The sequence below is a fragment of the Wolbachia endosymbiont (group B) of Horisme vitalbata genome, from assembly GCF_964028625.1.
Classification (GTDB): Bacteria; Pseudomonadota; Alphaproteobacteria; order Rickettsiales; family Anaplasmataceae; genus Wolbachia.
The window spans coordinates 865,070-1,326,442 of sequence record NZ_OZ034797.1; the positions used below are offsets into that span (position 1 = coordinate 865,070).

A 461,373-nucleotide genomic window follows, 5' to 3' on the forward strand; every position below is an offset into this window, starting at 1 on the left:
TAAGTGAAAGTAGCGATTTGGATGAAGATAATTTACTTGAAAAAATAAAGAATGAGTTAAAAGGAAAAGATGCAGGAGAGTACAACAAGTTTAGTAAAAATTTTAGTAAAGAACATCAATTTAGTATAAAAATTTCAGAAGAAGCTGCAGAAGATTGGACGTTGTTACATCTTGCTACAGCATGCAACAATATGTTAATAGTGGAACTTTTACTAAAAAAGAAAGCAAGTGTTAGCGCTCGAGTAAAAGATGGCTCTAAAAATGATGGGCTAACTGCTTTGCATATTGCTGCTTCTTGTGGACATGAAAGCATGGTAAAACAACTACTAAGTGATGATCGAGTTAATCCTTCATTAAAAAGCAAAAATAAGACTCCAAGGGAGGTGGTTGGTAATATAGAAAATAAAGAAGCTATAGTAAAAATGTTAAAGGAAGCAGAACAAAATTTTTGTACAAAGCATGAGAAAAAAACTGCTGCACCAGCAGATGTTATAAATTCTGTGAAACAATATGATACCATACGTAGTGGTGCACAGGCTCCTGTTACGTGCGAAAGTAGTGACAGTATAGTAAGTGAGCAATACTTACATGCTGGTGTTAAGAATATGGTAGAAAAATTTGAGTCACCGCAAATAGGAAGTGTTACATATAGTGGTAAATACACCTACGACAATGTTGCAAATTTTTATTTTCCTTTCCATTATGTCCAGAAGAGTTCGGTAGCTCTTTTACGCGAAATACCACATTTACGTCCTCAAGGTTAATTTCAATTCTCTTGACCAATGTTCTGATAATATCACGTTTAGTTAACCAGTCTGCGTTATCAAGGTTTAACGTAATATTGGAAGAAAAGTCTTCTAAATTGGCCACAACCAGAGTTACCTCCTGTTCTAATTCCTTTTGATAAAATATCTTTTTCTTCTCTTCTTTAATTGTTTTTAAGCTTTGTTTCATTGCTTTAATTCGTGGTTCAAATTCCTCTTGATTGATATATTCTTGAGCATAACTATCGATAAGTCTAGCAATACCACGTTTTAATTTATTTTCTTGTTTCTCTAGCAGGTCACTTTTTTGATCCAATGATGATTTTTTTAGTTCTGAAAGCCTACGCTTGTATTCTTCTAAAATCCTGTTTGGATTTTTCAATAACTGCTTAACCTCTTCCCACACAGCTGTTTCTAATGCATCTGAGCGAATGGGTTTATTGTCACAAATCTTATTACCACCAAAACGGTAAGAATCTTTACCACTACAACGGTAATATGCATAATGACCACCTTCTTCTTCTCGTCTACTTCTCATGCAAGTTCCGTAACATCCGTAATTACAACGCTTACATATGACTAAACCTTGTAGTAAGTACTTTGCTCCTCTTTTTCTTGTCCTTGCTACTTTTCTATTTTCAGCTAATTGTTCTTGAACAATATCAAATATATCTTCATCTACTATATTTGGCACTTTAATATAAATCCAATTTGCTTTTTCAACAGGATAGACAGAGTGGTTACTTTTTGGCTGCTCACAAGAGCCTTTCTGTGGTCTTACTTGCTTTAATCTTACTCCTAACCTTCTTCTACCAAAAGCTGCTTGTCCTTTGTAAGCAGGGTTTTTCAACATACTCCAAATTGTACCTTTATTCCAGCGTTCTTTTCCTTTTTGTGTCTTAATGGACATAGTATTTAGCCGACGACATACTTCCCCAATACTTGTTCTTTCTCTGCCTATCCACAAAAATACTTTACGAACGACATCAGCTTCTTTTTCGTTAATCTCAAATAAAGCTTGTCCTCCTCCCATATGCTTATCTATATAACGATAACCATAAGGAGCTCCTCCCATTACATTTACATAGCCTTTGTTAGCTGCATAGATTTTACCACGACGACTTCGTTCCATAATTTTCGCACGTTCATATTCTGCTATCATACCTTGCATTTGTAACAGTAATTGAGATTCTGGGTTACCGTTAATCTCATAATTTAAAAAAACCACTTTTGCTCCTGCTTTTTCAAATTCTTCAATCAGCACCATTTGATATGCATATTTTCTAGATAAACGATCAGGAGAATGAATGTAAATCTTATCAATTTTACCTTCTGTTACTTTATCACGTAATTTTTCTAAATCAGGGCGGACTAAATGAGATCCACTGTAGCCGTTATCAATAAATTTATACTCACTTAACAATCTGTATCCGTCCAGATTAATTTGCTTCTCTAAAGCTGCAATTTGACTTTCTATCGTATTTCCTTCTACTTGTTTCCCCGAAGAAACTCTCGCATATAAACATACTGTTACCATTTGACCCTCCTTGAATCCCATTTTTATGTTTTAAGTTTTTTTGACTTATTTCCTTTGACACTACCTTTTCATAAGCATCTGATAAGCATTGTTCTGCTAACCGATTAGGTTCATAGCTACAGCTAATTTGGATAGCTAATCTCTTGTTTCTCATGACTTTTCCTTGAAATAATATGTTCATATCATTCCTTAAAGCCGATGGTTAATTGATTATTAGCGCTATAAGTAAATCGGACTCTTGGTTCTGGACACAGAAGTTTTCGAGAAATGGTTTTCTCTAGTTTTATTTTTATGTTTTTTGCAACATTGTCGGTAGTGTAAAAATTCCATCAATTGATAACTTCCTATTCTGTGTAAAAAAATAAGAAAGGAGAGGAAAAAAGGATTAGTTTCTTTTATGATTATCCAAGAAGTCTAGTCTAAATTCAAGTTTTGTGAATAGGCTAGCGCTTAAATTTTTGATCAAAAAGGGACAAGTTTAGTAAAAAATAATGATATTATAAGTGGAACATAAAATAGTCCCACTGCAGTACTAATTAGGAGCAATAAAGTAGCTTTATCTGGTTGGTAATTTAAAATATTAGCAAGTATTATACTGGATCCAGAAATCGGAATAATAGCCAGTAACATCAGTGCTTTATAGATGCTTTCATCGTATATACCTGTAACATGCTTGTCTAGCAAGACAATTCCCAAAACAAATGACGGCCAGAATATGTACTTTGCTACAATAGTGGTCAAGGCAAGCTTCCAATCTACTTTAAAATTTGTAATTTGTGCAATACTTACTCCAAGCAGCACCATTCCTAATGTGATAAATGTACTTCTGATATTTATCATAACATCTGTCAAAAAAGTGGGTATTTGTATATCATATATACTTAAAAAGAAACCTAGAATCATTGCATATAATGAGGGAAGTTTGAGTAACTTTAATACGCATTCTTTTGCAGTATAGATACCATTTGCAGCTATATAAAATCCCAAACTATTTTCAAATAGTGCCATTCCTATGTAACAGACAACATACACAGACACTGAATCTTCATCAAATAAAGCCATGGCAATCGGTAGACCAAAATAACCCATACTTGTGCTGCCCGAGCTAAACGCTAATATGTTTCTCGTGTTGTCCTTAAATAAAAAAGAAGAAAGATAATACACTGATAAGGACATAGTACTACCTATAAACCATATCAAAATCGGCAGAGAAATTACTTTTAAATTAACTTCTGTATGAGATACTCCGTATAAAATCACTATTGGATTAGCTATATAAAAGAGTATTTGAGATATAGTATTTCTATCAATTTTAAGATATCTTCCTGCTAAGTAACCAATAAGTATTGTAATGTAAATAGGTAATATTTTGAGGAAAAGAGTAAAGAACATACTAGCCTATTGTGATATCTTTGCTGATAAAGTGATATTAGATTTTAAGGTATTGTAAAAGTAAGTAAAATTTATTTTCCAATTAATCAAGTTCATAGTTAGTTAAAAAAAGATTCACTGAGTGCCAAAATTTGTTCTTATATAGGACTTAATAATGATATTTTTATGATTAAATTATGTTAAGTTTGTATAAAGCTCCTTGTATATTTTTATAAACCACTTGTAGTAATTTAGGTAGATTGTTGAAAAAACACTCATCTTGAATGGTTCTCAGGAATTCTTGCCTTAATCATTAAAATCGCACTATTACTTTCCATAATTTTTTTAAAGCCAACTTTTTCGTAAACACGGATTGCACAAACATTTGCTATACCTGGGTCGACAAAGGCATTCTCATAAACTTTAAAGACAAATTTGTTTAAAAATATATTCAAAGCTTGTGAACCAACTCCTTTACCTACATAATTCAGCTCTCCGATATACCAGTCTATAGCAGCACAACTTTCTGGAAGTTCTAAAGTGTTATAGACCTGTTCAGGTGGGAAATCATGTTTGTTGTAATATTGAATATAACCAATATCAACTCCATCACAATTAATAATGAATGCGTGCATTGGTTTTTCAATAATTTGTGTCTTAGATTTCAAACGTTTGAATCCTTTAACGTAGTTGCTATATTTTTTCTCAATTAACTCTGGTGTCCAATTTATATCCGCATCCCACCACTTCTTTATATGGTGTGTTTCTACCCATTTTAATAATAGTGAAAAATGTTCTTCTTTCAACGCTTTAAATGTGATATTTTTATTCATTAATTAAAGATTTTAAGTGTTACTACCGTTTTTATTAATTCTATCTCTAATTGCTAAGAACCTGTCTTGAAAGGAGTTAATTGGCTAATTTAGTAAGCATAGAAGTAATCATATTAAATAAGATATTGTTTTTTGAAGTAAGAGGAGAATGTTCGTAATCCTTGCTCATGCGTCTAAAATTGGAAAGCCAGGCAAAGGTTCGTTCTACAATCCAACGTTTAGGAATAACTTGAAATCCTGTATCAACCAATTTCTTGGTAATCGTTAGCAAACATCCAGTTTCCAACAAACATCGATTTTGTAATTTACCTTTATACCCTTGATCAGCAAAAAACCTACGTAATGTTGGAGCTTTGCATTTAGCTTGAACAAAAAGATTGGTAGCACCATCACGGTCCTGAATGCTTGCGCTGTGTACTTCTGCAGTAATTACAAGACCTAGTGTATCTACAATAATATGACGTTTTCTACCCTTTATTTTTTTACCGGCATCATATCCTCTTGATCCCCTTTTTGAGTCGTTTTCACTGATTGACTGTCAATTATACCTACTGAAGGTGTTTCATTTTTGCCAACCATTTTTCTTACCTCTTTTACTAGCATGTCATGTATTTTTTTCAATTTTCCATTATTACGCCACCTGAGAAAATAGTCATACACCGTTTTCCATGGAGGAAAATCTTTTGGTAGCATTCTCCACTGGCAACCACCCCTCATTATGTACCTTATTGCATTAATAATTGTTCTTATGTTATGTTTTCTTGGTCGTCCTATCGCTCCTTGTGCAACATAGGGCTCTAAAATTTCCCATTCCTTGTCACTTATATCACTTGGATACAACTTACCCTCCTATTTTTTGCTTACCTCATCATACTCTTTTCTTCATTACCTTTCAAGACAGGTTCTCAGCAAGCCAACTTTTGAAGTCAGCATCATGTCCTTTTATGTCTTTCAAGAAACTTTTTGATTCATCTGAGTTACCTTGACGTAAAGCATCTAGGTAGTCTCTTAATAAACTAGGATCTTTTTCCTGTAAGTACATTATCAACGCATGACCAGTTTTATACACTAAACTGTTTTCTTCACCATTGGCTGAGTATTGTAAATTTAAAATTCCACCTAGATCCAAATTTGCGGCTTCAGTTTTATCAATGCTTGACCCTTGAGCATTGAACTTGTGATCTGAATGATGTTCAAAGTAATCTGCAATTCCCTCCATTAATACTGTAGGTAGAGATTTTCCTCCTGTAGCCAAGTAAGTTAAACCATGTGCAAATTCATGCTGAAGGTTATGAACGCCACCTTGCTGATAGACATACATCTCAGCAAAAATATCAGCTTCTCCTTTGTAGTAACATTTACCACCTTCATCTCCAAGGTAAGAACCAAAACGTTCGCTTCCACCAAGGTGAGTGTAATCAGCCTTATCATCAAACACATAAATTTTGAATGTTTGTTCTGAGAACCTGTCTTGAAAGGAGTTAATTGGCTAATTTAGTAAGCATAGAAGTAATCATATTAAATAAGATATTGTTTTTTGAAGTAAGAGGAGAATGTTCGTAATCCTTGCTCATGCGTCTAAAATTGGAAAGCCAGGCAAAGGTTCGTTCTACAATCCAACGTTTAGGAATAACTTGAAATCCTGTATCAACCAATTTCTTGGTAATCGTTAGCAAACATCCAGTTTCCAACAAACATCGATTTTGTAATTTACCTTTATACCCTTGATCAGCAAAAAACCTACGTAATGTTGGAGCTTTGCATTTAGCTTGAACAAAAAGATTGGTAGCACCATCACGGTCCTGAATGCTTGCGCTGTGTACTTCTGCAGTAATTACAAGACCTAGTGTATCTACAATAATATGACGTTTTCTACCCTTTATTTTTTTACCGGCATCATATCCTCTTGATCCCCTTTTTGAGTCGTTTTCACTGATTGACTGTCAATTATACCTACTGAAGGTGTTTCATTTTTGCCAACCATTTTTCTTACCTCTTTTACTAGCATGTCATGTATTTTTTTCAATTTTCCATTATTACGCCACCTGAGAAAATAGTCATACACCGTTTTCCATGGAGGAAAATCTTTTGGTAGCATTCTCCACTGGCAACCACCCCTCATTATGTACCTTATTGCATTAATAATTGTTCTTATGTTATGTTTTCTTGGTCGTCCTATCGCTCCTTGTGCAACATAGGGCTCTAAAATTTCCCATTCCTTGTCACTTATATCACTTGGATACAACTTACCCTCCTATTTTTTGCTTACCTCATCATACTCTTTTCTTCATTACCTTTCAAGACAGGTTCTAAGTTCATTGAAATTGATATTTCTGTACCTAGTTTTCCTGATATAGTACGCTATTTTAACGTACCGGAAGGCACAATTCAATTAACTATTGCTTATAATTTTTTAGGCGTTTGCATAGGAGGGTTATTTTTTGGTCCATTGTCTGAATGCTATGGCAGAAGAAGGATGATGATCATAGGCAACACTTTGCTACTCATCGGTGCTGTTGGCTGTGTTTTTGCGCTGTCAGTTTCTTGGCTTTTAATCTCTCGCTTTATTCAAGGCATTGGTGTTAGCACATCTGTAGTTGTGTTTGCAATTATTGCAGACAGCTATAAAGGCAACGAAGCAGTAAAATTTATTGGAATCATGAATTCTATTCTCACAGTTCTCATAGCAATTGCACCAGTATTAGGCAGTTTCATCAACAAAATTGTTGGGTGGCGTGGCAACTATGCAACTGTTGCAATACTTTGTTTCATCTCTTGGGTTTTGCTGCTTTTTCTGTTACCAGAAACAAAAAAGGACCGTGATATTTTTAGTCTAAAAAAAATGATGAAAGACTATAAAAAATTATTATCAAGTTCAAAATTTATGGTGTTGTCTTTGGCACAGAGCCTTTTTTCTGCGGCTTATATGTCATTCATCACTTGTGGACCTTTTCTGTATATGAAGACTTTTGGTTTATCTAGCACTATTTATGCACTACATCAAGGTGCAATAGTTGGGTCCTTCTCACTTATTAGCCTGTTTTCCAGTAAGATCTTAAAGAAACTTGGAGCAATTTGGTGTGTAATTTCCGGTACAGGCGTAATTCTTACTATTACCCACAAATATAAAGTTCGTGAGCAAGTCGCCATCCTTCTGCTAGATCAAAGAGACGTCTCCATCCTTTCCAAATAGTAATGGGTCCTGGTTCTAGATCATTTTTTCTAGCCAAATGTCCTCCAAGTTGAGCAACCCATGAAACAGCTTCTTTTATAGTAGGAGTTGCATTTGAACATGGTTTTCTATGTATTTTTACATATAGAACTTTCCATTCTTCTTCGGCTAATAAGGTAGTACACGGTAATGTTGGATCAGTTCTTGCAATTGTTGTAATAAAGAAAATTCTCCAAGCAATAATACTCATTACTGTTAAATATCGCATCAACCTTTCTGCTGTTCCAAGCCTACATTCTTCAACTTTGAGACCAGATTTTAAAATTTTATGTAATATTTCTATTTTCCATCTAAGACAATACCACCTAACTTTTTCAACAGCTTCATCAAAGGTATTGACTGGAAGATTTGTTAAAAGCATCCACTCTAGCGGACTTGTTTCAGAAGGAAAGTCTTTTTCAACAACGTAAACTGCATAGTGTGGTAATTTAAGTAATTCTTCTTTCTTATGCCTAATACTATTCTTAGATGGATGCATAATAAACTTTCCGAATCTAACTTCCAAATGTGCTGTTCTTTTTGGCTTATTATCTTTTGCAGGAACTTCAACTTTTACCGTACCTGCACAATGAGAGGATTTAATAAATTCCCATAACTTCTGCTCACCTTTTTCAGGATATCGAGATTTTCTATTTACTGCCCTATCTTTGGAAGCTCTAACTAACACTGCCGAATTAAGATTATGTGCAAGCTCAAAAAACTCATATATATCTGCTTCTCTATCGCATATAGTTATAGTCTCAGTTTGAGTTGAATCAATAATGTTGTTTGTGTTGCTTAAAGTTTCTAACCATTTTATACTCTCTTTATCTTCAATGCGGATACTGTCATTGTTCTTTTTTTTTATGTTTTCAGATTCTTCAGGTCTTGAATAAATTTTTTGATCTAGTATCCCTAGTACCAAACCTTCTATACTAACAGCTAGAGCTGTATGCATTATAATACCTTGACTATGTTTTCTTGTAATAACTCCCAATCCACTTGTTTTTTCATGGTCTGTGTATGAAATATAACTTGTATCTTGGATCACAAAAATTTTTTTATGGGCTTTTGTTCTTTCAACTGTTTTAGCAACGTGTGAAGCTAGAATATCGCCTTCTTTCACGTTCTCATTTTGAAAAAAACGATATGCTGCTTTTGCTTCTGACCAACTTCCACACGCCTGATTGATTGAGCTTTCAGGTAAACTTGTAAAACTATCAGCAATATTTACTAATCGGTCAGTTAACCTTTTATCTCCAAGTACAGCATCTCCAAATTCATTTTCAGCCCATTCATTATTCCTGTTTGCCATTTTTTACCCTCAATGTTTGCAAACTTTAATGTTGTAATACTTTATTTTTATGTCCATTTATATTTGTGGGTAATAGTAAGGGCGTAATTGCTATTGGATCCCTATCACTTTTAATATTCAGTATAATCATGCCCAGTGCTTACTACTTAGTAACGCTGTCTATGGCTATTTTTTGTATTGGCTGTGGAATTTGTCAAGCAGTCATTTTCAATGCATCATTAAATATTTTCCCTGAAATGAAAGGCACAACTTCTTCTGCAATTTCATTTATTAGAGCTTCTATCATGGCTATTTTTATCGGCTTAACAAGCTACGTTTACGATGGTCAAGCAACCAGTGTAGCTATTCTTGTTTTTTTTGCAGTAGTTCTAATTTACTGTCTATTTATTGTTTTCAAGATCTGGAAAAATCTATAATCACCATATAGATCCTTCTCATTTCTAGTTATTGCGGTAATATGTATTGTAACTTTGCCAGCTGCTCTAGATGTATCTCTTCCAAATCACCTAATCTATATTAGTTAAAGAGTATTATCTTGCTCATGCGTCTAAAGTTTGAGAGCCAAATTTCAACAATCCAATCAAATTCTAACTTTCTTTAAAATACTGTTTCTTGCTGTTTTTATACCCTAAAAAATTTAGCTTACTTTTGCGCTAGTTCGTTCAAATAGCATTAGTACGATTTACTTTTTTTGGGATGTAGAGATTTTCTAGGGATTGTCTTCTTGAGTTCTATAGTATTTTGTTCAACATTGAAACGAGAGTCCCGTTTCAAGCATTGAAGTGACGAATCAAGAGCTGCTTTTATCCCATCCCTATCAACTATTTGAGTAGTTGACAATGGAATCCAGTTATTTTCGTTTATACTAATCAATACATCAAATTCTATGCTATTATTGTGTTGTTTGACGTTGCTGGCTCTAATCTTATCATTCCCAAACCCAAACGTTATAGAATTATTCTCATCATAATTGACGCTTGCAGAATCAGGTAAAACCGCAAAATCCGCGTTGTTTACAAATCGAGAAAATGCATTTTTGATTTCGTTAAATGTACCGTAATGGTCTATATGGTCGTCATTAATACTTGTTACAACAGCAATATTTGCAGGAATTTTTAACATAGTTCCATCAGACTCATCAGCCTCGATTAAAAAAATGTCACTCTTGCCAAGTTTTGAATTACTCTGATAGGAGTTTAATACTCCTCCCACAATTACAGTAGCATCAGTACCAGAATGATCAAAAATGGAAGCAATCATAGCTGTTGTTGTTGTCTTGCCACTTGAACCAGAAACCGCTATCACATATTTACCTTTCATAATTTTAGCCAGCATGTCTGACCTATGCAAAACTGTTTTATTGTTATTTCTTGCTGCAACTAGCTCCACATTATCAGGTTTTATTGCGGAAGAATGTACAACTATTTGAGCTTGTCTAATACTACTTGCATCGTGACCAATATAGACCTCTATACCTAATTTTTGTAACCTATCTATATTGTCGTTTGATCGCGTATCACTGCCTTGAATTTTATAACTGGAATTATGAAGAATTTCAGCAATTGCGCTCATTCCAATTCCACCTATACCGATTATATGTATTACTTCTTTTTTAGGGTTCTGTCGCATTTGTAGGGAAGTAGAAAGAAGAATGATATAATTGTCTAAAAAAAAAAGCAAAGATGTTTCGTATCAATCAAAAATTGTTGCCATATTTCAAAGGATTTAGCTTTTCAGCGGATGTTATCTGTATACATGAAATGTCGATTCTCTTTGAGCTATCGAGATTTGGAAGAAATGATGAGTATAAGGGGAGCAAAATGCTACGTTACAAAGGTGGGTTATCACCACTGATAGATGAGGCAGTAAGGAAAAGAAAGAAGCAGGTTGGTAGTAGTTGGAGAGACTTACATTAAATTAAACGGTAAATGGGTTTATTTATATACTGTAGACTTGTGTGTTAGTAGAGACAAGTCTGCAGCACTTGCATTCTTTCGTAAAGCCTTCAGGAGTAACTATCTTCCTGAGAAAATTGTAATTGATAAAAGCGGCAGTAATACTGCTGCTCTTGATGATTTGAATGCAGAAATTTCTGAAGATTACAGTTCTTCAAATAAAATATCTAAATAATATTGTTGATAGATTTATCAAAAAACTAATAAAGCCAATGCTTGGGTTTAAAAGCTTCCATTCCGCAAAGATTACCATCACAGGCATAGAAAATATTCGTATGATTAAAAAAAAGACAAATTATTAAAATAATGTTTCTACTTTTGAGAATTTTGCTATGTTAATAACTCCTATAATCTCAGCTTTTTTCCTATGGTTTATAGATGCGACAGAACCATATAATATAACCAGTGTATTAGGTTACTATGTAAAAATGATTAACATAGAAGCTTTATCATCAAAATATTATTTACTTATTAGTTTAAAATACGTCACAATATAAAAATGAAAAATAGCCGATTAGCGGTAGTATTCGATTGGGATAATACCTTAGTTGATACTCAAGATAATATTTCTAATGCCATTAAGCATACTTTAGATTTGATGGGATCTGGCAGTAAAGTTGTTGATAGAAATTCTCATGAATCAAGAAAGAGCTACATGGTCAATTTGTTTGGTGATCAGTGGAAAAAAGCGAATCAGATATATCAAAAATACCTAGATAATGCATTGTTACAAAATATTACTCTGAATGAAGGAGTAGAGAAAATGCTGCAGACACTGAAAAGCCACAATATTTACCTAGCGATAGTTAGCAATAAGAAAAATACTAATTTACGTCAAGAAGTTGCCTACTTTAAACTAGATTCTTACTTTGAAAGAATAGTTGGATCATGTGATACTGCAGAAGATAAACCATCTGCAACTCCACTGCTATTTGCACTAGAGGAGAGTACGCTACCTGTAAATAGAGAAAATGTGTTTTTTGTTGGTGACAGCATCACAGATATTCTATGTGCACAAAATGCAAATTGCTTACCTATTGTATACGGACAATCAATAAGAGGTTATGAAGATTTGTTATATTTTCAACATTTTAATAAACTTACAGAATTCATAGTAAAGTATTTGAAAGATAGGTGGTAATGACAGAGATCGCTAGTGTACACAGGCGCTTTTGCGCATATTTAATAGATGTAGCAATTTTATTAATTCCAACCTTACTAATTGTGTTGTCATTAGGGGATTTTCCATTAATTTTACACCTGTCATACATGTGTATAAATTGTGGATACTTTACATATTTTATATCTTCAACAGCTCAAGCAACTCCTGGTCAACAGTTAATGAATATATATACTATCACTTTAGATAGTTCTAAAATAGGTTTGAGCTTAGCATTTGATCGCACTATCTCTCAGTTTTTCCTTCCTATGCTAAATAATTCAATTATCACCTTTATCAAACTTTTTCAAACATCAGTAAATGCTTTAAGTACACTAGAAGTGATTATAGTGATGCTTACCTTCAGTTGGTATTTAGTTGCTTGCTTCTCTCAGAGGAAACAGGCATTTCATGATGTGCTATTTGATACGATTGTTGTGAGAAAAATGAATTGATGTTGCCTTGATTGTTATGTAGATTACATTGGTATATTAGCTAAAGAAAGGTTATGAATAAAGAAATAGTAGAACATTTAAATAAATTACTTACAAATGAGCTGACTTCTGTACGCCAGTATCTTTTGCATTCTGCGATTCTTAAAAATAGCGGAATTAATAAACTTGCAGAAAAGATGAAAAACGAGCTTAATGAAGAACTTGAGCATGCAAATAGGTTGGCAGAAAGAATTTTACTGCTTAAGGGCATGCCAAATTTTCAAGATACAAATAAAATCTCAAAGTATGAAGGAAAGTTCACAAAAGATACAATGCAGAAAATCTTAGAAGATAATTCTAACTTAGAAGAAGAAGGTATTAAGGGCATCAAAGAGGCAATTTCCGTTGCTGAAAAAGAAAAGGATTTCGTGAGTGTAATGTTATTAGAAGGACTACTGAAAAATGAGGAAGAGCACTTACATTGGATCAAAGAACAGATTGACCTTATTGAGCTTATGGGTATTGAAAATTACTTGAGAACACAAATATAGAGTGTTAAGAAAAACAGTATTTATTTTCATTATACCTTTTTTACTTCTTTTTTCACTCGGGTTATGGCAGTTATTTAGATTGAGCTGGAAGAATAATATTATCAAAAATATGGATCTTCCAGTTATTCATCTACTGCCTAGTGATAATCTTTCAAAGTTTAACTACAGAAACGTTAAAATCGACGGAATTTTAAGTGATATAGAACTATATGTTTTCGCAGGTCAACGTGGCTATCATGTGCTGTCTCCTATGTTGCTTATCAATGGACATTACATGTTAATAAATAAAGGAATAGTCAGAGAAAAAAAAGAAGAAAAAGCAAAAATTGAAAAAGTAGCTGCTGATGGCGTTTTGTATTGTGATGGTAGCAAAAATTGGTTTATCAAAAATGATATTGCTTCAAATACGTGGTTTACCTTAAGTACAGAAGAAATCTCCAATGATCTAGGTATTAAGCTAGAGAAATGTATATTGTGGCAAGATAATTTTGGTGGCAAATTGACTATACAGCCAATAAAGCATCTTGAATACGCAATTACTTGGTTTGCACTTTCCTTGATTTGGCTCATTATGTGCGTATTTTACTATAGGCAAAATATATATAAGTCGTAGAGATACAGTGTGGAAAAAGAAAAGCTACAAATAGAAAAAATGCAACAAAGTGGAAGAAAATACTTATTACAAGGGTTAGTGATATGTCAGTGTTGCAAATCCGTTTATTATGGAATGAGTAATGCTAAGGGAGGAAGAAGTTACTATCGTTGTCCTGGAAAACGTTTTGGTGAATGTAACAGCAAATCAATACGCGCAGATATACTAGAAGGGGTAGTATGGGAAGAAGTGAAGATGTTAAGAGGGCATATAACGAAGGAAAAGTGTGATTTATCAGAGGTAGATTGGGAGACTAAATTTAATATAATTAGAAAGTTAGTTCAGCGTATTGAAATTGATGATGATAATGTACATATGGTGTTTCGATTAAAAGAACTCGCTCTCGAAAGACAAAAAGAAGATATTCAACCTTGTACCAGAATTATAAAGAATGTAGTGCTATCAAATGCAATAGGAATGCATAAAGTTAGCAATGCCCTGGCTGCAATATCAGTTGCAGTGAAACTTGGAATTAGTGATGAAGAGATTAAAAAAGGTCTTTTGGAATTTAAAGGAGTAGCAAGGAGATTTTCTTTAATTGCCGATATTAAAGGTGTTAAGTTAATTGAGGATTATGCTCACCACCCAAATGAAATACAGGCAACCCTGGCAGCAGCACGTTCGATTGCTAAAAGAAAGGTAACAGGAATTATCGAGCCGCTTCGTTTTGCTCGTGTTCGTAATTTTTTTGATGAGTTCGTACGAATTTTCATGATGTTTGATTATGTAATTCTTACTCCTGTCCATCCTCCAGAAGATAAGCCTATTCCTGGCTGTGGAATTGATGATATACAAAAAGCCTTGATCAGTAATGGGTTTAATGATGTGAAGATTATGAATGATGCTTTACTCATTTCACATTTTATTAGTAATTCGACAAGTTCAGGAGATGTAGTATTATTTATTGGTGCTGGTAGTAATATAGCTAAACTAGCAAGAGAAGCTGCAAAGCTGCTGCTAGTAAAATAAACTTAAGCATTGGTGATTTATATGATAAAATTGTGTAGTAAAACTGGATCCCAGTGTCTAGGCAAACAACTGTACAGACATTGTGATATGGGGATAGCTTCCATTAAGAATGGTGTCATCCCAGTGCCCAGACACTGGGATCCAGAAAACTTAACTTTAAATAAGTGGCTGTATAATAAAAACTGGATTCCAGTGTCAAGCACTGACCATCCGCTACTCAAATTACCTGTATATTGCAATGTTCGTACACTGAAATGTTACAGCGCTGGGGTGACATTTCCCGAACGTGAACACAATTGTGAATCTAGTGGAGGTTTAGCATGATGAAAAAGACGATCAGCAGTGTATTTGCAAGAGAAATTTTAGATAGCAGGGGTTACCCAACAATTGAGGTAGAAATAGAACTATGTGATGGAGCAACAGGTAGAGCGGCTGTCCCTTCTGGGGCTTCGACCGGTAAACTAGAAGCATTGGAGCTGAGAGATCAAGATGAAAAAAGGTATTGTGGTAAAGGAGTGCTGAAAGCTGTTCAATCTGTGAGTGAAGTGATAGCAAATAAAATCATTGGCATGGATGCAGCAAACCAGAGTGCAATTGATAAAGTTTTAATTGAACTAGATGGAACAAAAAATAAATCTAAACTTGGAGCAAATGCAACTTTGGGTGTGTCTCTTGCTGTTGCAAAAGCAGCAGCAAACAGTTTCAAAACACCGTTATATAAATATTTGGGCGTAGGGGAGAAGCAGATGCCAGTTCCGCTAATTAACGTCATTAATGGTGGAGTACATGCGGATAATAAACTCGATTTTCAAGAATTTATGATTCTTCCTGTTGGTGCTGAAACTTTCAGTGAAGCAATAAGAATATCTGCAGAGGTATTTCATAACTTGCGCAGCATTCTTAAGAAAAAAGGTTATAGTACAAACGTAGGAGATGAAGGTGGTTTTGCACCAAACATTGGAAGCACTGAAGAAGCTCTTAATTTGATAATTCAGGCTGTTGAATCTGCCGGTTATTCGATGAAAAATCACTTTGCACTGGGTCTTGATGTTGCTGCATCTACTTTTTATGAAGATGGAGTTTATAAATTTGAAAACAGAGAACTCACTTCAGAGGAATTGGTTCAGTATTATTTTGACCTTGTAGGCAAATATCCAATAATTTCTATAGAAGATGCAATGAATGAAGACGACTATGAAGGTTGGAAATTACTTACTGTAAAACTTGGGAATAAAGTTCAATTGGTTGGAGATGATTTATTTGTTACAAATTGTGAACTAATAAGTAAAGGAATAGAGGAGAAAATGGCAAATGCTGTACTAATCAAGCCAAACCAGATAGGAACACTTACGGAAACTTTTGCTGCTATTGAAATGGCAAAATTAAATGGCTACAGGGCTATTATTTCTCACCGCTCAGGTGAAACAGAAGACACAACGATATCCCACATATCAGTTGCGTCGAATTGTGGGCAAATAAAGACTGGCTCGCTGTCGCGTTCTGATAGGCTTGCAAAGTATAATGAATTGATGAGAATAGAAAGTTCATTAGGAGAAAATGCTAAATATTATCGTGAGTTGGCATGGATTTCATAGACGAAGTTAAATTATATTTAAAAGCAGGTGATGGTGGCGATGGTTGCGCGAGTTTTCGTCGAGAAAAATTCGTTGAATTTGGTGGTCCAAACGGTGGTAATGGTGGCAGGGGAGGAGACATAATTTTCATCAGTGATGCAAATCTCAACACTTTGCTTAATTTTCGTTGTCGAAGACACATTAAAGCGAGTAATGGAAAAAGTGGTACGAGTAGAGATAGATCTGGCACAGCAGGAAAAGATATTATACTTAAAGTTCCAGTTGGTACACAAATAATCGATGAAGAAAGTGAGGAAGTGATAGTAGATCTTGATAAACCCGACATCGAATTTCAAGTAGTGCAAGGTGGAAAAGGTGGACTTGGGAATACCAATTTTAAATCTGCTACCAATAGGGCACCAAGACATTTTACCCATGGTCAGCCTGGTGAGGAAAGAAACATAGTATTGAAGCTAAAAGTTTTATCTGATGTTGGCATTATTGGTATGCCAAATGTAGGTAAATCTAAATTTTTAACCCGCTGCTCGAATTCTGATACGAAAGTAGGCGATTATGAATTTACTACTATAAGACCACATTTAGGTGTAGCAAAAGTGGATTATAGCGAAATTGTAATAGCAGATATTCCTGGAATAATCGCTGATGCTCATCTTGGAGTTGGGCTCGGACACAAATTTTTAAAGCACATAGAAAGGTGCAAAATTTTACTGCATTTAATTGATGTAACGCGCGATGACGTTATCTCAGCTTATAATTGTACACATAATGAACTGAAGCTTTACAATAGCGACCTTATTAAGAAGGAAGAAACTGTTGTGTTAAACAAATGCGACTTATTGGAAGAAACAGAAATTCTTGAGAAGAAGAATCATTTAGCCAATTATCTTGATAGAGAAGTACTGTGCTTATCAATCGACGATGATTTACAGCCCATTCTGAGGTTATTGAGTGAGAAAATGAAAAAAAGCGACCCTAAAAAAATTGATGTGTATGATCCTTTTAAGACATGAATTTTTTATTTAACAGTTGGTCACTTAAGGTAAATCCGATTCTTTCAGTATATTAAACACTGCAATTGACCTTGATCCCATCTTTAGCTATATTCACATTTGTAGGTGTCAATTCTTGGCTTGGGTAGCTTTGAATTTTCTTTAAGAACTTCGTATTGTCAATAAAAGCAACATCATTATGAGACCACATTTTTTTATGATCGAACATTCTTTTATTTAGAACTGCTACTAATTCACTTAGTGTAAGGTTAAATCTAATACCATCATTAGGGTCAAAAAATGTAAAATCATTGTTTCCATTCTTTCTTATTAACATAGAATGACCGTGAAATTGAGTTGTTGTTCTTTTAAAAGTGCAGAACTTGATATAATTTCCGGAACCAATACTATTAATATCTTTTTCAAGTATTTCTTTTTTTATACAATAAGACCCACTACTACTATTATAATTGATTATTTTTAGTTGATTAGGATATGTTAATATATTACAAGGATAAATTCCAAATAAAAATGCCAATGTTTTTTCGATTAAAGATGAGGTTTTTAATATGTGTGAATGTACTGTGTGTGTTTCTAGCTCACTGAGAATGTTTTCATATCTACTTTTTTCTGTAAGTTCTTGTGATGAGCCTATATCAAGTAGTAAATCGTGTTCAGTAACATAATTGCAAAGTATATCACATAACCCATCGAACTCTTTTTGAATTTTTGCAGTTAGGGGATATTTATAGTTAGAGGTTACATTTATTATGTCACCTTGTGAGAATTTTATATCTACTTTCTTTACATAGAGATTGTTTATATCAAGCACATTTCCCAATCTGTTAATGTTGTTTCTAATAGCATAATACATTGAAAAAATACCAACCACAGCAGATAATAGAGCAACAACACATAGAATAATGATTGTAGGTAACGTTAAACTTAAGGCAATCATGGGCATTACTGATGCTATGAAAGCTACACCAGCTATTGTTGAAATAACCAGAAGATTAGTATTACTTTTGTTAAAGATCTCTCTACTTTTCTTCATAAGAAGAAGATTTTAATACTAAGAACTAATTTATTATACTATATGTAGTAGTAAATATCAATAGAAATATTATTAATAAATCAAATTCTTTTATATAAGAAATAGGACTAGACGCTTAAAAAGCTTTTATCAAAAGCATTTGTGCTATAGAAACCTTATGTCTATTTTATTGCTAATTAAAATATATACAGCTGCAAAAAGAGCCAAATTTACCCTCATCGTAGAAAAGATTCAGAAAAAATGTAACGCACATACGACAGAGATTAAGCATATGTGTGCACCCATTTGCGCTGAAGAAGATACGCTACATTCTTTACTGAGTTTGATTATTTGATAAAAAAGTCTGCAGACGAAGATAGATTTTGAGCTCTAAAAATACCTCTACTGTGAGTATACTAAGATTAGATAAATAGGCGAAGTAATTTTTATATTAGTTTTTTAGTTGCCAATCAATTTGGAGTTCAATAACTTGACATTTATTCAATACTACTGTATAATAAGCATGTGTATTTTTTATACACTATGGCAATAAAATTACCTTGTAATAGGTGTATTGGACCCGAGGGCAGTACTCGGCGCCTCCACCATATTTTTTGATTGATACGGGGGCGAGTAAGGATCGACATGCATAGTAAAGATGGTAGCTTTGCTCGGTTAGATACCACCGCTAAGAGTTCACAATTTAGATGCAAACGATAACTTTGCTGCTGAAGACAATGTTGCATTAGCTGCTTAATTTAGGCACTATAACTTCATTGCTATAAGCACGGTTTAGGGAACGCCGGGTAACAGAAGTTCCCCCAAACATGTAAGGGTTATATGGATAAAACAGATTATCAGAAGTCGATTAGTTATGCTAAATTTCAAGTTATCAAAAAGGCTTTGAATACTATATTAGATAATGTTTTTACTCCTCACTTAGAGATACTGTTTTTTACGCGCTTTAATGGTGTTGTCATACCAGACTACTTGAAAGAATCATACCCTACTCAAATGCTTATTATATTACAGCATCAATTTTTTGGTCTAAAAGTTCTTGAAGATAAGTTTAGCGTCAGTTTGAGCTTTCGTGGAAAACAAGAACAAGTCACTGTACCGTTTTTTGCTATTAGTGAGTTTCATGATAAAATTTCAGGAGATACTTTAGTATTTAGCGTTGATTATGATAAAGAATATGAAAGTGAGAAATGTGCTGAAAAGTCATCAAATGGTAGTATTATATCTATAGATCAACTTTACGATAAGTAGTTACTTCATTTTATAAATAAAAAATATTGTATCTGTTCAGGATATCGACAAGACCATAGAGTAAAAGTGAGTTTATAACAAATGGTATCATTTGAGTAGCTGACATTGGCTTTCACATAAAAAACGTTGTAAAGCGCTTTCATGTTTACCAACGGTTCTGTCGCATCTATAAACCATAGGAAAGAAGATCATTAAAGGTGGGATTATAGGAGTTATTAACATAGCAAAATTCTCAAAAGTAGAAACATTATTTTAATAATTTGTCTTTTTTGAATCATACGAATATTTTCTATGCCTGTGATGGTAATCTTTGCGGAATGGAAGCTTTTAAACCCAAGCATTTGCTTTATTAGTTTTTTGATAAATCTATCAACAATATTATTTAGATATTTTATTTGAAGAACTATAATCTTCAGAAATTTCTGCATTCAAATCATCAAGAGCAGCAGTATTACTGCCGCTTTTATCAATTACAATTTTCTCAGGAAGATAGTTACTCCTGAAGGCTTTACGAAAAAATGCAAGTGCTGCAGACTTGTCTCTACTAACACACAAGTCTACAGTATATAAATAAACCCATTTACCGTTTAATTTAATGTAAGTCTCTCCAACTACTACCAACCTGCTTCTTTCTTTTCCTTACTGCCTCATCTATCAGTGGTGATAACCCACCTTTGTAACGTAGCATTTTGCTCCCCTTATACTCATCATTTCTTCCAAATCTCGATAGCTCAAAGAGAATCGACATTTCATGTATACAGATAACATCCGCTGAAAAGCTAAATCCTTTGAAATATGGCAACAATTTTTGATTGATACGAAACATCTTTGCTTTTTTTTTAGACAATTATATCATTCTTCTTTCTACTTCCCTACAAATGCGACAGAACCCTTTGTAGTACTCTCTCAATTTCTTCTGTAAGTTTTTTACCATTATTCATAAAATATACTCCTCGTTAATAACAAATTGTTTTTAATTATTTACTGCTGTTTTTTATCAGCATTGGCATAAGGCCATAGCTTTCGAGTGAAGTCAAATCAATTTTTCAATCTTTTTTACTTATTTTTTCATCAAGAAATTAAGATATTAACAGATGCTTATTTTATCTAATTGAAAATTAATTCTTTATGTAAAAGAAGTTGTTACTATTTTAGAAATAACATCAGTAGAAAAACCTAACTTGAGTAAATTATTTGCAACTTTCATTTCCTCTACTTTATCAATCTTCTCTTTGTAAATTTGCTTTCTTTGCAATAAAAATTCTACCCATATATTCAGTTCATCTAGTGATTCTTGATTATCAATTTTTCTATATTCTCTTGCCCAACTTAATAATTCATTTTCTGCTTCACCATCTTTGCAATCATTTTCTTTATATTCCTTTATCAAATCTTCAACATCCACTGATAATTCTCTTGCTATTTCCCATAACCTTTCACTTAAAATCGTAACACTCCCTTGCTCGTAGTGATGTATCTGTGAAGGTCCTATATTAAGCTTTTTTGCTAATTCTTCTTGCGTATAGCCTCTTCCACTTTTTTATCTCTTGTCCTCTGTTTGGCTCTTATCTCTCTTTATCAGCATATTCTTCGGTTGATAAGCGTGTTGCTTGATAGATAATCTCAGTATCAAGCCCTACCTTAACTAGATCCTTTGCAATTTTTATTCTTGCTGCTTTTATATTACTTTCTTCCTCAGTTCGGATAGATTTGGTTAATGCATAAATTGCTTTGCGTCCTTCTATTCTTTTGTATTTTTCTATGAAATTATACATTTCCTGGATCTTAGCTTTGTCAAAACAACTGCTTTCTTTTAGTACTTTTCGCCCAGGAAAGAGATTTCTAATAGGAATTGATAACACCTCTGCTATAACTTTTAGCTTTTCAGTTGAAATGCCACATGTTCCTTGCTCATATCTTAGCAGTGTATGATAGTTTATGCCTGCCTTTTCTGCTAAGTTTTTCAGGGTATATTTTTGTTTTAACCCCCAGCTCCTTACTTTTTGTGCTATCTGGTACCTTATCGAGATGTTTATCATAAATATTATACAGGTTAATACTACCAAATAAAGATATACAAAAGGGATGCTTCTTTCTATGTTTGAATTTTAGTTGAATATTTCTTCACAATTGTGTATAATTATTAATGCTTTTTAAGTGGATTTTCTATGGCTCTCTCAAGATTTTTAGATCCTAAGCTTGATTTAACATTTAAGAAAATTTTTGGTACTGAAAAAAATAAGAATATCCTTATCCACTTTTTGAATGATATTTTGGGGTTTACTGAAATAAATACTATACAAGAAGTTGAATTCCTTAGCACCATTATGGACCCTGAAATTGCCTCTGATAAGCAGAGTATTGTCGATGTTCTGTGCAGAGATTCTACTGGGGCCAGATACGTGATTGAGATGGTGCGACCTGAAAGTCTTCGGTCATATTGTTTAAAAGGAGAGGAATTCATTCAGAAAGAAACTGAAAGGATTCTAAAACTTATTAAACCAGATGTTTTGCCGTCTGAGTCTACGCATCAGTGCGAATCGGGCAACCGGTTGGTGCCAAGCGATGCGGACAATGAACCTCCTCTTGAAAAAGAAGATGCTCAATCGTGAGAGGGGCATAAACTGCAAGCATCATGTGGTTGGAGGGCTAGGCTAGTGGTATGGTGAACGTAAGTGAAGCTTTATAAGTACCGATACGATGAAAGAGCTAAAGATGCTGATAAGCTCTGACCAAAAGGTAATGTGGATAAGTTACATTTTTCATTTCTAGATGTACGCAAATAATAACTCCACCGGTATAGAGAAGCCACCTAACCCACTGTTGTATGACTGGAGAAACAGGGTAAGCCTGTATTTTCGCCTACATGGCAAGCAAACCGCAAGGAATGCTGATGGAAGTGCAGGTAAAGGAGAATGGAGAAAGCGAATGCCATTTTGTAACGAAATGGATAGAATTTGTAACATTAATTCGCGTGAAAACGAGCAGACTTCCATTTGGTCCCTCGTGACAAGAAACTTTGTTAACCACTTAAGGTAGGAAAGCAGATGATTACAAGTAAACCCGTAAGTGCATCTACCGAAAGCTTTGAAGCATGGAAGCAATTGCCATGGAAGAAATGCCAGAAAGTTATTGTGAGGCTACAAAGACGTATTGTTAAGGCTGTCCAAGAAGGAAGATGGGGTAAGGTAAAAGCTTTACAACATCTTCTCACACGCTCTTTTAGCGGAAAAGCTTTGGCTGTTAAGAGAGTAACTGAAAACCAAGGAAAAACCACAGCAGGTGTAGATCGTCAACTATGGTCAACTTGCAATGCTAAATTTCAAGGAATAAAGCAGTTAAAGCAAAGAGGATATAAACCTTCTCCGCTAAAACGGATTTATATCAGTAAATCTAATGGCAAAAGAAGACCTCTTGGAATACCCACGATAAAAGATAGAGCCATGCAAGCATTATATCTGTTTGCTCTGGAACCGATAGCTGAAACGATCAGTGATCGTCACTCCTATGGCTTTAGACCTAAAAGATCCTGTGCAGATGCTACAGTAGCTTGTCATTTGTTACTGGCAAGTCGTAATCAACTACAATGGATACTTGAAGGTGATATCAAAGGATGCTTTGACAACATTAATCATGAATGGCTTATGAAGCATATTCCTATGGAGAAAAAAATTCTGCATAGTTGGTTAAAAGCTGGCTTCCTAGAATCAAAAACTCTGTATCCCACAACTGCAGGTACCCCGCAAGGTGGTATAATTTCTCCAATACTAGCCAATTTAGCCTTAAACGGACTTGAAAAGTTATTGGAAAGTCGATTTGGTAAACTCGGCAGTAGAAAAAGAAACAAAATCAGAAGTGGAGTGAATGTAATCAGATACGCAGACGACTTTATTATTTCAGGTTTCACACATGAAGTACTGGAAAAGGAAGTTAAGCCTTTAGTATCATCTTTTCTTCATGAGCGAGGTTTAATTCTGTCAGAAGAGAAGACAAAGATTACATCTATCACAACAGGGTTTGACTTTCTTGGTTGTAATGTACGTAGATATAATAAGAAGTTAATTATTAAACCTTCGAAAGAAAGTATTAAAAGACTTCTTAATAAAGCACGTACATTGATAAAAGCAAATATAGCGAACACTCAGGCTATAGTAATTAAGTCACTCAACTCTCTACTGAGAGGATGGGGAAATTACTATCACCATGTGTGTGCTAAAAAAGCGTTTAGAAAGATCGACAATGAAATTTGGCATAGTTTATGGAAATGGGCAAAGAAAAGACATCCTCGTAAAGGATTACGTTGGATAAAGAATCGTTACTTCAAAGTAATGGGTCAACGCCAATGGGTTTTTGCTGCACCCATATGCAAGAACAAACCAAAAGAGATACGGTATTTAAGACTGCTTAAGCTGATTGATATACCTATCAGACGACATGTTAAAATCAGAGCGGATGCAAATCCCCTTGACTTAAAATGGAAAAAGTATTTTGATGAGAGAGTGAAACGAACAAGAATGTTAGCAAGCTCTTTCTCAAGAGAAGGTTCTCTACTGTTGGTGTCACCATTAAGAATGATGTTTCCTGAGGAATCATGAAGGACAAGCCGGTTCTAGAAAAGAAGAACTTAGATAAGGGGCTCAAGCGTAGTGTGGGGAAACCTGCATGCTGCGTTTCTAAGGGAGGGGGTAGTAGTAATACTGCTTCCTTACCTGACCAACTCGCTCGTGATAAAGGCTTCGAAAAACGGGCTCAATTATATGCTGCTAAGGCTTACTCAAGGCAGGCTGATAAAGGTGGTAAGTACATTGATTTAAAGAAGGTTTTCTTTATTGCTATTTCTAACTGTAATTTATTTCCTGATAAGCTTGATTATATATCTAGCCATACCATAAGAGATGAAAAAACTAACGAGCATGACTTAAAAGATTTTCAATTTATTTTCATTGAGTTACCAAAGTTTCCTAAGAGTAGAGAAGAGCAGCTAGAAAATGTAGTAGATCGTTGGCTATTTTTCTTCAAATATGCAGAAGAAACGACCGATGAAGATTTAAGAAAAATAGCAGAAAAATCACCAATAATAAAGCTAGCATATGATGAGTTAGATAAGTTTCATTGGAATGAGAAGGACCTATTAGCTTATGAAGAAAGGGTAATGGATTTACAGAAAGAAGCTGCTATCTTGGAACAAAAACTTGATGATGCTAAACATGAAGGCATCCAAATCGGCCATCAAAAAGGTAGGGAAGAGGGAGAAAAACAGGCTAAAATAGCAGTGGCAAAAAATTTACTTGAAGCTGGTGTATCTATTGACTTAATAGCTGAATCTACTGGTCTTCCTCAAGCTGACATTACACAACTTAAGGAAGAAATTTTTTAGTGTCCCCCTTCGGGGATTGTCTCGCCTTGAGGCGAAGGGCAAGTTACAATAGTCGCGTATGCGACGTTATGGGTATAATGCACACTCTAAGTACGATATGAAAGTACACTTGGTATGATATCGCAAAAGGGTGCTAATAGGCCAAATTGCTGTTAGAGTTAGGGAGCTGTTAAGGCAGGTTACTATGGAAAATGAGATCCAAATTATCTCAGGCAAAGTTGCAGTAGATCATATTCATATGTTTATATCATATAAACCACAGCAAAGTGTTAGTAAAATTGTACAACTTTTGAAAGGAACAAGTTCAAGGTTGCTGATGCAAGATTTTGCAAGTCTAAGTAAGCAATTTTGGGGCAGGCACCTTTGGGCACGTGGATATTGAGCCGTAAGTTCTGACAGACGAGGTTATACAAGAGTACATATCTATCCAGGAAGGCGGGAGTGTTAAATAAACCATACGCGTCAAGTTAAGGAAATACTGTCAAATATAGCAACATTTAAAGAGGGTATTTTATTTGTTACATTTATTTTTTAGGAAATTCTTGCCTAAAATAATGTAAATTATTAACTTAACTACTTAATATATAAAATAGTTTTTTGCCATTTTCTTCCCTCATTATGTCACTTTTCCTTAACTTGACGCGTATGGTTAAATAAACTGTGTCAACTCGATTTTTAACCTACCAGGAAAAAAGATATCAAGTTGAGAGATAGTAAAAGCCCAATCATGTATAGGCATAGTCCATTTCTCTCCTGCCTTCTTTATAGCACAATATACCTGTTTATGCAAGGCATTTGTGCTAGTAAATGAGCCCTTAGTTTTAGTAAATTTTCTGATCTGTCTATGTATAGCTCTTCTCATAATAATCCAAACAAGTTAAGATATGGATTTATGGTAGTGGGGTTTGTATGCCAGCAGCGTATAGTTACGACTTAAGGAAAAAAGCAATGGAAGCATTGGATGAAGGAGAAAGTAGAGCAAATGTTGCCGAGAGATTTAAAATTGGAAAAACAACTCTATATGAGTGGCAGAAAAGACGTAAGGAAACGGGAGATTTTCAGTCAAAAAAGCCTGGAAGCGTAGGATATAACCATAAAATTACTGACTGGAATGTTTTTACCAAATTTGCAAAAAACCATGGTGGCAAAACTCAGTCAGAGATGGCTAAACTCTGGGGCAATATCAGTAGACAAACGATTCACCGTGCACTTAAAAATATTGGATTTACAAGAAAAAAAGACCTACGGATATAAAGAAAGAAATGAAGAGAAGCGAGCTCACTTTTCAAAGGTTATAGCAACAAAACGTCATGAAAATCTTGTATATATTGACGAATCTGGAATAGATAATACAGAAGACTACCCATACGGATACTGCAGAAAAGGAGAGAGGTTTCATTCACTAAAATCAGGTAAAAAAGCTCAGCGGGTCAGTATGATTGCAGCTCTAAATAAAGAGAAAATCATTGCTCCATTGACCTTTGAAGGATATTGCAATAAGGATGTTTTCGAGGCTTGGTTTGAGCAGTTTTTAACTCCAATTTTAAGGTCTGGCCAAACTGTAATTCTTGATAACGCTACTTTTCATAAATCTAAAAAAATAGATAATCTTGCTAAAGGAGTTGGTGCTGAAATTCTTTATCTTCCTCCATATTCTCCAGACTTTAACAAAATTGAGCATCAGTGGTTTGCTATAAAGAACAGAGCTAGAAAAAATATCCCTATTTTTAAGTCTTTCCGTCAAGCTGTTGATTCTGCTTTTTTATTCTGACTATTATGAGAAGAGCTATAACCCTTCAATAGGATTTGTGGTATAAATTAATTTTCTTACAGGGCCGGAATATTTAAAATAACTAGACAGATTTTCCCAATTATTCTCCCAAAACTAAAGTATATTTTTCTCCCCATTTTTCCTCTAGCTCAAGCAAATAATTTTCGGCTATTTCTCTACTTGATATGTTTTTTTCAAATCATTCATGAAAACTTTTGCTCGATACATATTTCAGTGAATTTCTTATCTGATGTACTATACATTTCTGCTTTAGGAAATACGCTATTTATAGCTGTAGGAAAGCTTTTTAACACAAGCTATCAGAATATCATCTACTCCTCTCTCTTTTAGGTCATTTAGTACTCCCAATCAGAACTTCACTTTCAGCCAAATAAAAACCCAAAACTTCTTTTCTGCCATTTTGCTAATATGTTATACATACATTTTGATCAACGTGCTAACATAGAAGCTAAAGACGATGATGGATGGACACTTTTACACTATGCTGCATGGAAAGGCCGTAAAGAAATTGTTGAATTTCTTGTGGATGAAGAAGAAGCTAATATTAATGCTAAAGCTAATGGTGATAGTAAAAAGCCTATACATGCTGCTGCTAAAGCAGGTCATAAAGAAATAGTAGAATTTTTTCTTAGTAAGGGGATAGGGGTTGATGATGCTGATAATGATAAATGGACACCTTTACACTATGCTGCTGGAAGAGACCATATAATGGTTGTTAAATTTCTTACTGATCAAGGAGCTAACATAGAAGCTAAAGACGAGAAAGGACGGACACCATTGTACCATGCTGCATGGGGAGGCCATAAAGAGATTGTTGAATTTCTTGTGAATGAAAAAAAAGCTAATATTAATGCTAAAGATAATTGTAATAGTAAAAAACCTATACATGCTGCTGCTAAAGAAGGTTATAAAGATATAGTGGAATTTTTTCTTACTAAGGGGATGGGGATTGATGATACTGATGGTAATAAATGGACACTTTTACACTATGCTGCATGGAAAGGCCGTAAAGAAATTGTTGAATTTCTTGTGAATGAAAAAGAAGCTAATATTAATGCTAAAGCTAATGGTGATAATAAAAAGTCTATACATATAGCTGCTCAAGCAGGTTATAAAGATATAGTGGAATTTTTTCTTAGTAAAGGAATAGGGGTTGATGATGCTGATAATGATAAATGGACACCGTTACACTATGCTGTTGCTTATAGCCATTGCGAGCTTTCTAGATTTCTCCTTGCTCAAGGAGCTACCATAGAAGCTAAAAATAAGGATGATAAAACATCTTTAGACTTAGCTCGCGAAAGAAATAACACGGGAATGGTACATCTTCTAGCGCAAGCAAAATTAGATAAAGACTTGATAGCTGCAGCTGCAAGAGGAAGTCTCCAAACAGTTAAAAATCTTGTTGAGCAAGGTGCTAACATAGAAGCTAAAAATAAGGATAATAAAACACCTTTAGATCTAGCTCGCGAAAGAAATAACATGGAAATGGTAAATTTTCTAGCGCAAGCAAAATTAGATAAAGACTTGAGAGTTGCAGTTATAAGAGGAAATCTCCAAACAGTTAAAAATCTTATTGAGCAAGGTGCTAACATAGAAACTAAAGACAAGGAAGAATGGAAACTTTTACACTATGCTGCTGTGAGAAACCATATAATGGTTGTTAAATTTCTTGTTGAGCAAGGAGCTAACATAGAAACTAAAGACGAGAAAGGACGGACGCCATTGCACCGTGCTGCTGGGAGAGGCCATAAAGAGATTGTTGAATTTCTTGTTGATCAAGGGGCTAGCATAGAAACTAAAAGTAAGGATAATAAAACACCTTTAGACTTAGCTCGCGAAAGAAATCACACAGAGATAGTAAATTTAATGCAAGCAAAATTAGACCAAAAACTGACAGCAGTTCCGAAAGAAAATCTCCAAACAGTTGAAAATCTTGCTAAGCAAAGTGCTAACGTAGAAGCTAAAGATATGGATATTTCCAATGACAATTTAAAAAGTGACAGGAGAGCTTCTTCTAATGATAGCTTAGAAAGTGACGGAGATACTGCTCCAGGTACGACTGTAAAAGAGGCAAAAGTAGAATCTTATGCTAAATCAAGAAAAGCACAAAGACAATAAGTTGAAAATGTGATGTAAAGGAGATAAGTGGGCATGTACAACCGAGACGGGGGTACATTAGCCCATCTCTTGATGTATTTGTGTAACCTTTTTTTCTTTTAGCAAATTTTGTAACTCACCTTTTTCATACATCTCGCGGGTTATGTCACAGCCACCAACAAACTCTCCCTTTATATATAATTGTGGAATTGTTGGCCAATCAGAGAAACTTTTTATGGACTGACGTATTTCATCATTCTCAAGTACGTTGATGCATTTAAACTTTACATTCAATTTTTTGAGAATTGATACGACGAGTCCAGAGAATCCACATTGAGGAAAGTCAGAGGTGCCTTTCATATACAGCACTACATCGTTTTCTGCTATGTCTTTTTTTATTTGTTCAAAGTTGTTCATAAATATCACCTTAATTTTAAGCTCCAGTTTCTAGTTGCAATGCATGTATAGACTGACCTTCAAGAGCCTTATATACCATTCTGTGTTGTTCTATTTTTGTCTTTCCAGAAAAACACTTGGAAGTTATTTTTAAATGATAATGATCATCATCTCCAGCAAGGTCCTTAATCTTTATATCAGCATCAGGAAATGATTGTTTGATAATTTTCTCTAACTCGTGAATTGTAATAGTCATTGGTTTATTTTAATTATAAGTCTAAAATATGCAATTGATTATTGTGAAGACAATAGATTCAGCGTGCTGAGAGCACTAGCAAGACGAGATTTTAATTGACTTGCATACTCATTCCAGTCCTCTATTTCCTTTCTTGCCACACCTGAGGTAACGGCAGCTTTTGCAACAGCAGGAGATACCATAGAAATTAATCTTGGATCAAATGGAGTAGGTATTATATATTCACGTCCATAGCTCATTTTACGACCGCCATAGGCTGCAGATATCTCATTCGGCACTGGCTCACGGGCAAGCTTAGCTATTGCATCTGCAGCTGCAATTTTCATTTCTTCATTTATTGTCGTTGCATGTACATCAAGTGCTCCTCTGAATATATAAGGAAACCCCATTACGTTATTGACTTGGTTGTTATAGTCTGACCTACCAGTTGCAATTATTGCATCTGGCCTTACAGACTTTGCAAATTCAGGCCTTATTTCTGGATCAGGATTAGCAAGAGCAAAAATGATCGGGTCTTTACCCATGCTTTTTAACATCTCTTCGCTGAGCACATCCTTTGCAGAGAGTCCGATGAATACATCAGCGCCTTTTATGGCATCAAGTAGAGAACGTTCTTTAGTGTCAATTGCATATTTTTCCTTCCACTTATTCATGTCCTCTTTTCTGTCTTTGTGTATTACTCCTTGTTTGTCACATAGCACTATGTTCTTAGCGCCCATGGACTTTAGTATTTCCAAACACGCAATACCAGCTGCTCCAGCACCATTCATGATGATCTTGACATTCTCTAATTTCTTTCCAGCAATATCGAGGGCATTTTCTATACCAGCTGCAACAACTACTGCAGTGCCATGTTGATCATCGTGGAACACCGGAATATCCATCAACTCATTTAGACGTTTCTCTATTATAAAACAATCAGGAGATCTTATATCTTCTAGATTTATTCCCCCCCAACTTGGACCAAGATACCTTACTGCATTGATGAAATCTTCTATGTTTTCTGTGTCAACTTCTATATCAATTGCATCAATGTCAGCAAAACGCTTAAATAAAACAGCTTTGCCTTCCATGACGGGTTTTGAAGCAAGAGGACCGATATTGCCAAGTCCCAGCACTGCGGTGCCATTTGAAATGACAGCCACATAATTGCTTTTTGCCGTGTAATCATAAACAGCTTTAGGATTTTTAGCTATTGCAAGGCATGGGGCTGCAACACCAGGGGAATAAGCAAGTGATAGGTCATGCTGTGTGGATAAGGGTTTTGTTGGTATAACTGATACCTTACCAGGTTTACCACTTTTATTATGGTACTTAAGTGCTTCTTGTTTTGTGGTGTTATCTAAATCATTATTCATGCTTTGAGCTTATTGTTAGTAATTTCCTAAGTATATGGGGTTTTTATGAATGTTCAACTATTAGCTTGTGAACTCTATTGTACTTCTGTATAAATTTATCTACTACGTAGGGTGATGTGACATGCTTAAGAAAAACGTGCCTAATTTGCTAACAATTTCTCGTGCGCTCGCAATACCGGCAATAATATCAAGCTTTTATATAGAGAGTAAGTATGCAAGTCTAATAACAATATTGATCTTTATGTTTGCGTGCATTACAGATTTTTTTGATGGTTATTTAGCGCGTGCATGGAAAGTCCAATCGAATTTTGGCAAGTTATTTGATCCAATTGCCGACAAGTTAGTAGTAGCTTCAACAATAATCATGCTAGTTTATAAGCATAAGATAGATGATATTACAATTATACCGTCAGTTATAATTGTTTGTAGGGAGATATTAGTTTCAGGCTTGCGGGAGTTCTTGATAGCTACAAACGTTAGTTTACCTGTGAGTAAGGCTGGGAAAATTAAAACATTTTTGCAGATGGTTGCTATAGTAGCGTTAATAATGAGTGATTATGAAGCAACTAAATATATAGGTGTGGTTTGCTTATGGGCTGCGGCTGTTATGACTATGTGGTCAGGCTATAATTACGTTCTAGCTGGCATCAAACAGATTGACTAAATTGCTTAAGAGTATACAAAGAAGGTTAATAATTTCATAACATTGACTTAGTAATTAAAATCCTATATAATGTATTAGTTCATAAGTTGGTCTGTTCATATGACTAGTATTACAGGCACTAAGTTTTTTTTAAAAAGATCCAAAGGTAAAAAAGGTGCTAAAATGGAAGATTTTTTCTGGGATTTTTGGCCAACAGTTGATGAAGAAGTCAGAAAAGAAAGAGAGGAAGAAAAAAGCAAAAAGCTCGAACAAGAACTATTAACACTAAAAAAAAGAGAGCTACATAGGAAATGTGTATCATTGGTAACAATGGTTCCATTTGCATTATTGATGGCAATTGAGCTCGAAAAAACATGTAGCGATCAGGTATTACTTGGCCTTATAAGCAGCTCATTAGGCCATACTATATTACCTTTCACAGTCTTATCCCTTATTTGCACGCTATATTTAATTTATAATAATAGAAAAATAGCACAAAAAGAACGAGAATTGGAGAATATTGAAAGTGGGAAAACAGTAGAAAAAGAAAAGAGAGACCTTCCTTGTACCGTTGATGATTACTTTAACTATGCTGATGCTGCTTTAGTTACATTAGTTATTGTGGCTAGCATAGTAGGTGAAGCATTGGAGCAAGGAATAATAGGAGACGTAGCTTTTTCAATTTCTAGTCTATTTTACTTTGTAGCGAGTGCTACTTTCTGCTATCGCGAGTACAAGAAAAGTAAAAAATATGAAGTAGAAAAAGAGCAAGACTTTGATGAGAAGTTTGAAAAAAAGACAAGCAATATGTCTTCAGCTAAGTTAATGCTCGCTGGTTCTTCTTTATTACTAATCAGGAAAATAATATTGATTTCTGGAGTAGCATTAGCATCATCTGCTGTTGGGCCTGCTTTAGGTCTGGTAGGTATTGCTCTTTTGATGGTAGGAAGTGGATTGATCACACATTCTTATAGTAGAAAGCTAGAGAACGTAGAAGTGAGTGGAAAGGGTGTTGCAATAGGTGGTGGTGCGAGCAATATAGGTAATGGTGGCCAAGAGCCGCTTTTCGTTCGATGATAATGCCAAAAATTTGTTTATTTAGGTAATATTTAGTCTATACTTTATTTTGATCAAAAAAAATCTTATGTATAAGACTTTAATCATATGCTTTTTTCTTCTGACTTGCCCCTTCACGCAGTCGTATGCGAATGATCTTGAACACACTGAAACTGAACTATATGAGGAGGCAGTTAAGCTTTATGATCAGAAAAAATATAAGCAAGCTATTAGAGCATTTCAAAAGATAGAGGATTTGTATCCTTTATCTTATTGGGCAATGAAAGCCAAATTATTGTCTGGGGTTTCTCACTATAATATGGGTAAATACAGCGGTGCTGCAAGTGATATGGATGATTATATATACGTTTATCCAAATGGTGAAGATTTGCCATATGTATATTACTTAAGAGTATTATCTTATTACATGCAAATTAACAAAGTGCAGCTTGGGCAACAAATTGCATATAAAACTTTAGAGCTAGCTACTGAATATATTAATCTTTTTCCGAATAGCGAATATATAGAAGAGATCAAAGAAAAAGAAAAATTAATCACAGAACATATATCAAAAAAAGAGTATTCTATTGGTGAATTTTACCTAAAGCGTGGTGAATATTTAGCAGCAATTAAGCGTTTTCAAGATATGATAAGCAATAAAGATTCTAAATATTCTTCTAGAGTTATTAGTTATTTAATAACAGCTCACTTAGCTCTTGGCCTTGACTTAGAAGCTGAGCAGTATGAAAATATGTTAGTAGAAGGGGTGAATTAGTTTTCTTATGGCTGGTCATTCACAGTTTTCAAATATAAAACATCGAAAAGGTGCTCAGGATGCAAAGCGCTCGCAAAAATTTACGAAGCTCATTAGGGAAATAACAGTTGCTGCAAAACAAGGGCTACCTGATCCCGAGCTTAATCCACGTCTTCGCTCTGCTATCTTTTCTGCGCGAAAGGAAAATCTACCAAAAGATAAAATAGAAACAGCAATAAAAAATGCAGCTGGTAACGTTGCTGGAGAAAGTTATGAAGAAATACAATATGAAGGCTGCGGACCTTCTGGTGCTGCACTTATTGTCCATGCTCTGACAAATAATCGCAACCGAACTGCTTCTGAGATACGTTATATCTTTTCTCGCAAAGGCGGTAATTTGGGAGAAACAGGATGTGTGAGTTACCTTTTCGATCATGTAGGCTTAATTGTCTATAAAGCAGAGGGTATAAATTTTGAAGATTTATTTAACTATGGAATTGAATTAGAAGTATTGAATGTTGAGGAAAATAACAAGGAAGAATTATATGTTATAACTTGTGAAGTGAAAGATTTTGGTAGAGTGAGTGATGCTTTCTATACAAAATTTGGAGAACCAGAACTTGCTCGTCTTTCATGGCAACCAAAGGACCTGATTGAAGTGAGCGACAAAGAATTAATTGATAAATTATCTACATTAGTTGAAGAGCTAGAAGATAATGATGATGTGCAGTATGTTGAAGGTAATTTTATTTTTGCTGATAAACTATGAGGCTGGTAATACTTCCACTGCTTTGTATTTTACCAGCATATGCAACTGAAACATTTGCGCAGAAATACTATTGTCATTCCAGTGCCCAGACACTGGAAATTGATTGTAAACAGCACGCTATACAACATTTTCGATTAAAAAACTGTTCAAGCACTGGAATAACAGAAAGCAACCTAAACCACTTTCCAGCGTTACTTCAGCACGGGATCAGGAAAAAAAAAGCTACAGAAAGTGATAGAAAGTTGTTATTCATATCCAGTGACATAAAATCCTCTTTTTTTGACGCAGAAGGTTTGGCGCCAAATACAGTAATGAGATTAATCGACATATATAAAGGTTATGGTGTAGATTTTAAAAAAGACATTGTGCCCAAAAGCAAATTGGAGGTGCTGTGTGAAAAATCACTCAGTAATCAGAAGGCTGAAGAAAAAATTTTATATACTTCACTGACAACAGATAAAAAGGTCATTAGCTTGTATCATTATGAGTCACAAGAAGCAAAAGAAGTGTATTTTAATAAAGAGGGGGTAAGCTTGAAGAGTAGCGAAATTTTTGTAAATCCTTTAAACGGAGATTTTCGTATATCCTCGAATTTTGGTAATAGAAAGCATCCCATTCATGGTAAAATTGCTTTTCATAAAGGAGTAGATTATGCAGCTAAACTTGGCACTCCTATACACGCCACTGCAGAAGGTGTAATAGAATATATAGGAAAGAATGGTGGCTATGGGAATTACATCAAAATAAAGCACAACAATAAATATTCAACTTGTTACGCACATATAAGCAAATTTAGTAGCGATGTAAAGTTAGGCTCTAAAGTAAAGCAGGGACAAATCATTGCTTATGTTGGCAGCACTGGTGTTGCAACAGGACCTCATTTACATTATGAAGTTATATATAATGGTAAACATATTGATCCGCTTACGATAGCTCATGGCAATGAGATAAAGTTGCCTGATCGTGAATTAAGAGAGTTTAAATTATTTGTAAGTAAGGTAGATGAAATAATCAGCAGAGAGGGTGCAAGTGAAAAAGCAATCTGATGAAGACAGTACAGATAAAAATACAATAAATGATAGAAATCTAAGTAAAATTCGGGCTTTTCCTGTACTAATAGCGCTAGGGTTAATTTTATTGGTACTTTTTGTGTATGACAGCACAATTGCACTTGGAGTTGCTGCTGTTTCAATATTGACTTTTTCTCAAGGATTTTTCGTTAATGATCCTAATGAAGCAAGAGTGATAGAGTTTTTTGGTCATTATATTGGAACTTATTTTAAGTCTGGAATATGCGTAACGCTTCCATTTTCGAGTAAATATAGAGTTTCTTTGAAATTTCAGAATATCAATACAGAAAAAATTAAAGTTAATGATGCTAATGGAAGTCCGATAGAGATTTCAGTAGTAATTGTTTGGAGAGTGAGCAGTCCTGCGAAGGCATATTATAATGTTAATAATTATCATGATTTTGTTTTTGTGCAAAGTGACTCGGTAATTAGAGAACTGGCAAGTAATTATCCGTATGATAGCGAAAACGATGAGGAATCTTTGCGTAAAAATTCTGATAAAATTTCAAATGAATTGCGGTCAATGCTACAACAAAGATTGAATATTGCTGGAATTGAAATTGCAGAAGCGAGAATATCGCATTTGGCCTATTCATCTGAGATTGCACAAGCAATGCTGAGGCGTCAACAAGCGCATGCCATCACCTCTGCAAGAAAGCATATAGTGCAAAATGCAATAGGAATTATCGAAGAAGTAATAGCCCATTTTGAAAAAAATAAAAGCTTACAATTGGATGGAAAACAAAAGGTTCAATTGATAAACAATTTGCTAGTTGCTCTGATCTCTGAGCAGGATGCACAGCCGACTATTAGTTTGGATAATAATTAGCATAGAAGCCGATTGGGTTTCATGAATGCAAGTCACTGTTAATTTCTTGATTAATAGACTAAATGATGTTATAAATTACACGCATTAGGGGTGCTCTAAAAAAGCTGAGAGTACATAAAGTACAACCCTTTGAACCTGATCTTGTTAAAACAAACGTAGGAAAATGTATGTATATAAATATTGAAGAATGCTTTGGCTTCATCGCGTTCATTACATCTCTCATTGGGTTATTGCCTCAAGTATATAGAGCATATATCACAAAACTTACTCGTGACATATCGATGCTAATGTTGGTGAATTATCTTATTTGTTCATCATCTTGGCTTATTTACGGTATTTGTCAGGGTTTAACTTTTGTGATACTCAGTAATATTGCTGGATTAGTGATCAGTATAATATCAATTGTTCAAAAATGTTACTACGATGCAAAAACTGCACGAAGCGTTTTATAACCATATGCTACATTGTAGCGTGGAGCAAGAATATCGTTCTATTGTAGTACTAAATGGAGAAATACCTGATTCATCGTTTTTTAAACAAGATATACCTGTTATTGCTGTAGATGGAGGAGCAAATAAGCTTCTATCAATTGGCGTAAAACCTGATCTTGTAATAGGAGATTTGGATAGTATAAATCCGAATTTACGTGCTAATTTAAATACAGTATATCTACCTGATCAAGATTATTGCGACTTTTCTAAAGCAATGGCTCACTTAAAAACAGTAAAGTTATTGCCATCAATAGTAACGGGTATTACTGGAGGAGCAATTGATCATATACTACAAAATATTAACTTTTTTTTAAGTACAGATAGTATCTTTTATATGCCTTCGCCTCCCATGGTGGGGTACGCCTTACAAAAAGGTATTAGCTATTTTTCCTCTTTGCTAAAAAATACTAAAATATCCTTACTTGGTATACCGAAAGCTCAAATATCAACTAAAGGATTACAATGGGAACTGTACCTTAGTCACCTTGCTTTTCCAGGAAAGAATTCTTGCTTTAATCGAAGTTTAGGCAATGAGTTATCTATAGAAATACACAGCGGCGTGTGTTTAGCAATGATATATTTAGAAGCAGTAAATGATGATGGTGTGTATTGAGTTAAAACATTAAGAAAAAAAAAAGTAGAAAAACCGTGTTAACACTAATTATAAAAACTACAGGCGCCTGTTATTAGCTAAAGTAAAGGTCAAATATCTGGAATTCTGGACATAAAATCCTCCTGTATAAAAAAGATTCAGAATGTACACACAACAGATGTGGCTGAATTTTTATTGAAAAATTGGTTAAAAGGTCTGCAGACTGAGATAGATTTTGAGCTCTCTAAATATCTCTACCATCATTATAATGGCATCTTGAGTATGCGGAAGCAATTTTTTCATTAAAATAAAAAATTTTATTCTACAGCTCAAAAAGGAGTTTGCTAATTTTCACACTGAATCGGATTCCACTACTCAAACCTAGAAACTTTAATGTGCAAGTATTGAAACCGGTGTTCCCCTTCTTGTTATCCGAGTAGCCTTTTCTTGTCATTTAAGTGGCCTTTTCCTGTCCCCAGTATCTGCTGCTGTCATTCCAGTGCGTGACGTTATTTCCATCCAAGATGGTGTCATCCGAATAGCTGACACTGGTTCCTTTATGACGGCAGTGCCCAGAGGTGTCATCCCAGTGCCCAGACACTGGGATGACACCCTTCCTTGTAGAGATCTCTTGCGTTATCCTACTCATCTATTCTCGTTGCATCGTAATCGCAACTACTACTCTCTCCTTCGCATCTAGCATCGGTTTGTGATGTAGATTTGTCAGTGTCAGACCCAAACAACCATGAAAAAAACCCACCAAAAAATGATGCAATTAAAGAAAAGGGCTTCATAATTATATTAAGCAAATTATCAAAAAAAGAGCTGTCAATAGAATGTCCATTATCAGCAGCTTCAATTTTTACATCACTTTCTTTTTTTGCACTGATCTCCTTTTGTTCTTGTAAACTTGGTTGGACATTACCTTCTTGTCCAGCATCTTCCTCTTGACCTACTTCATTATCTTTTGATGCTATACTGTCATCAATTTTTTTGGGGGGTTTTAGTAATAGAGTTTTTATTTCTTCTGTGCTAGCTAAATCTAAAGGAGTATTTCCATCCTTATCTGCTAAATTAATATCTATTTCTTTTATTTTCAGTAGGGCTTCTACTACTTTTATATCGCCACTCATAGCAGCATAGTGTAAGGGAGTCCTTTCATATAGATCTTGTGCATTAACATTTGCTCTTACTTGTATTAGAACATTTACTATCTCCAAGTTTTCTTTGTGAACAGCCCAATGTAAAGGAGTCCTTCCATCTTTGTCCACTGCATTAACATTTACCCTTGCTTTTATTAGAGCAATTACCATTTCAAAGTTCTCCTTTTGAATGGCATAATATGAAATAGTCTTTCCTGTTTCATCCGATATATTAACATCTGCTCCTTTACTTATTAGGTGTCTCACTTTCTGAACATCACCTTCTTGAACAGCCTTAAGTAAAGCAGCATTTATTAATGGCACTTTTATTTCTTCGTCAATAGCTAAATCTAAAGGGATCTCTTCGTTTTTACCTGTTATACTAACATCTGCTCCTTCTTTTATTAGAGCCACTACTATCTCTTTGTTGTTGTTTTGAGCAGCTAAATGCAAAGGAGTCTCTCTGTTTTTATCTCTTATATTAAGATCTGCTTCTGCTTTTATTAGAGCTACTACTATCTCTTTGTTGTTGTTTTGAGCAGCATAATGTAGAGAAGTCTTTTTGTTGTTATCTTGTGCATTAACATTAATTTCCTTGTTTCCTAATAGGGCTTCTGCTATTTTCACATTGCCACATTTTATTTTAGCATTAGCATGCCGATCCCAATCCCAATAATTATTTACCTCATCTTGATTTGATATATCATGGTAGCACATTTCAACAGCCAAATGTAAAGGAGTCTGTCCTTTATCATTTTTTGTATTAACATTTGCTTCTTTCTTTAATAGGTCTTCTACTGCTTTCAAGTCGCCAAGTCTGGCAGCCAGATGTAGAGAAACCTTACAATGCTCAGCTTTTACTTCTTCGTATTTATTTAACACGTGGCGTTCTCGAGAAGAGTCATAAGCAATAAAATCTGCTCCATTATCTAATAGAACTTTTGCTATATCAGAATGATTATTTTTAACAGCCCAATATAGAGAATTACCTTGAGATCCATCATATGCATTAACATCAGCTTCTTCACTTATTAGGCGCTTTGCTTCATTAAGATCACCTCTTTTAGCAGCATCAAGTAAAGCAGCATCTATATCTCTGATTAAATAATCCATTTAACACTTCTCTATAAAATTGCATTACTATAGTAAGGTAATTAATAATTCATAAAATCTGGGTGGCTTTGTTGCATAGCACTGATAGGCATGTAAATCACAGTGAATTTACGCAGCTAATTTAAATTCAGCCATACCTATATCAGTAAATTTGTTCAATAAGTAGCACTTAATTAACAGCTCTTTTTCACGATTTACCTCTGATTTATTTTTCAAGCCAAACCCAAATATTTGCTTCAACCTATAGAAAAAGACTTCAATATAAGACCGTGCTCCATACTTAACTTTTTTCTTCCATTCATTAATACCATCTTCATAATTCTCATATGACCTAATTCTACTAATATACTTGTTTCTTTCTGATAAGTAGTCAGCTAAACAAATTTTAGTATCCTTCCTAGGGCGAATAATAGGCACAATATTGTATTTTCTGCATTCTTTATACACACTTTTTATATCATAAGCCGCATCTGCTCGAATAGAACAAATGTTATATTTATCACTGACTTCTTCTAACATATCGCAGACCGGCAAATAGTCTACAGCAACACCACTAGTGTAGTTCATGCTTATTGCTTTCTTATCATTTATGTTTAAAACAACATGTAATTTTCTTACTTGACCATAACCACTGTATTTTCTTTTTCGAATATTAAGCTTACTATGCCCACCGTTATTATTGTAGATACTAACTCTAGTGCTATCTACGGCAATTTCAACATTTTCCAGATCATCTTTATTGCTTCTATGGTCATCAATCTTCAAATTAAGCTTTTTAAATCTTCTGGAAGCTTGTGTATAGCTGATAATCTTAAGTTTTTTGCCTATTTGTACCATATAACCTTTTACAAAACCTACAGCTTGTCTCAAGCCAATTCTAAAAAGATGAACTATTATGTGTATTAAAATTACAACTTTATCACTATAAGTGTTATTGCCACCTGCAACTTTTGGACTATTTTCATACCAATTTTCTATGGCTTGATTAACAAAATGAAAAACATTTCCTCTTTTTTTGAGAAACTCGTTATATTCTCTTTGGTTACTTACTCTCATTTTTTGTGGCATAAGTTGTACTTGTTTGAAAAATGCCTATTTTACAACAAAATGCGTTAGTAGCCATATATTAAAAAGCTTTTCTTCTTACAATAACCTCAACCAACACTAGCTATGCAACAAAGCCAATCGGTGTCAGAAACTGCTCAAACCATTTATTAAAGATATCCATATTGCAGTGGCCTTCAAAGGTTAACGGAGCAATTATTTTTCTTCCACTTAAGGCTGCAACCATGCTAATTCGTTGAGTTTTCTTCCCAGATTTTAGGGCATAAAACCGCTGTCCTTTCTGGCAATACCCATAGGTTCAGTGTCCAGACTCATCTATATACACTAATTCTTTAGGTTCTTTTGTTGCTATAACCTTTGAAAATTGAGCTCGCTTTTCTTCATTTCTTTCTTTATATCCGTAGGTCTTTTTTTTCTTGTGAATCCTATATTTTTAAGTGCTCGATGAATTGTTTGTCTACTAATATTGCCCCAGCATCTCTGACTGAGTTTTGCCACCTTGCTCATTTGCAAATTCGGCAAATGCATTCCAGTCGGTAATTTTATGCGACGCTTCCAGGCTTTTTTGACTGAAAATCTCCCGTTTTCTCACGTCTTTTCTTCCACTCATATAAAGTTGTTTTTCCGATCTTAAATCTTGCTGCCACCGTTTCCCTGCTTTCTCCTTCTTCTAGTGCTTCCATTGCTTTTTTTATAACTATATGCTACTGGCATCCTTACCTTCCACTACTATCAATCCATATCTTACTCTTTTTGGACTATTATGAGAAGGGCTATAACTAGTAAGTTTTTTCAATCCTGCTCCACAGCAAATTTTAATGCTATGTGAGTAGTTATAGTGCTGTTAACAATTAAAATGACAAAAACTAAGATGGTGATTAGTAGTGTATAAATATTCAAGGATAAATTTTCAAATTGAGTTAGCAATTTGAAATATACAAAAGTTGGCATTATCATTGGCAAAACAAGAATTTGCGACACTCCTGATGCTAAGTTATTTCGACCAATCATCAATGCATTTCCAGTAGCTGAAATATTAATGATTATCAGCGTATTAAATAATAAAGACACTCCAACTGCTATTGAATGTTCAATATTATTGCCTAGAATTGCAAAGCTGAACATGAAAGAAATCACTGAAATCGGTAACCCAAATAACAACCAGTGAGCGAAGATTTTATAAGCAACTATCAGCCTAGAAGAGAGTGGCTGTAAAAAGATTTGCTCTAATATTCCATCATGATAATCAGATGTAAATAAATTATTTGTAGAGATCTGCAAAACAAATGTAGCACATATCCATGTTAATGTTAATATGACTTCTTGTTTACTGTTGTTTTCAAGTGTATATGAAGATAAACTTAACATTATAATAAAAATACATACTATATAAGTAAGATTATTATCATTTATTACTAATTTTTTTACCAAACTAATCATACCAGGATTTTAAATGTTTATTATAAATTATAGTGTTTACTTTGAGGGTAGTATAATTTTTTGTGTTTACAAGTTATATAAGTTTTAATATATTTTATTGATAATGCTATGGAAAAATTAATAAAAATAAAGTTACCGGAAGATTACGTTCCTTCAGAAAATGAAGAATATATGAACGTAAAACAACTGGAATACTTTAGCTTAAAGTTACAATCAATACTCTCTGAACTGGAGAAACAAGATCTAGAAGATAGTAGTATTTATTCTGATAGTGAAAATGGAGAATTAATTAAGCGCCGAAAAGATAGAAAAGAAAAAATTAAGGAGGCGTTGGAAAAAATAAAATTAGGCATTTATGGTTACTGCGATGGAACGGGAGAAGAAATAGGAGTCGAAAGACTTAAAGCTAATCCGCTTGCTATGTATTGTATTGAAGAACAAGAGAGAATAGAAAAAGAAAAGAACGTGTATAACATTAATGATTAGAACTTGTCGGGAGTGTTAAATAAACCATACGCGTCAAGTTAAGGAACTGTGGTAATAAACTTAGTGTAAGGAAGAGAAAAAAAAGATATAAGTTCTCTTAAATCTAACAAAGAAAACGGAGAACTTATACAATGAAAAGAATAGTTTGCATCTCAAAAAAGCTCAAAGAATTTTTTAATGAAAAAGCAGATAAAATCTCAGCTACAACAGGGTTCATAAAAAGAAAGAGGAAGCTAAAAGGCTCGTCGTTCATAAAAGCCATCGTTTTGGGTAATATAGGGGTTGATAATTGTAGTATAGAGACAGTGTGTCAATTATTGAATGAAGACTCGATAAATATAACAAAACAAGGTCTGGACTTTAGATTTACCAAGGAAGCAGTGGAATTTATGAAAAGAATGTATAATGAATCTTTAACGTTACTTAAAAATACCTTACAAGTTGATTGCAGAATCTTGAAGCACTTTGGAGGTGTTAAATTATTAGACAGCAGCTACATTAGCTTACCTAACAGTATGGAAGAAATGTATAAAGGTTATGGTACCAGCTACAGTGGTTATGAAAGCAATACTAAGTCTGGAATAAAGTTACAATTAGTTTTTGACTACCTAAACCAGACATTAGACCAGCTTAATATAACTGAGGGAATAAGGTCAGATCAGGGTTATAGAAGCCATTTAAGCAATATATCGAACAACGATTTACTAATATCTGATTTGGGTTATTTTGTGCCAAGTTCTTTTAAACAAATCAATGAAATAGGAGCTTATTTCATAAGTCGTTATAAATCCGATACTAACATATATGATATAGAGACAGGTCAAAAAATAGATTTACTAGAACATTTGGGAGATCGATCTTTTCTAGAACAGGAGGTATTGTGAGGAAAAGAGACAAGGGTTAAAGTAAGAATTATATTTAAAAAACTAACTGAAGAACAAGCTATGGCTAGAAGAAGAAAGGCTAATAGGTTAGCAAGATCACATGGATACACATCTTCTCAAAGGAACCAAAAGTTACTAAATTGGTCGATATTTATAACTAATGTTCCAAAAAGTAAGATTAATGCTGAGCAAATACTAGTAGTTTACCGAATAAGATGGCAAATTGAATTATTGTTCAAATTATATAAGAGTAATATAAGGCTTGATAAGCTGAGAGGAAAGCCATACAGAGTATTATGTGAGCTATATGCCAAATTGTGTGCAATTCTTATATTTCATGGAATAGTGGGTTGCACAGAACTGAAAAAAAATACGGAGCTTAGCTTAACAAAGGCATTTATTGAGCTAAAAAGACGGGTTAGAGAGTTATTTTTAGCACTAAATAATAAAATTAAAGGCTTAAATATTTTTCTCAAAAAGCTTACCATAACTTGGTCGCAGTTTTCATTAAAAGACAAGTACAGAAAAACTAGAGTATCCACCTTAACTTCTCTAAATTTGCTCACAATCTCTTAACTTGACGCGTATGGTTTATTTAACCATACGCGTCAAGTTAAGGAAAAGTGACATAATGAGGGAAGAAAATGGCAAAAAACTATTTTATATATTAAGTAGTTAAGTTAATAATTTACATTATTTTAGGCAAGAATTTCCTAAAAAATAAATGTAACAAATAAAATACCCTCTTTAAATGTTGCTATATTTGACAGTATTTCCTTAACTTGACGCGTATGGTTAAATAAACCATACGCGTCAAGTTAAGAGATTGTGAGCAAATTTAGAGAAGTTAAGGTGGATACTCTAGTTTTTCTGTACTTGTCTTTTAATGAAAACTGCGACCAAGTTATGGTAAGCTTTTTGAGAAAAATATTTAAGCCTTTAATTTTATTATTTAGTGCTAAAAATAACTCTCTAACCCGTCTTTTTAGCTCAATAAATGCCTTTGTTAAGCTAAGCTCCGTATTTTTTTTCAGTTCTGTGCAACCCACTATTCCATGAAATATAAGAATTGCACACAATTTGGCATATAGCTCACATAATACTCTGTATGGCTTTCCTCTCAGCTTATCAAGCCTTATATTACTCTTATATAATTTGAACAATAATTCAATTTGCCATCTTATTCGGTAAACTACTAGTATTTGCTCAGCATTAATCTTACTTTTTGGAACATTAGTTATAAATATCGACCAATTTAGTAACTTTTGGTTCCTTTGAGAAGATGTGTATCCATGTGATCTTGCTAACCTATTAGCCTTTCTTCTTCTAGCCATAGCTTGTTCTTCAGTTAGTTTTTTAAATATAATTCTTACTTTAACCCTTGTCTCTTTTCCTAACAATACCTCCTGTTCTAGAAAAGATCGATCTCCCAAATGTTCTAGTAAATCTATTTTTTGACCTGTCTCTATATCATATATGTTAGTATCGGATTTATAACGACTTATGAAATAAGCTCCTATTTCATTGATTTGTTTAAAAGAACTTGGCACAAAATAACCCAAATCAGATATTAGTAAATCGTTGTTCGATATATTGCTTAAATGGCTTCTATAACCCTGATCTGACCTTATTCCCTCAGTTATATTAAGCTGGTCTAATGTCTGGTTTAGGTAGTCAAAAACTAATTGTAACTTTATTCCAGACTTAGTATTGCTTTCATAACCACTGTAGCTGGTACCATAACCTTTATACATTTCTTCCATACTGTTAGGTAAGCTAATGTAGCTGCTGTCTAATAATTTAACACCTCCAAAGTGCTTCAAGATTCTGCAATCAACTTGTAAGGTATTTTTAAGTAACGTTAAAGATTCATTATACATTCTTTTCATAAATTCCACTGCTTCCTTGGTAAATCTAAAGTCCAGACCTTGTTTTGTTATATTTATCGAGTCTTCATTCAATAATTGACACACTGTCTCTATACTACAATTATCAACCCCTATATTACCCAAAACGATGGCTTTTATGAACGACGAGCCTTTTAGCTTCCTCTTTCTTTTTATGAACCCTGTTGTAGCTGAGATTTTATCTGCTTTTTCATTAAAAAATTCTTTGAGCTTTTTTGAGATGCAAACTATTCTTTTCATTGTATAAGTTCTCCGTTTTCTTTGTTAGATTTAAGAGAACTTATATCTTTTTTTTCTCTTCCTTACACTAAGTTTATTACCACAGTTCCTTAACTTGACGCGTATGGTTTATTTAACACTCCCATTCTTCTATCAGTTAATTCATTCCCGTCAGATTAAGTTGTGTTTAGCACAATTTGTTCCACTGTTCTTCATCTAAAATTTCCACACCCAATTCCATTGCTTTTTTATATTTTGAACCTGGATCTTCTCCTGCAATTAAATAGTCAGTTTTAGTAGAAAGGCTTGAACTGATCTTTGCCCCTAAAACTTTAGCTCTTACTTTTGCCTCCCCTCTGCTCATAGCACGTAGCTTACCAGTAAACACTATAATTTTGTTATTCAAAAAAGAATCGCTAGAGTTGGAGCTCACGGGAAGAATTTGCAGATATGCAGTAAGATCATTTAACATTTTAATGTTACGTTCCTGAGAAAAAAACGATTTTAAAGATTCAGCTACTTTTTCTCCTATACCATCTATACCTACCAACTCAACATCATTTGATGACATCGAATTATACCAGTTATCATAAGATACATAATAATTTGCGAGCAATTCTGCTGCAACTTGGCCGATAAATCTGATACCCAAAGAAAATATGAACCTATCTAGAGAGATTACTCTTCTGCTTTGTATAGCACTTAATAGATTAGCTATTGACTTCTCGCCCCAACCATGATGCTCTTTTAAGGAAAACTCTTTTAATCTTTCCTCTAAAATAAAAATGTCTGGAATTTGTCTTATTAGTTCCAGATCATAAAAAAACTTTATTTGTTTTTCACCAAGGCCAACAATGTCAAATGCATCTTTTGACACAAAATGTTTTAGTTTTTCTACTATTTGAGCCTTGCAATTAAATTCTTTAGGACATCTTACTGCAACTCCTTCAATCTGCACTTTACTACCACATTCAGGACATATGTCAGGAAACACAAATTCAGGCATATTTGCATGACGAGAACCTTCATCTACTTTGACAATTTGAGGAATTACATCTCCAGCTCTTTTAATTGTTACAACATCTCCTTCTCTTATGTCTTTACGTTTTATCTCATCTTGGTTATGTAGACTTGCTCTGCTAACTAGCACTCCGCCAATATTGACTGGTACCAAATCTGCAACTGGAGTTAAAACCCCCGTTCTACCCACCTGTATAAATATTTTATTTAACTTTGTCTTTGCATAAACCGCAGAAAATTTATATGCAAGCGCTGAGCGTGGCGCTTTGTGTGTACTTCCCAGACGACTTTGTAGCACCAAATCATTCACTTTATAGACTATCCCATCGATATCATAATCCAAGTTATAACGATAATCATAGATCTCGTTATAGAACTTTAGCATTCCATTCAAACTACTTGTTAAGGAACGATGCTCATTTACGCAAAAACCAAGTTTCTCAAGTTTTTCTAGTACTTCACTTTGACTTTTCTCTATTCCACCAATTAAAGAATAAGAAAAATATCTAAGAGGCCTTTTTGCTGTAATGTTCGCATTCAATTGCTTTAAAGAACCAGCAGCTGCATTTCGAGGATTAGCGAATTCATTATTTTCATTTAACTTTAAAAAGTCGCTGTTACTGATATATATTTCACCCCTTACTTCTAGTCTTCCTTGCACATCTTGTAAAAACTTAGGAAAGCCTTTTATTGTTGCAACATTGTGAGTTACATCCTCTCCTACAAAACCGTCACCTCGAGTTGCAGCTTTAACAAATTTCCCATCTTCATAAATTGCAGAAAATGACAATCCATCAATTTTTGGCTCACATAATATCTCTATTTCATCTGCAATTAAAAATCTCTTTATTTTAGACAAAAATTTTTCTACACCTTGTTCATCATAAGCATTCTCAAGAGAAAGCATAGGTTCTTGATGTTCCACCTTAGAAAATCTCTCATCAGGCGGAGCACCAACACTATCTTGTGTTGCATAAGCTTCTGGCTCTATTGCAGCTAACTTTTTTTTCAGTTCATCATATTCAGCATCACTTATCTCTGGCTTACTTTTTTGATAATATAAGATATTATGATAATTAATTTGATTTTGCAGTTTTTCTCTCATCTTTTCCAAGTCAGTCATGATACCAATATAATGCTCTTTGCCGTCAAGTCATGAATTTTTTCAAAAGGTACTATAAATTTATACTACTGCCCTGAAAAGCAATACTAATGTTAATATAATTTTTGTACTTGTATATTAATGTTAGTATAGTTTTTAAATTAAGGAGTACATTATGAAAGAATACAATTACAAAAATTTAGCTGACGAATCAAACTTCGGCTCTCAAGTGTATCGTGCAGGAATGTTTGATAAAATTCTTGGTATAAGCAAAACAGCAAAAGAAGCTGCGAATCAAGTAATATCTCAAATGGGTAACGATTTAAAACTAGAAGCTAGAAAAGCAGCTCAAGATGAAGTAAAAAAAAATAGAAGGAAAAATGCTAACTTTAGCTGAAGAGAAAGCTAACAAAATAGCTACCGAAAAAGCTAATCAAATAGAAAAAAAAATATCGACTTCAATTGATAATACACCTACGACAATGTTGCAAATTTTTATTTTCCTTTCCATTATGTCCAGAAGAGTTCGGTAGCTCTTTTACGCGAAATACCACATTTACGTCCTCAAGGTTAATTTCAATTCTCTTGACCAATGTTCTGATAATATCACGTTTAGTTAACCAGTCTGCGTTATCAAGGTTTAACGTAATATTGGAAGAAAAGTCTTCTAAATTGGCCACAACCAGAGTTACCTCCTGTTCTAATTCCTTTTGATAAAATATCTTTTTCTTCTCTTCTTTAATTGTTTTTAAGCTTTGTTTCATTGCTTTAATTCGTGGTTCAAATTCCTCTTGATTGATATATTCTTGAGCATAACTATCGATAAGTCTAGCAATACCACGTTTTAATTTATTTTCTTGTTTCTCTAGCAGGTCACTTTTTTGATCCAATGATGATTTTTTTAGTTCTGAAAGCCTACGCTTGTATTCTTCTAAAATCCTGTTTGGATTTTTCAATAACTGCTTAACCTCTTCCCACACAGCTGTTTCTAATGCATCTGAGCGAATGGGTTTATTGTCACAAATCTTATTACCACCAAAACGGTAAGAATCTTTACCACTACAACGGTAATATGCATAATGACCACCTTCTTCTTCTCGTCTACTTCTCATGCAAGTTCCGTAACATCCGTAATTACAACGCTTACATATGACTAAACCTTGTAGTAAGTACTTTGCTCCTCTTTTTCTTGTCCTTGCTACTTTTCTATTTTCAGCTAATTGTTCTTGAACAATATCAAATATATCTTCATCTACTATATTTGGCACTTTAATATAAATCCAATTTGCTTTTTCAACAGGATAGACAGAGTGGTTACTTTTTGGCTGCTCACAAGAGCCTTTCTGTGGTCTTACTTGCTTTAATCTTACTCCTAACCTTCTTCTACCAAAAGCTGCTTGTCCTTTGTAAGCAGGGTTTTTCAACATACTCCAAATTGTACCTTTATTCCAGCGTTCTTTTCCTTTTTGTGTCTTAATGGACATAGTATTTAGCCGACGACATACTTCCCCAATACTTGTTCTTTCTCTGCCTATCCACAAAAATACTTTACGAACGACATCAGCTTCTTTTTCGTTAATCTCAAATAAAGCTTGTCCTCCTCCCATATGCTTATCTATATAACGATAACCATAAGGAGCTCCTCCCATTACATTTACATAGCCTTTGTTAGCTGCATAGATTTTACCACGACGACTTCGTTCCATAATTTTCGCACGTTCATATTCTGCTATCATACCTTGCATTTGTAACAGTAATTGAGATTCTGGGTTACCGTTAATCTCATAATTTAAAAAAACCACTTTTGCTCCTGCTTTTTCAAATTCTTCAATCAGCACCATTTGATATGCATATTTTCTAGATAAACGATCAGGAGAATGAATGTAAATCTTATCAATTTTACCTTCTGTTACTTTATCACGTAATTTTTCTAAATCAGGGCGGACTAAATGAGATCCACTGTAGCCGTTATCAATAAATTTATACTCACTTAACAATCTGTATCCGTCCAGATTAATTTGCTTCTCTAAAGCTGCAATTTGACTTTCTATCGTATTTCCTTCTACTTGTTTCCCCGAAGAAACTCTCGCATATAAACATACTGTTACCATTTGACCCTCCTTGAATCCCATTTTTATGTTTTAAGTTTTTTTGACTTATTTCCTTTGACACTACCTTTTCATAAGCATCTGATAAGCATTGTTCTGCTAACCGATTAGGTTCATAGCTACAGCTAATTTGGATAGCTAATCTCTTGTTTCTCATGACTTTTCCTTGAAATAATATGTTCATATCATTCCTTAAAGCCGATGGTTAATTGATTATTAGCGCTATAAGTAAATCGGACTCTTGGTTCTGGACACAGAAGTTTTCGAGAAATGGTTTTCTCTAGTTTTATTTTTATGTTTTTTGCAACATTGTCGGTAGTGTAAAGACAGTAAAGTCAGTAGAAGCAAATTCTGAAAAAGCAGCAAAAAATGCAGCTGAAAAAGCAGTGAAAAAAGTAGGACCAGAAGTTGCAGATTTGCTAAAGCCAGAAATAAAAACTCAGGTAGAAGAAGAAGTAAAAAAATATACTGAAGAAAAAATTGAAAGCCTTATAAAACCTGAAATTACAAGCAAAATAAATGATCTTGTCACTACACAAAGTAAAGAAGTAAGTACACTTTTAGAAGATGAAATGAATAAATTAGTCGAAGATGCACATAAAAATTTGAATGGGAAAATAGATCAGATTAAATGTGAACTTACAAAAGTAAAATCTGATCTCTTAGAACCTGTCTTGAAAGGAGTTAATTGGCTAATTTAGTAAGCATAGAAGTAATCATATTAAATAAGATATTGTTTTTTGAAGTAAGAGGAGAATGTTCGTAATCCTTGCTCATGCGTCTAAAATTGGAAAGCCAGGCAAAGGTTCGTTCTACAATCCAACGTTTAGGAATAACTTGAAATCCTGTATCAACCAATTTCTTGGTAATCGTTAGCAAACATCCAGTTTCCAACAAACATCGATTTTGTAATTTACCTTTATACCCTTGATCAGCAAAAAACCTACGTAATGTTGGAGCTTTGCATTTAGCTTGAACAAAAAGATTGGTAGCACCATCACGGTCCTGAATGCTTGCGCTGTGTACTTCTGCAGTAATTACAAGACCTAGTGTATCTACAATAATATGACGTTTTCTACCCTTTATTTTTTTACCGGCATCATATCCTCTTGATCCCCTTTTTGAGTCGTTTTCACTGATTGACTGTCAATTATACCTACTGAAGGTGTTTCATTTTTGCCAACCATTTTTCTTACCTCTTTTACTAGCATGTCATGTATTTTTTTCAATTTTCCATTATTACGCCACCTGAGAAAATAGTCATACACCGTTTTCCATGGAGGAAAATCTTTTGGTAGCATTCTCCACTGGCAACCACCCCTCATTATGTACCTTATTGCATTAATAATTGTTCTTATGTTATGTTTTCTTGGTCGTCCTATCGCTCCTTGTGCAACATAGGGCTCTAAAATTTCCCATTCCTTGTCACTTATATCACTTGGATACAACTTACCCTCCTATTTTTTGCTTACCTCATCATACTCTTTTCTTCATTACCTTTCAAGACAGGTTCTTAGTTTCATCTCTACAGTCACGAAGTAAATCTTCTTCTAATTTATCATCCTCTTTTCCCGCAACCTGATCTCCTAGATTTTCGACTTGCTCACCCTCTTCACCATAAAAAAGTTTGTTGGCATATAAATTACTATTATTAACTTGATCGCTATAGATATTGTTTGACATTGTGACATCCTATACAGTCAAAACTGGAATTAAATTAGAGTATAAAAGCTAGGAATTCAACATGGGTAAAAGAAACCACAGCTCAGGAAATCTAAGGTTAACTCAGAAATTATTATAAGCCAAGTAGATCTAGCATGATAACCAACAATTAGATTTTCTTTCAATTTCCACCTTACTCACCAGCTTGACACAGTCCATCTTTATTCATTAGAGAGCCGTGATTCCTCTACTCTCCAATGATTAACACTTGTCAGTTTTGAGTGTAGTAGTTGATAGCCTGTACGTAAATACGTTGCTTTTGTCCTTTAGAAATTTTTAGTCTACTATCTTTATCCAGAAAAAAATTGTAAAATTTCTATAGTTATGGTATAATTGTAAATACCGCTTGCCAATAAGCTGAGTATAAAAATGCCGTTCGGACAAATCATTACATATAGCACGATATTACTTACTATAGTTGCAGTATTTCTCTTTTTGAGAAAAATATACAAAAATCATATTAGAAAAATTATATTTCCTCTAAAAGTTCTCAAAGAAGAGTGGGAAGAAAATAGAAGATTTAATGAATTGTATCAAAAAAATAAGCAAAAAGAGTTGATGAAACAACAGGAAATGCTAAGGGAGAAACAAAAGAATATGCAAGTTTACAAAGAAGATCTAGAAATAGTTGATATAGCAAAACCGTTAGGTAAATGGACAAAGATGGTTATGATGGGTAATAGTTTAATGAAACATTTTGCACAATTGATAAACAGAGAAGGTGATAAGAAAGGATTTTGGGAGCTATTTATAAAAGCTCAGTCTTCAACTAAGGGTAAATATAAAGGAAAAGGCAGATAATCCATGCTTGAATGTAAAAATCTATCCTGTGCTCGTAATAACAAAGTATTATTTAAAAACCTCAATTTTAAAGCTGAGCCAAAATCAAAAATCTTAATCACTGGTCCAAATGGTAGCGGCAAAACCAGCTTAATCAGAAGTTTATCTGGACTCTTACCACCAGTATCAGGCAATATAAGATACTGCGGAAAAGACATATATGATGATCCAAAATCCTTTATATCTTCCATGGTTTACGTAGGACATAAAAACGCCTGTAAAGATAGTTTAACAATTGGTGAAAACATAGAATTCTGGGCAAGAATACGGAACACTAGAGAATCAGTTATGGCAGCTGCTTATTGTTTAGAGTTGCAACCTGTATTTAACATTAGATATGGTGAACTTTCTGCAGGCTGGAAAAGAAGAGTTGCGCTTGCTCGCCTCTTAATTTCTAATGCAAACGTTTGGCTGATAGACGAACCATTTTGTAATCTCGACAGTGCAACGTGTGAATTAATATTAAATCTAATCTCAATACGCTCTGAGCAAAACGGTATAGTAATTATTACAGGACATAGCTCTACAGAACAACTGTGTGACTTCAAGACAATCGATATACGTGATTTTAACAGACCTCTTGTATAATTTTTGGCCTTAAAATTAACACATCTCTTTCAAAGGCTCTATATTAAAAATAGAAAGCCCAGAAGCGATTACGTGCGCTAAGGCTTGTACAAGAAACATTCTTGCAGCGGTGAGGTTCAAGTTATCTTCTAGTATGAACCGCATGTTTAAATCACTTTTGCCATACCCCCATAAAACGTGAAACGCTTCTGCAACTTCAAGTAAGTAGAAAGTAATTCTATGTGGCTCACAAAGCCTTGCAGATATTTCTACCACATCTGGCCACTTTGCTAAGGTTTTTATGAGGAAGAGCTCCCCATCAGTCTTTAAAAGTGAAGGATCTGCTGTTGGAAGCTCTTTTGGAGCATTACGCATTAATGAGTGAGCACGAGCATGGGCATATTGCACGTAAAAAATAGGGTTGTCTCTTGATTGTTCTTTTACTTTAACAAAATCAAAGTCCAAGACCATATCATTCTTGCGTGTTAACATTATAAAACGAGTTATATCCCTGCCAACTTCCTCCACTACATCTCTTGCTGTTAGGAAGTTTCCTGATCTTTTGGACATCTTAACAGGTTTTTCATTCTCGAAAAAATTCACAATATTATGCAGTTTTACCTCTATTTTTGCTTGATCATCACTGAGCGCAGAGACGACTGCTTTTAGCCTTTTGACATAACCACCGTGGTCACTACCAAGCTCTACGATCATATTGTTAAAACCACGTGATATCTTATCAAAATGGTAAGCAATATCTGAGGCAAAATAAGTCCAACTGCCGTCCTCTTTCTTCAATGCGCGGTCAACATCATCGCCAAATTTTGTAGAGCGAAATAACATTTCTTTTCTGGAAGTCCAATTTTCACTTTCTTTGCCTTTTGGTTTCTCCAGGTACCCTTCATACACTAGACCCTTGTCAGATAATATCTTTATACTCTCTTCGATTTTGCCACGTAGCTCATACTCTGAAGTAAAGACATCATGACTTACTCCAAGTAAGTTCATGTCTTCCTTTATTATCTCTAAAATGGAACTTAAAGTATATTCTCTAATTACTCGATTATCTTCCTCTTCTCTAAGCTCCTTGCCATATTTTTTGGCCAGCCCATTCCCTATCAGTTTTAAATATTCACCTGGGTATAAACCTTTTTCGATGCTGATTTTTTCTCCCAGAGCTTCCTTATACCGCAAATATACTGACCGAATTAGCGTATCTATCTGCGCTCCAGCGTCATTGATATAGTACTCCTTAGTAACATTATAGCCAACTTTCTTTAGTAAATTTGCCAGAACATCACCAAACACTGCCCCTCTTGCATGACCAATATGCAGAGGACCTGTTGGATTTGCAGATACAAATTCAACATTGACAGCTTGGTTATTTCCAATATTTAGAGTGCCAAACTCTGTTTTTAGCTCATTTATTTGTTTTAAAATCCCATGCCATACTTCCATTTTCAAGTGCATATTGATGAACCCAGGACCTGCTATTTCCACTTTTGCAACTTCATCAAAAAGTTCAAACTCTTTAGCTAAAACCTCTGCGATTTCAATAGGATTCTTCTTTTCATGTTTTGCAAGCACCATAGCAACATTTGTATAGATATCACCATGTGCTCTATTGCTTGGAGGTTCCACAATAAAATTTTCTGCACTTATATTTATGATACCTCTTCGTTTCAATTCATTTAATTTACTGAAAATCAGAGAGAAAATACGCTTAAAAATGTTCATTAACTAAAAAGCTACAAAACCTGTAGCAGTATAGCGAATAAGTGGGGGAAGTTGAAGGGTTATCTTACATCGGCTGTTTATACTTACTTGAAGTGTGCATTCAAAGGGAACGTTCAAAGAATTATTAAGAAGCAATCAGTGGATAGAGATGCATGTTATGCATCTCTATCCATGGTAAATAATTTACACTACTTGCTGATAGTACGGCTGTACGACTAGGGAAGCTAATTAGTACAAATAGTCAGAATATCCTAAATATCCTGTATCAGGTAATGCATTGAACATTACCTTGTGGCCAGAACCACAGTGATTCCATCCTGCATCGTAACCACTATGACAAGGACTGCCATGATAACTATTGAAATACTGATCATGATGATGTTTGTAATGCGGGTAATTATCAATTATAGGCTTAAACTCACATATTACAGGTTTAACCTCATTTACTGTAGGTTTTTTCTCATCTATTACAGATTTAATTCCATCTATTATAGATTGTTTCATTCCATCTATTGCAGATTTAACCTCATTTTCTGTGTGTTTTTTCTCATTTATAGTAGTAACCTCATCTTTGATAAGTTTCATAACCTTATCCATCGTAAGCTTTTCTTCTTGCACCGTAGGTTTTTTCTCATCTATTACAGATTTAATTCCATCTATTATAGATTGTTTCATTCCGTCTATTGCAGATTTAACCTCATTTTCTGTGTGTTTTTTCTCATTTATAGTAGTAACCTCATCTTTGATGAGTTTCATAACCTTATCCACCGTAAGCTTTTCTTCTTCCACCGTAGGTTTTTTCTCATCTAACGTAGGTATAACCTTATCTATTATGAGTTTAATTTCATCCATTATAGGTTTCCACTCACTTTCTATAGATTTGTCTTTACCTACTTTGTCATCAACCTTAGGTTTAACTTCATCCATTATAAGCTTTATTCCATCTACTATAAGTTCTTTGATCTCATTCATGATAGACTTTTCTTCATCTACAGTAGGTTTTTTCTCATCTATTACAGATTTAATCCTATCTTCGATAAGTTCCCTAACCTTATCCACCGTAAGCTTTTCCTTATCTATCGTGTCATCAACCTTAGGTTTAACTTCGTCCACTACAACTCTTATTTCCTCTATCAGTTTTTTAACCTCATCCACTATAGACTTAACCTCATCACCTTTAGTTTTTTCTCCATCACCTGTAGGTTTCTCTTCATCAACCTTAGGTTTAACTTCGTCCACTACAACTCTTATTTCCTCTATCAGTTTTTTAACCTCATCCACTATAGACTTAACCTCATCACCTTTAGTTTTTTCTCCATCACCTGTAGGTTTCTCTTCATCACCTGTAGTTTTTTCTTCTTCAACTATACGTCCTTCTTCGTTGATTATATTGGTGGTCTTATCTAAGAAGGACTGATCTACATGTAATGTAAATTTCTTTTTATCAGTATTGTTGCCACTTTTAATATCGTTATTAGATAATATGTTGATATGTGAGTTATGAGACATATAAACCTCCTGAAATGGTTATGTTAAAATTAAATAAAATCAAATAAAAAAACTTATTATAAACTGGACAGTCTGCCATATCTTTAAGTAAGCTTATTGGAACATGAGTCAATAATTCTCTAATAGAGAAAACCAAATCCATCATGATAATTGTAGAATGTATCATGATAATTATTATGCAAACCAAAATGATTATGATATAAATCAAATTGGCCATGGTGTAAATTAGGTGCATGTGCAAGCATATGAGACTGCATATGCGAGAATGCTGGTACTTTTAACGCATAAGAAGTCATATGCTGTTTTGGCAAAGCGTTACGAATATGAATCATAATAATCCTCTAAAAATATTATAGAACTATTATAGGTCAAAATAATTAAAGATTTAATAACCAGATTGCCAAATTTAGCATAACAACCAACAAGTATGACTCAAATTTTCCTTCAGTTTTTACTATATCTTCGCCAATTTTGCATACAGCCCATCTTTATTCATTAGAGAATCATGAGTACCAACTTCTTCCACTTTCCCGCAATTAATCACTATAATCTTGTCAGTTTTGAGTGCGGTTGATAGCCTGTGCGTAATTATAATTGTTGTTCTGTTTTGCATCAACTTGCTAAGTGCTTTTTGCACTAGGCTTTCACTTTTATAGTCGAGGGCGGAAGTTGCTTCATCCAGTATTAAAACCTGAGGATTTTTCAGTATTGCTCTTGCTATTATAATACGTTGTTTTTGTCCTTCAGAAAGTTTCAGTCCTCTTTTTCCTACAAATGTATCAAATTTATCCGGTAGCTTATCAATAAATTCCATCGCATAAGCGCTGATAGCTGCTTGCTTCACCTCTTCATATTCAGCATCTGGTTTACCATATAGTATATTTTCCATTATTGAGCAAGAAAATATCATGTGATCTTGTGGTACTAAGCCAAACAGCGATCTTAGATCATTTAGCGCAATTGTCTTAATATTCTGTCCATCAATAGTAATACTGCCTTCACTTGGATCGTGAAAACGGAGCAGAAGCTTTAAAATGGTGCTCTTGCCACTGCCAGATGGTCCAACAATTGATACTGATTGGCCTGCCTCTATAGAAAATGATACGTTATTTAATGCTGGCTTATCAGCATAAAAAAATGTTACATCGTTAAACGAAATTTCTTTTTGAATACTATTAATTCTTATAGGATTTTCGCCATTTACTATAGAGCTTTTCATGTTCGTAAACTCAAACAAACGCTCTACTATTCCAAGACCTCGTTGTAAATCACTGATATTATCGCTCAAATTATTTATAGCTCCTGCCGCAAGCGCTGAATAAAACACAAATGAGGAGAGTTCTCCAATGGTCATATTATTACTTAAGACTTCTTTTATTCCAAAAAAAAGCAAAATAACTAGCGAACCTATCACACACGTGATAACTAGAGTTACTAAAATAGCACGCAAGAGTACTAATTTTACGTATGATTTTGATACTGAGTTTAGATGTTTCTGAAAACGAATTTTTTCATTTTCTTCTAGTACAAATGATTTAATGGTTACTATAGATCTAAAATTTTCCTCACTAAATGATGCAAGCTCACTTAATTTATCCTGAGCAAAGCGTGCATAATTGCGAACTTTTTTTCCAAGTGAAGTCATGATAATGAGCAGTATGGGTATTATTGCAGCTGCATATGCGGTTAAATGTAGATTTGTGTATAACAGCATTGCAACACTACCAGTCAGTACCACAAAATTCCTCAATATTGTCAGTAAGCTGCTGTTTATTATCGATTGCAATGCAGAGGTATCAGTAATGAGTGCTGAGATAACATCTTGTACGCCTGTGTTCTCAAAGAAACTTGGTTGCAAGTCAGTGATACTGCTATATAAGTCGTATCTGATTCTTGCGATAACTTTCTCGCTGCCAATGCCAATGAAATATAACCGAATAAATGCAGTGAAAGAAATGCCTAAAACTATCAGTATTGAAACTACGAGCTTGGTAGTAAAGTTATGCTCTGCGCCAGAATCAATTATGTTGCTTAAGCCCCTACCAAAAAGAAGAATCGTTAAAGCTGAAAATAGAACTGCAATAAAAGCTACGGTAAAATAATGTAGATTAGGTTTTATATAATAAAATAACTGCTTAATGTTAGATCGCATTTTATTTTTAAGTTAATTATATAGATTTTAGCTTCAGGAAAAAGTTACAATATTAGTTTACAGTGTACTTCGTTAGAGCAATACGTTCAAGAAACTTTAGCTTGATTTCTACTGAAGGAAAAACGCTGCGAAATTACAGAAAGTTAGCAAAAAAAACTACTGAATAGACCAGAGTTTAATATTCATTTTGTTCCAATATGTAATGCTACTATTCCATAGCTCATATTATAGAACTCAACATTCTTAAAGCCTATCTCTTCAATTTCCATTTTAAAATTAGTTTGAGTTGGAAATTCTCTGATGCTTTTCACTAAATATTCATAAGAACCCTTATCTTTAGCAACTATGCTACCAATTTTAGGAATTACTTTAAATGAGTATAAGTCATAAAATTTGGTGAATATCTCATTTTGATAATGCATAGGGGCAAATTCCAAGCAGACAAATTGTCCATTTTGCTTCAATACCCTATATGCTTCACTTAAAGCCTTTTTACGGTCAGAAAAGTTTCGAATACCAAAAGCTACTGTATAATAATCAAATTCAGAATCTTCAAATGGTAAGCTCTCTGCATTTGCACATACCCAATTGAAATTTAGCTGATTTGAATTTATTGCTTTATCACGCCCTTTGTCCAGCATGTTTTGATTTATATCACATACTGTAACTTGAGCACTTGGTTCACCTCTTGCTATTCTTATAGCTATATCTCCGGTTCCTCCAGCAATATCCAAAACCTTGGAGTTCTTTTTAAAATGCACACTACTTACCATCTTCTCTTTCCATAGCCTGTGCATTCCAAGACTCATTATATCATTCATGATGTCGTAGCAATTTGCTACAGAATCGAAAACCTCTTTAACTAGTTGTGATTTATCCATATTTTATATAGAGATTGCTTACATAATTATTTTAAACTTTAGCAGTTAAATTAATATACTAATGAGAAAAATATACTACAATTAAACATATTTAATCCAGTAAATCATTAGTGTCGACAGCTTTTTCACAAAATATCATCTCTCTTATTATGATATTATCTGTAGCAGTTGTTGATATGGCAACAGACTTATACTCAGTTGCATTGCCAAGTATTGCCAACTATTTTAAGGTGAAAGGTAATATAGCGCAGCTTACGATCAGTTTAAATTTAGTAGGAGTTGCAATATCTGGATTAATTTATGGCCCACTGTCAGACTATTATGGTAGGCGCCTAATAATGCTGATTGGTATGACAATTTTTACTTTGGCAAGTATTGTATGTTGCATAGCTGATAATATTATACTTTTAATATTAATCCGGTTTATACAAGGAGCTGGAGCTGGTGTTGCAGGCGTTGTCGGATATGCAGCAATCAGAGATATGTACTCAGGTAGTGAATACTCAAGAGTAATCTCAAAGTTAAATATGGTAGTAGCGCTTTCACCTGGAATAGCTCCAGTAATAGGCAGTTATATGATTTCACATGGATATAGTTGGAAATTTTTGTTTTTTATCATATCATTTGCAGCAATTGTTATGCTCATTTTTATTTACTTGAAGCTGCAAGAAACGCTCACTGTAAATAAAAATCAAACCAACATAGCAATCAATATCTTCAAGCAATATATATCAATATTCAGGAATTATCGTTTCCTTGGGTTTTCAGCCATTCATGGATTAACTTTCATTTGGCTTTGGGCATATATTGCTAACTATCCATTCATATTTGAATCAATGGGCGTTAAAGTACAATATTTTGGCTATCTTATATCAATCATAGTTATATTTTACATAATTGGAACTTTAATTAACAGAAGGTACGTACCAAAAATAGGAGTGAGCAAGATGCTAATCATAGGTTTGGTATTACCAATAATATCTGATGGTTTATTGGTATATTTTTATTTCATGAACAAATTGAACGTACTTATTCTTCAAGTTCTTTGGATTCCAAGCAATATAGGACTTGCACTCGTAATCAGCAATAACGTAACTTCTGCTTTAGAAACGGTCAAAAGTATAGGGCTTGGTAGTGCAGTTCTCTCATTTTGCAATATGATGTTTGGGGCTATTGGAATATACATAGTAGGAAAATTCTTTTCTTATGGCATTTTACCAAATTTACTATTAACAGTTGTATGTTCTATAATTGCAATTCTTATATATAGTTTACTTAAATATACTGAAAAACACGAAGGATAATCATTATTTCTACAACCCAGATTGGCTTTGTTGCATAGCTAGTGTTGGTTGAGGTTATTGTAAGAAGAAAAGCTTTTTAATATATGGCTACTAACGCATTTTGTTGTAAAATAGGCATTTTTCAAACAAGTACAACTTATGCCACAAAAAATGAGAGTAAGTAACCAAAGAGAATATAACGAGTTTCTCAAAAAAAGAGGAAATGTTTTTCATTTTGTTAATCAAGCCATAGAAAATTGGTATGAAAATAGTCCAAAAGTTGCAGGTGGCAATAACACTTATAGTGATAAAGTTGTAATTTTAATACACATAATAGTTCATCTTTTTAGAATTGGCTTGAGACAAGCTGTAGGTTTTGTAAAAGGTTATATGGTACAAATAGGCAAAAAACTTAAGATTATCAGCTATACACAAGCTTCCAGAAGATTTAAAAAGCTTAATTTGAAGATTGATGACCATAGAAGCAATAAAGATGATCTGGAAAATGTTGAAATTGCCGTAGATAGCACTAGAGTTAGTATCTACAATAATAACGGTGGGCATAGTAAGCTTAATATTCGAAAAAGAAAATACAGTGGTTATGGTCAAGTAAGAAAATTACATGTTGTTTTAAACATAAATGATAAGAAAGCAATAAGCATGAACTACACTAGTGGTGTTGCTGTAGACTATTTGCCGGTCTGCGATATGTTAGAAGAAGTCAGTGATAAATATAACATTTGTTCTATTCGAGCAGATGCGGCTTATGATATAAAAAGTGTGTATAAAGAATGCAGAAAATACAATATTGTGCCTATTATTCGCCCTAGGAAGGATACTAAAATTTGTTTAGCTGACTACTTATCAGAAAGAAACAAGTATATTAGTAGAATTAGGTCATATGAGAATTATGAAGATGGTATTAATGAATGGAAGAAAAAAGTTAAGTATGGAGCACGGTCTTATATTGAAGTCTTTTTCTATAGGTTGAAGCAAATATTTGGGTTTGGCTTGAAAAATAAATCAGAGGTAAATCGTGAAAAAGAGCTGTTAATTAAGTGCTACTTATTGAACAAATTTACTGATATAGGTATGGCTGAATTTAAATTAGCTGCGTAAATTCACTGTGATTTACATGCCTATCAGTGCTATGCAACAAAGCCACACCGATTTTGGAACCTGGACAAACTGTTATCCTTGATAATGCTACTTTTCATAAGTCTAATAAGATTTGCTAAAGGAGTTGGTGCAGAAATTTTATATCTTCCTCCATATTCTCCAGATTTTAACAAAATTGAACATTATTGGTTTGCTATAAAAAACAGAACCAGGAAAAACATTTCTTTATTCAAATCTTTTCGTCATGCTGTCGATTCTTCTTTCTTATGACCTTTTTGGACTATTATGGGAAGGGCTATATTTACTTGTATCTGCTTAGTTAAGGGTGTTAACTTAAGTAGAGATGGAGACATTAGACTTCTTACATGAATTGAAGAGTTACAGCGTGTGAAACCATTATTGGATTTCAGACTGGCTGGTTATGCAAGAAATCTAATATCTATCGAAGAGTCAGAAACTTTTATAACTTACCTTTAATCAACCTAACCCATGCGTGCCAATCTCTCTCACCAAGATTGCTTTCGAAAGACAGAAGATCCTTTACGGCTTTTGAGCAAATTTCTTCACTTGGAATTGACAACTCCCTATTCATTGCTAGCGTCAGGCATTGAGTTTTACAAGCTTGTTCTAAGTGATACGTATAAAACATTGCTTCTTGTATAGTCTGACCACATGTTATAGATCCATGATTGCGCATTAACATCACAAAATTTTCTTTCAAATCAGCTATTAATCTTTTTCCTTCTGTATCATCAAGTGCCAGGGAATTATAATCATGGTAAGATACCTTATTATAAAAGTGCAGCGCCCACTGACTTATTGGGAGTAATCCATCCTTGAGAGAAGAAACTGCTACAATAGAAGGTGTATGTAGATGAAAAATTGCTTGAATATCTTTCCTTGCTTGATAAATGAAGCCATGGATTACATAGCCAGTTTTATTATATTGATATTCTTTGCCTTCAATTATATTCCCATCAAACGATACTTTCATCAATGAACTTTCATCTACTTCATAAAAACGTATACCAAACGGATAAACATAAAATGACTTTTTATCTTCAGAACGTACAGAGAGATGAGTATACGTATGATCATCTAATTTAAGATAAGATAAAATTTGATAGGCGTTAACTAGGTCTCTTTTCAACTCACTATTTGTTAATAACATAGCTCTTGACTAAAATTTTCTAAAGATTTATACGTAAAAAAAAGTTTATTACAAACTAAAAGGTGAACCTACGTTAAAATACTAAGCACTTTTACTTGCCTTAGGTGATTAGAGTTTACATTTCTAGATTACATAGTATTTTAACTATAAAAGCGACTTTTTATGTAATATTTCATATGTTTTAAAGCCTTGTTTTTATGTTATTATAATTGTAGGTTTTAATATTAAAAATAATATGATAAACGTTGACATAAAAAAACAGCTAACAAAATTTTTCATATATATCACTGGTCTTCCAGGAAGTGGTAAACTTTCTACAGCAATAGTATTATCTAGTATGATAAATGCAGTAATTGTAAGTGGACTTGAATATAATCAAACTTCCAAAGAAGCTCGAGATAGAATATATAACACTACACATGTTATGTTTCAGGCAATAGAAGCCTATCCTATTGACTCAAAAAATTATATATTTGTTGATGAATTAATTAAAAATAATGATTACAACATAAGAATATATAACTCAGTAGTAGAACTTAGTAAAAAAATGAGCACAAAAATCCTCCCTATAGTACTTAGGTGCAATCCATTGATATTACAAGAGCGTACTATATCAAAAAAGCAAAGAAAAAATAGGAAGGTTACTAATATAAATAGTATTAAATTTAGGGAGGAAGATTTATTTGTACCACAAAATGCTATAGAGGTAGAAAATTCAAATATGAGTATAAAAGAAGTAGCAGAAGAAATAGTAAGTCAGATGTACAAACTTGGCCAAATTAATAGTGTTTACGCAATAGGCAACGATTTCATATACTGAGGCTCATTTAAATATAGAGCCTCAACTCCATTTAATTTTTGTTTATTTTTTAGTCTATAACGGACTAATAGCCCTGCATGGCTAGCATCCAACTTTGGTAAACTGCAATCCATATATGTAATGCAGTGCGTTTCAGGCTGGAGTTCACTTACTACAGCAGGATTTGATAGCGGTAACAAATTGAAATCAAATAACTGCGTATAAAACTTTTTATCATCTTCGATTATAGCTTTAATATTTTTTTTGCTATTTGTACAAAGTAGCGATATTGCATATGCTTGAGCTTCCAGGGCACTAACCCCATATAACGGCTTATTTGTAGCAAGATTTATACCTTGTGCAGTTGATATACCAACTCTGATTCCAGTAAAACTTCCTGGTCCAACTATCACTGCTAAATGGTCTATTTTATCGTAGCTGTAATTATGCTTATCAAACAAAGTATTCAGTATTTGAAAAAATGATTCTGCATGGCTATTGTTTGCAGAATTGCGTTCTACAAAACAATTACCATCGTAATCAATTACTGCTATTGAACTACCAGCACCTACAGTATTAATTGCTAGAATGGACATCACTTAAGCTTATCATAGAGCTTTGTAAACATCATAGTGAACGCACCGTTACCCATAACATTTGCTGAAGTTATTATTGGGTCAAACACTATATACAATGCTGTAATTAATGAAAGCATCTCTGGAGAGAATTTAAGATACTTCTCAAGAACAGGCAACATTACCATAATTCCTCCCGCTGGAACTGCAACAATAGCAAATTTAAATAACAGAAAGTAGAGAAGGAAAGTCACATAGTCTGTTGCAGACAATGCACCACCAAAAGTCATTATCATTGATAGTATTATAATAAAAAAGCAATCACCTACTAAATGAAAGCTAGCAGTTATTGGCACAACAGACGATGCTATATCATGCTGCTTTACATTTTTTTTGCTTCCTTCAAGAGTAAGCGGCATAGCTGCATTACTAGACATTGTGCTCATTGCAGTAATAAATGCTGGTATCATATTACCTATACTAGCTATCCAGCTTGTGATCTTGAACGAATTTGCTGCTCCATATAAGAGAAAAACATAAAGGTAAGTTGAAGATGATATAATAATAAAAATTATTGAGTAATCCTTAAATATTATGGGTAAAACCTGATCATGTTCCATTTTTAAAGCAAGACCAAGTACAAACATTGGAATAATTGGCGTCAAAAATGTCTTCAAAATAAAGAGAGTTAAATCTAACATTTTGTTCGAGAGCTCTTTGCTTTTTTTTGGTAATATTGTGGACACTAATATGCTTAATACAAATCCACAAGCAAGGGCATAAAAATTAGAAAGCAATGCAGGTATCCTAAATGACCATAAAGGAACAATTGTTTCTTCATATGTTATATCTTGTATTGAATAAGTGTTTTGTGTGATGAAATGCCCAACAGAATAAGCTATTAAACTTGAAGCTAGATTCGACAAGAAAATCGTTATAATAAGTAACAATATAAACTTTATAGCCGACTGCTTAAGATTGTTAACACTACTAAAGATTAATGCAAAAACAATAAAAGGCATTATAAATAGTAAGATCTCTTTTATACTAAGGCTTATTGAATACAAGAAGGTTTTCACTTCCATTGGAACTAGATGACCAAAAAATACAACCGAAGTGATAACAGCAAGTAAGGTTAGTAATTGTAACATATTCTAATATAGCGATATCCTATGGAAATACATATGATAAATTAGCTGCTAAGTAAAGTAAAACTGCCTAAAACATTTGCATTACCTTCTAGTACTTGAATGAGATTTCAAATTACAACGTTTCCACAAAGTATATAATTAACATCCACACCTTTGGTCAAGTTCCATTCACGCTTTATTACATTATATTCCATACCAGTCATATCTTGTAGTGTTACATTGTTTTCCCTTAGATGATTTGCAATTTCTGATGGCTTGAGAAATTTATTCCAATTATGTGTGCCTTTTGGCAGCCAGTTTAATATGTACTCTGCGCCGACTATTGCAAGACAGAAGGATTTAATAGTTCTATTTATCGTCGATATAAAAATTAGCCCTTCTGGCTTCAACAGCTCTATTGCTTTTTTCATGAAAAACTCTAAATTATCGACATGTTCAACCACTTCCATCAACAAAACCACGTCATACTTCTTGTCATTGCTTAGCTCTTCAATGCTAGTGTGTGTGTATTCTATATTTAACCCTACTTTCTTCGCATGCGACTGTGCCACTTTTATGTTTTCCTCACATACATCTATTCCCGCAACGCTAATACCAATACGCGCCATTGACTCTGACAAAATGCCACCACCACAACCAACATCGAGCAATGATAGTTCTTTTAAATCGCATTTTTTTAATTCTTTTATTTTCTCAACGATGTATGATACTCTCACAGGATTCATCATGTGCAATGGCTTGAACTTGCCATTCTCATCCCACCATTCACCTGCTATTTTAGCGAATTTTGATATTTCATCTTCATTATAAGTTTTTGTGGTTTTTTTCTTGCTAATATTGCTAAGTTTATCAAGGCGTTCTTTATGTCTACTTTCTTTTGAAAATTCTGTTTCGAGGAATTGTTTGACTATGTCTTTTGCTAATCCACTCGCAGTAAACCCTGCACCAAGACACAGTATATTCGCGTTGCCATGCTCGCGAGCTAATTTTGCGATCTCAACACTATTACATAAAGCAGCGTAGATTCCTTCAAAACGATTTGCCACAGTACTCATGCCCAAACCTGTACCGCAAATTAATATTCCATAATTTGCTTTTTTGTTTGTTATATCTTCTACAACTTCAGCAGCATAGTCAGGGTAGTCTACACTCTTTTGTTCAGCAGTGCAGCCACGGTCTATCACTGTATAATCTAAAGTTTCCAAGTAAGCCTTTATTTCTGATTTTAGTTCATAACCTGCGTGGTCTGAAGCAACTGATATCACATCTGACATATAAGAAATTGCAACTTAAGGGTATTTATATGGGTAATTTATTTTGAGCTTTTTGTCAAGCTCTCCTGATCTTTCTGAATAAATTTCGAGTCAGATATGCATAAATTCTATATAATTTTTATCCTACCACTACTCATTCGGTAAAATGGATCATATAGATATTATAAAGTCAAAATTATTGTTGTCCGACATAGTAGGAAAAAAAGTTAGGTTAATAAAAAGAGGAGATAGTTTTGTTGGACTCTGCCCATTTCATAACGAAAAAACTCCATCTTTTTCGGTCAGCAATGTTAAGGGCTTATATTACTGTTTCGGTTGCTCAGCTCATGGTGATGCGTTTGAATTTATTTCACAAACTGAGGGCTTAAGTTTTAAGGAAGCGTTGGAAAAATTGGCATCTGTTGCAGGTGTTGAGTTACCCAAAAACCTCAGCTTTGCTAAAGAAAATGACAAACTGTTTTCAGCACTGAATTTAGCTGCAAGTTGGTTCGCGCAGAAAAATCGAGGTGTTATGGCTTATTTAAGGCAGCGCAAGATCTCACTCAAAATCATAGATAAATTTAAGATAGGTTATGCACCAAGTTCTGGCTTGAAGGAATATTTGAACTCCTCTGGTATTAAAGACGAGATTTTGATCGATGTTGGGTTAATAAATAAGAATTCTCGTGATTATTTCTATGATCGGCTGATATTTCCTATACACAACATCACGGGCAAAGTTATTGGTTTTGGCGGACGTGCGCTGAACTCTGAGCAACAGCCGAAGTATCTAAACAGCCCAGAGAGTCAGCTCTTTAAGAAAAGAGAAAATTTATATGGATTAAACTTTGCTTTGAGTGAAATACGCAAAAAACAGCATCTATTTGTTGTTGAAGGATATATGGATGTAATAGCACTACATCAAGCGGGAATTAGCAATACAGTTGCTCCGCTTGGTACCGCAATTTCTGCAGAGCAGATAAAAAATCTTTGGAAACTTGCTAAAGAAATTTCTATCTGTATGGATGGCGATAGTCCTGGATGTCATGCTGCTATTCGAATTGCAGAACTTGTTCTGCCGATACTGGAGCCTGGATACACATTGAAGTTCGTGACTTTGCCAAGCAACAAGGACCCATACGATATATGCAATGAACTAGAATATAAGACGGAAGATGTACTATCCGCTTTTAACCGCTCAACAGAACTGCACTCTGAATATTTATGGCATCACATAATTGGTAGCAATTTGCAAAATTATGAAAAATTTGCTCCGGAAAAATATTCAATTCTTGAGCACAAGTTCATGAAATATGTCAATGCTATCGGTAACAGCAGTATTAGAAGGTATTATAGAGATTATTTTTACAATAAGGTCAGTGAATTAAGAAGAAACTTTAAAAAGCTGATTTTTAATAGCAAAGCAACAAAAGGTGAGTATCTTTACAATAAATCTCCAGAGCTAATTGAAGCAGAGCAAAATCAGGCCATAATTTTGCGTATAGCCGTAGAATTTCCTGAAATCTTGAACCGTCCTATATTTTTTGAGCAATTTTCTCATTTCGAATTTACTAATGAGATGAAAAAATTACAACAGTGCGTAATTAATATGGTAACTAATGAGAGCAACTTTAATAAAGAAATTCTGCTACAGGAGTCTAGTGTTATAAAGTTTATATTTGAAAAAACTAGCGTACTAAATAGTCAATTAAGTGAGAAGAGATCGGCAGAAACTGTCTGGAATAACATAGTATTACGGAAAGAATTAAATGTATTACAAGAAGAAAAAATTAAAGCAAGGCTGGGCGGTAATTTTGACTTAGAGGAAAGGCTAATAGAACAAATAAAGCAAATAGAGGATAGTATACAAGAAATGCAAATGGAATTTATTCAAAAGTAGATGGCTTAAGATGTTCAAAATTGGTAGAAAAACAATATATTGATGATTGCTTAAAATAGCTTGTTCTAGTATACTTCCGATTTGTTCAACTACGATAAGTGTTTGCATTTCTTCCTCTCATTATCTTTCTAGCTTTATACCTTGGAAGTGGTATTTATTTTTCTTTTATCGGACTTGGCAATCCTCTTCATCAAATTTCACCGTTAGTTTGCTTATTACCAGCATTATTTTTTGCTGTTCTATTCAATAAAAACAAAATTCAACATAGTATTGATACTCTTATAAAAGGTATGGGTAATAAAACTACTCTTACCGTGTGTTTGATTTTTCTCCTTGCTGGGGCATTTTCTACTGTTACTGAATCGCTTGGTAGTATAAATGTTATTGCTAGCTTAACTATTTGCTTTCTTCCAGCACAATTATTACTTCCTGGAATGTTTTTAATTTCTGCGTTTATTGCAAGTGCAATAGGCACATCAATCGGAGTTATTGCACTTATAACACCAATAGCTGTGAATCTAGCACAAAATGGAGCTTTTGATTGTGCGGTGGGCGTTGGAGCTGTGATAGGTGGGTCTATGTTTGGCAGCAACCTTTCAATGATATCTGACACTACTATTGCTGCTACTTCTTCACAAGGAGCTTCAGTAAAGGATAAAATAAAACTCACTTTCAAGACAGGATCTGTTACAGGTCTTATAATACTTATTTATCTAGTAATAATTTCAAATAGTACAGAAGTTGTTTCTATCTCAAGTCTGAATTATTTATCCATAGTCAAAATTATCCCTTATATATCTTTAATAATTATGGGTTTATTTGAAATAAATACTCTGGTAACATTAGCTGTTAATATGGTTGTTGCTGGAATATTAGGAATAGCTTTTTTTGATTATTCTATTATTGATTATTCTCATGATATATGTAGGGGTTTTAATAAGATGAATGAGGTAATGATATTTATTCTTTTCAGTAGTGGATTAAGCCACTTAATGTACGAATACAGTCAGAAAAAGATAGATAAATTCACCGATGAGGTGAATCTCACAAGAAGTCAAGCTGAACTTATGATTGCAGGAATATCATCTCTGTTTACTATTTTAGTTTCCAGCAATGTTGTTGCTATTTTATTAACTAGTAATATTGCTAAAAGGCTTGCGCAAAGATATAACATTGCACCACACCGTAGTGCGTACTTATTAGAGATATTTACTTCTATCACAAAAAGTATCTTACCTTATGGTTCTCACGTATTACTAGCAAGCAGCATTGCCTCTCTGTCACCTATCATCGTACTAACAAAAGTATATTATTGTTTTGTTTTTGCAGCAGTTGCGATAGGTGAAATAGTTATTAACGGCAGACGTCGTGCGGTTGTAGCTCCTCAATTACCATAAATAACTCTTTAAATTTTCACTCAATTTGTTGATAAATATTATAATATTTGCTAAAATACTTATATAGTACCAATTCTTTTAAAGACATAGTATTACTAATGTTATAAAAAATGTATCAAAATAGTGGAGAAACAAATGCCTGATTATTATGAAATATTAGGAGTAAAAAGAGATGCTACTCACGGTGAGATAAAAAAAGCATATTACAAATTGGCACGTGAGTTTCATACAGATAAATTGCATAAGGAAGTAAAAGCTTTAGATAAGCTAGAACGAGAAAAGAAGAACAGAACGCTACTACAATCGGAAGAAAATGAACGAGCTCAACTTAAAGAGAAATTGACAAAATTCAAGGAAATATCAGCAGCATACACAGTGTTATCTGACCAAACAAAAAAAAGCCAGTACGATAGAGGAGAGGATCCTAATCAACAAACTTTTGAGACGGAACCTACATGGGAAGAGGAGAGTGACTTTTATAAAAAGATAAGTAAAATACTCAAAGACATGTCTGACTTGCACGAATCTACATCTGAAATCAATGTAATATTAAGGCAATCTAGCATTCTTAACGAAATAACTGATACGTATCATCAGAAAGTAAAAGAGATTAAAAAGCAAAAAAACGGAATAGATAAAACTGAAAAGATTAATGAATTAGAAAAAAGACTATCCTATTTCTTGACTTGTATTAAGTTGGCCAAAGAGATCAAGTCAGGCAACTTTAAATATTGTAGCTCTATAATGAGAGAAGCTATAATTGCTACTGATGACATTACATCTCTAGCACAAATTGCTGTTGCGTATGATCATGTAGAAATTTTTAAGCTCTTAGATGGAGAAGGAACCAAAGTATCACTAAATTCTTATTTGGGTATTACTGCTAAATGTTGCTCTGAAAAGATTTTAGATTTCCTTTTTAATAAATACATTAATGAAATGGATGTCAGGTATAAAGATGAAGAAGGAAAAACAGCTTTACATCATGCATTAAAATGGCTTGATAGGAATGAATCGAAATACCAAATTCTTGTCGAGTCACTTCTTAGCAACGGTGCAAGGCTCGATGTTAAAAGTGACAAAGGTGAAACTCCATTTGATCTCTTACTTAACTATGCTGAGGAATCTTTCTGTCCTCAAGCACAAATAAAAAGATTGAATAATGTTTCAGCGTTGCTTAGTTGTTGTAAAATTGATGAGCTGAAGAAACTACAAGGTACTTCTGCATTGAATAAACTGGTCAAACTTGCTGCTAGTAAGCATCACAAAGAAATTTTTAATCTCTTGACCAAAAATAACATACATATTGCATATTTAGGTGATGAAGACGGTAACACAGCCTTACATTGTATATTAAAAAGTATTCATTATAAAGATTATGAATGGACAAATTTTGCCAAATTCCTTCTTAGTAAAGGTGCAAGGCTTGGTGTTAAAAATCGTGAAGGTGAAACTCCATTTGATCTCTTGGTTGACTATGTCAGAATGCATTTTTATGATAGGCATAGTTCTGAGAGAAATGCTGATGGAACTTATGACTTTATTTGTCGTGACTCACGTAGTCCACTGCAACGGCTAGATTTAGTTGTGAGGTTACTTAGCGAACATAAAGATAAACTGGAAGATCTAAATGGTACTAGTAAGTTAGGTACATTAGTAAATATTGTTGTTGATTGTAATCATAAAGGAGCTCTAGATCTTCTGCTAGAAAGTAACATACGGATTTCAAGTTATGCCTTAAATAAAATTGTTGAATGGGATTTTCATGAAAAGATTTTTGATTGCTTTTTACATAAAAATAAAATTGACTATCAAGATGAAAGTGGGGATACAGCTCTACATCATGCTTTAAGAAAGTTGCACTCCGATAAGTCAATGCTTTGCAAAGTTGAATCACTTGTGAGTGCAGGTGCGAGATTTTATGTTAAAAATGACCAAGGTGAAACTCCGTTTGATCTCTTGGTTGAATATGTTGAGAAGGGGTTTTATGGTCAAGCGTCAAGGTTAAGTTATGCTTGGAAGTTGCTTAACAAATGTGAAAATAAAGATGTACTAAGAGAGCTAAAATATAAAGATGGTACTACTGCATTAGATAAACTAAATGAGCTTCGTATTAAGTGTCGTAATACTTCTATCATAGTTGCTTCTACGTTAGCAGTAGTAGGAGTTGCTTTAGAAGTAGCTATTGCAGTTTACTCAGGAATGTTAGCGTTAGGGATAGGAATTGGAGTTTGTTGTCTTGTTGTTGCTGCAATCATATACCATTGTAATAGTCCTGCAAATTTATTGAAAGATAGCAATGCTGAAGTTGCAATTAATCAAATGGCATTAGTAAAATTATAACTTAAGATCAGAAGAAATGGCAGATCAAGTTTAATAATGTTAATTCAGTAATATATTTAGTAAAATCTAAAACTAAGAAAATTCTATACTTGCAACTCTGTGAGATGCTGGTGGTATCTATCTTACTTTCTTGATAGGAATATAGATGACAAGAGATAGGCAATGGAATTACAAAGAGTTTGCAAATATTAGTTATTATTTGTAGAATATAGAGAAATTAGTAGAGATTTTAATAGTATGCCATCCGTTACTTTTATTTTACCTGATGGAAGTAAGAAAAGTTATGAAGCTGCAGAGGGAGAAACTCTTCTTAATTTAGCCCATAGAAGTGATCCAGATCTGCTTGAAGGTGCATGTGAAGGTTCTCTTGCTTGCTCTACATGCCATGTGATTGTTGATCCAAAATTTTATGATGTTGTAGAAACACATAATCCTATATCTGATGAGGAAAATGATATGCTGGATCTAGCTTTCGGTTTAACAGAGACATCGAGGCTTGGATGCCAAATAAAAATCACAAAAGATATTGACGGTTTGTGCGTAACCGTGCCCAGAGGTACAAGAAATATATCATTAGATAAATAAGAGGATAATGCGTAAAATTTTTATCTATATTCTCATCTCCTTACCTTTGTTTATTCCTCTAGCGTATAGTGGTTTTTGGTATTTTTCTGCATTTAAGGTAAAAAGTCTTTTAACTGATTACATTAATGACGAAAAAGTTGATATTTCACATGATTTTAAGGGATTTCCTTTTAACCTAGTTTTTCGTGTAACGAATCCAAAATTTTCTAATGAGCAATTAACTGTTTCATCTGAAGCTTTAGTGATAAAAAACAGATTATTTGATAAGTCAGTATATATCTATATACCAAGCAATAAAGTAAACATTGCTGTCCGTAGTGATGAGAAAAAGAATATAAAGTGTCACACACACGTGAGTAGCCACTTTGTTGTTAAACTAAATGATTTACTATCTTCATTAAAATTCAACAGAAATAGCACTGTAATAGACTATATAGATACATTTCGTTACGAAGATTATGGATTAAAATGTGATGTTTTAGAAAATCAGCAAAGTGTTATAACTGAAGTGAATGATAAAAGTAATTACATTCAATTTCACTTTGATAAAGAACTGAATGAAAATACTAAACTAGAATTTGATTTTTATACTTACCGTTATAAACATACTGCAAGTCCTGAAAATTACCTTAGTGTCGACGCTAAATTAGATTATGAATTTGTAAACCATATTTCAGCTTCTAAGATTAATTTCAACATAGAAAAATTTTTGATTGAGAGTAATAACTTTTCTATTGCTGCGAATGGTGGAGTAAGTAATTACAATTTAGTTACATCTTCATTTGAAGATAAAATCAATGTAGCCATATCAAATTATAAAGAATTAATTTCGTTTATGACTAATGATTCAAAGACTGCAGATAAATTGGAAAAATCAATATCTTCCTTATCAGAAAAAATCACTGATAACGACATTCAATTTTCAATAAAGTACGACAATAATGTAGGTTCAGGCTTTATTGGAAAATTATCCACTACTGATTTTATCACTCAATTCACCAAGAATGAGAATAGTAATTAGCTTACTTTTTACATTGATATTCCATTTAAGCATAAATGCTTTTACTTTGGATGATAAACTAAGAGACGAAAGCATGGAAGAGCGAGCAAGTAGCTTATTTGCAGTAATAAAGTGTCCAGTATGCTCTGGTGAATTATTATCCGAATCTGAGTCTCAAGTTGCATATGGTATGCGTAAGACAATTCGCAAGAAGATCAGTGATGGATATACTAACGAGCAAATAGTTTCAGAGTTAAAAAATTCTTATGGAGATTCAATTATCATTGTACCACCTGTAAAATCTAGTACCTACATTTTATGGTTTATTCCTTTTATAATTCTTCTTATTGGATGTTTTCTAATACGAAAATCAGTTCAGAAAATAGATAAAGTAGTAAAAAGATAACTATAGAGTAAAAGTGAGTTTACAACAAATGCAAGTAGCTACTATAAGAACATTTGAGTTTAGATCAAAGATTGTAAGGTTAAATCTTCCATCCAAATAACCACGCACTCTACCTGCTTATCTGGGTAGACTTCTTGCACTAAGGTTTTATAGATCAACATTTGCTTTTTTATTTCATTTGATGAGGAAATAGGAACGTTATGGTGTGATTTATAGTCAATTATGATTGCTTTGTCTTCTGTTATACACAGTCTGTCTAGCCGCACTAATAATGGTTTTCCGTCAATTGTTCCACTAAGTGGAATTTCTGATTTGCCCTCCAAGTCGAACAGGTAATCATATTTTTCATTAAAGGTTAATATTTTGCTGTAAATTTCATCCTTATCTTCACTAGTGTTTATGCTATCAAGATATTTCCTAACCCAATTTTTTCTCCTGTCTTTCTCTATCTTGGGCATATATTGCAATATACTGTGAATTATTAAGCCTCTTGCATAGCTGTCTGTCGTCCCAATGCTCCTTTTTGTCATTCCAGCATTCTCATCTGTCATCCCAGTGCTTGACACTGGCTTTTTTTCTCCAGGTTCCAGCGTTACGTGCTGCAATGACATTGATAGGTTTGATGGAGGTGAAATCACTGGAACATCAAAATAATCACGTTTTTTATAAATAGAAGGGTAGTTTGCATTCATGCATAGCACTTCAACTTTTTCTTTAAATATCGGCTGTAAGTATAGTTTTTTCCTCTCATATAATGCTCCATATTGAATAACTAGATCATACCAAGAGCCCTTTTGCACTGGCTCTTTGCCTAAAATGTATAACTCATCTTCAGCACGCGTAAGTGCCACGTACAGCAAACGCAAATATTCGTTATAATCCTCTAGTTTTTTCTCTCTTTTTACTTGATTACAATAAGCATTACTATTTTTGCCACACCAAAATGGTGCTTCCGTTGCATCAAACAAAATATTTTCGCTGTTTCTTGGTACTGTATTTGTGTCAACTAAAAACACTATTGGAGCTTGTAGACCTTTTGATTTATGAATTGTCATTATTCGTACAGCATTGAGTTCTGATTGCATATCGTTTTTAATCTCAGGATTATTTTCTTTGATCCACTGAACAAATGCTTGAAGAGATGGGTGCTCAAATTGCAATACGAGGTTCATAAATTCGTCTAGAATCTCGAAGCACTCAAGACCTAGCCTTGCAGCAAATTTCTTTTTACCTGTGCGTAATATATGCGTGAATAATGTAAGAGGGGATTTTGTCTGAGATAAGTTAATCAGATAGTTTAATTCGCTATAAATAACCTCATGATAATCATGAATTTTTTCCCACAATGACTGCTCTTTACGATTATATGCAATATTGAATAAATCGTCCTCAGTAAAGTTAAATAGCGGTGATTTTAAAACATTTGCAAGAGCAAGATCATTTGCCTGGAGGAGCAAAAATTCAGCTAAAGCTATTAAGTCCTGCACAGCTATGTAATCCATAATTCTAAAATAATCTCGTCCTATAACTGGTACATTTACTTTTTTTAGTTCACTTATTATGTAATCAACTAACACATTTCGCTGCCGTACCAAAATCATAATATCCCTTGGTTCTATATGACGATCTTTGGCGACTAAAATCCGCCCTTCGTTTAACCAATTGTGAATTCTTTGGGCTATTGCCTGAGCAAGTAATCGATCTGTTACTACATAATCTTTCCTCTGTATTAAATGAATTTGTAAGGCTTGCTGCTCTTCCTCTTTATACCTTGGCAGTAACGGCCAGATTTCAATGTACCCTTGATCGTTTTCTCTATATGGAATATGTTTTATCTTGTTATCATTGAAAGATATTTCTTCACGAAAATTGTTAAATATTCTGTCTACAAGCATCAAAACTTCTGGAGTTGAGCGAAATGACTTTTCAAGTTGACATGATACCCAATCTCTGCCACCGGTTTTCGTGTGAAAATATTGCTGCATGTAATTAAATAGATGGGGATTTGCTCCTTGAAATCTGTAAATTGATTGTTTTACATCTCCAACAACGAATAAAGTTCTCTTTTCGTCACCACCGGTAAAAAATTCATTGCAGAGATTTGTTATAATTTTCCATTGACTGATACTATTGTCTTGTGCCTCGTCAACAAGAATGTGGTCTATTTTTTGATCTAGATTAAACAATATCCAATCTTTATAGCCTGGATTGCTAAGGAGATTTGTTGCTAAATTGATGATATCATCATAATCAAGCAGTGCATTCTTTGATTTTTCACTATTATATAGATCAACATATACTTTAAATATACTAAGTAAACTACTGGTTCTTGCGAATATTTGATAAGAATTTATATCCTTTACATGGGTAAACAATGCATTTTGAATGCTTTCTATCATTTGCTCTACGTCTTCAAATTTTTCCAAAGCACCCTTTGTTATAATGGATGATATGCTCTTTTTTTCGTACGATTCTGATTTGAGAAATACTTTAGCTAAGTTCTCTATCTTGTTGTCATCCCAGTGCTTGACACTGGGATCCATATTTCTTTTTTTCTGGATCCCAGTGTCAAGCACTGGGATGACAACATTTGGTACGGACGATTTTGTGCTATTACACCAATCATAAAGTATCGCACTGTAATTCTGATCTCTTTTGCTGCCCTCACTTAATATTTTAGCTAATCTTTTTATCTGCTCAATCGTTTCACTCTGTAAATCGTGAATCTTATCTGGGGCACTTAGTTTATCTTTGATATACCCTAAATTATTTTCTAGAGCTGATCTCTTTATACATAAGGTATAGAGTAAATCACTCAGCTTGTTTTCATCAATTTCAGCTGCAATGATATTTATATCGTCCTGCACAGTTTCATTATGAAGCGTTTTTTCAAATACGATGGAATGCAATTCTTTACATTCGCTCAACGTACAATTTGGAGCGATACCAGCTTCTGTAGGAAAGCTGGAGATTAATTTGTAACAAAAGGCGTGTATAGTTTGAATATTAAGACCAATATTTTCCAGTTCAGAAAAAAGCCTTCTTGCTCTTGTTAAATAATCTTTATTTTCTCTGGTCACACACTGGGCTAATTGTTCTAAATCTGTGACCAATATACCCTCTGGACATATTGCCCACTTACTAAGTGTACTGTAAATGCGATCCTCCATTTCATTTGCTGCAGCATTGGTAAATGTTAAGCAGAGAATATTTCTCTTATTCTCTAATAGAAGTCTTAATACTCTGTCTATTAAGATCTTTGTTTTACCTGTACCAGCTGATGCACTTACCCATACAGAGAAGTTAGGATTTATGGTATTTGATCTCATTAGGAGTGTATAAAGTTTGACTGAAGTGGCATTTCAAGTATAGTAAATAAGATAGTGTTAGTGAAGATATACAGATGGAAAGTTTTTGTGTAAAGGCTCCTGCAAAGATCAATCTTTTTTTACATATTATAAATAGAGAAGAAAGAGGGTATCATTTAATTGAAAGTTTGGTTGTCTTTGCTAAACTTTCTAATTTTTTAGAGATAAAAGTAGGAGAAAAAAACTTTAGATATGATAACTCTACAGTTCAATTTGTAAACTCTGAGTTTAAAATAAACTATCGATATAATACTATAACGAAAGCATTGAGTCTACTGCTTAGGCATGCTCCTGTACGCACTAAAGTCACTGTGAAGGTTGTAAAAAATGTACCAATTGCTGCGGGATTTGGTAGTGGTTCCTCAGATGCTGGAGCTGTGATACGCACACTAGGAGATCTATGGGAGATTGATAGGCAAATTTTAAATGATATAGCTTTAAACGTTGGTGCTGATGTGCCTGCAAGCATAAATAGTAAGCCAGTTTTTGTCAGAGGTGTTGGTGAGGAATTATGCCCCGTTAAACAATGCTCTTTACCCACAAGTGTGGTACTTGTGAAACCGAAAAAAAAGTTTTTAAATACATCAGAAGTATTCTCCAAGTATAAGGAGAATTTTTCTCAGCCAATTAAGTGGAGTGATGATACTGAGAAGGATTTGTTAAAGCTTCTTAAAGAGACAAAAAATGACCTGCAAGAAGCAGCAATAAGTCTTGTACCTGAAATTCAGGGTATAATATCAACACTAGAGTCACAAGAAGGCTCTATGCTGTCTCGCATGTCAGGAAGTGGCGTAGCGTGCTTTGGAATGTTCGATAGTGAAGAAAGTGCAAAAGCTGCAGCAGCAAATATCAAAAAGAAATATCCAGAATGGTGGGTATGCGACACGCAGTTAATAGTTTGATTTATGCTCTTAGTTTCTGAGAAGAAAAATCTCATAAATGGTTACAAGGAAGGAAGGTTTTGGGTAAATAATCAAGAATATCATGGCTCAATTATAATTTTTCCTGAAAAGGTGATTAAATTGAAAGAAAGTGATATAAACAATAAGAAGTATTTTGAATCTTTTTTAACAGAGGAAATAGAGATTTTGATAATAGGTACTGGTAAGATACGCGATTGTTCGATGAAGTCTTATCTTATGGAGCAAAAGAATTTAAATTTTGAATTTATGACGACGGGTTCTGCATGCAGAACCCATAACGTTTTAATATCTGAAGATAGATTTGTTGTCAGTTATCTGATAGCATGTTAGAGATATTTACACAGAGTTTTTTTATAAACAGTCTAATTGCGGTAATTATGATTAGCCTAGTCACAGGAGCTCTAGGGTCATTTATGATATGGCAAAGGTTATCGTATTTGGGTGATAGTTTGTCCCATTCTTCATTGCTTGGTATTGCACTTGCTTTGATCTTTAATATCAGCCCATCGATAAGTATAATGCTCATTGCAATTATGTTTGCTATACTACTTTCTCTTAATTTTAATAAATTATACTCTGCTGATACGATATTGAACATAGTTACCAATGTAGTTTTATCATCGAGTTTAATACTTATGTCTTTTCTTCCATCAGGTAATAATAGTATTATTAGCTCACTTTTTGGTGACATATTAATGATTGACCAAAGTAATATAATATCAATTTTTCTAACCTCCGTAATAGTTACTTTGATATTAATATTTAGATGGCGCTATTGGCTGATGATTTCGATTAATCAAGATTTGGCAACAGTTGAGAAAGTACATGTTAATTTTGTTAGGCTAGAATTTTTGATTATACTCGCTATCTTTATTGCAATTTCTGCTCAATTAATAGGAATATTACTCATTGCTGCATTTTTGTTAATACCTGCTGCATCAGCAAGACTCATTTCAAAAACTCCAATGCAAATGATTATTGTTGCAACAGTTTTTTCTGTGATTTCTGGAGTATCAGGTTTGATATTATCTGCAAGTTTTGACTTATTAACTGGACCTGCAATTATACTTATCGCAGCTGTGTATTTAATCATTGCTTATTTTATAAGATTGGTGTTAAGTAGATCGACTTAATTTTGGTCTCGGAAGTTCATAATTCATTAACAAATGAGTGTAACTATCTGAGCGTAAAGTAGTTTTTGCTACGTTGTTTTTATGTGCTAATTGTTAATTTGTGGAGTGAAAGATATGGCCGAAGGATTTTTTTCTAGATATATAGGACAGCCTATAAAAAATTTTTATAATTATGTTACGGGAAAGAAAGAAGTGTCTGATGATATGCAGAATACAGCAAATCAAGAAAGCTCAGAATTGTTGGAAACTGATGTGCAATCAAATGATGTACCACCAAGTAGTGATAATATAATATAGATGGCATGAGAATCACGCCATCTAAAGTTAAAAAATTCCTTGAGAAACCCGATACTTTAAGTGGTGTATTAATTCATGGGAGTGACAATAGTAAGGTCGATATTTTTGTACAGGAAATAATTGCCAACTTGAATGAGTATTCAGTTCAGGTGATGGATTTTGCAGTAGTGAATAAGTCGCCTGGCTTGTTATTTTCCGAGTTGGCAAACATTTCGATGTTTACTAAAAAAAGGTTAGTTAAGCTGATAAATGTCAGTGGAAGTATATCTAAAGAGTTAAGAAACATATTGGATCATAATATAGGCGATCATTATATAGTAATGATAGCAAATGATCTTCCATATAGTTCTACAACTAAAAGTTATATGGAAAGCTCAAAAATTTTCGGTGTCATTACCTGCTATAAGGACAGCGGTAGTAATCTTTGTGATATTATATCAAGTTACTTGAAACAAAATGATATAGAGTGCACAAGTGAGATAATCTACCACTTGCAGTCTTATTTTAATCATAGAAAACTGCCTATATATTCAGAGCTTGAAAAATTAGTTTTATATCTAGGAAAAAGAAAAGATCTTAAACTTGCTGATATAGATCTATGCTTTTCAACCTCCGGCAATGATTATGTTACACTTGATAATCTGTGCTCTGCAATAGTGAGTAAAGACATGGGACAATTCATCAAAATTTCCGATGTATTGATATTACAAGAGAATTTTTCACCGATAGCATTAATCCGTATTATATCAAATTATTTTCTACGGCTAGAAAGCGTTTTGCTGTTAATACAAAATGGAATGAATGAACAAGCTGCAATTGACCAGCTGAGTCCTCCATTGTTCTTCAAACAATTGCAGAGTTTTAAATCTCATTTGAAAAGTTTGCAACTTTCAGAACTTAAGAAGATCTTAGAAAATTTGATGAGCTTGGAAGTGACTTGTAAAAGAACTGACTTGGACCATAAAATGATCTTTCAGCATGAGATTAACTATTGGTGTTATTCGTTCAGCAGAGTAGTAAAATAAGGTAGACGAGAAAAAACAACTAAATGTTGTCATGAAAGTAGCTGACACTGGGATCCAGAAATATGGGATATGTGTAGAAGTTATTTTAAAATACAACGTTTTGGCAAGATTATGGATTCCAGTGTCAAGCACTGGAATGACAGGAGCAGAAACTGGAATGACAAGAAATCTAATATTTTCACATTTCCTGAACAATGCTTATTGGTGTCATTCAAATACATTCGGTGCATTTAAACCTTTTGTATGATTTTCTTCTAACCTTGCAACAATGCTCTCTCTACCGATAAAAATTAATAATTTAGCGAGTTCTGGACCTGTTTCTGTTCCTGTTAAAGCGAGGCGCAACTGCATAAATAGATCTTTTGCCTTTATATCAACTGTCTGTCGAATATTTTTAACCCACTCTGATAATGTGTTTTCATTACAATCACCTTTAGGCAATGAACTTAGCGCTATTTTTATAAACTCTTTATTAAGAACCACAGGCTCTATACCAAATTTGCATGTTTTCCACCATTTGGCCACCTCAGAAAACTTTTCTATATTACTCCTTATAAAATACCAAAACTCTGAGCCAATTTGACTTAAACGATCTTGCACCATTTCAAATGGCATTTGTTGCAGCACTTTGCTATTTAGCTTATACATTTCACTCAAGCTGAATTGTGCAGATGCTGAGCTAAATTTTTTAATATCAAATGAGTTAATTAAAGACTGCATATCAACATGAGCTTCTATCGGATCAGATGTGCCAAGTTTTGCTAAATAGCTAGTTAGCGCCATTGGCTCAATCTCATCTTCTCTTATGGACTTAATATCCAACCCACCTTTCCGTTTCGATATCTTGCTATCATCAAAATGTAGTAGGGGAAGGTGAGCAAATATAGGAATTTTCGCTTTTAATGCTTTAATAATTTGGATCTGAACTGCGGTATTAGTTACATGATCTTCCCCGCGTACAACATGGGTTACATTAAAGTCAACATCATCAACAACAGAAGGTAACATGTATGTATAAATTCCATCTTCTCTTTTTACCACAGGATCGCTAATGTGAATTGTTGCAATATTTATTTCACCTTTAACTTCATCATTCCATTTTACAATTTCGTTTCTATTCAATTTAAATCTGAAATGTGGTTTTCGTCCTTCTTGCTCATAACGAATTTTCTCTTGCTCAGTTAGAAGCAACGCACCTCTATCGTAAACAGGGGGAAGACCTTGTTTTAATTGAAATTTTCGTTTAGTGTCTAATTCTTCTCTTGTTTCATAACATGCATAAATATGACCTTCTTTCATTAACTGTAAGAACACCTCGTTATAGCTCTCAAAACGCTCTGATTGCTTAAAACTTGAATTCCAATTTATGCCAATCCATTTTAGGTCTTCTATGATATTATCTACATATTTGATATCTGAACGCTCAAGATCAGTATCATCAAAACGTAGTAAAAATTTTCCATTTTGATTACGTGTGTACATCCAACAAATGAGTGCAGTGCGTATGTTTCCTACATGTAGGTAGCCAGTTGGGCTTGGAGCGAATCTTGTTAGCATTTAAATGATTACTTTAGTTTATTTTAATTTTATATAAATGTACTGCTAAAGCAAGATTCTTCTTTGTCTTGGTGTTAGTTGCTACAAAGTACAGCGAACATGAAACCTTTTTGTTAGAGTTCCATGATCTGCCTAAAATACTCTGAAAGCACGGCTTTAGTTATTTACTCTAAATATATTATACGTATACTTGTTATTAAATTAAATTTGAAATGATAAGAAATGAGTGAATTTAAATCAATCCGCAATATTGCAATAATTGCACACGTTGACCACGGAAAAACTACTTTACTTGATAACATGTTAAAACAAAGTGGCACGTTTCGTGAGAATCAAGAAGTTCAAGAACGAGTGATGGATAGTGGTGATCAAGAACGTGAACGTGGGATTACAATACTTGCAAAATGTACGTCAATAATGTGGGGTGATGAGAAAATCAATATCATTGATACACCAGGACATGCGGATTTTGGTGGAGAAGTGGAAAGGGTGCTCTGCATGGCAGATGGTGTATTACTACTGGTTGATGCTGCAGAAGGTCCAATGCCACAGACTAAGTTTGTGTTGTCAAAAGCACTAAAGGCAAATTTAAAACCGATTGTGATAATCAATAAGGTTGATCGACCAGACAGCAGAATTGATGAAGTACTAAATGAAATATATGAGTTATTTTTTAACCTTGATGCAACCAACGAGCAACTAGATTTTCCAGTACTCTATGCTTCAGGTAGAAATGGTTGGTGTGCTAAGGAGCTATCTGATGAGAGAAAAGATTTAAGCCCATTATTTTCAACGGTGATAGATTACATAAAACCTTCCGTTTATGATCAAAATGCACCTTTTGCTATGCTAGTTACTTTACTTGAATCTGATAAATTTCTTGGCAGAATATTGACAGGAAAGATTTACCAAGGAATCGCGCAAGTTAACTCAGATCTTAAGGTAATTGATCTTGATGGTCAAGTGGTTGAGCGAGGGAGATTAACTAAGTTACTCTCATTTTCTGGCTTAAAACGCGTTCCAGTAGAGCAAGCTGTAGCTGGTGATATCATTGCCATTGCAGGACTTGAGAAAGCTTCAGTTTCAGACACTATAGCAGCACCAGAAGTTACAACTGCGATCAGCTCAACTCCAGTTGACCCGCCAACAATGGCGATTACTATAAGCGTTAATGACTCACCTTTTGCTGGGCAAGAGGGAACAAAACTTACCTCAACTGTTATAAAAGATCGTTTATATGCAGAAGCAGAAACAAACGTTGCAATTACTGTAACTTTGGCTCCAAGTGGTGAAGCATTTGAAGTAGGTGGACGTGGTGAGTTGCAGCTTGGGGTACTGATTGAAAATATGAGAAGGGAAGGTTTTGAACTTTCAGTTTCACGGCCTCGAGTGCTGTTTAAAGAAGAAGATGGCAAAAAACTTGAACCTATAGAGGAAGTAGTAATTGATGTAGATGATGAGTATAGTGGAATCATCATGGAAAAACTTAGCTTTCGAAAAGGTGAAGTAACTGATATGAGACCTTCTGGTAGTGGCAGAACTAGGTTGACATTTTTAGTGCCATCAAGGGGATTAATTGGCTATCAAGGAGAATTTTTAACTGATTCTCGCGGCACTGGTATAATCAACCGTTTATTTCACAGTTATGCTCCACATAAAGGTTCAATTTCCGGAAGGCGTAATGGGGTTTTAATTTCAACAGACAAAGGCGAAGCAGTAGCGTATGCAATTTTCAATCTGCAAGATAGGGGAATTATGTTTGTTAAGCCACAAGATAAGGTATATTGTGGTATGATTGTCGGTCAGCATAGTCGTGACAATGATTTAGAAATAAATGTACTTAAAGGTAAGCAATTAACAAACGTAAGAGCTTCAGGTAGCGATGAAGCTATAAAGCTTACTCCACCAAAAATAATGACACTGGAGGATATGATAGCATATATAGACGATGATGAATTGGTAGAAGTAACTCCAAAATCTATACGTTTGCGTAAGAAGTTCCTCGATCCAAATGAACGTAAACGTGCAGGAAGGGCGAAGAATAAAGAGTAATCAACGTTCCTGATAAAAAGCTGGATGAGCTACTCGGATAACACCATCATAAAGGGAACCAGTGTCAGTTACTTGAGCAGGTACTGGGATGACAAGAGAAGGCTACAAAGGTGTCATGCAAGTAGCTCATCCAGCTTTTTTATAATCATCGAAAACATTGTATTTTAACATTACTTTTATACTTATAAGTTTCTAGGCACTGGATTTGTTGTAGACTTACTCTATCACTTTACCCTCTTATTTTACCACTCTCCTGCCTATATATTTTTATATGAGGATTTTTGCAAAAGTTTCGCATTTTTTGTAACATGATTTTCAGTATGTGTAACCTAAATGCAAATTGATCACGAAACTAGTGTAATTATTGAGGCCATAGAGAAATTTGGTGGTGAGGCAAGGCTTGTTGGTGGATGTGTTAGAGATTCAATTTTACAGCGTGACATTCACGACATCGATCTTGCTACTAATCTGCTGCCTAATCAAGCAGTTAAAGCGTTAAAACTCCGTAATATAAAAACTATTCCAACTGGCTTAAAACATGGAACTATTACTGCGATTTTAAATAAAAGATCCTTTGAGATTACAACGCTAAGGCATGATGTAAAGTGTGACGGTAGACATGCGAAGGTAGAATTTACTAATGATTGGCAAGCTGATGCTTCAAGGCGCGACTTTACGTTTAATGCTCTTTATGCAGACAAATATGGCCATATATACGACTACTTTGGTGGCATTCAGGACTTAAAAGCACGAAAGTTAAACTTTATAGGTAACGCTGAAGATAGGATTAAGGAAGACTATCTACGTATTTTAAGAGCGTTTCGTTTTCACGCTAAAATATGCATAGGAGATTTAAGTGATGAAATATTGGATGTGTGCAAAAAGCATTCGCACATGATTCAAAACCTCTCTGGAGAGAGAATAAGAGAAGAAATATTTAAACTCTTGGAATGCAATGATCCTGCTCCAACACTTAAGAGCATGCAAAAATCTGATGTTTTACAAAAAATTATTCCAAAAGAAGTAAAATGCGAAATTTTATCTTCACCACTTCTTATCAACACTAAACCTCCTACAAAACCCTCAGCGTATGTCCATACGCCTTTCCTAGATCCCACAATCGATGCACTAACAAAATTAGCGCTGCTTCTTAGGACTGCTGAAGATAGGCTTAATCTTGGAGAATATGTAAGCAAACTTCTACGTCTTTCAAATAAGCAAAAGAAAAAAATATTATTTTTATTATCAAACAATATCAAAACAGAGCTTTCAGAAAAAGAGCAAAAGAAATACATATCTTTATTTGGTAAGGAATTATATTGTGACTTAATGAAGATTTGTGGTATTGAGTCTGGAATAAATGTTGATGAGTATATTTCATTTGCTAAGATGTTTAACATTCCAAAATTTCCTTTATCTGGTGATGATTTAATAACTATAGGTCATCAACCAGGGAAAAGTTTAGGTAGAAACTTGGAATTGCTACGACAACATTGGGAAGACAGCTCCTACACTTTAACAAAGGAGGAGCTGATACTTTATGCTAAGAGCCTACTCTAGTTACTCTCTGAATGTTTGATGAAGTAGTGTGACGCATGGAAGAGTTAGGTGTTAATTCGTATTCTTTTTTAGCTTTTTTTGTTAATTGATACTCGTTTACTCCTCCTTGAGTCTGATTACACATTCCCTGATCTGGAGATAAAAATTTATCTCGTATGCTTGATGCTAGTTGTAATCCTTGAATCTTATCTGAAAAACATTTCATTTCAGCTTCCGTTAACTTCTGCACAACAAATTTTTTGACTGAATCATTATTGCTATTATTTTTGTGAGCTAAAAATTCCATTAAGGAACTTATTATTGCTTGACTATCTTCTTCATTTAAATATAACCCTTTTGCACACTCTTGAACAAAAATTACCTGTTCGATAGAATGCTTTTTACCAACTTTTTCAACAACTGTGTTAACCTTAATTTCTATAATCGCTCTTCCAAATTTCATCAAATTACTTTTCAATAACTCAAGTAATTTATCACTTTCAAATTTACCATCACCTTGATTTGATAAAGATTTTATAGTTTCATCAAGCACGTTATGGCAAAAGTGTTTTCCTTCAAGTTCAGGAAAACCTTTTTTCAACTCTCTATTTTTATGAGATAAAAATTCCTTGAGCTTCTTATTACTGAAAAGATCATAAGAACCATTTGAAAAGCTTGACTTCATAGAATGAAAAAGTGTTTTTTTTGTAGTAGATGCTATACTAATTGCATCTACCTCTTTAGTTTTTTTATCCATATCTTCTAACTTTGTATCAACATTATTTGACTTTTCTTTTAACTCTTGTGGTCCATCTTCAGCTATTGAACTTTCAATCTGTTGATTTTTTAATGTTTCACTAAGTGTTTCTACATTATTTCCAACAGAAGATATTGCGATACTTGTTGCTTTTTCTCGTTCTTGACTCAGATGTTCAACTTGTTTTTGTAACTTTTTATTCTCTCTTTGTGAAGGCTCTAATTTTTTCTCTAAATCGGTCTTTTGTTTTTCTATTTCAGCACTATTTTTTTCTAATATCTGTAATTTTTCTTTCAATTCTTTAACTTCACCTTCTAAATCTTGTTTCTTTTTTTCAATGGTATTTAGATTAGTCTTTTCTTTCTCTAATTGTTGTTTAAGACTCTGTAATTCAGCACCTTTTTTCTTAGCTTGTTCTTTCAATTCATTAATTTCACTTTCTAAATCTTGTTTCTTTTTTTCAATGGTATTTAGATTAGTCTTTTCTTGCTCTAATTGTTGCTGAGCACTTTCCAATTTTTTTCTAAATTCAGCATCTTTTTTCTTAGCTTGCTCTAATTCTGCTTTTTTTTGTTCATTTAATTGCTTTATTTTAGTATCAAATTCGTTTTTTAACTTACTAACTTCATTCTCAAGTTCTGTTTTTTGCACTCGTAGGTTTTCATTCTCTTTCTTCACAGTTTCATTTATATCTTTATTTTCATGAAATGACTTTATTAAATCCTCTTGCTCTTTTATTCTTTTCTCTAGATCAGATATAACTTGCTTTTGTTCGTTATTTTTAGTCTCCATTTCCTTTTTCTCTTGTTCTAATGTTTTATTTAATTCCGTTAAACTACCTATTTCCCCATCTTTTTCTTCTACCCTTACTGAGAGCATTTCTATTTTATTTGCAAATTCTTTGCTGCACTCAATTAATTCTTTCTGCAAATGTAATATCTCCTCAGACTTTTTCTTGAACTGTGCTAAAAATTCTTCTCCTCGTTTTTGTGCAATTTTTGCCAATTCTCTATAGTCCTTTTTCAGGTCTTTAATTATGGAGTTTAATTGTTCTTTTTCCTCTTTTAAAACATTACTCTCTAATTCTAAATCTTCAATCTGCTGTGCTTGTTCTGCAAAAAATTTAGCAAATATTTCTTTTTCCTCTCCTAATGATTTTACTTGTTCTTTAAGTTTAGTAATTTCTTTCTCTTTTTTAGTTAATTCCTGATTTAAATTTGACTGATTTTCCTCCTTCTTACTACCTTCTTTCAACTTTTCTTTTAATCTCTCATTTTCATCCTTCAATTCCTTTTCTCTGTTAGAATTTAAAAGATCATCAGTCTGAACTCCACTATCCACAATAACCTTATTGTGGTGTAGAATATTCTCTGCCCATTTATTCCATCTCTCTGGCAATATTCGTCCAATTGTTTTTAGATATAGCCAAGCAAGCACAGTGGATAAGCTGTATTTTTTTTCCTTTTGTTTAGGTTCGTAATTAACCTTATTGTTAGCATTTAGCATAAAATTACCTAATTTTTAAAGTATTGAAGTTATATATATTAATATAATTATTAAATAAATAATAATATAAATGTTAAATTGTATGAAAATTTTTATAGATTTTAAGTAGAAATACACATGTTCGTAAGCACAGAATTTGCTTTTTCTATTGCTCTTGCTAACATTTCTTGTTCATTGTAATGATTCTTCACATTGATTACCTGAGCTGACAAATTTGCAGGGAAAGTGACTAAACTAACTTCCCATAGCTCCACTTGTTTTAACACTCGAGCTCCGCTTTCATGATCAACATCATACTCTATTGGTATATAGCCAATCGAAAGCCCGTTAATAGTTCCAGTTTTGAGCATTAAATATGCTTCCTCTGCTTTTTGAATACCAAAAAGCAAATGTGCAGTTATATATAGGCCAACATCATTTTCGCAAATATCCGTAATATTACCTATAGGCTCGCTCGGATTGTGCTGCCAAAGAAGTTTTATCTGACTTTTATTTAAGTTATTCTTAAATGCTCCTGGTAATATCAGATCATTTTGCTTATCAACTATATTAAAAACGCTCGCATAGCCAGAAAATACTCCGTTTTCTTCTATGCTTTTTATTGACAATGGTGAATAGAGAAATTTCTTATTCATAAGTCCTCCTTGTAAATTATGGTATTGGGTTTGCCAGCGCTCTGAGCCAGCTTAAAATGTTGTATAGATTGTTTTCCTATATCTCAGGATGAGTATAAGGCACTGCAATATAATTCTATTGTATGCAGTGCTTTGAAAATGGGGAAGTACTTTTTTAGTTATAAAATTTGTCATTTTATATATATAAGGGTAGGGTTTGTTGCACATTGGGTTGTTCAACAGCAGCGTTTTCTAGATTTGTAGAAACAGCTTCGTTTGTAGGAGTAATTATTTTTCCTAGAAGGAAGCCAAATCCCAAAGAAACAGCTGCTATAAAACCATTCATTAATGACTCTGTCCATGTTTCTCCCTCGTATTCTTGATAGATTTTAGAATATATCATTATTGGCTTCATTCGGGTTTAAATTTCTTTCCAACTCTTCTGATGTTTTCTCCTCAGCATCTTGGGATTTTGTTGATGAACTTTTCTAATTCTTGTGTGTCCATCAACACCTCACTATTAAAGCTTAAGTACAAATCATACAGCACTATAATTGTTTAGTCAAGGTAAATACTAGTATATTAAGTAAATATTTACTATATTAATATGATTGCTTAAATTCACAACTAATTGTTTGGGGGAATAAAAAGATTGTGTTTTGTAGGTGATTTGCGTAGCGGAAGGTGTTACCCCAGTTTTACAACACTGGGATAACGGTAAAAGTAGCTATATGCTCTGTCCTTGAATATTTTGTTGTTCAGTGGTAGCATTTTCGGGAGTGTTAAATAAACCATACGCGTCAAGTTAAGAGATTGTGAGCAAATTTAGAGAAGTTAAGGTGGATACTCTAGTTTTTCTGTACTTGTCTTTTAATGAAAACTGCGACCAAGTTATGGTAAGCTTTTTGAGAAAAATATTTAAGCCTTTAATTTTATTATTTAGTGCTAAAAATAACTCTCTAACCCGTCTTTTTAGCTCAATAAATGCCTTTGTTAAGCTAAGCTCCGTATTTTTTTTCAGTTCTGTGCAACCCACTATTCCATGAAATATAAGAATTGCACACAATTTGGCATATAGCTCACATAATACTCTGTATGGCTTTCCTCTCAGCTTATCAAGCCTTATATTACTCTTATATAATTTGAACAATAATTCAATTTGCCATCTTATTCGGTAAACTACTAGTATTTGCTCAGCATTAATCTTACTTTTTGGAACATTAGTTATAAATATCGACCAATTTAGTAACTTTTGGTTCCTTTGAGAAGATGTGTATCCATGTGATCTTGCTAACCTATTAGCCTTTCTTCTTCTAGCCATAGCTTGTTCTTCAGTTAGTTTTTTAAATATAATTCTTACTTTAACCCTTGTCTCTTTTCCTAACAATACCTCCTGTTCTAGAAAAGATCGATCTCCCAAATGTTCTAGTAAATCTATTTTTTGACCTGTCTCTATATCATATATGTTAGTATCGGATTTATAACGACTTATGAAATAAGCTCCTATTTCATTGATTTGTTTAAAAGAACTTGGCACAAAATAACCCAAATCAGATATTAGTAAATCGTTGTTCGATATATTGCTTAAATGGCTTCTATAACCCTGATCTGACCTTATTCCCTCAGTTATATTAAGCTGGTCTAATGTCTGGTTTAGGTAGTCAAAAACTAATTGTAACTTTATTCCAGACTTAGTATTGCTTTCATAACCACTGTAGCTGGTACCATAACCTTTATACATTTCTTCCATACTGTTAGGTAAGCTAATGTAGCTGCTGTCTAATAATTTAACACCTCCAAAGTGCTTCAAGATTCTGCAATCAACTTGTAAGGTATTTTTAAGTAACGTTAAAGATTCATTATACATTCTTTTCATAAATTCCACTGCTTCCTTGGTAAATCTAAAGTCCAGACCTTGTTTTGTTATATTTATCGAGTCTTCATTCAATAATTGACACACTGTCTCTATACTACAATTATCAACCCCTATATTACCCAAAACGATGGCTTTTATGAACGACGAGCCTTTTAGCTTCCTCTTTCTTTTTATGAACCCTGTTGTAGCTGAGATTTTATCTGCTTTTTCATTAAAAAATTCTTTGAGCTTTTTTGAGATGCAAACTATTCTTTTCATTGTATAAGTTCTCCGTTTTCTTTGTTAGATTTAAGAGAACTTATATCTTTTTTTTCTCTTCCTTACACTAAGTTTATTACCACAGTTCCTTAACTTGACGCGTATGGTTTATTTAACACTCCCTGCAACGGAGTTATCGTAATAACACCCCTTATGTACGTTGCATGAGCAAATTGGTCAAATATACGAAAGAGTTATAATACAGATTTTACTCAAAAAATATTGAAACAATCTCACACATCTTAAACTAAGCTCTCAATTTCTCAAAGAAATCTTTTAACAAAAGAGAACATTTTGTTTCTAATATTCCACCATAAACTTCAGGTATGTGGTTACAGAATTGAAATATTCTAGTGCCGTTTTCAACTCCTCCACCTTTGGGATTGTAAGCCCCGAAGTACAGACGTTTAATTTTTGCAAAAGAGATAGCTTGAGCGCACATCGGGCACGGCTCTAACGTTACGTACATTTCAGCTTCATAAAGCGTGGAAGTTGAAAATGCTTGTCTAATTGTTAACATTTCTGCATGTGCAATTGGATCATTAGATATATTGTGTGCAGAGGAGATGATATTGTTTCCATTAACTATTACAGCACCTATTGGCACTTCGCCATCTTTCTGAGCAAGTTTTGCTTGCTCTATGGCAAGTTCCATGTATTGGTACTTAAACATTAGGTGCTTGGGTAAATATAATTTTCTTTTCTTGGCTTTTCTATTTTTTCTAGGTTATAGAATTCACTAAGGACTATTGTCCTTTTTACAAGGCTATCTATTTCTCGCTTTAAATATTTTTTTATTTCTTCTACCGATTTTAGTTCGTTTATAGCTACAACTACTTCTTCCATTATATCCTCTATAATTTGATCCTCCTCTAATTTATATATTATTTGTTCTACATGCCTATTCAATTCCTCGAAGGTCGCAGATCCATATGTAATGCTATCTTTACTATTTCTTAGTAACATTTTTTACCTCTCTATTAGAATAGAGTTTATTCAGTTCTATTAAACTCTATTGTCAATAGCTGCCTTAATAAATGATGTAAAGAGAGGATGAGGAGAAAATGGTCTTGATTGAAATTCTGGATGAAATTGCACACCAATAAACCATGAGTGATTTTTTAGCTCCACTGCCTCTATGCATATTTTATCTTCTGATATACCACTGCATATCATTCCATTCTCTTCTAAGTTATTTTTATAATCTAAATTAACTATATATCTGTGTCTGTGTCTTTCTGAAATAGTGACACTACTATACACATTTGCCATTTTTGAATTTGGATTTACATTACACTTGTATGTTCCAAGTCTCATGGTTCCACCAAGATCAACGTTCTTACCATCAGCGAGCTTGATGATTGGGTGTTTGCAAGTATAAAATTCTTCAGAGTGTACATCTTCAAGCTTAATAACGTTACGAGCAAATTCAATCACTGCAAGCTGCATACCAAGACATATTCCTAAAAAAGGAATGTTATTTACACGGGCATAGTTTATTGCTAATATTTTACCTTCTATTCCGTTATCACCAAATCCTCCTGGAACAAGGACTGAATTAGAGCTTTGTAATTTTTCTCTGATAAACTTTGCATCTATAGATTTTCCATTCTCTTCTCTTGAGTTGACCCAATTTATCTTCACTCTAGCTTTATTACTAATTGCACCATGGTTTAATGCTTCAATCAGTGATTTATATGCGTCAGGAAATTCAGTATATTTTCCTACTATGGAAACGATAACTTCTTGTGTTGGATGTCTCATAGAGTGTACTATTTGGTCCCATTCAGGTAAGCTTGGTTTTGGCTTACTTAAGTGAAAGTGATCCAAAATTTGTGTCCCGAGCCCACATTGATTATACAAGGACGGTAACTCGTATATATGGTTTACATCAGGAGCAGGTATTACGTTAGATAAAGAAACATTGCAAAGATTGGCTATCTTTTCTTTTTGATTATCGGAAATTTCTTTTTCACTGCGACATAATATAATATCTGGTTGTAACCCCGCAGAGTTTAACTCTCGAACTGAATGCTGTGTCGGTTTTGTCTTTAATTCTTGTGCTGCAGTGAGATATGGTATTAAAGTTAAGTGAATAAGGATAACTTTTTGCTTTCCTAGTTTATAATTAACTTGGCGTATAGCTTCCAAAAACGGTTGGCTTTCAATATCACCTACGGTTCCGCCTATTTCGCATATTACAAAATCTAAATCTTCTGTACCATTAAAAATGAAAGATTTGATTAAATCTGTCACATGAGGAATGATTTGCACAGTTTTGCCTAGATAATCACCACACCTTTCCTTCTTTAATAATTTATTATATACTTTACCAGTTGTTATATTGTCGTCCTTGGTTGCTTTAATTTTAGTAAAACGCTCGTAATGTCCAAGGTCTAAATCAGTTTCAGCACCATCCTCAGTAACAAATACTTCCCCGTGCTGAGCTGGGCTCATTGTTCCAGGATCAATGTTGAGATATGGGTCAAGCTTTCTGATGCGAACATTGAATCCATGAGCTTGAAGAAGTGCTCCCACACTTGAAGCAACTAAACCCTTACCAAGTGATGAAACAACTCCACCTGTAACAAAGATAAACTTGGTTTCTTTCATTAATTTTCAAATGGAACAGAAGTTGATTGGCCTTCTTGCTTCTTTTCTGATATAATCTTCTCTGCAATTGATTTTTTATGTACATCTTTTGAACATAATCCTGATAGTAACAGTGTATTTATAATGAACAGCCCAGCAACTATAGAAGTTATTCTACTGAGTGGATTTTCAGAAGACTTTACCGGAATTATTGAATTCATTCCCTGTTGTGAATTACTAAAGCCACTTAATGAACTACTTCCAGGTGGCTGCAGGAGCACTAAAATTACCAATACAACAACTAATATTATTTGAAGTACACTAAGTACTGTTACTGACATTATAAATAGAGCTAAAAATAAAGATTTTAGGAGCATAAGGATCATAAGTCAAGAATATCTTTACCCGAGTAACTTGACTACTGGAACCCAAGTATGTATTAAACCTTATTTAAATTATGAGCTATCACATTTTAAAATACAAAGATTATGAACCAAAAATGGATGAAAGTTCTTTTATCGCAGATGGTGTGCGTATTATAGGTAACGTTGAAATAGGAAGGAATGCGAGTATCTGGTTTAATTGTGTGATCAGAGGAGATGTTGGATCAATCGAAATAGGTGATGAAACGAATATTCAAGATGGCACCGTAATTCATGTAGATAGAAATCCAGGCGGTGATACGATTATTGGTAGTATGGTGACGGTTGGACATTTTTGTGTGTTACATGCATGCACGATACATGATAAAGCATTTATTGGTATGGGCTCTGTTATAATGGATCATGCGATTGTGGAGTCTGAAGCTATGGTAGCTGCTGGCTCACTGGTAACGCATGGGAAAGTGATAAAAAGTGGTGAAGTATGGGCTGGCAGGCCAGCACAATTCTTCAAAAAAATGTCAGATGAGGAAATTAAACATATTACACAATCTGCACAAAATTATATCATGCTGATGAAAGAATATAAGGCTATATGCTAGGTTGAGAAATCTTCAGCTCTGATGCACATTCTACGTTAACTACTTCAAAAGCTTCTTCAACTATAGAATGCTTATCAATATAAGCTTCTTCAACTCTAGGAATATGCTGATTAATAAAACTACCTCTGACTAGAATATCCTTTATTGGCCAGTTTGTTTCTGTTGGAGTACCTGATAGCATAGCTGCATATTGTGCTTTTGCTGATTTTAGAGAAAAAGACATAATATTGTTTAAGTTAAGAAAGAAATTTACACGACTCCTGCAGTATTCAAGCGATTTGCCCACTGGATAATATGGTATTTCACCTACAACCTTTCTTATTAACCAATTGCACTCTTTGGTAAGTATGCTTGCTTCTTTTGGAACTTGTAGCGGTATTATAATATCATTGCTAATTCTATTTTCTTCTTGAGAAAAAAGTTCGGTGTAAGCTCCTTTTTTTCTGTGTTTCTCAAAATACTTAGGAAAATAAATATTGAGATATTCAGAATGTAATTCTATTCGATTTTTCTGATCATTTTCTAAGATAAACGTATATTTATCACCATTTTGCTTAAGTTCGCATAACTTAAATTTACTAAGGTCAGAGTCTGGAAATGGCTTTTCAATTTCAAAAGCAAGTGTAAGAGTGTGCGTTGTGTGATCAAATTCATTTTTTTCTTGTAGACCATCTTGTAGACTATAGTACTTATTTTTTTCATACTCTTTTCCTTCTATGTTAGCACTCACTTCCTCTTCATCCAAATTTTCAATAGCATCAAAAAATTCTTCTTCATCCAGATCTCTTTCTTTTTCACCTGGCTCTTGTTCTTTCAGAGAATCATACCATACATCCTCTTCATTAATTTTCGCCTCTATTGTATTTTCTACACTTATTTTTCTTGTATGATCATTTCCATTGCTAGCAGTTGTTTGATAATGTGTATCGTTAGTTTGAAAAAAGCTCTTTACTTTTGATATTAAGCTAATCCATGAAAGTCTGACTTGATTAAGTAGCCATTTAAAACTCTTCATTGTTTTATCCCAACCTAATTACTAAAAATTGTAACAGAATAAATTAAATATGTCAATAAGATATACAAATTGTACTAACTGGGAATTAGTGGCAGCACTTAACATCTGTGTAAATTTTGACATAGGCGTTTTCTGCATTTTAACCAAATCAGTAAGGAGAACACCATTGATATTCTCCTTTTAGAAGCAACTTGAATAAAACTGATAAAGTTTGAATTAAAGTGTGATTAGGAAAGTGAGTGATGAGAACTCTTTATTTGGACTTCTTTTGATTCATCTATTTTAGTATTAGGTCTTAGTGCTGCATATGTAGCACCACCAGCTACGAGTGCAGATGATGTAGCTATGCCAATTATTGCTAACATACTTAGTCTAGTTGTATGTTCAAGTATAGTACTTGCTACCAGCCCAACAGCAAGACCAACACCAATAACAGCAGTGTACAACATTCTAGGATTATTTGAATTAGGCATATAGCTCACTAACTCTCTGCAACACTTTTCTGATTCTTTCTTTATGTCCTCGAGCTTATTTAGATCTTCTTCTTCTATTTTAGCATTTAATTCTAGTTTCTTACATAATTCTTGCATTTCTTTTACTTGTTTTTCTAATTTTTTTAAAAAATTTATTATTTTTGTTCCTTGTAATTTTATTATTGTTTCCTTAAGTAGTAACGTTGATATTGGCATTGCTATTTCTTCTATCTCTTTTTCTGTTTTCCTTTCCAATTCCACTACTTTTTCTATTCCTTCGTCTGATATTTCAGTGTCTTTTTTTAGTTCTATTTCAAACTTTCTTTTTTTTAACTCTGATTTTGCTTCTTGTAATGATTCTAATGCATTCCATAGCTTTTCACCAGAATTCCGACTCCGTTTTGGTGACATTTGTTGACTACTTTTGGACTTTTTTGGTGACATAAGCTGAAATTTAATTTCTTTGAGCTTTCTTGCGCTTTCACCTGCATTTACTTTAGCCATAATAAACCTCGCATATTAAATAATGCTATTACATAATATCTTTAAAGCTCAAGGTCAAATAGTATCTTTACATAATATAAATCATAAACAGAAAATTTTAGTGTAAATTGCCATATTTACTTTGTGCTACGGTTTGAGATAGAATAACAACTTGCTTCAAATATGGAAAGGCAGTACAACTCTATAATCAAGTTACTGAACTCTCATTTACTCCTCTTTTTTTGTAAAACAATCTACAATTCATTAGAAGATCTTCAGATAGACGTTGATCATTGGTTGTGTTTTTACAATGAGACAAGACCTCATTCTAGTAAATATTGTTATGGCGATGTAGACTTTCCTGAATAGAAAACATATTGCTTTTAGAAAAATATTAGTAGCATTACATAAGAGACTGATATTAGTTTTCAATTTTTCTGTTAGTTAATTCTTGCTTGCTAGGTTAAGTTGTGTCTGGTAACCATAATGGCAAATCTTGTTAATTTGAGGCGTGGATTTTAGCCTCTCTCATCCTTACATTAGTTACATATTCTTTCGCAGAGGGCTAATGATAGCAATGAATTTATTAGTAAAATTCAGTAATTTATAACTGACAATTAGAGCTGTTAATTAGCAACTCACTTTAAATAAGTTACTCAACTGTGACAGATTTAGCTAAATTTCTCGGACAATCTACATCTAACCCTTTTTTTTCTGCAATAGAATAAGCAAGAAATTGCATAGCAACACTGTAGATAATTGGAGAAACAAAATTGTCAACTTCTGGAAGTTGCACCACATCTATGCAAATTCCCTTTAAGAGCGGTGCTCCTTGCTTATCACTAAAGGCAATTACTTTACCTTTTCTTGCAATAATCTCTTGTATATTGGATAGCGTTTTAAAGAATAAATTATCGTAAGGAATAATTGCGATAACAAGTACAGTAGAGTCTATCAAGGCGATAGAACCGTGCTTCATTTCTCCCGCTGCAATACCAATTGTGTTGATATATGAAAGCTCTTTTATCTTCAATGCACCTTCCATTGCAACTCCATATGAGCTTCCTCTCCCAATTATAATTATATTATTGTGCTCTAATATACTGCCTGATATATGTTGTATTTCCATCACATTCAAAACATGCTCTACATGTTCGGGAATGGAATTAATAGCACCGCTTAGTTCCTTTATCCTCTCTCTACCCAGTATACCTTTTATTTTTCCAAGCTCTACAGCAAAGCATGCTAAAATTGCAAGCTGCGTAGAAAAGGTTTTTGTCGAAGCAACACCAATCTCAGGTCCAGCAAGAGTATGCAATACAATATCTGAGGCTTTTTCTATGCTGCTATTAAATGTATTAATTATGCTAATGATCATTTGTTTCTGCAATCTCGCATAACGTAGTGCTTCCATAGTATCTGCAGTTTCACCAGATTGAGAAATGAATAAGCCAATACTACCTTCTTCGAGCTTGACGCTGCTATACCTAAATTCTGACGAGATTTCTAGATATACCCGAATTTGAGCAATACTTTCCAGCCAACACTTTGCTATTAGTCCAGCAAAATAGGATGAACCGCATCCAACTATAGTAATGTAACCTAGTTCAGAAAATAATTCTTTGTTGATTTCTTTATATTGTTTATAAAATTGATTTATTGTTTTGTTTAATGCATACGGTTGCTCAAAAATTTCTTTTAGCATAAAGCTAGGGTAACCATTTTTACTAATTAGAAAATTTCTTGGACTGCTATTTTCTGTTCTGCGTTTAACTTGTATACCATTATTATATATACTGAATTCGTTAGATTTTATTACTGCAATATCATTATCTTCTAAATGCAATATTTTTTCTACAAATGAATTCAAAGTATTAGTATCAGAAGCAGCAAACACTTTATTACAGTTATATCCTATTGCTAAAGGCAAATTTCTTTTTGCAACAAATAAAGTATCTGGATATTCTGCAAATAATAAAGCCAAAGCAAGTGAACCTTGTAAATTGTTTAGACACTGTAATATAGAATCAACTGGTGATAACCCTTCATCAAGATATGAAGTTAATATGTTTGGTATCACTTCTGTATCAGTATCGGTGTGGAAAGATACTCCCTTTTCCTCCAGATCCTTTTTTAATATATTGTAATTTTCAATTATTCCATTATGAGCAACAACAACATTATTTATATAAATGGGATGAGCATTTTTAAGATTTGGAGCTCCATGTGTAGCCCAACGAGTATGTGCTATACCAACTTTGCTACTAGATATCTTGCTCTCATGAACAACTTCACACAATCTTTCAACTTTACCTTCTGATTTTTTTACTTCTATCTTACCTCTATTATTTATAATTGCTATACCTGAAGAGTCATACCCTCTGTATTCCAATTTTTGCAACGCGGTTAGTAAAATTGGTATTACTGAATCACCGCTACTTACTATACCTAATATTCCACACACTTCTTAAATTATGAAGCATTTTTGTCTTTTTTACTTTCCTCTAGTTTATTTTTCTTGCCATTCTTTTCAACTTTGCTTTTTTCAATAGATTTAGCTACTGGCTTTTGAATTTCTTTATTTAAGATTTCAGATATAGCAGACTTTAGGATTTTTATTTCAATTTTTGGTGCTATTTCTAGTATTAGTTGTGCATTTACTTCGTCAACTTTGTTTACTTCACCTATTATTCCACTAGAAGTAATAACCGTATCACCACGTTTTATTTGATCTATCATCCTTCTATGTTCTTTTAGTTTTTTGTGATTGGGGCGAATAATGAGAAAATAAAATACTACAAATATTAAAATGAGTGGAATAAAGCTAGCAACAGATGCTGATACATTGTTAGTCGCATCTGCCGCAAAAACCTCAGAAATGAACATATTTAATCCCAATTATTAATGATAAAATTAAATAGATTAAGCAGCAATTACAATATCATGTCAAGTCTCTGAAAGAAATTAATTCAAATTAATAAGAAAGTTAAAGAATTTTAAGATGTTTCTGCTGTAATGGCGGGAGTGATGAGACTTGAACTCACGACCTCATGCGTGACAGGCATGCGCTCTAACCAACTGAGCTACACCCCCCATTGCTTTTTAACGTTTGCAACCTTAAAGCTAATCAACGTGTTGCCACTTGTCAATATTTTTTGTTTGCGCTTTTTTGTCTTTTTTATTACTATGTAAATAACTTAATTTCACACATGGCTTATGCAAGTAGTCCCGTTAGGGTTATGCCATGGAGGATAAACTATTTGGAGGAGTAAATATGACAAATTTGCCTAAAGTCACTATACGTGATTTAGCTGAATCTGGTGTGCATTTTGGCCATAAAGTTAGTCGCTGGAATGCGAAAATGGCCCCATATATATATGGTATACATCAAGAGAATCGTATACACATAATAGACTTACGAAAAACATTACCATTGTTAGAGGCGGCGATGAAAGCTTTATACGATGTTGCATCTCAAGATGGTCGCATTTTATTTGTTGGTACAAAATTTCAAGCTTTAGATATTGTTGCAAGTGAAGCAGTTCGTTGTGGTCAGTATTATGTAAATGATCGATGGCTTGGTGGTATGCTTACTAATTGGAACACTGTTTCTTCTTCGATAAAAACTTTGATACAATATGAGAAAATATCCAATGATGAAGATAGCATCTTAACAAAAAAAGAATTAGGAAACATTGAAAAGAAAAGAAAAAAGCTTGATAAAGAATTGGGTGGAATTAGAGAAATGGGAGCAGTTCCTGATATTTTATTTATTATTGATACTAACAAAGAGCATATAGCGGTTAAAGAGGCCAAAAAACTGGGTATTCCTGTAGTTGGAGTACTTGATACCAATTCTGACCCAGATGGTATTGCCTATCCTATACCAGGAAATGATGATTCAAGAAAATCAATAGAGCTCTATTGTAAATTAGTTGCTGATTCTATATTAGCTGGAATAGAGTCTAGTTTGACAAGGTCTAGAGTTAAGGATGATGAGCTTATTCAAGAAAAAGAAGAGGATATTGTGCAAACTAAAAAGAAGCGTATTAAGGTTGAAACAGAAAGGGAGGTAATAGTAAGTAAATGAAGATGGATTCAAGTAGTATAAGGGAATTACGCGATAGAACAGGGCTTGGCTTAAGCGATTGTAAGAAAGCGTTAGAAGAGTGTGATGGTGATATTAAGAAAGCCGTTGATAGGTTACGTACAATAGGATTTGCTAAAGCTGACAAAAAGTCTGATAGAGTAGCTTCGGATGGGCTTATTGCTATGTGCTTGGCTAAAAATTATGGTGTATTGGTTAAAGTCAATTGTGAAACTGATTTTGTTGCTAGAAATGAGAAGTTCATAGCATTAGTTTCAAATTTAGCATCAATTGCTTGTCAAGAACGTTGTACTAGTCTTGATGAGTTAAAAAATGCCAAATATGAAGATGTTGGTACAGTGCAGGAAGCTATTATGAGTGGTACATCGGTTCTTGGTGAGAAGTTAGAGTTAAGCAATCTTTGCTACCTAGAGACTAAAGATGGGATTATTTCTGGATACGTACATGGTGATATGCCTGGCTTAGGTAAGATTGGTGCTTTAGTAGCATTGCAGTCATCTGGTGATAAAAAAGAGATTGGAAAGCAAATAGCTATGCATGTAGTTGCTATGAAACCTGAAGCTTTATCTATAAATGATTTAGATCAAGAAAAATTAAAAAATGAGCGTTCTATAATCGAGGAGCAAGTAAAGAGCTTAAATAAACCTGAAGAGGTAGCGAAAAAAATAGTAGATGGACGAATGGCTAAATACTATGAAGAAGTTGTTCTGCTAGAGCAGAAGTTTATAAAAGATGATAAAATGAAGATTGCTGATTTTATAGAATCAAGTGCTGTTAAATTAGCTAATTATAAGTTACTTACTTTGGATGGTGCAAATAAGTAACAAAACTTCAGAAGTAAAGTACCCCAGAGTGTTATTCAAAATCTCTGGGGAGGCTTTGATGGGATCAAAGCTATTTGGCCATGATATGGAAGTTATAGATAAACTATCCAAAGACATAGTTGAAGTTTGTAATCTCGGAGTTCAAGTTTGTATTGTTGTTGGTGGTGGGAATATTTTTCGTGGTGCATCAGCATCTTTAAGTGGCTGTGAAAGAGCAAGCAGTGATTATATTGGAATGCTTGGTACTGTCATTAATGCTTTAATTTTGCAAAATTTTTTAGAAAAAAGCTCTATAGTCTCTAGGGTGTTGTCTGCTATACCCATGACTACTATATGTGAGCCTTATATAAGAAGGAAGGCTATTCATCATTTAGAGAAAGGTAGAGTGGTCATTTTTGCAGCAGGCACAGGTAACCCATTTTTTACTACAGATACAGCTGCAGCTTTACGTGCTGTTGAAATGAATTGTGATGTTATTTTAAAAGGTACTCAAGTAAGTGGTGTATATTCTGCCGATCCAAAAAAAAATGAGAATGCTGTGATGTATGATAGGCTTTCTTATACAGATCTGCTAACTCGTGATTTAAAAGTTATGGATGCATCAGCAATTTCACTTGCTCGTGAGAATTCTATCCCAATTGTAGTTTTTTCTTTAAAAAGAGAAAAAATGGTTGATATTATTAAGGGTCAAGGCACTTATACTATAGTTTCAGATTGTAAACATTAGGTAATTTATGTTAAACGAAATAAAAGCTAAAACAAAAGAAAGAATGCTAAAAACTATTCAGTCTTTTCACGATGATATGAAAGGTGTACGTACTGGTAGAGCTAACGCATCATTACTTGATGGTATAGTTGTAAATATCTATGGTGGACATCAAAAACTGAACCAAGTTGCAGGCGTTTCAGCTATAGATAACAAAACTCTATCAGTTAAAGTTTGGGATGCTACTGTTATCGGTGAAGTAAAAAATGCGATAATCAATGCTAACCTGAATTTAAATCCTGTTGTTGAAGGAAATACTATACGTATAGTTCTTCCAGACTTAACACAAGAAACTCGTGAAAAATTAGTGAAATTATTGCATCAATTTTCTGAAAATGCACGAGTTGCAATTAGAAATATACGCAGAGATGTTATGGAAGAAATAGAGGAAATGAAGAAAAATAAGGAAATCTCAGAAGATGATTTTCATGTTGCCAAAAAGGAAATACAAAACATTACTGATGATAATGTAAAAAAAGTCGATGATGACTTATCTATTAAAGAAAAGGATATATTGCATCATTAAGTTAATATGAAAGAATTTTTCAGTATTGAAAAACATAAGAGGATTCGATATAGATACAGTTGTATGAATGCTGTGATTCAGATCTCATCATTACGCACACATTTGATCGTTATACCTTTTGAAATCTAGAAAAAAAGCTTTTCAGTTTGATTTTTTATTACGATAATTAAGTTTACACTCTTGAGCGAAAACGATGCTGAAACGCCTTTTCCTTATTTTTGCATTTGTATTACTCATCCCACTGTCAAATGTTGATGCCAGAAGATATATCAGAATTGTTGGATCTTCAACTGTTTTTCCTTTTATCTCATTTATATCTGAAGAATTCAGCCGTATATTTTCCTTTAAAACTCCAGTTGTAGAATCGATAGGAAGTGGATCAGGGTTCAAAATGTTTTGTTCAGGAATAGGGGAAGGCACACCAGATATCACTACTTCATCTCGCCCTATGAAGGAAGTAGAGAGAGAATTATGTAAAAGAAATAAAGTGAATGAAGTAATAGAGATCATAATTGGCTATGATGGAATTGTTATTGCAAATTCAAATCAAAGCCATAGATTTGATTTTACAAAAAATGACCTGTTTGAAACTTTATCTTCATATTCTGAAGACAATGATAGATTAGTAAAGAATAACAAGAAATTTTGGTCTGATGTAAATCAAGCTCTACCAAAAACAGAAATTAAAATCTATGGCCCACATCAAAATACAGGTACACATGAAACTTTGATTAATTTTATTATGCTTGATCAATATTCATGTATGAACTCAAGGATTTTCAAAGAGAATTATCAAGACCAAGAAAAAAGAAAGAAAGCATGTAGTAATATCAGAGATGATGGAAGATATATAGAAGTTGGAATTAATGAAAACATAATAATACAAAAATTGAAGAGCAATAAAAATGCTTTAGGAATATTTAGCTTCAGCTTTTTAGCGAAAAACCAAGATGAGATTCAAGGAAGCACAATCGCAGGAATTGAGCCAACTTATAAAAATATATCATCGGGGGAGTATATGTTAGCAAGGCCTTTATATCTTTATATAAAGAAAGAACACTTAGATACTGTTGATGGATTAAGGGAATTCATTAGAGAAGTTATAGACTCTATTAGTACTGAAGGTGGATATTTATCTAGGCTTGGCTTAATTCCACTTTCAAGCGAAAATATGAAAAAAGTCTTGGAAAAGGTTCGTGATATAATATGATGACTTTGATATTTTTTTATTTAACACTCCCTTCCTTTCTGGATTACAGCGTCACGCGCTGGAATGACACCTATTTGTTTTAGTAGTTCCTTTCCTGTCATTCAAGTAGCCTTTTCTTGTCATTCCAGTGCCCAGACACTGGTGCTCACAAGCAAACTAATCATAGGAGGTATTATAATAAAAACAACGTTTTTAATGAAACTACATAAAGCAAGTGTCACGAACCGGAATGACACCTATTATTGTTTTTACTTTATATCTTTATTTGTCTATCTTATTTTGCCATTCTGTTGAACGAATACAGGAAAATAAACTGTAATATCTAACTTTGATGCAAAAAATATAACACGTAAAAGTTACTGAATCACTTTAGCCATATATAGAATTATTTTGTTAAATATTCTCTACTCCCAGGTTTCATTATAGGTAATTGTTTTAATTCACTTGGCAGTTCTTCCTCGCTATAGTTTTTGATATTTAGTTCAATCAAAGATATTACAGGAAAGGGCAGTTTTGTTTCACTATTTCTCTTGATCAAAGAAGCTCCAGCAACAACTTTACCTCCCTTCTCTTCTGCACATTTTACTGCTTCAAGTGAAGATTTACCTGTGGTAATCACATCTTCAATTAGTAAGATTTTCTCACCTTGTTTAATCTCAAATCCACGGCGTAATTCAAATTTACCATTAACACGTTCGCAAAATATTGTTCGGATTCCAAGCTGTCTACCAATCTCATAACCCACGATTATTCCACCAATCGCAGGAGATAGTATTAAATCTATGGGTTCAATAAGCTCTTTTCTTATTTTATTCGCCAATAGCTCACAAACGTTCATTGCTCTGCTTGGATTTTCAAAAATTTTAGCGCATTGTATGTAAGTGTTGCTGTGCAGCCCTGACGAGAGTACAAAATGTCCGTGCAAAATCGCACCAGCCTCTTCAAATTCTTTTATTATTGTATTATCTAATATCATTCTTGAGTTTGAAATTCTTTATTAATTATCTGCGTTATACAGATATCAGACCACACATTTATTGCAGTTTCAAACATATCAATGATTGTATAAATAGGCAAAATCAATCCCATAATGTACAAAGGAACATTCATTGATACCAAATAACTAGTTGCCATAAAATAGCACCCCATCGGCACTCCAGCGTTACCAATTGCAGCTCCTGTAGCTAAAAAAATCCATATGAACATCTCACTTAAGGAAAATGTGTGCCCATTCATCTCTGCAACAAACATCACTGTGATTAAAATAAATGCAGCACACGCATTCATATTGACTGTTGTGCATATTGGTAGAATAAAAGATGACAATTTCTTTGGTACCTTTAGCTGATTTTGCACACATTCTATAGTTGTAGGCAGCGTTGCACTAGATGATTTAGAAAAAAACGCAAGTGTAAGTGCTGGCATAACACCTTTCATCGTTTGAATTGGTGATATACCTTTATACCACATGAGTAGTGGCAAAATCACAAATGCTTGCACGAAATTTGCAGACATTATGCAAGCAAAATACCAAAAAAGACTATGGAATTCGCTGCCACCTTTTAACTCGTATAAAAAACATGTGATAAAAGACCATACAGCAAGAGGAATAAACTTTAATAACCCTTGAGCAATTCTAAGAAGTGTATCAAATAGTGCAGAAAATATTTGGTGTAATATATCTTGTTTTTCTTTTGAGAGCGAAATAATAGCTCCACCCATCAAAAAAGCAATCAATATGCTGCCAATAACATTATTTTCAAGAAAAACTTGCACAAAATTCGAAGGAATGAGTGATTTTAAGTATGAAAAGTAATTGTGGTTGCTGTCACTCACACTTTCTATTGTGTTACTTATGAAATTTTTTCTTACTGGATCTATGAATAAATAGAAAGATAGCGCAACAAATGCAGCTATAATGGTTGTAAGCAGCGTATAAAACAGCGTCTTCTTAAGTAATACTTTAATTTCAATTGAGTCTTTAAGCCCTGAAATTGTGGACACTATAGATAGAAAAACTAAAGGTAAGCTAATCAATTTCAACAGACTGATGAATATATCGCTAAATAGCTTTGCTATTTCAAATATTACTTCATTGTTTAAATAGTAAGCAATTACCGCAAACAGTATAGAAAAGAGTATTGCAAGTTTGCGCATTGAAAATAAAACCTCAAAATAACATTATATAACAATTTTTGGAATTAGGTTAAGATAACTTTACAGATGAAGGAAAAATGAGTAACATTTCATTATTAATTAAATATACATAGAAGAAGGTATGGGTCCAGAAATTAAAAAGCGTTTAAAGTCTTATGGGGTAGCAGCTATAATAGGAACACTTATAGGCTTTAGTTTAAACTTTGCAGCTTTATCACCTTTAATCATAGGCGGAATTATTTCTTTTGTTTCTACATACTCATTTCTCATTTTAATTACTTCCAGAGAAGATAGTCTTAAGCATTATGAAAAAACAAGCCAAACAAAGCTAATAGCTTATTTTTTATGTACCTTAGCTACCACTGCCGCAGTAGGGATTGGTCTTGGTGCAGCTATAGGTACTATTTTTCCTGCTGTAATGTTAAATATAGAATCAGCAGCTTTGATGAGTGCAACAATAGGAGTTATTGCACCATTTGTAAGTCTTTTTGGATTAGGTTTATTAGCATTGACGGCTAAAAAAATAAATGAATGTATTCTAGAACCTACAGTCGAAAAAGTAAAAGAATGCTTTTCTTCGAAGGAAGCATAAATTGTCCTCGCAAATAGTGTACCTTGGACTTAAATTGAAGTGTACTCAATTGAAATAGGTCATATTAGAGAAGGTTAGAAGTTACCTACCCAAAACCCTTATCTCCCACTCAAGTTCAATGTTAAATTTATCTTTTACTGCATCTTGTACTATGTTGCCAAGGTTTTCTAAGTCAAGTGCAGTTGCATTGTTGTAATTGAGCAGAAAATTACAATGTTTCTTAGAAATTTTAGCTCTACCGTTACTTAATCCTCGGCAGCCAGACTCATCAATCAGTTTCCATGCCTTGCAGCCTATTGGATTTTTGAATATACAACCAGCAGTTTTTCCTCTTACTGGTTGACTTTTATTTTTTTTATCAATAACTTCTTTCAATCTTTGCAATATAAGCTCATACTCTGAACTTACTCCTTTAAATTCAGCTTCAATAAAAATCCACCTGCCTTTTAGACTATGTCCACGATAAAAATATCCCATTTCTTCGCTGGAGAATTCATATAAATTTCCATCTTCTAGATTCACTGCCCTTATAAATTTTACAACACTCGCAATATCACTACCATATGCACCTGCATTCATTTCTATTCCACCGCCAACTGTTCCTGGAATTCCAGCAAGAAACTCAAGCCCACTAATTTGCTGTTCCCCTGCAAAGTAGGCAAGGTTACTAAGCAGTGCAGCACCACCTGCAACTATGGAGCTATTATCTTTACATTTAATATACGCAAATTCCTTACCTAATTTCACCGTTATTCCTCGAATGCCACTATCTCGAATTATTATGTTGGATGTTGCACCGATAACGCTAATTGGTAACTCCGCATCTTTTATCAAGCACATTAGATCTTCAATGTCACGTGGCTTAAATAGTACATCAGCTTGGCCACCAACATTTAACCAAGTCATTTTAGACATTGAAACATTATAACGGTAGATTCCACATACTTTAGGTAAGCTTATAAGCATTTTGATTTTAACTCTAATCCTGCATCCATACCCATTTTTTCTGCATCTTCTACAAACGAAGTGCGTTCAGTAAAGTATATAACTCTCTCGCCCGCTAACATACAATAAAGATGTAGCATGTTTTCACTCACATATTCTGCTAAAGCTGCAAGCGGTGTAAAGCATGAACCATTTACTGTCTTCATGAAACTGCGCTCTGATTTTGCCCTTATAAAAGACATATTATTATTAATTTTCTCTAAAAGATCGATAACTTTTATATCATTCTTTCGGCATTGAATGCAAATTGCCCCCTGCCCTACTGCGCTTAACATGACTTTTGGTGGCAATACCTCCGTAATTAAGTGATATTTTTTTAATCTTATCAGCCCTGCTTCAGCTAAAATCATTCCATCAAAATTCTGATTTTGCAGTCTAGTTGTCACATTTCCACGCAGTGTCACTACATTTAAGTCTGGCCTGAGATTTAACAGCTGAACTTTTCTTCTTATTGAAGAAGTTGCAATTGTAGCCTGCTGTGGCAAAGTTTTTAGGCTCTTATATTTATGAGAAATAAATACATCACATGGACTTATCCTCTCTAAAACACAAGGAATTGTTAAGTCCTTCGAGAAAAACGCAGGTACATCTTTTAGCGAATGAACCGCCATATCTATATTATTTTTGAGTAATTCAGCCTCAATCTCCCTGAGGAACAGTCCTTTACCTCCTATTTCAGCAAGGGTTACATTAGCATATTTATCACCAGAAGTTTTGATTTTAATGATCTCAACGGATAGATTAGGAAAAGACTCTAATAATCTTTGTTTTGCTTCCAAAGCTTGGATGATCGCAAGGTCGCTTCCTCTCGTACCTATTTTAACTAGCATATATCCTTCATATTATATGTCTATATTCTATGTCCATTTTTTATTATCTCCAGTTTAGTTATTGAATACTTTATAATTAGTGCATAGTATCACGAACATTTAGTAATCGACGAGTATGTATGTTTGATATTTTAAAAGATTCTAATGGCAGATTTAATAAAAAGAATATTTTACCTCTTGTAGGTGCCACTGTCGCTATTATTCTAACAGCATTAAGTTCAGTAGTAGCAATTCCCAGATTTTCCTCTCATCCTTCTCTATCTAGTCCTCTCGGTTGGAAAGATCCAAGTTATAGTGAATTTCTTGCTATTCACATACCAGCTACCATAGTTACTTTCTCAATACTTGGTTTATGCATTTACCTTCCGATTGATAGCATTAGAAAAAATAAACAAATAGAGAATCTTAAAGCTACCTCTGAACCTCATTCATGGATTTATAATGATATTTTAGAAAAACAAACGCAGACCATCAATTATAGATCAGGGCTTTAGGCGGTCCTAATCTTTTAGGTGCTTGTGATTAGCAACTATTCGGTCTACAATGCACTAATATAGTTTAAATTTATGCCAAACAAGATAATAGTTAAATCTCTTTCAGTGTTACTAATTTTTTTGCTGTCCTTATATATAATACTGCCAAATTTTATTGATAATAAGTTCTTTACCTCAAAAAAGAGAATAAATTTAGGGCTTGACCTGAAAGGTGGATCATCTCTGCTTCTAAATGTAGACTTAGATTTTTACTTCAAAGAGAAACTAAGCATGCTAACCGATGAAATAAAAGAAGGTCTGTTAACACAAAAGATTGAATTTAGCGCAAAAAACGATAAACAAGTGGTTGTAACTTTAAATAATATTGATGATTACAAAAAAGTTTCAACGTTAATACATAAAATAAACCCAAATTTAGAATTGAGTAGAAAAAATACTGCAATTTTCATTTCATATAAACCGCATTATAAGAATTCATTAATCAATGAAGTAGTTTCAGAGTCAATAGTTAATGTTCAAAGACGCTTAGATAAGCTTGGTACTAAGGAAGTAAGTGTGCAAAAACAAGGACAAAATAAGATATTAGTCCAAGTTCCTGGAGTAGAAGACACTCAGCAGATAAAATCTCTGCTTGGCAAAACAGCCAAGCTGGCCTTCCATTTGGCAAACACCAATGTAGCTAAAATGCAAGATATCGATCATGACACTACGATTATGCTCAAGGATTCTTTGGGTAATTCCTACCCGATATTCCGCAAAACTGAAATAGGCGGTGATTCATTAGTTAACGCATCAGTTAGATTTGGCAATTTAGGTAAACCAACAGTACATTTCAAATTCGACAGCATAGCAAGTAAAAAATTTGCAAAAATTACTAAAGAAAATGTAGGAAAGCCTTTTGCAATTGTTTTAGATAACACAGTCTTAACTGTACCAACAATACGTGAACCTATTCTAAATGGAGAGGGAGAAATTAGCGGTAATTTCACTGAAAAACAAGCGAGTGAACTTGCAATACTTTTAAAATCAGGTGCACTACCTGCACCACTTAAAATAATTGAAGAAAAAAACATTGGTCCAAGCCTTGGAGAAGAGTCAATAAAAGCAGGAGAAATTGCAGCAATAATCTCTATCATAGCCGTTGGTTTATCTATAATCATTACTTACGGCAAATTAGGCTTATTAGCGTCTGTTGCACTCGTTTTTAATGTAATCTCTATACTACTCATTCTTACCTTACTTGAAGCAACTCTTACTCTCCCTGGAATTGCTGGAATTGCGCTAACTGTTGGCATGTCAGTGGATGCAAATGTTTTAATATTTGAACGCATCCGCGAAGAAATAAGAGCAGGAAAAAGAACAGCTCGTGCCATTGAAGAAGGATTTAAAAACGCAATAAAAACAATTCTTGACTCAAACCTCACTACACTGATTGCTGCAGGAATAATGTTCATTATTGGTAGCGGAGCAATTAGAGGGTTTTCTGTCACTTTATCGATAGGAATCCTGTGCTCGATGTTTTCTGCAATTATAGTCACAAAACTTCTGATAGAATTGTGCATCAACCCACAAAAGCTAGTACTTTAGTATCTGTTCAGCAGAGTGACAAAATAAGATAGACGAGAAAAGACAACTAAATGGTTGTCATGAAAGTAGCTATCCAGTCTTTTCGTCGTCAAAAACGTTGTAACATGCTCACCAATTTAGTGAGCATAAAACCAATATATTTGTGGAGGAAAAGGAAAAAAGAAACAGAAACCATCTTCAGGCTATCACAAAGGATATGGCCATAAGATTAAAGATATGGATAGATTTATCAAATTTCTGAATGGAAATCAGGATATTAGAATTGAAAAGATATTATTACTAAAAATTAAACATCAAACCAACTTCAATATTATGAGTGGATATATCGTCTGCAATAGGTGTTGGAATATTAAAGTAACGATAGCCGAGAAAGGTTTTAACTTCTGGAATTACTGAGTAATCAACACCAAGCTTTATTTGATAAACAAGCCAAGGAACATTCAGTGGCATTAAATTTTTAGATGATTTATCAATCCTTTTTAATCTAAAAACTGTTGATCCTATACCAAGACCAATATACGGAGCAAATTGAGTATTTTGAACATTAGGGTTATAGTAAAAATTTAATAAGAATGCAGATACACTTGCTGATTTATCAAATACCGGAGGAGAGTTACTATCTTCAATATTGACTTTAGAATACATGGTCTCAAAATCAACTCGGCCATTTTCTCCAGCATAGTAACCTACAGATATGCTGCTAAGCCACTGAAAATCAATTTTACCGTTAAATTTTTTTATGTTTTTAATTTCATCTCCTAAGAATAGGTCTAAAAGAAAACCACCATAACGGCCCTCAGCTAAAGCAAGAATTCTTTTTCCTATTGCACGTATACCCTCCACAAATACTTCTGAGCTATCAGAATATATCTTACCACCATTAGCACTAACATAGAAATCAAGTTTTTTTGATTTTTCCTTTGTAGGTTCAGCTTGATCTGCAATACTTGGCCACATATTTTTCTGATTAGCTACTTGGAAAACAGAAGGTGAACTACTTTCAAGTTCTTGACATTTTATTGGCACTTCTTTTTCAGTAACTTCTTCAGAATGTATCACACTTTCATTATTGTCCGTTTCTAATTTTAAGGGCTGCACTTGCTTAATGTGTGTATTGTTACTGATATAAGTAATAAAAAAATAGACACACGGAATGAAGATGAAAAATAAAGCAATAGATATTCTAATTATCATAAATGAATTATCACTTATAGTATAACTACTATATCATATATTCCTTTAATGTACAAAAATTAAGAAATAATATTTCCAATTAAACAATTATTTTCTATTCCTTTAACATGAGCTTTCACAATACTTTTAGCTTGAACTCTTGATGTAAGTTTTATTAATGCAAAATTTTCTGTTCTACCAATATTATTCTGCTCAACCAAAACGCTTTGCTCAGTGCCGAGCAAAGACTGATAAAAACTGCTCATCATTTCTTTATTTATTTCTCTTAGATGCTTTACTCGTTCTTTACGTACATTCTCTGGTATTTGTGGCATCCGTGCAGCAGGTGTGTTTTTCCGCTCTGAATATGGAAAAGCATGTAGATAAACTACATTTATTTTTTTCAGTAAATCAACTGTATCCTGAAACATTTCATCAGTTTCTGTTGGAAATCCAGCAATAATATCAGCGCCAAATGCTATATTAGGTCTTAAGCTCTTCATTTTATGATAAAATTCTATCACTTGTTCTCTATTGTGACGACGTTTCATTCTCTTTAGTATTAAATTATTACCAGACTGTAGACTCAAGTGTAAGTGAGGCATAAGTCTTGACTCATTAGCTATTAAATCCATTAGTTCATCATCAACTTCAGCAACATCAATAGAGGAAAGTCTTAGTCTCTTTAACTGTGGTATATCCTTTAAAACTCTTCTAATCATTGAACTGAGTGATTGCTTACCAAACAAATCTGTACCAAAGTCAGTAATATCAACACCTGTAAACACCACTTCTTGATACCCATTTTCTATAAAAATCTTAATTTGCTCTATAATATTGTTTACTGGCACAGATCGATTATTTCCTCTTGCCTCAGTAATTGAGCAAAATGTACAACTATGATTACAACCATTTTGAATTTCAATAAATGCCCTTGATTTATCTTCAAATCCATTAATGAGAATAGGTTCTACTTGGTTATCACTGACTAAGATTTCATCATTATTTAGTAGATAATTTTCAGCTCTTAGCTTGTCTTGATTACCTAGCACTTTACTTACACCAGGAATATCACTATATGATTTAGGATCTAATTGAACGGCACAGCCAACTACGATAATTTCTTTACTTGGGTCGTTTTTATAGATCTTACGTATTTTTTGCTTCACTTGGCGTTCTGCTTCGTTTGTCACTGCACAGCTATGCACTACAACAACATTTTCTCTCTTTGCTTTTTTTAATGCTTCTTTGATTAACTCACTCTCGTAGAAATTTAGACGACAACCAAATGTTATTACTTCATTCATGCTTTTGCTTTAATAGATCTAAATTATATCAAATATCCAAGCAAAATGACTATTTTTTTGGTAGATATTATAATTTAAGCATAACCTCTAGAGTTGAAAATCACAGGAAGAATTTGTAGATATACAGTAAGATCATTTAGCATTAAAAAAAGCTTAAGGCCAATGATGTTAACCTCAAGCGAATATAAACCAAAAAACATTTTGCTAAACCTTGAAGCTCTACCATGCAAATTCATCTATATCATTTGGTACATAAGTGTCAGAATAAGCTTCATCCAAACTTTCTGCTTTCCATGGAAGCCATGAAGAAGGTTTTATCTTCTCTAAAACTTTACCTGGTATTGATGTTATCTCTTGCTTTACGTCTTCTTTTAATTTTTCTATTTGTAACCGAGCAAAATCTTCCACGCGAACCATGAGTTTATCTGTTAGCTCTTTTATCATGTCTTGATTTTGTTCTGCAACTTTCTTTGTAATAGGTACGACAATTTTACTTATAATCTCTGTTCCTAATGGAACAACGATTTGCTTTGCAACCTGATCACTAACAGGTTTAATAAGGTAATCTGCTATACTCTTTGCTGTATCTCCAGTCAGATTTGTTACTTTTTTTAAACTATCACCAATAATACCATAGTTTTTTTGGTACATCATATCTTCATCAGCAACTTCATATCTTCCTAAATCATCATACATTCCCATTTGTTGGTGAGACAATCCATTTGCATCAGATACATATCCGTATTTATTAAGTGAATTGGAATTAGACCGCATAACATTCTCCTAATTATTTATATATGCCTATTTTAGTATGAAACAACTAACAAAACATTAACTTTTAAGAACTCTTCTCAATTAATACATCAATAAAGGTAAGACCATATAATTTTCTCCTTTCTTGATACTATTCTCCTCCGAACTTAGTTCACACAGTTATTCAGACCATACGCGTCAAGTTAAGGAACTGTGGTAATAAACTTAGTGTAAGGAAGAGAAAAAAAAGATATAAGTTCTCTTAAATCTAACAAAGAAAACGGAGAACTTATACAATGAAAAGAATAGTTTGCATCTCAAAAAAGCTCAAAGAATTTTTTAATGAAAAAGCAGATAAAATCTCAGCTACAACAGGGTTCATAAAAAGAAAGAGGAAGCTAAAAGGCTCGTCGTTCATAAAAGCCATCGTTTTGGGTAATATAGGGGTTGATAATTGTAGTATAGAGACAGTGTGTCAATTATTGAATGAAGACTCGATAAATATAACAAAACAAGGTCTGGACTTTAGATTTACCAAGGAAGCAGTGGAATTTATGAAAAGAATGTATAATGAATCTTTAACGTTACTTAAAAATACCTTACAAGTTGATTGCAGAATCTTGAAGCACTTTGGAGGTGTTAAATTATTAGACAGCAGCTACATTAGCTTACCTAACAGTATGGAAGAAATGTATAAAGGTTATGGTACCAGCTACAGTGGTTATGAAAGCAATACTAAGTCTGGAATAAAGTTACAATTAGTTTTTGACTACCTAAACCAGACATTAGACCAGCTTAATATAACTGAGGGAATAAGGTCAGATCAGGGTTATAGAAGCCATTTAAGCAATATATCGAACAACGATTTACTAATATCTGATTTGGGTTATTTTGTGCCAAGTTCTTTTAAACAAATCAATGAAATAGGAGCTTATTTCATAAGTCGTTATAAATCCGATACTAACATATATGATATAGAGACAGGTCAAAAAATAGATTTACTAGAACATTTGGGAGATCGATCTTTTCTAGAACAGGAGGTATTGTGAGGAAAAGAGACAAGGGTTAAAGTAAGAATTATATTTAAAAAACTAACTGAAGAACAAGCTATGGCTAGAAGAAGAAAGGCTAATAGGTTAGCAAGATCACATGGATACACATCTTCTCAAAGGAACCAAAAGTTACTAAATTGGTCGATATTTATAACTAATGTTCCAAAAAGTAAGATTAATGCTGAGCAAATACTAGTAGTTTACCGAATAAGATGGCAAATTGAATTATTGTTCAAATTATATAAGAGTAATATAAGGCTTGATAAGCTGAGAGGAAAGCCATACAGAGTATTATGTGAGCTATATGCCAAATTGTGTGCAATTCTTATATTTCATGGAATAGTGGGTTGCACAGAACTGAAAAAAAATACGGAGCTTAGCTTAACAAAGGCATTTATTGAGCTAAAAAGACGGGTTAGAGAGTTATTTTTAGCACTAAATAATAAAATTAAAGGCTTAAATATTTTTCTCAAAAAGCTTACCATAACTTGGTCGCAGTTTTCATTAAAAGACAAGTACAGAAAAACTAGAGTATCCACCTTAACTTCTCTAAATTTGCTCACAATCTCTTAACTTGACGCGTATGGTTATTCAGACACTTCTGAATTTACCACCCCCAATTCCACTGCTTTTTTATATTTTGACTAGGTCTTCTCCTACAATTAGATAATCAGTACTCTTATCTGAAATGTACCATATAACTACACCAAGCTACAAATATGACACAAGAGTTTAGATTATTTTAGTTATTCTCTTGTATAAGATACTCTTTATATCAAAAAGAGGACCATATGAGTGAAGCAACTTTTTCTGAAAAAAATCAGCTTTCTAGAGAAGACATAGCAGAGTTAACAGAACTTATGTGTCTTGAACGAAGTGAAGTAAGTGAAAGTGGAACAGGGCTATTAGAACTTATAGCTGAACAGGAGCAAATACTTGAGGATTTAGGAATAGAATCAAAAGAGCTTTTATGTTCTCAGCATACAGGAATGTATGAGAACCTTAGTCAGCCCTATTCTACGGATCTCGAGGTTTTATAGCAGATATATAGATTATCATTATTATTGATACCTACTCAAGAGTTGATATGGCAAACAGACAAAACTGCAATTACTGCCGCTAATCTTTTTAATATATCTTTCTTTGATGGTGCTATTATCGCACATTTTGACTGATATGGGCTATGATAAACCAGAAAATCACAGCTATATTTAGGAATTGAGACAAGGCCTCATTTAGGTAAATATTGCTATGCAGACTTTTCTTGATAGCAAGCATATTGCTTTTTAGAAAAATATTAGTAGCATCAAACATAGAGATTGACATTAGTTTTTCTGTCAGATTAAGTTGCGTCTAGTACAACTGACTATGCAAATAAGCTTTGAGATATTTTAATTATTATCAAGGTGAAATTTCACGTTTTTTATTAAGAGGATCCACATCTGGATCTTCTATATAGTTTTGAGGTTGTTCTTGAAACACAAGACGTGCTCCCTCAAAGTTATACTCCTCACCTTCATATAAAGAATCTTCTTCTTCAAAATTGTGTTCTATTTCTACTTCAAACTTGAATCCTAACTTCTCGCAGAATTTGTAGAAATATTCTTTAATGGTATCAAATAAACTTCTGCCATCAATTTTGTAATCTCTCAATTTTCGAGGTACAGTAAGTGACAATTTGCCATCTTTATATATCACATCATCTTTCCCATCTTGAGATTCAAGTGCGAATTCTAGTGAGCTGGATAGATCGCATACCTTGTCACCTAATTGAACATCACTCTCTTGGGAGAGTATTGGTAATGTCATATCAGATCTAACACTCACATTATTTTGGTCAACATAATAGATATTTATAACTTTTTTAGGTGAGAGTATTTTCAATGAATGTTGGCTAAGTGCAAATTGAGATTCTATAAATACACCAGCTTCATACCCTGCCTGATTACAATTGGTAACCAATTCCTCTAAGATAGAGTCACTTGGAACCTGAGCGTTGGCATATTCAAATATTTCCTTAAAAACTTCTTTTGCAAATGCACGATAACTCTTGTTTTTATCTCCTTCTTTCGGTAATAGATGCGTGTGTTCTTTGCCTAAATCGTAAAATCTTTTAATCTCTTCTTTATATTGATCAGTTTTTTTATCACTAGGGATTTCCGGATCTTCACAATATTCTTCCCAAATCTTATCAAATCCTTCCTTATTTCTGTTTACCAGCGCTTTAATTAAGATTTTGTCTATATTTCTGTCTTTAATAACAAAGTCCATTCTGTCAAAATCTTTATATATAGCTTCACCAGAATTTGCTGCTTTATTATCTCTTGAAGCTCTTAATTTGCTAAAATCAAACTTTTCTGCCTGAGCTTTGAGTGTAACTACTGGATTTTCATTTTTTTCCTGTATAGAGTTGTTCATTGTTAATACTTTGATATGAATTGCTGATAGTATAATAATACATAAAAATAGTTAATATGTCAATAATATACTTAACATAGACAGTCATAATAGGGTGACAGGATTTTAGTAAGGCTCTATTATGAATAAACGGTTTTACACAGTATGAATGTTGATGAGCAGTCAAGTGTGCTGACTTTTCTAAATAGTAAAATTGAGAATATACCAAGGTTTCATTCCGCAATATTGCCTAAACTTTGCGGTGGAGACAGAGTAATGGACTTGCTGTTTTATAGGCCGCTCAGTTATGTGGATAGAAGTAAATCACTACCTGATGCTCAAGTGGGAGAATTTACAACTTTTGTGGCAAAAGTGTATGAACACCAGCGCCCCACTGTTAGAGGTAGGCCATATAAAATAATCGTTGAAAGTGAAAGTCAGTATTTATTTATAGTTTTTTTTAATTACTCAGTTAAATATTTGTATAAATTATTTCCAGTTGGAACAGATATAGTAATCAGTGGTAAACTTGAAAAGTTTGCCGAACATTGGCAAATTACTCACCCAGATTACATGTTGTCTGATATCAATCTATTTAAAGAAATAGCCTGCATAGAGCCAGTTTACCAATTATGTCGCGGTATTACTAACAAGAGCATTAGAAACATAATAAGTTCTAATCTAAAAGATTTGCCTGATTTATCAGAGTGGATAGATGAAACATTAATCAAGCAAAAGAAATGGCTGAATTGGAAAGAAAGCATCATAAGATTGCACAGACCGAGCTCACTCGCAGAAGCAGAAGTTTGCAGAGAAAGACTTGCTTATGATGAGCTATGTGCCTATCAGCTGGCGCTAAAACTTGCGAGGGAAAATCATGTAAAAAAAGGAGGAAGGGAATTTGTAATATTGAATAAATACAAAGAGCAGGTCTTAAATGAATTACCGTTCCAATTAACAAATGATCAAATTCGAGCGATAGGTGAAATTTCAGAGAGACAAAAATCTAAATACCGCATGGTAAGTCTGCTGCAAGGTGACGTTGGGAGTGGCAAAACTGTAGTTGCACTCTTTGCGATGCTGAATGTGGTAGAAAATAACATGCAAGTAGCTCTAATGGCACCAACTACTATCTTGGCTGAGCAACATTATAATTGGATCGAAGAAGCTCTATCTTGTACTGATATAAAAGTTGCTTTGCTTACCGGTAAAACTGCGCGCAAGGAAAGAAAGATTATTATGAACGAACTTGCAAGTGGTATTTTAAATATAGTAATTGGTACTCATGCATTATTTCAAGCCAACGTTACATTTAAAAATTTAGGACTCGCAGTCATAGACGAACAACAGCGATTTGGAGTGATACAGAGGAATCGGTTGGTAGGAAAAGGAGAAAATACCGATATACTTTTTGTTACTGCAACTCCCATTCCAAGAACCTTGCAGCAAGCTATGTATAGTGATGTTGAATGTTCTATTTTAAGGGAAAAACCAAAATCTAGATTGCCAATAAAAACCGTTATTATGAACGTTAAAAAAGTATCAGATATTATTCAAAAACTGAAAGATGCTATAAATAGAGGCGAAAAAGCATATTGGATTTGTCCATATATAGAAGAAAACGAAGAACTCAATATTGCCGCAGCAGAAATGCGCTTTCAGGAACTACAAAAGACATTTTTTGATAGAGTTGGAATAATACACGGAAAACTAACTCAAGAGCAGAAAGATCAAGTGATGTTTTCCTTCAAGAGAAATGAATTTTCTCTGCTTGTTGCAACTACTGTGATAGAAGTTGGCATAGATGTACCAGATGCAACTATTATGATTATAGAGAATGCAGAGCAGTTCGGGTTATCGCAATTACATCAGTTAAGAGGTAGAGTAGGACGAGGAAATAAACCGTCTTTTTGTGTACTGTTATATGACAATCTCAGTAAAAGTTCGTATTCAAAGTTAAAGATTATGTGTGAGTCACAAGATGGATTTTATATTGCTGAAAAGGATATGATGCTGAGGGGTAGCGGAGATATTCTAGGCACAAAACAATCAGGGTGCATGGAGTTTAAATTTGCTGATTTATATGAGGACAGAGAATTGCTCAACCTTGCATATAATAGTGCAAAAGGTACAATAGCTAATTTTGAATTACTGCTTGATATATTTGAATATAGAAGTAGACTACATTTTTCAAAATTTCAGTAATCTTCCAAGCCATAACCTTCATGAGTAGAAATTCCTTGACAGACGGGAGTATTTAAAAAACCATACGCGTCAAGTTAAGGAAAAATAAGAGTGAAGAAGAAGTTTTTACCATAAGAATAAATTGTGCAGAGTTAATAGCAGGCCCTGTAAACAAAATGTTAGCAGGTCAAATTAATCAAGGGCAGGAAGTATAAAAATGGAAAAAAAGCGGTAACTTAGCCTAATGACAATAAATATATATATAGAAGGTACCGTTTTAAAGAGCACAAAAGGAATACACAGTAAAAGCGAGAAGAAGTTGAGAATATGTATGGAAGCAGTGTGGAGAAGTGGCTGCCAATGATCAAAAATTTACCACAATTACAGAAGTATGCACAAGAGGTTTAAAAGGTGATGCAAAAAGGGAATTTTGGCAAAATGACTTAAGTATGCACAACAAGATCCAGATTTGCATAATTGATGATCAGATGTCATTCATGCTCAGCCTATATATAGAAAAAATTCTCAAGCTCAAGAGGGCTTAGGGTGGAACTAAAATTCATGGACTTGTTGACGCACGTAATTAATTTCTTTTTTTTAAGTTAATTAATGTTAACAAGCCACGTCTGCCTGTAATCATGTTAATACCAAAATATAATGTAAGAGAAGAAATGGGCAGTGCTATGCAACAATTTTTGTTTCTTTCTAACCATGCTTCCATATGAAAAACATATGACATAAAAAGGAAAACAAAAAGCTAAGAACCTTGACGCGCTTTACATCTTGGCTTTACCTTATTTATAATATAAACCTTACCACCCCTTTTCACAACTTTACAATTTTTATCTCTGTTACGATGAGATTTTAGTGACCCTTTAACTTTCATATCTACAGTAAGAATAGAATTACTTTACATTATGATCACTGACAGAGAGTTAGTCAATTGATAAATTTTTCACATTTTATTAAAATACTGTATAATTGTTGCTGATACTTCTTCGATTGACCTTTGCGTGACATCAATAATTGGCCAGTTATTTTGCTTAAAGAACTCCTCTGCTTCTTTAATTTCCTTTTCTACTTTTCTAGGGTCAGCATATATATTATTACCTTCATTATTAATTGAAGTCAGTCTATTTTTGCGTATTTCTATTAGCCTTCTTACGTCTATTGTTACTCCTATAGTCAGTTTATTTTTTAATTTTGCTAAGTCGACGTAAAAGGGTATCTCGCTAACAAAAGGAACATTTGCAACTTTATAGCCTCGATAAGCTAAATACATACTGGTGGGAGATTTTGATGTGCGTGAAACTCCAACCAAAATTATATCGGCTTTATCAATATCTTGAATATTTTGTCCATCATCATGATTAATGGTATAGTTTATTGCCTCAATGCGCTGAAAATATTCGTTATTTATTTCAGTATATAGGTCAAGTTTTTCATCTTTTTCAATTTCAAGATAGGATGAAATTTCTCTAATAATATGTGATAATATTGCTCTATATGGAATTTTTAACTTGATACAATTATCTTTTAGATATTTTCTGAGTCCATCATCAGTAATAGTACATATAACAAAGTTATGCTCATCACTTTTTCTATTAATTTCCTCTAAAATTTTGTCAATCTGCTCTTCTCCTTTTACAAAAGACCAAACATATTCGATCGTTTCTACAGAACGAAAGTGTTTCAGAGCTGATTTTGCAACTGATATAACAGTTTCACCACTTGAATCTGACACTAAGTGTAGGTTAAGCTTTTTAAGGGTCATCAACGTTATAATAAAAATAATAGCAAGCAATCTGCTACTGAAATTGTGCTAATTTATTATACTACGTAAATATAGAAAAACTATCTTGTTGATAAAACTCAAACTAATTGATAAATTCTTAACACAATTATTCTCAAAATGAATGTTTTTATTAAAGCCTACAAATTTCACTTCTTTTGCTAAAAAAGCTCTACCTTGGCTTGGGGTTATTTGTTTCGCATGTTTTTTAATTGGAATGTTCTTGGCATTATTCTTCTCCCCAGGAGATTATAAACAAGGAGAAATTGTACGAATTATGTATCTTCATGTGCCTTCTGCATGGCTTGCTCTTGGAATATACGGACTCATTGCATCACTCAGTTTCATTTCATTGGTGTGGAACAATAGTGTTGCTAGTGTCTTGGCACATGCCGCTGCTCCTGCAGGGACAGTTTTTTCGGCAATATGCTTAATCACAGGTAGCATCTGGGGAAAAGGGACATGGGGTACTTGGTGGGTATGGGATGCAAGGCTTACTTCAATGCTGATTTTGTTTTTTCTGTATGTTGGTTATCTTTCATTGTGGAGCGCTTTTGATAATCAAGCAAGAGCAGAGAAATCATCAGCAGTATTTGCCATTTTTAGTGCTATAAATATTCCCATAGTAAAATTTTCTGTGAATTTATGGTCTACTCTTCATCAGCCAGCAAGTATTTTTAGAAAAGGTGGAGTAGCAATAGAAGGTTCTTTACTGCTGCCACTAATTGCAATGTTTATATTTTGTACCACACTTTTTTTAGTAGTGTGGATACTTAATGCCCTTCATTTAATTAATTTGCAGAAGATAAAGAGAGAAATCAGCATGCGATATTAGGTATATAGTTCCAGAGTGTAATGTTGTGAACAGCTACGGAAATTAAAATGTAGAGCAATCATCAGCAGAGACTGAGTGGTATAAAAAATAGCTGAAGAATGTAAAAAAGGAAGTGGTATAGATAAACCTGTTACCGATAGAGAAGGTGAAATTGATACGGGCGAACCTGTTACTGATGAAGGAGAGAATGAAAATGGAGAAATTACATCTCGAAAAGTAACCTCAGATTGTTCCAAGTATGAAAATTGTGGGCCGTATTCTCATTTTTATAAAGTTGATAATAAGATAGGTTGTCAAGGTTTTAGTGCATCTGATTTACTAAAGGAATTATATCCTGAGATGTACAGTAATCCTAAGATTGCAAAATATATAGAAGAGGGAGCAAATGGTAATTATGGTGCAGTAAATTTTAAATTTGCCTTTACAGAGGATCTTAATTCAATATCCTGGCTTGGTAATATAGAATGTGAAAAATGTGTGGATGATCAAATAGAGTTAGCGTGTCAAGAAGAAGAGATTAAGAGTTTCTGTTACCCGAACGTTTACCGTAGTAATCCAGAATTCAACAAGAGCTTTTTTTCTAGAGGAGCATGTCCTAATCTCTTTAGAGAGACCAGTGAAACAAGTGTTGTAAAAGCAAAACAAGTTGCACCATTGATACTTGTTAATACCTTAGGACAAATGATAGATAAAGAGGGTAATAACACTAAAGTATACTATGATGCATTGAAGCGTTATCTAAATGATGATAGTAAAATCAAGGATTGTGGAGATAATCAAAAGTGTAAGGATTATATTCCAATTATGGAGAAAGTTGCATGGAATAGTGATAAGGAAGTACTATTAAAAACTGCTGTTAATAATACGCAAGAAGCAAATCCTTACTATTATGGAAATGAGGATAATTCTACTTCCGTTGAATTTGGTTCTATATAAGGCTGAATTTGTCTAATTTTTTCTACACTAGACACAATTTAGTCGTATCTGAACAAATACATAATCTATATAAAGAGGACGTAGGTACCATCTGTCCTTTTAAGGCATTTATGTCAATGATATGCGTAATCCATGATTTTAAACATGATGATCCTCCTAAGTAATACAAAAAAACTCAGAAAAATGTATATAGCTATGATAGAAGTTATCTATACATAAGTACAATATACTTTAACTAGAGATTATAAATTAATGAAGTTGAAAAGTCTGCAGACGAAGATAGATTTCGAGCTCTAGAATATCTCCACTATCAAAATAACAAAGCTGTCAAAATTTGTCAAGTAATTTTTATCGCAACTGTACAAACATTGCACAGGACAAATTTAAAATGCTGTAAAATGGTGTCTGTTCAGACGCATGTGAAACCAGTGCTTCTTTTCATCCCACTTCCATACGGCTAAACCCTTTTCATAATCTCCTATCTATCATTTCTTAAACCACTCCCCTGAACGGATACAATTAAATACATTTTTAACATTTTTATAGAAAACTATTAGTATAGATTTGTATGCTGCCCTCATGGCTATTTTAAAATGTTTAATACTCCTTTTCATTATTTCTTGTACACATCTACCTAACAAGCAACATTCTGTTAATATAGACAATTATAAGCACGATTATTCGTTGCAACAATATAATACTCCTTTGAAGAATAACGAACCAGCAATACCAGAAATGATACCTTTACCGGTAGAGTTTCCCGATCTTACAACCAGTAATCAGTTTCTTTCGATTAATGTTGATGAAAAAGTACCAGTAAAGGATTTACTGATTGAGATAGGAAAACTTTCTGACGTTAACTTAGACATAGATCCCAAAATATCAGGTAATATTATTTTAAAGCTAAAAGATAAGAACATAAACGAAGTAATTCAGAATATAGCCAACAGCGCCAAATTGCGTTACTCAATGAATAATGGTGTAATTAGAATTGAACAAGATTTGCCATATGCACAAAATTATTACGTAGACTTCATCAATATTCAACACTCTGCGCAAAGGAGTTTTATCATTGGTAACAATATTACCGACAGTGATGGTGATAGAAACTATATGAAATCTCAATATAGTAGTGATTTATGGAATTCATTAGAAAAAGGCTTAAATGCAATAATGGATGTTAACGGAGTAGATGATGGTGAGTTTCTTTCATCCAACAGAGAAGCTGGTGTCATTATTCTAAATGCTAGAAAAGATATTCACAAAGCTGTTGAAGAATATATTAATAAAGTTAAGAAATTGGCGTCTTCTCAAGTAATGATCGAGGCCAAAATAGTTGAAGTTTTATTAGACGATAAATACCTTTCTGGTATCAACTTAAATGATTTGCATAATGAAACCAAATCTATAACAAATCAAGGTAACTCTATTATTGACCTAGCAATTAACTCTAGTGTGAGTGATTTAGGAGATTTAGTAAAAATTTTAAATAAATTTGGCACTTCAACCGTAATTTCAAGCCCTAGAGTACATGCTATAAATAATCAGCAAGCAATGATTTCATTTACTAAAAACCATATCTATTTTACTTCCGATATACAGAAAGATACCGGAAACTCCAATCATGCCTTAATTACCAAGATGAATAGCACTCCAATAGGTGTGGTGTTAATAATCCACCCAAGCATTAACATTGATACTAATGAAATATTCATGGATATACATCCAACCTTATCAAGAATTAACGATTACACTAAAGACCCAAATATAGAATATGTCGCACAGCAGAATAAAATGAAATTAAATAGTGACATTCCAATTATTGAAACCAGAGAAATGCACTCTACGTTAAAAATTAAGAGCGGCGAAGTTATGGTAATTGGTGGGCTTATAGAGCATAGAAAAGATAACCAAAACTTATTGCATCAAAAGTCAAAAAAACTGGCTAAGACAGTAGAAACCGTCATCTTCCTGAAAGCAACAATCGTACCAACACTTGGTTTATTAGATATAAAAGATAGGAATTTATATATATATTAAACGTATCCGTTCAGGCAATGGCATCAACTTAAGGAAAGATGTTGGGGTTGCTATTATGATAAGAAGAGAGTATCAGAATGATAATTAAGACAGCTTAATCACAAATCTGTTGCGGTAAATTTAAGTTACTTTAGTCATATATTAAAGTTTTTAAACAGGTCTTAGTTTACTTACTTTATTGTTTTCTTTATTATCAAATATTGCTTTAAATAATATGGAGGAGCACATTGTCAGCAATTGCCGTTATTGATTTTGGTTCACAGTTTACACAGCTTATTGCAAGACAAATCAGGGAAATGGGCGTTTACTGTGAAATATTTCCAAGCAATATCGATTTCGAAACAGTATCAAAATTCAATGGATTTATTTTTTCTGGAGGACCGCAATCTGTAAATGACAATTGCTCTGAAGTAAGTGAAGTAGCACATAAAATTATAAAACTTAACGAAACAATAAACACTCCTATACTTGGAATATGTTATGGACAGCAACTCATTTGTCATTATTTCGGGGCAAAGGTAAGAAAAGAATTCAATCAGGAATTTGGCAAAACTAAAATCAAGATACTAAAAGAATCCCCAATTATAAAGGATACTTGGAACGTTAATTCCGAAGTCGATGTGCTAATGAACCATGCAGACAGTGTCGAAACTATACCGCAAGGATTTACTGCTATTGCCTCAGGTATAATAAATCAAACAATCGCAATAATTGCCAACGAACAGCGGAAGATTTACTGTACTCAGTTCCATCCTGAAGTTAAGCCTACGACAAATGGTAGTAAACTTCTCTCTAATTTCTTAGATATTGCAAATTGTGAGAGAGATTGGACAATGAAGTCATTCGTTGAAAAACAGAAGGAAAAAATTCAAAACTTAGTGGGGGAGAAAAAAGTAATTGCTGCAGTAAGTGGGGGGGTTGATTCAAGTGTTGCAGCAGTTCTTACACACAAAGCTATAGGAAAACAATTAAACTGTATTTTTATCGATACTGGGTTATTGCGTAAGAGCCAGACCACTGCTATGTTAAAAGAAATTCCAATAAATTACGTTGATAAATCAAACTTGTTTTTAAGTAGGTTAAAGGGAATAACTGATCCGGAAGAAAAGCGAAAAATTATCGGCAATACTTTTATCGAAGTATTTGAAGAAGAGGCAAAAAAAATAGGTGATGTGGATTTTTTAATGCAAGGCACCATTTACTCTGATGTAGTTGAATCAGGGCACGCTTCAGGAAACACTAGTACAATTAAATCTCATCACAATGTTGGTGGGTTGCCAGAAAAAATGAATCTGAAACTAGTAGAACCTTTACGCTATCTCTTTAAAGATGAAGTAAGGCTGCTTGGCAAAGAAATTGGGCTTTCAGATGAGATAATATTTCAACATCCATTTCCTGGGCCTGGACTTGCAGTGAGGATCATAGGTGAGGTTGATGAAGAAAAGGTACGAATATTGCAAGAAGTAGATGAAATATATATCAACACAATGAAAAATTATGATCTGTATGATAAAATATGGCAGGCTTTTGCTGTACTGTTACCAGTAAAAACTGTGGGAGTTATGGGAGATAATCGTACATACGGATATGTTTGCGCTTTAAGGGCTGTGACTTCATCTGATGGCATGACAGCTGATGCATTTCCATTTGAAAATAAAGATCAACATTCGTTAGTATTTTGGAGGTTTTTGCAAGACGTCAGTAGTATAATTGTTAACAAAGTTTCCGGAGTAAATCGAGTTGTGTATGATTTAACTTCCAAGCCACCAGCAACTATTGAGTGGGAGTAGCAATAATTTCATTCCAGTTTCAGCTACTCGAATCACACCAAAGAGGCTGCTTGCATAACTCAAATTTTAAGGAAAACTATTTAATGTCATTACAGCGCGTGACGCTGGTTCCTGGATCCCATTACTGGGATGACAACGAAGGGTTATTTGGATAATAGCCGTACTTGATCTGGATTCCAGTGTCAAGCTACTCGGATGACAGAAAAAGGAGTACTGGGATGACAACGAAGTTGAATGACACCACAGAGGCTACTTGAATCTAATTTACTATTCACAATCCCAGTTATTAGCTTGTTTTAATCGACTTTTTATCATAATCATGTAATAATTAAACATATCTTTTGATATTGAAGGTAAAATCATGACAGGAGAATATGAATCACTGAAAACAGTACTGAGGACGATTGAGGCTAAGAAAGATTTAAATAAAGATAATATAATTAAAAAAATACAAGAAGAACTAAAGAAACAGAATCAAGATCTATATCAAGAGTGGGAGAAAGGTAATTTTGATGTAAATCATGCATTTGATACTCTCCTATACGAAAAGCAGACGTTATTAATTATAGCTGCTGATAATCATTACAAAAAGACAGTAGGGTTTTTAATCGGAGCAAAAGCAGATGTTAATGCGAACAGTGGAATTGGGGAAACTGCTTTGCACTGTGCTGCTTGGCATGATTATAAAGAGATAGTAGAGGTTTTAATCGGAGCAAAAGCAGATGTTAATGCGAAAGATGGGTTTGATCGCACTGCTTTGCACTATGCTGCTATTCGTGGTCGCAAAGAGATAGTAGAGGTTTTAATCGGAGCAGGAGCAGATGTTAATGTGAGAGATAAAAGTGGGTACACTGCTTTGCACTTTATTTCTTGCAAAAAGATAGTAGAGGTTTTACTCAAAGAAGGAGCAAAAGTTAATGCAGTAAATAAAGATGGAAAGACTGCTTTGCACTATGCTCCTTTGTTTGATAGCAAAGAGATAGTAGAGGTTTTAATCGGAAGAGAATCAAATGTTAACGCAGTAGATAAATATGGAAAGACTCCTTTAGATTATGCTACGGATCAAGACGTAGTAAAAGCTCTATTAGACGCAGGAGGAGGCTCTTTTGTAAAAGCGCGTAATAAAGCAAAGATTGCCGGTGGAGTAACTGGATTATTAGGCACTGCTATAGCAGTGGCACTTTTTACAACTGGAATAATTGCAGCTCAGTTGATACCTATCGTTATAGCAGTGGTTGCAGTTACAGCAGCAGCACTGGTAGTTGGTTGTGCTACATATGCATTGTTAAAGCCTAGTACTAAAGTTGGTGAAGCAGAAGAACCATCTGCCGTTTTAACAACAAATGAACAGCAAGGAGCTGCTTGACAGTAGAGCGCGTGACGCACAGCTGTATGAACATTATCTGTAGGATGCCAGTGTCTGGGCACTGGCATCCAGTTAAGTTGGTAAGCATAAAAGTAATGTAAAAATACAATGTTTTTGATGATGGAAAAATGGATCCCAGTGTCAAGCATTGGGATGACACCGAAGCTGAATGACACCACAGAGGCTACTTGAATCTAATTTACTATTCACAATCCCAGTTATTAGCTTGTTTTGATTGACTTTTTATCATTATTATGTAATAATTAAATAATTCTTTTAATATTGAAGGTAAAATCATGATAGGAAAGTATAAATCACTGGAAACAGTACTGAGGACGATTGAGGCTAAGAAAGATTTAAATAAATATAATATAATTGAGAAAATACAAGAAGAACTAAATGAACAGAATCAAGATCTATATCAAGAGTGGGAGAAAGGTAATTTTGATGTAAATCATGTATTTGATATTGACCTAGACGCAAAGTTGACGTTATTAATTATAGCTGCTAGGAATGGTTACAAAAAGACAGTAGGGTTTTTAATCGGAGCAAAAGCAGATATTAATGAGAAAGATAGTTTTAGTTGCACTGCTTTGTTCTATGCTGCTTTGCGTGGTCACAAAGAGACAGTAGAGGTTTTACTCGAAAGAGGAGCAAATGTTAACGCAGTAAATAAATATGGAAAGACTCCTTTAGATTATGCTAAGAATCAAGACGTAGTAAAAGCTCTATTAGACGCAGGAGGAGGTTCTTTTGTGAAAGCACGTAATAAGGCAATGATTGCTGGTGGAGTGAATACATTATTAGGCACTGCCATAGCAGTGGCACTTTTTACAACTGGAACAATTACAGCTCAGTTGATACCTATCGTTATAGCAGTGGTTGCAGTTACAGCAGCAGCACTGGTAGTTGGTTGTGCTACATATGCATTACTAAAGCCTAGTACTAAAGTTGATGGAGCAGAAAAACCATCTGCCGTCTTAACAACAAATGAACAGCAAGGAGCTGCTTGACAGTAGAGCGCGTGACGCACAGCTGTATGAACATTATCTGTAGGATCCCAGTGTCAAGCACTGGAATGACACCGAAGCTGAATGACACCTTCCTGCTAGAAAATGTTTGTACAGTTATGCGCTTTTTGCTTCGTGTAAAATAGTTTCAAGGCTGTATTTTCTTTATTTTGCTTATAGCTTCCACAAGCAATGCAAACATAAATGAAGAATACAAACATGCTTTTGGTAGCTCTATGTGAAGTCCTTCAAGTATTAGATATATGCCGATGAGTAAAATAAATAGAATGGCAATTACTTTTAAGCTTGGGTTGGATTTTATTACCTGAGCGGTATAACTTGATGAAAATAGCATCGCTAGTATGGAAAATGTAAATGCTATGGCAATGATTATCATATTGTGAGTTAATGCTATGGCAGTTAATATCGAATCAACCGAAAAAACTAAATCTATTAATATAATTTGTAGCACAACTAAAAAAAATTGTGATTTAACATTTGCCTTTGTTTTATTCTCCTTATGTACAAAAATGTCGCTCCATAACTCCATAGAGCTTTTAACAATAAGGAATAACCCTCCTGCAATCATAAGTAAATCCTTTACTGAGATATCCAGTGATACAGTGTGAAATATAGGCTTTTGCATTGATAATATATATGATGTAAAAAATAGTATTACAAAACGCATCAATAGCGCCAAGCCAAAACCTATAAGGCGGGCTCTTTCTCTCAGCAGATTTGGCACCTTATCTATTGCTAGAGAAATAAAGATTAAATTGTCTATACCAAGTATAGTTTCAAGTAGCGTAAGTATCAATAAAGTCCAAGCATCAGCTAGCATTTTCATTCCAAAGTCAGATTTTGTACTTTACAATAGATGTGTAAAAATTAAGTAACTTCGCCTAGGTAATTAAAAAATCAGCCTTACCCGAAAAAGGAAGAGAAAAAAGGTCATTTTTATAATAAAAGTACTTTTATAAGAAGAATAATAAAATTAAAAATCTAACTCTCTTTACGAAAATTTTAAATAGATTATAAAATAGTTGTACCATGAAAGTATATGCCTTCTTTGTAGACTAAGATTTTTCTTTAAATTAAGATAGATACATAGTAAAAGGAATTTATGACAAAAGAATCATTAGCAAAAACTGATATAGTGAAAGTTGAAGATCAGAAAGCACCAAAGAGCTTTTTTAAGATACTAGGTGAAGTAGCAAACGCTGTAAGATCATGGGTTGGCAATATTAACCCTGATTTAAGTAGTAGTCGCGATGTCGATAGTTTAGTCTTGAAGATGAACGAATGCTTAAACCCAAAGGGGGGTGAAGTCTCAGCACGTAAGAACACCGTATCTCTTGGTAATTTGTACTTGAGTTTATCAGAGGCAGGTCAAATAAAATTTTTACAAACCCTGGCAGAAAAGTTCAATCCGGATAAAACGAAAATAGATGAAGAAATAAAAGTATATAAGAAAAATCAAGATTCTGAGTCGAGCTATAAGTTTGAACAAGACTTAATAAAAGTCCTTGAATCACCACGCTCTAAAATATTGAAGCAGTTTATCTCCTTACCAGAAGGTCTTAAGTTTATTGTTGATATGCGTTCTGATGTGCTTAAGCTAAAGAACCAATATGAAAATCTAAACCCACTAGAAAATGAATTAAAAAATATACTCTGTACTTTGGTTGATGTTGATCTACTTGATCTTCATCAAATCACCTGGGATTCACCTGCATCATTGTTGGAAAAACTTATAAAATATGAAGCTGTACATAAAATTTCTTCTTGGGGTGACCTAAAAAATAGGCTAGATTCTGATCGTCTCTGTTTTGCTTTCTTTCATTACAAAATACCAAACGAACCTCTAATTTTTGTAGAGGTTGCATTGATGAATGAGATTTCAGATAGTATTCAACACCTTTTGGATGAGTCAGTGCCCTCAAGTGACCCAAGCAGTGCAAGTACTGCTATATTCTATTCAATATCAAACACTCAAACTGGTTTATCTGGAATTAGCCTCGGTAACTTTTTAATAAAGAGAGTCGTAGAAAAACTATCGCAAGAATTTAAAAGCGTAAAAGTGTATGCAACTCTTTCTCCAGTTCCTGGATTTACAAAATGGCTAAAAAATCAAGACGTAGCTTTATTAGGTAAGCTTAATATAAAACAATCAGGTACAGAAATTTTAGAAAGCATAAAAACTAACATTGAATGCGAAAAACAGTCCCTACTGAAACTTTGTGCACATTATTTGCTAAAGGTTAAAAGCAGTGGTGGGGGTGCTTATGATCCAGTAGCACACTTTCATTTAAGCAATGGTGCATCAATAAAACAACTAAACTGGATGGCTGATACTTCTGAAAAAGGCATTAGTCAGTCAGCCGGGATAATGGTGAATTATTTGTATGAATTGCCTAAAATAGGTAACAATCATGAGAATTATATGATTAATAAAGTGATTTCTCATTCAAAAAAAGTGTCAGCTATGTTAAAGGAATAATAGGAAGTGCGCAAGCATATAGAAAGTGCTAACATTCCCTAATGTTTATGTATATAATATTGAATAGTTTTATAAGGTAAAATGTATTAGTAGTGAGATATTAAAAAAATAAAACAAAAAATACAAGATAGAGTAACACGTAAAGAACTGTACAGTGTCTTTACATATTCTGAAGAAATAAAGTCATTTAATGATTATGTTAGTAGTATTAAACGTGATGGAATAAACTCAGAGAAATCAAGTCTATTGAAAGATATTTATGAAGGCCTTAATTCTATGTTTACTAACATTGCTATCGACTGGGATAGCAATCGAGGTAGCCTAAGTAGTGAAAAAATTAATATACATTATCAAAACTTAGGGTCTATCTTAGAGATGGTAATCATAATTGAAGGATTGAAGACAGGATGGCTTTGTTGCATCGCTACCTATGAAAGGCTAACTATACAAGCAACTTATTGAAAATCTTATTTTTTTGCAGTCAATCTGATCAAATTTAAGAATAGTAATTTATTGTTTGTATTAGTAAATTTAATTCTACTTAAAATAGCTAAAGCATTGAAATTCTTGAATTTTAGCTAGATTAGTGAATGGTAGTAAAATTTCTTTTACTCAAATTTAGATATTCACTGACCGTCCTTACTATAAATGCTAGAATAATAAGCTACTGATATTCTTCATCTTTTTTATCTTTAATCCGCCGTAGATAGCGATGCAACAAAGCCAGACAGGATTGGGCCAAGCATACGTGATACTCGGCATTGATGAATCCACGTTAATTTGTGATATCGAATCACTTCAGAAAAAAATGGAAGAAAAGCTAAAAGGAATGCAACAACAAAATGAAGCAAGGCAAGAAGAATTAGAAAAGAAAATTGAAGAAAAGTTTAGAAAGTATATAGAAAACGGCATTGTTGATGCGGTATCAATTACAAAGTATGAGGATCAAAATCTTTTTTATGCAACAATTAAGCTAAAAGACGACAATAAAAACACAGATATTAGGGTAAGCGAACTTTTAAATAGTGAATTTTGTAAAGACAACAATATTGCCGGTTTTCTTCTTTCAAGTGGAGATCAAAAAGAACCTATCAGTGGCTACATAAATGAGGGGGTAAGATATTATGATTTAGGTTGCACAACTCAGTATAAAATAAAGTTTAACTGGTATGTAGATGGAAAGGAATGTAGCATTGAGCTTGGTACTAATAGCGATGGCAATATAAAAATAGTAGGCAATAAGACAGCTGATGCGGATTTAGAAAAAAATAAAGATGTAAGAATTAAAGTTGGTAATGATTACCTAAGCCTTGCTGATGCAGTAAAAACATGCAAGCAGGAAAAGAATGAGGAAAGTAGCAAACTGAGTCAACCATCAACTACTGAATACTTCCGACCAGTACAGACGCCAGCTTAATGTTTTCAGCAAAAAGGAAGATAAGTAATTGCTCTTGTAATACTTAAAATGTAAAATAGATCTACTTAAATAAGTAGATCTATGAACAATATAAGAAATTTTGCAATAATAGCACATATAGATCATGGTAAGTCAACTCTTGCTGATCGTTTGATAGAAGAATGTAACGGTCTTGAGACAAGGGAAATGACCAATCAGGTACTTGACTCAATGGATATAGAGCGTGAACGCGGAATCACAATCAAAGCACAAACGGTAAGACTCAATTACACTGCAAATAATGGTAATAAATATTGCCTCAACCTCATGGACACACCAGGTCATGTTGACTTTTCATATGAAGTCAGCCGAAGCTTAGCCGCATGTGAAGGCTCACTTTTGGTAGTAGATAGCAGCCAAGGAGTTGAAGCTCAGACTCTGGCAAATGTCTACAAGGCAATTGACAATAATCATGAGATAATAGTTGTGCTTAATAAAGTCGATCTTCCTGCTGCAGATCCAGAAAGGATAAAGCTTCAGATTGAAGAGGTAATCGGAATTGATGCAACTGAGTCAATTTTGATATCGGCAAAAACTGGTCTTGGGATAAAGGATGTACTTGAAGCTATAGTGACAAAACTTCCCGCTCCTCAAGGTGATACAAATGCTCCACTGCAAGCAATTTTAGTTGATAGTTGGTATGATCCTTACCTAGGAGTAGTAATTTTAGTGCGAGTTAAAAATGGAGTACTAAAAAAAGGCATGAGAATCGTTATGATGTCTAATAATGCTACATATCAGGTCGATAATATCGGTATTTTCACTCCTAAAAAAGTTATGACTGGTGAACTTTCAGCAGGTGAAGTTGGTTTTATAACTGCTTCAATGAAAGAAGTAGCAGACTGCAAAGTAGGAGACACTATTACTGAAGAGAAAAGGCCGTGCAGCAAGGCATTACCTGGCTTTAAAGAAGTACATCCTGTAGTATTTTGCAGTATTTTTCCCAATAACACAGATGATTTTAAATATTTAAGGGAAGCACTAGAAAAATTACATTTAAATGATGCTAGTTTTACATTTGATGCTGAAACGTCAAATGCCCTAGGTTATGGATTTCGTTGCGGTTTCTTAGGAATGCTACATCTTGAAGTCATTCAAGAAAGACTCGAAAGAGAATTTGATTTAGATCTAACAGCAACTGCACCGAGTGTTATATATAAAGTTGCAACACAAAATGGTAAAGTTTTAAATATCCATAACCCAAGCGATATGCCAGACCCTACAAAAATTGAAATAGTGGAAGAACCGTGGATCACTGCAACTATAATGGTACCTGATCAATATTTAGGAGAGATTTTATCTCTGTGTGAAGAGAGGAGAGGAGAACAGCAGGATTTATCTTATGTTGGTAATACGACAACAGCACTACTGAAGTATAAATTACCGCTGTCTGAGGTTGTTTTTGATTTTTACGATAGACTAAAATCAATTTCCAAGGGATATGCAAGTTTAGATTGGGAAATATCCGATTATCAGGAAAGTCAGATAGATAAATTAAGTTTTTTAGTTAATGGAGAACCTGTGGATGCGTTAGCCTGCATTGTTCATAAAAGCAGGGCAGAAAAAAGAGGCCGTGAAATATGTGCACGTTTGAAAGACTTGATACCACGCCAGCAATATAAAATCGCGATTCAAGCGGCAGTAGGCGGAAAAATTATTGCTAGAGAAACGATTAACCCGTATAGAAAAGATGTAACAGCCAAGCTCTATGGTGGAGACGTCACACGAAGGATGAAGCTGCTTGAAAAGCAGAAGAAAGGTAAGAAAAGATTGCATTCTGTAGGAAACATAAACATCCCACAAAATGCTTTTATTGAGGCTTTGAAAATAAATGATTAATATATATCCAAAAACATAAATTTAAAGAACTAAGTGATATTTTCTCAATAAATTTACTGACATTGATATGGGTAAATTTGAAATAGCTATGTGAATTTGTAAAACACTATATAAGATACCATACAACGAAATCATCCCAGTGTTAAACGCTGGGATGACAGAGAGCAGCTCAATTGCTCCACTCAATCAGTAAAAATCAGATATATGTAGACATTGGCTAAAACCATTCCAACAACATTTTAGTGAAACTTAACAAGCTTATCTATAGTTTTAGTGATGATTCTTGGAGTATTTGGAGAGACTTCTGAGCCCAGTCTATTTAACCGCTCTATAGCAAACCCGCTGTTCTCATTTATTATGAAATCACATAAAATATTTTCTATATCTTTAATAACACTTTCATGCTTTCTCAGAGGATGGTTATTCGGATATCTATGAATGGTTTTGATGCTAGAATACTCAACAAAAGCTTGATCTTTAAAAGCAAGTTGTCTCAATTTCTCTTTGAATTTTTCTTCTTCATCTCTTGCTAAAAGGCAAGACTTTATCAGTGATTTTATAATCGAGTTTATAGCCTGATGTATTTCAGAATGCACTATAACTTTGATGATATTTTCTTCCACTATGCAATCATAAGTGCTTTTTTCGCTCTTTAATGACTCTATAAGCATTTTGCTATTTTGCGAATTCAATTCCAGATTCTCTTCACTTATAGGAGTCATTATAAAGGTATTCTTATTTACCCTGATGTAAAATTGTGGCAACCCTTTAGAACAGGCAAATGCTACATCCTTAGACTCAAGTGCGTGATTGTATGAAGAAGAAAGGGTGCTTGCTATAACGCTACTTGGTACTTTCATTCCATGATTACTTAGGTGATTTAACACATTCTCAACATCATGATATGTAAAACCTGTATCTTTTATCAATTCAACAACTTCTATGCAATTGTGTTGTTTATACTCTATTGTCACTTCTTCTGTAAAAAGAGTTTTAGCTGCTATATGCTTATCAAGCACTGTGAAAATCTTGATGAAACTCTCTAAATCTTGTTTGTTAATTAATTCAATACTAATTAAGTTTTTGCTAACAATTATAATATTTTTTATCATTTTTTCCCACTAAAAAAACTCACTAGATGAATTGTATTTTTAATTCATTAAAAATTGTTTAAAGTGGGTATGCCAGCAACAGTAAGACAAAAAAATCACATAAAATCTTCATTATGTATTATATTACATCCCTCGTGTTCATCACTGCCGCTTGTGTAAGCTGTTGCATTAATGCTATCTTCATTGTTATTTAACATATTATCCAACTTTCCTTCTTTTTCAAGATCCATCAATTTGTCACATCCAGCAATATGATGTACATAATCACCATTTTCATCAGTAATAAAAATTTGTGGAACTGTCCTGACGTTATATTTTGATTTTATACCGTCAAACAAATCCGAGTTTCTAAGTACATCAATTTCTTCGTATTTCACACCTTTTTCATCCAATAACTCTTTTGCTTTCTTGCAGAATGGGCAGTACTTCTTCACATATATTACAACTTTTCCTTTAGTGTTTTTCACGATTTATCTCCATAGTTTATAAAATACAACTATTATATATAAAAAATATATATAAAATATCAAATTGTATGAAAATTATTTACAACTGTGAGCAAGGGATAAAAGATAATGTGGCACTAACTTTCGGAAATTTCGATGGCGTTCATTTAGGACATAAGTTTGCAATTTCCAATCTAAAGAAGGTAGCACAAGAAAGAGGATTACCCTCTGCAGTTTTAACTTTTGAGCCTCACCCATCAACTGTTTTATTTAGTAGGAACAATTTTAGGTTAATAGATCAAGAACAAAAAAAGGAACTAATCAGCAGCTATGGTATAGATTACTTGTATATTATTAATTTTAGTAGAGGTTTTTCTGAGGTTAGCTGCGATGACTTTATTGGTAAGATTTTGGTAAAGAAGTATGGTGCTAAACATATAACTGTTGGAGAAAGTTGTACTTTTGGTCACAAACGATTGGGTAACATATTAACTCTAGAAAAATATTCTCAGATGTATGAATATTCTTTAACTAAATTAGAGCCATTGATAATCGATAGAAAAATTTGCTCTTCTTCCTCAATCAGGGAGTGTTTACAAAAAGGAGAAATAGAAATTGCTAATAAATTGCTTGGTAGGTCTTATCAAGTTTCTGGTATTGTAACAAAAGGTGCATGTAGAGGTAGAGAAATAGGGTTTCCAACCATAAACATTCCGATAGAAGATTACATGATAAAACCTAAGTTTGGTACATATTACGCCAAAGTTGCATTTTCTGAAAATAGTTCAAGTTGGCTATATGGAGTAGTCAACATTGGTATGAGACCTACATTTAAGGACTTAAAAAAACCTATAGTAGAAATGCATATATTTGACTTCAACGAAAATGTATACAATTTTAAGGTTGATATACAACTTTTAAAATTTATTAGGGCAGAAAAAAAATTCCATAGTATTAACGAGTTAACAAAACAGATAGATCGTGATATAATGAAGGCTTACCAGTTAAAGATAAATTTATGAAAAGGATATGTTTAGTTATTATATTGATTATAGTATCATTCGATCAAACAAGTAAATTGTATATAAACTCTTTGATTGATGAGGGGGAGTCAATCGAGATTACTAGTTTTATGAAATTAGTTGAAGTTTGGAATTCAGGAATTAGCTTTGGAATGTGTAGTACTCTGCCGCATGGCAGCTTCTTTTTTTCAGCATGTTCAATATTAATAATTGGTATACTTGCATACTTGATATATAAATCTAATGATAAGTCAATTTACCTTAGTTTTTCTCTGATGATTGGTGGAGCGATCGGAAATGTAATTGATAGAATCTATTGGGGAGCTGTATATGACTTCATATATTTTCATATCAATGATTGGTATTGGCCAGCCTTTAATTTAGCAGATCTATCTATAGTTTGTGGAATGTGTACATTGTTATATAAGTGGTATATATATGATAGGTCTATCTCTAAGCAAAATGAGGAATGAAATAATGCTTCGCAAATTCTTTAGTTTTTTTATACTATCTGTGTTTTTTTTCATTTGTCCGATTTCTTTGGAAGCTGAAATCATAAAGCATGCTAAGCTCAGTAACGGATTGGATGTTTATGTAGTACCTAATCACCGAATTCCAGCTGTTTTTCATGCAATAATATATAAAGTTGGGGGAATGGATGACCCAATTGGCAAAGCAGGCTTGGCTCACTACTTTGAACACTTAATGTTTGAAACTACAGGAAAATTTAAAGACATAGAATCCACTTTGGGCAGCATTGGGGCCCAATTTAATGCTTTTACCACTAAAGAATACACCTGCTACTACGAATTAGTTCTCAAAAAAGATTTACCACTAGCAATGGAAATTGAAGCAGATAGAATGGGCAATTTTGATGTTACTCAAGACAAAATAGATAGAGAAAAAAATATCGTATTAGAAGAAAGAAAGATGAGATTTGATAATAATCCTGAAGCTTTACTATGGGAGGAAATGAACAGTGCATTTTATCGTAATGGCTATGGTAGGTCTGTTATTGGTTGGGAGAGCGATATTAAAACTTACAATCAAGATGACATAACAAGGTTTCATGATAACTATTATCATCCAGGTAATGCTATACTGCTCGTTGTTGGTGATGTAGAATTTGAAGAAGTAGCGGGATTAGCAAAGGAAAAATATGGTGCAATTAAAGCTGAGCCTGTAGTTAAGCATTATCCGAACCAAGATTCAATACATAATGCAGATATATCGGTAATTTTAGAAAGCACTGAAGTAAAAGAGCCAGTTTTATACTTTCGCTATAGTGTTCCTTTATTTGAGCAAATAAGTGAAACTTTTCCTGTTGATTTGGCAGTTGATGTTTTGGGGAATGGCAAGTCTAGTAAGCTATATAAAGATTTAGTTCTAGATAAGAATGTAGCAGTAGAAGTGTTTGCTTATTATAATAGCTTAGCTTTTAGTAATGGTTACATTGAGATTCGGGTAACTCCAAAAAGCGGGGTGAATTTGGATGCTGTTGCAAGAGAGTTAGAAAATTCTATTAATCACTTTAACTCTGAAGGAATAACAAGTGAAGAGTTGCAAAGTACAAAGTCTAAATACAAAGCAGCACAGCTTGATAATCTATCTGATTTAACTAATATAGCAATGTTTTATATACCACGTCTAGCACTAGGTATTCCACTTGATGAAATAGACATTTCATATAGCAAAATTAATGATGTCAATCTAGAGGATGTAAATAATAAAGTTCACGCTATCTTTTCTACTAATAAATTAGTTGGTCGTTTGCTACCAAAAGGAGGTAATAATGAAGATAAGTAAATATGTATTTCTATTTTTTTTCTGTCTAGGCTTTAATTTGCAAGCAAGCAGTCACTTAAATATAGAGGAGGTTACTACTAATAAAGGATTTAAGTTTTTATTTGTTGAAAACCATGATCTACCAAAAGTTTCACTTAATATATCATTCAAAGATGCAGGTTGTGTGTATGAAAGTGCAGAAAAGCAGGGGCTTGCTTGGTTTACTTCTCTTGTAATTCAAGAAGGAGCAGGAAAAAATGATGCCAAAGATTTTGCGAAAAAGCTTGAGGATAAAGGAATTAGTTTAAATTTTACTGCTGGTTTAGAAGCATTTAGGGTTTCATTAAACACTTTATCTGAGAATCTAGAGGATGCAATTTCACTACTGAGTGATGCTATAATGCGCCCTAAAGTTGATCCTGAGGGGTTAAATAGAGTATTCGAAAAAGTCAAAGTAAACTTTAATAATTTTGAAAAAGACCCTTATTTTATTGCTGCAAAAGAGTTAGATACATTGTTGTTCAAAAAACATCCTTACTCAAGAGATCCATATGGAACTCTAGACACTATAATGAACATTACTAGAGACGATGTTTTAACATACATAAAGCGTAGTTTTACTAAGGATAATATCGTTATTAGTATTGTTGGTTGTGCAACAAAAGAAGAAGTTAGTACGCTGCTCGATAAATATTTATCTAAGTTACCATCAAAAAGATCGAAAGTTAGGAAGGTATCTGTAAAAAATGAATTTGGGCCTGCAGAAAGTAAGAGCGTTTTTATGGATATACCACAGAGTGTAATACTTTTTGCTCAAAAAGGCATAGCATATGAAGACCCTAATTACTATAATGCTAGTGTTTTGATTAATGCGCTTGGTGGTATGAGTCTAAACTCAATACTGATGAAAGAGTTGAGACAAAATCTAGGTATTACTTATGGTGTTAGTGCACGTAATGTTCCTAATAAGCATGGAAATATTATATCTGGATTTATGAGTACTGATAGTTCCACTGCTAGCAAAGCTATATCAGCAGTAAAAGATACATTTAGCAGAATAAAAGAGGAAGGAATTGACGAACAATTATTCAAGGATGCAAAAACCAGTTTAGTAAATAACCTTATCTTCTCTTTTCTATCCAATAATGCGAATACAGCAATGTTACTGGATAGTATGCAGATAGATGATCGTGATATTAACCATATAAATAATTATGCAAATATCATTAATGATGTTCAATTGGAAAAAGTAAACAAGCTGGCAAGTTCTTTACTGAATCCTGAAAATTTATTTTTTGTTGAAGTTGGAAGAAACGCTCAAGGTCAATAGTTAATACCTTCTACTATTGATCTTACTGCTTTTACATAACACTTATGCTCTTCAGCTAGAATGCGCTCTGAGAGACTGTGAACATCATCATTTGGTAACACTGGAACAGTAGCTTGAGCGATTATGGCTCCAGCATCAATTTCAGGAGTAACATAATGCACAGTACATCCTGTAATTTTTACACCCGCTTTCAGAGCTTGCTCCTGAGCATTTAGGCCCTTAAATGACGGAAGTAAAGAGGGATGAATATTTATAACTTTGTTATGCCATTTATTCAGGAAATTGGCCTTTATAATTCTCATAAACCCTGCAAGGCAAATTAAATCAACCTTATGTTGAACAAGTATTTCATGAATTTTATCAGTATCAAGTGGCTTATCTTCAACAACAAACGCTGAAACTCCTGCTTGCTTTGCTATTTTAAGGCCTCCAGCTTCACTATTATTTGTGATAACACACACAGTTTCAGCAGGGAAATTCTGATCTTGACATGCTTCTATTAAAGCCTGCATGTTTGATCCTCTACCTGAAATTAGTATTCCGAGTTTTATCTTTTTCATTTTAGTGCAGCCGTAAGAATGGATATTAATAAAATAGCTCAAAAGGAAAGTTTATTTTAGAATAAATACTATTGTGTAGCAATATTTTACACTGCTGGATAACATGGAATTAAAGAAATCATTCAGTTTGAAGTAACTTTAACATTTAATTTTAGGAATATTATACAATTTATGGTAAATAAATGCATATTTTTATGGCTGCGTTATTATTTATTTAACAAAGTATTAGTATAATTTACTACACTGAATTAAATGGAGAAAATTCAATGAATAAATTACCAAGCAATGCAAAAACAAGCAAGTCTCAGGTTACTCAGTGGGAGGTAATAAAAAATTGTGAATATTCTGATAATTGTTTATCAAAAGTAGTAACTTTATACGTCATTAAAATGGCAGAATTATCAGATATTTATACGAGTAATGAACCTGAAATTAATACTATACTTACAAGAATAAGCATAACAAGTGAAAATGCATTTTTAAATAAGGTTGTTGATATTGAAATTATGGAGGGCATTTTTCCGTACAAATTCAACAGCAAGAAGAAAAATAACATATCAAGGCTAGAAGATTTGTACAATTATTTATGTTCTACTGTTATTGATAGCCTTCCAAAAGAAATGCTTGAAAGCCTAAGAAGAGAATACAGAGACGCTGTTAACTTATTTAAAGCAATTACTTAACTAGGTGTAGCATTTTTAAGACTTTACCTTCTATTTCAGAAATGCCACTTTCAAGATCTTTATCTATCAAACATATGGTAGATAAATATGTTTTCTGCTTCTTTTCAACATTGATAGTTAAAGTTCCAGGAGTAATCGTAACCGAGTTAGCAAATAATGCAATGGTCTTATCATTATGTCCTATGCATTCTCTTATAATAACAATTGGCTCAACTGTAGATTTGAATCGTAGCACCTTTTTTGTTACATAAATACTTGAAAAAATAATTTGGTAAATTAGCCAAGGTATATAACTTATAAGCTGATAAAGTGACAGCCTACCACTATCATTTAGAATTTGACTAAGGGCACTTTCAGCATCAATTAACCTTTTAAAGATAATCAATGTGAACACAGAAGAAAATACTCCACAGAGAATAAAAAAAGGCTCAAAATAACCAGACAATGTAATCCATAGAGAAGACAAAATCACAAATGATAGAGAAAAAAACTTAATATTTTGCCTGACTTTCATGATTTGGAGTATAACTTAAATGATTTTTTAGGAAAATAAAAAGTTCTTGATTTTTGTGTCAAAGAACATAATAACCAAGTTATTTTAATAAGTAGTGGAGATTATGACGCTTGATGATTTTCTAAAAATGCTTGAAGAAATAAATGATACTTCAGGTTTAAGCAAGAACAACATAGTTGAACGAATAAAAATAAAATTAGAAAGAATTGATTTACGGAGGTGGGAAGATAGTGGATTTAATATCAATCATATATTCACTACACATAGTGATCTAGATCCTGTAGAAACTACATTGTTGCATTTTGCTGCTAAGAGTGGCTATGAGAACATAGTAATAGCTCTAATTGAATATGGAGCATATGTTGATGCATGGGACAGCGATGGATGCACTCCTTTACATTTTGCTGCTGAATGGAACCACAAAGGCATATTAGATATTTTAATTGAAAGTGGAGCAAATGTTAATGCGTGGGACAATGATGTATTTACACTACCGACAATGTTGCAAAAAACATAAAAATAAAACTAGAGAAAACCATTTCTCGAAAACTTCTGTGTCCAGAACCAAGAGTCCGATTTACTTATAGCGCTAATAATCAATTAACCATCGGCTTTAAGGAATGATATGAACATATTATTTCAAGGAAAAGTCATGAGAAACAAGAGATTAGCTATCCAAATTAGCTGTAGCTATGAACCTAATCGGTTAGCAGAACAATGCTTATCAGATGCTTATGAAAAGGTAGTGTCAAAGGAAATAAGTCAAAAAAACTTAAAACATAAAAATGGGATTCAAGGAGGGTCAAATGGTAACAGTATGTTTATATGCGAGAGTTTCTTCGGGGAAACAAGTAGAAGGAAATACGATAGAAAGTCAAATTGCAGCTTTAGAGAAGCAAATTAATCTGGACGGATACAGATTGTTAAGTGAGTATAAATTTATTGATAACGGCTACAGTGGATCTCATTTAGTCCGCCCTGATTTAGAAAAATTACGTGATAAAGTAACAGAAGGTAAAATTGATAAGATTTACATTCATTCTCCTGATCGTTTATCTAGAAAATATGCATATCAAATGGTGCTGATTGAAGAATTTGAAAAAGCAGGAGCAAAAGTGGTTTTTTTAAATTATGAGATTAACGGTAACCCAGAATCTCAATTACTGTTACAAATGCAAGGTATGATAGCAGAATATGAACGTGCGAAAATTATGGAACGAAGTCGTCGTGGTAAAATCTATGCAGCTAACAAAGGCTATGTAAATGTAATGGGAGGAGCTCCTTATGGTTATCGTTATATAGATAAGCATATGGGAGGAGGACAAGCTTTATTTGAGATTAACGAAAAAGAAGCTGATGTCGTTCGTAAAGTATTTTTGTGGATAGGCAGAGAAAGAACAAGTATTGGGGAAGTATGTCGTCGGCTAAATACTATGTCCATTAAGACACAAAAAGGAAAAGAACGCTGGAATAAAGGTACAATTTGGAGTATGTTGAAAAACCCTGCTTACAAAGGACAAGCAGCTTTTGGTAGAAGAAGGTTAGGAGTAAGATTAAAGCAAGTAAGACCACAGAAAGGCTCTTGTGAGCAGCCAAAAAGTAACCACTCTGTCTATCCTGTTGAAAAAGCAAATTGGATTTATATTAAAGTGCCAAATATAGTAGATGAAGATATATTTGATATTGTTCAAGAACAATTAGCTGAAAATAGAAAAGTAGCAAGGACAAGAAAAAGAGGAGCAAAGTACTTACTACAAGGTTTAGTCATATGTAAGCGTTGTAATTACGGATGTTACGGAACTTGCATGAGAAGTAGACGAGAAGAAGAAGGTGGTCATTATGCATATTACCGTTGTAGTGGTAAAGATTCTTACCGTTTTGGTGGTAATAAGATTTGTGACAATAAACCCATTCGCTCAGATGCATTAGAAACAGCTGTGTGGGAAGAGGTTAAGCAGTTATTGAAAAATCCAAACAGGATTTTAGAAGAATACAAGCGTAGGCTTTCAGAACTAAAAAAATCATCATTGGATCAAAAAAGTGACCTGCTAGAGAAACAAGAAAATAAATTAAAACGTGGTATTGCTAGACTTATCGATAGTTATGCTCAAGAATATATCAATCAAGAGGAATTTGAACCACGAATTAAAGCAATGAAACAAAGCTTAAAAACAATTAAAGAAGAGAAGAAAAAGATATTTTATCAAAAGGAATTAGAACAGGAGGTAACTCTGGTTGTGGCCAATTTAGAAGACTTTTCTTCCAATATTACGTTAAACCTTGATAACGCAGACTGGTTAACTAAACGTGATATTATCAGAACATTGGTCAAGAGAATTGAAATTAACCTTGAGGACGTAAATGTGGTATTTCGCGTAAAAGAGCTACCGAACTCTTCTGGACATAATGGAAAGGAAAATAAAAATTTGCAACATTGTCGTAGGTGTATGTACACCTTTACATCTTGCTGCCGAAGGTGGGAATGAAAGTGTAGTAAGAGCTCTAATTGCATGTGGAGCAGATGTTAACGCGCAGAACAATGATGGACACACTCCTCTACATTTTGCTACTAAGAGTGGCTATGAGAACATAGTAATAGCTCTAATTGAACACGGAGCATATGTCGATGCGTGGGATAATTATAGAAGCACTCCCTTGCATTTTGCTGCTGAAAGTGATAATGAAAACATAGTAAGAACTCTGATTGAACATGGAGCATGTGTTAATGTGTGGGATAGTTGTGGACGCACTCCTTTGCATTTTGCTAGCGATCATGAAAGTATAAGAGATATTTTAATTGAAAGTGGGGCATATGTTAGTAAACAGAACAATAATAGATATGCTCCTTTACACTTTGCTATTGAATGGGGCTGCAAAGATGTGATAAGTTCTTTGTCAGGTAATGCTAGTCCTAGGGCTGAAATGGCAGTAGGAAGAGTGGAACAAATTACACTTGCAGGAAGATTGGAGCTTTTTTAACCAAACTTGCATTTACTGAGATAATTGTTTTGTTATGAATTAAACCAAAAGTTCTGTAATATATTGAAGCTTAAAGATATCTTTAGATATGGAAGTTATTGCAGAAAATAGAAAAGCAAGGTTTGAATACTTTATCTTAGAAGAATTTGAAGCAGGTATGATCCTCTTAAGTAGTGAAGTGAAATCACTAAGGGAAAGAAAAGCAAACATTTCTGATGCTTACGTTACTGAAAAAAAAGGTGAAATATGGCTAAACAATATGCATATCGCAGAGTATAAAGCTGCAAACCAAAAGAATCACAAGCCAAAAAGAGAACGAAAATTGCTTTTGCATAAAAAAGAGATAAATAAGCTAATTGGTCAAATCAAAACCTCTGGAATAACTGTTGTGCCACTTTCTATCTATTTTAATGATAAAGGGTTGGCAAAAACTAAAATTGCTATTGTTAAAGGAAAAAAACTCTACGATAAGAGAGCAACTATAAAACAGAGAGAGTGGGACCGTGAGAAAAGTAGATTGTCTAAGAATAATTTGTAGTAAAATATGTCTTTAAGTCCAGTTATTTTTAGCATCGGTCCTGTTTCTATATATTGGTACTCTTTAGCATATGTTTTGGGTATAGTTTTTGCATATTGGTATTTACATAAGCTAGACAATCAAAAAATATTTACTAAGAATTTTTACGATTCGTTATTAACAGCCGTTATTATAGGCATTATCCTTGGAGGTAGGCTTGGGTACGTATTGATATATGATCCAGTTCTCTATATAAGCAATCCTATCGAAATACTAAAGACCTGGGAAGGAGGTATGTCATTTCATGGCGGTGCTATAGGAGTTTTGCTTGCAGTAATAATCTCCTGTAGAAGACATAACATTCCTATATTTTACACACTGGATCTAATTTCTTGTGGAGTTCCGATAGGTTTACTTCTAGGCCGCATAGGTAATTTTATAAATGGAGAGTTATTTGGCAGGGTTACAAATATGCCGTGGGGTATGGTATTTCCAGAAAATGGTGATAATTTATTGCGCCATCCAAGCCAACTTTATGAGGCATTTTTTGAAGGAGCGCTACTTTTTGTAGTTGCAAATTCACTGTTTTTCTTGACTAGAGTGAAACTGTATTACGGTGCAACAACTGGTATTGCAGTTATGTGGTATGGAATAGCACGTTTTGTGGTTGAATTTTTCCGCGAGCCAGACTATCAAATTGGCTATTTATGGTTCAATTTAACTATGGGACAATTTCTTTCTATACCTATGATTTTGCTGGGAATGCTTATATATTTAGGTGCGTTGAGCTTAAGATTTAATACGAAATCTGTTCAATAGAGAAAAGGTAAGTTTAATCGAAAAATATAGTGGAAGTTTATTTATTCCATACTATGTACAATTATGTGAATTTTTTGTCTTGCAGAGAATAAATGTAAGACCAGCAAACCTTCGTTGTATAGCTATAAGAAAAACTTAGTAGCTACTGACCAAATTCATTACTAAGTAGATATTCATTTTCCACCAGAATATTCCTGATTGAGAAGCTACTTTATTAAAACATATTTTTAAATTTTTGCCAAAAACCTGGTTGATTATCATTAACCTTTGTGAAGGCTATGTTTAAACTGTATCTCAGATCATTTGGCATATCATATCTAATATTCAGTATTGAAACTTCGTTTTTATTATGAACAGAAACATCGTCATATGATAACTTTGTCGTGTAGCACTTTATATGCTTTTGCTTATCATATACTATATCACCTGATTCCCCTTCTAGTTCTACAAATTTAGTTTTTTTCTGACATTCTTTTATTTTTATTAGATCCTTGTCTAGTGATATTGAAACCGGTAGTGTATTACCAGCATACTCTTTAGCTAAAAGCTCACTTTGAGGATACATTTTTATTTCCCTTCCAAAATGTGAGTCTATAAAATTATTGCTCCAAAATTTGTCTCCAGAATGTACATATTCGTCAGTAGCATACGGTACACCACCATAATTGCATTAAACTTTGTAATCTCCAACACCATTATTTTGAAAAAAATCATGAATGGCAGCGTAACTATCAGCAGCATCATTTATGTAATCCATTACCTACCCCTTAAAACCTTTTAATTTATTATATCACAAGAAATTAAATCTATCAATAAAAAGACTTTTTTTGATATCAAGTATCTAGGGAGCATATTGATAGGATTGTGACATTCGTATTTCCCAGTTCTTCACATACTGCTGGACTAATTCAGGATAATTTTCAATAATTAATAAATTTTCAGCGTTTCCCTTTTCAGCTGTCTTACTGAGGTTAAACGATCCTGTGATGACTTTTTGATTATCAACAATTATTACCTTATTATGAGCAATTTTTGGCTTATTATCGATCCAAATCGGTATTCCATTTGAAAACAATTCGCTTATGACACTATATTTTGAATGGAGTTGTGATTTATCTAAGACGACTTTAACATCAACACCACGCTCTTTGGCGTTAATCAAAGATTTTGCAACTGTTCCAAGAGTAAATGTATATTCTTGAACTAAGATAGATTCTTTAGATTGGTCTATCTCGCTGATTATCGGTACAGCACAGTCTTCTTCAGGTGAGAAGCAAACTGTTGCTTTTGGGCAAGGCGAGAATGTAGGACCCACATAGTAATACAGAGAAAAACATGCCGACAAAAATAAAAGATATAAAAGCCTCACAAACCACACCTAAATACACGGCGGTAGTCTACATCATATCTCAATCATCTGTCAACCCATATTCCTTCCACTTCTCTGTAACTTTCTTTATTATTTCCTCGCTCATTTCAATTTTTCTTCCCCATTCTCGTTTGGTTTCAGGTGGAAGTTTGTTTGTTGCATCAAACCCTATTTTACCTCCGAGACCGCTTTCAGGGGAAGCAAAATCTAAATAATCAATAGGGGCACTTTCTATCATGATTGTATCACGTACAGGGTCCATCCTTGTTGACATTGACCACATCACTTCCTTCCAATCACGTATATTTATATCATCATCAACAACTATAATAAATTTGGTGTATAAGAACTGTTTGAGAAAAGCGAGTATGCCCATAACAATTCTTTTTGCATGCCCTGGATAAGCCTTTTTTATCGACACTACCGCTATTCTATATGAACAACCTTCTGGAGGCAGATAAAAATCTACTATCTCCGGAAACTGATTGATGAGAATCGGCACAAAAATTTCGTTGAGTGCTTCACCAAGAATTGATGGTTCATCTGGTGGCTTGCCAGTGAAAGTGCTGAGATAAATTGGATCTTTGCGCATTGTAATTGCAGTAATGTTAAACTCAGGAAACTGTTCAACAGCATTATAGTAACCGGTATGGTCTCCGTATGGCCCTTCATCTCTATACTTATCTAAACTTACATATCCTTCCAGAACGATCTCAGCATGAGCTGGAACCTGAAGAGGAATAGTTTTACAATTTACAAGCTCAAGTGGTTTTTTTCGCAGCAGCCCGGCAAATTGGTATTCTGATAAAGTCTCCGGCACCGGAGTTACCGCAGCAATAATCGTTGCAGGATCGCTACCAATCACAGCAGCCGCAGGAAACTTCATATTTTGCCCCCTCTCCTTCCACCGTTTATGGTGACCTGCACCACCACGATGTGCAAGCCAGCGCATGAGAGTCGTTTTTTTATTCACAACCTGCATACGATATATTCCAAGATTAAAATTATCTTGCTTGTCTGCTGTTGGTCCTTTTGTTACCACAAGTGGCCAAGTGATAAGCGGTGCAGGCTCGTTTGGCCAGCATGTCTGAATAGGTAGCAAACTAAGATCCACCTTATCCCCAGTTAGCACCACCTCTTGACATGGGGCTTTGCTCACAACTTTGCTCCGCATCGACAATACAACTTTTAGTAGAGGAAACATTTTCACAGCATCTTTGAAGGTTTTTGGCGGCTCAGGTGATCGCAAAAATGCTAGAAGTTTACCCAGATCCCTTAATTCATCAGAATTTATACCAAGTCCGAATGCAATTCTCTCAATAGTACCAAATAAATTCACTAAAACGGGAATTGAATTTTTGCCATTTTCTGTGACAACATTTTCAAAGATGATAGCTGGTCCCTTGTTTGACAAAACCCTACGATGAATTTCTGTCATTTCAAGAATAGTTGAAACTTCTTTTTTAATTCTAATTAGATCTTTTTTTTCTTCTAATGCTCTGATGAAGTCGCGTAAGTTATTGTACATATTTTAAAAATTTTAAGCCTTTTAAGAAGTGCTTTTCCCAGCACAACTCATTCACTTATTATTATAGAGGCTCTAGAAAAATTATTCTCCAATTCGCTTTTTAAGTTTTTATATTCAGCAGTCTTTAATTCTTCATTGGTAATAAAGCTTTTCTTTATGGTTATTAAATTGCTAAATTCGGTTCCATCATTTTTATATTTACAGAACCTATTTACATATAACCAAGGAGAATCTATTTCAAAATTCAAATTTTCACAGTTTTTAATTTTGATATCTTTTATTATCATATGGCTTTCCTTAGTTTTAGGAACACCAATAAAAAGGTCTGACACTTGGTCAGAAGCTGTATTGACAACATCATTAAGCCAATTATCTCCTAAATTCAAAGCAGGTCCTAGATTTGTCTTAAAAATCTTATTTTTTTGCTGAAACTCATATTTGATTGTAAGATCTTCTACATTACGTAAAGTAAGGTCAGGCAATTCTAAGAACTTCTTTTCTTCTTCATCAAGATATACCCCACTAATCATATGAAAAACAGAATCCCTTAATTGCTCATTTGAATAATATAATCCAACACCTGTTAAGCCTAAGGCTGCTTCCCCTTGCACGGTAAGCCGGCCATATTCATTTACAACATTATCTTCTATAGTTAATTCACTATGAGATATCACTTTTGAATTTTCAGCTTTTACAGCAGGAATTTTTATGTAATCTGCTTCCTCAGAATCCAGTACTAGAGCACTCCTATCAGCAATGTCTGGAAAAATACCCTGTGCCATACTGACAGTGTTAGTTGGATCAATCCAATATATTTTTCCATCTCTATTTATTACTCTGAGCATCACATGATTAAAATTACCCATATTAGGTAATGCTTCAGGATTAGAAGTGCTAGTAGTTCCTCTAATAACTAAAATAGGTTGAACTTTATAACCAAGTTTTTGCAGAATAGCAGCCGTGCTAGCAGAAAAGTCTTTGCAATCCCCAACTTGAGAATCAGCAATTTTCTCTAAATCTCGTGGAAAATATTTTCCTGAGACTGTGCGCCAATCTCCCATATATTGAACTTTTTCATTCAATAAAGAAGTGACTGCATTAATTTTCTCCTCATCAGTATTTTTATTGGCAGCAGATTCTGCTATAGCTATAAAAGTTGCAGGAAGTGGCTGATTAATGACGCTATGATATCCAGGAGCTAATTTTTTAGCTAAATCATCCCATTTAGATAGGCTCGACAGTGATACCCAAGTGTTATGTTTAATATTCAATATTCCATTATGTGGTTCATTTATTGTGTTTTCATAAATTGCTTTCTTTAAGGTAATGTTTATATAATGTACACCATCCTTTTTTTCCTCAGCAATCTCTAATACTTTTCTTGGATCATTCACTTTAATCTCTAGAGGCAATTCAGAGTTGATTTTAGTATTTTCTGCTTGTAAATAATCTCCATAATAAGAGAAGCTCAAGCCATAAAAATTATCAACAGGAACCTTTTTGTTAACTTTTTTATATCTTAAATATACTTCTGTGCCAATTTCTATTTTGGGAAATGGTATGGTTACTTGCCTTAGCTGATCAAAGCCTTTGCCAGGACTAGCCAGTGGCTTATCCTCCATCATATCTTCAGTAACTATATATTCCTCTCCGTTATAAGCTGTTTTAGCTTCTAAAACAGTCAAATCTGCACTATCATCATTGTAGATTAAACTATACAGAGAAAATCTATCACGCCCAGACTCCTTGAGTATTTTTGCTTGAAGCTCTACTTCCATTTCGTAGGTACCATCTCTATTAACATTAATGTTAACATTAGAAAACTTAACCTCGACAGAAGCATCTTCGTACTTACTCCACCTTGCTTCAGCTGTCGAAGCTACAAAAAATGCTAACATTGCTAAGTTAAAGACAGCTTTTAAAAACCTCATTTTTTACTTACATTTATTGAAAAATCATTCTATTATATCCGAACAACACTATCGGAAATGTAAGACTTAGTGTGTTCATATTACTTAGCGACGCGCTTACCGATATTATATGCAGCGATTACAAGATAATCAACTTTTTTGCTTACAATTTGCTAGAAATAGCGGTAAAGACTATCTAAATCTTTATAAATGCCTTACTCTGCAAAATTTTTCATCACCAAATCTTATGATGAACTTTACAAAAATATCTTAAATTTCATTTTATAAAGTTTGCATTTCTTGATAAAAATGTTTTAACATTGAGCATTTCTTTAATATTTGTATTCTTTAAGTAAGTGTATGTCTAAAATACCATTTTTATTGATTTTTATACTTGCAGTAGCAAGTTTACCAGTAATAAACAATTGGCTTTCGCACCGCAGTCAGAACTTAAATGATGATTATATAGGTGAGAGATTGGATAATTACATCAGTAAAAATTTTGATAGAGTTCTAAAAGCTCTCCAGGAAGAGTCAGCTAAAAATAGTTATGCTAATGCAACCAAAAATAAAATTTCTCAGCATAAAAATGAAATATTCGACTCCACTTATCCTTACTCAGGAAATGAAAATAGCAATGTCATAGCTGTAGGGTTCTTTGACTATTCTTGTGGCTATTGTAAGGCAATAAAGAATGACATAAAACAGTTGATCAATGATGGCAAAATTAAATATATCTTTAGGGATGCTCCAATACTTGGTAACAACTCCTTAAAGGCAGCAAAAGGTGCTTTAGCAACTTATTTTATCGATAAAGAAAAGTACTTAGATTTTCACTATGCTGCACTAGATCACAGAGGAGAATTTTCAGACGAAACTATATTGGATATAGTAAAAAGTATAGGGATTAACGAGGAAGATTTTAATAACTCTATGAAAAATAATGCAGACAAAATTGAGCACATGATAAACAATAGTAAACTTTTAGTAAGGGAGTTGGGAGTAGGCGGTACACCTTTTTTGATAATAGGAGATAGTCTTTTTGTAGGAAAAACTGATTTGAATATATTACGCAAAAAAGTGAATGAGTTAAAAGATTAATAAATTTCCTGCTTGACAGCACAAGAAAGTTTAAGTATAGTTAAGATATAGTAAGTAACAATATGTATAGGCTACATATTAGTTCAAGAAAAGTAGGTGATGTTTGCTTGCAACACAGCACGACCTTAAGTAATTAGCCTTCCTAGGCTGGTTAATCTATTAAAATACAATTATTATTTTGGAGTTATAACATGAGAGATTCTAACTATGTAAGAGAGCCAATTGCTCTTTTTCAAAAAATCAAAGAAAATAAAAAATCAAGTGATTTATTGCATAATCTAAAGAGCGCTTATCCTGAAAAACTAAAAATCGGGGCTGCTATAAAGACAGGGGATTGCTTTTTTGACTCTGTGGCTCAAGGATTGAATGAATTAAACATAAAACCTGATTATCGTTTTACTGCAAAATCATTAAGAAAAGACTGCGCAGATTATGCTAGAGCAAACAGAAAGCCAGATCAGTGGGTTTATAAAGCGGTAATAAGAGATGCCGGAGAGTATTTCGTACCTCAAAAAGATCCGGATGGAGAAGTAATAAGCGAAAATGGACTTAATAAGCAAGACAAGGCGAAGTCTTTTTTCAAATATTTAGAGTATATTACTAATACACATACAGCTGACGCACCTATATGGGGTCGTCCAGACATTGAAGGTAGAATGATATGTGAGAAGTACGAAGTGGAGCTTTATATTTATTCAATAGATGAAGAAAGTCAAAAAGTTACAGTAACTAAAATTACAGCACATGATGACCCTGAGTTTTTTATAGAAGGCGAGAATCTTGATCAACTAAAGATGGATAACAGTAAAAAGACTGTAGGAGTAGTGAATTACATGAGGCATTTTGTGCCACTTCTTAGCAAAATCCCTTCTGATATAACAGAAAATCAATCAGTTTCTAATGAAGAAATCTTTGGTGAGGTTACAGAAGCTTCTGCTTCTGAGCAACCAGTACGACAAAAAAGCAGCACTAGTGAGCCGATTTTTTCGAATAAAAGCACTCCTATTTCTAATCAATCAGAGCAGAAACCACTAAAAGAAAGAGCTGCTGATAGAAGTATTGATGAAACAAATTCACAAAATCATGAAGCAATGTTAGAAAAAACACACAATAAAATTTGTGAAAATACAGCAAAGATCTTGAGTGAAACTTCTAAGGATATGAAAAAAAATTCCAGTGAAGAAATTCTTGAAATAGGTAAAAGAGTTCCTGCTTCTGATCAATCAGAGCAAGAAGAACAATATAATATCAAAACTAGCAAAGCAGCAATTGCGCAAGATCATAAAGAACAAAAAACACAACAAGAGAGAATTGATACCAGCGCTAGTGAGCCAATTCATACGGATACAGTAATTACTATTTCTCATCCACACGAGCAAAAAACACAACAAGAGGAAATACAAAAGAAATTAATCAATAGTTACAGAGGTGAAGCTATCTATAGCATAACTACTGTAATAACAGCTATAGCATTCACAGCATCTGCTATAGCTGCTGTTTTTACTCAACCAATTCCTTTAGCATGTCTTGCTGGAGTTGCTTTAGCCATTGCATGTGTTTGTGTATATCAGTTAACGCAGAGTCATCAAGACATTAACGAACTGAAAGGTAAGGTAGGAGAAAACAACACCTTTACTTTTTTAGAAGAAACGGGATTTAAAATTTATAGCCTGATTGATAAAGCAGCTTCAAAAATTTAAGATCTTTCCTACTTCATCTATATCAACTCAATTTTATTTTTACAGGAGGGCATATGTCATTTACAGAAATTAGATTTCCAGAAAATATATCTTATGGCTCTACTGGAGGACCTGAATTTTCCACTGACGTTGTAACAACTCATAATGGTTGTGAGCAGCGCAATATTAATTGGTCTCGTGCACGTGCCAGGTATAACATAGCTTATGGAGTTAGGTCAAACGAGCAGCTAACAGAACTCATAACATTTTTTCAGGCACGAAAAGGTAAAGCAATAGGGTTTCGTTTTAAGGATTGGTCAGACTTTACAGTTATCAATCAAGAAATTGGCATAGGAGACGATAAAAAAACGATCTTTCAACTGATGAAAACTTACATAAGTGGAAAAGACAAGCATACACGAACTATTAAAAAGCCAGTGCATGATACAATAAAAATTTACCTAGATGGTGAAAAGACAGAAAAATATTCAGTGAATTATTCAACTGGAGAAATAGCATTTATGAAACCACCAGCAAAAGGTACAATAATCACCGCAAGCTTCGAATTTGATGTACCAGTACGATTTGATACAGATTACCTAAACGCTTCTATTGATAACTATGGCAGCAATAGCTGGAACAATATTCCCTTGGTGGAAGTGAAATAAATTAAGTGGGCTACCATAAGCAATGCTAAGCCTCAGTAATCAACCATATATTTATCGAGGGTTGCTGTAAGTTATCTGGGTGTACATAGGCTCAACGAGCCTATGTCTAAATTCTATTGAGCACTATTGATTTCAGATTAAGCACAATATTCGAAAATATATTCGCTGATTTTTCTGACTCCATTTATTTTATTCTTAAAAATGCCTCTCTACCTTTACGTCTTAAGTTTCAATCCAGGTATAGCTCTTCTCATAATAGTCAGAATAAAAAAGCAGAATCAACAGCTTGACGGAAAGACTTAAAAATAGGGATATTTTTTCTAGCTCTGTTCTTTATAGCAAACCACTGATGCTCAATTTTGTTAAAGTCTGGAGAATATGGAGGAAGATAAAGAATTTCAGCACCAACTCCTTTAGCAAGATTATCTATTTTTTTAGATTTATGAAAAGTAGCGTTATCAAGAATTACAGTTTGGCCAGACCTTAAAATTGGAGTTAAAAACTGCTCAAACCAAGCCTCGAAAACATCCTTATTGCAATATCCTTCAAAGGTCAATGGAGCAATGATTTTCTCTTTATTTAGAGCTGCAATCATACTGACCCGCTGAGCTTTTTTACCTGATTTTAGTGAATGAAACCTCTCTCCTTTTCTGCAGTATCCGTATGGGTAGTCTTCTGTATTATCTATTCCAGATTCGTCAATATATACAAGATTTTCATGACGTTTTGTTGCTATAACCTTTGAAAAGTGAGCTCGCTTCTCTTCATTTCTTTCTTTATATCCGTAGGTCTTTTTTTCTTGTAAATCCAATATTTTTAAGTGCACGGTGAATCGTTTGTCTACTGATATTGCCCCAGAGTTTAGCCATCTCTGACTGAGTTTTGCCACCATGGTTTTTTGCAAATTTGGTAAAAACATTCCAGTCAGTAATTTTATGGTTATATCCTACGCTTCCAGGCTTTTTTGACTGAAAATCTCCCGTTTCCTTACGTCTTTTCTGCCACTCATATAGAGTTGTTTTTCCAATTTTAAATCTCTCGGCAACATTTGCTCTACTTTCTCCTTCATCCAATGCTTCCATTGCTTTTTTCCTTAAGTCGTAACTATACGCTGCTGGCATACAAACCCCACTACCATAAATCCATATCTTAACTTGTTTGGATTATTATGAGAAGAGCTATAACTGTTATTATAGCAGCATTAAATGCATCCATACAAGCTTGGCATTCACTATCATTGCACTCTCCTTCAAGCCTATCGTATTGGTTAAGTGTAATATTATCTTTATTCTTTAGCATAACTTTAAAGCATTCTTCATAATTTTTGCCAGTAGATTCACCTGTTTTGACATCAATAAGCTCGTCATTTTCAACCTTAAGTTCTATTCGAGAATTTGGTCTCTCTTCTTTTTTTGTAATAGCATGAGATTGTAATGGAAAAGTGTTATTATTACTCATAAAATACTCCTTAAAATTTATTCTAGTTATAGAATATAAAGTTTAAGAATCTGTAAACTAGTTTTGCTTGCCAAAATCTTCTTTGTGATATGGAAATTTTTTTATTGCTATAAGTTATCTAGGTACAATTAATGAGCCTGACCTATTGCCATTTAGTGTTTGCACAATTGTACATGCACAACTTGCTTCAAAATTTCTGCTTGTTGTTGAGCATGGACATTAGCATAACCACATGCAGGAGATGCAGCAGCAGGTCTTGCAATGCACTTAGGTCTTTTTGCTTGAGCATTGAGGCCAGACAATACCTCTTCTATCAATGGGTTGACAAAGAACCATCCTCCCATATTTTTTGGTTCCTCTTGACACCATGTAATTTCAGCGTTCTTATATTTTTCAAGTTCACTGCCTAGTTTATCGGCCGGGAATGGATAAAATTGTTCTAAACGCACTACTGCTATATCGTTTATTTTTTGTGCTTCAAGCATTTCAATTATGTCGTAATAAACTTTACCACTACATATTACAACTTTACGTATTTTATCACTTGCAACTAAACCTTTTCTACACTCTGGAATTACCGTAAGAAATTTTCCTTCAAAGTCAGAAAGGTTAGAAACTGCGCTTTTATGACGCAATAGTGATTTAGGTGTAAACACCACTAAAGGCTTACGAAAATCTCGATTAATTTGTCGGCGTAAAGCATGAAAATAATTCGCAGGAGTAGAGCAATTAACCACCTGCATATTATCCTCTGCACAGAGCTGCAAAAACCTCTCTATACGAGCAGAACTATGCTCAGGCCCCTGCCCTTCATAACCATGAGGCAAAAGTAAAACTAGACCACTTGACCGCAACCACTTTGTTTCTGCAGATGAGATAAATTGGTCGATCATAATTTGCGCGCCATTTGCAAAATCACCGAACTGCCCTTCCCAGAGCACAAGTGAATAAGGAGAATCAAGGCTATATCCATATTCAAAACCCATCACAGCATACTCAGATAGTGCGCTATCTATAACTTCAAAGCGAGCTTGCTTCTCACTTATGTTGTTCAGTGGAATAAACGTTTCTTCTGTTACTTGATCAACAAGTCTTGAATGACGGTGCGAGAAGGTACCGCGACCAGAATCTTGTCCTGACAAGCGCACTCCTATTCCTTCTTTAAGCAATGACGCGAATGCAAGACTTTCAGCAGTTGCCCAGTCTATGTTGCTACCGGAATTTATACTGTCTATTCTGCCATCAAGTATTCTTCTGACTTTATTATTGAGATTAAAACTACTTGGAATATTGCTATTTATGTGTACACCTAATTTTTTTAGCTCATCTGGTGAAACACCAGAGTCCGTATAATATTCACTCAAATCGTTCAACTTTGCTCTCCTGAGTTTTAACCACACTCCATCAAACCAGTCAGCTTTCTTCGGAGTATAAGTCGTTGACTCAGTAAGGCTTTTATCTAATCTTGTTCTAAATTCGCTGCGTAATTTACTTACTTCATCGCTACCTAGCACTTTCTCTGCAGTCAGCTTCTCTTCGTACAGCGTGCCTGGAGTTTTATGCTTTGATATTGCTTTATACATAAGTGGCTGAGTAAAATTTGGCTCATCGCCTTCATTATGGCCATATTTGCGGTAGCATATTATGTCAATCACCACATCCTTTTTAAATTTCTGCACATACTCCATTCCCAAATTCGCGGCAAAACTCACGGCTTCTGGATTATCTCCATTAACATGAAATATTGGAGCTTCTATTGATTTTGCTACATCAGTACAATAAAAAGAAGAGCGTGCACAACTAGGATTTGCAGTAAAACCAACTTGGTTATTAATGACAATATGCACGATACCACCAACTTTATAACCTTCAATGTTGCTCAAAGTCAGGGTTTCAGCAACCACTCCCTGCCCGATAAAAGCCGCATCACCATGAATTGATATGCCAAGCACAGATCTCGTATTTTGTTTTGCTCTTACTCTTCCAGCTAGAACCGGATTTACCGCCTCAAGGTGAGATGGGTTAGGACATAAACTTAAGTGTATTTTTTTACCACCAGCAAGTGCTCGATCAGAAGAGTAACCAAGGTGATATTTGACATCACCAGATACCTCAAGACCACTTGGGTATGCAAGATTGCCTTGAAATTCAGACAGCATTGCCGCATATTCTTTCCCCATAACTTTGGTTAGAACATTAAGCCGTCCTCGGTGGGCCATACCAAGAACTATTTCTTCAATACCAAAATCTGCAGAATCACTAATAACTCTTTCAATTGCAACAATGGCTGACTCCCCACCTTCGATAGAAAAACGCTTATATCCAGGAAATTTTATATGGAGAAATTGCTCGAACATCTCAGATTCAATCAAGTGCCTTAGTATTTCTTTTTTATCCTTAGGGCTTAGCGTATAGACCTGATTTTCAATTTTCTCCTGCAGCCACACTCTTTCCTCATAAGAGGAAATATGCATAAATTCAAACCCGATGTTCTTGCAGTAAATATCTCTATAGATTCCAGCATCATGCGCTGGAGAGATATTCAAATATTTCTGATAATCTATTTCTTTATTTACATGCGGTGATAATGGATTTAAGTCCGCAAAAAAATGACCGTAAGATCTGAAGAAATTTGCTAAGCTAGAAATTGAATCATCCGACTTGACTGCGTGCTGTGCATTGCAGGCTTCCGTTTTATTCATTTCTAAATTGCTTGAAAAAATCCTATTCCAATCCTCCCCGATTGATTTATCGCCCTGCAGATAACGGCTATACATTTCTTCTACAAATTCTGCATTATCACCATAAAGGCAGCTTAGACTTAGCATAATCACTACAAAAGATATCAAATACTTATAAGTATAACTTAAGTTTTTTAAAAAAGAACTCCTTTAGTTTCTAATTATTAAGTTATACAAACACTGTAATCCGAGTTTTCCAGAAAGGGTGTCATTCTAGACTGACATCTAATCTTTCCATAAATGCTGTATTTCAACATAAAACAACTATACTCATCAACTTGTGCCCAATCATAATTCCTAGATTCCAGTGTTAGCTACTTGTTTTTTGGATTTCTATACTATTGCTGATTGAAGATTATTGAAATTTTTTGCACATTAAGGAACGCAAGCGTTTATGAGTCAGAGGATAAGTCATATAACATTTACTCGGTCTTAATACTTTGAATTTATATTTAAGTAAACGATAAACAGTAATTGGTATGAGTGATCTATTTAAAAGTGACAATTATGATAAAAATCTCAATTCTTTGATAAGAGTCATAAAGCTGAAGGATACAAAAAAAATTAATGAACAATATGATGAAACACTGAAAGATTTATCTCAAGCTCTGAAGAATTTTACAAACAACGCAAAAGATGTAGCCAAATTTGTTATATATAGCGACTTGAATAATTATGTAGAACCTTTGAGCACAAAGCCACTCGGTTTTATTGGAACATTAAAAGGGATATTAGATAGAGTCTTGGGAAAAGATATTCCAACTAATGATAATGACATAAAAAATTTTGTTGGTGATGAATTATCAGGTTTCACTATAGAAAAAGCAGCCGAATACACAAATATTTTAAGTACAATTAATCTATTCAAGAAAGGACTTAAAGAAATTTTAGATTCGAAACAGAGTGGAAAAGGCAATAAAGAACATAAATCATACGAAGTAAGCACGGAAAATAAAACGACATCAAAGCAGAAGGAAGATACTCCTAAGCTGCAAGAAGGAAAACAGCCGGTAGGAAAATTAGTTATGAAGAGAATAAAACGGCCAACAACAGCACCTCCGCCACCTCCTACTGCCTCAAAAAAGGTACACTTTAAACCAGAAATAGAGAATGTATCTCCTGAAGATTCAGGCTATGAAAGTTCATTAAGTGAAGAGTCTGGACATGAGGAAATATCAAATTATCAAGAGAAAAGTAGTAAATCTTCAACAAAAGATTCGGAAGACTCAAAGTTAGCTAAAAAGGAGCCAACTCACAAAACGAAACCTAAGAAAAATGCAGGAACAAGAAGAGGATATAAAAAGAGACAGGCTCCAGAGCCACCAGCGCTAAACGCTACCAATCAAGAAATTAGGCAAGAAACTAAAGAAGATAAATCTGAAATACTGTCAAATCCTAAAAGGCTAGATATTGTTGATCAACAAGTGAGCACGAAACCAATAATAGTAGAAGTGACTTCGCAAAAATCAGCTGAAAGTAAACCAATCCTGAAAAAATCTGCTGATAAAGCAGCATCAGAAGTAAAAGCGGTTATTATAAAAGAAAAAGTAAATAGCAAGAAGGACGGTAGAGTAAAGTCAATAGTAGGAAAATTTGAGCAAAATCAAGTTGCTAAGAGCAAAGCCACCCCTGCAACACAAGCAGATATCGGTATGAAGAAAGATCCTGCACCATCGCAAGAAACTGCCTCCCAATCTCACTCATTTCCGGTAGGAAATAAAAGATCTAAAATGAACCCCATAACAGCAAAGTCCGATTCTAAACTTCCGGTTAGTAAAAAACCTCTTCTCACTCATGTTAGTGTAAAGAAAATAGCTGCACGATTTGAAAGCCATGGGAAGAAATAGTTGTAACCTATTGAACAAACCCTATAATATCCTTGATCTTTTTTATATTGTTATTTGCAATCTCTGCTGCTTTTTCTGTACCTTCTTTTAATATTTTATGTAAATGGAGCTGATCCTTCAAAAGACCGTTCAACTTCTCACGTATGGGTGATATAACACTGATGATTAAGCCAGCCAACTCTTTTTTAAAGTGTTTCATATCATGTTTATCCACTTTTTTACACACTTTTTCTACATTTAAATCACTAAGCACTGAATAAATGTTTACCAAATTGTTTACTTCTGGACGGCACTTTAAAGTAGCAAAATCAAAGCCTAGAATTGAATCTGTTTTTGCTTTTTCTATTTTCTTGACAATCAAGTCATCTGTATCGTCAAGGTTAATGCATGAGTATTCTGAAGAATCAGATTTGCTCATCTTGCTTGCTCCATCTCTTAAGCTCATTATTCTTGATGTGCAATCCAAAGTTAAGATTTCAGGTATGATGAAATGACTACATTTATAATGATTGTTAAAAGCTGATGCAATATCACGTGCAAGTTCTAAATGCTGTTTTTGATCATCGCCAACAGGAACATATTTAGTTTGATACAGCAATATATCCGCAGCCATAAGTACTGGGTAGCTATATAACCCAAGAGAAGCTTTTTGTCTATCGCTTCCAGCCTTATCTTTAAATTGAGTCATACGATTAAGCCAACCAATTGGTGTATAGCACCCTAGCAGCCAGCCCAATTCTGCATGACCACTAACTGCGGATTGATTGAAAATAATCGACTTTTCCGGATCTATTCCACATGCAATATAAGTTGCTGCTGCTTTAAAAATATTATTTTTTAATTCATTTGCGGGAAGCTTATTTGCTGTGATTGCATGCAGATCAACAACACAAAAAAGAGATTTATATTTATCCTGCAAGCCTATCCACTGCTTAATTGCACCAAGATAATTGCCCAAGTGTAATACTCCACTTGGCTGAATACCTGAGAAGACAACTTCTTCCATACCTTGAGTGTTTTATTAGTTACTTTCGCAATCAGCAGATTTTTTAGAAAGAATAACCATTGCAGGACGAAGCAACCTATTTTTAATTGTATAACCAGTTTGTAGTACTTCTACAATAGTGCCAGGCTCTTTTTCATTATCTTCTCTTTCCACAACAGCTTGATGTAAATTGCTGTCAAAAGAGTTACCTATTGGATCTATTTCTTCTATTCCATGTTTTTTTAGATCACTCACAATCTTTTGGTGCGCCACTTTTATTCCTTCATGAATAGGATCATCATCTTTCAAGTTTTCCATTGCTTTTTTTAAATTGTCACAAGAGTCGATCATATCACGTGCAAATTTTGTGACTGCATAATCACTTGCATCGCTAATTTGCTTTTGCATTATACGTTTAACGTTTTCATTATCCGCAACAGCGCGACGTAAATGATCTTCAAGCTGAACTGCACGTTCTTTTAATATATTAAGCTCTTCACTTAAATCACCTGTTTGCTGATCTTCTTGATCATCCCCTTTTCGTTTACTGACCATATCTGCAAATTTCTTTTTTTTCTCTCTATTACTATCTGACATATCATTCACCCTTACAAACTTAATAAATATATAACAATCAATCTAAAAATATCAAGCGTTAGCTATCCTTGTCTTTCTATGCTTGCATTTAAAAAGTCAATCAAAGTAGTTTTGTAAAGAGAATCAGAAAAAGTATCAATATTACTTTGCGCCATATTAATATAGTGTTTAGCTTCTTCCATAGAAACATGAATGGCATTATGATGATTAATATATTGTAATGCTTGGTCAAAATTGTGTCTAGCTGAAGAAAAAGATTTCTCCCAGAATTTTTGTTCTGATGGGCTGCCTTTTTCATATGCTATAATAGAAGGTAAAGTAACTTTACCTTCAAAGAAATCTTTTCCAAGTTGCTTTCCTAAAGTGCCTTGATTAGCAGTATAATCTAGCACGTCATCAATTATTTGGAATGCCATACCAAAATTAAACCCGAAATTCCTTAGCCTCTCTGTTTCGTCACTTGTGGCTCCAGATACTACTGATGCAGCCTCGCAGCATGCAGAAAATAAAGATGCTGTCTTTTCTCCAATGATATTAAAATAATTTTTCCTAATTGTGTTAGGGTCAAAACGCGTTGTCATCTGCTTTATCTCACCCTTGACAAGCAAATTAGATGCCTTAGATAAAATAGAGAGAACACTTAAATTCCCACATTCTATAAGCCATCTAAATGCTAAGGTCAATAATAGATCACCAACTAAAATGCTTGATTTATTCCCCCAAATTTTATTTGCTGTTGCAACTCCATGGCGTGCCTTACTTTCATCAAGCACATCATCATGAAGTAAAGTAGCGTTGTGTATAAATTCTACCGATGCAGCAATGTTGATCCTACTCTCTCCAGAGTAATTCAGCATTTTACAAATAATAAAAATGAGCTTAGGCCTTATCTTTTTTCCTCCTGAATTAATAAGATGAGATGTAATATCGGTAGCAAGCTTAATACCTTCATCATTGACATTTTTGAAGATAAAGTCATTCATAGCCAATAAATCAGAAGATACAATATCATCTAATTTACTACTTTTTGTTAAATCAGTGTTTAGCATTTAATAGGACTTATGCTTCTTGCCCTTGTACTTTCTCAACTTTTTTCTTTTCTATTTTTTTCGATTCTGTTTCTAAATCTACTATGCCTTTTTTAATGAACCACATTACCCTTTCAGTTGCTTGCGCTCCTACACTTAGCCAATGTTTTAATCTATCAGCTTTTACCACAACACGATTTTTATTGTCTTTTGGCAACATTGGATCATATTGTCCTATTCTCTCAATAAAGCGCCCATCTCTTGGTGCTCGTGAGTCGGCTACAACTATCCTATAAAAAGGACGTTTCTTTGCCCCAAACCTTGCTAACCTTATTTTAACTGCCATGTCAACCTTTATTCATATATTAATTACAATTTAAATACAAGAAACAGCTCAAGTCAAACTAATTGTACCTCTTTTACCTAAAAATACAATATAGCCCCCTCCAATCACTCATAAAAGGAAGATAATAAACTTTTTTATATATCATCAATCATAGCATGATTAACTTCTACTCTATACTTTGATTTTAGATAGCTAATTAACTGTTCCTTTAGCGATATCATCACACGTTTTCCGGTGTCAAGCATGTTTAATTTACCATTTGATGAATGCATTTCTTTTAGAACGCCTATTATAATTTCATTATTGTATTGAATAGGATCTGTTACCGAATTAGTTGTTTTCATATTGAAAATCTCTTCTATGAAAGAAAAAGGGTAGTTTTGTTCATTGCGTTGTATTTGCTGGCCTTTAACCAATTTTATACCTTGCATTTCTTCCAAATCTGTCTTTTCTCTTAGTTGAACTGCTACTTCTTGTCCCATTTTAAACATTCTTTCTTTTATAAATTCACTACGCCAAAGCTTTATGGCTGATTCCCTACTTTCTTCAAAATTTTGTAATTTAGGAGGAACGATATCACTGATTTTCACACTAACAACAGTATCTCCAACACCCTTAAAATAACTCTTCTGATCTTTCTCGCGTGAAAAAATGAAAGAAATGAAATCACTGGAATTTCCTACTTCATTACCACTTTGGTCTTTCCCACTAGCATCTACTGGACCAATGGTTTGTATAGGTAAATTGTAATTATTGGAGATTTCTTCAATCGTTGCACCATTGTATATCTTATAATTCACTTGATTTATGAAATCATTGACTTTTTCAAAAGACTTTTGATTGGTTAAAACTGACCTTATGTCTTTTTTTAAATCAACCAAGTCTTCATCAGAGATTTGATGTATGCTTTCTACCTTTATTACGTGCCATCCAAAATTGCTTGTTAAAACTTCACTTACTTCACCTGTTTTGAGAGCAAATACCTTTTCTCTCATATTTTCAGGTAAGAAATCCTTAGTTATATTATTTACTCTGGTTTCATCGAGTTTCACTTTATTAAACTCTTCTATTATTTGTTCAAAGCTTGCTTTACTTTCTTCAAGTGCTCTTCTTGCTATTTCAGCTTTTTCTTTGGTAGGAAATATCACATTGAATATGTCTCTTTGATTTTTAAGTTCCTGATGTTCTATTATACTATCAACCTCTTCATCTGAAATTCTGATTTGATCTTCAAAATATTTTTGATCCAGAGAAATGTATTGCGCAGTTCGATACTCAGGGTAATAAAAATTGGACTTATTTCTTTCATAAAAATCAAGTAAGGCTTGATCATCTGGTTCAGGAACGTCTGTAATTGCATTCTCAGTTATTTTAACAATATCAACTACTCTAGTTTGGTAGCGATTTTTGTATATCTGCTCATCAACACTCTCACCAAAAGTTATCGGATAATTATCTTTAAATAACGAAGTCATGAACATCATTGCAGGCAGGATTTTCTCTAGTTTTTCTATATATTCCTTTTCTGTTATATGCAGGCTATTTAGAGTTTGATGGAATTTATTATGGTCAAATTCTCCTTTATCGTCCTGAAAGTACTTGGTATTTTTTATATGGCTTTTGATAGATTCTTCTCCAACTTTTAATCCAAGTTCGCTAATTAGGTTAAACAATAGTTTTTGCTCTATAAGTGCGTTAAGTAAATCATATTTCAGCTTTTTTACTTGTTCTTTACTTACATCAGATCCAGAAATTTGCTTTTCATAATTTTGATATAGTAATTTATATTCATCTGATGTTATAACTTCCTTTCCTACTTTAGCTAATTCTTTCCTTTCATCATCATTTGATAAAAGATTGCCAATCCCCATAAAGATTAATAAGCAAACTAAAAGGAGAACGATTGCCTTGGTAAAAAAATTTCTAATACTCATTGTAAACTCAGTTAACTAACACTTAAATTTAGAATAGCAATAATTTAATATTTGTAAATCTATTAACAAATTAGCTAATATATGTAATATTGTAGTGTATTAAATTGAGTGGAAGCTTATATTAACCTAAGAGCCTGTAAGTGATCTCTGAATATGGTAAGATGAGGTATAGTTGACATGAGGCAAAGTATGAGGAATACATATCCAAGTGACATAAGTTGTGAAAAATTCGAAAAGATTAGACTAATTTTAGAAAGCGTGCGAAAGAAAACAAAGCCAAGAAGATTAGGTTTATATGAGTTATTTTGTGGTGTGCTTTATGTACTAAAAAGTGGCTGTCAATGGCGAATGCTTCCAAAAGAGTTTCCAAGATGGCGAAATTTTTACGATTACTTCAAGAAATGGAGTAAAAAAACGAATGAAGATAGAGAAAATGTTCTAGAAATTGTCTTAAAAAAAATTGGTTGGAGAGAACAGTGGTCGGAATACCAAAACAAGCTTCTGCATCATTGATGCCCAAAGTGTAAAAAATACCGATACTGCTGAAGAAAAAGGTTATGATGCTGGCAAGAAAATTTCAGTAATAAAGCGTCATATCGCAGTTGATACACAAGGTTTGACACACGCAATTCATATAACAACGGCAGAAATAACTGATCGTAGCAGTGCTTTGACAATGGTTAAAAATGCTAAAGAAAGTCTCTCTGAAGTTAAAAACATACTGGTTGATGCAGGCTACACTGGAGAAAATTTTGCAACACAGATGAAAGTATAGCCCTTCTCATAATAGTCCAAAAAGAGTAAGATATGGATTGATAGTAGTGGAAGGTAAGGATGCCAGTAGCAAATAGTTATGACTTAAGAAAAAAGGTAATGGAAGCATTGGATGAAGGAGAGAGTGGAGAAACTGTTGCCAAGAGATTTAAGACCGGAAAAACAACTTTATATGAGTGGAAGAAAAGACGTGAGAAAACGGGAGATTTTCAGTCAAAAAAGCCTGGAAGCGTGGCATAAAATTACCGACTGGAATGCATTTGCCGAATTTGCAAATGAGCAAGGTGGCAAAACTCAGTCAGAGATGCTGGGGCAATATTAGTAGACAAACAATTCATCGAGCACTTAAAAATATAGGATTCACAAGAAAAAAAAGACCTACGGATATAAAGAAAGAAATGAAGAAAAGCGAGCTCAATTTTCAAAGGTTATAGCAACAAAAGAACCTAAAGAATTAGTGTATATAGATGAGTCTGGACACTGAACCTATGGGTATTGCCAGAAAGGACAGCGGTTTTATGCCCTAAAATCTGGGAAGAAAACTCAACGAATTAGCATGGTTGCAGCCTTAAGTGGAAGAAAAATAATTGCTCCGTTAACCTTTGAAGGCCACTGCAATATGGATATCTTTAATAAATGGTTTGAGCAGTTTCTGACACCGATTTTGGAACCTGGACAAACTGTTATCCTTGATAATGCTACTTTTCATAAGTCTAATAAGATTTGCTAAAGGAGTTGGTGCAGAAATTTTATATCTTCCTCCATATTCTCCAGATTTTAACAAAATTGAACATTATTGGTTTGCTATAAAAAACAGAACCAGGAAAAACATTCCTTTATTCAAATCTTTTCGTCATGCTGTCGATTCTTCTTTCTTATGACCTTTTTGGACTATTATGGGAAGGGCTATACTTTCAAAGCTTTCTCGTAAATGGTGTCTCTATGTCCTATTGTAACGATAGTTACTTCATGTTTTGTGGTGTCTGCACAATACATAATACGGTAATCGCCAACTCTTAGTCTTCTGAACCCTTTAAAGCTATGGTATAAAGGTTCACCAATGGATCGATTGTCAGTCGCTCATTTATTGCATCTACAGCTCTTGACCGTACTTTTTTTGGAAGACTTGGAAGATCTTTTTCAAGAACACTGTCTAGGAAGATAATAGTGTATTCCAATCCACGTCCTCACTTTTAGTTTTTTTTTTCATTTTCAATATCATATTGATCAGCAACCACAGATAATAAAAAATCTTCCATTTCACTATCTATTGCTTCTCTGAGTAGTTTTTCTGCTAATGCTTGAGCAGGTTGCTTAGTAAGTTCAGATAATTCAGCAAGATGCTGTAAAGTTTCTTTACTGAAAGCTAAATTAGCGTTTGCCATAAGTTTTACCAAGTTCTACTACTGCACAATTATACAACATTTTCATGAAATTTTCAATAAAGAATTGTTAAGGTGAAGAGGAAGGAGGGCTGTATAATTTGTTTTAACTTTCGTAAAAGCTGTATTGGAAAGTAATATACTATTATTAATATTTATATATTAAAATTGTATTAATTTTTTAATTAAGGAGAATATTATGTATTTTGCTACTGATGATAAAGAAAGTTTGAAAGAATATGAGGGAAATTTGGAGAAAGCTTATTATGAGACAGTTAATCGACTTAACGATTGTCACAGATGGTGTGAAAGAGAGTACCCTAATTGGTATAAATTGGCTCGTCGATCAATCTGCAAGGAAGATTGTAATGAGGGTCTCACCCCTCTACAAATAAAGTGTAGCTATCAATGTATGGAAGGTATTTTTAAAAAAGTAAATAAAGAATGCGCTGATAAATGTATCCGAGATTCTTATTCACAAAAAGATTTTTTACAAAACGCAACAATTAATGATGTAAATACACCAGAAGATATTTCACACTACGATATACTCGGCTAAGTGTGAGGCTTCTTTTGTCTCTCGAAATTTTCAATAAAGAATTATATCGGGAGAATGGATCAGGAAGAAGGGCTGTATAATGTATATTACTTGTTTTAATTTTCGTAAAAAAAATATATTGACAGATTATGGTAGATTGCTTATATACCAGCATTGGCTTTTGCTGGTTAAGGAGAAATGACACATACTAAGTATAGTATTGCAAGACATTATTAGGAATAGAGAGGGTATGCCAGCCGCTGGCTACTGGATGTATTTCTATGACAAGAAGAGTCCTACAACTCTTCGTCATGACTATTACAAAAATAAAGAAGGAAATGTCGTACCAGCACCAAATCCTCTGCAACTTGATGAAAATGGTACATTGCCCCACAAACTCTACTATTTTGTTGACGTAGACGACCCCGAAGATCGTTACATCGTAGAGCTGAAGTGCTGTTACGGCAATGCTGCAGTTCCTGAGATTGTTTTTCAAGACCTTCCGTATTTTCAGGAGCAGCGCAGCGCTGATCCAACTAGCGCTATCATATCTGACAATTTGTTTATCGATGGGCAGTTTAATATTGGTCTCCAAATCGATGATCGAGGTCAGGGACCTGGGTATGTTTTACCTCAGTTTTCACAAGTGCCAATTGCTCGACTTTCATGGCAGTTCGTAAGATCTTATGCCGATTCGGTACCAATACAAGATAGAACTGATATCGATAGGGTTTTCATTAAAGACATTACCGAGGCTGAACGAATCGATGAAGGCAATCCTCGTTTTTATTTGAACGTTATTTGTGAAAAGCCTAATGAGAAAAATCCACCTCTTGAGAAAGCGATAGTATTTAAAAACTCTAATGCTCTATGGAGCGTTATTTCTCAGTCACTGAAGCTCAAGTTCTATGCTTGGAGAGGGGGTGATGATATAGTTGTTAAATTACTGGCAATTATGAATCAAATGCTAGGCGGACTTAGTCAAGGTATTGGTAGAAATTTGGTTTATGAAAAGCAATTATACCAGTATTAATATTATATTAATACTAATATATTAGAATTGTGTATTAAGTTTTTTTAGGAGAATAATATGTCATACCTTCCAATAATACCTAAAGTTCTAGAAAATAAAGATTATAAAGTAACATCAGGTCTGTTAGTAAGGATTCTGAAGCAAATCGGAAAAAATTTAGAAACATTCGATAGTAGGATCACAGAACTAGAAAATTTGAATAATATGGAACATGCATTCTCTTCTTCAACAGAAGATTTCGCATTGTTTTAATATGATCATTTTATGATAAGGCGATAAATGATTGCTGATTAATTAAATGTTATAGCCTTTCTTATAATAGTTCGAACGTGATAAGATATGTATTTATGTCGATAGTAGGCCAGTAGCGTATTACGATACGTTCGGATTATTGTGAAAAAAGCTATAAGTCTTCTCTACCCCTATTTGCATAATACCTTCGTTCACGGTTAAAAGATACCGAGGTAGTAGGGTGTATTAGTTTTTGCAAGCTGTTATTTTGCTATGGATTGCTGTAATGGCATCATCTATTTTATTGTTATCACAGCCTGTTTGGGCAAGTTCGGCATTTCCACCGCAATCCCTTCTGGTTACAGTAGATACTAGCTCTTTTGCATTGATCTTATTAGTTAAATCTTTACTTACTTTGACAATCAAAACTGTTTTATCCTTTTCTGTTACCATGAAGGCTATTACAGTTTTCGGTTTTTGTTGCTGTAGAGCAAATTCCCTTATTATACTTCCTGGAACGTTATTGAAAGTGTGGCTTACGAAATTTATTCCATTTATTTCGGTACTTTTTACAGTTTCTACACTGATAAGCTTTTTATAAAGATTTTTTATTTTGACTTCAAATTCTTTTCGCTCCTGGCTTAAAATACTGAGTCGATTTATTATTTCATTTACTGGTGCTTTTACGCATTCTGCAACTTTTTTTAAGCTAATTTCGTTATTGCGTACATAATTAATTGCTTCTTGACCGGTTAAAGCTTCAATTCTTCTTACTCGAGATGCAACGGAACATTCTGCTGCTATCTTAAACAAACCAATTTCTCCGGTACGCTCCACGTGTGTACCACCACATAATTCTTTTGAATCTCCAATTTTTACAACCCTAACATTATCACCATATTTTTCACCAAATAAGGCCATCGCTCCTTCGTCTATTGCCTCATCCATACCTTGAACTTTTGTGGACGTAGAAAGATTTTCTCTGATTAGAGAGTTTACTATATCTTCTACTGAAGACAGCTGATCCTGAGTGACTGGCTTATTGTGACTAAAGTCAAATCTTAGTCTATTTGGTGCGACTAGAGAACCTTTTTGAGTAACGTGATCACCTAAGATTTTTCTGAGTGCAAAGTGTAGAAGATGTGTAGCTGAATGATTTCTTCTTAAGTCTTGTCTTCTTTTTTTATTAATACTAGCTGTAACTGTGTTACCTTTACAAATTGAGCCGACGCACCTGTGCAAATACAAGTCATTAATCTTGTTGGTATTTTCGACTGTTACCATACTTCCATCAGACTGTATAAGATTTCCAATATCTCCCACTTGTCCACCTGACTCTCCATAAAAAGGTGTTTTATCAAGTATAATAGTTATCTTTTCTCCTTCTTTTGCAGAATCAATTACTTCATTTTTAGAGGAAATTATTGCGAGTACTGTTGCATCCTTTACTTCATCACGTTCATAACCAACAAATTCCGTTTTGCCAAACTGATCGATTAAATTAAACCATACTTGTTCAACAGATTTTTCGCCAGATCCAGACCAATTAGCACGTGCTCTTTCTTTTTGCTCTTTCATTGCATTATCAAAACCTTTTTGGTCAAAATTTATTTTCCTTTCTTTCAAAATATCAAGTGTGATATCCAAAGGAAATCCATAAGTGTCATATAGTTTGAATGCTGATTCTCCAGATAGAGTGTCACCTGATTTTAAATCTGCAGTGAATTTGTCCAAGAGATTAATACCTTTCATCAAAGTATCTTTAAAGTTTTCTTCCTCTGATTTTAACGTTGTTTCTATTAAGCTTTTAGCTCTGATTAGCTCTGGATAAGCATCTCCCATATAAGCCAAACTTGTGCCATCTATGAGTGCAGGAAAAACAAGGTTCAATAGAGAATCATTATATCCAAGTAGGTGGATATAACGTACTGCTCTCCTGATCAATCTGCGTAGTACATAATTTCTTCCTTCATTTCCAGGAAGCACTCCTTCTGCGATGAGAAATGCAGCTGCACGAAGGTGATCTGCGATAATCTTATGAGCTACTTTATTTTCCGTATTTCCACAGTACTCTTGCGATTTACTTACCAGAGCAGAAAATAGGTCAATATCATAGTTATCATGAACGTTCTGCATAACAGCTGCTATTCTTTCAAGGCCCATTCCGGTATCGATGCATTTTTTTGGTAATTTTTGTAAATTACCTTCTTCATCTTTATTAAATTCCATGAACACCAGGTTCCAAATTTCAACAATTCTGTCGTCTTCATGTAAAGCGGAATTTCCATGATCGTAAAAGATTTCAGAACATGGGCCACATGGACCAGTATTGCCCATGCTCCAAAAGTTATCATCTGTTGTAATTCTTATGATTTTATCATCTGAAAAGCCACTTATCTTACGCCAAATTTCATATGCTTCATCATCAGTGTGGTAAACAGTTATGGATAGTCTGTTTTTATCAAGAGACAATTCTTCAGTAATAAATTTCCACGCAAATTCTATCGCAGTTTCTTTAAAGTAATCACCAAAGCTAAAATTTCCGAGCATTTCAAAAAATGTGTGATGCCGAGATGTATAGCCAACATTTTCAAGATCATTGTGTTTACCACCTGCTCTGAGACACTTTTGACTTGAGACGGCACGTTTCATTTCAGTTTTTTGCGTGCCGGTAAAGATGTTTTTGAACTGTACCATACCAGCATTTGTAAACATGAGTGTTGGATCATGCTCTGGAATCAAAGGAGAAGAAGGAACTTGCTCATGATTATTATTTACAAAAAATTTTATAAATCTTTCTCTAATTTCGTTTAGCTTCATCGTTTTTACTGAGGTTATCTATGCATAATAAGTTGTAACAGAAGTAAAATCAATTTATCAATCTAAATATTAATATATACATTACTTAGTATAATAAAGGTAACTTTTACATAAAAATTTTAATAAAAAGATATAGGTTTAAATATTTTATCCACTAACATAGAGAAGTATTTGTTAATTCAAATAATACTTTTATTAATTCATTTAAGGAGTGTGAAATGCCAAAAAAATTCCAAAACACTAAGAATAGCATGCGAAAGAGAGAAACAACAAATAAGCAGGAGATGGATGGTCCAACAATTAGAATTGTATCTGACTTGGAAAGTATAAAACAAAACAGAAGAGTAGAATTTTTAATTAAAGGAGAGAATTTAACAGTAAAAGACCTCTCTATATCTTCTAGAGCAGCTGAGATAGGCTTGGTTACAGGAATAGTAAATTCAATAGACATTCCTCAAGCAATTCGTGAATCGACAATAGATGGAATTATTTTAGGTCTTAAGAGTGGAGAAATAGAAAAAGGTAAAGAATATAATTATAGAGAATTTAAGAAAATATATCTAAAAAACCTTGTAGATGAATTGGGTAAGGATAGTTCAAAAAAGCTAAAAGAAAGAACTGATGAAAATAGCCAATTGAGAGAATCTACTACTGAAGAAATTGATTATCAGATGCAGGAAGATGTAACTATCGAATCAGCTTCTTTAACAAAACAAGAATTCGATTTTGCATCAAGCAAAGTAACTACTAAAGAGATTAATGACGTAATAAATGAAATAGAAGAATCAAATGCTAGTTATGGAATTACTCCTGAAGATATAAGTAGTGTTTCCCGTTTTGATAGTAATTCACAAGAAGTGTTAGATCATTCTATATTTAATAGCACAGATGTGGAAGGGCCTAAATTACCCGAAATAAATGGAGGACAGTATATAGGAATAGCAGGGATTGCTGGTGGTATATTGGGTGGAGTGCTAGCAGTAGCTTTTGCAGGATTAGGATACTTTGTATGGCATAGAAAAAATAGGGAAGGTAGCTACGATGTTGAAAAAGCGATGAAAAACCTTCCTGAACAAGCTCAACTTGAGCATTCCGGATCTACATCAGAAATAGAATCTTTGCTCAGCAATGCTACATCGGTAGCACATCTATCTTCTCAGATTAGTGTCGAGTAAGATTCCAGAGTTTGATGGCACAACAGTGCCATCAACTTAGCTCTTACAGCACTTATATGCTCTGGAACCAAAGGAGAAGAAATTTTCCTGTCTTACAAAAAATTTTATAACTCTTTCTCTAATTTTATATCGTTTTTACTAAGGTATAATAAATTGCAATGAGAAATTCAGATATTAATATATGTATTATTTAGTATAATAAAAATATAAAAATCTTAGTGAAAAGATGTGGACTTAAATAATTTATCTTTTATACATAAGGAAATATTGGTCAGCTTGGGGGTCATATATGTCAAGAAGATTTAAAAATACTGTAGGAAAAAAAAGATCAATCAATAAGGAAAAAAGGAATAGATGGATTAGTATTGAATCAGAATTGCGAGATGTAGAACAAAACAGAACAATATATTTTCTATTGGGAGGAGGTGATTTAAAACTTAAGTATGTATGTATGCTTGACGATACATCTTATCGTATTCTTGTTGCTGAAGGAGAAATAGTGCATGCAGAAAATCCAAAAGTGATGATTGATGATATTGTTTCTGATCTCAAGAGTGGAAAAATACGAAGTTATAAAAGATATAATGCCAAAGAGTTTTATGAAAAGTATCTCAAAGAGTTTTTGAGTAATGAGAACTTGCAAAAGCTGGAAGCTGGTGATATTGAAAATACAACAGCAGAACTACCAAACTTAAAACAAGTAATGGAAGAAATGAAAAAATCAAACGCTAGCAATGGAATTACAATGCGAAATATAGAAAGTGTTCAAAATACGACGAATATTTTGGGTAATCCTATGATTCATGATACAAACTTGAGAGAGTTTAAATTATTGGAAACACCTTCAAACGAGAAAAATAATATAGTGTTCACAGTAGGTATGTTAGCAGTAACAGTAGCTTTGGTAGCAGCTATCGCAGCAGCTGTACCATTTAAATGTTGGTTTTATAATAGAAAAAATAAAAGCCATAGTAGTGCTAAGGAAGAAACTCCATCTAGTTATTTATTAAGTGCAATAACTTTAGAAAGTGGAACTAATTCTATTCGTTAGCCAAAATATTGCAAAAATAGAATTTTTTTATTATTTTTTTACAGTTTCCTCATTTAATAATTTTTATGCTCTAATTATTATACTTAATTTATCATTACCTGTTGTGTAAACAGGATGAGAATTTTCAATAATCTACATCCTTTAGTAAGAAAAAATCAATACATTCACGATAAATTTACCTCATATCTGTGTTTTATATGTGGAATTTCGAATGGAAAATTATGCAGGCAAAGAAAGAAGAATAGTGAATATAGTTACTCAACATTGGAGTGATATAAAAGGATCAGATAGAGAATGGCCAGAAAGACATGAAATAGACACTGCAGAAATCATGGAGTCATGGCAGCATTGTTTTATCATTGAAGTTAAAGATCGAGGTTATATTTGTGAAAATGCAGGAGAAAAAGCTATTGAATTTTATGGTTTTGAAAAAAAGATGTACATCGATAATAAATATGCAATTGATGCACCATTTTTGCGGCTATATAAAATAGATGCAGTTATTGATAAACTTGAGACTATAATAGAAAGTAAATGCCCAATTAACGAAGAGGAAGAAAGTGAAAGTGTTAAAATGAGACAAGTATTGTTGCCAATTGGAGATAAAGAAGGTATAACACATATACTGGGTGTGATTACATTCAAGCTGCTTTAAAATACAATTTTAATTTGATTTTTTAATAAAGTTATCTATACTCATACTTAATTACTAATAAAGAACTAAATAGTGGTGTTTGTAAATTTGTTTAGAATATGACGAAAATAAAATTAAAAACCAAATCTTCTGTCAAAAAGCGCTTTCACCTTACAGCTAAGGGTAAAGTCATCTCTACTCAGTCAGGTAAAAGACATGGTATGGTAAAGAGAAGTAAATCTAATATTCGTAATCAGCGTGGTACGACGATTCTTAGTAAATCTGACTCGCGTATAGTTAAGCTTTATATGCCTTATGGTATTTAACAAAATGGAGGTAAAATAAAAATGGCTCGAGTAAAACGTGGAGTCACTACTCATGCTCGTCATAAAAAAATATTGAAACTAGCAAAGGGTTATAGAGGACGGGCAAAAAATTGTTATAGAATTGCATTACAAAGAGTTGAAAAAGCACTCCAATATGCTTACAGAGACAGAAGAACCTGTAAACGTGATTTTCGTGGTTTGTGGATAATACGTATTAATGCAGCAGTAAGAGAACATGGACTTACTTACGGTAGATTTATGCATGGTCTTAAACTTGCTGAAATTGATTTAAATAGGAAAATTCTTGCTGAGATGGCTGTTAATCATAAGGATGATTTTGCTAAATTAATAGAAATTGTAAATAGTAAGTTAGCTTAAAGCAAAAACACCATGAGAATTATTTTCATGGGGTCACCGGAGTTTGCTGTTGGTGCGTTAAACTTACTATTGAAATTACAGAGTGAAATAGTAGCAGTATATACCAAAGCTCCAAAACCTTCTGGACGTGGGCAGAGGTTAACAAAATCCCCAGTACACATCGTTGCTGAAAAAAGTGACATAGAGGTATGTACTCCTGCCTCTTTAAAATCTTCGATAGAGCAAGAAAAGTTTGGAAATTTTAAGCCAGACGTTGCAGTTGTTGCTGCGTATGGATTGATACTTCCAAAAGAAATTTTAAATATTCCCAAATATGGTTGTATTAATATTCATCCATCATTGCTGCCTAGGTGGCGCGGTGCAGCTCCGATACAGCACACAATTTTAGCCGGAGATCAAGAAACCGGAGTTAGCATTATGCAGCTAGATGAAGGATTAGATTCTGGCCCTATTTTAAAACAGAAAAAATTTCTTATTGAAAAAAGCGATAATTATAAGACGTTGTATGATAAATTGTCTGAATTAGGTAGTGATTTACTGCTGAAAGTACTAAACGAAATTGAAAAGCAAGTTCCCTTAAAACAGAGCGATAACGATGCGTGCTATGCTGACAAAGTAAAAGACTATAAAATTTACGCAAGTGACGCCTGTGAAATTGCTTATAGAAAGGTTAAAGCATTTTATCCAAAAGCATTCATTAAGGTAGAGAACAAACGTATCAAGATACTTGATGCTGAATTTGAAGCCTTCACTTCAGGACAAGGTGAGATCATTAATGATAATATGCATATAAGTTTAAAAGGTGGTACTTTAATTCCTAAAGTTGTACAAATGGAAGGAAGAAATCCTTGCGATATTAAAGATTTTGTTCGTGGCTTAAAATCAAGTTTAACAAAAAAATTTATAGAATAGACTACTTTGAAAGGAGGGTGAGGAGAGCTAAAGCAACTTCTACAATTTGGTATTCCGCTGCTTGTTAGCGGAATCTACAACAAGATACCGCGTTTTGGTGTACGAACATTGCAATTTGCAGGTAATTTGAGTAGTAGATGGTGTCATTCCAGTCTGGAATCCAGTTTCTATTGTACAGCCACCTGGTGTGTTCATTTAAAGTGAAGTTTTCTGGATCCCAGTGTCTGGGGACTGGGATGACATCTTTCTTGGTCTCTTGTATCACAATGTTCGTACAGCTATGTGCTTGTTAGCGGAATCTACAACGAGATACCGCAGTGGTATGACGTAGTAGCTATATATAGACAAATTTTCTTTTCTTAGATATAATCTTAAGAAACCTTCCATATGAAAATTAAAAGAGCTTTAATATCAGTATACGATAAGACAAATATAATTGAACTTGCATCGTTTTTGATGCAGCAACAAATAGAAATTCTCTCAACAGGGAATACTTATAAAGTGCTATCAGGTGCGGGAATAAAAACGCAAGAAGTTTCAGATTACACACAATTTCCAGAAATACTAGATGGCAGAGTGAAAACTTTACATCCTAAAATTCATGGAGGAATACTCTGTGATCGAAAAAGGCACGAAAAGGAAATGCAGAATCTAGAAATTAAGCCGATAGATCTGCTTATAACTAACTTATATCCATTTTGGAAAACGGTTAATAGCAACTCAAGTGAGAAGCAAATCATAGAACAAATAGATATAGGTGGAGTAGCATTAATTAGAGCTACAGCAAAAAACTTTCATTTCACTTCAGTGATTTCTAGCATTCAAGATTACGAAACACTGAAAGCTGAGATGATCAAAAATAACAATCAGACAACATTAGAATATAGAAAACATCTAGCAACTAAAGCATTTGCTCTGACTGCACAGTATGATTCTAATATTTACAATTGGTTTTTATCACAGGGTAAAAGCAATGAGTTACCAGAGTTTTTTACTTTATATGGATGTAAAGCACAAGGACTCAGATATGGTGAAAATCCTCATCAAAAAGCTGCATTTTATAGCAATCAATTTAGCAAGTATCCACTGGAGAAAATACATGGAAAAGAGTTGAGCTATAATAATATAGTCGACATAGAGTCTGCACTTAACATAATTTCTGAGTTTCAAGAACCTGCAGCAGTGATAATAAAGCACAATAATCCATGTGGCGCTGCTGTTAGTGATAGTGCTTTAAAAGCATATGAAAAAGCTCTATCATGTGATGAAATAAGCAGTTTTGGTGGAATAGTTGCTTTCAATCGGGAGATAGATTTAAAGCTAGCAGAGAAATTAAACGAGATATTTTTGGAAGTGGTGATAGCACCATCGGTAAACAATGAGGCACTAAAAATTTTACAAAAAAAGAAAAATTTAAGAGTGATTATTCATCAATCTCTTCAGCAAAATGCAAAATATCAAATCAAAAATGTTGTTGGCGGGTTCTTAGTGCAAGAAAATAATAACCATACAGTAAAAGTAGAAGAAATAAACCGAGTGACAGAATGCACTACAACAAAAAAAGAGAAAGAAGATCTTATTTTTGCTTGGAAAATATGTAAACATGTAAAATCCAATGCAATAGTGATAGCAAAAGACGGTTGTGCTATTGGCATCGGTGCAGGACAAACAAGCAGAATAGATAGTGTGAATATTGCAGTAAAAAAAGCAGGTGAAAAATGTAAAGGCGCAGCGCTTGCTTCAGATGCATTTTTTCCATTTCCAGATAGTATAGTAGAAAGTGCAAAGCATGGAATTACAGCTATAATTCAGCCAGGTGGCTCATTGAAAGATCAAGAAGTGATAGCAGCTGCAAATGAGAATAAAATTGCCATGTTTTTCACTGATGTTCGTAACTTTCTCCATTAAGCTTTGTATCCTGTCAAAATTATACCCACACAGGGCTTTGTTGCATAGCAGCTTATAGGTATGAAAATTGTAGTAAATTTATGTAGTTACTTTAAACTCAACTATACCTATCTGTAATTGTAAGCTGTACTCTTGAGCTCCTGATGCGATTTATAGCAAATCCTAAAATGCCTTACTGTTTTTCCTTATAGACATTCAGCTTACCTTGTACATTAGTCTATCTGGATGACATTTTACTTTTTCTAGAATATAATAATTCCCTAGAAATTACCCTACTCAATTCTATTGTACCTTGTTTAACATTGAAACATGAGTCTGGAATCTAGAAATTTTTTAAGAACAAAAGTTATTCTAAGTTTTTGTTGGTAAGAAAAACTGAATTACAGCTCCATGCACTGGAATGATATCTAGGTCTAAAGTCTACATAAAAATCGTTTACAATCGGCGTTCAATGTGATAAGTTGAAAGCAGTTTATTCCTCGGTAGCTCAGTGGTAGAGCAGTTGGCTGTTAACCAATTGGTCGCTGGTTCGAATCCGGCCCGGGGAGCACTATTTTATACAATCTGTACATTTCACTTTTAGCACAAAATTCACTACCTTTTTTTTGTCTCTTAAACAGACAAAACGTGTGAAGTTATATAGTTTTAAGGCCTTTACTGTCAAAATGCAAAGATGTCTGCGCTTCACTTAGCTTGCTATCTGGCTCCTCTCCTATTTTTCTTTTATTACATTTCCTTTTTAATTGAGGAAGGACATTTTTTGGCAATGTTTCATCAATACTGCAATAATTGTAAATGAGCGAAGTAAGACGCACCAAATTTCCACTCGCCAAAGTCTGTACATCTCTGTAATTAATGCTGTTATCATATACTTTAAGTGTAATAAGATTTTTAAGATTTCCACTTGCTAAAGCCTCTGCACCTTCATTACTGATTTCATTCCATCCTAAACTCAGTAAAGTAAGCTTTTTAAGGTTTCCACTTGCTAAAGCTTTTGCCCCCCTATCGCCAATTTTATTATCATATAATTTAAGCTCAGTAAGACTTGTAAGATTTCCACTGGCTAAAGCCTCTACACCTTCATCACCAATTTCGTTTCCTCCTAAATCAAGCGAAGTAAGATTTATAAGATTCCCGCTTGCTAAAATCTTTGCACCTTCTGTACCAACATAACTGCAACTTAGATCAAGTGAAGTAAGATGAGAAAGCTGAGCTAATTCTTTTATAACCTCATAATTAATTTTTGAACATCGTAAAATAAGTCTTGTAATGTTTGTATTGCTTTTTAAAAAGTTTACTAATCTATCAACATTAATTATAGCACCTGATGTTGCTAAAGTATTATCCTTTACATATTGACTATAACTCATTTGACCTCACTATTAAAGCTATGCAAGTGTTTTAGTAAACACTTCAGCAACTGTCAATCACTTTAATAAAATATTTTATGAAAAACTTCATATACCATTGCCTCCAAGCAGCTTTTTCTATCTCTTATTTTAACACAAAAGTTGTGAGAAGAGTTTGTTTTTGGTACCATTGAGGGTTTCGATGTTAACTTTTATATGAACTTTAAATCAGTCGTTTTATGTATACTAGATGGCTGGGGTAATGGAATAGAAAATAGTAAATACAATGCTATTAGCAACTCAAATCCACCTTGTTGGCAACATATTAGCTCTAATTATCCAAAGTGCAGTTTATCTGCCTGTGGAACTGATGTTGGATTACCAGAAGGCCAAATAGGCAATTCAGAAGTTGGTCACATGAATATTGGTAGCGGTAGAGTGGTAATGCAAAGCCTTCAGCGTATTAATCAAGCAATCGAAACGATAGAAAATAATGCAAATCTACAGAATTTTATTAATGATCTAAAAAGTAAGAATGGCATATGCCATATAATGGGATTGATATCAGATGGCGGTGTTCATTCGCATCAAAAGCACATTTCAGCTTTAGCAAACAAGATATCACAGCGCGGAATTAAAGTTGTAATACACGCATTTTTAGATGGCAGAGACACACTGCTAAATTCAGGGAAAAGATGCATTCAAGAATTTACAGAAAGCATAAAGGAAAATGATATAAGAATCGCCACTGTCTCTGGGCGTTATTATGCTATGGACCGTGATAATAGGTGGGAAAGAACAATTGAAGCTTATGAAGCCATCGCATTTGCAAAGGCGCCTCGTTATGATGATGCAGTATCGCTTATTGATGAAAATTATCAAAATAATATAACCGATGAATTTATCAGGCCCGCAATAATAGGCGATTATCAAGGTATAAAACCAGAAGATGGATTGCTATTGGCTAACTTTCGTGCTGATCGAATGATACAATTGGCAAGTATTTGTCTTGGTAAAGCAGGCTATACTGAAGTGGCAAAATTCTCTTCAATTTTAAGTATGATGCAATATAAAGCGGACTTAAAAATCCCTTATCTCTTTCCTCCTGAATCTTTTGCCAACACTTTGGGACAGATAATAGAAGACAATAAATTACGGCAACTGCGCATTGCAGAAACTGAGAAATATGCGCATGTGACTTTCTTTTTTAATTGTGGAAGAGAAGAACCTTTTTCTGGTGAAGAAAGAATACTCATTCCTTCACCAAAAGTTAAAACTTATGATTTGCAGCCTAAAATGTCAGCCTTTGAGCTCACAGAAGAACTTGTAAAAAAAATTCATTCTCAAGAATTTGCGCTGATAGTTGTAAACTACGCTAACCCTGATATGGTGGGACACACAGGTAATATAAAAGCAGCCGAGCAAGCTGTGCTCGCTGTAGATGATTGCCTTGCAAAAGTACTCAGCGTTGTCAAAGAAGTGGGTAATACTGCACTCATTGTTACAGCAGACCATGGTAATGTGGAATGTATGTTCGATGAAGAAAATAATACACCTCACACAGCTCACACTTTAAATAAAGTGCCATTTATTATATCTTGTGACAATTTAAAACTAAGAGATGGAAAATTATCTGATATTGCTCCTACTATTTTACAGCTACTTGGACTTAAAAAGCCAAATGAAATGACAGGTAGTTCGTTAGTGCGTTCCATGTTGCTATAACTCTATTGTTAAGGGTTGAGGAAATAAAACACTGTGTATAGAAGATAGCATATCTATTTGCTGCTCTAAATGATCATGCTCAGCTTCCACATTAGAGTACCGAATATTATTCTTCCCTACATATACAGATAAAGAACCATCATCTTCAACTGCTTTGTTATTTTGCAATACTATATTAAAAATTTCTTTCTGTTTTAAAGCATCGAACCAATCTTCAACTGTCGTATAGAAAAACTCACCCGTTCCACTTTCCGGACACACTTCTGGAGAAATCTTTAGCACATCATGAGAAAGTGGTGGAGAAAAATAGCTCTTGAATGAGTAGCTGGGAGAATTGTAGTTATTGTGCAGAGCGATAACGTGATCTTGACCAGGAAGTAAAAAATCTAAAATTCTTTCTGCAAAGTTTCTAACAGCTCTCAAAGCATCTTCTGAAACACTGCCAAACTCTCTTAAGCTAGCTTCTGCACCTACATCATCAAACATGCGATTGGGATCGAATTCATACCGCTCACCATTTAAGTAAAATTCTACATTACGCGGAGTACCATCACCATGAGTAATGTATAGCATTCTTCCACCAAACTGCTGGAGTATATGCTCACCAGCCCCTTTTGAAGTTACTTCATTTTGATGCACATTAATAAAATTGATCCCACTTGTATCGCTACTTTTAATAAAAAGCTTAACCGTGGTATCACCCAACGCTAGATCATATTCTTTAGTGTCGATGTTTGACATTCCGCTGCTATCAATAATCAAAGCAAAAAATAGTACAAATTTTACTTTATGTTAGTTATAAGTTTTTATTTTTAAATTTTTTGCTGTCAACATTAATGATTCATCAAAGAAGCTATTAATATCACCAATACTATCTATATTTTTCACACTGATAGATTGGTCAATTCTTTTAACTAGATTAGATAAAACTTTGTTAGGGCCAACTTCAACAAACTTATTAGTGCCATGGCTTATCATATATAAAACCATCTCTCTCCATCTTACTCTACTTACAACTTGCTTAGCGAGCAAAGCTCTTATGATCTCTGGATCACTTTCTTCCTTAGCTGTAACGTTTGATACAAAAGGAATCGAAGGGCGAGTTATGTTGATGCTTTTTAAAAATTCCAGAAGTTTTTCATCAGCAGGTTTCATAAAAGATGAGTGAAAAGGCCCACTAACTTGTAATTTTATCATTTTCTTGACACTTGAGTTTTTGAATAAATCAGGTAAGACCTCAAGAGCCTCTGCAGTACCACTCACCACTACCTGCCCACCACCATTATCGTTTGCAATTTCACAATCAATTTGAGCTGATTTTAATATACCTTCTACTTCACTTATTTCTGCTCCAAGTAGAGCAAACATTCCACCTTTGCATTTTAGTGAAGCTTCATGCATTGCTTCGCTACGAACTTTTAGCAATTTGACCGCAGACTCAAGCGTCAATGCCCCTGCAGCACACAGCGCTGTATACTCGCCAACTGAATGCCCACAAACATACTGAACATTGTGAAGAGATTTACCAAGCACATGCTCCATAACACGTAGCGTTGCAATTGACACTGCCATTATAGCTGGCTGAGCGTTTTCCGTGATAGTTAATTTCTCAATAGGGCCATTGAAAATCAAATGAGACAGCTTTCTACCCAATACGTCATCTACTTCATCAAATACGTTCCTTGCAACTGAAAATTCATCATACAAGCTCTTTCCCATTCCTACAAATTGGGAGCCCTGACCAGGAAAAGCAAAAATCATAAAAAATTTTTCATTCTTCATTGAGAATACTACTTTATTTATTTTTTGTCAATATTTCACAATAATGATTGACCAAATGAACCAGATTCACTAAAATCTTAGCTGGTAAGAAATTTGTAAGAACAATGGCAGAAATCGATTATCACAAAGTTACTATAGTTATGACAGATGGTCAAGAGTTTGAAACTTATTCCACTTATGGAAAAGAAGGTCAAAGAATAAAGCTTGATAGAGATCCTCTTACTCATCCTGCATGGACTGGAAGTTTGACAAGCGGTTCAGGGGAGAAGGATAGTAAAATAGCTAAGTTTAATGATAAATACGGGAGTCTTTTTTAGTTCCTCCCCTCTTTATTTAACATGTATAAATATAAAAATGTAGGCTATATTGCTTCTTCGCTACCCAAGTCTCAGGAAGTATCTAAACTACTACAGAAACTCAATTTTATCAATATAGCAGAAGCAGGTAAGCATGAAGTTGATCTGCTGATAGTTGTTGGTGGCGATGGTTTTATGCTACGCACCCTACACAACTACGTCATAGGAAATAAAGATATACATGTGTATGGAATAAATACCGGTAACGTCGGATTTTTGATGAATAAATGCTTTGAAGATCTAATTGATCATATAGAACATGCAGTTCCTACTCAGCTAACTTTACTAAAAATGGAAGCCACAGACATAAGTGGCAAAAAACACCATTACATCGCAGTAAATGAAGTGTATGTCTTTAGAAATGCAAATCAAATAGTGGAGATGAATATTACCATTAATGATAAGCTAAAAGTAGAAAAATTCAGAGGAGATGGAATTATATTATCTACCCCAACAGGTAGCACTGCATATAACTTCTCTGCCGGTGGGCCAATCTTACCACTTAATTCAAATTTACTTGCACTGACTTCCATTAATAGCTACTACCCAAGGCGTTGGAATGGAGCGCTAATCTCAAATGATACAATAGTGCAAATTGATATCAATGATGTGAAAAATCGTCCAGCACTTGTAGTATCAGATTACAAGGAATTTCACGACATATCGCAGGTAAAAATACAGAAAGATCACGAAAATACAGTCACTCTACTTTTTGACAAAGATTGCCCTTTGAATGAAAGGATCTTTGATCAGCAGTTCTTATACTAATATTTATTCTTAAATTAGTATTCACTATATCTTAATAACTATAGCGTAATCAACATAACATTGTAATTAATTTTGGAGCGAATATGCCTGGATCAGGAAATAAAGATAAAGTCACACTGGTTTCTCATACAACGGTGAGTGAAAATAGTGCAGCAACTCCACCAATACCAACTCCCAGAACAAGTACTCCAAAAAAAGATGGCAAAAACACAAATCTATTTGAAGAAGCAGAAGAAGCTACCTCGAATAAGCCATCACCTATTCTACCAACTAATCAAGCTTCACAACTTGATGAAACACCCCCTCTCCTTCCGCCAAAAAATCAAGCTTTACGAGATGGAAATTCATTTGATCTTGATACTCAAATACCACTACCTTCTTCTTCTCAAGGAAAAGATGAGCCAACTCATTATACTAAATTGGATTTACCTACTTCAAGTGAGTCAGTTCACGGTGAACCAGGAAGTGCTATTTATGCATCCATAGATAAAAATAAAAAAACTTCGAAAAAGAGTTTAGATAATGGAGTAGATAATCAAAGATTAGAAAGATCGGCTTCTAAAGAGACAGTATTTGATGAAACTTGTAATAGGAATGAAAGTGAAAAAAACCCTTTTGAAAATCTCAGTCAGCATAGCGGTACACCTTCAACTTCTCCGCCATCATACACGAGCAGAAGTAGCTCTCAAGAGTCTTCGCCTACAGATAGGGTGTTTAAACTGCAAAAAAACAGATTCTGGCCCAAAGCGCAGTATGCCATGCAGCAGAAAGGCGTTGTAATTTTTGGTGCGGCCGCTATCGTGCTTGGCACATCTACAGCTTTAGTATATTTACAAGATAAAGCAAAATTTATTGCGTTCTTTACAAACAGTCCGCTCTATACCATCGTACCGATTATTGCAGTTGCTTCATTGTTTGCAATTAGCCCAATGCTGCTTGGAATAAAACAGTTTGTAAATACCAAAGAATATCAAACTCAAGAAAAAAATGCAGATGAAGTTTTAGACAATGTTTTTAGGCGTCAGCCAGAAGGTAAAGTTATAAAGTCTGTAAGACTGGAATATAGCAATGGCACTCATTCAAATTTTGTATTTAATGCTTGGGAATCTAAAAAAGGCTTCGTCAATATTGATGAAAAAGTAATCAGTAAAACTAATAAAATAGAGTCCGTAATTAATAATAGGCCACTATTTACTGCATTATTAACTGGTGTAGTTGCTGCAAATATAGCGCTCCCTTTATTGCTTTATGCAGAAGGTGGTGTTAATAATATACAAAAATTTTACCAAAACCCTTTGACCAATAATATAAGATTATTACCACTTACAGGCTTAGGTATAGTTGCATTATTAGCTGTGTGTGTTGGCGTGCATTACTATAGAAAAACAAATTGCACTAATCTTGTATATTCTGAAGAAACGATTGATCCTAAAAATGTTAATGGGAAATTCATTGAGGAAATAAAACGAGAAAGAACAAATGTTCTTGGAGAAAATCATAACAAAGACGCTAAACGCAGCAGTTTAACGCTTGAGCAGGTTATAGTTCAATCTCACAATTATAAGGATGCTATCTATAGTATAGGTGAATGAAATAAACCTCCTACAATGTCCATTGATTGGAATTTTTACACTTGCTAAGACCTTGCTATTTTGATAGCTTGAGATGATGACAAGGAAGGGGTTTGTTTATGAAAAAAGGTTTAATATTTATATCTTTAGTAGCGGCTTTATTGATAGTCGTTAATTTTTTATATAAAAACAGCGGAATTGATGATTCACAAGTAGTAAACGTTTATTCATCTCGTAAAGAAGAATTAGTACATAGTTTGTTTGATGATTTTACAAAAACCACTGGCATCAAGGTACGTTATATCATTGACGATTATTCCCAATTGCTTTCACGTATGGAAAATGGCGGTGAAGCTGATTTGTTTTTAACTGCAGATGCAGTGAATTTGATTTTAGCCAAAAAAAGAGGGCTCTTATCTCAAGTGGATTCAGAGACTCTAAAAAATGCCATACCTGCAAAATTTAGAGATAATGAAGATTATTGGTTTGGTCTCACAAAAAGAGCTAGAATATTGGTTTACAATAAAGAATCAGTAGATCCTAAGGAATTAAGTACCTATGAAGATTTAGCGAATGAAAAATGGAAAGGGAAAATATTAGTACGCTCTTCCACAAGTCCATATAACCGATCATTGATCGCTTTTATGATTGCAAAAAATGGTTTTGAAAAAACAAAAGAATGGGTGAGTGGAATTGTAAGCAACATGGCAAGAAAACCAAGCGGTGGTGACACAGATCAAATTTATGCTGTAGCCGCTGGTGAAGGCAATGTTGCAATAGTAAATAGCTACTACTTTGCAAGAATCCTTTCATCAGAAAATAAAAAGAATATCACAGAAAAGTTAGGAGCTTTCTTTCCGAGTGATGGTGTAATGGTGAATATTAGTGGTGCAGCAGTAACAAAAAACGCAAAACACAGAGAAAATGCCATAGCTTTATTGGAGTTTTTTGTAAGCAAACAGGCTCAAGAGCTATATGCTAAAAAAAATCAAGAATATCCTATTGTTGAAGGTATTGAAACTTCTGATGTGTTAAAATCTTGGGGAAATTACCTACAAAGTACTCTGCCTATAAGTGAGCTTGAGAAGCATCTCTTTGAGGCTGTTATGATAGCAGATGAATGTAAGTGGAAATAAAATTTTATAGCTTCCTTCTACTTTACTTTAGAGTTGTGTAATTGAAATTAAGAAAGTAGAATAAGCTCAAAAAAGGAGCTATGGACAAGAGAAGGAATTTATTAAATATCTCAGACCTCACAATCGGTGATGTAGAAAATATAACTAAATTAGCCAACCAATACCTTGAAGAAAAAGTTGAAAATAGTCATGTTCTGAAAAATAAAATAGTCATAAACCTATTCTTTGAAGATTCAACACGTACGCTCGCATCTTTTGAAATAGCAGCAAAGAGCCTTGGAGCAAATGTTATAACTTTACCAATAAAATCTTCTTCTATTAACAAAGGGGAAGATCTAAAAGATATGATAAAAACACTAAATGCAATGAATCCTGACTATATGATAATCAGGCATAAAAGTAGTGGTATTATTAATACATTGGCAAAGCATGTCAACTGCTCGCTAATCAACGCAGGCGATGGAAGCAGTGAACACCCAACTCAAGCTCTTGCAGATTATCTCGTAATTATCAGTCATAAAAAGCAAATAAAAAACCTCAAAATTGTGATATGTGGAGATATTTTGCACAGTAGAGTTGCAAGATCAAATATAAGATTGCTAAAAATGTTTGGAGCAAAAATAAGCTTAGTTGCACCACCAGCTTTGATGTGTAAACATTTTTCTGAAGTAGATTCACTTCACTACTCACTAACTGAAGGTATAAAGGATGCTGACGTAATTATGCTTTTAAGGTTGCAAAAAGAGCGCATGAATAATAATTATTCAGAAAAAGAATATTTTCACTTGTATGGACTTGATGCACAAAAACTATCGCACGCAAAACCAGATGCAATTGTTATGCACCCAGGACCAATAAATAGAGGTATCGAAATTAGCAATGATATAGCAGATTGTGTTATTTTACAGCAAGTAAAGTTTGGATTAGCAACGCGTAAGGCAGTACTGCACTATTTAATAAATGTTTAAGTTAAAAATTAATGTTTAAGGAATTTTAGACATAATGACCCTCCTATAAAGAAAAGATTTAGAAAAATATAACACACCTTATGACAGAAATTAAGCGTACGTGTACGCACTGAAGTAGACTGTGCTATATTTTTTATTGAAAAATTAATTGAAAAGTCTGCAGACTTGAATAAGGTGGATTTCGAGCTCTAAAATACCCTCATTTTTACTGATAATAATCAACTTACCAAATGTGTCAAGTATTTTTTTGCATTTAATTTACAACTACGAACGTTTATTTGCAAAAAATACTATAAACATAAAATGATAGATGTCATAAAAGTCGCCAGCACTGGCATCCAGTTAAATTTGTGAGTTAAAAGTTATGCTAAAATATAACGTTTCTAATGATGATGGAAAATGGATCCCAGTGTCAGCTACTTAGATGACACCGTTTAGTACGCAAATTACCACAATGTTCATACAGCTGTATACTGATTTCTTTAATGTCCGTACAGTTGTATGTCAGCTACTCGAATGGCAATTTCAGATAAAACCTAGATAAAAGAGAAAAATAAATTTTTACATAATCATACTTGTACAATAACTAAAGCACTTTTTACTGTAGATTAATCATTTGATTATAGTATCATTTTAATTAAGCCTATATTTGCAATGTTTATGAAATATAAAGCATTCTTCATACTATTAATTGTTATATCTAACCTGCTTGCTGCAGAACAGCCTGAAGAAAATAAAAATGAAAGCAGTATAAATCAAGAAGACGTATCGAAAAGCAACACTGATGCTGAAAAAACTTCTCCGCTTCTGAGCGAACTCAAAGAAATCACAGACCCAACAAATGTAATCAATAAAGAAGTACCTTCAAGTAATCAAACAAACCTACAGTCTGAAGAGGAGACTAATATAAAAGATACCAAAGCTCTAACAAGTCCTTTATCAGAAGAAAAAAAAGAAGAACCTGAAGAGAAGAAAATCAGTCACAATAATCAAACAAACCTACAGCCTGAAGAGGAGATTAGCAAAAAAGACACCGAACTTTCAACAAGCCAATTAACAGAGAAAAAGAAAGAAGAACAGCCTGACAATATAACACCTGTGAACAAAAAAAATGAAGAAAGCGAAAAATGGACAAAGCTAAACAAAGAAATAAAAAAACATAAAAGCAAGTCTATATATAAAAGACAATATGATAGCCTAAATGAGCACCTTCCTAAAACTATATTTACTGATGATTACAGTAAGCAATTTTTTTACTGCATCAAGAAGGGCAACTTAATTTGTCTAAGAGGAGTAATAAATAAGCTAGAAAAAATTGGATTAACAATTCAAGAAATACTAAGATTTAGAAATAAATTGGGTGATACTCCTCTAATTTATGCAGTGAAACAAGGTGAAATAGACACAGTTCGCTTTCTCTTATTACAAGGTGCTGATCCTAGAGTAGTTGATAATAATTTTAAGTCCCCTATTGAAATAGCAATCGAAAGGAATCAGATCAACATAATAAACGCAATTGCCGAAATGATGCCATACCTTTTAGAGGATAAAGAAATAAACAATCAAGAAAACTCAGAGATGTATAACTTTGCTATAAAAATAAAAGAAAACACGTGTGATGCAAAAGATAATTAGACTTTTGATATTAATTTTAGTTGGTCATTTATGCTATGGAGATGATGCAATCAATGATTTTTTAAGCGCTCTGCATGATGTAAAATACGTATCTTACAATACAAAAGATTTTGCTAAATTTTTAGTACAGTGTAATAAAGCCAGCATACCACAAGATTTTAAGAAAGGTTTTGGTCCTAATTTAAATGGTGCTAATTTTAGTCAATTGTATTTAAGCAAATCTATTTTTGATGGAGTAAGTTTAATTGGTGCCGATTTTTCTAACACCGATTTATCAGATGTGTCTTTTATCGATGTTGATTTACGTGGTGCCAATTTTTCCAATGCTAATTTACATGGCGTTAAAATAAAAGGCACAAATTTAAGTTTTTCAAAATTTGCTTCTACAAATTTAACAGATATCATATTTGATCAGTCTAATATCAGTTATGCTGATTTTATCAATTCTAATCTCAACAAAGTAAGTATGCGTAATATAATTGGTTTGCATACCAAGTTTTTGAATGTAAAAATGAATTTCTCCAATTTATCAAACTCAAGTGCCAGCTACATCAATTTTAGTGATAGTGAAATAAATGACACTGTTATGCAGAAAAATAATTTCGACAACGCAAGTTTCTTTGGAGTGGATGCACATAAGCTCAAGGTACAATTTTCTTCATTAAAAAATGCTAACATATATGGTGCAGAAATAAAAAAATCGGATTTTACAGGTAGCAATCTTTCAAACGCCTATTTTAATTCTTCCATTATAGTCAACAGTAATTTCGAAAAAGCCAATTTAAGCAATTCACAAATTTCCTATGTGAAAGGGGATAATTCAAACTTCATTAAATCTATACTAAATGGTTCCAAGATAAAACATGCATATGTTTTCGAATCAGACCTTCAGGATGCTGACTTATCTAATATTGATTTTAGTTTTAGTGAATTGTATAAAGTTAACGCCTATGATGCTAACATTTGTCACGGAAAGTTTCATAATACTAAAGTTGTGAATTCTGACATGAATGGTTCGTTCTTTGACCATTCATTGTTTACCTCTGCAAAAATAGAAGATTCAGATCTTTCCACAACTTCAATGTATAAGACAAAAATTAAAGACTCTCAAATTTATAATAGTACTCTTTCCCACCATAATATGGATTCGAGTGAGATAGAAAATTCAATATTCTTCAAATTATTAGCTGATAATTCGAGCTGGTCTAAGTCAAAAGTCACTAATTCAAACTTTATTGAAAGTGATTTCAAATCCTCCGTGTTTTATGATAATGCCTTTAGAAAGACTAGTTTTTTTCTTAGCAATTTGAGTAATTCAACAGTGAGTGATGTCTCTTTTCTCTCTTCAAGCATATATAAAAGTTCAATTGCTGATATTCATTTAACAGATTGCAAATTTGATAATTCAATTTTGATTGACAATCAAGGACAGACAAAAATTACAAATCTAGAGAATGCCATAACTTCAATTAAAGATCTGCAAGAGAAAATATCGCAGGGCAAAAAATTTGATGTAAATTATTCTTACTTTGAGTTTAAGGATATGAATTTAGAAAATGCTAATTTTTCTAATTCAATATTAAGTAGAGCAAAGTTTGTAAACGTTAATTTGAATAAGGCAAATCTTGAAAAAGCCGATTTACGTTATACTGTCTTTGATAATTCCTCTCTTATTGATGCCAATTTATCAAATTCTAATTTAGAGGGCTCTAGTCTTTTAAACTTTGATTCAAAAAATACAAAGTCTTAAAAAAGCTCTATAATGTACTTGTTAAATAAAGAAAAATGACCGTAAAAAATGAGGGCATACTACTGATTCTATCCTCTCCTTCTGGAGCTGGAAAAACTACTATATCAGAAAAATTACTTGAGCAATCAACTGATTTAGTTATGTCTGTTTCTATGACTACACGCAAACCTCGTCCCGGTGAAGTAAACGGAAAAGACTATTTTTTCGTTACTGAAGAAAAGTTTCACGAACTATGTAAGGCTGGTCAAATGCTTGAATATGCCAAAGTTTTTGAGAATTTTTACGGTATACCAAAAGATTTTATAGAACAAAACCTGAGCAGTGGAATAAGTGTTTTACTGAATATAGATTGGCAAGGAGCATTTCATTTGTTTGAAATCTTAAGAGAAAAAGTTGTAAGTGTTTTTATACTACCTCCCTCAATGGAAGAGCTTAGACTGCGTCTACAAAGGCGTAATAGTGATGATGAAATTGAAATAGAGCGTAGATTAGCCGAAGCGCAAAAAGAGATAAGTAAAAGTAATAAATATGATTACGTAATAATTAATGATGATCTTGATAAAAGCGTAGAAGAGATAAAATCAATACTAAGTAAAGGAATGCTTAAAAAATTAGAAGAAAAATCAAGTTTGAAAGATCTATAAAAACATTGGTTTGTCTCTTTCAGAGCACTCATGCTTCACAGTTTAGCCACATTTATTATTTTTTAAGATAAAATAGTTAAAATAGTAGACAAGTGCTAAAGTGGGGATTTGACTATGACAATAGATTTTCTAATAGAAACTAGTTTTCTGCCTTTTCACCTATATTTCGATAACATCTAGCTCAATTTAAAAGTTTAATACAATTCGTTAACGCCAAATAGCTTTTAATATTGAGGTTTTAATATGAGTATAGATCTAAGTGTATCAGTTACTAATGCAAACAAACTAGATAAACATATAAACAAAAATGAAAAACAAGATAAAAAAGACAAGCAATTGTATAATATTATAGAGAGAAAGGTAAAAAAAGAAAAACATCAGCATAAAAAACCAGGAAGTCGAGATGGAACACTCAAGGAATGTAAAAGGTTATTTAAGGAAGGCGCTAGTCCTGAAGTATTAACTAAATTAGAAGAATCGCTTAGAGAACAGGAAAAATATCACAGATATTATGTCCAATGTTTCCTTCCAGTGCTAGGTGAAGTAATAGAACGATCGAAAAGAATATCAAATGAAACAAAAAAACAAGTAATTTCTGAAGTCACTAAAAGTTGTTTTAACAGCGAACAAGACAGTGGCTACGGTAGCGATTTTGAAGATGAAATAAACGGAATATCAGATTCTGATAGCGATTTTGAAGATGGAATAAACGGAATATCGGATTCTGATAATGACGTTCAATTACTAAATGCAATCCAAAATGGAAACAACAGGAAATTTAGAAAATACCTAAAAGATTGCACAAATGTCAGTGGCATAACAGATGAAAAAGGAAATAATATTTTACACCTTATTGCATCGCTCAAAAAGAAACAAAAGCTTAAGTTTCTAGATACCTTGATAAAAATAGCTAACGAGAAAAATTTAGTACAACTTGTTGATAGTGAAAATCAAGAAGGAAAGACTCCTTTTCAGGTAGCACTAATTAACAAGATAACAAAAGGGAAACATGAGTCTAATACAGTTAGAAGTAGCGATAATACACTTAAGTTTCTTGCAAAATTGTTAAAGTATGGAGCCAAGCTAAGCTTACCTACAGAGGATTTAGAAAAATTATCTAAAAAGCAAAATGAATACTATCTTAAATTTTTAGAAAAATTGGCTGAGCGAAAACCAGAAATAAAAACAAAAGTTGAAGAAGTTATAGCCCATACCATAAATACTCCAGATAGTAATGATAATTATCAATTACATTTAGCAATTAAAAATAAAGATGAGAAATCCTTTAAGGAGTTATTGCAAAAAGGAGCAGATATTAGCCTGAAAGATACAGATGGTAATAATGCTTTACATCTAATAGTTTTAGAATTAAAGCAAAAACGAAAGTTTGAATTTTCAAATATAATATTAAATGTAAGTAAGGAGGAAGAAAAAGAGTATCTTAAAGCACAGTTTAAAAAAGCTATAAATGCTGAAAATACAGCAAAACAAACACCTCTTTATTATTTATTCCAGCATATAAAAGAAAAAAATGAGGATCGATCATGTACAGATAAAAAATTTGAAAAAACAAATAGATATAAAGCCTTAGAGTTATTTCTCCAAAATAGTGCAGACATTACTGCTCAAGACAAAGAGGGTAATAATGCTTTGCACTATATTGCTTCGCTAAAAGGAGAACAAAAGGTTGCATGCTTGGAGTTGATTTCCAGTTTAGTAAAAGAAAAAGAAATATCTGAAGATCAGTTAGGTAAGGCCATAAAGGCCATTAACGAAGAAGGAAGAACACCGCTACAAGTATCATTAACAAAAAAAGCAGAAAAAGGCAACCACCTTTCGCAAATGAAAACAATTTTTGATCTAGGGAAAAAGTACGACAATACAACAAAGTTTTGTGCAAAGCTGCTAGAAATAGGTGCTGATTCCCGTTCTCTGAAACTAAAAGATCGAGAATTTCATACTGAAAAATATTATTGCACTTTACGTAATTTAGAAAATTACTCAAAAACTCCACAAGAAGGAAAGGTAAAAGCTAAAGAACTAAGGAAAAAACTTGAAAAAAAATATAACGTTAGAACTTTTTCAAAAAAATGTCAGCATATTCTACACAAAACAGGAGATGGCCTAAAAGCTGCATGGAAATGCATTGATCCGGGCAGGAGAGCTAGTGTATTGTTAGCAATCACAGTAGCAACTACTATTATTACAATGGTAACACTTTCTTGCTTCCAAGGACAAATTGCAATTGGAGCAGCGTTACCCATCATAGCTATAACAGGAGTGGTGTGTCTGATATTCACTTTGGGACTTAGCGACATTAGGAAGTCTGTTAAGGAATTAACCAACGATAAGCAAAGCCGTAAAGATGATCACCTAGCTGCAAAACAACCTGAAAATATTACTGAACAACAAAATTTAGCTAACAACTCAGCAGAGCAAGAAGTACAAAGATCGTCAAATCAATCGGAGCATACAGAAAGCCCAGCTACTCAAATGAGCTATGTATCAATACTACGTCAATTTATAAATAAACCAGATGGGTTGACTAATAAATTCTCTTTTCCGGAGCGATGAAATCAATCTCATCGCTCAGAGTTTTTTCAGCAACTTTTTTATAGTCAATTTCTACACTAACTTGGCTTTTCTCTTCTTTAAGCCATGCTATAGTATGCTTCATCCAGTTTTTATCATCACGTTCAGGGAAATCTTCACGAGCATGAGCACCCCTGCTTTCCTCGCGATTAGCTGCGCATTCCATGGTAATAACTGCTTGTGGAATCATATTGGCAAGCTCCAGCGCTTCAACCAAATCACTATTCCATATCATACTGCGATCTTCAACTGCAATGTTAGGCATCATTTTTGCTACTTCTTTTATAGCTTTTTTACCTTCCTCTAAAACTTCAGCAACACGGAATACCGATGCATATTTCTGCATAGTGTGCTGCATTTCACTTCGTATTTTTGCTACTTTGAACTCTCCAGAAGCAAATCGCATTTTATTAAATCTATCTACTATCAAGTCTGTGCAGTCTGAATGCAATTTTTTATGTGGTGTATCAGGTTTCAATTTTTCTTTTGCCCTAAGCGCGGCAGCTCTACCAAAAACCACAAGATCAAGAAGCGAGTTAGAGCCAAGTCGATTTGCACCATGTACAGAAACACATGCTGCCTCTCCAATTGCAAACAATCCATCCACTACTTCTTCCTTACCTTCCTTCAGTGTTATCACTTCTCCATGATAGTTGGTTGGAATACCGCCCATGTTGTAGTGAACAGTTGGAATAACAGGTATCGGATCTTTAGTAACATCAACTCCTGCAAAGGTTTTTGCTGTTTCACTAATACCTGGCAATCTGAGTTTGATCACTTCCGGATCAAGATGCGATATATTCAAGTACATGTGATCTTTCTTTGGCCCAACTCCCCTTCCCTCTCTAATTTCAATTGTCATTGCTCGACTTACTACATCACGAGAAGCCAAATCTTTTGCCTTTGGCGCATAACGTTCCATAAACTTCTCACCCTGAGAATTAACGAGGTACCCACCTTCACCGCGGCATCCTTCCGTCATCAAGCACCCTGAGCCATATATTCCTGTTGGATGAAATTGCACAAATTCCATATCTTCAAGTGGCAACCCAGCTCTCACCACCATGCCATTACCATCACCTGTGCAGGTGTGTGCACTTGTTGCAGAAAAATAAACACGTCCATAACCACCTGTTGCTATTACCACAGAATGTGCACGAAATCTATGCAACGTACCATCACACAGCGACCAAGCTATCACCCCACAGCATGTCCCTTTGTCCATAATCAAATCGATTACAAAATATTCGACAAAAAATTCAGCGTTAAATTTAAGACATTGCTGATATAGAGTATGAAGAATTGCATGCCCAGTTTTATCTGCTGCTGCACAAGTACGCTGAGCCGATTTTCCTTTACCAAAGTGAGTTGTCATTCCACCAAAGGCACGCTGATATATTTTTCCATCTTCCGTACGAGAAAAGGGTACACCAAAATTTTCAAGTTCAATCACAGCTTTGGCAGCATTTTTACACATATACTCTATTGCATCTTGATCGCCAAGCCAGTCTGAACCTTTTATTGTATCATATGCATGCCAGCGCCAGTCATCTTCAGCAATATTACTCAAAGCTGCACTAATTCCTCCTTGCGCTGCAACTGTATGACTTCGTGTAGGGAAAATTTTAGAAATGCAGGCAACTGAAAAATTAGTTGCAGCCATTCCAAGTGTTGCTCTAAGCCCTGCTCCACCTGCACCTACTATCACCACATCATACTCATGCTCTATGATTTCATACGCTGACTTATCCATATCCACTTATTTTATCATCACAGGCTTATAATATCACAGAAGTAGAAAAAATCTATACAAGTTTTCTGGATGTAAGCTTCTGAAACAAATCTATAGTAAACGATGTAATAACAATCATAGGGCGTCATGAAAGTAGCTGAAATTGGAATGACACTATCATAAAGGAATAAGTGTAGTTATTTGCATAACATTGATGACTTATGCCTATTTAATTAGATCTAAAATTAGATAGAAAAAGGTAATCTTGATAAAACTCATTTACAACAAGTTCTCTCGCACTTGAATTTTCCGTTTGCACTTTTTTGTATCCTAATTTATGGCTTATTGAATCTTTATATGAACTAACTGCTTTATATATCTTACTTACCTCTCCTGGAAAGATACCACCAACAATTATAACGCATAACCCTGCAACTGTTGCAAAAGCTAGAGTTAAACTTTGCCTCCAGCTAGCTTTTTTTTCTTGTATACCAGCAGGGCACAATTCACTTGACATTTCTTTTAGATACTCATGCCACATGTGATTGCAGTTTGTACATTTCACTTTTCTTCCAGATTCACCTATTTGCCCACGAGATACTAAGTAAGTTTTAGTACAATTATGACATTGTATTTTCATAGTGCTTACGTATAAAATAATATAAATTTGATATCAATATGTATATAATAAATGAAAAATTTGCAACTAAAAAATTACAAGATGAGATAGAAAATATTTGGAAAGATAAAGAAAAACTTAACGACTATAATCTAAAACACGAAGCAAGATTAATAATCAAAGAGGTAATTGAGTTACTTGACAGTGGTAAAATTAGAGTAGCAGAAAAGCTATCAAGTGGAGAATGGATAGTACATAAGTGGATAAAGCAGTCAATATTATTACATTTTCTCACTGAGGAAAGCAAAATAATAGACAATACCAATTGCTGGTTTGACAAAATTGGTAGCAAGTTTAGTGAATGGAATGAGGAAAAATTTTACCAGTCAAAAATTAGAGCAGTCCCTGGATGTTTTGTCCGCCAATCTGCTTACATAGGTAAAAATGTTGTTCTAATGCCAAGCTTTATCAACGTTGGTGCATACATTGATTCTGGCACAATGATAGACACTTGGTCAACAGTTGGTAGTTGTGCACAAATAGGAAAAAACTGTCATATTTCCGGTGGAGTGGGAATAGGCGGAGTTCTCGAGCCTATTCAAGCTTCTCCAGTCATTATAGAGGATAATTGCTTTATTGGAGCGCGCAGTGAGGTAGCCGAAGGTGTTATAATAAGAGAAGGATCAGTCCTTAGTATGGGGGTGTTTATTGGAGCATCAACAAAAATCATTGATAGGGAAACGAACAAAGTATTTTACGGTGAAGTGCCACCTTATTCTGTAGTCGTGCCAGGATCTACTCGATCTAGAAATAATGTCTCAACCTATTGTGCAGTTATAGTAAAAAAAGTGGACGAGAAGACGAGATCAAAAACTTCTATAAATGAAATATTGAGAATCTAACTACTTACCGTCACTTTTTTTATCATTATTACTAACTATAGTAATGGCATATGCGCATAATTCTGGAAAAGAGATCCCGTTTTCTTGAGACAGCTTGTATAATTTTTGCAAACTTTCTTTAACTTTATTAGGAATGTTTCCTCCACGCTCCTTTGCAAGCCATGAATCTTGATGGTGAATTGGATGAGTATCACCCTTTGGATTTCCTATATATACTGCAAAAGGTGCATTCTGTCCTTTGAAATCACACTGTACAGTAAATTTTTTTATAGACTCAGCCATTTAAAGACCTCTACTTTTCTTTTTAACCGATTTTATAGAAGATACAAGAGGTGGTTTTTTGATAAAATCTTGCCTATTAAACACACTTTCTTTGCCTTCTAAAGCTCGACGAACATCGGCTCTGCTTAGCTGTGACTCTTTTGCTACCCTCATTCCATGCTTTACCATAATATTAGTATATGCTAACACTTTTTTTACTAACTCTAGATCACCATTCAACATTTGAACCAATGCTTGAAATACCTCCGCTAAAGTTAATCCATCAGCACCTACAACCTTATTTTCTACAAAATTGACAACTTCTTCAAATTTATATTCAACACCATCATCTTGAGGTATAAGGGTAACATAATCCGTATCTTGACTATTCATAACCAAAGCACTATCGCCTTTAAACTTATATTATATATATAAATACTCCACTATTTTATAGTATGGCACGCTATAGTTAAACATTTATTAATAATATGCTTACTTATATACACGAATTAATTGATAAAAGCCAAGGATCAATATCCATCAGTAATTTTATGAATGCTGCTCTATATCATAAAGAGTACGGCTATTACATGAATAAATTACCACTTGGCAAAGATGGTGACTTCATTACTGCACCTGAAATTAGTCAGCTATTTGGTGAAACAATTGCAGTGTGGATAATGAATACATGGGAAAAATTAGGAAAGCCATCAAAATTTTCTCTAGTTGAACTTGGACCAGGTAAAGGAACACTCGTTCACGATATAATAAGAGTTACTAAAAAATACAGCTGTTTTTTTAGCTCAATGAACATTCACCTAATTGAAATAAGTCCTCTTTTACAGAAAACACAAAAGGGGAAATTAAAGGGATTAGATATTAACTGGCACACAAATGTCAACAACTTACCAAATCAGCCAACTATTTTTTTTGCAAATGAGTTATTTGACGCCCTTCCAATTGACCAATTTATTTATCGTGATGAGCAGTGGTATGAAAATAGAGTAATAAAACAAGATGATGGCAGTCTTTCATTGTCACTCCAGTGCTTAACCAGACCAAAAACTGGATTCCAGACTGGAATGACAGGGGGTTTCAATGGTGCAGTAGTGGAAGTATGCCTAGCCGGAATCGAAATATTAAAGAAACTTGAGAATAAGATAGTCAATAACGGAGGAGCTGCCCTGATTATAGATTATGGTTATGTATATCCTGAATATAAGAGCACTTTGCAATCGATAAGGCAGCATAAATATACTAATTTTCTTGAAAACGTCGGTAATAGTGACATCACTGCACTTGTGAACTTTCAATCATTAAAAGATTCATTAAGGCACGTAAATTGTGAGATTTTGACTCAAAGAGAATTTTTACACCTTTTTGGTATAAAGGAAAGAGCACAAGCTTTAATGAAAAATGCAAGTAATGAACAGAAGAATAAGATCTTCAGTGAATTTTTAAGGTTAACTGAAAATATGGGTACTCTCTTTAAGGTAATGCTGATTCACCATTTTTAGTCTTGTGTAGTTCTTATGTTAAACATACAAATACTAAAAAATTTACAGAATAAAAAAGGTAAAAAAAACGTATCTGTTCAGCAGAGTAGCAAAATAAGATAGACAGATAAGACTATCATAGGAACAAATAGGTGTCATGCAAGTAGCTGACACTGGCATGACAACAAAAAAGTTACTCAAATGACACCCTTTTGATGCACAATTTTTGGTGCATCACGTACTGATTTTCATCCAAGACGATGTCATGCAAGTAGCTGACACTGGCATCCAGCCTTTTCGCGCAAAAAACGTTGTAAAGTGTTTACCAACTTAGTTGGATCCCAGCTGGAATGACACTTGGTTATGCAAGAAATCTATTGTCAAAAAAAATTACTTCCGCATATTTTGAATCTGATTATAATGACAATTAGAGATATTTTAAGAGCTCAAAATCTATCTTTGTCTGCAGACTTTCAGTTAACTTTTCAATAAAAAACGTAGCGTATCTTTTTCAGCGGTCTGTCATATGTGCGCTGCATTTTTTTTCTAATCTTTTTATACAGGAGGATTTTATGTCCAGAATTCCAGATACTTGACCTTTACTTTAGCTAATAACAGGCGCCTGTGATTTTTATAAAGAAAGTGTAGGAAAAACTGTTTCCAGGCATAAATTTGCCATGTATACCTAAAAAGTAATTATATTAGCATAATATTCATACTTATATGCCAATATTAATATTCTTTGAATTGAAGAATATTATGGAACAACAAGCATCAAACAAAGATATAGGGATTAAATTTAGACAGGATCAATGTAAGCAGAAATGCTATATACCCCAGTTATGGATTATCCGAGTCAATAAAGCTTAGAAATAGAGGGCTTTTTCGACTGCATGGAATACGAAATTAATGTTGAAAAAATATGTACCAAAAAATTTATGTGGGATCTATGCCGAAGCTCAAATTGCATGACACCATTTATTTTTATGGTTTTGTCTATTTTATTTTGCCACTCTGCTAAACGGATACATTTAATTCCATTTTTATCGAGCAGATAATTGTCATATATTAGCTTAGTTCTCCTGTTATACTTAAATATAAATCAGCATAGCCCTAATTTTTTTATATATTTTACTTCTTTCTCTATATTCAATAATAGGCTTGAAAATAAATGGTAAACCTATAATTGTTAAGCTTAGAGCTAGGATTGAAAGTACACAAAAGGCTTTGTGTTTACTATGTAGCTCTTTCAAGTAAAGCATCAAAAACCTACAAAATTTTTTGTAATTTTCTTCAATATTTTTTTTGCTATGAGCCTTGTCAATAAACATATCTATTGCAGTATAATCATTACTACAATTAATTGCCCCTTTTTCTATTAATAGCTGAGCTATATCAAAATAATCCTTTTGAATAGTAAGATGCAGAGGTGTAAAACCTTGTTGATCACAAATATTCATATTGGCTTTTACTGCTAACAACATTCTTACAATTTCTACATGGCCTTTTTTAGCTGCAAGTAGCAGAGGAGTTCTGTTGCATCTAGTGACGGCATTAACGTTTACCTTAAGCTCCAATAAGAACTTAACTGCTTTAGTATCACCATTATAGCTAGCTTTATGTAACCTGGTGTTACCGCTACAATCTTGGTCATCTGCTTCTATTCCCTTTGAAACAAGAAATGTTACCATTTGCCTATTATTATGCTTAATAGCGCAATCCAGTGCATCAAAACCATGTTTATTTTTTGTGCAAATAAACTCTTTTAACTTAGCTTTTGCTTGCTTTACAATAAGCTTTACCAGTTGCATTTTGTTGTTATATGCTGCTAGAAAAAGCGTAGTATTATTTTCTGCATCTTTTGCTTCTATGTTTGCACCTTTCTTTATCAGATATTCTATAATCTCTGCTCTACTTTCATAATGTGTAGTACATTGATAAATGGTCAAAAATAAAGGAGTACGAAAGTTATTATCTTCACATTCAAGATTTGCTCCGCTATCAATTAAAATCTGGACGCTCTTTTTAGAACCGTATAATGAAGCTATGTGAAGAGGAGTATAGCCTTCCTCAGCATCTTTTTCATTAACTTTTGCGCCTTTTGTTATTAAAAAATCCATTAATTCTGTGTCATCTTGTAGTGTAGCAAGGTGAAGTGGAGTAAATCCATTTTTATCTCTAGAATTAATTGTCAGTTGATTAACAAGAAGTTTAGCAATTTTTTTGTGTCCATGCATAATAGCATAATGCAGTGGATTTCTATTTTCATTGTCCACAACATTAAAGTCAGCTTCGTGCTCTAATAATGATTTTACTCCAACTAAATCGCCTTCTTTTGTAAACTTATGCAAGAGAGTGACTCCGCTTACATCTTTTGAGTTAATATCAAATCCACTTTCTACCAATTGATGTATGTCTTCCTCACACGCCATACCATTTTAATTAAACCCTTTTCGCATTAACAATACTCCCACTTAATTAAGTTTGAATGAATCTGTAAGAGAGATATCACAATTTATTGAAGTTACTAAATCCGATATATTAAAGTCCACAATTTCCTGAATAAAGCCCTGACGATATTTTGCACACATCCATCTGCACACGCTCTCCAGGTACTTTACAGTTATAACGCTTGACCTGTTTGCGATAATGACGTTTAACATGCAGAAGACTTACATCATGTTTTTTGAAAATTTTGTGTATAGTAGCCAATGACAAGGATAAATCATATAGACGTCTTAACTCGGTTTGAATACGCCTTGCCCCTAGCTTTCTAGTTTGTCTTAGATGAAGAATAAGCTGCTCATCTGAGTCATTGATCTTTTGCAAAGGTGAAGTTTTAGGCTTACTACTGAGATCTACTAATCCTTTTTCACCTAACTCTTCATAACGTTTGTACCATTTACGTAAGGTAAAACGTGAAATACCATAATGCTGACATACCTTTCCTGCATGACCCAACTCTTTGTATAGTTTTATCCAACTCAGACGTAGTTTAACCCTAGAATTTATCCTTTGCAATTGTAATAAGGTCTATAAACTACTGCAAATCCAAATTTCTATTTGATCTTACATTCTTATTGTAATAACCTCTATGGATCACACAGCATTAGTCGTGTATCTGAACAGATACTTTTGTACATGGATCAGCTTTATGTGTATCAATTCTGTCTACTTCAAGTTTCCAGCAAAACTACTTTCTAATGTATTGCTTTCAATCAAGTTCTTTGTTAAGCTCACTGTTAGTGGATGTTCAATTATCTTAACATAAAAATCAAGGCAGCTTTAGGTATAAATACGAGTAACTCGTATAAGTAAAGAGGCTATAAGAAGTTTCTTACCATTCTATTCAAACGGGTTTTAAACTTTTGAAATGTCATGACATTGTTGATACGTTTGTCAAGAAACGACAGGGTATCTGCAAAATCTTCTGAATAATCATTGATAAAAAAAAGTATCGTACTTAAGTACACTCCAGCTAATATTGCTCTTTTTGTATAGTAGTTAAAATCTGTTGATTGATCATGAATGCCATACCAAATCGCGCTAACAGTTCTGTACAAGAGTTTACTAGAAAAGTATGCATTTTTTGGTAATATAGAGAATGATAAAACGTTTTTTAAAAACTCTCTGTAATTTGGTAACTTAGCATAGTTTGAAAGGCGTATTTGGACAGCTAACTTTATCCGCTCTCTTACCTTCATATCTTCTAAATTGGAATTCCAAAGTTCAGTTTCCATTGAGCTATTTAAGTCCTCTGCTATGTACTCCAAAGCACTATATATTCCATTCTGAAATTTACAAAAACTATTGGCTAGGTTAAGGTTCGTGCACACTTTCAATAAGGTTGCATCACTTATTCCTTCAAATGGAATAACCTTAATCAGCTCATCTACTATTAACTTTTGTTCCATACAATATTATACTAAACATCACATATAATTATACCTGAGATTTTCAAACATTCTGCAAAATGCTTCACCGCGCTCTTCAAAATTTTTCCACTGATCAAAAGAAGAACATGCAGGAGAAAGTAATATCGCTACTTCTTCTTTGCTATTTATGGCCTCTTCAAAAGCCAGTTTAAATGCGTTTTCTAGATTATAGCACTTCATATAATCTATTTTGTTCTCCATAATGTTTGCAAAAACTTCAGTTGATTCTCCAATAAGAAAAGCTTTTCTAATCTTGGTGAAATGCTTGCTTAATGATTCTATTCCGCCTTTTTTGCTTTTTCCGCCAACAATCCAATATATGTTTTTATAAGATAAAATTGCCTTTTCGGTCGATTCTGAATTGGTTGCTTTGCTATCGTTGATAAAAAGTACATTATGTATTTTGCCAAGAAATTCATTTCTGTGTCTTAGCCCTGGAAAGGATTTGATTTCATTGACAATAGTGCTGCTATCTACTCCAAGTAACTTGCACACAGCGTGTGCAGCTACTATATTTTCTACATTGGATACTAGGTTTATTTTCACGTCGCTTACTGATAAGCTATGATTCTCTAGTTTCCCAGTGCCTAGGCACTGGGATGACAAAGAGGGTGACATCGAAGCTGAGATTGGAATTTTGTTCCCAGTGAATTTATTGAATACATCAGCGGTAATTTTGTTATCACATCCTATCACGGCAATCTTGCTACTGTTTATCAATTTTAGTTTAGTTGCTATATAGTTATTCATACTTCCATGTCTATCTATGTGGTCTGGTGTGATGTTGAGCAATACAGAAATATCCACATTAATTTCATTCATTAGCTCCAATTGAAAAGAGGAGAATTCAATTACATAAATTTCTGCATCTCTTTCTAAATCCAAAATAGGCACACCTAAATTCCCGCCAATAGCTACTTTTTTCCCTGTGGATTTTAATATGTGCCCTATTAGTGACGTGGTGGTTGATTTGCCATTTGTTCCAGTGATGCCTACAACCTTCTGGCTTGTAGTTTTAGTTTCAAGAAATAGCTCAATGTCTGATTTTATTTTGCAGTCAAAGCTTCTTGCAAGTTTTACTACCCAATGCGTTGGTATTGGCACTCCAGGGCTCAAAATTAGTGTGCTTATCTCATGCCAATTATACTCATTGGGATGAGTAAAGTTACACTCTTTATATATCTTTTTTGCATTTGCTATTTGCTCTTTATTATCATCCCATGCATATATTTTTGCACTGCTTTTTGTTAGAGCATTAATAACGGACAAACCAGTTTTACCAAGGCCGAAAACCGCAACACTTTGATTTTTGTATTTGTTTAGTTGCACTTCTAGATAACTTATGCGAACCATTTTATAAAGATATAATACAAATTATAATGACTTCTTCCATAGTTTTTGGCAGTGCTTAACTTTATTGTCACAACCTTAGCCAATAGAAAACTCCTTGACACATTTTGCCAACTCCCTTACCATTACAATAAGAGTATTTATCCTTTAGAATTAATTAAGAGAAAGTTTTTTCTCGACTTGTTGTATAATTTGATAAAAGTGATCAAAATCTAAGCTTGCACTACCAATTAAAACTCCTAATAGATTTGGAATACTGAGCAAGTTTCCTATATTTTCTGAGCTGACTGAGCCACCATATATAATGTGTTTTTTACCAGTACACAATTTTATTATCTCTATCACCTCAGCAATTGCGTCATTATTTGGCACATTTCCTGTTCCTATTGCCCATATCGGTTCGTATGCTATGGTATATTCACCTTGTGTTGGCAAACGGTTTTTGCATTGATATTCTATTACTTCTTTTGTTTTTTTATTTTTATAATCTTCTGAGTTTTCACCTACACAGATGATTGGGTGTAATCCTGATTCTATTGCTGTTTTCGATTTAAGTTTTATTTCACTATCTTTTTCATGAGCCCTTTCAGAATGTCCAAGTATTACGTAACTACATCCTAGTTCCTTCAACATTCCTGCACTAATTTCACCTGTGTAAGAACCAAACTCTTTATGATGGCAATTCTGTCCTCCTATTTTAATATTATTGTTCAACTCTATACTGCTTGGAAATGATGTAAAAGGAGGGCAAATTACTAATTTAGAGGTAATTTCGTTGCTCTTGTTGTTAAGTTTGCCTATAAAGTTAACAAATGAAGAACGTGTTCCATTCATTTTCCAATTTGCTACTATTAAAAAAGACATCAATTTTTCTTATATGAATGAGAGTGCCGGCTGTCGGACTTGAACTGACAACCTACTGATTACAAGTCAGTTGCTCTACCAATTGAGCTAAGCCGGCATTAAATACACTGACAATATACAATTATTGATGAATTTTCGTCAACTAATTTTTAAAAAACTGCATAATAAGATTATATGAGAAAATTTTTACTGAAGCCAAAAAAGAGTCTAGGGCAAAATTTTATTTTATCGAATGAGATAACAAAAAGAATAGTTGCCTTAGCTGGTAGCCTGAAAGATTTTAATGTTATTGAAGTTGGTCCTGGATATGGTGCGTTAACCAGGGAAATATTGGCGTATAATCCAAAGTTTCTACTTTCTATAGAAAAAGATAGTAGTTTAGTGAAACATCACGAACAATTGCTAAATGAGCATCAGGGAAAATATAGAATTATAGAAGCAGATGCACTTAATGTTGTAGAAAAAGAGCTGGTAGAATGTCCAGTCAAAGTCATTGCTAACTTGCCTTACAATATCTCAGTAGCGTTATTTTTAAAGTGGTTAAATAATATAAAATTTTTTACGAATTTGACGTTAATGTTCCAAAAGGAGGTAGCAGAGCGTATTACAGCAGAACCTAATTCTAAGGATTATGGTTCCCTATCAGTGCTAAGCCAGTTACTATGCGACATAAAAAAGGAATTTGATATTGAACCTAAGGAATTTTTTCCAAGACCAAAAGTATATTCTTCAGTAATTACAGTAAAACCTTTACCCACTCCAAGATTTGCAGTAAATTTAGAAACCTTAACAAAGCTAACACGTGCTGTGTTCGCTCAAAGAAGAAAGATGCTGAGAAATAGCTTGCAAAGTATAACTAGTGATGTCTCAACTATTCTTGAGAATGCTAAACTGAGTGGAGACGAACGTCCAGAAAGCTTAACTATTGAGCAGTTCTGTTTGCTAGCAAATAATGTAATTTTGCGATAAATATATTAGGAGCTACATCCCTCTTCTATCCTATTTTGATCTAAAAATAGCTGGAGCCAGGCTAATTTTGCAAAAGCTCTATTGCAATTTCATTAATTGGCGTATAAGCTTTAAATAAAGCATATGAAAAAAATGGAAGCTTGTTATTCGTTTGACGATGTACTTCTCTTGCCGGCCTATTCTGATGTATTGCCTCGTGATGCAGATACAAAAACTTATTTAACAAATAATATAGAACTAAATATCCCTCTCATATCCTCTGCAATGGACACTGTCACTGAATCAGGCTTTGCAATAGCTATTGCCCAACATGGTGGAATAGGTTGCATACATAAGAATTTATCAATAGATGAACAAGTTGTAGAAGTAAGAAGGGTGAAAAAATATGAAAGCTGGATCGTGTATAACCCAATTACAATTTCCCCAGATAAAACGGTTGCAGAAGCAGTTTCATTAATGAGAGAGTATAATTATTCCGGCATTCCTGTAGTTGATCAACGCAAGTTAGTGGGAATTTTAACTAATCGAGATGTGAGGTTTATTGAAGACCAGAACATGAATATAAAAGTTTCCGAGGTAATGACAAAAGATAAGTTAGTAACAGTTCGAGAGCAGGCAGTAAACAGCGCCTCAGCAATGAAATTGTTGCATGCAAATAGAATAGAGAAGCTTTTGGTTGTTGATGAAAATTCTTGTTGCATAGGTCTAATCACAGTTAAAGACATCGAAAAATACAATAGATATCCAAATTCATGTAAAGACAGTAAAGGTCGACTCAGAGTTGCCGCTGCAATTGGTACTGGTAAAAAAGACGGTATAGAAAGATGTGAAGCTTTGGTCGAAGAAGAAGTTGATGTGGTTATTGTAGATACCGCTCACGGTCATTCCGAGAACGTTATCAGCACCATTAAGGAAATAAAAAAGATGTATCCGAATACGCAATTAATCGGCGGAAATATTACAACAAAGGAGGCTGCTGAAGCGTTAATTGATGCTGGTGTTGATGCAGTAAAGGTTGGAATAGGGCCCGGATCAATTTGTACTACCAGAATAGTTACAGGTGTTGGTATGCCGCAATTCTCTGCAATCAAGAATGTTGCAGAGGTGTGTAGAGCAAAAAACGTCAGACTAATTGCTGATGGTGGAATAAAATATTCGGGAGATGTTGCAAAAGCTATTGCAGCTGGTGCTGATACTGTGATGATAGGTTCAATCTTTGCTGGCACTGAGGAAAGCCCAGGTGAGATTATCATGTATAAGGGTAGAGCATATAAGGAATATCGAGGAATGGGATCTATTAGTGCAATGAAACGAGGGTCAGCTAGCCGTTATTTTCAAGATTCAAAACTTGATTTAGTCCCACAAGGAGTAGAAGCAAGAGTTCCTTTTAAAGGTCCAGCTTCAGGAGTGATCTGTCAGTTAATTGGTGGGTTGCAAGCTGCAATGGGTTACACTGGCAACCGTAATATAGAAGAGATGAAAAAAAACTGCAAATTTGTCACTATTACTTCATCAGGGTTAAGAGAAAGTCATGCTCATGATATAATCATTACACAGGAAGCTCCAAATTACGCTTACCAAGCATCTAATTTATCATCTGATTCAGAGTAAATACAATCCCCTTTTGAGTGTGTCATTTCAACACTGGTACACAATTGATATTAATATTAAGAGTCAAAAAGATGTCATCTAAGAACCTGTCTTGAAAGGTAATGAAGAAAAGAGTATGATGAGGTAAGCAAAAAATAGGAGGGTAAGTTGTATCCAAGTGATATAAGTGACAAGGAATGGGAAATTTTAGAGCCCTATGTTGCACAAGGAGCGATAGGACGACCAAGAAAACATAACATAAGAACAATTATTAATGCAATAAGGTACATAATGAGGGGTGGTTGCCAGTGGAGAATGCTACCAAAAGATTTTCCTCCATGGAAAACGGTGTATGACTATTTTCTCAGGTGGCGTAATAATGGAAAATTGAAAAAAATACATGACATGCTAGTAAAAGAGGTAAGAAAAATGGTTGGCAAAAATGAAACACCTTCAGTAGGTATAATTGACAGTCAATCAGTGAAAACGACTCAAAAAGGGGATCAAGAGGATATGATGCCGGTAAAAAAATAAAGGGTAGAAAACGTCATATTATTGTAGATACACTAGGTCTTGTAATTACTGCAGAAGTACACAGCGCAAGCATTCAGGACCGTGATGGTGCTACCAATCTTTTTGTTCAAGCTAAATGCAAAGCTCCAACATTACGTAGGTTTTTTGCTGATCAAGGGTATAAAGGTAAATTACAAAATCGATGTTTGTTGGAAACTGGATGTTTGCTAACGATTACCAAGAAATTGGTTGATACAGGATTTCAAGTTATTCCTAAACGTTGGATTGTAGAACGAACCTTTGCCTGGCTTTCCAATTTTAGACGCATGAGCAAGGATTACGAACATTCTCCTCTTACTTCAAAAAACAATATCTTATTTAATATGATTACTTCTATGCTTACTAAATTAGCCAATTAACTCCTTTCAAGACAGGTTCTAAGATACAGTAAAGAAAAAAGGTGGTATACAATTGAATGTATTGAAAAAACGTCGCTACAAAACATTGGTTCAGGAATTGAATGTATTGATTTAACAGGAGTGATTTATTCACGTTATCAGAGTAATGGCTTAGAACAGCTAAAAAATATACGTAACACTCAAGAACCACACGTTCTAGTTGATAATTCAGGAAGTGTATTTGGAAATTTTGTCATTACTAATGTAGAAGAAAAGCAGATATTATTTTTTCCTGATGGAAAACCGAGAAAAGTTGAGTTTATTTTGAAGTTAAAAAGTTACAGTAAGTGATTTATTATTACACGAAAGAAAACGAAATGTTGGATTACATTTGCTGGAAACATTATGGATACAGTAGTGGAGCAGTGGAGGAAGTATTGCTTGAAAATCCAGGCCTTGCAGAATACGCAAGCTTTTTGCCCGCTGGATTAAGAATTAAGCTTCCTAAAATTCAGAAAATATCGAAAGAATCTGTCATAAATATTTTAGATGAATGACGCCAGACTTTGATATAGTAGCAAAAAATAACCCAGTAACAGAGGTTTTAAAAAAGAGTTTAATATTATTACGTGTTACTGATGGATCCGGTACTACAAGTGACGAAGCTGAGATATATATTAGTTATAACTCTAGCGCTTTAGAACTTAAGGGTAATTTACAGGTTTTTCTAGGATATAAAGAAACAGGTTTATTACCTATGGGGGTATATAAGGCAAATCAAATTACAATACAAAGTCCACCACAAACTTTAAGAATAAAATGTGACGCTGCAAGTTTAAGAGGATCATTAAAGGAAAGAAAATCAAAGGAATGGAAAGACATTACCTTGGAAGATTTGATTAAAGAAATAGCACAAGAACATGGGTATGAAGGTAAAGTCGCTGAAAGATTTGAAAATACATTTATACCACATACCATTCAAGCAGATGAAAGCGACATGAGTTTTTTGGAAGGATTAGGCAAAAAATATGATGCACTAGTAAAACCAGCAGGAGGATATATAATTTTTATTCCAAAGGGAGAAGCAAGATCAGCGACTGGAAAGATGTTAGGTACAACAGTATTAACACCTAAAGATATTATAAATTGGGAGGTAAATTTTAATGTGCGTAACAAATATGGATCTGTTATTGCAAAATGGCACAGTTATGAAAAGGGAGAAACTATAGAAGAGAAAGTGGGAAATGAGGGTCCAAGTTATACCCTGCAAACGCTTTACTCTACCGCAGAATCAGCAATTAGTGCAGCAGCAGCTAAGTTAAAACAACTAAAACGTAGTACATCAAATTTAAATGTAACTGTTCCTGGTAATCCAGAATTATTTGCAGAAGCTAAGATCAGCCTTTCAGGATTTTGTCAGGAAATTGAAGGTGAATGGATAATTAGCAAGGCAGAACATATTCTGAATAATAGAGGATATCAAACTATAGTAGAGGCAACAGTGAGCAAAGCTGTTTAAGTGAAACTTAAGCAAATGGTCATTTAATTCCAAATAAATATATAATACATGAACATAAATTCGATCATATATAAAAATAGACTAATTTTATTAATAGCACTAGCAGTATGTATTGTAATCGTATGTATTTCCTTATCTGAAAAGAGATATAAAGATAGCATTACTAAATTAGAGATTGCATCTGAAACTTGTGACCTAGAAAATATCGAGCTCTTGATACAAAATAATGTAAATATTGGCGAAAAAGCATTGCATTATGCTGCAGAAAAAGGATGTTTAGAAATTATAAAATTTTTAGTAGAAAAGGATGTTGATATAAATACTGCCAATAAATTTAAGCGAACAGCACTACATTATGCTGCAGATAATGGACATTTAGAAATTGTCAAATTCTTATTAGATAAAGGATCAAATCCTATAGCTACAGATCGAGATGGAAGAAGACCAAGAGATATGGCTGTAGTGGAATTGCGATATGATAAAAACAAAGGCAAAACATATAGAGAAATCATAAAGCTACTTGCTAAAGCAGAGGATCAATACGAATCAACAAAAAGTAATCACTAAAGCTGTAAGTTTTCTATAATCTATACATAAATTTCTAAAACTATCCATAACAAGTTAATATTTTCACATGAAAAAGCAAAAAATCCCAATTACGGTAATTATTACCATATTAATCCAAACCGTAGCATTGATATGGTGGTTATCCAAGCTAGACTCAAGGGTACAATTTCACGATAAACTCATTGAATATGGTTTAATGGAAAAAGTGTTAGTACTTGAGGAAAGGGTAAAAAATCTTTCTGAGGAATTGGATGAACTTAAAGCTGATTTAAAGTAATTATTCTTCTACTTTTGGTGTATAAGGATCAGATTGAGATTGACGATCCTTCCAGTTTTCGATGTATTGCTCAACTAATTGAGGATCCCCTGTTATAATCAGTAGATTCTCAGCATTTCTTGATTCAGCTGCATAGGTGAAATTAAAAGAGCCAGTTATTATTTTGTTATCATCAATAATCATTATTTTACTATGAGCAATCGCTGGTTTAAAGTCAATCCATATCGGGATTTTGTGCTCAAATAATTCGTTAATTACACTATGTTTTGAACTAGTTTGTGATTCATCTAGAATAACCTTAATATCAACTCCACGCTTTTTAGCTTGAACCAAGGATTCAGCAATAGGCTTTGAGGTAAATTGGTATGCCTGAACCAACACAGATTTTTTAGCATAGTCTACGGAATCAATTATTAGGTTGGTGCAATTTTCTCCAGGCGTGAAGCAGACTGTGGCTTTTGGGCAGGAAACACATCCCGATAAAAGCGAACAAGTTAATAAAATCAATAAATACCTAACCATGGCAAAATACATCCTTTCAGTTGACGGCGGAGGCATAAGAGGCATCATACCAGCCATTATACTAGCAGAAATAGAAAAGAGGGCAAGGAAACCGATAGCTGAAATCTTTGATTTAGTGGCAGGAACCTCAACCGGTGGAATTGTTATAGCAGGATTATGTAAAAAAGATAAACAAGGAAACCCTCAATATTCAGCCAATGATTTAGTCGAGCTTTACCAAAAATACGGGTCATATATTTTTAAATCTTCATTTTTGAGAAGATCAATATTTTCTTGGCTTAATTGCACACAATACCCACATAAAAATATTGAATTTGTACTGGATAAATATTTTGGCGATGATATCCTTAAAAACACTTTAAGTGATGTGTTGATTACGAGTTACGATATTCACAATAACTGCCCATTTTTCTTCAAAAGCTGGAAAGAAGGTAATATTAAGCTGAAAGATGCACTCAGAGCTGCAACGGCTGCACCTACTTATTTCATACCAAAACATCTAAAAATTAACCAGATAAACAGAGTATTAGTGGATGGTGGGGTGTTTGCCAATAATCCAGCGGCTTGTGCATATGCAAGTGGTAAGAGGTTATTTCCAAATGATGATATTCTACTGTTATCGATAGGTACTGGAAGAACAGACAGAAGCATAGAGTATGCCAATTCAAAGAGATTTGGAAAAATAGGCTGGATAAAACCTTTGTTAAATGTGATGTTTGCCTCTGGATTGGACTGCGTAAATTATCAGATGAATCAAGTAATAGGCAATAGATACGTAAGAATACAATCGCAATTGAAGCTAGCGTCGGCTGACATGGATAACATTACATCAAAAAATATCAAATTTCTTCAACAGGAGGCAAAGGCAATGATAGAGGACAATCAGAAAGTGATAGAAAAATTCTGTATAGAAATATTAAATATATAACTATCTTTACTTACATCTTAATATATTGTTTAACACAATTCAATTTTCACACTCATCAGCAGTTAGGCCACTTGCTCGCACAATAATATCAATAGCAACACCTTCCTTAACTAGATCTTTTGCAATCTTGATTTTCTCTGCTTTTTTAACCTTTTCTTTACCAGTTTGCATTCCTTCAGATAAAGATCTGGCTACCGTATCCAGTAATTCTTGATCCTCAATTTTTTCGCATTTACCTATAAACCCAAAAACTGGCTCATTTTCATATTCTGTTAGTCCAAGAGCTTTAATGTTAACTGATAATGTCTTTGCTATCTTATATAATATTTCAATTGGAATGTCTGTATATCCTCGTTCATAGTCGTGTATTTCTTTAGGTGTTGAACCGATTTTATTTGCCAAGTCCTCCTGAGTGTATTCCCGTATTAATCTCTGCTCTTTTATCCTTTTCCCCACTTTGTAGAGTATAGAATCAGTACAAATTTCTTTCTCTATATCATCATATTCATAAGTAGATAAGCGAGTCACTTGGGAAATAATATCAACTGAAACTCCTTCTTTCACTAGATTCTTTGCTACTTCTATTTTCGCTTCTTCTTGGCTAATTTTCTCGCTAATATATACAAACCTTACTAATGGATACAGCTTCTTGCGTAATTCCTGATCCTTAATTTCTCTATGTATTTTTGTTAGATAGACTATTTCTTTATCCTCATCTTCATACCAACTGTTTTCTCTTAGTACTGTTGGTTCTGGAAGTAGATCTATAACATTAACTGACAATGCTCCTGCTATTATATACGATTCTTTGATTGTAATAGCCTTGCACCCTAGTTCAAAGTTATGTATTTCCTTATGTGTTAAACCAATTTTGCTTGCTAATTTTGCCTGAGTATACCCTTGTACTATCCTACAACCTTCTATTTTTTTCCCCAGCTCGTAGCTTGCTGAGCCAATATGCTCTGAATTATCATAGATAAATCCTCTAAAAGCTGTTTTTCCTACAGAAGCAAACATATATTCTATCACAAAAAAATCCACTATTGGCTAAGTTTTTATGAAATCACAAAAATTTCTCAATCATATAATTTGATAAGCCTGTCGTTTGCAAGATAATATCAACAGAAATTCCTTCTTTCACTAAATTCCTTGCAACTTCAATCTTCTTTTCCTCTCTGACCTTTTCTCTACAAACATGTATACCTTTAAATAAAGACTTGATTAGCATATCGCGTAATTCTCGACTCTCAATCTTTTTGTATTCTTCTATCAAGTTTGATAGCTTTTCTTCCGCTTCACTATCCTCATCTGATTCGGGAAGTAGATCTATGATACTGATTGATAATACCTTTGCTATTTCATCTAACATTTCAAGTGAGACAGCAGCTCTCCCTTGTTCATACTCGTATATTCCTTGATTTGTTATGCCAACTTTATTCGCTAAATCTTTTTGTGTATATCCTCGTATCAATCTCCACTCTTTTATCCTTTGCCCTACTTTGTATGGAATGGGAATTTTGTTCTCCTCATACTCACCAATAGATAAGTTAGTTGTTCGAGAGATAACATGAGCAGAAACTCCTACTTTCATCAAACCCCTTGCTACTTCCATTTTTACCGCTTTTCTGCTTCTTTCCTCACTCAAACGAATAAATTTGGTTAATAAATAAAATACCTCGCTTAATTCTTTATCCTTATACCCCTTTACTAAATTTAATATTTCTTCATCTTCAAAATATCTTTTTTTATTTGGTAGTGTCTCTCCACAAACTAGACCTTTAACATTTACTGATAATGCTTCTGCTATGGCATATAACTTCTTAATTGGAATTTTACGGTTCCCTTTCTCATATTGCAGTATTACCCAGTACTTTACACCAATTTTCTCAGCTAAACCCTTCTGAGTATAACCTCGCTCTAACCTCCAACTTTTTACTTTTTGTCCTACTTCATAATCTAGACTTTTTTCCACGCAAAAAACCATATATATAATATTTTCTACTATAGCTCAAAGGCTCCAGTAAACTCTGGAACCTTAAAATAAATGAATTAAAGTTCCCTAAAGGTTTCTTTACTACCTCCACATACCCTATTTACCCATGAAGACAATACTTCATCATTGCCAATCTCTTTTATAGCATACTTTTCATTCCATATGCCACATCTAGTGAAATTACCTTTCTCTACTGCTTCTTGAAGTTTCACTCCCCCAAAAAGGCAGTTTTTTCCTATTTCTTCGCCTCTTTTTTGTAACTCAGCCCACATTTCCTTGTTTTCTACTCTGACTTGTACTTGATCATATTTTTTTACATCGTGGTACAATATAATATTTAGCTGACCAATGCTTGTAGGAAATTGTAATATAATAGAGCTTTCATCTGACATATCGATATAGTTTCTTATACCTCCCTTCTCGCTTTTAACCTCAACTGCATCATTACCAATTTTTAAAATATTACTTCCTAACTTTCTGTTTGCTTCCAGTATTTTGGCTACCTCTACCTTGCTATTATCAGAAAATTCTATATACGATGTTGTATTGTCTATCTCGATATCTATTAATTCTCCTTCTTGAACAGCACTTTCGCCAGCTTTTTCTAGTTCTTCTAGTTGCTTCTCTATCTGTGGCTGAACTTCTGGTTGTAGCTCATTATAGATTTCACCTATCAATTTATTCTCCAATAAAGTATCATGAAACTCTGCACCGCTTAGCATTAATTTACGCATTATCTTTTTTCGATCACTTTTTTCTAATTTATGAAAATGTGTACCCAATACTACATATTCAGCAAAGCTCCACTCTCCATCATTACATGCATTTAGCCTTCCTCCAGAAGCTAGTACTTTGTCTATAACTTTGTGCAATTCATTTACATTCTTTGCCTCTACCACTTCACTTTTAAACCAGCTCAAAGTTTCACTTTCACCTGCACTTGGCTTTATTTTTTGCAAAGCTGAAGCAAATGGATTCAACCCTTCTGGATAATCTGCTTGATTACTCAAAGGTTTTGTGCCATATATGTAGTCAAGCCCTTTTCCGTAGTTGATTTGAACGTCTCTATTAGGGAAGGGCACTTCTCCAAACTTTTTAGCCTTATTAATTTTGCTTACAAAGGTGGATTGCTCCTTAGTACGGCCAATTCCTATAATCGCATTTAACATCTCACCTTTCGATAATCTATCAAGATCAATGTTTAACTCGTAAGTACTTCCTTCTTGATCATCAAAAGGTACAATTATTTTATTACTCATATTAGCCTCCGCTATTAAATATACTTTACTAAGTCTACAACCGACTTTATTACTTTATTATTAATTCAATATATACTTTCTCATTAATTATAAGCAACAATTAATGTATTTGCAAATACTTTCTTCATTCAAGTAGTTAAACAGCTCATGAAAATCTTCAAACATCTGCTTTATAACAGTCCTTGCTCTTTAAAGCTAAAATACCCAACACTTGTGATGATAATGTGATCCAGCAACCTAATCCCTATAGTCTGACAAGCTTTAGCCAAGTCTTTAGTTACAGCTTCATCCTCATCAGATGGCTTTAACCTTCCTTCTGGGTGGTTATGCGATATTATTATTGACGTCGCTTTTCTTATTAATGCCTTTCTTGTTACTTCTCTTATGTAAAAAGGTACCTTATCCACTGTACCAGTGAACACTTCTTCCCCCTTTAAACGGCACTTTTGATCAAAATATATTATTTTCATCTTTTCCTCCTCTGAATAACCAATACTCACCCTCAAATATTTTACTATGGTTTCCAAGTTATCCATTACAGGTCCTTTCTTTAACTCTTCTCTTGGTACTCTCTTTGCAGCTTCCTTTAGGCATAAAATTACTGCTACTGTAGAGTCAGTTATCCCTTCTATAGTTTTCAAGTCATCTATTTCCTGGCCTAAAACTCCTCCTATTCCAAAACTATCTATTAGCTTTCTAGCAATAATTCGAGCTTCTTCCCTGTCATGCACTGCACTTAGAAACGTTTCTATTACTTCACGATCAAGTAGTGCTTTACCGTTGCTTTCTAATGCTCTGAATTCTATTTCTTCTCTACGATCTTTCTTATTATTCATAAAAATTACCCTTCACTAATAACAAAATGTTTTTATATATTTACTGCTGTTTTTTGTCAGCATTGGCATAAGGCCATAGCTTTTGAGTGAAGTCAAATCAATTTTTCAATCTTTTTTACTTATTTTTTCATCAAAAAGTAAAGATATTAATAGATACTGATTTTTTATTTTAAATTTGTTGAATTTCGTCTAAAGAGATGCCCACTGTTTTTAAAATAATATTGATAGAAATTCCTTCCTTAACTAAATTCTTTGCAATTCTCATCTTTTCTACTCTCTTCACTTTCTCTTTGCAAACTTGTATGCTTTCAAACAGAGATTTTATTAGTACATTACGTAGCTCTTGGCTTTTAATCTTTTTATATTCTTCTATTAACCTTGATAGCTCTGCTTCACTATTCTCATTTTCTCTTGTTTCTGGAAGTAGGTCTGTAATACTAATTGATAGTACCTTTGCTATTTCATCTAACATTTCAAGTGAAACACCAGCTCGTCCTTGTTCATATTCATATATTCTTTGATTTATTATGCCCACTTTACTTGCTAAATCTTCTTGTGTGTATCCTCTTCTCAACCTCCATTCTTTTATTCTTCGACCTACTTTATACGGAATAGAAATTTTTTTTTCATCATTATCATATTCATCAATAGATAAACTGGTCGTTTGAGAGATAACATGAGCAGAAACTCCTTCCTTAACCAAACCCTTTGCTACTTCTATTTTTACCGCCTTTCCACTTTCTTCCTCACTAATACGGATGAATTTAGTTAATAAATAAAACGTTTCACGTAATTCTTGATCCTTAATCTCTTTATGTCTTCTTACTAGATTTAGTACCTCCTCTTCCTCATACCTTCCCTCATTTGATACTTCTTGTCCGCAAGCTAGATCTCTAGCAGTTGTTGATAATGCTTCTGCTAATTCATATAACTTCTTAATTGAAATTCTGCGTGTTCCTTTTTCGTATTGAAGTATTACCTGATATGTTGTTCCGATTTTTTTTGCTAAATCTTTTTGAGTATATCCCTTTGCTAATCTACGATTTCTTACTTCCTGTCCTATTACTTTGTAATCTAAAAAATTAGAGCATTTATTCTCTTTTTTCACATTTTATACTCCATAACCAGAAGAGCTGTTACGTATACTTAATTGGGAACCTTTTTGACAAACTGAACTCATCTCCTTTCAAACAATTTTTCTATATCACTTAGTTTCATTTCTATATACGTTGGTCTTTCATGACCAGGATATGGAGTTTTCTCAATTTGTCTTAGTATCTCATTCATCTCTTCCAATTTCATTTTTCTTCCTGCTCCATGGCAAGCGATTGTGGCTGATATTTTATTCACCTTATCCTCTATTGGCAACGTATCTTCCATTTCCATTAACTTATCTACTATATCAACTAGCATCTCTTTTATATCTATTGTTCCCAAGATTGCAGGTATTTCTTTTATCGTTACTTTATCTTCTGATTGTATTTCAATATCAAAACCCATTTCAAAAAGCTCATCTTTATAAGTTTTAACCATCCCCATTCCAGCTTGGTTTTTAATTTCAACTGTTTCAGGAAGAAGTTTTTGTCTTTTTATGCTTGATTTTTGCTTTAAGCACTCGTGTATTAATCTCTCATGGGCTGCGTGCTGGTCTACTATAATTAATTTTCCTTTAGCCTCAGCAATAATGTAAGTATTGTAGACCTGACAGCGTGCATATCCTAGAGGATGATCCGCTATTAAATCAATTTGCTTCCTTTCTAAAACCATCGTTCCCTTTTGGGGTAGAGATTCTCCATATTTAAACGTTTCTGGTAAGCTTCGCCTTCTTTCATCTGGTGCATTGAATTCTTTCATTAGACGATTTTCTAAAAGACTTGGCCTCTTCTCATAAAACTCTTTTTGATTTTTTTTCTCTTCACTATTAACCTTCTCTTGACTATCAAACTCTTCAATACTTTGAGACTTAACATCACTTGCTGCGAACGTGCCTATTCTCGTCGATAATGCTTTTATTAGCCCTCTTCTCACTATTTCATATACTAGCCTCTTGTTCTGAAACCTTACTTCTGATTTATTTGGATGCACATTTACATCTACTTGATCGTATGGTATCTCTAAGTGCAACACTGCAAAAGGATACCTCCCACTTAGAATAAAATCTTGATACGCATATCTAATTGCACCAATAAGTAGATTGTCTTTTATTGGCCTTCCATTAACAAACGTATAGATCTGAGTTGAATTGCCACAACTAATAGTTGGTTTACAGATGTGTCCCGTAAGTTTGATTCCTTCTTCTTCCTCTTTAACTTCCAGCGAATTGCTCTGAAATTCTTCTTCTGTTTCACATAGTCTGTTAAAGAATGAAGTTTGTTTAGCATATTTTAAGAGCTTTTTATTACCGGAAGTGAGAGTAAACCCAATACTGTAGTTAATCATTGCTAAGTTATTTACAATGTCAACAATGCTTTGTGTTTCTGCCCTCTCGGTTTTTAGAAATTTTAGTCTATTTGGTGTGGCAAAAAATAAGTCACGAACTTCAATATATGTACCCTGTAATAAAGAACAAGGGATAACCTCTTCTATTTTTTCTCCTCCCTCATACCTTATAGACCATGCTTCCTTTGCTCCACTTGCCTTAGACGATAATTTCATTCTACTTACTGCTGCAATTGAAGGTAAAGCTTCTCCTCTGAACCCAAGGTGCTTGATTTCTATTAACTCACTATCGCTTAATTTTGAAGTAGCGTGGCGCATAAAGGCAAGTTCCAAATCTTCCTTTTCTATTCCATTTCCATTATCTGTCACAGTTATAAGATTGCGCCCACCACTTTCTATTTTGATCTCTATCTCTGAACTTCCAGCATCTATTGCATTTTCTACTAATTCCTTTACTACACTCGCTGGCCTTTCTATTACCTCTCCCGCTGCTATACGATTTATAGTTTTTGTGTCTAAAAGAATTATTGCCATAATACCCCACCCAATCTATGAAACTTAGAGTTCCCTCTATTTTTTGGTGATTTTTTGACCTCACAATCTCTATATTTTAGCTTTTTAGATTCCTTTCTAGCAAGTCTATTTTCCTCCTCGTTGTACATATTACCGTTGTGAGCTCTAACCCACTTCCAATTAATATCATGCTGCAAAGCAACTTCATCTAGTTCCTGCCATAATTCCTTGTTCTTTACTGGCTTTTTATCAGCTGTCTTCCAACCATTTGTTTTCCACTTGTTGATCCACTCTGTTATACCTTGTTTAATATACTGACTATCAGTGTGTAAAACAACTTTGCAAGAAACTTTCAACATCTTTAGCCCGTTAATCACAGCCTTTAACTCCATTTTGTTATTCGTTTTCACCTCCAGAGATACGTTTCTTGATAAAGACACTTTTATTTTCATACATCACCACGGCTGCCTATCCACCAGGCCCCGGATTTCCATCCATCTGTATATATTATAACCTTCTTTTTGTCCATATTGACAGGATATAGATTTAACATAAATTTGCTACTGAAATGTTGACACTAAGTTTCAAGATCTTTATCATGTAAAGGTGTGGGAGATTAATGAACCTGTCCTTGTATCTTGAAAAAAGCATCTAATGTTTTAAGCTTAAATATTAGATGGAGGAGGAAGAACTCTGAAACCTGTCCAAGATTAAGAATCTGCTCGTGAGATAAGAGCTTCCTCCTCAAAAGTATAGGCTGGACGGTATCATAGAAAAACCTAAGTGGTTCTAATTCTGTATTCACAAGGTAAGCCTTACTTTTCATTTTAATAGTAACGTACGGGGTTATATATGATCAACAATTTTTTAGGCATAGACATTTCAAAAGAACGTTTTGATGTCTTTCTTTCATTCATAAGCAAAAAAGGAAAACGTGAAGCTAGGAAAAGGAGCTTTAAGAACGATGATAATGGGTTTCAAGGTCTACTGAGCTTTCTACAAAAACATAACGTAGAACAAGTGAAAGCTTGTATGGAAGCTACTGGTTGTTATAGCGGAGCTTTGGCTGAATTTCTGCACAATACTGGGCATTTTGTTAGTGTTATAAATCCTTATTGTATTAAATCTTATGCGAGGAGTAAGCTTGTACGACAAAAGAATGATCAGACTGATGCAGAAATTATTGCTGATTATTGCCAAAGACAGGAACCTTCTCGCTGGACACCGCCTTCTTCTGAATTGAAAAAACTAAAACATCTTTATCGCTGCTCGGCTGCGTTAAAAGATGAATTGACATTAGTAAATAACCACTTAGAAAAAAAAGAGAGACTGCCAAAAGAAGTTGCAAATGCTTGGGAAGACCTTGCAATGAACATAGAACAAAAAATAGAAACAATAAAAAACTCTGTACGTGAACTACTAAAACAGCACAAAGAATTGTTGGAAAATTTTCAACTTTTATTAACTATTCCAGGAATAGGAGAGGAATCAGCAATAGCTATTTTAGCTGAAGTTCCTGACATAAAGGCTTTTAGAGATGCCAGGCAATTGGCAGCATATGCAGGAGTTATACCACGAAACATAACGTCAGGTTCATCTGTACATGCCAAGCCCAGATTAAGTAAAGTTGGTTCGCGAACATTATGTAAGGCACTTTTCTTTCCTGCTATAGTAGCTAAGAATCACAATCCTATCATTATGAGCTTTTGCCAAAGATTAAAGGAAAAGGGTAAGCATAATATGGCCATCGTTGGTGCTGCAATGCGTAAACTACTCCATACTATTTTTGGTATCCTGAGATCCAAAAGTGCTTTTAATCCTGACCATATTAAAAACTACAGGGCTAGGAGGTTGACTGAAGTTTTAGTAATTTAAGATGCTACCATCTAATATAAAATAGTATTTTATATAAATTCGTTTAATGTAGTTGGTTAATGTATATGTTGATAAGTAAATTCCTGCTGTCTTATATATAAAACTAATTTACTTATCAACATATACATTAACTATAATAATCTTTATACCACTAAACAGTTGGCAGTATTTTGTGATTTTACAATACAGCTTAAGGTTCAATTTTTATAATTTTTTTGTTGACTGACGAGACGGTATCTCACGATATTAGGTAAATCGTAATTGAGCTTTTGGGCTTGTATTTTTATTAGGAGGTTAATCTCTCACACCCAAAATAAGTGTTTTTAAAGCTCTTTATAGCTCATGAATTCATTTGCTGGGGTTTATGGAGGGAGTTGTAAAAGATGATAAAATAAACAGCTAAGGTGCGCAGTAGCATTCTATGGTCATCTATGAAGGTAGTTTTTTGCCAACTCTTGAAATTTAGCTAACTTTAATAGACTTTAGCACAAAAACGTTGAATATTTCTTCACAATTGTGTATAATTATTAATGCTTTTTAAGTCGATTCCCTATGGCTCTTTCAAAATTTTTAGATCCTAAGCTTGATTTAACATTTAAGAAAATATTCGGTACTGAAAAAAATAAGAATATCCTTATTCACTTTTTGAATGATATTTTGGGGTTTACTGAAATAAATACTATACAAGAAGTTGAATTCCTTAGCACCATTATGGACCCTGAAATTGCCGCTAAAAAGCAAAGTATTGTCGATGTTCTTTGTAAGGACTCTCAAGGTTCAAGATACATTATAGAGATGGTGCGACCTGAAAGTCTTCGGTCATATTGTTTAAAAGGAGAGGAATTCATTCAGAAAGAAACTGAAAGGATTCTAAAACTTATTAAACCAGATGTTTTGCCGTCTGAGTCTACGCATCAGTGCGAATCGGGCAACCGGTTGGTGCCAAGCGATGCGGACAATGAACCTCCTCTTGAAAAAGAAGATGCTCAATCGTGAGAGGGGCATAAACTGCAAGCATCATGTGGTTGGAGGGCTAGGCTAGTGGTATGGTGAACGTAAGTGAAGCTTTATAAGTACCGATACGATGAAAGAGCTAAAGATGCTGATAAGCTCTGACCAAAAGGTAATGTGGATAAGTTACATTTTTCATTTCTAGATGTACGCAAATAATAACTCCACCGGTATAGAGAAGCCACCTAACCCACTGTTGTATGACTGGAGAAACAGGGTAAGCCTGTATTTTCGCCTACATGGCAAGCAAACCGCAAGGAATGCTGATGGAAGTGCAGGTAAAGGAGAATGGAGAAAGCGAATGCCATTTTGTAACGAAATGGATAGAATTTGTAACATTAATTCGCGTGAAAACGAGCAGACTTCCATTTGGTCCCTCGTGACAAGAAACTTTGTTAACCACTTAAGGTAGGAAAGCAGATGATTACAAGTAAACCCGTAAGTGCATCTACCGAAAGCTTTGAAGCATGGAAGCAATTGCCATGGAAGAAATGCCAGAAAGTTATTGTGAGGCTACAAAGACGTATTGTTAAGGCTGTCCAAGAAGGAAGATGGGGTAAGGTAAAAGCTTTACAACATCTTCTCACACGCTCTTTTAGCGGAAAAGCTTTGGCTGTTAAGAGAGTAACTGAAAACCAAGGAAAAACCACAGCAGGTGTAGATCGTCAACTATGGTCAACTTGCAATGCTAAATTTCAAGGAATAAAGCAGTTAAAGCAAAGAGGATATAAACCTTCTCCGCTAAAACGGATTTATATCAGTAAATCTAATGGCAAAAGAAGACCTCTTGGAATACCCACGATAAAAGATAGAGCCATGCAAGCATTATATCTGTTTGCTCTGGAACCGATAGCTGAAACGATCAGTGATCGTCACTCCTATGGCTTTAGACCTAAAAGATCCTGTGCAGATGCTACAGTAGCTTGTCATTTGTTACTGGCAAGTCGTAATCAACTACAATGGATACTTGAAGGTGATATCAAAGGATGCTTTGACAACATTAATCATGAATGGCTTATGAAGCATATTCCTATGGAGAAAAAAATTCTGCATAGTTGGTTAAAAGCTGGCTTCCTAGAATCAAAAACTCTGTATCCCACAACTGCAGGTACCCCGCAAGGTGGTATAATTTCTCCAATACTAGCCAATTTAGCCTTAAACGGACTTGAAAAGTTATTGGAAAGTCGATTTGGTAAACTCGGCAGTAGAAAAAGAAACAAAATCAGAAGTGGAGTGAATGTAATCAGATACGCAGACGACTTTATTATTTCAGGTTTCACACATGAAGTACTGGAAAAGGAAGTTAAGCCTTTAGTATCATCTTTTCTTCATGAGCGAGGTTTAATTCTGTCAGAAGAGAAGACAAAGATTACATCTATCACAACAGGGTTTGACTTTCTTGGTTGTAATGTACGTAGATATAATAAGAAGTTAATTATTAAACCTTCGAAAGAAAGTATTAAAAGACTTCTTAATAAAGCACGTACATTGATAAAAGCAAATATAGCGAACACTCAGGCTATAGTAATTAAGTCACTCAACTCTCTACTGAGAGGATGGGGAAATTACTATCACCATGTGTGTGCTAAAAAAGCGTTTAGAAAGATCGACAATGAAATTTGGCATAGTTTATGGAAATGGGCAAAGAAAAGACATCCTCGTAAAGGATTACGTTGGATAAAGAATCGTTACTTCAAAGTAATGGGTCAACGCCAATGGGTTTTTGCTGCACCCATATGCAAGAACAAACCAAAAGAGATACGGTATTTAAGACTGCTTAAGCTGATTGATATACCTATCAGACGACATGTTAAAATCAGAGCGGATGCAAATCCCCTTGACTTAAAATGGAAAAAGTATTTTGATGAGAGAGTGAAACGAACAAGAATGTTAGCAAGCTCTTTCTCAAGAGAAGGTTCTCTACTGTTGGTGTCACCATTAAGAATGATGTTTCCTGAGGAATCATGAAGGACAAGCCGGTTCTAGAAAAGAAGAACTTAGATAAGGGGCTCAAGCGTAGTGTGGGGAAACCTGCATGCTGCGTTTCTAAGGGAGGGGGTAGTAGTAATACTGCTTCCTTACCTGACCAGTTCACTAAGACCAAGGGCTTCGAAAAGCGTGCTCAATATTATGCTGCTAAAGCCTATTCAAGTCAAGCTGATCAAGGTGATGACTATCATAACCTCAAGGAAATTATCTTTATTGCTGTTGCTGATTGTATTATTTTTCCAGACAAAGCTGAGTACAAATCTAATCATGTCATTTTAGATCAAAATAGCTTTGAACATGACTTAAAGGATTTTTACTTCGTATTCATAGAATTACCAAAATTTACAAAAACAAAGGAAGATCAACTAGAAAATATAGTAGAGAAATGGTGTTATTTTTTTCGATATGCAGGAGAAACAAGGGAAGAGGATCTAGATAAGATAGTTGGTAGTGATGTAATAATAAAACGAGCTTATGAAGAGATGAATAAGTTTAACTGGTCAGAAGAAGAATTACTAGCATATGAACAAATGAAAAAACGTATAATGGATGAAATAGCTGCTTTAGCTCAAAAATTTGATGAAGGTCTTAGGGTTGGAGAAGAAAGAGGCATCCAAATCGGCCAGGAAAAAGGCAGAAAAGAAAGAGAAATTGAAGTAGCAAAAAACTCGCTCAAGGCCGGTGTTTCTATAGATGTTATAGCTCAAATTACTGGTCTCTCTCATTCTGAAATTTCACAACTCAAAGAAAAAACATAATATCCCTACTTATTCACTTCAACATTGATGAAAATCTTTCCTAAGTTAGACATATCCCCTAATTAAGAATCTAGTGAACTGTCTAAAATGGCTATAAAGATTGCACATAGAATTATATAAATTACTATCATAACATTACCCAAACTTCTATATCAAAGCTACGTGCTGTAAGTTCAATATGGAAAACACATTAACCACTTATTTACCAATTCTAGTCTTGTATTTCTTATTCCTATTTCATCCATTTTAGTATTGGGATCATCAAACTTAGTCTGGTATCCCTAATTATTTTGGCTACCCTCACTTTAAATTTTCCACTACTTGGCATATTATAGCTCCACCTCTTATATTATAACCTACCTATTGAGATTACCTCCAAGTTTGGTTACTCCTATCTCAGAAAGACAATTTGATACTTCTGAATAGCTGTGAACTGAAGCATTACTTAAATAACTTTGAGGCTCTAAATTCATTTGCTTTGCACCATCAACTTCTAATCTACCATCTCCGTTGTGTAATATCTGCTCTATTGATTGACTTAGCAGCCCATTATTAAATTGAGCTATAAACTTGTCAAACTTTTTAGAACTTAATTTACCAGGACATCCTGCTTCTCTACTAGGACATGCTTTCTCTAAATACGAGCTTAAAACTCCTGAGATCTCATTAAATTGACCTCTTACGACTTTTCTAACAATATCTTTCTGCATTCCCATATAATCAATATTTAATCGATGCATTGATACACCACTTTTTAATCCAGCTTGCTCTACTACTTTCTCAAATCCCTTTGTAATATTGAGTGCATAGCCCTGTGCTTCTAGTGGAGATATAGACTGATCTACTGTAGAAATATACTTCTGACCTGTAAATCTTCTAATCAATAAGTCAAATAAAATTATTGTACCATTAAAGTCAACCTGTGATAGATAGTGATCTCCCATTTCTAATATTGTATTTCTACCCTTAGGCTTAAATTTAACAGGTGCTTGCCTTTCACACATTCGTTTTAGATTTGCATTTACATAATCGACGTTGTCTCGAAAGAAACCTCCATTTTTTTGTCTTTTATCTGTATCATCAGATGGTAATGTGGTACCTGTGAGACTACTATTACTTATCGACGCTTTGGCAAATTGCCCATCAAATTGTGATACTGAACTTGCAGTCCCCTCAGATTGAGAACTCAATAATCTACCTACAGAGCTTTTCACCAAAGAAATACAATAATTTATCCATGAAAATGGTCTTATACCACTGCTTGCTGCTATTTCAGGTTGATTACTTGAATTTATAGCAAGAGGTTTACGTGATAAGTGATGACGACTATGATCTCCATGATGATGACGGCGTTTGCGTCCTCCTCTTCCTTCACTGAGCTTTTCTTCTAAATATTCCACAATCTTATTGTGCCCCTTATCTTTAGCAATATCTAGAGGTGCTCTACCGTCAGCAGTTAAAGCATTGACATCAGCACCCTTTTCAACAAAATATTTAACTACATTTAATGAACCCAATTGAACAGCCCAATGAAGAGGTGTCCAACCTTCATTATCTTTGACCTTAATATCAGCACTGTTATCTAAAAGAAGTTCAATTATATTAAAATTATTCTTTTGAATGGCCCAAAATAAAGGAGTCCAACCCTGCCTATCTTGAATATTAACATTAGCACCTCGTCTGATACTTTCTCTCACTTTTTCAAGATCTCCTTTTTCTGCAGCAATTAATAATTCTTTATCTAGATTTAATTGTTTTTGTTTCAAAACTTCTACTATATCTTCGTAACCCTTTTGAATAGCTAGGTCTAAGGATGTCTTGCCGTACATGTCTGTAGCCTTTAAGTTAGCACCCCTGTCAAGAAGTAGATTTACTACATTCAACCTGTTTACATCAACAGCAATATGCAAAGGTTTCCTATTGTATGCATCTTGAGCCTCAATATTAGCACCTTTGTCAAGAAGAAATTGAACCATATTTGAATTACCTTCTTGAGCTGCAAAGTGCAAGGGTGTTCCTTGATATGTGATCTCATTATTAAACTTGGCACCCTGAGCTATAAGGAACTTGACCGCATCCCATTTACTTCCCTGAGCGGCATAGATTATAGGTGTCCAACCATTATTACTATCTTGAGTATCTAAGCTAGCGCCTCGAACTACAAAATCCTTAACTTCATTAAGATTACCACCTTGTACTGCAGTTAACAACTGCCTATCTAGACCTAATTGTGTTTGTTGTAAGTATTCTACAACATTATTATATCCTTTATCTCTAGCAAGATCTAGCGGTGTTTTACCATTCCTATCTTTAGCATTGACATTGGCTCCCTTACCTACCAGGTATTCTATTATATTAAGATGGCCATTCCAAGAAGCCCAGTGCAGAGACATCCAGCCGTCTTTGTCAACCTCATTAACACTTACTCCTTTATTAAGAAGAAGTTCTATAATATTTTTATTATCGTGCTCAGCAGCAATGTGTATAGGCTCTCTGCCATAAACGTTTTGAGCATTAATACTAGCCCCTTTGTCAATGAGAAACTTTGCAACTTCTAAACAGCCTTTCGACGCTGTATAATGTAGCGGTGTCCAACCATAGTTACTGGTATCATCAACGCTTACCTCCTTACCGAGAAGGAACTCTATAATATCTTTGTAATTCTTTTCAGCAGCAATGTGTATAGGTTTCCTACCAAAAATGCCCACTTCTATAGCATTAACACTAGCACCCTGACCAACAAATTTTTTGACTTCAGAGAGATCTCCATTTTCTGTGGCAGTCAATAATTTTTTGTCTAATTCTGTTTGTTTTAAAAATCCTACTATGTCTGTATAATTCCCTTGAATAGCCAAGTCTAAAGGTGTTTTTCCATCGCTAGTTTTAGCTTCAATATTAGCCCCTCGACTTGAAAGTACTCTAACTATATCAAGCCTGTCTTTGAAAACTGCATGATGTAAAGGTGTCTGGTCATCTTTGATTTTAGCTTCAATGTTAACACCTTTATCTATAAGAAATTCAATTATTTTAGGTGTAGTATTATTGTGCTGAATAGCCACATGCAAAGGTGTTAAACCATCATTAGTTTTAGCTTCAATGTTAGCCCTTTTATCTATAAGAAGCTCAATTATTTTCAATTGACCATAAGCATTTGCTATATGTAACGGTGTTTCTCCAATATTAGTTTTAGCCTCAATATTAGCATTTCGATTTAAAATTGCCCTGGATGTATCAAGCTTATTATCGTTATCAGAAGCATAGTGCAAAGGTGCCCAACCACGCCTATCTCTAATATTAACATCTGCACCCATACTGAGAAGATTCTTAACTTCACTAAGATTATTTCGTCTCACAGCATCAAACAGTTGCTCTGTAGATAGAATTGCTTTTTCTTTATTAAATTCCACTATAACATCTTCTGAGTTACAAATAGAAGCTATACACTTTGAGTTAGAAACTATTGCATCATTAAAAGCAAACATCATTTCTCTTGCCGGTTGATAAGTATTCCAGTTCTCTACTTTTACAAGAGTGTTATTTTTATGTGATAGCAATAAGGTATCATTTATAACTCTCATATTGAAATCTAATATAGACTTATCTTTCAAATCAACTAAACCAATATCATTCTTGTTAACAGGTTGATTATGATAAATCTGTAACCCTTGCTCATCTGGCTTATAATATCTGAAAGAACTAAATTCATCAGCTCTTTCTCCAAATTCTTCTGGTTCCATAATTTTGTCGCTCAACTCTATGGATAAATCCCAGTTTTTATGAACAGAAGAATAGTAATCCGATATTGATAATGCTCCTCTATCTGATAACAATAGCAAATCATTATTTAGCTTCAAAAAAAGAACTTTTTCTGAGTCAAATGTGAAACAATTATGATGATTTAAAAGGTTAGTACCATTAACACTAAATCTTCCATCTACTTTTAAGCTATGAGAGCAATAATCTCGCTCTAATTCTCCATTCTGAAGTTTGTAATATTCTTCCCCATTAAATGTAACTGTAACATCTTTATAATTTGATAGCAGGGTTATATTTAGGCCATTTTTGTTAATCTTTATTTCTCCTTTATTATCTTCTATAAATGGCATATCATTTAACGTACTATTTAGTAGACTAAAATCTAATATACCATTTGCTTGAGCAATCATAATATTAGCGTTTCTGTTATCGAAAAGATAAAGATGGCTTATATTACTTGGAGCTTTCCAGTAAAAATTATGGTGATCCTCATCAGGGTAAAAAATATGATTACTAGAACTACCTACAACACCATGATAATTAGTGTTTAATAATTGCTTTGTAATATTAAAGTTTGAATTGTCCATTTTTTGCAGATTATCCAACTTATTATCTAATTTTGTTATGTGCACATTTGTTACTCTATCAGTATTAATGTCTACTTTTGTTGGAGTTACAAACAAACCATCTGCTGTTTTTACTGATGTTTGTTTATCTACACTTATAAAAGCTCCACTTTTATTGTAGATATTTGTTATATTATTAGCATGAGTCATACTACCTATATCACTAAAATTTATTGGCAATAACACCAACCCTTTTCCACGAATAGAGTCACCAAAATAACCTTTTATTGTAGTAAAGTTTTTTGCTGTTATTACATCATTTCCACCTTTACCGTCTACATAACCTGCATGAGAAACTTCTATATGATTAGCTTTGCTACTTCCAATGACAGAGTGTATATTCTCTGAATCTGCAAAATTACCTCGTGTTACAACTATATTATTTTGTCCAGTAGAAGATCCACCTAAATTACATACAAAATTATCCTTTGCTATGTAGAAGAAATTTGTTCCTTGTTTATGAATATCACAATTACTTAACTGATCTGTAAAATAATACCTGTTCTGTACACTAGACCCCTGATTATCGATTCCATAACTATTAAGTAGTATATTCTTACCATTAAAAATAACATCAATAGTATAATTAGAAGTCACATTTATAAAAGCATCATTATTAGGTATGTAAAACAACATATTTGCAGGCAGCCTAGAAGAACTGCTTTTACTATACATAATTGCATTCTGGCAACCAGGCAGATACTCTTTTAAAGAAACTTTTTTCACTGTTGTAGACAATACCATATTCTCATACTCTGATCTGTAACCGCATTGTGCCACACCTTCTACTCTTTGTAAGGTTTTTTCACTTATCACTGTTAGATCAACATCATCCCCTTTAGGACCACAAATAGCACTATAATTTTTCATTGTACTTGGAAGAAGCCTGCTAATATGGTTGTTACCACTCTTTACATTGAGAGAGATATCTGAAACACGTGTTATCAATCGAAAATCAAATTTATTATCAACTATTCTTGTGTGACGGAAACAAGGAGTTATTCCCAAATACGCAGAAGCATCATCTGATTGCATCACCTCTCTTTTTCTCCTGAAAATAGACCCATCAAGGTATTTTTCTTCTGTAAGAAGTATAGAAGGTAATGATATGGCTATTTTATCATAACTACCCTTAAATTGATCTAAGATCTTTGATATATACTGTTTATATATTTCTTCTGCTTGCAGATCATTTCCTATATAATCTGGTAGTTTTTTACTAAGAAAGAAATCCCAATAAAGATCATGCTTTTCCTGATCTGTAAGACTCATTTGTTCTGTTAACTTTTCTACTTCAAGCTCTGCTTCTACAAATTGTGATATGATAATAACAGCAACTGAAATAGCAGCTCCAACCGGACCGGCAAATTCTCCTATTACTCCAGCTTCCATACCTATAGCCGACATTGTTTCAGTAACAACTGCAGGTACATCTGCAGCTATAAAAATGGAATTAGTTGCGATGTTTAGGTCAGCAATCTTTACATCTACAGGATCTGTTGCATTTTCCCTTGCTTTTATCGACTCCGCTAACCCTAAAAATGCTGCAAAGTTACCTATAGCACGTCCCATAACTGGAGCAAATCCCTTTAGCATCTGAGAATCAAGCTTTGTTCCTAACTCTAACATTTTTCCAGAGATTTTTTCACCAATCTTTGGCATTACCCAGAGATTTAATGCATCATAACCTAGCCCTTCTACATCTCCATTTGCTATATGTTTACCAACTAAAAATACCGTAAAGGCAAGACCTGCACCTTCTGCTACTTTCCCTATTTTTTCTGCTACTCCAGACCTTCTCAGGATATTTTTCATTTCTTCTTTATTTTCTATGTTGTCCTTCATCTCCTTCACAATATCCCTAATCTCTGGATCTATTGAACTTAGATCTATATTTTTAACTTTTGCGATAAATGCTTCTTCAACATTTTGGTCTATAGTTTCACCTCTAGATATTCGCTCAGAAACCTTGAAAAGCTGATCATAAAACTCAATATTCTTTACTCTTTCTGCTACCTTGTCAGCATTAAACAACTCTTTGATACGTTGTTCTTTTTCCTCTTCTGTAATCTCTTCTTCATCAAACGAATCCTTGCAGGCCATATTTACACTTCTTTCTCTTCTTGGTTTTTTACTTGGTGGATACTCTGGTGATGAAGGTTCTCTTTTTTCTCCTTTAGAACACTGCCCTACAGTAGGTAACATATGAACTGAACTATGAACTACACCAACAGGAATAAATCCTTCCTTAGCTGTCCTACTTGTTAAAATAAGTTTATTTGGATTATTAGATCCTTTATCGAAAACAACACCGATAAATTTCACCTCATCACCATCTGTGAGTGTTTTATAGGTAACGCCCTCTTTATACTCTTCATTTATTTGATCATTTGCTTCCCTCAATAAAGCTTTAGCTCCTTTGCCCTGCCTTGATGTCTTAAGTTCTAATCCTATTGGAGTGTACTCCTCAGCATTTCCACCTTGAGCTACAAACTTAATACCATGAACTAGCATATCAATGCGTTCCCCTCTACCAGTTTGAAACTCAGTTAAAACTAATGCTCTAGTTTCTGGTGATTCTTGTAATTTTAGGTCGCTATAATAACTAAATACTCCATTCAATATTCCCTGGAAATGAGCTTCTTTATTAACGAGACTCTTAAAAGGGAATATTCCTTCTCCAATTTTTTCTAATAATCCACTATATCCTTTTATTGATAAGGATTGGATATCTAGTGCTTTATCAAATGTTTCTTTTAACTCATTAGGATAAGGAACTTCTTTGAAAGTACCTTGAAATCTCTCAGCTCCGTTGTTGTACTCTTGTAAAGAATTATATTTTTCAGTCCAAATAGTAAGATATCTTCTAAAATCTGACTTGTATCTAGTATCAAAATTAAGATTTAATTCGACTATTTCCCTATTCCCTATTTCTCTATTTAATCTATCAAGAGGGAGTACTTCATTTAGCATGTTCAGAACATCTTTTCTGTTAGCTTCAATAATATTTATCACATAAACCAATTTCTCTGTATTTTCTGGAATAAGCACCATTGTTACAACTGCATGGCTTGCATCAAGATTAGCCGATAGTCTTTCTCTGGCTCTTTCAGCTGCTGGACGTCTAAGCCTACGAAGATTAGGATGCACTTCAGTAGGTATATTGCCTCCATAGATAAAAATGTATTTTTTTAAACTTGTTCCTGAATCTTCACTTAATAATAACAATTGCCCTAGTAAAAACCTACTAAAATAATGATTATCTCCCTTTTCCGGTGTACCAGGAAACGTGTGATAGATACGTTCCATATTATTTTTTATTCGTTTTTTTAGCGCATTTGTGTAGATTTCTTGCGTATCCCAATCATCAGCAGACTTTAATATATCTTGAAAAAGAGGAATTACTCTCCCCTCACGGCTCGACCCTCCGATATTAGAAATAGGAGATGAACTATCAAGATTGACACCAACACATAAAATTTCGTCCGCAGTGGTTAAAACCCGCATAACATTTGGTTGGAAGCCTTGTGCATACCTCTCTGCTTGTTGCAAAGCCTTATCTGGAGTGGCATTAGGACCTGCCCCTGCTTTTAATTCAATAATAATGGGAATAGAGTTTAATGCACGATCAGGACCACGAGCTAGCAGGATAATATCTGCATAACCCCTTCCTGCAAATTGCTCTGGATAAACTCTAAGATTATACCTATAGTGGAAATTCATGAAAACGCCTACCATAAATCCATGATGTGCTGCTTCACGTGCTCTGCTAGCATAGATTAGTGAGTCTGCATATTCGGAGTGAATTGTGTAAATCTTATCAAGAATTCTCCTTAAAGATGCTTTAACTGTTCGCTGATTGGAAATAGCTAGCTTCGCTATATCGACTTCGGGATCCCTCCATAACCCTTTTCTCACTTTTTTAAATTGAACTTCAGAATTATGTTCTATGTCTACTCCTTTATCTTTCACATCAACAACTATTTCTCCCTGATGACCGGCATCTTTAATGATTTTTATTGATTTAACTTTAATTTTATCTAGGTTATTTTCAATAAGAGAGTAAAGCTTGCCTAATACCTCCTTCAATTCACCTTGATCAAACTCTTGAGTGTAAGAATGAGAACCACTTTCTGATATAACAAATAATTTTACTTTATCGATCACATCTTTTTGACTCTTCATTTCACCATTTTTTATAATAGCTACCTTCAAAGTCTTTGCACCGTCAAAGCTAAAATAAATCTCCTTGATGTCTAGCTTTTTTGCCATCTCTGTATCCAACAAAGTAGAAAAACTACCTAGGAAGAAGTGTGTAAAAAACCCTGCTTTTTCTACAGAGTGTAAATAAGATGGAATCTGATCCACAAATGACTGAAATCTCGGTTCAAAAGATTTAAAATCCTCATCTTGCCGGCTTATACCAACTTCTTTATCTGCTTCCTCTATCAATAACTGTATTAACTCAAAGTCTTGTGGTCTTACTTTACCCATGACTCTTTTTAAGCCTTTTGCAAGCTCTTTATCATTATCAATAATATTCCTTTCAAGACCAAAATTATAATGGTTTCGTTTACCTGGTGCACCAACATGAAATAATTGTATTTGAATATCCCCATTACCATATTGAGTCTCAACTTCACCAGAAACACTAATCGTTGCGCTAAGCATTCCACTCATTGCTCTTATTTCAGGTTCACCTCCCCAAGTATCAGGGTTCCTCATGTTTTCCAAGTAACGCTCAAAATCACCTTCAACAAAATCTCTGAACTCATTTCTATAAGAACTTATGTGATCAACTACTCGATTACGAAATAAGTTTCTTACTAAATTTGCAAATGTATCATCATAATTCGCAGCACCTAAATTCCGAACCAAACCTCTAATATGATCTAAATTTTGGGTTACAGTTCCATCATTTCCAAATAGTACTTCATACCTTTGTCGAAATAAAGCATCGTCGTTTCTGACGGGTATTAAGTAAGCCATAGTAACAGACCAAAACAAGCAACTACCGTCTCCTGGAACATCGATTCTCTTAATCTGACTTCCACTTTCGGAATCAACATCAGATCTCCGATAACGCTTAAGTTGAGAAAATTCTCTAGCTTGCTCTATATATTGCACTTCATCCGATAATTCAGTAATCTTTGAATTAATATCTTCTTTTTTTAGATGATCTGTTGGATATTGTATCTTGAACATAAACCCCCTTTATTATATTATACTAAACCCACTATACCAAGCTTATTGTATAACCATCAGAGATATCAATAATAAAAGCTATTTTTGCCTACATGCTGACTTGTGTATATAACATTTGTATTACAATGCAACATCTTTTTGACAGAAGCTAAAGTAGTAACAAGAAACCACCACCTACTTTATAGAATTGCCTTATAATACCTTAATTGCCTAACCCTAATTGCTCACATGCTTTGCTTAATTCAACTTCAGTTAAGCTAGTGAACTCTTCATCTGTAGACTTTCTATATGCTAGAAACTTATTCAATGAATCAGCATCTCTTTTTTCCAATATAGATCGTATGTAGCCTGCCTGTTTAGAACACATAAACTCTTTAACCTGATCAGAATTAGCTTTATTTAATAACGCCCATACTGGTTCCATACAGCCCTTTTCTACTAAAGGTGTTAATAAAACTGTACAGAAAAGAGGTGATTTATCCTCTAGTTCCTCTCTTATCACTAAAGCACGATGGCTATCAAATCCTTCCTTCATCCACATATGCATAAAAAGCTTTACACTTTCACTTACATAAGGCTCTGAATGTTTTTTGATTTCCATGTCTAACCAGATATTATAATCATCTTCTGGAACATCATTTGGCTTTAAACAATCAAATAATTCCTGAAATTTATCAAAGCGAAGTGCACCCTGTAGTGTATTCAAACTACCATAATAACCATTTTCAGCTAAGTCTCTTTTTAGAAGTTCTGGATATTTATCAGGACTTATTTGACTAAAACAAAACTCGAATATTTCAGGATAACTATTACAACGACTACCTGCTGCATACACTGCTGTCTTCATGAAGATCTCATCCTTTTTCTGTGAGCCCATTTCATCTTCAGGTAATGACTTTATTTTATTCCAGAAGAATTCTACTGCTTCCGCTTGTTTCAAATCTATAGCACATTTAAGTCCATATTCATATGGATGACGACCATCTAGATTTAGTTTAGAGATGTAACCGCTAACAAAATGTGACCAAAAACCTGTTAAAAGGTCGCTTGTTAAAGATTTAACTAAGTGACCATACTCCAACAGACTACTTTTACCTTGAGCTGATAATCTTTTTTTTCTTTCCTCAAATAAAGCAATAATATCTTCCTCTAAGCAGCACCTACAGGCAATTTCATAGCTAGGGTTACTAAAGGGACTGCCTGGCATTATCAGCTTTTTACCTATCACCTGCCTATCAAGTTTAACTTTATGTAAATTGTCTACTTTCTTCCAACAATCCTCATTAGATAGCACTTGTGAAAGAAAATTGTGCCTCTTTTTACCACCCCTTTTGTGCAAGTCCCAATTTGCATAACACCAGCGCTCAATTTGAAAAAGCTTAGATGCTCTATAGGGATCATCCTCTTTAATAGACGAAAACAAAACTTTTGGAATATCTGAACGCAGCATAATTACCCCTCTATGAATGGAAAAACATGGAAACTGTTACGTCTAACATACACTATAGTAACTTGATACCATTTCGAGTAAGATATCCCTTTTCTAAGTTTTGTCAATCCTCAATTTGAAAAATTTTTTTAGACTTGAATAACTCTCAACAAAAGCCTCTTAATATGAGAGATACATGACGTTTTGTTTATTTTAAATTCTGTTTTTTATAAGTCTACCTTAGTTATTATTCTAAAATAAACTAGTATTAATTTAGCAGAATGTATTATTAAGATCTTAAGTAAGATAACCATTTCCAGAACTCAAAACCAGCTAATGAGAGAAGAGTTTGTTTTGGGATGCGTTGGACTACCAAACGATACATACGAACTTTTCTAGATAATAATTTCATTATACGCTGAAATCAGCTATATTGGCTCACTTTTACTAAACCTACGTACGAACTGTTTTGCCTAAGCTTATGAAAATAATTTAAATCTTCTATTTTTATAACCTTATTTTTACGCGGCTTGTTCTCACAAATATAGGACCCTTTTTGCAATCTTAGGAAGAGTCAATAATTCAAATTTTTGTGGCACTAAAATAGGAATTTCTTTAGTTACAGCAAGGTCTATTTTTTCGTAAGTAAAAGTGTTTTACAATTAATTATTAGAATGAAAATATCATACTTGGCTCTCAAGAAATTTCCTGTTGTGCAGTGGTAAGGTTTGGAGAAAAAGATTGGCTTGGCAACGATAATTTACTAGACTAAAGTTTATATTAAAATACAAAATGGGGTTGCGGGTATGGAATCTGGTTTGGATCACAATTACAATAAAATACTTGATATATTAAAAGGTGCTATTAAAGGCGACGATAATCAAGTTAAAGCAAGAAAACACCTTAGAGTAGAAAGATGGTTGAGGGCTTATATTCAATTAATTGAAGATTTTGATGAGGAAAAACTAATTTTTTTTTCTGATATATTCTCTGATAATTCTTGTTGGGATGGAATAAAATTAAAGAATAAAGCTGTTGGTGAAAGGCTAACTGAAGAAAAAAATAAAAATGGAAAAGAAAATCCGCTTGATCTTGCAGATAGATATTACTTGGCATGTAAATATTGTCTAGAAGATAAGATTCCTGGATTATTTGAACAAGTATTTATGAGATTTAAGAGAAGTGCCTTTGAAGAAGATGGATCTGATGATGATCTGAGAAGAGAATTATTGGAAAATATCGAAGAAACTAGCCCTATAGAAGCTTTCTGGTCTTTTCTTATTGATAAGCAGATTGGAAAACTAAACGAATATAAATCAGTTGAAGGTTTGCAAAAATCCATACAGATAAATTCTAATAAAAACTGGGAAGAAGGTATAGAGTTCTTCTATAATAAATTACACAATGATTCCAGTATTTCTAGTCAAGATAAAGATGATCTGTTAATTGAAGCAGCTTTATCTGCAGTAAAGGGTTACAAAGAAGTAGACACCATAGAGTTTTGCCTGTCTAAAATGGATGATGAGCAAAAGAAAAAATTACTAGATAGAGATTATAAGGAAAATACTTATTATGCAGTGTTGAATGTGCTAGTAGGTCAGTATTACTTTGATTCTTTTATGGAATTAAGCCGATTGTGTAGTCAGATTGAATGTGAACGTTACACAACTTTTTTATCTTCATTATCAGATCAAGTACTGAAGAATCCAGATCTGTCTGAAGAAACAAAAAAATGTATGATGAATGTTTGGAAACGTATAATAAAATTAAAAACTCAAGACCGCGGGGAGCAATCTATTTCCTCTATTTTTGTAGACTATTCAGTTACATATACAATAGCAAATTTAATTGTGGATCCAAGTAGACAAGGGGTAAGTAAAGAAGAAATATTAGGGAAGATATTAAAGCACGTAAAAGAAATGAGTGGTGAAGAGATGATAAAGGTTAAAGATTCTGTATTAAGTAAAATTCAGTTATTTCATGGGGGTAAAAAATTGCAGTTAGGAGAACAAGTATTTTCTAAATTAGCTCAAGAAGCTTCTAAAGAATCAATTTTGCGTGAAGCTGGTGATACTTTGCCACAGTCAAGTCTCAGTACGACTGATACCCCATATAATATAAAATCTTTAAGCCATAGCAAATAGGAGTAATATGCCAAGTAATGTCAAGCCGCTTGAGTTGGTACAGCTTCTGTTAATGAGAAATAAATCAAAAGACGAGTTCCTAGATTTTCAAAAAAGGTTCCAATCGTTTATCAATCAATCTCCTTCTTTTTTGCATTCAGTTGGAAAGCCAGGCTTTTTCCCTAGTTTCTTTTTTGGTATGTTTGCTACTGTATTAGACACAGAACTTGCTACTAAAATTGGTATTAAAAAACTTCATTTTCGTTTTGATGATAATAGAACTTTAAAAATAGCTATATTAACTAATGAGGGACTTAAGTGTATAACGATGTCTGATCAAGTTGATGGTAACATGCATCTAAAGTTCTCTCAAGGAGAGTTAGAAAAAATAGCACAGAAATGGAAAATGGGAGCAGAGTTTGATAAACTAGAAAAAGAAGAGCATGAAATAACAATTACAGGAAAAGAAGTAAAGCACGGAAAGGTTGATCCAGCTTTTAGTAAAAAGACTGATTATTCACAAAAAGGTTTTACAGAAATAGAAAAAGATCGTGACCAACAAGACCTAGAGAGCTTAATTTCAAAATTGAGTAATCAAGATTTCGAAGAAGTAAAAAAGAACGCTAGAAGAATGTTTAATTATATTACAAATGTCTATAAGAAATATGAAAAAGAAACTCTATTTAGCGGTAAAGAATCAAGTCATCATGGGTTTTTAGCTGGGTTTTTGATAAATTTTAAGTATCGTTTTCACCTAAAACTTTATCTCGAATTATTTGCTGGAAAAGGTTACGCAGACATTATTTTGCTTGTGCGCGGTTCTGATAAGTCGCTAAGCTCTATTCCTATTATTATTGAGCTTAAAGCAGGTACTGGTGAGATAAGTACAGTGATAAAAGCATTGAAGCAAGCACAAGATTATGTTAAGGGCTCTTTTTCTAACTCTATAAGAATGATTACTATAGCTAATGAAGCTATTTGTGTAGGATTAAATTTTGACATGGTTCATCACGAAAATGTTAAAATTGATGTAGAAAATTTTCTTAGTCGAGAAGGTAATTCTGTAATAGAAAAGTTATAGCTCTTCTCATAATAATCCAAACAAGTTAAGATATGGATTTATGGTAGTGGGGTTTGTATGCCAGCAGCGTATAGTTACGACTTAAGGAAAAAAGCAATGGAAGCATTGGATGAAGGAGAAAGTAGAGCAAATGTTGCCGAGAGATTTAAAATTGGAAAAACAACTCTATATGAGTGGCAGAAAAGACGTAAGGAAACGGGAGATTTTCAGTCAAAAAAGCCTGGAAGCGTAGGATATAACCATAAAATTACTGACTGGAATGTTTTTACCAAATTTGCAAAAAACCATGGTGGCAAAACTCAGTCAGAGATGGCTAAACTCTGGGGCAATATCAGTAGACAAACGATTCACCGTGCACTTAAAAATATTGGATTTACAAGAAAAAAAGACCTACGGATATAAAGAAAGAAATGAAGAGAAGCGAGCTCACTTTTCAAAGGTTATAGCAACAAAACGTCATGAAAATCTTGTATATATTGACGAATCTGGAATAGATAATACAGAAGACTACCCATACGGATACTGCAGAAAAGGAGAGAGGTTTCATTCACTAAAATCAGGTAAAAAAGCTCAGCGGGTCAGTATGATTGCAGCTCTAAATAAAGAGAAAATCATTGCTCCATTGACCTTTGAAGGATATTGCAATAAGGATGTTTTCGAGGCTTGGTTTGAGCAGTTTTTAACTCCAATTTTAAGGTCTGGCCAAACTGTAATTCTTGATAACGCTACTTTTCATAAATCTAAAAAAATAGATAATCTTGCTAAAGGAGTTGGTGCTGAAATTCTTTATCTTCCTCCATATTCTCCAGACTTTAACAAAATTGAGCATCAGTGGTTTGCTATAAAGAACAGAGCTAGAAAAAATATCCCTATTTTTAAGTCTTTCCGTCAAGCTGTTGATTCTGCTTTTTTATTCTGACTATTATGAGAAGAGCTATACTTGGCACTGAAGCAACGAATGCTGAGGTGATAAGAACACAGCTAGAGTATCTTTACTATGGAATTGTTTGGAGCAATGGTGGAAGTGATAATATTAATTATGTCAGCAGAATGATCTTAGGTCAGCTAGTACTTATTTCTAATATTATTAAGCGTGAAAAGTTAGGTAAACATATTTTTATTTATGATCAAAATGATAAAATGGTTACTGGATCACAGAAACGCCCAGAAGCAGCAAAAGAAAGTATTGAGGATTGTGTTACAACTATAGTGCTAACTTTAGGTAAGAAGGTGCTTATACTCAACATAAATGAAAAAAATGAATTTGCATTGAGAGTGCCAGATAATAAAGGAATTCCTATTGAAAATATTAGGAGAATTCAAAACGTCAATGACATAAAGATACAAGAAATAACCTGTAACTTATACAGTACGCCTAGTAATAAGAATCCATTTGATCAGTACTGTAATAAGAATAAGGGAATTACAGTAAATACGTATGACTCATTGGACAAATACAAAAGAGGTAAAGAAATTTTACAAGGTAATTTTACTCGAATTGTGGAAAATAAAAAATTTAAAGCAGCTTTGAGCAAAGCTATAGAATCTGGTAAATATGATGATTACAAAAAACTATTTGAAGAAATTTCTCATATACTACATCCTTTCAAATCATTAATAAGCAATGAGGCTACATTTCAAGCTGTATTGCATGGTTTATTTAGTAGCTACGGAGAAGATAATATAAAAGTTATTACTGAATTTCAAATAGGTGGTGGAGAGAAGTTGGATGTTATGTTGGTTATAAATGCTACTGATCAAAAAAAAGAATACCCCCCAGTTGGAATAGAGCTAAAATTTGCTAAGAAAGGAGAATTGGATAAAAAAGAAAAAGATGCTAAGGACCAGTTGAAAAGATATAAAGAAGGTGAAGCGTATAAGGTAATTACTGATGCTGGCAAAGTGAAACTGATATATGCTGTTTTTAATAAAGGTGCAACAGATGAAGGTTCCCTTATAAAAATTGGTAATGAGTTTGTAGAGGTAGATGTAAGACATAGCTCTGTGGTTGCTTTTGGTCAACAGCCAGGTAGTCTCCAACAACCTTATGTTAAACAAGCAGGTCTATCTCGAGCAGTTAATCAGTGATCTAGTCTTAAGAAATAGTCATCTTAAGTAGGTTATGCTGTCGGGAAGTTTTGTGACAAAGTTATAGAAGGAAAACAAAATGATCCTGATACGAGTACATGGAGTGCTGTTAAAAGTTCGTTTTCCGATACATTTATTACTAAGCATAATATGAATTACATTTATAGTAATCAATCTCCAGTGAATTCCTTAGATAGCTAAGAGCTAAAAGTATGTATTGTGTAAATAGTTACCAAGGCTGGAAGGTTTTGAACTTTTTTTCACAACACTGATGTTCTTGCTAAAATATTTTTGAAAAAGTTAGTTGACTTATAAATAATTCTCTACTAATACTGGCATGTGTTTGTTTATTCTGCTGAAGTGGCTCCGCAGGTTACTGTATAAACTTCAGCAGTTTCCGTGCTCCTTTAAAGCATCATGCTCTTATAGTAGTGATATCAAGTATAGGTCTTAACCATGTTGATTTATAGTAAAATTAGCTCAAATTTGGAGTCATAAGCAACTTTTAACCTCTCTATATACTCCATTGTTACTCACCATAAAAACTTAACAAAAGCTTAACGACGTGAGCAGTAAAAAGATTATGGTTATTGACTTAATGTTACATATCGCATACAATGTATCATATATCTTAGCTTAGAGGGATAAGTATGGGTGAGTCTACTGGGATAGTAAAATCTATCATCAATCTACTAAAGCCAAAATCCAAATCAGAACTATATGATTTCGAATATGAGTCCATTATAGAACATCTATCATCTAAAGAGCATTTATTAAATGAGCTGATGAATGATATGTGGTACTCAGGAGACTTACCATCAGTTAGAAATCATAATGAACTACCTTCTTTAATTGATAGCAAACTTGGACTAAGCGAGCAAATTTGTGTTTGGTTTGCTCTAGATCATGACCTTACACCAAGTCAAAAAAATTTAAACAAAAAGTTACTTAGTGCTCTAAAATGTTTAGCTTCTAACTGTGGTTCATTTGATAATACTGAGCCCCTTGAAGAATTTTTATATGATAATAGAAACAATAAAGATTTAAAAGTAATTCTTAACCTAAGAAGAGGAGAATCTCAATCAACAGTATTGCATGCAATTGCAGGAGCAAATATTGGTGGATTTCGTCGCATAGGAAATCAGGCTATAGATTTACTCTTAGAAGCAGGCGCAGATCCTAACATACAAGATAATAAAGGAAAAACACCATTATGCCTTGCTGCTGCCAAAGGTCATTACGATAATACAAACTCTCTCCTCTCAAAAGGAGCTAACCCTAATATAACAAGTAGAAAGGGTAAAACTCCACAACAAATAGCAACTAATAAACTCTGCTATAATATAGAAGAATTATTTTTAACTGATAAACAGAAAAAGATGAATAAGGAATTGTATGACTTACTTGCACTAGATTCAGACTGCACTAAAAATTTAAAGGAGTTTTTAAGTAAGCATAAAAGAGACTCAGACCTAAAAGTGGTGCTAAATATTCGGCACGGAATGGGTGAGTCAAAAGTGTTCTCATATGTTGAACGTTTTGCTTGGGACAATGAAGATCTTGCTCAAGAGTTAAGAAAAATATTTCTAGAAGCAGGAGCATTAGATTATGATAAAAATATTATTTATCGTCAGCAAAAGAAAGGACAGGTCAGTAAATTACTCGTTAATTTAACCTCAAATCAAAAGGAAAAGTTAAATGAGTTTTCTGATAAGGTGTTTCAGGCTCAAAACATGGCTGAACTTGAAGAGATTGTAAACGATGCTATAAAGTCTGGTGTACGATTAAACTATTCTCTTTCACAAGATTTCTTTTCAGGTAATGAATACACTTTTACCGATTATGTGATGAAAAAAATCAGTGAGTTGGAAAAAAATCCTAAAGTTGCTAGTAATATAATATGTCAATTAGTATCAAAAGGGGCAGTGTTTGGTAATACAGTTGATGCTAACACACTGACACCAGAATTTAAAGAGCATAAAACTAACCTAAAAAAAGCTTATATAGATTATGTTAGCAATTCTCATAAGTTTATTGAAATCGCAAAAAATGCAACCAATAGCGAGCTAAAAGATGTAAGAGTAGACAACTCCGTTTTTTACTTAGAATATTCTAAAGATAGTAAAATAGACATTATAAAGATAACAGATGGGACAAGGGATTTAGGTCTAACCGATGGGGATGTAAAGTGTGGAAGAAATATAGTAAAGATCGGTAAAAGTGAAGTAGAAATTAAAACTGAAGATGGCATAAGGAATTACACAGATCTTACAGAAGGCAGCGATATAGTATTAACTTTCTATACCAGTTTGGGAAATGTAGACGTTAGGCTGTATCCTGACGTACAGAATAAAAGCAAAATTATAGTAGAAGTGAGTAATAGAGAAGAAATATTAGAAAAATTCAAAGGTCGCGAAGAAGAGTTAGGCAATGATTGCGAGCTTGGTAACTACTGGGTCTACGATGCTATTGAACAGGGATATTTTGAAAGATCTGGTGGATTAATGCGTCCTGAAGTAATAAGCGAGTCTAACAACAAATGGACAGAACGTGAAGAGTTAAGAAGGACTTCTGATCCTAGGAGAGAAGTTTCTAGGTAGATTGATTTGCTAAAAAAGTTGAAGATTATTATTTAAATATAAACTACTATAATTTATAGGTTAAGGAGTTCGTACCAATGTCTTCTAAGAATACTCTTTTATGTTGTTTTTAAGCTGGCTACAAAATGAGGATATGGAACATACAATGGCTGGGCTGCCTTTTACACTCCAGATCTACTATTAAAATATGCAGCTAAAATTGGATACATTTTCTACCATTGTCGTATCTAGTCTGTTAAAATCTTCAATATTTATATTGATATCTTCGCATAATTAGGTGTCAACTTTTGTAACATTGATTTACTTTTCTATATCAATCTCAACATCTTTTGGTATGGTCCTTGATTCCTCTATATCAACTGCAGTAGCGGCAATTTGGCTATTTTTCCTATTTCTCAGCAATACCTTTCAATAGTTTTTGGTGTTTTCAGTTTCTCTCCTTTTGTTCTTTTTATAAATGGTGTAATTACGCCCCTAATCCATAAAATTTCTCTAATTGCTCACCCCACAGCATCGGTATTTCTCTTAAATCCACTAACCTCAAACCCCTTGGCTGCCTCCCATTTACTATATCTTCTTTAATTTTTGGTGCTAAATAATTTAATCTTAAAATTTGTTGTATACGTCTTGTACCTATATTAACTTTAGCACTCAGCTCTTTTATATTTGCGTATTTTCCTTCCTCTAGCTGACGTTTCCATAGGTGAGCCCTCACCACTGCTTTTAGCAATGCATTATTTGTTTTTCCTTCTGGCTCGATTACTGTGCATTTATTTCCTTTCTTCTTTATTGATATAAATTTTTCCTCTGATTCAGAACATAACTCTATTCCATCCTCTCTCACCAATACTGCTTTTATTAACTTTTTCACTACTTCTTTCTGCTTTCCAAAGCTTAAATTTTTCCACTCTTCCGCTTTTTCTCCCCGTTTTTCATATAATTGCTCTGCTTCTTTCATCACTTCTTTTTCTATTTCTCCAGCTACTATAGTTCGATTTACCGATTCACAATTTTTCCCTCCTAGATGATTGTTACATACATAGTATCGATACCTTTTATTCTCTTTTTTCGAGTATGTCAGTGTCATATTTACATCACAGCTCTTGCACTTAATTATTCCCTTTAGCAGCGCTTCCTCATATTTTGCTTTTCTATATGGCTGATTCTTTATTAACTCTTGCGCTTTTTGCCATTTTTCCTCTTTTATTATTGCTTCATGCTTTCCCTCATACTGTTTGTCATAATGCCTAATTTTTCCCATATATATTGGATTTGTTATTATTCTTCTCACCGTTGCCTTTTTAAAGATACCTGATTTCGTCCGGTACCCTTGGCTGTTTAACTCTCTTGCCAGTTCTACCATTGACTTCAGCTCTATATACCTCTCAAATATATGTTTTACCAACTTTGCTTCTTTTTCATTTATTATTAATTCCTTATCTTTCACATCATACCCAAGCGGTAAAGTTCCACCCATCCATAATCCTTGTTCTTTTGATGTTGCTATTTTATTTTTTACTCTTTCCACTATCATTTCTCTTTCTAGTTGTGCTGCTCCTGATAACACCGTTTGTACGAACTTTCCCATTGGCGTATTATTGTCAAATATCTGCGTTACTGCTACAAAATTTACTCTATGTCTTCTAAAAAATGACGTTACTTCGATGCTGTCTTTTGTTTCCCTTGATAACCTGTCTAGCGTATATACTACTACACAATCTACTTCTCCTCCTTTAACATCTTCAAATAACTCCTTTATTGCTGGTCTTTCTAAGTTTTTTCCTGAATATCCGCCATCATCGTACCTTTTTGCCAATGCTACCCATCCTTCTCGGCTTTTTATATATTTTTCACATGCTACACGTTGCGCATCAAGACTATTAAACTTTTGTTCTAGACCATCTTCATTTGATTTTCTCGTATATATTGCACATCTTACTTCTTTTAGCATTCTCTCTCCTCAATTTCCACTTTTGTCACGCATCCCGAATAATAAAGGTCCGTTGTAGCTCATTCCCATTATTTTCCCGGCTACTGCTGACAATGACGTAAAAAATTCTTCTCTGTAGATTAAACCCTTATCTGTTACCATTACCGCATGCGTCTCTTCCCCTCTCTCTAATATTAATTCTGTCCCTTCTACTGGTAATTTATCGCTACTTATTCTTTTTCCTTTCTCTAGCCGATCTGCCAGATACTCTAGTCTTTTTGTCCCCTTTCTTGACATTTCTCCATACGCTTTTTCCTGCATTCTATAAGCTAATCTTGGTATCAGATATTTCTTTGAGTATCTAGGCGCCTCTTCCCCATATACCTTCTTCCATATTTTTCTCATTTCACCCAAAGGTTTTTTCTCTAAATTCATTACTTTCTTTTCTATTTCTTTCTCCATATTTTTAGCCCTTCATAAATAGCTTTTCAATTCTGTCTATTTCTTTCTTCAATATTTCAGTGATCTCCTTACTGTTTTTCGCATAATCCATTGCTGTCATTCCAAATTTATCCGCTTGTTCTATTTCTCCTCCAGCCTTCACTAATTCTTTCACTATCTCTTTTTCGCCTATCATGCATGCAAGGTGCAGCGATGTGCATTTATTTCCATATTCTTCCGCATTTACATTCCCTCCTGATTTTATCAATTCCCTCACGATTTCTAGACGTTTCTCCGTTACCGCTAGGTGCAGTGCTGTGTATCCTTCTACATCTTTAGCATTCACATTCGCTCCTTTTTCGACTAATAATCTCACTGTTTTTGCGTCTACTGCATAATGTAGTTCCCTTTTCGTCTCTTTCTTTTTAAATGAGCTCTCTAATAGAGATTTCTCTTTCTTACCAAGCTTTATCATAATCTACCCCTACCTTTCTTTAAACCTAAGCCTTCCTTTTCACCACCTCATCTATCATCTCATTTACTTGGCTGATTATCTTGCTTGCTAAATTTTGACATTCTTTCTTTATTAACGATTTGTCTCTCTTCCTTATTTCTTCTATCTCTATTATTTTTAACTCTGGTAAATAACTCCCATTCAACATGTCTGCTATTTCTCCCACTAGCCCCTCTATTCCATAGCACGTCAGTTCTCTACTTTTTGTTATTCCTCCTTTTTCTCTCAAAAATTTACTTGCCTTTTCACTCTCTTTGCTATCACATAGGCAATACTTTTCACTTTCCCAGATGTAATACATTGGTGTTGCACCATACTTATTCAGTTGATTAACTTCAGCTCCTGCCTTTACTAGCTCTTTTATTATTTCAACTCCTGCTCCTCCTATTTTGCACGCAGAGTGCAGTGGCGTACATCCAGTAACATATTGAGTGGCATTTACTTCTGCTCCTTCTCTTAGCAGCACTTTTACATTTTCTAAGCTTTTCGCAAATACTGCACAGTGTAGTGGCGTATAACCATTTTTATCTCTTGCATTAACCTCTGCCCCTTTTTTTATTAATAATCTCACTGTTTTGTAATCAGAGATTTCTACTGCTTGATGCAAGATCGTCTCTCCTTCTTCATTTCTTTTATTAATATCGTTACTTGATACTTCTTTAAAAAACTTGCTAAAACTCATTTCATACCTCACAAAATTAGCTTTTCTAGCGCCAGACAAATTTCTTATATTTACCTGCTGCTATTCAAGTCATGTCCTTTTTAGCATGAGAAAGCAAGTCCTTTTCTTTTTATTTCATACACTTTAAACTATTATTAATATAATATATGAGGATCTAAATATAAGTATTTAACTTATTACACATATTACTTGACTATTTTTCCAACTTCTGTGCAAATGTCGATGTTCGTGCCATTTCAGTACTCCCGGGTAAAACACTAAAATGTGCTTTTCTAATTCGTGTATTGAGTCTTTTTGCTCTGAATCATTTTTATAGTAAACATTGTGTTCTGCTATAACGTATCCTACTATTTTCTGGTCAATGAAATTCTTTGTTTGATAAAAATGAGTGACGCTAAACCTTTCTAAAATTGGCTTGTGTTTTAAATTCCAACGTTGCCCTGAAAGTTTATCGTTTCCCAATACAAATTTATTTCCTTCTTCTTCTATTCTACCAACCGGAAAACAGCTATTTATTTCTCCTAATTTCCAGCTATCTGACAGTACAATCTGCGCTTTTGCAAATTTAATCGATGGTAATAAACTCTGTGGTAATGGATATAGTGCTTTTAAGTTGTACCACTGATGACTTCTTTCATAAATGCCTTTATAATCCCTTGTGTGAGTCTCTGTTTCTCCAAGTACTGCTACATCTAGGCGATATATATCATTGCTTAAAGCTCGTTCATAATGATCGCGTAGATAGTTTTCTATAATCCTAATAACTGGACCACTAGACCTGAAAAAATTTACTCTTCCAAACGATAACACTGGTCCATCTTTTTCTATTTTTACCCCTGAATAATCAGAAAGAAGATCTCCAAATAAACTCTCATCCAATATAAATCTCTGCGCATTATAATAATCGTTAAAAATCCTCATCAATCTGGATCTTACAGGCAGTGATAGTTTTGCCAGCTCTACTACTGCATCTACAAAAAAGTCATTTGGCACATCCTTTATTCCAATTTGCAGCTCAAAAAAATGTTTTCCAGGCGGTTCTTCAATAATTGTAATCTCATCTATATTTGCCCATTTTAGAGCTATTTTTAATGATGTTAGCGTTCCTCTAACTCTTTGAAATTTTACTCCTTCTGTTACAGCCTTTTTCTTATCCTTCACCCAGAATAAAATTTCTTCTAATCCATATTCTTCTATTATCCATGGTAATGTTTCTTCTTTCAGGTTGAACTTAAACCCTCTTATACAGCTCGAATCTACTTTATAATCTATTGCTTCAACTATTCTACGTTCTTGTTTTGTTGCATTTGGTGGTAGAAGCATTAGTTTTTACCTATAAATTCAATATTCAAAGTTTTCAATATAGGACATTCATTTCCTCTAATTACAACATCCTCTTTTGGCTCTATTAATTCCACATTTTCTACACCATCTACAAATAGATTCGCTATTATCCATGATTTTGTAACATTCCATCCCAACCTTCTACTTGCTTCAAACTTCTCAATAAACTGCTTCTTGATTTCCTCTTTCGATATCAGAGGACTTATGCTCATTCTGCTGTGAATATCTATTTCCGTAATATTGCAACCAATTACTGTTACTGTATCTGTTAAAACCCTTATATCATCTCTGGTAACCTGCTTTTTTACAATTTCAAGTAGGTCTTCTGGCACTGTGGATAACTCTGTGGATAAAATTGAGATCTCTACACTTCCTGGCACTTTTGACTCAACCAGCGCATCCTTTACTTTTTTATCTGATGACAGTGCATGATATCTATAATATTCCTTACTTCCTCCTGTTGACCACCCCTTTATTTTTGTTTTGATTCTTTTTCTAAATCGTTCGTCCTCTTCTTCTTTCTGCCTCTCCACTCCATAAAACTCAGCTAAGTTATCAAGATCTTCTCCCGTTGCAAATTTAAGTAAATTACTCTCTACTGCTTCATTTATTCTTTCTCTGAGCAAAAGTTCTCTCCACGCTGCTACTTCTAATATCTTCATTGCTGGGTCACTTTCAACTAATGCTGTAAAACTTTCATCTCTATTTACTAACTCTTCCTTCATTCTCGAAAAGATTTCTTCAAAGCTCAGTGGTTCGATAATATTTAGCTGCTGCATCTTTAAACTACAATTCCATCAAAATGAATGTTTTTCCCGCTTGGTAAGTATAATCCTTCTAGGTCAAGCGTTACTTTTCCTTCTTTCACCTCTGTCATTTTTACTTTTTCTAGCTTAAATCTTTCCTCCCACTTTTGTAGAGCTTCTGCTACTGCTGCGTAGATTTCTAAAGTTAAATCTCTATTTATTGGCTTATCTACCAACTCAAATAGTCTTGACCCATAATCTCTCCTCATTATTCTACTGTTAATAGGAGTGGTCAGTATATCAATTATTGATTGTTTCAGATGTTCTATTCCTTCTAATTCTTTTCCTGTTTTAGCATCCATACCCTTCATTTCTATTTTGCAAAAACGCTTTCACTGCCTTTTATTACTTTAAACCCACATGAAACTATATCTCCTACTCTTCCTACACTAAGACCATTTGCAAACACTGTTTTTGATCCTTGAATCATTACTTTTCCTTCACTAAAACTTTCTCCTTGTCTACATATTGACTTACCGTTTACAAAAACATTGTTACTCCCACTAATGCAGAAATGTGGTATAGCTTCTCCACAGTAGTCTCCTAACCTCACTATTCCTTTGTTCAATTTAAGTCGATCCTTTCTGCTTTCAGTTTTATTCCACTTTTTGTCATTTCTATACTTGATCCCCCAGCTTTCAGTGTTATTTTGTCCACTACTTCAATCTCTAAATGATGCTTCTCTTTATCATATAACAGTCTTGTTCCATCCTGAAACTTCACACTATTTATTTCTTTTTTATTCTCTGGTGCAGGGTATTTTTCCTGGTATATCCCTCCTAACACTACTCCTAATGATAATTCACCAAGAGGAGAAAATACCATAACCTGCTCATCAATATCTGGAGGAGACCAATCTCTATCTTTTCCTGCTTTGCTTGTTATCCATGGTAAATAATCTGTTAAAAATTCTCCTATTTTCACTCTTACTTTTGCTTTTTCATAGTCTATTTCTTTAACTAGGCCTATACGAATGATATTCGCTACTTTTCTATTTAGCTCTGAAATTGCAAAACTATGGTCTAACATGCACTTCACCTATCTCAATAACATGTGGCATTATGCCAGTTGACCATACTGATTTACCCGCATGCACTTCATGAGTCCACTCCACTAACCACACTAAATACGCATCCAATTCTGGCCTAAATCCGTCAATTTCTGCAGAGATAAATTCTCCTGGTGAAACACTCTTCACGTTCCAAGTATTTTTATTTACTACTCTTGCTACTTCTGTAGCTAATGTTCTAACAACTACCGAGGAATCCTCGACTGTTCCATCAACTACAACCCTTGCTTCAAATCTTGCTTTTAGCGCTAATTCTTCTGTTCCAGGATCTTTTCCCGATTCTAAACTCACAAGCTCTACAAATACCGCTGGCGCTAATAATTCTTTTCTTATTGCTGGATAAATTTCACATGTCTGTATCGCTGATATTTCTCTCTTCAACGTAGTACAAATTTTATCATGTAAATCTTTCAAATTCATCCTTTATAGCTCAATTCACGTTCAAAAAACTTTGTAAAGACTTTCTCAACCTCATAATTAACAAGATTTCCTATTATCCTTGAAGCCTCAGGTTCGAGTGGCAATTTAACTTCCTTTATTGGCAATGCTGCTCTTCCTTCACGTTTAAAAGCTCCTTTATAACCTCTTGGCATTGTTGCAGTAAATGCTCCTATAAACTCATGATTTCCTGTTTTCGTACCTCTTTTTGTTTCTCTCATACTGCCAATAGATGAAGCCCTTACATCATACAAGTTTGCTCTTATTAAAACCTCTAACCTACCTGCTTTCGCTTTAAAGATTAGCAACCTTTTTCTCATTACCGTTAATTTTATCTTCTTTTCCTCACTGATTTCCTTAGCTGCTTGCGCTTTTAAACATAGTGCCGTTTTGTTTAACGCTTTTATAGCTGCCAGTTTTATTTTCTGCTCTTTTCTTTCAACATTGGAGATTATTTCATTAATATTGTTACTAGTTTTTATATCAAACACTTTCTATTGCCTCAATTTTTAATATTTTACCTGAAGAATCTTTCAACGGTGGTTCAAAAATCTTGTAGAACCTTTTTTCAATCTTGATATAATCACCTATGCTAAAGGAAGTAACGTCCTGATCACGTATTTCTACAGAAGCAATTTGCTGAGTTAATGCTCCATCTGCACCTAGAGAGTACGTAGTCTCAGGACGTTTTATTAGCACTTTTATTCTACGAATACCCTCCTTATTTCGATTACAATATATGGCTTCCACTCCTAGATGCTTAAAACAATCCTCCAATAATCGCTTAATATTCTCTTGCATATTTCTTTTTGATATACTAACCTTTACATGCTAAGAAAGCGCATACCGGTAGAGTCGTTCTGTGCCTCACCAACTTGTAATTACTCTACCAGTATGTTATGCTATAGCGACTTTTACTAATACGCCAGGTCTATGGCACATTGGCAATGGATTTGACTGCGTATGTAAATCTGTTCCTCTATCAAATCTTCTTGGCTCTTGTTTTGCATAAAGTGGTTGTCCTAGTGTGTTTACCGTTTCATTAAAATCTGCTGGTGCAAAATATGTCGTAAATGTGCTTGCTGTTCCTACTGGAAAACAGTGCCCTGTATCTTTCTCAATAAATCTTCTCACCGTTCCTTCAGGGTCAGTTGCTTGCCCTCTATATTCCTCAAATGTTATACCACAAAACGTAAATCCTGACCTCATATCATTTCGAAGCGCTGCTCCTTCTTGCCATCTCTCGTATGCTTCTTTCACTTTAGTATGTGAAGTTAGTGCATCAAAAAACTCAGGGCTTACCAAGGCATGAACTCCTGTCATGTATTCACCACTTAGATTATCTTCTATATGCCGGAGTACTTCCAGACACTTACGTTTTACATCAGTTGTTGCTGTTCCAAGGGCAAAATTTACTACTTTTGGTGTTATTTCAAATTCGTTGTACAGATTTAATAATTCACTGCCATCTGCGTCTAGAATAATCCCTTTCAGCGCTCCCATTCGCAAATGCTCTAATGTTATTGCATGTTTGTTTCTCATCAATTGCAAATGATCGGTTATTACATCTGCCAGCGCTTTCAGTTCACTCTCTGATCCAAATGCTCTTATTCCCTGTACTTCTTCTGGTAACACTACATCATCATGAGGAATATGTGGAATCGTAAATGTTCTTACTTTTCTTTTTCCTCTTTTTCCTACTGTTGCTGGTGCTCCGGGTAACTGCGTTGGTAGTAAACTTAACACTCCGTTGTGTTCTTCTATCGTAATATGTCTAAATCTTACTGACCTACTTGGAAACAAATTTAAATTTTCAACACGTCCATAATTTATCGGCAATATATTCATCGCATTTGTTAGTGCCGTCATGCTAAATGCTGTATTTGTAAATGGATTTTGCATTCTTTTTCTCCTTATTAATTTTAGTTAAACTCCCTTGCGGATAATGATCCCTCGTCCTTCAAGTTGCTTTATTGCTGCAGCTTTCTGCTCTTCAGTGATATTTGCTGGCCATACAACTGCATGATCTGCTAGCATTGCTATACGCGTAATGATTACTGCTTTGGTGTTTTCCGTTGCGTTTATATCGCTTGTTATCACACCTATTGCTGTTTGTGTACCATCTGTGGCAGTTGGATTTATTATCTTAATCATGTTATCTTTATCGAGAGCCACTACTGTACCAAGTTTTAGATTTTGTCCCTTTGCTACTGTTATCTGATCTCTTGAATATAGACTTGACACCTCATACTTTAATAGGTCACCAAGATTATTTTGTTCGCTTATACAACTCATAAAATTTCCTCATTTATTTTCCCCTTTAGTTTTACCGCCATGTTTATAATTGTTGTACGCGGCAGTTATAAAAAAACTTAAATACTTGATTGTGCTCTAGCTTTAGCTACTTGTATCATCAAATCTTCTCCTGAATTCTGTGGTATTGCACTCAGTATCTCTGTCTTCTTTGTTCTCTCTGCAAGTAATTCCATTAAAACTTCCCTAGCTTGCTCAACACTTACACTTTGCTCAATAAATTCTCCTATCTTTTCTGGCATCTTCGATAAATTACATAAACGTATTAATTCAAGAACTTCAGTACGATACTTGGTTAAATTATCAGTTTCTAGGTCATTTGTAGTTTGTTCATTCATAGTAATACTCCTGTTTTTATTAATAGATGAAAGAATTGTCATTCCGTCTGCAAGGCCTATTTCTATTGCTCTCTCGCCAAAATATAGCCCTGCTTCTGTATTTTTTATTGCTTGTACAGAAAGTCCTCTGTTACGTGCTATAAGTTCAGTCAGAATTTCATATAAGCGATTTACTTCCTCCTCTAAACTTTTTAAGCTTTCTGAACTTATCGGCTCATGTGGATTTAAATCATTCTTTCTCTTGCCTGTAAAAATAGTTGTGTATTTTATTCCACATTTTTCATCAAACCCACTTTGATCTATATGACTTGCTATTACTCCTATACTCCCAACTCCTGAAGTGCGGGTGAGAAAAATCTTTTCAGCGCTAGAAGCTATAGCATATGCAGCAGAGTACGCATCATCGTTTGCTATTGCCACAATTCTCTTTTTTGCTCTTGCACTGTAGATAAAATCAGCTAAGTCGAAAATACCGTTTACTTCTCCTCCGGGACTATCTATGTCCAGTAAAATAGTCTCTATACTACTATCTTCTAATGCTTGCTTTACTTGTACTTCTATTTGCTCATATGATGTCATCCCGAGCATTTCATCAAACGCACCCGGTTTTTTAGTTAAAATTCCATGAATTGGTATAATTGCAGTTCTTTCTACGTTACTTTTGATGGAGTGATTTTTGAAAATTGGCTGTTTTTCTTTGTATAGCGATAGTAGCTCAAAACTCCTTGGTTCAAGCATTAATGGCTTTCCTAGCAATATCATAACCCTTTGCAATCAGAGTCAAACATTAAATTGAGACTATTTGCACGCTTTTGATCTTCTGCTATTTCTTGGTCAATTTCTTCTACATCGTAACCCATTTCTGATACTACTTCTGAGCGACTCTTGAAGCCATTTCTTACTGCCATTTGCTGTGCTTGCTGGTCTTTCAGTGGATCTACCCAATCAAATCCCTGTGGTATCCATTTTACTTCTTCTTTCGCTGCTTTTACTACTTTTTCATCTATACTCAGTTCTCCACAAAGTACTGCTAACTCTAGCCATTTACTCCATACTGGTCTGCAAAATTGAAATACCATAATGTTATGTTGCAGCATAGCACATCGACGACGAAACTCTATTAATCCTGCTCGAATGGATGAATAATTAACACCTGTTAAATCTCCTGTTAGCTGCTCATATGTTATTCCTGTACCTATTGCTATTGCCCTCAGTTGCTGTCTCATGAATGCTTCATAACTTCCTCCTACATCAGATGGTTCTGAAAATTTTATGTCCTCTCCTGGGTCTAAAAGTTGCATAGTTCCAGGTTCTAGGCCAGATAGTGCTACTCCTTGCTCATTACTTTCACCTTCTCCCATGATATTTGCCTCAGGGTCAAGTCTCGTAATAAACCCTGCAAACATCGCTGCTGTCTTTTTTCTTACTAATTCTGCATCATCGTATTGATCAAGCTCATAAAGCTTCAGCAGTATATTAGAAAGCCAAGGTTCCCCTCTAATCTGACCAGGTCTTAATGGTCTATAAATATGTAAAACATCATTTGCTGGCACTCTCACTGATTCTCCAAACGTACTTTCACCAGGGTGTTCTTTAAATAGGTAATATGCCTCTCTTTGCCCAAGCCTGTTAAACTCAATGCCATTACGGATTATGTTACCATTTGCTAAAGTTTGATTTGTTTTATTATCTAAATGTTCAGACTCAAGTACTTGCAGTTGTAGCGGTACAGAAAATCTATCCTCTAGCTTTCTCGTTCTTAAACGTACAAAACATTCTCCTCCCTCTATCATACTTCTGCATATCAGAGCTTGTAATCCATAAAAATCACTTACTCCGCTACTGTCTGCTTCATCTGTCCATTTTAGCCATAATTCTTGCACCTTCTTTCGAAATTCTCCATCTCTTGCTTTTGATTGTGGTTTTATTCCTGTTCCAATAGAGTTACTTACTATTGTATCAATGATATTTGCTGCATATGGATTTTTTCTCACCATATCACGTGATCTACTACGTAAAGTTTCAAGGCTTTGAGACAGCAAATTGTTTATACTTCCTAACTCTGGTTGAAAGTGAAAAAATCTTCTTCCTGAACCTGCTGCATCCCATGCTGAGCTTTTGATTTTTGGCTTACTAAATAGTTGTTTGAACGATTTTAATAGCATTTTGCCTCTTTGATTATGCAGCAGTTTGTTGCGCAATTTGACATTAAAAAATTACAGCAAGCTGCTGGAGAGTCTGGCTGTTAACACTTTATAAATTATGCATGAGGCTCTTGCACAAATACCAACGCTTATTCTGGGCTGCGTTCATAAATGTCCTTCCGATGTCCCATTGCAGTAATAGTTACTGTGTGTTTTGAGTAATTTATCCTATAAATTACACGATAATCACTTACTCGTATCCTAAAATACCCTTTGAATTCATGCGATAATGCTTTACCTATTGCTTTAGGGTTGGTTGCAAGACGACTATCTACAGCTCTTCTCACTCTAGATCTTATCGTTCGTGGTAATGCAAGAAAATCTTCCTCAAGAACTTTTTTTGAATAGATAATATCGTATCTCAGCTTGTATCTCCACCTTTAGACTGTTTTTGCAGATAATATTCTATTCCAATCTACATCCTCACTTCTAATTTCTTCATCACCTCTAGCATCACGCTCAAGAGAAAGCTTAGCCAACTTTATATCTACTTCATCTATTTCATCATCTTCTTCAGATAATTTACTTGCTTCAATTTCTTCTTCCACTAGGTCCTTTACAACCTCTTCTATAGTTCTATTTTGAACTTTTGCCATTTCTATAAGGTAGTGAGCAAATTCCCCCTCAAAATTTACATTAACATTAAGCCTTTCTTGACTTTGATCCATATTTTAACTAGAAAATACCAATTTTAAACTATAACATTTTTACACAATTTTGTCAATTCCCTTACTTGTCGCAATCACAATTCTTCTCTTCGGTCTCACACCTGCAACTTTCAGTTCAGCCTTAATACGTTGCCGTAGATTCAGCAGGTCATTTATCTGAACTTCAGCATATCTCACCACATGGTCACCATATGCAATTGATACTACTCGCTCTCCGCTTTGCAGTTTTTTTATCGCTTCTTCGACTTGACTTAAATATTCCTGATTGTACATTTTACTTCTCATTCAACCATTTACTTTGTCTCACTTTTTTAGGCTTTTTACTTTCCATTTTTCCACTCAAACTATTCCACTTACTCTCTGGCCATCTGTCTATTCCCAGTGCTATCGATGCTGCTCTTGCATAAATCCTACAGTCTAATACTTCATTTCTTTCTCTTACCTTTTGCCACTCCTGTTTGGTGTATCCTTTTACTACCTTGCTGACTAATTGCTCTGCCGTTAGCTGCTTAAAATATTCAGGTGCATACTCCGGAAAATGACAATATCCAGGTAGAGCTTTTCCCTCTTCTTCTTTCAAAATATTAAGTAATTGAAAAAGCTCTGACTTTAATATCGATACTCCCACTGGCCAGAGCTTTATTCCTCTCTTTAGCTTTTGACCACCAACTGTTATATCTACTCTACTTGGGCTGCTAAGTGGTACTAGTGCTTTATTTACACCTTTGACTGCCATTACTCTTCCAGATCCTTGATGACCTCTTACCCAGTTGTATACTTCTTGCGTTGCATATCCAGCATCTACCGCCATCATGCTTATCATATATTCAAGCCCATTTTTACCGATAAAATGATGACTCAGAAGCTCCGAAAGTTTTCCCCATACTTCTCCTCCTCCTGTATCTCCTTCAAATACTCGGTAGTCTATTGACCAACTTTCACGGCTTTTTCCCCATGCTACAACTTCTACTTCTAAACGATCTTTTTGGACATCAACTCCTGCTGTGAGAACTACTTCGCCTTTTGGTACTGTGCCAATTTGAAAAAATTCTCTTCTGTTAAATAATTGCTTCCAGTCTGGTACTTCTCCTTTATCTACCCAAGTTTCTCCAAGCGTAGTATTTATCCAAACCTTCAGTAATTGTTCACTTTCTTTGGCATGGAGAAAATCTTCTACTGCTTGTTGCCAACTATACCAGCCAACTGGACTATAAAGACTTGAAAGATGAAATCCTTTTTTCTCACCTTTTACTCTATTAGTAGGTCTCCATTCTCCACGATCTAGCATCTCTGTCTTTTGATGATTTTCTATCTTTTCACCACATTCTATACATATATAGTGTGCTGTTCTTGAGTCGTTATTTTCCCATTTCATTTGTGACCATTTTAGAACTTGATAGTAATTACAATGCGGACATGGTACAAAAAAATATCTCTTATCTGTTGCTTCAAATTCTTTCTCAATTCTGCTTATTCCATGAATCGTTGGTGTTGATACTAAAAAAATCTTTCGTCGTGCAAATGTATTGGTTCGAGCTATGCTGAGCAGTACTGGATCTCCTTCTCCTCCTGAATCTCCTGGATAGGCATCTATTTCATCAAGAAAGAGATATTTTACTGGCATAGATCTCAGTGCTACACTGCTATTTGCTCCGGTTATTACTACTATTCCACCTGGAAATTCCTTACTTTGTACAGTATTCCCTGAATCTCTTGATCTTGGGTCTTTTACTTTACTTTTTAAACATGGTGTACTTTCAATCAGTGGCGCAAATCTTCCTTTTGACCAACGCTTTCCCATTTCAACTGTTGGCTGTACTACTAACATTGGACCTGGTGTTTGATCTATGATATAGCCTATCCAATTGTTACCAGCTTCTGTTCCACCAATCTGCGCTCCTTTCATGAATACTATTTTCTCCGCTGGAGAAGATGGAGATAGTGAATCCATGATTTCTTTTAAATAAGGAGTTCTTTCCGTTCTCCATTTACCTGGCTCTGATGCTGCAGTTGGCGCTAAAACTCGATACTCATTCGCCCACTCTGATACTTTAAGGTGCGGATCTGGCCTTAAACCTTCAGAAAAAGATGTAGCGTATATCATATTGCTAGCTCTTCACCATCATTAGATGATACTTCAACATCACTTAAAATAGAACTGCACTCACTTGTTTTCTCACTTTCGAGTTCAATAAACATTTTCTTTTCAAGTGCTTCTTCTATATACTTCTGAATTAAATTACTCATTATTATTGCAGCTATGAGCGCAACTATTCCCACCATTACCGCAGCTATAATGTTAGCCACTATCGCTATTGCGCATATTGTTATAGTGACACAGATGATATTGGTATATTTCTTTATTTTTTTGTCTGCTATTTTCCTTTCTTCAAAATATTTATTGCTCAATAAATGAAATGTTGGAAAGTTCTTCTGTCTTCCAAATAACACTATTTCTTTCTCTTTACTCAGTAGTTCTATTAATTTTGCATTGTTCGTTATTATTGCATACTGAAAAACATCCGTGGCATCTGCTCCTCTCTTTAGCAACAACTTTACTACGTTAAAGTGACCATGCTTTGCAGCAACATAAATTCCCGTTTTTCCACTCTCATCTACAGCATCTATTTCAACTCCTTCACCAAGAATACCGTCTATTAGGTCTTCATATCCTTTTCTCGCAGCTAAATGAAGCAAACTGTTTTTATCAGCTCCGTATCTATTACTTGCTAAAATCTTTACTATATCTAATCTATTTGCTTCTTTTGCATAACAAAATGGTGTCTTGCCATTATCATCCTTAATTAAAGGATCTATATCCTCTCGGGTTAGTAATACTTCTACTGTTTTAAGTCTTTCAGCGTAATGTAGTGGTGTTTTATTTTCATAGTCTTGTAAATTAACTCCAGCATTAGGAACATTTATTAAGCATCTTACAATATCTAAACATAAGTCTCTTTCGTCGTAATTACTGCTACTTATAGCTACGTGCAAAGGAGATAATTTCATTGCATTTCTGCCGCTACCAGCTATATTGACATTCGCACCAAGATTTGAAAGTAATTTTACTACTTCTAGCTTCTTGTTGTTTACTGCATAATGCATTGCTGCATGATTTCTCACGTCAAGAACATCTTTATCCGCATTTCCTTCTCTAATTAAAATTTCTACTATTTCTTCATGTCCAGCTCCTGCCGCTAAGTGTAATGGTGTATGTAGTAAAGCATTCTGCTCATTAACATTAACTCCTTTGTTGAGTAAAAACCTTACAGCATTTGCTTCATTCAACATCGCAGCTAAATGAAGTAAGCTATCTTTCTCCAATCCATATTTGTGATTGATTAGTGCTTGTAATATCTCTTCTCTTGCACAAGAGAGCGCACTTTTACCATCATCATCAGTGATCAGTGGATTAATATTTTTCCTGTTCAGTAAGAGTGCAACCATACCAAACTCGTTAATTTCTACTGCATAATGCAGCGGTGTCTTTCCATTTAATCCTCTAACATTTACATCCACTCCTTGCTGATTAATGAGACACTTTATTAATTCTAAACTTAAGTTAGCAGACATTATTTAAAACTTAATATTAGATAATTCTTGTAATGAGTTTGTAATCTCTTCAGTTAGCGCCATATGAATCTTTTCAGTGTCACTCAGTGATGCAAGTAGTGCTGAAACTCTATTTGGAATATTAAGCAAATTATTACGGACAACTCTTGCTACGTTAAATGCATCGCGCTTTACTTCCTCTACTGCTACAAGTTCTCCTATCTCAGCCTTAGCTTTCGCCTCAAGTAGTTTACCTCGTTCCATTTCATTTTTTATTCGAGTTTTTAGCAACATCGTGGAAAGGTTACTTGTATTTTCGTTTTCTGGATTTTTCCTCCTCAGTGGCTGACTTGGATCTCTTATTGCCGCTACTGCTTCATTTGCTTGTTCTCTATTGATCAAACCATCCTCCAACTCAACTATTCCTTTTTTTACTAAATAACAGACATATTGCTTTGAAACTCCTAGTTCTTTTGCCCATTCCGTTTGTGTGATTTTTTCCACTCTTTTCCTCCTCTCTTTATTGCTCCTTTTTACGAATTTTCTTCTTGAATTTCTGCAAAAGTTTTACCAGTACTGGCTAAAAGGGCATCTCTTCCGGTATATATTTGCCAACGTTTTATGGTTACATCTACAAATTTTGAATCTAACTCTATTGTCCTACAAATTCTTCCTGTTCTCTCACATGCAATCAGTGTACTTCCAGAGCCGCTAAATGGATCAAGAACTATGTCTCCTGATCTGCTGCTGTTTACTATCGCTCTCTCCATTAGCTCTACTGGCTTCATCGTTGGGTGCAGTGAGTTATGTGTTGGCTTATCATAAAACCACAGGTCACTTTGATTTCTACCTCCATGCCACTCACGTTTATTGCCGCTTTTCCATCCATAGAGCATTGCTTCGTATTGTCTTTGATAATCTGATCTGCCTAGCGTAAAATGATTCTTTGCCCAAATGATAAATGTTGACCATTTTCCTCCTGCCTCCTCAAATACTTTTTGCAACGTTGAAAACTCTGATGATGATATGCAGATGTAAATTGCACCTTTCGTATATGCTAAAATGTGGGAACAGATATCGTAGAGAAAAAGTTCGTACTTTTCACCTTGATTATCGTTTAATATTTTTTTATCTTGGCTACCACCATAATCAACGTTATATGGAGGATCACAAACAGTAATGTCTGCCATTTTATCATCTAACAGCGCTTTATATGATTCAACTACAGAGCTATCACCACAATAGATTCGATGATCACCTAAAATCCAAAGATCACCTGGTTTTGTTATTTCTACCCTTTTTTCATCACCAACCAAGTCAGAAAAATCTTCTTTTTCACTATCTAAATCATCAAGGAAATGTTGAACTTTTTCTAATTCAAATCCTGTCATTTTAAGGTCAAACTGCAAATCTTCTAATTCTTGAATTTCCACCTTCAAAAGATCATCGTCCCACTTTGCCCAATTAGCTGATTGATTTGCCAGTAATCGAAAAGCTTTGGTTTGTGGTTCATTTAGATTATCACTTAAGACCACTGGTATACTTTCCATACCAAGTTTTCTTGCTGCTTTAAGTCTTAAATGACCATCAACCACAGTTCCATCGCTTTTTGCAACTATTGGTATACGAAAGCCAAATTCCCTGATTGAAGCACACATTCTATTTACTACGTCATCATTTTTACGAGGATTACGCTCATATTCAACTAGGTTTCGAGTAGGATAGTAGTGGATTGCTAAATTCATATAATTGCTATACTAATTAAAAAGTTAATATTCAAAATATCTCTGACGCTAAAGAAGGCCTGGGGTCAGCACCACCAAACCCGCCAGTATGGCTGAAAGGACCCACTTTTTATGGATTTTTCGTCTTGTTAATATCTTTACTAATATAGAACATTAATGCCAAAGCATCAGCCTCATTATCATCTCGAGGTGAAAAACTTTTTTCACGTATCGCTTCAATAACTTCACTCTTACTTGCATTGCCTTTGCCTGTGATAAAGCGTTTTATAGTTTTAACATTAACACCTTGGTAGGGAATATTGTTCTCTTCACACCAAGCAGACAGCACTGCAAGAAAACCACCATAGCAATGAGCTGCATCAGTTCCTAGATGTCTTCTTACTTCTTCAAAATACACTGCTTCAATGTTTGAGAACTTTTCCTTCATTTCATTTAGCCAGCTACGAAATTTTAAGAAGTGCATTCCACCTCCGCTAAACCGGCTACCATGAAAACTTTTGCTTCCACTTTCAATTACTCCATCTGTTAGAATTGCCCAGCCCATTTGTTTGCCGAGGTCCAGTGTTAAGATTGACATTTGCTATTATTAAAATTACAAGTAGCACTTACTCCAAAATATCGTCTGGTTTCTGCAAAATACACTAGCAATTCATAGGTTTTTGTAGGCCAACAACGGAAATTCGAGAATTATGTGCTACTGCAGAAAGTTGTTTTCTTATTATATATATTCACCAAAATTACGAAAACTGTTCAATTTTTTTTGCAAAGGATAAAAATCGTGTTAGACTTACATGAAGATTTGTTCTATAGTAGTAAGGTTACTAAGAATGCCATTTAATTAAGTTTTAAAGGGTGCTACACTCGTTCTTTTACGCAGTGCTATATTTTAGCATCCATCTTTAAAATGAAGTTTTTACCTCATCTAAAAAAATACAAGTATGCTCAATGTTTGTTTGCCGAGTTTTGAATTGACACTTAAAGCTTTTGTATTTGAAGCGCATCCACAAACTATAGCCCTTCTATTATATATATACCGGATTTCTTACTACTTTTTCCGGGATTTTCTAAAAAAAAGTTAAAATAATTTTAAAACTGCTTATCAGCTAAAGAATAAAGCAGATAGTCCTCTATTTTTAGAGTTTTACAGTTGCTTGTCTTTTTTACAAATAACCCATATGCTACTTGAAGTAAGGTAGAGTAGATATGACAATAAATGGGAACGAAATTTTATTATATACAACTCCAGATGGAGATGTAAGAATTGATGTTTTGTATCGAGATGAAAACATTTGGCTTACACAAAAAAGAATGGCGGAGTTATTTGGTGTTAACATTAGAACAATTAGTGAGCACTTACAGAACATATTTGCTAGTCAAGAGTTAGATAAAGATTCAGTTATCCGGATTTTCCGGAATACTGCTGAAGATGGTAAACAGTACCCTACACAATTTTATAATTTGGATAGCTATTGGTTATCGAGTTAATTCTAAAAAGGCTACATCTTTTAGAGTATGGGCTACGAAAATTTTAAAGATCAAAGGATTTGCATTAGATAGCGAACGGCTAAAAAACGGCCCAAAGTTTGGCAAAGACTACTTCAATGAATTACTTGAAAAAATCAGGAGCATCCGAACGTAGGTTTTACCAGAAGATTACTGACATTTATGCTGAATGCTCTGCAGACTATGATCCAAATTCAGAAATAACAAAACAATTTTATGCAAAAGTACAGAATAAATTATATTGATGGCCTAACTGCAGCAGAGCTCTCGAGTTGACCACAAAAAACCAAATATTGGGCTAACTACATGGAAAGATGGTTCTGGCAACAAAATTCATAAGAGTGATGTGAGTACTGCAAAAAACTACTTGACTGAAAAAGAGTTGAGTGCATATTGTTTCCTAGATTATGCGGAACTTCAAGCAAGAAAGCATCGGCTAATAAAAATGCAGAATTGGGTTGAAAAGTTGGATGCATTTCTATTGTTCAATGATTATGAAGTACTTAAAGATGCTGGTAAAGTTAGTGCTGAAGTTGCAAAAGCTCTAGCTGAAGGAGAATACGAAAAGTATAGAGTTATACAAACATGAATCTGACTTTGATGAATTAAGTAAAGAAAGTGAGAAAATAACTACAACAAAAACCAGCTTGTAGTTGAGCTATCTGTGTTTGATATCTTGTCTATCACCTTTTGTTTTAATTTCAAGGGGGGTGAAAAATTGTCCCCACCCTTTAGAAAGCCCCGTATCTCTGCTTTTTATCTACCAATAATATAGTAGAAATATAAGTCTTTGTCTCCATTATACTAGATAAACCTGGAGACGTAAATAAATAAATTTTGATCTTTGTCTCCATTTTAAGGTAGCTTCTGTTTCTTCTTTTATAGCAGCAACTCCAAACTTTTTTCCTTTAGATTCATCTACAAATTATTTATAGAGATTACCTAAAAATTCAACTTAAGAGTTTTAGATGAAAATAGTTATATTTCAATAAGACCTCCAAAATAACCAGCTCTGGTGATATATATTCACCGAAATTACAAAAACTGTTCACTTTTTTGAAAAAGTATTTTACAATAAATAAGAAATATGATAAAATAAGGTGAGGTTTTTTGTAGCAAGTAAAAGTTTAAGGTAAAAGATAATTTAGAAATGCCTCATAATCGAGTTTTAAGCTGCCTTACATAAGTAACTTAGTTCTTGGTAGTATAATTGTACCCTGGAGTCGTATAATCACTTTAAATTCGCACTAAATGCAATTGCCTCAAGGTTGTATTTTTTTCATTAAATTTAAGTAATGTTTTGTGGTAATCTCTCTAGGTCTTCTTCATTTCTATTTATCCAATATATTTTATATTTATTATTACTGTTATTATTTATTACTATTATATATATATAATATATAAGGGTTTTAGGAAGCTAGAATCCGCCTCACTGGCTGACTTTAGACATGTGGTTTCTAGGAACGCTTTTAGGAACGTAGGCAAAAAAGCTAGCTCTCACGCAGAATTTAGATTCCTGATTTCTAATTACTGATTTAGGAACCTAGGAATTAGGAATGTAATACAATCATTGATGGTGCTATTTCTTAAGTGCTAAGTTCTAGTTGAGTGGATGTAAATTGATAGTAGCTATATAGATTGAAATGGCAATAGAGAAAACTGGGTAAACTCTAAAATATTTTTACCCATAAAAAAAAACTTATCCTAACATTAAATTTTCCCTATAGCTAAAATCTTCAGCTCCAAGAGTGAATTTTCCTATACCACAAGCAAATGGTCCAGTTGGAATGTCAAGCCACTTATCCTCTCTTGAACCTGTAGACATCACTTTAACTAACTGCTTTACCTGCAAAAGTTCCTGTACCATACGCTCTAGTCTATCCCTTCCCATGCTGTGAAAAACTTCAGGTAGTCTATGGCGTTGCTTATATACTCCTGTGCTTCCTGTGTGAGTAAATGGATGCCCTGAAGCAGCAGATCGTGTAACTGCATCGATAAGACATATTTTAAGGTCTTTTTCACTAGCATTTTTAACTGTTAGTTGTATTGTTATATCTTCTAGTAGCCCTGTTTCCTGATTTCTTAGGTAAGTTCTTACAGTACGATCAGCTAACCCATTGGCCTTCACAACTGCCCCATGAAATAAAGCATTCTGTCTTGGTGTTTCTCCTACTGCCTTAAAGATCTCTAGCCTAGCTGTATTTTCTATTGGCCAAAAAGCGTATGAGCATCTAACACCATTAACAAGAGCAGAGGTACCTCTTATTGCATCTCTTGCTTGTTCAACAGTTAGTATAGGTTTTTCTCCCTTTGGTTTTCTCATGTGGTGAGCAGTAACAATTGAAGCTCCAGTACTATTTGCTAGATCAGACAATAGACACATCAGATAATCCCCTACAGCTGGGTCAGCATTTATATCTGCATGGATAAATGAAGCAAGTGGATCAAATACTATCAATTTCAGATCTTTAATTTCCTCGAGCTGTTTTATTATAGATTCGAATTCAGGAGAAACTTCGACAACTTTACCACGAACGTTTTTTAGTATTGTAAGTGATCCTCTGACGTTTGGCAGTGGTACAATAAATAGTTTGTCTTTATATTTTAATCTTTCACATTTAGGGTCAAGTCGTTCTAAGCGGCGATGTACTTCACCTGCATCATCTTCTGCTAAAAAGACTACCACTGATCCATGTTCAGTCACAAGCGAACCAAAACCACATATTTGATCTGTATCATTTACAACTTTGAGAGCCAAATCAAGTAGCAGCATTCCTTTTCCTGTGTCTCCCATAGCAGCAACTATTGAAGTAACGCCCAAAGGAAATATCCCTTCAACAAGAAATTTTTGCTCTGGTACTGGACCTACAAAGCGCTCTGCACTCCAATCTAAAATATTAAGTGGCTGTTTTATGGGTCTTTCTAAACTTTTCATATTTGAAGTATCAGTAGTTGGAATATCAGTAGCAGGTAAATTTATACATGGAGTTGAAGTTAAAAACTCTTTGACATCTATACCTTCCTCTACACAATCTGCAGCATCCCAGCCTTTTGTTTTATTTTGTGGAATATTAAGAACAACAAGTGATTCAACTCCGATTTCTAAAAGCTTTTTTTCAGCATTTTTAGCATATTTCTTACCTGCTTCATCATTATCTGGCCATATAATAATGTGTTTACCTTTAAGTGGAGTCCAATCAGTTTTCTCAATAGGTGCATTTGCTCCAGACATCGCTGTTGTTGCAGTTATTCCCTTCTCTATCAGCGCTTCTGCACATTTTTCCCCTTCCACCAGAACAATTTTATCAGACTTTAAGATTTCTGGAATATTATATAGAGGCCTTATTTCTGGTGATGCAAACTTAGATTGTTTGATATCAAAAGGCTTGTATACTTTTTTCTTTCCAGGAGGATCAGAACGATAAACTTTTACAATCACCTGACCATTTTCATCATAATAATTCCAACTTTGGGTAATAAATTTCTCGAAGTCTTCATCAACATATTCTCTGTATTTTTTATTATTTCCGAGCCATTCACTTATTGAAGCCATTACCTCAGGAAACTCTGTCCTTGCATTCTTTCTATGCACAGCTGCCCAAAGGTCGATAATGTCACCACCTTCTCCAGTTGCAAAATCATTCCATAATCCTGCTCTACTGCCACTTAGTTCTACTCTTAAACTTTGTCCTTTGTTACCATGCACATCACCTATTCGAAATTCATCACCATGAAAGGTCCCATTGGGGAAAAGGTAAGAAAGACAAGATCTTAAATTCAACAATAGTTGTGCTTTAATCTCTGGAACATTGTATGAAACACTCATAATTAACCTTTAAATTCGGAGTCTTGTTCTATATATTCACCGGATTTACAAAAACTGTTCAGTTCGTAGGTGCATTGTCTGATCAAAGTTTTGAGTGTCTGAGAACCTGTCTTGAAAGGAGTTAATTGGCTAATTTAGTAAGCATAGAAGTAATCATATTAAATAAGATATTGTTTTTTGAAGTAAGAGGAGAATGTTCGTAATCCTTGCTCATGCGTCTAAAATTGGAAAGCCAGGCAAAGGTTCGTTCTACAATCCAACGTTTAGGAATAACTTGAAATCCTGTATCAACCAATTTCTTGGTAATCGTTAGCAAACATCCAGTTTCCAACAAACATCGATTTTGTAATTTACCTTTATACCCTTGATCAGCAAAAAACCTACGTAATGTTGGAGCTTTGCATTTAGCTTGAACAAAAAGATTGGTAGCACCATCACGGTCCTGAATGCTTGCGCTGTGTACTTCTGCAGTAATTACAAGACCTAGTGTATCTACAATAATATGACGTTTTCTACCCTTTATTTTTTTACCGGCATCATATCCTCTTGATCCCCTTTTTGAGTCGTTTTCACTGATTGACTGTCAATTATACCTACTGAAGGTGTTTCATTTTTGCCAACCATTTTTCTTACCTCTTTTACTAGCATGTCATGTATTTTTTTCAATTTTCCATTATTACGCCACCTGAGAAAATAGTCATACACCGTTTTCCATGGAGGAAAATCTTTTGGTAGCATTCTCCACTGGCAACCACCCCTCATTATGTACCTTATTGCATTAATAATTGTTCTTATGTTATGTTTTCTTGGTCGTCCTATCGCTCCTTGTGCAACATAGGGCTCTAAAATTTCCCATTCCTTGTCACTTATATCACTTGGATACAACTTACCCTCCTATTTTTTGCTTACCTCATCATACTCTTTTCTTCATTACCTTTCAAGACAGGTTCTAAGTGGCTGACACTGGAAAATCGATTGTAAATAAACTGACTACATAAAATTTTTGATCAAAATCAGTACTATAAGTTGGAATAGCAACTTAAGGTAGATTGCCAGCTTAATACATTTTGATAAATCCAAATTATTTTAGCTATAAGAGAGCTTTGCTTTTTTGCTCCATCAGAATTGGCTTACTTTTAGTGATTCATGGAGTTAAAAAAGTCAGCATTGCTCTTTGTTAAAAGTAGTTTGTCACGTAAAAACTCCATTGCTTCAACAGATCCCATAGGGTTAAGTATCCTACGCAATACCCATATTTTATTTAGTATGGCCTTATCAACTAATAGCTCTTCCTTCCTTGTTCCGGATTTTGTAATATCAATAGCAGGGAATATACGTTTATCAGCAAGTTTTCTATCTAGTATAATTTCAGCATTACCTGTGCCTTTAAACTCTTCAAAAATAACATCATCCATTTTTGAACCAGTTTCTATAAGGGCTGTAGCGATGATTGTCAAAGAACCACCATTTTCAATATTACGAGCTGCTCCAAAAAAGCGTTTTGGTCTTTGCAGCGCATTTGAATCTACACCACCGGTTAGAACCTTTCCAGACGAAGGAATGACTGCATTATAAGCACGTGCAAGGCGAGTTATAGAATCAAGCAAAATCACTACATCTTTTTTGTGTTCAACCATTCTTTTAGCTTTTTCTATTACTATTTCAGCAAGTTGGACATGACGGTAGGCAGGTTCATCAAATGTAGAGCTTACCACTTCACCCTTTACAGAGCGTATCATATCTGTTACCTCTTCGGGTCTTTCATCTATAAGTAATACTATTAGTTCTATTTCAGGATGATTTGTAGCTATAGAGTGAGCCATTTGCTGAAGCAATATCGTTTTTCCTGTACGAGGTGGAGCAACTATCAATGCTCTTTGTCCTTTTCCAAGAGGTGTAACTATATCTACAGCACGCATGTTTATATCTTTTTTATTATCTCCGCTACTGTTGTTTTCAAGGATGAGGCTTTTTTCAGGATAAAGTGGAAGCAAATTATCAAAATGTACGTACTTTCTTAATTCACTGATTTCAGTAGAGTTTATACTGTGAACCTTAGTTAAAGTAAAATATCTTTCTTTATCACCAGGTGGCCTTATTTCTCCACATGCCATATCTCCTGTACGTAAATTAAACTTCTTTATTTGGCCATTGGAAATATAAACATCATCGGTACTTGGAGCATAATTTGCACTTGATGAACGTAAGAAACCAAAACCATCAGGCAATATTTCCACTACTCCACTTCCTGTGGTTATGCCTCCTTCTTCACTCATTTTCTTCATTAAACTGAATATCATTTCCTGTTTTAGCATCCTGCCATTGCCTTTACCACTAGTTGAAATTTTTCTTTCTTCAGCTAGCTCTAACAATTCTTCTGCTGTTTTCTCTTTCAATTCGCTCAGGTCCAATGTTTTCTTGTTTTTTTCAGCACCTTCACTGGTCATTTGTTTTACTGCGTCAGCATTATGAATTTGTTCGCTTTTTTCAGGTTGACCTACAACCTCTCCTTTTGCTAAGACATCTTCATTGATTGTTGTCATAATCCTCCAAAAATTTTAATTGATGCTTACTAACCTAAAATGTGAATATAAAACAATAAATTAGGCTGAGCTAGTTTTTAGTGCGTATTTAGACTTAATTATTATTAAACTAGATACTTTACTTACATTATACTGATAAAAACTAACAAGTCAAGTCAATTTAATATTAACAAAGTACAAGAATTTGAGAATCATCAATAGCTATTATTTATATTTTTTAATCTTTGTTTCTTCTCTTCTTCTACTTTCGCTTTTTCTACTTCCGCTTCTAAATTTTCCTGGCTACATAAACCAAGTAGTACAGGATCTTGAGGTTTGATATTGAGTATGTTATGATGAGATCCATCTCTTACCTGCTCAACTGTGTAATTTGTTGTACTAACTAGCTTAGCTATCACATTATTGTTCAAGATAGGAAATTTTTTTACCAAATAATAAATCGCATTAGGTTTATCTCTACGCCTTGCTGTGGAAGCAAAGGCAAGAAAGCTAATCGTCTTTGCCCTTTTTTTTATATTTTTTATAATCAAATTTGGTACACGATTTGGATTTTTTTTGCAATTATCGATTTCTTTTTCAGTAATTATTTCAGAAATAATAGGGTCATACTTTTCAACTTCTATTTCCTCATCAGCTATGTCTTGTACTTTTTCAAGGGATAACTTGCAACATTGTGCTATTTGATCAAAAGTTAAGCTAGTGTTATCAACCAACCAAGCAGCTACTTGCATGAGAAATTGTTCATTTCTATCTTTATTGTCTTTAGAAGATTCCATTGACATCGAAAAAACATCTCCCATTTTAATATTCCTTTACTGTTATAGAAATAAAATATAAACCATTAAAACTAAAAAAGCATTAACTTTGTCATCCAATGGCTTTTTGGTTTATATTTCTTATCTCTTAGAACCTGTTCATAATCTTTTGAGCAGTTGTGTTAAAAGTCAATAGAAAAATTGATGTAGCTGTGAATAAATACTTAAAGTTGTGTGGACGTATTTATTCACAGCTACGCTAGTACTAGATAAAAGCAGAATTAGGACTATATTCCTTAGTGAACACTCTACCATCTCTTACTAAAGAGTTAGCAAGAATAAGTAATTTTCTCATGGCAGCAGTAGAAGCAACTTTATATGGTTTTTTGTATTGATCATATAGTCTATCAAAGAAGATTTTTATATAAGAATTGTACCTTTGTGCACTAAGGATACACATATACAAAACTGTTCTAATTTGTGATCTACCGCCTTGAATACACCTTTTTCCTTTACTAAAACCGCTGTCTCGATTAAATGGCGCAATTCCAGAAAGGCTAGATATTTCTTTATGTTTAAGAATTCCTAGTTCTGGCATGTAACAGATCATAGTAATAGCCAAGGTTTTACCGGCACCTGGTATACTAGTTATTGACATGTATTTTTTTTTAAGCTCTTGACTTTGATCAATTAATACCATCATTTCATCTTCCAAGATTTGAATTTGATTTTGCAAAATTACAAGCAATTCTTCTATTTGTTTGATTATGGATACATCGGTTATCTGGTGAGCTTGGGTTTTCTGTATCTTTGCCATTTCCACTAGTTGATTTCTGCGAGATAGTTTTTGCTTCAAACAATCAGTATTATTAACATTTAAAGGAGTAACACGCATGTCTGTATTATTAATATAACGTGAGATGATACTACAGTCTATTTTATCAGTTTTAGTACTAATACCAAGGCTTTTTGCGTAATCTCTAACCCATCTAGGTTGAATGACATATACTTCAAAACCATTGCTTAGTAAAGTGTAAGCGCATAGTTTTTCGTATCCACCAGTAGCTTCTAATCCAACTTTTGTTACATTATGCAAGTGTAGAAAGTCGAGCACTTGATCAATAGCTTGTACGTTATTTTCAAACGTTTTATAATAACCAAGTGGATGAATGTGGATGTCTAGTTTAGTTTTGCTAACATCAATGCCAGCAATAGTATTTGGTGAATTCATAATTCCTCCATAAAATAATATTGAATACTGCATTTTCCACCCTTATATACGAGCCTAAAAGCTCAATCAGTTGTTCGGAACTTTCAGTATATAAAACAGAGAAGAGAACCTTGCTCAAAAACGGTTCTTATAACCAAGAAGGGAAACGGTTCCTCTTCTCCATATGTCCTTATATTGCCATTCTATAACATTTATAAAGACTTGTTTTTAACATATAAGGAGGAAAGAAGTAAAAGCAAATTTGTAGGCTAGTATTAAGTTTACGCTCGCAATTTTTCCAAAGTCGCCTACATTTTTCCAACCAGGCAAGAGATCTCTCACGTTAGCTAGTTGTTACTCTCTAATCCTGAAAATTGGCGTTCTATACTGTCTTAAACGTTTTATAAGCTCGTTTCAGCTTATGTAGGTAAAAACCTAGAAATATTGTGAAGACATAAGGTGCACATAGTGCAAAAATTAAAAATAAGACGCCAACTGTATAATACTTTTGTCGTTTAATCTGCACAGATTGAAGATAATAAAATACCTTCAGTCTTATGATAAGGAAAATGGAAAAATGTGTAAAGTAATCTTTTTCACCTCTGTGAGCTACTTGAATTAAAAAAGAAGAGATACTAACCTCTTGCATTCAAACTCACATAAATCATGAATTATGCATGTTTCACACGAAGGTTTTTGCGCTTTGCAAACATATCTACCATGCAAAACTAGCCAATGATGAGCATAAAGTAGGTATTTTTTTGGCACTACATTCAAAAGAGACTGCTCTGTTTTAAGTACATCTTTTTCTTTCACAAGCCCAACTCTATTGCTCACTCTAAAAACGTGAGTATCAACTGCCAATGTTGGAATACCAAGCCCTGAATTTAAGAATACATTAGCGCTCTTTCTCCCAACCCCTGGTAAAGATACCAAATCATCGAAATTAGTAGGCACTTTGCTATTGTACCTCTCAATCAATATTTTACTGAGCCCGATTATATTTTTTGCTTTAGAATTATATAAACCAATACTGCTTATGCATTTTCTCAGCTCACTTTGCCCAAGATTCAACATTTTTTCTGGCGTATCAGCGATACTAAATAGCTCCTTTGTAATTTTATTAACACTTATATCGGTCGTCCGCGCTGACAGAACTATTGCAACTAATAACGTAAAATGATTGGTATAATTTAGCTCTATTTTTGGCGCAGGATTTGACTGTTGAAATTTTTCAAATATTAATTCTACTTTTTTTGAGTCCATGCATAGAGCTAAAAGCTTATACTATACTGTTTGCTGTGCAAATTCAATTGCTCGAGGATGAGGTAGTCCTTCAGTATTAACATCAGACATATCAGTTTTTACCTCATCAAAATTCCTTTCAGCAAACTCGCTTGCCACTTCTGCAAAACATTTTCTAACAAGAGGCATGATAATTGGCATTAACAGTTTTCGTGGATCATACCGTCCTAACAGATCAGTCTCCTTTTGCACTCTATCTCTTGGATCCTCTTCTAGTAAATCTTTTGTGTGCTTGTCAGCATATATTTCACAGCCTTTTGAGAAAACAGGAGCTAACATTTCAATTAATACTGCCAATAACAATAGTGGACCAAGTACAGCTCCACCAACAGTTAATCCATTAGCAATGAAATTTGTTGTAAGTAGATAAACAGAAAAAGCAGCTACAGGATAGTTGATAAGAAGCTTCTTGCCTAGCGTGATATAGTTTATTTTACTCATGAATTCATCAGTGGAAATTTCTGAATTTTTATACTTTTTCATATAATAATTTACTAATAAATGAGAGGCATTACCAGTAATGATATTAAATCCTATGATCCACCATGAAAAATAGCAACCTATAGTAATTGTAGTTAATAGAGCTAAAGGCAGAATGCTGACTGTTTGGATGAGCAGTAGAGCATTTTTACGCTCTATAAATCTCAATCCTAATGTCTTTTTATCTTCCTCAATTAGGCTTCTCTTTTCTTCTAGAGGAAAAATATAAAGAAATAGCCGCATACTAGGTTTTGATAAGCGTTTATTAAGCTCGCCAGGGTCTGACGATCTCCCTGAAAAACAGTACTTAAGATCTTCCTTAAAGAAATTATCCTTCTTTTCTAGTATAGAACATAGCTCCTTAAAATTCTTTTCTACAGCTTCTTCCTCACTGATTTTTAGCTCGTTAAACAACTTTCTCCTATAGTGAAACTCTCTTGCCGTTAAACGTCCATTACTTTCAGCACCAACACTGACTTTAACACAAGGATTTCCTGACTCCAAAGGTTCAATGTACTTTTTTAGCTCTTGATAAGCTTTATAAATCTGATCAAATCTATTTTTGTCTCCACCTTTGTCAGGATGGTTTACAAGTATCAATTTATTATATTGTTTTTTCAGAAACTTGCTAAGAGCTTGATAATCCTTACCTACAATTTGTTCAGCTTTTATCTCTAGTACGTTAAACAGATCATTATTATCATAAAACTCCTGACCAGTTAACTTAAAATGTTGACTCATTACTATTCCTCACATAAATATATCATATTTAGTGTTTTACGCAAACACAAAAACATTAAACAATAATCAGGAGAAAAAACCCTCTTTTCCATCATATAAATACAATTTATCCATTCTCACCACGTCAAAGCTATTTTCTTCAAGTTTGATTAGCAAGTTATTCACATCAATATTTGTAATAGCTTGCTTTTCATTATTTGCGATAAACCTGCAGGTTATTTGGTCACTTGAAGATTTTGAGCCTCCTGGCCAAATTGCAAGTCCTTTTGAGTATATTGCTATCATTTTCAGATTACTCGATTCAAATAATCTTACTATTTGATCAAAATTGTTGGATTTGTCCCAAGCAAGCGCTATATCACTACCCACTAGCTTTTTAACTTTGTAATCTTGTTCGTAATGGTCTTGTACTTTATTTATTTTACTATCCAAATCACTGCTAATTATAAGCTCAGTTAATGTTGCAGGTTTCTTTCCTAGATTACCTATAACAGCTTGTGCAAATTCTTTTGTCCCAACTTTCTGTTTACTCCTTTTCTCCTTATATAAATCGGCAGTGTGCATTCCATCCTCTAAAGTCTTCAGCCATGCATCGTAAATTAATTTTGCAATATCTGCTTGGCCTATATAGATCAACATATGCACTGCAGCATTTAAAAGACCAGAAGGATTAGCTATGTTTTTTCCTGCAATATCAGGAGCAGAACCATGCACTGCTTCAAACATTGCATATTCATTACCTATATTGCTACTTCCAGCAAGTCCCACAGATCCAGAGGTTTGTGCCACTATGTCTGATAATATATCCCCATATAGATTCTCAGTTACTATAACATCGAAATTTTCGGGCTCTGTAGCAACTTTTGCCATTCCAATATCAACTATATAATGTTCTGCCTTTATGTCCTGGTATTCCTTTGCAATGCGATCAAATGCTGCATGGAAAGTTCCGTCAGTCATTTTCATGATGTTATCTTTAGTCAGGCAAGTTACTTTTTTTCTGTTGTGTTTTTTCGCGTATTCAAAAGCGTATCTGCATATTTTTTCTGAACCAGATCTAGTAATAATTTTAGTGCATTGATAAGAGTCACCAGTGAGCCTATGCTCTATTCCGGTGTAAACGTCCTCTTCATTTTCACGTATTACTACGATATCAAATTTATCGAATTTATTTTCTATAACAGGGTGATACGAAATACATGGTCTAATGTTTGCATACAGCCCTAAGTTCTTTCTGAGCGCAACGTTTAAGCTTTTGTGCCCTTTACCTTGAGGGGTTGTTGTTGGAGATTTGAGTAATATCTTTGTCCTTTCGATAGATTCCCAACCACTCGGAGAAACTCCATGAGACCATTCCTTACTATAAACACGCTCTCCTATTTCAATAATATCTATTGAGATCTCTGCTTTCGCTTCACGCAATATCGACAGCACCGCTTCCATAATTTCTGGTCCGATACCATCACCATACGCAACTGTGACTGATGTTGACATAACTTCCTTAACTGTAAATGATTTAATGTTAATTCAAATAATAAAGTGGGTCAATGTTGCTAAAATAGCATATTTACGGTTATTTAATAATGAACTTTTATACTGGTTATAGCATTGCAAAATATGGAAAGTGTATGGATACTAAAATAAGTTATGCAGGGATTACAAGACGTATTTTTGCATTTGCAATCGATTATATTTTAGTACAGGGAATGGGGTTTGTTATCGGATTTATCATTGGATTTACTTTAGCATATTCTCTATCACTCAATGTAACTGAAATGATTTTAGATAAAGCAGTAGCTATACAAGTAATAGGGTTGATATTGGAATTAATATTTTATGTATTTACGATAATAGAATTTGGTGGTACTCCAGGACAATTGTTACTTCGCATGCGTGTAAAAGACGAAAATACACTTGAAAAAATCACTCTAATACAAGCAATAAGCAGAACAGCAGTTTTTGGAGTATTATATTTTATAATCTGCTACACACTATTCAATATTTCTAGTCTATTCATAGTTGTATCAATCTTAATCATATTATTTGCAATCCTTGACCAGCGTAAACAATTTCTTCACGACAAAATTGCAAAAACAGTAGTAATAGACTATAAACCTAGTTGATATTTTTCTTTAATTGTCTGTATTACTGCCTGCAAAGTAACTTTTTTCTTTCCTATATGAGCTACCTGCTAGCTAACATTAACTACCAATATCATACCTGAAGAACCCACCTGACCATTCTAGAAAATTTAACGCTGAGTACACTTTACTTTTAGCTTCTTCCACAGTGTTTCCTTCTCCTACTATATTTAGCACTCTTCCGCCATCGGAAATCCAATTACCACTTTCATCCAACTTAGTACCAGCATGAAAAACTAGCACACCAGGAATGTTTTCAATTTTATCCAATCCTTTAATTACCTCTCCTTTTTGATAATCACCAGGATAGCCTTTACTTGCAACAACTACACAAACTGTAGTTTTGTGATTAAACTCCACCATTTTTGTATTTAACTTGCCTTCTGCAACTGACAACATCAACTTTAACAAATCACAATTTGGATCAAGTCTAGGTAAAATAGATTGTATTTCCGGATCCCCAAATCTAACATTATACTCAAGAAGCTTTGGACTATCTTTGCAAATCATTAAACCAGCAAAGAGTACGCCTTTATAGGATGTTCCCATGTTAGTCAGTGCTTGAATTGTAGGATATATTATTTTTTGGATAATTTTTTGCTCCATCTCCTTACTTATAATCGAAGGTGATGAGTATGACCCCATTCCTCCAGTATTTTGTCCCTCGTTATTTTCACCAACTCTCTTGTAATCTTTTGCACACCCAAGGGTTACTACCTTCAACCCATCAATAAGAGCAAAAAAACTTACTTCCTCTCCAATTAAAAACTCTTCTATGATTATTTCTTCACCTGACTCACCAAGATTTTTCTCCACTAGCATTGAATCTATTGCTGAAAAAGCTTCATTTTCTGTGTGGCATATTATGACGCCTTTCCCTGCTGCAATTCCATTTGCTTTAATTACAAGCGGAAATTTTATTTTATTACTACGGACAAAATTTTTAGCTAACCTTTCATCAATAAAACGCTCATACTTTGCAGTTGGTATACCATACTGTTTACATAGTTCCTTCGTAAAAGACTTTGATGCCTCAAGTTTTGCAGCTGCTTGACTTGGAGCAAAAACATTTATTCCCTCTGCAGCTAAATCATCAGCAAGTCCATTAATTATCGGTTGCTCTGGACCAATAATTACTAGCTCTATATTTTCTTTCTTGCAAAATTGTATAACATCCACTGAATCTTGAATATTTATATTCACAAGAACTCCAAAATTTTCCATGGCCGGGCGACCAGGAGTAACATATAACTTAGTCAAGGTAGGAGACTTCTTTAAAGCCCAAAGTAAAGCATGCTCACGCCCACCAGAACCTATAACCAGAACCTTCATCTTTATTTCCTCGCTTTTCTATATGTCAAAATTATTGTTTGCTTATAACAGTATCATTACTCATGTATCTTTGCAACACGTTTGGTATTGTAACTGACCCATCGGAATTTTGATAGTTCTCCATTATGGCAACAATTGTTCTTCCTATGGCTAAAGCTGAGCCGTTTAAAGTGTGAACGTATTTTTTTGTTTTTCTGTCAGTTTCTAAGAAGTATTTAGTGTTCATTCTTCTTGCCTGGAACGTACCGCAATTTGAGCAGCTTGATATTTCTCTGTACTTATTTTGCTCAGGTAACCATACCTCTATATCATAAGTCTTTTGTGCAGCAAAGCCCATATCACCACTACAAAGCAGCATTATTCTATACGGTAGTTCTAATTTTTTTAATATTTCCTCAGCAGCATTTGTCATGCGTTCAAGCTCATCATTTGACTGGTCTTCAGTTGTGATGCTTACCAACTCCACTTTACCAAATTGGTGTTGCCTTATCATACCTCTTGTATCTCGTCCTGCGCTACCAGCTTCTTTACGAAAACATTCTGAATATGCAGTAAAACGAATAGGCAGTTCTTTTTCTTCTATTATTTTGTCAGCAACTAAATTTGTTAAAACTACTTCACTTGTGGGAATTAATCTTAATTTATCGGTAGTTAAATATGAATCATCAAAAAATTTTGGTAGTTGACCAACATTATACATCGCCCTATCCTTTACTAAAACTGGATGATGCACTTCAGTATAACCAAATTCATTAACATGTGTTTCCAGCATAAAATTTATTAATGCTCGTCCAAGCTTAGCTAACTGTCCTTTTAGTATTGTAAACCTTGATCCAGAAATTTTTGCTGCTTGTTCAAAATCCATCAAGCCTAACCTTTCTCCGAGTTCATAATGAAATTTTGGCATAAAACTAAATTGCCTTTTTTCTCCATATTTTCTGATTTCTACGTTGGAGCTCTCATCTTCACCTATTGGCACGTTTTGTGCAGGGATATTTGGTAAGTTAGATAAGATCTTCATTAAGTTATCTTTCTCCGTTTGCTCGTTTAAGCTGATTGCTTTTATCTCATTTGCTATGTTTCTTGACACTTCTACATCATTTTCACAGGGGCTCTTGCTCATTTTAAGCTTCTTTATTTCCTCTGTGATTTCATTGCGCTGCCTATTTAAATCTTGCAATGTAGTAGTCAGTAATCTTCTTTCATCATCAACATCTAATATTTCTTTTGCAGTAAATTCTTTCACCCCTCTGCTTTTTATTGCTTTTTCAAATCCTTTAGGGTTTTTGCGTATATGTTCTATATCATGCATATGTTGTGCTATTACTAACATCATTACTCTACTTCAAAAGCTTTGAATGCTCAATATTTTTACATATAAATGCTAATATTGATTTTACCTTCATAATTTGCTAGAATTGATAAACGTGAAATATAATATGTTAGCCATCATAGAAAGATACAATAAATCTAAAGAGAGTACTCACTTCACTAAACTTAAGTCTAGTGGAAGATTTGCTGTCTACGCTTTTTGTATATATTTGGCGACTACATTTACCATTGGCTGTTTGGGATTGATAATGGGATCTTTCCTCTTAACCTTACCACTTGCTATGCTCATCTCCAACCCTATAGCTTGGATCTTAATGGGAATAGTGCTTGCAGCGACATACAAGATGGTTATTGAACCTTTATTTTACTTGGTAAAAGGTTATGTTGATGAAAAAGGAACTGTAAAGGAAGAAAAGAGTCCAAAAGAGCAAAAATTCACAAGAAGTAAATCACTGGATAGTGGACTAGATACTATATCAAGACAAACAAATGATTCGGATAAGAGGGTACGTAGAAATTCCTATTCTCCATCTACAGATAGTGGTATTGTACCAGGAAGTGAACCTGCCTCAAGTAACAATAGTCGTAGAAATTCTAATGCTTCAGGAGATAGTGGTTTGGGTGGCAAAGAGTTTCATGAAGATTTACAAACTCTTATGCATCAGACAAATAGAGAAAATTACTATTACTGGCTACAAGAACATGATATTTCTCATATTGCAAGAGCTGTATATAACTATTCAGAAAATTCAAGTGGCAATGTAGTTTTTTGTATTCCTGGTGATGTGAGTACTTTAAACTCAAAACTGAAAGAGTATAAAATAGAACAAGGGAACACAAAAAAAATCTTTGCCTCGATTATTAATTTAGGAGGAAATCACTGGGTAACACTGATAGTCACATGTAATGGTAACAGACAATTTAGAGCTTATTATTGTGACTCATTTGGTAATAAATTACCAAATGAGGTTGAAGGAAAGGTAAAAGACGATATAAGTCTTGCTAATGAGATTGCTGAGAAGTGTCTAGTACCCTTAAATAATGAGGTGGGAAGTTTAATACGGAAAAGAGAAAATAATCCAGATAATGCTAGCCTTAAAGAGAAAAAAGATGATGTTGAAAAAACATTAGGTCATGCAAGAGAATATAGAAATAAGTTAGTTAGTAAGCCAATTGATACTAGTTATATAGTGGGCATATTGCAGGAAACCTTAGAGATAGGAAATGATAGCATAAAGAGTTCTGCGGTTGATCAGCAAAAAGATGGCTGTAATTGTGGAGTATTTGCTTTAGAAAATGCTCATAGGATTACGGAAATGCTCAACGAGGATAAATCATTTGATGAAATTGACAGAGAGTTATCAAAGTACAAGCCTAGTCCAGGACAATTGCACGAGAAGAGAAGAGAGTTCGCAAAAGCACTTATGGAGGATGAAGAGTGGAAAGAATCCATTGCTGAAGGTGGAATTTTACATGATACTATACAGCAGCTCATTTCTGAAGATAGTAAGAAAGAGGAGGCACAATCTACCATAAGTTCGATTATTCAAAATGTTACTACAACGTGTGCAAGACGTTTGGGCTTAAGTAATTAATCTATAAAATCTATGTCCCTACAAATAGGAAGTTTGACGATTGATTCTCCAGTTATTTTAGCGCCAATGTCTGGAGTGACTGACTATCCATTTAGGAGTATTGTAAAGAAACTTGGTGCAAGTTTGCTAGTCTCAGAAATGATTGCAAGCAGAGCTATGATCATGCAAACTCGCCAGAGCATGCAAAAAGCAAAAGTCGATGAACTAACCGCTGTACAACTTGCTGGTTGTGAGCCTGATGTTATGGCGGAAGCTGCAAAGTTAAATGAGGGCATGGGTGCAAAAATCATAGATATAAATTTTGGTTGTCCAGTTAAAAAAGTTGTAAACGGTTACGCAGGGTCAGCACTTATGCGTGATGAAAAAAAGGCTGCTGAGATAATAGAAGCTGTAGTCAAGGCAGTGAGTGTGCCAGTTACAGTAAAAATGCGTACTGGATGGAATGACGAAAATCGTAATGCTCCGCGCTTAGCAAAAATTGCAGAAGATTTGGGAGCAAAGATGATTACTGTACATGGAAGGACAAGGGCACAGCTTTATAATGGTCAAGCAGATTGGAATTTCGTTAGAAATGTTAAAGAGCAGGTAAAAATTCCAGTTATAGTAAATGGAGATATTAAGAGTTTGAATGATGTTCAAAGTGCACTTAAAGAATCTGGGGCAGATGGAGTAATGATAGGTCGTGGTGCTTACGGCAAACCTTGGCTGATTAATCAAGCAATAAACTTTTTGAGTGGAAATAAAGTTTCTGAGCCAACAGCCTCAGAGAGATTAAGCATAATACTCAAGCATTATGACAGTATTCTTGAGTACTATGGAAGCGATACAGGAATAAAGATGGCCCGCAAACATATAGGATGGTACAGTAGCGGGCTTCAAAACTCATCTGAATTTCGTGTAAGAGTAAATAACATAATAGACAGCACAGAGGTGAAAGAAAATATAATTGATTTTTTTAGTTAAAAACAGATTAAACATACTACCTCATTAGATATATTCAATTTGACTGATCATAGTGCGATGCCACCACACTCTCTTCTTCATCAGAATGTAATTGATAACTATTATCACTCAGCAATTTTTCGTCATAAGTCTCAATATCAAAATATTTTTCATATTTATCTATATTTTCACAAAGCGAAAGTGCTTTCACCTTATTCATAATCAGACCCGTACCAGCAGGAATTAACCTTCCTACTATAACATTTTCTTTTAACCCACTCAAAGGATCACTCTTTCCGCAAAATGCTGCTTCCGTAAGTACTTTTGTTGTTTCTTGGAAAGAGGCAGCAGAAATAAAGGAATTAGTTTCAAGGCTTGCTCTAGTAATTCCCTGCAGAATAGGAAGATAATGAGCAGGTCGTTTTCCAGAGTTATTCATAGCATCATTTTCTCTATCAATTTCCAGCCTGTCGATATTTTCTCCGATTAAGTACATAGTATCACCAGGATCGGTAATTTCTACTTTTTGTAGCATTTGCTTTAAGATCACTTCTAAATGCTTGTTATCTATGCGCACACCTTGCAATCTATAAACTTGCTGTATTTCAGAAATCATATAGTGTGCTAACGCTTCTAACCCAAGCACACGTAGAATATCATGAAGATCAGGATCGCCATCCATCAATAAATCACCTTTACGCACAAAATCACCTTCATTGACTATTACATGCTTACTTCTTGATACTAAATACTCAACTTGAGAAGCTTGCTCATCTACAGGTTTAATTACTACACTGCGTTTTCCTCTACGGTCTTTTTCAGAGAACGTTACATAGCCATCTATTTCACTAACGATAGCATGCTCTTTAGGACGACGTGCTTCAAATAATTCTATAACCTTAGGCAAGCCACCAGTAATATCACGAGTTCTAACTGACTCTCTCGGCGTTCTTGTGATAACATCACCTGCATGAACCTTTTGGCCATCCTGTACATTAAGCACTGCACCAACTGGTATAAAGTAACATGCTTCCACACCACTTGAAAGTGTTATTACTTTTTCATTATCATCAAGCAGTGCAATACGAGGACGTAAATTAGCTACACCAGAGTGCAATTTCCAATCTTTTACTACTCTATTTGATATTCCTGTAGATTCATCCATCACTTCAGTGATTGAAATTCCATCTTTTAAATCCTGGTAAGATATTGTACCACTCTTTTCCGTAATAATAGGTAGTGTATACGGATCCCATTCCGCAACTTTATCACCAATTTTTACTAACTCACCCTCATTTACATAAAGTTTAGCACCATAAGGCACACTGTGCTTCAATTTTTCACTACCAAGGCTATCAATTAAAACGACTTCACAGGAACGGCTTATCACAATTTTATTTCCGTTTTTATCTATAATTATATTACTATTGTTTAGTTTTATTCTAGCATTAATAGAAGCTATAATATTTGAGGATTCAATACCTCTAGTCATTACCCCACCTATATGGAAAGTACGCATCGTTAACTGAGTACCTGGCTCTCCAACAGATTGAGCAGCGATAACACCAACTGCTTCACCTATTGAAACAATTTTACCAGTTGCAAGGTCTCTTCCATAACACAAAGAACACACACCAGGACTTATTTCACAAGTTAAAGGCGATCTAATTTTTATAGCATCAAGACCTGCAATGTTGATTTGCTTTACTTTACCTTCATCAATTAATTCCCCTGCTTTTAATAATAACTCTTTGGTTACTGGGTTATATATATCATTTGCAGCTGTTCTACCCAGTACAACACTCTCTAGAGATGCAACTATAGTACTACCTTCAACTATAGCTCTTACAATAAGGCCATTTTTCGTTTTACAGTCATGTTTTGTAACTATGCAATTTTGAGATACATCAACCAAGCGACGAGTTAAGTATCCAGAGTTTGCAGTTTTAAGTGCAGTATCAGCTAAACCTTTACGCGCACCATGAGTAGAATTAAAGTATTCAAATACATTTAATCCTTCGCGAAAATTAGAAATTATAGGTGTTTCTATAATTTCACCAGAAGGTTTGGTCATTAACCCTCGCATTCCTGCTAACTGCTTCATCTGGGAAGTAGAACCTCTTGCACCTGAGCTAACCATCATATATATTGAATTGTACTTACTATTTTCATCATACACAGATATCGCTTTTAACATATCATTCGCTATTATATCTGTGCACTTAGACCACTCATCTATAACTTTATTATACCTCTCACTTTTAGTGATTAGTCCGTCTTGATACTGTGCAGAAAATTTCTTAATTTCACCCCTTGTATAATCAACGTGTGTAGCTTTAGTTTCAGGTATGACCATATCGCAACGACTAAAAGAAGTACCAGAAAATGTAGCATACTCAAAGCCAAGTGTCATCAATTTATCAGAAAATACCACTGTAGCACTTTGACCGCAGCTACGATATACTAAATCAACAATACTAGTTATTTCCTTAACTGTTAATACCTGATTTATTAAATCGAAGCTTAGATTCTCATGTTTAGGAAAAATCTGCCATAATATTAAACGTCCAGGAGTTGTACAAATAGTTTTATACTGAATGTTTCCATCGCTATTGATGTATTCCATTTTGTACTTTATATGAGAATGAATATGTAGAGTACCGTTGTTTAAGGAATGCTCAACTTCACAAAAAGAACAGAAAAGTGGTAAATCATCCTCCTTAAGTTGCTGTAAAGTTAGGTAGTATATACCAAGCACTATATCTTTACTAGGAACTATAATCGGTCTTCCATTAGAAGGACTTAAAACGTTATTAATTGACATCATCAACACTCTAGCTTCAAGTTGAGCTTCCAATGAAATTGGCACATGTACCGCCATTTGATCACCATCAAAGTCAGCGTTAAATGCTGTACAAACAAGTGGATGAAGCTGTATTGCTTTACCTTCAATAAGGACTGGCTCAAAAGCCTGAATACCAAGCCTATGTAGCGTAGGCGCTCTATTTAGCAAAACAGGATGCTCTTTTATTACTTCTTCAAGCATATCCCAGACTTCTGGCTTTTCTGCTCTTATTAACTTACTAGCAAATTTAATAGTTGGAGCCATTCCATATATTTTAAGCCTTGAGTAAACAAAAGGCTTGAATAACTCAAGAGCCATTCTTTTCGGTAATCCACACTGATTTAGTTTTAAAGTTGGACCAACAACTATTACAGAACGTCCAGAATAATCTACCCTTTTTCCTAAAAGATTCTGACGGAAACGACCTTGCTTTCCTTTCAGCATATCGCTAATAGACTTTTTATATCCAGTAGCGCCAGCTTTATTTACCAGAGCATTACGACGACTATTATCAAAAAGAGAATCAACTGCCTCTTGTAACATTCTTTTCTCATTACGAATCATAATCTCAGGAGGATTCAAACTTAACAATTTTCTCAATCTATTATTTCTATTAATAATAGTTCTATAATGATGATTTAAATCAGAAACTGCAGGTCGACCACTTTCAAGCGATACCAAGGGACGCAAGTCAGGTGGTAAAATAGGTATAGCTGTAAGTATCATCCACTCAGGTCTGTTTCCAGACTTGATAAAATTTTCAACAATACGTAATCTCTTTATAATTTTCTTTCTTCTCATTTCAGAAGCAACAGACTCTAACTCCTGTCTTAAATTCTTCCTAATTTCATGTAAATCAAGGCGTATTAGCAATTCTCTTATAGCTTCAACACCTTGCATAGCTATAAAGCTATCGACCCCATAGCTATCTTTAGCTTCATTATAAGCTTTCTCACTAATAATTTCACCTTTTTCAAAAGAGGAAACAAGAGGATCTATTACAACATAATTATCACTATATAAAATACTTTCGATATCTCTAAGAGACATATCTAATAATGCTCCAATTCTTGAAGGAAGTGACTTCAAAAACCATATATGAGCAACAGGAGATGCAAGCTCTATATGACCCATTCTTTCTCTTCTTACTTTAGAAGATGTAACTTCTACTCCACATTTTTCGCATATACGGCCCCTATGTCTTCTTTTTTTGTACTTTCCACATAAACATTCATCATCATTGACAGGACCAAAAATTTTAGGACAAAATAATCCACCTTTCTCAACTTTGAATGTACGGTAGTTTGCAGTTGAAACATCTGTTATCTCTCCATAAGACATACGTTTAATACTTTCAGGGCTAGCAATGGAAATGCTAACCTCATTAAAAGATTGTGCGATATTAGTGTGAGATATATCTTCAATTACTATGTCATTTTGCTTCAAATCCACATTAAAACACAAGGAACGCAACTCTTTTATCATGACATTAAAGGATTCAGGAATTCCACATTCAAAGTTACTGTCACCTTTTATTACCGATTCATAAATCTTAACCCTGCCATTAATGTCATCAGACTTCACAGTTAACATTTCCTGCAAAGTGTAAGCAGCACCGTAGGCTTGCAGTGCCCAACATTCCATTTCACCAAAACGCTGACCACCAAAATGAGACTTTCCTCCAAGAGGTTGTTGAGTAACCAAACTATAAGGTCCTACTGAACGCGCATGAATTTTACCATCTACTAAGTGATGCAACTTAAGCATGTACATGTAACCAACTGTAACTTTGCGATCAAACTTCTCACCCGAGCAACCATCATATAATACAACTTGCCCAGAGTTATCCAATCCAGCAAGTTCAAATAGCTTTACTATTTGTTCATCTTTTGGACCTTCAAATACAGGTGCAGTAACAGGAATGCCATCACGCAACTTATACGCAAATTCAATGAGGTGATTATCATTAATATCGCGAATGTTATTACAAATAGATAAATTACTGCCACAACTATAAACCTCAATCAGGAAGTGACGTAAACTACTGTGTGCATCTTTACAAGAGTTGAAATAATTCTCTACTAATGTAGTCAATTCATTATTTAATTCATCCTTATTAGGCGTATCTAAAATAGAAGCCGTTATTTCATCATCATTAATATCCTCAAATTTTTTATTATCAAGATATAATGCTGCAAATTTTTCAAAATCATCATCACTGAGAGATCTAATTGCCTCACAAAAAGCACGTTTGATTTTATTGATCTCATCAAGAATATTGCCTACTTTTTCTCCTAATTTTTTACAAGCCCAACCTACATGCGTTTCCAATATTTGACCTACATTCATTCGCGAAGGAACGCCAAGAGGGTTAAGAATAATATCAATAGGAGTACCATCTTCTAAATAAGGCATATCTTCTACTGGAACAACTCGAGAAATCACACCTTTATTTCCATGTCTACCAGCCATTTTATCCCCTGGCTGCAAACTATGTTTTACAGCAATAAAAACTTTTACTGACATCGACACACCTTGAGGCAGATCATAGCCTTCATGCAATTTTTCTACTTTTCGCTTAAAGTTTGCTATCGCATGTGATACTTTTTCATCAAAATCTTTTTTTAAGCTCTCAACTTGCTTAGAAATAGATTGGTTTTTCAATCCTATATCCCACCATCCCTCACGTTCAATAAAATTAATACTTTCTCGATCTTGCGAGCCAGAATTAATAAGAATTTTTCTTAATTCATCATAGAAATATTGATTAATAACATTGATTATATGGTCCCGCTCTTTCTCAAAATCATTTACCTCTTTTTGCTTAATAAGAAACGCCCTTTCGTTTTCTTCTTCCCCTCTGCGTGTAAAGACCTGCACATCAATCACTATCCCTTCAATATCTGGAGATGTATATAAAGAGGAATCCACACAATCAAATGACTTTTCACCAAAAATTGTCATTAACAATTTTGTCTCAGGAGGCAATGAAAGAGAATGCTTAGGTGTAACTTTCCCCACCAAAATATAACCTGGACCAACTCTTGTACCAACCTTTACTATACCACTATCATCCAAGTGATAAAGATTTTCTTCATTAACACCGGGTATGGCACGAGTTATTTTTTCCGACCCTAAAGGAGTGTCATGTACAACACATTCAAATTCTTCTATATGAATAGAAGTAAATAGATCTTTTTTAACAACTTCACTAGAAATAATGATTGAGTCTTCAAAATTATAACCTTGCCAAGACATAAAAGCGACTAGCAAGTTTTGGCCAAGTGCCAATTCACCGTTATTAATAGCAGGACCATCAGCTATCACATCACCTTCCTTAACACAATCACCTACATGCACCAGTGGTTTCTGGTTAATACAAGTATTATGGTTAGAACGCTGAAATTTTCTTAGATGATAAATATCTACATCCAAGTAGTTAATTCCTCCTTTGTCAAAAGCACGTATAACTATAGAGTTACTATCTGAGCTGTCAACTATGCCACCACGTTTTGCTAAAACTACAGCACCAGAGCCAGAAGCTACGAAAGACTCCATGCCAGTAGCAACCAAAGGAGCAGTAGGCTTCAATAAAGGTACAGCTTGACGCTGCATATTTGAACCCATTAACGCTCTATTAGCATCATCATTTTCTAAAAATGGAATTAAAGAAGCAGCAACCGATATTACCTGCTTAGGAGATAAATCAATGTAACTTACTTGATTACTATTTACCATTACAAAGGTACCAGCATACCTACAGTATAACATATCATCAACAAAGCAGTTGTTCTCATCAAGCTTTGCGCTGGTATCGGCTATATAATATAAACCTTCATCTATAGCAGACAGATACTCAATTTGATCAGTAACAACCTTATTAACTACTTTCCTATAAGGACTTTCAATGAACCCATATTTATTAATACGAGCGTATATAGCTAAGCTATTAATTAAGCCTATATTCTGCCCCTCAGGAGTTTCAATAGGGCAAATTCTTCCGTAATGAGTTGGATGAACATCACGCACTTCAAATCCCGCCCTCTCTCTTGTTAAACCACCAGGACCTAACGCTGACAACCTTCTTTTATGTGTTATTTCAGATAATGGATTAGTCTGATCCATAAATTGAGATAATTGGGAAGAGTTGAAAAAATCTCTTAAGACATTGGTTAACACTTTTGGATTTATAAAATCAGATGGAGAGACTTTATCTAAACTAGAAGTAGACATAGAATCAACTACTGCCCGTCCCAATTTTAATAATCCAGTTCTAAATTGATTTTCTATAAACTCTCCAACTGAACGGACTCTTCTATTTGCTAAATGATCAATATCATCTACAGATCCTTGACCATCACGTAACAATACTATTTTTCTTATAATTTCAATAATGTCTTCATGTGTTAAAGTAGTTAAATTTTCCTCATAATTTAACCCAAGGCAAGAGTTAAGTTTTAATCTACCAATGTTAGACAAATCATAATATTCCGAACTGAAGAAAAGATTACGAAAAAACTCCTCTACTATCTTTAAAACAGGAACTTCACCAGGACGCAAAACCTTATATATTTCATATAGAGCGTTCTCATAAGACATGTTTTCATCTAAGAAAAGTGTGTTTAATATGTAAGGTCCAACAGAAACATTATCTATGTTCAACACTGATATTTTATCTATAGATAATAATTCAAGCTTTTTTATATCCTCTAATTTTATAGATTCACCAGCAGATAAGACTTTTGTAGAACTAGCACTATCTATTAAATCTTCTGCAAGAAATAAACCACATATAGAATCATAAGGAATTAGATACTCTTTCAATCCGTTATCATATAGATTTTTAGCTAATTTTGAAGTAATACGAACATTAGCTTTAAGTAACACATTGCCTTCAACATTCTTTAAATCAAAAGGAAGCCTCACTCCCTTGAATTTATCAGGGGAAAAAGGTACTCTCCAGCCACTTTTATGTTTTATATACTCTATTTTTTCATAAAATTTATTAAGTATGTCATTATTTGATAAGCCCAAAGCCTTTAATAAAACTGATATTGGCAACTTTCTCTTTCTATCAATACGAAAATACAAATGATCTTTAACATCAAACTCAATATCAAGCCAAGAACCCCTATAAGGAATCACTCTAGCAGAATAGATCAATTTGCCAGAATTGTAAGTTTTTCCCTTATCACTATCAAAAAAGACTCCAGGAGATCTATGCATTTGTGAAACGATAACTTTCTCTACGCCATTGATGATGAAAGTACCTTTATCAGTCATCATAGGCAGTTCACAAAAGCGAACCTCCTGCTCTTCAGCAGATTTTATAACAGTTGCAAGCTTAGAATGATCATCATCTTCTTTAATCTCTTGATATTTTTCAAGAGAAACACCATCCTGCATAATAACAAGACGTATAGAAGCAATAACCTGAGCAGAAAAAGTTATACCACGTTTTATACATTCAGACTCACTATACTTAAGATCATCTACCCTACAATTCAAAAATTCGATAGTAGCCCTATGCAAAGGATCAGATATTGGAAAAATTGTATGAAAGATAGCTTCAAGTCTTTCATTACTCTCATTATTAGGAGTAAAGGAATTATATGACCCCTTTTGGACTTTAACCAAATCCAACAAAGAATCTTTTAAATCAATCGACCTGGAATAAGAAACTCTAGGAACAAAAGCACTAGAAGCACACATATAAGAAGAATCAACCATTAAAATACCTTCACTAATTAAAAGAGCTATATCAACATAAAATTAATATACTAACATTTTATTCAAGCTCAACTTTAGTTGCTCCTGCTTCAATAAGTTTTTGCTTTATTTTTTCTGCTTCGTCTTTAGAAACATTAGCAGTCAAATCTTTTGGTAAAGACTCAACTAATTCTTTCGCTTCTTTTAAATTCAATGTAGGATTAACTTCTCTAATAGCTTTAATCACTCCTATTTTTTTGCTTGCATCAATCTCTTTGATTACAACTTTATATTCAGCTTTTTCTTGAGCAACAGGAGCATTAGCATTATCACTAATAGGCACCCCAGCACCAACAGCTCCACCAAGAAAAGAACCACTAGGCAACCCTATTTTTTCTTCTAGAACTTTTACAAGTTCAGAAGCTTCTAATAGATTTAAAGATAATATTTTATCAACCAAATCACTTGTTACATTATTCATACTGACCACCTTATTTAACAACAAATTTATTTTTTAGAACTATAGTAATCCAAAACTCTCATAAGCCTCATAGAAGATGAATTAATAGACAATGCTAACCGAGCAGGAATATCATAAGATATTAAACGCATAATTTTAACACGCAATTCATCCAGAGAGGGAAGCTTAGCCAATTTGTTAACATCTTCCACTGTTAACAATTCATTTATATGAGCCGCACAAATCACAGACATTTTTTCTTTGTTAGCATTAATAAAATCAACTATTAACTTTGCAGCTTCTACTATAGCACTAGAATATATAATAGCAACAGAACCAGAAAATTTACCTGATAAATAAGAAAATTTACCAGTCCTTTCCAAAGCCAAGCAAGCTAGAGTATTTTTAACTACTAACATCCCACCCATTACAGATTTTAGACTATTCCTAAGAATTAATGAATTGCTAACATTCATAGACTTGAAATTTACCAATATTAAGAAATCATTATTTACAAACACATTCATTATGTTTTGTATAAATTCATCCTTATCTTTACGCTTCACAATTTCGCTCCCTTAAATTATATCTTCTACTTTGTTTATTTTATGAGCTTTACCCATAGTTGAATTTAAAAAAACGCTTTTAAAGTAAACTCCTTTCACAGAAGCAGGTTTATTGTCTCTAATTACTTTAAGAAAGGCTTTTAAATTTTCCAGCAAATCATCAATATCAAATTTAATACTTCCTAATTTACCATGAATAACCCCATTTTTATCCGTCCTGAATTTTATTTGACCAGACTTAATGGTTTTAGTAGCTTCCGCAATGTTAGAAGTCACAGTACCAAATTTAGGGTTAGGCATCAGCCCTTTAGCACCCAATACTTTTGCAATAGGAGTGATTTTTGCCATGAAATCAGGAGTAGTGATGCACCAATCAACATTCAACTTTCTACCTTTTTTTATCTCTTCAATTAAATCTTCTCCTCCTGTAATATCAGCACCAGCTTTTTCAGCTTCTAATAAATGTTTATCTTGAGCAAAAACAGCTACTTTAATATTCTTCCCGATACCTTTAGGCAACACTACTGTACCACGCACCTGCTCTTCAGATTTACGTGAATCTACACCTAAATTGACTGCGATATCAACTGATTCATTAAATTTTGCTGAAGCAGACTCAACAATCTTCTCCAAACACCGCTTAGAATCATCATTATATGTACTCATTTACCTAACCTTCCACAACTTCTATACCCATAGATTTTGCAGTGCCTATAACCATCTTCACTGCTGAATCTTCATTATCCACTTTCATATCAACCATCTTACACTTTGCCACTTTAATGATAGCAGACATAGATAATTTAGCCACTAATTCTTTACCAGAATTACCAGAACCTTTACTTAATTTAGCTTCCTGCTTAAGCAAATAAGCCACAGGCGGACCGCTGACAGTAAAATCATGAGAGCGATCATCCTTTATGGAAATTCTCACTGTTACTAAATCACCTACTTTATAACTAGCGTTAGCAGCGCTAGTAGCTTTATTAAAAGCTTCACAAAATTTAGGAACAGGTATACCACGCGGGCCAAGTACTGAAGCAATTTTCGGTCCTGGAACTGCTTTTCCAGCTTCCATAAGCAAGTTAATCTTAGCAACTACATTACTCATAATTAATCCTCTATTTTCTCTACTTGAGCCAAATCAAGCTCTATTATTGTTGGCTTACCTAAGATTGATACTTCAATATTAATAATTTTTTTCTCATCATTTACCATATCTACCTTACCAGTAAAATTTTGAAAAAGACCATCATTAATTTTTACTTTTTCACCTTTCTCATAACCATAACTCAACTTTTTCGTTTCTTGAGCATTGTAAAGCGCACTACACATTGAGCGAATCTCATTATCCTCAATCACCTTTGGAACATTACCATTTTTCAAAAATCCATAAACCTTAAGAGATTTTGGTATATTATTAATAAAATTTAATACCTCATCGCATAAATTCATGTATAAAAAGACATAACCAGGAAAGGACTTCCTTCGTTTAGCATTTTTTTTAGATTTTAAATCCATCTCACTTAATTCTTCACAAGGAATAAAAACCCTATTAAAATAATTATTAATATTCAATCTCATAGAATTTTCTAATATATATTGGCGCACTTTCTCTTCATAATTAGAGGCAACTCTTAAAATGTACCACTTATATCTATTAAATTCCTTACGTTTTAAAATTACCTCATCATCTGAAATCATCTCAAAATGACCAGACTCATCACCACAAAACCCAGTCATTTGATTCAAAATATTTTTGCTTTCATCACACAGATGCATACATATATATACTTCACATAACTCTTTTATATCAGATTTTACATCACATACTGTCTGATAAGGAATAAACACCTCCTTAAAGTAAACAGTATTGGTTGCCAACTCGCATATATCCTTCTCATACCCGTAATCGACTTTAATGATATACCATTTATACTTATATTCCATAAATAATTCCAAATAAAGTCTTAATTACGTAAAGAGACATAAAATCTACGAAGCAAAAGAAAATCGAAAAGCATAATATAACAGTTATTACAATAAACAAAGATGACAATACCTGCTGTTTTTTTATCCAAGCAATTCTCCTTATTTCTTGCTTTATATCGCAAAAAAAAACATACAGGTTTTTTAACATTTCTACCATAATATTAATGCAGGAGCGATAGGAATTGAACCTACAACCTCTGGTTTTGGAGACCAGCGCTCTACCAATTGAGCTACACTCCTATAATTCAAAGTTTACTCTAAAATTTCCGAAACAACGCCAGAACCAACAGTTCTACCACCTTCTCTTATCGCAAAACGTAATCCTTTATCCATTGCTATTGGTACTTGCAACTCCACTTCTATACTTACATTGTCCCCTGGCATTACCATCTCCTTTCCATCTAGCAATTTTATGCTCCCAGTTACATCCGTTGTCCTTAAATAAAACTGTGGCTGATAATTTTCAAAAAATGGTGTATGCCTCCCTCCTTCTTCTTTCTTCAATATATACACCTCCGCATTAAATTTCTTATGCGGGGTTATTGTCCCTGGTTTTGCCAATACTTGCCCTCTCTCCACTTCTTCTCTCTTTGTTCCTCTTAGTAGTATTCCTACATTGAGTCCTGCACTTCCCTTATCTAGCAACTTCTTAAACATCTCAACACCAGTACATGTCGTCTTTTGCGTCGCTTTCAGACCTATTATCTCTATATCATCCCCTGTCTTTATCTCCCCCTTCTCTATTCTTCCTGTTACTACCGTCCCTCGGCCCGATATTGAAAATACATCTTCTATTGGCAACAAAAACGGCAAATCTACAGGCCTTGGAGGTACTGCCACATACTCATCTAACTTCTCCATCAATTTATCTATTGATTTCTTTCCATACTCACTACTATCATCCTCTAATGCTTTTAACGCAGACCCAACTATCACAGGCACTTCATCACCTGGAAATTTATACTTACTCAGCAACTCTCTCACTTCCATTTCCACCAAATCTATCATATCAGCATCAGCAACATCAGCTTTATTTATATATACCACGATATATCCAACACCCACCTGTTTTGCCAGCAATATATGCTCTCTCGTTTGTGGCATCGGCCCATCAACCCCTGACACTACCAATATCGCTGCATCCATCTGTGCTGCACCTACTATCATATTCTTTACATAATCAGCATGTCCAGGGCAATCAACGTGTGCATAGTGTCTCTTTTCTGTTTGATATTCAACATGCGCTGTTGCTATTGTTATACCTCTCTTTCTTTCTTCTGGCGCTTTATCTATTTGATCATATGCTACAAAATTACCATAATGCTTTGTTATCGCCGCTGTTAACGTTGTCTTCCCATGATCCACATGTCCTATCGTTCCCACGTTTATATGCGGCTTTCCAAATGCTTCTACTATCGCTGTCATAATTACTAACCTTTAATTATACTTTAACTTTAACTCATCAACCACATATTGTGGCACTTGTTCATAACAAGAAAAATGCATACTATACTGAGCTCTTCCCTGAGATATAGAACGCAAAACATTTATATAACCAAACATATTTGCAAGAGGAACCGAAGCAGTAATTATTTTGCTATTATTACCTAAATCCAGCATATCAACAACACTGCCTCTTCTACTATTTATATCACCCATAACATCACCCATATATTCTTCAGGAGTAATGATTTCCACTTTCATTATAGGTTCTAGCATTTTTGGACCAGCTTTATTTGCCATTTCCTTAAAAGCACCTTTAGCAGCAAGTTCAAAAGCCAAAGGACTAGAATCAACATCATGAAAAGCACCATCAAGAAGAGTAGCCTTAAAATCAATCAATGGAAAGCCGGAAATTATACCACCTTCTTTTATCAACTCCAAGCCATTTTGCACTCCAGGTATATACTCTTTTGGAATAGCACCGCCTACAATTTTACTTTCAAACTGAAAGCCAAAACCAGGCTCAAGAGGTTCGAATTTTATTTTAACTTTAGCAAACTGACCAGCACCACCTGATTGTTTTTTATGAGTGTAATCAATTTCAACAGATTTAGTGATAGTTTCACGATATGCAACTTGAGGCGCACCAACGTTAGCTTCAACATTAAACTCGCGCTTCATTCTATCAACAATAATCTCAAGATGCAGCTCACCCATACCTTTCAATATAGTCTGCCCACTCTCTGCATTTACTGACATCCTTAAAGAAGGATCTTCTGCAACCAATCTATTCAAAGCAACACCTAATTTTTCCTGATCTGAGGTGGTTTTCGGTTCTATAGCAATTTCAATAACAGGATCAGGAAATTCCATACGCTCTAATAGTATAGGAAAATCAGATGAACATAAAGTATCACCAGTAATTGTTTTCTTTAATCCAACTAAGGCAACTATATCACCAACTTTAGCTTCGTTTATATCTTCTCTGTTATTTGCATGCATAAGCAACATTCTACCAATTCCTTCAGTCTCATTCTTTCCAGCATTTAACACAGCAGATTTAGATTTTAACTTACCGGAATAAATACGAATAAACGTCAAGCTACCTACAAATTTATCCGTCATCACTTTAAACGCAAGAGCAACGAATTTCTCTTTTTCTGAAGGTTTGATCTCAATTTTCTTTTCTGAATCTTTAGGATCAGTTCCAATAATTACATCAACATCAATAGGAGAGGGTAAAAAATCAACCACACCATCTAAAAGTGATTGCACGCCTTTGTTTTTAAAAGCTGACCCACATAATACAGGGACAAATTTTCCTTTAATGGTCCCGCTTCTCACACACTTTTTCAACAAATCAATTGGCAGATCGTTAGATTCAAAGTAAGTATTTATCGCCTCATCATCCATTTCAGCTGCAGCATCTAATAAAAGATTTCGATACTCTTGAGCCTTATCAAGCAAATCAGAAGGAATATCTTCATAAGAAAATTTAGCGCCTAATGTTTCTTCTTGCCATATAATAGCTTTCATAGAAATAAGATCGATTATGCCTTTAAAATCTTTCTCACTTCCTATTGGCAACTGAATAACTAAAGGTGATGCGCCAAGCTTCGTTTTTATCATATCGACACATCGATAAAAATTTGCCCCGATTCTATCCATTTTATTAACAAAGCAGATACGAGGAACGTTATATTTATCAGCTTGACGCCAAACTGTCTCAGACTGAGGCTCAACTCCAGCAACTCCATCAAATACAGCAACCGCACCATCCAAAACCCTCAAAGATCTCTCAACTTCAATAGTGAAGTCAACATGACCAGGAGTATCTATTATATTAATCCTATGATCATTCCAAAAACATGTTGTTGCAGCAGAGGTAATTGTAATGCCACGCTCCTTCTCTTGCTCCATCCAATCCATAGAAGCTGCACCATCGTGCACTTCACCAATCCTATTTTGTTTGCCAGTATAAAATAAAATACGCTCTGTTGTGGTGGTCTTGCCAGCATCTATATGAGCCATTATTCCTATATTTCTATACCTAGATATTAAAACTTCCATACCACAATCAATCAGCTAATATTAAAAACGAAGATGAGAAAATGCCTTATTAGCTTCAGCCATTTTATACTTTTCTTCACACATCTTAAATGCACCACCACATTTATTATAAGCATCTAATATTTCAGACTGCAAACAATAAACAGTAGTTCTACCGCTCTTTTTTCGAGCAGCAGAAGTTGCTCTAGCAATCCACCTTAATGCCAAAGAAATTGCTCTATCTTGACGAATTTCAACAGGGACTTGATAAGTTGCACCACCAATACGCCGAGAGCGTACTTCTATAGAAGGGGTAACATTTTCTACTGCTGTTTCAAAAATTGATAAGGCATCTTTGCCTATTTTCTTTTCAGCTAAGGACAAAGCACTATAAGCAATCTTTTCTGCAATAGATTTTTTACCACATTTCATAATTATATTAATAAAACGCATAAGCAAGACACTACCATAACGAGAGTCAGGGCTTGTTCTTTTTTTTGCTTTATTACGACGTGCCATAAATTTTAACCAGATTTCTTTACACCATATTTTGAACGAGCTTTCTTTCGATTTTGCACACCACGTAGATCAAGAGCACCTCTTATTATGTGATAACGTACACCCGGCAAATCCTTAACTCGCCCACCACGTATTAAAACAACAGAATGCTCTTGTAAATTATGACCTTCGCCAGGTATATAAGCCGTCACTTCACCGTATCCACTAATCTTTACTCTAGCTACCTTACGTAGTGCTGAATTAGGCTTTCTAGGAGTTGTAGTATATACCTTAGTGCAAACACCCCTTCTTTGAGGATTGCATTTTCCCAAAGCTGGCACCTTCTTCTTGCGAGTTAACCCTGATCTACCTTTACATATTAATTGATTTATCGTAGGCATATACTGTAAACTTAAAACTCTAAAAATAACTAAGTCTTAGTTATAAAATAATAAACCTCAATAGTCAATATAAAAATAAACATTACTACTCTAATAATCTCAGCCTAATTGCTTTGAAAGCTACTGATAATTATATGCTAAAGCGCATATTGGTTTTAATATTAAGAAATTATCACTTGCTGTGGTCTAATTAATATAGATATGGAACAAGTAATATACTGTGATGGCTATCAAAGAATATGCAGAAAATAATGCTTATAATAGAGCCAAGAGCTTCTAACATTAATGCAAAAATACCAACCGAATTACCAGTAAAGCCGGATGATTTTTACAATCCTACTCTTGACACTTAGATTTAATGCAGCTACCCTAAGTTCAAAATTCTATACTCAATTTTGCTGTTCTTGCGTACAAGGAACACGTTTTTAGAATAATGAAAACAATCAGCGCTTTAATTAAAGAAGGGTCAAAGCTACTATCATCACATAGAATTGAATCACCACATTTGGATTGTGAAATCATCATGCAGTACGTACTTGGAGTAGAAAGATCATTCACAATCATGAATCACATCAATCAGGTACCAAGAAACAAAGAACTTCTATTCTGGAAATTAACAAAAAAAAGAGCAGAAAGATATCCAATATCGCAAATAATAGGTAATCGTGAATTCTGGAGTAAAAATTTTATAGTTAACCAACATGTTCTAGATCCAAGACCAGATAGTGAGACAGTAATTTCAACAGTGTTAAAATATTACCAAAATAAGAAGCAAAAAATAAAAATTGCAGATTTTGGCACAGGCACAGGCTGTTTGTTGATCTCCGTACTTAGTGAGTATGAATATGCTATTGGAGTTGGTTTTGAAAAAAGCCTGGAAGCATACAAAATTACCTGCCAGAACACAAAGAAACATAATCTTCTCAACAGAGCTAAAATATTTCCAAATTCGTGGACAGAATGCAGAGATTTATTTGATCTCATAATAAGCAATCCTCCATATATTAAAAGAAGTAAGTTAAAAGATCTGCAAGCTGAAGTGCAAAAAGAGCCAAGAATTGCTCTTGATGGCGGTATCGATGGATTGAGCTGTTACCTGAGTATTTTTCCAATATTGAAAAAGTGCCTTAAAAAAGATGGGTTTGCGATATTGGAAATAGGCGAAGATCAAAGCAATATTGACAAAATAATACCCTTATATGGACTGGCTTTTCAGGAATACGTATACGACTTGGCTGGAATGAAAAGATGCATTGTTGTAAAGCAAGATAAAGAACATGACTAGTAGAACGCTAGCTTTCTAAGAATCTGTTCATAATCTCAAGAAAGGCATAAAGTAAGAAATAGAGTGTATAAATTAGGATATATGAGGAGTGTATACCCAAGCATACGCGTCAAGTTAAGGAACTGTGGTAATAAACTTAGTGTAAGGAAGAGAAAAAAAAGATATAAGTTCTCTTAAATCTAACAAAGAAAACGGAGAACTTATACAATGAAAAGAATAGTTTGCATCTCAAAAAAGCTCAAAGAATTTTTTAATGAAAAAGCAGATAAAATCTCAGCTACAACAGGGTTCATAAAAAGAAAGAGGAAGCTAAAAGGCTCGTCGTTCATAAAAGCCATCGTTTTGGGTAATATAGGGGTTGATAATTGTAGTATAGAGACAGTGTGTCAATTATTGAATGAAGACTCGATAAATATAACAAAACAAGGTCTGGACTTTAGATTTACCAAGGAAGCAGTGGAATTTATGAAAAGAATGTATAATGAATCTTTAACGTTACTTAAAAATACCTTACAAGTTGATTGCAGAATCTTGAAGCACTTTGGAGGTGTTAAATTATTAGACAGCAGCTACATTAGCTTACCTAACAGTATGGAAGAAATGTATAAAGGTTATGGTACCAGCTACAGTGGTTATGAAAGCAATACTAAGTCTGGAATAAAGTTACAATTAGTTTTTGACTACCTAAACCAGACATTAGACCAGCTTAATATAACTGAGGGAATAAGGTCAGATCAGGGTTATAGAAGCCATTTAAGCAATATATCGAACAACGATTTACTAATATCTGATTTGGGTTATTTTGTGCCAAGTTCTTTTAAACAAATCAATGAAATAGGAGCTTATTTCATAAGTCGTTATAAATCCGATACTAACATATATGATATAGAGACAGGTCAAAAAATAGATTTACTAGAACATTTGGGAGATCGATCTTTTCTAGAACAGGAGGTATTGTTAGGAAAAGAGACAAGGGTTAAAGTAAGAATTATATTTAAAAAACTAACTGAAGAACAAGCTATGGCTAGAAGAAGAAAGGCTAATAGGTTAGCAAGATCACATGGATACACATCTTCTCAAAGGAACCAAAAGTTACTAAATTGGTCGATATTTATAACTAATGTTCCAAAAAGTAAGATTAATGCTGAGCAAATACTAGTAGTTTACCGAATAAGATGGCAAATTGAATTATTGTTCAAATTATATAAGAGTAATATAAGGCTTGATAAGCTGAGAGGAAAGCCATACAGAGTATTATGTGAGCTATATGCCAAATTGTGTGCAATTCTTATATTTCATGGAATAGTGGGTTGCACAGAACTGAAAAAAAATACGGAGCTTAGCTTAACAAAGGCATTTATTGAGCTAAAAAGACGGGTTAGAGAGTTATTTTTAGCACTAAATAATAAAATTAAAGGCTTAAATATTTTTCTCAAAAAGCTTACCATAACTTGGTCGCAGTTTTCATTAAAAGACAAGTACAGAAAAACTAGAGTATCCACCTTAACTTCTCTAAATTTGCTCACAATCTCTTAACTTGACGCGTATGGTATACCCAAGTGACATAAGTCGAGAGAAGTTTGAGATTATTTCACCAGATATGGAGTCTTGTGGAAAAAACAAAACCAAGAAAACTTGATTTGTATGATATATTTTGCGAAGTGTTGTACGCCCTAAAAAGTGGTTATCAGTGGAGGATGCTACCAAAAGAGTTTCCAAAATGGCGCAATTGTTATGATTATTTCAAAAATGGAGTGAAAAAATAAAAGGAAATAAAAAAAAGTATTTTGGAGTGCATGTTAAAAAAAATAGTTAGTGTGGTCCGACAAAACAATGTTTGGAAAGAAAAAATCAGCTTTTGCATAATTGACACTCAGAGTGTAAAGAACGCAGACACTGATGAAGAAAAAGGCTATGACGCTGGTAAAAAAATCTCAGGAATAAAACGCCATATCGCACGAGATATAGATGTTTGCTATTTATTCTTAAGCTTGGGAGTGTTAAATAGCATTTTACTTTTTTTAGTATGTAGAGATTTTCTAGGAATTATTCTATTGAATTCTATGATATTATTTTTTGTAACATTGTTATACATACCATAAGAGTGAACTGACGAAATTTGTAAAGGAGTTTTATGGCTTAGCTACATGGTACTAACACTCAAGTAAATTTTCATCAATGACGCAATTTGCTATGTCTATATCTCACATAGCTTACAACTTGCTTTACTCCTTTTACTTTTCTTGCAATTGCTATTACAGCTTTTAATTCCGCCTTATTTTGAGCTATACCCATCAAATAAACGACTCTATCAACTGTATTAACGCTATAATTAATTGATTTAATATTTCTTTTTCCCAGAAGCCTCGTGCTTATCTCTGCTGTTATCATACCATCTACAGTAACATCTAGCATAGAAGCCATTTTAATTGGTGTGACTCTTATTTCATTTATCACTTCTTTAATCTCTTTTTGCTGCCAAGCTATTTTCTCTGCTGTGAGTTGCTTTTCATGATTATCAACATTTCCAATGAGTAATACTCTTCCTTCACTCACTTTAACTTTTATAGATGAGAACAGTCCGTGTTTTAAGAGTCCCTTATTGATTCTTATTACTATAGTTGTATCATCAATAATGTTTCCCAAGGATTTATCTTGCATTGTTATTGCTGTAGCCGCTGCAGTTGCTGTTACCACTATACCACTCACAAGAGTCGTACAGCCACTCTGTGTAATCAGAAAAATTGCGAGTAAGAAGCTTGCTATTAATCTCATTATTAATTTCCAGAGTTTAGAGCTTTAATTAAAGAATATTAATAAGCTTTTTTTATTGTGTAAATACTATAAATTGAATAAGCCTTGAATATTTCTAAGACAGTACTTATCTCAATAATGTTAGTTAAAGTAATTCAGGCTTAGATTCATAGTGGAGTTAACCAGTATTATAAGTTCAGTCTGTGGTACTAAAATCTAATCTTTAAATTGCATAAGATGAAAGAAGTGGTTATCTATAAGTTAATGAAGGGTTCTTGCGGATATGGCGAAATTGGTAGACGTGCCAGGTTTAGGTCCTGGTGAGCTTGCTCGTGGGGGTTCAAGTCCCTCTATCCGCACTTAAAGTCATGTAACTCAGGTTTTAAGAGAAAATTTATAATCACTAAGTACACTTTTGTTTGTATAAGAACCTGTTCTTAAGGATTGTATTTAACTTAAATTCTGGTAAAATGGCTTTATTAAAACATAAATAAAATATTGATAACAGGTTGTAATGTCTAGTAATATAACTCAAAATGCAGTCGAAGCAGATACATTAAGTAATATATATACCTATAAGGAACTTAGTGTAGATAAACTAAAGTATGAGTATGAAATCACAGTTAGTAGTGATTATATAGAACACAAGATAAACTCTAGATTACAAGAAATAGCGAAGGATGCAAAATTGCCTGGATTTAGATCCGGAAAGATACCTTACGATCTTGTTGTTACAAATTATAAAAACGAAGCTTTGGAATATGTGATAAAAGATACGATTGACTATTGCTCAAGTGATTTAATGAAAAAAATCGAAGTTAAGTCTCACATCCATCCTAAGGTTGATATTATGTCATTACCAAACCTGGATAAAAAGGATGAAAAAGGCGACTTTCTGTACAAATTATCTTTTGAATCGATGCCAAAAGTGCCAGTAATAGATCTTGATAAAATAAATTTGAAGAAAGTTAAGGCAAAAATCAAAGAGGGAGACATAAAAGAATTTATTGATTCTATAAAAACAAAATTTCCTAACTTTGTCTCTGTTGATGATGCTTCTTATCAAGCAAAAAACGAGGATAAACTGATAATTGACTTTGAAGGGCGAATTAGAAATAAGCTCTTTCAAGGTGGAAGTGGCAAAAATTTTACTGTTAATTTAGGATCTGGAACATTTATAAATGGTTTTGAAGATCAATTAATTGGCATGAAAAAAGGGGAAACAAAAAGCTTTAAGTTGAGATTTCCTGAAGATTACCAGGTAATTTCCCTTGCGGGGCAGGAGGCTGCTTTTTCTGTTCGAGTTAATGATATTCAGATTGCCGAAGATTTGCAAAGTGATAATGAAATAGCTAGGAGAATTGGTTTTGAAGATCATTCTTCGCTAATAAATCATGTAAAAGAAGTAATTGATAATCAGTGTAAAGAAATGGGAGATCTCTTAATTAAGAAAGAGCTATTTGATTGTTTGGATGCTAGTTATAGTTTTGATTTGCCTATAGAAGTAGTAAAACAGGAACAGCAGAGAGTGGAAAGAGAGTTGAATGCTAAAGATGATTCTTGTAAAGAAGCTGAAAGACGTGTAAAGCTTGCAATGCTATTTATGGAGTTCAGTAAAGAACATGAAATATCATTAACTCAAAGTGATATTATGAATGTTATTGTAAATCAATATGTCAGTAAAGATGTATCATTTGACAGAGTATTTAAACATTTTAAATCAGACGGACAATTTCAGGAATTAGTTAGAGGGCAAGCGCTTGAGTATAAAGTGACAGATTATATGATAGAAAAAGCTAGTAAAGAAGAACAGATTGTTTCTGTGAAAGAATTAAAGGAATTATTTGATAATATTTGATAGGAAAAGGTATGACTCTTATACCAATTGTAGTTGAACAAACTAGTCGCGGTGAGCGGGCTTATGACATATATTCAAGGCTAGTAAAAGAAAGAATAATTTTCGTAACTGGCCCTATTGAAGACAACATGGCCAGCGTAATAGTAGCACAGCTTTTATTTTTAGAATCGGAAAATTCTGATAAAGACATTCATATGTATATTAATTCGCCAGGCGGTGTTGTAACTGCTGGTTTATCAATCTACGATACAATGCAGTACATAAGTCCAGACGTTTCAACTTTATGTATAGGTCAAGCTGCATCTATGGGTTCTTTGTTGCTTGCAGCTGGTGCGAAAGGTAAGCGCCACTCTCTACCTCATTCAAGAATTATGATACATCAACCATCTGGTGGTTATCAAGGTCAAGCAACTGATATAGAAATACATGCTAAGGAAATTTTGCGAATTAAGAAAAAGCTAAATCAAATTTATGAAAAACATACTGGGCATTCACTCAAGAAGATTGAAGGAATGATGGAAAGAGATAAATTTTTGGATCCTATAGAAGCAATGAAACTTGGCTTGATTGATAAAGTAATAGCTGAGCGTAAAGATATGAAGATTGAAAATATTAAAGTTAAACAAAAGGTAGTTTAATGGATAACAATAATGATTTACACTACTGTTCTTTTTGTAACAAGGCACAAAACGAAGTAGATAAATTGATTACTAACTCTTCAGATGGTTTAAAGGTGTTCATTTGTAATGAATGCATAGAGTTATCCCATAAAGCAATAAGTCAAAAGAAAGAGAGAGCTTTTAATTCAGATCATATATCTGATATGAAGCTATTACTAAAGAAACCTGAAGATATAAAAAATTTTCTTAGTAAGCATGTTGTAGGTCAGGAACATGCGCAACACGTTTTATCTGTGGCTATGTATAACCATTGTCAATCCATGGTGCAACTTCATTCTATAAGTGATATTGAAATTGAGAAGTCAAATATAATGCTTATTGGCCCTACTGGTTCTGGTAAGACTTTGCTAGCAAAAACACTTGCTAAAGTTTCAGATGTGCCATTTGCTATGGCCGATGCGACAACTTTGACTGAGGCAGGTTATGTAGGTGATGATGTAGAAAGCGTGTTGTCACGTCTATTACAAGCTGCAAATTATGATGTTGCAAAGGCACAGCATGGTATAGTGTTTATCGATGAAATAGACAAGATCACAAGAAAGTCTGAAAGCGCTTCAATAACCCGTGATGTTTCAGGTGAAGGGGTCCAACAAGCTCTACTAAAAATCATGGAAGGTACGGTTGCTTATGTTCCTCCACAAGGAGGGCGAAAACACCCGCAACAAGAGTTTATACAAGTAGACACTAGTAACATACTATTTATTTGTGGAGGAGCTTTTGAAGGCCTAAATAAAATTATTGAGGCAAGAAAAAAGGGAACATCAGTTGGCTTTGGAGCAGATATAAGTCAGTCTAAAGCACAAAAGAAAAAAAATGCTTTACACGATGCTCAACCTGAGGACTTAATCAAATTCGGTTTGATACCCGAATTTGTAGGACGGGTTCCAATAACTGCTGTTCTAGATGAGCTGGATCACGAGGATTTAATACATGTGTTGACAGAGCCAAGAAATGCGCTAGTAAAACAATATAAAGCATTGCTTGCATTTAGTAAAGTAAACCTTGAGTTTTCAGATGAAGCAATATCAGCTATTGCTAAAAAAGCTATAAGCTATAAAACAGGTGCAAGGATGTTACGTGCTATCTTAGAGTCACTTTTGCTTGATGTTATGTATATATCCGGCAACGGAGGTTTTGAAGGTAGCACTATAACGGTTACTAAGAAAATGGTAGAATTAGGCAAAGCGACGATTAATCATAATAATAAGGGTAGTGTTATAACGGTTAATGATTAATTTGAGGCATATATTATGAGTATTGGACGTGCTGTAAACTTTAATTCTACTGTATTACCAGTATTACCTCTAAGAGATGTAGTAATTTTTCCAAATATAATGTTGCCTTTATTCGTAGGTAGAGAAAAATCTGTTCATGCACTAGAATATGCAATAAGTAGCAGTAGTCACCAAAACGAGATTTTTCTCATAGCACAAAAAGATGGTTCTATTGATAATCCAGAGCCAGAGAATCTTTATGAAGTAGGCGTGTTAGCAAACATTATACAACCATTAATAAAACTGCCTGACAATGCAGTAAAAGTCATGATTCATGGGGTAAGAAGGGGAAGAGTTATAGAATATATTAGCTCTCACACTTTGTTACAGGCCAGAGTAGCGTTAGATGGTCATTATGAGTATGGAGAAAATGAAGATAATATTGATTTAGAAGCTTTAAGGCGTTCTGTTATAGATGCATTCGACAATTGGTGTAAACTAAGCAAGAAAAGTCGACCCGAGATTATTATTGACCCCATTGATCAAGTTAAAGAGGTTAATCAAATTGTAGATATGATAGCTTCGCACTTAAATATAAAGGTATCAGATAAGCAAAACATACTTGAAGTTTATAACCCAAAAGAGCGTTTAAAAAAAGTTTTTGCTCTTATTGAGAGAGAAATAAGTATTTTGAGTGCACAAAACCGCTTGTATAAGACAATTAAATCACAGGTTGAAAGTACTCAAAAAGTTTACTACCTTAATGAGCAATTAAAAGCTATACAGAAAGAATTAGGTGAGTTTGAAAATGGAGATGAAGGGAATATACTCAATGAATTTGAAAAAAAGATAAATGAAACAAAGCTTTCTGAGGAAGCAAAAGAGAAAGCCATAACTGACTTAAAGAGATATAAGAAAATGAATCCCATTTCTCCTGAAGCAACAGTTATATCTAGTTACTTGCATTGGTTGCTTGATTTGCCATGGGGAAAGTACAAAGATGCAAAAATTAACTTAAATGCGGCTAAAAAAATCTTAGATGAAAATCATTATGGCATAGAGAAAGTAAAAGATAGAATAATAGAATTTTTAGCAGTATTAAAGAGAGTAAAAGAGATAAAGGGTCCTATACTTTGCTTAGTTGGACCACCTGGTGTTGGTAAAACTTCTTTAGCTAAGTCTATGGCAAAAGCAGTAGGAAGAGATTTTGTTCGCATATCTCTTGGTGGTATACGTGATGAGTCTGAAATACGAGGACACAGAAAAACTTATATTGGCTCAATGCCTGGTAAAATCATTCAACACATGAAAAAAGCTAATTCATGCAACCCGCTTTTTCTGCTTGATGAAATAGATAAGATGGGTTCTGATTCGCGTGGTGATCCTGCATCTGCATTACTTGAGGTTTTGGATACTGAGCACAATAAACACTTTACGGATCATTACTTGGAAGTTGAATTTGATCTTTCAAGTGTAATGTTTGTAGCTACGGCAAACAGCTTAAATTTGCCACATCCTTTGCGTGATAGGATGGAAATTATACAATTATCTGGATATAGCGAAGATGAGAAGATCAGTATTGCTACGCATCACCTTATTCCAAAATTAAAAAAAGAGCATGGTTTGCATCAGAAGGAGTGGAAAATAACTAATGAAGCATTATACGAGTTGATACGTTTATATACACGTGAGAGCGGCGTGCGAAGCATGGAAAGGGAACTTGCAAAGCTCATGAGAAAAGCAGTTAAAGCAATATTAACTGATAAAAATAAGAAAATATCCGTAGAGGTTGGTAATTTACAAGATTACCTAGGGGTACGTAAGTATACCTTTGGCATTGCAGAAAATGAGAGTTTGGTAGGGGTAGTAACTGGTCTCGCCTATACTGAAACAGGTGGTGATATTTTAATGATAGAGTCAGTCCTAATTCCGGGCAAGGGGGAAATAAAATACACAGGAAAGCTTGGAGAGGTTATGCAAGAGTCTATAAAAGCTGCGTATAGTTATGTGCGATCAAATTGTTTATTTTTCGGTATAAAACCCGAAAAATTTCAAAATAATGATATACATTTGCATGTACCTGAGGGTGCTGTGCCAAAAGATGGTCCCTCTGCTGGCAGTGCAGTATGTACATCTATTGTTTCTCTTATGACAAATATACCAGTTAACAAAAGTGTTGCTATGACAGGTGAAGTAACATTGCGTGGTAGAGTGTTGGCTATTGGGGGTTTGAGAGAAAAATTGCTTGCTGCGCTAAGAGGATCAATCAAAACTGTGATTATACCAAGTGAAAATGAGAAAGATATGCAAGAGATTCCTGCAAATATAAAAGAAGAAATCAATGTAATTTTTGCTGAGAATATTGATGAAGTTATAAAAGTTGCTTTGATGCACCCTATTACTTCAATTGATGATAATAACGAAATTAGTGTGTCTAGCTCCATAGAAAATAAGGATAATACCTTCCCTTCATCAGAAACATTAAAGCACTAAATTGAAAAGGTTTATGCAATTTTCGTTTCTTTTTTTTAACCTCAAAGCTCTGATTTGAATATATAAATTACAAGTAACATATATGGCAATTTCATAAGTTCATTTTTCAAGCATATATTGCAATATCTCACTAGCAATTGCAACATCTTGGCGTGGAGTTTTACCATGTTCTATAAACACTGAGATTGCATAGCGCGGATCATGGTAGGGGCCATAAGCGATAAACAATTTATGACTTTCACCTTTAGAGTTTATCTCTGGTGTTCCGGTTTTGCCAGCAATTTGTATACTGCCTAGTCCTTTTCTATAGTTAGAATTCACCACATCAAACATAGCTTTTCGAACCACACTAAGATGCTCATGATTCACATCAATATCAAGAAAGTCTTGCCCTGATTTACTCATCTCAATGTGGGGAATTACCTCCTTTCCTGTTGCAACCCTCGCTGCAAGAACCGCAAGCTGTAATGGCGTTGTAAGTAAATACCCTTGTCCTATAACTAAGTTAATGGTATCACCTAAATACCACTCTGAATATAGCTTGCGTGCACGCCAATTCATGTCAGGCAACAATCCCGGAGCTTCTTCCTTAAACATTCCAATTAATGGTCCACTTCCTATACCAAATTTGCTAGCCATTTCTAGTAGAGAATCTACATTTATTTTTTTTCCTATATTATAAAAGTAAGTGTTGCATGAGAGAGCCATTGCCTCATTTAAAGATACATATCCATGAACTTTGCTTTTCATGCAACGAAATTTCCGCTCACCTATCTTCATATATCCCCTACACGAGAATTTTTCTTCTGGTGTTATTATTCCATCTTTTAAACCCGCAAGCGCATCTATTATTTTAAATATTGAACCAGGTGGAATTTGATATGATAATGCACGGTTTACAAGCGGTAACGAAGGAATATTTAAACTTTCCCAAGTTTCATTTGATAATCTGCTAGTGAAAAGATTATTATCGTAAGAAGGTGAGTTATACAATGCTAAAATTTCTCCGTTATTTACATCAATTACCACTGTGGAACCTTGGTGGTCTTTAAATATCTCTGCGATTTTTTTCTGTAAATCAACATCAATTGTCAGCTGTACATCTTGTCCGTCTTGTTGAGGTATGCTAGACAACTCTCTCATGATACGCTTCTTAGAATTTATTTCCTGCTCAGACTTGCCTGTCCTGCCTTTTAATATATCATCATATGTATATTCAATGCCACTAACCCCTGCTTCGTTTATGCCTTGATGTCTTTTCGTGTATCCGATTATATGAGAACATATCGAACCAAATGGGTAGTAACGTTTATAAAGAGCAGTTATTCTTCTTTCTGATGATTTTATCGCATCAGGTTTAATTTCTGATAACATCTGCAAGTCAACTTCCCTAGTAAAGGTTTTCTGCCCATCAAATAAAACAATATACGAAATTTTGTTTACTGCGAGTTCAACGCTATTCCTATCCAAAATCCTGCCTCGTTTAGGCACAATAGTAACAACTTTTATCCTATTATTATTGGATAGCACTTCATATTTTTGTCTATCTCGTACTTGTAAAGTATACAACCTATAACTAAAAACAGCAGAAATAGTAAGCTGAATACCACCTAATATGAATGCCCTGCGGTTGAAGACCTTGTTTTTTGTCCACATAGAATTCCTTTAGAACGCACTCATCCTCCTTTTATTGGCACATTTCTAGCTTTCACTACATCACAAACCCTTTCTTCCCACTCACTTAAGGTAACAAGTTTGTAACCCGATTTTTTTAGTATTTCAATAATCTGAGGTAAAGCTTCAACTGTATTTGATTTGTTATCGTGATCATGGAATAATATAATCGCTCCATTATGTACATTGCTTAAAACTCTTTCAACCAAAATCTCTGATTTATCACCTTGCCAATCCAGAGAATCGACTGTCCATAATATGGAATACATATTTAATCGATTAGTATTTTCGATCAAATTATCGTTATGACATCCATATGGTGGGCGAAACCATTTTACATTCTGTTCTGTTGCATTTTTAATTGCCACATTTGTCTTTTCCAGTTCTTGCAATTGCTCCTCACTTGAAAGTGATGTCAACTTCCTATGCGACCAAGAATGATTACCTAATTCATGACCTGCTTTATGGATTTTGTTTACTATTTCAGATGTTTTTTTATTTATACGCTCACCAAGCACAAAAAATGTCGCTTTTGTTTTATTGCTCTCCAGAATATTAATAATATCTCCTGCTCTATTATAAGACGGTCCATCATCAAACGTAAGTGCAACGAACTTATCTTTGTTATTCAATAATTTCTTTATATTACTTAAATTTCTATATGATAGATCCAAATCACAACTGAGCCCACGATACGGTAAGTTAAAGTTACAATCACTACAGAAAACTGCGCTTGAATATAGCAAAAGAAAAGCGATTATTCTTATAAACATATATAATCAGCAAAATGATAGAGTACTACACTTTTTTGCTAAATTAAACCACTTTTAACAGCTACTGTTTACTTCATTACTTTGTCAATATATTATATTAATAACTTTATATAATATAGTATGATTGCAAATATAAATACCGTTGCTCTTCAGGGAACCAGCACAGTAAATGTTAATGCACAAATTCACATGGCAAATGGTATTCCAGCTTTTAAAGCAACAAGGACAACATTGCAAATTTAGAGTTCAAAAGGGTTATTCCTCGAGAACTACTGCGTCAGAAAGCTGGCGTTGAATTTGTATATAATGTTGACCTTGGAGGTTTTTATGAATAATAGTGAGAGAAAAGAAAAATTGGAAACTCGCATTTTATCAAGTAGAGGCAGGTCTTTACTTGACCATGAGCTACTGGAACGTACTCTATCTGAATGTGAAGAAGGAAGAGAAGTGGCCAAAAAGCTAATAGAGCTCTTTAGTAGTTTAGGAAGGGTAATTAACGCTGACTTTCATGAGCTAAAAAATGTTACAGGAATGAATGATGGAGCAATAGCAAGTATCTTTTGTCTGAAAGAGATTTTCGATAGGATACTGAAAGGTAAGTTAAAAAAGCTGTCGATTCTTGATAACAGAGAAGAGCTACTAAAATACTTTAAAACAGCAATAGGGCAGTCACGAAAGGAAAGCTTGCGAGTAATATACTTAGATCGAAGTGGTCATTTGATATACGAGTATATTCAAGACTGTGGAACTATAGACAGAGTACCTCTATATGTGAGAGAAATAATCAAACAGGGATTACTGATCGATGCATCATCTATTGCAATTTCACATAATCATCCAAGTGGAGATACAGAACCATCAAAGGAGGATGAGGATAACACACTTACATTAGCTGCAACCTGCGAAAATGTAGGAATGAAATTAATAGATCACATAATCGTAACACAGAAGAGCCACTTTAGTTTTTATGATAGTGGTTTATTGTAATCTGTAGACCGGAAGGAAAGTTCTCCAACTTTCCTTCTTTTTTTCTACTTCATAAATTAAAAAATTCAATATAAGCTTGAGCAGCTAAAATTAGTAATGAAAGGTGGAATTAGGCAAAAAAATAAAAGAACTTAGATTATACTGTGGTTTAACACAAACTGAGTTGGGAAAGAAAATAGGCGTTTCGTATAGACAAATACAAAGGTACGAAAATAGTTCAAACCAAATTTTGGCCAGTAGGCTATACGACTTAGCAAAAGCACTATCGATTAATGTGGCTGATTTTTTTACTGATGTGCATGTCGACTCACATGAAACTTATGATGAAGAAATACTAAAATTAGTCAAAGGATATAATGAAATTAAAAGCAAAAGGTTACGTAGCGTAGTTTATATATTGGTAAAATCTTTTTCTCAAAGTTACAATGAGAGTTAGTATTGCTTCAATACCTCAGTTAATATATTAATAAATGATTGTACAAGATGAACAACATCCTATTGATAAACAAATAGGTGAAAGAATAAGGAAGAGAAGGTTAATATGCGGTTTTAGCCAAAGAGACTTAGGAAAAAAGCTCGGAATTTCATTTCAGCATATACAAGGATATGAAACTGGAGAGGTAAGGCTTGTAATTGATAGATTGTATAATTTGGCAGAAGCTTTGTCCGTTGATATGTCATATTTTTTTACCAAAGCTTCTGAAGACTTACACGATAAGGCCTTTTGTAGCGATGTGGGTAGTGAAGAAATATCAAGGCTAGTGAGGGAATACAGGAAAATTAAGGATGAAACGTTGCGTGATATTGTGCATTCAGTGATAAAAGCGCTTGCCAATAAATAATATTGCCTGAATATATCTTCAATCCACTTCTACAAGCAATGCTAGTTAAGGTAAATTTTTTATGGTAATTTTGATTAAATTTCAAGAACTACTTTACTTTGCAATAATTATGGCTATGTAAAAACATAGCCACCAATCAAGAACGTCCTACAGATGTCGTTTTGGTATCTTTTAATTTGCTCACCCAAGAAAAGGTCTCACTACTTTTAGAATTTTGGTCGCCCCACCTTCCACATCTAGTAAAGCTGCCTTTTTCCACTACTTCTTTAACAGACATTCCACCAAATAAACAACCCTTTCCTACGATTTCTCCTATTTCTTGCAACTCGTTCCACATTTCTTCATCTTCTACCTCAACTTGTACTTGATGATAGTCTTCTGTGTCATGATATACCATTAAATTTAGCTCTCCTAGGCTAGTGCAAAGTGTTACTGTAAATACACCTACGACAATGTTGCAAATTTTTATTTTCCTTTCCATTATGTCCAGAAGAGTTCGGTAGCTCTTTTACGCGAAATACCACATTTACGTCCTCAAGGTTAATTTCAATTCTCTTGACCAATGTTCTGATAATATCACGTTTAGTTAACCAGTCTGCGTTATCAAGGTTTAACGTAATATTGGAAGAAAAGTCTTCTAAATTGGCCACAACCAGAGTTACCTCCTGTTCTAATTCCTTTTGATAAAATATCTTTTTCTTCTCTTCTTTAATTGTTTTTAAGCTTTGTTTCATTGCTTTAATTCGTGGTTCAAATTCCTCTTGATTGATATATTCTTGAGCATAACTATCGATAAGTCTAGCAATACCACGTTTTAATTTATTTTCTTGTTTCTCTAGCAGGTCACTTTTTTGATCCAATGATGATTTTTTTAGTTCTGAAAGCCTACGCTTGTATTCTTCTAAAATCCTGTTTGGATTTTTCAATAACTGCTTAACCTCTTCCCACACAGCTGTTTCTAATGCATCTGAGCGAATGGGTTTATTGTCACAAATCTTATTACCACCAAAACGGTAAGAATCTTTACCACTACAACGGTAATATGCATAATGACCACCTTCTTCTTCTCGTCTACTTCTCATGCAAGTTCCGTAACATCCGTAATTACAACGCTTACATATGACTAAACCTTGTAGTAAGTACTTTGCTCCTCTTTTTCTTGTCCTTGCTACTTTTCTATTTTCAGCTAATTGTTCTTGAACAATATCAAATATATCTTCATCTACTATATTTGGCACTTTAATATAAATCCAATTTGCTTTTTCAACAGGATAGACAGAGTGGTTACTTTTTGGCTGCTCACAAGAGCCTTTCTGTGGTCTTACTTGCTTTAATCTTACTCCTAACCTTCTTCTACCAAAAGCTGCTTGTCCTTTGTAAGCAGGGTTTTTCAACATACTCCAAATTGTACCTTTATTCCAGCGTTCTTTTCCTTTTTGTGTCTTAATGGACATAGTATTTAGCCGACGACATACTTCCCCAATACTTGTTCTTTCTCTGCCTATCCACAAAAATACTTTACGAACGACATCAGCTTCTTTTTCGTTAATCTCAAATAAAGCTTGTCCTCCTCCCATATGCTTATCTATATAACGATAACCATAAGGAGCTCCTCCCATTACATTTACATAGCCTTTGTTAGCTGCATAGATTTTACCACGACGACTTCGTTCCATAATTTTCGCACGTTCATATTCTGCTATCATACCTTGCATTTGTAACAGTAATTGAGATTCTGGGTTACCGTTAATCTCATAATTTAAAAAAACCACTTTTGCTCCTGCTTTTTCAAATTCTTCAATCAGCACCATTTGATATGCATATTTTCTAGATAAACGATCAGGAGAATGAATGTAAATCTTATCAATTTTACCTTCTGTTACTTTATCACGTAATTTTTCTAAATCAGGGCGGACTAAATGAGATCCACTGTAGCCGTTATCAATAAATTTATACTCACTTAACAATCTGTATCCGTCCAGATTAATTTGCTTCTCTAAAGCTGCAATTTGACTTTCTATCGTATTTCCTTCTACTTGTTTCCCCGAAGAAACTCTCGCATATAAACATACTGTTACCATTTGACCCTCCTTGAATCCCATTTTTATGTTTTAAGTTTTTTTGACTTATTTCCTTTGACACTACCTTTTCATAAGCATCTGATAAGCATTGTTCTGCTAACCGATTAGGTTCATAGCTACAGCTAATTTGGATAGCTAATCTCTTGTTTCTCATGACTTTTCCTTGAAATAATATGTTCATATCATTCCTTAAAGCCGATGGTTAATTGATTATTAGCGCTATAAGTAAATCGGACTCTTGGTTCTGGACACAGAAGTTTTCGAGAAATGGTTTTCTCTAGTTTTATTTTTATGTTTTTTGCAACATTGTCGGTAGTGTAAATACGCCAATGCTAGATATAAAGGTTGCAGAATTACACTAGCTAACGCAAAAGTAATAATCCCAATCATAGAAGGATTTTTTTTGTAACTACCAAGAGCTACATTTTTCACTGGCCCAACAACACTGTTGATAAGGTAAACGGATTTATAGAAACTATTTTGTGGAATTTTGTTACATCCAACACTTTTGGTAGGAACATCTCCGAATTTAACATATTTCTTAAAATTACTATATGAACTTGGCATATTAACCCTCTAAAAATAAAAAAATAGTTACCTTATCAGTATAGATTATTTTAGAATAACTGCAACAAACATCACTAAATTATCTGTTGCGCAAAAGCACATATTACCATACCATCGAAAATAAAGAGGTCAGCATGAGTTTTACTTTACCTGAGCTGCCATATGATAAAGCAGCTTTAGAACCTTACATATCTGCAAATACATTGAATTTTCATTATGATAAGCACCATAAGGGATATTTAAATAAACTCAACGAACTGGTTGAAAACACAGATTATCAACATATGGAAATTGAGGAATTAGTAACGAAAGTTCATGGAAATAATAATACAGTTCCTATTTTTAACAATGCAGCACAAGTTTGGAATCACACTTTTTATTGGAATTCAATGAAAAAAAATGGTGGTGGTGAGCCTAAAGATGATGGTCTTCTAGCAAAAAAAATTCAAGATGATATTGGTGGCTTTGACAAATTTTGTGAAGAATTTTCAAATTATGGAGTAAGCCAATTTGGCAGTGGATGGGTGTGGTTAGTGCTTGAAAAAGGAAAACTCAAAATCACTAAAACTCCAAATGCGGATCTACCGCTAATTTATGGCCAGGTGCCACTACTTACTATGGATGTATGGGAGCATGCATACTATTTGGATTGCCAAAATCGCAGAATTGACTACATAAAAGTTTTTCTTGATCATTTGATCAATTGGGATTTTGTAGAAGAGAATTTAAAGAAGAATATATAAGATGAATATACCACAAGTAACAAAACTAGATAATGGTCTGTGCATAATAACTGAGCGAGTGCATGAAGTTGATTCCGTAGCTTTAAATATACGAGTTGGTGTTGGCAGTAGAGCTGAAAGTGCAAGCCAAAATGGAATATCTCATTTCCTAGAGCACATGGCTTTCAAAGGAACAAAGACAAGAACTGCTTTTGAAATTGCAAAAGCTTTTGACGACATAGGTGGAGCTTTCAATGCTTGCACCGGTAGAGAAAGTACAAGTTATTACGCAAAGGTTCTTAAAAAAGATATAAAGACTGGCATTGATATATTAATAGATATATTAATGAATTCTACATTTCCAGAGGATGAATTGGAACGCGAAAAGGGTGTTGTAATACAAGAGATTTTTCAAACTAATGATTCACCGAGTGATATCATTTTTGATAAGTATTTTGAAGCAGCTTATAAAGATCAACCATTTGGTAGGTCAATCTTGGGTACGCAAGATACTGTCAAATCTTTTACTCGAGCTAATCTAGATAACTACATAAATGAGCATTACTTTGGCGAGAACATTATATTTGCTGTTGCAGGAAATGTTGAACATGAGGAGGTTGTTCAATTAATCAAAGACTTTCTCTCAAAGATTCATTCAAAAGAGCTGAAAAAAAGCGAGAATGCAAGTTATACCGGTGGTGAGTATTTAGAACATCGTAAATTAGATCAAGTACATTTATTAATTGGTCTACCTAGTGTTTCTCGTGATGATAATAGATATCACACATTCAAAGTTCTTGATGCCATACTGGGAAGTGGCATGTCATCACGCCTGTTTCAGGAAGTAAGAGAAAAGCAGGGGCTTGCTTATTCCATTTACTCATTCAACTCTAGCTATGCTGATACAGGAATGCTTTCGATTTTTGCTGGTACAGATAGCAGTAATCTAGATAAGCTTTTGAAAGCTATAACGACAGAGTTGAAGAAATTGTCTACAGATGATTTAAAGGAAGAAGAAGTAAATAGAGTAAAAGAACGAGTAAAATCTCAAATTTTAATGTCACGCGAAAGTGTTAGCTCGCGTGCTGAAACGTTAGGACACTACTACGGTAACTATAATAAATACATCAGTAAAAACGAATTAATAGAAAAAATTAGTGCTGTTACTATTTACGATATAAAAAAAGCAGCAGAAGAATTGCTATCTCAGCATGAAAGAATTACTTTAGCTGCGATTGGAGAAATTAATTCATTGCCAAGTTACGATAAAGTGGTTTCTATGCTTAGAACCTGTCTTGAAAGGTAATGAAGAAAAGAGTATGATGAGGTAAGCAAAAAATAGGAGGGTAAGTTGTATCCAAGTGATATAAGTGACAAGGAATGGGAAATTTTAGAGCCCTATGTTGCACAAGGAGCGATAGGACGACCAAGAAAACATAACATAAGAACAATTATTAATGCAATAAGGTACATAATGAGGGGTGGTTGCCAGTGGAGAATGCTACCAAAAGATTTTCCTCCATGGAAAACGGTGTATGACTATTTTCTCAGGTGGCGTAATAATGGAAAATTGAAAAAAATACATGACATGCTAGTAAAAGAGGTAAGAAAAATGGTTGGCAAAAATGAAACACCTTCAGTAGGTATAATTGACAGTCAATCAGTGAAAACGACTCAAAAAGGGGATCAAGAGGATATGATGCCGGTAAAAAAATAAAGGGTAGAAAACGTCATATTATTGTAGATACACTAGGTCTTGTAATTACTGCAGAAGTACACAGCGCAAGCATTCAGGACCGTGATGGTGCTACCAATCTTTTTGTTCAAGCTAAATGCAAAGCTCCAACATTACGTAGGTTTTTTGCTGATCAAGGGTATAAAGGTAAATTACAAAATCGATGTTTGTTGGAAACTGGATGTTTGCTAACGATTACCAAGAAATTGGTTGATACAGGATTTCAAGTTATTCCTAAACGTTGGATTGTAGAACGAACCTTTGCCTGGCTTTCCAATTTTAGACGCATGAGCAAGGATTACGAACATTCTCCTCTTACTTCAAAAAACAATATCTTATTTAATATGATTACTTCTATGCTTACTAAATTAGCCAATTAACTCCTTTCAAGACAGGTTCTTAGTGTACTTTAATTATGTTGCTTATGCTCACTAAAAAGTTCAATGAATGGTTGCAAAATCCTTTCTATAAAAAGTTTGCTTTCTGGTTCATCGCATATACCACTAATCATTTTATTGAAAGTTTTTTCGCTGTTTTGTAAAAATAAATAGCTTTCTACTGATTGCACAATAGACAAGGCAGTTAAAATTCCTCCTATCACTAAACAAGAAGCTATAGCAGGTACGGTACCCACTGCAATTCCAGTTGCGATTAATGATAAACCAGCTAAGAGTGTAAAGGCTGAAACGCAAAACGCTATTTGATGTTTTTCTTTATTTTTAACCATAAATGCCTCACAAAAATTATATTTCTAGTATATCCGTATATATAATGTACTGTCAAGTTTTTAAAGAAGATTAAAAAATGCAACGCACATGTGCAAAATATGAACTAGGTATATAATTCACAATGCAGCGGTATTTCACTAATCCAATTATTTTTTTCCTGATCTAGCCTATCATTCAATATTGCTTGTCTTATTGATTCCATCAACTTATTCATGAAGAAAACATTGTGAATGGTAACGAGTGTATAAGCCAGCAACTCTTTAGCTTTCAGTAGATGGTGTATATAAGCTCTTGAATGTTTTCTGCAGGTAAAGCACAAACAATCACTCTCAATTGGGTTATCATCTAGTTCGAATCGTTGATTTCGCAAATTAATATGCTCTTTGCACTTTGAAGAAATAGAATCTCTATTTTTTACTTTAACAAGCGCGCCACCATGTCTTGCGAGGCGAGTTGGATGCACGCAATCAAATGTATCAACTCCAAGCTCTACTCCACGAAAAATGTCTACAATTCCACCAATACCAAGCAAATGAGTAGGCCTATCTTTTTTTAAATGTTCCATAGTAAAGGAAACTACATCATACATCTGCTCTTTACTTTGACCAAGTGATCCACCTATTGCTTGACCAAAAAATGGCAAATCGTTGATAAAATCACAACTTTCTCTACGCAAATCTTGATACACTCCGCCTTGACTAATTCCATAAAGCACCTGTTTGCCATTATTATTTTTTTCAAATTCATTTAAAGAACGTTCAGCCCATCTATGGCTCATGAGCATCGATTTCCTTGTGTACTCCTTGCTGACGTGAAATGGAGTACATTCATCTAAAACTAAGATTAAATCTGCACCTAATTTTTGTTGAATTTGTATCGACTTTTCAGGAGTTAGACAATAAGTTTTACCATTTATGTAAGAACGAAAAATTGCCCCATCCTCGTTAATTTTGATCAGAGTTTTTTGTTTCTGTCTTACTCCCTTTATCTCTTCTGAAACTGATCCGTGTCCTAAACTAAATATCTGGTATCCACCAGAATCAGTGAGCATTGGCCCACTCCATCCCATCATCTTGTGCAAGCCACCAAGCTTTGCCACAGTATCCTCTCCCGGTTGGAGCATTAGGTGATAGGTGTTGGAAAGTATTATCTGAGTACCTGCTTCTCTGATTCTCTCGATATCTGCAGCTTTAATAGCAGCTTTGGTTGCACAAAATATAAATGCTGGTGTTTCTATACTTCCATTTGGAGTTTTGATCGTTCCAACTCTTGCAGAACCTGATTGCTTGGTTATCCTAAACGAGAACTTTTCCATCTATTTACTTGAAAGTTCTGCTATGATATTTTCCACTTTTTCAGGAGTGAGGTTTTCATAAAAATCGTTATTGATCTGTACAACAGGGGCATTAACACATGCACCAAGACATTCAACTTCCTTTAAAGTAAATAGATTATCTTTAGTGGTTTCACCGATATTGATTCCTAGTTTCTTTTTAAAGGTATTTAACACTTCTTCGCTATTACATAACCAGCAAGGAGTTGTTCTACAAACTTGTATTAGATATTTACCTACTGGCTTTAAATTATACATGGTGTAAAAATTTGCCACTTCATATACGCGAATATGTGGAATATGAAGCATGTCAGCAACGTAGCGCATGGCAGATTCAGAAACCCATCCGCATTGTTCTTGTACTAGATACAGTAAAGGCATAACAGCGCTTCCTTCTCTACCTTTAGGATACATCTCTATAGACTTTTTTGCTTTGCTAAGATTGTCTGGTGTAAAACTAAACTGCTCTTCTTTCTCTTTCATCTAATAAGGTTCATGTAAATCTCAACAAATTATACTTGAAGAGTTAACAATTGCAATTAGACTTCTTGCATAATCTAAGACCTACTGTAAACCAAGCTTAGTATAATCCAATTTGACGTACCTTATTATTTTTTTTACTTTGTAATTGATCTACATGAGAAACTTTTTCACCACTTTGTAATCTTTCTCCCTGGAAAATTCCTGCAGGCCTTTCAAAGTACCCACGTTCAATAGCATTGTAAACTGAGTAACCACCAAATAAGCAATTTTTTCCTATTTCTTCTCCACAATCTTTTAATTCTTTCAACCTCTCTTGATCTCTTACTTCTACCTTTATCCAGTCTTTATTTTGCTTATCAGGATATAACCTAACGTCTAACTCTCCCTTAGTGGTAGGGAAAGTCAACACTATATCACTATCGTCCGCAAGATTGGTGTAATTCCTTATACCATTCTTTGTTATAATTGCTACCTCACTTTTACCAATCTTTATTATATCTCTTTCATAGTCTATGTTTCCCTGAGCTCGCCTTAACTCACTAGCTTTTTCTGTGAGCCTTGCAACATTTATTATACTATCTTCGGAATATTCCGAGTATAAAGTAGTGTTATCTATTTTTGCATTCTTTACCATACCATTAATAACTGCTCCTTTTATAACTTCCATAAAATCTAGGGTACTCTCTAGATAATCTAGATAAGCTTCTATCATATTTTCTTTGTGCTCTTTAAATTCAGATTCTAGTGTATCAATTACTTTCATATTATCTTTATTATATAACACTGCCCCTATTGATACCAACTTGCATACTATCTTGCTTGCAACTTCAGGATTCTTTCCTAACTCACCAATCCTTTCCATAACACAATCTGTAAAATTACGCTTCTTATCTTGAGAAAATCGTCTATTAATCCTTCCTCCTGAGAGAATAGCCTCATTTACAACTCCTTCTAGTTCATCCATATTTTGAGCTTTAGAAACTTTATCTAAAAATTCTTTTAGCTTTATCTGTCGATTCGGCGGTAAATTACTCCATAAATCCCTAGAATAATACTCCTTCTCATCATAACTTGACCATTGTAAATTGATTGCATCTGCTTTCAAAAGTAATCTTTTTACTTCAAATTTATTTGCTCTTTCATCAGTACCTGAACGAGCAAAAGAATCAAGATTTTTAGCATGTTGATGCACCTGCAACTCTCCTTCATTACTTCGAAGATTCAAAACCATTCTTAGATCTTGATCATTCCCAAAATCATCTAAGAATTCTTGTAGATCTTCAACAACTGAATCACCTTCTGAGTTATTTACTATATCAAACAACTTTCTTCTCAAGCCCCCCTGTCTCTTAGTTAAAACGTAACCTGAACCATCTTCGAACCAGTCTTTTGTTTCCATTATAGAGCGTAACTTATCACTCAACTTCTCTCGCTTATAAGTCACAAAGTACTTTTCAATATGTTCATGATGATTATCACGTGAAACTTGCAGAGGAGTTTTTCCTTGTTTATCACCTTGATCAGAAATAGCTCCTTTCTCTAAGAGTAAAACTACGCCTTCAGAACAACCAACACTAGCAACATGATGCAAAGGCGTTTTTTTTTCATTATCTTCTGCATTAAGGTCAGCTCCCTTTTCTAAGAGAGCAGCTATACTATAAGGTCCAGTAGCATAGTGTAATGGTGTCCTTCCTTTATCATTCTTGATATTAGGGTCAGCTCCTGCTTCTAAAAGCAAACTTACGGCACAATCATATTGTTTTCTTGCCCAAGCCATACTTGATATTATGTGCAATATCGTCAAACTAGACTCTCCCCTTTCACAATTAAGAACGGTTTTTAGATTTTGATTATCTTTATTATTTAATAAAAACTTTTGAAGTTGTCGGTAACTATCTCCTGCACTCAAAGATCTCATTGCACTAAAAATAGATAGCAATTCCTCATCTAACTCTTCTTGACTGTCTGTCAACTCAGTTGTAACAAGCCACGCACACATTAAATTATCAAACGAGCCTTTTGTAGCTTCAGCAATATCTACCAAATGACGCCTATCAGGAAACATGAATAAACTTTTAATCAATTCATATTCATAATCCTGTTGTAGCTCGTTTTCTATTCTACTTTCCTTATTAGAATCTTCCCCAGTAACTTCTGGCATATTTACTCCTCACTTTATAAAACCGAATGTAATTATAACAAATAAAGCTAATGCAAGCTAGCTTTCTACTACTTCTTGTATAGTTATATCACTAACACGTAGCGGGATTATAAACATTAAGAAATTAACCAGATGGAAAAAAGGCAAAAGAATCCCCTAGTAGTGAGTTTTATAATGTAAATTGGCATTGTAATAATGTTCTAACGCTTATTTTAAGCGGATTTTGGCTGAATGTAGAAAAAATAAAAAAAGCCACTATAATTTTATGTAATTCGCCAATAAATACCCTGAGTTTTTTACTGAATTTTGTCATTGAGCCTGCAGATCAAAAACAAGTTTTGAGTCATAAATACCCTTGATGTCATGGTAAGGGTATTTGGGGGATTTGTAAAGGAATTTCTGTTGTCAACAAGCTGCTAAATTTATTATATGGTTTCAAAGGAAACATATTGTCTATGGGAAATCTGGGTTTATTAGCGTATTATCTTAGAGCACTTAAAAATTAATTTCTTAATTTTAGTTAAAATTTTATTGACGTTACATATAGAAATAATCATAATAGCGTTTTATTAAAATTTTAAATATAATTATGTCTATATTAAGTAGATTATTTAGAGTTAATACAACTACACTGAAAGTTAAAGAAGCGATAGGTTTTAACCCAGTAAACGTAGGGTTGATTGAAGGAAATGGAGTTACTTATGGACTCAGCTATCAAGATAACGGCAATGGAAGCAGTAGAGTAAAGTTACTTATTAGTCCATTATATCAATCAAAAACATACGAGTGTGATACATGTGTCAACGTAGCAAATGAATTTAAGGGCCAATTATCTCCCACACTAATAGAAAATTCAGCTGAAGTAGATAAAGTTGGAGTTATTTTTCCTACAGAAGAAACTAACGAAGAAGGAAAAAAATACATAAAAAGTTTAATGTTTCACACTTATAAAATTCAACATTCAACTAATGCACCTTCAGTTGAACATTCAGGAAAAGTAAAATTACAAAAAAATGACGATAACAAGAATCTTGCAAATACAGGTAATAGTTATTTTCAACCAAAAGCAGTAAAAGTTGGTAATGGTAATGTCATTGTAATTGCTCATAACTTAAAGGATCAAATTTTAGTTTCTTGGTACTTAGAATCAAAAGGAGATGGAAAGTTTAGGGCTTTACCTGGAAAAAGCGGCATCACAGAAAGGAAATTATTCAAATTTGATAATCCAGGGCAATTAGTACTAGATGAAAATACGATGCTTTATGCACAGATGAGAAAGATTACTAAAAATCAAGAAGTAAGAACAAACATTTTTAAATTTGATGTGGCTGAAGTAGTTCAGAATCTGAAAGATAGAAAGGGAGCTAATGACTTTTTGCTTGGTAATAAAAGCGGCCAATTAAATATAGCATCATCTATTAACTCTAATCCAGGAAAAATAAACTTTTTACAGTATGTGAAACAAACTGAAGGCGATGATCAGGTTGCTTTTCTTGCAAAAAAACAATCTTCTAATACGCAAGAATTGCATTTAGTAAGCCTTGCTAAGAAAGGACCAAAATCAAATTTTACTGTTTGTGAATGTGAAGATCCTATAGAACAATTGTACGTTAAAGACAATGGCCAAGGAGGTTTTATCGTCACTGCGGTAAGTGGAGAGAGTATTATAACTTTTAATAGAGAGAGCTCTGGAAAATCTTCTGAAGCAACGATAATACCGACAAGCAGTATCAAAGCTCTCAGTGATTTTGTTAATATCATTAACGGCCAATTGATGCCTAGTATTATTTCCAGCAGTACTGTGGCTCCTATAACTGTTACAGAGACGGTTGTGACTTCTAAGAAAACGACGACTGCTGCAATTACTAGCACAACAGAAACCGACACTGTAAAGACTACCAAATTAACAACAGAAGCATCAACTATCATTGTACCAACTTCCACAATGAGTAAATCTTCAACAGAGTCAACAACTCAGGCAAGTACAGTAACAGTGGAGTCAACAACAGTAGCATCAACTACCACTGCACCTACTTCTACAACGAGTAGGCCTTCAACAGAGTCAACAATTCAAACAAGTACAGTAACAGTGGGGCCAACAACAGTAGCAAAAACAACTTCTACTTCACAAACGACCACGGTTGCTAAAACGTCAACTAGTGTGCCTTCGGAAACTGAGAACCTGTCTTGAAAGGTAATGAAGAAAAGAGTATGATGAGGTAAGCAAAAAATAGGAGGGTAAGTTGTATCCAAGTGATATAAGTGACAAGGAATGGGAAATTTTAGAGCCCTATGTTGCACAAGGAGCGATAGGACGACCAAGAAAACATAACATAAGAACAATTATTAATGCAATAAGGTACATAATGAGGGGTGGTTGCCAGTGGAGAATGCTACCAAAAGATTTTCCTCCATGGAAAACGGTGTATGACTATTTTCTCAGGTGGCGTAATAATGGAAAATTGAAAAAAATACATGACATGCTAGTAAAAGAGGTAAGAAAAATGGTTGGCAAAAATGAAACACCTTCAGTAGGTATAATTGACAGTCAATCAGTGAAAACGACTCAAAAAGGGGATCAAGAGGATATGATGCCGGTAAAAAAATAAAGGGTAGAAAACGTCATATTATTGTAGATACACTAGGTCTTGTAATTACTGCAGAAGTACACAGCGCAAGCATTCAGGACCGTGATGGTGCTACCAATCTTTTTGTTCAAGCTAAATGCAAAGCTCCAACATTACGTAGGTTTTTTGCTGATCAAGGGTATAAAGGTAAATTACAAAATCGATGTTTGTTGGAAACTGGATGTTTGCTAACGATTACCAAGAAATTGGTTGATACAGGATTTCAAGTTATTCCTAAACGTTGGATTGTAGAACGAACCTTTGCCTGGCTTTCCAATTTTAGACGCATGAGCAAGGATTACGAACATTCTCCTCTTACTTCAAAAAACAATATCTTATTTAATATGATTACTTCTATGCTTACTAAATTAGCCAATTAACTCCTTTCAAGACAGGTTCTAAGATACAGTAAAGAAAAAAGGTGGTATACAATTGAATGTATTGAAAAAACGTCGCTACAAAACATTGGTTCAGGAATTGAATGTATTGATTTAACAGGAGTGATTTATTCACGTTATCAGAGTAATGGCTTAGAACAGCTAAAAAATATACGTAACACTCAAGAACCACACGTTCTAGTTGATAATTCAGGAAGTGTATTTGGAAATTTTGTCATTACTAATGTAGAAGAAAAGCAGATATTATTTTTTCCTGATGGAAAACCGAGAAAAGTTGAGTTTATTTTGAAGTTAAAAAGTTACAGTAAGTGATTTATTATTACACGAAAGAAAACGAAATGTTGGATTACATTTGCTGGAAACATTATGGATACAGTAGTGGAGCAGTGGAGGAAGTATTGCTTGAAAATCCAGGCCTTGCAGAATACGCAAGCTTTTTGCCCGCTGGATTAAGAATTAAGCTTCCTAAAATTCAGAAAATATCGAAAGAATCTGTCATAAATATTTTAGATGAATGACGCCAGACTTTGATATAGTAGCAAAAAATAACCCAGTAACAGAGGTTTTAAAAAAGAGTTTAATATTATTACGTGTTACTGATGGATCCGGTACTACAAGTGACGAAGCTGAGATATATATTAGTTATAACTCTAGCGCTTTAGAACTTAAGGGTAATTTACAGGTTTTTCTAGGATATAAAGAAACAGGTTTATTACCTATGGGGGTATATAAGGCAAATCAAATTACAATACAAAGTCCACCACAAACTTTAAGAATAAAATGTGACGCTGCAAGTTTAAGAGGATCATTAAAGGAAAGAAAATCAAAGGAATGGAAAGACATTACCTTGGAAGATTTGATTAAAGAAATAGCACAAGAACATGGGTATGAAGGTAAAGTCGCTGAAAGATTTGAAAATACATTTATACCACATACCATTCAAGCAGATGAAAGCGACATGAGTTTTTTGGAAGGATTAGGCAAAAAATATGATGCACTAGTAAAACCAGCAGGAGGATATATAATTTTTATTCCAAAGGGAGAAGCAAGATCAGCGACTGGAAAGATGTTAGGTACAACAGTATTAACACCTAAAGATATTATAAATTGGGAGGTAAATTTTAATGTGCGTAACAAATATGGATCTGTTATTGCAAAATGGCACAGTTATGAAAAGGGAGAAACTATAGAAGAGAAAGTGGGAAATGAGGGTCCAAGTTATACCCTGCAAACGCTTTACTCTACCGCAGAATCAGCAATTAGTGCAGCAGCAGCTAAGTTAAAACAACTAAAACGTAGTACATCAAATTTAAATGTAACTGTTCCTGGTAATCCAGAATTATTTGCAGAAGCTAAGATCAGCCTTTCAGGATTTTGTCAGGAAATTGAAGGTGAATGGATAATTAGCAAGGCAGAACATATTCTGAATAATAGAGGATATCAAACTATAGTAGAGGCAACAGTGAGCAAAGCTGTTTAAGTGAAACTTAAGCAAATGGTCATTTAATTCCAAATAAATATATAATACATGAACATAAATTCGATCATATATAAAAATAGACTAATTTTATTAATAGCACTAGCAGTATGTATTGTAATCGTATGTATTTCCTTATCTGAAAAGAGATATAAAGATAGCATTACTAAATTAGAGATTGCATCTGAAACTTGTGACCTAGAAAATATCGAGCTCTTGATACAAAATAATGTAAATATTGGCGAAAAAGCATTGCATTATGCTGCAGAAAAAGGATGTTTAGAAATTATAAAATTTTTAGTAGAAAAGGATGTTGATATAAATACTGCCAATAAATTTAAGCGAACAGCACTACATTATGCTGCAGATAATGGACATTTAGAAATTGTCAAATTCTTATTAGATAAAGGATCAAATCCTATAGCTACAGATCGAGATGGAAGAAGACCAAGAGATATGGCTGTAGTGGAATTGCGATATGATAAAAACAAAGGCAAAACATATAGAGAAATCATAAAGCTACTTGCTAAAGCAGAGGATCAATACGAATCAACAAAAAGTAATCACTAAAGCTGTAAGTTTTCTATAATCTATACATAAATTTCTAAAACTATCCATAACAAGTTAATATTTTCACATGAAAAAGCAAAAAATCCCAATTACGGTAATTATTACCATATTAATCCAAACCGTAGCATTGATATGGTGGTTATCCAAGCTAGACTCAAGGGTACAATTTCACGATAAACTCATTGAATATGGTTTAATGGAAAAAGTGTTAGTACTTGAGGAAAGGGTAAAAAATCTTTCTGAGGAATTGGATGAACTTAAAGCTGATTTAAAGTAATTATTCTTCTACTTTTGGTGTATAAGGATCAGATTGAGATTGACGATCCTTCCAGTTTTCGATGTATTGCTCAACTAATTGAGGATCCCCTGTTATAATCAGTAGATTCTCAGCATTTCTTGATTCAGCTGCATAGGTGAAATTAAAAGAGCCAGTTATTATTTTGTTATCATCAATAATCATTATTTTACTATGAGCAATCGCTGGTTTAAAGTCAATCCATATCGGGATTTTGTGCTCAAATAATTCGTTAATTACACTATGTTTTGAACTAGTTTGTGATTCATCTAGAATAACCTTAATATCAACTCCACGCTTTTTAGCTTGAACCAAGGATTCAGCAATAGGCTTTGAGGTAAATTGGTATGCCTGAACCAACACAGATTTTTTAGCATAGTCTACGGAATCAATTATTAGGTTGGTGCAATTTTCTCCAGGCGTGAAGCAGACTGTGGCTTTTGGGCAGGAAACACATCCCGATAAAAGCGAACAAGTTAATAAAATCAATAAATACCTAACCATGGCAAAATACATCCTTTCAGTTGACGGCGGAGGCATAAGAGGCATCATACCAGCCATTATACTAGCAGAAATAGAAAAGAGGGCAAGGAAACCGATAGCTGAAATCTTTGATTTAGTGGCAGGAACCTCAACCGGTGGAATTGTTATAGCAGGATTATGTAAAAAAGATAAACAAGGAAACCCTCAATATTCAGCCAATGATTTAGTCGAGCTTTACCAAAAATACGGGTCATATATTTTTAAATCTTCATTTTTGAGAAGATCAATATTTTCTTGGCTTAATTGCACACAATACCCACATAAAAATATTGAATTTGTACTGGATAAATATTTTGGCGATGATATCCTTAAAAACACTTTAAGTGATGTGTTGATTACGAGTTACGATATTCACAATAACTGCCCATTTTTCTTCAAAAGCTGGAAAGAAGGTAATATTAAGCTGAAAGATGCACTCAGAGCTGCAACGGCTGCACCTACTTATTTCATACCAAAACATCTAAAAATTAACCAGATAAACAGAGTATTAGTGGATGGTGGGGTGTTTGCCAATAATCCAGCGGCTTGTGCATATGCAAGTGGTAAGAGGTTATTTCCAAATGATGATATTCTACTGTTATCGATAGGTACTGGAAGAACAGACAGAAGCATAGAGTATGCCAATTCAAAGAGATTTGGAAAAATAGGCTGGATAAAACCTTTGTTAAATGTGATGTTTGCCTCTGGATTGGACTGCGTAAATTATCAGATGAATCAAGTAATAGGCAATAGATACGTAAGAATACAATCGCAATTGAAGCTAGCGTCGGCTGACATGGATAACATTACATCAAAAAATATCAAATTTCTTCAACAGGAGGCAAAGGCAATGATAGAGGACAATCAGAAAGTGATAGAAAAATTCTGTATAGAAATATTAAATATATAACTATCTTTACTTACATCTTAATATATTGTTTAACACAATTCAATTTTCACACTCATCAGCAGTTAGGCCACTTGCTCGCACAATAATATCAATAGCAACACCTTCCTTAACTAGATCTTTTGCAATCTTGATTTTCTCTGCTTTTTTAACCTTTTCTTTACCAGTTTGCATTCCTTCAGATAAAGATCTGGCTACCGTATCCAGTAATTCTTGATCCTCAATTTTTTCGCATTTACCTATAAACCCAAAAACTGGCTCATTTTCATATTCTGTTAGTCCAAGAGCTTTAATGTTAACTGATAATGTCTTTGCTATCTTATATAATATTTCAATTGGAATGTCTGTATATCCTCGTTCATAGTCGTGTATTTCTTTAGGTGTTGAACCGATTTTATTTGCCAAGTCCTCCTGAGTGTATTCCCGTATTAATCTCTGCTCTTTTATCCTTTTCCCCACTTTGTAGAGTATAGAATCAGTACAAATTTCTTTCTCTATATCATCATATTCATAAGTAGATAAGCGAGTCACTTGGGAAATAATATCAACTGAAACTCCTTCTTTCACTAGATTCTTTGCTACTTCTATTTTCGCTTCTTCTTGGCTAATTTTCTCGCTAATATATACAAACCTTACTAATGGATACAGCTTCTTGCGTAATTCCTGATCCTTAATTTCTCTATGTATTTTTGTTAGATAGACTATTTCTTTATCCTCATCTTCATACCAACTGTTTTCTCTTAGTACTGTTGGTTCTGGAAGTAGATCTATAACATTAACTGACAATGCTCCTGCTATTATATACGATTCTTTGATTGTAATAGCCTTGCACCCTAGTTCAAAGTTATGTATTTCCTTATGTGTTAAACCAATTTTGCTTGCTAATTTTGCCTGAGTATACCCTTGTACTATCCTACAACCTTCTATTTTTTTCCCCAGCTCGTAGCTTGCTGAGCCAATATGCTCTGAATTATCATAGATAAATCCTCTAAAAGCTGTTTTTCCTACAGAAGCAAACATATATTCTATCACAAAAAAATCCACTATTGGCTAAGTTTTTATGAAATCACAAAAATTTCTCAATCATATAATTTGATAAGCCTGTCGTTTGCAAGATAATATCAACAGAAATTCCTTCTTTCACTAAATTCCTTGCAACTTCAATCTTCTTTTCCTCTCTGACCTTTTCTCTACAAACATGTATACCTTTAAATAAAGACTTGATTAGCATATCGCGTAATTCTCGACTCTCAATCTTTTTGTATTCTTCTATCAAGTTTGATAGCTTTTCTTCCGCTTCACTATCCTCATCTGATTCGGGAAGTAGATCTATGATACTGATTGATAATACCTTTGCTATTTCATCTAACATTTCAAGTGAGACAGCAGCTCTCCCTTGTTCATACTCGTATATTCCTTGATTTGTTATGCCAACTTTATTCGCTAAATCTTTTTGTGTATATCCTCGTATCAATCTCCACTCTTTTATCCTTTGCCCTACTTTGTATGGAATGGGAATTTTGTTCTCCTCATACTCACCAATAGATAAGTTAGTTGTTCGAGAGATAACATGAGCAGAAACTCCTACTTTCATCAAACCCCTTGCTACTTCCATTTTTACCGCTTTTCTGCTTCTTTCCTCACTCAAACGAATAAATTTGGTTAATAAATAAAATACCTCGCTTAATTCTTTATCCTTATACCCCTTTACTAAATTTAATATTTCTTCATCTTCAAAATATCTTTTTTTATTTGGTAGTGTCTCTCCACAAACTAGACCTTTAACATTTACTGATAATGCTTCTGCTATGGCATATAACTTCTTAATTGGAATTTTACGGTTCCCTTTCTCATATTGCAGTATTACCCAGTACTTTACACCAATTTTCTCAGCTAAACCCTTCTGAGTATAACCTCGCTCTAACCTCCAACTTTTTACTTTTTGTCCTACTTCATAATCTAGACTTTTTTCCACGCAAAAAACCATATATATAATATTTTCTACTATAGCTCAAAGGCTCCAGTAAACTCTGGAACCTTAAAATAAATGAATTAAAGTTCCCTAAAGGTTTCTTTACTACCTCCACATACCCTATTTACCCATGAAGACAATACTTCATCATTGCCAATCTCTTTTATAGCATACTTTTCATTCCATATGCCACATCTAGTGAAATTACCTTTCTCTACTGCTTCTTGAAGTTTCACTCCCCCAAAAAGGCAGTTTTTTCCTATTTCTTCGCCTCTTTTTTGTAACTCAGCCCACATTTCCTTGTTTTCTACTCTGACTTGTACTTGATCATATTTTTTTACATCGTGGTACAATATAATATTTAGCTGACCAATGCTTGTAGGAAATTGTAATATAATAGAGCTTTCATCTGACATATCGATATAGTTTCTTATACCTCCCTTCTCGCTTTTAACCTCAACTGCATCATTACCAATTTTTAAAATATTACTTCCTAACTTTCTGTTTGCTTCCAGTATTTTGGCTACCTCTACCTTGCTATTATCAGAAAATTCTATATACGATGTTGTATTGTCTATCTCGATATCTATTAATTCTCCTTCTTGAACAGCACTTTCGCCAGCTTTTTCTAGTTCTTCTAGTTGCTTCTCTATCTGTGGCTGAACTTCTGGTTGTAGCTCATTATAGATTTCACCTATCAATTTATTCTCCAATAAAGTATCATGAAACTCTGCACCGCTTAGCATTAATTTACGCATTATCTTTTTTCGATCACTTTTTTCTAATTTATGAAAATGTGTACCCAATACTACATATTCAGCAAAGCTCCACTCTCCATCATTACATGCATTTAGCCTTCCTCCAGAAGCTAGTACTTTGTCTATAACTTTGTGCAATTCATTTACATTCTTTGCCTCTACCACTTCACTTTTAAACCAGCTCAAAGTTTCACTTTCACCTGCACTTGGCTTTATTTTTTGCAAAGCTGAAGCAAATGGATTCAACCCTTCTGGATAATCTGCTTGATTACTCAAAGGTTTTGTGCCATATATGTAGTCAAGCCCTTTTCCGTAGTTGATTTGAACGTCTCTATTAGGGAAGGGCACTTCTCCAAACTTTTTAGCCTTATTAATTTTGCTTACAAAGGTGGATTGCTCCTTAGTACGGCCAATTCCTATAATCGCATTTAACATCTCACCTTTCGATAATCTATCAAGATCAATGTTTAACTCGTAAGTACTTCCTTCTTGATCATCAAAAGGTACAATTATTTTATTACTCATATTAGCCTCCGCTATTAAATATACTTTACTAAGTCTACAACCGACTTTATTACTTTATTATTAATTCAATATATACTTTCTCATTAATTATAAGCAACAATTAATGTATTTGCAAATACTTTCTTCATTCAAGTAGTTAAACAGCTCATGAAAATCTTCAAACATCTGCTTTATAACAGTCCTTGCTCTTTAAAGCTAAAATACCCAACACTTGTGATGATAATGTGATCCAGCAACCTAATCCCTATAGTCTGACAAGCTTTAGCCAAGTCTTTAGTTACAGCTTCATCCTCATCAGATGGCTTTAACCTTCCTTCTGGGTGGTTATGCGATATTATTATTGACGTCGCTTTTCTTATTAATGCCTTTCTTGTTACTTCTCTTATGTAAAAAGGTACCTTATCCACTGTACCAGTGAACACTTCTTCCCCCTTTAAACGGCACTTTTGATCAAAATATATTATTTTCATCTTTTCCTCCTCTGAATAACCAATACTCACCCTCAAATATTTTACTATGGTTTCCAAGTTATCCATTACAGGTCCTTTCTTTAACTCTTCTCTTGGTACTCTCTTTGCAGCTTCCTTTAGGCATAAAATTACTGCTACTGTAGAGTCAGTTATCCCTTCTATAGTTTTCAAGTCATCTATTTCCTGGCCTAAAACTCCTCCTATTCCAAAACTATCTATTAGCTTTCTAGCAATAATTCGAGCTTCTTCCCTGTCATGCACTGCACTTAGAAACGTTTCTATTACTTCACGATCAAGTAGTGCTTTACCGTTGCTTTCTAATGCTCTGAATTCTATTTCTTCTCTACGATCTTTCTTATTATTCATAAAAATTACCCTTCACTAATAACAAAATGTTTTTATATATTTACTGCTGTTTTTTGTCAGCATTGGCATAAGGCCATAGCTTTTGAGTGAAGTCAAATCAATTTTTCAATCTTTTTTACTTATTTTTTCATCAAAAAGTAAAGATATTAATAGATACTGATTTTTTATTTTAAATTTGTTGAATTTCGTCTAAAGAGATGCCCACTGTTTTTAAAATAATATTGATAGAAATTCCTTCCTTAACTAAATTCTTTGCAATTCTCATCTTTTCTACTCTCTTCACTTTCTCTTTGCAAACTTGTATGCTTTCAAACAGAGATTTTATTAGTACATTACGTAGCTCTTGGCTTTTAATCTTTTTATATTCTTCTATTAACCTTGATAGCTCTGCTTCACTATTCTCATTTTCTCTTGTTTCTGGAAGTAGGTCTGTAATACTAATTGATAGTACCTTTGCTATTTCATCTAACATTTCAAGTGAAACACCAGCTCGTCCTTGTTCATATTCATATATTCTTTGATTTATTATGCCCACTTTACTTGCTAAATCTTCTTGTGTGTATCCTCTTCTCAACCTCCATTCTTTTATTCTTCGACCTACTTTATACGGAATAGAAATTTTTTTTTCATCATTATCATATTCATCAATAGATAAACTGGTCGTTTGAGAGATAACATGAGCAGAAACTCCTTCCTTAACCAAACCCTTTGCTACTTCTATTTTTACCGCCTTTCCACTTTCTTCCTCACTAATACGGATGAATTTAGTTAATAAATAAAACGTTTCACGTAATTCTTGATCCTTAATCTCTTTATGTCTTCTTACTAGATTTAGTACCTCCTCTTCCTCATACCTTCCCTCATTTGATACTTCTTGTCCGCAAGCTAGATCTCTAGCAGTTGTTGATAATGCTTCTGCTAATTCATATAACTTCTTAATTGAAATTCTGCGTGTTCCTTTTTCGTATTGAAGTATTACCTGATATGTTGTTCCGATTTTTTTTGCTAAATCTTTTTGAGTATATCCCTTTGCTAATCTACGATTTCTTACTTCCTGTCCTATTACTTTGTAATCTAAAAAATTAGAGCATTTATTCTCTTTTTTCACATTTTATACTCCATAACCAGAAGAGCTGTTACGTATACTTAATTGGGAACCTTTTTGACAAACTGAACTCATCTCCTTTCAAACAATTTTTCTATATCACTTAGTTTCATTTCTATATACGTTGGTCTTTCATGACCAGGATATGGAGTTTTCTCAATTTGTCTTAGTATCTCATTCATCTCTTCCAATTTCATTTTTCTTCCTGCTCCATGGCAAGCGATTGTGGCTGATATTTTATTCACCTTATCCTCTATTGGCAACGTATCTTCCATTTCCATTAACTTATCTACTATATCAACTAGCATCTCTTTTATATCTATTGTTCCCAAGATTGCAGGTATTTCTTTTATCGTTACTTTATCTTCTGATTGTATTTCAATATCAAAACCCATTTCAAAAAGCTCATCTTTATAAGTTTTAACCATCCCCATTCCAGCTTGGTTTTTAATTTCAACTGTTTCAGGAAGAAGTTTTTGTCTTTTTATGCTTGATTTTTGCTTTAAGCACTCGTGTATTAATCTCTCATGGGCTGCGTGCTGGTCTACTATAATTAATTTTCCTTTAGCCTCAGCAATAATGTAAGTATTGTAGACCTGACAGCGTGCATATCCTAGAGGATGATCCGCTATTAAATCAATTTGCTTCCTTTCTAAAACCATCGTTCCCTTTTGGGGTAGAGATTCTCCATATTTAAACGTTTCTGGTAAGCTTCGCCTTCTTTCATCTGGTGCATTGAATTCTTTCATTAGACGATTTTCTAAAAGACTTGGCCTCTTCTCATAAAACTCTTTTTGATTTTTTTTCTCTTCACTATTAACCTTCTCTTGACTATCAAACTCTTCAATACTTTGAGACTTAACATCACTTGCTGCGAACGTGCCTATTCTCGTCGATAATGCTTTTATTAGCCCTCTTCTCACTATTTCATATACTAGCCTCTTGTTCTGAAACCTTACTTCTGATTTATTTGGATGCACATTTACATCTACTTGATCGTATGGTATCTCTAAGTGCAACACTGCAAAAGGATACCTCCCACTTAGAATAAAATCTTGATACGCATATCTAATTGCACCAATAAGTAGATTGTCTTTTATTGGCCTTCCATTAACAAACGTATAGATCTGAGTTGAATTGCCACAACTAATAGTTGGTTTACAGATGTGTCCCGTAAGTTTGATTCCTTCTTCTTCCTCTTTAACTTCCAGCGAATTGCTCTGAAATTCTTCTTCTGTTTCACATAGTCTGTTAAAGAATGAAGTTTGTTTAGCATATTTTAAGAGCTTTTTATTACCGGAAGTGAGAGTAAACCCAATACTGTAGTTAATCATTGCTAAGTTATTTACAATGTCAACAATGCTTTGTGTTTCTGCCCTCTCGGTTTTTAGAAATTTTAGTCTATTTGGTGTGGCAAAAAATAAGTCACGAACTTCAATATATGTACCCTGTAATAAAGAACAAGGGATAACCTCTTCTATTTTTTCTCCTCCCTCATACCTTATAGACCATGCTTCCTTTGCTCCACTTGCCTTAGACGATAATTTCATTCTACTTACTGCTGCAATTGAAGGTAAAGCTTCTCCTCTGAACCCAAGGTGCTTGATTTCTATTAACTCACTATCGCTTAATTTTGAAGTAGCGTGGCGCATAAAGGCAAGTTCCAAATCTTCCTTTTCTATTCCATTTCCATTATCTGTCACAGTTATAAGATTGCGCCCACCACTTTCTATTTTGATCTCTATCTCTGAACTTCCAGCATCTATTGCATTTTCTACTAATTCCTTTACTACACTCGCTGGCCTTTCTATTACCTCTCCCGCTGCTATACGATTTATAGTTTTTGTGTCTAAAAGAATTATTGCCATAATACCCCACCCAATCTATGAAACTTAGAGTTCCCTCTATTTTTTGGTGATTTTTTGACCTCACAATCTCTATATTTTAGCTTTTTAGATTCCTTTCTAGCAAGTCTATTTTCCTCCTCGTTGTACATATTACCGTTGTGAGCTCTAACCCACTTCCAATTAATATCATGCTGCAAAGCAACTTCATCTAGTTCCTGCCATAATTCCTTGTTCTTTACTGGCTTTTTATCAGCTGTCTTCCAACCATTTGTTTTCCACTTGTTGATCCACTCTGTTATACCTTGTTTAATATACTGACTATCAGTGTGTAAAACAACTTTGCAAGAAACTTTCAACATCTTTAGCCCGTTAATCACAGCCTTTAACTCCATTTTGTTATTCGTTTTCACCTCCAGAGATACGTTTCTTGATAAAGACACTTTTATTTTCATACATCACCACGGCTGCCTATCCACCAGGCCCCGGATTTCCATCCATCTGTATATATTATAACCTTCTTTTTGTCCATATTGACAGGATATAGATTTAACATAAATTTGCTACTGAAATGTTGACACTAAGTTTCAAGATCTTTATCATGTAAAGGTGTGGGAGATTAATGAACCTGTCCTTGTATCTTGAAAAAAGCATCTAATGTTTTAAGCTTAAATATTAGATGGAGGAGGAAGAACTCTGAAACCTGTCCAAGATTAAGAATCTGCTCGTGAGATAAGAGCTTCCTCCTCAAAAGTATAGGCTGGACGGTATCATAGAAAAACCTAAGTGGTTCTAATTCTGTATTCACAAGGTAAGCCTTACTTTTCATTTTAATAGTAACGTACGGGGTTATATATGATCAACAATTTTTTAGGCATAGACATTTCAAAAGAACGTTTTGATGTCTTTCTTTCATTCATAAGCAAAAAAGGAAAACGTGAAGCTAGGAAAAGGAGCTTTAAGAACGATGATAATGGGTTTCAAGGTCTACTGAGCTTTCTACAAAAACATAACGTAGAACAAGTGAAAGCTTGTATGGAAGCTACTGGTTGTTATAGCGGAGCTTTGGCTGAATTTCTGCACAATACTGGGCATTTTGTTAGTGTTATAAATCCTTATTGTATTAAATCTTATGCGAGGAGTAAGCTTGTACGACAAAAGAATGATCAGACTGATGCAGAAATTATTGCTGATTATTGCCAAAGACAGGAACCTTCTCGCTGGACACCGCCTTCTTCTGAATTGAAAAAACTAAAACATCTTTATCGCTGCTCGGCTGCGTTAAAAGATGAATTGACATTAGTAAATAACCACTTAGAAAAAAAAGAGAGACTGCCAAAAGAAGTTGCAAATGCTTGGGAAGACCTTGCAATGAACATAGAACAAAAAATAGAAACAATAAAAAACTCTGTACGTGAACTACTAAAACAGCACAAAGAATTGTTGGAAAATTTTCAACTTTTATTAACTATTCCAGGAATAGGAGAGGAATCAGCAATAGCTATTTTAGCTGAAGTTCCTGACATAAAGGCTTTTAGAGATGCCAGGCAATTGGCAGCATATGCAGGAGTTATACCACGAAACATAACGTCAGGTTCATCTGTACATGCCAAGCCCAGATTAAGTAAAGTTGGTTCGCGAACATTATGTAAGGCACTTTTCTTTCCTGCTATAGTAGCTAAGAATCACAATCCTATCATTATGAGCTTTTGCCAAAGATTAAAGGAAAAGGGTAAGCATAATATGGCCATCGTTGGTGCTGCAATGCGTAAACTACTCCATACTATTTTTGGTATCCTGAGATCCAAAAGTGCTTTTAATCCTGACCATATTAAAAACTACAGGGCTAGGAGGTTGACTGAAGTTTTAGTAATTTAAGATGCTACCATCTAATATAAAATAGTATTTTATATAAATTCGTTTAATGTAGTTGGTTAATGTATATGTTGATAAGTAAATTCCTGCTGTCTTATATATAAAACTAATTTACTTATCAACATATACATTAACTATAATAATCTTTATACCACTAAACAGTTGGCAGTATTTTGTGATTTTACAATACAGCTTAAGGTTCAATTTTTATAATTTTTTTGTTGACTGACGAGACGGTATCTCACGATATTAGGTAAATCGTAATTGAGCTTTTGGGCTTGTATTTTTATTAGGAGGTTAATCTCTCACACCCAAAATAAGTGTTTTTAAAGCTCTTTATAGCTCATGAATTCATTTGCTGGGGTTTATGGAGGGAGTTGTAAAAGATGATAAAATAAACAGCTAAGGTGCGCAGTAGCATTCTATGGTCATCTATGAAGGTAGTTTTTTGCCAACTCTTGAAATTTAGCTAACTTTAATAGACTTTAGCACAAAAACGTTGAATATTTCTTCACAATTGTGTATAATTATTAATGCTTTTTAAGTCGATTCCCTATGGCTCTTTCAAAATTTTTAGATCCTAAGCTTGATTTAACATTTAAGAAAATATTCGGTACTGAAAAAAATAAGAATATCCTTATTCACTTTTTGAATGATATTTTGGGGTTTACTGAAATAAATACTATACAAGAAGTTGAATTCCTTAGCACCATTATGGACCCTGAAATTGCCGCTAAAAAGCAAAGTATTGTCGATGTTCTTTGTAAGGACTCTCAAGGTTCAAGATACATTATAGAGATGGTGCGACCTGAAAGTCTTCGGTCATATTGTTTAAAAGGAGAGGAATTCATTCAGAAAGAAACTGAAAGGATTCTAAAACTTATTAAACCAGATGTTTTGCCGTCTGAGTCTACGCATCAGTGCGAATCGGGCAACCGGTTGGTGCCAAGCGATGCGGACAATGAACCTCCTCTTGAAAAAGAAGATGCTCAATCGTGAGAGGGGCATAAACTGCAAGCATCATGTGGTTGGAGGGCTAGGCTAGTGGTATGGTGAACGTAAGTGAAGCTTTATAAGTACCGATACGATGAAAGAGCTAAAGATGCTGATAAGCTCTGACCAAAAGGTAATGTGGATAAGTTACATTTTTCATTTCTAGATGTACGCAAATAATAACTCCACCGGTATAGAGAAGCCACCTAACCCACTGTTGTATGACTGGAGAAACAGGGTAAGCCTGTATTTTCGCCTACATGGCAAGCAAACCGCAAGGAATGCTGATGGAAGTGCAGGTAAAGGAGAATGGAGAAAGCGAATGCCATTTTGTAACGAAATGGATAGAATTTGTAACATTAATTCGCGTGAAAACGAGCAGACTTCCATTTGGTCCCTCGTGACAAGAAACTTTGTTAACCACTTAAGGTAGGAAAGCAGATGATTACAAGTAAACCCGTAAGTGCATCTACCGAAAGCTTTGAAGCATGGAAGCAATTGCCATGGAAGAAATGCCAGAAAGTTATTGTGAGGCTACAAAGACGTATTGTTAAGGCTGTCCAAGAAGGAAGATGGGGTAAGGTAAAAGCTTTACAACATCTTCTCACACGCTCTTTTAGCGGAAAAGCTTTGGCTGTTAAGAGAGTAACTGAAAACCAAGGAAAAACCACAGCAGGTGTAGATCGTCAACTATGGTCAACTTGCAATGCTAAATTTCAAGGAATAAAGCAGTTAAAGCAAAGAGGATATAAACCTTCTCCGCTAAAACGGATTTATATCAGTAAATCTAATGGCAAAAGAAGACCTCTTGGAATACCCACGATAAAAGATAGAGCCATGCAAGCATTATATCTGTTTGCTCTGGAACCGATAGCTGAAACGATCAGTGATCGTCACTCCTATGGCTTTAGACCTAAAAGATCCTGTGCAGATGCTACAGTAGCTTGTCATTTGTTACTGGCAAGTCGTAATCAACTACAATGGATACTTGAAGGTGATATCAAAGGATGCTTTGACAACATTAATCATGAATGGCTTATGAAGCATATTCCTATGGAGAAAAAAATTCTGCATAGTTGGTTAAAAGCTGGCTTCCTAGAATCAAAAACTCTGTATCCCACAACTGCAGGTACCCCGCAAGGTGGTATAATTTCTCCAATACTAGCCAATTTAGCCTTAAACGGACTTGAAAAGTTATTGGAAAGTCGATTTGGTAAACTCGGCAGTAGAAAAAGAAACAAAATCAGAAGTGGAGTGAATGTAATCAGATACGCAGACGACTTTATTATTTCAGGTTTCACACATGAAGTACTGGAAAAGGAAGTTAAGCCTTTAGTATCATCTTTTCTTCATGAGCGAGGTTTAATTCTGTCAGAAGAGAAGACAAAGATTACATCTATCACAACAGGGTTTGACTTTCTTGGTTGTAATGTACGTAGATATAATAAGAAGTTAATTATTAAACCTTCGAAAGAAAGTATTAAAAGACTTCTTAATAAAGCACGTACATTGATAAAAGCAAATATAGCGAACACTCAGGCTATAGTAATTAAGTCACTCAACTCTCTACTGAGAGGATGGGGAAATTACTATCACCATGTGTGTGCTAAAAAAGCGTTTAGAAAGATCGACAATGAAATTTGGCATAGTTTATGGAAATGGGCAAAGAAAAGACATCCTCGTAAAGGATTACGTTGGATAAAGAATCGTTACTTCAAAGTAATGGGTCAACGCCAATGGGTTTTTGCTGCACCCATATGCAAGAACAAACCAAAAGAGATACGGTATTTAAGACTGCTTAAGCTGATTGATATACCTATCAGACGACATGTTAAAATCAGAGCGGATGCAAATCCCCTTGACTTAAAATGGAAAAAGTATTTTGATGAGAGAGTGAAACGAACAAGAATGTTAGCAAGCTCTTTCTCAAGAGAAGGTTCTCTACTGTTGGTGTCACCATTAAGAATGATGTTTCCTGAGGAATCATGAAGGACAAGCCGGTTCTAGAAAAGAAGAACTTAGATAAGGGGCTCAAGCGTAGTGTGGGGAAACCTGCATGCTGCGTTTCTAAGGGAGGGGGTAGTAGTAATACTGCTTCCTTACCTGACCAGTTCACTAAGACCAAGGGCTTCGAAAAGCGTGCTCAATATTATGCTGCTAAAGCCTATTCAAGTCAAGCTGATCAAGGTGATGACTATCATAACCTCAAGGAAATTATCTTTATTGCTGTTGCTGATTGTATTATTTTTCCAGACAAAGCTGAGTACAAATCTAATCATGTCATTTTAGATCAAAATAGCTTTGAACATGACTTAAAGGATTTTTACTTCGTATTCATAGAATTACCAAAATTTACAAAAACAAAGGAAGATCAACTAGAAAATATAGTAGAGAAATGGTGTTATTTTTTTCGATATGCAGGAGAAACAAGGGAAGAGGATCTAGATAAGATAGTTGGTAGTGATGTAATAATAAAACGAGCTTATGAAGAGATGAATAAGTTTAACTGGTCAGAAGAAGAATTACTAGCATATGAACAAATGAAAAAACGTATAATGGATGAAATAGCTGCTTTAGCTCAAAAATTTGATGAAGGTCTTAGGGTTGGAGAAGAAAGAGGCATCCAAATCGGCCAGGAAAAAGGCAGAAAAGAAAGAGAAATTGAAGTTGCAAAAAACCTACTTAAAGCAGGTGTATCTGTTGACTTAATAGCTGAATCTACCGGTCTTCCTAAAGTTGAAATTTCAAAACTTAAGGAAAAAGCCTAAGTATTGTAACTCCTTTAGAGCCCTTATCCATTAGTCTAATATATTAAAGCCTATATCTAACTCTTCCACTATTCTTGCTACTGGCCTATTTGATTCTCTCACTAATTCTACGTATCAGTCAAACATAGAATGCCTAAATATAGAAAATGTTTTTCATAAAATTTTTTTATCCTTGATAATTTTATTGTTGATATTTGATTCTAACTTTTGCATAATGCAGTAAATATTTTTATATAGGAGGTAGAATGCCAAGATGGACAGATCGTCATGCTAGAGTACTTGAAAAATTGCAAGATTCTATTCAACGTACAGATCCAAATGTTGCTGAAAAGAAATTAGCTATCAAGAGATGGGTAGAAAACTATATGGAGTATGTGCAATTCTTTAAGGATGATAAGCTGCAGTTTTTGTACAATATATTCCAAGATGAAAATTGTTGGTCGGATACAAGGTTAAATAATGTTTTTTTAGGTCAGAAATTGACTGAAGAGAAAATAGGTGGAATAGATAACCCACTGCCAAGGTATGATATGGCATCTAGGTATTGTATAATGGATAAGATAGGTGATTTTTTCAATAAACAGCTTGCATTCTCTAAGGGTCAATTTACTCCAGAAGAGATAGATACTCAACCACTATCGGCTGAGAGCCGAAAGGTTGGATATAGCGCTGGAAGCGCGGTGAGAAGCTAAAGCTACTCCAATCTTATACTAGATATAGAATGAGGCTGATGTGCATCTGTATGTTTATTGATGTACTCATTAATGACTTTATCTGTGATATGTCCGCTGGTAGCACTAAAGTATCCTCTTCCCCAAAAACGCTTTCCCCAGTACATTTTATTTAGCTCTGGAAATTCTTGTTGAACTTTGCGTGAAGACCTGCCTTTGGCTCTTTGAACAAAATCACTCACAGCTATATGAGGAGGTATTACTACGAATAAATGTAAATGATCTGATGATATTACTCCGTTTTCTATCTTAATCTCCATTTCTTCAGATACTTCTGCTATGATTGTTCGTATTCTCTCCTTCATAGCCTTAGTTAATACTCTGTACCGATATTTTGTAATCCAGACTATATGGTACCTATGATAAAATACAGTGTGTTTTCCTTTGTCATATTCCGTCATAACTATACTTTATAAAGTACAGTTATGACATTGACAAACTAAAGTTTCTCCACCTAGAAGGTGGAGGCTTGTACCATCTTATGGAAAGTCAAGGTAATCCGATAAGTGATCAATATGTAAGAAACATTCTGCTATTATCTATGAAGAGGCGAGATCCAGTATGGCTTTGTTGCATAGCACTGATAGGCATGTAAATCACAGTGAATTCACGCAGCTAATTTAAATTTAGCCATACCTATATCAGTAAATTTGTTCAATAAGTAGCACTTAATTAACAGCTCTTTTTCACGATTTACCTCTGATTTATTTTTCAAGCCAAACCCAAATATTTGCTTCAACCTATAGAAAAAGACTTCAATATAAGACCGTGCTCCATACTTAACTTTTTTCTTCCATTCATTAATACCATCTTCATAATTCTCATATGACCTAATTCTACTAATATACTTGTTTCTTTCTGATAAGTAGTCAGCTAAACAAATTTTAGTATCCTTCCTAGGGCGAATAATAGGCACAATATTGTATTTTCTGCATTCTTTATACACACTTTTTATATCATAAGCCGCATCTGCTCGAATAGAACAAATGTTATATTTATCACTGACTTCTTCTAACATATCGCAGACCGGCAAATAGTCTACAGCAACACCACTAGTGTAGTTCATGCTTATTGCTTTCTTATCATTTATGTTTAAAACAACATGTAATTTTCTTACTTGACCATAACCACTGTATTTTCTTTTTCGAATATTAAGCTTACTATGCCCACCGTTATTATTGTAGATACTAACTCTAGTGCTATCTACGGCAATTTCAACATTTTCCAGATCGTCTTTATTGCTTCTATGGTCATCAATCTTCAAATTAAGCTTTTTAAATCTTCTGGAAGCTTGTGTATAGCTGATAATCTTAAGTTTTTTGCCTATTTGTACCATATAACCTTTTACAAAACCTACAGCTTGTCTCAAGCCAATTCTAAAAAGATATGTGTATTAAAATTACAACTTTATCACTATAAGTGTTATTGCCACCTGCAACTTTTGGACTATTTTCATACCAATTTTCTATGGCTTGATTAACAAAATGAAAAACATTTCCTCTTTTTTTGAGAAACTCGTTATATTCTCTTTGGTTACTTACTCTCATTTTTTGTGGCATAAGTTGTACTTGTTTGAAAAATGCCTGTTTTACAACAAAATGCGTTAGTAGCCATATATTAAAAAGCTTTTCTTTTTACAATAACCTCAACCAACACTAGCTATGCAACAAAGCCATGAAGGATAACGGGAAACTGTTAAGTCCGGTTTTGAAGCCGAGGGGGGAAAGGCAACTTTCTCTCCTTAGGTAACAGGACCCCACCTCAAGCTTGATCGCCTCGAGAACCCTATGCAACTTTCTTTCTCTGTATGCAACGCACACAAAATGTTCACCATTTTTTTTATCTGCTACTTTGAGAATTCTTGGAAGATCTCGCTTGTAAAAGAGTAACAAGGGTTCTAAAAAGCAATCAAGTCTTTTTTCTCTTAAAATATAACATAAAAAGTCCACTTCGTTGTCATACCCTTCGCTGTAAAAATCTGAACAAGCATCTGAATATTTACCATTTTCAAGATTGGACTTTATAGAACTTACTATACACGCTTTCATGATACAGATCTCAAAAAACACATACTGCCATTAGTACACACTATTAACTATTTGTAAAGTTTTTTTATGATAGCAGGATCAATATTAACATCGGTAAAATGACCCATCATACTATCAAACTCTTCCTTCTTTTTAACAGACATCTTATCTCGTATAGCACAATATTCATCTGTATCAAGCTTATCTTTTAGGTATTTGAAGGCTTGAATGGAATTCCATGGCTCCCCATCATAGTCACGTCCATGCCAATAACTAAGATTCTGAAGAGCGTAACTGAATATCAATAGCTTCTCTTTCCAGGAAATCTTGTTCTGAAAAAAATTTAATAAATTATCGACTTTGTTTTTATATTTTAAGCTGTCCACAGCATCTAAGTAACATGCACAGTGAGCAAAGACTTGCTTATACATCTCAATTATTTCATTATGATTAAGTTTATATTCACATTTCCTCAGCAAGCCTTCAATCTCCTCAGCTTGAATTACATCAACCTCAGCCTTAACATATTTATAATGTTCTCTTTTTATTTCACTTGCGGTTAAAGTTGCTTTTCGATTATTTTCTTCTTTTATACGTTTATTTTTACTATTGAAATTTTTATCGTAGAAATTAACACAAGGCAACTCAAAACTGAGCTTCTTAAGATCTATTTGCTTTACAACATTTTTCGAAAACTTATTTGGAAAATTGCCATTTAAAATTTTTGTTTGAAGATTAAGTAAAATTTTGTTTGCAGAATTTTTATCTTGAGGATCAGTAATAATGGTTAAGAGATCGCTCTTACAAATGTAATCAAATATGCTCAGACCTTGAGAGTCTGTTTCTTCCTCAATTAGATGTTTATAACCTCGAGGTGTAGAAGAGAGCACTTTTTCTGTTAAAAGTTTAAAAATTTCTTTTTTTGTATTATTCTCTGCAGTGCCTAAAATTGTAAAAATCAGCGAGTTATGCCCTCCATGTAGCGTATTGCGTAAAGGATCAGCATTGTGTTTCAATAAGTACTTCACCTCCTTTATAAGTCCTTTATAGCAAGCAAACATTAAAGGTGTAACTTGTTGTTGAATGGAAGAATATTTCTTATTTTTTAAAAAATAACATGGCAAATCAACCTCTTCTTCGTTTACTTCGCCTTTATTGAATTCAGTTTGAAGTTTTGGGAAAAGCACTTGTTTATGCAATTTGATTAAATAAATCTCATCACAATCATCGAAGTCGAAAATTTTCTTCATACTGCTTAATGGAACTGTGTCTTTCGTTATCTTCAATAGTTCATATCCCTTATTAGCAGCCACTTTTTCCTCATATGAAAGATCATTATCAGTTGGATGTAAATAAACGATATTGATGTCAAATACGTAAGAACCACCGTAGTCAATGAGCAGCTGCTCACCTTCTTTAATATTTTTTAGCACTTGAATAGCCCTACCATCATTGCTTTCTGCAAAATAACAGTTACAAGAAAAGCTTGAATGATTTAAGAAACGTGTCCAGTTAAAAATACACGTTGCGTCTAATTGTTGATTTTTATTCATAATCATCAAAAATTTTCTATCAACAACTTCACCAGACTTAACATTTTTCCCTTTGTAATAACCAATAACATCACCTTTTTTAATATACTGCCGAGCGTACACGCCAAGGTTGTACTTACCCTCAATCGCAGCAACTTCTGCAATCCTAAGTTTAATCGGGTTATTGCTTTCTTCTTTTTTATCCTTTAAATACTGACACTCACCTTTACCTTGCTGCCTACTTACATATTTCAGGAACTTTTTTTCTTCTCCTTTTTCAAAGGGGATACTAACACTAAACTTCATCTGACAAAACTTATTATAAAAAAGTTATTTTAATAGCTTAAGGAGAAATATAATACAAAAAAAGGAAGTGATTACCAATTTTTGTTATTGGAGAGAATATAACGAGTTTCTCAAAAAAAGAGGAAATGTTTTTCATTTTGTTAATCAAGCCATAGAAAATTGGTATGAAAATAGTCCAAAAGTTGCAGGTGGCAATAACACTTATAGTGATAAAGTTGTAATTTTAATACACATATCTTTTTAGAATTGGCTTGAGACAAGCTGTAGGTTTTGTAAAATAGGCAAAAAACTTAAGATTATCAGCTATACACAAGCTTCCAGAAGATTTAAAAAGCTTAATTTGAAGATTGATGACCATAGAAGCAATAAAGACGATCTGGAAAATGTTGAAATTGCCGTAGATAGCACTAGAGTTAGTATCTACAATAATAACGGTGGGCATAGTAAGCTTAATATTCGAAAAAGAAAATACAGTGGTTATGGTCAAGTAAGAAAATTACATGTTGTTTTAAACATAAATGATAAGAAAGCAATAAGCATGAACTACACTAGTGGTGTTGCTGTAGACTATTTGCCGGTCTGCGATATGTTAGAAGAAGTCAGTGATAAATATAACATTTGTTCTATTCGAGCAGATGCGGCTTATGATATAAAAAGTGTGTATAAAGAATGCAGAAAATACAATATTGTGCCTATTATTCGCCCTAGGAAGGATACTAAAATTTGTTTAGCTGACTACTTATCAGAAAGAAACAAGTATATTAGTAGAATTAGGTCATATGAGAATTATGAAGATGGTATTAATGAATGGAAGAAAAAAGTTAAGTATGGAGCACGGTCTTATATTGAAGTCTTTTTCTATAGGTTGAAGCAAATATTTGGGTTTGGCTTGAAAAATAAATCAGAGGTAAATCGTGAAAAAGAGCTGTTAATTAAGTGCTACTTATTGAACAAATTTACTGATATAGGTATGGCTGAATTTAAATTAGCTGCGTAAATTCACTGTGATTTACATGCCTATCAGTGCTATGCAGAAGTGCAGGTGTGTATAGTGCATCAGATACGTAACTCACTGAAGTATGTAGCTAGTAAAGATGCAAAGAGTTTTTTGAGTGATTTAAAGAAGGTGTATCAAGCTTCAAGTAAGGAAATTGCCGAGAATTATCTGTTGGAATTAGATGAAAAATGGGGCACAAAGTACCCTATGGTTATAAAATCTTGGCAGAATAATTGGGAAAACCTATCTGGTTATTTTAAGTATTCCGACCCAGTTAGGAGGATAATCTATACTACTAATCCCATAGAGGGGCTACATAGGCAAATTAGGAAATTCACCAAAACCAAGGGCTCATTTACTAGCATAAATGCCTTGTATAAACAGGTATATTGTGCTATAAAGAAAGCGGAGGAGAAATGGACTATGCCTGTACATGATTGGGCATTGACTATATCTCAGCTCGACATTTTCTTTCCCAACAGATTGAAAATTGAGTTGAGCTAAAAATGCGGTTTGACACAGTTTATTTAATCATACGCGTCAAGTTAAGGAACTGTGGTAATAAACTTAGTGTAAGGAAGAGAAAAAAAAGATATAAGTTCTCTTAAATCTAACAAAGAAAACGGAGAACTTATACAATGAAAAGAATAGTTTGCATCTCAAAAAAGCTCAAAGAATTTTTTAATGAAAAAGCAGATAAAATCTCAGCTACAACAGGGTTCATAAAAAGAAAGAGGAAGCTAAAAGGCTCGTCGTTCATAAAAGCCATCGTTTTGGGTAATATAGGGGTTGATAATTGTAGTATAGAGACAGTGTGTCAATTATTGAATGAAGACTCGATAAATATAACAAAACAAGGTCTGGACTTTAGATTTACCAAGGAAGCAGTGGAATTTATGAAAAGAATGTATAATGAATCTTTAACGTTACTTAAAAATACCTTACAAGTTGATTGCAGAATCTTGAAGCACTTTGGAGGTGTTAAATTATTAGACAGCAGCTACATTAGCTTACCTAACAGTATGGAAGAAATGTATAAAGGTTATGGTACCAGCTACAGTGGTTATGAAAGCAATACTAAGTCTGGAATAAAGTTACAATTAGTTTTTGACTACCTAAACCAGACATTAGACCAGCTTAATATAACTGAGGGAATAAGGTCAGATCAGGGTTATAGAAGCCATTTAAGCAATATATCGAACAACGATTTACTAATATCTGATTTGGGTTATTTTGTGCCAAGTTCTTTTAAACAAATCAATGAAATAGGAGCTTATTTCATAAGTCGTTATAAATCCGATACTAACATATATGATATAGAGACAGGTCAAAAAATAGATTTACTAGAACATTTGGGAGATCGATCTTTTCTAGAACAGGAGGTATTGTTAGGAAAAGAGACAAGGGTTAAAGTAAGAATTATATTTAAAAAACTAACTGAAGAACAAGCTATGGCTAGAAGAAGAAAGGCTAATAGGTTAGCAAGATCACATGGATACACATCTTCTCAAAGGAACCAAAAGTTACTAAATTGGTCGATATTTATAACTAATGTTCCAAAAAGTAAGATTAATGCTGAGCAAATACTAGTAGTTTACCGAATAAGATGGCAAATTGAATTATTGTTCAAATTATATAAGAGTAATATAAGGCTTGATAAGCTGAGAGGAAAGCCATACAGAGTATTATGTGAGCTATATGCCAAATTGTGTGCAATTCTTATATTTCATGGAATAGTGGGTTGCACAGAACTGAAAAAAAATACGGAGCTTAGCTTAACAAAGGCATTTATTGAGCTAAAAAGACGGGTTAGAGAGTTATTTTTAGCACTAAATAATAAAATTAAAGGCTTAAATATTTTTCTCAAAAAGCTTACCATAACTTGGTCGCAGTTTTCATTAAAAGACAAGTACAGAAAAACTAGAGTATCCACCTTAACTTCTCTAAATTTGCTCACAATCTCTTAACTTGACGCGTATGGTTTATTTAATACTCTCGGTAATGAGCCAGAGCCCGAGCTTGAATTTCCTGGTGTGATTTCTTCTGGTTCTCGTAAGAGGAAAAGGGCCTTTACGCTGAGTGTTAATTAAGTAGTTCACCCATTGGTGTAAGTGATTTTTCTCGTTGTAGCAAATAGGGAGATGTTTTGTGTCTTTAATTAGAAGTTTAGTTGATGGAAATCTTGAAGCTTTTAGACAAGAATTTGAATCTTTTTTAGATCGTTGTTCATCTTTCTCGCATCATGTGGGTTCAGGTCGTTTCCTTCCTGTATTCTTTTTTAGTATGTTTGCTACTGCACATGATGCTAATATCTTAAAAGCAAATGAGAGAGTGTATTTTCGTTTTGATAATCATGGTATTGATACAGGTGGTAGAAATAGAAATACAGGGAACCTAAAAGTCGCTGTTTATCGTGACGGACAGCAAGTTGTCAGATGTTACAGTATTTCTGATCGTCCTAATAGTGATGGGTTAAGGTTCAGTACAAGGGAGAGAAATGCTCTAGTGCAAGAGATTAGACAGCAAAATCCAAATTTAAGGAAAAAAGACTTAATTTTTGAGCAATACAAAGTATACATGCATGGAAAGGGCAAGAGTCAGGGAAAGGCAATTGCAAAAGTATTCGGGGTGATTAGTGAAAGAGATAGATTTGCTAAATATTCAGCGTCTGAGGTTAGCCTTCTGAGGCATATAGAACGTAATAGGCTTAGGGAGATTAATGTGCGTGTGCCACGCAGTGTGTTGACAGTTAAGGAAATAGCAGGAATACAACTTAATCAAAATCAGCTCAGACAACTTGATAGATCAGTCAATTTTGCACAGGTAGTACAAAGTCAACAAGGGACTGACAACTTTATGGAAATACTAGCAAACAACCAAAAACAAAATGTAGAACGTAGAATGCGCGAGGAAGTTTTGCCATACATCACTCACATCTATGGTAATTACAGACAAGCGCTAAAAAATAATATTAAAAATCGCAATCAAAAATTTGAGAGTCACGGGTTTTTATTAGGTTTTTTAGTAAATTTTAGTCATCGCTACAAAATAGATATCGACCTTGAATTGTCTATTGGAAATTCACACGTTGCTTTTCTTGTACATCATCAAGCAGAGAGAAAAAATATTTTTATTTTTAATATTACTAGATGTAAGGCACCGTCAGATGTTGCATTAAACCGTGCCATAGGCTACGCTGAAAGGTTATACGATTCTTCATTTATACCTACATCAAAGCATACTGTTTGTGTTGGATTGAATTTTAATGTAAATCTAGATCCTTTTAGTGTTGATACAGTAGAACTTCAACAGGATAAATTTCCTTTAGTACAAAGATTATTTGAGTGTGTAGAGAATGAAGGCATTAGAGAAAATGTTAGAGATTTCTTACTTGAACATCTTCCTGCTGAAATACCAAGAAATGCAGAGAATTATAATAGAATATTTGATTGCATAATTGGGTTCGCTTCTGGAAATAGTGTTTTTGATAGGCACCATTTACAACTCGAAGGGGGAGGGGAAGCACCTGTAACAAAGTATACATTTAGACATGGTGATGAGGGTTTAAGATGTTTAACTATGGTCTTTCATGCTGAAGGTTCTGATATAGTTATACTTCATATTAGAGCTCACGATGCACGACAACAAGGAGCAATCAATTTACAAGATCTTAATATGAATGGGAATAATGTTCATGTATGGGAAGTTTCATACACACTTAATAATCAACTTTACTTTAATATTCATACAGGTAACCTTGGTTTATATCACAATTACCAAAATAATAATGCAAATAATTTTATTGGTGGTAATCTTGTGAAAGTCCCTAATGCTGGAAATGTGTATAATGCCTTAGATCAAGTTTTAAATGATGGCTGGCGAGATAAAGCTCAGTATCAAGAATTACTTAGAAACATTTCTGCAGTATTAATGCCAGAAAATATGAATGGTAATGCAATAATAGATGTAGATAGCGAGGACAAGTTTCGGTCTATATTGTATGGTGTGTTTTATAATTGTGACGATATTTGTAAAGTAGTTTCTAGGTACAAGATAAGTCAAATATGTATTTCCGATATAAGAATGGTAGGAAAAATAGTGGAGCGAGTAAATACAAGAGTTGCAGAGCATAGATTAGATCTCCTAGTATCAAGGCAACCTACAGAGAATGATTCAGATGTTCACTCAATTGGATTTATATTAGGATTTGCTAATGATCAAAGCGTAGTAGCACAACAGAAAAGTAATGCAAAACAGAAGATGCGTAAATTTACGAATGAAGTGAAAGAACGTAGGTTACTTTCTACTTGTGGAAGTATGATTGTATCTTATGCTGTATTTAATAGAGGTGCACAGGGAGCAGAGGACCTTATATTTTCACATAGAAATAAACTTGACTCCAGTCGTGCTTCAGGACCCGGTGGAAGGACAGAAAGAATTGTAAGGCTAGAAGATGATATTTTACCCCTAGTAAATCTGCATATTCAAGATAATATAATGGGTCTTAATTCGATAGAAAATGTGCATGATATACTCACACTAGACTTTGCAACAGATAATCGTTACTATCATTATTGGCTTCAAGAAAGGGATATACGTTCTGCTGCAAGGACAACACTATATAACTTACAGCCTGTTCTGCATAATAATGTGCTCTTTGCCACACTACCTATAGGGTGGGTAAATGATCATTTGCAAAAGTTGCAAAATCATATTAGCAATAAAGAAATGCAAAACAATGAAATATTGATATCAAATTTGATTGTTAATATAGATGGCAGCCATTGGGCTACATTAACTATTGCCTTTCAAAATAGGAAGTATTATGGGTATTATGCTAGTTCAATTGGTGGTAACGTTCCGGATAAGCTAAACAATCTTATAGTAAATGGTGCTCCTGTTCCAGTCCATAATGTTCTTGCTGACCAGCAAGACAATGCGTTAGTACAGCAGAGAGATGGCCATAATTGCGGTATCTGGGCATTAGAAAACGCCAGAGATATTAGTCAAGCTTTACAACGAAATGGTGATCTTGGAGAACAAGGTAGAGGTGTGTTAGATGAAATGCGTGATCTTCTTACGTTAAATGTTCCAGGCCTGGATAATATAGTTGATCCAGACAATCTTAGAAATGGACAATACTTTCAAGAGCGGAGAAGAGCAATCTCAAGAGAATTTCAAAACATTGATAATATTCACCAATTTCCTGAGGAGGAGCATTTACTCAATAGAAGGGTTGTTATATCATGTCAAAGGCTAAATGAAATTCGTCAATTACTATTAAGTTTTTTAGAGCGCCAATATCCAACGCATGGGGTATGGCACCAGCAACCACAAGGAGGGAAAGGACCACCTATGTCACTTACTGTTAGTGATATAGGCAATTTTGGTAACCCACAATCTACCTTAGAAGATCCTAAAGCTAGTAATATCTCTGATCTTAGCAAAGGTAAAAGTGGCAGGCAGAGGTAACCGGTTGTGAAGGGAGTGTAAAAAAAACTTACATATCAAGTTATTTGAAGGAAAATCTTAAATGAGCAGCCGTTAACTTTACAGTATATAGTGTTAATAAATTTAAATAATATAACCATTTCCGGCGCTCAAAATCAGCAGTGTGAGAAGAGTTTGTTTTGGAATGAATTGGTCTACCATATGTACCATACGAACTTTTTAATATAACAATTTAACTATACGCTAAAACTAGCTACATTAGCCCATTTCATCCATATCTACATACGAACTATTTTGCCTAAGCTTATTGAAATAATTTAAATCTTCTATTTTTATAACCTTATTTTTACGCGGCTTGTTCTCACAAATATACGACCTTTTTTGCAATCTTAGGAAGAGTCAATAATTCAATTCTTTAGCTAGCATGGTATCTTCACTAAAATATTTTTTAAAAAGTTAGTTGACTTATAAATAATTCTCTACTAATACTGGCATGTGTTTGTTTATTCTGCTGAAGTGGCTCCGCAGGTTACTGTATAAGCTTCAGCAGTTTTTGCACTCCTTTAAAGCATCATATTCCTATATATTAAATATCGCTAGTGCTTCTCAAATTTGTTGATCTATAGTAAAACTGGCTAAAACTTGGAGTCATAAACAACTTTTAACCTAGTAGTAGTACTCACCATAAAAACTTAACAAAAATATGAGCAGTAAAAATATTATGTTGAAATTAGCTTGACCAATATTATATATTATACATAATACATCCTATATTTAGAATTAGGGGGTAGCTGTGGTTGAGACTAAAGAATTTGTAGAACATATTATAAAACTTACCAATCGGCAAAGTGATCAAACAAATGAGCAGGAACCGAAATGGAAACCAAGCACTGGGCAAAGATGGCCAAGCACAGATGACCAGGAATTAGAAATAACTCAATTACCAACAAGTAGTAAAGATGACTACTACGAACTCATTAAACAAAGTTTATTTTGGATTAATATGAACTTAATGGATAATACAAGTAATTGGAGCTTATTAGAAAAAGAATGGGTTATTAAAGCGAATAGATCAGAATTAACAAAGAATCAGGAGAAGTTAATTCAAAAGTTATTTCATATTATTAATAGTCGTGATACTTCAACACTCCAACAATTTTTACAGAAAACTAAGAACCTGTCTTGAAAGGAGTTAATTGGCTAATTTAGTAAGCATAGAAGTAATCATATTAAATAAGATATTGTTTTTTGAAGTAAGAGGAGAATGTTCGTAATCCTTGCTCATGCGTCTAAAATTGGAAAGCCAGGCAAAGGTTCGTTCTACAATCCAACGTTTAGGAATAACTTGAAATCCTGTATCAACCAATTTCTTGGTAATCGTTAGCAAACATCCAGTTTCCAACAAACATCGATTTTGTAATTTACCTTTATACCCTTGATCAGCAAAAAACCTACGTAATGTTGGAGCTTTGCATTTAGCTTGAACAAAAAGATTGGTAGCACCATCACGGTCCTGAATGCTTGCGCTGTGTACTTCTGCAGTAATTACAAGACCTAGTGTATCTACAATAATATGACGTTTTCTACCCTTTATTTTTTTACCGGCATCATATCCTCTTGATCCCCTTTTTGAGTCGTTTTCACTGATTGACTGTCAATTATACCTACTGAAGGTGTTTCATTTTTGCCAACCATTTTTCTTACCTCTTTTACTAGCATGTCATGTATTTTTTTCAATTTTCCATTATTACGCCACCTGAGAAAATAGTCATACACCGTTTTCCATGGAGGAAAATCTTTTGGTAGCATTCTCCACTGGCAACCACCCCTCATTATGTACCTTATTGCATTAATAATTGTTCTTATGTTATGTTTTCTTGGTCGTCCTATCGCTCCTTGTGCAACATAGGGCTCTAAAATTTCCCATTCCTTGTCACTTATATCACTTGGATACAACTTACCCTCCTATTTTTTGCTTACCTCATCATACTCTTTTCTTCATTACCTTTCAAGACAGGTTCTGAGACAAGTACTGTAAAATCTACAGCAGCGACTGTTGAGTCAACTTTTACAGCAAGCAGTACTACGATGAGTAAGCCTTTAACAGAATTAACAACTAAGATGAGTACGTCATCAGAACCAACAACAGTAGCTGAAACTATTGCGACTTCACAAGCAACTATGATTACTACAATGCCAACTAATGCGCCAACAACAAACTCAGAGAAAACTATACAAACAGTGTCCACTATATCAAATACTGGAACAAAGGTAACAATTCCTCTGTTCACTACAACTTTACTTCCTCAAACTACTCCTTCACCACAGCCCACTCAGCTTGCTATAGAGTCTAATAGGGCAGGAATGATAGGTGGGTCTTTGGTTGGAGCGATAATAAGTATTGCTGGAATTATAGGATTCATAGCATACAAATATGTTAAGGGTCGTAATGCTGCTCCTGTGTTAGAACTAACTAATTTCAATGATAGAAGGCGATCATCTTCAAGTGGCAATAGCGATGAAGAAATTTTTATCGCTAATAACAGAATGAGACATATATCTATGCGAACTATGGATCAATCTGAAACAGTGCTAAACAGTATATCGGTGGAGAGTAGTAGTCGGTCAAGAAGTAGCTCATCGTCTTCAAGCGGTGGACCAGGATCTTGACTGACTGAGCTAGAGTCTAAAAGTGAAAAAAGCTTATCTTGGGATAGCGATGATGTACCGGAATATCACCTTTAGCTATTTGTCTGAATGTTTTTAGTATGTAGACTGTTAGGAAATTTTCTTTTGCTTTTGTGATTTTAATGTTAAAGTATAATTTCTAGGTGAAATAAGTAGCTGCTGTTGTGTGATAAACACAGCAGAGGAAAGTCCGAGCTCCAAGAAAAGGTAGTGACGGGTAACGCCCGCCGGAGGTAACTCCAGTTATAGGGCTACAGAAAATTACCGCCTAAAATATTATTAGGTAAGGGTGAAAAGGTGTGGTAAGAGCGCACCATAACAATGGCAACATTGGTAGTCAAGTAACCAACACTAGGAGCAAGATTAAATAGAAGTAGATTTTATGTTTTTCTCATATCTACTCGGGTAAATCGCATGAAGTAAATGGTAACATTTACTCCAGATAAATAGCTACATAAACAGAACTCGGCTTATATTTCACCTAGGCAATGCATGAATGTCAGCCATACTATGTAAATGTATCAAACATTTCACATATCCTGTACGCTCAATTTGACCACCTATATTCCTTTTACTTCTTGGCTTATCTCTTTTTTTATTTCCTTTTGAACTTAACAAAGCTTGAATTTTAACCGAGCTTTTCCTTTAACTCGTCATTCTCTATCTCTAAAACCTTATTTTCTTACCTATAACTTTTTAGCTTAGCTTCCAACTTTTCTATTTTTTGCTGCAAGTCTTTGTAAAGTTCTAAAAGACTAACCATGTTACCTCACTTTTACGATTGGTTTTTATCTTATTTCATCTACCTATTTTGTTGCTTCAATGAATGGGTGAATAAAGCATTTCATGCGTTGTCCTTCACTTGTTCTGCTTGATAGTCACTACTGCTTTCGCTTATATTAACACTAGAGTATTCTTCATCGTCAACATACTCTTTTAGAACATATCCTCTACCCCAAACGGTTTCTATGTGGCTTATTCCATCATTTGCACTTTCAAGTTTTTTACGTAATTTACACATAAAAACATCAACTATTTTGTTGTCTGAAGGTTCGTCCAAGCCATTGTAAAGATGGTTTAAAAACATTTCTTTTGTCAACACTGCTCCTTTACGCAATGCCAGCAATTCTATCATGGAATACTCTTTGTTAGTAAGGTGAACTGTTTTGCCTTTTACCTCAACAATCCTGTGATCAAAATTGATATTCATATTACCAATCTTTATCACTGATTCGGGATGGCCTTTAGTACGTCGGACTATGGCCTTAATTCGAGCTAATAATTCGCTCTTGTGAAATGGCTTGGTTAAGTAATCGTCGGCACCATACCCAAGTCCTTTAGCTTTATGGTTGGCAGCGGAGATACACGAAAGTATTAAAACAGGAACTTTGATTTTTGCACTTCTTAATCTTAACAGTATATCATATCCATCAATATCACCAGGCAGGTGTATATCTAGAATAACTAGATCGTAACAGTCTCCACCCGAGGAAACCATATTATTGTTATAATCTTGTGCAGAAGTAACAACGTCGCAAAAATGTCCATCAGAAGTTAAGGCATTAACTACAGTCCTTGCACTTACTTGATCATCTTCAATTAATAATATACGCATATTTTACACCCCATAAATAATTTATAATTTTAGTAATATATATAACCAAGGAAAGTAACAAATCAAATTTTTATTAATGAATAATAGAAATTACACTTATTAATTAATAGTTAATGTGTCGTTCCAAAATTATACAAATAGATCTAAAATACAATAGATATACTATAATAATACTATTTTTAGTAAATATTGAATAGAAGCTATTTTTATTAAAAGAATACTTAGGTTAATAGATATTTAAACTATTTTATACTTTTATGTTATATTTTTAATTTACTTATTCTACAGTTTTAAATTATAAGTAATACTTTCAGGAATATTGAGTGGTAATATCAGTTTTAGGTGCTGGCGCATGGGGTACAGCAATTGCGATTTCATTAAGTAGTAAGAAAAATGTAATTTTGTGGACTCGCAATAAGGCCATATTTGAATCAATTAAAGAGAAAAGAGAAAGTGACAAGCTACCTGATTGTCCAATTTCTGATAATATATCAGTAAAATTAGCTATTGAAGATGCAGTTAATGCTTCAGTAATAATTCTAGCTGTTCCTACTCAGTCTCTAAGGGAGATATGTCATCAATTGAATGATTGTAACCTAAAAAAAAATGTGGCAATAATTTTGGCTTGTAAGGGAATAGAAAAATCTACATTAAAATTACCTAGTGAAGTAGTCAATGAAGTTTTACCTAATAATCCTCTTGCTGTTTTTTCTGGTCCTAGCTTTGCTATAGAAGTTGCAAGAAAATTACCATATTCGATGGTTCTTGCATGTCAAAATGAAGTATTAGGTTTAAAATTAGTATCAGAGCTACAGCAAGAAAATATTAAATTGTACCTTAGTAGCGATGTTATAGGAATACAAGTTTGTGCAGCGTTAAAGAATGTTTTTGCTATAGCATGTGGGGTTGTTCTAGGTAGGTTTGGGTTTAATGCTCATGCAGCATTAATTACGAAAAGTATGAGTGAAATTAAGGCTTTATACTCAGCAAAAGTTGGTGACGGCAATGTAGATATAAATACACTACTTGGACCAGCATGCTTAGGCGATTTGGTTGTGACATGCACATCATTAAATTCAAGAAATCTATCTTTTGGATCTAAAGTAGCTAATAGTAATGGTTCTAGTGCTCAGCAGATTTTATCAGAAGGTAAGTCGGTAATTGAAGGTTTTAACACTGCTAAGTCTGCATTTGATTTAGCAGAAAAGCTAAAGATAAAAATGCCCATATGTGAAGCGATCTATAGATTGCTATATGAAAATACTTCTATAGAAGATACTATTTCTGTTCTTGTAAATTAGTTTTATATTTCGGTATATTGTGAAATTTTTATATAAATTAATATCAACATGGTGGCTATCTGGCACGGTAAAACACATGCCAGGTACTATAGGCAGCTTGGCTGCTTACCCAATTGTTCCTATATTACTCAATGACAGAATTTTAGGTACAGCAATTATTTTTTTTTTATTCTTAGTTGGATTATGGTCTACAGGCAATTATATACAACATTACAAAGCTCCGCATGATCCAAAAGAGGTAGTAATTGATGAAGTAGTTGGTCAATTGCTGACAGTACTTCTAGTTTCAATATTATTAGAACAAGAAATGAATAGCTCTGTATTGTTGGTGTGCTTTTTCTCCTTTAGGTTTTTTGATATAATAAAAGTGTGGCCTATAAATTTGATTGATAAAAATACAAAAGGTCCTTTAGGTATTATGCTAGATGATGTTGTAGCTGCAATTTTAGCCTTTGTTTTTATAGGAGCCTTTTATTGTTTATTGTTGGTTTATGCAGAATAAAAAAATTTGTTATTCAAGCTTAATTATTCAGAACCTAAAGGATTATATACTTTATGCAACGAATTTGTCCAAGTGGGAAATACATGACGAATTTGATAATGTTATATTTACAGTAAATGGTACCAGAGAATCGTTATTTAATTTTGTGTTTTGTGAAGATCAATGTACTGAGCTTTCCATATGCAGAACTCTAGATTATCTCAAAGCACGAAATATAGAAGCAACATGGATAATAAGTCCACGTATAAAAATAGGGGGTATTTTAGAAAAATGCGAAATAAAACACGTTAGCACACCAAAAAAAGTTTTACTCAATATAAAAGATTATTTTTTGCCTGATGATGCTGTTCCAAATTTGAAGTTCAATGTTGTAAATAGTAGTGAGCTCTTAGAGCAATTAGATTTACACACTTCTAAAATTTTTTATCATAGAATTAGTATTGTTAGCACATTTTTTCGCCAATTATCGAATTATGATGATAAGAGCTCAAGGTTAAGATTTTTTCTTGTAATGCTAAATAACGAAATTGTTGGAACATGCGGTCTTTATATTCAAGACAGCATAGCTGGTTTTTATAGCGATGGAGTTTTACCAATTTACAGGGGTCGTGGAATAGGAACTCAAATGGTTCTAGAAAGAATAAAGATAGCTAGGCAATTTGAGTGCAAATACATAGTAGCACATTGCATGAAACCTTCTGTAAACCTTTATAAGAGATTAGGCTTTAGGGTATTGGGCAATCTTCACTTATATACCTCTTCAGTACAATCTCTTTGCTGAGAGGTTACAAATTTTTATATTTGTTTTAGAATACTATGTTTTTTTTGTATGAAATAGTTTTACTACTAATTCTAGTATTCTTCTTTTTCTCATATTCTAAATTAAAAATTAGTAATAAAATTAAGGACTTACAACATCAAAATGTTATCATAAATAATTTAATAGATACTGTGAATGATGGATTTTATATTTGGGACGCAAAAAAACGTATAGAAAAATTTTCTCCCAATTTACTAATTTTGCTTAATACTGTTTTTTATTCATTTAATGAGTTTGTAAATTTTTTTGAGCAATCAGAAAGCTTAATTAAAAGTTTTGCTGAGGCAAAGGAAATAAATAAATCTTTTACTCTAGATTTAAAGTCAAAAGACAGTGAGGTTTATTGCACATGTTATGGTAAAAGCATAATAGATTATTCTAATAATGTGATTGGTGTGTTGTTATGGATAAGGAATATCTCCGATTATAAGATAAAAGCTAATGAACTTGAGTTAGAAAATAGTAAGCTTATGCGAGAATTGGAGAACTATAAAAAAATTTTTGACTCTTTACCATTTCCAATACTGAAGTACAATAAGAATAAAAAAGTAAGGTTTTATAACTTATTTTATGATAAATATATAGGCAGCTCTAAAAAATTTACTGTTGCAAGTGGCTCCTATAACGTAAAACCAGGAGAGTGTGTAATAACTTACAAGAACGAACCTAAGGTTTTTAATTTTGTTGAAGTTCCAATGCAAAATTCTAATAGCATAGTAATGTATGGAAAAGATATTAGTGATGAAAAAAAATTACATACTGAGCTAAGCAATTGTTTAGCTGCACAAGAAAGTTTGCTTGAGAAGCTATCGATTGCTGTAGCGATATATAGTAAGAATCAAAAGCTAAAATTTTATAATAATGCTTTTATAAAAACTTTTCAGTTTGATCCAAAATTTTTGGAGTCTTATCCAACTTATCACGAGATTATGCTTCACCTATTTGAATCTAAAAAGCTTTTAGGAAAAAAGGATTTTCAAACTATTAATAATCAAAGACATGAATTGTTTAAAAGATTACTGGAATCATATGGTGAAACAATACATTTCATGAATGGAAGAACGTTTAGAGTATTAACAATACCCTATGCTTCAGAGGGTCTACTATTTTCTTACGAAGAGTGCCAGAAATAACACTCAAATTCCTTCTCTCTCTACCATAAGCTGTTTTACTTTCGCTATCGCTTTTGCTGGGTTAAGCCCTTTCGGGCAGGTTTTTGTACAATTCATTATTGTATGACAACGATACAACTTAAATGGGTCGTTTAAAGAAGCAAGTCTTTCTTCTTTCTTATTATCACGACTGTCAGCAATCCATCTATAAGCTTGCAGTAATACCGCTGGCCCTAAAAATTTATCACCATTCCACCAATAGCTTGGGCAACCAGTCGAACAGCAAGCACATAGTATACAATCAGACAGACCATCCAATTTTTTTCTATCTTCAGGAGATTGAAAGTATTCTTTATTTTGTAAGGCAGATTTATCTGTTTGTAACCAAGGTTTAATCGATTTGTATTGCTCATAAAATTGGCTTAGATCTGGAACTAGATCCTTTACTATATACATATGAGGTAGTGGATATATTTTTACTTCACCTTTTATATCATGTATAGATTTAGTGCATGCAAGAGTGTTGGTACCATCAATATTCATTGCACAAGATCCGCATATTCCTTCTCTGCAAGAGCGTCTAAAAGTTAAGGTTGAATCTATTTCATCCTTTATTTTTATTAATACATCAAGTACCATAGGGCCACAATTATCCATATCGATAAAAAATGTGTCTATTCTTGGATTTTTATCATCATCAGCAGACCAACGATAAATTTGAAATCTTCTAATATTTTTTGCTCCAGTAGGAGTAGGATAAACCTTGCCCTTTTTATTAACTTTAGAATTTTTTGGTAAAGAAAACTGAACCATATTGCTTACCTTTTACAGCTAAAACCCCTTTTTTGTAAATAACATATTTTGGTATTATCTACCATACTTTTCCTTTTCAAATTCAAGCAAAGCTAAAATCTTGCTCTCTAAACTTTTCATTATAATTTCTTCATCTTCTTTTTGATGATCATAGCCAAGTAAATGCAGCAATCCATGAACTAACATGTGTGCAGTGTGAGTGAGGATAGATATACAGTACTCATGAGACTCTCTTTCTATTGTATCTACTGCAATTGCTATGTCTCCTAGATCACATTCACTAGATAACTGTTCGCATGGAAATGATAGTACATTAGTTGGCTTATCTATTTCTCTAAACTTAAGATTAAGTTGATGTAGCAAGTTATCATCAGCGAGAGCTATTGATATATTTGGTTTATAATGATCTATTTTTAATTCTTTTAGAGAAGCGTTAATAATATTTAATACAAAACTCTGTGGGTCCTTCGTAATACTATGCCACCTCTTATCAAGAATATTTACTTCTAACATGAATAAAGCACCAGAAAGGACATTATCCCATCACTTGACATTGGAACCCAAAAAAGAAGAATTATAGACCATCGTATCATACACACAACTATACGAATATTGTACACTAGAAGTATGTCATCCCAGTGCTCCGACACTGGGATCCAGGAATTCTGATTAGACATTAGGTGAGTGAATATAAAAGCTATATTAAAACACAACATTTTTAATGTGGTTGCATTACAGCTGGATTCCAGTGTCAAGCACTGCTTTGTGTTTGATGAAAAATCGGCTACTTCGAAACAAACACTCATACAGCTGTATGTTGTGTGCTGAGGTAATATTGTTTGGCAACAGGTATTACACATCACTCATCCTTATTATTTCATTCCACTCAGTCTCTAAAACCGGAGAAACTGATAAACGTGATTGTTTTAATATAACCATATTTTTCAAAAGTGGGTTTTGTTTTATACTGTTTAACGTCACTTGGTTACTTAAAGGTTTCAAAAATTTTACATTCACTAGTCCAAATTTGGAATTATAAACATGATAATACTCCTTTAATACTTCAACTATTCCAAGTATAACTCTCTCTTTACCTGTATGATAAAAAAATGCAAGATCGCCTAATTTCATAGCTCTCATGTAATTTTGAGCTTGATAATTGCATACACCATTCCACTGCGTCACCTGCTCCTTTCCCATTTTTTGCCACGAGTATTCACTTGGTTCTGACTTGAGTAGCCAAAATTGCATTATTTTTTTCTTCTTAAATAAGCTGGTATATCATAAACATTGCTACCCCACTTAACTCTTTCATTTGTTTGCTCAGTTGAAGCATATTCTTTTGTTTCTAATATTGGAATTTGATTATAAGGCCATTTAAAATTTTTTTCCTCTGCTGGGATCTTGTTTTGATTAACAGATGAATTGTTGTTACAGCTATCAATGCCAGTTGCAAGAACAGAAACTCTAACTCTTCCCTCCATCGCCTGATCAAAAGTGGCACCAAATATTATATTTGCATTTTCATCCACTTCTTCACGTACTCTATTGGCTGCAGCATCAACTTCAAATAAAGTCATATCTCCACCACCAGTAATATTAATCAATATTCCTTGTGCACCTTTCATTGATACATTATCAAGTAATGGATTAGATATTGCAGCCTCTGCAGCACTAATTGCCCTATCTTCTCCTTCTGCCTCTCCAGTACCAATCATTGCTTTACCCATCTCACTCATTACTGTTTCTATATCAGCAAAATCAAGATTAATCAGTCCTGGCATGATCATCAAATCAGTTACTCCTCTTATGCCAATATGCAGAACATTATCGGCGAGTTGAAATGCGTCAGCAAATGTAGTTTTCTCGTTAGCAATTCTAAATAAATTTTGATTGGGAATGACAATAAGTGTATCTACGTATTTTTGCAACTCTTCAAGTCCAAGCTCTGCAATGCGCATACGTCGCACACCTTCAAAACCGAACGGCTTAGTTACAACTCCAACAGTCAGTATCTTTTTTTCTTTTGCTCCTTTATCTTTAACTACCGCTCTTGCTTCTCTGGCTGCTTTTGCAATTACCGGTGCAGCACCTGTTCCAGTACCACCACCCATCCCTGCTGTGATAAAGAGCATATGGCTATCTTTTATATGCTCCATAATTTCATCAATTGATTCTTCTGCTGCACCTTTACCAACATCAGGCAAAGCACCAGCACCAAGGCCCTTAGTTAAGTTAATACCAAGTTGAATTTTTTTATCACATAATGACTTCTCTAACGCTTGAGCATCGGTATTTGCTACAACAAAATTTACTCCTTGCAAATTGGATTGAATCATGTTGTTCACAGCATTTCCACCAGCACCACCCACTCCCACAACGGTAATCCTTGGGTGTAATACAGGTAGCTCTGGTAAACTAAGGTCGATTGACATTTAAATTTTACTCAAATATTAGTGAATTCACTTGATAACAAGTTACTGCTTTTTTAACAATATGCAAACATTTTTCATTTTGATATATCCAAATAGTAAACAAGATTTACTTATTCTTAACATTATTAATCAGTAGGTATAATAATTGCAGGCTTTCAAACAGCACTACTTAGAATGCAAAAAAAAATTGTGAAAAAGGGATAGAAGCCTATCCCTTTGCTTTGTCAAAGTTACTTAGAGAATAATGCTTTTTGCTCCCCCAACTGCTGAGACAACAGTATCAAAGAATATTGTACGGACATTTTCATCATCAATAAATTCTAGATTATCACCATTAGCTTTAGGCTTATTATTACCTTCTCTTACACAAGCATTAAGTACACCTTGCTTTACTCCCTCAATTTGCCTTGCCTTATCACTATTCTCTTTATTGAGATCTTTAATTTGACTTGCCTTATTACTGTTTTTATATGCATACACAGGTGCAGTTATTAAAGCTGCTACTGCAGCAAGAACTATCAAACTAGCAATGAGTGGATGAGCAAATGCAAAATTAGACATTGCAGTAATCGCAGGATTAACAAGTGTTGCAGCTTTTGTTCCAACTGTACCAACAAAGGTTGCATAAGCTGGACTTAAAAAATAAGCAGCTGTAAGTGAAGCTACTGCTGCAATTGCTACAAAAGTAAAAACTGTTTTACGCGGATCTTCTTTTACAAGATTCCAACCTTGCACAGGAACTTCTTTAGCTGCTGACCAAAGCCCTTCACTTATGTATTTATTTTTTATTTCTCCAATTGTTTTCATAACTTTACTCCAAAAATATTAAAATTTCACTAATGGCAGTATATGGCAAAAAAAGTTTTCTGTCAAGCAGATTAATTTATTTATACATTCTTATTCTGTAATTCAGCGCTTCTGCAATGTGTGCTCTTTTTATTTCCTCACTTTTCGCAAGATCTGCAATGGTTCTTGCAACTCTTAATATGCGCGCGTAACCTCGATTGGAAATATAATTTTCTTTCAGTACGTATTTTAGCAATTCTAACCCTTCCTGATCTGGTTCAGTGAATTTATTTAATGCTTCACCACTGACTTCTGCATTGCAACGAATATTAAATTTACTATAACGCTCAGTTTGAATTTTTCTCGCTGCTATCACCCTTCCTCTTATAACCTCGGTACTTTCTCCCTCCACAGAGATTTCAGGAGAAAGTATGCTAACGTTTGGCATTTCGATGCATATGTCTATTCTATCAAGCAATGGTCCTGATATTTTATTTCTATAATCTGTGCCGCATTTTGGAGCTTTGTTGCACGATCTACTTGCATCACCTAAGTAACCGCACCTGCAGGGATTCATTGCAGCTATAAGTTGAAAATTAGCTGGATAAGTAATGTGAGCATTTGCACGTGCAATAGTTACCTTTCTATCTTCAAGTGGTTGGCGTAGAGAATCAAGCACAAGCCTTGGAAATTCAGGTAGCTCATCAAGAAATAACACACCATTGTGAGCCATGGTGATTTCCCCAGGCTTTGCATTTTTTCCTCCTCCTATCATCGCTGGCATGGAGCATGAATGATGAGGTTCACGAAAGGGACGAGTTACTTTAAATGTTTCGTTACCGGCTTTTGTTATGCTAGAGATAATATTAACATCAATCATCTCCTGCTCAGTCAAATCAGGTAATAGCCCTATAAATCGCTTAGCAAGCATTGATTTTCCAGTACCAGGAGGTCCAACAAGGAGCATATTGTGTCCACCTGCTGCTGCAATTTCAGCTGCTCTTTTTGCAACAACTTGACCTTTAATATCCTTTATATCTGGAACTGAATTTTTTTCTTTGGGTGCAGCGCTATAGTTAAAAGTTACCGGCTGAATTAACTGCTCACCCTTAAAATGTCTGATAATATCGGTTAATTTCTCTATAGCCAGAATAGAAACATTCTTTACCCATAAAGCTTCTACTCCATTTCCCCTTGGGCAAATTACTCCTTTATTTGCCTGTTTTGCATTGATTGCTGTTGGAAGTACTCCTGAGATTGGTATGACTCTGCTGTCTAGTGCAAGCTCGCCCATAATTATATAAGACTGAACTTTTTCAACTGGTATCACATTCATTACAACAAGTAATCCAACAGCAATAGCTAAATCATAATGACTACCTTCTTTAAGCAAATCCGCAGGGGAAAGATTAACTGTGATTCTTTTTGGAGGTAGTAGTAAATTAATTGAGTTTAATGCCGCTCTGATGCGCTCTTTAGATTCTGCAACAGTTTTATCAGGCAGTCCAACAATATTGACTGCTAGTACAACATTGCATAATTCTATTATGGCTATTTTGATCAAAATTTGCAAGACTTTTTATGCGAAATACTATATACAAGTGATTGTGATTGATTTCAATTTGATGAATTAACATTCTAATAATATTTTGCTTAGTCTGCCAATCCACTTGATCAAGCTTTGATTCAACACTTGAGGAAAAGTTTTTCAAGCTATCTGTAACAAGGCTCAATTCTTGTTGTAGTTTTTTTTGATCAAGCGTTCTTTCTTTCTCTTCTTCAATTTCTTTCAAATGCTGTTTCATTGTTGTGATTCTTGGTTCAAATTCTTCTTGGCTTATAAACCCTTTAGCATAGCTATCAATAAATTTTTTGATACTTAATCTTAACTTACTTTCTTGCTTTTCACGTGTTTGATTATGTAAAGGTTTTTTGTTCTCTGATAATCTACGTTGATATTCATTTGCAATCCTATCTGGCTCTTTCAAGATACTCTTGACTTCTTCCCATATAACTCCATCTAATATATCAGTGCGTATTGATTTATTATCGCAGATTTTATTGCCATTGAATTTGCTAGAGTTTGTACCAGAGCAACGATAGTAATAATATGTCGACTTTTTATGAACGTGGTTTGTACCACAATAAGTATATTGACAACGTTGACATACCATTAAACCTTGCAATAAATATGTTTCTCTTCTTTGTCGTACTCTTGCTCTTTGCCTATTTTCAGTTAGTTGTGCCTGCACTGAATCAAATAAATGCTCATTGATTATTTTTGGTACTGGAATATAAGTCCAATTCTCTTTATCACTATTAAAGCGACCACTTTTAAGTTTACCACAAGTTCCTTTTTTTGATTTTTTTACTTGTGGTTTTGAGCATGTCCTAGTTTTACCATAAGCTGCTTGTCCTATATAAGCAGGATTTTTTAACATGTTCCAAATAGTGCTCCTTTTCCAATACCTTTTTCCTGTTCGTGTTATTACCGGTATCTTATTCAGTTCATGTACAACTTCTCCTATACTTGCTCTTTCTTGGCCAACCCGACTAAATATTTTACGCACTATATTTGCCTCTTCTTCATCAACCTCAAATTGAGCACTTCCTTCACCTACATGTTTTGCTATGTAGCGATAACCGTAAGGCGCCCTACCCATCACACTTATACACCCAGCTTTGGCCGCATGAAGTTTACCTCTACGGTTTCGTTCCATAATCTTTGCACGTTCATACTCTGCTATTGCTCCCTGAATCTGTAGAAATAAATGGGAATCCGGATTATCATCAAACTTATGATTCAAAAATACTATTTCAGATCCAGCCTTTTTAAACTCTTCGAGTAAGATCATTTGATATGAAAATTTACGTGATAGCCGATCAGGTGAATGAATATATATCTTATCAATCTTACCTTCTGCTACTCTATCACGTAAATTTTCTAAGCCAGGACGTTCTAAATTTGATCCACTATAACCATTATCGACAAACTTATGCTCATCTAATAACTCATGTCCATCGCTACTAATGCGACGCTCCAATTCTACAATCTGACTCTCTATCGTATTCTCCTGTGCTTGTTGTCTTGATGAAACTCTTGCATATAAGCTTACTGTTGTCATTTTCTTTCACCTCCTTTATTTTACATTTCAATAATTGTTCATAAGCATCTGCTAGATATGTATCTGCCAATCGATTAGGCTTATAACCCCAATAAATAGCCAACTCTCCTTTTTGCATGTTTTTCTTCCTGTGAATTTTTTTATAGGTTAGGAGACTTCTATTAAACTAAACCAATGCACACCTTATGTCTCGTTTAAGAAAGCTATCTAGTTCACACAAATTCTCCCTAATAAATATACAAGATTTGAAGAAATTATGTCCAAAAAATCTTTGCCTAAATCATCATATTATGTATAACATGGCTTATTTAATATGTTATGGAGATTTATCCAAGTCATAAATTCTGGGAGAGCGACTTAGAAGTTCCTGTTAACCTTTTATTAGATCGTTTTCAGGATTCTAATATACGTCAGTCTTGGTTAGATTCCCTTTCTGGTAAACAACTGAGCATTATTTTTCAGCATTGCTTTAAAAATCATTTAAATGGACAACTTTTTCAAGACGGAGACTACGATGATAGATCCACTCAACAAAAACGTAAGATACTTGCCAGTTACTCTGACTCTCTTTTTAACTATTATCTCATTAGCTACTTTGATCGTACGAAACTTGAAGCTACAGTCAGTGAAGTAGCAAGATTTGCCCTCACTCAAGAGTTAATGAGATCGTACCTGATAAAAAATAATACTAAGTATGATAAAAGATCCTTGTTATTTTTACTGTTTCACATAAATTGTGAACTTCTAAAATCTGTCTATCACTTTGATAAAGTACAAAAGAGAGGTTTCGTATCATTTGCTCTACAGAAATCACCAAGACAAATAAACACTTCATTCAAGGAATTTATGTCACAAGAAGCTGTAGAGCAGATACTGAAGTTTGAAAACCAATTGCAGGGTTTTTTCCATCATCAAGATCGGATATATATGTTTGTACGTCGAGGAAGTGACATGGATTTACTGCTTAATTCAAACAAAGTTGTTCATGGCCATAAACCTGAGTGGATGATTTTAGATTTTTCGATTGATGGTACAAAGGTTAATCTCTGTGCTAAAAATACCAATAAAGCTGTGGAAATAGCAAATAGTATTGTAAGTGGTTATTTTAACTGCGAATGTACTTTTGTAAATATACAGGATAAGAACTTTCTACTACAAGTGCATAAATTCCTTCAAGCATGTATAGAGGGTTCTGACCCTAATATTTGTATATTTGAGTTAAATTTTAAGTCAGATTATTTTAAAAATAGTAATACATATCTTACTTTAAGTGTAAAGCCGTACGATCCTATTGCACCAGAGTTACATATTTTAAAGCCGTCTATTGGCAACATACTACAATCTATTCAATCAGCTAAAGTAATGTTCCAAAACAAAAAGGTAACATTTTCTTTCAAATCAAGTGGGGAAATTTATTATTCAGAGCATCCGCTCAATAAAAAAGAAAGAGAGGACCTGAAGAAACATATGGAACAATCTTATGGTCTTAAAATCCTTTCACGAGCAAATTGCTGATCTTTTAAGTTCAAATAGTTCTTGGGTTAATCCAAGTCAAAATCACATTAAAGCAGCAAGATACTTATTTGATCTTGGATTGATAAAAATGCAAGAAAGGTACTATATTGTTTGCTCTCGTGAAGAAGATCATCTTGATTGGCCAAATGTAATTGATCCAAGTTGTAGCAATGAGATTTTTATCGATCCAGACTTTGATGAAGCATGTGATGACGCTATTTGTGAAAACTGTTCTCGTCATATTTTGCCTAATACTTATAAAAAACAGAGATTTCATCTCTTATCCATATACTTAAATATAGAGAAAATCATAGACTGGTTTGAAACAAAGTTGAATGATTCAAGACTTATGTGGGAAAAAGTGGAAAAAGGAGTTTATTATATTTGTAATCAAGGTCGTATTGTAAATCTAATAATCCTTGATTTTTGTACTGATGCGATATTTTTAACTATAGATAAACTTAGAGTCCATCCGACAGTTCTCATCACTCTAAAAAAAGATATACCAAATCTATTGCTGAATCTATATGTAGTGCCAATGGTGAAACTGTTTTGTCAGCTTAAGACTGTAACTGAGATATTCCAAGAGGCAGATAAAAGAGGAGTACCAGAGGTGGTAGAAAATACTTCTTTGCAAGTTTTACCAGCTTCATATATTTCGCTTAAACGTGTTGAACCAATTATACCAACAAAACTTTTGGAGTTACAAGTAGTTAAAGGTATGGTATATGTTAATAGTATTGAAGTTATAAATAAAAAAGCTGCATCATGCCTTAATATTTTTCGAATATTGTTCAAGCAATTTTTACATGACTGTGAGAAAGAATTACCACCTGAAAAACATACACTTCTCAATATTAATCAGTTAGAAAAACTCTTGGGACTTAGTTTAGAAGCAGATTTAGAACATCAAATCAGAAAACCATTAAACAAGATGCAAAAAACGATCAAAGCTACATTGGCTGAGAAATTAGGATTAAGTATTGAACGTGATGATGTAATACAAACCCTTGGTTGGCAAAGATCATCACATGGTTATCGTATTAACCCTTTTACTTTGACTATAAAAAAATAGAGTTTTTTGTTATCAAAAATAGTTTTTTTCAGCTCCATGAATAAATTTTCCCACTCCACGTGCAAATGGTCCTGTTTTAATATCGAGCCATTTATCCTCTTTTGAACCATTAGCCATTCCTTTAACTATTTGCTTTGCCTGTAAAAGCTCTTGCACTATACGCTCTAATCTATCTCTTCCCATACTATGAAAAACTTCAGGCAGTCTATGTCGTTGTTTATGTATTCCTGCACTTCCTGTGTGAGTAAATGGATGTCCTGAAATAGCAGCTCGCGCAATTGAATCAATAAGATATATTTTAAGATCTTTATCGCTAATATTTTGAGCTTTTAATTGTTCAGTGATGTCTTCCAATAGCCCTGTTTCTTCATTTCTTAGGTAAGTGCGTATGGTACGATCAGCCAGGCCATTTGCTTTAACAACAGCTCCATAAAATAGTGCATTTTGTCTTGGGATTTTTCTAATTGACCTAAAAATCATTGGTTTAGTCATATCTTCAACAGGCCAAAAAGCAAAAGAACACCTGACTCCATTTACGAGAGCAGAAGTGCCTCGAATAGCATCTCGTGCTTGCTCTACTGTTGATATAGGCTTTTCTCCCTTCAGCTTTCTCATATGATGTGCAGTAATTATTGAAGCTCCAGTGCTACATGCTAAATCAGATAATAAACACATGAGATAATCCCCTACTGCTGGATCAGCATTTAAATCTGCATGAATGAAAGAAGCAAGGGGATCAAATATAATGAGCTTTAAATCCTTTATCCTGCTCAGCTGCTTCATTACCGACTCAAATTCTGGAGAGATTTCTACAACTTTACCGCGAACGTTCTTAAGTATGGTAAGAGATCCTCCGATGTTTGGTAATGGTACAATAAATAGCCTACCTTTATATTTCAATCTCTCGCATTTTGGATCAAGTCGTTCTAAGCGACGATGTATTTCATTTGTATCATCCTCCGCAGAAAATACCACCACAGATCCATGTTCAGTAACAAGTGGACCAAATCCGCATACCTGATCTATGCTACCTGCAACCTTAAGGGCTAGGTCAAGAAGTAGCATACCTTTGCCTGTATCTCCCATTGCAGCCAAAATGGAGGTTACACCCAAAGGAAATAATCCTTCAACCAAGAATCTTTGCTTTGGTACTGGGCCTACAAAACGCTCTACGCTCCAGCTAAAAATATCAAGTGGTGGTTTAATAATTATTTTTCTTGAGTTTTTTTCGATAAATTCTTCAATATTTATTCCCTCTAACACACAATCAGCAGCATCCCAACTCTTTGGTTTATTCGGTGGAATCTTAAGCGTAGCAAGTGATGCAACACCAAGTTCTAAAAGTCTCTTTTCAGCGTTTTTGGTATATTTATTACCTGCTTCATCGTTGTCTGGCCAAATAATAATATGCTTGCCCTTAAGCGGAGTCCAATCTGTTTTATCAATAGGCGCATTTGCTCCAAACATTGCTGTTGTTGCAGTTATTCCTTTCTCTATAAGTGCTTCTGCGCATTTTTCTCCTTCAACCAGAACAACCTTATCAGATTTTAAAATACCTGGAATGTTGTAGAGTGGCCTTATTTCTGGCTCTTTGAATCTTTGTTTTTTAACATCAAATGGTTTAAACTGTTTTTTCTCTAAAGGAGGATCATAACGGTAGACTATTACAATCAATTGGTTATTTTCATCGTAGTAGTTCCAACTACAAGTTAAGTATTGTTCTAAATTTCTCTGTTCTTTGAAGTTGGTTTTTCCAAGCCATTCACTTATTGAGAGCATTACTTCAGGAAACTCTATTCTCGCATTCTTCCCGTGTACCGTTGCCCAAAGATCAATAATGTCACCACCTTCTCCAGTTGCAAAATCTTTCCATAATCCGGCTCTTTCGCCTGTTAACTCTATTACAGTACTTTTGCCCTTGTTACCCTGTACATCACCTACATAAAACTTATCACCACGAAATGTCCCTCTTGGTAAAAGATGAAAAAGACAAGATCTGATGTTTTGCAAAAGCTGAGTTTTTAGCTCTAGCATAGTGTCGGTTTTTGTGGATAAATTAAGCCGTAGCTATAACTTTAGAGTTCTGCCAACGCCCATTTACTCTGCTAATGAATTTTGCTGGTATTGATTTACCGTTTCTTAGCTCATATACTACTTGCAAGACATTTGTACGTTTATTTGGTTGAAACATTACCATACCAGATGTATAAAAACTTCTTAAAGCATTAGCACCAATTAAAGCTTGAAAAGGACTTTTTGCGAGTGTAGCTGTGGATACTTTTCTGGTATGACGTGTAATAATGATTCCAGCCATAGGATTAATTACAGAACGTAGTTTTTCTACTCTGCTTTGCAGGCCAGAAAACATATTTTCATAGTCAAGAGAATCCAAAACGATAAGATCTATCGTTTTAAATTTTTCTCCTATTATATCTTTTATTCTCTCTATACCTTCATCATTTAAAGTTAATCTCATCTTTGTAGTAACAATCAAGTTTTCCTCTGCTAGATTTGGCAGCCTTTGATTAGTTATGATTTGTTGTATGCGTTCCCTGATATAATTGTACTCCATCTCATTTTGCAGATAGATTATTTTTAGTGGCCTTGCTGACTTCATCTTAAGAAACGACACTCCTGCTGCAAGATGTGCAAGCAAAGAGAGAAGAAAATAACTTTTGCCAACCTTTGGCGTACCACCAATGACTAAAAGACCACCTGGAGTGAGAATTCGTGGAGCTATTATATCTTCTGGTATTGGTGATTGATCACTTAAGTACTGCTTTACAGAAAATATTTTTTCTTCTCTTTTCCGCCCTTTTTTTTCTCCACTCTTTGATTTTTTATTGAGCCACTTTCTAGCAGAATATATATCACCCTTAATTAAAATCCAAAGATCAATAATATCACCACCAGTTCCTTCAGTAAAATTACGCCAATCACCAGCTTCCTTACCTACTATTTTAACTGTAATTGTATTTCCATTTAAGTCTCCAATATAAGTTTTTTCTCGGTAAAACTCACCATTTGGAAGTAGGTAAGAAACACACTCCTTGATATTATCAATTAATAACATCTTTAACTCTTTTTGCTTTTTAGACATAAAATTCCCATACATATTTTTCATACGTGTAAAGTTGAGATTAGCTAGCTCACAAACAGTTTCAAAAGATTTTGAATTCAGCCAATTAATTGCTTCTTCTCTTAGCTTTGGGTTTTTTCCTACTGCGTCCTGAATACCTCTAGTAACGACAGCAGACCAAAGCTTTTCCTCGTCGTACTTCAAAATGGTACTCTGTCAATTTCATAATTTTTGCGGTATTCTGGAGTAACTACCGAGGCAATTTTGTTCTTCTCTCCATATTCATCAGTTATAACACCTACCTTTACTGTAAACTCTAAGCCATTTAATTCTGCAACTGAATTTAACTTACGAGCAAGGATTGCATTTTCTGAGTTATCATGTGGATGAATGTCACGTGCCGATTCCAAGATACTGCGAAGCATAGAACGACCCATTTCTCCCCAAGTATCTTCTGCTTTACTACTTTTAATACCAATTATTTGATAAATTTTGTGCTTTGCGTATGGGCCTTCAATAACGGTAAATTCTGTATTTAAATAAATGCTACCGGTAGTGGGGCTTTTAGTAAACCAATGCTCATAACCTCCAGGCTTGATTGTCATTTTTACCTTTACTATTGTACCTTTTGGTATCAATCTACTTTGCGGTTTTACAGTGTTAAAATCAGTTAATAGGTTTTGTAACATATATCACTCTCCATGTTTAAATTTTAAAACTTGCTTTTAATCTTTGTAAGCAGCTTGCCTAAATGCGGTTCTTCAACCATACTCAGGCGTCCACTGCGGTCTTTAGCTGGATATCCCCAAGGGTTTAAAGTGTGGCAAACAAAAGAGCGTTTCTCCGTTCCATCATCTCTCTTGATTCCAACCATACTGATTACTTCATCAACTATTCCAGGAATCTCACTAGCAGTTTTAGTCCCTTCGCATTGAGGTAGCCAAATTGGACGATTGAAATCATCGAGATATTGACCTAAAGTGCCAACTATGATGATGTCTTTGTCTCTGATGTGTTGAAATTGATTGAGCCAAGCCATCATTTCCTGAGCAAGTAATCCATATGCAGCTCTCATGTCCTGTTTTCCCGATCTCTCAGAAAAAGCCTCAGGTTGCATTTTTGCCCATAATAGACATAAACGTGAAGCAACGGTTATACTATCTACAAAGATGCATCGGTATTTAGAAAACTCAGGGAAAAGATCTTTGTACTTACCAGATACATGTTCATGGTGTCTTTGGCTATATGCTTGATCATACTTCAGCGCAGGATTAGGCCCCCCTATAAGACAAGCAATATCTCTAGCTTCATTCCAAGTGCGAAGACTAATTGAATCTCCTTGCCAATCTTGAACAGCAAGAAGCCCTGCTTCAAAATCAAGGCAAAGTGTTGGTTCATCTACGGTCTTTAGGAGACTTGTTTTACCAATACCATAAGGACCAAAGATGACCATTTTTACAGTTGATATTGTTTGCAATCTTTCATTATTATTCAAAATTTTAAGAACCATTATTTATCCATGCTACGATGTATATATATACAAGAAAGGCAAAAATTTTGTTCAATTTTTCTTTTTGCCTTCGTAGTAAATGGGAGAAAGTTTGGCACGTATCTTCTTGATAATATTGTTTAAAGTGGTTCTTGAAACGTTGTTCATTTTGGCAACTTCATGTAAGTTAAAAAATTTAAGTTGCTCACATATATTTTGCCATTCCTTTGGTAAAACCGAGATCATATAGTCTACATCAATGCGTTTTGTTATTTCACCCTCAAGTAGCTCTGTTACATCGATACTAATATAGTTATTGATATCGCGTTTTGCACATCGCTGTTTCTTTAACAGGTTAATAGCTTTATTTTCAGTTAATCTTGCTACAAAGGTGTTAAAGCTACTTTTATCTTCATCATACTGATCAAGGCATGGCCAAATTTCACAGAAGAGTTCTTGCTCAAGGTCTTCGTTATTCTCATCAATAAAGCACTTAGCAAGTTTTAGTCTATAGGCTTGGTATTTTACGTTTTTAACAATTATAGCTATATTTTTTAATTTCATGGTTTTCCCTAAAACAAATTAATGCTTTAAGGATGGAAGTTATTAATGCCCTTATGTAGGACAGGAGCAAAAATAAATAATACTGATGCAATTTTTAATCTATTGATATTCTATTGTTTTTTTTTGAGAATAATACTGATGCAATTTAAAATAATACAGTTCAGGTTTTTGGAACCTATTTTGAATGGATTTCAAAGAATGGGTAGCTCAGGCTTCCTAAAGTTATATTAAAAACATATAAGAATTTCATATTTTGAAATTCAATATCACCTAAAGAGCTAAAAATGTGGATTTCGCTATTAAAAGAATAGCTTAAATTTTTAAGAGGAAAATAGTTGAAAAGTATGCTCTCTATAACCTTAAGTTCCGTTCCTAATTACTGGCTTCCTAAATCAGGAATTAGGAAGCAGGAATCTAGAATTAGCCTGTATGGCGGGTTTTCACCATGCGTTCCTAAAACCGTTCCTAGGAACGGCATATCTGAAGTCCGCCAATATGGAGGATTCTAGCTTCCTGAAACCCTTATATATAATACATATATAAAAATATACACATATATAAAAACATATAAAATATAAGAGTAGAATAATAAAAACCTCTAAAAGTAGAGAAACCCGTTTGAAAGGTCTTCAAATTCAAGAATTATAAAAAAAAATTCCTAAAAATTTGAAGATTTTTTGGACGAAAATTTTTCAAATCTTGTATATATATGTACACAACAATTGAAAGGCTTGGTAAACAAACTGGCTGTAAAAGAGTTTTTATGTTAGTTGTTAAATTTCGAAAATTAAAGATTTTTTGGACGTAATTTTTTCAAATCTTGTATATATATGTACTCGGCAATTGAAAGGAAATGCTCACCCTAGATCTTGGCAAACAAACCGGCTGGACTATTTTAAATGATGGAATAGTGCAAAGTGGAAGTAAGAGTTTTCATGTTAGCAGGTTTAGTGGTGGTGGAATGCAGTTTTTAAATTTTCGTAATTGGCTTAATTCACTTAAGTATAAATTTCCAGGCATTGAAGTTGTATACTTTGAAGAAGTGAGAAGACACTTGGGAACTGATGCTGCACATATCTATGGAGGGTTTTTAGCACACCTTTCTGCTTGGTGTGAAGAAAGTAATATTCCCTATCAAGGTGTTTCGGTTAAGACTATTAAACGTTTTATAACTGGCAAGGGCAATGCAAGTAAAGCTGATGTAATTGAAGCAGTGCAGGAAAAGGGTTTTTGTCCAACAGATGATAATGAAGCAGATTCTTTAGCATTAATGTTCTATGTTATGAATTTTAGTAAAGATTTTAATACGTTGGAAATATCATAAAAAGTGGGTCCTTTTGGCCAAGCTGGAGGGTTTGGTGGTCCCGACCTCGGGCCTTCTTTAGCGTTAGATATATTTCAAATGTTAACTACTTACGAAATTATAGCTGAGCAGTGCTAAAAAAGGAGAAAAAAAGGTGAGAATTACGCAAGCAGAATGGGCAAGGGAAAAAGGGTTTTCGAGGCAATATGTCTGTTCTTTAGTAAAAAAAGGAATAGTTGAGCTGGAAGATGGACTTATTGACCGAGAACAAGCAAATGAAGCGGTAGCAGCAATAAGAGATCCAAGTCAACCACTTAGGAGAAAAGAGCGCGGAGAAACACTTTCAACGATATTGCTAAAAACGCGAATAAAAAATGAAACCGAGCGTGGTAAACTTTTGGAAGCTAAAGTGAAAGCTGAAATAGGCAAATTTGTGTCAATTGAAGAGGTAAAAACTGAAGCATTTAACGTAGCAAGAGTTGTCCGTAATAATTTGCTTAATATTCCAAATAGAGTTTCAGCGCTGCTTGCATCACTGAGTGACACTGAAAAGATTCATATGGCGCTAACTGAAGAGATTACAAACTCATTACAAGAATTATCTAATACTAAATTTCAAATATAAAAAAGATTTTGAATATAAAATGACTGATAACTTAAGTTTGGAGTTAATAAAGTGTCTCATTAATCAACCTGGATTAGATGTTAATGTCAGAGGATTAAATGGAAAGACACCACTACATTGTGCTATAGAATTTGATGAATTAAGCATGGTGGATTTATTACTCACGAAGAAGAATATTAATCCTTTTGTGGAGGATAATGAAGGTAAAACATCTCTTGATTACGCCAAAGAAGGGAAAAAAGCAGAAATATTACAAGCGCTAATTAATAACAAGTACGGGTCAGAACAAGATAGCTTACTTCATTTAGCTGCAATGATAGGTGAAGTTAATGCAGTTAGATATTTGATCAGAAAAGGTATTGACGTTAATGTACGAAATGCTCTGCATCATACTCCATTACATCTAGCAGCAGGCATAGGACATGAAAATGTTGTCAAAATTTTAGTGAAAGAAGGAAATGCTGAAATAGATGTCTTTGATGCACGAAATCAGACACCAATGCACTATGCAGTTAATAACAAAAAGCTGGAGATAGTAAAGTTACTACTGAGACTAGGAGCAGATGTGAATAGCGCGCGCATGGGACAAAACTCAATGAAATTGTCACCTGTTCATATAGCTGTAAGTAATACTAATTACGATGAAAGAGACTTATGTCTTGATATCCTCAAATGCTTAATAAAGGAGCCTAATGCTCAAGTAAATTTGCAGGACTACGAAAATAAAACACCACTACATTATGCTGAAAGACTGAAAACAATAGAAGTTTTACTAACGCGAGAAGATATAGACCCTCTGGTAAAAGACGATAGCGGTAAAACACCATTTGATTACGCTAAACCTGAGATAAAGAAGGCTTTGATGAGTAATAAATACGGTTCTGAAAAGAATAGTCTACTCCATTTAGCTGCACAAAGAGGAGAAATTGAGATTGTAGATGCAATTTTAAAAGAAGAAATCAATATTGATATTGTAAATAATAAAGGTCACTCTCCGATTTACCTTGCTGCAGAAAGAGGACATTTACATGTAGTAAAATTACTACTGAAAAAAGGAGCAAATTATACACCTGTTCTGCACTTAGCAATCAAATCAAATAATTTGGAGTTACTTAAAGTTTTATTTACTGAAAAAAATGGGTCATTGCTCTGCAGAGATACCGTTATTAATTTTCCAACCCTTCATAATAAATATATAGCACAGAGAGAAATAGCAGATAAAAGGACGAAAAAACATAATAATATTATCTGCATCTATACTACAGTCAGCGCAATAGCAGTAGCAGTATATATAGGGTTGATAACAACAACAATAAGCAGTGCAATCATTTTTGCAACAATAACAGGGATATTTGCTTTTGTTATAGCAATAATGGTAAGTGAGATGAGCAAAAGATATATAGAAAACGAATTTCAGAAAAAGATGTTTATGGAATTGGAGGAGTGTGGAGGAATAAACTCTACTGTTAACAATATTGAGATAGAACCAATTATGAGTAGATGCAGACAATGATATACGCCACATCTTTTTCTGAAGGTTTAAAACCAGATCCAGAGCTTAAAGTATCAGAGTGGGCGAATGAGTATCGAGTTTTAGCGCCAACTGCAGCATCAGAGCCAGGTAAATGGAGAACAGAAAGAACTCCTTATTTAAAAGAAATCATGGATTCACTATCTCCTTCTTCACAGGCTGAAAAAGTAGTATTCATGAAAGGAGCGCAGATTGGAGGAACAGAAGCTGGTAACAATTGGATTGGCTATATTATCGATCAAACACCAGGACCAATGCTAGTAGTACAGCCAACAGTTGAAATGGGAAAGCGTTGGTCAAAGGGAAGATTTGCACCGTTAATAGAGAGTACGCCATGTTTAAAGAGTAAAGTAAAAGACCCAAGATCAAGAGATTCAGGGAATACTGTACAAAGTAAGGAATTTCCAGGTGGAATAGTTGTGATTACTGGAGCAAACAGCAGTGTAGGTCTCAGGTCTATGCCAGTAAAGTATCTCTTTCTTGATGAGATTGATGCTTATCCAGGAGATTCAGGAGGAGAAGGAGATCCAGTACTGCTTAGTATTGCTCGAACTAATACCTTTGCAAGGCGAAAGATTTTTTTAGTGTCAACACCAACGATTCATGGAATAAGCAGAATTGAGAAAGAATTTGAAGTAACAGATAAGAGATATTTTTTTGTACCATGTCCGCATTGTAATTATTACCAAATATTAAAATGGTCACAAATAAAATGGGAAGATAAAAATCCAAATACAGCACACTATATATGTATAGAATGTGGTAAAAAGATAGAAAATCATCAAAAGACAGGAATTCTTGAGCGTGGAGAATGGAGAGCTACAAATCCAATAAAAGGTGAGAAAAAAGGATTTCATCTTTCAAGTCTTTATAGCCCAGTTGGCTGGTATAGTTGGACTCAAGCAGTAGAGGATTTTCTCCATGCGAAAGAAAGTGAACAATTACTGAAAGTTTGGATAAATACTACGCTTGGAGAAACCTGGGTAGATAAAGGAGAAGTACCGGACTGGAAGCAATTATTTAACAGGAGAGAATTTTTTCAGATTGGCACAGTACCAAAAGGCGAAGTAGTTCTCACAGCAGGAGTAGATGTTCAAAAAGATCGCTTGGAAGTAGAAGTTGTAGCCTGGGGAAAAGGCAGAGAAAATTGGTCAATAGACTACCGAGTATTTGAAGGAGATACAGGAGGTAGGGAAGTATGGGGAAAACTCTCTGAGCTCTTAAATCATCATTTTATCGGTGAAAATGGGCTTGAGTATATGATAAGCATGATGGCAGTAGATGCAGGATATGCGACACAAGAAGTATACAATTGGGTGAGAAGTCATCAAGGCTGTGGAAGAGTAATGGCAGTCAAAGGTGTAAATAAAGCACTAGTACCACTTAGCAGCCCAAGTAGAGTAGATATAACAGTTGGTGGTCAAAAGCTAAAGAGAGGAATAAAGCTCTGGCCAGTAGGAGTATCGATATTAAAATCAGAGCTTTTTCAATTACTTAATATTTTAAAAGAAGAAGAGGGAAAAGCTCTACCTGGATACTGTCATTTTCCTGAGTACGCACCTGAATATTTTAAGCAGCTAACAGCAGAGCAGTTAGTCAGCAAGGTAGTAAAGGGATACACCAAACAGGAGTGGCAAAAGGTAAGAGAAAGAAACGAAGTGCTAGATTGCCGAATTTATGCGAGAGCTGCATCTATTGCGCTTGGAATTGATAGGTGGCAAGAAAATAAATGGAATAGTTTGAGTGGAAAAATGGAAAGTAAAAAACCTAAAAAAGTGAGACAGAGTAAGTGGTTGGAAAATGTATAACGAAGAGTATTTAGTTCAAATTGAAGAAGCGATAAAGAAGCTTCAGAGTGGCGAAAGAGTAGTATCAATTGCATATGGTGATCATGTGGTGAGATATGCTGAAGTTCAGATAAATGATTTACTAAACTTAAGACAACGTATTAAAGCTGAGCTAAAGATTGTTGGAATGAAACCGAAGAGAAAGATTGTTTTTTCAACGAGTAAAGGAATTTTATAAATGCTGCTAAAAACCTTCAAGCAATTATTTAACAAACCAAAGATAAAAAGCTCAGCATGGGATGCAGCAGGCTCAGGAAGAAGATTTTTTCACTTTCAACCAGAGTTAGGAAGTATAAACAATTTGCTGTCTCAAAACCTTGAAACTTTACGTAGTCGATCACGTGATATGGTGAGAAAAAATCCATATGCAGCAAATATCATTGATACCATAGTGAGTAACTCTATTGGGACAGGAATAAAACCGCAATCAAAAGCAAGAGATGGAGAATTTCGAAAGAAAGTACAAGAATTATGGCTAAGATGGACAGATGAAGCAGATAGTAACGGAGTAAGTGATTTTTATGGATTACAAGCTCTAGTATGCAGAAGTATGATAGAGGGAGGAGAATGTTTTGTACGCCTCCGAAATCGTAAACTCGAAGATGGATTTTCTGTACCATTACAACTGCAAGTACTTGAGTCTGAACATTTAGATAATAAAACAAATCAAACTTTAGGAAATGGTAATGTAATAAGAAACGGGATTGAGTTTAACAGGCTTGGGCAAAGAGAAGCATACTACCTATTTAAAGAACACCCTGGTGAAAGTATGTTTGGAGAATCAGTGAGAGTGCCAGCAAATGATGTTTTACATATTTATAGACCATTAAGACCTGGGCAAATCAGAGGGGAGCCTTGGCTTTCTAATATACTGCTGAAGCTTTATGAGCTTGATCAATATGATGATGCAGAGCTGGTGAGAAAGAAAACTGCAGCAATGTTTGCAGGGTTTATTACAAGACTTGATCCTGAAGCAAATATTTTAGGAGAAAGTGAAAGTAATGAGCAAGGAGTAGCACTATCTGGTTTAGAGCCAGGAACAATGCAGCTTTTAGACCCAGGAGAAGACATAAAATTTTCAGAGCCGTCAGATGTAGGAGGAAGTTATGAAGCGTTTATGAAACAGCAACTCAGGGCAATAGCGATTGGTACAGGGATAACATATGAGCAACTAACAGGAGATTTAACCGGTGTTAATTATTCATCAATTAGAGCAGGATTAATAGAGTTTCGTAGGAGATGTACAATGTTACAGCATAACATAATGGTATTTCAGTTTTGCCGTCCTGTATGGGATAGGTGGTTAGAGTTAGCACTACTTTCTGGAGAGCTAGACATAGGTGAAGAATGGACAAAGGGAAAAGAAGGAGCAAAAAAAGAAGTAAAATGGATACCACAGGGATTTGATTGGGTCGATCCGCTAAAAGATCAGCAAGCACAGCAAATGGCAGTAAGAAATGGATTCAAGAGTCGAGCGGAAGTAGTATCAGAAATGGGTTATGATGTAGAAGAAATTGACCAAGAAATAGCAGAAGATCAAAGACGTGCAAGTGAACTGGGCTTAAGTTTTGATTCTGACGTTACGGCCAATCAAGAGGTGATATGAAACAACAATGGCTAAACAGATGTGTAATGGTAGAACCAAGGAGTTTTGAGTTACTGTCACTACAAACAGGAAAGCAGCCTATCTTTAAAAATATAAAACATGCAGTAAGAAATAGTGAAAGAGGAATAATACCGATACATGGCATTTTAACTAAAAAACCTGGTGCATTTGATGAAATGCTCGGAATGACATCATATGAGCAAATAGAAGAACAAATTACACAAGCATTAGCAGATAGTAGCATAGAGACAATTATACTGGAAATAGATAGCCCCGGAGGAGAGGTAAACGGTATATTTGACCTAGCTGACTTTATTTATGAATCAAGAGGAAAAAAGAGGATAATAGCGATAGCAAATGATGATGCATATTCTGCTGCGTACGCTATAGCTTCTAGCGCTGAAAAGATTTTTCTCACCCGCACTTCAGGAGTTGGGAGTATAGGAGTAATAGCAAGTCATATAGATCAAAGTGGATTTGATGAAAAATGTGGAATAAAATATACCACAGTGTTTGCAGGAAGTAGAAAAAATGATTTAAATCCACATGAGCCAATAACTTCTGAGAGTTTAGAAAATCTAAAAAGCGAAGTGAATCGTTTATATGAAATGCTGGTTGAGCTAATAGCACGCAATAGAAACCTTTCTGTAGAGGCAATCAAATCAACAGAAGCAGGGCTATATTTTGGCGAGAAAGCAGTAGAAATAGGTCTTGCAGATGGAATTACAATTCTTTCAGAGTTTAAATATATTAATAAAAACAGGAGTATTACTATGAACGAACAAACTATAACTGACCTAAAAGAAGAAACTAATAATTTAACTAAGTATCGTACTGAAGTTCTTGAATTAATACGTTTATGTAATATATCAAAGATGCCAGAAAAGATAGGAGAATTTATTGAGCAGGGCGTAAGTGTTGAGCAAGCAAGGGAGGTTTTAATGGAATTACTTGCAGAGCAAACGAAAAAGACAGAGATACTGAGTGCAATACCACAGAATTCAGGAGAAGAGTTGATGATGCAGGTAGCGAAAAGTCGTAGGCATTTAAAATATATAACAAAAGGAGAAAAGCAAAATGAGTACTATAACCGAACAAAATAATCTAGGTGACTTATTAAAGTATGAGGCATCAAGCCTGTATTCAAGAGACTCAATAGCAGTAGCTAAAGGTCAAAATCTTAAACTTGGTACAGTTGTTGGTCGTGATAAAGACAACATGATTAAGGTAATAAATCCAACTGCCACAGATGGCACACAAACAGCGATAGGTGTAATAACAAGCGATGTAAATAGCAAAGATGGAGATACTAAAGCAGTAATAATTACTCGTATTGCTCTTCTTGCCGATCATGCAATTGTATGGCCAGCAAATATCACTGAAGAACAGAAAGCTGAAGCAATAAAGCAACTTGAAGTACGAGGGATCATTATCCGCAAGGGAGTTTAACTAAAATTAATAAGAAAAAAAGGAGAGAAAGAAATGCAAAATCCATTTACAAATACAGCATTTAGTATGACGGCACTAACAAATGCGATGAATATATTGCCGATAAATTATGGACGTGTTGAAAATTTAAATTTATTTCCAAGTAGGTCAGTAAGATTTCGACATATTACTATAGAAGAACACAACGGAGTATTGAGTTTACTGCCAACACAAGTACCCGGAGCACCAGCAACAGTAGGAAAAAGAGGAAAAAGAAAGGTAAGAACATTTACGATTCCACATATTCCACATGATGATGTAGTGTTACCAGAGGAAGTACAGGGAATAAGGGCATTTGGATCAGAGAGTGAACTTAAAGCGCTGGCAGATGTAATAACGGACCATTTGCAATTGATGAGAAACAAACATGCAATAACGTTGGAACATTTGCGGATGGGAGCGCTGAAGGGAATAATTTTAGATGCTGATGGGTCAGAATTATTAAATTTGTACAACGAATTTGAAATAACACCAAAAGTAGTAAATTTTGCACTGGGAACAGCAACAACAGATGTAAAACGTAAGTGTCTGGAAGTATTGCGGCACATAGAAGATAATCTAAGTGGTGAATATATGACAGGAATTCATGCTTTGGTAAGCCCTGAGTTTTTTGATGCACTTACTTCTCATACTAAAGTGAAAGAAGCATATGAGAGATGGCAAGAAGGAGCAGCGCTAAGGAATGATATGAGGTCAGGATTTACGTTCTGTGGCATAACATTTGAGGAATATAGAGGGCAAGCAACTGACCCTGAAGGAACGGTGAGAAGATTTATTGACAAAGATACAGGGCACTGTTTTCCAGTAGGAACAGCAAGCACATTTACAACATACTTTGCACCAGCAGATTTTAATGAGACAGTGAATACTCTTGGACAGCCACTCTATGCAAAACAAGAGCCAAGAAGATTTGATAGAGGGACTGATTTGCATACGCAGTCAAACCCTCTGCCAATGTGCCACCGTCCAGCAATACTAGTCAAGATCGTTGTAACATAGGTAGAGCAAATATAAAGCGGTGTGAGGCAGAAGAATGCTTTACCTCTTCTTAGCATATGAATCTTAGTATATAGCGGAGAAATGTGCAAGAGAATATTAAGAGATTATTTAAAGATTGTTTTGCCCATTTAGGAGAAGTGGCTTTATATAAATCAAAGGATAAGTCATATATTGTACAGGTATTAAAGCAACAGCCAGATAAATTATACGAGATTGGTGAAGGACAATTTGTGGGAGAGATGCTTTTTCTTGAGGTAAATGTTTTTGATGTACTGAGAACCTGTCTTGAAAGGAGTTAATTGGCTAATTTAGTAAGCATAGAAGTAATCATATTAAATAAGATATTGTTTTTTGAAGTAAGAGGAGAATGTTCGTAATCCTTGCTCATGCGTCTAAAATTGGAAAGCCAGGCAAAGGTTCGTTCTACAATCCAACGTTTAGGAATAACTTGAAATCCTGTATCAACCAATTTCTTGGTAATCGTTAGCAAACATCCAGTTTCCAACAAACATCGATTTTGTAATTTACCTTTATACCCTTGATCAGCAAAAAACCTACGTAATGTTGGAGCTTTGCATTTAGCTTGAACAAAAAGATTGGTAGCACCATCACGGTCCTGAATGCTTGCGCTGTGTACTTCTGCAGTAATTACAAGACCTAGTGTATCTACAATAATATGACGTTTTCTACCCTTTATTTTTTTACCGGCATCATATCCTCTTGATCCCCTTTTTGAGTCGTTTTCACTGATTGACTGTCAATTATACCTACTGAAGGTGTTTCATTTTTGCCAACCATTTTTCTTACCTCTTTTACTAGCATGTCATGTATTTTTTTCAATTTTCCATTATTACGCCACCTGAGAAAATAGTCATACACCGTTTTCCATGGAGGAAAATCTTTTGGTAGCATTCTCCACTGGCAACCACCCCTCATTATGTACCTTATTGCATTAATAATTGTTCTTATGTTATGTTTTCTTGGTCGTCCTATCGCTCCTTGTGCAACATAGGGCTCTAAAATTTCCCATTCCTTGTCACTTATATCACTTGGATACAACTTACCCTCCTATTTTTTGCTTACCTCATCATACTCTTTTCTTCATTACCTTTCAAGACAGGTTCTGAGGCCAATGGTGGGAGATATTTTTGTTATTGATGGCCGTAAATATAAAGTATATTCTCCACCACTGCGAGATAATTCAGGAATAGTATGGAATATAAAATGTACAGTACTTGGAGAGAAGGATGTTTAACATTGAGGTTAATGAAAATATTGAGAGAATTATTCACAACATTGATGCTAACAAAGCCAAAATAGAATTGGCAGCGGTAAGAGCGCTAAACAAAACGGCATTATGGTTAAAATCTCAGGCTGTCCGAGAAATCAGTGAAGAAAAGCAAATTAGGCTAAAAGTAATTAGAAAAAGACTAAGAATTATCAAGGCAAGGAAAAGCACTTTGAAGGTTTTAATTAGAGCATATCTGTATGATATAAATATAAAACAAGCAAAAATAAGAACAGCATTTAATGATGCATTTATGGCAACGATGCCAAGAGGCTATCGTGGTATTTTTAAACGTGTAGGAAGAACAGCACTACCGATACAGGAGGTTAAACTACCACTTGAACCTGAGGCTTCAAGGATAATAGAAAATCTTGTTAATTATGAAGTTGAAAGGATATTTGAAAAATATTTTACACATAAGTTATTTTATGACGGCATTTTGGACTAATTTACATGAGGCAATCTGTAATACGCTAAAGGCAGAGATACCAGCAATTCAAACTTGTGAGGTTTATCCAGCAATAAGGAAAGAGTTAGCAGCTCCAGCGGTATTTATAGAATTGTCAAGTCTAGAGCAAGGAAAAGATCCAGGAACAGAGGAGCTAGCGCTGAGAGCAAAATTTGAGGCACGAATAGTGATCGATAGCACAATAGAAAATGCCCCTATTATTGTCAGATCATTAGCTGCTGAGGTTGCCAGAGTAGTAAATAAAAATACTTGGAACGTGAAAAATGTTTCACCAGGAGAATTTATATCAGGAGGAGGAGATGATTTTAGGCCAGAGCTCGATGCATATTTAGTGTGGATGGTAGACTGGGCGCACGAATTGCATGTAGGGCGATCGATTTGGGAAGTGAGTAAAATAAAACCTCATTTAATCGATGTGAATGTTGGAAAGTAATTTTGCAATTTCAGAATTGCGGAGGAAATTGGCCAACATTGTCCGTATAGGCATTGTCGAAAAAATAGATTATGAAAAAGCTAAAGTAAAAGTTAAAATAGGTGAACTTGTAACAGATTTTCTTCCATGGATAACAAATAGAGCTGAAAGTTGGTCACCACCAAATATTGATGAACAGGTAATAGTATTATCACCATTGGGAGAATTGTCTTTGGGGGTGGTGTTACCGGCAATATATCAGGAAAAATACCCTCCTCCAGAGAATAAAAAGGAAGTAAATAATGTAAAATTTCAAGATGGGACAAGATTTACATATGATAAAGAGAAACATCATTTAGAGATTGAAGTAGTAGACAAGATAACACTGAATGTTGGGGAATCAAGTGTAGAGATAACAAAGAGCGAAATAAAACTAAAAGCAAAAAGAGTAAATCTAAATTAGGGAAAGGAATGAATAAATCAGTTATACGCCTAGGAGATCACTGTGAAGGAGCGTTGCTGCATTTTTGTATAAGTGGAAGCAGAGATGTATTTATAAACGGAAGACCTGTCTGTAGGCAAGGAGATAATTTTAGTGAAGGAAAAGTAATGACACAAGGGTCGAAAGCAGTGTTTGTAAATGGCAAAGCCATTGCTCGTACTGGTGACCTAATTTCCTGTGGAGCAATAGCAGAAGAAGGGAGTGATAACGTTTTTGCAGGGTAAATAATATGCGTGGTATGAGTTCTGAAACTGGTAAAACAATAAGTGGTATAGAGCATTTAAAACAATCAATAGTTGATATTTTAACTACGCCAATTGGCACTCGTGTTATGCGCCGAGATTACGGATCAAGGTTATTTGAGCTGATTGATCATCCAATTGTACCTGGTTTTGCACAAGAACTTTATGCAGCAGTTGCAGAAGCATTAGAAAAGTGGGAGCGTCGATTTAAGCTTAAACGTGTACAAATAACAGAAATAAAAGAAGGTAAAGTAACTCTCATTTTAGAGGGAACCTATCTACCAAATGGAGAGCCGATCCGCCTTGATGGTATTATAGTATAAGGTAGTAGGATGAAAACACCAAATATTGTCGAAACATTAAAATTTGAGGAAATCTTTTCGCGAATGAAAGAAGAGTTAGTGCGTCGGAATGCAAGTTTTTCTGCACTAACTGAGAGTGATCCAGCAATAAAGATACTGGAAGTAGCAGCCTGGCGTGAACTTTTGCTTAGGCAAAGGATTGATGATGCAGCACAGGCAAATTTACTTGCTTTTGCAAGAGGTAATGACCTTGATCACTTGGCTGAATTTTATGGTGTGCTGAGAAAGGAGTCAGAGAATGATGAATCCTTAAGGAAGCGGGTAAAAGCCAAAATTGTTGGTTGGTCAACAGCAGGGAGTAAGGAGCATTATCGCTATCATGCATTATCTGCTGACACGAGAGTAAAAGATGCGCAAGTGGTATCACCTATACCAGGAAGTGTACAGATTTCAATACTTTCCACAGAAAATGGTGGAGTACCTTCAGAAGAATTGCTAGAGATCGTCAGAAATCACGTTATTCGCGATGATATTCGTGTATTAACAGATACGCTTACAGTTATTGGCTGTGGTATTATTCCCATTACTATTCATGCTAAAGTGCATATTTACCCTACTGCATCCAAAGATGTTATCGAAGCTGCAAAGGAACAATTTATCAAAGATCTTGAATCTGCTAAAGGTTTAGGGTGGAATGTTACCAGATCATGGATTATTGCCCACCTCTTTATAGAAGGTATGCAGAATATAGAGCTTACAGAGCCGATAGAAGACATCGTCGTGCAAGATAATGAATGCGTTACTTTAAATAATTTAAGTGTTAGGTAAAAATTGGTGATACTTCCTCCAAATGCTTCAAAGCAAGAGCAAATACTTACAGACATAATTAATTATTCTTTTGATGCAAATTCTCTACGGGGATTTAAATTTAACCCACAGACTGAAATGTTGCCGTGGCTAGTAGCGGAATACGGCTTGGGAGAAATTTTATCCTGGGGTAAGAAAGCTACTAAGAGTGCATTAAAAGAATGGGTCTTAGCTAAGCAAAACGGAATAAGATTTCAACGTTTGCGCGGTACACCACAGTCACTGAAGATGGCGCTGAAGTGGGCAAACATTGATAATATTACCATTCAAGAAGAACCACCAGGAGAGCATTTTGCTGAATTTCAAATTGGCATCTCTGATGTTCCTAATGACTTTTTTGTCGATAGTGTAATTGCTCTGGCAAAACTTTCTGCACCGGTAAGATCTCGATTAATGCGAATATTCAATGACTATTACAATGCTCAGCGGTTTATGTTAGATGAAAGTATTTTTGGAGATCTTCTTTCAGACTACTCAGGTGTAAAAATAGCAAAAGAAGGACCAGTATTATCGTTTGGAAGAAAAAACTCATTTGAGCTGAAAATAGGAAATCCAAGATTTAAATTTGGCACTTTTAGATCACATTATGATAGAAGTTACAGTAATGATTTATATAGGTTAGATGTTGCAACATTAGGAGAGACAGAGCCTCACACGAAGAATTACAACGGTACATATGAAAGAAATCATGAGTGGTACAACTTAGAAGCACTATATCCTCTACCACAGAGTTTATTGCCAGAAATTAAGTTTGCTAAAGCATTGATAGTATTGTCAGATAGTTGGAATTTAGGGGATATCAATGCTTGTTTTGCATCAACTACTTATGAAGAAATAGAGCATACATTTCACTTAAGTGAAGATAAACTTTCTGAGCAGATTTGGAATTTTCAACGTACACCAATTTTAGAGCGATTTAGTATAACTTATTACTATGAAGCGAAGAATTTTACTGATCAAAAAATAATAGAGTCTAATTTAGTGGAATATCACGTTGATTGTAAAAATGATTCAGATTCAAAACAGAAAGATCCCATTCATGAGCTAGAAAATTACGTAGCAGCATTCTATCTAGGTATGGTTACTTGGCATGAACATCGCCACTTACATCGCCCTTGGAAAGATTTTGATCCTATTATTGCAAAAAAATTGGACGTTTTTTCTACGGATCTTGTATATACATAATATCAACTGCACAATCAACTATGTCAGTACTCACACAATCAGGCAGAGCAGCTATTGCTGCGAGCATAAAAGAGCAACCGATACATCTTGCTTGGGGATCTGGAGATTCTACCTGGGAAAGCAGCTACAAAGTTGAAAAAACTTTTGCAGCAGGCGGCAAGATAAGTTTAGATTACCACACTATTAAAGATGTAAAAGTTTATACAGGGCAAACAATTTATCAGTCAAGCATAGATTATATAGTTGATAGTAGCTCAGGCACTATTGAGCGTGTAGAAAATGGTGCAATTATAGCAGATAGCGTAATCACTATAGAGTACACTCAAGACACACCACCGGAACTAATTACTTCTGCAACATTAATTAAGGAAGTTGGACGTCGTGTTGTTGATGAGATACTCTTTTGTACTGGTGATGATGATGGAGAGCTTCTAACTCCCACAGGTAGGTTTAAACCCTCAAATGTACCAACCAATAATTTGTACCTTAAATTTACTTTCGATTTCACGGATGCAGCAAATCAAGTTATCAGGGAGCTTGGGGTTATGGTTGGTACTAAAGTAAAAAAAGAATTACCTAGAGGACAGAGATATTTTGAACCTCAAGATATAGAAGACCATGGGATTTTATTGGTTTTGGAACATACAGTACCACTTATCAGAACATCTGCAACTCGGGAAACTTTTTCATTTGTTGTAACTTTTTGAAACAAAATGACCTTAAATAGTTATTATAACCGCTTTAATCCTGACAAAGAATATGAGAAAAGCTTATTTCTTGCAGGAAGAGGTCTACAGTCAGCAGAATTAAACGAGACTCAAGAGTATGCTCTTTTGAGGCTCAAAGGCATAGGCGATGCAATATTTCGTGATGGCGATGTTATAACGGGAAGCAATTGTATTATAGATAGAGAAACTGGTAAAGTTACACTTGAAGGAGGAAAAATCTATCTGCGTGGAGCGGTGAGAAAGGTAGAGGCAAAAGAGTTTGTTATTCCACTGAGTACCATAGTGCGTATAGGTGTTTATTATCTAGAATCTACGATTACAGAACTTGAGGACGCAAATCTTCGTGATCCTGCTGTTGGTACAAGAAACTATCAGGAAGTAGGAGCTGCAAGGCTTAAAGTTTCCATCATTTGGGGATACCAAGTAGAAAGTGTTACTGTTAACTCTACAAATAGCGAATTTTACCCAATTTACAATATTGAAAATGGAGTATTGATAGAACATTCACCGCCACCACAAGCAAATATAGTAACTACTGCGCTTGCTCGTTATGACAAAGAAGCCAATGGTTCCTACGTCGTAAATGGTCTTGAAGTAATGTTCCTGCAAAAGGAAGAGGGAGAAGGAGGAAAAAAAATATTTGTGATTAATGAGGGCAAAGCTCATGTTGATGGCTATGAGATTGAACTTCCTCACAGTATTCGTGTTTCTTTTGATGAAGATCCGGATATAAAATCAGTTGAATCAGAACCACATACTTTTCAGCCAAATAGCCACAGAGTAATGGAACTGAAGGTTAATGATTTTCCAATAAGTGAAATTAAAAAAGTAGATATAACTGTTCAAAAAACCATTACTGTTACTCATGGTTCATACTCTGGAGCTATTGATCCGATACCTGACTCTGCAGTACTTGAGATTATTCAAGTTAAACAAGGCAATGTTATTTATGAAAATAGTATAGATTACAAATTAAACGCAGGAAACGTTGATTGGTCATTACCAGGTAAAGAACCAGCTCCTGGAAGTAGTTATCAAATAACCTATCGCTGTCGCACTCATGTAAGTCCTGAAGATATAAGTGAAGAGGGGTGTAAAATAAAAGGAGCAGTTGATAACAGTCTGGTTTTGATTGATTACACCTGGAAAATGCCCCGCTTTGATTTAATTACTATCGATAGCAAAGGAGTGGTAAGAAGAATAAAAGGAATTTCTCACCCTTGGCGACCATCAATGCCTAGAGCGCCTAGTGGACAACTTTTGCTCTGCTACATTCATCAGACGTGGAAAAAAGGCGAAGGGGTAAAAATAGTGAATAATGCTATTCATGCTGTACCGATGAATGAGCTTGAAGCAATGAAAAAAGGAATAAATGATCTTTATGCTCTTGTTGCACAGGAACGTTTACGCAGTGATGCAAATTCAAGAGAACCTACTACCAAAAAAGGAGTATTTGTTGATTCGTTTTTTGACGATGATATGCGTGATCAAGGAATTTCGCAGTCTGCAGCAATAGTAAATAGAGAGCTAGTTCTGCCAATAGATGTAGAAGTTGCAGATATTGAAAAAGGTGGGGAAAGATATCTTTTGCCTTATAAACTTGAACCGGTACTGGAGCAGCTTTTACAGACTAAAGGAGAAAAGATTAATCCGTATCAAGCTTTTCCGGCACAAATTACTCTAAATAAAAACATTGACCACTGGACAGAGGTTACCACGAATTGGAAAAGTCCAGTAACAAGAGTATTTAATGTTAAAGAAACGACAGAGCTGCTGTCAAGTACTTCATACGAAACTGAATTTATGAGAGAAGCAGTACAGAATTTTGAAATTGAAGGTTTTGAGCCAAGTGAGAAGCTTAAAGAGATAAAATTTGACGGAATAATTATTCAACCTATAGCATAAAAATATGTTAATAGTTAACAATCAAGGACAAATAAGTGGAAAAATAAAAATCCCAGCAAATATTCCAGCAGGTACTAAATTAGTACAGTTTTATGGTGATAAAGGAAGCTATGGAGAAGCAACGTACACTGGTAAAAAAACTATTACCATAGAAGAGAGAAGAAGAGTTATTGCAGCAAGAAGAATTGATCCTTTAGCGCAAACATTTACTTTAAATGAGAGTAGGCACATAGGAGGTCTAGAGTTATGGTTTATAAATAAAGGCAAAAAACGTGTTGTTGTGCAGATTAGAGAAACAGCAGTGGGAATGCCATCGCAGACTGTTATTGCTGAAAGCTATATTGAGCCGAAAGATATAAAAGTAGATGGCACAGCAACACGTATAGAATGGTCGCCAGTGTTTTGCCATGCAGGAGAGGAGTATGCAATAGTACTGCTTACTGATGATCCTGGTACTGCAGTAAAAATAGCAGAACTTGGCAAATATGATGCAGTAAATAGCCGTTGGGTAACAAGCCAGCCATATCAAGTAGGAGTATTACTGTCATCAAGCAATGCAAGCACCTGGACTCCACATCAAAATTTAGATTTAACGTTTCGACTACTAGCTGCAAAATTTAGCGAAAATTCTCATGTTATTGATCTTGGCAAAGTTACAGCAACCAATACTTCAGATTTAATTGTTTTGACGAACGTCGAAAAAGTAGCATTTGATACCAATGTAGAATTTATTCTGACAGATGAAGAAGGAAAAGAAAATTTTCTATCTGATAACTTGCCGCTCGCGCTGCGTGAAAGACTATCTGGAGAGTTAACAGTAAAGGCAAATTTAAAAGGGTCAAAAGAAAAAAGTCCAGTGCTATATCCAGGGTTACAGCTAGTTCTAGGTAATCTTTTAGAGTCTGGAGATTATGTTACAAGAAGTATTACAGCAGGAGCTAACACTAAAATTACCATAACGTATGATGCGCTAATACCTGGCACTGCAGATGTAAAAGCATATGTGGAACAAAGCGTCAAAGGATGGCAATTAGTAAATTTAACATCAGGAAAACCAATTGGAGAAAATTGGGTAGAGAGAACTCATGTGCTGACAAACTTTAATGGCAATGAGACTAGGGTAAAATTAGTTTTAAGTGGAACAGTTGTTTATCGCCCTAAGGTAAAAAATCTCAGAGTGATTGTCACATAATGACTGTTGACCAAACCAAACGAGGATATCCACTGCCTCATCCAGAAAATATTGCAGTTCAAGATGTAGTACGTATTCGAAGAGCTATAGAAAAAATAGATGAAGATATTACCGAAAGAGAAGATGAGCATAATCAACTAAAAAATAATTTTAAACGATTTAGATTTGAAACTTTTTTGAATTTTTGGGAATGAAAGAAGCAATATACCAAAGGATAAAGGATTTAGCAGCAAATAGCACACCTGATCAACTAGCATATCTTGCAAAATCGCTGGAATTGATAGCAGATAAAAAAGCTATTGCTGACATTGTGCAGATGACTGAGGTAAAAGAGATAATTGATGCACTACAAAAGAGGCTTAAGGATTTAGCAGCAAACAGTACACCAGATCAATTAGCATATCTTGCTAAAGCATTGGAATCAATAGTCGACAAAAGTGCGGTTTCTGAAATTGTGCAGATGACAGATGGTAAGCTAAAAGAACTTCTTGATAGTGCAAAAAAACACTTAACTGATCTGGATAATAAAAAAGCTAGCTCTTTAGCAGTGATCTCTGAATCAGAGAAGCAGTTATTAAAGAGAATCGATGAAAAAGGGACAACAAATTTATCGCTACTTGATACGAGAAAGAATGCCAATATTGCAGCAATAAATAGCATTAGTAACAGTCATAAAGATGGTCTTAAAGGTTTAGTAGAAGATTTTCGTGCTGTTAATAATGTACCACCTGGCTCATCAATTATAGGAGAAATAGAAACTCGAATTGAAAACATCTCTAATGAGGTAAAAACTCGGGATGAACAGTTAAAAGCGTCTCTTATAAATGAAATAAGAAAGCGCAACATGGTTGAACCTGGAGCATTACCTTTCTTATTTGGTGTACTTGGAAGAAAAAATAATTACTTTGGCCACGGAACTTTTATGACAGAGCTTGGAAAGTGGAGTAGTGATATAACAAAAACTGACTATATGTTACAACTACTAGCAGGTAGCCATACATACGATACAGATTACGTTAGTTTTTATCGGCCAAGACAACTAAGTTTTATAGAGGGAAGCAAGGGAACATTTATTTACGGAGAGTTATACACAAACAGTTTTTCTGGTAGTTATGATCAAATATACTATTACCCATATGCTGCACTTGGAGTAGTATTTGTAAAAAATACAACAAATGTGAACATAAATAAAACGATGGAATTTGTTGGATCATCGTATTCGAGTACGGAGTATGGAGGTGCAGGATTATTTGTGGGAACGCCAGATAATACTAATTCCAGTAAGTCAAGAATCTCTAAAATAATGTGGAAAAATGTTTACCAATACACGAGTTCTGATAGCAAATTAGCTGGATCTGGTAATGTGGAGATTCCAGCAGGAAAAACAGTTGCAATATTACTTTACACATCATCTTACCTGTATTCCAGAACACAAGTTAGTCAAGGTATGCTTGCATCAAATTATGTACACAACTATGGTCAATTTATTCAGTGGGGGATTTATAACATACGTAGCAATGTTCTAACTACAGGACTTGAAGTAGATGTGGAGAGAACGCTAAAAGCTTGGCAATGTCCAGGATTATCTAACACGTATGAGATTTGGAGGTAACAAACAATGTCTATCTACATTAGATTTGAAAATGATAAACAAGTAGAAACAACAACACTTGAAAGCAAGCCAACTGAAAATGATTGGTATGAAGCACCAGAAGATTTTGATTGGCAAAAAAGCTATTGTTTAACAGAAGGAGGCAAAATTGCTCAGCGGAATCAAGAAGATATTGAATTGGAGTTACTACAAAATGCGAAGTTTTCTGCACTTTCTAATCTTCATGCTTATTATGATAACTATACTCACCAATACGCAGGATATTCTCATCAGAAGTCTAAGTCGTACGAAATACAAGCAAAAGCCGCAGAGAACATTTTAGCAGCACCAGAATCTATAGACAAAAAAGATGCAGAAATTATAGAGCCATTAGCAAAAGTCCGAGGAATTTCAGTAGTAGAAATGGCAAGAATAATTCAGGAAAAAGCAAAAAGAGCGAAAAAAGCAATAATCAAGTGCGAAGAATTGGTGGATATAGCTGAAAGGGAAATCGGTGAAGCTAAAAGTAAGGAAGAGCTGCAAACTTTGCTAGATAATTGTAAACAAAAAATGCAAGAAAGTTGAAAAGGGGAAAAAGAAATGACAGAACAGTTTCTACATGGAGTAAATGTTATCGAGGTTACCTCAGGAGCGAGGACAGTACGAACAGCTAAATCATCGGTAATTGGAGTAAATACACCTACGACAATGTTGCAAATTTTTATTTTCCTTTCCATTATGTCCAGAAGAGTTCGGTAGCTCTTTTACGCGAAATACCACATTTACGTCCTCAAGGTTAATTTCAATTCTCTTGACCAATGTTCTGATAATATCACGTTTAGTTAACCAGTCTGCGTTATCAAGGTTTAACGTAATATTGGAAGAAAAGTCTTCTAAATTGGCCACAACCAGAGTTACCTCCTGTTCTAATTCCTTTTGATAAAATATCTTTTTCTTCTCTTCTTTAATTGTTTTTAAGCTTTGTTTCATTGCTTTAATTCGTGGTTCAAATTCCTCTTGATTGATATATTCTTGAGCATAACTATCGATAAGTCTAGCAATACCACGTTTTAATTTATTTTCTTGTTTCTCTAGCAGGTCACTTTTTTGATCCAATGATGATTTTTTTAGTTCTGAAAGCCTACGCTTGTATTCTTCTAAAATCCTGTTTGGATTTTTCAATAACTGCTTAACCTCTTCCCACACAGCTGTTTCTAATGCATCTGAGCGAATGGGTTTATTGTCACAAATCTTATTACCACCAAAACGGTAAGAATCTTTACCACTACAACGGTAATATGCATAATGACCACCTTCTTCTTCTCGTCTACTTCTCATGCAAGTTCCGTAACATCCGTAATTACAACGCTTACATATGACTAAACCTTGTAGTAAGTACTTTGCTCCTCTTTTTCTTGTCCTTGCTACTTTTCTATTTTCAGCTAATTGTTCTTGAACAATATCAAATATATCTTCATCTACTATATTTGGCACTTTAATATAAATCCAATTTGCTTTTTCAACAGGATAGACAGAGTGGTTACTTTTTGGCTGCTCACAAGAGCCTTTCTGTGGTCTTACTTGCTTTAATCTTACTCCTAACCTTCTTCTACCAAAAGCTGCTTGTCCTTTGTAAGCAGGGTTTTTCAACATACTCCAAATTGTACCTTTATTCCAGCGTTCTTTTCCTTTTTGTGTCTTAATGGACATAGTATTTAGCCGACGACATACTTCCCCAATACTTGTTCTTTCTCTGCCTATCCACAAAAATACTTTACGAACGACATCAGCTTCTTTTTCGTTAATCTCAAATAAAGCTTGTCCTCCTCCCATATGCTTATCTATATAACGATAACCATAAGGAGCTCCTCCCATTACATTTACATAGCCTTTGTTAGCTGCATAGATTTTACCACGACGACTTCGTTCCATAATTTTCGCACGTTCATATTCTGCTATCATACCTTGCATTTGTAACAGTAATTGAGATTCTGGGTTACCGTTAATCTCATAATTTAAAAAAACCACTTTTGCTCCTGCTTTTTCAAATTCTTCAATCAGCACCATTTGATATGCATATTTTCTAGATAAACGATCAGGAGAATGAATGTAAATCTTATCAATTTTACCTTCTGTTACTTTATCACGTAATTTTTCTAAATCAGGGCGGACTAAATGAGATCCACTGTAGCCGTTATCAATAAATTTATACTCACTTAACAATCTGTATCCGTCCAGATTAATTTGCTTCTCTAAAGCTGCAATTTGACTTTCTATCGTATTTCCTTCTACTTGTTTCCCCGAAGAAACTCTCGCATATAAACATACTGTTACCATTTGACCCTCCTTGAATCCCATTTTTATGTTTTAAGTTTTTTTGACTTATTTCCTTTGACACTACCTTTTCATAAGCATCTGATAAGCATTGTTCTGCTAACCGATTAGGTTCATAGCTACAGCTAATTTGGATAGCTAATCTCTTGTTTCTCATGACTTTTCCTTGAAATAATATGTTCATATCATTCCTTAAAGCCGATGGTTAATTGATTATTAGCGCTATAAGTAAATCGGACTCTTGGTTCTGGACACAGAAGTTTTCGAGAAATGGTTTTCTCTAGTTTTATTTTTATGTTTTTTGCAACATTGTCGGTAGTGTAAAAGCGCTGTTATCGGATATATCTACGTAATTTCTTTTACCGTCTTTCCCAGTTTTGACCTCAACTTCACCATCACCTATTTTTATGGTACTACCGCCAAGGTTTAAGTCTCCTTTACTTAGAACCTGTCTTGAAAGGTAATGAAGAAAAGAGTATGATGAGGTAAGCAAAAAATAGGAGGGTAAGTTGTATCCAAGTGATATAAGTGACAAGGAATGGGAAATTTTAGAGCCCTATGTTGCACAAGGAGCGATAGGACGACCAAGAAAACATAACATAAGAACAATTATTAATGCAATAAGGTACATAATGAGGGGTGGTTGCCAGTGGAGAATGCTACCAAAAGATTTTCCTCCATGGAAAACGGTGTATGACTATTTTCTCAGGTGGCGTAATAATGGAAAATTGAAAAAAATACATGACATGCTAGTAAAAGAGGTAAGAAAAATGGTTGGCAAAAATGAAACACCTTCAGTAGGTATAATTGACAGTCAATCAGTGAAAACGACTCAAAAAGGGGATCAAGAGGATATGATGCCGGTAAAAAAATAAAGGGTAGAAAACGTCATATTATTGTAGATACACTAGGTCTTGTAATTACTGCAGAAGTACACAGCGCAAGCATTCAGGACCGTGATGGTGCTACCAATCTTTTTGTTCAAGCTAAATGCAAAGCTCCAACATTACGTAGGTTTTTTGCTGATCAAGGGTATAAAGGTAAATTACAAAATCGATGTTTGTTGGAAACTGGATGTTTGCTAACGATTACCAAGAAATTGGTTGATACAGGATGGCTTTGTTGCATAGCTAGTGTTGGTTGAGGTTATTGTAAGAAGAAAAGCTTTTTAATATATGGCTACTAACGCATTTTGTTGTAAAATAGGCATTTTTCAAACAAGTACAACTTATGCCACAAAAAATGAGAGTAAGTAACCAAAGAGAATATAACGAGTTTCTCAAAAAAAGAGGAAATGTTTTTCATTTTGTTAATCAAGCCATAGAAAATTGGTATGAAAATAGTCCAAAAGTTGCAGGTGGCAATAACACTTATAGTGATAAAGTTGTAATTTTAATACACATAATAGTTCATCTTTTTAGAATTGGCTTGAGACAAGCTGTAGGTTTTGTAAAAGGTTATATGGTACAAATAGGCAAAAAACTTAAGATTATCAGCTATACACAAGCTTCCAGAAGATTTAAAAAGCTTAATTTGAAGATTGATGACCATAGAAGCAATAAAGATGATCTGGAAAATGTTGAAATTGCCGTAGATAGCACTAGAGTTAGTATCTACAATAATAACGGTGGGCATAGTAAGCTTAATATTCGAAAAAGAAAATACAGTGGTTATGGTCAAGTAAGAAAATTACATGTTGTTTTAAACATAAATGATAAGAAAGCAATAAGCATGAACTACACTAGTGGTGTTGCTGTAGACTATTTGCCGGTCTGCGATATGTTAGAAGAAGTCAGTGATAAATATAACATTTGTTCTATTCGAGCAGATGCGGCTTATGATATAAAAAGTGTGTATAAAGAATGCAGAAAATACAATATTGTGCCTATTATTCGCCCTAGGAAGGATACTAAAATTTGTTTAGCTGACTACTTATCAGAAAGAAACAAGTATATTAGTAGAATTAGGTCATATGAGAATTATGAAGATGGTATTAATGAATGGAAGAAAAAAGTTAAGTATGGAGCACGGTCTTATATTGAAGTCTTTTTCTATAGGTTGAAGCAAATATTTGGGTTTGGCTTGAAAAATAAATCAGAGGTAAATCGTGAAAAAGAGCTGTTAATTAAGTGCTACTTATTGAACAAATTTACTGATATAGGTATGGCTGAATTTAAATTAGCTGCGTAAATTCACTGTGATTTACATGCCTATCAGTGCTATGCAACAAAGCCATACAGGATTTCAAGTTATTCCTAAACGTTGGATTGTAGAACGAACCTTTGCCTGGCTTTCCAATTTTAGACGCATGAGCAAGGATTACGAACATTCTCCTCTTACTTCAAAAAACAATATCTTATTTAATATGATTACTTCTATGCTTACTAAATTAGCCAATTAACTCCTTTCAAGACAGGTTCTTAAGCCCAAATTTTTTGCACCTTCTACAACTTTGGCAACATCAACTATGCAGCTATGTGAAAATTCAATATAGAAGGTCTTATTATCGATTTCTACATCTTCAACAGTTCCTTCTATAGTAGCGTCTTCTCCAACTTCCCTAAGTTTCTTGAGCCTACTATATATTTGTGGCTCAATTTCTTTTTGCACTTTTTGATACATTTCAGCTATTTTCTTATCAACTTGTACATTAAAATCTGCTCCATGTAAGGCTAACTTTCTGATTATATCTTCTTGTTTATTTTCTTTGAATTCATCACGATACATCTTAAACATTGTAACGTTAGTGAAGCTAAAGCCATCTTCGTTGCGAGCGTTTACTCTTATTCCTAAATCCAAAGCTTCATCGACGATTTTACTTAATTTGTCTAGATTTTCAGCTGCAATAGCTTTTTCCAAGAATTCATTTAATTTCACATTTTCATATTCACTTAGCCTTATCTTGCATAAAGCTGATCGAAATGGATTGAGCTCCTCAGGATATGTTAAGACAGGTAATTTACTAATCTTTTTATTTGCTGTTGGAGCAGCTTTTATAAAATTAGGTAATAACCCTTCTTTTGCTATTCGCTCTACCGCTTTTAACATTTTACTAGACAATTTTTTACCATTTATTTTTTTCATTGTAACCCTCACTTAATTTCATTACTATTCGATCATATCGTGATAAATATTATTTAATTGTTAATATTATACGACTTATTGATTTACTGTATATTATAATAACAAGTTTTGCGGGCATCTACACTAGAAAAACACATCCTATAAAAATTATTTCAGTTTCAACAAAAATGGGGTATCGTAATCGTAAAATTGAAAAAAATGGATATCCTATCTTACTCTACTGAAAAGCTGAAAAAGCATTGTCAGCTACTTGATGATGAAGAAAAAATAGTTCTATATGAGCAGCTGCTAGACAAGGCTAAAGATATACTTGAAAACTCAAGAGATGATATTGCAAAGTTGAAAGAGGTAAGCAAAGCAGTTGTAGCAATAGAGGAAACTACCGATAAGCAGTTACTAGAAAAGTTTAATGATGATCACCCGCTAAGAGAAGTGGACATTTTAATCTACTCTCCTCAAGGAAATACTGAATATCTATTCAGCATAGATAACTCATCAGAGCTTTATGATTTAAAAGAAGATAAAGAAAAAGCTCTTTATAATGCAGTAAAGTTAAATGATGTTGAGCTTGTAAAAAAGCTGCTAATGATCCTTTCACCTACAGAAGTAAGTAATTTTGACACGAAATACTTGGAAGAATTGAAAATATTGCTGTCAGGAATTCACAAAGAATTGCAATTATCACAAGATATGAAAAATTATCTTGAGAAGACGATAAAGTTCTATAGTTTTTTATGTAGTAATTTTAACTTACTAGTTACAAATCCTACTGACGTAAAAGCCATAATTGATCTATTTGCTGCTCAACCAAATATTGATTACCAAATAGATAAGCTTCTACTTTCTTTTATTGTAAGAGATGTTGAGGAAAAAAAGCTAAACTCTGAAATTAGTCATATGATAGAACTTCTTGAGCAACACGAAAGATTTGCTGAGCTCGAATACAAGGTTAGAAGATTAAGATCAGAGTTTGCAAGTGGCAAAAGCAGATACTCGGCTGAAGTAATACGAAATAGCATTGCAGAACGAGAAAAAGAGATGAGGGAAATTGAGAAAAAATACGTAAGGCCAAACGATTTAATTAGCGAGAGGCAGAAATTATTAAAGCAATTACTTTGCTAGCTTTTTTTCCACTTCATAAAATTTGTTGTAAATTTGAATAAGAGGTGAAAAGTGCAATTAGGTAAAAAAATAAAACAACTTAGGTTAGATCGTGCTTTGACACAGACCGAATTGGGAAAGAGAATAGGTGTTTCGTATAGACAGATACAAAAGTACGAAAATGGTTCAAATTGTGTTTTGGCCAGTAGATTATATGATTTAGCAAAAGCACTATCGATAGATGTTGCTAACTTTTTTACTGATATGCACACTGACTCACATGAAGCTTATGATGAAGAAATACTAAAGTTAGTCAAAGGATATAACGAAATTAAGAGCAAAAGGTTACGTAGTGCAGTTTATATATTGGTAAAATCTTTTTCTCAAAGTGATAATACATAGTTAATATTACCTGATACGTAAAATGACTATACAACATCCTATCGATAAACAAATAGGGGAAAGAATAAGGAAAAGAAGGCTAATGTGTGGTTTTAGTCAAAGAGACTTAGGAAAAAAGCTTGAAATTTCATTTCAGCATGTACAAGGATATGAAAGCGGAGAGATTAGGCTTGTAGTTGATAGGTTATATAAATTAGCAGAAGTACTATCGGTTGATATGTCGTATTTTTTTACCAAAGCCTCTGAAGACTTACATGATAAGGCCTTCCATAGCGATGTAGGCAGCGAAGAAATATCAAGGCTAGTGAGGGAATATAGAAAAATTGAGGATGAAACTCTGCGTGACATTGTTCATTTAGTGATTAAGGCTCTTGCTAATACAGGCTTTAAAGCATAAATTCTCTCCTTGAGTCGTTGAAGAAAACTTAAACTTTCATTTTCTTCATCATTTTGCTTTTCTTTCACTTTGATGCGTGTAGTTATACCCTACACAAAGTATAATGTTTTAAAAATAAAAACCTGCACCATAAAATATTGAGATTTAGAATATTAACTTATAAAGTCTTTTCGGCAGTTTTAGCGAGGGTTTATTAGCAAGGATGTTGGAGGTTAGCAATGACTATATCTGAAGGTGTAATACAGCGTATAAGGCATAATGATAAGAACGCGATAGGGGGATGATTTTTTGGTCAAGGTGGCTGTGCACCATCCAGCTAAGTTTGATAGCTTAGAAGTAACAAAATTTTTAGTAAATAATAAAGGTGTAAGTTTTAACGCTAAAACTAATGACGAAAACAAGCCTATTCATATTGCAGCTGATTTTTGAAATATCGATATTGTAAAATTTTCTCTTAATAAGGGAGTAGAAGTTGGTACAAAAGGTAAAAACAATTGGACTCCTTTGCATTATGCTACCAATAAAGGATATCTAGGAATTGTAAAGCTTCTAATAGAAAAGCAACAACAAGAATCATTTATTAATAATTCTAATATTAATAATTCTAAAACTACAGATCAGTCTACTATGCTGCCAAGGAAGGCCATTTACCATCTGTAGAATTTCTCATAGAATATAATGCACCCCATAAACTAGACCAAAAAAAAATGGTTGATCCGAGTAGGAAAGTAAAGGGGTAAAAGTATGGCAACAAAAAAATATGAACCAGAGTTAAAAGCAAAGATAGCTTTGGAAGCAATAAAAAATCAAAGAAGCACAGCTGAGATATGTAGTGAATATAAAATACCATCAACAAATCTATATGATTGGCGTGATAGAGTATTGGCAAGGTTAAAAGACCTATTTGTTGAAGAAAGTGAAAGTGCGAGAAAACAAAGAATCTTAGCGCAAGAAATAGAAAGTTTACATAAAGTAATAGGAGAATTGACAGTGGAAAATAGTTATTTGAAAAAAAAATTACTGAAATAAGCAAAAAAGATAGAGTAAGATTTATAGAAAAAGATTCTGATCTGTCAATTAGGAAACAGGCTGATTTACTGGGGATTTGCAGATCTAGCCTATATTATAGGCCTATAATTAATAACGAAAGTGAAATTTGATTCAAGAAGTATATTTGGCTTCTGATTGCCGTTATGGATATCGTAAAATTACTGCTGAGATCATAGCGAGTGGAGTAGTAGTCAATCACAAAAAAATCTTAAGAATTATGAAAAAAATGAAGATTAGTGGGCTGTATTGTAGAAAAAGATGTAATACAAGTATTAAAGAAAAAAAGCATAAAATATATCCTTATTTACTCAAAGATTTGATTATTTGTAGAGTTAATCAGGTATGGGCTACTGATATAACATATATTATGGTAGAAGGTAAGTTTGTCTATTTTGTGGCAATAATGGACTTGTATAGTCGCTATATTATTGCTCATTCATTATCACCATATCTCGATGCTGGATTTTGCCTTTATACTCTCAAAGAAGCTCTAAAACAAGGTAAACCTGAGATTTTTAATAGTGATCAAGGGGTGCAGTTTACTAGCTACAACTTTATTATGGAATTAGAGCGTGCTAATATTAAAATCAGTATGGACCATAAAGGACGTTGCTTCGACAATATATTTGTTGAGCGCTTATGGAGAACTTTAAAGCAAGAAGCTATATATTATTATAGACCAAATAGTATCAGAGATTTGAATCTTATAATAAACGATTTTGTTGCTTGGTATAACTATAGAAGGCGACATCAGACTCTACATTATAAAGTTCCTGCTGATCTCTATTATCATAAACAGTAAATGAATATATTCATAAATACTTTAAATATGTGTCGACGTATTTATCAACATATTCATTTTAAAAATCGGATCACTTTGAAAAAAATGGTCTAGACAAATGGGTGCATTATAATGTATAACAATGTTACAAAAAATAATATCATAGAATTCAGTAGGATAATTCCTAGAAAACCCCTACATACTAAAAAAAGCAAAATGCTGTTAAAATGAGCTTAAGAATAAATAGCAAACATCTAACATAACAATTCTATTTGTAAATCAGGTGAGGCTTATCCTATAGAAAGCTTTCGAACTACGCAAGCGTATCTTTTGCCTTTAGTATTTCTTTATTGTTTAAGATAACTGTCTGAGCTCCTCTGCCTTAGCATTATATCTCCACTTTCTGCAAGTTATTCCATTAAGTAGTAAAAATATTAGACTTGCCGCAAAACTAAGAAAAAAAGACCAAAGATAGAGCAGATTGAACTTACAGTAAAAATAGAACAAAAAAACTCCAACAATAAATTATACAAACTTCATCAGGTTAACTTTAACTTAAGAAAACATAAATCAAATTTTCTTGCTCAAAGACCTTGCTTTTTCTCCAACCTTACTCAAACGTACTCTAGCTTAATGCATAATTTTACCCATAAACAACCTTATCTTTGGTACTTTTATTAGTTACAAGTCATCTAGAAAACCCAGATGCTCTACGAAGCCCACCAATCAATATCAGATCCTGCTCTTGTCCTACAGCATTTAATATAGCGTATAACAAAACCATCGCATCTCCCCCAGTAATACGCTTGCATCCTCCACAAAATTCGTATTCACTTAACTGTCGATTTGCCTCCACCCTTTTTCGTTCAACTTGTTCTGCGGTGTTAGCATACTTCAACTCTATTCCAATTGGATGAGTATCATCATTTTCCGCAGATTTTGATAATACTAGGTCTATTTTCCTTCCTCTCTGTAGCTGGAACTCAATAATTACCTTGGCAGGATTATCGCAACTTTGAAATATCCCACGCAACAAAGCCTGAAATTTAGCTTCATTGTTCACGAGTAGACGGTTTCCATTTAATAACGGAGACAACAGACGAGAAATCTCATTAAATAAAACTTCATACCTAGCCCTGTACTCACCATTAACATTACCATCATTACCAAAATTAGGCTCAGCACTCATCAACTGATCTGCAAGTTGATGTAAATTCCTAACATTACCCATTTGTTCTGAAAACCTTCCCTCGAAATAACCTTCACTATGAGAACGTGAGTAAGCACGTAGTGATTCGAATTTCTTTGCAGAAGCCACTTCCAGATGACCCTGGACATCTACTTCACAAAGTACTTGACGCACCTTAGCATCATCTGTGGCTTGAGGCAGTAACGACAGGTTCAATGCTTTGTCTGGTAAAGTCTGCCACTTTAAACGACGAAAAATGTGAAGCACAACAAAACCAATATTTGATAAAAATAGAGCTAAAGTTAACGCATGGCTTACAATATCTGCTGCATCTCCCCTACCACCTGTACGTTTCATTTTCTCTCCCTGAGAGTGGTTAAATAGATACTTGGTAACCCTTACCTCCCGCCCATCATTTGTTTCTAAGTCCCTCCTTGTAGATAAAACATTTCCAAAAACAAACGATGACGTACAGGAAAAAGTGTTACAATGAGGCGATTGAGTGAACTCTGATGCTATGGGTTGTAAAAAACGTTTTACATTTCCCCTAACTCCATTTCCATGAGGATGTAGTAAACCCGGTATTAAGGAAAGACCACCTTCTGAAAAGACCTGCACAGAAGTTCGGAGACCAGCACCTCCACGTAATTGAAAATTTAACGCTACACAAACAGCACTTGGTGATGAGGTATGAATAGGCAAAGACGAAACAGAACAACTTTTAGCATAATCTTTAGCTTGCTCTAATCCTTCCTCATCACCAACCTTCAACTCAATTATAATTGGAACCGAATCATTTGTCTGATCAACACCACGAACAAGCAAAACAACATCTGCATAACCTTTTCCTATAAGTAGCTCTGGGTAGAAATCAGCCACAGCTCGGTATCTAAAATTTACTAAAAACCCACACAGAAAACCGTGGTAATCAGACTCTGCACGAAACACTAAGCTATCTTCATGTTCATCATGGATATCAATAACATATTCCAAAATTCTTTTAACATTAGTACGCACTTCTCCTGTATCATCATTTGCCAACTCACTCATCAGGTCTAACAATTCACCTTGTTCTCTGATTGGGTTAATTTCATGAAAAATTGGAGCTCCAGGTTCATCACGTTGAGGAAATCTATCTATTTCATGAATAAACCTACATTCTTCTCCAAACCGAAATATTTTATACTCTTCCCAATCCAGATCCTTATCTTCCTGTAATTCTTGTGGAAGATTCTCTTCTACCTGCTGCTTCTCTTCTGCACTAAACCTTGACCCAGGGCTGTTCTCATTATCAGCAACAGTATAACACCTGACTATTCTTCTATTTTCTTTATTAGTGAGAACAGCAACTTTTAGATTTCCATAATTGTCAAAACGAAAATAGACTCTTTCATCTTCAACTAATATACCTGCATCATGTGCAGTAGAAAACATACCAAAAAAGAATGTAGGAAAAAAGCCAGGCTTATTAGCCGAATGCAAAAAAGATGGACAGTTGTTTAAAAAACCTACAAATTGTCTACTAAACTCATCACAACCTCCACTTAATAAAGCCCTAACTAATTCACGATCTTCATTATTACCATGCATAAATACTCCTATTTGTTAACAACTGCAGCAGGCGAAATACTAACATTAGTACCCACTAACGTAGATTGAGGACCTTCAGTGCTAGCAGAGAATAAATTCAAATTTCTCGCTGACTTACACAACTCTTCTATTAAATTGCAGGAGCTAGTTGCATCTATCATCTTAGAATTCCTTGTTTTATCTAAACTATTTGCTATCCTCTCTTTTAATGATTTAAAGCTTTTGTCTGAACAACAATCTTTAGCAAACTTTAAAATACTCAAGACCAAATCAACTTTTTCACCATCGCCAGCACTTTGAGTATCCTTGCTGTTCTCCTGATCTACAATCAAATTTGAAATTGCATTTTCCATTGCAACAAAAGCAATCCTATCTTTAAAAGGATCGACAACATTTATTTTATTTTGGTTAAATACACTAGATTCCCAAAGACTGCTAATAGCTGACCTTGCTTCATTCCTGTTATCCAAGTCATAATCTTTAGAAACTACAACAAATGAAAGCGATGAGAGAAGATGTGCATATCCTCTAGGTGAAAGCATTTTCTCTACTTCAGATCTTGAACATCCCTCGCTCAAGTACTGGATAACATACTTAGTTGTGCAAAGAAAACCGTGCTCTACTAAGTAACTAAGAGGACGATAGATCACACCCCTATCTTTCTTATTCGGTAGCCCAAGTAGTGACTTATGATCTACTTTTGCGCTTATGACTTTACCTAGAAGGGAACTTAAGGTAGAAGCAAGTTTATAGCTAGATTGCAATGGAGATAATTTTGCAATAGCAGAAACTAGCAATTTTTCTCTCTCTTCTTTCACTAATTTTTCTTCAGAACACAGACGATTATAGAAGTGTTCCACTCCCTTACTCCACTTGAAATCTACAGCCTTATTAAATCCATCTTCTGCTTCTATATTTTCTCTAAGGTTACCTGATTCTTGATCAATCCAGAAATTGAAAACAGGATCACGTCTTCCCATGGAACTTAACAATTCAACTCTTGCAAGCTTATCACTGCAAGCTAAATTCCTATCTTCCTCACATGCACCTTTATGAGATAAGTCAGATCTAAAAGACTCTAACGCCTTGTCAAATAATTGCTTAATTTCACTCTCTACACACTCAATACATGCTATTTTATATATAGCAAATGGATTCAACACACCTGATTTAGCTAATTCTCCTACCAATTTAGCAACATCTAGTGTCGCACCTGACCAACAAGATTCATCACGAAACGCATTACATAAGAGGTCCGATTGCTCAACGGTTAGACCCTCTACTGTTACAGGGTGAGCCTTGACCCATTCCTCAATAGCTGAAGTTCTATCACCTTTAACAACATCCTTCAGCTTACTTATTACTTTGCTAGAGATAATCTCTTTATTTTTTTTAGGATCAGAACTGAGACGAGATCTTTTGCTTGGGCCTGCATTACCCTTCAAATCTTCCGTTCCACGTTTAGTTTTACTTTTTGGCATCTAATTACCTCAAAATCAAATATTCAATGAAGGTATTATACAAGCATTAGAATAATATATAAATCGAAAAATTAGTGTGCACCTAAATTTAAGCAGTAATTATAGACCTGCTGCAAAAGAGGAGATATTAAAGAGAGATGTAGCAAGAGGGAATGAGCTTAAATTATCAAATTAACGTTATTCTACTTTACCTCACTAGCATTTTCCTTACCTTGAGCCTTACTATTACTCACAAATATAAACGTTCGTTACATAGCTCTTAATATGTCTAAAGAGACGAAATTTCCCGAATTATTTATAATGAACCCTTACGATCACATTCTGGGGACGTACATCAGAAAACTTTTATATTATTAGTTTTGTAGTAAAATTATATGAGTACATCGTATCTATTAAATCAGAAGCTTTATGGATTACAGATTGAGAGCTTATTTGTTTGGGGTTATCTGGTTTATACTTAGCTTACTTAGTAGTGTAGCTAATGATACTATATCAAAATATCTAAGTTTACATCTTCAGAGTTTTGAAATAATTTTTTTCCGCTTTCTGTTTACCACTATTACCCTTGTACCTTTTATGTTTTACTATGGAATAGAAACTTTTAAAACAAGTCAAATATCTACTCAAATAACCAGGGGTGGATTGTTGTTTTGTGGAATGACCTTATGGACTTACGGGTTGACTGTTTTCCCCATAGTAACTGCAACGATTATAAGTTTTTCTATACCATTATTTGTTATACTTCTTGCAATCCCTTTGCTAAACGAAAATATAATTTGGCAAAGATGGATAGTAACTGTTATTGGCTTTGTTGGTATTGCTATTACTACCAAAGCTCATAGTGAAGATTTTAATCCTAAAATTCTTATTTTTATTGTATCCGCATTAATCTTCGCTATACTAGATGTACTTAATAAGAAGCTTGTAATGAAGGAGACAATAATAAGTATATTATTTTACTCAGCTCTAACAACAACAATTTTTTCCACTCCATCTTTGTTATTTTATTGGCATATGCCTTCCTTGTTGGAGTTAGTATTACTGCTGATTTTAGGAATAAGTTCAAACCTAATTCTGTTCTTCATGTTAAAAGCTTTTGCTCTTACTGATGCTACTGCACTTGCACCTTATAGATACATAGAGCTAATAATTTCTGCAATAGTAGCATACGTTATATTTAATGAATTACCTGATAAAAGTGCTTTATATGGTACTTTGATATTAATACCATCAACCTTATTTATAGCTTATTCGGAAGGTAAGGCAATTAAGAAAAATAATGTAACAACAAAAGTTTATAATTGTTAATGGTATTTATTTTAGATGCTAAGCTATATTTTTAAGGTGATAATAAAATGCACATAACTATTATAGGAGTAGGGTATGTAGGCTTAGTATCTGGTACAATGTTATCGGAGCAGGGCCATAAAGTTGATTGCATTGACATAAATACTGAGAAGATTGAACTTTTGAAATCAGGGAAAATTCCTCTATATGAACCTGGATTAGCAGATTATTTAGAGAATAATATAAAGTCACAAAGGATAAGATTTTTCGATTCGTATTTTCAAATAAATCCCAATACAGAAGTAGTATTTATAACTGTAGATACTCCATCAGACTCCCTAGGAAATGCAAATTTAAAGAATGTATATAATGCAGTAAGTGAAGTTTCTGAGAGAGTTAATCAAGATTGCTTAATAGTGATAAAGTCAACTGTTCCTCCTGGTACTGCAGAAAATATATATAATTATTTATCTAATAAGGGCTATAACTTTGATTTGGGGGTTAATCCAGAGTTTCTCAAGCAAGGCTCTGCAGTATCAGATTTTTTATACCCAGATAGGATAATAATAGGAGTAAAAACTAAGCTAGCTAGGGCAAAACTAGAAGTTATATATAAATCATTTATAGATAAGAATATTCCGTTAATAGTCACTGATACAGTTACTGCTGAAATGATTAAATATGCTTCTAATGCTTTTCTAGCAACAAAGGTTGCTTTTATCAATGAGATGGCAGGTTTATGTGAGCTATTAGGAGCAGACATTGACCTTTTAGCTAACAGTATGGGAATGGACCATAGAATAGGTAAGGAATTTCTCAAAGCTGGTCCAGGATTTGGAGGATCATGTTTTCCTAAAGATTTGTCAGCTTTAATAAGGCTTGCTGAAGATCACAATGTCAAGCTACAAATTTTAAATTCAGTTAAGGAATCTAACTATAATCATATAACAAACATTGCTAAAAAGGTAGAATATGTATTAAATGGAGTCCAAAATAAAAAAATAGCAATATGGGGGCTAACTTTTAAGTCTGGTACTGATGATGTAAGAAATAGCCCAGCTATAGATATTGCACAATTGTTAGTGAATAACAAGGCTAAAATTACTGCATATGACCCAATGGGGATGGATAATGCTAGGCAAGTTCTAAAGGATATAGAATACGCGGACAATGCTATAGGGGCTGCAAGGGACGCGGAAGCCTTGTTATTGTTAACGGAGTGGAAAGAATTTAAAAATCAAGATTTTGCAAGTTTAAAGAGTATTATGGCTGCACCTAATGTTTTTGATTTCCGTAATTTATTAGATAGCGAGCTATTACTAAGATATGGTTACCATGTTTATTCCTTGGGTAAAAAGTCTATCTACAAAGTTTAACTGTTGAGAAATTTTTTTTACACCGCTTTACTTAGTTTTTTTAGATCTTTGCTTGATAGTATGGAAAAGCAAACGAGTGCAACAACAGAGCAAATGGAAAAAAATGAAAACATAATACTGTTACCACAGTGCTTAACAAGTACTCCTAAGAGCACGCATGAAAATATTGAACTTGCAATATACCCAAATAATCCTGTTAAGCTTACAATTGCACATACATTATTTTGTGGAGCAATTTCTACAGCTATAACACCTGTCAGTACTTGCACTCCAAATATAAAGAATCCTGATAAGATTGCACCAAGGTTCATAAGAATTATGTTTTGACCAAAGTTCATTGCAATAAAAGTGAGTGCTATACCCAACATATAAAGTGATGCCAGCAAGCTTCTATTTTGAAAGAAGTACATATCACTAATTCTTCCTGTTATTAAAGTTCCAAGGATTCCACCTAAATCATATACGCCTGTTATTAGTGAGGATTGTACAAGAGAAATTTGTAATTTATTCTTTAAAATTATAGGAAACCAAAAGAAGATTCCCATTTTTATAATATAAGCACAAAAAGTAGCACAACATAGAAACCATATGGAACTTGTTACCTTGATACCTATTTGAGATTTCTGCACCTTATAATAGGTAGTAAAGTTGGCACTTTCTTTGTAATATGCCTTTAATATTATATAAATTCCAAAAAGTAAGCATAAGAAACCAGAGTACAAAAATGCACTTTTTGCATCATATATTTTAATTATACTTGGTAATACAATTAAAGTAATACAAGAACCAAGTTGCTGAGATGCGCTCATAACTCCCCATGATGATGCAATTGAAGAGATGCTAGAGTTTGTAACCATAAACTTGGTAATAGCTGGCCAACCTAACCCTTGTGTCCAAGCTAATAATATTAATGTTAACAGTAATAAAGTTAGATTATTATATGATAAAGTTATACCAATGGTTAATAATCCAGTTGCAATATTGCATAGCCCAAACATAAATAATGGATTATTTTTGGAGTCCATGATTATTCCATTAACAAATTTTGATACTCCATAAAAAAAAGAAAAGCAGGCAAAAAAATAGCTTAATTTTACATGGTCAGTATCTATTAACAGTGGTAGAGCAATTGGTATACTTTGTCTTGATAAATAAAGCAGCATATATCCACAGAAGAATAGTATAGCTCTTCTCATAATAATCCAAACAAGTTAAGATATGGATTTATGGTAGTGGGGTTTGTATGCCAGCAGCGTATAGTTACGACTTAAGGAAAAAAGCAATGGAAGCATTGGATGAAGGAGAAAGTAGAGCAAATGTTGCCGAGAGATTTAAAATTGGAAAAACAACTCTATATGAGTGGCAGAAAAGACGTAAGGAAACGGGAGATTTTCAGTCAAAAAAGCCTGGAAGCGTAGGATATAACCATAAAATTACTGACTGGAATGTTTTTACCAAATTTGCAAAAAACCATGGTGGCAAAACTCAGTCAGAGATGGCTAAACTCTGGGGCAATATCAGTAGACAAACGATTCACCGTGCACTTAAAAATATTGGATTTACAAGAAAAAAAGACCTACGGATATAAAGAAAGAAATGAAGAGAAGCGAGCTCACTTTTCAAAGGTTATAGCAACAAAACGTCATGAAAATCTTGTATATATTGACGAATCTGGAATAGATAATACAGAAGACTACCCATACGGATACTGCAGAAAAGGAGAGAGGTTTCATTCACTAAAATCAGGTAAAAAAGCTCAGCGGGTCAGTATGATTGCAGCTCTAAATAAAGAGAAAATCATTGCTCCATTGACCTTTGAAGGATATTGCAATAAGGATGTTTTCGAGGCTTGGTTTGAGCAGTTTTTAACTCCAATTTTAAGGTCTGGCCAAACTGTAATTCTTGATAACGCTACTTTTCATAAATCTAAAAAAATAGATAATCTTGCTAAAGGAGTTGGTGCTGAAATTCTTTATCTTCCTCCATATTCTCCAGACTTTAACAAAATTGAGCATCAGTGGTTTGCTATAAAGAACAGAGCTAGAAAAAATATCCCTATTTTTAAGTCTTTCCGTCAAGCTGTTGATTCTGCTTTTTTATTCTGACTATTATGAGAAGAGCTATAAATATTGAAAGAAGACAAAGTTCACACCTATTCCCAAATAGCTCTATGCAGATGCTAGCATAATACTATATTGGTATAATATTGTTTGACAAGAAGTTTGCAAACAATTAGTGCAGAAAATTACTTACTTAGTATCTTTCTTATAGCAGATACAGTAGTATTAATATCTTCATAGCTTATATCTCTATGTGTTATAGCTCTGATTTTACCTTTGATGTTAGCCATTCTAATTCCATAATTTGTCATTAGTACGTTTATTAATTCTTGAGTAGATATACAATTAGTATGTAATGAAAAATACGCTATATTAGTTTTATACAGGTCGATATCAATTATAACTTGATCTATAGAGCCTAGGCCTTCTATAAGGTGCTGCATTTTTTTATGATCTTCTTCTAAAGAATTTACATTATTATGTAGAGCATATAAACATGCAGCTGAAATAATGCCAGCTTGGTGCATACCTCCGCCAATTTGAAACTTATAGTACCAAGCTTTTTCAATAAAATCTTCACTTCCAAGCAATATTGCGCCCATTGGAGCACCTAATCCTTTACTAAAATCAATAAATATCGAATCAAAATAACTTGCATACTCTTTTGGAGATATTTTAGTATGAGCACAAGCGTTGAACAGTCTTGCTCCATCTAAATGAGTGAATACGTCATTCTCTTTGCAGAGACTTGAGATCTCTTGAATATATTCTAAAGGCCACACAGCTCCACCACCAAAATTTGTCGTTTGTTCGATAGAAACAAGCCCAACTCTCGGAATATTTCTTAAACTAGGACGAGTAATAAACTCAACAATTTGTTCTCCAGTAAATATTCCTCTCGTACCTTTGATGGGCAAAGGAGTGGCATGTGCCTGGGCTGCGATCAAGCCAGATTGTACTATGAGTGGATGTGAAGTTTCATCAAGCAGCAAGTAATCACCAGGTCTTTGAATGTGTACTTTATAAGCAATTACATTGGACATCGTTCCTGAAATCAAAAAGATTCCTGCAGGTTTACCTAATATTTTACATGCGGTTGCCACTAATTCGTTTACAGTTGGATCTTCACATGCAGCTTCGTTTCCAACTTTTGCTTTAGCCATCGCTTCCCTCATTTTAGCTGAAGGATCAGTGTTTGAATCGCTAAAGAAATCTATTTTTATTCTCATATTAAATTTAACACAACCTCCTTTATAATTTCAGCAGCTTTCATGATTTCTGTTTCCTTTGTGCCAAGATGGGTAACTGCTCTTATATGAGACTCGAGCCAAGGAAAAAGCAATAAACCATAAGCTTGGCACTTACTCAAGAAAACCTCATTAGTTACATTTAGTGCTTTTATACTGAAGCTTACTATATTAGTTTCTGGATAAGGTAGTACCAGTTTTATGTGTGGAATTTCTTTAATCTTATCTGCAAACAATTTAGCGAGCTTATTATCTTCTTTAAGCCTAGAGATATTATTCTGTAGTACGTATTTTGCTGCATTAGCACAATACCCTATCTGATGATAACCACTACCTAGCCAAACCTGTAGCTTTTTAGCCCTTTCAATTATCTCTCTTTTACCCATAAGCATTGAACCAAAAGGAGCGCCAAGTCCTTTAGTAAAAGAAAAGCTCATTGTATCCACATATTTAGCATAATCTGCTAAAGCAATATTTGTTTCGATATGAGCATTAAATATTCTTGCACCGTCTAAATGAAGATTTACATTGTGAGCTTTTAAAAAGTGATATAACTCGACTTGTTTTTCAAAAGGATAAATTTTACCATTAAACCCATTTATACTATTTTCTATAGAAACAAGACTCACCTGAGCAAAAATTTTATACCTCGGCTTAGAATTAATAGCATATTCTACTTCATCAACATCTAAGATTCCGCTATTATTTCTAATACAATTAAATACGATATTATTTACTTTTGCATTGCCTGCGCTATCGAAAAAATTAACGTGGTAATTATAATGAGTTATTAGTTCATCACCAGGACTTGTTTGACTGGCAATGGCTAATCTATTTGCAAGCATACCGCTGGTTACAAATAATGCTTCTTCTACTTTGAATAATTGTTTGCAATATTCTGATAAGTCATTACAGCTTTTGTCTTCACCATAAGCAAAATCTCCAACAGTTGCATTACTTATTGCATGTATAACGTTGGAGCCCTGCAGAGTTGTAGTGTCACTTCTCAGATCAATAATTTTTTCCATCTTATTTTTTGCCATTCAAACAACCAATTTGAGCATTCCAAAGTTCCTTGTAAAGACCTTGCTTAGAAACTAATTCAGCATGTTTACCATCTTGGACAATTTTTCCTTTGTTAAATACTAGAATTCGGTCCATGTGTAAAAGTGTAGAAATACGGTGTGCTATAGTAATCGTAGTTTTATTTTTCATCAATTTGAATAAACTCATTTGAATTGTTTTTTCTGTTATAGAATCTAACTGACTAGTTGGTTCATCGAGAAATAATATTGGAGCGTTTTTTAAAAATGCCCTGGCTATTATTATTCTTTGTCTTTCTCCTCCAGATAGCTTGATGCCTTTTTCTCCGACTGTAGTTCCATATTGATCTGGTAGAGTCATAATGAAATCGTGAATACCAGCCAGCTTTGCAGCTCTCATTATTTCTTCGATAGTAGATTGAAGTCTACCATATATGATGTTTGCTAAAATAGTATCATGAAATAACAATGGGTCTTGAGGTATTACAGATATTTGTTGCCTCAAAGAACTCTGTGTAACTTCTGATACTATTTGATTATCAATCTGTATATTACCTTTTTTAACATCAAATAGCCTTAGAATTAAGTTTATAAAAGTAGATTTACCACCTCCAGAATAACCAACTAGACCTACCTTTTCGCAAGGATTAATGGTAACTGAGAAATCTTGAAATAATGGCTCCTGACCTTCATAAGAAAAAGAAACATTGTTAAACGTTATTCTTCCACTTAATAAATTTAATTCTTTAGCATTTTCCTTATCTTGAATTTCTGGTACAGTAGTCAAGATTGGCAATGCATCTGAAACTTTGCCGAAATGAGTAGAAAATTGGGTAAGATTCCTAGTTAGATGGTTAAGAAACTCTATAATCGATATATTAATTCCAAGTACAAGAGCAATATCTCCTATTGCAATTTTGTTCAATTGATAGTCATAAATTAAAAAGTACAAGTTTACTGCTTGGAGTATATCAAATGAATAGCCATATATAAACCAAAGACAAAAGTATGCCCATTGTAATTTTCTCTCTGCAATAGTTCTTTTCTTGCATATTTGAAAAAATTTGTGTCTCTCATGTGCTTGCTGAGAAAATAGCCTTACTGATATAACATTTAAAATACTATCTGCTATACTAGCTATTACTTGTGAATTTTGTTTAGAGTAATTATCAGCTAGTTCAGTAAGTACACGAAAGCTGAAAATCGATACTAAAATAAAAATGCTTACCCAAGTGAATGTGGCGATTGCAAATTTTATGTTTACTAATGATAAGGTATAAATAGCTAAGACTAATGCTATGCTGTAACCGAAAAAACAATCTATAAGCAATCTTATTAACTCTATCACACTATCCATTAAGTTACTGGCCTTATGTACTAAACTTCCGGATAAATTGTTCTGATAATAGGAATGGTCTTGTTGGAGTAGCCTACAAAAAGACATATCAGCTATTTTTTGACGCATTAAGGTAAACATTCGAATGTCAACAAAATAGCCATAGAATCTAAAAGCAGTAGTGATAAGTAATGCCATACCAAGATAAGCGCTTACAGGTAATAAAAGATTTTCAATTACATTACCTTCCTGATATTTTACAGCTGTATCTAGAATATTTTTTACTAAATACTTTCTAAAAGACAAATCAACAGCTACCACCAGAGCAACTAAAGACATTATAAGTACATTAAGCTTGAATTTAGATACTATATTCAAGATGAACATCAATACACATTTGAAGCTATCAACTCTACTTCTGTTCATTTACAATGCTAGCTCCACTACGTTGACTTTTTTATTGAGAAATACAAGTAGTGAAAACCATAAATTTTTGTATATTTTTCCTGAGATGTCTCCAGCATCATGTAGTGCTGATGCTTGATTTAGAATAAGCAGCTTATATAAATCTCGCTTAGCCTCAGTAGTGTCGATCTCAGAAATATTTGTAGTTGTATCTGTAATAAAGGCTAACCAGCTCTTGATAAGTTCTTCCATGTTTTTTGCTTTTATACTTTCCTGGTAGCCAAACAATGACAAGCATTCTCTCAGTATAGATTCTGTTAACTCACCACAATTGAGTATACCAAAAACTGAAGGCTGAGGTTTTGGCACATAGGGAAGGTCTTGATCTTTTATAATCCACCTTGTTACATAAGCAAATCTATCTTTAGCATCTGTATTCTTATCACTACCATGCCATAACCGTGAATCAAAAACTATCGCATCTCCTGCTGAAATAGGTAGTGACTTAATTTTGTAATTTTCTCGGTTGTTTGAGTACTGATCAAAAAAATATGGGTACCAAAAATCAACTAAAGGCTGTATTTCCCATTTATGACTGTTTTCTATAATTTGTAGTGCACCTGAAGTTTCACTTACATTATTCAAAGCTAACCAAACGGAAAAGTGGTAAGGATCATTGAAACTATAGGAGATGTCTTGGTGAAAGGGAACTGCATCTATTAAATCAGCAGTTTTACATATAACATTTGATTTTTTCTGCAGTATCTGACACTGAAGTGACTTTTCAAGGTAATTTTTAATAATTTTATCTAATGCTTGAGATATAATTCTAGTTACTTGAGATAACATGCCCCATCTGCCGGTACAGTTTAAGTAGTCAGAAGTTGAAACACTTATTTCTTGGGATAGCTTTGATATCTTATTTGTTATATCACTTAAAGACTGAATTATTAGCTCTAAAGGAACCAGATTTTTGATAATAAAAAAACCATTTTTTTGTAATGTTTCCATGTGATTAACATCTGACATCAATAACTGATAAGTAATCTGTTAAAGGTAAAACAGCAAAAATTTTGAATCCTTTTACTTGTTTGAGTATTTTTTCCCAATCGTTTAATGTTCTTAGTTTACCTCCTGTTTCAACCATGACATTAATATCTACAGAGCCTCCAGTTGGAGAGCGGTAATCTAAAATAGTTTCTATCAATAAAATACGAGATATTCCTTTGACCAATTTTAAATAAGACAATACTTTATCATCATCATAGTGCTGTAGAAAGCGGCAAAAGACACCTAATTCATAATTTGTAACTGATAGTTCTTCCTGAGTTATAAGTTTGACTTTTAAATTTTCTACTAACTGTCTTGGTACTTTATGTTCGTTATATAGGCCTATAGAACCTTTATTGTGTATATCAGAATAAGCAAGAAATAAAGAGTGTACACCAAATAGCAATATATTCTTAGCATCATCTATATTAATTCTAGAATTAAACTCTTTAGTATCAAACCTAGAATATCCTAGCAATGCTTGGTAAAACGCTATTTTCTTATTTTCTGATGCTTCTCTTTCCTTAAAAGATTCAAATGAAGAGATTGACTTCTGTTTTAGTATATCGGCAATATTTAACCAATTCTTTTCAGCGGCAACTCTTGCCCACATCGTTGCTGCTTTTGGCAAAAATGGTATTCCCTTAAAACACTTACCTTTTGATGATAGTTGCCATAAGTCCTTGTCCTTATCGTAATCAATAAACCCTATTTCCCACAACGCCCTTAACAGCCTTTCTAGATTTGGTACGATAATGTTTAACTTTTTAGATAAAACTGGCGTAGTTGCAGGTAAAATATTTAACAAATCAAGTTCAATAGCAACGCTTGTTAGGTAAGTTTTCCAAAAGGCTGAAAGTTCTGCAGAAATCCTATGCACTTGAGATTCTTTACCTAAATCAAAAATACTAAACTTTACATTTCCGGTAATATCGATTTGTCCTAACACACCTTCAAAAGTTTCAACTTTTGCCATCCCATTATAAAATGCTTCTACCATTTTAAATCTCTGCTGGTAAACAGGATCACCATTAATATCTATATGAAACCAACCATGTTGATCTTCTGCAATAGAATACCCTTTATGAAAAACATTAAGTTTTTTATACCATTTATTATGTACTAACTTTCCATGATGATTAATATGTGTAGCTTTACTATCCTTATAGACTACAGCGATACCATCCTTAAAATCTCCAACATAATCATATTCCTCCTGATAAATTCTGTTGCCATTTAAATTAATATGAAAACATTTATCATGTCTTCTAACTACACAAGCATCTTCCTGATAATTTCCAATCCATTGATAAGACTGTTTGTATACTCTACATCCAGATGGATCAATATGGTAACACCCTGTATCATCTTCTACGGCTGCTCTATTAAAGTAGAATCCAAAAGTTTTCAGAAATCTATTATGATAAACTGCTTCTCCTCTTACATTGATATGATAAGCACCTGTCTGATCATAAACCGGTGCAAGACCGGGCTCATGAAATTTACCAACCTTTATAAACCTATTTTCATATAAAGGATTTCCTAGCAACTCGTGAAAGCTCTCACACGGTGAAATTTTAATAGATTTAAAATTATCTTTGATTAATTGATCAAAGGTTTTCTCATGTTGCATGTTTTGCATAATTTGTAATTTAAATAATTCTTTTGTAAGCTTAGGTACTCACTACTCTGCCATATTTCCTCGAGTTTAACCTCATTAACATTACCAAAATTTCCTAATGTCTTACGGAGTTCATCTGGAGCACAGCAAGGACTAAACTTTCCTTCATTGTTTATCCATGCTTCTTTACCTAAAAATGGGCATTGACCACCTGGAGCCAAATCCTTAATACCTTCTTGAGAAAGGATTGTAAAATTTTCTAATTTTATCTTTTTACCATTTGGCAATAGCATATTATCTCTAAGCTCATATAACCTTCTTACCTCTGTATTCCATCTACTAATTGCTAATTCATCTCTTCTCATAGATAGATCCTTAATTTCCTCAAAATGTGCCCAAAGATGATGTCCTTTAACTCTATCTATGCCATTTTTTATGGCCATCTTAACTATGTCATAGAGTTCATGTAAATTACTTTCCAAAAATGTTAATTGTAAAGTAACGGTACACCTTTCACCTGTATCGCTAAAGTATTTATCTCTAACTTCAAGGAAAGTTTTTAAATTTTCTGTCACTACTTCCCATTTTGAACCTTTCATGATTTTTTCATGAGTTTCTTTAGTTGCCCCATTCCAGGAAATCTTAACATCAGATAAAATTGGTACCAATAGTTCAGCCCATTTTCTAGCTCCTTTAATAGGAAAAGAACCATTGGTTGTGAGGTTAAGCTTAAGGCCGAACTCATGGCACAAATTGATTATTTCATCAAAGCTTTTATACATTAAAGGCTCACCCATAGTAGAAGGAATGATTTCCCTTAAAGGTGTGCCAGCTGCTTCCTTAATTACTTTTCTGATAGTTTCTATCGACAGTATCTTAGGTTTTATTCCTTTAGCTTTCTTTTCTTCTTTAACTTTGCTGTATGGTGAAAAACATTCGCACATTATACAAGCAAAATTGCAGTAATCTGGATTAGTATCAAAAGTAATTCTCCAAGGACCAGGTTTAACAGCTACTGATTTGCCTTTCTTTTCAATAGCATTACGGTAAATCTTGTTAAGTTTCTCAGTATGCTCACCTATAGAAGGTATATTTCCATTTTCAGTATAAGGATAGCCTTTTTGGGTAAGTTTACTATATAACCCCTGATCTGTAGATAGGATTTGCATTTTTTCTGATAAACTACTTGCATCTCTGTGCTTAAATAATAGTCCATCTCTTACATATTCTGCCATACCACCATAATCGGCTGTTATAACTGGTATTCTAAGTTGCTGTGCTTCATGTATTACTAACGGTGAATTTTCACCCCAAATTGAAGGAACGACTATTGCATCAACTTTATTAAATACGTCAGTAACTATATTCTTATTATCATAACTTCCCATCCACTCTATTCTTTCTTTAACAACAGGTGAAAACTGATCGGCAATCGCTTTTAAAGCTTTAGTTTCTTCTCTTGCTGCTCCCCAAATTCTAAGTTTTGCTTTAGATGATAAGTGAGAAAAAGCTTTCAATAATAGATTAACACCTTTTTCGGGAGTATGAGTACCAATATAACCGAAAATAAACTCTTTTTCTTGTACTCTATTTCTATTCTTAAGACGATTGAGATCAAAACCATAATCAAGATAAGAAATTTTGTTTATCGGAACATTAAAATCCTGAGTAAATTTGTCCATCAAGAATTTCGATGGGGAAATAAAGTAATCTATATAGTCTATTATTTTCCTTGTGTGCTTCATTCTAGTTGCAACCCATTGTTCCCAATAATTTATGTCTAAATTCAGGAATTCTTCATCTCCTGTAAAATATCCTTTGTAACATTGGGTTGCACATTTTTGATCCTTTTGTCCATCACAAAGCCGTAACAAATCTTCAGAATTGCGTTGAATAAACCTTCCTCTTGGACACATTAACCAAAAGTCATGTAGCGTAAAAATTGTAGGTATATTTTCTTTAAAAGCAATTTCTGGTAAAGTAATTGATAGATGATTAAGATGACCAAAATGTATAAGATCTGGCTGAAAGTTATCTATTATTCTTTTAAATTTTATATTTACTTCTTCATTGATAAATTTATAACGATATTTAGCTGTAGGTATATTAATTAAATGCAGTAAAATCCGGGAATCACTACGATCTAGTACTGTAGTGTAATAAAAATCAGGTAAAAAGCTATTTTCATACCTAGTAAATACTTGTACCTCATTGTTATTTGCTAGTTCATGAGCAAGAGTTTGGCTATAAACCTCTGAACCAGCACTATAATAAGGAGGGTAACCATGAATAACTTTTAATATTTTCATATATTACCATATCTATATTGTTAGGATATTCTTGTGTATTGTTTTGTAGACTTTTTATAAATTTACTTAATCCTACTTCTAATGAATGTTTTGGAGACCAACCAAGTAGCTCTTTAGCTCTAGTAAAATCACCATGGAACTTAGTTACATCAAAATTTCTTGGAGGATAAAAATCAATTCTAGAATCACTTTTCGTGACTTTTAATATTGTTTTTGCTAAGTTTTCTAAAGTACATGGGCTATTAGTAGTAAGATGAATAGCAGGAAGGGAAGATTTTTCGCTTTGTAAATATTTAACAGTTAAGCATATACCCTCTATAACATCATCCAAATAGGTAAAATCAAAAACACATTCTTTACCTTCTATTTTAATTGGATCACCTCTTAATGCATTAATACAGAGTGCAGGAATCACTCTACTGTTATGATCTAGTAAACCACCGTATACATTTGAAAAGCGTAATATTGCTACATTAAAATCTTTTGAACTTGTTATTTGTTCCTCAATAAATACTTTACCTTTTGCATAATTATTTATTGGATCGATACTAGCAGATTCTGTAACTGGCAGTTCCTTCTGCTCTCCATAGACTTCCCTACTACTTGCATATATAAACCATGGTTTATTTGAAAGTGACTTACATAACCCTAAAAACTGCATTGTACCATTAACATTAATTTTTTTACACAGTTCAGGATAAAGTTCACCATGTATAACTCGAGAAATTGCAGCCAGATGAATAATTCCTGTACACTTAGCAAGTAGTGGTACTATATCTTCTGAAAAAAAACTGAGTGGATTGTTGCAAAACCTAATATCGCAGCTTATTACTTCATGGCCTTGGTTTTCTAACTTTTTCACCAAGGTTGACCCTATCAAACCTGCAGCACCTGTTATTAATATCCCCATGTATACCCTCTACTACAACTAGGAAAATTTGTCATACCAATTATCTTACAAGTAAGAATTAAAGGGTATTATAAAACCAGTATAAAACAAATGTCAACTTAAATTAATGAATAAAAAAATGTAGTTATGAAAGAAAAGTTGGCTGCCTTCTTTCTTGAAAATAGTGTTCGGCTTTAATCAAATCCTCCTTATTATTTACTCCCATTGCTTCTCTTTCATCAGAAACTACATAACCTACACCCAAGTTATTGTTTGCTGCAATGGGCACTATATCATTAAGACAATATTCATTGGTCGAATTATTAAATTTTATTTCTTTTACTAAGGTAAAAAGATCTTTAGCATATGAAACTATTATTCCAGAGTTTGCAAGAAGCATTTTATCTCCATTTTTTAGGATTTTTTGAACATTTCCGTAATTATCAATTACTAATCTTCCATATTGTTCATCTTGACTATTGAATCCAAGAAGAACTAAATTATTATACTTTAAACAATCAGTCATTTTCATAACTGTATCACTAGATATAAAGGGAGTGTCTCCATACTGTATTAAAACTATGTCTTGATCAGATAAGTCCTCCAGATTTTCTAGAGCAATTTTAACTGCAGTGCCAGTACCTGTAATATCTTCTTGAATTATTAGTTTTATATTGTATTGATCGATTATACTTTTTAGGGTATCAAACTTTTCTAAATCTTTTAGAAGGGAGTTGTTAACAACAATTGATAAGCTTTTTAGACTCAGCAATTTTGCATTAGAAATTACATGTTCTAAAAGAGTAAGATTTCCCACTTGGTGCAACGCTTTTGAATATTCAGAATTCATTCTACTGCTCTTTCCTGCTGCTAATATTATCAAAATTTTACTCATACATAACTCAGGAATTGATTAGGTAGTAAGTTAATTTATAATTAGTAAGATGTAAAGTCCACTGTAATTTTTATATATTTTCTAGATCTTGGCACCCTCATTAGAGTTTCATTTAAGAGAGCTATAACTTTAAACTCTTTACTCTATTTTCTACGCTGACATCTTGTAAACTCTGATCTGGACTTTTTAATATTTCTAATAATCTACTTGCAAGGTTTGAGTGTTTATTGATTACTGCAACCTGGACTAATGACTTGTCTTGATCATTACGAGCATTTGTTACAGCTACGCGCTCATCAGGTTTTATTGCTTTCAGCTTACTGATAATTTCAACATTACCATTTTTTGCATTCTCAAACAGCTCTTCTACTAATTTCAATAGGTTAGTAATATTTTGGTCTCGAGAAAGATCAAGTGGTGCTTTACCTTCTTTATTCTTGATGTTATAAATTGCACCATGTTTTAATAAAGATTTTACAACTTCCAAGGAGCCACCTTTAGCCGCAACATGAAGTGATGTAGTACCACCAGAAGTTGTTCTAGCATTAATAAAGTCATTTAATTTATCACGACTTACATATTGTAATAAAACTTCAACAACTTCTCTGTAACCTTTGGAAGAAGCTATATGTAATGGCGTATTGCCCTTGTTAGTAATTTGAGCAACTTCAGCTCCATTTTTTAATAAGGTACTTACAACATCTATGTTGCCGTTGTTAACAGCATGGTGTAATGGTGTTCTTCCATCGGTATCTTTGAAGTTAACAATTACCCCTCTTTTGATGCAATTCTCAACCGCTAAAGGATTGTCATTTTCTATGGCCTCAAGTAACTTTTCAGAAAAAGCAGACTGTAACCTCTGATTGATTGACTCTAAAAACCTTTTTACAGGAATGTCAATATTAAGTTCAACCATTTCTATGAACGATCTTACATCTTTCTTTAACTCACTATGCAATAACTTATAATATTTTGTACCTTGCCCTTTGGAAACGAAGCATTCAGCCTTCCCACCGTAAGCTTCATCTGTATACCCTGACGTTATGTGTTTTGGATCAAATTCTAGTGCTACTAGCATATCATTTACTGACTGTATGCTTTTATTATTTATCGAACCAGGTACACAATCTTTGTATACCTCAACTAAGCGATATGCATTTCCTAGGTAATAAGAACCTTCCTTAAGAGTTTTCCAAGGAGAAGTATTCTTTTCTGAACTATATGGTTGCGACATGCTACGCAACATAGGAAGGTAAAGCTCAGAAAAACGGATATGCACCTCTGTAGCACTTTTAAGCTTCTCAAGTTGATCCAACTCACATTCAGGGCTAAACTGTGATTGAACTTGATCTGGCTCCTTCAGCATTTTTAACAATTTAGTTGCAATATTCTTATGTTTATTGGCTATAGCAACTTGCAATAATGTATTCCCTTGATTATTACGAGCATTTGTTATAGCTAAGAACTCATCAGGTTTTACTGCTCTTAGCTTGCTGATAGATTCAACATTACCATTTTTTATATCTCTAAACAATTCTTCGATCAATTTCAGTAAGTTAGTAACTCTTTGGTCCTTAGAAAGATCAATAGGTATTTTACCTTCTTTGTTCTCAATTTTATAAATTGCACCATGTTTTAATAAAGATTTTACAACTTCCAAGGAGCCACCTTTAGCTGCAACATGAAGTGATGTAGTACCACTAGAAGTAGTTTTAGCATTAACAAAGTCATTTAATTTATCACGACTGATATGTTGTAACAGAACCTCAACAATTTCTTTGTAACATTTGGAAGTAGCAGTGTGTAATGGTGTATTACCTTTATTAGTAACTTGACTAACGTTAGCTCCATTTGTTAGTAAGATGTTTACAATATCTATGTGTCCATTGCTAACAGCGTAATGCAACGGTGTTCTTCCATCAATATCTTTATCGTTGGCATCAGCTCCATCTTTTAACAGACGCTGAACAGTTCGTATATCACCTTTACTAGCAGCAATGTTGATATCTTTCTGCAGATGCTGGAGAACCTCTGATGCTTCGCTACCCTCAAGCTTAAATCTAAAATTAATCATCTCTATCTTTTTTAAAATATCTAAAACACTCGGATGACTTGGTCCAAAAACAGCTTTTCTTTGATCTAAACTTTCTCTGTAGACTTTAAGTGCGCTGATCCATTTCCCTTGAGCAAAAAGTACATTTGCTATGTTGTATTGAGTATTCAAGGTTTCTGGGTGATTTTGTTGTAAAGCTTTTTTCTGGATATTTAAAACCTCTTGAAAAGCTTTCAAGGCTTCATGATATTTATTTTGATTGAAGAGTACCCCAGCAATGTTATGTAACGTTCTCAAGGTATCAGCATGATTAATACCTAAAATTATTTTCTTCTTTTCAAAAACCTCTTTATAGATTTTTAAGGACTCTTCGTATTTACCTTGGTTAGCTAGTACCATTGCTATATTATTTTTGGCACTCACAGTGGCTAGATCATGTGTACCTAGTGTTTCTTTCCTCTTTTCAAAAACTGCCCTATTGATATTTAACGCTTCTTCATATTTTCCCTGTTTATCTAATACTAATGCCATGTGAAACTGAGTATTTAAGGTATCTGAATGATTTGACCCTAGTATTTCCTTTTGTCTCTGATAGACTTCTTGATAAATATTAAAAGCTTCTTCATCTTTCCCCTGTCTATGCAGCACTAAAGCGATTGTACTTCTTGTACTTAAAGTATCCTTATCGTTTAAACCCAGCATTTCTTTTTGTTTCTGAAAAATCTCTTTAAGCATATTTAAAGCTTCTTGGTAAATTCCTTGCTTATATAGCACTTTGGCTATATATGTCTGAATATCTAAAGTACCAGGATTGTCTGGTCCTAGTATTTCTTTTCTTCTTTCAAATGCGCTTCTGAAAATACTTAAGGCTTTTTGGTAATTGCCTTGATTCAAGAGCACTAAAGCTGTATCAATCTGAGCGGATACGTCACTTTGCGATATCTGCTTCAACTGCTCGACTTTTGAAAAGTTACTATGTACTGCAGCAACTACTAACGTTTTGTTCTCTCTATTACGAGCACTCATCACTGCTTTTACTGTATCAATATCCTTTATCTTATTTAGGTCATTAATAACTTGAGCATTACCATCTTTAACCTTTTTAAATGATTCACTGACTAGTTTAAATAAGCTAGTTATACTTTTATCTACAGTAAAATCTGATGGTGTTTTCCCACTGTCAGAGACAGCATTGTATACTGCACCATTAGACAATAGGGCCTTTACAACTTTTAAGTGAGAGAACTTAGCAGCATAATGCAGAGGAGTAAACCCCTTGTTACCAACCACATTAGGATTAGCTTTATTTTGTAATAGAATATTGACAACTCCATCATAGCCCTTCCATGCAGCATAATATAATGGTGTTACACTATCAGCATTTTTGGCATTAACAAACGCTCCTGCTTTAATGTAATTCTCAACCTCTGAAGAGCTATTACGTTTTACAGCCTCAAATAATTTCTCAGTTGATGCTAATAGATTGATAACGTCTTTATCGTTAGTCATTTCTAATGGTCTTCTACAAAGCTTGTCAACAGCGTTATAAACTGCACCATTTTTTAATAAAACTTCAATAACGTCTTTATAACCAAAATTAGCAGCAATATGCATAGGAGTTAAGCCATTAGTATCTTTAGCATTAACGTCAGCACCTTGTGCTATCAAATACTTTACAACTTCTAACCGACCTTTCATTGCAGCATAGTGTAGTAATGTCTGGTTAGCTGTACCAAGCTCATTAATACTCAACCCCTTGCTAAGGAAAAACTCTACGGTATCTTTATAACCTTCTCTAGCTGCAATGTGTATAGGCTTTGATCCAGAGGCATTTTTAGCATTAATATTAGACCCTTCATCTACTAGACATTTTACCATTTCCAAGTTACTTTCCTGTGAAGCAATGTGCAGTATAGTCCAATCATCATTGCCTTTAGCATTCATATCTACTTTTTTATACTGCAGTAACATTTTAACCACTTGCAAATGACCATGTGCAACTGCTAATTCTAAAGGTGTTCTGCTCTTATTATCCTTAACATTAACTTTTGCTCGATTACTTAATAGGACTTCAACAACATTAACATGGCCGTGTCCTGCAGCTATATGTAGTGGAGTACCTTCAACATTTACAAAGTTAACATTAGCCTTGTTTGCTATCAAAACTTCAGCAACTTCTTCATGGCCTTCTTGTGCCGCAAGATATAATGGTGTTATACTATTAATAGTCATAGCATCAACATTGGCTCCCCTTTCTATCAGAGCATTTACTATCCCCTTATGTCCTCTTTTAGCAGCCAAATGTAATAGTGTAGCATCTTCAGGACCTTTTATATCAATATGGGCCTTGTTTTTTAGCAAAATCTCTACAATATCCCTATAACCAGCGAGTACTGCTAATGATAAAGGTTCACCACCTTCTGCATTAACACTAGCTCCATTTTCTACAAGAACTTCAACGATCTCCTTATGATTATGCTTAATAGCAGAAAGCAATGGTGTTAGGTTGTTACTCTTAACATTAACACTGGCTCTATTTGCTACCAAAATTCCAACGATTTCCTTATGACCTCCTTCCACAGCTACATGTAATGGTGTACTACCTGCAATACCTTCTGTGTTAACTTTAGCTTTATTTTTTATTAAAAGATTCACAATATCTTTGTGACCTCCCACAATAGCTGCATGTAAAGGTGTAAGACCATAATTAGCACTAGTATTGACTTCAGCTTTACTTTTGATTAGAAAAGCAATAGCGTCTTTATGTCCACTTAGAGCAGCTACATGCAATGGCGTTATGCCATCATTAGTTCTAGCATCAACTTCAGCTTTATTTTTTATTAGAAGATCAATAATATCTTTGCTACCATTCATCGCAGCTGCATGTAATGGTGTACTACCCTTAATGTCTTGAGCTCTAACTTCAGCTTTATTTCTTATTAGGAGTTCAATAATATCTTTGTGACCTTTCAGAGCAGCTACATGTAATGGTGTTAGATTATTATTGGCTTTATCATTGATTTCTACTCCATTTTTTATTAAAAGCTCAGCAACTGCCTTATGACCACTCTCTGCTGCATAGTGTAATGGCGTAGCATTATTTTTATCTTTAGCGCGAATGTTAACCCCATGCTCGAGAAGAGCAACAACTATCTTCAAGTGGCCACTCTGCACTGCAAAATGTAGTGGGGTTATACCTTCCACAGTGGCAATACTAGCATTTGCATTATTTGTCAGTAAAGACTTAACAATTTTCTCATGTCCATCTTTTGCTGCGTAGTGCAAAGGTGTGTTATTATAGGTTTTGTCAACAACATTAACATTAGCTCCATGCTTCAATAAAATATTAGCTATCTTTTCATGACCGTTTTCTATTGCATAGTGTAATGGTGTACAACCATCTATAACTCTGGAGTTAACATCGGCTCCTTTGAGAATTAAAGCATTCACTACTTCTAGGTGGCCATTTAGTGCTGCTGTATGTAATGGTATTCCCTCCTTATCGTTTCTTGCATTAACATTTGCCTCATTTTTCAGTAAAAAATTAACTAGCCCTAGATAACCACTTTCTGCAGCTATATGTAGTGAAGTAAAGCCACCCATAGTTTCGTTGATGTCAACATTCGCTTCTTTTTCCAGCATAATCTTAGCAACATCAATATGATTGTTTTTTATTGCATAGTGTAAAGGTGAAAAACCAGCTATATCTTTGGTATTAGTATTAGCATTATTTTTTAGTAGAATTTCAACAGCATCTTTGTGACCATTTTTAGCTGCAATATGTAGTGATGTTTTGCCACTATTATCTAGATCATCAACATATACACCTGTTTTTCCTATAAAAAATTCCACAATATTTTTCCTTCCATATGCAGCAGCAATATGTAGTGGGCTTTGACCATTAATATCTTTAACATTAACGTCTAAATTTTGATTAAGAACAAATTTTATAATTTCAAGACTAGGTCCCTTAGCAGCAAAATGTAATGTAGTCCATGAGTTAATACTTCTAGCATTGATGTCTGCTCCTTTTTTGAGATAACTCTTTAAGTCTTCAAGATTTCCTTCTTCCAACGCAGCAAACATTTTTTCCTGATTAGTAATAGTGATAAGGTTTTGATCGTATTTATCTTTCAGCTTGGAAGGATCATCTCTTACCGACTTGCCAATTTTCTTCTTACTTTTTATTACATTTTCTGAAATAAGTTTTTTAGCGTTCAAGATAACTGCTATTGAGGGATCAGATAACAATACATCAACTAAGGTATTATCGTGTGCTAAATGATTACGCAAACATTTTCCAGTTAATAAAGGAGTGTTATCATCTAAAAAAAGTAGATTGTTTTCTAGATGCTTCTCTGATCTACCTAAAATTGACATTATATCCAGAACAAGCATTTCTACTACTGCTTGCAACTTTTTATTCCTCTTGTAGGAAGGAAGCTTTTCAGTTAACTTGCCACTTAATGCGTTATTCCTCAAAATACTTTTCAGTTCAGATAACTTCAGTTCAAGCTGGTTATTGTATTTTTCTTCTGTTATGTTGTAAGCCTTCCTTTGTTTATGTATAGGAATAAACGAACCTTTCTAATTCAACTTGTTTCTTAATTCCTCAATCCATTTAAGGTCACCTGTTCCAAGTTCAGCAATGTAAAAAATCTCACAAGTTAATCTATTTACTTTATCAAGGTTGTCATCCTGTATTCTTGACCTAACACTATGAGAAATTTTCATTGATAGTTCGGCTATTTCTTTAAGATTGTGAGACTCTATTTGGGAAGGAATATTCTCTAGTGTTTTATTAGCAAAGAATTTTATTCCTCTAATAACATTATGGTCAATCTTATTGTCATTCAAACCAACATCTAAGCTCTTTAATGATATAAACGCCGTAACATAATCAGTTCTGATATTTTTTGATTTAGTTTTTGCAAAATTGATTATGTTATCAATTTTATTAAACAGCTCCTTTTCATAATTCGTCTTTTCAGTTATATTATTGCTTAATTCTTTTATGAGTTTTTCAAGCTTATCATGTTCCATCACTTTAAAACTCTCTGTAATCATTTCATCTAATTCAACGTTACTAAATATTCCAGCAACTTCTTTTATCTCGTCTAAGTTTTCACTACTGGTAATTTTCTTTAGCAACATTATGACTATTTTAATCTTGTTATTGTAAAGAATATCAGTAATTACATTATCGATTCTTTTAGTATCATTTTGAACACCAATAAAAAAGTTAACATCTGTATTTTCCTCAATCTCTGTTCTTTTAGAGAGCGAGTAAGCATGTGACAGTGAATTACGTAAATCTATAATGACTTCTCTTGTGTTCTTTGGTAATGATAGTAGAAGAAGCTCGCTTGTAGTGCTAGATAACTTGGGAGATTCTAGAGTGTTTTTTAAATATTCACCAATAACCTGTAAAACCCTTGTAATAATTAACTGTCCTTCCCTTTCTTTAGGATTAGCTGATAATGCCAACTTTATATAATCACTTATTTTCTCTAAAGAATGAATATCCCTAATTTGTTGATAATCGCTATACAACTCTCCAAATTGAGGATAATTGCTAACGATCTCTGCAACAACCCTCTCACGTTTTAACTTCGGGAGATCAGCAAATTTACCAATGTCCACACCTTCTATAATATCTTTTTCTTCTTTAAGTTTCTTTGCAAAATTTTCCAAGTGGTCTAGTATTTTACTTTTATTCAATGTGGCATTATAGAATAGATTCATTTCCTGTCGTTTTATGTGAGAAGAAACAAAACTGATCAAACAAAATTCCATTTCTTCCCAAGGTAGTCTATCGTAGGTTGATTTCAACTGCCGCTTTAATATATGAATATTTTGTGCAATAAATTTTGCTATGAATAAAAACTTTTCATCTACTTTTTCTGTGTTTGAATACTCTGCCTTTAACAGGCTAATATTTTGAAGTACTAACTCAATCCGCTCTCTTATGTTATTAAGATAACTCTTCACATTCTGATCTTGTCCAGAAGCACTAGAGAAAAAACGGAGGTTTATCAATTTATTTTCAACAAAAATTTCTATCTCTTCTGATAATAATACGTTCTTTAGCTTTAATTCCTCATAAGCTCGTGAAAGAATTTCATCTAATTCCCTGAAATGAACAGCAAAATAATTACCTGGCCATTTATTAATGAGTGTATCAAGAAGTTCAACATTACCTGAACGTATAGCATAATAAAACGCATTATGGCATGTTTCATCCTCATCATCTGGTAATATAGTAGTTTCTCTGATGCCAACAGATAAATTACTGAGAATTTTACTATTATTGCCAAGTAGGTATTCTAAAATCTTTACCTTATTGTGTTTACAAGCTAAGATAACTAAGTTAGTACTCTTAACAGGATTGTTAGCATTATCATAATAGTCTCTCAAAGTTACTTGATCTTCTGCATCACTTATGTAATCAATAAAATTGCTTAATTTTTTTAAGCTGTCGACATTACCATCTGATATTGCCTCTTCGAGTTCAGTTAAAACCAGGAGATAAAGTTCTTCAGCTTTTGCTTTTCTGCGGTAGAGCTTTTTATATTCTCTAATAAACTCCTCTTTTGATGTGTAAGAACGTGATAAAAACTGTTTATCTTCTTGATAAAAACTGGTTTGTTGTTTAGGTACATGCATAAACCCTCTCTGAGATATATTTACACCAGTATTAGAATAGCAAAGTTTACTTAATATGGCAAAAATTAAAATAGCATCTTTTGTTAATAAAATATTTTTGAGAGAATATCTACTAATCCTGCAATTTCAGGACGAAAAGCCTTCACAACATTTGATTTTGGGTGTGGGAAATGTGTTGGTTGTTTAAATTTTTAGTAACACCTACTAATAATAACCCGTTTGAAAACAACAAAGAGAAATGATGATCAACTTACATAAAAAAGCACTAAGTTTAGTGTTTTGGCATTATAGCAATCTCTTATGTATCACCTCTCTGGAACCATACGACTAATTGTTGTTCATAAAAAACTCTAGTACTGACAAAAAATGTATTTATTCTAATCTTGCACGTTTGGTATCATTACTTATAGAAGTTTCATAAAGTCTTGTACCAGGCTCTACGAGATTATTTAAGGAACTTAAAGATTGAAAAGTACGTTTATTGGAATCATCAAACGCTACTATAAAGTTTAACAAGTTATCATTAGATAAATATTCAGTTATATTATATGTAGAATCATGATCCAGAATAATTTTCTTTTCTTTGGCATCTTGATCTGCCACATCTAATTTAGTATAAAATTGTATCTTACTTAACTTATTTAACAAATCTGCTCTTTCTAAAAAAGGTTTTACCTTATCTAATATGATATCATTATATATAGGATAGCGTATGGAATAATCAATTTTTGCTAGTCTTACAGATAATTGATTATTATATAGTACATGTATGTTGAAGTTATTTGTAACAAATTCATATAGTGGAAGGCTATCTTTTATTTCATCTGTTTTCATTTGAAGAATTTCACAAACACAGTCATCTAGATAACTTGATAATTTACTGTAATTACTGCATCCTTTATAAGGAGATAAGTCAATAATTTTTCCGTAATCCTTATTGAAGTTCCTTACTAAAGTAAATTTAATCAACAATTTAGCGCATGCTAGATCACTTACAGCGTTATCTAAAGATGTGGAACAATTATCATAAAGCCGTCGTTCACGATTTCTTATATTAATATCAGCTCCATATTCTAATAGTTCTTTAACTACTTCCAGATTTTTACCACTTTTTTTTACAGCATGGTTCAGTGCAGTATTGCCTTTACGGTTTGTTGCATTTACATCAGCACCATGTTTCAGAAGTTCTCTAACTAATTCTAATTCCTTCCCCAGTGTTATAGCAGAATGTAGTGGAGTTTCACTATACATGTTTCTTGAATTGACTTCGGTACCACCTAACAAAAGCTCTTTAGTAATTTCTACACTACTAGTAGTATGAAGTAACGTATCTCTATTCCTTTCTACTCTAAGGTTAGCATTAGCACCTGCAGACAAAAGAGCTTTAACTTTTTCTAAGTTTCGTTCATAGACTGCTTTTTCTAATTCTTTGTTAATATTATTATTTAGCATATTTTTAAAATCCTCCTAAATTTCACTATTTTGTAACAAAATTTTTGTATATTTTCTAGATCTTGGCACCCTCATTAGAGTTTCATTTAAGAGAGCTATAACTTTAAACTCTTTACTCTATTTTCTACGCTGACATCTTGTAAACTCTGATCTGGACTTTTTAATATTTCTAATAATCTACTTGCAAGGTTTGAGTGTTTATTGATTACTGCAACCTGGACTAATGACTTGTCTTGATCATTACGAGCATTTGTTACAGCTACGCGCTCATCGGGTTTTATTGCTCTCAGCTCACTGATAATTTCAACATTACCATTTTTTGCATTTTCAAATAGCTCTTCTACTAATTTCAATAGGTTAGTAATATTCTGGTCTCGAGAAAGATCAAGTGGTGTTTTACCTTCTTTATTCTTGATGTTATAAATTGCACCATGTTTCAACAAAGATTTTACAGCTTCGAAAAAGCTATTTTCAGTAGCAACATGCAACGATGTAGTGCCTTTAACTATTGTTTTAGCATTAATAAAATCACTCAATTTATTGTGGCTTACACGTTGTAACAAAGCTTCAATAATTTCTTTATGACCTTTGGAAGCAGCAGTGTGTAATGGTGTATTACCCTTGTTAGTAACTTTAGTAGCATCAGCTCCATTTGCTAGCAAGATATTTACAACTTTTATGTGCCCATTATTAACAGCATAATGTAATGGCGTTCTTCCATCCACGTTCTTCGAATCAATGATTGCTCCATCTCTAATGGAACTCTCAATTCCTAAATAATTATTATCTTCTATAGCCTTAAATAACTTCTCAACCAATTTTAGTAATTTTATTACTTCTGGGTTTCCTCTTCTTTCCGCAAAGTGTAATGGTAAAACATATCTACCTCCTTCAGCTCTAGCATTAAAGTATGCTCCGCTCATAAGTAGAGACCTAACTATATCTAAATTACCAATTTGTGCCCCTAAGTGTAAAGGCGTAGCATTTTTATCCATTTTTGCATTAACATCCGCTCCATTTATAATAAGAGTTTTAACTACCTTAGGATGACCATATTGAGCTGCAAGATGTAGGGCTGTGCCTTTATTTTGATTTTCTTTTACATTTACATCAGCACCATGTTTCAATAGAACGGTTGCTATCTGATCATAACCTTTTTCTGCTGCAAAATGTAAAGGAGTCCAATTTGTGTGATCTAAAGCATTAATATCTGCTTCCTTTTCTAAGAGCAATTCAACCACCTCTAAATGATCATGGTCTACTGCAAAGTGTAGAGGTGTAGTACTTTTAACTGTTTTTACACTACCGACAATGTTGCAAAAAACATAAAAATAAAACTAGAGAAAACCATTTCTCGAAAACTTCTGTGTCCAGAACCAAGAGTCCGATTTACTTATAGCGCTAATAATCAATTAACCATCGGCTTTAAGGAATGATATGAACATATTATTTCAAGGAAAAGTCATGAGAAACAAGAGATTAGCTATCCAAATTAGCTGTAGCTATGAACCTAATCGGTTAGCAGAACAATGCTTATCAGATGCTTATGAAAAGGTAGTGTCAAAGGAAATAAGTCAAAAAAACTTAAAACATAAAAATGGGATTCAAGGAGGGTCAAATGGTAACAGTATGTTTATATGCGAGAGTTTCTTCGGGGAAACAAGTAGAAGGAAATACGATAGAAAGTCAAATTGCAGCTTTAGAGAAGCAAATTAATCTGGACGGATACAGATTGTTAAGTGAGTATAAATTTATTGATAACGGCTACAGTGGATCTCATTTAGTCCGCCCTGATTTAGAAAAATTACGTGATAAAGTAACAGAAGGTAAAATTGATAAGATTTACATTCATTCTCCTGATCGTTTATCTAGAAAATATGCATATCAAATGGTGCTGATTGAAGAATTTGAAAAAGCAGGAGCAAAAGTGGTTTTTTTAAATTATGAGATTAACGGTAACCCAGAATCTCAATTACTGTTACAAATGCAAGGTATGATAGCAGAATATGAACGTGCGAAAATTATGGAACGAAGTCGTCGTGGTAAAATCTATGCAGCTAACAAAGGCTATGTAAATGTAATGGGAGGAGCTCCTTATGGTTATCGTTATATAGATAAGCATATGGGAGGAGGACAAGCTTTATTTGAGATTAACGAAAAAGAAGCTGATGTCGTTCGTAAAGTATTTTTGTGGATAGGCAGAGAAAGAACAAGTATTGGGGAAGTATGTCGTCGGCTAAATACTATGTCCATTAAGACACAAAAAGGAAAAGAACGCTGGAATAAAGGTACAATTTGGAGTATGTTGAAAAACCCTGCTTACAAAGGACAAGCAGCTTTTGGTAGAAGAAGGTTAGGAGTAAGATTAAAGCAAGTAAGACCACAGAAAGGCTCTTGTGAGCAGCCAAAAAGTAACCACTCTGTCTATCCTGTTGAAAAAGCAAATTGGATTTATATTAAAGTGCCAAATATAGTAGATGAAGATATATTTGATATTGTTCAAGAACAATTAGCTGAAAATAGAAAAGTAGCAAGGACAAGAAAAAGAGGAGCAAAGTACTTACTACAAGGTTTAGTCATATGTAAGCGTTGTAATTACGGATGTTACGGAACTTGCATGAGAAGTAGACGAGAAGAAGAAGGTGGTCATTATGCATATTACCGTTGTAGTGGTAAAGATTCTTACCGTTTTGGTGGTAATAAGATTTGTGACAATAAACCCATTCGCTCAGATGCATTAGAAACAGCTGTGTGGGAAGAGGTTAAGCAGTTATTGAAAAATCCAAACAGGATTTTAGAAGAATACAAGCGTAGGCTTTCAGAACTAAAAAAATCATCATTGGATCAAAAAAGTGACCTGCTAGAGAAACAAGAAAATAAATTAAAACGTGGTATTGCTAGACTTATCGATAGTTATGCTCAAGAATATATCAATCAAGAGGAATTTGAACCACGAATTAAAGCAATGAAACAAAGCTTAAAAACAATTAAAGAAGAGAAGAAAAAGATATTTTATCAAAAGGAATTAGAACAGGAGGTAACTCTGGTTGTGGCCAATTTAGAAGACTTTTCTTCCAATATTACGTTAAACCTTGATAACGCAGACTGGTTAACTAAACGTGATATTATCAGAACATTGGTCAAGAGAATTGAAATTAACCTTGAGGACGTAAATGTGGTATTTCGCGTAAAAGAGCTACCGAACTCTTCTGGACATAATGGAAAGGAAAATAAAAATTTGCAACATTGTCGTAGGTGTATTTGTCATACTGGCCGGCAAAAGGATTAGCGAAAGTAGTAGATAGTTTTGATCTTAAGCGTAACACAAAATCGTTAATAGATTATTCATCCATGTTGTCATGTAAGGCATGGGACCATAGTAGTGCATTATCTAAATTTGTTAACACAGTTTTGAGTTATGTTGTTAGTGCTGTTATTTGGGCTGCTGCGCTCGTTGTTACGCCACTCGTTTGGACTATTGATAAAGTAGCAAGTAAGTTTAGTGATGCAAACGCTGAAGGTGTTGGTAGTCCTTCTTTGTCAAAATAGATAGCCTACCAAGTACATGTGAAACCATTGTATCTGTGTGGCAAAATAAAGTAGACGAGATAAAGACACCTATAGAAACAAGAGGATGTCATGCAAGTAGCTGACACTGGCATCCCGATACAATGTTGAACACTTTTTTTTGCCTTTCGAGCAAGTTCTTTCAATCGAAACACTATATGTACGTTATCATCGTCAATTTCAATGCGTTGAACTAACTTTCTTATTATATCAAGTTTAGTTTCATAGTCTGCTTGATTAAGCTCTCTCAGAGGAAAAACTTTCTACACTGTTTGTGATAAAATCTAATTCTCTCTGTAGACTCTTTTCATCGATAGCTTCTTCCCTTTGATCTCTGATTCCTTTAACTCCTTTTCCATGCTCTCAACTTCTAAGTCATACTTTTCCTTCGTTATATGACCCCTTGCATATACATAAGCTAATTTTTCTATACCTTGTTCTATTTTACTTGCACGCTTTTCAAGTTAATCCTTTGCTTGCGTACTTTCATGTTTTACGAGTCTGAGCTGATATTCCTTAGTCATTGCCTCTGGTTCTTTGAGTACCATCTTCATTTCTTTCCATACTGCTTCTTCTAGTATATCAACTCGTATTGATTTGCTGTTACACACCCTATTCCCAACAAAACGAATTGATTTTTTCTTTCAGTCCTCGGAAAAATCTTACTTAGCTTAGCTATAGATGTTTACAAAAGAAATTCAAGTGAGTGAAGAAAGAAAAATTATTTTTGCAATACCGTAGGTACGCTCCACAATTATATTGAAGTTTTTATTGCACTCAAAACCTTCATTTTTCCTCATTTCTAGAATTATTAACGCATTATCATTTAACCAGCCTGAGTGAGCTAACTCGTCTAAAGTTGAGTTAACCAGATTGATATTATAAGGTGGGTCCATAAAAACTATATCGCACTTTGAAATAGGTCTTGGTAATCCGTTAGCATTGCAACAAATTAGCGTGATATCGTTCGTAATTCCAAAATCTTCTGCTGTTTTTTTAGGCAGTTGCAAATTGTAATAATCTGAATCTACCATAAATGCATGTTTAGCACCTCGAGAAAGCGCTTCAAATGAAAAAGAGGCACTTCCACAGAATAAATCAAGTACATTTAGGTTATAAATAGGTTTTCTTGAAGAAAGTATACTAAATATTGCTTCTCGGACGATACTCATAGTTGGCCGTGCAGATAAATTCTTGCCTGTAGTTATTTTTCTTCCACGATATTTACCCGCAATAACACGTAACATATAAAACAAGTTCGAAGTTAACTAATTATTTATAATACACATTTAATGTCAACATAGCTTCAGCAGTCTAATAGAAAGAAGGTTGCTTGTGGAGAAACGCAAGATCAATCGCTTTTCTTTGATTTATTTTCTATACTGATTGCACGACCAATCTCGTCTTGTAAATCATCATGGTTGTTTTTTTCATCATGACCCATCCCTTCAATTCTACTTTCTAACTCTAACTTAATTAAAGTATTGATTTTCTCTATACTATCGAGGAAATTGTGACACTCTTCATCACTATATTCCTCACCAGATGCTTTTTTTTCTATAAATAGACTTTTGAACCCTATTAGATCAGAACTCTGATCGGCATTCAACACAATATTTCTCTCTATAAAACTAAGATCTGATAGTAACAAACTAACCTCTAATAGATCTTCACTTTCAATGTTTGCAAGATTATCAAGATCGTCTAAAATAGAGAACATCTTAAGTCTTTCTTGTGCAATCTCTTTGTCTTCCTTATCAAATTCAGACAATAAACCATGATTATCTACAAATTTCTCACTCAAAGCTTTATTTAGCTTTGAAAGACTAACATCACCTTGCTTAGTGCTATCTAGTAACAAATCTACCCTCGCTCTGCGCGCATTTAAAACATCATTGTAATCGTTTAACTTGATATTACCATCTTCGTCTTGCTGAAGACCATAATAACCTAGTCCTTTAAAATTAAGATTCCTCGTCATTATCACCTCTGCTATCAGCTCTTTCACTACCCTCACGTTCTCTGTCTTTTCCAAAAAGTGATGAGGTATCATAACTTTTGTCTTCCTGATCTCTTTCTTCTTTTTTTCTAGCTCTCTCAGCACGTTTTTCTATCGCTTCTGGAGTATTCATCTCAAAAAGTGATAAAGGACTGTAAACCTCATTTTGCTTTCTTCTTCCTTCTCTTTCAGTACGCTTTTCCATACCTTCAAAAACAGACCCAAAATCATCAACATCATTCTGATCTCTTTCTTCTTTTTTTCTAGCTCTTTCGGCACGTCTTTCTATAGCTTCTGTAGTGTTTTTTAAATTTTCTGGTTCCGTGCCTAAATTTCGTGTCACTTCATTTGATTGATCAGGCTTATCTTCTTCTGTTGGCTGATCATGCTGTAGTTGATTAGGCTTGTCTTCTTGTTCTGTGCTTAGTTCTCGTACTACCTTATCTGGCTGACCTCCCCCTCGTAGTCGAAGAGGGTCGCCTTCTTCTAGTGGCTGATCATGGTTATCTCTTACTAGTTCCGTGCCTAACTCTCGTTCTACCTTATTTGATTGATCAGGATTGTCTTTTTCTGGTTCTCTCTTACGGCCGATAGTGTAATCATGAAGCTTCTCAAGAAATTCCCGTCTATATGTTTTTGCTCTATAGAGTAGATTATGCTGGTAACCATCCTTTTCTCCTGTAGCAGGGTTAATTCCTATAGAGTCGAGACCATGTTCCCAAGTAAACTTCATAGCATCTTCTATTGTATAGCCCAAATGTGATCCTACATATCCTTTATAATATTCTAAATATTTATCAATTCTTCTATGTGCAATATCTTCTTTATCAATTCCAAACGCCCTGTAGATTTTTTCCTCAAGCTTATCAACATCATTTTTAGGTGATGTTGCAAATTTTGTTGCTTCAATAGTAGCACCTACAAGCTTACGTGGCACATTAATAGCATATTTCAGCACACCCCCAACTCCTGGTATTCTACCTAGCAAATTAGCTGTACCTCCAGCTAATCTATCTGGTACATGAGTAGCCCAATCACCTAAAGACTCTAACTTTCCGCCAGCAAAGTTCTGCCACTGCTGCTTTAATCCCTCTGTGACACCAGTTAGAGGTGATGCTTGATACATACTAGATATATTGTAAACACCAAACCCACCACCGGCAATGCTTGAGCCCATCTGTTGTACAAACTCCTTCAAAGAAAACATCAAAAACGAAAGCAAGAACAATACAAAGATCTCTCCTGCGTTGATTAAATAACCTCTCTGTATGTCTTGCACCCTTTGGTAATCACTATTTTCTTGATAATTTTTGCAATCCTCACAATCTTTACAATCTTTACAATCTTTACATTTCTGACAGTATTCACTGTTGGGATCCTTATATAAATCATGAAGTTTCAGTATTCTACAACCTTGTTTTTCTACCGCACTCCGCACTAAAGATCTTATTTCATTAATTATTTCCCTATAACTATTGCATTTATTTATATCTTGACAGTAGCGTTTTATTATTTCACTAACATCACCTATCCTTTTCTCTATATTGTTGATCAGTAATATAATGTCAGCCCTCTCTGATGCATGAGATAAACTATTTGTTAAGCGTACTAGATCTTTTGCACTACAGCCATTACTAACTATCATATCACTTTCCGCAATATAGTGGTCTGCTGGATTATCTTTAGTTCCAGGAATTGGATTAAAGAAAGGATAATCTATATAACGAAAACCTTTATTAATGTAATCTGGTGGAAGAGGGATATATCCAGCGCCACCAGTAAACTTTACTGTACCACCTATTCTGCTTAGTTTTTCTATACCTTCTATATTCTTATCTACGTTCAATGGAGAAGCCTCTCCAATAGCATAAGGTACAAAAATTTGCCCTGGAGTCCAGCTAAAGTATTCTTTATCAATTATACAAAAACCACCAAATACCCATTTTGGAGCACATAACTTTATTTCAAGCCATTTATTATAGCACACAGTAAAGCCTAACTGTTTATAAAAGGTATTCATTATCATCGCAGCAAGTAATGACAGCAGGGTAAATATCATAATTGATTGCAAACAGAAACTAATACAGAATTTTATCCAACCCTCAAATAGACTTTTCAGTGGTGAAAATAAAATAGAGATTAGGAATAGCGGCATTATAGCTACAAGAAAAGCTATACCCATAAAACCAGAAAGGAATATTATGTAAGCATACATACACAGCAGGAAATATAAGACAATCCCTATAAAAATTGCCGGTATCATAAGGAGACTTGCCCACATTTGATAATGTAAAAATGCTGCAAACTTTTTCCAAACAGAGTAAGCAAAAAACTTATTAAACATATCCTCCATGAAGCTAAACAATTTAGCTTCATTTCCTTGAGCAACGTTTGAATTACCTCCGGTGTTCATGTTGGGAGCAAAATTAGTAATTATGCTTATCAATTGTTCAAGACCTTTAACAAATAAAACAAGAAAATGATCATAGAAAAATCTAAAACTTCCAGGAGATATAAGCACTATTACTAGAGTGATTTTCATCATTCTGATGAGCATATCATGCTTAGTTTCTCTTATCATTCCAAAAAGATAAAGAAGCGATGAAATCACTATAAATAGAACAAGCAAGGAAAGAACAAAATTGTGAAAGCTCGTACTTTTTTCAGCTATATTTTGAAATATCGCTTGTGCAGCTGCAGGATCATTGCTATCAAAATGCTTTTTACAATTTTCGTTAATCAATAATACACATTTTAGATAGTTATAAACGTAATCAAAAAATCCAAAGTTACTTGGTTTCTGCACTCCGCTCAAAAATTCAAAAGAGTAGCCACCTGCATTATCTAGATAATATCTATCTAATATCTTTACATATATTTTCCATCCTTTTTCTAACCTCACCGTATTACAATTCCTGTCCTGTAATATGGTGTTATCTCTGTCTAAAGTAAAAAGACCGCTCCCATTTTCTGCCATGGAGTTGTAACCTAGATGTACAGTAGGATATTGAGGATCGCGCATTAACTTTAGATTTTCGTTAGGATCACCTTTCCCCGTTTTAAACAAAAGATAAGCACCATGACCGTTGGTAAACCAACATGGAGCACCACGTGATACTGTATTTGCGCTATCATCTTCATTAATGCACTTGCACTTTACAGTGCAACTTGCTTTAGGCTTACTTGAAAATTTTTGTATGCTAGATTTATAATCATTACAAACTAAGTGAAAGTCAGGCAGACTGTTGTCACCTTCCCCTCTTTCAAATTTGGTTGCATATTTTAACTGCTCCAAACTTTCCAAACTATAACTACTTTGAGATTTCTTCTTATTACTATTGCTCCAAGATGTCCATGCACCATTTACTCGTACTACTAAACTATCTCCATTGGTTTCAAATCCAGTATCTTTCCACTTCACCACTTGATTAGAGTGAAAACCATAATTAATTTCTCCAGTATTAGGATCAATAATTTCTCTATCTTCTGGAACAAAAGCATCATGATCTCTTGAAAAATGAGCACCAATTGCAATGGGTTCAGGACCAAAATAATCAGCAGATATACATCTTGGAAAAGGCATATCATTCTTACTACAACCTGTAACCAGAACACAGATTACCAAAATTAATAACCTAAACCAACATTTGCCTAAGCGTGATTGCATACCTAAACTTTTTCCAATACAGAATAAATTTCTAAAACCTTACTTCAAATATCTTTTTAATTAGTTACTCCATATATCTCATCAATCTTCCTTGACTTGTCCTTTTGTTTTATCAGAATCCTTTTGCTTATCTGGCTGGCTTAGTGTTTCAGATTTGCTCATTTCTCTGCCAGCACTCCCTTTCCCATCTGCTTGCTTTGGTGTATCAGGCAATTTAGCTTCAATTTTGCTACGATCTTTACTCATTCCCTGCTTGATGTTATGTATCATATTTTGGGTTCTATCATCAAGGCCAACAGTTGACAGCATAGCTTGTGATGCGCTCCTAGAAATATGACTAACACTTTGAGCAACTCCATAACCAGAGCTGAACAACGCCTGCGCCATAGTTTCTGATATAGAAACAAAAGCTTCCATTGCACTAGCAATGATGAGATATATAAATGCCTGGATTAGATCTATAGGTAATGCTGCAAAGTGCCCACCAGCCCTTTCTCCAGTACTGAACGCAACATCAACACTAGTACCAGGACTATACCCAAGAGGTAATATTGATTTCATAAGACACAGATCATACGATAAAAAATTTACACTAATTAAGCATTGATAGCATGCAGAAAAATTTGTGAGGTTGTATAGAACTGAATACATTAACTGGTTTAAAAGAGACAAGGATGAAAATAAAATGACTGGTTGCAATGAAACATGAGCCAGCGTTTTTATCCAATTATCAAATAATGTTTTAGTTTGTTGAAATAGAATAAATACGATAAATAAAGGTGCTAATGACAATAAAAATGCCACTAAAACAGTAGATATTACATACTTAAACGTAGCACTAATAATGCATCTTAAAAACACAAAAGTAGCATAAAGTATTGCCAAAAATGCAATAAAGCCAAAAGGTCCTGATAGCATTAAAGACAAAAATTTCAGCCATGTTTCTCCTGTAAATAATACTCCCGCTGTTAAATCTAAGAATGCAAATTTTTTACCTCCTTCTCCTATATAGCCAGAAAAACTATCAACTAAATAAATGCTACCATCAACAAAAAGCCCAGACAAAGTTGTACCAAAGAATTCCCAACTTCTATCACTAAAAGCAAAAGCTATAAATGCTATTTTGAATATTCTTATAATAAAATCGAATTTACTTAATTGTATTGTTCCAAGCATATAGCCAACAACAGTAAATATAACGTATAGAATAAGCAAAGCTCTTATTCCTTGTAGAAGCCCCTTTCTATATCCTTCATATGGAATTTTAATTCCGTCTTCACCCCCGTCTGTTATGAAATCAAAAATCTTGTTTACAGTTGATGAAATAAAATCGTTTATTTTTCTTTTTAAAAATAAATTTACTGTGTATTTGTTATCTTCATAATATTTGCCTTCTTTGTCCGTAATATCATCTTTCTTTACGTTTTCTACATTAATACCAAAGTATATCTTTTTAGACTCTTTATCCTTTAAATGACTTCCATCTATTATGTAATAGTCTACATTATCCTCTGTTATTTTATCTAATTTCTTTACTTTTTTGAAATTATTAGTCTTTCGAGCAGATGGATCTTCTGGCGGGCTATCACCCAAGTACATATACAGTTTTTCACCACTATCGAAGTTACATGATCTAGTCACTGCAACATGATATCCACCTCTATGAAGAAAGTAATTGCCATTGCTTGCTATAGCAAGCATCACACTACTACCAGGTATTATATCTTTTTCATCTATTTTATAATCATGATTTAATTTCAAAGAAAAATGTTCAAAATTATCACCAATTTGCGAACACACATTATCCCCTTTTGCACCCTTTCTCTCTGGAAAACATTGAATACCTTTAGCAGTATTCTGATTATTAAGATCGCCAACTTTTGCAACAAGAGCCTCAGCCCAAGAAATATCTTCTCTGTCCTCTTTGAAGTTTAATTTAGAATTTGATATTAAATTAATGTCAATCTTCTTAGAATCCCTCTTATTTTCTTCAATCTCTTTTAGTTCATCCTCAATACGTTTAAGGTGAGAATACATGTCACATGTATTTCTTTTATCATACTTCTCATACCTTATAGAAGAGACGCAATTCTCCCCTATACCTTTTGCGTTGTAACATATATTTTGATAGTAACAATTAAGCTCATAAGAGCTGTACTTGCTTATCTCATTAAAATCACATTTTTTCCCATTACATAATTTATCCAGTCCTATTTTAGTTCGTCGTAAATCTAACAATGCACCATTTATCCATGAATTTTGAATATAATCCTTATTAAAATGTACCTTATTATCATATGGAGTGTAGCCATTACCAACTAGCACTCTTCTTTCTTCTATGTTCTCTTTATTAATCTTAGGAAATTCTACTTTAGTCCTCTTACCACTTTCTCCACAAAAGAACGTTCCTCCATTGAGCATGTCTTTTATTGTAGCTTTGTCTTTTTTATCATTTTCTTCAGCTCTATAGCAATTGTCATCAAAGCTGATACCTTTCCCTTCTGGATTGTCATAATTAATCGTTATCTCTCTGGGAACTAAGCTAAAGCTTAACTTATCACCAAGATTTGCTTTAATTCCAGTATCTACATAACGTCTATTGCTATAGAATTCATTATTTCCAAAGCCTATATCACCACATATTTCTCGTTCATCAAGACTAGCATTATCAATTAACTTATTACTGTAATTTGGTATTAAATCATTAGCACAAAATACAGCGGGCACAAGTACTCTCTTTGGATTTTTCCCTTCTTTAAGAGGACAAAAATTTACTGACCCACCAAGAGTAAATTTGATTTTCTCATCCTTGCTAATTACTTGACCAGAATCAACCCAATGAATTTTAACTCCTTCGCCAGCTTCACGAACTGGAACATCTATACTGACACTAGTATTTCTGCTCTGCAGCCCAGGTTCAACACAATCCATTGTGCAGCCAGTAATTACAAGACATAGTATCAATAATAATGATTTTCTGCTCATCATTGATTTCCTGTGTTTGTCGGTATTTTAGGTGCTGATCTTTGAGCTGATTGTGGTATTTGAGGTCTTCGACTTGGTGTACCAGATTGCTGACCTGCTCTTCTTTGGATACTTTGTTCATCTAAACCTACTGTTCCCATTAAGCTTTGCTGATATTGCCTTCCTGGTTCGCTTGCCACATAAACACCAAACAACGAATCAGATATTGTTGAAGATGCCTCAACTAAAGCTTTCATAGCATGTCCCAAAATCACAAAAGCCATCATAGCGGTGATATTAGGTGCATGTTTGGAAGCATAACCATAAATAATACAAGGATTAAAAATCTTTAAGTTAAGATTAAGTATACATGTAGGGCAGACCTCAAAATTAAAGACCGAATACACAATATAATCCATAACCTGGCTTATTAATGATATAAAAATTAAAAGCACTACCGGATGAATTGCAAATCTTGCTAAATTTTTGACCCAATTGTGAAACATCTGTCTAGTATATCCAAATAGAAGGCAAATAATAAAAAGAGGCGCCAAGGAAAGCAATAATGCAACTATTGCTATAGATGTGATAAAAGAAAATAAGGCGTTAAACATCGATAAGCTCACTGTTATCAAACCCCAAATCACCAAGCAAAACGATACAATACCCAAAGGACCAGAGAATATAAGAGATACTATGAGTAACACTGAGTGTGCTGATAAAAACCTATTGAGCGGTAAATCAAGAAATTCAAAAACATTTGATGTTGTACCTCTGAAATTTGCTATTTCTATTAACTGTTTTGGAGCATTAACAAAAATAGAAAATGCATTGTTATAAAAAAAACTCCAACTGTTATCGTTCAGCAATTGGGTAATAACTCCTATCTTTACACATATAATTAAAAATTCATATGTAGAAGCATGAGACAATCCAAAAAAGTAATAAAGGGTATATAAAGTTATATATAACACTAATAACGACACTATTGTGGATCTGATAGTCTTTGTTCTATTTGACGCTACAAAACTTTGATAAAGAGACTTAACGGGACTAGATTCAGAGTGATTCCATTCTGAATTTTTATAACTGGAACCAAAAAATGCAATTTTTACTTTTTCATCAAAAAAATTATATATCGCACTAAAAGTTCTTACAGGTGGCTCTTTAGTTGTAAGGTTAATGCTAAACTGACCTTCATTTTTCTTATAATCACAGCCGTGATCTCTTATTCCGTAATATATAGTGCCACTCTTGTCTTTTAGCTTTTCTTTTAATCTTTCCATATACTCAGTATTATGAACTTCACTGATATTCACAGGTATATCCCCCAGAATTTCACCAGGATTGTGCTCAGGAAACTTATCAGAAACATGTATATATAAGTTTTTTGCTAGACTATGGCTCTTTGTGACCCTTATATTATATCCCCCTTTACCAGCATTCTTTTCTTTAGCATTTTTAAGTGTAAATACTAACTCTGTACCCTTATCATAGTTTTCTTTTTCGATCTTATAATCAAAGTTAGTTCGTATACCATCACTCCTTACATATTTAAAACTTTCCTTTCTTCCTATCGACACCTTTAATGATGGAATGTAAGTCTTTATCCTCTTCATTTTCTTTTTTCTTATATCATCCACAGCTCCCTTGGTATTTTTTTCTGTATTTACTTTATCCTTTTCACCATCTGAACTATCGCTGTGTCCTTTAGCTATGTTGCTATCATCTAACACTCCCATTATACCATCTACAGCCTTCTTGATAGCTTCTTCCTTACTTACTTTTCCAACAGCTAGTTCGTTGGCAAGATTTTTAGCTACATTACGTTTATTGCCATCTATAGTATTAGATTCAATTTGCACACAATCTTGACTGGCATAATAACATGTATTCTCACACGCAAGATTTAAAAGGTACGTATCTATCTCAACTTTCTGACTGCTTGAAAGCCTCCTGCAGTCTATATTTTCTCCTTGTTTTATAGAATTAATGATATTTTCAATCTCCTTTTCATCTTGATCAGATTTTACAAAATTTGGATTCCAGTATTCTTTTCCATTCAACCATTTTGCGTTACCTATGATATATTTATTAGGGCATATTTCACCTTGACAATTCTCTTGATTTAAAACATGTGCAAAATACTCCGTCTCTCCTTCACCGCAACTCTCGTCAATTTTTTTATAGGTGACCGTGCCATTATCGTTTTTACACATTTTACTTCCAACAACACTAAAGCTTATCGCATCGCCATCTTTAAGCGCAAACGGTAATGTAACGTTTCCTACTCCAGGTTCAATTGCAAAATCTTTATATTGCGAACAAAAATTAACCTTATTAGGTACTATATTAATCTCTGTTACTTTTATTTTATCCGAAATATAAACTCCAGAATCAACCCATTTCTGCTCTGTTGACACTATATCCAATTTCTCACGCAAGCCTGATGAATCTTCTGGCTTAATACACCCGCACCCAGATAATAAAAAGAGTATCACAAAACTTATGCATAGCTTAACCAAGTTTTGGTTGCTCAAATGTTCAAACATCTGTTACTCACCTGCGCTCACTCTCCACCTGGTTTTATAGATTCACTAGAGGAAGATCCCGATCCCTTATTATCATCTCCACCTCCTCCAATAGCCCCTCTTGCCTTATTTACAGCCGCAGCAGCAACTTGACCAGCACCTCCAGCAGCAGCTTTGGCAGCAGATAAAGCTTTATTCACCATTTGTGCAGGAGTGCTACCTGAACCAAGTGCTGCCCTGTGATTACCAGCAAGCTCAGCAGCCATGCCGGGAAGAACGTTTAAAAAGTGGTAAAAGAGGAATAATACTAAACACAATTTTAATAATTCTCCGATTAGAGAGCTGCCAAACTCCATGTATGTAAAGTCGAATAGACCAAGTATGCTGCTCTTTTTAAAGCTATAATTTTGCATCATACATGCGAGAGTAGTTTCATTTTTATCACATTCCCCATCTTTCAATTTAAACCACTGTTTTTTCTTACTATATGAGATTTCTGCTTGTTTCTTTTCATATGACTTGTCTGGTTGTTCATTTTTATATGACTCGTCCAGTTTAAAATTTAAATTTTTAAAATAGATTTTATCACATGCTATGAACATAAAGGATAAAAACGCAAAAAGGATAACCGGGTATAAGCTATAGGTAATCAACTCTTTCACCCAGCCGTCAAAATATCCTTTGGTGTGTTGGAATAAAACCATAGGAATAAACAAAGGTGATAGAATAACAATTACACTTAAAGCAACTAGAGATAAAATAAATACATAGCACATCCACAAAATAACCATCATCAGCAAAATGGCCATAAATATACAGACAAGAGCTACTAAAATTTGTCCACCAGCGAAAATAATACCAATCACCGAACCTGCAACTAACAAGACAGGAGCAGCGCCAAGCAAAACCGCTAACGTTGCAACACCTCCAGTACCAATTTTGCCACCAATTCCATCTAAAGGGGCACCTAAATAAAATAAAATTCTGCAATCAAGCCTATCCCAAGGTGCAAGATAACTGTAGGATACCTTCTGCCCTGCACGATCGTATTCATAATCTTTACCTGCCTCATAATTACATATATTTTTACTCTCAGATGAAGCTTTAAGCACTATTTCTGATAAGCCGTTCGAAAGTTTTGTTAATTCCCCGTAATAATGAGACATAGTGCTACCTGTCGTAAAGTAAATCACTAAAGCGAATTTAATGATCAACATGTACATTTCTTGCGGACTACGCACTCCACCAGACATAACTTTTATAGAGAACAATATCAAAGCTAAAATTAAGATAGCAGTAACAGTGTTCTTCAGTCTTTTTTGTGCTACAGACAAAAAACTACCCTTAGCATGTCCATTTTTGTCTGTAAGTAAGTTACCACTTGAATCAATACCTGCCACTAAATTATCTAACGATTCCTTAATGCATTGCACTATCATAGAAGTTATAGGAATAGGAGATAATGACTTACTTCCCGCTTGATTGTAGCAAGCTTCAGAGACATACGAGCTAAAACAGCTTTTATTGTCATAACCTACAAAAATTTTTCCTTCTTTTTCTTTTTTCCTGATAAGAGTTTTATAATCGTCATCCCTGTTGATAAAACTCCTTTCTTCACCACCTGTACCATCTTTATTTTTGAATAATATCACAGATTGTTCACACATAGGAGCAATCGGATCAGGTGGTAATTCCGTGCATCCTATATCAATTCCTTGCGGCCAAGCAGTTCCAGCTGCCCTAACTTCAGCCAATTCCACACATAACCTACCCATTTTTCTCACTGCCCTGAACGTTGATCCATATATGTCTTCGCTCTGTCCTGCTTTGAGAACTTTACATTTCAGCTCACCATCGACCGTCGGGGACCATGACCCATCTACATATCCAGTATCTTTTTCCCTTACATCAAAGTCTATGTATCCAGGTTTTTCTCTGGAATCAAAGTCTTTCTTGTTAAAAAGATTACCAAAAGTTAAAGGATTTCGATGACATATTTCTATATATTCACTGTATTGCACACCGTTTTTTGGCCAGTAGTAGTGTTCCCTATCAACATTCACAACATCCCAATCAGTAAAGTTTAAAATATCTTTCTCTGTTTGTTTTCCATCTTTTCCTGATCTTTTCTGTAATGCAGAAAAATATTCATCTTCTGTTCGATAATTTTTATCTGTATCACCACTATAACCTGTATCTTTTAGTTTAAAATTTTTATATCTCCCATCATTATCGTATGCAACTGGATGCCTAACAAAACTATGCTGACAAACAATAAGTCCCCCAACTGCCTTCCAGACTCCAACAATTGCAGCTATCATTCCAACGATAACAAGAGCAGTAAATAAACCAGCAGAAGAGACAATCAAAACAATACCAGTAAATATTGCACCAATAGCAATTGCTATCCCAGCAACTGCTGCAGATGTTTCAAACGCCTTACAGTCAGGATTAGAGGCACGGCTAAAGCTACCAGTAGAATTAAATCTGCTAACAAATTCCGTTTTGTCAGTACCACTTACTGTATCTGCAAACACTGGATACGAGAGCAAAAAATCTATATTTAACAAAAATATCGCAACTAACAGTAATGACAGTTTAGTTTTAAACATTTTTCACCTTTTGATAAAACACAGGCAACCACATCTTTGGATCATCTCCGACTTCTTTCAGTATATCATATAACAATAGAACACTTTCCGCACGTCCAGATAACACGTTGACCACATCATCCAAATCTTTCAGATCTATTCTAGCTACTACAGCATTAACTCCCTGCTTTACTAAAAAGAATCTAGTACTTGGATCTGTGTGTTTGATCAGTATGTACTCACGTTCAGTTAACATAAAAACATCTCGATAGACACTAGTAGCTTTCAGATTTGGCAAAAAAATTTGTGTTGCTGTCTGCTGTACAAGCGTATCACTAATAGCACTTTTACTTGCATCTTCAACACTCTGAGTAGCAAAAACTACAAAAGCATTTAACTTTCTCAGCACTTTCAACCAGTCTTTTATCTTAGGTGCAAAAACTGGATTATCTATTAACGCCCATGCTTCATCAAGAACAATAATAGATGGAGTGCCATCAAGCGATATACTAATCCTATGAAACAAATAAATCAAGACCGGCCCAAGAGCAACAGGATCTTTTAGCAAGCTAGCCATTTCAAAGCCAAACACTCTTGCTTTTGAAAAATCTAGCAAATCTTCTTTATTGTCAAATATTGCAGCATGAGAGCCATCATCATGCCACATAGATATTGCTCCAGCTAGAGTATCAGGGCCCGCAAGTCCTAAAAATGGTACAAGATTTCTCAAAAATCTGTCTTCTTTTTTTAATTTAAAATTTCCCTCAATTGCATCATTAATTCTAGCAATATCTTCTGAAGTGAATTTATCGTTGTACACTAAAATTAAAGATTTTATCCATTCCATCAAAAATGTTTTATTATCAGGAGTATCGTCAAGTTGCAGAGGATTAAAATTTGTCTTAGTTCTTGGTTCTATTATAGTATAGATACCACCAAGTGCTCTTAAAAAAATTTCTGCACCGCGATCTTTATCAAAAAAGAATATTCTTGGAGAAAATTTCATTGCTTGAGCACATAAAAAATTCATTAAAACAGTTTTGCCAGCACCTGTTGGCCCAATTATCATAGTATGTCCAACATCCCTTATATGAAAGTTGAAGAAAAATGGAGTGCCAGATGTTGTATCAAAAACTGTAACAGCATCTCCCCAGTGGTTATTGAATTTTTTACCAGTAGGATAATTATGTTGAGATGCAAAACCGGCCAAATTAAGACTACTTATTGTACCTTTTCTTACTATATAATCAAAATTACCAGGAATTTGCGCCCAAAATGCTGGTTCTAGATTAACCCTCTCACGAACAGGATAAACACCACAATTAGAAAGCTCCGATTCAACCAATGATAAAGCATTGTCCAATGATTTAGGGCTTTTTTCTATACATAAGATAGTTAAATGGTGTTCACCAAACGCAATTTTACCACTCATTGCATCATCAAGCGCATGAGAAATTTCTGCTATTTGAGAAATAGCTTTATCTGCAGATTGTATCATACGATTTTGCTGTATCTGCATTTTCGCAATTGCCATTTGCCTATTTGTAAATTGAAAAGACTGCGTGATAATAAATTCATAAGGAAGTTGTAAAAAAGAATCAAGCATTCCTGCGGAAGTATTATTTCCATATTCTTTTATACTAACTATTCCAGCATATTTACTTTCATTATGAGTCACAACCTGTATCATCTTATGGCCAAAAAATAACCTATGAACTGGTAAGTATCTTGATATTTCAGTTTTTAGTGGAAAAAGCGTATTTGTAACAAAGCCACAATTTACAATTCTAGACAGAAACTCCATTATTTCACAAAACAGCCCGTTTGGAGTTTCTTTTACTCCAAGGACTTTAGGCGAATAATTCCTAAGGCTTGTTACTATACGATTTGTCGTTTCCTCTAAATCTTCATAGGTATCACGCATATCACTTTCCCAAGCATGTTTTGAAGTTACATGCCCAAATTTTTTCAGTAGATGTGATAAAAATTCTACTCCCTTTGTATCTGCCCTACGAATAATCGTAATGTATAAATCATTAATAAAAGATTGCCTAGTTGCGTGTTTTTCTCTCCATTTTAGATTTACATGGTTAGCAAAAAAATTTGGTAAACTCTGGTTTGCAAATTCATCAGAAAAGATATTCTTCTTACGCCTGATGGTATGAAAGTACAAACTAAATGCTGGAGATGAAATGCTTCTTAGCATCTGATTTCTGATATTATTTTGTATCACCAAGTCTTCATCATCGGCCGTTTCAAACGCAAAGCCATTTAATTTTATAAATTTAACTAACCAATTCTGCTTTGTTATCAAGGTTGTACTATTCCAATAGCAAGAATAAGGTATAAATTCGGCAGCGTGAACCTCTCTACTTAGAATAGATTTATTCTTTGATTGAATAGCTCTAAATCTCAACATTGCATAACATCAAGTAATGTCATAAGAATTGGCTCCATGATAAAACCGATTTAAACATTTGGAACATTTTCCCAACTTTACCATAAATAACTCAATAAACAACGGTTCCTTTGCAGAAGCTATATAGCCAAGTCCATGTATACCTGGTAACATCAGGAGAATTACTCTAAGATCATTTGTATTAATGAAAATTAGCATGCAAATTAGAACGTTTAATATTGCAAACATATAACTCACACCAAAGAGCATTGCAGGTCTTGTAAGACCTTTAAATAATTGATTCGTTTGTATGCTGCCAGTAGACATATCTTTAACCTTCTAATAAGAGCTCTAACACTAATACTACATCATTAATTAAAAATCTATTGAAATGAATAGCACTTTAGGTAAGATAATTAATTTAAATTCAATGATTATAAGCTGGCCATTTCAAGAAGCAGAAAAAATACTACAAGAATTCCCTAATAAAAAAGAGATAATATTTGAGACTGGTTATGGTCCCTCGGGTTTACCACATATTGGTACTTTTGGGGAAGTTTTTCGTACCACAGTTATTGCAAACGCTCTAAAAAAAATAGCTCCTAGTATAAAAACCAAAATCATTGCAGTTTCCGACGATATGGATGGTTTGCGAAAAATACCAGATAATGTACCAAATCAGGAAATGCTAAGAGAGAATCTGAACAAGCCATTAACCATGATACCTGACCCATTTGGCACTCATGAGAGTTATGGTCATCACATGAATTCGTTGTTGTGTAAATTTCTTGATTTGTTTGGATTTGAATACGAATTTAGGAGTGCAACAGAGTGTTATAAATCTGGCGTTTACGATGAAAAACTTTTACTCCTGCTGAAAAATTATGATAAAGTGATGGAAGTAATGCTTCCATCATTTCGGGAAGAAAGGCAGCAGACTTACAGTCCATTCTTGCCGATATGCCCAAAAACTTCCCAAGTTTTACAAGTTCCAGTAATTGAAACAAATACAGATAAAGGAACAATCACGTATGAAGACCCAAACGGGGAAAAAATAGAAGTTCCAGTGACAAAAGGAAAATGTAAACTGCAATGGAAACCTGATTGGGGGATGAGGTGGGCTGCATTCGGAGTTAATTACGAAGCTCATGGAAAGGATTTGACTCCATCTGCCGTGCTTTCAAGTCAAATATGTAAAATACTTGGAGAAAAGCCACCGCTTTTGTTTTGCTATGAGTTATTTCTTGATAAAGAAGGAAAGAAGATATCAAAATCAAAAGGAAATGGTATTTCAATTGAGGAGTGGCTAACTTATGCACCCACAGAGAGTTTAGCGTTATACATCTTTCAGAGTCCTAAAAAAGCTAAACGTTTATATTTTGATGTGATACCAAAATCAACTGATGAATATTTAGAGTTTGCTAAGCGTTACAATGAGAGTGAAGAAAAGGATGTAAATAGCCCTGTATGGCACATCCACCAGGGTAAAGTTCCAAATGTAGAAACTTCAGGCATAAATTTTTCGTTACTTTTAAACCTGGCAGCAGCTTGTAATGCTGAAAATAAAGAGATTCTTTGGGGTTTTATATCAACTTATGCACCAAACGTTACACCAGAAAGCAACAAAATGCTAGATAGGCTTTCGGATTTTGCAGTGAGGTATTATCACGACTTTATCAAGCCAACAAAAGCGTATAAAGCTTCAAACGAAAAAGAGAAAGAAGCGTTGCTAGATTTAAAGAACAACCTACATTCCCTGCCTATTACAGCCACTGCTGAAGAGATTCAATCTCAGGTTTTCTCCATCGGAAAAAAACATAATTACAATAACTTACGCGATTGGTTTCAGTTGCTATATGAAACGCTGCTTGGCCAAAAAACCGGTCCTAGAATGGGATCTTTTATAAAGCTTTATGGGATAGATAATACAATCTCTCTTATAGAAAGTGCTACTGAACGTACACTTTAGAGTTTACCTTCTTTCATTTGAGCCCTCTAGTTTTATTACTTGACAAACCTTCCCACTTTCCTTATTATACTGATAAAGGTATTTATCCTTGTTTTTGGGCTCAACGACAAAATTCAGTAAAAAACTCAGATATTTATTGGCAAATTACATAAAATTATAGCGGCTTTTTTTATTTTTTCTACATTCAGCCAAATCGCGCTTGTTAGCACATTATCAATTTACATTATTAAAACTAGCTATACGGGGATTCTTTTGTCTTTTTTTATTTAGTAAATTTCTTAATATTTGTAGCTAAAGTAATTTTAGAGAGCCAGCGCGTGACCAACCTGGTCAGTTTTCTGAATCCCAGTACTGGAATAACAAGAAAGAGGGCGCTGGGATGACACCATTTGCTGTCTTCAAAATGAATGTTAATACACCTAGGATGTTTAAACCTTAATTCTGTTTTGGTGTTAAGCAAGGTATCTAGATACCTTGCTAAATAAAAAATTGGAAAAAAAGGAAGAAGAGACTTCTTCCTTAAATAGCTCAAAAACTTTTTACATTATTTATAAAACCTTTTATTGGTGCCAGTAAGCGTGTTCCAGGATTACAATCAGGCTTACTATCGTCCACTGCACTATTCTGACTAAGCTTTGATATTTCTTTTGCAATAGCCTCCTTTAACTCATCACAAGGCTTCAACACTTCATATATAATGCCACCAGCAACAAGTCCTGTGAGTACAGCAGCAGCCACAGCTATCCCAGCCATAGCACCTACTGATAATGACACACCAATAAAATATGCAGAAGTAACTATTATCGCAGCTACAACAGATGCAATAACAAATACACCTACGACAATGTTGCAAATTTTTATTTTCCTTTCCATTATGTCCAGAAGAGTTCGGTAGCTCTTTTACGCGAAATACCACATTTACGTCCTCAAGGTTAATTTCAATTCTCTTGACCAATGTTCTGATAATATCACGTTTAGTTAACCAGTCTGCGTTATCAAGGTTTAACGTAATATTGGAAGAAAAGTCTTCTAAATTGGCCACAACCAGAGTTACCTCCTGTTCTAATTCCTTTTGATAAAATATCTTTTTCTTCTCTTCTTTAATTGTTTTTAAGCTTTGTTTCATTGCTTTAATTCGTGGTTCAAATTCCTCTTGATTGATATATTCTTGAGCATAACTATCGATAAGTCTAGCAATACCACGTTTTAATTTATTTTCTTGTTTCTCTAGCAGGTCACTTTTTTGATCCAATGATGATTTTTTTAGTTCTGAAAGCCTACGCTTGTATTCTTCTAAAATCCTGTTTGGATTTTTCAATAACTGCTTAACCTCTTCCCACACAGCTGTTTCTAATGCATCTGAGCGAATGGGTTTATTGTCACAAATCTTATTACCACCAAAACGGTAAGAATCTTTACCACTACAACGGTAATATGCATAATGACCACCTTCTTCTTCTCGTCTACTTCTCATGCAAGTTCCGTAACATCCGTAATTACAACGCTTACATATGACTAAACCTTGTAGTAAGTACTTTGCTCCTCTTTTTCTTGTCCTTGCTACTTTTCTATTTTCAGCTAATTGTTCTTGAACAATATCAAATATATCTTCATCTACTATATTTGGCACTTTAATATAAATCCAATTTGCTTTTTCAACAGGATAGACAGAGTGGTTACTTTTTGGCTGCTCACAAGAGCCTTTCTGTGGTCTTACTTGCTTTAATCTTACTCCTAACCTTCTTCTACCAAAAGCTGCTTGTCCTTTGTAAGCAGGGTTTTTCAACATACTCCAAATTGTACCTTTATTCCAGCGTTCTTTTCCTTTTTGTGTCTTAATGGACATAGTATTTAGCCGACGACATACTTCCCCAATACTTGTTCTTTCTCTGCCTATCCACAAAAATACTTTACGAACGACATCAGCTTCTTTTTCGTTAATCTCAAATAAAGCTTGTCCTCCTCCCATATGCTTATCTATATAACGATAACCATAAGGAGCTCCTCCCATTACATTTACATAGCCTTTGTTAGCTGCATAGATTTTACCACGACGACTTCGTTCCATAATTTTCGCACGTTCATATTCTGCTATCATACCTTGCATTTGTAACAGTAATTGAGATTCTGGGTTACCGTTAATCTCATAATTTAAAAAAACCACTTTTGCTCCTGCTTTTTCAAATTCTTCAATCAGCACCATTTGATATGCATATTTTCTAGATAAACGATCAGGAGAATGAATGTAAATCTTATCAATTTTACCTTCTGTTACTTTATCACGTAATTTTTCTAAATCAGGGCGGACTAAATGAGATCCACTGTAGCCGTTATCAATAAATTTATACTCACTTAACAATCTGTATCCGTCCAGATTAATTTGCTTCTCTAAAGCTGCAATTTGACTTTCTATCGTATTTCCTTCTACTTGTTTCCCCGAAGAAACTCTCGCATATAAACATACTGTTACCATTTGACCCTCCTTGAATCCCATTTTTATGTTTTAAGTTTTTTTGACTTATTTCCTTTGACACTACCTTTTCATAAGCATCTGATAAGCATTGTTCTGCTAACCGATTAGGTTCATAGCTACAGCTAATTTGGATAGCTAATCTCTTGTTTCTCATGACTTTTCCTTGAAATAATATGTTCATATCATTCCTTAAAGCCGATGGTTAATTGATTATTAGCGCTATAAGTAAATCGGACTCTTGGTTCTGGACACAGAAGTTTTCGAGAAATGGTTTTCTCTAGTTTTATTTTTATGTTTTTTGCAACATTGTCGGTAGTGTAAATATACCAACACCCGAGATTATTGCTAGCATAATTGCGTATTTAGTAAGTTCTTTATCTAGAGTTTTGTTATCACGATTATCTAATAAAGGATCAGCACCTGCTTTTAATAGAGCTCTTACTATCTTTTTATGATGTCCCCGAGCAGCAACGGACAAAGGAGTGTGTCCATATTCATTTGGAAGATTAATACTAGGGTTCTTATCTAATATAGCCTCTACTATCTCCATTTTGCCTTTCTCAGCAGCAAGATATAAAGGAGTGCTTTCACTTTTATTTCGCAAATTAACATCAGCCCCCTTATTTAATAGAGCTTTTACTATATTTTCATTACCTTTTTCAATAGCCAAATGTAAAGGAGTGCTTTTACTTTTATCTCGCAAATTAACATCAGCCCCCTTATTTAATAGAGCTTTTACTATATTTTCATTACCTTTTTCAATAGCCAAATGTAAAGGAGCTTCTCCATATTCACCTTTCAAATCAACACGAGCCCCCTTATTTAATAGAGCTTCTACTATTTTTTCATTACCTTTTTCAATAGCCAAATGTAAAGGAGTTTTTTTATCGTTATCTTGCAAATTAACACTTATACCTTTTACTGCTAATAGAGCTTTTACTATATTTTCGTCACCTTTTTCAATAGCCAAATGTAAAGGAGTTTTTTTATCGTTATCTTGCAAATTAACATCAGCCCCCTTATCTAATAGAGCTTTTACTATATTTTCGTTACCTTCTTTAATAGCCAAATGTAAAGGGGTTTCCTTAGATACATCTTGCAAATTAACATTTATGTCTCTTGC

General features: G+C 34.1%; 406 protein-coding genes, 5 tRNA genes, 2 other RNA genes, 26 pseudogenes and 1 riboswitch (1 of these 440 running past the window's edge). Of the genes and pseudogenes, 219 read left to right on the forward strand and 220 right to left on the reverse strand.

Annotated features, from left to right (window positions below; all coding sequences use genetic code 11):
• Positions 1-191: 191 nt before the first annotated feature.
• Positions 192-317: pseudogene (locus ABWU56_RS07485) on the forward strand (ankyrin repeat domain-containing protein); the annotation flags it as partial.
• 325 nt (positions 318-642) lie between these two features.
• On the opposite strand, the gene ABWU56_RS04200 reads toward ABWU56_RS07485, so the two are convergent.
• The 6 genes from ABWU56_RS04200 to ABWU56_RS04225 form a co-directional block, all read right to left on the reverse strand.
• Positions 643-2,322: a recombinase family protein gene (locus ABWU56_RS04200; RefSeq protein ID WP_410542165.1), complete on the reverse strand. Its 1,680-nt coding sequence runs from the start codon at positions 2,320-2,322 to the stop codon at positions 643-645.
• A gap of 441 nt (positions 2,323-2,763) precedes the next feature.
• A complete protein-coding gene (locus tag ABWU56_RS04205; protein WP_064125222.1) occupies positions 2,764-3,693 on the reverse strand; it encodes an AEC family transporter in 930 nt (309 codons plus the stop codon).
• A gap of 254 nt (positions 3,694-3,947) precedes the next feature.
• Positions 3,948-4,505 carry an acetyltransferase gene (locus tag ABWU56_RS04210; RefSeq protein ID WP_264686402.1) on the reverse strand — a complete coding sequence of 186 codons (558 nt, stop codon included), beginning with the start codon at positions 4,503-4,505 and terminating at the stop codon, positions 3,948-3,950.
• A 76-nt stretch (positions 4,506-4,581) separates the two neighbouring features.
• Positions 4,582-5,345, reverse strand: a protein-coding gene (locus ABWU56_RS04215; protein ID WP_353281091.1) for an IS5 family transposase whose coding sequence is annotated in 2 segments (ribosomal slippage) — positions 4,582-4,991 and positions 4,991-5,345 — 765 coding nt in all. Because the reading frame shifts where the segments join, the coding sequence is not laid out codon by codon here.
• 52 nt (positions 5,346-5,397) lie between these two features.
• Positions 5,398-5,943: a collagenase gene (locus ABWU56_RS04220; RefSeq protein WP_353281111.1), complete on the reverse strand. Its 546-nt coding sequence runs from the start codon at positions 5,941-5,943 to the stop codon at positions 5,398-5,400.
• A 43-nt stretch (positions 5,944-5,986) separates the two neighbouring features.
• Positions 5,987-6,750 (reverse strand): IS5 family transposase gene (locus ABWU56_RS04225; RefSeq protein ID WP_353281091.1). Its coding sequence is split into 2 segments (ribosomal slippage): positions 5,987-6,396 and positions 6,396-6,750, totalling 765 coding nucleotides; the frame shifts between segments, so codons are not numbered across the junction.
• Between the two features lie 27 nt (positions 6,751-6,777).
• Between ABWU56_RS04225 and ABWU56_RS04230 the strand changes: the two are divergent.
• Positions 6,778-7,611, forward strand: a pseudogene (locus tag ABWU56_RS04230) (MFS transporter); the annotation flags it as partial.
• Between the two features lie 7 nt (positions 7,612-7,618).
• Here ABWU56_RS04230 and ABWU56_RS04235 read toward each other — a convergent pair.
• Both ABWU56_RS04235 and ABWU56_RS04240 read right to left on the reverse strand, forming a co-directional pair.
• Complete coding sequence (locus tag ABWU56_RS04235; RefSeq protein ID WP_264686125.1) at positions 7,619-9,031, reverse strand: IS4-like element ISWosp2 family transposase; 1,413 nt, start codon at positions 9,029-9,031, stop codon at positions 7,619-7,621.
• A gap of 672 nt (positions 9,032-9,703) precedes the next feature.
• Complete coding sequence (locus ABWU56_RS04240) at positions 9,704-10,660, reverse strand: Mur ligase domain-containing protein (protein WP_264686404.1); 957 nt, start codon at positions 10,658-10,660, stop codon at positions 9,704-9,706.
• Positions 10,661-10,713: 53 nt separating this feature from the next.
• Here ABWU56_RS04240 and ABWU56_RS04245 point away from each other — a divergent pair.
• The 9 genes and pseudogenes from ABWU56_RS04245 to cgtA all read left to right on the forward strand — a co-directional run bounded on the left by ABWU56_RS04245 (position 10,714) and on the right by cgtA (position 17,356).
• Positions 10,714-11,288, forward strand: a pseudogene (locus ABWU56_RS04245) (IS6 family transposase).
• 197 nt (positions 11,289-11,485) lie between these two features.
• Complete coding sequence (locus tag ABWU56_RS04250) at positions 11,486-12,127, forward strand: HAD family hydrolase (protein WP_010401658.1); 642 nt, start codon at positions 11,486-11,488, stop codon at positions 12,125-12,127.
• Entirely contained in the window at positions 12,127-12,600 is a 474-nt protein-coding gene (locus ABWU56_RS04255; RefSeq protein ID WP_064085312.1) for an RDD family protein, read from the forward strand. The genes ABWU56_RS04250 and ABWU56_RS04255 overlap by 1 nt, the downstream gene beginning before the upstream one ends.
• A gap of 53 nt (positions 12,601-12,653) precedes the next feature.
• Positions 12,654-13,130 carry a bacterioferritin gene (gene bfr / locus ABWU56_RS04260; RefSeq protein ID WP_213863731.1) on the forward strand — a complete coding sequence of 159 codons (477 nt, stop codon included), beginning with the start codon at positions 12,654-12,656 and terminating at the stop codon, positions 13,128-13,130.
• Between the two features lies 1 nt (position 13,131).
• On the forward strand, positions 13,132-13,743 hold the full coding sequence (locus ABWU56_RS04265) for an SURF1 family protein (protein ID WP_052264983.1): 612 nt from the start codon (positions 13,132-13,134) through the stop codon (positions 13,741-13,743).
• A 9-nt stretch (positions 13,744-13,752) separates the two neighbouring features.
• Positions 13,753-14,751 carry a glutamate ligase domain-containing protein gene (locus ABWU56_RS04270; protein ID WP_353281112.1) on the forward strand — a complete coding sequence of 333 codons (999 nt, stop codon included), beginning with the start codon at positions 13,753-13,755 and terminating at the stop codon, positions 14,749-14,751.
• A gap of 87 nt (positions 14,752-14,838) precedes the next feature.
• On the forward strand, positions 14,839-15,075 hold the full coding sequence (locus ABWU56_RS04275) for a WPE palindromic element domain-containing protein (RefSeq protein ID WP_264682766.1): 237 nt from the start codon (positions 14,839-14,841) through the stop codon (positions 15,073-15,075).
• Positions 15,072-16,346 (forward strand): phosphopyruvate hydratase, encoded by a 1,275-nt coding sequence (gene eno, locus ABWU56_RS04280; protein WP_264375597.1) that lies wholly within the window; start codon positions 15,072-15,074, stop codon positions 16,344-16,346. Before ABWU56_RS04275 ends, eno begins: the two co-directional genes overlap by 4 nt.
• On the forward strand, positions 16,334-17,356 hold the full coding sequence (gene cgtA, locus ABWU56_RS04285; RefSeq protein WP_353281113.1) for an Obg family GTPase CgtA: 1,023 nt from the start codon (positions 16,334-16,336) through the stop codon (positions 17,354-17,356). Before eno ends, cgtA begins: the two co-directional genes overlap by 13 nt.
• Positions 17,357-17,408: 52 nt before the next feature.
• Here the strand turns inward: cgtA and ABWU56_RS04290 are convergent, their stop codons facing one another.
• Positions 17,409-18,389 (reverse strand): hypothetical protein, encoded by a 981-nt coding sequence (locus tag ABWU56_RS04290; protein WP_353281114.1) that lies wholly within the window; start codon positions 18,387-18,389, stop codon positions 17,409-17,411.
• Positions 18,390-18,854: 465 nt separating this feature from the next.
• On the opposite strand from ABWU56_RS04290, the gene ssrA reads away from it, so the two are divergent.
• Both ssrA and ABWU56_RS04300 read left to right on the forward strand, forming a co-directional pair.
• Positions 18,855-19,194, forward strand: a transfer-messenger RNA (tmRNA) gene (gene ssrA / locus ABWU56_RS04295).
• Between the two features lie 14 nt (positions 19,195-19,208).
• On the forward strand, positions 19,209-19,637 hold the full coding sequence (locus tag ABWU56_RS04300; protein ID WP_353281115.1) for a ClpXP protease specificity-enhancing factor SspB: 429 nt from the start codon (positions 19,209-19,211) through the stop codon (positions 19,635-19,637).
• 207 nt (positions 19,638-19,844) lie between these two features.
• Here the strand turns inward: ABWU56_RS04300 and ABWU56_RS04305 are convergent.
• The 3 genes and pseudogenes from ABWU56_RS04305 to ABWU56_RS04315 form a co-directional block, all read right to left on the reverse strand.
• Positions 19,845-20,463, reverse strand: a pseudogene (locus tag ABWU56_RS04305) (IS6 family transposase); the annotation flags it as partial.
• A gap of 300 nt (positions 20,464-20,763) precedes the next feature.
• Positions 20,764-21,129, reverse strand: a complete 366-nt coding sequence (locus tag ABWU56_RS04310; RefSeq protein WP_320109916.1) for a transcriptional regulator — start codon at positions 21,127-21,129, stop codon at positions 20,764-20,766.
• Positions 21,130-21,202: 73 nt separating this feature from the next.
• Positions 21,203-21,676 carry a helix-turn-helix domain-containing protein gene (locus tag ABWU56_RS04315; RefSeq protein WP_353281116.1) on the reverse strand — a complete coding sequence of 158 codons (474 nt, stop codon included), beginning with the start codon at positions 21,674-21,676 and terminating at the stop codon, positions 21,203-21,205.
• 129 nt (positions 21,677-21,805) lie between these two features.
• Here ABWU56_RS04315 and ABWU56_RS04320 point away from each other — a divergent pair.
• From ABWU56_RS04320 to tnpA (ABWU56_RS04335), 4 genes and pseudogenes are all read left to right on the forward strand, one after another.
• Positions 21,806-22,051: pseudogene (locus ABWU56_RS04320) on the forward strand (PD-(D/E)XK nuclease family transposase); the annotation flags it as partial.
• 633 nt (positions 22,052-22,684) lie between these two features.
• Positions 22,685-24,232 (forward strand): group II intron reverse transcriptase/maturase, encoded by a 1,548-nt coding sequence (gene ltrA / locus ABWU56_RS04325; RefSeq protein ID WP_149168704.1) that lies wholly within the window; start codon positions 22,685-22,687, stop codon positions 24,230-24,232.
• Complete coding sequence (locus ABWU56_RS04330) at positions 24,229-25,014, forward strand: Rpn family recombination-promoting nuclease/putative transposase (protein ID WP_353281117.1); 786 nt, start codon at positions 24,229-24,231, stop codon at positions 25,012-25,014. The genes ltrA (ABWU56_RS04325) and ABWU56_RS04330 overlap by 4 nt, the downstream gene beginning before the upstream one ends.
• A gap of 130 nt (positions 25,015-25,144) precedes the next feature.
• Positions 25,145-25,396: an IS200/IS605 family transposase gene (gene tnpA, locus ABWU56_RS04335; protein WP_264375610.1), complete on the forward strand. Its 252-nt coding sequence runs from the start codon at positions 25,145-25,147 to the stop codon at positions 25,394-25,396.
• 267 nt (positions 25,397-25,663) lie between these two features.
• Here the strand turns inward: tnpA (ABWU56_RS04335) and ABWU56_RS04340 are convergent.
• Positions 25,664-25,864: pseudogene (locus tag ABWU56_RS04340) on the reverse strand (IS256 family transposase); the annotation flags it as partial.
• 59 nt (positions 25,865-25,923) lie between these two features.
• Here ABWU56_RS04340 and ABWU56_RS04345 point away from each other — a divergent pair.
• Positions 25,924-26,785 (forward strand): IS630 family transposase gene (locus ABWU56_RS04345; protein ID WP_265028085.1). Its coding sequence is split into 2 segments (ribosomal slippage): positions 25,924-26,249 and positions 26,248-26,785, totalling 864 coding nucleotides; the frame shifts between segments, so codons are not numbered across the junction.
• An 18-nt stretch (positions 26,786-26,803) separates the two neighbouring features.
• Here ABWU56_RS04345 and ABWU56_RS04350 read toward each other — a convergent pair.
• Positions 26,804-27,234 (reverse strand): annotated as a pseudogene (locus tag ABWU56_RS04350) (transposase); the annotation flags it as partial.
• On the opposite strand from ABWU56_RS04350, the gene ABWU56_RS04355 reads away from it, so the two are divergent.
• On the forward strand, positions 27,215-28,927 hold the full coding sequence (locus tag ABWU56_RS04355; RefSeq protein ID WP_353281118.1) for an ankyrin repeat domain-containing protein: 1,713 nt from the start codon (positions 27,215-27,217) through the stop codon (positions 28,925-28,927). The pseudogene ABWU56_RS04350 and the gene ABWU56_RS04355 sit on opposite strands and share 20 nt — an antisense overlap.
• Positions 28,928-28,984: 57 nt before the next feature.
• Here the strand turns inward: ABWU56_RS04355 and grxD are convergent, their stop codons facing one another.
• From grxD to ABWU56_RS04370, 3 genes are read right to left on the reverse strand one after another with little or no spacing between them, the layout of a single operon-like run.
• Positions 28,985-29,323, reverse strand: a complete 339-nt coding sequence (gene grxD, locus ABWU56_RS04360) for a Grx4 family monothiol glutaredoxin (protein WP_264375466.1) — start codon at positions 29,321-29,323, stop codon at positions 28,985-28,987.
• A gap of 16 nt (positions 29,324-29,339) precedes the next feature.
• Entirely contained in the window at positions 29,340-29,558 is a 219-nt protein-coding gene (locus ABWU56_RS04365; RefSeq protein ID WP_006012412.1) for a BolA/IbaG family iron-sulfur metabolism protein, read from the reverse strand.
• A 38-nt stretch (positions 29,559-29,596) separates the two neighbouring features.
• Positions 29,597-30,916, reverse strand: a complete 1,320-nt coding sequence (locus ABWU56_RS04370) for a malic enzyme-like NAD(P)-binding protein (RefSeq protein WP_353281119.1) — start codon at positions 30,914-30,916, stop codon at positions 29,597-29,599.
• Between the two features lie 121 nt (positions 30,917-31,037).
• Between ABWU56_RS04370 and pgsA the strand changes: the two genes are divergently transcribed.
• From pgsA to ABWU56_RS04410, 8 genes are all read left to right on the forward strand, one after another.
• Positions 31,038-31,580 carry a CDP-diacylglycerol--glycerol-3-phosphate 3-phosphatidyltransferase gene (gene pgsA / locus ABWU56_RS04375; RefSeq protein ID WP_006012406.1) on the forward strand — a complete coding sequence of 181 codons (543 nt, stop codon included), beginning with the start codon at positions 31,038-31,040 and terminating at the stop codon, positions 31,578-31,580.
• Positions 31,581-31,679: 99 nt separating this feature from the next.
• A complete protein-coding gene (locus ABWU56_RS04380; RefSeq protein ID WP_353281120.1) occupies positions 31,680-32,636 on the forward strand; it encodes a hypothetical protein in 957 nt (318 codons plus the stop codon).
• 67 nt (positions 32,637-32,703) lie between these two features.
• On the forward strand, positions 32,704-33,390 hold the full coding sequence (gene bamD / locus ABWU56_RS04385; RefSeq protein ID WP_264375545.1) for an outer membrane protein assembly factor BamD: 687 nt from the start codon (positions 32,704-32,706) through the stop codon (positions 33,388-33,390).
• A gap of 7 nt (positions 33,391-33,397) precedes the next feature.
• Entirely contained in the window at positions 33,398-34,138 is a 741-nt protein-coding gene (locus ABWU56_RS04390; RefSeq protein WP_353281121.1) for a YebC/PmpR family DNA-binding transcriptional regulator, read from the forward strand.
• The gene (locus ABWU56_RS04395) at positions 34,135-35,184 is read left to right on the forward strand and encodes a M23 family metallopeptidase (RefSeq protein WP_353281122.1); all 1,050 of its coding nucleotides are present in this window, start codon (positions 34,135-34,137) and stop codon (positions 35,182-35,184) included. Before ABWU56_RS04390 ends, ABWU56_RS04395 begins: the two co-directional genes overlap by 4 nt.
• On the forward strand, positions 35,168-36,037 hold the full coding sequence (locus tag ABWU56_RS04400) for an SPFH domain-containing protein (RefSeq protein ID WP_019236939.1): 870 nt from the start codon (positions 35,168-35,170) through the stop codon (positions 36,035-36,037). The genes ABWU56_RS04395 and ABWU56_RS04400 overlap by 17 nt, the downstream gene beginning before the upstream one ends.
• A gap of 76 nt (positions 36,038-36,113) precedes the next feature.
• A riboswitch (TPP riboswitch) is annotated at positions 36,114-36,216 on the forward strand.
• A complete protein-coding gene (locus ABWU56_RS04405) occupies positions 36,205-36,489 on the forward strand; it encodes a SemiSWEET family sugar transporter (protein ID WP_010404806.1) in 285 nt (94 codons plus the stop codon). (Overlaps the previous riboswitch by 12 nt.)
• On the forward strand, positions 36,461-37,141 hold the full coding sequence (locus tag ABWU56_RS04410) for a thiamine diphosphokinase (protein WP_319803546.1): 681 nt from the start codon (positions 36,461-36,463) through the stop codon (positions 37,139-37,141). Before ABWU56_RS04405 ends, ABWU56_RS04410 begins: the two co-directional genes overlap by 29 nt.
• Before the next feature lie 620 nt (positions 37,142-37,761).
• On the opposite strand, the gene ABWU56_RS04415 is transcribed toward ABWU56_RS04410, so the two are convergent.
• The 4 genes and pseudogenes from ABWU56_RS04415 to ABWU56_RS04430 all read right to left on the reverse strand — a co-directional run bounded on the left by ABWU56_RS04415 (position 37,762) and on the right by ABWU56_RS04430 (position 41,880).
• Positions 37,762-39,375 (reverse strand): ankyrin repeat domain-containing protein, encoded by a 1,614-nt coding sequence (locus tag ABWU56_RS04415; protein ID WP_353281123.1) that lies wholly within the window; start codon positions 39,373-39,375, stop codon positions 37,762-37,764.
• A gap of 108 nt (positions 39,376-39,483) precedes the next feature.
• Positions 39,484-40,443 carry an IS5 family transposase gene (locus ABWU56_RS04420; RefSeq protein WP_341815149.1) on the reverse strand — a complete coding sequence of 320 codons (960 nt, stop codon included), beginning with the start codon at positions 40,441-40,443 and terminating at the stop codon, positions 39,484-39,486.
• Between the two features lie 115 nt (positions 40,444-40,558).
• Positions 40,559-41,154, reverse strand: a pseudogene (locus tag ABWU56_RS04425) (transposase); the annotation flags it as partial.
• A gap of 78 nt (positions 41,155-41,232) precedes the next feature.
• The gene (locus ABWU56_RS04430) at positions 41,233-41,880 is read right to left on the reverse strand and encodes a heme exporter protein CcmB (RefSeq protein WP_007302672.1); all 648 of its coding nucleotides are present in this window, start codon (positions 41,878-41,880) and stop codon (positions 41,233-41,235) included.
• Between the two features lie 108 nt (positions 41,881-41,988).
• On the opposite strand from ABWU56_RS04430, the gene ABWU56_RS04435 reads away from it, so the two are divergent.
• Positions 41,989-42,366 carry a TraR/DksA family transcriptional regulator gene (locus tag ABWU56_RS04435; RefSeq protein WP_007302671.1) on the forward strand — a complete coding sequence of 126 codons (378 nt, stop codon included), beginning with the start codon at positions 41,989-41,991 and terminating at the stop codon, positions 42,364-42,366.
• A 131-nt stretch (positions 42,367-42,497) separates the two neighbouring features.
• A pseudogene (locus ABWU56_RS04440) lies at positions 42,498-43,826 on the forward strand (IS4 family transposase).
• 242 nt (positions 43,827-44,068) lie between these two features.
• Here ABWU56_RS04440 and ABWU56_RS04445 read toward each other — a convergent pair.
• Entirely contained in the window at positions 44,069-45,397 is a 1,329-nt protein-coding gene (locus tag ABWU56_RS04445) for an IS4-like element ISWosp7 family transposase (RefSeq protein WP_353281094.1), read from the reverse strand.
• A gap of 166 nt (positions 45,398-45,563) precedes the next feature.
• Positions 45,564-47,519, reverse strand: a complete 1,956-nt coding sequence (ligA, locus tag ABWU56_RS04450; RefSeq protein ID WP_265041583.1) for an NAD-dependent DNA ligase LigA — start codon at positions 47,517-47,519, stop codon at positions 45,564-45,566.
• Between the two features lie 154 nt (positions 47,520-47,673).
• On the opposite strand from ligA, the gene ABWU56_RS04455 reads away from it, so the two are divergent.
• Positions 47,674-47,895, forward strand: coding sequence for a hypothetical protein (locus tag ABWU56_RS04455; protein WP_353281125.1), 222 nt, complete (start codon positions 47,674-47,676; stop codon positions 47,893-47,895).
• A 61-nt stretch (positions 47,896-47,956) separates the two neighbouring features.
• On the opposite strand, the gene ABWU56_RS04460 is transcribed toward ABWU56_RS04455, so the two are convergent.
• Positions 47,957-49,630 (reverse strand): recombinase family protein, encoded by a 1,674-nt coding sequence (locus ABWU56_RS04460; RefSeq protein WP_353281126.1) that lies wholly within the window; start codon positions 49,628-49,630, stop codon positions 47,957-47,959.
• A 362-nt stretch (positions 49,631-49,992) separates the two neighbouring features.
• Between ABWU56_RS04460 and ABWU56_RS04465 the strand changes: the two genes are divergently transcribed.
• Positions 49,993-50,307 carry a hypothetical protein gene (locus tag ABWU56_RS04465; protein ID WP_353281127.1) on the forward strand — a complete coding sequence of 105 codons (315 nt, stop codon included), beginning with the start codon at positions 49,993-49,995 and terminating at the stop codon, positions 50,305-50,307.
• Here ABWU56_RS04465 and ABWU56_RS04470 read toward each other — a convergent pair.
• Positions 50,291-51,054, reverse strand: a protein-coding gene (locus ABWU56_RS04470; RefSeq protein ID WP_353281091.1) for an IS5 family transposase whose coding sequence is annotated in 2 segments (ribosomal slippage) — positions 50,291-50,700 and positions 50,700-51,054 — 765 coding nt in all. Because the reading frame shifts where the segments join, the coding sequence is not laid out codon by codon here. The genes ABWU56_RS04465 and ABWU56_RS04470 overlap by 17 nt on opposite strands.
• A gap of 52 nt (positions 51,055-51,106) precedes the next feature.
• The gene (locus ABWU56_RS04475) at positions 51,107-51,289 is read right to left on the reverse strand and encodes a hypothetical protein (RefSeq protein WP_353281129.1); all 183 of its coding nucleotides are present in this window, start codon (positions 51,287-51,289) and stop codon (positions 51,107-51,109) included.
• A gap of 408 nt (positions 51,290-51,697) precedes the next feature.
• Between ABWU56_RS04475 and ABWU56_RS04480 the strand changes: the two genes are divergently transcribed.
• Positions 51,698-52,129 carry a hypothetical protein gene (locus tag ABWU56_RS04480; RefSeq protein ID WP_353281131.1) on the forward strand — a complete coding sequence of 144 codons (432 nt, stop codon included), beginning with the start codon at positions 51,698-51,700 and terminating at the stop codon, positions 52,127-52,129.
• Positions 52,130-52,132: 3 nt separating this feature from the next.
• Positions 52,133-52,756, forward strand: coding sequence for a heme ABC exporter ATP-binding protein CcmA (ccmA, locus tag ABWU56_RS04485; protein ID WP_353281132.1), 624 nt, complete (start codon positions 52,133-52,135; stop codon positions 52,754-52,756).
• 15 nt (positions 52,757-52,771) lie between these two features.
• Here the strand turns inward: ccmA and argS are convergent, their stop codons facing one another.
• The 4 genes from argS to ubiE form a co-directional block, all read right to left on the reverse strand.
• On the reverse strand, positions 52,772-54,472 hold the full coding sequence (gene argS / locus ABWU56_RS04490) for an arginine--tRNA ligase (RefSeq protein ID WP_265025085.1): 1,701 nt from the start codon (positions 54,470-54,472) through the stop codon (positions 52,772-52,774).
• Between the two features lie 228 nt (positions 54,473-54,700).
• The gene (locus ABWU56_RS04495) at positions 54,701-55,981 is read right to left on the reverse strand and encodes a hypothetical protein (RefSeq protein ID WP_353281133.1); all 1,281 of its coding nucleotides are present in this window, start codon (positions 55,979-55,981) and stop codon (positions 54,701-54,703) included.
• A gap of 454 nt (positions 55,982-56,435) precedes the next feature.
• Complete coding sequence (locus tag ABWU56_RS04500; RefSeq protein ID WP_353281134.1) at positions 56,436-58,133, reverse strand: ABC transporter ATP-binding protein; 1,698 nt, start codon at positions 58,131-58,133, stop codon at positions 56,436-56,438.
• A gap of 182 nt (positions 58,134-58,315) precedes the next feature.
• Positions 58,316-59,014: a bifunctional demethylmenaquinone methyltransferase/2-methoxy-6-polyprenyl-1,4-benzoquinol methylase UbiE gene (gene ubiE / locus ABWU56_RS04505; protein ID WP_264375475.1), complete on the reverse strand. Its 699-nt coding sequence runs from the start codon at positions 59,012-59,014 to the stop codon at positions 58,316-58,318.
• 149 nt (positions 59,015-59,163) lie between these two features.
• Here ubiE and ABWU56_RS04510 point away from each other — a divergent pair, with 149 nt between their 5' ends.
• From ABWU56_RS04510 to ABWU56_RS04520, 3 genes and pseudogenes are all read left to right on the forward strand, one after another.
• Positions 59,164-60,318 carry a Bcr/CflA family efflux MFS transporter gene (locus ABWU56_RS04510; protein ID WP_264375474.1) on the forward strand — a complete coding sequence of 385 codons (1,155 nt, stop codon included), beginning with the start codon at positions 59,164-59,166 and terminating at the stop codon, positions 60,316-60,318.
• A gap of 138 nt (positions 60,319-60,456) precedes the next feature.
• Positions 60,457-61,416: an IS5 family transposase gene (locus ABWU56_RS04515; protein ID WP_341815149.1), complete on the forward strand. Its 960-nt coding sequence runs from the start codon at positions 60,457-60,459 to the stop codon at positions 61,414-61,416.
• A gap of 44 nt (positions 61,417-61,460) precedes the next feature.
• Positions 61,461-61,686: pseudogene (locus ABWU56_RS04520) on the forward strand (transposase); the annotation flags it as partial.
• A gap of 190 nt (positions 61,687-61,876) precedes the next feature.
• Here ABWU56_RS04520 and ABWU56_RS04525 read toward each other — a convergent pair.
• Positions 61,877-62,587: a class II aldolase/adducin family protein gene (locus tag ABWU56_RS04525; protein ID WP_139686912.1), complete on the reverse strand. Its 711-nt coding sequence runs from the start codon at positions 62,585-62,587 to the stop codon at positions 61,877-61,879.
• Between the two features lie 235 nt (positions 62,588-62,822).
• Between ABWU56_RS04525 and ABWU56_RS04530 the strand changes: the two genes are divergently transcribed.
• Positions 62,823-63,407: an AAA family ATPase gene (locus tag ABWU56_RS04530; protein ID WP_250120390.1), complete on the forward strand. Its 585-nt coding sequence runs from the start codon at positions 62,823-62,825 to the stop codon at positions 63,405-63,407.
• Here the strand turns inward: ABWU56_RS04530 and tsaB are convergent.
• The 3 genes from tsaB to ubiG form a co-directional block, all read right to left on the reverse strand.
• Positions 63,377-63,982 carry a tRNA (adenosine(37)-N6)-threonylcarbamoyltransferase complex dimerization subunit type 1 TsaB gene (tsaB, locus tag ABWU56_RS04535; RefSeq protein ID WP_353281136.1) on the reverse strand — a complete coding sequence of 202 codons (606 nt, stop codon included), beginning with the start codon at positions 63,980-63,982 and terminating at the stop codon, positions 63,377-63,379. The two genes, ABWU56_RS04530 and tsaB, sit on opposite strands and share 31 nt — an antisense overlap.
• A complete protein-coding gene (locus ABWU56_RS04540) occupies positions 63,982-65,112 on the reverse strand; it encodes a cation:dicarboxylate symporter family transporter (protein WP_064085278.1) in 1,131 nt (376 codons plus the stop codon). Before ABWU56_RS04540 ends, tsaB begins: the two co-directional genes overlap by 1 nt.
• Positions 65,113-65,219: 107 nt before the next feature.
• Positions 65,220-66,386, reverse strand: coding sequence for a bifunctional 2-polyprenyl-6-hydroxyphenol methylase/3-demethylubiquinol 3-O-methyltransferase UbiG (gene ubiG / locus ABWU56_RS04545; RefSeq protein ID WP_064085277.1), 1,167 nt, complete (start codon positions 66,384-66,386; stop codon positions 65,220-65,222).
• A gap of 145 nt (positions 66,387-66,531) precedes the next feature.
• Here ubiG and dnaG point away from each other — a divergent pair, with 145 nt between their 5' ends.
• The 6 genes from dnaG to ABWU56_RS04575 all read left to right on the forward strand — a co-directional run bounded on the left by dnaG (position 66,532) and on the right by ABWU56_RS04575 (position 73,996).
• Positions 66,532-68,265 (forward strand): DNA primase, encoded by a 1,734-nt coding sequence (gene dnaG, locus ABWU56_RS04550; RefSeq protein WP_010401576.1) that lies wholly within the window; start codon positions 66,532-66,534, stop codon positions 68,263-68,265.
• A 98-nt stretch (positions 68,266-68,363) separates the two neighbouring features.
• Complete coding sequence (locus ABWU56_RS04555) at positions 68,364-69,662, forward strand: Na+/H+ antiporter NhaC family protein (RefSeq protein WP_353281138.1); 1,299 nt, start codon at positions 68,364-68,366, stop codon at positions 69,660-69,662.
• 135 nt (positions 69,663-69,797) lie between these two features.
• Entirely contained in the window at positions 69,798-72,005 is a 2,208-nt protein-coding gene (locus ABWU56_RS04560) for a DnaJ domain-containing protein (RefSeq protein ID WP_353281140.1), read from the forward strand.
• Positions 72,006-72,242: 237 nt separating this feature from the next.
• On the forward strand, positions 72,243-72,590 hold the full coding sequence (locus ABWU56_RS04565) for a ferredoxin family 2Fe-2S iron-sulfur cluster binding protein (RefSeq protein WP_006013713.1): 348 nt from the start codon (positions 72,243-72,245) through the stop codon (positions 72,588-72,590).
• A gap of 7 nt (positions 72,591-72,597) precedes the next feature.
• A complete protein-coding gene (locus ABWU56_RS04570) occupies positions 72,598-73,611 on the forward strand; it encodes a hypothetical protein (RefSeq protein ID WP_064085306.1) in 1,014 nt (337 codons plus the stop codon).
• Complete coding sequence (locus tag ABWU56_RS04575) at positions 73,595-73,996, forward strand: cytochrome c-type biogenesis protein CcmH (RefSeq protein ID WP_010401557.1); 402 nt, start codon at positions 73,595-73,597, stop codon at positions 73,994-73,996. The genes ABWU56_RS04570 and ABWU56_RS04575 overlap by 17 nt, the downstream gene beginning before the upstream one ends.
• A gap of 59 nt (positions 73,997-74,055) precedes the next feature.
• Here the strand turns inward: ABWU56_RS04575 and ABWU56_RS04580 are convergent, their stop codons facing one another.
• Positions 74,056-77,325, reverse strand: a complete 3,270-nt coding sequence (locus ABWU56_RS04580) for a UvrD-helicase domain-containing protein (protein WP_353281141.1) — start codon at positions 77,323-77,325, stop codon at positions 74,056-74,058.
• A gap of 74 nt (positions 77,326-77,399) precedes the next feature.
• Here ABWU56_RS04580 and ABWU56_RS04585 point away from each other — a divergent pair, with 74 nt between their 5' ends.
• The 5 genes from ABWU56_RS04585 to holA all read left to right on the forward strand — a co-directional run bounded on the left by ABWU56_RS04585 (position 77,400) and on the right by holA (position 80,742).
• Positions 77,400-78,266 (forward strand): 4-(cytidine 5'-diphospho)-2-C-methyl-D-erythritol kinase, encoded by an 867-nt coding sequence (locus ABWU56_RS04585; RefSeq protein ID WP_353281143.1) that lies wholly within the window; start codon positions 77,400-77,402, stop codon positions 78,264-78,266.
• A gap of 3 nt (positions 78,267-78,269) precedes the next feature.
• Positions 78,270-78,617 (forward strand): Mth938-like domain-containing protein, encoded by a 348-nt coding sequence (locus tag ABWU56_RS04590; RefSeq protein WP_353281145.1) that lies wholly within the window; start codon positions 78,270-78,272, stop codon positions 78,615-78,617.
• The gene (locus ABWU56_RS04595) at positions 78,611-79,420 is read left to right on the forward strand and encodes a metal ABC transporter permease (protein WP_353281147.1); all 810 of its coding nucleotides are present in this window, start codon (positions 78,611-78,613) and stop codon (positions 79,418-79,420) included. The genes ABWU56_RS04590 and ABWU56_RS04595 overlap by 7 nt, the downstream gene beginning before the upstream one ends.
• 114 nt (positions 79,421-79,534) lie before the next feature.
• Positions 79,535-79,717, forward strand: a complete 183-nt coding sequence (locus ABWU56_RS04600; protein ID WP_015588477.1) for a hypothetical protein — start codon at positions 79,535-79,537, stop codon at positions 79,715-79,717.
• 5 nt (positions 79,718-79,722) lie between these two features.
• Positions 79,723-80,742 carry a DNA polymerase III subunit delta gene (gene holA, locus ABWU56_RS04605; protein WP_353281148.1) on the forward strand — a complete coding sequence of 340 codons (1,020 nt, stop codon included), beginning with the start codon at positions 79,723-79,725 and terminating at the stop codon, positions 80,740-80,742.
• 207 nt (positions 80,743-80,949) lie between these two features.
• Here holA and gltX read toward each other — a convergent pair whose 3' ends face one another.
• A complete protein-coding gene (gene gltX, locus ABWU56_RS04610) occupies positions 80,950-82,299 on the reverse strand; it encodes a glutamate--tRNA ligase (RefSeq protein WP_264375854.1) in 1,350 nt (449 codons plus the stop codon).
• 222 nt (positions 82,300-82,521) lie between these two features.
• Here gltX and typA point away from each other — a divergent pair, with 222 nt between their 5' ends.
• Positions 82,522-84,351 carry a translational GTPase TypA gene (typA, locus tag ABWU56_RS04615; protein WP_007302691.1) on the forward strand — a complete coding sequence of 610 codons (1,830 nt, stop codon included), beginning with the start codon at positions 82,522-82,524 and terminating at the stop codon, positions 84,349-84,351.
• A gap of 333 nt (positions 84,352-84,684) precedes the next feature.
• Positions 84,685-85,911 (forward strand): CCA tRNA nucleotidyltransferase, encoded by a 1,227-nt coding sequence (locus ABWU56_RS04620; protein WP_264686469.1) that lies wholly within the window; start codon positions 84,685-84,687, stop codon positions 85,909-85,911.
• On the opposite strand, the gene ABWU56_RS04625 is transcribed toward ABWU56_RS04620, so the two are convergent.
• The 8 genes from ABWU56_RS04625 to secG form a co-directional block, all read right to left on the reverse strand.
• Entirely contained in the window at positions 85,895-88,153 is a 2,259-nt protein-coding gene (locus ABWU56_RS04625) for a hypothetical protein (RefSeq protein ID WP_353281150.1), read from the reverse strand. The two genes, ABWU56_RS04620 and ABWU56_RS04625, sit on opposite strands and share 17 nt — an antisense overlap.
• Positions 88,154-88,254: 101 nt before the next feature.
• On the reverse strand, positions 88,255-88,788 hold the full coding sequence (locus tag ABWU56_RS04630) for an HK97 family phage prohead protease (RefSeq protein WP_264374754.1): 534 nt from the start codon (positions 88,786-88,788) through the stop codon (positions 88,255-88,257).
• A gap of 175 nt (positions 88,789-88,963) precedes the next feature.
• Positions 88,964-89,182, reverse strand: a complete 219-nt coding sequence (locus tag ABWU56_RS04635; protein ID WP_264375851.1) for a hypothetical protein — start codon at positions 89,180-89,182, stop codon at positions 88,964-88,966.
• Positions 89,183-89,572: 390 nt separating this feature from the next.
• Positions 89,573-90,901 carry an IS4-like element ISWosp7 family transposase gene (locus tag ABWU56_RS04640; RefSeq protein ID WP_353281094.1) on the reverse strand — a complete coding sequence of 443 codons (1,329 nt, stop codon included), beginning with the start codon at positions 90,899-90,901 and terminating at the stop codon, positions 89,573-89,575.
• A 247-nt stretch (positions 90,902-91,148) separates the two neighbouring features.
• On the reverse strand, positions 91,149-91,556 hold the full coding sequence (locus ABWU56_RS04645) for a nucleoside deaminase (protein WP_353281153.1): 408 nt from the start codon (positions 91,554-91,556) through the stop codon (positions 91,149-91,151).
• Between the two features lie 17 nt (positions 91,557-91,573).
• Positions 91,574-91,867 carry a hypothetical protein gene (locus ABWU56_RS04650; RefSeq protein ID WP_007302591.1) on the reverse strand — a complete coding sequence of 98 codons (294 nt, stop codon included), beginning with the start codon at positions 91,865-91,867 and terminating at the stop codon, positions 91,574-91,576.
• A gap of 39 nt (positions 91,868-91,906) precedes the next feature.
• Positions 91,907-93,514 (reverse strand): CTP synthase, encoded by a 1,608-nt coding sequence (locus ABWU56_RS04655; RefSeq protein ID WP_353281155.1) that lies wholly within the window; start codon positions 93,512-93,514, stop codon positions 91,907-91,909.
• Complete coding sequence (gene secG, locus ABWU56_RS04660) at positions 93,514-93,834, reverse strand: preprotein translocase subunit SecG (protein WP_007302593.1); 321 nt, start codon at positions 93,832-93,834, stop codon at positions 93,514-93,516. Before secG ends, ABWU56_RS04655 begins: the two co-directional genes overlap by 1 nt.
• Before the next feature lie 116 nt (positions 93,835-93,950).
• Here secG and ABWU56_RS04665 point away from each other — a divergent pair, with 116 nt between their 5' ends.
• On the forward strand, positions 93,951-94,475 hold the full coding sequence (locus ABWU56_RS04665; protein ID WP_353281156.1) for a gamma carbonic anhydrase family protein: 525 nt from the start codon (positions 93,951-93,953) through the stop codon (positions 94,473-94,475).
• Here ABWU56_RS04665 and ABWU56_RS04670 read toward each other — a convergent pair.
• Both ABWU56_RS04670 and ABWU56_RS04675 read right to left on the reverse strand, forming a co-directional pair.
• Positions 94,465-95,490 carry a hypothetical protein gene (locus ABWU56_RS04670; RefSeq protein WP_353281158.1) on the reverse strand — a complete coding sequence of 342 codons (1,026 nt, stop codon included), beginning with the start codon at positions 95,488-95,490 and terminating at the stop codon, positions 94,465-94,467. The genes ABWU56_RS04665 and ABWU56_RS04670 overlap by 11 nt on opposite strands.
• Positions 95,491-95,717: 227 nt before the next feature.
• Entirely contained in the window at positions 95,718-96,467 is a 750-nt protein-coding gene (locus ABWU56_RS04675) for a hypothetical protein (RefSeq protein WP_010407202.1), read from the reverse strand.
• A gap of 213 nt (positions 96,468-96,680) precedes the next feature.
• Between ABWU56_RS04675 and ABWU56_RS07490 the strand changes: the two are divergent.
• A pseudogene (locus tag ABWU56_RS07490) lies at positions 96,681-96,857 on the forward strand (IS481 family transposase); the annotation flags it as partial.
• 241 nt (positions 96,858-97,098) lie between these two features.
• On the opposite strand, the gene glmS reads toward ABWU56_RS07490, so the two are convergent.
• The 3 genes from glmS to ABWU56_RS04690 all read right to left on the reverse strand — a co-directional run bounded on the left by glmS (position 97,099) and on the right by ABWU56_RS04690 (position 99,539).
• Positions 97,099-98,910, reverse strand: a complete 1,812-nt coding sequence (gene glmS, locus ABWU56_RS04680; protein WP_353281160.1) for a glutamine--fructose-6-phosphate transaminase (isomerizing) — start codon at positions 98,908-98,910, stop codon at positions 97,099-97,101.
• A gap of 8 nt (positions 98,911-98,918) precedes the next feature.
• The gene (gene yajC, locus ABWU56_RS04685; protein WP_006012489.1) at positions 98,919-99,332 is read right to left on the reverse strand and encodes a preprotein translocase subunit YajC; all 414 of its coding nucleotides are present in this window, start codon (positions 99,330-99,332) and stop codon (positions 98,919-98,921) included.
• Positions 99,333-99,462: 130 nt separating this feature from the next.
• A tRNA-Asp gene (locus tag ABWU56_RS04690) sits at positions 99,463-99,539 on the reverse strand.
• Positions 99,540-99,720: 181 nt separating this feature from the next.
• On the opposite strand from ABWU56_RS04690, the gene rpsB reads away from it, so the two are divergent.
• From rpsB to ABWU56_RS04715, 5 genes are all read left to right on the forward strand, one after another.
• Positions 99,721-100,536: a 30S ribosomal protein S2 gene (gene rpsB, locus ABWU56_RS04695; protein WP_064085438.1), complete on the forward strand. Its 816-nt coding sequence runs from the start codon at positions 99,721-99,723 to the stop codon at positions 100,534-100,536.
• Positions 100,533-101,378 (forward strand): translation elongation factor Ts, encoded by an 846-nt coding sequence (gene tsf, locus ABWU56_RS04700; RefSeq protein ID WP_264375865.1) that lies wholly within the window; start codon positions 100,533-100,535, stop codon positions 101,376-101,378. Before rpsB ends, tsf begins: the two co-directional genes overlap by 4 nt.
• Positions 101,362-102,105 carry a UMP kinase gene (pyrH, locus tag ABWU56_RS04705; RefSeq protein ID WP_010407219.1) on the forward strand — a complete coding sequence of 248 codons (744 nt, stop codon included), beginning with the start codon at positions 101,362-101,364 and terminating at the stop codon, positions 102,103-102,105. The genes tsf and pyrH overlap by 17 nt, the downstream gene beginning before the upstream one ends.
• Before the next feature lie 7 nt (positions 102,106-102,112).
• Positions 102,113-102,670 (forward strand): ribosome recycling factor, encoded by a 558-nt coding sequence (frr, locus tag ABWU56_RS04710; RefSeq protein WP_017532537.1) that lies wholly within the window; start codon positions 102,113-102,115, stop codon positions 102,668-102,670.
• A 193-nt stretch (positions 102,671-102,863) separates the two neighbouring features.
• A complete protein-coding gene (locus ABWU56_RS04715; RefSeq protein ID WP_010407224.1) occupies positions 102,864-103,880 on the forward strand; it encodes a substrate-binding domain-containing protein in 1,017 nt (338 codons plus the stop codon).
• Positions 103,881-104,265: 385 nt separating this feature from the next.
• Here ABWU56_RS04715 and pyrE read toward each other — a convergent pair whose 3' ends face one another.
• Positions 104,266-104,856 (reverse strand): orotate phosphoribosyltransferase, encoded by a 591-nt coding sequence (pyrE, locus tag ABWU56_RS04720; RefSeq protein ID WP_010402118.1) that lies wholly within the window; start codon positions 104,854-104,856, stop codon positions 104,266-104,268.
• Positions 104,853-106,037, reverse strand: a complete 1,185-nt coding sequence (locus tag ABWU56_RS04725; RefSeq protein ID WP_010402120.1) for a dicarboxylate/amino acid:cation symporter — start codon at positions 106,035-106,037, stop codon at positions 104,853-104,855. Before ABWU56_RS04725 ends, pyrE begins: the two co-directional genes overlap by 4 nt.
• Positions 106,038-106,158: 121 nt before the next feature.
• Here ABWU56_RS04725 and ABWU56_RS04730 point away from each other — a divergent pair, with 121 nt between their 5' ends.
• Complete coding sequence (locus tag ABWU56_RS04730; RefSeq protein WP_353281162.1) at positions 106,159-106,629, forward strand: hypothetical protein; 471 nt, start codon at positions 106,159-106,161, stop codon at positions 106,627-106,629.
• An 81-nt stretch (positions 106,630-106,710) separates the two neighbouring features.
• Here ABWU56_RS04730 and murB read toward each other — a convergent pair whose 3' ends face one another.
• Together murB and hemC are read right to left on the reverse strand one after the other, a co-directional pair.
• Complete coding sequence (gene murB / locus ABWU56_RS04735; protein WP_353281164.1) at positions 106,711-107,595, reverse strand: UDP-N-acetylmuramate dehydrogenase; 885 nt, start codon at positions 107,593-107,595, stop codon at positions 106,711-106,713.
• On the reverse strand, positions 107,586-108,464 hold the full coding sequence (gene hemC, locus ABWU56_RS04740; RefSeq protein WP_064085264.1) for a hydroxymethylbilane synthase: 879 nt from the start codon (positions 108,462-108,464) through the stop codon (positions 107,586-107,588). Before hemC ends, murB begins: the two co-directional genes overlap by 10 nt.
• Before the next feature lie 119 nt (positions 108,465-108,583).
• Between hemC and ABWU56_RS04745 the strand changes: the two genes are divergently transcribed.
• Entirely contained in the window at positions 108,584-108,958 is a 375-nt protein-coding gene (locus ABWU56_RS04745) for a hypothetical protein (protein WP_264374926.1), read from the forward strand.
• A gap of 72 nt (positions 108,959-109,030) precedes the next feature.
• On the forward strand, positions 109,031-110,545 hold the full coding sequence (gene secD / locus ABWU56_RS04750; RefSeq protein WP_010405309.1) for a protein translocase subunit SecD: 1,515 nt from the start codon (positions 109,031-109,033) through the stop codon (positions 110,543-110,545).
• A gap of 279 nt (positions 110,546-110,824) precedes the next feature.
• On the opposite strand, the gene ABWU56_RS04755 is transcribed toward secD, so the two are convergent.
• The 3 genes from ABWU56_RS04755 to ABWU56_RS04765 form a co-directional block, all read right to left on the reverse strand.
• Positions 110,825-111,739, reverse strand: a complete 915-nt coding sequence (locus tag ABWU56_RS04755; RefSeq protein ID WP_353281167.1) for an outer membrane protein — start codon at positions 111,737-111,739, stop codon at positions 110,825-110,827.
• Positions 111,740-111,798: 59 nt separating this feature from the next.
• Positions 111,799-113,025: a tRNA (N(6)-L-threonylcarbamoyladenosine(37)-C(2))-methylthiotransferase MtaB gene (gene mtaB, locus ABWU56_RS04760; RefSeq protein ID WP_010402133.1), complete on the reverse strand. Its 1,227-nt coding sequence runs from the start codon at positions 113,023-113,025 to the stop codon at positions 111,799-111,801.
• Between the two features lie 219 nt (positions 113,026-113,244).
• Positions 113,245-113,799, reverse strand: a complete 555-nt coding sequence (locus ABWU56_RS04765; protein ID WP_007301922.1) for a hypothetical protein — start codon at positions 113,797-113,799, stop codon at positions 113,245-113,247.
• 275 nt (positions 113,800-114,074) lie between these two features.
• Here ABWU56_RS04765 and ABWU56_RS04770 point away from each other — a divergent pair.
• Together ABWU56_RS04770 and ABWU56_RS04775 are read left to right on the forward strand one after the other, a co-directional pair.
• Positions 114,075-115,403 (forward strand): annotated as a pseudogene (locus tag ABWU56_RS04770) (IS4 family transposase).
• 218 nt (positions 115,404-115,621) lie between these two features.
• Complete coding sequence (locus tag ABWU56_RS04775; protein WP_007301923.1) at positions 115,622-115,870, forward strand: hypothetical protein; 249 nt, start codon at positions 115,622-115,624, stop codon at positions 115,868-115,870.
• Positions 115,871-116,231: 361 nt separating this feature from the next.
• Here the strand turns inward: ABWU56_RS04775 and ABWU56_RS04780 are convergent, their stop codons facing one another.
• On the reverse strand, positions 116,232-117,248 hold the full coding sequence (locus ABWU56_RS04780) for a hypothetical protein (protein ID WP_353281169.1): 1,017 nt from the start codon (positions 117,246-117,248) through the stop codon (positions 116,232-116,234).
• Between the two features lie 144 nt (positions 117,249-117,392).
• On the opposite strand from ABWU56_RS04780, the gene ABWU56_RS04785 reads away from it, so the two are divergent.
• Both ABWU56_RS04785 and ABWU56_RS04790 read left to right on the forward strand, forming a co-directional pair.
• Positions 117,393-119,432, forward strand: coding sequence for an ATP-dependent DNA helicase RecG (locus ABWU56_RS04785; protein WP_353281171.1), 2,040 nt, complete (start codon positions 117,393-117,395; stop codon positions 119,430-119,432).
• Positions 119,433-119,761: 329 nt separating this feature from the next.
• Complete coding sequence (locus ABWU56_RS04790; protein ID WP_353281172.1) at positions 119,762-119,956, forward strand: hypothetical protein; 195 nt, start codon at positions 119,762-119,764, stop codon at positions 119,954-119,956.
• Positions 119,957-120,168: 212 nt separating this feature from the next.
• Here the strand turns inward: ABWU56_RS04790 and ykgO are convergent, their stop codons facing one another.
• Positions 120,169-120,297 carry a type B 50S ribosomal protein L36 gene (gene ykgO / locus ABWU56_RS04795; protein WP_006015378.1) on the reverse strand — a complete coding sequence of 43 codons (129 nt, stop codon included), beginning with the start codon at positions 120,295-120,297 and terminating at the stop codon, positions 120,169-120,171.
• Between the two features lie 69 nt (positions 120,298-120,366).
• On the reverse strand, positions 120,367-121,185 hold the full coding sequence (locus ABWU56_RS04800) for a pyruvate, water dikinase regulatory protein (protein ID WP_264331331.1): 819 nt from the start codon (positions 121,183-121,185) through the stop codon (positions 120,367-120,369).
• A 142-nt stretch (positions 121,186-121,327) separates the two neighbouring features.
• Here ABWU56_RS04800 and ccmC point away from each other — a divergent pair, with 142 nt between their 5' ends.
• The 6 genes from ccmC (at position 121,328) to ABWU56_RS04830 (ending at position 129,183) form a co-directional block, all read left to right on the forward strand.
• Complete coding sequence (gene ccmC, locus ABWU56_RS04805) at positions 121,328-122,038, forward strand: heme ABC transporter permease CcmC (RefSeq protein WP_264375876.1); 711 nt, start codon at positions 121,328-121,330, stop codon at positions 122,036-122,038.
• A gap of 339 nt (positions 122,039-122,377) precedes the next feature.
• Positions 122,378-122,974 (forward strand): hypothetical protein, encoded by a 597-nt coding sequence (locus ABWU56_RS04810; RefSeq protein ID WP_353281174.1) that lies wholly within the window; start codon positions 122,378-122,380, stop codon positions 122,972-122,974.
• A gap of 564 nt (positions 122,975-123,538) precedes the next feature.
• Positions 123,539-125,014, forward strand: coding sequence for a type II secretion system protein GspD (locus ABWU56_RS04815; RefSeq protein ID WP_264377143.1), 1,476 nt, complete (start codon positions 123,539-123,541; stop codon positions 125,012-125,014).
• Between the two features lie 227 nt (positions 125,015-125,241).
• Positions 125,242-126,804 (forward strand): glutamine-hydrolyzing GMP synthase, encoded by a 1,563-nt coding sequence (guaA, locus tag ABWU56_RS04820; RefSeq protein WP_139686404.1) that lies wholly within the window; start codon positions 125,242-125,244, stop codon positions 126,802-126,804.
• Positions 126,805-127,165: 361 nt separating this feature from the next.
• Positions 127,166-128,170 carry an ankyrin repeat domain-containing protein gene (locus tag ABWU56_RS04825; protein ID WP_353281176.1) on the forward strand — a complete coding sequence of 335 codons (1,005 nt, stop codon included), beginning with the start codon at positions 127,166-127,168 and terminating at the stop codon, positions 128,168-128,170.
• A gap of 296 nt (positions 128,171-128,466) precedes the next feature.
• Positions 128,467-129,183 carry an ankyrin repeat domain-containing protein gene (locus tag ABWU56_RS04830; protein ID WP_353281178.1) on the forward strand — a complete coding sequence of 239 codons (717 nt, stop codon included), beginning with the start codon at positions 128,467-128,469 and terminating at the stop codon, positions 129,181-129,183.
• A 145-nt stretch (positions 129,184-129,328) separates the two neighbouring features.
• On the opposite strand, the gene ABWU56_RS04835 is transcribed toward ABWU56_RS04830, so the two are convergent.
• A complete protein-coding gene (locus ABWU56_RS04835) occupies positions 129,329-130,021 on the reverse strand; it encodes a TerC family protein (RefSeq protein WP_353281179.1) in 693 nt (230 codons plus the stop codon).
• A gap of 282 nt (positions 130,022-130,303) precedes the next feature.
• Between ABWU56_RS04835 and ABWU56_RS04840 the strand changes: the two genes are divergently transcribed.
• The 4 genes from ABWU56_RS04840 (at position 130,304) to lepA (ending at position 134,975) form a co-directional block, all read left to right on the forward strand.
• Positions 130,304-131,680, forward strand: a complete 1,377-nt coding sequence (locus ABWU56_RS04840) for a malonyl-CoA decarboxylase (RefSeq protein WP_265042141.1) — start codon at positions 130,304-130,306, stop codon at positions 131,678-131,680.
• A gap of 276 nt (positions 131,681-131,956) precedes the next feature.
• Complete coding sequence (locus ABWU56_RS04845) at positions 131,957-132,142, forward strand: hypothetical protein (protein WP_353281181.1); 186 nt, start codon at positions 131,957-131,959, stop codon at positions 132,140-132,142.
• A 250-nt stretch (positions 132,143-132,392) separates the two neighbouring features.
• Positions 132,393-133,097 (forward strand): hypothetical protein, encoded by a 705-nt coding sequence (locus ABWU56_RS04850; protein WP_353281183.1) that lies wholly within the window; start codon positions 132,393-132,395, stop codon positions 133,095-133,097.
• A gap of 81 nt (positions 133,098-133,178) precedes the next feature.
• A complete protein-coding gene (gene lepA / locus ABWU56_RS04855; protein ID WP_264687177.1) occupies positions 133,179-134,975 on the forward strand; it encodes a translation elongation factor 4 in 1,797 nt (598 codons plus the stop codon).
• 239 nt (positions 134,976-135,214) lie between these two features.
• On the opposite strand, the gene ABWU56_RS04860 is transcribed toward lepA, so the two are convergent.
• Together ABWU56_RS04860 and ABWU56_RS04865 are read right to left on the reverse strand one after the other, a co-directional pair.
• Entirely contained in the window at positions 135,215-136,087 is an 873-nt protein-coding gene (locus ABWU56_RS04860; RefSeq protein WP_007301937.1) for a hypothetical protein, read from the reverse strand.
• Between the two features lie 95 nt (positions 136,088-136,182).
• Positions 136,183-136,554, reverse strand: coding sequence for a glutaredoxin (locus ABWU56_RS04865; protein WP_006015443.1), 372 nt, complete (start codon positions 136,552-136,554; stop codon positions 136,183-136,185).
• 68 nt (positions 136,555-136,622) lie between these two features.
• Between ABWU56_RS04865 and ribF the strand changes: the two genes are divergently transcribed.
• From ribF to ABWU56_RS04885, 4 genes are read left to right on the forward strand one after another with little or no spacing between them, the layout of a single operon-like run.
• Entirely contained in the window at positions 136,623-137,555 is a 933-nt protein-coding gene (gene ribF / locus ABWU56_RS04870; RefSeq protein ID WP_264375688.1) for a riboflavin biosynthesis protein RibF, read from the forward strand.
• The gene (gene lspA, locus ABWU56_RS04875; protein WP_007301940.1) at positions 137,552-138,028 is read left to right on the forward strand and encodes a signal peptidase II; all 477 of its coding nucleotides are present in this window, start codon (positions 137,552-137,554) and stop codon (positions 138,026-138,028) included. The genes ribF and lspA overlap by 4 nt, the downstream gene beginning before the upstream one ends.
• A gap of 4 nt (positions 138,029-138,032) precedes the next feature.
• Positions 138,033-139,361 (forward strand): M16 family metallopeptidase, encoded by a 1,329-nt coding sequence (locus ABWU56_RS04880; protein ID WP_064085260.1) that lies wholly within the window; start codon positions 138,033-138,035, stop codon positions 139,359-139,361.
• The gene (locus ABWU56_RS04885) at positions 139,348-140,670 is read left to right on the forward strand and encodes a M16 family metallopeptidase (RefSeq protein WP_353281185.1); all 1,323 of its coding nucleotides are present in this window, start codon (positions 139,348-139,350) and stop codon (positions 140,668-140,670) included. Before ABWU56_RS04880 ends, ABWU56_RS04885 begins: the two co-directional genes overlap by 14 nt.
• Here the strand turns inward: ABWU56_RS04885 and purN are convergent.
• Positions 140,664-141,230 carry a phosphoribosylglycinamide formyltransferase gene (purN, locus tag ABWU56_RS04890; RefSeq protein ID WP_007301943.1) on the reverse strand — a complete coding sequence of 189 codons (567 nt, stop codon included), beginning with the start codon at positions 141,228-141,230 and terminating at the stop codon, positions 140,664-140,666. The genes ABWU56_RS04885 and purN overlap by 7 nt on opposite strands.
• 266 nt (positions 141,231-141,496) lie before the next feature.
• Here purN and ABWU56_RS04895 point away from each other — a divergent pair, with 266 nt between their 5' ends.
• On the forward strand, positions 141,497-141,913 hold the full coding sequence (locus tag ABWU56_RS04895) for a hypothetical protein (protein ID WP_007301944.1): 417 nt from the start codon (positions 141,497-141,499) through the stop codon (positions 141,911-141,913).
• Here ABWU56_RS04895 and ABWU56_RS04900 read toward each other — a convergent pair.
• Positions 141,906-142,427: a Na+/H+ antiporter subunit E gene (locus ABWU56_RS04900; RefSeq protein ID WP_353281187.1), complete on the reverse strand. Its 522-nt coding sequence runs from the start codon at positions 142,425-142,427 to the stop codon at positions 141,906-141,908. The genes ABWU56_RS04895 and ABWU56_RS04900 overlap by 8 nt on opposite strands.
• Positions 142,428-142,530: 103 nt before the next feature.
• On the opposite strand from ABWU56_RS04900, the gene ABWU56_RS04905 reads away from it, so the two are divergent.
• The 5 genes from ABWU56_RS04905 to lgt all read left to right on the forward strand — a co-directional run bounded on the left by ABWU56_RS04905 (position 142,531) and on the right by lgt (position 146,742).
• Complete coding sequence (locus tag ABWU56_RS04905; RefSeq protein ID WP_246111590.1) at positions 142,531-142,944, forward strand: ankyrin repeat domain-containing protein; 414 nt, start codon at positions 142,531-142,533, stop codon at positions 142,942-142,944.
• A gap of 268 nt (positions 142,945-143,212) precedes the next feature.
• Entirely contained in the window at positions 143,213-144,913 is a 1,701-nt protein-coding gene (locus ABWU56_RS04910) for a recombinase family protein (RefSeq protein ID WP_149168948.1), read from the forward strand.
• Positions 144,834-145,406: an ankyrin repeat domain-containing protein gene (locus ABWU56_RS04915; protein WP_246111591.1), complete on the forward strand. Its 573-nt coding sequence runs from the start codon at positions 144,834-144,836 to the stop codon at positions 145,404-145,406. The genes ABWU56_RS04910 and ABWU56_RS04915 overlap by 80 nt, the downstream gene beginning before the upstream one ends.
• Positions 145,407-145,494: 88 nt before the next feature.
• A complete protein-coding gene (smpB, locus tag ABWU56_RS04920) occupies positions 145,495-145,944 on the forward strand; it encodes an SsrA-binding protein SmpB (protein WP_015587785.1) in 450 nt (149 codons plus the stop codon).
• Positions 145,945-145,950: 6 nt separating this feature from the next.
• Entirely contained in the window at positions 145,951-146,742 is a 792-nt protein-coding gene (gene lgt / locus ABWU56_RS04925) for a prolipoprotein diacylglyceryl transferase (RefSeq protein WP_010402205.1), read from the forward strand.
• Positions 146,743-146,956: 214 nt separating this feature from the next.
• Here lgt and ABWU56_RS04930 read toward each other — a convergent pair whose 3' ends face one another.
• From ABWU56_RS04930 to ABWU56_RS04945, 4 genes are all read right to left on the reverse strand, one after another.
• Positions 146,957-147,307, reverse strand: coding sequence for a hypothetical protein (locus ABWU56_RS04930; RefSeq protein ID WP_353281189.1), 351 nt, complete (start codon positions 147,305-147,307; stop codon positions 146,957-146,959).
• 276 nt (positions 147,308-147,583) lie between these two features.
• Positions 147,584-148,111 carry a phospholipase D family protein gene (locus ABWU56_RS04935; RefSeq protein WP_007301949.1) on the reverse strand — a complete coding sequence of 176 codons (528 nt, stop codon included), beginning with the start codon at positions 148,109-148,111 and terminating at the stop codon, positions 147,584-147,586.
• Positions 148,112-148,151: 40 nt separating this feature from the next.
• Complete coding sequence (locus tag ABWU56_RS04940) at positions 148,152-149,639, reverse strand: UbiD family decarboxylase (RefSeq protein WP_353281190.1); 1,488 nt, start codon at positions 149,637-149,639, stop codon at positions 148,152-148,154.
• Positions 149,640-149,686: 47 nt separating this feature from the next.
• Positions 149,687-151,570 (reverse strand): DUF3857 domain-containing protein, encoded by a 1,884-nt coding sequence (locus tag ABWU56_RS04945; RefSeq protein WP_353281192.1) that lies wholly within the window; start codon positions 151,568-151,570, stop codon positions 149,687-149,689.
• Between the two features lie 339 nt (positions 151,571-151,909).
• Between ABWU56_RS04945 and ABWU56_RS04950 the strand changes: the two genes are divergently transcribed.
• The 3 genes from ABWU56_RS04950 to ABWU56_RS04960 all read left to right on the forward strand — a co-directional run bounded on the left by ABWU56_RS04950 (position 151,910) and on the right by ABWU56_RS04960 (position 154,997).
• Positions 151,910-152,650, forward strand: a complete 741-nt coding sequence (locus ABWU56_RS04950) for a DsbA family protein (RefSeq protein WP_353281194.1) — start codon at positions 151,910-151,912, stop codon at positions 152,648-152,650.
• Between the two features lie 191 nt (positions 152,651-152,841).
• Entirely contained in the window at positions 152,842-154,350 is a 1,509-nt protein-coding gene (locus ABWU56_RS04955; protein WP_353281196.1) for a hypothetical protein, read from the forward strand.
• 53 nt (positions 154,351-154,403) lie between these two features.
• Positions 154,404-154,997 carry a TIGR02217 family protein gene (locus ABWU56_RS04960; protein WP_010405410.1) on the forward strand — a complete coding sequence of 198 codons (594 nt, stop codon included), beginning with the start codon at positions 154,404-154,406 and terminating at the stop codon, positions 154,995-154,997.
• A 259-nt stretch (positions 154,998-155,256) separates the two neighbouring features.
• Here the strand turns inward: ABWU56_RS04960 and ABWU56_RS04965 are convergent.
• From ABWU56_RS04965 to ABWU56_RS04975, 3 genes are all read right to left on the reverse strand, one after another.
• Positions 155,257-156,118 (reverse strand): IS630 family transposase gene (locus ABWU56_RS04965; protein ID WP_265028085.1). Its coding sequence is split into 2 segments (ribosomal slippage): positions 155,257-155,794 and positions 155,793-156,118, totalling 864 coding nucleotides; the frame shifts between segments, so codons are not numbered across the junction.
• A 28-nt stretch (positions 156,119-156,146) separates the two neighbouring features.
• Positions 156,147-156,455, reverse strand: coding sequence for a hypothetical protein (locus ABWU56_RS04970; protein WP_353281198.1), 309 nt, complete (start codon positions 156,453-156,455; stop codon positions 156,147-156,149).
• 152 nt (positions 156,456-156,607) lie between these two features.
• Positions 156,608-159,283 (reverse strand): 2-oxoglutarate dehydrogenase E1 component, encoded by a 2,676-nt coding sequence (locus ABWU56_RS04975; RefSeq protein WP_353281199.1) that lies wholly within the window; start codon positions 159,281-159,283, stop codon positions 156,608-156,610.
• Positions 159,284-159,675: 392 nt separating this feature from the next.
• On the opposite strand from ABWU56_RS04975, the gene ABWU56_RS04980 reads away from it, so the two are divergent.
• On the forward strand, positions 159,676-161,043 hold the full coding sequence (locus ABWU56_RS04980) for a hypothetical protein (protein ID WP_264337189.1): 1,368 nt from the start codon (positions 159,676-159,678) through the stop codon (positions 161,041-161,043).
• A 7-nt stretch (positions 161,044-161,050) separates the two neighbouring features.
• On the opposite strand, the gene trpS is transcribed toward ABWU56_RS04980, so the two are convergent.
• From trpS to ABWU56_RS05005, 5 genes are all read right to left on the reverse strand, one after another.
• Complete coding sequence (gene trpS, locus ABWU56_RS04985; RefSeq protein ID WP_264683125.1) at positions 161,051-162,049, reverse strand: tryptophan--tRNA ligase; 999 nt, start codon at positions 162,047-162,049, stop codon at positions 161,051-161,053.
• Between the two features lie 15 nt (positions 162,050-162,064).
• Entirely contained in the window at positions 162,065-162,625 is a 561-nt protein-coding gene (locus tag ABWU56_RS04990; RefSeq protein ID WP_264683123.1) for a nucleotide exchange factor GrpE, read from the reverse strand.
• Between the two features lie 62 nt (positions 162,626-162,687).
• Positions 162,688-163,674, reverse strand: coding sequence for a polyprenyl synthetase family protein (locus tag ABWU56_RS04995; protein ID WP_264683121.1), 987 nt, complete (start codon positions 163,672-163,674; stop codon positions 162,688-162,690).
• Between the two features lie 10 nt (positions 163,675-163,684).
• Positions 163,685-163,999, reverse strand: coding sequence for a 30S ribosomal protein S16 (rpsP, locus tag ABWU56_RS05000; RefSeq protein WP_006015540.1), 315 nt, complete (start codon positions 163,997-163,999; stop codon positions 163,685-163,687).
• Between the two features lie 134 nt (positions 164,000-164,133).
• Positions 164,134-165,933 carry a SurA N-terminal domain-containing protein gene (locus tag ABWU56_RS05005; RefSeq protein WP_353281202.1) on the reverse strand — a complete coding sequence of 600 codons (1,800 nt, stop codon included), beginning with the start codon at positions 165,931-165,933 and terminating at the stop codon, positions 164,134-164,136.
• A 189-nt stretch (positions 165,934-166,122) separates the two neighbouring features.
• Here ABWU56_RS05005 and ABWU56_RS05010 point away from each other — a divergent pair.
• A pseudogene (locus ABWU56_RS05010) lies at positions 166,123-166,690 on the forward strand (IS5 family transposase); the annotation flags it as partial.
• Positions 166,691-166,767: 77 nt separating this feature from the next.
• Positions 166,768-167,588, forward strand: a pseudogene (locus ABWU56_RS05015) (IS630 family transposase).
• Positions 167,589-167,613: 25 nt separating this feature from the next.
• Here ABWU56_RS05015 and ABWU56_RS05020 read toward each other — a convergent pair.
• Together ABWU56_RS05020 and ABWU56_RS05025 are read right to left on the reverse strand one after the other, a co-directional pair.
• Positions 167,614-167,769, reverse strand: coding sequence for a type II toxin-antitoxin system RelE family toxin (locus ABWU56_RS05020; RefSeq protein WP_353281964.1), 156 nt, complete (start codon positions 167,767-167,769; stop codon positions 167,614-167,616).
• Between the two features lie 131 nt (positions 167,770-167,900).
• Positions 167,901-168,092 (reverse strand): hypothetical protein, encoded by a 192-nt coding sequence (locus ABWU56_RS05025; protein ID WP_353281203.1) that lies wholly within the window; start codon positions 168,090-168,092, stop codon positions 167,901-167,903.
• A gap of 196 nt (positions 168,093-168,288) precedes the next feature.
• Between ABWU56_RS05025 and ABWU56_RS05030 the strand changes: the two genes are divergently transcribed.
• From ABWU56_RS05030 to ABWU56_RS05040, 3 genes are all read left to right on the forward strand, one after another.
• A complete protein-coding gene (locus tag ABWU56_RS05030; RefSeq protein WP_353281205.1) occupies positions 168,289-168,648 on the forward strand; it encodes a hypothetical protein in 360 nt (119 codons plus the stop codon).
• 229 nt (positions 168,649-168,877) lie between these two features.
• Positions 168,878-169,660 carry a hypothetical protein gene (locus ABWU56_RS05035; protein WP_353281206.1) on the forward strand — a complete coding sequence of 261 codons (783 nt, stop codon included), beginning with the start codon at positions 168,878-168,880 and terminating at the stop codon, positions 169,658-169,660.
• Between the two features lie 57 nt (positions 169,661-169,717).
• Positions 169,718-169,912 carry a hypothetical protein gene (locus ABWU56_RS05040; protein ID WP_353281208.1) on the forward strand — a complete coding sequence of 65 codons (195 nt, stop codon included), beginning with the start codon at positions 169,718-169,720 and terminating at the stop codon, positions 169,910-169,912.
• A 225-nt stretch (positions 169,913-170,137) separates the two neighbouring features.
• On the opposite strand, the gene alaS is transcribed toward ABWU56_RS05040, so the two are convergent.
• Entirely contained in the window at positions 170,138-172,711 is a 2,574-nt protein-coding gene (alaS, locus tag ABWU56_RS05045) for an alanine--tRNA ligase (protein WP_353281209.1), read from the reverse strand.
• Between the two features lie 218 nt (positions 172,712-172,929).
• Between alaS and ABWU56_RS05050 the strand changes: the two genes are divergently transcribed.
• From ABWU56_RS05050 to fmt, 6 genes are all read left to right on the forward strand, one after another.
• A complete protein-coding gene (locus ABWU56_RS05050; protein ID WP_064085574.1) occupies positions 172,930-173,886 on the forward strand; it encodes a hypothetical protein in 957 nt (318 codons plus the stop codon).
• Between the two features lie 289 nt (positions 173,887-174,175).
• The gene (locus ABWU56_RS05055) at positions 174,176-174,937 is read left to right on the forward strand and encodes a hypothetical protein (protein WP_264374978.1); all 762 of its coding nucleotides are present in this window, start codon (positions 174,176-174,178) and stop codon (positions 174,935-174,937) included.
• 211 nt (positions 174,938-175,148) lie between these two features.
• Complete coding sequence (locus ABWU56_RS05060) at positions 175,149-175,592, forward strand: PAS domain-containing protein (protein ID WP_264375720.1); 444 nt, start codon at positions 175,149-175,151, stop codon at positions 175,590-175,592.
• 98 nt (positions 175,593-175,690) lie between these two features.
• Entirely contained in the window at positions 175,691-175,897 is a 207-nt protein-coding gene (gene rpmI / locus ABWU56_RS05065; protein WP_010402777.1) for a 50S ribosomal protein L35, read from the forward strand.
• 21 nt (positions 175,898-175,918) lie between these two features.
• A complete protein-coding gene (gene rplT / locus ABWU56_RS05070) occupies positions 175,919-176,275 on the forward strand; it encodes a 50S ribosomal protein L20 (RefSeq protein ID WP_063630562.1) in 357 nt (118 codons plus the stop codon).
• A gap of 12 nt (positions 176,276-176,287) precedes the next feature.
• The gene (gene fmt, locus ABWU56_RS05075) at positions 176,288-177,187 is read left to right on the forward strand and encodes a methionyl-tRNA formyltransferase (RefSeq protein WP_064085375.1); all 900 of its coding nucleotides are present in this window, start codon (positions 176,288-176,290) and stop codon (positions 177,185-177,187) included.
• A 154-nt stretch (positions 177,188-177,341) separates the two neighbouring features.
• Here fmt and ABWU56_RS07495 read toward each other — a convergent pair.
• Positions 177,342-177,470: pseudogene (locus ABWU56_RS07495) on the reverse strand (WPE palindromic element domain-containing protein); the annotation flags it as partial.
• Positions 177,471-177,574: 104 nt separating this feature from the next.
• Here ABWU56_RS07495 and purH point away from each other — a divergent pair.
• Positions 177,575-179,095 (forward strand): bifunctional phosphoribosylaminoimidazolecarboxamide formyltransferase/IMP cyclohydrolase, encoded by a 1,521-nt coding sequence (purH, locus tag ABWU56_RS05085; protein WP_353281211.1) that lies wholly within the window; start codon positions 177,575-177,577, stop codon positions 179,093-179,095.
• A 476-nt stretch (positions 179,096-179,571) separates the two neighbouring features.
• Positions 179,572-179,643, forward strand: a tRNA-Asn gene (locus tag ABWU56_RS05090).
• Between the two features lie 87 nt (positions 179,644-179,730).
• Here the strand turns inward: ABWU56_RS05090 and ABWU56_RS05095 are convergent.
• On the reverse strand, positions 179,731-180,465 hold the full coding sequence (locus ABWU56_RS05095) for a hypothetical protein (protein WP_264375703.1): 735 nt from the start codon (positions 180,463-180,465) through the stop codon (positions 179,731-179,733).
• A 195-nt stretch (positions 180,466-180,660) separates the two neighbouring features.
• Between ABWU56_RS05095 and gpmI the strand changes: the two genes are divergently transcribed.
• Positions 180,661-182,169 carry a 2,3-bisphosphoglycerate-independent phosphoglycerate mutase gene (gene gpmI / locus ABWU56_RS05100; RefSeq protein ID WP_353281213.1) on the forward strand — a complete coding sequence of 503 codons (1,509 nt, stop codon included), beginning with the start codon at positions 180,661-180,663 and terminating at the stop codon, positions 182,167-182,169.
• On the opposite strand, the gene ABWU56_RS05105 is transcribed toward gpmI, so the two are convergent.
• Complete coding sequence (locus tag ABWU56_RS05105; protein ID WP_007302088.1) at positions 182,164-182,910, reverse strand: hypothetical protein; 747 nt, start codon at positions 182,908-182,910, stop codon at positions 182,164-182,166. The genes gpmI and ABWU56_RS05105 overlap by 6 nt on opposite strands.
• A 51-nt stretch (positions 182,911-182,961) precedes the next feature.
• On the reverse strand, positions 182,962-183,930 hold the full coding sequence (fabD, locus tag ABWU56_RS05110; protein WP_353281965.1) for an ACP S-malonyltransferase: 969 nt from the start codon (positions 183,928-183,930) through the stop codon (positions 182,962-182,964).
• 125 nt (positions 183,931-184,055) lie between these two features.
• Between fabD and rpmE the strand changes: the two genes are divergently transcribed.
• The 9 genes from rpmE (at position 184,056) to ABWU56_RS05155 (ending at position 195,353) form a co-directional block, all read left to right on the forward strand.
• The gene (gene rpmE, locus ABWU56_RS05115; RefSeq protein WP_006013575.1) at positions 184,056-184,268 is read left to right on the forward strand and encodes a 50S ribosomal protein L31; all 213 of its coding nucleotides are present in this window, start codon (positions 184,056-184,058) and stop codon (positions 184,266-184,268) included.
• 21 nt (positions 184,269-184,289) lie between these two features.
• Positions 184,290-185,075, forward strand: coding sequence for an NAD kinase (locus ABWU56_RS05120; protein ID WP_010402806.1), 786 nt, complete (start codon positions 184,290-184,292; stop codon positions 185,073-185,075).
• 83 nt (positions 185,076-185,158) lie between these two features.
• The gene (locus tag ABWU56_RS05125) at positions 185,159-186,667 is read left to right on the forward strand and encodes a hypothetical protein (protein WP_353281215.1); all 1,509 of its coding nucleotides are present in this window, start codon (positions 185,159-185,161) and stop codon (positions 186,665-186,667) included.
• Between the two features lie 98 nt (positions 186,668-186,765).
• Positions 186,766-187,782, forward strand: coding sequence for a Fe(3+) ABC transporter substrate-binding protein (locus tag ABWU56_RS05130; RefSeq protein WP_007302093.1), 1,017 nt, complete (start codon positions 186,766-186,768; stop codon positions 187,780-187,782).
• Positions 187,783-187,862: 80 nt separating this feature from the next.
• Positions 187,863-188,750: an aspartate carbamoyltransferase catalytic subunit gene (locus ABWU56_RS05135; protein ID WP_264375708.1), complete on the forward strand. Its 888-nt coding sequence runs from the start codon at positions 187,863-187,865 to the stop codon at positions 188,748-188,750.
• 660 nt (positions 188,751-189,410) lie between these two features.
• Entirely contained in the window at positions 189,411-190,385 is a 975-nt protein-coding gene (locus ABWU56_RS05140) for an ankyrin repeat domain-containing protein (RefSeq protein ID WP_353281217.1), read from the forward strand.
• Positions 190,369-192,135, forward strand: a complete 1,767-nt coding sequence (locus ABWU56_RS05145) for a pentapeptide repeat-containing protein (protein WP_353281219.1) — start codon at positions 190,369-190,371, stop codon at positions 192,133-192,135. Before ABWU56_RS05140 ends, ABWU56_RS05145 begins: the two co-directional genes overlap by 17 nt.
• A 35-nt stretch (positions 192,136-192,170) precedes the next feature.
• Complete coding sequence (gmk, locus tag ABWU56_RS05150; RefSeq protein WP_010406904.1) at positions 192,171-192,779, forward strand: guanylate kinase; 609 nt, start codon at positions 192,171-192,173, stop codon at positions 192,777-192,779.
• A gap of 243 nt (positions 192,780-193,022) precedes the next feature.
• On the forward strand, positions 193,023-195,353 hold the full coding sequence (locus ABWU56_RS05155) for an ankyrin repeat domain-containing protein (protein WP_353281220.1): 2,331 nt from the start codon (positions 193,023-193,025) through the stop codon (positions 195,351-195,353).
• Here ABWU56_RS05155 and sdhA read toward each other — a convergent pair.
• The gene (gene sdhA, locus ABWU56_RS05160) at positions 195,325-197,124 is read right to left on the reverse strand and encodes a succinate dehydrogenase flavoprotein subunit (protein ID WP_353281222.1); all 1,800 of its coding nucleotides are present in this window, start codon (positions 197,122-197,124) and stop codon (positions 195,325-195,327) included. The genes ABWU56_RS05155 and sdhA overlap by 29 nt on opposite strands.
• Before the next feature lie 208 nt (positions 197,125-197,332).
• Entirely contained in the window at positions 197,333-197,743 is a 411-nt protein-coding gene (locus ABWU56_RS05165; protein ID WP_264374967.1) for a zinc-ribbon domain-containing protein, read from the reverse strand.
• A 38-nt stretch (positions 197,744-197,781) separates the two neighbouring features.
• Here ABWU56_RS05165 and dapD point away from each other — a divergent pair, with 38 nt between their 5' ends.
• Positions 197,782-198,624 carry a 2,3,4,5-tetrahydropyridine-2,6-dicarboxylate N-succinyltransferase gene (gene dapD / locus ABWU56_RS05170; RefSeq protein WP_353281224.1) on the forward strand — a complete coding sequence of 281 codons (843 nt, stop codon included), beginning with the start codon at positions 197,782-197,784 and terminating at the stop codon, positions 198,622-198,624.
• Here dapD and ABWU56_RS05175 read toward each other — a convergent pair whose 3' ends face one another.
• Entirely contained in the window at positions 198,625-198,906 is a 282-nt protein-coding gene (locus ABWU56_RS05175) for a DUF2610 domain-containing protein (protein ID WP_007302102.1), read from the reverse strand.
• Positions 198,907-199,278: a hypothetical protein gene (locus ABWU56_RS05180; protein WP_353281226.1), complete on the reverse strand. Its 372-nt coding sequence runs from the start codon at positions 199,276-199,278 to the stop codon at positions 198,907-198,909. It abuts the gene before it with no gap.
• A 95-nt stretch (positions 199,279-199,373) separates the two neighbouring features.
• On the opposite strand from ABWU56_RS05180, the gene ABWU56_RS05185 reads away from it, so the two are divergent.
• Positions 199,374-200,402, forward strand: a complete 1,029-nt coding sequence (locus ABWU56_RS05185) for a class I SAM-dependent methyltransferase (protein ID WP_353281228.1) — start codon at positions 199,374-199,376, stop codon at positions 200,400-200,402.
• Positions 200,403-201,237: 835 nt separating this feature from the next.
• Here the strand turns inward: ABWU56_RS05185 and ABWU56_RS07500 are convergent.
• The 7 genes and pseudogenes from ABWU56_RS07500 to ABWU56_RS05215 form a co-directional block, all read right to left on the reverse strand.
• Positions 201,238-201,336: pseudogene (locus tag ABWU56_RS07500) on the reverse strand (IS982 family transposase); the annotation flags it as partial.
• Positions 201,337-201,472: 136 nt separating this feature from the next.
• Positions 201,473-202,813, reverse strand: a complete 1,341-nt coding sequence (locus tag ABWU56_RS05190) for an ankyrin repeat domain-containing protein (RefSeq protein WP_353281229.1) — start codon at positions 202,811-202,813, stop codon at positions 201,473-201,475.
• A 109-nt stretch (positions 202,814-202,922) separates the two neighbouring features.
• On the reverse strand, positions 202,923-203,402 hold the full coding sequence (locus ABWU56_RS05195; RefSeq protein ID WP_265042118.1) for a helix-turn-helix domain-containing protein: 480 nt from the start codon (positions 203,400-203,402) through the stop codon (positions 202,923-202,925).
• A gap of 302 nt (positions 203,403-203,704) precedes the next feature.
• Positions 203,705-204,295 carry a COQ9 family protein gene (locus ABWU56_RS05200; protein WP_264374961.1) on the reverse strand — a complete coding sequence of 197 codons (591 nt, stop codon included), beginning with the start codon at positions 204,293-204,295 and terminating at the stop codon, positions 203,705-203,707.
• Between the two features lie 18 nt (positions 204,296-204,313).
• Complete coding sequence (gene murD, locus ABWU56_RS05205) at positions 204,314-205,669, reverse strand: UDP-N-acetylmuramoyl-L-alanine--D-glutamate ligase (protein ID WP_353281231.1); 1,356 nt, start codon at positions 205,667-205,669, stop codon at positions 204,314-204,316.
• Positions 205,670-205,819: 150 nt separating this feature from the next.
• Entirely contained in the window at positions 205,820-206,530 is a 711-nt protein-coding gene (locus tag ABWU56_RS05210; protein WP_264337631.1) for a triosephosphate isomerase, read from the reverse strand.
• Positions 206,531-206,554: 24 nt separating this feature from the next.
• Positions 206,555-206,627, reverse strand: a tRNA-Thr gene (locus ABWU56_RS05215).
• A 77-nt stretch (positions 206,628-206,704) separates the two neighbouring features.
• On the opposite strand from ABWU56_RS05215, the gene rsmA reads away from it, so the two are divergent.
• The 8 genes from rsmA (at position 206,705) to ABWU56_RS05255 (ending at position 212,363) form a co-directional block, all read left to right on the forward strand.
• Complete coding sequence (rsmA, locus tag ABWU56_RS05220; protein WP_264374959.1) at positions 206,705-207,499, forward strand: 16S rRNA (adenine(1518)-N(6)/adenine(1519)-N(6))-dimethyltransferase RsmA; 795 nt, start codon at positions 206,705-206,707, stop codon at positions 207,497-207,499.
• Between the two features lie 123 nt (positions 207,500-207,622).
• On the forward strand, positions 207,623-209,110 hold the full coding sequence (guaB, locus tag ABWU56_RS05225; protein ID WP_264682642.1) for an IMP dehydrogenase: 1,488 nt from the start codon (positions 207,623-207,625) through the stop codon (positions 209,108-209,110).
• Positions 209,111-209,257: 147 nt separating this feature from the next.
• Positions 209,258-210,021, forward strand: a protein-coding gene (locus ABWU56_RS05230; RefSeq protein ID WP_353281091.1) for an IS5 family transposase whose coding sequence is annotated in 2 segments (ribosomal slippage) — positions 209,258-209,612 and positions 209,612-210,021 — 765 coding nt in all. Because the reading frame shifts where the segments join, the coding sequence is not laid out codon by codon here.
• Positions 210,022-210,081: 60 nt separating this feature from the next.
• On the forward strand, positions 210,082-210,351 hold the full coding sequence (locus ABWU56_RS05235; RefSeq protein WP_353281966.1) for a phage tail protein: 270 nt from the start codon (positions 210,082-210,084) through the stop codon (positions 210,349-210,351).
• 26 nt (positions 210,352-210,377) lie between these two features.
• Positions 210,378-210,557 (forward strand): tail protein X, encoded by a 180-nt coding sequence (locus ABWU56_RS05240; protein WP_214303299.1) that lies wholly within the window; start codon positions 210,378-210,380, stop codon positions 210,555-210,557.
• On the forward strand, positions 210,554-211,519 hold the full coding sequence (locus ABWU56_RS05245; RefSeq protein ID WP_264377099.1) for a phage late control D family protein: 966 nt from the start codon (positions 210,554-210,556) through the stop codon (positions 211,517-211,519). Before ABWU56_RS05240 ends, ABWU56_RS05245 begins: the two co-directional genes overlap by 4 nt.
• A 48-nt stretch (positions 211,520-211,567) precedes the next feature.
• A complete protein-coding gene (locus ABWU56_RS05250; RefSeq protein WP_262986489.1) occupies positions 211,568-212,086 on the forward strand; it encodes an ankyrin repeat domain-containing protein in 519 nt (172 codons plus the stop codon).
• Between the two features lie 67 nt (positions 212,087-212,153).
• Positions 212,154-212,363 (forward strand): hypothetical protein, encoded by a 210-nt coding sequence (locus ABWU56_RS05255; protein ID WP_262986488.1) that lies wholly within the window; start codon positions 212,154-212,156, stop codon positions 212,361-212,363.
• On the opposite strand, the gene ABWU56_RS05260 is transcribed toward ABWU56_RS05255, so the two are convergent.
• A complete protein-coding gene (locus ABWU56_RS05260) occupies positions 212,364-212,897 on the reverse strand; it encodes a phospholipase D family protein (protein WP_353280975.1) in 534 nt (177 codons plus the stop codon).
• On the opposite strand from ABWU56_RS05260, the gene ABWU56_RS05265 reads away from it, so the two are divergent.
• Positions 212,884-213,813 carry a patatin-like phospholipase family protein gene (locus ABWU56_RS05265; protein ID WP_264377097.1) on the forward strand — a complete coding sequence of 310 codons (930 nt, stop codon included), beginning with the start codon at positions 212,884-212,886 and terminating at the stop codon, positions 213,811-213,813. The genes ABWU56_RS05260 and ABWU56_RS05265 overlap by 14 nt on opposite strands.
• 39 nt (positions 213,814-213,852) lie before the next feature.
• Here ABWU56_RS05265 and ABWU56_RS05270 read toward each other — a convergent pair whose 3' ends face one another.
• From ABWU56_RS05270 to rnhA (ABWU56_RS05300), 7 genes and pseudogenes are all read right to left on the reverse strand, one after another.
• Complete coding sequence (locus ABWU56_RS05270; RefSeq protein WP_264377706.1) at positions 213,853-214,830, reverse strand: helix-turn-helix domain-containing protein; 978 nt, start codon at positions 214,828-214,830, stop codon at positions 213,853-213,855.
• A gap of 46 nt (positions 214,831-214,876) precedes the next feature.
• Positions 214,877-215,797, reverse strand: coding sequence for a helix-turn-helix domain-containing protein (locus ABWU56_RS05275; RefSeq protein ID WP_353281234.1), 921 nt, complete (start codon positions 215,795-215,797; stop codon positions 214,877-214,879).
• A gap of 65 nt (positions 215,798-215,862) precedes the next feature.
• Complete coding sequence (locus ABWU56_RS05280; RefSeq protein ID WP_353281236.1) at positions 215,863-217,065, reverse strand: hypothetical protein; 1,203 nt, start codon at positions 217,063-217,065, stop codon at positions 215,863-215,865.
• Positions 217,066-217,235: 170 nt separating this feature from the next.
• On the reverse strand, positions 217,236-217,901 hold the full coding sequence (locus ABWU56_RS05285; protein ID WP_262986252.1) for a RadC family protein: 666 nt from the start codon (positions 217,899-217,901) through the stop codon (positions 217,236-217,238).
• A gap of 169 nt (positions 217,902-218,070) precedes the next feature.
• Complete coding sequence (locus tag ABWU56_RS05290) at positions 218,071-219,009, reverse strand: helix-turn-helix domain-containing protein (RefSeq protein WP_353281237.1); 939 nt, start codon at positions 219,007-219,009, stop codon at positions 218,071-218,073.
• A 68-nt stretch (positions 219,010-219,077) separates the two neighbouring features.
• Positions 219,078-220,874: a DNA mismatch repair endonuclease MutL gene (gene mutL / locus ABWU56_RS05295; protein WP_353281239.1), complete on the reverse strand. Its 1,797-nt coding sequence runs from the start codon at positions 220,872-220,874 to the stop codon at positions 219,078-219,080.
• 92 nt (positions 220,875-220,966) lie between these two features.
• Positions 220,967-221,382: pseudogene (rnhA, locus tag ABWU56_RS05300) on the reverse strand (ribonuclease HI); the annotation flags it as partial.
• 323 nt (positions 221,383-221,705) lie between these two features.
• On the opposite strand from rnhA (ABWU56_RS05300), the gene ABWU56_RS05305 reads away from it, so the two are divergent.
• From ABWU56_RS05305 to ABWU56_RS05320, 4 genes and pseudogenes are all read left to right on the forward strand, one after another.
• Positions 221,706-222,728 carry an IS110 family transposase gene (locus tag ABWU56_RS05305; RefSeq protein ID WP_264377700.1) on the forward strand — a complete coding sequence of 341 codons (1,023 nt, stop codon included), beginning with the start codon at positions 221,706-221,708 and terminating at the stop codon, positions 222,726-222,728.
• 552 nt (positions 222,729-223,280) lie between these two features.
• Positions 223,281-223,526, forward strand: a pseudogene (locus tag ABWU56_RS05310) (PD-(D/E)XK nuclease family transposase); the annotation flags it as partial.
• A gap of 633 nt (positions 223,527-224,159) precedes the next feature.
• The gene (gene ltrA, locus ABWU56_RS05315; RefSeq protein WP_149168704.1) at positions 224,160-225,707 is read left to right on the forward strand and encodes a group II intron reverse transcriptase/maturase; all 1,548 of its coding nucleotides are present in this window, start codon (positions 224,160-224,162) and stop codon (positions 225,705-225,707) included.
• Entirely contained in the window at positions 225,704-226,486 is a 783-nt protein-coding gene (locus ABWU56_RS05320) for an Rpn family recombination-promoting nuclease/putative transposase (protein ID WP_353281240.1), read from the forward strand. The genes ltrA (ABWU56_RS05315) and ABWU56_RS05320 overlap by 4 nt, the downstream gene beginning before the upstream one ends.
• 356 nt (positions 226,487-226,842) lie before the next feature.
• Here the strand turns inward: ABWU56_RS05320 and ABWU56_RS05325 are convergent, their stop codons facing one another.
• Positions 226,843-236,073, reverse strand: a complete 9,231-nt coding sequence (locus tag ABWU56_RS05325) for an ankyrin repeat domain-containing protein (RefSeq protein WP_265024828.1) — start codon at positions 236,071-236,073, stop codon at positions 226,843-226,845.
• A gap of 202 nt (positions 236,074-236,275) precedes the next feature.
• Positions 236,276-237,523, reverse strand: a complete 1,248-nt coding sequence (locus ABWU56_RS05330; RefSeq protein WP_264686106.1) for a hypothetical protein — start codon at positions 237,521-237,523, stop codon at positions 236,276-236,278.
• Between the two features lie 785 nt (positions 237,524-238,308).
• On the opposite strand from ABWU56_RS05330, the gene ABWU56_RS05335 reads away from it, so the two are divergent.
• The 5 genes from ABWU56_RS05335 (at position 238,309) to ABWU56_RS05355 (ending at position 245,394) form a co-directional block, all read left to right on the forward strand.
• A complete protein-coding gene (locus tag ABWU56_RS05335) occupies positions 238,309-239,646 on the forward strand; it encodes a hypothetical protein (RefSeq protein ID WP_265028118.1) in 1,338 nt (445 codons plus the stop codon).
• A gap of 7 nt (positions 239,647-239,653) precedes the next feature.
• Positions 239,654-240,706, forward strand: coding sequence for a hypothetical protein (locus ABWU56_RS05340; RefSeq protein WP_265028117.1), 1,053 nt, complete (start codon positions 239,654-239,656; stop codon positions 240,704-240,706).
• A 57-nt stretch (positions 240,707-240,763) separates the two neighbouring features.
• Positions 240,764-241,625, forward strand: a protein-coding gene (locus ABWU56_RS05345) for an IS630 family transposase (RefSeq protein ID WP_265028085.1) whose coding sequence is annotated in 2 segments (ribosomal slippage) — positions 240,764-241,089 and positions 241,088-241,625 — 864 coding nt in all. Because the reading frame shifts where the segments join, the coding sequence is not laid out codon by codon here.
• Positions 241,626-241,630: 5 nt separating this feature from the next.
• Positions 241,631-242,794 (forward strand): hypothetical protein, encoded by a 1,164-nt coding sequence (locus ABWU56_RS05350; protein WP_265028116.1) that lies wholly within the window; start codon positions 241,631-241,633, stop codon positions 242,792-242,794.
• Between the two features lie 650 nt (positions 242,795-243,444).
• Positions 243,445-245,394, forward strand: a complete 1,950-nt coding sequence (locus ABWU56_RS05355; protein ID WP_265028115.1) for an ankyrin repeat domain-containing protein — start codon at positions 243,445-243,447, stop codon at positions 245,392-245,394.
• 466 nt (positions 245,395-245,860) lie between these two features.
• Here ABWU56_RS05355 and ABWU56_RS05360 read toward each other — a convergent pair whose 3' ends face one another.
• The 24 genes from ABWU56_RS05360 to ABWU56_RS05475 form a co-directional block, all read right to left on the reverse strand.
• The gene (locus ABWU56_RS05360; protein ID WP_265028114.1) at positions 245,861-247,345 is read right to left on the reverse strand and encodes a recombinase family protein; all 1,485 of its coding nucleotides are present in this window, start codon (positions 247,343-247,345) and stop codon (positions 245,861-245,863) included.
• A 9-nt stretch (positions 247,346-247,354) separates the two neighbouring features.
• On the reverse strand, positions 247,355-247,786 hold the full coding sequence (locus ABWU56_RS05365; RefSeq protein ID WP_264687084.1) for a DUF2924 domain-containing protein: 432 nt from the start codon (positions 247,784-247,786) through the stop codon (positions 247,355-247,357).
• Positions 247,787-247,790: 4 nt separating this feature from the next.
• Positions 247,791-248,240 (reverse strand): ankyrin repeat domain-containing protein, encoded by a 450-nt coding sequence (locus tag ABWU56_RS05370; protein WP_265028113.1) that lies wholly within the window; start codon positions 248,238-248,240, stop codon positions 247,791-247,793.
• A gap of 25 nt (positions 248,241-248,265) precedes the next feature.
• Positions 248,266-248,961, reverse strand: a complete 696-nt coding sequence (locus ABWU56_RS05375; RefSeq protein WP_265028112.1) for an ankyrin repeat domain-containing protein — start codon at positions 248,959-248,961, stop codon at positions 248,266-248,268.
• A gap of 168 nt (positions 248,962-249,129) precedes the next feature.
• Positions 249,130-250,284, reverse strand: coding sequence for a phage tail protein (locus ABWU56_RS05380; RefSeq protein WP_353275403.1), 1,155 nt, complete (start codon positions 250,282-250,284; stop codon positions 249,130-249,132).
• Positions 250,284-251,084: a baseplate J/gp47 family protein gene (locus ABWU56_RS05385; RefSeq protein ID WP_353279576.1), complete on the reverse strand. Its 801-nt coding sequence runs from the start codon at positions 251,082-251,084 to the stop codon at positions 250,284-250,286. Before ABWU56_RS05385 ends, ABWU56_RS05380 begins: the two co-directional genes overlap by 1 nt.
• A gap of 2 nt (positions 251,085-251,086) precedes the next feature.
• Positions 251,087-251,422, reverse strand: coding sequence for a GPW/gp25 family protein (locus ABWU56_RS05390; protein ID WP_353275406.1), 336 nt, complete (start codon positions 251,420-251,422; stop codon positions 251,087-251,089).
• A gap of 2 nt (positions 251,423-251,424) precedes the next feature.
• Positions 251,425-251,679: a PAAR domain-containing protein gene (locus tag ABWU56_RS05395; RefSeq protein ID WP_012481797.1), complete on the reverse strand. Its 255-nt coding sequence runs from the start codon at positions 251,677-251,679 to the stop codon at positions 251,425-251,427.
• Positions 251,676-252,140: a phage baseplate assembly protein V gene (locus ABWU56_RS05400; protein ID WP_353275408.1), complete on the reverse strand. Its 465-nt coding sequence runs from the start codon at positions 252,138-252,140 to the stop codon at positions 251,676-251,678. Before ABWU56_RS05400 ends, ABWU56_RS05395 begins: the two co-directional genes overlap by 4 nt.
• Positions 252,127-252,600: a hypothetical protein gene (locus ABWU56_RS05405; protein WP_353275410.1), complete on the reverse strand. Its 474-nt coding sequence runs from the start codon at positions 252,598-252,600 to the stop codon at positions 252,127-252,129. Before ABWU56_RS05405 ends, ABWU56_RS05400 begins: the two co-directional genes overlap by 14 nt.
• Positions 252,597-253,109 (reverse strand): phage tail protein, encoded by a 513-nt coding sequence (locus ABWU56_RS05410; protein WP_353279580.1) that lies wholly within the window; start codon positions 253,107-253,109, stop codon positions 252,597-252,599. The genes ABWU56_RS05405 and ABWU56_RS05410 overlap by 4 nt, the downstream gene beginning before the upstream one ends.
• Positions 253,102-253,419 carry a hypothetical protein gene (locus tag ABWU56_RS05415; protein WP_264685669.1) on the reverse strand — a complete coding sequence of 106 codons (318 nt, stop codon included), beginning with the start codon at positions 253,417-253,419 and terminating at the stop codon, positions 253,102-253,104. Before ABWU56_RS05415 ends, ABWU56_RS05410 begins: the two co-directional genes overlap by 8 nt.
• Before the next feature lie 96 nt (positions 253,420-253,515).
• The gene (locus ABWU56_RS05420) at positions 253,516-254,520 is read right to left on the reverse strand and encodes a major capsid protein (RefSeq protein ID WP_265028110.1); all 1,005 of its coding nucleotides are present in this window, start codon (positions 254,518-254,520) and stop codon (positions 253,516-253,518) included.
• A gap of 24 nt (positions 254,521-254,544) precedes the next feature.
• Complete coding sequence (locus ABWU56_RS05425; protein ID WP_265028109.1) at positions 254,545-254,913, reverse strand: head decoration protein; 369 nt, start codon at positions 254,911-254,913, stop codon at positions 254,545-254,547.
• Positions 254,914-254,990: 77 nt separating this feature from the next.
• Entirely contained in the window at positions 254,991-256,031 is a 1,041-nt protein-coding gene (locus ABWU56_RS05430) for a S49 family peptidase (RefSeq protein ID WP_265028108.1), read from the reverse strand.
• The gene (locus tag ABWU56_RS05435; protein ID WP_265028107.1) at positions 256,028-257,434 is read right to left on the reverse strand and encodes a phage portal protein; all 1,407 of its coding nucleotides are present in this window, start codon (positions 257,432-257,434) and stop codon (positions 256,028-256,030) included. Before ABWU56_RS05435 ends, ABWU56_RS05430 begins: the two co-directional genes overlap by 4 nt.
• 128 nt (positions 257,435-257,562) lie before the next feature.
• The gene (locus ABWU56_RS05440) at positions 257,563-257,760 is read right to left on the reverse strand and encodes a type II toxin-antitoxin system RelE family toxin (RefSeq protein WP_237350101.1); all 198 of its coding nucleotides are present in this window, start codon (positions 257,758-257,760) and stop codon (positions 257,563-257,565) included.
• 93 nt (positions 257,761-257,853) lie between these two features.
• Entirely contained in the window at positions 257,854-258,141 is a 288-nt protein-coding gene (locus ABWU56_RS05445; RefSeq protein ID WP_143688829.1) for a hypothetical protein, read from the reverse strand.
• Between the two features lie 39 nt (positions 258,142-258,180).
• Complete coding sequence (locus tag ABWU56_RS05450; RefSeq protein ID WP_143688830.1) at positions 258,181-258,414, reverse strand: gpW family head-tail joining protein; 234 nt, start codon at positions 258,412-258,414, stop codon at positions 258,181-258,183.
• A 1-nt stretch (position 258,415) separates the two neighbouring features.
• Positions 258,416-260,245 carry a phage terminase large subunit family protein gene (locus ABWU56_RS05455; protein ID WP_265028106.1) on the reverse strand — a complete coding sequence of 610 codons (1,830 nt, stop codon included), beginning with the start codon at positions 260,243-260,245 and terminating at the stop codon, positions 258,416-258,418.
• Positions 260,242-261,714 carry an ankyrin repeat domain-containing protein gene (locus ABWU56_RS05460; RefSeq protein WP_264377055.1) on the reverse strand — a complete coding sequence of 491 codons (1,473 nt, stop codon included), beginning with the start codon at positions 261,712-261,714 and terminating at the stop codon, positions 260,242-260,244. Before ABWU56_RS05460 ends, ABWU56_RS05455 begins: the two co-directional genes overlap by 4 nt.
• Positions 261,715-261,717: 3 nt before the next feature.
• Complete coding sequence (locus ABWU56_RS05465) at positions 261,718-262,197, reverse strand: hypothetical protein (RefSeq protein WP_114517343.1); 480 nt, start codon at positions 262,195-262,197, stop codon at positions 261,718-261,720.
• A 29-nt stretch (positions 262,198-262,226) separates the two neighbouring features.
• Positions 262,227-263,438 carry a DNA modification methylase gene (locus tag ABWU56_RS05470; protein WP_265016893.1) on the reverse strand — a complete coding sequence of 404 codons (1,212 nt, stop codon included), beginning with the start codon at positions 263,436-263,438 and terminating at the stop codon, positions 262,227-262,229.
• Positions 263,439-263,547: 109 nt separating this feature from the next.
• Positions 263,548-264,015, reverse strand: a complete 468-nt coding sequence (locus ABWU56_RS05475; RefSeq protein ID WP_264376456.1) for a crossover junction endodeoxyribonuclease RuvC — start codon at positions 264,013-264,015, stop codon at positions 263,548-263,550.
• A gap of 626 nt (positions 264,016-264,641) precedes the next feature.
• On the opposite strand from ABWU56_RS05475, the gene ABWU56_RS05480 reads away from it, so the two are divergent.
• The 3 genes and pseudogenes from ABWU56_RS05480 (at position 264,642) to ABWU56_RS05490 (ending at position 265,530) form a co-directional block, all read left to right on the forward strand.
• Positions 264,642-264,923, forward strand: coding sequence for a hypothetical protein (locus tag ABWU56_RS05480; protein WP_264376457.1), 282 nt, complete (start codon positions 264,642-264,644; stop codon positions 264,921-264,923).
• A pseudogene (gene rhuM / locus ABWU56_RS05485) lies at positions 264,865-265,186 on the forward strand (RhuM family protein). The gene ABWU56_RS05480 and the pseudogene rhuM overlap by 59 nt, the downstream one beginning before the upstream one ends.
• Before the next feature lie 47 nt (positions 265,187-265,233).
• On the forward strand, positions 265,234-265,530 hold the full coding sequence (locus tag ABWU56_RS05490; protein WP_264376582.1) for a virulence RhuM family protein: 297 nt from the start codon (positions 265,234-265,236) through the stop codon (positions 265,528-265,530).
• Between the two features lie 1,110 nt (positions 265,531-266,640).
• Here the strand turns inward: ABWU56_RS05490 and ABWU56_RS05495 are convergent.
• The 8 genes from ABWU56_RS05495 to icd all read right to left on the reverse strand — a co-directional run bounded on the left by ABWU56_RS05495 (position 266,641) and on the right by icd (position 277,295).
• Entirely contained in the window at positions 266,641-268,767 is a 2,127-nt protein-coding gene (locus tag ABWU56_RS05495) for an AAA family ATPase (protein WP_265028105.1), read from the reverse strand.
• Between the two features lie 121 nt (positions 268,768-268,888).
• Positions 268,889-269,652 (reverse strand): IS5 family transposase gene (locus ABWU56_RS05500; RefSeq protein ID WP_353281091.1). Its coding sequence is split into 2 segments (ribosomal slippage): positions 268,889-269,298 and positions 269,298-269,652, totalling 765 coding nucleotides; the frame shifts between segments, so codons are not numbered across the junction.
• Between the two features lie 251 nt (positions 269,653-269,903).
• On the reverse strand, positions 269,904-271,310 hold the full coding sequence (rho, locus tag ABWU56_RS05505; protein ID WP_264378026.1) for a transcription termination factor Rho: 1,407 nt from the start codon (positions 271,308-271,310) through the stop codon (positions 269,904-269,906).
• Between the two features lie 194 nt (positions 271,311-271,504).
• Entirely contained in the window at positions 271,505-272,110 is a 606-nt protein-coding gene (locus tag ABWU56_RS05510) for a cell cycle transcriptional regulator TrcR (protein ID WP_010402270.1), read from the reverse strand.
• Between the two features lie 220 nt (positions 272,111-272,330).
• Entirely contained in the window at positions 272,331-273,329 is a 999-nt protein-coding gene (locus ABWU56_RS05515; RefSeq protein WP_353281245.1) for an IS110 family transposase, read from the reverse strand.
• A gap of 564 nt (positions 273,330-273,893) precedes the next feature.
• Positions 273,894-274,541, reverse strand: a complete 648-nt coding sequence (gene nth, locus ABWU56_RS05520; RefSeq protein WP_010402332.1) for an endonuclease III — start codon at positions 274,539-274,541, stop codon at positions 273,894-273,896.
• A gap of 21 nt (positions 274,542-274,562) precedes the next feature.
• Entirely contained in the window at positions 274,563-275,801 is a 1,239-nt protein-coding gene (locus ABWU56_RS05525; RefSeq protein ID WP_353281247.1) for a molecular chaperone DnaJ, read from the reverse strand.
• A 66-nt stretch (positions 275,802-275,867) separates the two neighbouring features.
• A complete protein-coding gene (icd, locus tag ABWU56_RS05530) occupies positions 275,868-277,295 on the reverse strand; it encodes an isocitrate dehydrogenase (RefSeq protein WP_353281248.1) in 1,428 nt (475 codons plus the stop codon).
• 134 nt (positions 277,296-277,429) lie between these two features.
• Here icd and ABWU56_RS05535 point away from each other — a divergent pair, with 134 nt between their 5' ends.
• A complete protein-coding gene (locus ABWU56_RS05535; protein ID WP_353281250.1) occupies positions 277,430-277,924 on the forward strand; it encodes an RDD family protein in 495 nt (164 codons plus the stop codon).
• A 78-nt stretch (positions 277,925-278,002) separates the two neighbouring features.
• Here ABWU56_RS05535 and purD read toward each other — a convergent pair whose 3' ends face one another.
• Together purD and serS are read right to left on the reverse strand one after the other, a co-directional pair.
• Positions 278,003-279,274, reverse strand: a complete 1,272-nt coding sequence (purD, locus tag ABWU56_RS05540; RefSeq protein ID WP_064085927.1) for a phosphoribosylamine--glycine ligase — start codon at positions 279,272-279,274, stop codon at positions 278,003-278,005.
• A 31-nt stretch (positions 279,275-279,305) separates the two neighbouring features.
• Positions 279,306-280,586 (reverse strand): serine--tRNA ligase, encoded by a 1,281-nt coding sequence (gene serS, locus ABWU56_RS05545; RefSeq protein ID WP_353281968.1) that lies wholly within the window; start codon positions 280,584-280,586, stop codon positions 279,306-279,308.
• 127 nt (positions 280,587-280,713) lie between these two features.
• On the opposite strand from serS, the gene ABWU56_RS05550 reads away from it, so the two are divergent.
• Both ABWU56_RS05550 and dusB read left to right on the forward strand, forming a co-directional pair.
• Positions 280,714-282,201, forward strand: a complete 1,488-nt coding sequence (locus tag ABWU56_RS05550) for a hypothetical protein (RefSeq protein ID WP_353281252.1) — start codon at positions 280,714-280,716, stop codon at positions 282,199-282,201.
• A 12-nt stretch (positions 282,202-282,213) separates the two neighbouring features.
• Entirely contained in the window at positions 282,214-283,164 is a 951-nt protein-coding gene (dusB, locus tag ABWU56_RS05555; protein ID WP_353281253.1) for a tRNA dihydrouridine synthase DusB, read from the forward strand.
• Positions 283,165-283,198: 34 nt separating this feature from the next.
• Here dusB and ABWU56_RS05560 read toward each other — a convergent pair whose 3' ends face one another.
• The 12 genes from ABWU56_RS05560 to rpsL form a co-directional block, all read right to left on the reverse strand.
• Positions 283,199-291,718, reverse strand: a complete 8,520-nt coding sequence (locus ABWU56_RS05560) for a DNA-directed RNA polymerase subunit beta/beta' (RefSeq protein WP_353281254.1) — start codon at positions 291,716-291,718, stop codon at positions 283,199-283,201.
• A gap of 58 nt (positions 291,719-291,776) precedes the next feature.
• On the reverse strand, positions 291,777-292,178 hold the full coding sequence (rplL, locus tag ABWU56_RS05565; protein ID WP_353281256.1) for a 50S ribosomal protein L7/L12: 402 nt from the start codon (positions 292,176-292,178) through the stop codon (positions 291,777-291,779).
• 26 nt (positions 292,179-292,204) lie between these two features.
• Positions 292,205-292,723, reverse strand: coding sequence for a 50S ribosomal protein L10 (gene rplJ / locus ABWU56_RS05570; protein ID WP_007301987.1), 519 nt, complete (start codon positions 292,721-292,723; stop codon positions 292,205-292,207).
• A 12-nt stretch (positions 292,724-292,735) separates the two neighbouring features.
• Entirely contained in the window at positions 292,736-293,389 is a 654-nt protein-coding gene (rplA, locus tag ABWU56_RS05575; protein ID WP_019236646.1) for a 50S ribosomal protein L1, read from the reverse strand.
• A gap of 4 nt (positions 293,390-293,393) precedes the next feature.
• Entirely contained in the window at positions 293,394-293,834 is a 441-nt protein-coding gene (locus ABWU56_RS05580) for a 50S ribosomal protein L11 (RefSeq protein WP_010406829.1), read from the reverse strand.
• A gap of 2 nt (positions 293,835-293,836) precedes the next feature.
• Positions 293,837-294,673 carry a transcription termination/antitermination protein NusG gene (gene nusG, locus ABWU56_RS05585; RefSeq protein WP_010406831.1) on the reverse strand — a complete coding sequence of 279 codons (837 nt, stop codon included), beginning with the start codon at positions 294,671-294,673 and terminating at the stop codon, positions 293,837-293,839.
• Complete coding sequence (gene secE / locus ABWU56_RS05590) at positions 294,663-294,872, reverse strand: preprotein translocase subunit SecE (protein ID WP_012481857.1); 210 nt, start codon at positions 294,870-294,872, stop codon at positions 294,663-294,665. Before secE ends, nusG begins: the two co-directional genes overlap by 11 nt.
• A gap of 10 nt (positions 294,873-294,882) precedes the next feature.
• Positions 294,883-294,955 (reverse strand) — tRNA-Trp (locus ABWU56_RS05595).
• A 12-nt stretch (positions 294,956-294,967) separates the two neighbouring features.
• On the reverse strand, positions 294,968-296,140 hold the full coding sequence (gene tuf, locus ABWU56_RS05600; RefSeq protein ID WP_353281258.1) for an elongation factor Tu: 1,173 nt from the start codon (positions 296,138-296,140) through the stop codon (positions 294,968-294,970).
• A 12-nt stretch (positions 296,141-296,152) separates the two neighbouring features.
• Positions 296,153-298,228 (reverse strand): elongation factor G, encoded by a 2,076-nt coding sequence (gene fusA, locus ABWU56_RS05605; protein ID WP_264704255.1) that lies wholly within the window; start codon positions 298,226-298,228, stop codon positions 296,153-296,155.
• A gap of 21 nt (positions 298,229-298,249) precedes the next feature.
• Complete coding sequence (rpsG, locus tag ABWU56_RS05610; protein ID WP_006014699.1) at positions 298,250-298,726, reverse strand: 30S ribosomal protein S7; 477 nt, start codon at positions 298,724-298,726, stop codon at positions 298,250-298,252.
• Between the two features lie 5 nt (positions 298,727-298,731).
• Positions 298,732-299,106, reverse strand: a complete 375-nt coding sequence (gene rpsL, locus ABWU56_RS05615) for a 30S ribosomal protein S12 (protein ID WP_010406837.1) — start codon at positions 299,104-299,106, stop codon at positions 298,732-298,734.
• 433 nt (positions 299,107-299,539) lie between these two features.
• Between rpsL and prmC the strand changes: the two genes are divergently transcribed.
• From prmC to ABWU56_RS07505, 3 genes and pseudogenes are all read left to right on the forward strand, one after another.
• Positions 299,540-300,391 carry a peptide chain release factor N(5)-glutamine methyltransferase gene (gene prmC / locus ABWU56_RS05620; RefSeq protein WP_139686898.1) on the forward strand — a complete coding sequence of 284 codons (852 nt, stop codon included), beginning with the start codon at positions 299,540-299,542 and terminating at the stop codon, positions 300,389-300,391.
• Positions 300,392-300,598: 207 nt separating this feature from the next.
• Positions 300,599-301,927, forward strand: a complete 1,329-nt coding sequence (locus tag ABWU56_RS05625) for an IS4-like element ISWosp7 family transposase (RefSeq protein WP_353281094.1) — start codon at positions 300,599-300,601, stop codon at positions 301,925-301,927.
• Positions 301,928-301,937: 10 nt separating this feature from the next.
• A pseudogene (locus tag ABWU56_RS07505) lies at positions 301,938-302,355 on the forward strand (transposase); the annotation flags it as partial.
• Positions 302,356-302,566: 211 nt separating this feature from the next.
• Here the strand turns inward: ABWU56_RS07505 and ABWU56_RS05640 are convergent.
• Positions 302,567-303,166 carry a BON domain-containing protein gene (locus ABWU56_RS05640; protein WP_010406846.1) on the reverse strand — a complete coding sequence of 200 codons (600 nt, stop codon included), beginning with the start codon at positions 303,164-303,166 and terminating at the stop codon, positions 302,567-302,569.
• 256 nt (positions 303,167-303,422) lie between these two features.
• Here ABWU56_RS05640 and ABWU56_RS05645 point away from each other — a divergent pair.
• The 5 genes from ABWU56_RS05645 to lon all read left to right on the forward strand — a co-directional run bounded on the left by ABWU56_RS05645 (position 303,423) and on the right by lon (position 309,390).
• Positions 303,423-303,504: transfer RNA gene (locus ABWU56_RS05645), tRNA-Leu, on the forward strand.
• A 155-nt stretch (positions 303,505-303,659) separates the two neighbouring features.
• Positions 303,660-305,003 carry a trigger factor gene (tig, locus tag ABWU56_RS05650; RefSeq protein ID WP_353281260.1) on the forward strand — a complete coding sequence of 448 codons (1,344 nt, stop codon included), beginning with the start codon at positions 303,660-303,662 and terminating at the stop codon, positions 305,001-305,003.
• Positions 305,004-305,014: 11 nt separating this feature from the next.
• Complete coding sequence (clpP, locus tag ABWU56_RS05655) at positions 305,015-305,641, forward strand: ATP-dependent Clp endopeptidase proteolytic subunit ClpP (protein ID WP_265042102.1); 627 nt, start codon at positions 305,015-305,017, stop codon at positions 305,639-305,641.
• Positions 305,641-306,918 (forward strand): ATP-dependent Clp protease ATP-binding subunit ClpX, encoded by a 1,278-nt coding sequence (clpX, locus tag ABWU56_RS05660; RefSeq protein ID WP_353281262.1) that lies wholly within the window; start codon positions 305,641-305,643, stop codon positions 306,916-306,918. The genes clpP and clpX overlap by 1 nt, the downstream gene beginning before the upstream one ends.
• 15 nt (positions 306,919-306,933) lie before the next feature.
• Positions 306,934-309,390, forward strand: coding sequence for an endopeptidase La (gene lon / locus ABWU56_RS05665; protein WP_353281264.1), 2,457 nt, complete (start codon positions 306,934-306,936; stop codon positions 309,388-309,390).
• A gap of 99 nt (positions 309,391-309,489) precedes the next feature.
• Here the strand turns inward: lon and ABWU56_RS05670 are convergent, their stop codons facing one another.
• Positions 309,490-311,046 carry a penicillin-binding transpeptidase domain-containing protein gene (locus ABWU56_RS05670; RefSeq protein WP_353281266.1) on the reverse strand — a complete coding sequence of 519 codons (1,557 nt, stop codon included), beginning with the start codon at positions 311,044-311,046 and terminating at the stop codon, positions 309,490-309,492.
• Positions 311,047-311,066: 20 nt separating this feature from the next.
• Positions 311,067-311,837 carry a polysaccharide deacetylase family protein gene (locus ABWU56_RS05675; RefSeq protein ID WP_353281267.1) on the reverse strand — a complete coding sequence of 257 codons (771 nt, stop codon included), beginning with the start codon at positions 311,835-311,837 and terminating at the stop codon, positions 311,067-311,069.
• 120 nt (positions 311,838-311,957) lie between these two features.
• Between ABWU56_RS05675 and ABWU56_RS05680 the strand changes: the two genes are divergently transcribed.
• From ABWU56_RS05680 to ABWU56_RS05695, 4 genes are all read left to right on the forward strand, one after another.
• Positions 311,958-312,080 (forward strand): hypothetical protein, encoded by a 123-nt coding sequence (locus tag ABWU56_RS05680; protein ID WP_264337643.1) that lies wholly within the window; start codon positions 311,958-311,960, stop codon positions 312,078-312,080.
• 84 nt (positions 312,081-312,164) lie between these two features.
• On the forward strand, positions 312,165-312,824 hold the full coding sequence (locus tag ABWU56_RS05685) for a RadC family protein (protein ID WP_012673223.1): 660 nt from the start codon (positions 312,165-312,167) through the stop codon (positions 312,822-312,824).
• Positions 312,825-312,927: 103 nt separating this feature from the next.
• The gene (locus ABWU56_RS05690; RefSeq protein ID WP_041582615.1) at positions 312,928-313,260 is read left to right on the forward strand and encodes a helix-turn-helix domain-containing protein; all 333 of its coding nucleotides are present in this window, start codon (positions 312,928-312,930) and stop codon (positions 313,258-313,260) included.
• Positions 313,261-313,294: 34 nt separating this feature from the next.
• Entirely contained in the window at positions 313,295-313,666 is a 372-nt protein-coding gene (locus ABWU56_RS05695; protein ID WP_041582616.1) for a helix-turn-helix domain-containing protein, read from the forward strand.
• Between the two features lie 136 nt (positions 313,667-313,802).
• Here ABWU56_RS05695 and ABWU56_RS05700 read toward each other — a convergent pair whose 3' ends face one another.
• From ABWU56_RS05700 to ABWU56_RS05710, 3 genes are all read right to left on the reverse strand, one after another.
• Entirely contained in the window at positions 313,803-314,147 is a 345-nt protein-coding gene (locus ABWU56_RS05700; protein WP_353281269.1) for a hypothetical protein, read from the reverse strand.
• Complete coding sequence (locus ABWU56_RS05705; protein WP_264704252.1) at positions 314,083-315,768, reverse strand: recombinase family protein; 1,686 nt, start codon at positions 315,766-315,768, stop codon at positions 314,083-314,085. The genes ABWU56_RS05700 and ABWU56_RS05705 overlap by 65 nt, the downstream gene beginning before the upstream one ends.
• Before the next feature lie 198 nt (positions 315,769-315,966).
• Complete coding sequence (locus ABWU56_RS05710; protein WP_353281271.1) at positions 315,967-316,314, reverse strand: hypothetical protein; 348 nt, start codon at positions 316,312-316,314, stop codon at positions 315,967-315,969.
• A 134-nt stretch (positions 316,315-316,448) separates the two neighbouring features.
• On the opposite strand from ABWU56_RS05710, the gene ABWU56_RS05715 reads away from it, so the two are divergent.
• The 3 genes from ABWU56_RS05715 (at position 316,449) to ABWU56_RS05725 (ending at position 319,151) form a co-directional block, all read left to right on the forward strand.
• Positions 316,449-317,057, forward strand: coding sequence for a superoxide dismutase (locus tag ABWU56_RS05715; protein ID WP_264375731.1), 609 nt, complete (start codon positions 316,449-316,451; stop codon positions 317,055-317,057).
• Between the two features lies 1 nt (position 317,058).
• Positions 317,059-318,342 (forward strand): M16 family metallopeptidase, encoded by a 1,284-nt coding sequence (locus ABWU56_RS05720; RefSeq protein WP_353281273.1) that lies wholly within the window; start codon positions 317,059-317,061, stop codon positions 318,340-318,342.
• A 45-nt stretch (positions 318,343-318,387) separates the two neighbouring features.
• A protein-coding gene (locus ABWU56_RS05725; RefSeq protein WP_353281091.1) for an IS5 family transposase occupies positions 318,388-319,151 on the forward strand; the annotation gives its coding sequence in 2 pieces (ribosomal slippage) (positions 318,388-318,742 and positions 318,742-319,151; 765 coding nt in all).
• A 29-nt stretch (positions 319,152-319,180) separates the two neighbouring features.
• Here ABWU56_RS05725 and ABWU56_RS05730 read toward each other — a convergent pair.
• The 4 genes from ABWU56_RS05730 to ABWU56_RS05745 all read right to left on the reverse strand — a co-directional run bounded on the left by ABWU56_RS05730 (position 319,181) and on the right by ABWU56_RS05745 (position 323,476).
• A complete protein-coding gene (locus ABWU56_RS05730) occupies positions 319,181-319,498 on the reverse strand; it encodes a hypothetical protein (protein ID WP_010402415.1) in 318 nt (105 codons plus the stop codon).
• A gap of 104 nt (positions 319,499-319,602) precedes the next feature.
• Positions 319,603-320,814 carry a tRNA guanosine(34) transglycosylase Tgt gene (gene tgt, locus ABWU56_RS05735; protein WP_254229541.1) on the reverse strand — a complete coding sequence of 404 codons (1,212 nt, stop codon included), beginning with the start codon at positions 320,812-320,814 and terminating at the stop codon, positions 319,603-319,605.
• Entirely contained in the window at positions 320,815-321,315 is a 501-nt protein-coding gene (gene nuoE / locus ABWU56_RS05740) for an NADH-quinone oxidoreductase subunit NuoE (protein WP_064085503.1), read from the reverse strand. It lies immediately after the preceding gene.
• A 97-nt stretch (positions 321,316-321,412) separates the two neighbouring features.
• A complete protein-coding gene (locus ABWU56_RS05745; RefSeq protein WP_353281276.1) occupies positions 321,413-323,476 on the reverse strand; it encodes an ankyrin repeat domain-containing protein in 2,064 nt (687 codons plus the stop codon).
• Positions 323,477-324,065: 589 nt separating this feature from the next.
• Between ABWU56_RS05745 and ABWU56_RS05750 the strand changes: the two are divergent.
• The 7 genes and pseudogenes from ABWU56_RS05750 to ABWU56_RS05780 all read left to right on the forward strand — a co-directional run.
• Positions 324,066-325,655: pseudogene (locus ABWU56_RS05750) on the forward strand (hypothetical protein); the annotation flags it as partial.
• A 64-nt stretch (positions 325,656-325,719) separates the two neighbouring features.
• Positions 325,720-326,483, forward strand: a protein-coding gene (locus ABWU56_RS05755; RefSeq protein ID WP_353281091.1) for an IS5 family transposase whose coding sequence is annotated in 2 segments (ribosomal slippage) — positions 325,720-326,074 and positions 326,074-326,483 — 765 coding nt in all. Because the reading frame shifts where the segments join, the coding sequence is not laid out codon by codon here.
• A gap of 60 nt (positions 326,484-326,543) precedes the next feature.
• Positions 326,544-326,813 (forward strand): phage tail protein, encoded by a 270-nt coding sequence (locus ABWU56_RS05760; protein WP_353281966.1) that lies wholly within the window; start codon positions 326,544-326,546, stop codon positions 326,811-326,813.
• Positions 326,814-326,839: 26 nt separating this feature from the next.
• Positions 326,840-327,019, forward strand: a complete 180-nt coding sequence (locus ABWU56_RS05765) for a tail protein X (protein WP_214303299.1) — start codon at positions 326,840-326,842, stop codon at positions 327,017-327,019.
• Positions 327,016-327,981 carry a phage late control D family protein gene (locus ABWU56_RS05770; RefSeq protein ID WP_264377099.1) on the forward strand — a complete coding sequence of 322 codons (966 nt, stop codon included), beginning with the start codon at positions 327,016-327,018 and terminating at the stop codon, positions 327,979-327,981. Before ABWU56_RS05765 ends, ABWU56_RS05770 begins: the two co-directional genes overlap by 4 nt.
• A 48-nt stretch (positions 327,982-328,029) precedes the next feature.
• Positions 328,030-328,548, forward strand: coding sequence for an ankyrin repeat domain-containing protein (locus tag ABWU56_RS05775; protein WP_262986489.1), 519 nt, complete (start codon positions 328,030-328,032; stop codon positions 328,546-328,548).
• A gap of 67 nt (positions 328,549-328,615) precedes the next feature.
• On the forward strand, positions 328,616-328,825 hold the full coding sequence (locus ABWU56_RS05780; RefSeq protein WP_262986488.1) for a hypothetical protein: 210 nt from the start codon (positions 328,616-328,618) through the stop codon (positions 328,823-328,825).
• On the opposite strand, the gene ABWU56_RS05785 is transcribed toward ABWU56_RS05780, so the two are convergent.
• A complete protein-coding gene (locus tag ABWU56_RS05785) occupies positions 328,826-329,359 on the reverse strand; it encodes a phospholipase D family protein (RefSeq protein WP_353280975.1) in 534 nt (177 codons plus the stop codon).
• On the opposite strand from ABWU56_RS05785, the gene ABWU56_RS05790 reads away from it, so the two are divergent.
• Positions 329,346-330,275 (forward strand): patatin-like phospholipase family protein, encoded by a 930-nt coding sequence (locus tag ABWU56_RS05790; RefSeq protein ID WP_264377097.1) that lies wholly within the window; start codon positions 329,346-329,348, stop codon positions 330,273-330,275. The genes ABWU56_RS05785 and ABWU56_RS05790 overlap by 14 nt on opposite strands.
• 39 nt (positions 330,276-330,314) lie before the next feature.
• Here the strand turns inward: ABWU56_RS05790 and ABWU56_RS05795 are convergent, their stop codons facing one another.
• The 7 genes and pseudogenes from ABWU56_RS05795 to rnhA (ABWU56_RS05825) all read right to left on the reverse strand — a co-directional run.
• On the reverse strand, positions 330,315-331,292 hold the full coding sequence (locus tag ABWU56_RS05795; RefSeq protein WP_264377706.1) for a helix-turn-helix domain-containing protein: 978 nt from the start codon (positions 331,290-331,292) through the stop codon (positions 330,315-330,317).
• 46 nt (positions 331,293-331,338) lie between these two features.
• Positions 331,339-332,259, reverse strand: coding sequence for a helix-turn-helix domain-containing protein (locus ABWU56_RS05800; protein WP_353281234.1), 921 nt, complete (start codon positions 332,257-332,259; stop codon positions 331,339-331,341).
• Positions 332,260-332,324: 65 nt separating this feature from the next.
• On the reverse strand, positions 332,325-333,527 hold the full coding sequence (locus ABWU56_RS05805) for a hypothetical protein (RefSeq protein WP_353281236.1): 1,203 nt from the start codon (positions 333,525-333,527) through the stop codon (positions 332,325-332,327).
• 170 nt (positions 333,528-333,697) lie between these two features.
• A complete protein-coding gene (locus ABWU56_RS05810; RefSeq protein ID WP_262986252.1) occupies positions 333,698-334,363 on the reverse strand; it encodes a RadC family protein in 666 nt (221 codons plus the stop codon).
• Positions 334,364-334,532: 169 nt separating this feature from the next.
• The gene (locus ABWU56_RS05815; protein ID WP_353281237.1) at positions 334,533-335,471 is read right to left on the reverse strand and encodes a helix-turn-helix domain-containing protein; all 939 of its coding nucleotides are present in this window, start codon (positions 335,469-335,471) and stop codon (positions 334,533-334,535) included.
• 68 nt (positions 335,472-335,539) lie between these two features.
• Entirely contained in the window at positions 335,540-337,336 is a 1,797-nt protein-coding gene (gene mutL / locus ABWU56_RS05820) for a DNA mismatch repair endonuclease MutL (protein ID WP_353281239.1), read from the reverse strand.
• A gap of 92 nt (positions 337,337-337,428) precedes the next feature.
• A pseudogene (rnhA, locus tag ABWU56_RS05825) lies at positions 337,429-337,844 on the reverse strand (ribonuclease HI); the annotation flags it as partial.
• Between the two features lie 323 nt (positions 337,845-338,167).
• Between rnhA (ABWU56_RS05825) and ABWU56_RS05830 the strand changes: the two are divergent.
• The 5 genes and pseudogenes from ABWU56_RS05830 to ABWU56_RS05850 all read left to right on the forward strand — a co-directional run bounded on the left by ABWU56_RS05830 (position 338,168) and on the right by ABWU56_RS05850 (position 343,640).
• A complete protein-coding gene (locus ABWU56_RS05830) occupies positions 338,168-339,190 on the forward strand; it encodes an IS110 family transposase (protein ID WP_264377700.1) in 1,023 nt (340 codons plus the stop codon).
• Between the two features lie 552 nt (positions 339,191-339,742).
• Positions 339,743-339,988, forward strand: a pseudogene (locus tag ABWU56_RS05835) (PD-(D/E)XK nuclease family transposase); the annotation flags it as partial.
• 633 nt (positions 339,989-340,621) lie between these two features.
• Positions 340,622-342,169 (forward strand): group II intron reverse transcriptase/maturase, encoded by a 1,548-nt coding sequence (gene ltrA, locus ABWU56_RS05840; protein WP_149168704.1) that lies wholly within the window; start codon positions 340,622-340,624, stop codon positions 342,167-342,169.
• Positions 342,166-342,948, forward strand: a complete 783-nt coding sequence (locus tag ABWU56_RS05845) for an Rpn family recombination-promoting nuclease/putative transposase (protein ID WP_230609053.1) — start codon at positions 342,166-342,168, stop codon at positions 342,946-342,948. The genes ltrA (ABWU56_RS05840) and ABWU56_RS05845 overlap by 4 nt, the downstream gene beginning before the upstream one ends.
• 245 nt (positions 342,949-343,193) lie before the next feature.
• A complete protein-coding gene (locus tag ABWU56_RS05850; RefSeq protein WP_304956781.1) occupies positions 343,194-343,640 on the forward strand; it encodes a hypothetical protein in 447 nt (148 codons plus the stop codon).
• Between the two features lie 2 nt (positions 343,641-343,642).
• Here ABWU56_RS05850 and tnpA (ABWU56_RS05855) read toward each other — a convergent pair whose 3' ends face one another.
• The 5 genes from tnpA (ABWU56_RS05855) to ABWU56_RS05875 all read right to left on the reverse strand — a co-directional run bounded on the left by tnpA (ABWU56_RS05855) (position 343,643) and on the right by ABWU56_RS05875 (position 347,544).
• Positions 343,643-344,080, reverse strand: coding sequence for an IS200/IS605 family transposase (gene tnpA / locus ABWU56_RS05855; RefSeq protein WP_230609054.1), 438 nt, complete (start codon positions 344,078-344,080; stop codon positions 343,643-343,645).
• A gap of 206 nt (positions 344,081-344,286) precedes the next feature.
• The gene (locus ABWU56_RS05860) at positions 344,287-345,015 is read right to left on the reverse strand and encodes a transposase (RefSeq protein ID WP_230609056.1); all 729 of its coding nucleotides are present in this window, start codon (positions 345,013-345,015) and stop codon (positions 344,287-344,289) included.
• Positions 345,016-345,055: 40 nt separating this feature from the next.
• Complete coding sequence (locus tag ABWU56_RS05865) at positions 345,056-345,238, reverse strand: hypothetical protein (protein ID WP_230609058.1); 183 nt, start codon at positions 345,236-345,238, stop codon at positions 345,056-345,058.
• 96 nt (positions 345,239-345,334) lie between these two features.
• Entirely contained in the window at positions 345,335-345,727 is a 393-nt protein-coding gene (locus ABWU56_RS05870) for a hypothetical protein (RefSeq protein ID WP_230609060.1), read from the reverse strand.
• Between the two features lie 47 nt (positions 345,728-345,774).
• Positions 345,775-347,544 (reverse strand): SET domain-containing protein, encoded by a 1,770-nt coding sequence (locus ABWU56_RS05875; RefSeq protein WP_353281278.1) that lies wholly within the window; start codon positions 347,542-347,544, stop codon positions 345,775-345,777.
• Positions 347,545-347,611: 67 nt separating this feature from the next.
• Between ABWU56_RS05875 and ABWU56_RS05880 the strand changes: the two genes are divergently transcribed.
• The 6 genes and pseudogenes from ABWU56_RS05880 (at position 347,612) to ABWU56_RS05905 (ending at position 355,178) form a co-directional block, all read left to right on the forward strand.
• Positions 347,612-347,788 (forward strand): hypothetical protein, encoded by a 177-nt coding sequence (locus ABWU56_RS05880; RefSeq protein WP_230609065.1) that lies wholly within the window; start codon positions 347,612-347,614, stop codon positions 347,786-347,788.
• A 96-nt stretch (positions 347,789-347,884) separates the two neighbouring features.
• Positions 347,885-348,541 (forward strand): transposase, encoded by a 657-nt coding sequence (locus ABWU56_RS05885; protein WP_353281280.1) that lies wholly within the window; start codon positions 347,885-347,887, stop codon positions 348,539-348,541.
• Between the two features lie 33 nt (positions 348,542-348,574).
• Positions 348,575-349,045 (forward strand): annotated as a pseudogene (locus ABWU56_RS05890) (transposase); the annotation flags it as partial.
• A gap of 134 nt (positions 349,046-349,179) precedes the next feature.
• Positions 349,180-350,508: an IS4-like element ISWosp7 family transposase gene (locus ABWU56_RS05895; protein ID WP_353281094.1), complete on the forward strand. Its 1,329-nt coding sequence runs from the start codon at positions 349,180-349,182 to the stop codon at positions 350,506-350,508.
• Between the two features lie 181 nt (positions 350,509-350,689).
• Positions 350,690-354,013, forward strand: a complete 3,324-nt coding sequence (locus tag ABWU56_RS05900; protein ID WP_353281281.1) for a cytoplasmic incompatibility factor CifB — start codon at positions 350,690-350,692, stop codon at positions 354,011-354,013.
• Between the two features lie 772 nt (positions 354,014-354,785).
• Positions 354,786-355,178 (forward strand): hypothetical protein, encoded by a 393-nt coding sequence (locus ABWU56_RS05905; RefSeq protein WP_353281282.1) that lies wholly within the window; start codon positions 354,786-354,788, stop codon positions 355,176-355,178.
• 6 nt (positions 355,179-355,184) lie between these two features.
• Here ABWU56_RS05905 and ABWU56_RS05910 read toward each other — a convergent pair.
• Together ABWU56_RS05910 and ABWU56_RS05915 are read right to left on the reverse strand one after the other, a co-directional pair.
• A protein-coding gene (locus tag ABWU56_RS05910; protein WP_353281091.1) for an IS5 family transposase occupies positions 355,185-355,948 on the reverse strand; the annotation gives its coding sequence in 2 pieces (ribosomal slippage) (positions 355,185-355,594 and positions 355,594-355,948; 765 coding nt in all).
• Positions 355,949-355,968: 20 nt separating this feature from the next.
• A complete protein-coding gene (locus tag ABWU56_RS05915; RefSeq protein WP_353281284.1) occupies positions 355,969-356,241 on the reverse strand; it encodes a hypothetical protein in 273 nt (90 codons plus the stop codon).
• On the opposite strand from ABWU56_RS05915, the gene ABWU56_RS05920 reads away from it, so the two are divergent.
• Both ABWU56_RS05920 and rnpB read left to right on the forward strand, forming a co-directional pair.
• Entirely contained in the window at positions 356,234-356,662 is a 429-nt protein-coding gene (locus ABWU56_RS05920) for a hypothetical protein (RefSeq protein ID WP_353281285.1), read from the forward strand. The two genes, ABWU56_RS05915 and ABWU56_RS05920, sit on opposite strands and share 8 nt — an antisense overlap.
• Before the next feature lie 157 nt (positions 356,663-356,819).
• Positions 356,820-357,169, forward strand: an RNA gene (gene rnpB / locus ABWU56_RS05925) — RNase P RNA component class A.
• 355 nt (positions 357,170-357,524) lie between these two features.
• Here the strand turns inward: rnpB and ABWU56_RS05930 are convergent.
• Positions 357,525-358,295: a response regulator transcription factor gene (locus tag ABWU56_RS05930; RefSeq protein ID WP_010406882.1), complete on the reverse strand. Its 771-nt coding sequence runs from the start codon at positions 358,293-358,295 to the stop codon at positions 357,525-357,527.
• 323 nt (positions 358,296-358,618) lie between these two features.
• On the opposite strand from ABWU56_RS05930, the gene ABWU56_RS05935 reads away from it, so the two are divergent.
• The 4 genes from ABWU56_RS05935 (at position 358,619) to ABWU56_RS05950 (ending at position 362,051) form a co-directional block, all read left to right on the forward strand.
• A complete protein-coding gene (locus ABWU56_RS05935) occupies positions 358,619-359,596 on the forward strand; it encodes an NAD(P)H-dependent glycerol-3-phosphate dehydrogenase (protein WP_353281287.1) in 978 nt (325 codons plus the stop codon).
• A 76-nt stretch (positions 359,597-359,672) separates the two neighbouring features.
• On the forward strand, positions 359,673-360,098 hold the full coding sequence (locus ABWU56_RS05940) for a phosphatidylglycerophosphatase A (RefSeq protein WP_010406878.1): 426 nt from the start codon (positions 359,673-359,675) through the stop codon (positions 360,096-360,098).
• Positions 360,088-360,879: a GNAT family N-acetyltransferase gene (locus tag ABWU56_RS05945; RefSeq protein ID WP_064085647.1), complete on the forward strand. Its 792-nt coding sequence runs from the start codon at positions 360,088-360,090 to the stop codon at positions 360,877-360,879. The genes ABWU56_RS05940 and ABWU56_RS05945 overlap by 11 nt, the downstream gene beginning before the upstream one ends.
• Positions 360,880-360,914: 35 nt before the next feature.
• Complete coding sequence (locus ABWU56_RS05950) at positions 360,915-362,051, forward strand: hypothetical protein (protein WP_052264787.1); 1,137 nt, start codon at positions 360,915-360,917, stop codon at positions 362,049-362,051.
• 3 nt (positions 362,052-362,054) lie between these two features.
• On the opposite strand, the gene ABWU56_RS05955 is transcribed toward ABWU56_RS05950, so the two are convergent.
• From ABWU56_RS05955 to ABWU56_RS05990, 7 genes are all read right to left on the reverse strand, one after another.
• Positions 362,055-362,843 carry a succinate dehydrogenase iron-sulfur subunit gene (locus tag ABWU56_RS05955; RefSeq protein ID WP_211908529.1) on the reverse strand — a complete coding sequence of 263 codons (789 nt, stop codon included), beginning with the start codon at positions 362,841-362,843 and terminating at the stop codon, positions 362,055-362,057.
• Positions 362,844-362,897: 54 nt separating this feature from the next.
• Complete coding sequence (gene ybeY, locus ABWU56_RS05960; RefSeq protein WP_015587883.1) at positions 362,898-363,356, reverse strand: rRNA maturation RNase YbeY; 459 nt, start codon at positions 363,354-363,356, stop codon at positions 362,898-362,900.
• Positions 363,357-363,695: 339 nt separating this feature from the next.
• A complete protein-coding gene (locus tag ABWU56_RS05970; RefSeq protein WP_064085650.1) occupies positions 363,696-364,094 on the reverse strand; it encodes an EVE domain-containing protein in 399 nt (132 codons plus the stop codon).
• Positions 364,094-365,278 (reverse strand): cell division protein FtsZ, encoded by a 1,185-nt coding sequence (gene ftsZ, locus ABWU56_RS05975; protein ID WP_010406864.1) that lies wholly within the window; start codon positions 365,276-365,278, stop codon positions 364,094-364,096. The genes ABWU56_RS05970 and ftsZ overlap by 1 nt, the downstream gene beginning before the upstream one ends.
• 234 nt (positions 365,279-365,512) lie before the next feature.
• On the reverse strand, positions 365,513-366,085 hold the full coding sequence (locus tag ABWU56_RS05980; protein ID WP_353281289.1) for a hypothetical protein: 573 nt from the start codon (positions 366,083-366,085) through the stop codon (positions 365,513-365,515).
• 76 nt (positions 366,086-366,161) lie between these two features.
• On the reverse strand, positions 366,162-367,628 hold the full coding sequence (locus tag ABWU56_RS05985; RefSeq protein WP_353281290.1) for a YifB family Mg chelatase-like AAA ATPase: 1,467 nt from the start codon (positions 367,626-367,628) through the stop codon (positions 366,162-366,164).
• Entirely contained in the window at positions 367,561-369,189 is a 1,629-nt protein-coding gene (locus ABWU56_RS05990) for a recombinase family protein (RefSeq protein WP_353281292.1), read from the reverse strand. The genes ABWU56_RS05985 and ABWU56_RS05990 overlap by 68 nt, the downstream gene beginning before the upstream one ends.
• 318 nt (positions 369,190-369,507) lie before the next feature.
• Between ABWU56_RS05990 and ABWU56_RS05995 the strand changes: the two genes are divergently transcribed.
• Together ABWU56_RS05995 and ABWU56_RS06000 are read left to right on the forward strand one after the other, a co-directional pair.
• The gene (locus tag ABWU56_RS05995) at positions 369,508-370,704 is read left to right on the forward strand and encodes a hypothetical protein (RefSeq protein ID WP_226079480.1); all 1,197 of its coding nucleotides are present in this window, start codon (positions 369,508-369,510) and stop codon (positions 370,702-370,704) included.
• Complete coding sequence (locus ABWU56_RS06000; protein ID WP_264377340.1) at positions 370,670-371,779, forward strand: hypothetical protein; 1,110 nt, start codon at positions 370,670-370,672, stop codon at positions 371,777-371,779. Before ABWU56_RS05995 ends, ABWU56_RS06000 begins: the two co-directional genes overlap by 35 nt.
• Positions 371,780-371,791: 12 nt before the next feature.
• On the opposite strand, the gene ABWU56_RS06005 is transcribed toward ABWU56_RS06000, so the two are convergent.
• Genes ABWU56_RS06005 through ABWU56_RS06025 form a run of 5 tightly spaced genes read right to left on the reverse strand, consistent with a single transcriptional unit; the run spans position 371,792 to position 376,911 of the window.
• A complete protein-coding gene (locus ABWU56_RS06005) occupies positions 371,792-373,813 on the reverse strand; it encodes an AAA family ATPase (RefSeq protein WP_264377341.1) in 2,022 nt (673 codons plus the stop codon).
• Positions 373,814-373,835: 22 nt separating this feature from the next.
• Positions 373,836-375,062 carry an AAA family ATPase gene (locus ABWU56_RS06010; RefSeq protein ID WP_264377342.1) on the reverse strand — a complete coding sequence of 409 codons (1,227 nt, stop codon included), beginning with the start codon at positions 375,060-375,062 and terminating at the stop codon, positions 373,836-373,838.
• Positions 375,059-375,547 (reverse strand): hypothetical protein, encoded by a 489-nt coding sequence (locus tag ABWU56_RS06015; RefSeq protein WP_015587751.1) that lies wholly within the window; start codon positions 375,545-375,547, stop codon positions 375,059-375,061. Before ABWU56_RS06015 ends, ABWU56_RS06010 begins: the two co-directional genes overlap by 4 nt.
• Positions 375,548-375,570: 23 nt before the next feature.
• Positions 375,571-376,368: an ATP-binding protein gene (locus tag ABWU56_RS06020; RefSeq protein WP_077188248.1), complete on the reverse strand. Its 798-nt coding sequence runs from the start codon at positions 376,366-376,368 to the stop codon at positions 375,571-375,573.
• A 51-nt stretch (positions 376,369-376,419) separates the two neighbouring features.
• A complete protein-coding gene (locus ABWU56_RS06025; RefSeq protein WP_077188249.1) occupies positions 376,420-376,911 on the reverse strand; it encodes an RNA polymerase sigma factor in 492 nt (163 codons plus the stop codon).
• A gap of 853 nt (positions 376,912-377,764) precedes the next feature.
• Here ABWU56_RS06025 and ABWU56_RS06030 point away from each other — a divergent pair.
• The 10 genes from ABWU56_RS06030 to ABWU56_RS06075 all read left to right on the forward strand — a co-directional run bounded on the left by ABWU56_RS06030 (position 377,765) and on the right by ABWU56_RS06075 (position 386,609).
• Positions 377,765-378,235, forward strand: coding sequence for a hypothetical protein (locus tag ABWU56_RS06030; protein ID WP_015587746.1), 471 nt, complete (start codon positions 377,765-377,767; stop codon positions 378,233-378,235).
• A gap of 133 nt (positions 378,236-378,368) precedes the next feature.
• The gene (locus tag ABWU56_RS06035; RefSeq protein WP_226079475.1) at positions 378,369-378,839 is read left to right on the forward strand and encodes a hypothetical protein; all 471 of its coding nucleotides are present in this window, start codon (positions 378,369-378,371) and stop codon (positions 378,837-378,839) included.
• A gap of 19 nt (positions 378,840-378,858) precedes the next feature.
• The gene (locus ABWU56_RS06040; protein WP_353281295.1) at positions 378,859-380,352 is read left to right on the forward strand and encodes an ankyrin repeat domain-containing protein; all 1,494 of its coding nucleotides are present in this window, start codon (positions 378,859-378,861) and stop codon (positions 380,350-380,352) included.
• The gene (locus ABWU56_RS06045) at positions 380,349-382,178 is read left to right on the forward strand and encodes a phage terminase large subunit family protein (protein ID WP_264377347.1); all 1,830 of its coding nucleotides are present in this window, start codon (positions 380,349-380,351) and stop codon (positions 382,176-382,178) included. Before ABWU56_RS06040 ends, ABWU56_RS06045 begins: the two co-directional genes overlap by 4 nt.
• Positions 382,171-382,395 (forward strand): gpW family head-tail joining protein, encoded by a 225-nt coding sequence (locus tag ABWU56_RS06050; protein ID WP_143689022.1) that lies wholly within the window; start codon positions 382,171-382,173, stop codon positions 382,393-382,395. Before ABWU56_RS06045 ends, ABWU56_RS06050 begins: the two co-directional genes overlap by 8 nt.
• On the forward strand, positions 382,396-383,823 hold the full coding sequence (locus tag ABWU56_RS06055; RefSeq protein ID WP_208571635.1) for a phage portal protein: 1,428 nt from the start codon (positions 382,396-382,398) through the stop codon (positions 383,821-383,823).
• On the forward strand, positions 383,820-384,926 hold the full coding sequence (locus ABWU56_RS06060; protein WP_264377348.1) for a S49 family peptidase: 1,107 nt from the start codon (positions 383,820-383,822) through the stop codon (positions 384,924-384,926). Before ABWU56_RS06055 ends, ABWU56_RS06060 begins: the two co-directional genes overlap by 4 nt.
• The gene (locus ABWU56_RS06065; RefSeq protein ID WP_264377349.1) at positions 384,901-385,272 is read left to right on the forward strand and encodes a head decoration protein; all 372 of its coding nucleotides are present in this window, start codon (positions 384,901-384,903) and stop codon (positions 385,270-385,272) included. The genes ABWU56_RS06060 and ABWU56_RS06065 overlap by 26 nt, the downstream gene beginning before the upstream one ends.
• 33 nt (positions 385,273-385,305) lie before the next feature.
• A complete protein-coding gene (locus tag ABWU56_RS06070; protein WP_264688347.1) occupies positions 385,306-386,310 on the forward strand; it encodes a major capsid protein in 1,005 nt (334 codons plus the stop codon).
• 83 nt (positions 386,311-386,393) lie between these two features.
• On the forward strand, positions 386,394-386,609 hold the full coding sequence (locus tag ABWU56_RS06075) for a hypothetical protein (protein ID WP_410542166.1): 216 nt from the start codon (positions 386,394-386,396) through the stop codon (positions 386,607-386,609).
• Here ABWU56_RS06075 and ABWU56_RS06080 read toward each other — a convergent pair.
• A protein-coding gene (locus ABWU56_RS06080; RefSeq protein WP_353281091.1) for an IS5 family transposase occupies positions 386,606-387,369 on the reverse strand; the annotation gives its coding sequence in 2 pieces (ribosomal slippage) (positions 386,606-387,015 and positions 387,015-387,369; 765 coding nt in all). The genes ABWU56_RS06075 and ABWU56_RS06080 overlap by 4 nt on opposite strands.
• A 16-nt stretch (positions 387,370-387,385) precedes the next feature.
• Between ABWU56_RS06080 and ABWU56_RS06085 the strand changes: the two genes are divergently transcribed.
• Genes ABWU56_RS06085 through ABWU56_RS06150 form a run of 14 tightly spaced genes read left to right on the forward strand, consistent with a single transcriptional unit; the run spans position 387,386 to position 397,578 of the window.
• Positions 387,386-387,565 (forward strand): hypothetical protein, encoded by a 180-nt coding sequence (locus tag ABWU56_RS06085; protein WP_353281297.1) that lies wholly within the window; start codon positions 387,386-387,388, stop codon positions 387,563-387,565.
• Positions 387,558-388,046: a phage tail protein gene (locus ABWU56_RS06090; protein ID WP_264377374.1), complete on the forward strand. Its 489-nt coding sequence runs from the start codon at positions 387,558-387,560 to the stop codon at positions 388,044-388,046. The genes ABWU56_RS06085 and ABWU56_RS06090 overlap by 8 nt, the downstream gene beginning before the upstream one ends.
• Positions 388,027-388,500 (forward strand): hypothetical protein, encoded by a 474-nt coding sequence (locus tag ABWU56_RS06095; RefSeq protein WP_065094331.1) that lies wholly within the window; start codon positions 388,027-388,029, stop codon positions 388,498-388,500. Before ABWU56_RS06090 ends, ABWU56_RS06095 begins: the two co-directional genes overlap by 20 nt.
• Positions 388,487-388,942, forward strand: a complete 456-nt coding sequence (locus ABWU56_RS06100) for a phage baseplate assembly protein V (RefSeq protein WP_264683012.1) — start codon at positions 388,487-388,489, stop codon at positions 388,940-388,942. Before ABWU56_RS06095 ends, ABWU56_RS06100 begins: the two co-directional genes overlap by 14 nt.
• Positions 388,943-388,950: 8 nt before the next feature.
• A complete protein-coding gene (locus tag ABWU56_RS06105; protein WP_065094333.1) occupies positions 388,951-389,205 on the forward strand; it encodes a PAAR domain-containing protein in 255 nt (84 codons plus the stop codon).
• A 5-nt stretch (positions 389,206-389,210) separates the two neighbouring features.
• On the forward strand, positions 389,211-389,546 hold the full coding sequence (locus ABWU56_RS06110) for a GPW/gp25 family protein (protein ID WP_264683014.1): 336 nt from the start codon (positions 389,211-389,213) through the stop codon (positions 389,544-389,546).
• Positions 389,547-389,555: 9 nt separating this feature from the next.
• A complete protein-coding gene (locus ABWU56_RS06115; RefSeq protein ID WP_264683015.1) occupies positions 389,556-390,353 on the forward strand; it encodes a baseplate J/gp47 family protein in 798 nt (265 codons plus the stop codon).
• A gap of 6 nt (positions 390,354-390,359) precedes the next feature.
• Positions 390,360-391,577 (forward strand): phage tail protein, encoded by a 1,218-nt coding sequence (locus ABWU56_RS06120; RefSeq protein ID WP_265028060.1) that lies wholly within the window; start codon positions 390,360-390,362, stop codon positions 391,575-391,577.
• 20 nt (positions 391,578-391,597) lie between these two features.
• Entirely contained in the window at positions 391,598-392,284 is a 687-nt protein-coding gene (locus tag ABWU56_RS06125; RefSeq protein WP_353281298.1) for a hypothetical protein, read from the forward strand.
• 6 nt (positions 392,285-392,290) lie between these two features.
• Positions 392,291-394,210: a DUF4815 domain-containing protein gene (locus tag ABWU56_RS06130; RefSeq protein ID WP_353281299.1), complete on the forward strand. Its 1,920-nt coding sequence runs from the start codon at positions 392,291-392,293 to the stop codon at positions 394,208-394,210.
• A 4-nt stretch (positions 394,211-394,214) separates the two neighbouring features.
• Positions 394,215-395,402 (forward strand): hypothetical protein, encoded by a 1,188-nt coding sequence (locus ABWU56_RS06135; protein WP_353281300.1) that lies wholly within the window; start codon positions 394,215-394,217, stop codon positions 395,400-395,402.
• Positions 395,402-395,596: a hypothetical protein gene (locus ABWU56_RS06140; protein WP_114517444.1), complete on the forward strand. Its 195-nt coding sequence runs from the start codon at positions 395,402-395,404 to the stop codon at positions 395,594-395,596. Before ABWU56_RS06135 ends, ABWU56_RS06140 begins: the two co-directional genes overlap by 1 nt.
• Positions 395,593-397,014: a hypothetical protein gene (locus ABWU56_RS06145; RefSeq protein WP_353281302.1), complete on the forward strand. Its 1,422-nt coding sequence runs from the start codon at positions 395,593-395,595 to the stop codon at positions 397,012-397,014. The genes ABWU56_RS06140 and ABWU56_RS06145 overlap by 4 nt, the downstream gene beginning before the upstream one ends.
• A 6-nt stretch (positions 397,015-397,020) precedes the next feature.
• Positions 397,021-397,578, forward strand: a complete 558-nt coding sequence (locus tag ABWU56_RS06150; RefSeq protein WP_208571640.1) for a hypothetical protein — start codon at positions 397,021-397,023, stop codon at positions 397,576-397,578.
• Between the two features lie 90 nt (positions 397,579-397,668).
• Here ABWU56_RS06150 and ABWU56_RS06155 read toward each other — a convergent pair whose 3' ends face one another.
• Positions 397,669-399,351 carry a recombinase family protein gene (locus ABWU56_RS06155; RefSeq protein ID WP_353281304.1) on the reverse strand — a complete coding sequence of 561 codons (1,683 nt, stop codon included), beginning with the start codon at positions 399,349-399,351 and terminating at the stop codon, positions 397,669-397,671.
• 268 nt (positions 399,352-399,619) lie between these two features.
• Positions 399,620-399,820, reverse strand: a complete 201-nt coding sequence (locus ABWU56_RS06160) for a hypothetical protein (RefSeq protein ID WP_353281305.1) — start codon at positions 399,818-399,820, stop codon at positions 399,620-399,622.
• A 16-nt stretch (positions 399,821-399,836) separates the two neighbouring features.
• Here ABWU56_RS06160 and ABWU56_RS06165 point away from each other — a divergent pair, with 16 nt between their 5' ends.
• The 4 genes from ABWU56_RS06165 (at position 399,837) to ABWU56_RS06180 (ending at position 401,728) form a co-directional block, all read left to right on the forward strand.
• A complete protein-coding gene (locus ABWU56_RS06165; protein WP_353281307.1) occupies positions 399,837-400,202 on the forward strand; it encodes an IS5 family transposase in 366 nt (121 codons plus the stop codon).
• 20 nt (positions 400,203-400,222) lie between these two features.
• The gene (locus ABWU56_RS06170; RefSeq protein WP_353281970.1) at positions 400,223-400,471 is read left to right on the forward strand and encodes a hypothetical protein; all 249 of its coding nucleotides are present in this window, start codon (positions 400,223-400,225) and stop codon (positions 400,469-400,471) included.
• Positions 400,472-400,557: 86 nt separating this feature from the next.
• Positions 400,558-401,517, forward strand: a complete 960-nt coding sequence (locus ABWU56_RS06175) for an IS5 family transposase (protein WP_341815149.1) — start codon at positions 400,558-400,560, stop codon at positions 401,515-401,517.
• A gap of 31 nt (positions 401,518-401,548) precedes the next feature.
• Positions 401,549-401,728, forward strand: coding sequence for a transposase (locus ABWU56_RS06180; RefSeq protein WP_410542171.1), 180 nt, complete (start codon positions 401,549-401,551; stop codon positions 401,726-401,728).
• Here ABWU56_RS06180 and ABWU56_RS06185 read toward each other — a convergent pair.
• Complete coding sequence (locus tag ABWU56_RS06185) at positions 401,725-402,411, reverse strand: hypothetical protein (protein WP_353281309.1); 687 nt, start codon at positions 402,409-402,411, stop codon at positions 401,725-401,727. The two genes, ABWU56_RS06180 and ABWU56_RS06185, sit on opposite strands and share 4 nt — an antisense overlap.
• 198 nt (positions 402,412-402,609) lie before the next feature.
• Here ABWU56_RS06185 and ABWU56_RS06190 point away from each other — a divergent pair, with 198 nt between their 5' ends.
• The 6 genes and pseudogenes from ABWU56_RS06190 to ABWU56_RS06215 all read left to right on the forward strand — a co-directional run bounded on the left by ABWU56_RS06190 (position 402,610) and on the right by ABWU56_RS06215 (position 406,163).
• Positions 402,610-403,533: a hypothetical protein gene (locus ABWU56_RS06190; protein ID WP_012673225.1), complete on the forward strand. Its 924-nt coding sequence runs from the start codon at positions 402,610-402,612 to the stop codon at positions 403,531-403,533.
• A 51-nt stretch (positions 403,534-403,584) separates the two neighbouring features.
• Positions 403,585-403,914 carry a helix-turn-helix domain-containing protein gene (locus tag ABWU56_RS06195; RefSeq protein ID WP_007549995.1) on the forward strand — a complete coding sequence of 110 codons (330 nt, stop codon included), beginning with the start codon at positions 403,585-403,587 and terminating at the stop codon, positions 403,912-403,914.
• A gap of 22 nt (positions 403,915-403,936) precedes the next feature.
• Complete coding sequence (locus ABWU56_RS06200) at positions 403,937-404,311, forward strand: helix-turn-helix domain-containing protein (RefSeq protein ID WP_007549999.1); 375 nt, start codon at positions 403,937-403,939, stop codon at positions 404,309-404,311.
• Positions 404,312-404,608: 297 nt separating this feature from the next.
• A complete protein-coding gene (locus tag ABWU56_RS06205) occupies positions 404,609-404,740 on the forward strand; it encodes an ankyrin repeat domain-containing protein (RefSeq protein ID WP_007551899.1) in 132 nt (43 codons plus the stop codon).
• Positions 404,741-404,749: 9 nt separating this feature from the next.
• A complete protein-coding gene (locus tag ABWU56_RS06210; RefSeq protein ID WP_353278965.1) occupies positions 404,750-404,971 on the forward strand; it encodes an ankyrin repeat domain-containing protein in 222 nt (73 codons plus the stop codon).
• A gap of 84 nt (positions 404,972-405,055) precedes the next feature.
• Positions 405,056-406,163 (forward strand): annotated as a pseudogene (locus ABWU56_RS06215) (IS3 family transposase).
• 667 nt (positions 406,164-406,830) lie between these two features.
• Here the strand turns inward: ABWU56_RS06215 and ABWU56_RS06220 are convergent.
• Both ABWU56_RS06220 and ABWU56_RS06225 read right to left on the reverse strand, forming a co-directional pair.
• Positions 406,831-408,921, reverse strand: coding sequence for a hypothetical protein (locus ABWU56_RS06220; protein ID WP_341815158.1), 2,091 nt, complete (start codon positions 408,919-408,921; stop codon positions 406,831-406,833).
• An 8-nt stretch (positions 408,922-408,929) separates the two neighbouring features.
• Positions 408,930-410,402 (reverse strand): hypothetical protein, encoded by a 1,473-nt coding sequence (locus ABWU56_RS06225; protein ID WP_077188281.1) that lies wholly within the window; start codon positions 410,400-410,402, stop codon positions 408,930-408,932.
• Positions 410,403-410,810: 408 nt separating this feature from the next.
• Here ABWU56_RS06225 and ABWU56_RS06230 point away from each other — a divergent pair, with 408 nt between their 5' ends.
• The gene (locus ABWU56_RS06230) at positions 410,811-411,710 is read left to right on the forward strand and encodes a DMT family transporter (RefSeq protein WP_353281311.1); all 900 of its coding nucleotides are present in this window, start codon (positions 410,811-410,813) and stop codon (positions 411,708-411,710) included.
• Positions 411,711-411,757: 47 nt separating this feature from the next.
• Positions 411,758-413,065, forward strand: coding sequence for a UDP-glucose dehydrogenase family protein (locus ABWU56_RS06235; protein ID WP_353281312.1), 1,308 nt, complete (start codon positions 411,758-411,760; stop codon positions 413,063-413,065).
• Between the two features lie 17 nt (positions 413,066-413,082).
• Here ABWU56_RS06235 and ABWU56_RS06240 read toward each other — a convergent pair whose 3' ends face one another.
• On the reverse strand, positions 413,083-414,228 hold the full coding sequence (locus tag ABWU56_RS06240) for an MFS transporter (protein WP_010405355.1): 1,146 nt from the start codon (positions 414,226-414,228) through the stop codon (positions 413,083-413,085).
• A gap of 80 nt (positions 414,229-414,308) precedes the next feature.
• On the opposite strand from ABWU56_RS06240, the gene ABWU56_RS06245 reads away from it, so the two are divergent.
• Positions 414,309-415,170, forward strand: a protein-coding gene (locus ABWU56_RS06245; protein ID WP_265028085.1) for an IS630 family transposase whose coding sequence is annotated in 2 segments (ribosomal slippage) — positions 414,309-414,634 and positions 414,633-415,170 — 864 coding nt in all. Because the reading frame shifts where the segments join, the coding sequence is not laid out codon by codon here.
• 140 nt (positions 415,171-415,310) lie between these two features.
• Here ABWU56_RS06245 and ABWU56_RS06250 read toward each other — a convergent pair.
• From ABWU56_RS06250 to ABWU56_RS06310, 13 genes and pseudogenes are all read right to left on the reverse strand, one after another.
• On the reverse strand, positions 415,311-416,354 hold the full coding sequence (locus ABWU56_RS06250; protein ID WP_211908064.1) for a threonine aldolase family protein: 1,044 nt from the start codon (positions 416,352-416,354) through the stop codon (positions 415,311-415,313).
• The gene (locus ABWU56_RS06255; protein ID WP_211908672.1) at positions 416,351-417,400 is read right to left on the reverse strand and encodes a threonine aldolase family protein; all 1,050 of its coding nucleotides are present in this window, start codon (positions 417,398-417,400) and stop codon (positions 416,351-416,353) included. Before ABWU56_RS06255 ends, ABWU56_RS06250 begins: the two co-directional genes overlap by 4 nt.
• Position 417,401: 1 nt before the next feature.
• Entirely contained in the window at positions 417,402-419,177 is a 1,776-nt protein-coding gene (locus tag ABWU56_RS06260) for an ABC transporter ATP-binding protein (protein ID WP_211908065.1), read from the reverse strand.
• Complete coding sequence (locus ABWU56_RS06265; protein WP_211908674.1) at positions 419,178-420,167, reverse strand: phytanoyl-CoA dioxygenase family protein; 990 nt, start codon at positions 420,165-420,167, stop codon at positions 419,178-419,180.
• Positions 420,168-420,171: 4 nt separating this feature from the next.
• The gene (locus tag ABWU56_RS06270; protein WP_353281314.1) at positions 420,172-421,848 is read right to left on the reverse strand and encodes a WG repeat-containing protein; all 1,677 of its coding nucleotides are present in this window, start codon (positions 421,846-421,848) and stop codon (positions 420,172-420,174) included.
• Positions 421,809-424,136, reverse strand: coding sequence for a glycosyltransferase (locus tag ABWU56_RS06275; protein WP_353281315.1), 2,328 nt, complete (start codon positions 424,134-424,136; stop codon positions 421,809-421,811). The genes ABWU56_RS06270 and ABWU56_RS06275 overlap by 40 nt, the downstream gene beginning before the upstream one ends.
• On the reverse strand, positions 424,093-425,046 hold the full coding sequence (locus ABWU56_RS06280; protein ID WP_353281317.1) for an NAD-dependent epimerase/dehydratase family protein: 954 nt from the start codon (positions 425,044-425,046) through the stop codon (positions 424,093-424,095). The genes ABWU56_RS06275 and ABWU56_RS06280 overlap by 44 nt, the downstream gene beginning before the upstream one ends.
• 124 nt (positions 425,047-425,170) lie before the next feature.
• Positions 425,171-425,920 (reverse strand): NTP transferase domain-containing protein, encoded by a 750-nt coding sequence (locus ABWU56_RS06285; protein ID WP_211908265.1) that lies wholly within the window; start codon positions 425,918-425,920, stop codon positions 425,171-425,173.
• A 121-nt stretch (positions 425,921-426,041) separates the two neighbouring features.
• Positions 426,042-432,455 carry an ankyrin repeat domain-containing protein gene (locus ABWU56_RS06290; RefSeq protein ID WP_353281319.1) on the reverse strand — a complete coding sequence of 2,138 codons (6,414 nt, stop codon included), beginning with the start codon at positions 432,453-432,455 and terminating at the stop codon, positions 426,042-426,044.
• A 105-nt stretch (positions 432,456-432,560) separates the two neighbouring features.
• The gene (locus ABWU56_RS06295) at positions 432,561-434,639 is read right to left on the reverse strand and encodes a hypothetical protein (RefSeq protein WP_353281320.1); all 2,079 of its coding nucleotides are present in this window, start codon (positions 434,637-434,639) and stop codon (positions 432,561-432,563) included.
• A gap of 372 nt (positions 434,640-435,011) precedes the next feature.
• Positions 435,012-436,091, reverse strand: coding sequence for an ankyrin repeat domain-containing protein (locus ABWU56_RS06300; protein ID WP_208571648.1), 1,080 nt, complete (start codon positions 436,089-436,091; stop codon positions 435,012-435,014).
• Positions 436,092-436,186: 95 nt separating this feature from the next.
• Positions 436,187-437,323 (reverse strand): ankyrin repeat domain-containing protein, encoded by a 1,137-nt coding sequence (locus ABWU56_RS06305; protein ID WP_353281322.1) that lies wholly within the window; start codon positions 437,321-437,323, stop codon positions 436,187-436,189.
• Positions 437,324-437,404 (reverse strand): annotated as a pseudogene (locus tag ABWU56_RS06310) (hypothetical protein); the annotation flags it as partial.
• 284 nt (positions 437,405-437,688) lie between these two features.
• On the opposite strand from ABWU56_RS06310, the gene ABWU56_RS06315 reads away from it, so the two are divergent.
• Both ABWU56_RS06315 and ABWU56_RS06320 read left to right on the forward strand, forming a co-directional pair.
• Positions 437,689-439,380: a recombinase family protein gene (locus tag ABWU56_RS06315; protein WP_353281324.1), complete on the forward strand. Its 1,692-nt coding sequence runs from the start codon at positions 437,689-437,691 to the stop codon at positions 439,378-439,380.
• Complete coding sequence (locus tag ABWU56_RS06320) at positions 439,353-439,640, forward strand: hypothetical protein (protein ID WP_353281325.1); 288 nt, start codon at positions 439,353-439,355, stop codon at positions 439,638-439,640. Before ABWU56_RS06315 ends, ABWU56_RS06320 begins: the two co-directional genes overlap by 28 nt.
• A gap of 482 nt (positions 439,641-440,122) precedes the next feature.
• Here ABWU56_RS06320 and ABWU56_RS06325 read toward each other — a convergent pair whose 3' ends face one another.
• The 9 genes from ABWU56_RS06325 to ABWU56_RS06365 all read right to left on the reverse strand — a co-directional run bounded on the left by ABWU56_RS06325 (position 440,123) and on the right by ABWU56_RS06365 (position 456,135).
• Complete coding sequence (locus tag ABWU56_RS06325) at positions 440,123-440,269, reverse strand: hypothetical protein (protein WP_164819305.1); 147 nt, start codon at positions 440,267-440,269, stop codon at positions 440,123-440,125.
• Positions 440,270-440,356: 87 nt separating this feature from the next.
• Positions 440,357-440,905, reverse strand: a complete 549-nt coding sequence (gene rsmD, locus ABWU56_RS06330; protein ID WP_353281327.1) for a 16S rRNA (guanine(966)-N(2))-methyltransferase RsmD — start codon at positions 440,903-440,905, stop codon at positions 440,357-440,359.
• Positions 440,906-441,009: 104 nt separating this feature from the next.
• Positions 441,010-441,639, reverse strand: a complete 630-nt coding sequence (locus ABWU56_RS06335) for a hypothetical protein (protein WP_353281328.1) — start codon at positions 441,637-441,639, stop codon at positions 441,010-441,012.
• Positions 441,623-445,324, reverse strand: a complete 3,702-nt coding sequence (locus ABWU56_RS06340; RefSeq protein ID WP_353281330.1) for a type IV secretion system protein — start codon at positions 445,322-445,324, stop codon at positions 441,623-441,625. Before ABWU56_RS06340 ends, ABWU56_RS06335 begins: the two co-directional genes overlap by 17 nt.
• An 81-nt stretch (positions 445,325-445,405) precedes the next feature.
• Positions 445,406-448,312, reverse strand: a complete 2,907-nt coding sequence (locus ABWU56_RS06345) for a type IV secretion system protein (RefSeq protein WP_353281332.1) — start codon at positions 448,310-448,312, stop codon at positions 445,406-445,408.
• Positions 448,309-450,840 carry a type IV secretion system protein gene (locus tag ABWU56_RS06350; protein ID WP_353281333.1) on the reverse strand — a complete coding sequence of 844 codons (2,532 nt, stop codon included), beginning with the start codon at positions 450,838-450,840 and terminating at the stop codon, positions 448,309-448,311. Before ABWU56_RS06350 ends, ABWU56_RS06345 begins: the two co-directional genes overlap by 4 nt.
• A 17-nt stretch (positions 450,841-450,857) precedes the next feature.
• Complete coding sequence (locus ABWU56_RS06355) at positions 450,858-453,431, reverse strand: type IV secretion system protein (RefSeq protein WP_353281335.1); 2,574 nt, start codon at positions 453,429-453,431, stop codon at positions 450,858-450,860.
• Positions 453,424-455,829 (reverse strand): VirB4 family type IV secretion/conjugal transfer ATPase, encoded by a 2,406-nt coding sequence (locus tag ABWU56_RS06360; RefSeq protein ID WP_010402460.1) that lies wholly within the window; start codon positions 455,827-455,829, stop codon positions 453,424-453,426. The genes ABWU56_RS06355 and ABWU56_RS06360 overlap by 8 nt, the downstream gene beginning before the upstream one ends.
• A gap of 9 nt (positions 455,830-455,838) precedes the next feature.
• Complete coding sequence (locus ABWU56_RS06365) at positions 455,839-456,135, reverse strand: type IV secretion system protein VirB3 (protein WP_006015054.1); 297 nt, start codon at positions 456,133-456,135, stop codon at positions 455,839-455,841.
• A 64-nt stretch (positions 456,136-456,199) separates the two neighbouring features.
• Here ABWU56_RS06365 and ABWU56_RS06370 point away from each other — a divergent pair, with 64 nt between their 5' ends.
• Entirely contained in the window at positions 456,200-457,777 is a 1,578-nt protein-coding gene (locus ABWU56_RS06370) for a lysine--tRNA ligase (protein WP_064085840.1), read from the forward strand.
• Positions 457,778-458,305: 528 nt separating this feature from the next.
• Here the strand turns inward: ABWU56_RS06370 and ABWU56_RS06375 are convergent.
• The 3 genes from ABWU56_RS06375 to ABWU56_RS06385 form a co-directional block, all read right to left on the reverse strand.
• Positions 458,306-458,530 (reverse strand): hypothetical protein, encoded by a 225-nt coding sequence (locus tag ABWU56_RS06375; RefSeq protein ID WP_353281337.1) that lies wholly within the window; start codon positions 458,528-458,530, stop codon positions 458,306-458,308.
• The gene (locus ABWU56_RS06380) at positions 458,466-460,271 is read right to left on the reverse strand and encodes a recombinase family protein (protein ID WP_353281339.1); all 1,806 of its coding nucleotides are present in this window, start codon (positions 460,269-460,271) and stop codon (positions 458,466-458,468) included. The genes ABWU56_RS06375 and ABWU56_RS06380 overlap by 65 nt, the downstream gene beginning before the upstream one ends.
• A 268-nt stretch (positions 460,272-460,539) precedes the next feature.
• Positions 460,540-461,373 carry the 3' portion of an ankyrin repeat domain-containing protein gene (locus ABWU56_RS06385; protein WP_353281341.1) on the reverse strand. It continues 255 nt past the right edge of the window, so the window shows 834 of its 1,089 coding nt (coding positions 256-1,089); the start codon falls outside the window, past its right edge — the gene reads right to left on this strand; its stop codon occupies positions 460,540-460,542.

What these genes read in the sequence shown, in the direction of transcription:
- ABWU56_RS04200 (WP_410542165.1), bottom strand. Translation starts at nt 2,322, where the DNA reads ATGGGATTCAAGGAGGGTCAAATGGTAACAGTATGTTTATATGCGAGA.
- ABWU56_RS04205 (WP_064125222.1), bottom strand. Translation starts at nt 3,693, where the DNA reads ATGTTCTTTACTCTTTTCCTCAAAATATTACCTATTTACATTACAATA.
- ABWU56_RS04210 (WP_264686402.1), bottom strand. Translation starts at nt 4,505, where the DNA reads ATGAATAAAAATATCACATTTAAAGCGTTGAAAGAAGAACATTTTTCA.
- ABWU56_RS04235 (WP_264686125.1), bottom strand. Translation starts at nt 9,031, where the DNA reads ATGGCAAACAGGAATAATGAATGGGCTGAAAATGAATTTGGAGATGCT.
- ABWU56_RS04240 (WP_264686404.1), bottom strand. Translation starts at nt 10,660, where the DNA reads ATGCGACAGAACCCTAAAAAAGAAGTAATACATATAATCGGTATAGGT.
- ABWU56_RS04250 (WP_010401658.1), top strand. Translation starts at nt 11,486, where the DNA reads ATGAAAAATAGCCGATTAGCGGTAGTATTCGATTGGGATAATACCTTA.
- ABWU56_RS04255 (WP_064085312.1), top strand. Translation starts at nt 12,127, where the DNA reads ATGACAGAGATCGCTAGTGTACACAGGCGCTTTTGCGCATATTTAATA.
- bfr (WP_213863731.1), top strand. Translation starts at nt 12,654, where the DNA reads ATGAATAAAGAAATAGTAGAACATTTAAATAAATTACTTACAAATGAG.
- ABWU56_RS04275 (WP_264682766.1), top strand. Translation starts at nt 14,839, where the DNA reads ATGGGGATAGCTTCCATTAAGAATGGTGTCATCCCAGTGCCCAGACAC.
- eno (WP_264375597.1), top strand. Translation starts at nt 15,072, where the DNA reads ATGATGAAAAAGACGATCAGCAGTGTATTTGCAAGAGAAATTTTAGAT.
- cgtA (WP_353281113.1), top strand. Translation starts at nt 16,334, where the DNA reads ATGGATTTCATAGACGAAGTTAAATTATATTTAAAAGCAGGTGATGGT.
- ABWU56_RS04290 (WP_353281114.1), bottom strand. Translation starts at nt 18,389, where the DNA reads ATGAAGAAAAGTAGAGAGATCTTTAACAAAAGTAATACTAATCTTCTG.
- ABWU56_RS04300 (WP_353281115.1), top strand. Translation starts at nt 19,209, where the DNA reads ATGGATAAAACAGATTATCAGAAGTCGATTAGTTATGCTAAATTTCAA.
- ABWU56_RS04315 (WP_353281116.1), bottom strand. Translation starts at nt 21,676, where the DNA reads ATGATAAACATCTCGATAAGGTACCAGATAGCACAAAAAGTAAGGAGC.
- ltrA (WP_149168704.1), top strand. Translation starts at nt 22,685, where the DNA reads ATGATTACAAGTAAACCCGTAAGTGCATCTACCGAAAGCTTTGAAGCA.
- ABWU56_RS04330 (WP_353281117.1), top strand. Translation starts at nt 24,229, where the DNA reads ATGAAGGACAAGCCGGTTCTAGAAAAGAAGAACTTAGATAAGGGGCTC.
- ABWU56_RS04355 (WP_353281118.1), top strand. Translation starts at nt 27,215, where the DNA reads ATGTTATACATACATTTTGATCAACGTGCTAACATAGAAGCTAAAGAC.
- grxD (WP_264375466.1), bottom strand. Translation starts at nt 29,323, where the DNA reads ATGAACAACTTTGAACAAATAAAAAAAGACATAGCAGAAAACGATGTA.
- ABWU56_RS04365 (WP_006012412.1), bottom strand. Translation starts at nt 29,558, where the DNA reads ATGACTATTACAATTCACGAGTTAGAGAAAATTATCAAACAATCATTT.
- ABWU56_RS04370 (WP_353281119.1), bottom strand. Translation starts at nt 30,916, where the DNA reads ATGAATAATGATTTAGATAACACCACAAAACAAGAAGCACTTAAGTAC.
- pgsA (WP_006012406.1), top strand. Translation starts at nt 31,038, where the DNA reads ATGCTTAAGAAAAACGTGCCTAATTTGCTAACAATTTCTCGTGCGCTC.
- ABWU56_RS04380 (WP_353281120.1), top strand. Translation starts at nt 31,680, where the DNA reads ATGACTAGTATTACAGGCACTAAGTTTTTTTTAAAAAGATCCAAAGGT.
- bamD (WP_264375545.1), top strand. Translation starts at nt 32,704, where the DNA reads ATGTATAAGACTTTAATCATATGCTTTTTTCTTCTGACTTGCCCCTTC.
- ABWU56_RS04390 (WP_353281121.1), top strand. Translation starts at nt 33,398, where the DNA reads ATGGCTGGTCATTCACAGTTTTCAAATATAAAACATCGAAAAGGTGCT.
- ABWU56_RS04395 (WP_353281122.1), top strand. Translation starts at nt 34,135, where the DNA reads ATGAGGCTGGTAATACTTCCACTGCTTTGTATTTTACCAGCATATGCA.
- ABWU56_RS04405 (WP_010404806.1), top strand. Translation starts at nt 36,205, where the DNA reads ATGTATATAAATATTGAAGAATGCTTTGGCTTCATCGCGTTCATTACA.
- ABWU56_RS04410 (WP_319803546.1), top strand. Translation starts at nt 36,461, where the DNA reads ATGCAAAAACTGCACGAAGCGTTTTATAACCATATGCTACATTGTAGC.
- ABWU56_RS04415 (WP_353281123.1), bottom strand. Translation starts at nt 39,375, where the DNA reads ATGGATTATTTAATCAGAGATATAGATGCTGCTTTACTTGATGCTGCT.
- ABWU56_RS04420 (WP_341815149.1), bottom strand. Translation starts at nt 40,443, where the DNA reads ATGCCACAAAAAATGAGAGTAAGTAACCAAAGAGAATATAACGAGTTT.
- ABWU56_RS04430 (WP_007302672.1), bottom strand. Translation starts at nt 41,880, where the DNA reads ATGATTAGTTTGGTAAAAAAATTAGTAATAAATGATAATAATCTTACT.
- ABWU56_RS04435 (WP_007302671.1), top strand. Translation starts at nt 41,989, where the DNA reads ATGGAAAAATTAATAAAAATAAAGTTACCGGAAGATTACGTTCCTTCA.
- ABWU56_RS04445 (WP_353281094.1), bottom strand. Translation starts at nt 45,397, where the DNA reads ATGAAAAGAATAGTTTGCATCTCAAAAAAGCTCAAAGAATTTTTTAAT.
- ligA (WP_265041583.1), bottom strand. Translation starts at nt 47,519, where the DNA reads ATGACTGACTTGGAAAAGATGAGAGAAAAACTGCAAAATCAAATTAAT.
- ABWU56_RS04455 (WP_353281125.1), top strand. Translation starts at nt 47,674, where the DNA reads ATGAAAGAATACAATTACAAAAATTTAGCTGACGAATCAAACTTCGGC.
- ABWU56_RS04460 (WP_353281126.1), bottom strand. Translation starts at nt 49,630, where the DNA reads ATGGGATTCAAGGAGGGTCAAATGGTAACAGTATGTTTATATGCGAGA.
- ABWU56_RS04475 (WP_353281129.1), bottom strand. Translation starts at nt 51,289, where the DNA reads ATGTCAAACAATATCTATAGCGATCAAGTTAATAATAGTAATTTATAT.
- ABWU56_RS04480 (WP_353281131.1), top strand. Translation starts at nt 51,698, where the DNA reads ATGCCGTTCGGACAAATCATTACATATAGCACGATATTACTTACTATA.
- ccmA (WP_353281132.1), top strand. Translation starts at nt 52,133, where the DNA reads ATGCTTGAATGTAAAAATCTATCCTGTGCTCGTAATAACAAAGTATTA.
- argS (WP_265025085.1), bottom strand. Translation starts at nt 54,472, where the DNA reads ATGAACATTTTTAAGCGTATTTTCTCTCTGATTTTCAGTAAATTAAAT.
- ABWU56_RS04495 (WP_353281133.1), bottom strand. Translation starts at nt 55,981, where the DNA reads ATGTCTCATAACTCACATATCAACATATTATCTAATAACGATATTAAA.
- ABWU56_RS04500 (WP_353281134.1), bottom strand. Translation starts at nt 58,133, where the DNA reads ATGCGATCTAACATTAAGCAGTTATTTTATTATATAAAACCTAATCTA.
- ubiE (WP_264375475.1), bottom strand. Translation starts at nt 59,014, where the DNA reads ATGGATAAATCACAACTAGTTAAAGAGGTTTTCGATTCTGTAGCAAAT.
- ABWU56_RS04510 (WP_264375474.1), top strand. Translation starts at nt 59,164, where the DNA reads ATGATATTATCTGTAGCAGTTGTTGATATGGCAACAGACTTATACTCA.
- ABWU56_RS04515 (WP_341815149.1), top strand. Translation starts at nt 60,457, where the DNA reads ATGCCACAAAAAATGAGAGTAAGTAACCAAAGAGAATATAACGAGTTT.
- ABWU56_RS04525 (WP_139686912.1), bottom strand. Translation starts at nt 62,587, where the DNA reads ATGTTATTAACAAATAGTGAGTTGAAAAGAGACCTAGTTAACGCCTAT.
- ABWU56_RS04530 (WP_250120390.1), top strand. Translation starts at nt 62,823, where the DNA reads ATGATAAACGTTGACATAAAAAAACAGCTAACAAAATTTTTCATATAT.
- tsaB (WP_353281136.1), bottom strand. Translation starts at nt 63,982, where the DNA reads ATGTCCATTCTAGCAATTAATACTGTAGGTGCTGGTAGTTCAATAGCA.
- ABWU56_RS04540 (WP_064085278.1), bottom strand. Translation starts at nt 65,112, where the DNA reads ATGTTACAATTACTAACCTTACTTGCTGTTATCACTTCGGTTGTATTT.
- ubiG (WP_064085277.1), bottom strand. Translation starts at nt 66,386, where the DNA reads ATGTCAGATGTGATATCAGTTGCTTCAGACCACGCAGGTTATGAACTA.
- dnaG (WP_010401576.1), top strand. Translation starts at nt 66,532, where the DNA reads ATGGATCATATAGATATTATAAAGTCAAAATTATTGTTGTCCGACATA.
- ABWU56_RS04560 (WP_353281140.1), top strand. Translation starts at nt 69,798, where the DNA reads ATGCCTGATTATTATGAAATATTAGGAGTAAAAAGAGATGCTACTCAC.
- ABWU56_RS04565 (WP_006013713.1), top strand. Translation starts at nt 72,243, where the DNA reads ATGCCATCCGTTACTTTTATTTTACCTGATGGAAGTAAGAAAAGTTAT.
- ABWU56_RS04570 (WP_064085306.1), top strand. Translation starts at nt 72,598, where the DNA reads ATGCGTAAAATTTTTATCTATATTCTCATCTCCTTACCTTTGTTTATT.
- ABWU56_RS04575 (WP_010401557.1), top strand. Translation starts at nt 73,595, where the DNA reads ATGAGAATAGTAATTAGCTTACTTTTTACATTGATATTCCATTTAAGC.
- ABWU56_RS04580 (WP_353281141.1), bottom strand. Translation starts at nt 77,325, where the DNA reads ATGAGATCAAATACCATAAATCCTAACTTCTCTGTATGGGTAAGTGCA.
- ABWU56_RS04585 (WP_353281143.1), top strand. Translation starts at nt 77,400, where the DNA reads ATGGAAAGTTTTTGTGTAAAGGCTCCTGCAAAGATCAATCTTTTTTTA.
- ABWU56_RS04590 (WP_353281145.1), top strand. Translation starts at nt 78,270, where the DNA reads ATGCTCTTAGTTTCTGAGAAGAAAAATCTCATAAATGGTTACAAGGAA.
- ABWU56_RS04595 (WP_353281147.1), top strand. Translation starts at nt 78,611, where the DNA reads ATGTTAGAGATATTTACACAGAGTTTTTTTATAAACAGTCTAATTGCG.
- ABWU56_RS04600 (WP_015588477.1), top strand. Translation starts at nt 79,535, where the DNA reads ATGGCCGAAGGATTTTTTTCTAGATATATAGGACAGCCTATAAAAAAT.
- holA (WP_353281148.1), top strand. Translation starts at nt 79,723, where the DNA reads ATGAGAATCACGCCATCTAAAGTTAAAAAATTCCTTGAGAAACCCGAT.
- gltX (WP_264375854.1), bottom strand. Translation starts at nt 82,299, where the DNA reads ATGCTAACAAGATTCGCTCCAAGCCCAACTGGCTACCTACATGTAGGA.
- typA (WP_007302691.1), top strand. Translation starts at nt 82,522, where the DNA reads ATGAGTGAATTTAAATCAATCCGCAATATTGCAATAATTGCACACGTT.
- ABWU56_RS04620 (WP_264686469.1), top strand. Translation starts at nt 84,685, where the DNA reads ATGCAAATTGATCACGAAACTAGTGTAATTATTGAGGCCATAGAGAAA.
- ABWU56_RS04625 (WP_353281150.1), bottom strand. Translation starts at nt 88,153, where the DNA reads ATGCTAAATGCTAACAATAAGGTTAATTACGAACCTAAACAAAAGGAA.
- ABWU56_RS04630 (WP_264374754.1), bottom strand. Translation starts at nt 88,788, where the DNA reads ATGAATAAGAAATTTCTCTATTCACCATTGTCAATAAAAAGCATAGAA.
- ABWU56_RS04635 (WP_264375851.1), bottom strand. Translation starts at nt 89,182, where the DNA reads ATGAAGCCAATAATGATATATTCTAAAATCTATCAAGAATACGAGGGA.
- ABWU56_RS04640 (WP_353281094.1), bottom strand. Translation starts at nt 90,901, where the DNA reads ATGAAAAGAATAGTTTGCATCTCAAAAAAGCTCAAAGAATTTTTTAAT.
- ABWU56_RS04645 (WP_353281153.1), bottom strand. Translation starts at nt 91,556, where the DNA reads ATGGAACTTGCCATAGAGCAAGCAAAACTTGCTCAGAAAGATGGCGAA.
- ABWU56_RS04650 (WP_007302591.1), bottom strand. Translation starts at nt 91,867, where the DNA reads ATGTTACTAAGAAATAGTAAAGATAGCATTACATATGGATCTGCGACC.
- ABWU56_RS04655 (WP_353281155.1), bottom strand. Translation starts at nt 93,514, where the DNA reads ATGAAAGAAACCAAGTTTATCTTTGTTACAGGTGGAGTTGTTTCATCA.
- secG (WP_007302593.1), bottom strand. Translation starts at nt 93,834, where the DNA reads ATGTCAGTAACAGTACTTAGTGTACTTCAAATAATATTAGTTGTTGTA.
- ABWU56_RS04665 (WP_353281156.1), top strand. Translation starts at nt 93,951, where the DNA reads ATGAGCTATCACATTTTAAAATACAAAGATTATGAACCAAAAATGGAT.
- ABWU56_RS04670 (WP_353281158.1), bottom strand. Translation starts at nt 95,490, where the DNA reads ATGAAGAGTTTTAAATGGCTACTTAATCAAGTCAGACTTTCATGGATT.
- ABWU56_RS04675 (WP_010407202.1), bottom strand. Translation starts at nt 96,467, where the DNA reads ATGGCTAAAGTAAATGCAGGTGAAAGCGCAAGAAAGCTCAAAGAAATT.
- yajC (WP_006012489.1), bottom strand. Translation starts at nt 99,332, where the DNA reads ATGTTCATTTCTGAGGTTTTTGCGGCAGATGCGACTAACAATGTATCA.
- rpsB (WP_064085438.1), top strand. Translation starts at nt 99,721, where the DNA reads ATGACAAATTTGCCTAAAGTCACTATACGTGATTTAGCTGAATCTGGT.
- tsf (WP_264375865.1), top strand. Translation starts at nt 100,533, where the DNA reads ATGAAGATGGATTCAAGTAGTATAAGGGAATTACGCGATAGAACAGGG.
- pyrH (WP_010407219.1), top strand. Translation starts at nt 101,362, where the DNA reads ATGGTGCAAATAAGTAACAAAACTTCAGAAGTAAAGTACCCCAGAGTG.
- frr (WP_017532537.1), top strand. Translation starts at nt 102,113, where the DNA reads ATGTTAAACGAAATAAAAGCTAAAACAAAAGAAAGAATGCTAAAAACT.
- ABWU56_RS04715 (WP_010407224.1), top strand. Translation starts at nt 102,864, where the DNA reads ATGCTGAAACGCCTTTTCCTTATTTTTGCATTTGTATTACTCATCCCA.
- pyrE (WP_010402118.1), bottom strand. Translation starts at nt 104,856, where the DNA reads ATGATATTAGATAATACAATAATAAAAGAATTTGAAGAGGCTGGTGCG.
- ABWU56_RS04725 (WP_010402120.1), bottom strand. Translation starts at nt 106,037, where the DNA reads ATGCGCAAACTTGCAATACTCTTTTCTATACTGTTTGCGGTAATTGCT.
- ABWU56_RS04730 (WP_353281162.1), top strand. Translation starts at nt 106,159, where the DNA reads ATGGGTCCAGAAATTAAAAAGCGTTTAAAGTCTTATGGGGTAGCAGCT.
- murB (WP_353281164.1), bottom strand. Translation starts at nt 107,595, where the DNA reads ATGCTTATAAGCTTACCTAAAGTATGTGGAATCTACCGTTATAATGTT.
- hemC (WP_064085264.1), bottom strand. Translation starts at nt 108,464, where the DNA reads ATGCTAGTTAAAATAGGTACGAGAGGAAGCGACCTTGCGATCATCCAA.
- ABWU56_RS04745 (WP_264374926.1), top strand. Translation starts at nt 108,584, where the DNA reads ATGTTTGATATTTTAAAAGATTCTAATGGCAGATTTAATAAAAAGAAT.
- secD (WP_010405309.1), top strand. Translation starts at nt 109,031, where the DNA reads ATGCCAAACAAGATAATAGTTAAATCTCTTTCAGTGTTACTAATTTTT.
- ABWU56_RS04755 (WP_353281167.1), bottom strand. Translation starts at nt 111,739, where the DNA reads ATGATAATTAGAATATCTATTGCTTTATTTTTCATCTTCATTCCGTGT.
- mtaB (WP_010402133.1), bottom strand. Translation starts at nt 113,025, where the DNA reads ATGAATGAAGTAATAACATTTGGTTGTCGTCTAAATTTCTACGAGAGT.
- ABWU56_RS04765 (WP_007301922.1), bottom strand. Translation starts at nt 113,799, where the DNA reads ATGCGGTCTAATTCCAATTCACTTAATAAATACGGATATGTATCTGAT.
- ABWU56_RS04775 (WP_007301923.1), top strand. Translation starts at nt 115,622, where the DNA reads ATGAGTGAAGCAACTTTTTCTGAAAAAAATCAGCTTTCTAGAGAAGAC.
- ABWU56_RS04780 (WP_353281169.1), bottom strand. Translation starts at nt 117,248, where the DNA reads ATGAACAACTCTATACAGGAAAAAAATGAAAATCCAGTAGTTACACTC.
- ABWU56_RS04785 (WP_353281171.1), top strand. Translation starts at nt 117,393, where the DNA reads ATGAATGTTGATGAGCAGTCAAGTGTGCTGACTTTTCTAAATAGTAAA.
- ykgO (WP_006015378.1), bottom strand. Translation starts at nt 120,297, where the DNA reads ATGAAAGTTAAAGGGTCACTAAAATCTCATCGTAACAGAGATAAAAAT.
- ABWU56_RS04800 (WP_264331331.1), bottom strand. Translation starts at nt 121,185, where the DNA reads ATGACCCTTAAAAAGCTTAACCTACACTTAGTGTCAGATTCAAGTGGT.
- ccmC (WP_264375876.1), top strand. Translation starts at nt 121,328, where the DNA reads ATGTTTTTATTAAAGCCTACAAATTTCACTTCTTTTGCTAAAAAAGCT.
- ABWU56_RS04810 (WP_353281174.1), top strand. Translation starts at nt 122,378, where the DNA reads ATGTACAGTAATCCTAAGATTGCAAAATATATAGAAGAGGGAGCAAAT.
- ABWU56_RS04825 (WP_353281176.1), top strand. Translation starts at nt 127,166, where the DNA reads ATGACAGGAGAATATGAATCACTGAAAACAGTACTGAGGACGATTGAG.
- ABWU56_RS04830 (WP_353281178.1), top strand. Translation starts at nt 128,467, where the DNA reads ATGATAGGAAAGTATAAATCACTGGAAACAGTACTGAGGACGATTGAG.
- ABWU56_RS04835 (WP_353281179.1), bottom strand. Translation starts at nt 130,021, where the DNA reads ATGCTAGCTGATGCTTGGACTTTATTGATACTTACGCTACTTGAAACT.
- ABWU56_RS04840 (WP_265042141.1), top strand. Translation starts at nt 130,304, where the DNA reads ATGACAAAAGAATCATTAGCAAAAACTGATATAGTGAAAGTTGAAGAT.
- ABWU56_RS04845 (WP_353281181.1), top strand. Translation starts at nt 131,957, where the DNA reads ATGTTTACTAACATTGCTATCGACTGGGATAGCAATCGAGGTAGCCTA.
- ABWU56_RS04850 (WP_353281183.1), top strand. Translation starts at nt 132,393, where the DNA reads ATGCAACAAAGCCAGACAGGATTGGGCCAAGCATACGTGATACTCGGC.
- lepA (WP_264687177.1), top strand. Translation starts at nt 133,179, where the DNA reads ATGAACAATATAAGAAATTTTGCAATAATAGCACATATAGATCATGGT.
- ABWU56_RS04860 (WP_007301937.1), bottom strand. Translation starts at nt 136,087, where the DNA reads ATGATAAAAAATATTATAATTGTTAGCAAAAACTTAATTAGTATTGAA.
- ribF (WP_264375688.1), top strand. Translation starts at nt 136,623, where the DNA reads ATGAAAATTATTTACAACTGTGAGCAAGGGATAAAAGATAATGTGGCA.
- lspA (WP_007301940.1), top strand. Translation starts at nt 137,552, where the DNA reads ATGAAAAGGATATGTTTAGTTATTATATTGATTATAGTATCATTCGAT.
- ABWU56_RS04880 (WP_064085260.1), top strand. Translation starts at nt 138,033, where the DNA reads ATGCTTCGCAAATTCTTTAGTTTTTTTATACTATCTGTGTTTTTTTTC.
- ABWU56_RS04885 (WP_353281185.1), top strand. Translation starts at nt 139,348, where the DNA reads ATGAAGATAAGTAAATATGTATTTCTATTTTTTTTCTGTCTAGGCTTT.
- purN (WP_007301943.1), bottom strand. Translation starts at nt 141,230, where the DNA reads ATGAAAAAGATAAAACTCGGAATACTAATTTCAGGTAGAGGATCAAAC.
- ABWU56_RS04895 (WP_007301944.1), top strand. Translation starts at nt 141,497, where the DNA reads ATGAATAAATTACCAAGCAATGCAAAAACAAGCAAGTCTCAGGTTACT.
- ABWU56_RS04900 (WP_353281187.1), bottom strand. Translation starts at nt 142,427, where the DNA reads ATGAAAGTCAGGCAAAATATTAAGTTTTTTTCTCTATCATTTGTGATT.
- ABWU56_RS04905 (WP_246111590.1), top strand. Translation starts at nt 142,531, where the DNA reads ATGACGCTTGATGATTTTCTAAAAATGCTTGAAGAAATAAATGATACT.
- ABWU56_RS04910 (WP_149168948.1), top strand. Translation starts at nt 143,213, where the DNA reads ATGGGATTCAAGGAGGGTCAAATGGTAACAGTATGTTTATATGCGAGA.
- ABWU56_RS04915 (WP_246111591.1), top strand. Translation starts at nt 144,834, where the DNA reads ATGGAAAGGAAAATAAAAATTTGCAACATTGTCGTAGGTGTATGTACA.
- smpB (WP_015587785.1), top strand. Translation starts at nt 145,495, where the DNA reads ATGGAAGTTATTGCAGAAAATAGAAAAGCAAGGTTTGAATACTTTATC.
- lgt (WP_010402205.1), top strand. Translation starts at nt 145,951, where the DNA reads ATGTCTTTAAGTCCAGTTATTTTTAGCATCGGTCCTGTTTCTATATAT.
- ABWU56_RS04930 (WP_353281189.1), bottom strand. Translation starts at nt 147,307, where the DNA reads ATGTATCCTCAAAGTGAGCTTTTAGCTAAAGAGTATGCTGGTAATACA.
- ABWU56_RS04940 (WP_353281190.1), bottom strand. Translation starts at nt 149,639, where the DNA reads ATGTACAATAACTTACGCGACTTCATCAGAGCATTAGAAGAAAAAAAA.
- ABWU56_RS04945 (WP_353281192.1), bottom strand. Translation starts at nt 151,570, where the DNA reads ATGAGGTTTTTAAAAGCTGTCTTTAACTTAGCAATGTTAGCATTTTTT.
- ABWU56_RS04950 (WP_353281194.1), top strand. Translation starts at nt 151,910, where the DNA reads ATGTCTAAAATACCATTTTTATTGATTTTTATACTTGCAGTAGCAAGT.
- ABWU56_RS04955 (WP_353281196.1), top strand. Translation starts at nt 152,842, where the DNA reads ATGAGAGATTCTAACTATGTAAGAGAGCCAATTGCTCTTTTTCAAAAA.
- ABWU56_RS04960 (WP_010405410.1), top strand. Translation starts at nt 154,404, where the DNA reads ATGTCATTTACAGAAATTAGATTTCCAGAAAATATATCTTATGGCTCT.
- ABWU56_RS04970 (WP_353281198.1), bottom strand. Translation starts at nt 156,455, where the DNA reads ATGAGTAATAATAACACTTTTCCATTACAATCTCATGCTATTACAAAA.
- ABWU56_RS04975 (WP_353281199.1), bottom strand. Translation starts at nt 159,283, where the DNA reads ATGCTAAGTCTAAGCTGCCTTTATGGTGATAATGCAGAATTTGTAGAA.
- ABWU56_RS04980 (WP_264337189.1), top strand. Translation starts at nt 159,676, where the DNA reads ATGAGTGATCTATTTAAAAGTGACAATTATGATAAAAATCTCAATTCT.
- trpS (WP_264683125.1), bottom strand. Translation starts at nt 162,049, where the DNA reads ATGGAAGAAGTTGTCTTCTCAGGTATTCAGCCAAGTGGAGTATTACAC.
- ABWU56_RS04990 (WP_264683123.1), bottom strand. Translation starts at nt 162,625, where the DNA reads ATGTCAGATAGTAATAGAGAGAAAAAAAAGAAATTTGCAGATATGGTC.
- ABWU56_RS04995 (WP_264683121.1), bottom strand. Translation starts at nt 163,674, where the DNA reads ATGCTAAACACTGATTTAACAAAAAGTAGTAAATTAGATGATATTGTA.
- rpsP (WP_006015540.1), bottom strand. Translation starts at nt 163,999, where the DNA reads ATGGCAGTTAAAATAAGGTTAGCAAGGTTTGGGGCAAAGAAACGTCCT.
- ABWU56_RS05005 (WP_353281202.1), bottom strand. Translation starts at nt 165,933, where the DNA reads ATGAGTATTAGAAATTTTTTTACCAAGGCAATCGTTCTCCTTTTAGTT.
- ABWU56_RS05025 (WP_353281203.1), bottom strand. Translation starts at nt 168,092, where the DNA reads ATGGCAAACGCTAATTTAGCTTTCAGTAAAGAAACTTTACAGCATCTT.
- ABWU56_RS05030 (WP_353281205.1), top strand. Translation starts at nt 168,289, where the DNA reads ATGTATTTTGCTACTGATGATAAAGAAAGTTTGAAAGAATATGAGGGA.
- ABWU56_RS05035 (WP_353281206.1), top strand. Translation starts at nt 168,878, where the DNA reads ATGCCAGCCGCTGGCTACTGGATGTATTTCTATGACAAGAAGAGTCCT.
- ABWU56_RS05040 (WP_353281208.1), top strand. Translation starts at nt 169,718, where the DNA reads ATGTCATACCTTCCAATAATACCTAAAGTTCTAGAAAATAAAGATTAT.
- alaS (WP_353281209.1), bottom strand. Translation starts at nt 172,711, where the DNA reads ATGAAGCTAAACGAAATTAGAGAAAGATTTATAAAATTTTTTGTAAAT.
- ABWU56_RS05050 (WP_064085574.1), top strand. Translation starts at nt 172,930, where the DNA reads ATGCCAAAAAAATTCCAAAACACTAAGAATAGCATGCGAAAGAGAGAA.
- ABWU56_RS05055 (WP_264374978.1), top strand. Translation starts at nt 174,176, where the DNA reads ATGTCAAGAAGATTTAAAAATACTGTAGGAAAAAAAAGATCAATCAAT.
- ABWU56_RS05060 (WP_264375720.1), top strand. Translation starts at nt 175,149, where the DNA reads ATGGAAAATTATGCAGGCAAAGAAAGAAGAATAGTGAATATAGTTACT.
- rpmI (WP_010402777.1), top strand. Translation starts at nt 175,691, where the DNA reads ATGACGAAAATAAAATTAAAAACCAAATCTTCTGTCAAAAAGCGCTTT.
- rplT (WP_063630562.1), top strand. Translation starts at nt 175,919, where the DNA reads ATGGCTCGAGTAAAACGTGGAGTCACTACTCATGCTCGTCATAAAAAA.
- fmt (WP_064085375.1), top strand. Translation starts at nt 176,288, where the DNA reads ATGAGAATTATTTTCATGGGGTCACCGGAGTTTGCTGTTGGTGCGTTA.
- purH (WP_353281211.1), top strand. Translation starts at nt 177,575, where the DNA reads ATGAAAATTAAAAGAGCTTTAATATCAGTATACGATAAGACAAATATA.
- ABWU56_RS05095 (WP_264375703.1), bottom strand. Translation starts at nt 180,465, where the DNA reads ATGAGTTATAGTCAATATGTAAAGGATAATACTTTAGCAACATCAGGT.
- gpmI (WP_353281213.1), top strand. Translation starts at nt 180,661, where the DNA reads ATGAACTTTAAATCAGTCGTTTTATGTATACTAGATGGCTGGGGTAAT.
- ABWU56_RS05105 (WP_007302088.1), bottom strand. Translation starts at nt 182,910, where the DNA reads ATGTCAAACATCGACACTAAAGAATATGATCTAGCGTTGGGTGATACC.
- fabD (WP_353281965.1), bottom strand. Translation starts at nt 183,930, where the DNA reads ATGATTTTTGCTTTTCCTGGTCAGGGCTCCCAATTTGTAGGAATGGGA.
- rpmE (WP_006013575.1), top strand. Translation starts at nt 184,056, where the DNA reads ATGGCAGAAATCGATTATCACAAAGTTACTATAGTTATGACAGATGGT.
- ABWU56_RS05120 (WP_010402806.1), top strand. Translation starts at nt 184,290, where the DNA reads ATGTATAAATATAAAAATGTAGGCTATATTGCTTCTTCGCTACCCAAG.
- ABWU56_RS05125 (WP_353281215.1), top strand. Translation starts at nt 185,159, where the DNA reads ATGCCTGGATCAGGAAATAAAGATAAAGTCACACTGGTTTCTCATACA.
- ABWU56_RS05130 (WP_007302093.1), top strand. Translation starts at nt 186,766, where the DNA reads ATGAAAAAAGGTTTAATATTTATATCTTTAGTAGCGGCTTTATTGATA.
- ABWU56_RS05135 (WP_264375708.1), top strand. Translation starts at nt 187,863, where the DNA reads ATGGACAAGAGAAGGAATTTATTAAATATCTCAGACCTCACAATCGGT.
- ABWU56_RS05140 (WP_353281217.1), top strand. Translation starts at nt 189,411, where the DNA reads ATGAAATATAAAGCATTCTTCATACTATTAATTGTTATATCTAACCTG.
- ABWU56_RS05145 (WP_353281219.1), top strand. Translation starts at nt 190,369, where the DNA reads ATGCAAAAGATAATTAGACTTTTGATATTAATTTTAGTTGGTCATTTA.
- gmk (WP_010406904.1), top strand. Translation starts at nt 192,171, where the DNA reads ATGACCGTAAAAAATGAGGGCATACTACTGATTCTATCCTCTCCTTCT.
- ABWU56_RS05155 (WP_353281220.1), top strand. Translation starts at nt 193,023, where the DNA reads ATGAGTATAGATCTAAGTGTATCAGTTACTAATGCAAACAAACTAGAT.
- sdhA (WP_353281222.1), bottom strand. Translation starts at nt 197,124, where the DNA reads ATGGATAAGTCAGCGTATGAAATCATAGAGCATGAGTATGATGTGGTG.
- ABWU56_RS05165 (WP_264374967.1), bottom strand. Translation starts at nt 197,743, where the DNA reads ATGAAAATACAATGTCATAATTGTACTAAAACTTACTTAGTATCTCGT.
- dapD (WP_353281224.1), top strand. Translation starts at nt 197,782, where the DNA reads ATGTATATAATAAATGAAAAATTTGCAACTAAAAAATTACAAGATGAG.
- ABWU56_RS05175 (WP_007302102.1), bottom strand. Translation starts at nt 198,906, where the DNA reads ATGGCTGAGTCTATAAAAAAATTTACTGTACAGTGTGATTTCAAAGGA.
- ABWU56_RS05180 (WP_353281226.1), bottom strand. Translation starts at nt 199,278, where the DNA reads ATGAATAGTCAAGATACGGATTATGTTACCCTTATACCTCAAGATGAT.
- ABWU56_RS05185 (WP_353281228.1), top strand. Translation starts at nt 199,374, where the DNA reads ATGCTTACTTATATACACGAATTAATTGATAAAAGCCAAGGATCAATA.
- ABWU56_RS05190 (WP_353281229.1), bottom strand. Translation starts at nt 202,813, where the DNA reads ATGGCGTGTGAGGAAGACATACATCAATTGGTAGAAAGTGGATTTGAT.
- ABWU56_RS05200 (WP_264374961.1), bottom strand. Translation starts at nt 204,295, where the DNA reads ATGGAACAAAAGTTAATAGTAGATGAGCTGATTAAGGTTATTCCATTT.
- murD (WP_353281231.1), bottom strand. Translation starts at nt 205,669, where the DNA reads ATGGTTCGCATAAGTTATCTAGAAGTGCAACTAAACAAATACAAAAAT.
- ABWU56_RS05210 (WP_264337631.1), bottom strand. Translation starts at nt 206,530, where the DNA reads ATGTCTTTTTTAATAGTAGCAAATTGGAAAATGAATGGAACACGTTCT.
- rsmA (WP_264374959.1), top strand. Translation starts at nt 206,705, where the DNA reads ATGAGAAAATTTTTACTGAAGCCAAAAAAGAGTCTAGGGCAAAATTTT.
- guaB (WP_264682642.1), top strand. Translation starts at nt 207,623, where the DNA reads ATGAAAAAAATGGAAGCTTGTTATTCGTTTGACGATGTACTTCTCTTG.
- ABWU56_RS05240 (WP_214303299.1), top strand. Translation starts at nt 210,378, where the DNA reads ATGTTGGATTACATTTGCTGGAAACATTATGGATACAGTAGTGGAGCA.
- ABWU56_RS05245 (WP_264377099.1), top strand. Translation starts at nt 210,554, where the DNA reads ATGACGCCAGACTTTGATATAGTAGCAAAAAATAACCCAGTAACAGAG.
- ABWU56_RS05250 (WP_262986489.1), top strand. Translation starts at nt 211,568, where the DNA reads ATGAACATAAATTCGATCATATATAAAAATAGACTAATTTTATTAATA.
- ABWU56_RS05255 (WP_262986488.1), top strand. Translation starts at nt 212,154, where the DNA reads ATGAAAAAGCAAAAAATCCCAATTACGGTAATTATTACCATATTAATC.
- ABWU56_RS05265 (WP_264377097.1), top strand. Translation starts at nt 212,884, where the DNA reads ATGGCAAAATACATCCTTTCAGTTGACGGCGGAGGCATAAGAGGCATC.
- ABWU56_RS05260 (WP_353280975.1), bottom strand. Translation starts at nt 212,897, where the DNA reads ATGTATTTTGCCATGGTTAGGTATTTATTGATTTTATTAACTTGTTCG.
- ABWU56_RS05270 (WP_264377706.1), bottom strand. Translation starts at nt 214,830, where the DNA reads ATGTTTGCTTCTGTAGGAAAAACAGCTTTTAGAGGATTTATCTATGAT.
- ABWU56_RS05275 (WP_353281234.1), bottom strand. Translation starts at nt 215,797, where the DNA reads ATGGTTTTTTGCGTGGAAAAAAGTCTAGATTATGAAGTAGGACAAAAA.
- ABWU56_RS05280 (WP_353281236.1), bottom strand. Translation starts at nt 217,065, where the DNA reads ATGAGTAATAAAATAATTGTACCTTTTGATGATCAAGAAGGAAGTACT.
- ABWU56_RS05285 (WP_262986252.1), bottom strand. Translation starts at nt 217,901, where the DNA reads ATGAATAATAAGAAAGATCGTAGAGAAGAAATAGAATTCAGAGCATTA.
- mutL (WP_353281239.1), bottom strand. Translation starts at nt 220,874, where the DNA reads ATGGCAATAATTCTTTTAGACACAAAAACTATAAATCGTATAGCAGCG.
- ABWU56_RS05305 (WP_264377700.1), top strand. Translation starts at nt 221,706, where the DNA reads ATGATCAACAATTTTTTAGGCATAGACATTTCAAAAGAACGTTTTGAT.
- ltrA (WP_149168704.1), top strand. Translation starts at nt 224,160, where the DNA reads ATGATTACAAGTAAACCCGTAAGTGCATCTACCGAAAGCTTTGAAGCA.
- ABWU56_RS05320 (WP_353281240.1), top strand. Translation starts at nt 225,704, where the DNA reads ATGAAGGACAAGCCGGTTCTAGAAAAGAAGAACTTAGATAAGGGGCTC.
- ABWU56_RS05325 (WP_265024828.1), bottom strand. Translation starts at nt 236,073, where the DNA reads ATGTTCAAGATACAATATCCAACAGATCATCTAAAAAAAGAAGATATT.
- ABWU56_RS05330 (WP_264686106.1), bottom strand. Translation starts at nt 237,523, where the DNA reads ATGCTGCGTTCAGATATTCCAAAAGTTTTGTTTTCGTCTATTAAAGAG.
- ABWU56_RS05335 (WP_265028118.1), top strand. Translation starts at nt 238,309, where the DNA reads ATGGAATCTGGTTTGGATCACAATTACAATAAAATACTTGATATATTA.
- ABWU56_RS05340 (WP_265028117.1), top strand. Translation starts at nt 239,654, where the DNA reads ATGCCAAGTAATGTCAAGCCGCTTGAGTTGGTACAGCTTCTGTTAATG.
- ABWU56_RS05350 (WP_265028116.1), top strand. Translation starts at nt 241,631, where the DNA reads ATGAGAAGAGCTATACTTGGCACTGAAGCAACGAATGCTGAGGTGATA.
- ABWU56_RS05355 (WP_265028115.1), top strand. Translation starts at nt 243,445, where the DNA reads ATGGGTGAGTCTACTGGGATAGTAAAATCTATCATCAATCTACTAAAG.
- ABWU56_RS05360 (WP_265028114.1), bottom strand. Translation starts at nt 247,345, where the DNA reads ATGCTAAAAGAAGTAAGATGTGCAATATATACGAGAAAATCAAATGAA.
- ABWU56_RS05365 (WP_264687084.1), bottom strand. Translation starts at nt 247,786, where the DNA reads ATGGAGAAAGAAATAGAAAAGAAAGTAATGAATTTAGAGAAAAAACCT.
- ABWU56_RS05370 (WP_265028113.1), bottom strand. Translation starts at nt 248,240, where the DNA reads ATGATAAAGCTTGGTAAGAAAGAGAAATCTCTATTAGAGAGCTCATTT.
- ABWU56_RS05375 (WP_265028112.1), bottom strand. Translation starts at nt 248,961, where the DNA reads ATGAGTTTTAGCAAGTTTTTTAAAGAAGTATCAAGTAACGATATTAAT.
- ABWU56_RS05380 (WP_353275403.1), bottom strand. Translation starts at nt 250,284, where the DNA reads ATGCTTCTACCACCAAATGCAACAAAACAAGAACGTAGAATAGTTGAA.
- ABWU56_RS05385 (WP_353279576.1), bottom strand. Translation starts at nt 251,084, where the DNA reads ATGCAGCAGCTAAATATTATCGAACCACTGAGCTTTGAAGAAATCTTT.
- ABWU56_RS05390 (WP_353275406.1), bottom strand. Translation starts at nt 251,422, where the DNA reads ATGAAGGGTATGGATGCTAAAACAGGAAAAGAATTAGAAGGAATAGAA.
- ABWU56_RS05400 (WP_353275408.1), bottom strand. Translation starts at nt 252,140, where the DNA reads ATGTTAGACCATAGTTTTGCAATTTCAGAGCTAAATAGAAAAGTAGCG.
- ABWU56_RS05405 (WP_353275410.1), bottom strand. Translation starts at nt 252,600, where the DNA reads ATGAATTTGAAAGATTTACATGATAAAATTTGTACTACGTTGAAGAGA.
- ABWU56_RS05415 (WP_264685669.1), bottom strand. Translation starts at nt 253,419, where the DNA reads ATGCAAGAGAATATTAAGCGATTATTGGAGGATTGTTTTAAGCATCTA.
- ABWU56_RS05420 (WP_265028110.1), bottom strand. Translation starts at nt 254,520, where the DNA reads ATGCAAAATCCATTTACAAATACAGCATTTAGCATGACGGCACTAACA.
- ABWU56_RS05425 (WP_265028109.1), bottom strand. Translation starts at nt 254,913, where the DNA reads ATGAGTTGTATAAGCGAACAAAATAATCTTGGTGACCTATTAAAGTAT.
- ABWU56_RS05430 (WP_265028108.1), bottom strand. Translation starts at nt 256,031, where the DNA reads ATGATATTGCTAGGAAAGCCATTAATGCTTGAACCAAGGAGTTTTGAG.
- ABWU56_RS05435 (WP_265028107.1), bottom strand. Translation starts at nt 257,434, where the DNA reads ATGCTATTAAAATCGTTCAAACAACTATTTAGTAAGCCAAAAATCAAA.
- ABWU56_RS05445 (WP_143688829.1), bottom strand. Translation starts at nt 258,141, where the DNA reads ATGGATCAAAGTCAAGAAAGGCTTAATGTTAATGTAAATTTTGAGGGG.
- ABWU56_RS05450 (WP_143688830.1), bottom strand. Translation starts at nt 258,414, where the DNA reads ATGTACAATCAGGAATATTTAAGTCAAGTCGAAGAAGCGATAAAAAAA.
- ABWU56_RS05455 (WP_265028106.1), bottom strand. Translation starts at nt 260,245, where the DNA reads ATGATATACGCTACATCTTTTTCTGAAGGTTTAAGGCCAGATCCGCAC.
- ABWU56_RS05460 (WP_264377055.1), bottom strand. Translation starts at nt 261,714, where the DNA reads ATGTCTGCTAACTTAAGTTTAGAATTAATAAAGTGTCTCATTAATCAG.
- ABWU56_RS05470 (WP_265016893.1), bottom strand. Translation starts at nt 263,438, where the DNA reads ATGAATTTAGCAATCCACTACTATCCTACTCGAAACCTAGTTGAATAT.
- ABWU56_RS05475 (WP_264376456.1), bottom strand. Translation starts at nt 264,015, where the DNA reads ATGTCAATCTTAACACTGGACCTCGGCAAACAAATGGGCTGGGCAATT.
- ABWU56_RS05480 (WP_264376457.1), top strand. Translation starts at nt 264,642, where the DNA reads ATGACAATAAATGGGAACGAAATTTTATTATATACAACTCCAGATGGA.
- ABWU56_RS05495 (WP_265028105.1), bottom strand. Translation starts at nt 268,767, where the DNA reads ATGAGTGTTTCATACAATGTTCCAGAGATTAAAGCACAACTATTGTTG.
- rho (WP_264378026.1), bottom strand. Translation starts at nt 271,310, where the DNA reads ATGACAACAATCAATGAAGATGTCTTAGCAAAAGGAGAGGTTGTAGGT.
- ABWU56_RS05510 (WP_010402270.1), bottom strand. Translation starts at nt 272,110, where the DNA reads ATGGGAGATGTTTTTTCGATGTCAATGGAATCTTCTAAAGACAATAAA.
- ABWU56_RS05515 (WP_353281245.1), bottom strand. Translation starts at nt 273,329, where the DNA reads ATGCAGTATTCAATATTATTTTATGGAGGAATTATGAATTCACCAAAT.
- nth (WP_010402332.1), bottom strand. Translation starts at nt 274,541, where the DNA reads ATGGACTCAAAAAAAGTAGAATTAATATTTGAAAAATTTCAACAGTCA.
- ABWU56_RS05525 (WP_353281247.1), bottom strand. Translation starts at nt 275,801, where the DNA reads ATGAGTCAACATTTTAAGTTAACTGGTCAGGAGTTTTATGATAATAAT.
- icd (WP_353281248.1), bottom strand. Translation starts at nt 277,295, where the DNA reads ATGTCAACATCAGTCACAGTTGCGTATGGTGATGGTATCGGACCAGAA.
- ABWU56_RS05535 (WP_353281250.1), top strand. Translation starts at nt 277,430, where the DNA reads ATGGATACTAAAATAAGTTATGCAGGGATTACAAGACGTATTTTTGCA.
- purD (WP_064085927.1), bottom strand. Translation starts at nt 279,274, where the DNA reads ATGAAGGTTCTGGTTATAGGTTCTGGTGGGCGTGAGCATGCTTTACTT.
- serS (WP_353281968.1), bottom strand. Translation starts at nt 280,586, where the DNA reads ATGCATGATATAGAACATATACGCAAAAACCCTAAAGGATTTGAAAAA.
- ABWU56_RS05550 (WP_353281252.1), top strand. Translation starts at nt 280,714, where the DNA reads ATGTTAGCCATCATAGAAAGATACAATAAATCTAAAGAGAGTACTCAC.
- dusB (WP_353281253.1), top strand. Translation starts at nt 282,214, where the DNA reads ATGTCCCTACAAATAGGAAGTTTGACGATTGATTCTCCAGTTATTTTA.
- ABWU56_RS05560 (WP_353281254.1), bottom strand. Translation starts at nt 291,718, where the DNA reads ATGGTTGATTCTTCTTATATGTGTGCTTCTAGTGCTTTTGTTCCTAGA.
- rplL (WP_353281256.1), bottom strand. Translation starts at nt 292,178, where the DNA reads ATGAATAATGTAACAAGTGATTTGGTTGATAAAATATTATCTTTAAAT.
- rplA (WP_019236646.1), bottom strand. Translation starts at nt 293,389, where the DNA reads ATGAGTACATATAATGATGATTCTAAGCGGTGTTTGGAGAAGATTGTT.
- ABWU56_RS05580 (WP_010406829.1), bottom strand. Translation starts at nt 293,834, where the DNA reads ATGAGTAATGTAGTTGCTAAGATTAACTTGCTTATGGAAGCTGGAAAA.
- nusG (WP_010406831.1), bottom strand. Translation starts at nt 294,673, where the DNA reads ATGGAATATAAGTATAAATGGTATATCATTAAAGTCGATTACGGGTAT.
- secE (WP_012481857.1), bottom strand. Translation starts at nt 294,872, where the DNA reads ATGGTAGAAATGTTAAAAAACCTGTATGTTTTTTTTTGCGATATAAAG.
- tuf (WP_353281258.1), bottom strand. Translation starts at nt 296,140, where the DNA reads ATGACAGCGATAGTAGAAGCATTTGGAAAGCCGCATATAAACGTGGGA.
- fusA (WP_264704255.1), bottom strand. Translation starts at nt 298,228, where the DNA reads ATGGAAGTTTTAATATCTAGGTATAGAAATATAGGAATAATGGCTCAT.
- rpsG (WP_006014699.1), bottom strand. Translation starts at nt 298,726, where the DNA reads ATGGCACGTCGTAATAAAGCAAAAAAAAGAACAAGCCCTGACTCTCGT.
- rpsL (WP_010406837.1), bottom strand. Translation starts at nt 299,106, where the DNA reads ATGCCTACGATAAATCAATTAATATGTAAAGGTAGATCAGGGTTAACT.
- prmC (WP_139686898.1), top strand. Translation starts at nt 299,540, where the DNA reads ATGAAAACAATCAGCGCTTTAATTAAAGAAGGGTCAAAGCTACTATCA.
- ABWU56_RS05625 (WP_353281094.1), top strand. Translation starts at nt 300,599, where the DNA reads ATGAAAAGAATAGTTTGCATCTCAAAAAAGCTCAAAGAATTTTTTAAT.
- ABWU56_RS05640 (WP_010406846.1), bottom strand. Translation starts at nt 303,166, where the DNA reads ATGAGATTAATAGCAAGCTTCTTACTCGCAATTTTTCTGATTACACAG.
- tig (WP_353281260.1), top strand. Translation starts at nt 303,660, where the DNA reads ATGTCTAGTAATATAACTCAAAATGCAGTCGAAGCAGATACATTAAGT.
- clpP (WP_265042102.1), top strand. Translation starts at nt 305,015, where the DNA reads ATGACTCTTATACCAATTGTAGTTGAACAAACTAGTCGCGGTGAGCGG.
- clpX (WP_353281262.1), top strand. Translation starts at nt 305,641, where the DNA reads ATGGATAACAATAATGATTTACACTACTGTTCTTTTTGTAACAAGGCA.
- lon (WP_353281264.1), top strand. Translation starts at nt 306,934, where the DNA reads ATGAGTATTGGACGTGCTGTAAACTTTAATTCTACTGTATTACCAGTA.
- ABWU56_RS05670 (WP_353281266.1), bottom strand. Translation starts at nt 311,046, where the DNA reads ATGTGGACAAAAAACAAGGTCTTCAACCGCAGGGCATTCATATTAGGT.
- ABWU56_RS05675 (WP_353281267.1), bottom strand. Translation starts at nt 311,837, where the DNA reads ATGTTTATAAGAATAATCGCTTTTCTTTTGCTATATTCAAGCGCAGTT.
- ABWU56_RS05680 (WP_264337643.1), top strand. Translation starts at nt 311,958, where the DNA reads ATGATTGCAAATATAAATACCGTTGCTCTTCAGGGAACCAGCACAGTA.
- ABWU56_RS05685 (WP_012673223.1), top strand. Translation starts at nt 312,165, where the DNA reads ATGAATAATAGTGAGAGAAAAGAAAAATTGGAAACTCGCATTTTATCA.
- ABWU56_RS05695 (WP_041582616.1), top strand. Translation starts at nt 313,295, where the DNA reads ATGATTGTACAAGATGAACAACATCCTATTGATAAACAAATAGGTGAA.
- ABWU56_RS05700 (WP_353281269.1), bottom strand. Translation starts at nt 314,147, where the DNA reads ATGGAAAGGAAAATAAAAATTTGCAACATTGTCGTAGGTGTATTTACA.
- ABWU56_RS05705 (WP_264704252.1), bottom strand. Translation starts at nt 315,768, where the DNA reads ATGGGATTCAAGGAGGGTCAAATGGTAACAGTATGTTTATATGCGAGA.
- ABWU56_RS05710 (WP_353281271.1), bottom strand. Translation starts at nt 316,314, where the DNA reads ATGCCAAGTTCATATAGTAATTTTAAGAAATATGTTAAATTCGGAGAT.
- ABWU56_RS05715 (WP_264375731.1), top strand. Translation starts at nt 316,449, where the DNA reads ATGAGTTTTACTTTACCTGAGCTGCCATATGATAAAGCAGCTTTAGAA.
- ABWU56_RS05720 (WP_353281273.1), top strand. Translation starts at nt 317,059, where the DNA reads ATGAATATACCACAAGTAACAAAACTAGATAATGGTCTGTGCATAATA.
- ABWU56_RS05730 (WP_010402415.1), bottom strand. Translation starts at nt 319,498, where the DNA reads ATGGTTAAAAATAAAGAAAAACATCAAATAGCGTTTTGCGTTTCAGCC.
- tgt (WP_254229541.1), bottom strand. Translation starts at nt 320,814, where the DNA reads ATGGAAAAGTTCTCGTTTAGGATAACCAAGCAATCAGGTTCTGCAAGA.
- nuoE (WP_064085503.1), bottom strand. Translation starts at nt 321,315, where the DNA reads ATGAAAGAGAAAGAAGAGCAGTTTAGTTTTACACCAGACAATCTTAGC.
- ABWU56_RS05745 (WP_353281276.1), bottom strand. Translation starts at nt 323,476, where the DNA reads ATGCCAGAAGTTACTGGGGAAGATTCTAATAAGGAAAGTAGAATAGAA.
- ABWU56_RS05765 (WP_214303299.1), top strand. Translation starts at nt 326,840, where the DNA reads ATGTTGGATTACATTTGCTGGAAACATTATGGATACAGTAGTGGAGCA.
- ABWU56_RS05770 (WP_264377099.1), top strand. Translation starts at nt 327,016, where the DNA reads ATGACGCCAGACTTTGATATAGTAGCAAAAAATAACCCAGTAACAGAG.
- ABWU56_RS05775 (WP_262986489.1), top strand. Translation starts at nt 328,030, where the DNA reads ATGAACATAAATTCGATCATATATAAAAATAGACTAATTTTATTAATA.
- ABWU56_RS05780 (WP_262986488.1), top strand. Translation starts at nt 328,616, where the DNA reads ATGAAAAAGCAAAAAATCCCAATTACGGTAATTATTACCATATTAATC.
- ABWU56_RS05790 (WP_264377097.1), top strand. Translation starts at nt 329,346, where the DNA reads ATGGCAAAATACATCCTTTCAGTTGACGGCGGAGGCATAAGAGGCATC.
- ABWU56_RS05785 (WP_353280975.1), bottom strand. Translation starts at nt 329,359, where the DNA reads ATGTATTTTGCCATGGTTAGGTATTTATTGATTTTATTAACTTGTTCG.
- ABWU56_RS05795 (WP_264377706.1), bottom strand. Translation starts at nt 331,292, where the DNA reads ATGTTTGCTTCTGTAGGAAAAACAGCTTTTAGAGGATTTATCTATGAT.
- ABWU56_RS05800 (WP_353281234.1), bottom strand. Translation starts at nt 332,259, where the DNA reads ATGGTTTTTTGCGTGGAAAAAAGTCTAGATTATGAAGTAGGACAAAAA.
- ABWU56_RS05805 (WP_353281236.1), bottom strand. Translation starts at nt 333,527, where the DNA reads ATGAGTAATAAAATAATTGTACCTTTTGATGATCAAGAAGGAAGTACT.
- ABWU56_RS05810 (WP_262986252.1), bottom strand. Translation starts at nt 334,363, where the DNA reads ATGAATAATAAGAAAGATCGTAGAGAAGAAATAGAATTCAGAGCATTA.
- mutL (WP_353281239.1), bottom strand. Translation starts at nt 337,336, where the DNA reads ATGGCAATAATTCTTTTAGACACAAAAACTATAAATCGTATAGCAGCG.
- ABWU56_RS05830 (WP_264377700.1), top strand. Translation starts at nt 338,168, where the DNA reads ATGATCAACAATTTTTTAGGCATAGACATTTCAAAAGAACGTTTTGAT.
- ltrA (WP_149168704.1), top strand. Translation starts at nt 340,622, where the DNA reads ATGATTACAAGTAAACCCGTAAGTGCATCTACCGAAAGCTTTGAAGCA.
- ABWU56_RS05845 (WP_230609053.1), top strand. Translation starts at nt 342,166, where the DNA reads ATGAAGGACAAGCCGGTTCTAGAAAAGAAGAACTTAGATAAGGGGCTC.
- ABWU56_RS05850 (WP_304956781.1), top strand. Translation starts at nt 343,194, where the DNA reads ATGCCAAGATGGACAGATCGTCATGCTAGAGTACTTGAAAAATTGCAA.
- tnpA (WP_230609054.1), bottom strand. Translation starts at nt 344,080, where the DNA reads ATGACGGAATATGACAAAGGAAAACACACTGTATTTTATCATAGGTAC.
- ABWU56_RS05860 (WP_230609056.1), bottom strand. Translation starts at nt 345,015, where the DNA reads ATGGTACAAATAGGCAAAAAACTTAAGATTATCAGCTATACACAAGCT.
- ABWU56_RS05865 (WP_230609058.1), bottom strand. Translation starts at nt 345,238, where the DNA reads ATGCCACAAAAAATGAGAGTAAGTAACCAAAGAGAATATAACGAGTTT.
- ABWU56_RS05870 (WP_230609060.1), bottom strand. Translation starts at nt 345,727, where the DNA reads ATGAAAGCGTGTATAGTAAGTTCTATAAAGTCCAATCTTGAAAATGGT.
- ABWU56_RS05875 (WP_353281278.1), bottom strand. Translation starts at nt 347,544, where the DNA reads ATGAAGTTTAGTGTTAGTATCCCCTTTGAAAAAGGAGAAGAAAAAAAG.
- ABWU56_RS05895 (WP_353281094.1), top strand. Translation starts at nt 349,180, where the DNA reads ATGAAAAGAATAGTTTGCATCTCAAAAAAGCTCAAAGAATTTTTTAAT.
- ABWU56_RS05930 (WP_010406882.1), bottom strand. Translation starts at nt 358,295, where the DNA reads ATGCGTATATTATTAATTGAAGATGATCAAGTAAGTGCAAGGACTGTA.
- ABWU56_RS05940 (WP_010406878.1), top strand. Translation starts at nt 359,673, where the DNA reads ATGCCAGGTACTATAGGCAGCTTGGCTGCTTACCCAATTGTTCCTATA.
- ABWU56_RS05945 (WP_064085647.1), top strand. Translation starts at nt 360,088, where the DNA reads ATGCAGAATAAAAAAATTTGTTATTCAAGCTTAATTATTCAGAACCTA.
- ABWU56_RS05950 (WP_052264787.1), top strand. Translation starts at nt 360,915, where the DNA reads ATGTTTTTTTTGTATGAAATAGTTTTACTACTAATTCTAGTATTCTTC.
- ABWU56_RS05955 (WP_211908529.1), bottom strand. Translation starts at nt 362,843, where the DNA reads ATGGTTCAGTTTTCTTTACCAAAAAATTCTAAAGTTAATAAAAAGGGC.
- ybeY (WP_015587883.1), bottom strand. Translation starts at nt 363,356, where the DNA reads ATGTTAGAAGTAAATATTCTTGATAAGAGGTGGCATAGTATTACGAAG.
- ABWU56_RS05970 (WP_064085650.1), bottom strand. Translation starts at nt 364,094, where the DNA reads ATGCAATTTTGGCTACTCAAGTCAGAACCAAGTGAATACTCGTGGCAA.
- ftsZ (WP_010406864.1), bottom strand. Translation starts at nt 365,278, where the DNA reads ATGTCAATCGACCTTAGTTTACCAGAGCTACCTGTATTACACCCAAGG.
- ABWU56_RS05980 (WP_353281289.1), bottom strand. Translation starts at nt 366,085, where the DNA reads ATGAAAACAATTGGAGAAATAAAAAATAAATACATAAGTGAAGGGCTT.
- ABWU56_RS05990 (WP_353281292.1), bottom strand. Translation starts at nt 369,189, where the DNA reads ATGACAACAGTAAGCTTATATGCAAGAGTTTCATCAAGACAACAAGCA.
- ABWU56_RS05995 (WP_226079480.1), top strand. Translation starts at nt 369,508, where the DNA reads ATGGAGATTTATCCAAGTCATAAATTCTGGGAGAGCGACTTAGAAGTT.
- ABWU56_RS06000 (WP_264377340.1), top strand. Translation starts at nt 370,670, where the DNA reads ATGGTCTTAAAATCCTTTCACGAGCAAATTGCTGATCTTTTAAGTTCA.
- ABWU56_RS06005 (WP_264377341.1), bottom strand. Translation starts at nt 373,813, where the DNA reads ATGCTAGAGCTAAAAACTCAGCTTTTGCAAAACATCAGATCTTGTCTT.
- ABWU56_RS06015 (WP_015587751.1), bottom strand. Translation starts at nt 375,547, where the DNA reads ATGTTACAAAACCTATTAACTGATTTTAACACTGTAAAACCGCAAAGT.
- ABWU56_RS06020 (WP_077188248.1), bottom strand. Translation starts at nt 376,368, where the DNA reads ATGGTTCTTAAAATTTTGAATAATAATGAAAGATTGCAAACAATATCA.
- ABWU56_RS06025 (WP_077188249.1), bottom strand. Translation starts at nt 376,911, where the DNA reads ATGAAATTAAAAAATATAGCTATAATTGTTAAAAACGTAAAATACCAA.
- ABWU56_RS06030 (WP_015587746.1), top strand. Translation starts at nt 377,765, where the DNA reads ATGCTCACCCTAGATCTTGGCAAACAAACCGGCTGGACTATTTTAAAT.
- ABWU56_RS06040 (WP_353281295.1), top strand. Translation starts at nt 378,859, where the DNA reads ATGACTGATAACTTAAGTTTGGAGTTAATAAAGTGTCTCATTAATCAA.
- ABWU56_RS06045 (WP_264377347.1), top strand. Translation starts at nt 380,349, where the DNA reads ATGATATACGCCACATCTTTTTCTGAAGGTTTAAAACCAGATCCAGAG.
- ABWU56_RS06050 (WP_143689022.1), top strand. Translation starts at nt 382,171, where the DNA reads ATGTATAACGAAGAGTATTTAGTTCAAATTGAAGAAGCGATAAAGAAG.
- ABWU56_RS06055 (WP_208571635.1), top strand. Translation starts at nt 382,396, where the DNA reads ATGCTGCTAAAAACCTTCAAGCAATTATTTAACAAACCAAAGATAAAA.
- ABWU56_RS06060 (WP_264377348.1), top strand. Translation starts at nt 383,820, where the DNA reads ATGAAACAACAATGGCTAAACAGATGTGTAATGGTAGAACCAAGGAGT.
- ABWU56_RS06065 (WP_264377349.1), top strand. Translation starts at nt 384,901, where the DNA reads ATGAGTACTATAACCGAACAAAATAATCTAGGTGACTTATTAAAGTAT.
- ABWU56_RS06070 (WP_264688347.1), top strand. Translation starts at nt 385,306, where the DNA reads ATGCAAAATCCATTTACAAATACAGCATTTAGTATGACGGCACTAACA.
- ABWU56_RS06090 (WP_264377374.1), top strand. Translation starts at nt 387,558, where the DNA reads ATGTTTAACATTGAGGTTAATGAAAATATTGAGAGAATTATTCACAAC.
- ABWU56_RS06095 (WP_065094331.1), top strand. Translation starts at nt 388,027, where the DNA reads ATGACGGCATTTTGGACTAATTTACATGAGGCAATCTGTAATACGCTA.
- ABWU56_RS06100 (WP_264683012.1), top strand. Translation starts at nt 388,487, where the DNA reads ATGTTGGAAAGTAATTTTGCAATTTCAGAATTGCGGAGGAAATTGGCC.
- ABWU56_RS06105 (WP_065094333.1), top strand. Translation starts at nt 388,951, where the DNA reads ATGAATAAATCAGTTATACGCCTAGGAGATCACTGTGAAGGAGCGTTG.
- ABWU56_RS06110 (WP_264683014.1), top strand. Translation starts at nt 389,211, where the DNA reads ATGCGTGGTATGAGTTCTGAAACTGGTAAAACAATAAGTGGTATAGAG.
- ABWU56_RS06115 (WP_264683015.1), top strand. Translation starts at nt 389,556, where the DNA reads ATGAAAACACCAAATATTGTCGAAACATTAAAATTTGAGGAAATCTTT.
- ABWU56_RS06125 (WP_353281298.1), top strand. Translation starts at nt 391,598, where the DNA reads ATGTCAGTACTCACACAATCAGGCAGAGCAGCTATTGCTGCGAGCATA.
- ABWU56_RS06130 (WP_353281299.1), top strand. Translation starts at nt 392,291, where the DNA reads ATGACCTTAAATAGTTATTATAACCGCTTTAATCCTGACAAAGAATAT.
- ABWU56_RS06135 (WP_353281300.1), top strand. Translation starts at nt 394,215, where the DNA reads ATGTTAATAGTTAACAATCAAGGACAAATAAGTGGAAAAATAAAAATC.
- ABWU56_RS06140 (WP_114517444.1), top strand. Translation starts at nt 395,402, where the DNA reads ATGACTGTTGACCAAACCAAACGAGGATATCCACTGCCTCATCCAGAA.
- ABWU56_RS06145 (WP_353281302.1), top strand. Translation starts at nt 395,593, where the DNA reads ATGAAAGAAGCAATATACCAAAGGATAAAGGATTTAGCAGCAAATAGC.
- ABWU56_RS06150 (WP_208571640.1), top strand. Translation starts at nt 397,021, where the DNA reads ATGTCTATCTACATTAGATTTGAAAATGATAAACAAGTAGAAACAACA.
- ABWU56_RS06155 (WP_353281304.1), bottom strand. Translation starts at nt 399,351, where the DNA reads ATGGGATTCAAGGAGGGTCAAATGGTAACAGTATGTTTATATGCGAGA.
- ABWU56_RS06175 (WP_341815149.1), top strand. Translation starts at nt 400,558, where the DNA reads ATGCCACAAAAAATGAGAGTAAGTAACCAAAGAGAATATAACGAGTTT.
- ABWU56_RS06180 (WP_410542171.1), top strand. Translation starts at nt 401,549, where the DNA reads ATGCAACAAAGCCATACAGGATTTCAAGTTATTCCTAAACGTTGGATT.
- ABWU56_RS06185 (WP_353281309.1), bottom strand. Translation starts at nt 402,411, where the DNA reads ATGAAAAAAATAAATGGTAAAAAATTGTCTAGTAAAATGTTAAAAGCG.
- ABWU56_RS06190 (WP_012673225.1), top strand. Translation starts at nt 402,610, where the DNA reads ATGGATATCCTATCTTACTCTACTGAAAAGCTGAAAAAGCATTGTCAG.
- ABWU56_RS06200 (WP_007549999.1), top strand. Translation starts at nt 403,937, where the DNA reads ATGACTATACAACATCCTATCGATAAACAAATAGGGGAAAGAATAAGG.
- ABWU56_RS06220 (WP_341815158.1), bottom strand. Translation starts at nt 408,921, where the DNA reads ATGCATGGTAATAATGAAGATCGTGAATTAGTTAGGGCTTTATTAAGT.
- ABWU56_RS06225 (WP_077188281.1), bottom strand. Translation starts at nt 410,402, where the DNA reads ATGCCAAAAAGTAAAACTAAACGTGGAACGGAAGATTTGAAGGGTAAT.
- ABWU56_RS06230 (WP_353281311.1), top strand. Translation starts at nt 410,811, where the DNA reads ATGGATTACAGATTGAGAGCTTATTTGTTTGGGGTTATCTGGTTTATA.
- ABWU56_RS06235 (WP_353281312.1), top strand. Translation starts at nt 411,758, where the DNA reads ATGCACATAACTATTATAGGAGTAGGGTATGTAGGCTTAGTATCTGGT.
- ABWU56_RS06240 (WP_010405355.1), bottom strand. Translation starts at nt 414,228, where the DNA reads ATGCTGCTTTATTTATCAAGACAAAGTATACCAATTGCTCTACCACTG.
- ABWU56_RS06250 (WP_211908064.1), bottom strand. Translation starts at nt 416,354, where the DNA reads ATGAGAATAAAAATAGATTTCTTTAGCGATTCAAACACTGATCCTTCA.
- ABWU56_RS06255 (WP_211908672.1), bottom strand. Translation starts at nt 417,400, where the DNA reads ATGGAAAAAATTATTGATCTGAGAAGTGACACTACAACTCTGCAGGGC.
- ABWU56_RS06260 (WP_211908065.1), bottom strand. Translation starts at nt 419,177, where the DNA reads ATGAACAGAAGTAGAGTTGATAGCTTCAAATGTGTATTGATGTTCATC.
- ABWU56_RS06265 (WP_211908674.1), bottom strand. Translation starts at nt 420,167, where the DNA reads ATGGAAACATTACAAAAAAATGGTTTTTTTATTATCAAAAATCTGGTT.
- ABWU56_RS06270 (WP_353281314.1), bottom strand. Translation starts at nt 421,848, where the DNA reads ATGCAAAACATGCAACATGAGAAAACCTTTGATCAATTAATCAAAGAT.
- ABWU56_RS06275 (WP_353281315.1), bottom strand. Translation starts at nt 424,136, where the DNA reads ATGAAAATATTAAAAGTTATTCATGGTTACCCTCCTTATTATAGTGCT.
- ABWU56_RS06280 (WP_353281317.1), bottom strand. Translation starts at nt 425,046, where the DNA reads ATGGGGATATTAATAACAGGTGCTGCAGGTTTGATAGGGTCAACCTTG.
- ABWU56_RS06285 (WP_211908265.1), bottom strand. Translation starts at nt 425,920, where the DNA reads ATGAGTAAAATTTTGATAATATTAGCAGCAGGAAAGAGCAGTAGAATG.
- ABWU56_RS06295 (WP_353281320.1), bottom strand. Translation starts at nt 434,639, where the DNA reads ATGCATGTACCTAAACAACAAACCAGTTTTTATCAAGAAGATAAACAG.
- ABWU56_RS06300 (WP_208571648.1), bottom strand. Translation starts at nt 436,091, where the DNA reads ATGCTAAATAATAATATTAACAAAGAATTAGAAAAAGCAGTCTATGAA.
- ABWU56_RS06315 (WP_353281324.1), top strand. Translation starts at nt 437,689, where the DNA reads ATGGGATTCAAGGAGGGTCAAATGGTAACAGTATGTTTATATGCGAGA.
- rsmD (WP_353281327.1), bottom strand. Translation starts at nt 440,905, where the DNA reads ATGTTACGTGTTATTGCGGGTAAATATCGTGGAAGAAAAATAACTACA.
- ABWU56_RS06335 (WP_353281328.1), bottom strand. Translation starts at nt 441,639, where the DNA reads ATGACGAGGAATCTTAATTTTAAAGGACTAGGTTATTATGGTCTTCAG.
- ABWU56_RS06340 (WP_353281330.1), bottom strand. Translation starts at nt 445,324, where the DNA reads ATGCAATCACGCTTAGGCAAATGTTGGTTTAGGTTATTAATTTTGGTA.
- ABWU56_RS06345 (WP_353281332.1), bottom strand. Translation starts at nt 448,312, where the DNA reads ATGATGAGCAGAAAATCATTATTATTGATACTATGTCTTGTAATTACT.
- ABWU56_RS06350 (WP_353281333.1), bottom strand. Translation starts at nt 450,840, where the DNA reads ATGTTTGAACATTTGAGCAACCAAAACTTGGTTAAGCTATGCATAAGT.
- ABWU56_RS06355 (WP_353281335.1), bottom strand. Translation starts at nt 453,431, where the DNA reads ATGTTTAAAACTAAACTGTCATTACTGTTAGTTGCGATATTTTTGTTA.
- ABWU56_RS06360 (WP_010402460.1), bottom strand. Translation starts at nt 455,829, where the DNA reads ATGTTGAGATTTAGAGCTATTCAATCAAAGAATAAATCTATTCTAAGT.
- ABWU56_RS06365 (WP_006015054.1), bottom strand. Translation starts at nt 456,135, where the DNA reads ATGTCTACTGGCAGCATACAAACGAATCAATTATTTAAAGGTCTTACA.
- ABWU56_RS06370 (WP_064085840.1), top strand. Translation starts at nt 456,200, where the DNA reads ATGAATAGCACTTTAGGTAAGATAATTAATTTAAATTCAATGATTATA.
- ABWU56_RS06375 (WP_353281337.1), bottom strand. Translation starts at nt 458,530, where the DNA reads ATGGCTGGGATAGCTGTGGCTGCTGCTGTACTCACAGGACTTGTTGCT.
- ABWU56_RS06380 (WP_353281339.1), bottom strand. Translation starts at nt 460,271, where the DNA reads ATGGGATTCAAGGAGGGTCAAATGGTAACAGTATGTTTATATGCGAGA.